Genomic DNA, 461,373 nt, shown 5'->3' with positions numbered 1-461,373 from the left:
GGTACTTCAATGGTGACGCTATTAGCAGGTTTTGGCATATTAATGGCCATTGCCACGCAAAAACGATTACTGTCCCGTTAACATATTAGCCTGAACTTGCTATTCTTTTCGGTGGTTTCTTTGTACGTTATTTACTACTTTTTTATGGTGGGGTCATTTTGATACAATTGTCTTTTCAAATTAAGGCACAGCTCGCAAAACCATCAAGCCGCACAATGCGCGGCTTGGCCAAGGTTATTTTCGCTCTTTGTTTTACGACTATATCCCCTTTAAGTTCGGCTGAAGCCTTAGATACTGACGAAAAAGCTTTTGTACAAATGATGGTCAACGAACATCAATTTGACGCAAAAAAACTCGAACAACTAATGGCTTCTGCGGTAAAAGAGCAGAGTGTGATCGAAGCGATAAAACGTCCATGGGAAGCAAAACCTTGGCACCAGTATTATCCTATTTTTTTAACCGATAAACGCTTGAAAAAAGGACTCGAATTTTATCAGGCACACCGTGAAACTCTTGCCAGAGCAGAAAAAACCTACGGTGTACCTGCTGAAATGATTGTGGCTATTCTAGGCATAGAATCTTTTTACGGAACCTATACGGGTAACTATTCAGCGTTTAACGCCTTATATACTCTCGGGTTTCACTATCCGCCAAGGAAGTCTTTCTTCAAAAAAGAATTTGCCCAACTTTTACTGCTCGCAGAAGATGAAAAATTTGATGCTTCTGGGTTAAAAAGCTCTTACGCGGGCGCTTTAGGTTGGGGGCAATTTATTCCATCTAGTTACCGTCACTACGCGGTAGATTTTGACGATGACGGCGTGCGCGACTTACTCAATAATCCAGTGGATGCCATTGGCAGTATTGCTAATTACTTTAAGCGAAATGGCTGGAAAGCTGGAGAACCAGTAGCATTTCCGGTTGATGCCACAAGTGAACAGGCAAAACCTTGGCTTAAAAAGTCGCTCAAATATCGCAATACGTTTCAACAAGTTACTAAAGCAGGTATTCGCCTGAATGCTCTCTCGGCGCAGACCTATGCTATTGATAATGCTCAAAGCCAATGGAATAACATTCCTGCTGATAGCGAAAGCAAATTATTCGATTTTGCCCAACCTAATGGGATCGATTATTGGCTTGGCCTCAAAAACTTTTACGTTATCACCCGATACAATCACAGCAAGTTATACGCAATGGTAGCGTTTCAATTTAGCCGTCAGTTGGCTCAAGGAATAACGGCCATTGATGATAAAGCAGCCCAGGTGGACACCAATGATGCATAAGTTAGCGATTCTGGTTTTTTTCTTCTCCATTATTACGGCTTGTTCGCACACGCCTAATAACGGCAGTAGCCGATATAAACAAAGTAAAGACTCTGCTCCAAGCGCAATTAAAGAAGGTATGAAATTTGATGATGCCGAGCCAGAATTTGAACCTTATGCCTTAGCTAACCTGCGCAGTTATACTGTATTGGGTAAACACTACACCCCTTTAAAAACGGGAAAAGGTTACTCGGCCACAGGCGGAGCATCTTGGTATGGTCAAAAATTTCACGGCCATCTCACCTCAAACGGTGAAACTTACGACATGTACGCTATGTCAGCAGCCCATAAAACCTTACCATTGCCCTCTTATGTCAGAGTAACTAACCTAAAAAATGGCCGTGAAGCGATAGTGCGCGTTAATGACCGTGGACCTTTTCACGACAGTCGCATTATCGATTTATCTTATGCAGCGGCAATGAAGCTCGGCATGCTAAGCACAGGTACCACTCAAGTTAAAATAGATGTGATTCATATCGATGAAGCAGGTATGCAAACCGTAGGCAATGAAATGCCTGATGCGCCTACGCCTTTGAAAAATGACTCATCAGAAAATACGACTGTTCAGGTTGCACAAGTACCTAGAATACCGGCCATGACGCCAGCAGTCAGTTCGCCAACGACTAAAGCCATAACACTACCAGTTCATTCAACGACGACTGCTACCATAACGACGCAAGACAGCGTGTTTATTCAGATAGCCGCCTTAACCAACAACCAGCGCATTAAAAAAATTGGCACTGAATTGGCAAGTTTATATCAAGTGCCTTATGTGGCCCCCCTAGAAGAGGGGTTATATCGGTTACGATTAGGGCCATTTGGCTCTGATCATGAAGCCAGCGGAATATTAAGTCAGCTACGCAATACAGGGTATAACGACGCTTATAAGTTTTATCCAGTAAAATAACGTTAAGTTAAACTTTCCGCTGATAAGCTTGTCCAATTAACGGTTTTTAGGATTTGCTTTTATGTAACAATTTTTGTTGCTGGCGCAGTAAAGCTATCGAATTACTGATATATTAGCCGTCGGTTTAGGCACGACACATCATTTCTACATTCTTAACAAATAAACACTTTACGGTAGGTACATGCGAAACACCAAGACACTAATTTTAGCGGTATTTAGCTGCTTATCTCTTTCCTTTTTCTCTCATACAGCTAGTGCAGCGGTGATTATACCCGACGCACCATCCGTCTCAGCTAAAGGCTTTATTTTAATTGATTACCAAACAGGCAAGGTGATAGCGGAACAAAACGCCGATATTCAAATTCCCCCTGCCAGTTTAACCAAAATGATGACCAGCTATGTTATCGGTAAAGAGATTGCCAATGGCAATTTAAAAGATACTGATATGGTTACCATATCTGAAAATGCTTGGGCTAAAAACTTTCCTGATTCATCTAAGATGTTTATTGAAGTAGGCACACAAATATCTGTGGGCGATTTGAACCGTGGCATCATAGTGCAATCAGGCAATGATGCCTGCGTTGCAATGGCAGAACATATCGCTGGTAGTGAAGATGCCTTCGCTAGCATGATGAATCTGCATGCCGAAAAACTAGGCATGACCTCAACACATTTTGTTAATAGCCATGGTTTACAAGACGGCGACCATTACACCTCGCCACGCGATATGGCGATATTGGCCCGCGCTCTGATTACCGATGTGCCGAAAGAATATAAGGTTTACAGCGAGAAAGAATTCACCTACAACAATATTAAACAGTACAACCGAAATGGTTTGCTGTGGGATAAAAGCTTAAATGTAGACGGTATCAAGACGGGACATACGTCTGATGCGGGTTATAGTTTAGTGTCTTCTGCGACACAAGGTGACATGCGCTTGATCGCCGTAGTCATGGGTGCGGATAGCGAACGAGCACGTAAAGTAGAAAATAAAAAACTGCTTAAATATGGGTTTAGATTTTATGAAACGATCACCCCTTATAAAGCAGGCGAGAGCTTCGTGTCACACCGTATATTTATGGGCGATAAAGAAACCGTCGATCTTGGTATCTCTCAAGATACCCCCATTACTATCCCTCGCGGCCAGAGTAAAAATTTAGAAGCTAACTTCGAGCTAGACAAGAAGCTTGAAGCACCACTTGCCAAAGGCGAAGTAGTGGGCAAACTGTTTTTGCAACTGGACGGTGAAGACGTAGCCGAATATCCTTTGGTTACATTACAAGAAGTAAAAGAAGGTGGCATGATTGACCGCCTTGTAGACTTCGTAAAACTGCAGCTTGGTTTTGATAGCTAAGGAACATTGAAAAAGACATTATGGATACTCAATTTGATAAACTACTCGATTTCCCCTGCCACCAAACGTTCAAGATATTGGGCGTCGCGGATGAATCTTTACCCGATCACGTAGTTAACTGCTTACAAAATCACGCTCCTGGCGATTATTCGCCACGCGTTAAAGCAAGCTCGAAAGGCAACTATCACTCGTTGTCTATCAGTGTGCGCGTAACCAGCAAAGACCATATGGAAACCATTTACACTGAGTTATCCAAACTTGAATTAGTGCGCATGGTGCTTTAAGCCCATGCTTTTTCTGAAACAGGACACCCTAAAGGTTTGAACAACACCGCTCCCGTTATTCTTCGCCAACTTGGCCGTCAAGCATATTTGCCAATTTGGCAAGCGATGCAGGAATTCACCGATACACGCGACGCCAATAGTCCAGACGAGATTTGGCTGGTCGAACATGATCCGGTGTTCACCCAAGGCCAAGCTGGCAAAGAAGAGCATGTACTCGCACCGGGTGATATTCCAGTGGTTAAAGTTGACCGCGGGGGGCAAGTGACGTATCACGGCCCTGGCCAGCAAATGATGTACGTGTTACTTAATTTAAAACGCCACTCTTTAGGTGTGCGTGCATTAGTCACCGCACTTGAAAGCTGTATAGTTGAAACACTTAAAGAATATTCTATTGATGCCTACCCTCGCGCCGATGCGCCAGGTGTGTATGTTAATAGCAAAAAAGTCTGTTCCATCGGTCTACGTATTCGTAGGGGATGCTCATTCCACGGTTTGGCACTCAACGTAAATATGGACTTAGCGCCATTTCAGCGTATCAATCCTTGTGGTTATGCTGGTCTAGAAATGATAGATTGCACTCAATTAGATGGGCCTAACACCTTAGCGGTCGCTGGCCCCGCTATCGCCGAAAAATTATGTTCATTGCTTGGTATTGCAAGCGTCGAAAACAAAGAAGGTTTTGATGAGTAACGCACGTCCACAAGCCGGAGTGAAACTCCGCGATGATGAAAAAGTAAAACATATTCCGATCACTATCATGCCTACTGAAAAGGCAGAGATGTTACGTAAGCCTGAATGGATCAAAATCAGGCTGCCACGCACAACAGATCGCATCGATCATATTAAAAAGACTTTGCGCAAAAATAATTTGCATTCTGTATGCGAAGAAGCCAGTTGCCCTAACTTAGCAGAATGTTTCAATCACGGTACTGCTACGTTTATGATCCTGGGTGATATATGTACGCGTCGTTGTCCGTTTTGCGATGTAGCCCATGGCAAGCCATTACCACCGAGTGCCGAAGAGCCTATCAAGTTGGCTAAAACCATCGCTGAAATGGGGCTGAAATATGTTGTTATTACCTCAGTCGATCGGGATGATTTACGCGACGGTGGTGCACAACATTTTGTTGATTGCATAAATGCTATACGTGAGCACAGCCCTAGTACTAAAATTGAAGTATTGGTGCCTGATTTTCGTGGCCGTATGGACACTGCATTAGAGATTTTAAAGAATGGTGTGCCAGATGTGTTTAATCATAATTTAGAAACCATTCCACGTTTATACCGTGAGTGCCGTCCAGGCGCTAACTACCAATGGTCTCTCGATCTTCTAAAGAAATTCAAAGAGCAGCATCCTGAGATCCCAACCAAATCTGGTTTGATGATGGGCATGGGTGAAAACAAAGAAGAAATTGCTTTAGTACTTAAAGACCTACGTGCTCACAACGTTGAAATGCTTACCCTTGGTCAGTATTTACAACCAAGCAAGCATCACTTTCCATTAAAGCGCTATGTTCACCCAACAGAGTTTGATGAACTAGGTGTGATTGCTAAGGATATTGGTTTCACTCATGCCGCATGTGGGCCTATGGTACGTTCAAGTTACCATGCAGACAAACAAGCGGCCGGTGTTGAAGTTAAATAAAGCTAAGCAACTTACGTTATAGTTGCGTTAAAACAAAACTCGCCAATCGGCGAGTTTTTTGTTTCTATAGTCGCAGTCATACCTATTACTAAAAACAATAATAATGCTTACACCAAGTACCTATATTCGATATATCGTTGTGTTAAGTGTGCTCATCTGCACATCGACCTCAGCAACTCAGGCACAACACCCACCTGAGCCCACTGTGATCTCAAGCAGCACAAACCATTCTCAAAATGAATGGCGCAGTCCAGACAGCGACAACTTAATTTATATGCAGCTTGAAACAGGTCTAGTGATTATGGAGCTCGCTCCGTTTATGTCACCCATGAATGTTGCGCAATTTAAAAACTTAGTCATGGATAGATTTTATGATGGGCTCGATTTCTATCGCGTTATAGACGGGTTTGTCGCCCAAGGTGGCGATGTAAGTGAAAGTAAACAGCATAAATATAGCAAACAGCTCCCCGCGGAATTAAGTCGCTCATCAAGTCGCTCATTAAGTGAAAAAGCACCTTCAGAGGAATTTATGGTAGTGCAATCACCTGATTTTATGGCACCGCAAACAGGCTTCTTAAACGGTTTTGCAGCAGGTCGCGATCAGCAAGCCAATAAAGAATGGCTTGTGCATTGTCCCGGCGTCGTTGCTATGGGTCGAAACAATGCCCTGAACACCGCCAGTACAGAGTTTTATATCACTATTGGTCAGGCAACTCGTCACCTGGATAGAAATATGAGCGTGCTTGGTAAAGTCATTTACGGCATGGATCATGTGCAAAGTATTAAAAGAGCATCTGTTAACGTCCCTAGTGGTGTCATTGAAGACCCAACAAAGCGCACAGGTATAGTTTGGGTTAAACTTGCCCATGACGTACCTTCACAGGACCGTATTCATGTACAAGTTCAAAATGAGTACTCAGATGCTGTGATCTCTCGCCTAGACGGTGGACGAACACTCGGGAATGAATTTTTTCATTTTAAAGGTAACGGTAATCTAGACGTGTGTTACTACAATTTAAAGACGCGAATAATAAAGTGATTAACCCAGCGACTGACAAGGTTATATTGAATATAATAAGCGCTGAGTAAATCGTAACATTTTAACCAACAGTTTATTGATTGAGAAACGAGTAAATAAAATGAATTTAGACAAAGCACATAAGCGCATTGATAAACGAGTCAAACGCGGCTTTCACGGTTATCCAATGATAAGTATCTGCTATTTTGGCCCCAGTGCTGAGCTAGCGACTAGGGTGGAAGTAGGTTTTATAGAACAAGAAGAAGCAGAGCCAATGGTTGAAAGTTTCAATAGCACTAGTGATATCCGTAAAGACGAAACGGTGCAAACCACGATTATAAAAATCATCGACCGAGTGGATGCAAAAACTGTAACTCTAGATGAAGCAGTCAACCCACTTTCCTGATCCAGTAAACTTTTTAAGTGAATTAATTAAACGCTAACAAAAGAGTAAAATGAACGACATGCAGAATCATACTTTCTTTAAAACATGGTCTAAATTCAAGATTTACAATCCACTAATGTTATTGGGGTTAATAACGAGCGTAGCGTTTACCTCAACACATATTGAAGCCAACCAGGAAGTTCCTGCACTCACAAAAGAGCAAGTTATTTCACAACTCAATTTATCTCATCATTTTGAGGGTGGTTATTTTCGCCAAACGTTCAAAGCCCAGCATAGGGATAAAGTCGCCACATCTCGCGGTGATAGAACAACCATGACAGCCATCTTTTACATGTTGACTGATGATAATAACGTTGATCATTTTCACACCAAATATTCTGACGGCATTGAGTTTTATCATATGGGTTCCCCCATTACATATCACATGATTTACCCTGATGGCCGCTATGAAAAAGTGGTGGTTGGACCCGATATTCAAAATGGTCAGCAACTTCAACTCGCGGTTCCAGGTGGTACCTACAAAGCTGCTGAATTGACAACTGGAACTTACGGCCTGGTCAGTGAGTCAGTCGCACCTGGATGGGAAGCAGAGGACATGGTTGACGTTAGTCGAGATGAACTACTCATACAGTTTCCTCAGCACAGAGATATCATTGAGCGGTTAGCGAATAAAAAACCTTAATGACTGTGGGTATTGTAGTGTATTGCGATAAAGTATGACTAATCGCAGTTCACTATCGAAAAGGTCAATTGACAATCAATATGCTTAAGTAATCTATTCACTATACTTGGTGTCACCACAACACTATCTTGATATGGTAAATTAGCACTGACGAAAATATCACATTCGTCTAAAGCAATTTGCTGACGCACAAAAAATATATTCAATGCATCCAAACGCTGCTCTTTTAAATCCACACTGCCTTCGTATCGGCCTGCTACCGCTAATTCACGATAAGATGCTCCTTCTACTTCCCTAGAAAGCGTAAATGCCTGCATTTTATCTAAATTTAAAAAGCGAAAACGTACATTTGGTATAATATTATTTTGCTTCACAGGCTCTTCCTGAATTAATTTCCAAACCATGAAAATTACGTGTATTGGTATTAATCACTTCGGATATTAATATCGTTATAAGGCGGCTAACACTCTATTTCTGCCGTCTCGCTTAGCTTTGTAAAGTGCAGTATCTGCTCGGTCTAACAAAGACTCTGCATTATCATCCAACTGACGTTGTGCTACTCCCACACTGATCGTTAAGTGCTTACCGGAAATAGTCATATTCGCAATATTGGCTCGTAAACGTTGAGCCAGTGCCATTGCCGTAGTCAATGAAGCATTAACGCAAACAACCACAAACTCCTCTCCGCCCCAGCGAGCAACAATATCTTCATTTCGCATTGACTGCTGCAATTCAATCGCTAAGGAAGTGAGTACCCTATCCCCTTCTAGATGACCGTATTGATCATTGATGCTCTTAAAGTGATCAATGTCCAGAATCATCACGCTTAACCCATTTTTATCCGATTTTACCTGTATTAATTGAGCGAGTACGTAATCCAATTTTTCTCTGTTATAGAGGCCAGTTAACTTATCGGTTTCGGCCATTCTAAGAATATCGGTGTTACGAATAGCCAACTGTCGGTAAGCCGACGATCGAGTATGCTCATAGAAGCGAAATAACAATATATGAGCGGCACTCACCTCGATAACGTTCAACAAAGCTGCGAATCCGTAGGATCCCGTTTGCGGTGACAAATATTGCCGATAACCCAGCTCCCCCACTTTTTGCCAAGAAGAAAGAATGCAACAGGAGGGATAATAGTTGCCCAAAACAAAGAATGTCTATATCCACCTGCAGACATAACGAATAGCAGTACAATTGACGTAATTAAAATCGTCACAGCCCATGCGGCCCAATCTACTTTTTCAGTTTTACGAAAGTAAACGTAAATACCTAATGATATTAATAATCCCGTACCATCGAGCAATGCAAATGTATAATTACTGAACGCCACTAAATTCGTCATGGTGAGGATGCAAAAATAGCAGCTAACAATCAATAACGCATGAATAATCAACCGTACTCGCCAGTAATCTGGATGATCAGACGGATATTGCGGAAATTCTTTATACCAAAATTTAAACATTGGATTATATCTGCTCTACGTGTAATGAACGTTAGTGAGTCTTTATACGCAGTTGCCAGTTGCCGTTATTTTGTGCTTCACAAGCCTGCTCACTGTCAAAACGTACGTGATGCCTTGCATCCTTTAACTTAATTCCCACTTTCAATAATTGAGTTTGGATCTGACGTCGTAAATAGATATCTTGCTCTTCTACATTAGCTTGTTCAAGAGACGCTTGCGTATCAAACACGCAAATTACCGTTAAGCTAGCCGGAAACCGATCATAACTGGCTGTATGGGTAATCCATTGAAAGCCTGATACTTTTCGTTTGGCAAGCTCACAGACATTAGTCAGGGCTTTGATCACATTGTTATCTAGCTTCTTAACGGTTTTTTGCATGCTAAATACTCACCTATCACAACATAGGTTAAATATAATCACAAAGATAGGCAGTGTTAACAGATACTTGGGCTTTAAACTTTACGTTTGCATCGACGGTAAATACTTGACCAGCGGTAAATGTTTTCCAATCACTCGCATCGGGTAACAAAACGGTCATAGCGCCACTAACAACGCTCATAGTTTCATGTTGTGAGGTAGCGAACTCATACTCACCAGGCGCCATCACACCTAACGTAGAGTTACCTACAGCTGTATCAAATGCGATAGATTTTACCTTACCTTCGAAATATTCATTTACGTTAAACATCGTTTTACTCCTTTTGGTTTATTTTTTGCGGCGCTAATGTATCAGCTTTAATGCGGCCCTGCACAGCCGTTACTATCTTTTTCTTCAAAGATCGACCGCCTTCCTTTACTCTTAACCTCATCTACTACCTAACGATTTCAGTCAGCCATGATCATTCAATCCCAACAAAAAATTATTTCGACGCCTAGTGGCGATATGCAAACCTCCATATATCGTCCCCTAGACGAAGGTTCTTACCCTAGTATTATTTTCTACTCAGAAATATTCCAAGAGACCGCGCCCATTACTCGCAGCGCAAAATTACTCGCTGGTCATGGTTTTGTTGTGTTTGTACCAGAAGTGTTTCATGAGTTAAATCCCATGGGAACTGTGCTTGCTTATGACGATATAGGCAAAGATAAAGGTAATGCAGATAAACTTACAAAACAGTTAGAACAGCATGACAACGATACCCAAAGCTTGATCAATTTTGTCGATGCGCAAACCTACTGCAACGGTAAAGTCGGCAGTATGGGAGTGTGCATTGGCGGCCATCTCGCATTTAGAGCCGCGCTAAACCCAAGAATTGATGGTGCTTTTTGTTTGTATCCAACGGACATTCACTCCAACACCCTGCCCTGTGCACACGGCAACGACTCATTAAGCCAATGTCCTACAATTAAGGCAGAGCTGTGCATGATTTTTGGTAAGCAAGACCCTCACGTATCTCGTGAAGGAAGAGAGCTGATTCACTCCACCATGCAAGATAATGATTTAAATTACACCTGGCATGAGCTAAACGCCCAACATGCATTTATGCGCGACGAAGGAGACAGGTACGATCCCGCGTTAGCGCTTTATTGCTACCAAATGGCAATACAGATGTTTAATCGTTGCCTTAGCTGAATTCAAATGAACCAAAAGCCATTGCGTTTACCCCAACTTATAAACCGTACCAAAAGCGATTCATATAAGGATGTATCGAACTTCTGCTGTCGCGGCCTGCTTGCGTTATTGATCTTTTTTAATCTGAGCCTTTACGCTGAACCTGTTTTTCTGGACAACCAAGAAGTGCGTGCGCAACGGGTTGAGAGTAGAATAAAAAAAATAAATGCCGGTGAATTCGACCAGTTTGAAATACACGGATTTAAGCGTTTTAGTCCTGCAGATAAAGACAAATTGAAACAGTGGATAAAAGTAGGTGTTAACGCAACACGAGATACTTTGGGTGTGTATCCAAGCCGATTGATATTCCATTTAGTGCCCAAGAAGTCTAATCAACCTGTGCCTTGGGCTTACACACGCAGGGATACTCCTCAGCGTATTTACTTACATGTTGATAGTCGTTTTCAGCAAGAAAAATTCATTAACGATTGGACTATCTATCACGAGATAAGCCACTTAGCGATTCCTTATCTCGGGGGAGACTACGCTTGGCTTGCCGAGGGATTTGCCAGTTTTATGCAGTACCAAGTAATGGCAAATGCAAAAGTACTAACAGGCACCATTGATGAAAATTATAAAAAGAAAATTACGCCTCACCTAAAGTGGTTCAAAAGTGATTTGCCGCCGGCAACTATCGCTAGGCGATTAATGAGTAAAAGGCAATACCCATCGGCTTATTGGGGAAGCGCCTATTTCTTCGTTCTTGCCGATAATATATTAACCAACCAACATCAGACCTCATTGACGAAACTAATCAGTCAGTATCAGCTTTGTTGTAACACACCACATACTGATGTTAATCAGTTGATGAGTGATTTAGATGTATTATTAGGAGAGCCTGTATTCTCTCAGTTATTGGCACGTTTTGAAACGCAAGCAGCTCGGTTGATTTATCCAAATGAGTTTTAGCCCAGAACAGCGAATACATTGTTGTCAGATATTTTCGCCCTACTTGCGTTACAATTTCGTTGGTTAAGACAATAAGAGTACTCACGTTGAAGAAACAAATTTACGTTGCATATACTGGCGGCACCATAGGAATGCGCCCTTCTTCCAAAGGCTATATCCCCGCGGCTGGATTCCTGTCAGACACTATAGCAAATATGCCTGAATTTCATCGCCAGGAAATGCCTGACTTTACCATCAACGAATATGAAAGTTTGATCGACTCCGCTGATATGAGCCCCAGAGATTGGCAGCAAATCGCCGACGATATTCAGCGTAATTATCAAGAGTACGATGGGTTCATTATTCTTCACGGCACTGACACCATGGCCTATACAGCATCGGTATTGTCTTTTATGTTAGAAAACCTAGGTAAACCGGTGATTGTCACAGGTTCACAAATTCCATTAGCTCAATTACGTTCTGACGGCCAGGAAAATCTGTTAAATGCACTGTATTTAGCTGCGAACTATCCAATCCCTGAAGTCGGTTTGTATTTCAATAATAAACTGTTTCGCGGTAACCGCAGTCGTAAATTAGACGCTGACGGTTTTGATGCTTTCGGATCCCCTAACTTTCCCATGTTGCTAAAAGCCGGTATTAATATCGAGGTTAAAGCAGGTAAAGTCACACCCATAAGTCAGCAACCACTTATTGTAAGCAGCGTCACCCCCCAGCCTGTAGGCGTAGTTAGCCTGTATCCAGGGATAAGCGCTGAGGTAATACGTAATATTCTTCAGCAGCCCGTTAAGGCGCTTATATTGCTCAGCTACGGCGTAGGAAATGCGCCACAAAATGCAGCGTTAATTAACGAGCTGAAAAAGGCCAACGATAACGGCATATTGATTGTTAATTGCACCCAGTGCTTGAGGGGAAAAGTCAATATGTCTGGTTATGCCAACGGTAATGTTTTGCAAGATGTTGGTGTATTGTCAGGAGGTGATATGACGCCCGAAGCTGCCTTAGCAAAATTACATTATTTGCTAAGTAAGGATTTAAGCACTGATGAAATGAAACAAAAGTTGATCAGTAATATTAAGGGCGAGTTAACGATTTAGTGCCTGCTAAATCTTAATTTTATTGCCATAAAATACCCTTTGCCATATTAATCAGTGACGACGGCAAAGTGGTTAATTCTCCTCAATCTAGCATACTGAATTTCAAGCATAAAAAAAGGCAAACTATGAGTTTGCCTTTTTTTGGAATTCGTATTTAATCAAGCAAGCTTGAATTAAAGTACTACGATATTCTCTGCTTGAGGACCTTTTTGGCCTTGAGTTACGGTGAACTCAACTTTTTGGCCTTCAGCTAGTGTTTTGAAGCCAGTACCAGTAATTGCACGGAAGTGAGCAAATACGTCAGGACCATTTTCTTGCTGAATGAAACCAAAACCTTTAGATTCGTTGAACCATTTAACTGTACCAGTAGTAGTAGACATAGTCTTTTCCTATATTTTCAAGAGTAATTAAAAACCTTTTTCAAGGCGAGGTTTGCTGAAGCGTGTTGCTATTACTTATGATATACAAGACGAGGTACTACAATGGAACATCGAAACAGTGTGCATAAATATCAAACGTACTTTCAAGCGCAATTAGGATACCATCCTTCACACCTACGTCAACATTTTTTATCACTCCTACTGGTCTAACAAGCCCTTCTTTATCAATATCAAATCAAATACATACAAAATAAACTGCATGTAAAAAAAATGTTAATAGCAGCGCTTTATCCTACGTTTTTCGTCAGATGAAACAGAGTAATTATTTGGACATCAGTCGACTAGGAATACACGCCACCAAAACAGCACCTAATAATGCAAATCCTGTGGCCAAGGTAAAAGCGAATTCTGCGCCCTGCCCCTGTTGCCATATTAATCCTGCGCCATAATTGCCAGCAGCACCACCTATACCAAAACCAATACTGGTGTAAAGGGCTTGTCCTTGACTACGAAACAGCCCCCCGAAAAAATGATGGATAAAATTAATTGATGCGGCGTGAATTAAGCCAAAACTAAAGGCATGTAATAGCTGACTAACCACTAATGTTGGCCAGTACTGCGCAGCTATAGCCAATAAATACCAACGCAAAGCAGTCAGCAGCATACTAATCAATAGCGTCCATTTAATACCAAAGCGGCTAATTAGCTTTCCAGCCAATAAAAAAATAATGACCTCCGCTGCAACGCCCAAAGCAATTAATCCACCCGTTTCTTGGCCACTATAATTGAGGTCTCGAGCATAAAGAGCGAAAAAGCTATAATATGGCCCAAAGCTTATTTGTATACAGATGGATGACAAAATAAAAACAATAAAAACTTTATTGCGTACCTTTCCCCAAATGGACTGTTCAGATGCCTGGTCATTTTCCGAGGTTGAAGCTTCTTTTAATCTCAGCGTAATTAAAAATAAACTCAGTAATACCGCGCCACTAATATAAATCGGTGCTTCGCTGGAAAACACATCAATGAGTTTGCCTGCCAATACGGTGAGTACGATAAAACCGACACTCCCCCACAAACGCACATGGCTATATTTTGTTGCATCTCCTCGTACACTGCTTAGGGTGATCACTTCTGTTTGAGGTGCTATGGCGGTAAAAAAAAGCATCATCAGACCAAACGCTAGCGTTAGTCCCCAAAAACTATTTAACCAAAAAACTGAACAAAAAGTAGCGAAGGTAAGAAAAGCGCCAAACTGCAATATCCGTAGAGATTTTCCCGTTCTATCTGCAAAGGACGCAAATAAATTAGGCCCAATAATACGCATCAAGGTGATCAGCGCGAACAGTTCGCCTATTTCTTCGGAGTTAAAACCTCGGCCATCAAGAAAGACGCCTAGATACGGAACCAATACGCCGAGTTGACCAAAATATAAAAAAAAGGTCAACGACAGCATCACCAAATTGGCTCTGGAAAATGCTGCCTGAGTAGATACCACCGAAAATCTTATTTAGCGTGGGCAGGAATAATAGGCGTAATAGATTGCACATCAGCATTCTGACCACGGTGACGTAGATAATGATCCATCAACACCAACGCCATCATAGCTTCAGCGATTGGCACAGCTCTAATACCAACACAAGGATCATGTCGACCTTTGGTAATAACTTCAGCACTTTGACCGTTAATATCGATACTTTCCCCAGGTACGCTAATACTTGATGTAGGCTTAAGAGCCATATGTACGACTAGGTCTTGGCCACTTGAAATTCCCCCTAACACGCCACCAGAACGGTTTGATTTAAATCCATCGCTGGACATCAAATCACGGTGTTCGCTTCCTTTTTGCTCTACTGTAGCGAAACCATCCCCAACCTCAACGCCTTTGACTGCGTTGATCCCCATCATCGCATGAGCTAAATCTGCATCTAAACGGTCAAATATAGGCTCGCCTAATCCAACCGGCATATTCGTTGCGACCACCGAAACTTTCGCCCCTATCGAGTCACCCTGCTTACGCAATTCACGCATATATTCATCCAATGCTTCTAATTTACTTTCATCTGGGCAGAAAAAGGGATTGGTGTTGGTGACACTGTGGTCCACTTTATCGATTTTAATCGGGCCGAGTTGCGACAAGTAGCCACGCACTTCAATACCTAGATGCGTTTTCAAATACTTCTTAGCCACCCCACCAGCTGCAACACGAATTGCCGTTTCTCGAGCTGAAGAACGACCACCACCACGATAATCTCGCAGTCCGTACTTTTGCTGATAGGTGTAATCAGCGTGTCCTGGACGAAAGGTGTCTTTTATTTTCGAGTAATCGTTACTGCGTTGGTCAGTATTTTTAATCAGTAAACCAATACTTGTACCCGTGGTTTTACCCTCAAACACCCCAGATAAAATTTGTACTTCGTCTTCTTCGCGACGCGCAGTGGTGTAACGCGATGTACCTGGCTTACGTCGGTCTAAATCTATCTGCAGATCCGCTTCGCTTATTTCTAAACCAGGAGGACAACCGTCGATCACGCCGCCGATTGCAATACCATGACTCTCGCCGAAGGTACTTAACGTAAAAAGCTTGCCAAAGGTGTTGCCAGCCATAGTGTGTTCCTTGTATTCGATTTATATATATTGCTTTACATGCTACTCATAGCTGCTTCAGGCAGCTATTGGGCAAAGTAAGCCACTAAATTTGCTCTACTAATGGCAAAAACACCGTGACCTCCCCGCGTAAACTCAACCCATTGTAGGTCTAAATCGGGATAAACATGCTCCATATGGAATTGACTGTTGCCTACTTCAACAAACAACCAACCATCGTCAGTTAAGTGCTCGGGCGCTTGGCGGAGCATTTTATGTACAAGATCCAAACCATCATCTCCGGCAGCTAATGCTAACTCAGGCTCGTGATGGAATTCATCAGGTAAATCAGCCATGTCTTCTGCATCGACATAGGGGGGATTACTGACAATCAAATCGTACTTCTGACCTTTTAAGGCCGCCATTAAATCAGACAGTATCGGATATACCCGATCACTTAACTGATGTTCAATAATATTGAGATCAGCAACTTCAAGGGCCTCAGGGCTAATATCCACAGCGTCCACGGTTGCCCCGTCAAAAGCATATGCTAACGCAATCGCTATACACCCCCCGCCGGTGCACAAATCCAGAATATGAGTTGGAGGTGCCAATAACCACTCAGCAAATTTATCGTCTATTAGTTCAGCAAATGGCGAACGGGGTATCAGTACACGTTCATCAACATAAAAGGGTAAACCACAAAACCATGCCTGGTTTATCAAGTAAGCCAATGGAATACGCTCTTCGACTCGGCGTTGAACTAAAGTCGCTATATCTCGCTTTTCTGTCTCGGTTAAGCGAGCTTGAAAAAGTTGCTCTCCGGTTTGTTTGAGCATATCTTGCGGTAAATTGAGTGTGTGTAGCGTCAGACAAACCGCTTCATCCCAAGGATTGTCGGTACCGTGACCATAAAACAAACCAGCTTGATTAAATTGACTGACCGCCCAACGTACCATATCTAACATCGAATGCATGTCAGTTATAGCTTGTTCAATATCCACACTATTATTCATTTTCTACCTAAATTTGTTTGGCTTAAACACGCGCCTTACATAGTTTCAACACCAAGACTTTGTTAAACTTGCCGTCATGACCGCCTTATATCCAGTAAACTGCCTAACATTATGAAAAAAAATGCCACACCTGAATCATCCGATACGGCACTATTTCGTAGTGAGTTTACCGATGTAAAGCCATTAAAGCAGGACAAAATACCGCCTCAACGCTTTTCCAGCAAGCTTAAATCTACCCTGATAGGTAAAAAGCACGATCCGCAAAGCGACCTTAAGCAACAGAATGCCACATTTCAATTTTCCGATGGCTTCGAAGGGTATTTCGACACAAGCCAACCCCTTAAGTATGTACAACCCGGCGCAGATACCTTTGAGGTAAAACGCTTACGACGGGGTGAATATCCGCCAGATCTAATTTTGGACCTACATGGCCTGAATAAAGAGCAAGCGAAATTGGAAATAGCGGCATTAATTTATGCTGCACAAAAACAACATTATCACTGTGTGTGTATCGTACATGGCATCGGCAGTTACGTGCTTAAAAAGAACGTGCCTAATTGGTTAATTCAACATCCCAGTGTCAAAGGTTTTCATCAAGCGCCATTAGAATGGGGTGGTCAAGGCGCGGTATTAGTATTGATTGATTTGCCCCAAATAAACAGCAAGTACTAAATCATAAATGGCTGTTGTAAGAGTAGCATCTCAAATTCAGGTTTGGGCAGTGCCTTGCTGAAAAAATAACCTTGAATGTAGTCACACTTGTACTGTTTTAACAGTTCAACCTGCCCCGCTAGTTCGACGCCCTCCGCGACAACAGATATACCTAACTCATGACACATAGTGATCAAACCCGCGATCATACTTTGAATTTCTTTGCAGTCTTCAATGCCATCCACCAGCACTTTATCCAGCTTTAAGACATCTATTGGTAACTTAGCTAAATAAGCAAATGACGAATATCCCGTTCCAAAATCATCCATAGCAATACTAACGCCAAGCTCTTTGAGCTCCCACAGCACTTTTAAAGTTTGCTCAAAGTCTTGTATCAAACAGGATTCGGTAATTTCTATTTCAATTAACGATGGCGGCAACCCATATTGATCCAACAAGCTTTCGAATTGCTCTACCACGCTATGGTTCGCTAACTGGCGTGCAGAAATATTGATGGCTACCCGCTTTAAATCTTTACTAAAACGGTGCAGCTCAGCTATTTTTTTAACACTTTGGGCAATCAACCACTCCCCAATTTGTTCTATTTGGCCATCGAGCTCACTTAAGTTAATGAATTCATTCGGTGGTATCCAGCCAAGTTCATTGTGCTGCCAACGAATTAAAATCTCAGCGCTGTCTATCTGTTGATCCGGCAAGCGTACTTTAGGCTGAAAGTGCAGTAAAAATTGATTGTCGCGTAATGCCCCATTAATTGAATTCTTAATTTTGAGCTGCCGTTGTTGCAAGTCTCTTAAGGCTGAATCAAAACGACATAAATGCTCCGCAGCGACGCTGTCAACAGAAAATGCACAACGTAAATTTTCCATCAAGCTACTTGGGTCGTCTCCATCAGTGGGTGCTAGAGCATAGCCCATTACACAGTTAATTTTCACGCAGCCTTTACGTTGCGTGTTTGGCTCGTTTAACTTGTGATTAATGATCGTTAAACGCTTACGGATCATCGTTTCATTTTCATAATCCGGAATAATAATAAATATTTTGCCGCTATCAAAAGCAAAGGTTTGACTCCCTTGAGGCAACTCGTTATGCACTAACCCCCTAATCTCAGTTAGTAAGCCCGTAAAAATCGTTGGGCCAGCATGCTGCTCTAGAAAGTCATAATCTTTAATTTTGAGTGACACTAAACAGAATTCTTGTTGCTCGGCAAATCTATCTCGCACTGCTTGTTCAAAAGCATAATACTCAGGATTATGCTCCCCCTCTAACACCCGACGATTAAGCACGCGAGCGTGGTATTCAGCAAACGCTTGCTCAATTTCTTCAATTATCTGTTGATTATTCCACGGCTTACGCAAGAATTTATGGGCAGCGCCGCTATTTAGCAGACTAATCGCAGAGTCAAAATCGGCGAATCCACTGAGTACCATAGAAATAACATCAGGGTAACTTGCTTTAATTTGATCGATAAATTCTGCCCCAGACATAATCGGCATTCTAAAATCTGATAACACTACCTGAATGCTGTGTTCTTTCATAATGGCTAACCCTTCTTGGGCGCTATTGGCAATAAAAATCTCAAAAGGAGCTTTAACTAAACAGCGCTTTAAAGACGATAAAATATTGGGTTCATCATCGACAATTAATAGCTTGCCTGTTGTTGGAGTAACGTGTGCTTGCTGGCTATTCATTGTGGCCTGCCTCTAAAGTTTTGTTGTAAGACATAATAATAAGACTCAAAATTTGTACTGACCTTCGAAACGAATTCGCAGCCCTTGCTCTTCTGGACCTTCGATCGTTCGCATATCGCTAACGCGTGCGCCTAACCACCATGTATCCGCCATTTTTCGACGCAATCTCACGTCTAAACCTTGCACGTTGGATGTGGCGAATCGAGCAGTAGCATTCTGGGCGAATTCAGTGATAACGCCGAAACGCTCAACATGTAAATACCGTAAATGCCAAGAATAATCGCCTGCCTGCGCGAGTTTTCCATGCTTTAATTGCACCGCTACACTTGTTTTCTGATCGCTGAATTGTTCAAACTGGTGAAAGTCATTCAAGGACTGACCTAAATCCACACCCAATTGGTATCCCTCAAAACTAAGACTACTCGATAAACGTAAAAAGCGATTGTCCAATTGGGTATCTTTCTTGGCGAACTGAGCATTCGACTGGCCTTTATAATCAACATAGGAAGGTGAGATTGTCACTTTAACTTTGTCAAAGCTGAACTTTATGTTCCATTGAACTATGTTCAATAAGCCCACCACGTCACTATTACCGTCGAGTGGTTTGAGCGAGGCAAGTTGTAGTTGATGCCGCTCAGATAAACGATAATCTAGATGCACACCTAGAGGGTTTAAATTACGATCCCAAAACACATCTGTTATGTGTTTAGTTTTCCAAGGTATTTTTCCGATATACAGATTTGCATCGGTAAATTTCCCGGTTAGAAATAAGCGCTCAACAAATACATCCCTATCAGGCTGAGGCTGAGTATTGAAGCGAATCAGCGTTATCGCCGGCACGTTCTGTTTATTCTTTAGACCCGTGCTCAAACGTCCTTGAGCTGACCAGTTATCGGTGATGTTACCTTTAATACCTAAACGGAAAATAGCGCGTAAGCGTTCTCTATCAGGCAAGTTAACATGCTGACTTTCATTCTCGTAACGTAATACCGCATCACCAAAGACATATATATTGCTCGCGTAAGCCGTCGAACTAAGCGTCAATGTAATAGCTGCAATTAACTGTCTCATGGAATTATTCCTATCGTTTAAATGATGTCGGCTAATTTCTTGAGACTAATAATTGCACAATGTCGCCATTGTCACATATTACACTTTAGTCCTATTTGTCATTCTTGCGCTAGATGGTATAACTTATACATCGACTTTAGGCGGCTAAGAGATATCTATGAAAACTTTAACATCCGGTGAAATAGCTAAGTACTGTGACGTCAATCTGCGCACAGTTATCCGCTGGATTGATAGCGGCAGATTAAAAGGTTACAAACTTCCAGGAGGAGGTAACAACCGAGTTAAAGAAGAAGACTTCGTTGCGTTTTTAAATGAAAACAACCTGCCTATTCCTGCTGATTTTGCTTCTTCAGAAAAACGGGTATTGATTGTCGACGATGAACTGCAGGTAGCCAAAGCGATAAGCCGAGTAACTAAGCGAGCCGGGTACGACAGTGTGATTGCCACGGATCCATTTATGGCTGGTGCCTTATTGACAACCTATAAACCACAGTTAATGACGCTCGATTTAAGCATGCCCGGCGTAGATGGCTATGACATCGTGACATTTGCTCGTCAAGAATATGCCGACAAGTCTTTAAAGATTTTAATTATTTCAGCTCTAGGAGAAGACGAACGTCAAAAAGCCCTAGACCTAGGGGCAGATGCAGCTTTAGCCAAACCGTTTGTCAATAAAGAATTACTTAGCACCATCGATGCACTATTACGTAATTAAACGCATTAGTGATTTGCTTTAGGAGCACAAGATGAAGTTTATAATTATAGCATTAAGCATGTTCATATTGAGTGCACAAACTCGCGCCCAAGACACATTTACGTTCGCCGTTGTACCGCAGCAATCGGCTAAAAAACTAGCCAAACTTTGGACACCATTATTGCGTGAAATAAGTGATAACAGTGGTATAAAGTTAGTATTTACCACTGCGCCAAACATTCCCATTTTCGAGCATCGTTTATCTCAAGGTCAATATGACTTTGCTTATATGAACCCTTATCATTTTGTTGTGTTTAATGAATCTCCTGGCTACCAAGCGCTGGCTAAACAGAAAGACAAACATATTCAAGGGATTATCGTAGTAAGAAAAGACGCACCCTATACTTCTATTAATGAATTGAATGATATTACGATGGCGTTTCCTGCACCGGCTGCTTTTGCCGCAACACTGCTGCCTAAAGCCGATTTGTCGGCGCATCATGTCAATGTGAAGAGTCGCTACGTATCGTCACATGACTCAGTGTACCTCAGTGTAGCCCGAGGCCTATCTCCAGCGGGTGGTGGTATATTACGCACATTCAATAATGCGCCAGCGAGTGTCAGAGACCAACTTAGAATATTATGGAAAACCGAACCTCATACTCCCCATGCTATCGCCAGCCATCCAGATGTGTCATCTGAAACACGACAAAAAATACAAACTAGCCTGCTCAATTTGCACAAAACCGAAAACGGTAGCGCGTTATTAGAAGCGATAAATTTTGCGGCGTTTGAAGCCGCAGATAACAGTGACTGGGAAGATATTCGTGTCCTTGGCATAGAATCACTTAAGTGAAAAAAGTACTGGTTCAGGTTAGATAAAGGGGGCTTCACATGTCATTACGCAGTAAAACCATTTTCGGTATCGCTAGCATCGAGGCTATCTTACTTTTGTCATTAGTGGTTACCGCAGTGACCTTTTTAAGTCGTTCTGTGAACAAAGACTTGGTAAAACACGCTTCGACAACGGCTACCTTGTTTTCTACCACCACCAAAGATGCGGTTTTGTCTTATGATCTTGCGTCATTAGACGACTTTGTTCTCGAAGCACTGAAAAACCCTGGAATTGAATACGCTCGCGTCATCAGTAGTAGTGATGGTGTGCTGTCTCAAAGCGGTACAGAAGAAGCCTTAAACCGCAGATTTAGTGCAGACCAACACATGGAAGATGTCAACGACGGGGTATTCGATACGTACGCTAGTATCATCGAGGGCAATACCGTCTACGGCCGAGTTGAGATTGGCATGAGTGTCAGTAATGCGCAAAGTGCCATCCAAAAAATTAAACAATGGACCACCTCTATCGCGCTCATAGAGCTGATATTAGTTGCATTATTTTCTTATGGGCTAGGCCATTACTTAACCCATCAGCTTAAACTACTTCAGGCTGGGGCCAAAAAAATATCTCACAGTGTAATCTCTGGAGATTTTACTGATACCCACATTCCTATTACTTCAAATGATGAATTGGGAGAGGTAGCACAAGCCTTTAATCAGATGATCGAAACCCTTAAGGCTGAATGCGTGCGCGTTAAAAACTATCAAGCGGAATTGGAATCTTTGAACCAAACATTAGAGATGCGCGTTGTCGCTCGCACCCAACTACTTGAAGATAAAAACGAGCAATTAACGCTTATTAATTTCCAGCTAAAAAGTGCTCAAGAGCAGTTAGTTCAATCAGAAAAAATGGCTTCGTTAGGACAACTCGCTGCTGGGGTTGCTCACGAAATTAACAACCCAATTGGTTTTGTAAACAGTAACTTAGCGTCATTATCAGATTATGCACAAGTGTACGTTAAGCTCACTCAACTTGTTTCAGATTGGCAAAAAAATGAAATCCCAGAACAACGAAAAACGCTAGAAATTCAAATCGGTGAATTCATTAGTAATGAAAACATCGAATTTATGCAAGAAGATATGCCAGAACTTATCAGCGAATCAAGCGAAGGCTTAACCCGCGTGAAAGATATCGTCGCAGGACTAAAACAATTCTCCCAAGTTGACCGCCAAGAGCTCCAGTTATTCAATATCAACAATTGTGTTAAGACGACCTTAAGTATGGTCAGTAATGAACTCAAATATCACTGCGATATTATCATCAAGCTCCAAGAAGTCAGTGAAGTTGAAATAAATGTCGGAAAAATTTGTCAGGTATTAACTAACTTACTTATTAACGCCGGCCAAGCGATTGGTAATAGAGGCACAATCACTATCGAAACGTATAGCCATAATGGCTTAGTTTATGTGTCGGTATGCGACACGGGGCAAGGCATTCCAGCTGAAAACATCAACCGTTTATTCGATCCTTTTTTCACCACAAAACCAGAAGGTCAAGGCACTGGGCTTGGTCTGGCTATTTCATTTGGAATAGCTCAAGAACACAGCGGCGATCTCACCGTTACGAGTGAATTATCCCAAGGTAGCTGCTTTATATTGACCTTACCTGCGGCTTCATCACAAAGCGATAAACCGCCTATTGAAACGCAAATCAACTAGCAAAACCTTATTTTGGAGATAGCACCATGAGTGAATTAACACCGAAAGAGTCAGAAACTTATACGGTCTTGTGTGTCGATGATGAAATCAATATTCTTAAGGCGATTAAGCGCGTTCTGCACAAACAGGATTATGAATTATTAATAGCGCAAAGTGGAGCAGAGGCACTCGAGATACTAAAACAGAAAACGGTACACGTTATAGTCTCAGATATGAAAATGCCTTCTATGTCTGGTGCCGAATTTTTGCAAAAAACAACCGCTTTGGTGCCAAATTGCTACCGTATTCTACTGACCGGATACTCCGATATGTCATCCACAATCGACGCAGTTAACAACGGCCACATAGACCGATATTTACAAAAACCCTGGGATAATACCGAGCTAACCTGCGCGATTGGCGATGGTCTGGCCAAAATTAAACTCAAACTTGAAAACCTACGGTTAACCCGTTTAATCAATAAGCAAAACGCCTTGCTCAAAGACTTAAATCACAACTTAGATGAAAAGGTAAAGCTACGCAGTAAACAAATTACCCTCGCCATGAGGAAGCTAAAACGCAATACACTAGCGACCCAACGGGTGTTGTATAATTTTATCAGTATTAATCCCAATCTAGACGGAGGATTTGCACAAAGTGTGAGTCACTTATCGGGTAAATTAGCCGCGCACTTATCACTTACGGATAAAGAGCATACACAAGTCAGTTTTGCAGCGTTACTGGGCGAAATAGGGCTATTAGGATTGGATACAGCCTTATATTCGAAGCCGTTTTGCGAACTAAATTTCAATCAACAACATATCTTTGTGCAACAAACTAAATTCGCAGAGCAAATACTTAGCCCCGCCACACACTTACGAGCTGAGTTAGATATTATTACCTGCCAATATGAGTATGTTGATGGCAGCGGAGCCAATAAACTCATGCAGGAACAAATTCCAATTGGTGCACAAATATTAGCGGTTGCAAGGGATTTTTGGCGCTACAAATTGGGCCGTATAAGCAAAACACCTCTGTCAAACGCTGAGGCGATTACTGAACTTAAAAAGTATCGAGGCTTGCGCTACGCAGCGAAAATAATCGATATTCTAGTCCAATATCCAGATGTTATCAGCGGCCAGTTTATCGAAAGTGCAATACAGGTCACCGATCTTGAGGAGGGCATGCGCTTAAAAGAAGATATCCTAACTGAGAACCATATCTTAGTTTTACCTAAAGGCCATATATTTTCAAAGACATCAATTCAACAATTGACTCAGTATGAGCATCAACGAACGGAATGTTTTACTATTTTTGTTGAGCAAGCAGGAGTGCCTACTCAGGAAGAGGAAAACTAAGAGAGAATTGCGTCCCTTTACCAACAGCAGATCGCACTTGTGTCAGCACATTATGCGACTCTAATATGGCATAAGAAACAGATAATCCTAAGCCTGTCCCGACACCAATAGGCTTAGTAGTAAAAAAGGGAGTAAACAGCTGATCTAAGGTTTTTTTATCCATTCCGCAACCTGTGTCATTTATCTCAATGATCAGTTTGTCGGCGGTCAAACTGGATTTTATGGTCAGCTTTCCACCGCTTGACATAGCATAAGCAGCATTGACAAATAAATTAACGAAAACTTGTTGTAGCTGGCCATTATTTCCGAGAACTTGCGGCAAGTCAGCATTCAGTTGATTATCCACTATATGCTCATATTTAAGCGCATTCCATGCAATCTTTAATGCCCCTTCAATACACAGATTAAGACTTATGCTTTCTAATTTTCCATCTCCACTATGGGAGAACGTTTTTAAGTTTTCTACGATCTCTTTTACACGATCCAAGCCATCTAAGTTTGATACCAATAATTCTTGAGCATCCTGTTGGATATATGCCAAATCATATTTATCACAAAGCGCTTTGTACTGCTGCGTGTCAATTTTCCCTTCAACTGTTAACGCCTTGGCAATACTGTTGTGTAAACCTTGATAATCTTGCAAATACTCTTCCAGCATTTCTATATTAGAACGAATAAAGCCCACTGGATTATTAATTTCATGGGCAACACCTGCGGCAAGTTGTCCTAGGGAAGCCATTTTTTCTGACTGAATTAATTGTCGTTCAGCTTGTTTTAAACGGTCCACAGTATTTTGCAGCTCTACGGTGCGCTTACGGATACTGACGTCCGTCACGCGGCGAGTAATGCCGCTCAATAAGTGCTCTCGTGCCGTTCCTAGCACTGATAGTGCTTCTTCATCTAAAAATTCTGCACGACTGAAAAAAGCTAACCAGGCAATTTTACCGCCAAGCAGAGCGAAGTTTCCAAAGACGATCCATTTAAAGCCTGAAAGCGCCTGGCTTGCTTCATCGTCAATAGGCGATACCAACCACATACTGAGGCTTTCTTGTTGCTCGAGCGGTAAGAATTGAATTGCTTGGTTAAAAAAAGACGGGTCGCTTACCCATTTGTTTGGTGCTCGCCAGATATTATCCACTTTAGATTCAAGCGCCTGCCCGTTATTAGTAACAATGAATAACCCACATTCAACGGAAAAAAACTGCCCTGTTAGTTCTACCGTATTCGTGATCAATTCTTGTAGCGAAATATCTGATGAAACATCACCCGATGTCTGTCGTAAAAACTCGAGTTCAGCTTGCTTCTTTTTAGCAATAGCCAAAGATGTTTGCAGTGACTGATTACTTTCATATAATGCTCTAGAATGAACCTCTAAATGTTGCTCAGACATCACTCTAGCCTTTTTTTCACGCTCTATTTTACGCTCAAGTACGGCTATCCTTGCCTCTAGTTCCGAGATTGATTTAGACAACTTTTGTCACCTTCATTACACACCGTGCATCACCTTCGTGTTCACACTCTGTTTGCTCAACAATTACCTGCTGCCCAGTGTGAGAAGCTAATCCCTGCACGATTCCCTCACAAAAGTAACACAGTTTTCGCGGTGAAATATAATGGAAACTCAAAGTGGTCGGCGTTTCCTCTAGAAACTCAAATTCGGGCAATATCGCTTCTGGATTGAGTTTTTTAACCTCAACATGGATTACGTTTTGCACACCATAAAGAAATTTAAACACGTCGGTAAATTTGTGAGCTTCTGGAGGTGCCGCTTGCAATAGTTGTTCAAACATCCATTGTCCAAATGCTATTTGCGCCTCTTGTGCAGTAAGGCTTTTCTTTTCCATAATAAGACCGACTAGGGTAAATAACTCCGCATCGTCATACGTGGCAACTGACGTATAAATGCCATTACTAGGCAGGTCGGCGACTTGTAACAACTCGTCCCAAAATTCATCTCCCCACAACTCGTCAACAAACTGATTTAATTTTACAAAGATAATGCCTTTCATAGGATATTCCCCAGTACGCTCCACTACCGACAACAGGCCGATTTTAGCCAACAGATAATGTGCTACCTCAAGATAGTCGATATATACCAGCAAGCTCAACGTAAATTAGTCTATATAGGTGTGTAAGACTGTCTTAATTATGCAACATTACTGTGCATGTATTAATAGGTTACATTCTTTAAGTGCATGTTTTAAATAATTAAATTCATTATGGAACAAGAACTGCAAATTACCAATCATTAGCCACGCTGTGGCAGACAAATCTCAAAATTCAGCAGTAAGATAGCAAAGGACCCATACATGTTTAATTCTCAGCAACTAAGTACTACACAAGCCTATAGTGCCTATACTAGTGAGCCCCAACTCACGGTTGATAATACCCGTGGGTACAACCGTGTGGTCTCATTCAGTGATGGAAGCGAGCAAAGCTATCAATTGCCACAATGCCGAAGCAGCAAACGCATCAGTGTGTTCGGTTTAGGCCACGGTGGCGCGTTATCAGCTATATGCATGGCAGCTTTGGGTCATAAGGTTATCGGTGTTGACTTGGATCAACGCAGAATAAATGCGTTAAATCAGGGCAGAACATTTTCTGATGAGAGCGGTTTACCTGAGTTACTCGCACGGATCAGTTCTTTCCATAACTTGGTGGCAACAGACGATGGTTTTAATGCTATAAAACGCACTGACTCTTCACTCATTTGCGTCAATGATGATATAGAACGCGATTCAGCAACAAGCATCGAAAAACTTAAAGCACTGTGTGAGCAAATAGGTATGAGTTTGCGTTATAAAGATCACTACCACAATTTGGTATTTTGCCAGCCTATCGATGCAAAAATATTACATACCGTGTTGATACCCACTTTGGAGTCTCAAAGTGGCAAAAAAGCGTGTCAGGCGTTTGGGATTTCAGCCTTCCAAGGAAGTAAAAATATTAATCGAACCATTAGAGACTTCTATCAACCATCTCAGTTAACCATTCAATTTTTAGATAAACAGAGTTGTCAGTTAACAGAGCAATTGTTTAGCGGTTTTAGGGCCAGCGTGAGGCGCATCAGTTGGTAAAAGATTGACGAGAGATTTGCTGATTACGAACTGTAAACTTAGCACAACCGAAAAAGTAATGCCGAATAGTTACATCGGCACCACTGAAAATATGAGCTAAACATATTAATCTAACCTCAACCTAGGCAAAAGTGTCCACTAAGTTTAGTGAACCTGAGTCAGACTGATTAGTCGATAAAGACGTTAATATGTCATTAAATGCTGCACCCAATTCTTCATTAGACAAACTTTCAGCACCGTCACGCAATCCATCTAATTGCGTCTTTAGCGATGACTGTTGATCTTTACTCAAGCTAGCGAGCATATCCGTTACGGAACTTTGCTCTTCATCTGACAAAGTGGAAACGGCTGATTCTAATCCAGGAGGCACGCCGCCCTGAGGTGGTGGAGGTGGTCCTTTAGGTCGCGTAACATCTTGCGATGCGAGAGTATTGACAGATTGATTGGCAGCATTTATTTGCATTTCATTTATCCTTTTTGAATTGTTGTATTAAAACAAACGCGAGACTAATCTCGCTTCGCATCTTCTGGGACAGCAACCAAGCTATCGTTCATCATCTCGCATGTAGCACTTAAGGTGTCACCGCGTCTGGTTTCAATCGTCACACTGTCACCTTCTGATTTATCTTCACATGCTTCAAAAGCTTCAGGCGGTGGACGACGATCCCCCCCGCCCTGTCCGCGACCTTCTTGCGCATGAACGCCTGTACTACCAATAACTAACATACTGGCTACAAAAAATAATTTTGATAATTGCATCTTTTTTTACTCCGATATTAAGTCTACCTCAAATTCTAGCGATCAAATGTGCAGAAATGATGGAGATTACATGGAGAAGTTAGCTAATCTTCCCAAAGCCGCTAGTGCAGGCTCCTTTCACGCAGGTATACTCAGCATATGAATATATTCCGTAAAGTTTTTTTATCATTCCTCGGGCTCACTGCCTTGACGCTTTTGATTACGTTAGGCTTAGCTCGCTGGAGCTTTGACCAAGGTTTTCTCAATTTTGTTGCAGGGTTAGAGCAGCAGCGCCTTAGTCTGCTCGGTGATACATTAGCAAATACCTACTCCCGTAAGAACAAGTGGCAGCCAGTCATCAAAAAAGGCTTAGCGTATTATCTAGATCCAATCCCTACAAGAGGTGGTAGACCTCCTAGATTATCTCAACCAAGTCCTTTGATGTCGTCACCGCATGATCAAGGTGCGCGCCCACCACCTCGCCCAAGAGAACATGGGAATGACGCCCCACCTACCGCACTATTCAATGCCCAAGGTGAGTGGCTCACAGGTAGCAAGCCAAAGTCTGATGCTAAAGAGGTTTTAAATCATGCGATTTACTTAGAAGGTGAGAAAGTAGGTGAATTACGTAGTTGGTTAGATACCATACCAGAGCGCTCGTTGGCATCATCTTTTTCCATGCAGCAACGTTATGCCAGTATTGGCATAGGCTTATTATGTTTATTAATTGCAGGAGCTGCTTCTTGGCTACTTGCAAGGCGGTTAACCGCACCAGTTAAGGATGTGCTGCATGGCGTAGAACGATTAAGTCGAGGTGTCTATGATGTCAATCTCGATACTTTGCGTCAAGACGAACTCGGTACATTGATGAGAAATCTAAACGGTTTGAGTCATATATTAAATGAAACACGCAGTGCAAAAAATCGCTGGTTTGCCGATATATCTCACGAACTGCGCACCCCGTTGACAATTTTAATCGGTGAGCTTGATGCATTAGAAGCAGGCATACGCCCGTTTGGTCCAGAACAAGTCGAATCTTTAAAGCATGAAGCGTTGCTTTTGCATCGCTTAGTGGACGATCTTTATCAGTTATCTATGTCTGATGTTGGTGGCTTGAAATATCATTTTAGTCTCGTTGATATTAGCGAAAGTATCGAGAATGTGCGGGCCGCGCTAAACGCCAAAGCACTGCAAAAAGGTGTGACGGTATCAGCCACAATTGCACAGCCTGTATATTGTTTGGTTGACCCACAGCGTTTAGAGCAGCTTTTTATAAATTTACTCAACAACGCCATCTTGTATACCGACACAGGGGGAGAAATTGTTTTATCCCTAAGCCAACATGGCAATAAAGTAACCTTTGAAATAAACGACACCTTACCCGGTGTACCACAGGCAGATTGTGCTAAATTGTTCGACCCTTTGTATCGTCAGAACGCATCACGAAATCGATCGGCTCCAGGCGCAGGCTTGGGCCTAACAATCTGCCGAAATATTGTCATTGCCCATCAAGGCATAATTAGCGCATCGCCTTCATCTTTAGGCGGAGTTTGCATCAGGGTAGAGCTACCGGCAGCGAAGGAATGAATATGAGCACAAAACAACAAGTACTAATTGTCGAAGATGAACCTAAAATCGCACAAATCCTAGTCGACTTCCTCACTTTAGAAGGCTACTTAACGCGCGTTATTCACCATGGTGATGAAGCCGAAGCCGCTATAAAATCAGATATGCCCGATTGTGTGATATTAGATTTGATGCTACCCGGTAAAGATGGCTTAAGTATTTGTAAAGACGTGCGCAAATTTTCTCAAGTGCCAATCATCATGTTGACGGCACGCGTAGATGAAATTGACCGATTAATGGGATTAGGTTTTGGCGCTGATGACTATGTGTGCAAACCTTTTTCGCCACGGGAAGTTGTTGCGCGCGTGCAGGCAGTATTGCGCCGTGCGTCCCTTAGCACCCCATCAGCGCACTCAACTACTTTGAGCTTCAAGCACATCACCATTGATACAGAGCGATTCGAGTGCAAGGTAAATGGCACAACTGTTGAGCTAACACCGGTGGAATTTCGCTTGCTTAGAAGCTTACTTAGCCGTCCTGGTGCAGTTCTCTCTCGAGAAAGCTTGATGCATAGTTGCTATGATGATTCTCGTATCGTTAGTCATCGTACGATCGACAGCCATATGAAAAATCTACGCAATAAAATCACCTTAGCGGATGATCCGCAACCAATCTTACAATCGGTCTATGGCGTCGGTTATAAACTGATGTGAACGTAAAATTCCATTAGCTAAATATGTGCAGGATCTGCTGAATATCTGCACAGTATCTGCGCTTTATTAACCTAAAGTAACATCAGGTTAATAGACAAAGATATATCCATGAAACGAATATACTCACATGCCCAATCTCTACTAATTTGTTCCTTAGTTTTATTATTATTTGCTTGTGGCGATAGTGCAACAGATACAACAGATACAACAGATACAACAGATACAACAGATACAACAGAAGAACAGACCACTACCGATACTGATACTGATACTGATACTGATACTGATACTGATACTGATACGATAGTGGATGCCGTCGATGCACCCTTTTTCTTCGAAGATGCTGTTATCGAAACGATCACCACAGAAAGTTGCACCTTGTCTGGCGGTACGCAAACAACCTGTTATCGCATCACAATTGCAGGTGAACCCGTAGTCGATGAAATAGGTCCTTTTTGCCCACCAACCATTGATTCTGATGCATCACAAGGCGGGATTTGGTTTGATGGATCGGGTGAAGTTTACGACATAGACGGTGAATTTATTAGCAACTTAGACTCGCTTTATGGTGACGGATGGCTGCTTTACGATCCAAGTACAGGTGAGGTTAATATCACTGATACCCAAACAGCTTGCGAGGCAGCAGCGCGCCCGGACGTGGATGCAGCTTATCAAAACTATTGTGTACAGTGTGACTTGGACTATTACGGTGGTGGCATTAGTGAAACCATATTGCTACCGGTTACGCCCATTCCTTTAGCCAACCCAAGTTATGTTAACAGTAATATGGGTATCTCCTTAAATGGCGTTATTTTAGCGGCTCAAGCCCCTGTTGACGCAATACTTAGCAATTATACTATTGCTGCATTTGACGATTGTGGTGGGCATATAAATCCAAATGATGGTTATCACTATCATGCCGCTACTGGATGCTCAACCGGTCCTGATGAGGAAGATGGGCACGCCAGCTTGATTGGCTATGCTCTGGATGGATATGGCATCTACGCCATGCTGGATGAAAGCGGTCTCGAAGAAACCGACCTTGATGAATGTCGCGGACATAGCGATGACACAAGAGGTTACCACTACCATGTGGCAAGCCCGGGAGAAAACATGTTTATTGGCTGTTTTCACGGAGAACAAGGCGAATGGTCAAGCAGTGAATAAGGACAATATACGATGAAAAGCGCCCCATCAGCAAACGTTGCAAAATGCCTAAAGCAAACATTTATAGCGATAGGTTCTAGCATTCTACTCGGCTCAGTAAGCCTGTGCGTGCTAGCTCATGAGGGCCATGTGGATAAAGACGCCCTACTAGCCTGTGCTGAAAAAACACTTAAAGAGTCTTGTCAGTACAGCAAAGAAACAGAGAAAAATAGGGTTAAAGTCTATAGCGGATATTGTCAAAAAATATCGCATAATAAGATATGTGTACGTACTCAACCCATAAAAATGGTTATGCTTGAACCACTCGTTAATTAACCTTGGTTAATTACTAGCGAACCGGATAACGGCGAGCCTGAACATCAGGCTCGTATGCTACCTATCATTCTATTTACTATTCTTCTATTTTTGCTTTTAACAGCCACATCTCTTCGTTGGCGGCTATTTTACCTTTTAGGCCACCTTTAACATCTTCACTTGTTAGCAATGAAATCGCGTGGCTTTGTGCATAATGTTGTGCAATCTCGTTACTGTTTACACAATAAGGCGGGCCAGGTAAAAGATGCTGAGGGTAATCAAACGTAATAACTAACTGCGAGGCATTGCCACTTAACGCACGAATGTGTGCGGTGTATTGTTCACGCATCTCAAAAGGTAACGCTACGAGCGCTGCGCGATCGTATATCGCATCCACCTGACCAATTAACGCACCAGATAGACTAAAAATATCGCCCACGTAAATATCAATCTGCAGATCGTTGGCACGTGCCTGATAGTGAATTAAGTCATACTCAGCAAGACGAGAGACTTTGGGCTCAATGCCCATATCAGCAAATAACTGAATCACAGCCGGCTCATGCAGCTCAGCCGCAACCACATGATGACCATTAGCGACAAACCAAGCAATATCACGGGTTTTACCGCATAGAGGAACAAGGATCCGACTTTGGGCTGGTAACTGTAGCGCCGAAAAATGTGCTTTCAATAATGGACTGCCCTTAAACTGATGAAATGCAATATCTCCCTGCAACCACTTTTCATGCCAATAACTTGCCTGCATATATACTCCATATTTAACACTTACTATTTTAGCTACTCGCTTCAATAAAAATTTATTTCACAGGTCTAGCGTAAAAATCAAACCGTCAACCTAACCAAAGGTTCGCGTATTACAACACACCTTTTAATTTAGCAATACCATAAGCATTGACCGTCGATGCATCTTGAATTTCACCCGTTATAATCATGCTCTCAAAAGTATCTAGCAAAAACTTCTGAGTGATTAATCCCTCTTCCTCTGGATCTAGACTAATCTGGGTAAAGGTTAGTTCAGTGGCAAAATAGATATGATATTTTTGATTACAAAATCCATATGCCAAGTACTGGTCACCCAAATACTGCATTTTATTGGCCACTAAGCCGGTTTCTTCTTTTAATTCGCCTGCAGCCAATAACGCGTGATCTGCATCTGGATTATCTTCCCAAGCACCTTGTGGTAACTCCCAGCAACGTTTTTTTATCGGATAACGATATTGCTCTACTAAATGTATATAACCGTTGTCCACTGGCAGAATCACTACAAAATCTGGCTTTTCTACTACGCCATATATGCCTTCACTGCCACTGCTACGGCGAATTTTATCTTCCTTTAAACGCATCCATTTATTTTCATATATAACTGTGCTTGCCAAAGTTTGGATTTCGTCGCTCATTTACTCACCTATGGTTTAATCACAAACTTGTCCATCAACAACGTTTGTTCGATGACCAATGTACGCTTACATACCATTTATCTTATCGTAAACAGTTAGGGTTTTGTGATGAGAGAAAAACTATTTTTTAGTTTTATTGAGGGATCTCATATTCCCTGCGTATACGTAGTAATATAAGGTAACTTATCAGGGAAGGCGTGAAAGTAATCCAGCTGAATCGGACAAAAAAACAGACCTTAGTCAATGACCAAAAGTGCCAACTAGTGGAATAGTTATACGCTGAATATGGTAGCGCTATGCGCCGCTTTATTCGTGTGCGCTCACGATTAAGTGAAGGTGATTGCGAAGATGTTATGCAGGAAGTGTACGAGCGCTTGCTTAAGTTAGAAGATTTGCAACAAAATAGCTTACTGAATAAAGTCAAAATAATATTTAGAACACGAAATATTGGCGTCAAAGTCACCTCGTAATTCTGGTTTTGGAGCCAACGACTATTCTTTGTGAGGATGCTATTTACACATGACGTTAAATAAAAAATTCTAGTCACCGAGCCAGTCAGAGCAATACTCTGGTTGGCTTTTTTTCACACCGACAAAATGAACGGATAGCCTAATCTATGCTTCGATACTTTCTTCCCATACTATTGTTGTTAACCATTTCGCTCCTTAGCCATGCTCAGGCCTGTCAGTTTGACGATGTCACCTTCAACAGTGATTTCAGTGGCGCACGGTTGGACAGCTGTGAAAAACTCGCTAAACATCAATACCATATCGGTATATTGCCGGAAAACAAACCCGTTAACCCTAGTCCTTGGTTTAGCTTTAAGCTGCACTCTGAACATGCCGCCAGAGTACAAATAAAATTAACATTTAACGGTAACAACCCGCGCTATTTACCCAAGCTCAGCACCGACGGAATAAATTGGCAGAACATTGCGTTTGATACCAAAGGACAAGAAATGTGGCTCAGTGTTAACACTGACACTAAACCTGTTTGGATATCCGCCCAAGAAGTAATCGATAATCAAGAATACGATATTTGGTTAGCTGCATTACAAGCACAACGTCCTGAAATATTAGTGGAAACACTGGGTCAGTCAGAGAAAGGCCGGCCGATTAAGGCACTGATAAAACAATCGGCACAAAATAAAGAATGGTTAGTGGTCATCGGTCGTCAACATCCACCAGAAGTAACTGGCGCCATGGCTCTTTTTGCCTTTAGTGAATCGTTGCTGCTAGATGATACATTACGTGAGCCGTTTTTTAATCGGTTCAATTTATTGTTAGTGCCTGATGTCAACCCCGACGGTGTCGAAACCGGCAATTGGCGACACAACGCCAATGGTATAGATTTAAACCGTGACTGGAAAAATTTCGCCCAAGTAGAAACGCGTTTAGTGCGAGACAAAATGGCCAGCATAGTGAAAAACGGTGGCAAAATTGTATTCGCTGTGGATTTCCACTCAACATATCATTACGTATTCTACACTATGCCACTGGAGCATGATTTGGCCCCAGTGCCACTGGTGACAGATTGGTTGGCTGATCTAGAAGCCGAGACAAAATGGGTCTTTAGACCAATCAACAAATCCGCGTCCTCACCAGAGCGTGGTATTTTTAAGCAATACATCGCTGATCATTACAAAGTGCACGGCGTAACATACGAAGTCGGTGACAACACCAATCGCCAGCTTATTCCTTATGTGGCCAAACAAGCCGCCAAAGGGCTCGTAAATAACCTGTTAAAAGTAGAGCCAGAAGCATTTTATGTTACGCACAAATAGACACCTAAAACCAACGTCAAAAGCATATTCCTATGGATTTTTCAGCTTGATAGCAGTTTTATACTTCTATTGTGAAATAGCCCTAGCCGCCGATATGCGTGACGCAGCATATGTTGAACAAGATGCTGCTCGCCAACAGACTGTAACGACAGAACTTGCACAAAATATGTGGCACTGGGCTGAAACCCGTTTTCATGAGCAAAAGAGCAGCCAAGCCATGCAAAATATATTGGCGGCGGAAGGTTTTAAGGTTGAAGTCGGCGTCGCCGGTATGCCCACCGCTTTTGTGGCCAGTTACAGTTCAAGTAACAGCAATAGTGAAGGCCCAGTTATCGCCATATTGGCAGAAATGGACGCCCTACCCGGTTTGTCGCAAAAGGCTGTAGCCTATAAACAAGCCATTGATGGCAAGGAGGCAGGACACGCTTGCGGTCACCATTTATTTGGTGCTGGCTCATTGGCCGCTGCAATAACCGTCAAAAACTGGTTAAAGCAGAACAAGGTTAATGGTCAAATTCGGCTATATGGCACACCTGCTGAGGAAGGTGGTTCGGGCAAAGTGTATATGGTCCGAGAAGGCCTGTTTAACGATGTAGATAGTGTATTGCATTGGCATCCAGGTGATCAAAACACCACACAACCCATGACAACCCTTGCAAATAAAACCGCAAAATTTCGCTTTCATGGTATTGCCTCACACGCAGCCGCAGCGCCAGAGCTTGGGCGCTCAGCCCTAGATGCCGTTGAAGCCATGAATTACATGGTCAATATGATGCGTGAGCATGTGCCGTCTGATACGCGCATTCATTATGTTATTACCCATGGTGGCGGAGCACCTAACGTGGTGCCTGAATTTGCCGAAGTCTATTATTATATGCGTACCCCCTCAGCCGCAGACTTACCTGCCTTATGGGCCCGATTAGAGAAAACGGCACAAGCAGCTGCCCTTGGTACAGAAACCACTGTCGACTGGGAAATTATGTCAGGCGTGTGGAGCACACTGCCTAATGCCACATTAGCCAAAGTCACGCACGAAGCGATGCTAGCATTTGGTGGTATTGAGTATTCACTTCAGGAGCAGGAATTTGCCGCGCAACTTCGCACAACACTCAATAAACGTGCATTAAGCCAAATCGGCAATGAGCAAAAAATTATGCCTTTCACTGACGATATTTATCATGCTACTGCGTCAACTGACGTGGGTGATATTAGCTGGAACGTGCCCACTACGGGATTTGTTACTGCTACTTGGGTACCTGGTACAGCTCCTCATAGTTGGCAAGCCGTGGCTGCTGGCGGAATGAGCATCGGCTACAAAGGCATGCACCTAGCGAGCAAAACCTTAGCATTAAGTGCAATACGCTTATTTGAACAGCCTCAATTGATACAAGAAGCCAAAACAGAGTGGCGCAAGCATGTGGGTAATGTGCAATATCAATCACAAATTGGCAATCGCACTCCAGCGCTGTAATCTGAAACGTTGTACTCGCCATCTTAAGTGTTAATACTGAGGTACATAATTATGACTAATTGCCTGTTTTAGCAGGTAGTATTTGCCTTTTTTCAGTGCAACTTTAATTTGATAATAATCGTATGCATGGGGTGTTTTTCATCTAGCAACGATAAAATAAATGGGTATTGGTGGGACGATTTTATTGTTTAACCTACTAGGCACACAGGAGCAAATATGGACTTAATCGCCCCATCAGATAAACATATTAGACAACTCATGACGTGGTTCGAAGATGAAGCGCAATTGGCAATCTGGTCAGGCCCTAACTTTCGCTACCCTTTTGACTTATCGTCGTTTAAATATGATCTAAAATTAACGTCCCTTCAATCATTCTCAGGATTTTCAGCACAACGCGAATTATTGGCATTTGGTCAATACTATTTACGTGAAGGAAAATGCCACTTAGGACGATTGGTGGTTAATCCTGAGTTTCGAGGACAAGGTTTTATTGCGGAATTAATTGAAAAGCTCAGCGCAGTAGGTAGACAAGAGTTAGCAGTTAATGCCTGCTCACTGTTTGTTTATAATCACAATACCTCTGCAATAACGGCATATGAGAAACTTGGATTTTTGATAGAAAACTATCCAGTTGAAATACCGCTGGATAATTGTTTGTACATGGTACATCGGGGTTGAATCACTCAGCGCCGCGTGCGTATAAACAGAGTCATCTCTAGTTACGAATGCGCCGAAAAAATCTCACTAAACCAACTAAACATACCTGCCTTAGGAGAATGATGTTCAATAGATTCAACGTTATTATTGATGTCATTGTGTTGGCTTTTTTGCCAGCGCTTATTCGTCGCTAAACGCTGTTCACGTCTCTCTTGAGCGCGATTCGCAACATCGGTAAATCTGGCTCTTTGCTGCGTAGTAAAACCTTCGGAAAAACTCTTACTTGGCGCGCTACGAGGTCGATTTCCGCGTCCACCTTTAGGTGAGCTACACATAATAATTCCTTCGATTAACTCTTCTCTACTGATAAGACAGGAATAATGTGATATTTCTTTCACGCAAGCGTGTAAACACTTTATTTTACAGCCTTACTCATACCTAAGCGCATCAATCGGCGCTAGGCGCGACGCTTTAAGCGCAGGATAGTAGCCAAAAAACACGCCGATCAAGCCAGAAAAACCTAAACTCAATAACACCACTCTGGTTTCAATAATTCCACCAGCGCCAATGCCGTATTGATTACCAATAAACACAAAGCCATAAGCAATCATTACCCCGATAAATCCGCCTAGACCGCACAACACTATCGATTCAATCAAAAACTGATACAGAATATCGGAAGGCTTCGCCCCCACCGCCATACGCAAGCCGATTTCCCGTGTGCGCTCGGTCACTGATACCAACATAATATTCATAATACCGATACCCCCCACGACTAAGCTAACCGATGCAACCCACGCGAGTAAGGTATTAAACACCTGAATGGTTTCAGCGCGAGTAGCAATCATTTCTGACACGTTACGAATACGAAATAAATCGTCTGCGCCAACTGGAATGCGCATGCGCTGGCGCAGTAAAAGCGACATTTCATCTTCAATATAATCCATATCCTCACCGTCATAAGCACTGACCTGAATAAAGCGCACAGATTTTGGATTAGTCGCGTTCACACCGGTTATTTTATTGCGCACCGTTTTGATGGGTAGAAAGATTACGTCGTCTTGATCTTCTCCTCTGGCATCTTGGCCTTTTTCATTTAGCACCCCAATAACAGTGGCGTTAAAGTTTGTCACGCGTAAGGTTTGGCCGATGGGATCGCTTGCGCCAAATAGCTCGCTGCGTACCCTTTCACCTATGATCACCACCTTGCTGCCACGGCTAATTTCCGCGGGCGTGAATTCACGCCCGTTGGCTACATCCCAGTCACGTACAACGAAATAGCGATTATCAATGCCGACGATTTCTGTGGACCAGTTCAAGTTGCCATATATGACTTGCCCCGATGCAGACAAATACGGCGCAGCGGCTTCAACACCTGGTACTTGTTTTTCGATTAAATTGGCATCGTCTTCATTTATTTTCACCACAGACTCAGATCGCGCACCACCGCTTTGGCGAAATGATCCGGTAACAAAGAAGACATTGCCACCCAAGGATTTTATTTGCTCATCGACTTTCTGTTGTGCCCCAGCGCCCATTGCGACCATTATGATCACAGCGGCCACGCCAATAATTATGCCTAACATTGTTAAGCAACTGCGCAGCACATTGACTCGAAGAGCGGTTATCGCTGTTTTAAGCAAAATAACAATTTTCATGCTACGCCCTCGTCTGCTGCTTGGCGTATATGTTGATTACGTTCGTCACTGATCAATTCCCCATCGCGAAACGTTAGTTTACGGCTCGCAAACGCCGCAATTTCCGGTTCATGAGTAACTAACACTATGGTTTTGCCTTGTTGATTGAGTTGCTGAAAAAGTGCCATGACCTCCAATCCTGTCTGCGTGTCTAACGCACCGGTTGGCTCATCGGCTAAGATCATCAGTGGATCGTTTATTAGTGCCCTAGCTATCGCAACACGTTGTTGTTGACCGCCAGATAACTGACCGGGGTGATGATCCATTCGAGACCCTAAACCAACACTTTCTAAACATTGCTTGGCACGAGAGACCCAATCCGCTTCGGGAATTTTGCTGTACAATAATGGTAACGTGACGTTATCTAACGCGCTGGTACGAGGCAGTAAATTAAACTGTTGAAAGACAAATCCAATACGCTGATTACGCACGGTCGCCAATTCATTCTTACTCAGTGTTGATAATTCCTGACCAGCAAAGGCAATACTGCCCTCGCTAGCAATATCTAAACAGCCCAGTAAGTTCATCATGGTAGATTTACCCGAGCCTGAGCTGCCCATAATCGCTACAAATTCACCTTGATATATATCGAGATCAACGCCTTTGAGAGCCCAAACCAACTCATCACCCATGGTATATACTTTTTTAGCCTGACGAACTCGAAGCAGCGGCTCAGACATTAGTCAGTCACCTTTTGAGCACGTACGATAACCTTGTCACCATCACTGAGTTGCTTAGATTTGATCTCACTGTATTCGAGATCAGCAATACCAATGCCCACATCCACTTTACTTGGTTGGCCATCACGCAACACCCAAACCGCGCCACGCTGATAATCTTGCTTCTCTCCCCCCGCTTTGCGCTGAGCGCTGCGTGATTGACCAAGCACTTTATATTTTTCCATTTGATCCGGCGTTAAGATGCTTTGCAGCGCAATATTCATCTGGCTACGCACTTTTTTCATCGCATCATTTCCTGAAGGGCGACCACCGGGTCCACCAGGGCCAGCTTCACGTGCTGCGCTCATTGATTCGCGCATTTTACTCATCACGTCAGCTACCTGTTTTTGCTGCGCCTCATTTAGCCCGAGCTGTTGGGATAATTCGGCTAATCGGCCATCTGGCCCTGCGCTACTATTGGCAGAACTCGACCCGCTATCAGGTGAAAAGCGTAATGCCGAGTTAGGCACCCGCAGTACATTATCACGTTGCCCAAGTACGATATCGACATTAGCCGTCATACCGGGTAGCAGTAATAAACGGTCGTTTTTCACGCCAATAATCACTTTATATGTCACCACATTATTGGTCACCGTAGCGGACTTTCTCACTTGAGTGACCATTCCGTTAAACTTTCGCTCGGGGAAAGCATCGACGGTAAAATTAACCGTTTGATCTTTAGCGATGCGTCCTATATCCGCCTCATCCACGTCAGCTTCTATCTGCATAGAGGCTAAATCTTGTGCTATCGAAAATAACGTTGGCGCCGAAAGACTGGCTGACACGGTTTGGCCTTTGTCTACTTGTCGGTCAATGACCACACCGTCCACGGGAGAGCGAATATAGGTACGATCCAAATCCAATTTAGCTTGCTCTAACATAGATTGAGATTGTTGTACTTTGGCCTTGCCAACCAAAATAGCCGCGTCAGCTGTATCAATCGCGACTTTAGCCAGTTCGTATGAGGTTTCACTGATATCTAACTCAGAGGCACTGACCAGATTTTTGTTGCGCAGCTCGCGTGTTCGCTGATATTCACGTTCGGCGAGTTTTTCTTCGGTTTGCGCCTTCTTAAGAGCCGCATTAAGCTGCACTAGACTGGCATCCGACGACGCTAAATCTGCTTCACTTTGGCGCAGCTTTGATACCACGGTTCGATCATCTATACGGGCGATAATCTGTCCGCTAGTTACTTCGTCGTTAAAGTCCACATTAAGCTGAGAAATTAACCCTGATAACTCGGAACCGACTTCGACTGTAACCACCGGCGAGATAGAGCCAGAAGAATTAACCGTGCTTTCAATTCTGCCAACTGACAATGGTTGGGTGTGATAGACAATACGCTCACTAGATTGAGATGGTTGGGTAAACCACCAAAATGCCGCTGCTATAACAGCTACGATAACGAGTCCCTTTATTAACGATGTATTCTTCATAGTGTGATATCTGCAAAATCTATTTAAATGCTGGAATAATGTGGGAATTAAAGCACTTATCGAGTAAAAATACTGTCATGAGAATGTAAAGTTATCTAAAGTTGTTGTTTCATAGCATGATGGCAGTTAAGCGCGGCAATAAAGATCGTAATTATTACCGCACAAACGGTATTTATAACAGATATAAAAAACGTCACCAACGTGACGTTTTTTAAAATTTAGCTGTTTAACATTGGCTATTAAAGACCAAATAATTCAGACCACAATACTTTGTGGGTCCATTTCAGGCATCAAATTTTCATGCAACTGATCCATGTTGTCTACCACGTCTTTTGGATCATCAAAAAGCGCTATATGAAACATCGCATCACCTTCTTGCACCAAGGGGATATTCTGCTTGCCAATTATGATCCCTGAACGGTTTGCCAGCAGCGGTTTACTATAGGCGCCGGTAGGACTGCATACATCTGCGAGTAAATCGCCACGTTTCACGTAATCTCCTAGACTCTTGCGATCACGTACAATTCCACTTTCAGGAGCGCGTAACCATGAGCTTTTATACGCCACTAATGGCTCAATTTTCGGTTCAGTACGACGTCGTTTCGATACCATTCCCAAAGATACGAGCACGTTGAATATACCCTTTATGCCCGCGCGAATAGAAAGCTCATCAAAACGCAAAGCCTCTCCTGCTTCATACAACAGCACCTTGGTACCCGATTCATCTGCCGCTTGGCGCAATGAACCATCACGCAAATCTGAATTAAGCAGCACTGGCACCCCAAACGCATGGGCAAGCTTGGCCGTTTCGGGATCTTTTAAATTAGCCCGAATTTGCGGTAAGTTACTGCGATGAATAGCCCCTGTATGTAAATCGATGCCATAGTTACACTTAGACACAATTTCAGTTAAAAACATATGCGCCAACCGTGACGTTAAGGAGCCGTTCGTTGACCCCGGAAAACTACGGTTTAAATCTCGCCTGTCAGGCATATAGCGGCTTTGCATCAACATACCGTATACATTAACAATTGGCACGGCGATGACGGTACCAGTAATTAATTTAAACGATGGTGAATCAAGCAGTCTACGCACTATTTCAATGCCATTGAGCTCATCACCGTGAATAGCCGCGCTGATAAATACAGTAGGACCATCTTTTTTAGCCCTAATAACCTCAACCGGAATAGACATATCTGTATCCGTATACAAGCGAGCAGCAGATAGCTGCAGCTTGATGCGAGACCCAGGTTCAATAACATGACTTCCTATTTTCAAAGGGGCACCGCTTACCATAACTAACCGTTGCCTCGTGTTTTCGTGCTATGGGGCTTAGATTTTTTATTTTCGATAAACTCGATGATCATGTTCGCAACGTCTTTTGAAGTCGACGCCTCAATACCCTCAAGACCAGGAGATGAGTTGACTTCCATCACGACAGGACCATGGCTAGAGCGCAGTAAATCCACACCGCACACGTTCAAACCCATAGCGCTTGCAGCGGCTACTGCTGTCGCCCGTTCGACCGATGTCAATTTGACTAGCGTGGCACTACCACCACGATGTAGGTTTGAGCGAAACTCCCCCGGAGCCCCCTGACGTTTCATAGCAGCAACTACTTTACCGCCAATTACGAAGCAACGAATATCTGCTCCGCCAGCTTCTTTGATATATTCCTGCACTAATATATTGGCTTTTATACCCATAAAAGCTTCGATAATACTTTCTGCCGCTTTATTAGTATCCGCTAATACAACGCCAATCCCTTGCGTACCTTCTAGTAGCTTGATCACCACTGGCGCTCCGCCTACATTGCTGATCAAATCCTTTATGTCATCTGGGCTATGTGCAAAACCTGTGCGCGGTAAACCGATACCTTTGCGCGATAGCAACTGCATTGAACGCAACTTATCTCGAGAACGGCTAATAGCGACCGACTCATTCACGCTAAAGCTGCCCATCATTTCAAATTGACGCACCACAGCCGTACCATAAAAAGTCACTGATGCACCAATACGCGGGATAATCGCGTCATACTGGGGCAAAGGTTCACCATTAAAACGTACCGACGGTTTATTGCTTGAAATATCCATATAGCAATGAAGTGTATCGATGATATCGACTTCATGACCACGGGCAATAGCCGCCTCTTGTAGACGGCGAGTGGAATACAGCTTTTTGTTTCGAGATAAAATGGCGATTTTCATCATTTTTTCTTCTTTTAGTGAATGAATTTAGTAGACGTTTGGTTAAGAATAAAAGTCACAACAATATTAAAAAAAAGTGTTAGGTTTTGCTGGATAAAATAAAAACTCGTTCACCAACAATATTATTGTAAGCGGGTAAAATATGTTACATTTTATCAAATGGTCGTTAACGTTATTGAATACATGAGAATCCGACTTATATCCGTTAGTAGCCTAGTAATTTGGATTTACTGGCTGCTGTCAATCAATGCTATAGCTCAAGCCGAGCCTAATAGCCAAGAATCAATTGTCCCCACTACATCCCCTGACGCGTTCAAGAAACAGTTTTTAATCACATACGTAGAATATCCGCAAACTGAAAAATACTTACAACTTATAAAAGAAATCTACACGGAGTTAGGTTTCAAAGTACATTTGATCCCAGCGCCAGCATTGCGTGGATTAGCCATGTTAGACAAAGGTAAGGTCGATGCCGATGCATATCGATTTGGCCAAATTGCCACACAATATAAGAACGTAACGCTAGTAAAACCTGAGTTGATCCGAGGCTCAACAGTCTTGCTCTGTCGCCAAGAAGTGAGATGTGATATTACCGTGCTCAGCAACAGTCAAAATGTCATATTAACCAATGAGAGAACGCTGCTTTCTTTAACGGATTTTGATATACGCGCCGGGCTTTTAAAAAAAGAGGTTATCTCAAACACGATAGAAATGCTGCGTAGTAAGCGCGTTAATTATGCGACATTTATGATCGATCAGCGCCAAATAATCCCCGATGACTTAAAGATGCTAAACCTTAGACGCATCTTTCTCTACCACGTTATCAGTAACAAACATGCCAACCTTTTACCAAAAATAGAAGAAAAATTGCGCCAAAAACAAGCGTTACTTAATCACACTCTGCTCGGTACAAAACCGTAAACTTAGTCCTGTCCATAATGTGCTTTAATAAAATCTGCTGCTCGTTCAGCAATCATGATAGTGGGAGCGTTAGTATTGCCGCCAACTAAGCTAGGCATAACCGATGCATCAACAACTCTTAATCGTTCAATTCCTCTCACATTGAGTTGATTATCTACCACCGCCATTTCATCTATATCCGCACCCATTTTACATGTACCTATGGGGTGATAAATGGACTGTGCGTTTTCGCGTAAAAACGCCAGTAACTGTTCGTCTGTTTGCATATCAATACCAGGTAACACTTCTTCGCCTCGATATTGTATAAAACCCTTTGATTGCAGAATTTCCCGGCCTTGACGAATACCATCGATCAAGACTTTTTGGTCATCGGAATGAGATAAGTATTGAGGGTCAATGACAACGGGCTGAGCAGGATCTGCCGAGGCTAGTGAAATGGTGCCACGGCTTTTAGGATATAAATTACATATGTGCAGACCATAACCGTATCCAAACGCAGTTTGGCGCCCATGGTCAAGAAGAATAGCGGGTAAAAAGTGGTACTGAATATCAGGTAGACCATCTGCAAACTGACTTCTTACAAACCCACCCGCCTCCGCAATATTCGATGAAAAAATATCGTTACGCTTGTGCCAATAACGAACTGCAGCCTGTATATAGCGTGGCAATTTCCCTAAAGAGACAGCATAAGTTTCCTTAGACCGACAATGGTATTGCACGATAGCATCCAAGTGGTCTTGAAGATTTTGCCCAACGCCGGGCAAATCAATTTCTAGATGAATGCCTTTATCTGACAAATGTTCCTTAGGACCGATACCTGATAACATCAACAACTGGGGAGAGTTAACCGTTCCGCTACTGAGTATGACTTCTTTCGCGGCGCTGAGAACATGTGCCCGACCATTAATTTGTAAAGCGACCCCGACCGCTCGCTTATCTTTAATAATAATTTTTTCGACTAAAGCTTGGGAAATTAAGGTGAAATTTTCACGTCCTTGAGCCAAGGCTAGATACCCCTTAGCCGCCGAGCAACGTTGACCGTTTTTGTGGGTAACTTGATACACACCAAGACCTTCATGCTCACAGCCATTAAAGTCTGGGCTGATGGGTAATCCGACCTCATTTGCCGCCGCAACAAAAGTCTGCGACATGGGGTTCACGCACCGCAAATCATCGACACAAAGTGGCCCATCGACACCATGATAAGCATCGCTACCCCGCTGTTGATCCTGTGACTTTTTAAAATACGGTAGTACTACATCCCAGCCCCAGCCTTCGGCACCTTGATTAACCCAGCGATCGTAGTCTTCAGGTACACCACGTACGTAACACATGGCGTTTATCGCGCTAGACCCGCCTAAGGTTTTCCCTCTCGGCCAGTACAATTTGCGATGATTTAACTGTGGCTGGGCAGCGGTATTGTAATTCCAATTGATATTTTTAAAGCGAGAAAGTAACGATAAACCAAAAGGTATATGAATAAGCGGATTGCTGTCTTTGCCACCGGCTTCAATTAGACAAACACGAAATTTACTGTTTTCAGTTAAACGGGCGGCTAATGCGCAACCAGCAGAGCCTGCACCCACAATAATGAAATCGAACTGCTCAGACTGTACAGGTGACATAACAAATGCTTCCGAATTGGGTTAACACCCCCCCGCAAACGAAAATGTATTCATCAAGGATCGCTATTAACTTGTTGGCATTCAGACTAGAAAGGCGTCGAGGTAAAAGAGCCTTCTTATTGTGCTTTTATTACCTCGACATTTCCGCCGCTGCTTGGCTCATTCAGCTCGCCAAGCGCACTCAATGTAAAACAATTGTTAAACAATGTCAGTTATTTTTTAACATAAGCACTTGTTTTATCTAATCATTACTAAAACTACTGATAAACTATAATTATTATCTATAGATGTTTTTTAACCTTATCGCGTTTTTCATCGCATACAAGAATAAGGTATTATCAACACTTAATACGCGATAAAGACGTATCTAAAATTTAATAATAAACGACAATAATTAGGGTAAAAATGAAATTAACATTATTAGCTGTGACCGTCAGTGCCCTTGTGATGGGATGTACGAATACTATCAACTCTTCTACTCATGTATCACTAGCAAGTGACACCTCAATCGCGAGTAATCAATTACAACAAATGAATATCTCTTATCCTAAAACCCGTAAAGACGATGTAACCGACACCTATTTCGGGACTCAAGTAGCCGATCCTTATCGTTGGTTAGAAGACGATACCAGCAGCGAAACCGAACAGTGGGTTAAAAGTGAAAATGCAGTAACACAAGCATATCTTGCCCAAGTTCCCTCACGCGACAAGCTAAAAGAACGTTTAAAAGTGTTACTTGATTACGAAAAAGTTAGCGCGCCTTTTAAGGAAGGTAAGTACACCTATTTTTTCAAAAACGACGGCTTACAAAACCAAGCCGTACTTTATCGTCAATTAGGCGACGGTGAAGCCCAGGTATTTATTGACCCCAACACCTTTAGCGAAGATGGCACCACCTCATTAGCCGGATTAGATTTTTCGAAAGATGGCAGTTTAGTCACCTATATGATCTCAGAAGGTGGCAGCGACTGGCGTAAGGCGATAACCATCGATGTTGAAACTATGCAAAATGTCACTACAACATTAAAAGACATCAAATTTAGTGGCATATCTTGGCTAGGTAATGAAGGCTTCTATTATTCCAGTTATGACAAACCTCAAGGCAGCGAGTTGTCGGCGAAAACAGATCAACATAAACTTTATTTCCACCGTTTAGACCATAAGCAAGCGGATGATATTTTAGTGTTTGGTGGCACATCCGAGCAAAAAAATCGTTATGTATCTGGTGAAGTCACTGAAGATAACCGTTATTTACTGATAAGTGCAGCTGTTTCTACCTCAGGCAACAAACTCTATTTAAAAGACTTAAGTCAGCCTGATAGTCAGCTCATTACCATTTTAGATAATAATGATTCAGATACTCACCTACTCGATAACGAGGGCAGTACTTTATTATTTGTAACGAATCTAGATGCGCCAAATAAACGTGTAGTATCCGTTGACGCAAGCCAACCCCAACCTGAAAATTGGCAAGACTTTATTGCTCAAACTGACAACGTATTGGACGTATCAACCGGTGGCGGAGACATTTTTGCCAGCTACATGGTAGATGCTATTTCAAACGTCAAGCAGCTAGACAAAAACGGCAAACTGATCCGTGAAGTATCATTACCAGGTGTCGGCACGGCCAGTGGCTTCGACGGTAAAAAAGATCAACAAGTCCTATATTACAGTTTCACCAACTATAAGACCCCCAGCACCATCTTTAGCCTAGATGTAAAAAGCGGTGAGTCTTCGGTGTATCTTAAATCGAAAGCGAAGTTCGATAGCAATGCTTTCGAGTCCCAACAGGTATTTTATACATCAAAAGATGGTACTAAAGTGCCTATGATTATTACCCATAAAAAAGGACTTAAACTTGATGGCACTAACCCGACCATGCTTTACGGTTATGGTGGTTTCAACATCAGTTTGCAACCTACCTTTAGCAGCACCAACGCTGCATGGTTAGAGCAAGGAGGAGTTTATGCCGTGCCTAATCTACGGGGTGGCGGCGAGTACGGTAAAGCATGGCACGATGCGGGTACTAAGTTGCAAAAACAAAATGTATTTGATGACTTTATCGCGGCGGCTGAATATTTAATTGCTCAAAACTACACTAGTCCAGACTATCTTGCGATTCGTGGCGGCTCTAATGGTGGTTTGTTAGTTGCAGCAACGATGTTACAGCGCCCAGACTTATTTAAAGTCGCATTGCCTGCGGTAGGGGTTTTAGATATGTTGCGTTATCACACCTTTACTGCTGGCGCGGGTTGGGCATATGACTATGGCACAGCACAAGACAGTAAAGAAATGTTCGATTACTTGATGAATTATTCGCCCGTGCAAAACGTGCGAGAAGGTGTGGATTATCCTGCTACACTTATCACCACTGGTGACCATGATGATCGCGTAGTACCTGCTCACTCTTTTAAATTCGCCGCTGAGTTACAAGCCAAACATACTGGCACGAATCCTATGCTGATCCGCATAGAAACCAATGCCGGCCACGGTGCAGGTACACCGATTAGCAAGACCATAGACGAGTACGCCGATATATTTGGTTTCACTCTTTATAATATGGGGATTAAGGTTAAATAGATTTAACTCACTCAATTGTTTGACCTTTATTTTTGATCCTGTTTTTTGACACGTTAAAGGCCAGGGATTACATACACTATTCATGTAAGTCCTGGCTTTATTTCGTTAAGCAGTACGTTACTGAAAATCAGCATAATTGCCCTGCCTTTTTACTAATTAAGCGCCGTTGCTAAAATCCGTACGCAAAGTGGTTCAGTTCAGGTTAAAATATTGGTTAACATCATATTTTTGCACCACTTAATCCTCTCGGAGAGCACCATGACCCAAGCCGCTTATGAACAAGCTGTAAATCTTATCGATAGCGCCAACAGTGAAGATCCTAATATTGAGCAAGCGGAAGGGAAAGATTGGCCCAAAGAGCTGTTGTATAGTCTACGCATGTCCAACATGTTAGAACGTTATAGAAGTGATGCTGATCACGTGGTGAAATTGGCTATTCGCGGTCAACATATTCAACGCTGGCAGTCGCCACGCAGTGCTTACCCAATGGACCGACAGGGCTATCATAAATGGCGTAGCGATCTTTATATTTTTCATGCTGATAAGGTCGCAAGCATTATGACCCAAGCAGGTTTTAATGAGCAAGATATTGAGCGAGCAAAAAATGCTGTCGCCAAGGTGGGCATCAAATCAAACCCTGATACCCAACTACTTGAAGATGTGGTTGGGTTAGTATTTATTGAGCACTATATGCTGAATTTTGCCACTAAACACCCTGAGTACACAGAACAGAAATGGATTGATATCATCCGTAAAACCTGGGCAAAAATGTCACAAGATGCCCACGCATTCGTCCTAGCGGGCAAAATTACTCTACCAGAATCATTAACCCCTGTGATTTTAAAAGCCGTGCAAGTTTAGGGTGTAAATCTAAACCCATCCTAGGTAATGCAATAAAAACAACCCAAGGGTGGTGCTAAACATTGAAAACAAGGTACTACCGGCAATAATCGCGGCGGTTAGATGATGATCGCCGCCTATTGCTCGCACCATAGGATACGCAGCCGCCGCGGTGGGCGTTGCCATCATAATATACAACACACCCAGTTCTTCATTTCTAAAACCACATAAATAGCCAATAACCGTCGTTACCAGCGGGATAAATACTATCTTGCTAGCAATAGCGATATATAGCAGTTTTGATGCTTTAAACTCTTGTAATCGAATTGAAGCCCCCACACAAAGTAACGCCAGCGGTAAGGTCATCTGTGCTAAATAGCTACCCGATTCATACAGTAACTCTGGCAGTTGAATCGGCACAAGCGCCACAATAATGGCTAATACAATCGCAATAGCTAACGGGTTTTTCAATACACTTAAAGCGACTAACTTCGTTGAAGCGGTAGCCGACTGGTGATAATAAAGCGTCAAAATTGAGTACACATTATACAAGATAACAATGGCGGCTAAATACATAGAAGCCAGCGCTTGAGCTGACTCCCCAAAGGCACTGACACACAAGGCCAAACCAATTATGGCCATATTGCCTCGACATGCGCCTTGGGCAAACGCACCTCGTGTTTCTTGCTGTTTAATGTTTAAGGCCAAAAGATTAAACATCAAAAAAATGCCAGTGGTAGCAATCGCGGCAAAAATCAATAAATAGCTAGGCGTAGTCACACTCAAATCAGTTTTAGCGATATTCACAAATAAAAGGCACGGCAAAGTAACGTTAAATACTAATCGTGAACCTACAATGGCAAATTCTTCGTTTATCCAGCGGATACGTTTAAACACGATCCCCAGTACGATCAACAAACTAATGGGAAGCGTGACGTCAATTGCAAACAGTAATGATTCAATAGGCATACTTAAAAATTTAGTCCTGAGGTGGATTCACGCGAATAAAATCGGTTCTAGTTGAAAAATACCGGCACAGAGTAAAGTCTATTTTTATATGCTGCAATGCAGCTGTGCAAAAATCACTTAGAAACCGCCCTTTATCTCTAACCAATATATTGGCCAATAGTGGTTTCACCACGTTTGAAAATTGCTCGGCTAAACCGCTATATCAGCTCAGTTTACAAGAAGTATGTACGCTCAGACATACTTGTTACAAATACTCGCAAATTAACTGACTTATTGACGACAAAGCCTTCAATTACTCACCATTGTGGGATTGTTAGTACCGTGGGAGGCTTGTTAAAGTAGTCAGGTCTTATATGCCTGTCATCTTATCCTTTATTGCCCATTTTAGGGCTGGGTGTATCACTAATTTATGGAGTTATAATGCGTATTTCAATTATTGCCGCCGCCGTCAGTGCGACCCTTGTTTTAGGCGCCTGTTCCAGCAATGTCGTTAATCAAGAGCAAACAAATACTAAGCAAGTAAAAACTATGCAGACAGCCGCGAACAACGTGTTAATGAAGAAAAGCCCGCTAACCTACCAAGCTCCACAATTCGACAAGCTGAGTATTGACGATTATGAGCCTGCTTTTGCTGCAGGCATCGCCGAACACAATACGCAAATAGCGGTGATCACCAATAATCCGTTAGCCCCAACGTTCGAAAACACCATTGTCGCCATGGAAAAATCTGGTGAATTGCTAACAAGAGTAAGTAAAACTTTTTATAACCTTGCCAGCGTGATTTCAAACGACGATTACCAACGAATTGAAGCAGACATGGGTCCTAAGTTAACCGCTCATGAAGATAATATTTATCTTAACCCCACTTTATTTGCTCGAGTTCAAACGATCGGCGCAAACAAAGCGTCATTAACCCCGTTAGATCAGCGTTTAGTTGAGCACTACTACAACAACTTTGTTCGCGCTGGCGCCAAGCTAAATGATGCAGATAAAGCGACTGTACGGGAAATTAATGGCCAACTTTCCACTTTGGCCACTGAGTTTTCACAAAATATCCTAAAATCGTTTAAGAACGATACGATTGTTGTCAATGATAAAGCACTGCTTGCTGGCTTATCTGAGAGCGAAATAGCTAGCCTTGCCAGTGCAGCAAAAAAAGCGGGGAAAGACGGCTACCTAATTACATTGGTTAACACCACTCGTCAGCCGATTTTGGGTAGTTTGGAGAATAGAAGCTTGCGTAAAAAAATCTGGCAGGCTTCTTCTCAGCGGGCCATGAGTACAAATGGCCCAGTGCTTATCAAACTCGCACAGTTGCGGGCTCAAAAAGCCCAATTACTTGGTTACCCAACATGGGCGGCTTATGTAACCGCAGACCAAATGGCTAAGACCCCCGCCGCTGTTTACGACATTCTTGACGATCTGGCCCCTAAAGCCGTTGCCAAAGCCGAAGTAGAAGCACAGGCAATTCAAGAACAAATTACAGCAAATGGCGAAAATTTTAGTGTTCAGCCATGGGATTGGGCTTATTATTCTGAGAAGGTGCGTAAAGCAAAATACGACCTTGATGAAAATATAATTAAGCCTTATTTTGAGCTTGACCGGGTATTACACGATGGCTTGTTCTTTGCCATGCAAAAACTTTACGGTATTACGTTTAAAGCACGCAAAGACTTGCCTGTTTATCACGACGACGTGCAAGCATTCGAAGTATTTAACCAAGACGGCAGCAGCATCGGTTTATTCTACTTTGACCCTTATGCCCGCGAAGGCAAAGGTGGTGGTGCTTGGATGGACGAATTCGTCACGCAAAGTGAACTACTTAAACAAAAACCTGTGGTATATAACGTACTGAATATTCCTAAACCAGCCGCTGGGCAGCCTACTCTGCTCACGTTTGATGAAGTCACGACACTATTCCACGAATTTGGCCATGCGGCTCATGGTCTGTTCTCGCAAGTTAAGTACCCGAGTTTGGCAGGCACTGCTACGGCCCGAGATTTTGTCGAGTTCCCTTCTCAGTTCAACGAAGACTGGGATATCAACCCTGAAGTGATCGCTAACTACGCTAAGCATTATCAAACTGGTGAAGCCATCCCTAAAGCTTTACTCGATAAGCTTCTTGCAGCGCATCACTTCAATCAGGGCTTCGATACCACTGAATATTTAGCCGCAGCTTTAATTGATATGGAGTGGCACTCAATCACCCCAGACACCAAAATAGATGATGTTGCAGCTTTTGAGAAAAAAGCGTTGGCTAAACACGGTATCGATTTCGCGCCCGTTCCTCCTCGTTACAAGTCAGCCTATTTTAGCCATGCCTTTGCCGGTGGCTACTCAGCCGGATATTACGCATACTTATGGACTGAAGTGTTTGCCGCGGATGCATTTGCGTATATGACACAGCACGACGGGTTAAATCGAGAAAATGGTGATAAGTTCCGCAGTAGTGTTTTGTCCATGGGTAATAGTAAAGACTTAATGCAAGACTATATTGATTTTCGCGGTAGCAAGCCTACGACTGATGCGTTATTAAAGCGTCGTGGTTTGGTTGACTAAAAGTCTGTAAGCTACAAAAATAAAGCAAAACGAATAAAAAAGCCCCGTGAATAATATTATTCACGGGGCTTTTCTACTTATCGCACTTAACTACTACTAGCACGTTCTAATCTCGTCAGCCGCTATTTTTTGGCCATAATGCTTAAGGTAGCAGTGGTCAACGCTTCAGTTGCTGTTTCGATCACAGCATCCGCTTGTGGGGCCCAATAAGGGCTATGCAAAGACGGCAGTGATGTGCCATTTTGCTTGGCGTCTTTCCAATCCGCTTCTTTCACCCCACCCACCCAAAAAATCAAACTCTCGATATTTTTATCTGCTCGGTAAAAACGACCGAAATCTTCCCCCCCCATAACGGCGGGAGTTTCCACTACGCGCTTTTCACCGAAGCGCTGGGTAAACACATTCGCCATCTTCTGAGTAAACTCAATAGTGTTATAGGTTGCCGGAGTGTATTCATCTTTAATCGTTACTTCAGGCATCAATTTCTCAGGTATACCAGCTGCAATCGCTTCACCTTTTGCGATACGGGCAATACCATCCAGTAACCTTTGACGAGTTTCGTCTGAGTAACTACGAACAGTAAGTAACAAGGTCGCTTGATCAGAAATAATATTATGCTTAGCGCCCGCGTGGAAGCTACCCACGGTTACCACAGCAGAATCTTGTGGATCAGTCTCACGACTGACTAACGTTTGCAGCGCACCGACAATGCGGCTTGCTAATACGATAGGATCTTTTGTGGTGTGCGGGTAAGCGCCATGGCCGCCCTTGCCTTTTACAAGAACATCGACGCTATCTACATTCGCTAGGGCGAATCCTGGTGTATAGCCAATCGTACCTGCAGGTAAACCTGCTGAGTCATGAAAAGCTAAGGCATAATTAGGCTTAGGGAAACGTTCGTATAGACCATCAGCTAACATATCACGGGCGCCTTTACCGCGCTCTTCTGCTGGTTGCAAGATCATCACTAAGGTGCCAGACCATTTATCTTTCATTGCAGTCAAGGCTTGAGCCGTACCCACCCAACTAGTCATGTGAGTATCGTGCCCACAAGCATGCATAACGCCTGATTCAATACCGTCTTCAGTGGTCGCCCGTACCTTTGAAGCAAATGCCAAACCTGTTTGCTCGATAACAGGCAAGCCATCCATGTCCGCGCGTATCATCACCACAGGTCCGGGACCATTTTTAAGGACAGCAACAACCCCTGTTCCGCCTACTTTTTCAGTTACGTCAAAACCCAAATCACGCGCTTTTTTGGCAAGTTTAGCTGCGGTGTTCACTTCAAAACCACTTAGCTCAGGGTGGGCATGTAAGTCTTTATACAACGCCATTAATTTGGGCATATCAGCACTGACCTTATCGCTGACACTGTCAGCATTTGCACTGGTGCTTAATAACGCACTGCTAAGTAATGCAGCACTGAGCATCGACAGACTCAATAGCGTTTTTTTCATTATCGGACGGCTCGTATTGCAGGCATGACTGATATGACTGCGAGTCAAAACTTGAGGTAATTTCATATGCTCTCCCGTATTGTTTATTAAGGTTAATTATTATAAAGGGCTTAACATCGTGCTAAAAAAGACAACTAACTCAGCCACATAGGTAAACTAAATGGGTGTCATGAGTCACACGTTAGCATGAAATAAGCACTGCGAGCTAGCCTCAAAAAAGTCGCTTTTAAAAGCAAATTTCACGTTGGGCTATATATAAATAAGGGAACGTTGTTGCAATGTGCCGCATAGGCAATTTAACTAACGACACCGCTATTGCTTTTTTTGCAACAACTTCAGGTTTATCAATTGATGCTGTGCATTTGCAAAACAGACCGTTATTAAAGCATTTCAGGGATTTTTATCCTTTTTATAGGCGGAAATAGGCCTGTTAAAATAACGCATAACCTAAGGTTATACCCCTGCGATACTTAGTCATTTTATTTTCCCTGCTACCGCGCTAGCATATGCTACATTCAGTACGTTCTGTTAGAGCGTGCATTTTATTTATTTACAGCATATCTAATCACGATGCGCTCTTTTTAAAGGTAATATTCATGGTTCTTCACGCTCCTTACTTACTATTTATTGGTGATGCCACCGATGCACTTTCTATTAAAATGGCGCAAAGTGTCGCCCATTGGCGCCCAGAGTTGTGCGTAGGTGAGCTCAGTGTTGAAGGCTGCACCGTCAGTACTGGCCTAACAAAAATGAGCATTGAAGAAGGCGCTAAACAAGGAGCAAAAAGTCTTGTTTTAGGCTTCGCTAATAGCGGTGGGATTTTAGATAAAAAGTGGCTTCCATTAATTGAACTCGCTATCAAAAAAGGCATGCATATAGTCAGTGGTCTGCACCAAAAACTGACCAGTTACCCAGAGTTAGTGCATTGTGCCAAGCAATACAATGTCGAATTACTGGATATACGCCACCCAAACCCGCAATTTAATACAGGCACAGGCCGAAAACGCATGGGCAAACGCCTATTGACCGTAGGCACCGATTGCTCTGTGGGTAAAATGTACACCTCCTTAAGCATTGACCAAGCTATGCGCGATCAAAACATTGCGGCTGATTTTCGCGCTACCGGCCAATGTGGCATTTTGGTCGCTGGAGAAGGTGTTGCGATTGATTGTGTGGTGGCTGATTTTATTTCTGGTGCGGCAGAGTCACTATCGCCCGACGCAAGTGAAGATCATTGGGATATTATTGAAGGCCAAGGCTCTTTATCTCACCCGGCTTTTGCGGGTGTAAGTCTGGGTTTACTGCATGGCTCTCAACCCGATGCATTGGTGATTTGCCATGCACTGAACCGCACACACATGCGTGGTTTGCCCAACACAGCTTTTCCCAGCATTGAAACAACCATTGCACTTAATTTGCAAGCCGCACGTCTTACGAACCCTAACGTAGTTGTCGCTGGTATCAGTGTAAATACCTCTGCGGTCAGTGTAGAAGAGGGCCGAGCAATTTGTCAGCAGTTAAGTGAGCAATTTTCACTACCTTGTGTGGATCCGCTTCGTGATGGTACTGCCGCTATCGTAGATGCTCTCGCAGCGCTTTAGCCGTTAATTAAGAATACTGGAGTGAACAAGATGGGTTATCAGGTCAAGGCATATCAACAAGCGTTTCCCCTTAAAAGTGTTTTTCGTATTGCTCGGGGCGCGAAAACTCAGGCCGATGTAGTGATAGTAACCCTAAGTGACGAGGTGCATACAGGATGGGCTGAATCGGTACCCTATGCCCGCTATCAAGAATCTGTGCAAAGTGTGTTAGCACAAGTTAATGATGTTGCAAAAAGCTTAGCCAATTTTGACGGTGAAGTGTCCGATATAACTGCGCTTATTAATACCCTACCCTCTGGCGCAGCGCGTAATGCTCTAGACTGCGCCCTTTGGGACTTAAAAGCCAAACAACAGGGTAAATCGGTGGCCGATATGCTGTCGTTGACTACACCCGCTTCTTGCGTCACGGCACAAACATTGAGCATTGATACGCCTAAAGCAATGGCCGAAGCAGCGAAAGCCCTCGGCCACCCTCCCATGATAAAAGTGAAACTGGATAATCAGGACATTATCACCAAGATGTCGGCCATTCATCAGGCTTCCCCTGATAGCCAATTTATCGTCGATGCCAACGAAGGCTGGTCGATCCATGATTTAAAAGCGTGTGGTGATAGCTTAAAAGCGTTGAACGTGGTGCTTATTGAGCAGCCTTTACCTGCGGGTGAAGATGATGAACTACTTGATTATTCTTGTCCGGTTCCCTTGTGTGCAGATGAGAGTTGCCATACTCGAAAAGAACTTGGCTATTTAAAGGATCGCTACGACGTAGTAAACATTAAACTTGATAAGACAGGTGGTCTTAGTGAAGCATTTTTACTTGCTCAGGAGGCGCAGACCATGGGATTTGAAATAATGCTGGGCTGTATGGTAGGCAGCTCACTTGCCATGGCCCCTATTTCATTGCTAACCGATTGTGCCAAATATGTAGATTTAGATGGTCCACTATTAATAAAAACTGACCGAGAGAGTGGTTTTGTTATTACCGAGGGCATTATGCAACCCCTAAACAGCGCATTATGGGGCAGTCCCGTTAGCCAAGTATTAATTTAACTTAAGAAAATAGAGGCTTACTAACAAGGCGTTATTTAGCGCCATTATTGTTGATACTCAAACAAAGAAAGCCTAGTGACGAATTACGCCACTAGGCTTTCTTCATCTTAACACCCTATTTACCCCAACGGATGGTTATCGATGGTGTTTTTAACTCAAGCCTAAAAACGCTCAACGACCCAATTTAGTGCCACCAGCGCAATACCTATCGATGCTGCAGGCATTAGCCAGCGGCGATATAAGACAGTTTTACCGAGCATAATAAGTACAGGCAACGCTACGAGTACAATAGCTAATTGACCAATTTCGACCCCGAGATTAAATGCTACTATTGATAACAGCTTTTGGTCGGCGGGTAGACCTAATTCGCCTAACACTCCAGCAAAACCCATTCCGTGAAGTAAACCAAAACAAAAGGTTAACCATCCCAAGCGTATAATAAGCGGCTTGACGTTATTTAATGCAGCAAATAGCACTGACACAGCAATCCCAAACTCGACCCAACGACTACTTGGTACTATCCAGCCTATAGCGGTCGCGGTTAATGTAACCGAATGAGCTAGAGTAAACGCGCTGACAATCCAAATAGTCGTGCTCAATACTCTTTTCAACTCGGGGTTACGCTGCCATTGCCCGTCCTTTCGTATCAGTACGCATGGAAGTAACAACGCCAATAAAAACAGAATATGATCGGTACCAATCAAAATATGAATGATTCCCTGATGCACAAACTCCTTAAACGTTATCCAGCCGCTGCCGTCAGCTAAATCAACGTCAATGCTTTGCTGTGACTCCCTCAATACAAAACTTTGCGTGTTGTCTTTGTCACTGATATTCACCACCACTTCATGACTGTCGTCTTTATCAAATATTGCGCTGTAATCGATATTAAGAGTGCCGGTTAAAGGGCATTGTGCACTGAAGTCTGTCACTGCATATACGGCATCAGCGTGATCTTCTAAGCGCTCTAAACCTTGGAATTGCGTGGTACAGGAAAATTGTCCACGATTGATATGCATGTGCTCAGCTAAATAACTGGCAATGTCAGCTCGCCGATTCGTCACTTCGCCCCAGGTGAGCTCCCCATTTTGATCTACATCTAAACCCAAAACCAACTCTAAATCGGTTAAACCTAACTGCCACTCACCCGTGATACGTCCACTCTGGTCTAGATTGGCAATAATGTAACCAGTACTTAGTTGATGGGCGGTAATGGGCTGACTAATTAGGCCGAGCATAAAGCCTAAAAAAATAAATAAGGATCTGATCTTATTATGGTTATTCTTCACTACTATTACATTCCTGCTGGCTGCTGAGGGTCATCTTGAGTGTTATATTGTACGTTCATAGCACGCTCTAGCAAGTGCTGATCTACATCGAGTCGCGCATGTTGCCAGTTAATTTTGGCCCAAATAAGTGCTTTTTTACGATCAGGTGAAATGTCCAAATAATAGCGCGCTATATCAGCGGCATGAGCCGTATCTTGACGTTGCAGGCGCACATAAATACGCTGAGTTAAACGCTGAGCCCACAAGCGTGTCGGTTGACTTATCTTCTGCTCAGCCAACGCCAAGCGCAGTAATAATGCATCATCAAAACTATCGGCCTGCTCAACAATCGGCCCTAGGGTGCTCATCACCTGCTGGGCAGAATCGTTTGCCAGTTGAATATCGGCCCATAACACCAAATAACTCACGGGTACCTGGGTTAAATCAAATGCCGCCAAATGCTCCAGTGCAATGTCATACAACCCTTGCTTGGCTGCTAATTCAGCTAAAATTTGCGACAGCCAAAGTTGCTGCTCAATTTTAACATTACTGTTTGCTGATTTGTGTTGCGTAAGATTTTGCAACTGGATATAACTTACCTCGGCACTATTGCTTGCCTTGCCCTCTTGTGCATTTACCTCCAAAGCACAAGCGCCACTTATCCATAAATCAGTGACACCAAGCAATTGCAGGCACGTGCGCTTTGCTCGGGTTAAATTGCCCTGAACTAACAAAACATTAGCCTTTAATAACAGCGCAGAAGCGTGGTTAGGCTCGAAACGTAGTATGTCGTTTAAAAGCATGATAGCTTCATCAAACCTATGATAGTGCTGGGCTATTCGTGCTTTATAAAATAATAATTGGCGATCCTTGGGGGATGCATTAAGCAATTGCTCGGTCAATGCACTGGCTTGTCCATAGAAGCGACTGGCTAAACCGGGCATATTGGCTTGAGCTAATAAACTAGCCACTTTCTCCCTTGGGGAGTCACTTTGCGTCAGCACCGTCCACTTAGAAACGACTGTATCGGAAGACGTTGGCACATAACTTTCGGCACTTAAAGAAGTGTTCATAAATAGCAAAAACGCCCCAAAGAGCGTGATTACACGTATGGCAGAAACTTGCTTATTCACCTTTAATATCTCCTTGAAGGGGCACCTTCCTTGGCGCTGTCAAACGGTTGATTTGTACGTAAACTATTTTTCAGTTAGTTAGGCAATAAATCATTGTATGCATCAGGGTCTTCCACATCCTGAGTAAAAGAACGGCCATTTGTTACCAGCGGCTCGTCTTGTGATTGCTGAGCGAAAGCAGCTCTGCTTTGTGTGTTAAACGACACAGTTAACGCTTCAATGGTGATATTCACGGTGCCACTGGCAGATTCATTAATTCCATCATTCACCGAAAACGTAAAACTATCACTGCCCGTTACTTCTGGATTCGGCTGATAAGTAAAGTCACCGTTATCACTAACCGTTACACTGCCCTGTGTGGGCGCCTCGCCCAAACTAAATAACAAACCGTCGCCATCGTCGTCGGTGGCACTGAGCATGTCCGTAATCGCGATCTCAGTCTGAGTGGTTAGATCCAAAGACACTGCATTGGGTGCGACATTTTTGTTGTCATCGTCACTGCCAAAATTACAACCAGCTAAGATAACCGTTACCGCCAAACCGAAGCTTAAGACTTTTAATTGGCTCATACCTGTTTGGTGAGGCAGTTTTCTTGTTTTTTTGTTGCTCATTTTATGCTCCTTATTCTGCGCCAGAACCTGATAATGGCATCGCTAAATAGGGAAAGCTTGTTTCCATCATAGATGCATTACTAGGTGCGCCATCCGTAAAGGGCACATTGCCAACACTCGCATCTTCAGGCGCACACAAACCTAGGTCTGTATCTGTGCCATTAACCGGAATGGGATAACACAAACGTCCCATTACCACGCGAAGCGCAATATCAACCACATCATCTCCTGGACGACGACCATTTGGGAAACCGGCTAAATCATCACCAGCAACCCCAAATGGAGACTGCATAGCCGCTGCTTTAGCTTCAATACCCGTATTCAAACGCAACATTTCAGATGGCGTCACAATTGAAAGCTGATTCACACCTTCAAAACCGGTCAAAAACGCCGTTACCAAATCGGTACGTGGGAAGTTAGTCGGAGCCAAGGTTTCAATTTCAGCGCCTAAGGTTGTGTTAACCGCATCTTTAAATAAGATGTTGAGTAACTCAGGTAGCGTAGGATGGGTAACGTAATCCGCGAATTGCCCATCATCTTTTGGTGCCGCACTGGAAAAGGTATCTTTGTCCGCAAGGCCAATAACCAATTCATTAACCAAAGGTGAACCTAAACGAGATACTTGCGTCATAGCGCCGCCATTGACTTCGGTGTTATCAAAGCTGGCATTTGGATTTAAAATACGTGCTTGTGGCAAACTGGCTGTCGTCCATGCACCAATGCTGCCATTGCCAGCACCGGTTAAACACGATTTCGGTACTTCGATGGCGATACTCGTAACATTTTTGTCCGCTAAATCGTCGTTGTCCGTAGATTGCGTAATACCACCTGGGAATCCTCCTGCGTCTCCTGCACCCGGTGCGCTGTCTCCTTCAACCGGAACAAAGTTAACTAAATCGAACACTTTACCTAGGTTCACCGTGAACGCATCTTTGCGCTGACCAACGAATATTTTCGCTGGGCTATCGCATCCGGGTATGGTCGCGCTGTATACAAAGCTATCTGCGTAGGCTTTGTATTGTTCAGCGCTAGCAAAGGTTTTATTACCGATGTAATCAAGTGGCTTACCAAAGCTTGCACCACCTGAAGTATCGTTCATTACCGAAGCACTCGTACCTGTGCGCATGGGGCCAGTCACCAAATTAACGGTGTAGTTTTCCATGAAATTGGCATTCGTTTGATCACCAGCACTGACGCCTCCCACATTTTTTAGTGGTACGCCTACTGACTTTTGAGCACCTTCAGGGCCGACCATAAGAGCAACACCTGCATTGTCATTAGGCAACGACTGGCTAAAATTAAACGTGAAGCTCATGTCTTCGACCGCATCACCATCGTTATCAATATGGATCGCATACATAGCAGCAGGATCCATGGCGAAGTAATTAGGTCCGCCGTAGGCATCTTGTAGTGGAATATAATTCGCAATCAGGGTGACGTATTCACCACGACCTTCTTCATAACTGTTAAAGGCGTAGAAATCTGTTGAGTCAACCGTAGGAGAGCGAGTGACATTAGGTGCTTCTCTGTGGCTAGAAGCTTGCGCTACCTGGGCTAAGGTTAGACTTATTATGGTCGAGGCAATCAATGTTAATTGTGTTTTTTGCATGACGTTTCCTTTTTATGTACCTGTAGAACTAAGTTAAACGGGCAAGTCAGGTCACTGGATGCAAGAAAGTTAAAAGAAAAAAAAAGAGAAATTTTCATTTCTCTTTTTTTAACATTTTAAATCATATGGCTTTGCTATACTTATTTATAGCAGTACTAATTTTCCTGTATACAAAACTTCGGTAGGTGCACCATTTGGTGAACCGCCTAATGGCTCTATGCTGACAGCCAAGGCAGCGATATTGATTTGCTCAAACAGCTTAGGTTTAATCAAAGTACGTTCGCCATCTTTAGGCAATAATCCTAAGGAAATAGGCGCGCTACCATCTTGTGGCACAATCCACAGTTCATAATCCACATTTAACTGTGCTTGTAGTGCCTTAGTGGCACGCACTGCAATTTGCTGTTCCGTGATCTCAATGCTCCACAATAGCTCAGTTTGCTGATTACTTATCATGGCCAACTGTTTCACTTCAGGACTCGGCATAGGCTGTAATTGGATCAATAAAACCGCAAGGACCACAGCAGCAGCTGTAGCAAGACCCGCTAAGCTTGGCCAAATACGTGATTTATGTGTCTTAAGTTCAACGATATTCGTCTCAACTTGTTCAGAGTTTGCTTCTATAGCAGATATATTTGACTTGGCTTGAAGCGAACTAAAACCTAAACGCTGTTCTATTTGTTGCCAAACACCTTCATCAGGTGCGGCATCTGGCAGTTGGTCACTAAGAGAGTTTAGGTACACCTCCCACTGATTGACCGCTGCGCTGATCACGTTAAATTCCATGACCAAACGGCCAAAACGCCGACGAGCAGGCCCACGTAATGTACCTAGCACATATTGTGCAGCGAGAAGGTTGTATAACTCAGGGCGTAAGTAATTCATAACTTTAAACACCGTTGTAATGATTGTAACCCTCGTCGGATCCAACTCTTAACCGTTCCAAGAGGTAGATCCAAATGGGCGGTCACCTCATGATGAGACATCCCATTAAAATAGGCTAGATGAATAGTTTGTCTTTGTTGTACTTCCAATGCTGCCAAGCACTTTTCCAACAAACCTTTCTCAGTGCCTATCATCGGCTCGCTAGATAGCTGGGGGCCATCGTCATTATCACTGAAAACGTCTTCTTTGCGCACAGCATGGTAACGCAGTATGTCTAACGCACGATAGCGAGCTATGCTGATCATCCATGTTAATACTGAGCCTTTGCCTGCACGATATTGGGCGGCGTTGTGCCAAATGCGCACATAGGCTTCTTGCAATGCTTCTTCTGCTAACTCCTTACGCTTCAACATCTTCAGGCTAACGGCATAGAGCCTTTTGCTAGAAATTCGATAGAGTTCGGCAAAAGCGACTTTATCTCCTTGCGCCGTCGCACTGAGTAAATTCAACATCGGATCTTGTATCATATCGTCCTGCAGCATTGATTAAGTTATGGTTATTACGATTAAACGCTTAGCAACGCAATTTAGATTCAATTATTTGTCACAGAAAAAAATGCCGACCATCAGGCCGGCACAAAGCGCAGTGTTATTGGTTTGGAAGACCAAAATTGGTCTGTGACAAATACATATCTCACTAAGGCAAAGTGCTCTGTGAGGCTAGATTAGTGATGTTTGTTTTCACTGATTAAACGTTGAATGGGTAACTCAACACTCGACGACAAAAACGCAAAACTCTGCTGTGGCATCTCTTGCCAATTTTCCGGAGGCATAGACGGCGTAGACAACATAACCTCATCCTGACGTTGCATATTGGCCAAACGGATCCTGAGTTTTCTAAGGGCTGGCACTTCTTCAACTTCACTCGGACTAATAAACATACCCCAACTGCGACTAAGCTTGCCCAAATACAAACTACTTGAAAAACGTATGATTGGCGCAGCTAACAAAAGACCGAATAACACAGGAGCCAGCCACCAAAATAAAATGGGTGTTAGCATTAGTGTTATCGCACCCCAGCCAATTGCGATGGCACTGGCTACCCATGTGCGTTTAAAGGCTTCTTTCCAGGGCACCATACGCCCTTCTCGGCCTTGGGCGTCCCAACTTACATTCTTACCAACTAACACATTTAACACGAAATACGCGTGGTAAAACATCATCAAAGGTGCAATAACAATTGCTACGAACGCTTCAATCAACGCTCCAGAAACAAGCGCTATACCACCACCAAACTGCTCACGACGACGAACCAATGCAACAATGGCTCCGAGTAATTTCGGTCCAAGCAACATGATGGCTGTAGCACTAAGTAGCATAATAATGTAATCGGTTTTAACCACAGGCCAAGCTGGAAACAAAGAATAATTCGAGGCGAAGAAGACTTTATCTGATGTAGCCCGCACTACCGCATCAATGGTACTTAGCACTAGCATTACTAACCAAACTAATGATGACATATACGCCAAAGCGCCAAACAAAAAATGTAGCCGGTTGACGGTATGCAGGCCTTTACCGTTTATGATACCCAGATGCTGAATATTGCCTTGTACCCAACGTCTATCTCGGGTCGCGTAATCTATAATGTTACTTGGGATTTCTTCGTAACTTCCTTCCAGATCAGCCAGTAATAACACATCCCAGCCGGCTCTTCTTAGGAGCGCAGCCTCAACAAAGTCATGGCTTAAAATATCCCCACCGAAAGGAGACTTGCCGCCTAATGTAGGTAGTCCACAGTGTTGGATAAAAGCATCGACACGGATAATGGCATTATGCCCCCAATAGTTGGCACTATCGGTTTGCCAAAAGGCTTGTCCAGTGGCGAGCATCGGACAATATAAACATGAAGCAAATTGCAAAAAACGACCAAATAAAGTTTGCTGACGAACCGGAATGGGCACCGTTTGAATTAAACCAGACATTGGGTTTTGCTGCATCGCCTTAACCAGCGTCAGCATACACTCACCCGTCATAATGCTATCAGCATCAAGTACGATCATCGATTCATATCGGTAACCCCAACGTTGACAAAAATCAGCAAGATTACCGACTTTTCGATGAACGTTCTTTTCTCGACGACGGTAATAGATATTTTCAGATAAGTTACCCACCCTTTGACACAGTTCGTGCCATGCAGTTAATTCTGCTTGAGCCATATCCGGGTTTTGCGTATCGCTGAGCATATAAAAGTCAAAATGTTCTAGCTGCCCTGTACGTTCTAAATCCAAAAGACAGGCTTCAAAACCAGCCATAATACGGTCTGTGTCTTCGTTATAAACAGGCATAACGATCGCATGTCTATTTTTGATGGCCACTTTATCCATGTGTCCAACGTAATGCTTATTACGGCTTAGCTTAAGAGGATCAATGTCAAAAAGTTGCAATATGAAACCAATAAACGCACTCCAAAAAGCAGCTGATATCCACAAAAAAGTGATGCTGAACAACACTAACAACACTACTTCTAACGTGGTGACCCCACTTTCAGAGAAAATTTCATACATCATCCAGCTACCAGCAATGGAAGTGATGAATACCATCACTGCATATGCCCATTTTCGGGCTGCTTTAGCTTTTATATCAATAAACATATTTTCACCCTCAATGTTATGTTGATGACCTTGTGAAACACAATTACTCGACTTCATTGGCGTTCCATACGTAATTCCACACTTCACTGATTTGCTCACCTGAAAGCGTCAAGTACAAACGCATATCAATGGCTTCGTTATTGTCAGGTATCAGCTTAAACTGCGCCCGCCACGTCGTCTTATCGGGTAATTGCATAACTTCTAAATCTTTGAATTTGCCAGAGGACAGCGTTAAGTGGGGTTTTAAGCGGATTGACTGGCCTAAATGAGCAAATGCGTCTGCGCTGAAATCCACAACCATTTGTCGTTCACTTTTATCAGGCGCATTATCTTGTCCAGGTAATGCAGCCCAACTATTGAAAACCCGCGACACCCGAGCAGTAACATCTTCGTTAAGTGCTCCATTTACGGTTTTTACGGTGTAATCGAATTCACGCATTTCGCCTTTTTTGAACGGCTTTTCAGGTACCCAATAACTGACAATATTGTCATTGGTTTCTGAGTTGGTTGGAATTTCGACCAACTCAACGCGGCCTTTACCCCATTGATTATCTGGCGTAATCCACATACCAGGGCGAGCATGGTAGTTAGCTTCGGTATCTTGATAACTAGTAAAATTTTGGTCTCTTTGCAGCAAGCCAAACCCTTTGGGTTGATTGTCTTGAAGAGACGTAACACGCAAGCCTTTGGGGTTGTTCAGTGATCGCCAGATCCACTCTCCGCTTGATGTGTGCATAGACAGACCATCAGAGTCATGAACCTCAGGTCTGAAGTCGTCGAAGATCCGTGTATCGTTCTCACCACTTAAATACATACTCGTAAGAGGAGCAACACCTAATTTTTTTACATCTTCACGAGCAAAAACAGCACTTTGCACGTGCATAACGGTGTTTAATCCAGGCACCAGCTCAAAGCGGTAAGCGCCAGTTACTGATTTGCTGTCTAATAAAGCAAAGAAAACTAACTTGCTATCGTCTGTTTTTGGTTCTAACATCCAAAATTTGGTGAATGAGGGAAATTCCTCCCCACTACCCTCAGCTGTATCAACCGCTAATCCGCGAGCAGAAATACCAAATATCTGCCCAGGGCCGATTAAACGAAAATAAGAGGCGCCGAGAAAAACAGCGACTTCATCTTTATAGTCAGTTGTCTTTAGTGGGTAGTGAATTCTGAAACCAGCAAAGCCCGCGTCCTTAGGCACTAATCCTTTGAGGGGACCTGCGTCTTTTTCATAAATGAAGCGGTCCGTTTCAAATAGCATATTTTTAGTGCCGCTGTTGTCATCGACTACTTTTATTTCAACTGGTGTACGGTACAAGAATCCAGGGTGAAACAATTGCATTTCAAATTTAGCTTTATCTTTCCATTGCGCTTTTTCCGGGTTAAAACGAATAGCTCGGTATTGCTGATAAGTCATATCGGCTAGTTCAGCGGGTAAATTTTGTTTAGGCTGAGCGTAAGGTGCTGCTGCTAATGCTTTAGCTTGTTCTGAGACCAAATCGAATACCCGTTCTTCACTGGTTTTAACCACTGCAGGCACGACTACATCTTCTACCGCTTGCTTATCCTGCACGGGAGCCAGTTGGGCTTTTTCATCTTTGTCATTAATAGAATCCTGTACTGGCGTTTGTACTTGGCTTGAAGCACCAACACTGGCCAATAAACACACTAAACCGGCGAGACGCGACAACATATTCCGCTGACGTAAGAAGGTCGTTGAATACTGCTGATTGAAGGAATTCTGGGTTCTCATTGGGTTTTGGCTTCCTTTGCTGATTTGTAACGTTTCAATACACTGGGTATGACTTCTATAAGTGAATTTGCAAATTTCGATCCAAAAATAAAACGCATCCAAAAACATCGCGGTATTAGACGAAAGTATAAGGTGATAATAAGTGATTTTTAACGAGTGCTAAAATGGGGATTACAACGCCAGATTGACCGTAGCAACCTGATTTAATGTTGCTATTTTTAATCATTAAAAAGAGCTGAGGCTATAATTAGCGTGGGGTATCGGCAAAACAAGTAAGATTTGACGCAAGCAATTCAGGTTTAAAAATTGACCTTAACAGCCACGTTATATTGTTTGAATAACCAGGATACATGTAAATTAATAAAATTTTAAATAATTAACAGGTTTTATCGTCCGTCGCAAAATAGTTCCACCTGTTAGGCATCGTTAGCAAATATAAGCAAAATTAGGCGTTAAACTGTTGCTTTTTACTGACATCAGGTTACTTGAGTGAAAAAATATATAATATTCAATATCTTACAGTAAATTAAGAAATGGTTTTAATTGTCTGTTTTGAGAAACAACTCGGACTGAAGTCAGAAGTATTTCGGCACTAATGAAAAGCCATCACTCAGGTAGATTTTCCCAAGGTTTGTAATTTTTACCGCTTAAAGGAAACAAAAACACATCTGGCTGCTGATTATATTTGTCACAAATTATTTGATTGATATAAAAAAGCTCACTAAAAAGGCAGCATTGTAGAACAGGGGAATTTAAGCCCCCTTTTAAGAACAAGTAAACCGCAATAATTGCGGCTTACTATAACTATTTTAGAAGCTCAGATAGATACGCAGTGATGTTAATCCGCAATACCTTTTGGCATATCGTCACGTATCTCATTCCATAATTTACCACTTTCGATTCCGTATTTACGAATAACTAATGGCACACTTTCATAATCGCCTTTTTTCGCAAGAGATAACAACTGCTTGTAATACCCTTGAGTCAATGCTCGGCATTTTTCGCTTGAGAAATAATAACCGCCAATACGTGAATATAGACCTTTAAAACCATTCATCATAAGCACGTATACTGGGTTACCTGAAGCAAACGCGAGATCGTGATTTAGCTGATAGTCATTTACCGCAATGGTTACCGCATCACCTTCAACATCAATATACTTTTCAAGGATCTCGATCGTTTTCTCGGCATTGTTACGGATAGCACCGCGAATAAACACAGCACTTAAATTGGTACGCGCCGCTAAAAGGTGATCGACAAGCTCAGAGATACCTTCTTCGTCCAGACGAGCCAAGGTCTCTAGAATATTTAATCCTGAGGTTTCCCAAAAATTATTCACTTTGGTTGGCTTACCATGTTGAATGGTTAGCCATCCGTCACGGGCAAGACGTTGTAATACTTCGCGTAATGTAGTTCGGGTTACCCCTATTAATTCTGATAGTTCACGCTCAGCGGGAAGAATAGTACCTGGAGGAAAACGACTACTCCATATAGACTCAACTATGTACTCTTCGGCAAATCCAGCGGGACTCTGTGCCTTATAAATCATTTGATTGCTCGCAAGTTTATCAAGATTATTTTGTTATAAACTGATTGTACCAGATGATTTTTATTGGGAACAATGAATCTTTAACAAGTTGTTAAGTTATATACTCACTGTCACAATCAATAAGTAAACTTTTAATCACTTTATTTAAGTTAAATGTAGCTAAGCATGCGATTTCCCTTGCATTTTTCAGTTACAAAATTTACAAAGTAGTTATAAAAGCTAGAAAATTTTAAAGGTTTCAATCTATGCAACAATCTATCGTTAGTGCTGTTTACAGCAACTTTTTAGGCCAAGCCCCTGAATGGTATAAAAAATCTATCCTCGCGTTTCTTATTTTCAACCCGATTTTATTCATATTGGACCCTTATTTAGCTGGTTGGGCACTAGTATTAGAGTTTATATTCACTCTGGCTATGGCGTTAAAATGTTACCCATTGCAACCTGGAGGATTATTGCTCATCGAGGCGCTTTTTATAGGCATGACTTCTCCTGAGCACATGAAGCACGAGATTGTCGTTAACATTGAAGTAGTATTACTTTTGGTCTTTATGGTCGCTGGTATTTACTTTATGAAAGACATGCTGCTGTTCATGTTTACCAAGCTATTGCTCAAGTTAAAGAATAAAACCACGCTGTCCATGGCCTTTTTGGCAGCGTCAGCCTTTTTATCAGCCTTTTTAGATGCACTAACGGTGGTTGCGGTTATTATTGCAGTAGGTATGGGATTCTATTCCATCTACCATAAAGTGGCTTCGGGCAAAGACTTTCACGCAGATCATGACCATACCAGTGATGACCATGTAGCACAGCCCAAACGTCAAGACTTAGAAGATTTCAGAGCGTTTCTTAGAAACCTGATGATGCATGCTGCAGTCGGTACTGCTCTGGGCGGTGTTATGACAATGGTAGGTGAACCGCAAAACTTAATCATCGCTGACAAAGCCGGCTGGAATTTCGCTGAATTTTTTGTGCGTATGTCACCGGTGACTATTCCGGTATTTTTTGCCGGTATTGCCACTACATTTATGCTTGAAAAGCTTAAGTTGTTTAGTTATGGCGCGCAATTACCCACAGTCGTACGCGAAATTCTTACCGCCCACAGTGAAGAGCAAGAGACAACCCGTACCAAGCAAGACACCGCAAAATTATGGGTCCAAGGCTTTATTGGTATCTGGTTAGTTATCGGCCTCGCGGGTCACTTTGCAGCAGTTGGCTTGATTGGCTTGTCGATCATTGTATTAGCGACCTCACTAAATGGTATTATTGACGAGCATTCGATTGGTAAAGCATTCGAAGAAGCCTTGCCCTTTACCGCTCTGTTATGCGTGTTCTTCGGTGTTGTCGCCGTTATTATCGATCAAGGGTTATTTACCCCTGTTATAGACTGGGTACTGACCTTTGAAGGCCGCTCGCAACTGGTGATGTTCTATTTGGCTAACGGGGCGCTGTCCATGGTCAGTGATAACGTATTCGTCGGCTCGGTTTACATTACTGAAGTAACAGCTGCATTAAACAATGGTCATATCACGCGTGACGAGTTCGATATGCTAGCCGTAGCCATTAACACAGGTACTAACTTACCAAGTGTTGCTACCCCTAACGGACAAGCAGCATTCTTGTTCTTGTTAACCTCAGCAATTGCACCGCTATTGCGTTTGTCTTACGGTACGATGGTCTACATGGCACTGCCCTATACGATTGTACTTACGATTGTTGGTTTAGCGGCAACCTATTTTGGCTTAGCTGATTTAACGTCTTGGTTGTATGATATGGGCTTTATTCAGCACCACAGCGCTACAATAGGAGCTGCCGCAGTCGGCCACTAAGACTGTATTGGCTTTAAAAGCACCGCATTAAGGCGGTGCTTTTTTGTTTTTGAAGTGAATATTTTAAGAGTAACACCATGAATTATATTTCTAATTTACCTGACAACCGCCTTGCATGGGGCTTGCTGTTTTTATCCAGTTTAGTATTAGAGGCTTATGCATTATTTAGTCAACATGCTATGGATTTACAGCCATGTATTATGTGCATTTATCAACGAACAGCCATATTCGGGATCATGTTCGCCTGTATTCCCGTGTTAATAACGAATAATGTACTCACTCGATTACTGGCCTTTATCATCTGGGGAGTGTCAGCTATTTGGGGTGGGTTAATCGCTTTTGAACACTATGATATTCAAACTGCGGCTAATCCATTTTTCGCCACCTGTGAGATCGTGCCAAACTTTCCCTCTTGGTTGCCCTTACACGAATGGTTGCCAAACATATTTGCTGCCACTGGCGATTGCGGGAATATCGATTGGCAATTCATGGATATGAGCATGCCCCAATGGATGATGGTGGTTTTTGCAACTTACACTGTTAGTTGGTTAGTGGTGTTGTTAAGCCGTTTGGCTGCAAAGCGCATGCTTTAAGCAACGATTTACATCTTAATCAAAGGGAGTACATTGCTCCCTTTTTATAGATAACAGCAGGTAGGCGTAGTTAGTCTTAACAAACTTAATTTTACGCATTATAGAATAACCGCGCACCATTCTTTAATTCCCCCATACAGATAACGCAACGGTTACTTAATTTGATATTACGCGGCGCAGTGAACCAATAATAAAAAGCGTCGTCACCAGAAAAATTATCCCCTTATTCACTAACTGGTTAAAAGAAAAATTAAATCAATAACTTAAACCTAATTCAATAATGCTGAATGATTAGAATCGATCTAAAAAATTTCCATGGCGTAAAAACTGCTAATTAGTGTTATTTATGCCTCAGAGTGAACAATATATTGCGATCAATTAGTATTATTTTCCCGCACCAATTATTTGCTGAGCATCCATGTTTAGAAACTCAAAATCATGGAATATGGTTAGTTGAAGACGACCTATTTTTTGGTGACGCTGATTACCCTCAATGCTTCCATCAGCAAAAACTACAATTGCACTTTGCTTCAATGGCTTATTATCGTGAACGTCTGGAAAAAGATAATTTTGATTGTCGTTATTTTACTTATCAGCCAAAGAAAAATAGTTTGCTGCGTTTATTTAACGCGCTTACAGAGCAAGGCATTGAACTAATCCATACATTGGATCCTGTCGACTACATACTCAAACAACGTCTCGAACGTCACGCATATAAGAAAAAAATACAGATAAAATGGTACAAGACACCAGGATTTCTTAATACTCAACGCCAGAATGACGCCTATCGTGCTGGCAAAAAACGTTGGTTTATGGCTGACTTTTATCGATTTCAACGTACCCGCATGAATATTTTGCTCGATGGCGGCAAACCTGTTTCAGGGCGTTGGAGTTTAGATGAAGATAATCGCAAAAAAATCCCTAAAAAAGAGCTCACTAAACTCCCCATACTTGTTTTAGCAAAAGAAACTAAATATCACACGGATGCCATTAAGCGTATACATAGCGAATTTTCTCACCATCCCGGTGATGGTAATAGGGTTATTTACCCTGTCACTCATGAAGCGGCGCAAAACTGGTTGACTGCCTTCTTTGAGCAGCGCTTTGCTTTATTTGGCCCCTATGAAGATGCGATTGTTGAAGGCCAGCACTGGCTTTATCACAGCGTACTGACCCCCCTGCTCAATATCGGTCTATTAACACCCAAACAAATCATCAGTCAGGCCTTATCTCATGCAAATAAACATAAGGTAGCCCTTGCTAGCTTGGAGGGGTTTATTCGACAAATTATTGGTTGGCGAGAATTTATGCGAGCAACTTATAGCGACTTAGGTGTATCAATGCGTAGCGGCAATGACTGGGAACATCATAGAACCATTCCAATGTCATTTTACCAAGGTAACACTGGGATCACGCCTGTTGATGATACGATAAAACGTGTTCTACGCACTGGATATTGTCATCACATTGAGCGATTGATGGTCTTGGGCGGGTTTTTCTTTCTATGTGAGTTCAAACCGAATGAAATTTATCGTTGGTTTATGGACATGTTTGTGGACAGCTATGACTGGGTGATGGTGCCCAATGTTTATGCAATGAGTCAAAACGCCGATGGAGGGCAAATAACGACCAAACCGTACTTTAGTGGTTCAAATTACATTATTAAAATGAGTCATTACAAAAAGGGACCTTGGTCTGATATATGGGACGCCCTCTATTGGAGATGGATAATAAAAAATCAAAATTCGCTACGCAAAAATCATCGCTGGGCGATGATGTGCCATCAGGTTGATAAGATGGACGAGAGTAAAAAGCAGGACTATCAACTTACTGCTGAGCGCTTTTTATCCTCGCTGGATAGCCAGTAAAACTAGTCTACGTCGTCCAAAGGCCAAACAGCGATATAATCTTCGAAGTCTTCTAACTCCACATCGTGATCAAAAACCGTTTTACCACGCACAGACATACCTACTTTATGCATCTTGGCTTTTTTACCTTTATTCAGAAGCGGATGCCAAGAGGGTAAACCACGTCCTTCATGCAAACGTCGATAGCTACAACTCGTTGGCATAAAGAAGATGTCGCTGATGTTTTCTTTGGTCAGTTTAACGCAATCAGGTACTAACGCAGTGCGCTCATCATAGCGGGTGCAATTGCATGTTTTTGTGTTTAGCAAACCACAAGCAATATTGGTGTAATGGATCTGTTCGCCAGTATTAATGTGAGCAGTAGGCGCGGCCTTTACGGCCTCATCATCATCTATAAACTTGTGTAAGCAACATTTAGCACAGCCATCGCAAACCGATTCCCACTGTGCTTCGTTCATTTTTTCTAGTGGCGTATCTAGCCAAAACTTATCATTCATAATTATATAATAACCAGGCAATTGCCTTACTTTTGGATTCAAAATTCTTTACGGGTAAACTAAACTTTTCATAAATTTCAGCCACTAAATCATTGGTATGACCTAACCCACTTACCAAACGAGCGAGCCTGAGTCCACCTAACCAATCTTCGTCTCGCATTCGCACTAGAAGGTCCATAACATCTATCGATTCGTAACTTAGCTTTACCTCACGAAGGTCGAATAATATTCCGATTAAATTGTGCATATGCGCTAAATTAATCGCTTTTTTGATCACAATTTCCATCTTGTCGACGTGATCAACATGACCAGATGCTTCGAAAACCACCAACTTATTAGCTAAATCTAAGCGATGATGTTGGGTGAATGCCATTAGCGAGTACTCTTAATATCTGACGCAAAAACTACTTTAAATGCTAGTTAATGCACTCATTCTGTTCAAATAACTTTAGTCTTAACGGAAAAATAATCCATCAGCACTACGTCTAAATCATCGCCAACAACTAATGGACCCACCCCTTTTGGCGTGCCCGTTAAAACGATATCACCTGGTAATAAGGTAAATGTTTGCGAAATATCAACGAGTAAAGACAAAATGGTGTGCATCATATTTACACTGTTACCTTGTTGCCTAAGTTTATCATTTACCGCCATGCTAAACTCAATATTTTGTTCAATATCAATATCCATCGCAGGCACAAAATTGGATATAGGACAGCTTAAATCGAAACTTTTAGCTCGCTCCCAAGGCTGGCCGTCGGCCTTTAGTTGGTCTTGCACATCACGAAGCGTAAGATCTAAGGCTAAGCCGACACCTAAAATGCCTTGTTTAGCACTTGTTTCATCACTATTCGTTAATCGCTCACCGATTAAAATAGCGATTTCCAGCTCGTTATGACAACTACCTTGTCCTTTTGGGATATATATAGGTTGGTGAATATCACACAGTGCCGTGCTGGGCTTAATAAATAACAATGGCTGTTTGGGTACGTCATTGTTTAACTCTTTTATATGCTCAAGATAATTACGTCCAACGCACACCACCTTGCCTATCGGTAAATCAATGACATCGCCACTTATAAAATGATGCTGATACATTTAATTGCCCTTCTTAATACGGTCTGATAAATAACCCACTGCCACGCCAAAATAGCTAGAACGGTTCCAACCCATCAAGGTATGAAAATTATTGTAAACTAAGTAAATACGCCCTTTTTCGCCATCAGGCATGATTAATGATGCTTTGACATCAACCGACGGTAACGCGCTTCCATCATAACGACGAACGCCTAGCTCTTGCCATTTTTTTAGGGTATGCATTTTTGATTTATCTAACCCAGTCAACGAAAAGTCGAAACCGTCGTTTAATCGAACTTGACGGCCCCAGGTTCCATTGTCATCCCAACCTTCTGTTTTGAGAAAATTAGCGATCGACGCAAACACGTCGGCGGGGTTGTTCCAAATATCTTTTTTACCATCACCATCGAAATCATAAGCATAATGTAAAAATGAAGTAGGCATAAATTGACTTTGCCCCATGGCACCGGCCCAAGACCCAAGGAATTCGTCTTGGCTAATGTGCTCTTGGCGCAGAATATCAAGAGCGGCATAAAGCTGTTTTCTAAACATACTTTCGCGACGCCCTTCATAGGCCATAGTAGCTATAGAAGAAATTACTGGATAATTGCCGGTTATTTTTCCAAAATTACTTTCGTTACCCCAAAGCGCTAGGATAAAACGCGCTTGTACGCCGAATTTTTTCTCTACTTGGCTGAGTAAAGATTTATGTTTTTGATACAGCCCAACGGCTTGTTGTACCTTCCAATCCGGTACTCGAGTGGCTAAATAGGTATCAAGAGTTATTTTTCTTTCAGGCTGATTTTTATCTGCTTTGACTACACGTTTACGAAAGGACGCATCAGTAAAAACACCGTCTAGAAAGTCAGATGGGTAACCTTTGGTAATAGCTTCGGTTTTAAAATTTTGCAGGTATAGCTCGAAGCCTTCTTGTGTTTTTTCAGTTTGTCCGAGACTGGACGAACTCATCATCAGCGTACCAATGAAAAGCATCAGACAAACACTAAAGTGAGACATAATGTCCTCCTAAGAATGACCCCAAATATGGGAATGATAGAGCCTAAGTCAGCTTAGGCCCATAAAATAACTAATTAGCGAATAGAAAGTAACGGTAAATGGCCACCCCATAATTTTATATTTTGGGAGGTTGTGCTGCCAAATGTTGCTTGAGTAAATTCTCTTCTGGTGGCGGTAACTGTAAATAGAAACCGTTTTTCGTCAATTCGTCTCGTAGAGTCTGAATATCAACTTGCCCTAAGAGGCGATCCTTTTTAATCGGCATGATCATAATAAAACGCGGCGCACCGAACATCTTCATTAACGTCTCTGGTACCCGAGAAAAATCGTCGCGCCCAGGAACATATAAATACGTATCGGCTTTTTTGCTACTTTTATATACCGCACACAATAAATTAAGCATTAGCAGACTCTGGAATATTCAGACCGTCCACACCTGCCAACTCAGCTTGCAAGAATTCACCTCGCCAACCGTCTAGCAGATCGGGTTGTAACCCTTGTGCCCGTGTGTCATCAACACTGAACCAGCACCATTTAATAAGCTGATTAATCTGCTTCTTAGATCCAATCAATTCAACCGGCACGCCGAGTTTCTCAGCATTTCGTACGCAGACTTCTCGAACCGCAGCGGTGACTTTTTTAAATCGGGGAAAATCGACCAAGCGTTCTACCGGCACCGGATAAGCGCTTTCATCAACATTTTGCGCGGCTTCGATAATATCTAGCATGGCTTGACCATTGACACGAATTTCCTGTGGGGTAAGTCCTGATATTTGATGCAGCGCATTTTTACTGCTGGGCAGCTTCTTAGCGACTTCTAACAAATTAGCTTCACGTACGACAAAATTTAATGCTAAATCTCGCTGCTGCGCTTCTTTCGCCCGCCACGCGGTTAATTGCTGTAACACGTAAAGTGATTTTCCGGTCACATGCCAACTATTTTTAATATTCAGATACAATAAATCGTAAGGGATTTGACTTTGTTTTTTGCGTGTCAGGTTATCCATTTCGGTAAACACCCAAGCTTGACGATTTTGCGCCAACGTTTTATCACGCAATGCTGGGTAAAGCTGAAACAAATACAACACATCATAAGCAGCGTATTGGCACTGCTGCGGTGAAAGCGGTCTAGCAAGCCAGTCTGTTCGAGATTCACCTTTATCAACCTGCACGTCCAACATGATCTCTACTAACTTTGCATAACCTAAAGAGGCCCCCATGCCCACAATGGCCGCAGCAAACTGCGTATCAAATATCGGCGTAGGAACAATCTTCAGTGAACACATAAATGTTTCGATATCTTCGGAACACGAATGCAAAATTTTAACGATATTGGCGTCGGTAAAAATAGCCTTAAGTAAACTAAAGTCGCTAATTTCTAAGGGATCTATTAGAGCGATTTGCTGCCCATCGTAAATTTGAATCAAACCAAGTTGTGGATATAAAGTGCGCGTACGCACAAATTCCGTATCGACGGCAATTGCCTGGGCTTTTGCCAATTGAGCGCAATAGGCGTTCAATGCTTCATCAGTGGTAATCGAAATATATTGCACGTCTTTCCAAAAACATAAAAAAGCCAGCAAAAGCCGGCGTTTATCATTAAAACAGTAATAAAGGCCTAAAAGGCGTCTACTATTTCTCGTCGCGAAGTTCTCTGCGCAGTATCTTACCAACATTCGATTTTGGAAGCTCGTCTCTAAACTCAACTTTTTTCGGAACTTTATAACCTGTCAAATGTTTGCGACAATGATCGATGACATCTTTCTCGCTCAGTCCCGGATGACGACGCACCGCAAAGACTTTAACCGCTTCACCAGAAGCTTCATGAGGAATGCCAACCGCAGCGACTTCTACGATGTCTTCGTGCATAGCGGCAACTTCTTCTATTTCATTAGGGAAAACGTTAAATCCTGAAACTAGAATCATATCTTTTTTGCGATCAACGATATAAAAATAACCGTTGTCATCACAGCGAGCAATATCACCAGTAGAAAGCCAACCGTCTTTTAATACCTCATCTGTCGCTTCTGGACGATTCAAGTAGCCAAGCATAACTTGCGGTCCTTTCACCAGCAACTCGCCGGATTCGCCTGGCTTAACATCTATCCCGTCATCATCAACCAAACGGATATCCGTAGAAGGTACAGGCAAACCAATAGAGCCGTTATATTCTTTAAGTTGTGGCGGATTAACGCTGACAATCGGGCTACATTCCGTCAAACCATAACCTTCTAGCAGCACATGTCCTGTTAGCTTATACCAACGCTCAGCGACAGAGCGTTGCACCGCCATGCCACCACCGAGTGAAAATTTCACATTGGTAAAATCTAATTCGGTAAAGCTAGGAGTATTAAGCAAACCATTAAATAAGGTATTTACTCCGGTTAAAACCGTAAATGGATATTTAGCTAATTCAGATACAAAACCAGCCATATCTCTAGGGTTCGTAATCAATAAGTTGGCACAACCTAACTTTAAGAACAGTAGGCAGTTCGCCTGTAAAGCAAAGATGTGATAGAGCGGTAACGCCGTGACTACCAACTCTTTATTTGGCACAGTCACCGTATTTAAGATAGCGGAGGCTTGCTCTAAATTAGCGACCATATTTCTATGGGTTAACATTGCCCCTTTTGACACGCCTGTGGTGCCGCCAGTATATTGCAAAAATGCAAGATCATCGCCAGCCACATCTGGTCGCGTATAGCTCTGTGCGGCGCCTTGCTTCAATGTATCCATAAACGGTATAGCATTGGGTAAAGAATAGCTCGGAACCATCTTCTTAACGTATTTAACAACAAAGTTGGTTAACCACTTTTTCGGCACACCTAACATATCGCCAATTTTCGTCAGTAATACAGTCTCTATTGTCGTTTCACTAAGCACCTCACTTAAGGTACAGGCAAAATTTTCAACTATGATAATTGCTTTAGCATTTGAATCATTAAGCTGATGCTTTAATTCTCGGGCTGTATATTGCGGATTAACATTTACCACCACCATACCGGCACGCAACACACCAAACAATGCAACAGGATATTGAAGCAAATTTGGCATCATAATGGCAACAGCATCACCTTTTTGTAGACCTGAATTTTGTAAATAAGCTGCGAAATTTTTGGAATATTGATCAAGCTCTGCAAAGGTAATCGACTTACCTAAGTTAATGTAGGCTACGCTATCAGCGTAGGTTTTGACTGACTGCTCAAAAATATCAACAATAGACGAATAACTATCGGGATTAATTGTTTGTGGCACTCGTGCGTCGTAACTTTTAAACCAAGATTTTTCCACTTTGCCTCCTCGGCGCAACCTCGACCACTAAGAAAAGGCACGACATGTGCGGGTCGACGGCAATTATACTACTTAACGCGCGCATAATACCCAAACCTAGTATAAAGATAAACGAAGATCACTACATATAATTAACATTTTACCTATATATAGTTAATTTTCGTGTAAAAAGCGCAAAATATGTACAGATACGGCTGCAGGGTTATCCAAATGCGGGTGATGAGAGCCAGGAGAATTAACTAATTTTGCGTTACTAATCCAAGTTAGCCGTAATTCTGCATTTTTCTTCATCATTTCGTAGCCGTTGTCTGCAATAATAACAATGGTCGGACAAGTAATAGCCTGCAAAAATGCCTTTACCTGGGACTCAGTCATGCGCAAGGATGAAAAAGTACGTAAACGGCGATCAGTGGTAAATTGTAGGTCGCCATCAATGTATTGCAGATTGCGCTCCACCAAAAGCGACGCGCATGCATCGGAAAATCCCCCCGCAATCGCTCGTGCGCGAACAACACGTTCTTTTATGCTGGGATGCTTCCCTTCACTCGCTGCGCCTTGCAAACGACTCTCAATTGATTCGCGCAATTGTTTAGGGCTACTTTCGCTGTCTTTTGTGATGGGTCCCAAAGACTCAATAGTTATATACTTGCTGACCTTCTCTGGAAAACAACTGGTATACATAGAGCCTATAATACCGCCCATAGAATGGCCTAATAAAATAAAGTCATTCCAATTCTGAGATTCAACTAATTCATGCACATCATAGACAAAATCGACTAAGTGATAATGTGCATCCTTGCTTCTGTGATCAGATTTACCGTGCCCCGCAAAATCGATGGCAACTATATAATAATCTTTGAGATACGCAGACAGTGGAATAAAGGTGGCTGCATTATCTAACCAACCATGTAATGCAAGCATGAGAGGTTTGCTTGGATCGCCAAATGCTAAACCTCGAATAGTGATATAACGTAACGGAAATTCTAATTCTTGCATAATTCATCCATAAAAAAACGGCTATCAGAGATACCGAGTGAGGTATGACATGAGTAGCCGTTGAAACTGCCTGCTTTAAGCGAAAGCAGGTAGCGATAAACTAATTGCTTTTGCTAGCAGCCGGTTTTGTTTTTGCAGGGCTACTTCTGGTGTGATGCGTGCTACGTAATATGACCCGATTATTAAACGGGCGATTATACCAACCGTATCGCCAGTAATCATAAGGCCAAACGTTGATCATATTCACATCAACTTGTTGAATCTCTTTCCATAAGAAGTAACCAGTGGACGCAAGCGTCGGGAAAACATACTCGTGTTCTCCTACCATGCCTTTTTCCAGACGAGTAAAGTCGCCGGTGAATGTCATGGTACGTCCTTTTTTATACACCATAGGATCTAAAAACCCTTGCACATAGACGCGGAATCGACCAATACTTTCATCTCCTTGCAATGGACGACCATAACTGCGCAACGGGTAATAAACCATTTCAATTAAAGTATTGTCAGGTTTATTTTCAATTTTGGCGATAATACCGCCCCAACGAGCTTTTTGCCCGAGTACCTCTTTAGACTTAGATGCCGCATCTTCATAAGAAATCAAGTTACTGTCATCAGGCAATTGAATTTGCTTAGGTAGTGTCGAACACCCCGCTAACCAAAGCGTCACTAATAGGATGCTTAATTTGGAATACATAACCACCTCAAAAAAAACCACATTGAACTTACAATACTACAGATCAAAAGAGATATTAACTTAACATTTTGTGAATGGGTTGTTTCTAAACGTAACTGAGGCAATTAGATCAGGCGAAGGTATCAACCCCTAGAAGTTGTTGAATTTCATTACGCCGCTCTTCACGCGACACGCCTTGGTAGGTATCGATGGCGTTCTGTGAGCTAAAAGTAGAGGTATCGTCTGAGGTGGCTGGTTGACGAAATGAGTCCGCCTGGCTAAACACTTCAACCGAACCCTTGCGAATAATGTCTTGCACATCCTTAGCGCCACCAAGAGCTGATGCCACATCAGAATTGGTACTTTCTTGCTGTTTATTACGCTTAATCGCTTTGTCGTTTAATGGACTTTGTAAAGCGCTAACGGACGATTCGACTCTCACAGGCACTCCCATCAGTCATTAATTCAGTTGCTTAATAATATTCTTATAGCACAAATTTACATCTTTGCGCTATTAGCCTTTATTCCCGTCCGGGTAATTTTTTCCAAGTAACTTTATCGCGCAAATACACAGGCTCAATCTGTTCGATCTCTTTTGCTTGGCCTTTTTGAACACCATCTTCAACCAAAGCCAACATGAATTGTGCATCGGGATACAGTATATCTTTCAGTATATGTGGCCTTTGTTGTTCGTTAAGTGGGGCTAATAAAGCATTGTATGCGGCCCAGCCCGTTCCTACGCCATAGGCAGCTTGTTCACTTTGGTTGTTAAGCAATATTTCAGCGGCTTCTTCAGGTGGCAGTACCTGTTCCTCATTAACCAAGGTCGCTAAGCCGCCAATCGCTTGATAATGCGCAAAATATACTTCGCCCATGCGCGCATCTATCGCACAGTACACCTCATCGGCTTGATGCAGGTCAATCGCTTGTTGCGCCATAGCAGCCATGGTTGAAACACCTACCACATGCAAGCCTGTGCCTAAGGCTAATCCTTGCAAAATACCTGTGGCAATACGCACACCCGTAAAACTGCCTGGCCCACGGCCAAATCCCAAATAATTAAGCTGACTTAATGATGTGCTGGCTTCTTTAAGTAAACTATCAATCATGGGTAAAATACGTTGACTGTGCTGCTGCGGACAAATATCAAATTGTTGATAGCGCTGTCCGTTTACTAGTAAAGCGACTGAGCAAGCCTCTGTCGCGGTATCAATGATCAAGAGATTCATTGTGCTTCCTTGTTAAACATATCGGGAGTATCTAAGCCATTATGCTCAGGTAAATTCTGATCGTCAGTCGACTCAACTAAATTGCTAGCGTTATCTTTATTATCTAGGTTTTGTTCAGCTAGTTGCAAAGAGGCCTCTTCTGTCGCAGATTGAGCGGCAGCCTTAGCTGCACTGTTAGCGTTATGCTTAGCGATTTTGTCGGCCTTTTTAGCTTCTTGTGCGTCAGCGTGTATTTCTTCTAGAAAAGCCAACGCATTCGGTAAATGTCGGGTGCGTCGCATATCCGGCAAACTGCGCAAAAAAGTTTTTGCATAGTCTTTAGTAACCAGTCGATTATCACAAATGACCAGCACCCCTCTGTCAGTTTCATCCCGAATTAAACGCCCTGCACCTTGTTTGAGCGCGATGGCAGCTTGGGGGATCTGCAACTGGCCAAACGGATTACCACCTGCTTTACGACAATCTTCAATTCTGGCTTGCAACAATGGGTCATCTGGCGATGCGAACGGTAATTTATCAATCAATACACAGGTCAAATCGTTTCCACGCACGTCAACGCCTTCCCAAAATGCACCCGTCCCTAACAACACCGCATTATCGCTATTCACATAAGATTCTAGCAAGGCTCGCTTAGTTGTCGTGCCTTGCACTAAAATCGGATTATCTACTTTATCTTCAAGCATGCCAGCAATTGCGCGCAACGTCGCGTGACTGGTGAATAATAAGAAGCAACGCCCACCACTGGCCGCAATTAGTTTTATAGATATATCTAGCAAAGTCTGGCGCATCTCTCTGGCGTTTGGTTCCGGTAAAAAGCGCGGTACACAGAGCATGGCCTGTTTTTGGTAGTTAAATGGACTATCAAGTGCCAAGGTCTTTGCTTGCTGTAAACCCATTTGACGTTGAAAATGCTCGAATCCGTCACCTACCATAAGGGTCGCTGAAGTAAAAATCCACGTACGCTCAGGAGAAGATATAATTTTTGAAAATTTCGCAGCAATACTCAACGGGGTCAAATGCAACACAATGTGGCGCATAGTCGTTTCATACCAAAGACTCACCCCTTTTTGATTCGCGTCGGTTAGTCGAGTGAGCTTCGCACGGGCGTCACTAACACGCTCAAATATGCTGTCTAAATCTTTATCTCTGCTTAGATGAAGTTTGATCACTTCATACAACACATTCAGAGAATCATTCAATTTACTGATTTGAGTTTGCACGTCGTCACGGGAAAGCATTTCACGCCAATTACCCTTTTGCGCCTTCTCAGGAAACAGCAAGCGCAGATCCGCAGAGATCATCTTGCACTTTTCGCCTGCGGTATGCAGTTGCTTGGCATCTTTGAGCGACGTACGATACACAAGTTCCAGATCCCGACTTAAATCATGTAATTGTCTGCTGGATAACGACTCGCCAAAATATTCACTGGCAATATCAGGTATCTGATGAGCTTCATCAAAAATAACGACGTCAGCCTCAGGAATAAGCTCCCCAAAGCCAGTATCTTTTAGGGCCATATCAGCAAAGAACAAATGATGATTAACCACAACTAAATCAGCATCCAACGCTTTACGCCGTGCTTTTATCATGTAGCAATCTTCGTAATCTGGGCAATCTTTGCCGAGGCAGTTATCCATAGTTGACGTGACAAACGGCAGTACTTTAGCGTCTTCCGCCAGCGCTTTCATTTCCCCCATATCACCGGTTTTGGTCGATGTGGCCCAACGCCGCACATCTGACAACTCCACCATAGTTGTGCGATCGAGCAAGGTAGTGCTGCTACCATGCTGGCGTAGACGGTGCAAACACAAGTAATTAGAACGACCTTTAAGTAGCGCAATTTTGCCATTTACCCCGATGGCTTTTTTAATTAGCGGTAAATCTCTGTGAAATAGCTGCTCTTGTAAGTTTTTGGTACCCGTTGAAACAATCGTTTTCTTTTTGGCTTGCAGTGCAGGCGCCAAATAAGCAAAGGTTTTACCCGTCCCAGTTCCCGCTTCAACAATCAAGGCGGACTTGTGCTCAATGGCTTCTTCAACCGCATTGGCCATATCAGTTTGCGCCTGACGCACTGTGAATCCGGGGATCGCTTGAGATAAAATGCCATCGGGGGCAAACAGTTTAGAAGACTTCGACATAGCGCGCAGTGCAAGTACCTTGAGATAAAAAGAGGGCGATTATGCCAAACTATGGGTTAGTTTTCAGAGTTTAATTATTCTTTGATTGATAAATATTTATTGCTTTAGCAACCCTCGTAAGCAAATACTAAAGAACGGCAGAAAGTCGCCCGATGCTTCATCGATAAACAGTCATCATTAGCGGTACGCTTATTATCTTTAATTTACGCAACAAACACCTGCCATTCCCACGGTGCTAAGGTCAATGTAGTACTGGCGTCCAGCATTACCTCCTGTGCATCAGGCCATTTATGATATTGCCCATAACCGAGTGTGCATAGAAGTGTTATATGCAAGTCTAAGGCTGATAAATTCAATATAACCAGTACTTTTCCTGACGCGTCTTGCCTGACAAAACTAAAAATCTGTTGAGGGTGAGAGTTTTCGACGAGCAACATGCGCGCGCCCCACAAACCATTGTGTAGTGCACTTTTTGTCGTTTTTAATGAAATTAGATCAGCATATAAATCGCCGATTTTATGAGGTTGCCAATCAATTGGGTCTCGCTCGAAAAACGCTAAACGTTTTGGGTTGCCAGCTTCTTGACCATTGTAAATCAACGGCATTCCCTCACCCAATACGGACAAAACAATGGCGCATTCTAGCGCATCGCCGAATTGTTCAAACTGCGTACCATCCCAAGCGTTTTTGTCATGATTACTGACAAATGTCATACGCATAGAAGCTTTCGGAAAAGCTTTTTCGTTCCATGAGTAGTATTTATAAAGCTTAGTCAGCGGCAATTTCCCCATAGCGATACCGTGCACGGTTTCGTTCCAACTCCATGCATAGCTCATATCAAATGCATCGTAATGCAAGTCTCGGGATTCCCACTCAGCCAACATAAATATGGGTTTTAATTGGCTCAGTTCCTCACGTATTTGGGCCCAAAAATCCTGAGGTACGAAGCCTGCCACGTCACAGCGGTAACCGTCGATATCGGCTTCTTCAACCCAGTAACGCATAGCGCGAGCCATATAGGTACGAAGCCCAACATGGCGGTAATCAAAATCAATAATATCGTCCCAATCCCACCACGGGGTCGGAGTAAACTCACCTTTATGGTTACGCGCATACCAATTAGGGTGTTGGGTAACCAATATATTGTCCCACGCACTATGATTAGCGACCCAATCTATAATCACATACAAATCATGCTGATGTGCCGTGTGCACAAATTCGCGTAAATCTTTTAGGGTGCCAAATTCAGTATTTAGCGCGAAATAATCTTGCACGGCATAAGGGCTACCAAGGCTTCCTTTACGATTTTTACGACCAATAGGATGAATAGGCATTAACCATAATATTTTCACTCCTAACGCTTTTAAGCGTGGTAAATGTTCGATAGCAGCTTGCAAAGTGCCTTCATGGGTAAACTGGCGTAGATTAATTTCATAAATCACCGCGTCTTTGCTCCATTGGGGCGCATCGATATTCACCAATGGTTTAGGGGCATAATCGGAATGAGTTGACGTATCATTAATATGCATGAGAAATCCTGTTTACGTTTACACGGCCAGTGACTACAGTAGCGCAAGTAAATGCTGATTTCAGTTAGAATAATGGTTATTTAACTTCTCGCGCATCGTCATAATTTTATTAAAATAGCCGCGACACAAACTGATAAGCATTAGTCGAACTTTCGATGGGTTCGTCATTGGTTTTTAAGGCTTCTTGAGCTGCTGTGGCTGCAGAATTATTCCCAAAAAAATAACCCGCATAATCAAAATCAACGATCGCATCACTTACGGTACTACCGGTATAACCTTCAACCATTAAGTCAACAGCTGACAGCGCTAACCCTGTTGGGCCACCATACAAAAAGCCTCCCGCTAAGCTCGCCGCGGCGCTCATATGCTCACCGGTCATATCCTGATATAAGCTTGAAACTACTGGCACGTGCTGGGCAATGTTTACTGTATCAAATAATTCATTTAAACCAAATCCATCATCACCAAATGAAAACTGACTCATATTTTGTAGAAACGAATAACCTGACTCTGCTTCATTGCTTGCAGTGCTATCTTCAGTGCTGGTAACATTTTGTTCCGACATTGTGCCATCAGCGCTTAACAGCCCACTGAATAAACTACTGTGTAAATTAGCCAGCAAATTAGACTGCATAATTGAGAGAGATTCATCAGAAAAAGATGAGCCTATACCTGATAGCAAGCTAGTCGCACCGTCAGTACCTACCGTGTCGCCTAATAACCCACCAAACAAGCTAGCATTAAGTGACGCCATTAACTGCTGTTGAATTTGTGAAAGGCTCTCGTCCGACGTCAGCGCGGTCCCTATTATTGATGTACTCGATGAAAGAGTCGATGTGGTGCTTGCCTCATCATCAGATGAAATAAGCGAAGCAAATAAACCGGTTGCCGCGACACTCGAAGCCTCAGTTGAAGTGGCGGAGTCAGACTGACTGGTACTATTTGCGTCAGAACCAATAAGATCAGTTGCTGCCCCTTGCATGCTCGCTAATATATCGGCGAAATATGCCCCGACCCCAGTCACACTTTCAAGAGAAGCCGATGTCGCAGAGTCAACAGAGGCGCTAACACCTGCCTCGCTGTTAGCCCCCAATAATAACGACGTATCAACCCCTTGAGTATTATTTAGCGAAAATTGTTCGATTATGCTCACCGTGTCCCCTGAATTTACGTTTATAAAAATTTGACCTTAATATCAATGTCTTATCAGAACCAATGAGGATAAATCAGAAAACTTACGTAACTTTGCAAAGTTGACTTTTCATTACACAACCTTGACACAAGCCATACAGACAAGCTTCAAAGGAATATGCGACCATCATTCTTTGCTTACTCATTTGAATATAAAGTCATGTTAATCAGAATCTTAACTGCAGGGGCGATACTTCTTATCACCGCTTGCAGCACCACAGTACCCAATGACGAGCAAGTCATAGCCAGCAGCCCAACAAACCCGAACGTACAACAACGGGCAATTGAAACCAAAGATTCCAGCTCAGGACCAGAGCGAGGCGACCCAGAGTTTCGCCCCGTCAGAGTTGACCCGTTCCCGGCGGTAAAAGTGCCAACCGGTTCATTATTTGATCCCGATAACCTTGTGAGCCTATATCAGCGTAACAATCGCTACCGGGTTGGCGACATGATTTTGGTACAACTGTCCGAGAAAACCTCGTCAAAGAAATCCCTCAATTTTAAACGAGACAAAAGTGGAAACTTCACCCTCGATCCCGTTACGATCAATGCAGGCCCGTTAAAAATTGCCGGTGACAACCTCAACGCTGATTTTGAGCAAGAAAACGAGTTCGACAGTTCAGCAGAAACCAAACAAAACAACTCTCTGGAAGGTGACGTAACGGTTTACGTGCTTGAGATTATGCCCAATGGAAACCTGTTGGTCGCGGGTGAGAAATGGATGACCCTTAATAAAGGCGAGGAGTACATACGTTTTTCAGGTGAGATACGCCCCAGCGATATCGACAACGACAATACGGTTAGTTCGGTTAAAGTCGGTAATTCACGCATCGAATTTAGCGGCAAAGGCGAATTACAGGAAAATCAAGAGTCGTCCATTTTAGGCAAGCTCTTTGGTATACTTGAGTAAATGATGACCTTACGTGCAAACACCTTCATTCATTTAATATCGTTGTTAACCTTTGGCCTATTCAGTGGCCATGCTTCGGCTGTTTGGTATCAGGGTAATGCGCAACTGGCTGTTGATGGAGCAGATTTGAATGCTATTCGGGTGGTTGCGATTAAAAATGCTATCGCCGATGCTTCGTTTCAACATGGAATAATGATCACTGCCAAAGACATTTCACTAGATGGCTTGCTGCAAAGCAGTAAAACCGAACTACGCAGTGAAGGTAAGATAAGACGGGTAGAAATTCTCAGTGAAGAAGTGATTGATGATGTGCTACACGTGTATGTAAAAGTAGATATTGAGCCACTGTTCGATTGTAATCACGACAACTACATGCGAGCACTGCTGGTAACACAATTACCTGTTTTAAAACCGACACAAGCCAGCTATGGCGCCATATTCGATTTAGGCCCTCAGGTTAGCCGGCGAGTCGAGCAACAGCTACTATCAGATGAACTTGTGGCTAAAGTACAGTTAATCAATCAGGTTTTTATGCCGAAAAGTGTACTGCAAAGAACCCACCTTTGGTTATATTTCGGACACTGCTCGCTACCTTGCCAATGAGTACCACAGCCAATTTGTACTCTTTGGTTATATTAGAGATATCAGCCTTTTTGAACAAACAACTAAAGGACTGATAAATGACGACGTCGCCCTTAGGCGAAATTTTACCTTTCAGTTATATTTATTCGATGCATTTAATAACAAGATGCTACTTAATCACAGTTACCATGGCGAAGCAGATTGGGACTTTAAAGCAACCTATCCCGTTGACACCTACAATAGCCTATTTTGGCGCAGTGATTATGGCCGGGTTGTATTAAATACAGTAAACAGCGCCGTCATTGATATCAGTAATACGCTTACTTGCCAAAAAACACTCGGCCAGATTATTCATAAAAATACGCAACATGTAGTGATCAATATTGGTAGTGAAATGGGTGTAGCCGAGGGTGATAGATTCCAGTTAATAAAGAGTGAATCAGTGCCCGCGCAAAACGGCGACATGTTTAACATGTTAACCAGTGAAACCAAGCATGTATTGACCGTTGTTAGCGTCGATGCGCAAACTGCAATTCTGACTAGCGACAACGCAAGCCTTTTCGATAATAGCCATCTTTTTGACCTTGTCAGTCCCCTATCCGGTTATTAGCACAAACCTCCAAACAAGAACTAACGGCATAGAAGAGGACGCTCATATAACACTTTTCACCTAGGTTTAAGAGACGAACGACTGGTGACTGATTATGCACCTACCACCAGCACAAAGCCGTTAAATAGTGCTAGAAAGCCGCGCGACAATATTGAGCTCGAAACCCTTCAGGGTCACGAATAAAATTCGCAACACAGCCTGCGCAAATACACCGTTGCCCTTTACTGCGCTGTGGTACTAAATCGATTAATCCTTGGGGTATGTTTTGCACAAAACACCAACAGGTTGACTTTGGCTTATCTTGGGCAACTGACATGTTGTTGGACTTAATTGCCGCAATTGCTGCAGAATTAACAACGGGCGATGAACTAATCGATTCAACAGCCAAGCATTGGTTACCATGGTGACAAAACGGGCAGTGTTTTGCAGCATCATTCTGAGGAATATTCATAGAAGTTTATTCATTATTTTAATTAACGTATCAGCGGTGTTACGCCCAATTGTAGCAAATTTGAGGACACGTCTTGGCTTTTTGAATGCCATAACGCTTTAAAGTTAATCACAAGTGCCCTTTAAAACTGCTCACAAAAGCACTTCGATGTTTGTTATTCAATCCCAGTCCATTTTCTAGTTAAGTTGATATCACTAGCCCTTTATCTATCAAGTTGTCGAACCATAACAATAAGCTCATGAATCGATTAACGGCTGGCGATAATATTTTTTCAGCCAATGCATTTAAGTCATTTGGGAGAAGTAATCAACCATAAAAGTGTCTGTTTTTTATACAACTCAAATCTGGTTAATTTTTAACCAATTGAAATATACGATAATTTTCAATTGGCCTAACTTATGCAAATCTCCGTTGCAGTTAGAAAACTGAACCAAATACGCCTCGCTTCTAAGGCTTGGTGTGCCGAATAAAGTAATAAGGAGATTTACTTGAAAATATATAATCCCACACTAACACTGTGCGCTTTAGCAACATTAAGCGCAATGTCGTTCACTAGCCACGCAGCTTTAACACCTTCATATTCTTTTAACGGCAATGGTAATTGGTCGATAGACGGATGTGGAAGCAATAATACACCTACGTGTTCAATTGATGCAGTAGTACCTACGGGCTCAACAATTGAAGCTGCTTTTTTATACTCAACCAATACCCCAAGCTCAGCTACACCAACGGTCAATTTCGATGGAACAACCTTTAGCGGCGCAGATTGGACATCGCTAGGTGCCAACAATGCATTCTTGGAGGCTTTTCGAGTAGATGTGACGAGTTTAGTCTCCGCTGCTGTAGGTGGTGGTGGAGCAGCTCCTTTTAGTTTTGATATTTTAAGCGAAAATCCCACGGGTGGAATAGATGGAGAAGCACTTGCAATTGTTTATAGTAATCCTGCTGAAACATTACGTTCAATCGCGTTTTTAGACGGATTTAGTCAGACAACGGGTGATAGCGCATTTATTTCTTTAGCAGATCCATTAACCGCTGCCGATCTCGCTGCGCCGGGATTTGAAGCCACGCTTTCACTTGGTATTGGCTATAGCTTTCAAGTGAATGACAATTCACAAAGTTCAATTGTGGATATAAATGGAAACTCATTGACTACCTGTGCGGGCGGGCAGAATGATGGTTTTGCGGCAAATGGTGGTCTCATTACCATTGGCGGTATTGGCGATGACAGGGCAAACAACCATGATTGTAGCGCAATAAATGGCGATGATGAGTTGTATTCCTTGGAGCCATTTTTAAATGTGGGGGACACATTGGTCACTATTGAGACACAAAATCCCTCCACCGATGACAACATTTTTTTTGCTGGGCTGTCGATAACAGCAGAAGCCTTTATAGACAATAAACCTGTAGACCCGAACCCTGTGCCTGAACCTAGTACGCTTGCAATATTTGGGTTAGCACTACTTAGCATGGGTCGCAAAGCTAGAAAGATGATGTCAAATAAGTAAACCTACCAGGCGATTGTATAAAATAACAAAAAGCCTATAAATTGTTTATAGGCTTTTTTAATTCAGAGATATACGTCATGAAAATATACCTACTAATATTGGTGCTGATAACCGTGGCCTTGTATTCAGCTCCAGCTTCCGCAGCTCCTATCACATCTATACCTCTCAATAGCGACAAACTACTACTTAGTGACGCAGTAGAAAAATGGAATAAGGGCGATATTGAGTCCTCTAGACAGCAATATCTAAAATTGCTTGGGCGGGATCCAAAAAATGTAAATGCTTTAATCGGCCTAGCTCAAATTGAGGACAATCTTGGAAATTCAAAAGCAGCCGACGCTTATTTTCTTACGGCATTTGAACATACAGACAATAGCGCAGAGCTGTATACTGCCCATGGACGCTATTTGCTAAAACAGAAGCGCATTGATGAAGCGGTTAGCGATTTCGAAAGGGCGTTAAGCATTAACCCTGCTTTACCCGAAGCGAATGTTGAACTGGCCGTTATCAAGTTGTCTAGGTTTGGGGATGCCGCGGCGGCTATTACGTTATATAAAAAAGCGCTCGAAACGAAACCACAGGAAGTTTCGTACTTATACGGATTAAGTTTAGCTTTGGCGCGATCAGGTAACCTAAAGCAAGCAATCGAGCCTTTGAACAAAATAATTCATGCTGCGCCGACATTGGTATTGCCTTACAAACTTAAGGGTCATTATCATCGGAAACTACATCAGTATGCTGAAGCCATTACAAACTTTACGTTTGCTGTTCACAAAAATGCGAATCCTTCAGCAATGGACTATATAACATTGGCTGATGTGTATGCTGAGTCAGGTAATTCAAAAAATGCCATAAGTACTTATCGTCAAGCTATGGAACAATATGGTGAAAATGAAGTGGTCTACACCAAGCTGGCGTATGTTTATCACATGGCTGGCGACTTCGAACAGGCCGAAGTTTACTATCGAAAAGCCATGAGTATTAACGCAACGTATTCTGAACCATACAATAATATGGCTTACATCGAATTGATGCATAAAAAAAACCCGCAAGAAGCATTAAAATTTGCCAAAGATGCGGTCAGATATTCACCAAAGAACACCAATTATCTGGACACGCTAGGTACTGTTTACTTGCATTTAAACGAGTATAAACTAGCAAAAAACACTGTTAACAAAGCGTTAGAGTTGTCCCCTGATAGCGAAGAATTAAAACAAACCCTAAGAAGAATAGAGCAGCCACAGTGACAATAACCATTGCTTAGAGGCGTTCCTTTACGAGCTGTAATAAAATTTAAAAGAGATAGGTATAGCGTTCATATAAATACGATTAAATATATTGTATTTTTTGCCCGCTTGCATTTTGATAGCAGTATTAATAATTGAGAAAATAATCCGAGTACATTCGATAATTGGATAAAAACACAAGATTATCGACGACCGCCTAACCTTAATATATTTATTATGAAACTGAATGGCTCTATTTTCAGGTAGAGATAAACGCCGCTTTGCTTGCCAACAACCTTTTATTTTAAGGCTGTCATTTCATGTTTATGACGTGGATTTACTCCCATGGCTCTCTAAATAACGTGAGACATTTGCAGTTAAACTGCATAAATAAGTGCCTATTCTAAATATTATTTATTAATTTTCCAGAGTATTAACAACTTGAACACCAACGGTTATTATGTGCTTAAGCGAGCAATATAATCTGTCCAAATATCGAATTTTGATACTCAATTGCCTTAATTAATTCGATACCAAATGATCAACTCTCAGTTTTATCAAAAGCCACATCTGCCGTAAATAGCATAATAAAGCGATTCTTTTGCTTTTTGTGCTACTTTAAATATGAAACCCAAATAACACAGAATATATTTTCACATTAAGTGTCTCGATATTGATGTTCAGGCCGATACCTTAGGTTAATGGCAAAATTTTACGATATTTTTTTATTATTACTAGGACACACAATGTCAATTAAACAAAAATTGTTGTTTTTAATATTCGCAGTAGCCTCAATTCTATTGACACAAAGCGGCGCGCTAACTTATTTAACGCTAACAGTTTCTAATAATGTGGAAAAGGTATCTAGTCGAATTACACCAGCAACGGAAGAAGCTTATAAATTTCAGTTTAATGTAGTACAAATTCAGCAGTGGCTAACAGACATTAGTGCAACTAGGGGCCTAGATGGTTTAAATGACGGTTTCGAAGTAGCTGAAGAGCATTATCAATTTGCTATACGAAACCTAAATAACCTTGCGGGGTTAAATGCCATTACACCGAGTATGTTAGCGTCGACCGAAAAAGACCTTGCTGATTATTATCAAGTAGGTCAAACCATGGCGCAGTCGTATGTTGCACAAGGCCCCAGTGGCGGTAATTTAATAATGGAAAAATTTGATACCACAGCAAGTCATATTGCCCAACGAGTCGAAAACATTTTGGTGCAAAACAGCAAAGCATCAAATCAAAGTGCAATCGACAATTCTGCATCACTTAGTAACATGAAAACAGTGGTCATTATGGCCTGTTTTTTAAACTTATGTTTATTGGGAATTATCATTTACGTTATTAAGAGCGCCGTTTTAAAGCCTCTTGCAAATGTGACTGAAATGCTCAACGACCTAGCGACAGGTAAGATTGATTTAAACCGCAAACTAGTATCAAAACACAATGATGAATTTAGCGAAATACTCACTTCAATTAATGCGTTTGTCAGTAAAATTGCAGATATTGCGCATCGTTTAACCAATACCTCCAGTAGCCTTAAAGCAATATCCGGGAATTTAATCACCGACGCTAGAATATCGATTGATAACTCTACCGCTCAAGAAGACGAAACCAATACCATCAGCGTTGCGTTAGACCAGTTATTTAGTGCGGTTTCGCATATCAACGACAATACAGAAAGCACGAAAAATCAGTTGGAGTCGTCATCCCAACAGCTTCAAAACGGATTCGTTGAACTAAAGCAATCTGTAAATGAAGTTGAAAGTCTCAACCAAACCATCTCGTTAGCATCTCAATCTATTGGTAGCCTGCAAGAGCGCACTAATGAAATAGAAAAAGTACTGAGTGTTATCAGCTCTATTGCCGATCAAACTAATCTGCTGGCTTTAAATGCAGCTATTGAAGCAGCCCGAGCTGGTGAGCATGGACGGGGCTTTGCGGTTGTGGCTGATGAGGTTCGAGCGCTTGCCTCGCGTACCCAATCTTCAACCACTGAAATTACCGATATAATTGCATTGCTGCAAGGTGTGGTTAAAGACGCTATTGAACATATGATAAAGTGCGAATCCACCTCGACTACCGCGGTGAAAAGCGTCATGGGGGTTTTGACTAATATTCAAGATGCTAGTGTGTCGGCACATGATATAAGCGACCGCACCGTTAATATCTCTACTGCGATTATGCAGCAAAAAAACGTGATTCAGCAGCAGGTAAAAAGTACGCACAGTATTCAGGAAAAAGCAGCTGGTACGACCGCATCTGTGCGCAACGTGCAAGTTTCCGGCGACGAAGTTCGTCGTCTATCCGATGAACTAATCGGTCTAAGTAGTGCGCTTATCCATGGAAAATAAAACAGCCATACGAAGCGTCTTAGAGCATTTACGTCCGCATAAATGAATCATTCAACATCCCCATAAACAATACTTTAGGTTAATTGTACAGGCGATAAAACACACTACAATAAGGGTATTGTTTTTACCGTAAAACCTCGGATGTCAATTTGCGTTCAATCCACCAACTATTTATTGCCATAGTGTTAATACCGCTAGCATCTGCTAGCTTGGCTGCAGAATTAGATATTGGTTACGACAGCAAATATGTATCCGAAGGGCGAAATAATTTGCCTGAAGGTGGTATTGTTTGGATTAATTTCAGTTATCCGGTAACTGATGAAATTAGTCTAAGTGCAGCCTACGGAGAAGGTGAAAGTAGCAAGTATGATGAACTCAACGTTGGATTAGAGTATAGCCATCAATGGAATGATTTTGCTCTGTTTGCTAATTACACTCGATTGGAATTTTTTAAAGATAATAGCTTCGATAATGAATTTGGAACTGGCGCGGCGTGGTCAGGTAGTGATTGGATAACGCCAAGTTTAAATGTTGTCTATAGCACACAAGCCGACGGTTCATTTTTAGAGTTAGGGCTAGAACAAGAATACCAAATCAATCCGCACTTCAGTATTAATCCTTATGCAAGAGTAACCTTCGATTATGGCTACGCTAGTGACGAATTTGACGGTCATAATCATACTTATTTCGGAATAATTGCCAGCCATGCACTGAACGACACATTTTCGATAAGTGCGACCCTTGAACACAATATTAGCGGCAACAATTTAAAAAATGTGGGAGGTGAATATAACGATAAAAGCTGGGGTGGCTTACATATAAGCGCAGTGCTTTAAGAATCAATACCGAGTGCTATTAACTATAAAAAATATACTCAATAAATATTGAACACCCTTATTATAAATTTTTAACGAGAAGATCAAATTACTACCATTATCCGTTAAGAATTTACGCATTTTTAATATCGGGGCGCTTGATGAGATTTAAAAGTAGTATGTCATATTTAATTGACACCTTTTTAAAAACTGAATTTATAAATTTAGTTTCAATACACGTTCACCGAATAACATTTATATCGACTTTAAATTACCCACTAGCAAGCACTGATATTAAATAATAAAATCAATCCAAATTGACTTTAATTAACTCAATAATTGTTACTTTATTTTGAGTGAATTTTAGTTTATGTATTAATATCATTGCTCCTGAAAAATGCAATGATTGTAGATGGACAACCTAGGACTAGAGAGTTGGCAAAGCATATCCTGTGTGCAATAAAACACAACATGTCGCTTTGCATCGTCCTCAAACTATGCGAGTGTGGGGCAAAGCGACATTGAAATACTCGCCTAGTTGAACAATCCCTTAAGCTTGTCCCCGGCTTTTTCTAACAACTTTTCCTTTTGCTTATCTAGCTCTTCTTTCACTTTTTTCTTGGCCTCAGCCTCTAAACGTTTTTTCGCTTCTGACTTAGCAGCGGCAATCACGTTATCGAGCATTGCATTGACCACAGCAACACCTACTTGGTCAGCTGGCATGCCATTAGGTTTGCCAATAGGTCCTGCATTGAAAGTAGGTAGCGTCACCTCATAGGATTTCGTCTTTATATTTAAATCGCCCGTAGGTAATTGCTCAAAATTTAGCTTAAGGCGAACGTTACTTACCGTTACGTTTTCAACGATAACCAAAGGATTAGCGCCATCTGTTGATTCCGGCACAGGCTCGTCTTGTGTCTTTGGAATATTAGCTTCTACATTGTCTTTAAGCGCGAGTAAGTTCCCTTTTCCACTTGCATCTACTTCATATAAGATTTCCGGCGCATTAATGCTAACAGTTTGAATAACATAAGGTTCACTAATGACTTCGCCTAAATCAAGCGTGATGGCATTCACACTGAACGCATTTTCAGAGCTAAAACCTGTAGGATTTTTTACGCTTAAGTCATTGATGGTCATTCGCCCATCAGTCAGCGCTAAATCAACGTTGGCAACCGTTACAGCTGAACCAAGATATTTGCTTCCCTGCTCTTCAATTTGCACACGAATAAAGTCCCCTGCACCACTTAACAAGTACCAAGCACCGCCTGCAATTAGCAATACTAACAAACCAAAAACGCCTAATCCTTTTTTCATGAAATTCTCTTTTCGCTAGTTAATTAACACGGTTATTGTAGCAGAACACTTGAGCAACCAGATATCATCCAAATGGCTTAATGACTTATCAACAAAATAAACAAGCACAGCCGTGGAACAACGATTGCGTATGTACTTTCACGATGTCTTGCATCAAACAGGCATTACTATGCTTTTATCTGCTCCATGCTCAGGTTATATGACGACATAAACGCTCTCTCTCTAATGACTTATAGGCAAGACGGTTTATGGCGCAGGTATTTCAAACCATAAAACATCTTTTACAGAAATAATTTAGCGCTGTAAGTTACTTAGCTCATTCTTTTTCTATGTCCTTGAGCAGCTTATCAACCGCTATTCGACGATATTTATCAGCCATAGGCCGTTCAGGCCTAGACGGAGCTTGCTGCGCTCGCAGTAAGTATTCCCGTGCGGCTTTATTGTCGTCATCGTCAAACAAGAACTCCCCATAGAAGAAGTTGGCATCAATGCTTGTGGGATGACGTTCAACCGATTCTGTCAGCAGCTTTTTGGCTTTTTTATCGCTACCAAAACTTAACGGCCAACCCGGCAATTTATGATAAAGCGCACCCAAGGTTGTCATCGCAGCTCCGTCTAATGCGTTATCGTCAAGCTTGATTGATTTTTCCAGTGACTTTCTAGCATCCTTAGCTAAGCCTAACGCTCCCGTGCCACCGATTGCGGCCGCAGAGGTTGATTGGCATATACCTAACCATGCCCAATAACCGGCATTATTCGGTTGCGCTTGCGTTAACGCGCGCGCTTGAGCAATGAGGCTTTCAAACGCGGCAAGTTGCTCATCACCTTCTAAGGTGTAATTTACCTTTGCCCAGCGCTGCTGCAGGGCGTGTAACTTAGGTGATACGCTTAAAACTAAGCTTGGACCGACATTTTGTGCATTACTACTATCAATACTCTGGCTTTTTTCATGACTGAGCTGCTGGCTATAAGCTAGGCTCGGTAACATCGAGCTAGAGGTTAATAATATCGCTAGTAACAAAGTACTACGCCTATTAGTCTTATCCCGCACGTTTGGTTTCATCACACATTCCATCTTATATTTCCGTTGTTAAAACACACATTTTTCAACTTATCTCTTTAGCGTGCAAGCTGATCACAATAGACTTATATGCTGGCGTATTACTTTTATCGGCCACGCTACCAATGGGGATCAAGTCGTTAGTTTCCGGATAATAAGCCGCAGCGCAGCCTTTCGGTATACCGTATTCCACCAGTGCGAAATCACTGACTTCTCTAAGGGCGACTTTATCATTTGGCCAATGACTACGAATGCTCACATGTTGGCCTGGGGTTAAACCTAAATCAGCGATGTCCTCTTTACTGATAAACAACACTTTGCGTGTACCATGAATTCCGCGATACCGGTCATTATTGGTATAAACCGTAGTATTGAACTGGTCATGGCTACGTATGGTCATCATCAACAAACACCCCTTTGGGACATCAATATTTTCAATATCATGAACCACAAAATTTGCTTTACCGGTGGCCGTTGCAAATTGACGTGCATCACGCACAGCATTAGGTAATACAAACTCACCTAATGTATCAATGCGATGATTAAAATCTTCAAAACCAGGGATAACATTGCCGATATGATCACGAATAAGACGATAGTCAGCCCTCATAGCTAACCAGTCTATCCCATCGTCTGGCAGGGTGTGCTGTGCGAGTTCGGCTATAATATCAACCTCACTTTTAAGTAAGTCTGATGCCGGTGGAATTTTGCCATGGGAGGTTTGTATCACGCCCATGGAATTTTCTACCGTAATGGTTTGAATACCACTTGCTTGGGTATCAATTTCGGTACGCCCTAATGCCGGCAGAATTAGCGCTTGTTTACCAGTATGTAAATGCGAACGATTTAACTTAGTAGAGACCTGCACAGTCAATTCACATTGAGTAAGCGCCTGATCATTTGCTTGGTGATCGGGCATAGCTCTAAAGAAATTGCCGCCTAAAGCAAACAGTACTTTGATCTGCCCTTTTTGCATACCATGCACCGTTTCTACTGCGTCTACGCCATTATCTCTAAGGGGATTAAAAGCAAATTCTTTTGCCAGAGCATCTAAAAACTCGGGATCAGGTTTTTCCCAAATACCCATGGTGCGATCGCCCTGTACATTGCTGTGACCACGCACTGGGCAAACACCGGCGCCGGGTTTTCCCAAATTGCCTTGTAACATTAAAAAGTTGGTCATCAACTGAATATTTGCTACCGCATTTTTATGTTGGGTCATACCCATTGCCCAACAACAAATGGTCTTTTTCGACTCACAAGCAATATCTGCGGCTTGCTGAATGAGGGCTTGAGTCAACCCACTGCCTTGTTCGATGTCAAGCCAAGTGGTTTGCTCGATATCAGCTTTAAATGCATCAAATCCATGGCAATACTGTTTTATAAATTGATGATCAAGAACAGGTTGGTGATCACTGTCTCGCTCAATCAGTGCCTTACACAAGCCTTTAAGCAGTGCGACATCACCGTTAATTTTGACTGGCAAGTATAAATCGCGCAAAGCGGTGCCACTACCAATCACGCCAGATATTTCTTGAGGGTTTTTGAAGCGTTTAAGTCCGGTTTCATCAAGTGGATTAACCGCCACTATTTTAGCACCTTGGCGTTTAGCCGCCTGCAATGATGACAACATACGTGGATGATTAGTACCTGGGTTTTGGCCAAATACAAAAATTGCTTCAGCGTGCTCTAAATCCTCTAGGCTCACAGTACCTTTGCCTACACCTATGGTTTCCCCTAAGCCAACGCCACTCGATTCATGGCACATATTTGAACAATCAGGCAGATTATTAGTACCAAATTTGCGTACAAATAGTTGATACAGAAATGCCGCTTCGTTTCCCGTACGTCCTGACGTATAGAACGCGGCTTGATTAGGATTATCTAATGATTTGAGCTGCTCACTAATAAGGGTGAATGCTTGCGGCCAGTCAATGGGCTGATAATATTCTGCACCTTCAGGTAACCACATTGGCTGAACAAGACGCCCTTGATCATTTAACCAACGGTCTGATTTCCCCCGAAGCTTGCTCACATTATGCTCGGCAAAAAATGCAGCATCAGCACGCTTAGTCGTAGCTTCATCTGCCACCGCTTTGGCACCATTCTCACAAAACTCAAATGTGGCGCGCTTTTCTAATGGGTCCGGCCAAGCACAGCCAGGGCAATCAAAACCTTCAATTTGATTTAAATCAAATAATAAACGCGTGCCTTGAATCGGCCCCGCTTTACTGGTGACATTTTTGTAAGCTGACAGAACCGCGGGGATCCCCGCCGCCCATTCTTTTGGCTGGCTGATTTCAATCCGCTGGGTATCAGATGGGTCAAATGAGTGAGCCTGGATGTCGGCTGTCGAAGATGTTTTCATGGTGACTCCTTTGATAAATAATCGCTCGAAAGCAAATGTATAAACTTGCTGGTTAGCTGTCGATATTCGCTTGACAGTCCGTATCTTTTAGCTGATCAATAACCGGTAAAAATAGACGCTGAAAATTCACTTGCGTTTACCTGCTAACACGATGTGCGCAAGTATAAATATTGATGCGTTTTTGTTGAATAAAGCCAACTAAACAGATGTCGCATTCCTGTGCCAGTTCAATGGCTAAACTAGAAGGTGCTCCCATTGCTAAAATAAAATGCAGATTGGACATCGCTGCTTTTTGCACCAGATCAAAACTGATCCTAGAGCTTAATATTACGCCGTAGTTATGCTCTTTGGCATCAAGCAAAACAGGCAACTGTGCGCCGATCAGCTTGTCCAGAGCGTTATGTCGCCCTATATCCTCTCGCACGTCTAACAACCACTCATTTGTTTCTGTAATTTCAGTGACAATTGGCAGTGACTCAAGACTAAACAAACCCGCGCCATGGCTACCACCTGTTAGGGAAAATGCTGTTTGTCCTTGCCTTAAGGCGTTCGCTAACGACAAGATAGATTGCACTGACAGTGCTGGTTCGCTGATTTGCGCTTTACGAGGCCGTTTATCAAGCAGTACATCGATTGAGCGCTGCCCGCATACCCCACAACCTGAGTTCACATACTCAATGTGGCTCGCTGCATCATTTTCGGCGGCGCTAAAATCGAAATTAGCTTGAGGATGCAAACTAACCAATACTTGATTCCCACCTTTACCTTTAATTCGTTGGCTTCCAGTGTGAGTAACTCTTTGCACATCAGCACTATTTTCAATTAAGCCACTGGTGTGCAACCAGCCTCTCACTAACGCTATGTCGTCACCTGGGCTGCGCATTGTGGTAAGCAGCAGATTAGCTTTAGCGTTATTTTTTAATGGATGTTTAATCCAAATTTCAAGAGGCTCCTCGCTAGCAATGTTATCGTCGAGTATATGTTGCTCGATTTGCTCAGGATCTTGCACCCAAGCCAGTGAACTGGATGAAGTGAGCCGTGTAATTGGAAATGAATTAACGTTATTCACCTTTGTATCAGATAAGACAGGTTTGCATGAAAAATATACATTGGTGAGTACTGAGTGAACACAGCTTACTCCTATTATCGAAAACTATAACAGCCCAAACGTGGCTCAGTGCATTAGCTTAAACACAACAGCGAAAGGAGTAGACCGAAACGATGTTTGTCTGCGCGAAGACTTAAAATACTAGGCCCGATAGGCCTAAAATCAAGATCCAGCTAGCAAAAAACAGCTTTACATGTTTTGGTGAAAAGTGCAGAACCAAACGCTTGGCTAAAACACCGCCGATTATTGCGCCAGGCCCAGCAAACAGCACGACGGGCCAGTAAATAGCTTGACTCACCATTACATGGTGTATCACTCCTGACCATACCGTAGCTGCGCTTAGTATCACCGCACAAGCAATAGAAAAGGTCACATTAAAACCGCGTGTAATTAAATATACCGCTAACAACTCCCCTACCCCAATAGACAAATATGCCGTAATTATGCCGCCACAAATACAAATAATCGGTAACAAAATACTATCTAACGGTCGTAATTGTGTTATTGGCGGTTTGCGTCCCGTTACGGCCACCATAAAAAACATGCAAATGGCGAGTAAAATAGAGAACACACCAAAGCCAATATGCAACATATCACCCTTAGCCAAGGGACCAAACCAGGCCGGATTAAACTGCGCAATGAGTAAACCAGTAACCGACGCCGGGATCGACAGTAATAACACTGAATACAGACCCTGCCATTGATTTAAATGAAGATGCTTAGCACTTTGCAACGCGAATTTACTCGACGCTTTGTCTTGATATTGTTCAGCGCTTCGATTTTCACCTTGGCTGAGACTTTGCATTTTATGAAAGCGCCACCACGTAAACGCGCCCGCTGTCATACCAAAACACTGAATGGCAAAACTGGTGGCGACCGTGGCACTTGGCGAAAAGCCCATATGATTAAAAAACGGCACAAATACAACACCACCGCCTGCCCCTGTTGCATTCGCAAACACGGCCCCAAGCACACCAAGTATTGCGAAAGCGGCATAATCAACAAATAAATTCATAGGTTCTTGCAACGTGATAAAAACGACGCACCAAGAGACGAATATAAGCCCGCGAATTTGCAGAGCAGTAAATTGAGAAAACATTAAATTTACACTACATTTTTATATCGACAGAACTGTGCCAGAAAACCGTTAACCGATCTACCCCGTTTACCGTTCCCATTATTTATTGTGGCATTTGTACAACGTAAAACTGAGCACAGAAAAGCAGTAACGTTTTGCTCAGTTATAATGAATTGATGTTGAGAAGGTAATCGTCCTGAGGTCATAGTAATTTATGTAGCTGAGGATGACCGCTTTAGAAATAGGTAAGTAAACCATGAATGACAATAAAATCATGCTGATATTCACTCACCCTATACAAGGCGATTGCTTTTTCAAGCTCCATTTAGGCAGAAGTAAGTTCCTCCTAGATATGGGGAATTCTGACGCGTTAAATTGGTATTCGCAGCTTACATTAATGTCGCAGGCTCGGTACCAATCTGCAAAAAAAACATATCATGGTTAAACTCGTTAGATCGGACCAAAATTGGGTGTTAACCCTGTCACCTAACCGCTCGGCAAATTGGGCCCAGACCAAACTACTGGTATCCATAATAGCTTCTCTGGTGCTTATTATATCGATAGCATGGGCATTTATTGGCGCATGGTTAGTACTACCATTTGCAGGAATAGAGGTAGGTTTACTGTGGTTCATTGCTTATCGAGTATCCCTTTACACGTATCAACAACAAGTCATTACCATCACTGACTCGTCGATAAAATTGCAATCAGGCACCTATCGACCACAAAAGAATTGGTCATTTGAACGCAACCATACCCATGTGGCATTGATTGAAGCGCAAGGAGCTTTCGACTGCATGCAAATGAGCTTTATAGATGATTCGCGGAGGATCGTGTTCGGGGAGTTCTTGAATCAGGCAGATAGAATAATTGCCCTGAAGTATCTAAAAGCTGCGCCAATCACCGTCTTAAGCGATAAATGGTGGCAAGCTTAGCTCGCCACCTTAGAGCAGAAAATGACCGTTTAGAAACCTTAAAGGTTAAAAGGACACAACATTGATTTCTTCGTTATTCAACTTGCCAGCTAAGCCCAACTGATAAAGATCAACAACTGATTGTGCGCCGCTATACTCGACTACCCTGATTTTGTCCTGCATATGAGCACTGAAACTTCCCCATGCTTTCGCATAACGCTCGTTGAAACCGTCTCGCGTCCATTCTTCAGTGCGTTTTTTTACCTGATGGGGAGCAAAAAACAATTCTCCGTGTAACTTGCCTTTAGGTTTATTGGATTGAGATTTAACATCTGTCGCTCCGATAAATACTTCTTTGCTGAGCTTATCGCCAAGCAAATCTTGTAAGTCGAGTAACAGCTGTTTATTACCCGCGAAATCCAACACCCAGCTTTCGCCGTCTTTGCTTAGTTGATTAATGTCAGTGTATTCAAGTACTTCATCGTAACAACCAAATGACTCGGTGAGATCTTTATTGGTTGCACTGGTTAATCCGATAACACGATAGTGCCCGCCACGTTCAGCTTTATGCTTCATCAATAAATGCGCACAACCATAGGCAGTCTTACTAGATGCACTGGTTAATAAAACGGTGGTGACGTTATCGTTGATATGTTCACCGACAAAATCATCAAGCACAAATGATGTCATAAACAAAGGCCGATAATTTAAGAGCCACGCCTGTGAATCTTGCTGGTATGCAGGGTCTTGCGCGCAGCGTAAATAATTATCGTACACTGGCGAGCTGCTTACTCGTTGCGGATGGGTATCAAAAAAGCTTACGTCATTAGCCCTATCAACATTGACGACTAAATGTGTACCCATGGGGAAGTACCCATAAACGACTTCACCAACTTGTGCCTTAGGATGCTTAGAAGCGATAACAGTGCCAAACCCCCAGACAGGTACAATGCCCCATTGTTCGTCAGCAGGGAAAAAACCCCAATAGCCCATCTTGTCTCCGGTCACGGCGTAAGTAATATTGTTCGCTGAAAAACCAAAGCTATTAAGCTGCAAAATGGCCTGTCCATCTTGTAATTGGGTTGTGTCCAGTTGCCCATGGACGATTTTGGTTTTTGCAACATCCGCTTTGTTTACCCAAACCTCGGTACTATTTATCTGTGTATCGTTGAGCTTGTCGTCTGACATAAGATGTGTCCTTATTGTAAAAGAAGCTATGATAAATTCTTGAACGATTATAGGGAGCTAGTGAAATTTTTATGCTACAAAATCCATCACATTTGTGAATACGAGCACATAACAGCGACTAATTTTCGCACATTCAGCCACATTCCTGAGGACTCATCATGCCCATCCCCCCAATAACTTCCTGTTTTTCACATAGTAGAAAAATAAGCCCAAAAGCCTTGTTAACACTTACCCTAGGGCTGAGTATTCATTCTATTTTTGCGCAAGCACAAAGCTGTCAACAACAAGAAGTTAGGCTTCAAGTATTAGGCTCCGGCGGCCCCGAATTAAACGACGACCGAGCCTCTGCTAGTTACCTCATTTGGCACAAGAATAAAGCCAAAGTGCTAATAGATGCAGGCCCAGGAAGCAGTGTCAATTTCGGTGCTGCGCAAGCTGATTTTGCCGATTTGAAAGTAGTTTTACTCACCCACTTACACGTGGATCATAGCGCTGATTTACCCGCCTATGTAAAAGGCTCATATTTCACCCAACGCACAGAAGATTTAACGGTTTTTGGACCTGCTGGTAACACTTTAATGCCAGATACCAGCGACTACTTAGCACGCTTAATCGGTGATAAAGGTGCTTTCGCTTATTTAAGTGACTACTCCGATGCCAGCAGCGAGGCTGCCTATCATATCAAAGCACAAAACATTCCACTGACCCCAATTAAACAACATAGCCTGAAAATTGATGAAGATATCACCATTACTGCTAGCCCTGTGCATCATGGGCCAATTTCTGCGCTCGCTTGGCGGGTGGACATTGATGGTTGCGCTATTACCTTTTCAGGAGATATGAACAACAAATTCAATACCTTAGCGGCGTTGGGGGAAGACAGCGACATACTTGTGATGCATAACGCGGTACCCCAAGGTGCATCAGGTGCTGCGATAAACCTGCATATGCGGCCCATTGAAATTGGTAAAATAGCCCAAGAAGCAAATGCTAAGACAGTGGTGTTGTCGCATTTTATGAATCGAACGAGAAATGATACTGAAGCCACTCTTGGCTATATTCGTCAGAATTTCGCTGGAGAAGTGGAGATGGCGACAGACATGGCAACGTTTTAGACATGGCTAAAGCCAGTCCTACAAGGGCGTTGGGCTGGCTCGACTTTGTTTGAAAACGAAGATATAAAAATGATGATATCTCGCGTCGTTTCATCCAGTGATTCGGATAACAAGCTTAATTCATCAGCGGGAGACTTTATTAATAAGCCATACACGGTCGATTGATTTGTACTATTCATTCTTCGGATAGTGTGGTGATGGTCATTTCATTGACTATCTCATCTAGTATGCGGAGATTTAGCACGGCTTACTTCTTTTGCGCTCATCCTATTCAAGTGCGTTTCAAACCACGTCATATCGAAAAATTTTACACTTTTGAAAATCAAATTTACCAAGACTGAAAAATATCACATTGATTTAATTGATATTTAACTTAAATTCACTCCGATTTCACAAAAAGACAAGATATGTTATTTACAGTTAAACTAGCTTTGTTTATGTCGGTAAATTTTACAATCGATTGATTTTGTTCAGATTTAATCCTCGTTGCTGTTGCTTCTCAAAATAAACACCATAAAAACATTTACACTTCTTTTCAATTTCAGACTTAAACGTAAGGTAACTATCTGTTTTATAATGATTTTACAAGTTGGCTCAGCTTGTGCTATGGCGATCTTAGTAGTATCAACAACCCAACTGTCTTATAAGGCAAATAAACACTATGTACGCGTTAATGAATAAATCTAAAACCGTTTCAATCGCAACACTTTTAACGCTAGCGGTAGCGCAACAAGCAGGTGCAGCAACGATTTCTTTTGGTGGCCAAGCGGCGACTGATGGCTCGAACAAAACCAGCTTAAATGTAAACGCTAACAACACGATTACCTCAATTAGTGATGGTTTTTTCGTTTCTACTTTTGATACAGCAACGGCAATACCAGGTATCCCTAGTGGTGGCGACACACAATATAACGTAGCGGGTAAATCTGACGGTTGTGCGATTAACTCACCGCTGGCTATTTCCCCAAGTGACGTGAACGTATTAAACGTTAGAAAAGGCTCTGATGGTAATGTTGCAGCGGCCCCTGCAGGTGATACCACATGTTACGCTTATACCACTCCTACAACAGTGGGCGTAGCAAGTTACGTAGATATCGACTACAAAGACTTTTTAGCTAATATTGGCAATATATCGCCAAACTTAGCCAACTCAAGTATCAACTACTTGGGTTTTTATTGGGGTTCAGTTGATGCGTACAATTCGTTTGAATTTTACTCAGATGACGTATTAGTAGCGCAAATTACTGGCCCTGAATTACTGGCCCAGTTAAATGGTAAAGCTGGTGATCAGGTAGCTGATTCATCTAACGTGTATGTGAATATCAACTTTAGTTTTGATGAATCTTTTAACAGATTTCGCGTTATTACCTCAGGTATTGCAGGAGAATTTGACAACATCGTAGTTGGCTTGGATCAACGTCCTGTTTCTGCCCCGGCAAGCCTCGCATTTTTAGGATTGGGTCTATTAGGTCTGGGTTTAGGTAGAAGATTTAAGAAATAAATATCCCTTTAAATCGCGATCTAATTTTTAAAAGCCGGTTCGCCGGCTTTTTGCTATTCAGTCACTTGAACGATAGGACTCTATTTCGGTTATACATGGAAGATACTTAAAATAGCGTAATTTCAGACGACTCAAGGACCAAGCCTGTGTCATAGTCGCTGAAATAAAGCTCTTGCATGTATCGCTCATTACTCACTTCAAGCATATCCCCAAAACCGAAAATATCATCTCCTAAGTAAACCTTAACGTCTTCAATAGATAGCCCTTGCTTCAACTTGCCTATGTGCCACGGAGAATCAAACTTTAACTGCATTTTAGAAAAGGCAGAATCGAGTAAATACACTTTATTTAATTCCTGTCCTTTAATATCGAGCACGATATGATTGTCCATGATTAACATTGTACTGTCTTTGTCACTGCGCACTAACCCTAACGCTTGGGACTTCAATGTTTCAATATCCATTTTATCGCCTTTAAGTTCGATAAATTTGGAAAGCATGTCAGTGGCGCTTTGGTTGGTTGAAATATTTAGTTTATCCACAGTAAAATTAGCGTTTGATAGGGCATAATATGTCACACCATATTCCGGTAGCTCGTTTAGTACAACTCGGTTGGCTACACCTTGCAACGTTATCAAAAGACCCTCTTGCTTGATGCGAACAAAATGTCGAGGATCTTGTTTAGTCTTTAATAATAATGCGATATCTGTCATTGGCATATTCAATTTAATGTTGTCTAAAATTCGCCAATTTTGTAGCTCGAAGCGTCGGTCAAACTCCATCATACTTAAGAGCTCATTACTCAACCAAACATTCTGATTTGTAACGCTGATAAGCTTGTCATTAAGAAAAGTTAGCCAGAAATCGCGACCGTAAGAAACAACTTTACGCACGCCTCCTAGTTTAAATACTCCTGTAGCCGTACCAAAGTGTTGCAACATTTGCTGATAAGTGCTGTTAAGCGGCAAACCGAAAGCTCCTTGCGTGAAGTTTACCGTTTGGGATGTTAACGCAGGCGCAGGACGCTGACTCTCAATTTCATAGGTAATAATATGTTGAGCATCGGCCAAAATATTGGATGAGAAGTTTATAGCTCGTTTCTTTAAGCCGTCTTCGTCAAACGGAGTGGCATTTTCAGATAACGGCGCACCAATATAACAATTATTCACCAATTGGGCTTTGAATGTTAGCCGATTTCTAGTGATACGAGTTTCCGTAGTTTTATCATCTAAGTAAGTGGATTTTTCGGTTAGGATTGCTCCATCGGCACCTTTTTCGCCTGCGAGCTGTAAAATATCTTCAATCACACTAAGTCGCGTTTTATCTAATGACTCTTCCCGAGTACTCCCGGGTGAAAAGCGCAATCTGCCGCTAACATTAATAGTATCGATAACGTCATAATCGCAATCAGGGTAAAATTGAAATAATTTGGCCTCCGTAGAAAAAGCTACTTTAGGGAATATTAACAAGCTGATATTGAGTAAAAAAATAGTGCTTTTAATCATATAAATCCTTGTATTGACACTATGTAACGAGCTTACTGCTAATCTTTCTTTCGCTTATAATTCAACCTATAACGGGTAATTAGCAGCCCTTTTTACTGCAAACAGTGTCGGGTAAAAAAACTCACAATGCAATTACTCGTTATTTTCAGTTAATTGGAATTTACAATGCAGATGCTTGATGTAAAGGTTACTTGAAGAGCCATGCAGCGGTGCTTAGTATCGCAGGATAGATCAACGAGCTAATAATAAAAAGACTAAATATTTTAGAGCGCACCTTCATTAAAACAGAGTAAGAAAATAACCGTTATAATAATCGTCCCAAAATTAACTCTCGACATAAGCCAATCGGAAATACGCCTTAGTAATGCATAGGTTACGCATGTTCACATATTTGAACATGCGACATAAGAATATTTGGTTCTATTAGAATGCTGAGCTATCAGGCTGCGTATCGTAAACAAATCAAACAATAAAGCGGCTGACTTCCTCATCTAATAATTTTGCCACTGAGCCCAACGTACAGGCACTCTTTTTTAACAACGCTGCATTTTCGTTAGTGCTCAGGTAGGTTTGCTGAATATTAATGATATTTCTATTCACTTCATCTACGGTCGCTGACTGCTGCTCAGTAGCCGCTGCATTTTGTAAATTCATATCACTGAGCTGCGATGACTGACTGGTGATATTTTCTAATTGGGTGAGTACGCCTTTAAATCCAACAACAGTTTGGTTGGTTGATTCTTGACTATTTAGCATAGCTTGAACGGCTTGTTTACTGCGGCTTTGTAATTGCTCTATCATGCCTTTAATCCGCGCTGTGGACTCCGCTGTTTTTTTCGCTAGTGAGCGGACTTCATCAGCAACAACGGCAAAACCACGCCCTTGTTCACCTGCGCGGGCGGCCTCAATAGCCGCGTTTAACGCTAATAAATTAGTTTGATCCGCCACGCCGTTTATTACATCTAATATACTGCCAATTTCATCACTGTCGTCGGCTACCAACTGAATAATATTTTTTGATTGATCAATCTCACTGGAGAGCTTAGTTACCTTTTCACTCGCTTCATTGACGAGTAGCTCGCCGTTATTTGCAGCGTCATTCGCTTGTCTAGACTTATCAGCCGTCCCCGCGCAGTTGGCAGCAACTTCTTGTACAGCGGCTTCCATTTCATTAATGGCAACCGCCACTTGTTCGGTCTGGCTTAAACCTGAGCGAACCTCTTGATCTACGGTGTTAGTGATAGTCGATATTTCTGATACGATTTTGACAAGATCACGACTGGCATTACGTACATTGCTGGTGAGTGATGCAACATGTTTCACCATTTTATTGAAGTCGATGGCTAAAATACCTAGTTCATCCTTACTGAATTGCTTCGCTCTGGCGGTAAGCTTCGACTCTTGTTGCACTTCCATCATTGCTTTTGAAAGTGAACTGATTTGTTTGCTAATTTGACGTATCGATATAAAACTCAGGGTTAAACTAATGATTAATGTCAGCGCAGATAATGCAATAAGCCACTGTAAGTTACTCATCGCTTGCGCTTCAGCTCTATCGATAGAAGACAGTAATTCATCGGCTAATAAATTTTCAAATTCTTTCAGTTTATTGATCCGTCCTGTGGCGACCTTAAACCAGTGCGTTGCCTCAATACCAAAATCATCCAATTGTTGCAGGGCAACATCACGCAAACGTTCGACTTCATCAACATCTTGCCCTGCAACTATCTCTTGATAAGACTTTGCTTGTTTTTCAGAAGCGAAATCCAAAAACACATTCATGTATGTGATTTGCTCGGATAGCAGCGTAATGAATTTGATGTAGTCACCACTGGCAAACTGCCCTGAAGAAAACGTATTGCTTAGCACAGCTCGTTCGATACCTGCCCGCTCTTTACTTTGCAAGAAATTCAAATAAGCAGAGGTCTGGTTACTGATGCTTGGTTGATCAATATTCGCAGAAATAACACTGCTAATGCTCAACAATAAGGCATTCGTTGTGGTGTAATAACCAATGGCTTCACCCACGGGAACAACTTGCTGGCTAATGCGTTGACGCATATTATAAAGTTTTTTAAGGCGCTGAGTTAAAGATGTTAGAAGTGTAGAAAGGCGTGGATCGTAACGCTCACTTTCAAGCTGTTCAACAAACTTCTGATACTTGTTTAGTTGCAGATCAGTTTCGTTGTGCTGAGTATTTAACGCAGTCGAAAATTGTCGTCCTTTTGAACCAAGGTAACCTGCGGAAAATCCTCGCTCCTTTTGTAATTGATGAACTAATTGACTAGCTGTTGTAGCTAAAATACCTAATTTCTGTGCCTTGTGCATGCTACTGAGCACCTGATAGTTTTTAAGCACACCGTTTAAAATAAAGATTAATGCGATAATTAATGGCGTTAATGCTATTAAAAGCAGTTTGTATCTAATTGATAAATCTTTAAAAAAAGTCATCTAAATCCTTTCAGTCCACTCAGAACAAAAAATTATATTCTTGAAAACTACAATCCGAAAAATTATATATTAATCTAAAAGGCCACTAAACTACGCACGTCTTACGTGTTAAAAACCGTGTCGACGCAGTTCAACGTAGACCAGTTTTGTGAAAACAGTTAACTTATAAACCAAGCAGTTAGTTAACGTTTCAAATATAATCGATAGAAAAATCGATACGACTAAAATGAGGTAAGAGTCATACATCAACGCGCTTATCTTACCTAAACAAGCATAATCGCTCGTTTTCATGGCTGCTAAATTTGGTTTCTAATTTTATATCGGCTAACTCTGCAAATAATTAACGATGCCCTTGACACAAAACTAAATTCACCAACGTGCTCACCCTACACAGCAAAGTCGTATAGGTTTCGGCTAAAACGCCTGACGTGCTGGATCAACCTTGAGGATCATTGCTAAAATAATTCTCTGTTCGCATCACCACGCTTTTGATTAGGAAGACAATTTGCAACTACCAGATGTAAAAGTACTGGCTGGTCCTATTTTAAAAAAGTTGACGGTCAACGAGGTCACTTTATGGTTAGTCACCACTCAGCCTGTTAGCATATCCGTCACGTTGACGCCCGATGGGCATGAAGCGCAGACGTACAATCTTAACCAGAACAAATCTGACAGCGAAATTGTGAGTAATCCTGAACATAGATGTATCAAGTCAGGCGAACACCTCTATATTCATTTGATTCACATACGTCTTACCACCCCTCTGCCAGCGGATTGTTGGATTGGTTATCAATTAGGCTTTACTTGTATAGATAGCACGTCGATTAAACTGACAGATTTACTCACTGACATTTGTTACCCACATAGGTCAACACCCGGCTTTGTAATTCATTCTCGCTTACGAAAAATTCTTCATGGGTCGTGCCGAAAACCACATCACGACAGCCCAGACGGGTTAGTGATTGCTGACAAACTACTGGCAGAGATAGGTGGTGACGTAACGCAATGGCCAAGTTTATTGATGATGTCAGGGGATCAAATTTATGCAGACGATGTAGCTGCCCCAATGCTAACAGCCATTCACAGTGTTATTCCCACATTGGGTATCGCTAATGAGACATTTACTCAATCAAATGTGCCTGACAGCCACGCGCTGCACAATGCGCAAGCCTTATATAATAAGCGAGTGAAAATCTTACCTAGTGATGCAAGCAGCCAGACACTGCGTATACCTCTGTTCAAATCCGCAGAAAAACCGGTGTTTACCACGGTACATGCTAATAATCACCTGGTCTCGTTTGCAGAAATGATAACCATGTACTTGCTTTGCTGGTCACCCGAGTGCTGGAGCATGGCAAGTACCGTTATGCCTCAATCAATCGATGAGCAAAACATGGCGAGTTATCAAGCGGAACTGGTCTTAATCGAACAATTCATCAGCGGATTAAATCGCACTAGACGCGTAATGGCACATTTACCTTGCCCCATGATGTTTGATGATCATGACGTTACGGATGACTGGAATTTGACCGCAGATTGGGAGCAAACAGCCTATGGCAATGCGTTTTCAAGACGCATTATAGGCAATGCTCTAATGGCCTATTTATTGTGTCAAGGTTGGGGGAATGCCCCTGAAAAATTCAGTGATGAGTTGCTCGATAATATTCAACTAAGCCTGAACGATTTGGGCGCAGCACAACACAATCTGACTATCGATCAGTTATTAGATTTCGAGCAATGGCATTATCACTGGCCCACTTGCCCTAAGTTATTGGTACTTGATACGCGTACTCAACGTTGGTGGTCGGAGTCTAATCTAAACAAACCGTCAGGCTTGATGGACTGGGAATCGCTAACCGAATTACAACAAACTCTTATCAACGAACCCGCCGTGGTATTGGTTTCCCCTGCGCCAATATTCGGAGTGAAACTTATCGAAGCTATACAAAGGGTGTTTACACGATTGGGGAAACCGTTGATGGTCGATGCAGAAAACTGGATGGCCCACCCAGGTAGTGCCAATTACTTATTAAATTTATTTACCCATAGGCAAACACCGCAAAACTTTGTGATTTTATCCGGTGATGTGCATTATTCGTACGCTTATCATGTAAAAATAAAACGTCGACGTAACAGCCCGGATATCTGGCAAATTACCAGTAGCGGCCTTCGCAATACCTTCCCCGAAAATTTGCTCAACTGGCTAGACCGATTAAATCGCTGGTTATACGCGCCCTACTCACCGTTAAATGCCTTTACCAAACGACGTAACATGCGTGTTACGCCGCTTAAGCCTTCACACGCCTCTGCCGGTGAGCGGTTGGTTAACGGTTCGGGCATCGGTTTGGTTGAATTAGACGAAGCCGGTAAACCTGTACTTATCAGCCAATTACTCGTAGATGAGCAAATTCATTTCATCTTAGATGACTGAGTATTCAAGCAAGCTAAAAGTGAGAATTAACAACGCTTAGTGCGGCTCACTTAAAGGTATTTTGACACGCCTTCAGGCTATTGATGGTTTACCCTAAACTTCAAGAAGACAACCCTTTCGTGAGCAGTTGTTTCACATGGGGTAAAAGGCGCCACTTTAAGTGTAAATGGCTAAGAGATTACAGCAGTCTAAGTCGGTCAGTACGCTAAAATTGAACGTCAATGGCAGGCGGCCGATGACATCCTATTAAATATGCCGATGCATATTCAATTCGTTGAAGGCCAACCTCCCATAGAAAAAGTGCGCAACCAAGCCGCTGTTAAACGTGGTCCGTTAGTTTATTGTATCGAAACGTCTGATACCCCAGAAAAAAGCGGTATTCTAGTTGTGTATATTGATTCAGACTCTGATTTGAAAGCCAATTATCGCGATGATTTTTGGGCGGTATGACCACTATTTCAGCAGACTTGTTAGTCCGTAAAGACAGCACTAACGAAATGTATAATAAGATAGTAAAACCCCAATGGGACGTTATACGTCTTAAATTGAACCCTACTACCCATGGAATAACCGAGGTACGGCGGCATGGAGTAACCGAGGTACGGCGGAAATGACAGTATTTTTACTTATCATCTGCAAGTAACCGTAAATTAATAGCTTTAGGCAGGTGTCTGCACAGCAATTGTGTGGCTCTTTCTTAGCATTTTGCCAAAATGAGAAACGTACAATTTACGTTATCAGCACTAGCAAGATAAACGCCAACGTCACCTAGGTAGATTAGCGCACATACGTGCTTAATTTAATTCCACTAAGTAGTGATATTTATCACTGCGACAACGACTCACACGATATTCCATCGGCTTGTCATTCAACGATTGCGCGATACGGATGACTTCCAACAGCGGATCGCCCAGTTTAATATTTAAGATATCCACATCGTTTTGCGTTGCTAAGTCCGCTTTAATACTATCGCGAATAGTATGAACCGTAAGATTAAAATTGGTTTGATAGAAATGGTATAAAGTATGAGGAACTTCTTTTTCATCAAGCAACGCCTTAAACCATTTGTGTGGTAAATATATGGTTTCAGCAATACAAAATTCATTGTCCAAAATGCGCCTTCTGGTCAGTACAATCACCTTATCTTTAGGATTAAGCAATAATGCTGTTGCTACTTTTTTACTTGCTGTTTGCGTTGAAATCGCCAGCAACTCAGCTTTGGGTAACTCAGGGTTTTTACCGTCTGCAATCAAAGGGTAAAATCGATAAAGACCATGATGACCAGTATGTTCAGAAACAAAGGTACCGATACCTTGCCGACGGGTTAGAATTTTAGCACTGGTTAGGCTATTCAATGCTTTACGCACAGTACCTTGGCTTACACCAAATTCACTGGCAAGTTGGAACTCGTTGGGCAGCATCTCACCTGGCTTCCAGCGTTGCTCTACTATCAGCTGAGTGACTTGTTCTTCAACCTGTTTGTATAACGGTTGGAAAGCCAAGCCCAGGCGGCTAAGTTTGTTGTCGAAGCGATTCTCATTCATATACGGCAAATTTAGTAAAACAAAATATAAGAGTAATATTAACTGTGTATCTTATACAAGATAATATCTATTCGTTTACATTAAAGTTTATTTTTTATCAATTTGGTAGTTATACATTGGCAATATTTCAGCTCTGCTTGACAATTTTTAAGAATTTTTTCAATAACTTAAAATTCTCCAGCCTATATACACCAGCCATCTAAGTAACTTTCCCGCAACAATGATTGACAATAAATTAACACTGCTATAACTTATATCTTATATAAGATCACATTGTTTAAATACGTTATTCAAAGCTAATTGTCGTGTTTAACCTTAGTCATGCCATTATCACCAGTGAGAAAAATTCATGTCTGAAATAGCGTCTACATTTGATGTTACCGCTCCAAATTGGAATCAAATAGAACAAGCCAATATCACTGGCCAAGCCAGCTTATCAACTGATGGCAGTATATTGTTGTCGACCTCAGAGGGTAATTTACAGATTGCTTTTCATGCCTTTGGCGTGCGCCTACGTATCGGTGCAAGCGGTCAACCTGATTATGGTTTACTCGTTACAACACCCGATATTATCAGCGCAGATATCGTTAACGGCGATCAACAAACGACGCTTATCGCAGGTGACAGCAAGTTAGTCATTGGACACTCCCCTTTCACGTTTGAGCTTATTCAAGACAACAAAACAGTACAACAATCTGCCAACGATGGTCACTTTGTCCGTCGTTACCGCTTACCACCATTAGCAAAAGTTGATAAAGGTTGGTTGATGAGCCTAGAGCTGGCCACCGAAGAAGCCGTATACGGTTTGGGCGAAAAGTGGGGCAACTTGAATAAACGCGGTCAACTCGTGCGCTCCTATAATCACGATGCGCTTGGTGTTAATGCTGAAATTTCATATAAAAATACGCCATTTTGCTGGAGCCCAAATGGCTGGGGTATATTTGTTCATACTCCTTCACCAGTTACCCATGCAGTCGGTTATGCCACTTGGTCACAACGCGCTTATGGTGTGTTGGTAGAAGATGAAACCTTGGACATATTTATAATGCACGGTGACGACGGCAACGCCATGATCAAAACCTACACTGACTTAACAGGCAAAGCACCCACACCGCCAGTATGGAGTTTGGGTGTTATTTTATCCAAGGCCTATTACAAAGACGTACCTGAATTGTTGGCTACCGCAAAAGACGTACGCGATCACAAAATGCCATGCGATGTTATCACTCTTGACGGTCGTGCTTGGCAAGATACCGATACGCGTTTCGCGTTCGAATGGGATCCCAAACGTTTTGACGATCCTGCGGCTGTGATCAGCAAACTTAAAGCCGATAATTTCAAAGTCTGTATTTGGGAATACCCTTTAGTGTCAGTACAGCATCCCCTGTTTTCCGAAATGGCCAAAAAAGGTTGGTTGTTGAAAGACAAGCGCACCGGTAAAGCTTACCAATATAAATGGGATATGAGTGCCTTTGCCGAAGTCCTTACCCCTTTACCAGAATCTGGTATTGTCGATTTCACGCACCCTGATGCTTATGCTTTCTGGTTAGAGTCACACAAACCGCTTTTTGATTTAGGCATAGACATGATCAAAGCTGATTTTGGCGAGCAAGTAGAAGACGACAACATGTTAGCTTACAACGGTGACTCTGGTAATCGTCTGCACAACGTGTACAGCTTTTTATATAACAAGTGTGTGTACGAAGCGGCTGAGAAATATTCTAAAAATGGTCCCTTCTTATTTAGCCGTTCAGCTTGGACCGGATCCCAGCGATTCCCCAGTCAATGGGGGGGCGATCCACAGGCAGATTGGGGCGGATTAGGTGCCAGCATACGTGGCGCGTTGTCTTGGGGGTTATCCGGAGCTCCATTTTTTGCCACTGATGTCGGCGGTTTCTATAAAGATACACGAGACCAAGAACTCTTTATCCGCTGGTCTCAAGCTGCTGTGTTTAGTGCCCATATGCGTTTACACGGTATTGGCCAGCGTGAACCTTGGAGCTACGGCGTTGAAGCAGAAGAAGCGGTAAACCAAGCACTGGTACTGCGTTATCGTTTACTACCTTATATATATAACGCCATGCAACAAGCGACTCAGACGGGTGTGCCTCTGATGCGAGCGATGGCATTGGCCTTTCCAAAAGATAGATTGGCAAGTGCATTTGAACTGCAATTTATGTTCGGTGATGACATGCTTATAGTGCCTTGTCTAAAACCCGGCGGCGACGTGGAATTTTATTTGCCAGAAGGTGAGTGGCAGCGCTTTCCAAGTGAGCAAACCTACCAAGGGGGCAAACCCTATACCTTAACGTTAGGGTTGCAGGAAATGGCCGTGTTCGTACCTAAAGGTAAACGTATCCCCTTAGGTCCCGATGTTGAACACACCAATGCATTAACAGATCAAAAACCGCAAATAAGCCACTACTGGCCTAAATAACGCCCCACGCAGCCGGAGAACATCTCATGCAAAATGCTGTCAGTCGCGGATTATTGGCATTCAATCGTCCGCTAGGTAAGGTCAATTACGCGGTCAGTTCGCTGGGTAAAAACGTTGCAGGCGCCTTATTGGCTGCCATGTTACTCATGATATTAGCTCAAGTATTTTATCGTTACGTTCTAAACGATTCATTGGCCTGGACCGAAGAGCTCGCTAAGTACCTTATGGTTTGGGTAGCATGTTTAGTCGCTCCATGGGCTTATCGTGAAAATCTAAATGTATCGATTGAGATGTTCGCTGATGCGTTACCGGATGGATTGCGTCGCACGACTGAAGTCATTATTACCGTTTTGGTTATTATGATCAGCGCAATATTTTTTAAAGAAAGTGTTGCATTTTGGCAAGGTGGTCTAGAAATCTATGCTTCATCAATCCCCATCAAATTAGCCTATTTTTATGCGTGTGCACCTTTAATGTTTGCTGCCTTATTTATGGTCGCTATTGAAAACTTGATCAAACAACTTTTTGCCCGACACTACCTAACCGAGCAAACCATCCCCCCCATGGAAGTCGAATAATATGTCTATCAGTTACTTTTGGGTGTTCATTCTGTTGCTAACCGCTGGAACGCCTGTGGTGTTCGCGCTACTAATTGGCCCGGGTGTAAGCTTAATGCTTGATGGCAACCAAGTGTTTTTCTCAGCCTTGTTAACGCGTTTATATTCCGGGATGAATTCATTTCCTCTTATGGCTGTTCCTTTTTTTATATTGGCCGGTGAGTTAATGAATCAAGGCGGCATTACCCAATCCATTGTGCGCTTTAGCCAAACCTTGATTGGTCACTATCGTGGAGGTTTAGCCCAAGTAAATATCTTGTCATCTGTGCTTTTTGCCGGTCTGTCAGGCTCTGCGGTAGCTGACACCTCAGCGTTAGGTAAAATGCTGATACCCGCGATGGAAGAAAATGGCTATAGCCGCCGTTTCGCCGCTGCGGTTACTGCTGCCTCTTCCGTCATCGGGCCAATTATTCCACCATCAGGGATCATGATCTTGTATGCGTTTATCATGAACGTCTCCGTTGCCGGCATGTTTTTAGCCGGCATCACCCCAGGCCTGCTGATTTGTGCTGGTTTAATGATAGTGACAAGCCGTATCGCCAAAAAACGTAACTACCCTGTAGCCAACCAGAAAGCCACTTGGTATGAGCGTGGCAGTGCCCTTAAAACGTCATTTTTGCCCTTGTTAACACCGGTTATTTTATTGGGCGGTATTGTACTGGGTGTATTTACCCCAACCGAAGCGGCAGCGGCAGCTGCCGGTTATGCGCTGATTATTACCTTGTTTGTTACTAACACTCTTAAGTTTGATAAATTACCGCATATATTGGTGAATGCGGCCGTGCAATCAGGAACCATATTATTGCTAGTTGGCTCAGCGGTAACGTTCGCGTGGATCATAACCGTATCAGGAATGGCTGATACGTTGGCCGAACAAATCGTCGGTATTACCGACAATGTGTTACTACTGCTGCTTATCATCAACCTGTTCTTATTCGCCATCGGCATGTTTTTAGATGCCGGGCCCGCAATCTTAATACTCGGGCCCGTTTTTGCGCCTATTTTTATCTCGTTAGGTATCGATCCCTTGCATTTTGCAGTGATCATGTGCGTTAACTTGACCGTGGGTTTGGCAACCCCTCCCATGGGACTGGTGTTATTTGTTGCAGCTTCAGTATCTGGCGAAAAGACCGAAAACATTGCCTATGAAATGCTGCCTTTCTTGGCAGTAGAAGTTCTGGTGATTTTCATTATTACCTATTTCCCAGCGGTCACTATGACCTTACCTCGTCTTTTTGGGTTTGCTTGATATGAATACAAAACGCCTTGTTTTACTAATCGTTTATGCCCTCATTGCCGTTGCTAGCATTGGCGGTATTGTAAACTCTAATTCTGATCGCGCTGAATTTATCATCAAAGCGGCAATTCAAGCTTCGACTCAAGATGAAGACTACGTTGGATTATTGGCCTTTAAAGAATATGTCGAAAAAGCCAGTGAAGGCCGGGTGCAAGTTCAGCTCTATTCGTCAGGACAATTTTGTGGCGGGGTACCTGAGTGCATCGGTAACTTGCAAAAAGGTGTGCTGGAGATGTTCCCTACTACGGCAGGCGGCACGGGTAACTTTTTCGCTCCTGCACAAGTACTCGACTTGCCTTATGTATTTGATAACGACGCCCAAGCTCAATGCGTACTTGCAGGGCCTATTTTAGGTAAAATGCGTACCACTGTTTTAGAGCAAAATCTGCATATTCGCTTAATGGGTGTTACCAACACTGGCGGTTGGCGTAATTTCGCTACCACCAGCAAACCGATACATCATCCTGCTGATTTAGTCGGGCAAAAAATTCGTACTACACCAGCTAAAATACAACAGGAACTAGTCCGCCAACTCGGTGCAAATCCGACGCCTGTTTCGTGGGCTGAGTTATATACAGCGCTGGCAACAGGTGTGGTCGAAGGCAGTAAGAACGGTATACAAGATATTATCGGAGCGAAGTTAGAAGAACATCTAAAATACATCGTGCTAGATGGCCACTCTTATATGGCGGCTTTGTGGTGGTTCTCAGAGCCCGTTTGGCAATCTTTACCTAAAGAGATTCAAGACATTATTGACCAAGGCTTTAAACATCAGCAAAAAGCCGCCAATGATCTGGTATTTAATCAAGAAGCAAACTCCTACAAATTATTTGAAAAAGCCGGAGGCACTGTTTATCGCCCCACCCTAGCAGAAAAACAAGCATTCAAAGATGCGTCGGGGAATATGCGCCAATGGTTTGAAGATAACTATGGCAGTGATTGGTTAATGCTATTAACAGCCTCAGTCGCGCAATGCGATGCGAACGCACCTTAATGCTGTTACAAAGTTGTATCAATTATAATTATACCCACTATTAACTAAGGCTAACTTTAGGAATCCCCCTACCCTGGAAAGCCTTTTAAATAAGGCTTCATGCGCTTCACCTCATTAATAACCACTCATCCTTTCACGGGGAACCGTTTTAACAAAAAGATTGCAATTGGTTAACTTTATGGTTAAATTTTGTCTATCTTTTGTCTTATATAAGACATCTAATGTATGACACTAGATGCCCTATAAGTCATCGCAATGACAGTTTCGCTCAACGAGAGAAATTACCTATAAACGAAGAATGGTAAGCCGAGACCGCAAATGCACAATTTATTCATCGTCTGGACACTCGATGAATGAAAGCTGGACTTACCCCTAAACAGAGATCGTGGAGAACACCATGTTACTAAAACCTAGCACACTACATTCAGGCATAACACGCGCACTCGCTCTTGGTACGTGTATGACAATTGGCTTCGCTGCTAGCGCGCAAGAAGTAGCGCCAGTTGAAGATAAAGGCTTAATGGAAAAGATCACCGTTACGTCGCAAAAACGCGTAGAAAACCTCAACGAAGTTCCCGTTGCCGTATCTGTGTTACGTGAAGATCAAATTAACGCTGCGTTCTCTGCAAACATTGAAGGCCTACAAGCATTGGTGCCTTCTGTTAGCTTCCGTAAAGGTAACACCAACCGTAACTCCGCCATTACCGTGCGTGGTATCGGGACGATTTCATTCAGCGTGGCGGCAGAGCCAAGCGTATCTACCGTGGTTGATGGTGTTGTACTAGGCCGTTCTGGCCAGGCATTCGTTGATTTATACGATTTAGAGCGCATCGAAGTATTACGTGGCCCTCAAGGTACATTGTTCGGTAAAAACGCATCTGCAGGTGTGGTAAACATCACCACTAAACGCCCTACCGATGAATTTGGCGGTTCTGCTGAAGTGACCTTGTTTCAAGGTAATGAATATCGCCTAAAAACAAGTGTAACAGGTGCCCTAAACGATAATGTAAACGGTAGCTTAACCGTATTGAAATCTCAGTACGACGGCTACATTGACAATGTCTACAACAATGAAACGACCAACGGATACGACAAAGAAGGTATTCGCGGTATGCTAGACATTGATGCCGGTAACGATACCGACATCCTATTTATATTTGAAAATGTAAAGTCTAACGACAACTGTTGTGCCGATTTAGAACTGGCACCGAGCAATCGTTATCTTTCCTCTGATGCTGCACCAAATAGTACAGGCAATGGTGACCTAGATTTAGACCAACGTAAAATCGACCATGATTTTGAAACCCGCACCATAGATGAAACCACTGGGTTCTCTGTGCAAGTAGACAAAATGATTGGCGATCACGAATTTACCTCAATCACTGCTCATCGCAGCTGGGACAACACCGAGTTCCGTGAAGGTGATTTCACCTCTACGACGGGCTCTATTCCATTACCTGTTGACTTCGGCAGTGTGCCTGACGGTGGCGTTGGATTTCAGCTTCATGATACGGGTGTACAAAACTGGAAACAAACCTCTCAAGAGTTCCGTATAGCGTCTCCTGTTGGCGGTGACTTTGATTACCAATTGGGTGCATTCTGGTGGACACAAAAATCAGAGCGTAACTTTACCCGTGATGCCAGCTGTCAAAATAACGGTGGTCAATTCCCAGCGGCAATTGGCACGTACCTGACCGAGAGCCTTGGCGTAGCTGACCCATCTGAAGCACAGATTAATCAGTTTATCGCTGATGAAAACTTAAGCTGTAATGCTAACGATATCGTTGGTGCAACCGCCTTCATGCGCACACAGTTCGATAACTGGGCATTGTTCGCTGATGGTAAATACCATATCAACGACGACTTACGTATATTATTCGGTATTCGCTACACTGACGATGAGGTGAGCTACTCACATGACCGTCGCAGTAACGACGAATACAAACGCACAGGTGTTGGCGTACGAAGCTTTGAAACCGATTATCAAGGTGAAACTGATGAAACCAATGTATCAGGTAAAATTGGCGCACAATACGACTTAACTGACAGCAGCATGGCCTATTTCACTTTCTCGCAAGGTTACAAAGGCCCAGCGTTCAACGTGTTCTACAACATGGCCGATGCTGATGCACTCCCCATTGATAAGGAAACATCAGATGCGTACGAGTTAGGGTATAAATACGCGAGCAATAACTTAATATTTAATGCCGCAATCTTCAGAACCAATATCGATGGTTTCCAAGCGAATAACTCAGAGTTGCTTGATGGCGTAACGATCACCCGCCTAACTAACGCAGGCTCGGTTACGACCCAAGGTATTGAGTTTGACGTTATGTGGCAGGCAACCGATAACTTCACCTTAACCGGTGGTCTATCTAAAGTTGATGCTGAAGTCGATGAGTTCAAATGCCCAGTGACTGATGCAAACTGTACGGGTCGCTCTGGTGCAGATTTACCTTTCTCACCTGATCTTAAATACTCAGTGACAGGCGAATACCTATGGGAGCTAGATAACATGAACGTTATCTTAAACAGCTCGTATGTATACACAGACGAGATGTACGCGGGCGCCCCTGGTGGCACAGCAACAGCAATAGACTTGTTACCAGACTATGGCATATTAAACGCGAGCTTGGCCTTCTCGTTTGACGATGACGCATACCGCATCAGCCTGATCGGTAAAAACTTAACAGATAAGAGTTATGTGACCACTTACAGTGGCGATAACTTCCGTTATCAAATCCCACGTGACGCAGACCGTTACTTCGGTGTGCAGTTACGCGCAAAATTCTAACCTTCTCTGAGAGTTAGTATGTGCAAAGGGTGTCTTTTAGGCACCCTTTTTTATGCCTGAATCAATAATTCTTACATTTATTGCGCACAAATTTAAAACAACTCTTTAATTCCATTGGCTGCTAGGGTAAGTTTATTTATAATCCGCTTTTACTTATTCTACATACGAGTCATTAGCCGATTAAATTCAAAGTAGTTAGCTTTAAACTGTGTTCTCCTCGCGGTTTATTCTGTGAGTGCTGAAACACCTAAATTGATATGGCATTGCCATATTGTTACTTTTATTGATGATCTATTAGTAAATTATGAAATTTCATATTCAAAAGCATTTAGAGTCGTTCTTAGTTAAAGAACGTGTACCAACGGAATACAGAAAGTTAGCCTTGAGTTGTGAATCACATCTTGAAGACACCTGCACCTTGATTACCTTCCCTCACGATCGTAAAAACGTAGTGAAAAGCAGCTTAGTGCACAAAGCGCTGACAAAGCTGGGGGAATTGTCTGATCAAAGCTTAGTGGTGATTGGAGGCTGTTTTACAGCTGAGTCTGTGGAGCTATTGAATGAAGTTGATGCGGTGATATTATCGCTCTCGGAAGGGCACTGGACCGATGCCAGCAAAGGCCACTCTCACGCACATTACGATTAATGCGCTAGGCGATTTGCACTGAGAACGAATAAAAGCGACTACCTACTAGTCGCTTTTTTGTTGAGCTAGGTAGCTTATTTGGCTAACCGCAGCATGAGGGCTTGGGTTTATCTTCACCTTTGAGTATTGCTCTGGACTCTTGAACAATTTTCACTGATGACTGCACGATCACTAATGCGATAATAGTACCTATAACTAAATCTGGGATCGCTGAATCTAACCACACAACCAAAGCTGCAGATATAATGACACCCACGTTAGCTATCATATCGTTACGTGAACATATCCAGCTGGCACGCATGTTGATATCGCCAGTGCGATAACGAGACAACAAAATAAAGCAGAATAGATTCACTGCCAATGCAAGCAAAGAAATCCATAACATAATGCCCGTTTGCGGTTCACTGCCTCTCACCAGTCGCATTACCACGTCGATCAATATCAACCCAGCAAGCACCAATTGTAAACTCCCATTAAATAATGCCGCCTTAGCTTTATACTGAATGGCCTTTCCAACTGCATATAAACCCACCATATACACCATGGCATCGGCAAGCATATCTAACGAATCGGCCATTAGTCCGCTTGAGTCACCTAACCAGCCGGCAATGAATTCCACGAAAAACATGCCACCATTTAGTCCTAATACCGTCCATAGTAACGTTCGCTGTTCTTTATCTTGGGCATTTACGCCGCAGCATTCACTCATTGGATCCTCGTTACTTTGTTATTGAATAAGCGTAGAATAAAGCTTCCAGCTACAGGAAGGTCAACCGGTTATGCAAATAAAACAACTCGCCAGTGTTACTGGTGTCAACGCTAAGACCATTCGTTATTATGAAGATATTGGTCTGCTACCTGAGGCAAAACGAGGTGACAACGGTTACCGTTATTATCGCGAACAAGACGTCTCATCGTTAAAATTTATTCGCCGCTGCAAAGAGTTGCGTATGCCTCTGGCTGACATAAAAAGATTGGTTGCTGTGCAAAGCGATGGCAATGCGCCTTGCGCGCAAGTCGATACGCTAATTTCCCAGCAACTTGAGCAAATTCGCATCGCACAATATGAGCTACTGCAGTTAGAAAAAAACCTGCAAGCGCTCGCCAATTGCTGTGGCAACGAACATATAAAAGACTGCGAAATTCTACAGCATTTACGTGCTAACTAGCCATAGAAAGGCCCGACCACTGCAAGACCAGAAGTGCCGGAGACGGCTGGCGGTGATCACTGCAAAAGACGCGAAGACTATTAACCTTTCTATTACACAACAGGCTGAATCGGGACTAAGCCTATTGAGTATCATTTAGTTATTGAAGCCGTTTATTTAGATATAGAAGGCATCAAGTTCGCGGGCAAAGGTGCTCTACGGCCTGATGTTCTTTCGCCATAGTTAGCGCTCAAATAATCAAGTATCTGTTTCTCTTGAGGCAAGGGCCACAGATTCTGCGTTTTTTGCATCCAGCGGATAGTCGTCAACCAGCGTTCTCGACTCATGTGGTTTTGCGTCACTAGTTTACCAGAGTGGCAGGCTGTGCAATTGGCTCGCACTATTTCAAATCCAGGTTTAATCACAAACCCAGAAATAGGATCGATTCCATTCTGTGGGACAGTAGTTACAGTAGTTTCGGCCATGGCGTTCGTGTAGCCCAACAGAGCAATCGTCAGTAGACCAAGTATTCGAAACCTTTGTGCCCTTGAATCGCGACGTGTGAGAAGTGGTCTACTCATCATTACACCACTTGTACAGCAACGCGGTGACATGCGTTGTTCAAATAACCTTTGGGGTTCCACCCTGGCAATATCATCGGCTGACTCACACCGTCACTATCGGTTGCCTTCGCCCATACTTCGAAGTACCCCTTAGTAGGAAATTGAATTTGGCTATGCCAATGTTGCCAAGCGTTACGATTCGCTGGTTTTTCTAGCGAAGCAGATTGCCAAGTTTGCCCGAAATCGGCGGAAATATGAACATCACTAACGACTTTGTCCCCTGCCCAAGCATGACCACGCACAACAAATTGATTTTCTTTTTTGTGGCTTTCACCGGATTTTGGATACGTTATCAAGGACTTAATCGGCATAGCGTGAATAATACACATATCTTCAGCTGCAACCTCACTACCAGGTGCTACCGGCTCACAAGGAACCCGATAGGCAGGCGCGGCCATTTTAGCGCCATCGTGTACTCGGTCTCGTATCACAATACGCTCAAGCCACTTGCCTGAAGTCGATGCTGGCCAACCACCTATGACTAATCGTAACGGATGACCGTTCATAACCGGTATATCTGCGTCGTTCATGGCCCAAGCGATAAGGTTTTCATCCTCAAGCGCCTTGGCTATAGGTACGCCTCGTGAAATAGCGTTTTTAGTTGGGTCACCACTAATATGAGTGTCTTTCCCGTAATAGCCTATGTAAACCGCGTCATCTTTTATTCCCACGTCCTTAAGGACATCGGCTAAACGTACCCCTGTCCATTTGGGGCAGGCTACAGCACCTGTTGTCCATTGATTGCCTTTGGCCCCTGGGCTAAATTCGGCTCGGCCATTGCCACCGCATTCCAACGTTATTTGATAACTGTGATGGGTAAATTTTTGCTTTAATTCGGCCAACGTGTATTGCTTGGATTCCTTGGCTGACTCCCCTTCGATGGTTAACACCCAGTTCGCCACGTCAATACTCGCTGGCGGAATACCATTGTTACGCACGAACATATTTTCTGCTTTGGTAATGTTGTCATCAAGCATATGAGCGGGTGTTTCGGCGTTGATCGGACGATCGTTTAATACCACCAGCCCAGCGCTTTTTCCGATAATCGTTGCAGGGCTATTAGTTTGAGCTAGGGCACTGGATATCATGCCTGATGGCAGTAGGGGCGCGAGTAGCGTCTGTGCCCCCGTCAATGCTCCAAATGTTCCTAAACCCAGCAAAAAACGTCGTCTGGATAAAACCCTGCGTTCATGGGAAGAACTAACAATTGGCGAAGTGCCAATGTTTGAATCATTGGATAGTGCCGATTGTACCTGAGCAGGAGAAACAGCAACCTTGCGCCGTGTAAGTTTCATGACATCACCTCATTAAGACAAATTTAAAGATAAGGAAGGCATACCAAGATCAATCCTGCGATCCAAACCGTTTCCAGCACAAGTAATAAAATGGGTTTAACGCCCACTGTCAGTAATTGGCTTAAATTCGATTTCATGCCAATAGCCGCAATGGCTATCACTAATGCAAAGCGAGAGATATCGGCCGATATTGTGGTCAGTGCCTCGGGTAAGGCTACCATGCTATTAATGCTCATCAAAATAACAAAACCGATTAAAAACAAAGGAATACCTGGTGCTTTGGCATGACTGCTTTTATCAAAATTCATCCGCAGCACAAGTAATATACACACGACCACCGGCATTAATAATGCGACACGGACCAGTTTCGTTAAAGTTGCTAAAACACCTGTTTGTTCAGATACAGAATATCCAGCACCAACGACTTGTGCTACATCGTGGATAGTGCCGCCAAGGAAGATACTGGTTGCGGTTTCATCTAGCTCCAACATTCCGGCGATAATAGGATATACCACCATGGCCATAGTAGATAAGGCCGTTACACCAATAATGGTTAATAATGTATCGCGGTCTTTGTCTTTGCTATCAGGCAATACAGCTGATATAGCCATGGCCGCTGACGCGCCACAAATACCAACCGCCCCCCCCGTGAGTACACCGAAGCGTTTTTGTAATCCAAACGCCTTAGCAAGAACCACTCCTAATAAAATGGTACTCATAATGGCAACGACTAATAATAAGCCAGTTTTCCAGCCTAACGCGACTAGATCACCAAAGGCTATACGTAGACCAAGTAACGCGACGCCGATCCGCAAAATAGTACTGGCCGTAAATTCTATACCCGTTTTACACTGGGTTCCATGGTGTAAAAAAGACATCGCAATACCCAATAAAAGAGCAAATAACATAGCGGGTGCGCCGTAATGTTCGCTCAGAAATAGCGCAGCCATGCCTACAATTGTCGCCACCATAATGCCAGGTAGCAATGTTTTTATTCTATCCATAATTATCACTACCTGACGTTAAGGCGAGCTATTCTCGGGTGTTGTTATTCGACTAGTTCATGGCCAAAGCGACGAGTACTTCGCGCTTACGCTCTCCCGAGTATGGGCGACGTCCGTGCATGCTCATATAATTATCGACTAAGGCTACATCACCGTCCTGCCATGGCAGATCAAAGGTGTAGTCTTTAGCCAAATCTGTGGCGAGTTGCAACCCTTCAACGGGTATTGCACTGCCATCTCCAAAGGTAATAGCGCTGGATGGATTTTCGCGTACGCCTTTCCAGCCCATAAATGCAGCAATCAGCTGGTTGTAGAACACTTCTTTGCCATTATCTAAGGTAACGACTGCCGGTAATACCGGCGTGGTAGCGCGCAAGCCTCCGTCTTCAGTCCATGACCAGCTATAACCCAACTCTTTTAATTTTGCTTCTGCAGCTTCGTGGCTTTCAACACTTAATGTGCTCTTCCAACTACGCCCCTGACCCGATGCAATATCATTTTCATTTGGCATGTGCGTGGTGTACTTCAAACCTTTATTAATAAAATCTTCGGCTAATTTAGGTTCGCGAGCTTTAAGTTCCCCGAAGAGTAAATCAGAGCGACACAAAGGTGTAGCACCGCCCTCGTCGGCAGCTGTTTTGCAAAAAAAGAACACTTTGCTAGGTGAGATAGGTGTTTGCGCCATTTCATGATGCAAAAATATCTCGACGTGTTTTGGTGCCTCATTGGCCGTAAATACACGCTCTGTAAAGTTAATACGCACCGCGTTGGATAACGACTCTTTGTAGGTAAAATTTGGGTAGCCAAACGCATTCGAAAACTCATCAAACGTTTCCGCCGAATTAAGCGGAAAACCACGGAATAAAATGGCCCCTGACTCTTTAAGTTCGACTTCCAAGGCAGCTTTATTGTGTTCTATCCAGGCGGCGCAATCATCCAACGTCTTTATTGAACCGTCGTTAAGTACTACCCGAGGAAAAACTGAATCACCGCTTTTTAGTTGATGCGGTACGTCAACATAATTAATCGCTTGTACTGGCATGATTACACCCTAATCGTAGATTGGATAAAAAGTATTAAATGCTTCTTCACAGAAATGGCCTGGGTCATTAAAGCGACGATTGCTATTAAGGGCATTGATATCGTCCATTTCTTGTTGCGAAAGTTCGAAATCAAAGATGGCTAAATTCTCGGCCAATCGCTCAGGACGAGACGTTTTAGGGATAATCGCATTGCCACGCTGTACACCCCAACGAAGCACGACTTGTGCTGGCGTTTTACCCAGACGCTGTGCAGCTGCTTTTACCACACTTTGCTCTAACACAGATTCAGCTGCACCTGCCATATCTAATTCAAGGTATGACAAGGCTCCAAGAGGCGAGAACGCAGTGACTTGAATATCATACTGATTGGCTAACTTCATCAGGCGTTCTTGGGTTAAATAAGGATGTGACTCAACTTGCAACATAGCGGGTTTAATTTTGGCATAAGCCATCAAATCGTTTAGCAAACCGGTATTGTAGTTACACACACCGATTTCTTTTGTTAAGCCTTTTTCAACGAGCGCTTCCATTGCATGCCACGTTTGATAAAGCGGCACTGGGGCTAATTCCATTTTGGGATTTTCAGCACCTGGGTCAGTGATCCACTCTGGTGGATAACGGTCATCAAAAGCGACAAACGGTTGAGCTATTGGGAAGTGGATCAAATAGAGATCTAAATAATCAAGTTGAAGATCCGCCAACGAACGCTCTATAGCTTGTTGTACATGCTCTTTTGCATGATAGGTATTCCATAGTTTTGATGTAATCCATAAGTCTTCACGAGCACAAATACCTTCATCTATGGCGCGCTTAATTCCTTGGCCAACTTGTACTTCGTTACCATAATCACATGCGCTATCAAGGTGGCGGTAGCCCGCTTTTATGGCCTCGTAAACGGCATCGGCACATATATCTTGTGAAATTTTCCAAAGGCCGAATCCGACTTTTGGCATTTTGCTCTGGCTAAGTGACATACAATCATTCCTACGGTAGATGAATTGGGAAAATAATTTCAATGTTATATCTTATATAAGACATAAGTTAAGGCACTGTGTGTTATTTGTCAAATAGTTGTGTGCGAGATAAACAGTCAATACCAATATAAATTCGTAAGCCATTAATTTAAAAGAATTTAGTATGCAAGCGATGAGGACATAAGTTGTAAATATAAGGTTAACAACAGCTTACTTATCGAAATGAACTTGCTCCTAAAGCGATGCAACTCACTACTGATTGAGAAGTTCTCGTAACTTTCGCTCGGCAGTCTGAGCGGGGGTTTCTTGTTGGTGAAAATCCGCGGCTCGAGTATCGCCGTCTTTATTATCCTCATCGGTTAAACTTGAAATAACCTGATTATTCGGTTGTTTTTCGACAGGCGCCTCGTCACCAAATAAGGCAGCCAATTGTGCTTTTGCCTGACGCTGCTTGTTCAACTTAGTATCATCAAAGGCTCTGCTGGATAACGCATAATACTCACAAAAGTTAGCCCGCTCTTTGTCTACTATGTATTCGGCACGCTCTTCATCGCATCCAGTGCGATTAGAAGCATCAAAATAGACGCACATTTTACAGGCGTGTATATCGCTTCGACACACACTACATTCTTCGCGGCGCGAAACTGGGGTAATAATTTTAGGTAGATGCGTCCCGCATTGCCAACAAATAGCCGAGGCCATGACGTTTATACCTCTATATCAATAAATTTAGGATCATCTGACTTTTCCTTCAGCAACGCTTTATCTTCTGTTGCTTGCTCTTTTGCCATCCGTTCTTCGTCTGAAGGTTTATCAAGGTGCTTTGCTTGGTTTTGACGCTGGCGTTTTTTCTCTCTTGGATCGTCTTTATCCGGATGGTAGGGCTCATCATCTTCATTTATTTTGCGCAGTGCGTCTTTTTTATCAATCTTTTTAACTTTAAGTTCATCGTGCGCTATGGGCTCTTTGCCTTCACGAGGTAGTATTGAAAACAATAGATCACTGGTCATCAGTCTCTCCCTTATAATGCAGTTAGTCGTCATATCTTGGCTATCGACTACATAAGCATTTTACCGCTTAGTCATTTATATGGATATCACTTAAGGTTAGATACTTAACTGGCTGACTGGTTCATTTTACCCGGTTCGCAACCTAAACTTCCAATCAGTGCAAGTATTTATTCCAACCTATGCCAAAATAGGCCAATTTGAATTAGGCTTTTTAGCAGTAACTTATTCCTGTTTAACTTTGCAACAATTTTGTGCGAAAAGTTAGAGATTTACTATTGCATTAAGCAAGCCAATTAGCTAATGTTTGCGCCCTCAGTCGAATCACGGCCCAAGAATTACAATGTTTATCTCAATTACGCCAGTAAATCATCACCATCATATAGCATAACCTTTCAGGTTGGTGCTGGAAGGTCTATTGATTCCTTCCTGTGGCGTAACGATTAGCAAGCCCTCGGAAGGAAACTTCCGGGGGTTTTTCATTTAAGGCATTGAAAAAAATTATAGTTCATGAGCATCGGCGAGATGACTTAACGCAAATGACAATAGGACGAGCAACTTATGAGTGACAGCAACAGATTACGTATCGCAATTCAAAAATCAGGTCGCTTAAGCGACGACAGTATTGCGTTATTAAAAGCCATTGGCGTTAAACTGCAAATTCGTGACCGCTTATTAATTGCTCACGCAACTAACCTCCCTATCGACCTATTGCGCGTGCGCGATGATGACATTCCAGGTTTAGTTATGGACGGCGTTGTTGATTTAGGCTTTATCGGTGAAAACGAATTAGAAGAAAAAATGCTTGAACGTCAAGCATCTGGCAAGAAATTCGAATTTAAAACCCTGCGCCGCTTAGACTACGGTGGGTGCCGTTTGTCTATCGCTGTACCGAACGAATTTAACTACCAAGGTGTGCAGTCTCTTGAAGGCAAAAAGGTGGCCACCACCTACCCTTTCCTACTAGAGCGTTTCTTTAAAGAAAACAATGTCAATGCGACAGCTGTGATGCTAACAGGTTCGGTTGAAGTTGCTCCTCGCGCGGGTGTGGCAGATGCCATATGTGATTTGGTATCAACTGGTGCCACCCTTGAAGCGAATGGCCTGCAAGAAGAAGAAGAAATCTTTCAATCAAAAGCAGTATTGATTCAACGCGCGGGCGAATTACCAGAAGCCAAAGCGCAACTCGTGAGCCGCTTCTTGCCGCGCATCGATGGTGTCATGCAAGCAAAAGAAAGCAAATACATCATGTTGCATGCGCCTAAAACGTATCTTGAACAAGTAAAAAGTTTATTGCCGGGTTCTGGCAACCCAACAGTATTGCCCCTTGCTGGCAGTGATGAAACGGTTGCAGTACACGTGGTTAGCTCGGAAACATTATTTTGGGAAACCATGGAAAAACTTAAGGCCCTAGGTTGTAGCTCAATTTTAGTGATGCCAATCGAAAAAATGATGGGTTAACTGCTAGGCGTAAAAACCCAGCTCAGTTTCAATACAAGTAGCAATATATAATATTGGTCAGTGAGACGAACGAAAATGCAAACATGGTCGAGCCTTAATCAAGGTCAACAAAAGGCATTGCTAAGCCGCCCAGCAATGGCGGACAACAACGCACTCAGTAACACAGTCGCTGAGATCATTCAGCTGGTTGCCGACAACGGTGATAACGCATTACGTGAATTAACAGCACGTTTTGACGGTGTTGAGCTTGGTGAGCTTTCCTTGGCAACAAGTGAACTTGCTAACGCACAACATGACATCAGCGAAGAAGTAAAAGCTGCAATTGATATGGCTTACGCCAATATTCATGCTTTTCATAGTGCGCAGAAGCCCACAGATGTAAAAGTTGAAACTGCGCCTGGCGTCATGTGTGAGTTGAGGCACGCCCCTTTAGCGTCTGTGGGTTTGTATATTCCAGGTGGCAGTGCGCCGCTTATCTCTACTGTATTAATGTTAGGGGTTACGGCTAAAGTGGCCGGTTGCCCTCGAAAAGTACTGTGCACTCCGCCCAATAAGCAAGGTGGCATACCGGCGGAAATTCGCTATGCAGCCAGCTTATGTGGCATCGATGAAATCTATTTAGTCGGTGGCGCACAAGCCATTGCCGCGCTTGCTCTTGGTACTGACACAATAGCTAAAGTGGACAAAATTTTTGGTCCGGGCAATAGCTTTGTTACTGAAGCTAAACAACAAGTGAGTCGCATTCCAGCGGGTCCTGCTATTGATATGCCTGCAGGCCCTTCAGAAGTGTTAGTGATAGCTGATGGTCGAGCTAACCCAGTGTTTGTTGCATCGGACTTACTTTCACAAGCGGAACACGGTGCTGACTCGCAAGCTATTTTAGTTAGCGACAGCCAAGCGCTTATTCAAGCGACCGAGCTAGAGGTCGAACGCCAATTAGCCACATTGAGTCGTCAAGAGACTGCGCGTAAAGCCATGTCCCACAGCCGTTATATTCTAACTGACTCATTAGATAGCGCTATTGACGTGAGTAATCAGTACGCGCCAGAACATTTAATCATTCAAGTTGAACAAGCTCGCGCGTGTTTGCCTAAGTTGCGTAACGCAGGCTCTATTTTTGTAGGGCAGTGGTCACCAGAATCAGCAGGGGATTATGCCTCCGGTACTAATCACGTGTTACCCACTTATGGTTACGCCCGCAATTATTCAAGCTTGGGGCTCGCTGACTTTATTCGTCGTTATACAGTGCAGGAACTCAGCGCCACAGGTTTACAAAATATTGGCAACGCCATTATGGATTTAGCACAAGCCGAAGGCCTAGACGCCCACAGACAAGCTGTAGCATTGCGTCTTGAAGCACTTAACTCAGTATCTGGAGACACCGGTGAGTAATTTAGTCACATTACTTTTAAATGAAAACATCAAAGGGTTAAAACCCTATGAATCTGCTCGTCGGCTGTTTTCCGGAGCAGGTAACAACCAGCAAATATGGTTAAATGCTAACGAATCACCGTTTGCTAATCCTTACGATATCGATGCCCAGCGCTTTAATCGCTATCCCGATTGCCAACCCCCAGTAGTAATTAACGCTTATGCACAATATGCAGGGATTGAAACTGACCAGTTACTTGTTAGTCGCGGGGCAGATGAAGGGATTGAGTTACTGATCCGCGCATTTTGTACCCCAGGTAAAGACAGTGTGTTGATATGCCCACCAACTTACGGCATGTACGCGATTAGCGCAGAAACCTGCGATGTGGCAATTGAACGCGCGCCATTAAAAGCGGATTTTTCACTGGATGTGCAAGCCATAAAAGCCTTCAAAGGCAAAGTGAACTTGGTGTTTATTTGCTCACCCAATAATCCAACTGGTACCTCCGTTGACAAAGCCCAATTACGGGACGTAATCGAACACTTTGCCGATAGCGCTATTGTGGTCATCGACGAGGCGTATATCGAGTTTGACCGTGAGAACAGTTGGGCCGACGAACTCAATAACTATCCAAATATTGCCATTTTGCGTACTTTATCTAAAGCCTTCGCTTTAGCTGGTTTGCGCTGCGGCTTTACTCTTGCTCAAGCACCAATTATTCAAGCTTTAATGAAGGTTATTGCGCCTTATCCTATTCCAGAGCCGGTAGCGCAAATTGCAGCTCAAGCTTTGAGCCAAAATGGGTTAACGACGCTTGAACAACAAGTGCGCGTCATAAACCAAGAAAAAACTCAGTTAAAACGCGCCATTGATGATTATGCTGAAGTAGAATTAGTCGGTGACGATAAAGCCAACTTTATTTTATTTCGTACCGCTAACAAATCAGCATTAATGGCGCACCTTGTTACACGCGGCATTTTAATACGAGATCAATCAAAACAACTCAATTTGGATAACTGCTTGCGCATCACTGTGGGAACCCCAGAGCAGAATAAACAATTGCTGAGCGAAATCAGTCATTTTTTCACTAACCAATCATCTACGCAGGAGGCCTAACGTGAGCCTAAATCAGCAAGCCATTTTATTTATCGACCGTGATGGTACCCTTGTCGAAGAACCGCCTATTGATAAGCAACTAGATACCTTAGCTAAATTGGTTTTCGAACCTATGGTCATGCCGGTACTCGCGCAACTACAAAACGCCGGCTTTCGCTTGGTTATGGTGTCAAATCAAGATGGTTTAGGTACGGACAGCTTCCCTCAAGAAGATTTCGATTTACCCCACGATAAAATGATGGATATTTTCGCCACCCAAGGCATCGTTTTTGACGATGTATTGATTTGCCCGCATTTTCCAGAAGATGACTGCAGCTGCCGCAAACCTAAATTGGGTTTGGTTAAAGACTATTTGCAACAAGGCAAAATAGATTTCACTCGCTCATTTGTGATTGGCGATCGTGAAACTGATATTCAACTTGCCGAAAACATGGGCATAGTAGGTATTCGTTATGACCGTGCAGCTAAGGACTGGCCAGCTATCGCTAAGCAACTGCTAGCTTCGAGCCGAATCGCTGAAGTCGTGCGCAAAACATCTGAAACCAATATATACGTTAAAGTAGATTTAGACTCTACGGCCAAGTCTACTATTGAAACCGGTATAGGTTTCTTTGATCATATGCTTGATCAAATCGCTACCCACGGCGGATTTGAACTTAATCTACGAGTAGACGGTGATTTACATATTGACGACCACCACAGTGTTGAAGACACCGCGCTGGCGCTAGGTGAAGCGCTGAAAAAAGCCTTAGGTGATAAACGAGGCATCGGCCGCTTCGGTTTTGCACTACCGATGGATGAATGTCGAGCTGAGTGTATTTTGGATATATCTAACCGTCCGCACCTTAAATTCGAAGCAGAATTTAGCCGTGACGCAGTAGGTGAAATGGCCACCGAAATGGTGCCGCATTTCTTTTACTCTATTGCTCAAGCGATGGGCTTGTCTTTGCATTTATCAACCTCTGAGGGCAACGCCCATCATCAAGTTGAAAGCTTATTTAAAGTGTTTGGCCGAGCATTACGCCAAGCAATACAGAAAAACGGCGAAGCCCTTCCCAGCAGTAAAGGAACTCTCTAGTGAGCACATCAGCACCTTTAGTGAATAGCAAACAGAATATCGTTATTGTTAACACAGGCTGTGCCAATATCTCATCGGTCAAATTTGCCGTGGAGCGCTTAGGGGTAAAAGTCGATGTGTCTGATGATATTCAGATTATTCAAAAAGCCGATAAGGTATTTTTACCCGGTGTTGGCAGTGCTAATGCCGCCATGGCGAGTATCGAGGTGAAACAGCTTAAATCCTGTATTCAAGGACTGACCCAGCCCGTTTTGGGTATTTGCTTGGGCATGCAGTTGATGGTTGAGCGCTCTGAAGAAAGTTTAGCCAATAGCACCCCGTGTTTAGGGCTTATTCCCGGAGAAGTGAAACGCATGCAAGTGGGTGATTTACGTCTACCCCATATGGGCTGGAATACGGTAATCCCAGTTGAGCAAAACACCTTGTTTAAAGGCATAGATATTGGCAGCTATTTTTACTTTGTGCACAGTTTTGCCGTTGCTTTGGGTGAGTATACCCTTGCTCAAACAGACTACGGAATGCCCTTTTCAGCTGCGCTACACAAAGATAATTTCTTTGGTGTGCAATTTCACCCCGAGCGCTCCAGTGACGCTGGCGCTGCGCTACTTAAAAACTTTATCGAGTTATAAACAATATTATGATTATACCTGCAATAGATTTGATTGAAGGCTCAGTGGTTCGACTTTATCAAGGTGACTACGAGCAGAAAACCCAGTATGAGCTTGACCCAATTGATGTGGTAAATAGTTATGCGGACCAAGGTGCTAAGTGGCTACACATAGTCGACTTAACCGGTGCAAAAGATACCAACAAGCGTCAACTTAAATTAATTGGTGATATGGTCGCCACTGGGCGTATGCAATTTCAAGCTGGCGGCGGTATTCGTAGCGAACATGACGTGGCGCAATTACTAGAATTAGGCGTTAAGCGAGTTGTCATTGGTTCGTTAGCGGTTAAAGAGCCTGAGTTGGTCAAAGGTTGGGTAACTAAATACGGCAGTGAGTCTATTGTATTGGCCCTTGATATCAATATTGATGAGCAAGGCAATAAATTTATTGCTACCCACGGCTGGCAAGAAAATTCAGGCGTCTCGTTAGAGGACCTATTAAACGATTTTCTATCCGTGGGTGCCAAACATGTATTATGCACTGACATTAGTCGTGACGGCACATTACAGGGTGCGAATCATCAGCTATACAGTGAAATGACGGCGAAATTTCCGACCATTCAATGGCAAGCATCAGGTGGCATTGGCAACCTAGATGATATCACGGCTCTAAAACCCACTCATGTTAGCGGTGTCATTTTAGGCCGTGCGTTGCTTGAGGGTAAGTTCACCGTTGAGCAGGCTATAAAGTGCTGGCAAAGTGAATAAATAAACAGCAGTGCGTATTGCTGGTGTTACGCTAACAAGACACGAATCCTAACAATAGATTGGGCTGAAGTGATTGCACTGTTCGCAAGCTTATTAAATAATTGGATTACTGAAGAATCAGGCGATATAAACAGCTTATGGATATATGGTCGATGCATCCTTAATTTAATTGCAAACCATGATCCCACGAATTAGGAAATAATGATGGCAGTATTTGGTACGGTTTTCATGCCTGAAATGGCAATGGCAACGTTTGAAAACAATCAGTGGAGCGAAGCAAAAACAGTTTCAGCACAAAGCATAAGCCTGCATCCAGGTGCTCATGTTCTACATTACTCCAGTACCTGTTTTGAAGGTTTAAAAGCATTCAAACACGAAGATGGCAGTGTGCACGTCTTTCGCATGGACCAGAACATTAAACGCTTTGCACAAAGTGCCCGCTTTCTATCTTTGCCTGAAGTCAACGAAGAGCAAGTGGCAAAAATGATCATGGATATTGTTGCCCAATACGCTGATGACGTCCCTTTACCGCCAGGCTCAATGTATATTCGTCCGACTCATATTGGTACTGAAGCTTCAATTGGTAAAGCTGCTGCGCCATCATTGACATCTATGTTATACGTGATGTTATCGCCAGTGGGTGACTACTTCACCGGTGGTGCTAAAGCTCTGCGCCTGCTGTTGGACGAAACCGGAATGCGTTGTGCGCCGCATATGGGCATGATAAAAAGCGGTGGTAACTACGCCAGTGCACTAGGTCCTATTTCTAAAGCTCGTGTTGATTACAACGCTGACCAAATCTTGTTCTGCCCTAATGGTGATGTACAAGAAACAGGCGCGGCAAACTTCTTACTAATAGATGGTAATGAAATCATCACTAAAGGCCTTGATTCGTCCTTTTTACACGGCGTAACGCGCAACACAATATTGACTCTGGCTGCCGATTTAGGCATGACAATCAGTGAGCGAGATATAACGGTAACTGAACTACTCGAACGCGCCGCTAAACCAGGCGTCGAAGCAGCGTTATCCGGTACAGCTGCGGTACTGACCCCTGTCGGCACATTTATATACAATGACAAAGAGTACGCAGTAGGCAACGGTGAAGCCGGCCCTACGACCGCTAAATTGCGCCAAGCCCTGAATGATATTCAGTGGGGCAAATCACCCGATGTACATGGATGGTTAAAGCGCGTTAAGTAATCTTCCTCAAGGCATCTGCTTATTTAAGTAGATGCCACTAATTCGCAAAAAATTAAAATGAAAAAGGTTTTATATGCTCGCTAGGCGCATTATCCCCTGTTTAGACGTTCGTGACGGTCTTGTGGTAAAAGGCGTTAAATTTCGCAACCACGAAATCATCGGCGAAATCGTTCCTCTGGCTGAGCTATATGCGCAACAAGGGGCCGATGAACTGGTCTTTTATGATATTACGGCCTCAAGTGACCAACGCGTTGTAGACAAAAGTTGGGTCACGCGTATCGCTCAGGTGATTGATATTCCGTTTTGCGTCGCTGGCGGTATTAAGTCAGTAGAAGATGCTGGTCGAATACTGGAAATGGGAGCCGATAAAATATCCATTAACTCCCCCGCCCTAGCCAACCCAGCACTTATTCGTGAACTGCATAATACGTTTGGGCAACAGTGCGTGGTAGTGGGCATTGATAGCTTCTTCAATGAAGAAACAGGACAATATCAAGTTCATCAGTACACTGGCGATGAAAGTCGCACGCAAATTACCCACTGGCAAACAGGTGATTGGGTAAAAGAAGTACAGCAGTACGGTGCAGGCGAAATAGTATTAAATTGCATGAATCAAGATGGCGTGCGCCAAGGCTATGATATAACCCAATTGGCCACTATTCGTAAAAGTTGTGGCGTACCTTTGATTGCCTCTGGCGGTGCGGGTGAAAAAGTGCATTTTAAAGATGTATTTGAGCAAGCTGACGTTGATGGTGCACTTGCCGCATCTGTTTTTCACAAGGGTATTATTCCTATTCCGGAATTAAAAGCCTATCTGAGAGAGCAACAAGTCGCTATACGAGACTAACCTGTCACGCGCAAGGATGCCGCTTAGGGCCTATCCAACCCATTCGGCGCTGAACACTTACACGATATGAATACGAGATAAACATGATCATCAATAAACAAAACATCGAACAATTGGCTTGGCAGAAAATGGACAACCTACTACCGTGTATCGTACAAGATGCCAACACAGGTAAAGTCCTAATGCAGGGTTACATGAATAGTGAAGCGGTTAGTCACACTCTTGAAACAGGCCATGTAACCTTTTTTAGCCGCTCTAAAGAGCGCTTATGGACTAAGGGAGAAACATCTGGCCATACTCTTGATTTGGTTGAACTTAGTGCTGATTGTGATCAAGACGCTATTTTAGCTTTGGCTCATCCCAATGGCCCGACCTGTCATAACGGTACAGAAACCTGTTGGGCTGACGCCAAAACGCCCGCAGTAAGCTTTATTGCTGAATTAGAACAAGTCATTGCGTCGCGCAAAGGTGCATCTCCAGAGTCTAGCTACACAGCCCACCTTTATAGCGAAGGTATTAAACGAATTGCCCAAAAAGTGGGTGAAGAAGGCGTTGAAACGGCATTAGCTGCAACCGTTAGAGATTTGCATGAATTAAAAAATGAGTCGGCAGATTTGCTTTATCACTTGTTAGTGTTATTGCAGGCCAGTGACTTATCACTCAGTGACGTAATTGAAGTACTGCAGGCGCGCCACGCGAAATAAAGTCATAATTTATATTGCTTAGCAGTTTGCATAAACTGGCTGCTAAGCTTGTCTTTTACCCTAACTGATATTTGTATACTATTTTCATCCCCACGTTAGGGCGCCTAATGACGTCTTTTGTCGAAAGAGAATCTGGATTGCGTTATATACCAACCCGTTGCTGTCTTACTGAAAAACCAAACCATTCTAATTTTTAACAGTAAAGTTTCGTAAATTCGCCATATTAATTCAATAATACGAAGGATATAGTAAACGTTATCTATCACTGGTTTCATCTATATGTTCAAAAATAATACCCAAGGCTATGGCTGGCTAAGCATCGTTTTTCACTGGACAAGTGCCGTTATTATTATCGGGATGTTTACCGTAGGTTGGTGGATGGTCGACTTAGACTATTACAGTCCTTGGTATACAGATGCGCCTCACTATCATAAGAGCGTTGGCCTGCTGCTTATCGCATTAACCCTTGTGCGCTTACTGTGGAAATTATCCCAACCATCGCCCCAAGCTCAGGGGAAAAAATGGGAAAAAAAGAGTGCTAAAATCACCCATGTTTTTTTATACTTACTGATATTCTCTTTGTTCGTCAGCGGTTATTTAATTTCCACCGCAGACGACCGAGGCATAGATGTATTTAACTGGTTTAGCTTAGGCTCCCTTGGGCGACTTTTTGCTGATCAAGAAGATTTTTCCGGTATGGTTCATGAATATGTCGCATACGTCCTCATTGCATTAGCCAGTGTTCACGGCCTCGCAGCTCTTAAACATCATTTTATTGATAACGACAATACCTTGGTAAGGATGCTTACCATAAAACAACAAAAGGAACAGAAATGAGAAAGTCACTTTTAGCGTTCGGTTTGCTCGCTTTGCTATCAAGCAAAGCATTTTCCGCCGATTACTTGATCGATACATCAGGCGCTCATGCTTCGATTAACTTTAAAATTCAACATTTAGGTTATTCATGGTTAACGGGTCGCTTTAATACCTTCGATGGTAAATTCAGTTATGACCCTGCCAAACCCGAAGCTTCTATTATAAATATTAATATTAATACAGACAGTATTGACTCAAATCACGCCGAGCGTGATAAGCACCTACGGGGTGAAGACTTTCTATACGTAAAAAAATATCCTGAGGCAAAGTTTGTTAGCACCAAAGTAGAAAACCTAGGTGGAGAGCGCTTGAAAATATTTGGCGATTTATCACTGCATGGTATTACCAAGCCGGTCATTATCATGGCAGAAAAAATTGGTGAAGGTAAAGATCCATGGGGCGGTTATCGTGCAGGTTTTTCAGGCACAACCCGAATTGCTATGGCTGATTACGGCATAATGACTAATTTAGGACCTGCGTCTACCCATGTTGAACTTATGTTAAACATTGAGGGTGTAAAACAATAGACCGCTAAATTCCCATTGGATAGAAGCCCACTTATGCGTGGGCTTTTTTATATCAACATTTAATTAAAAATAAATCTATTAAAATCATAACGTTAAATTTAAAATATAATTTATTTTCACGTTTTCAATTGAAAAATAAAAAGACAATCCCACATAGTATTAGTCGTCGCCGAAAGGGTCGACACAAATTCAAAGGATAAGAATTTGGCAGGCAACTGCAAAACCCTAAGGGTTACGCGAGAAACGCGTTACAAATAACGTCGCCGCTAGTCGGGACACTTTAATCTCATATTGCTTTATAAAGAGGATATGCAAAATGCGTAATATCGATCTATCTCCACTATACCGTTCATTCATTGGTTTTGACCACTTGGCTTCAATGATTGACTCTGCATCTCGTAACGAAAAACAATCTAGCTACCCTCCCTACAACATTGAGTTGATAGCCGAAGATAAATATCGCATCACTATGGCCGTTGCGGGTTTCGCAGAAAGCGAAGTCTCTATTGAGGTTCAGGAAAACACCTTAAAAGTCACTGGCAATAAAGCTGGCTCAGACGAAGAGCGAAAATTCATTCACAAAGGTATTTCCGAGCGTAATTTTGAACGCAAATTCCAACTAGGCGACCACGTTAACGTGCTTAATGCCAAAATGGAAAATGGTCTGCTTCACGTCAATTTGGAACGTGTGGTACCAGAAGCCAAAAAACCACGCACAATACAAATCGGTAGCAGCACAGAAAAATTGATTGAAGACGCTAACAAACCGTCGTAATTCATCCCTTTCATTTTAATGTGTGATCCCTGTGAATAAAAACGGCGCCTAGTGAGCGCCGTTTTTTTATATCTAAAATTATTATAAAACAAATTCAAGATCCGCTCTGGATACGAAAATTAATACAAGAACAAAATATTCTGCACTGACAGACCGATAAGCGCTGCAAACGTTAACATCATTCCCGAAACGCGCTGCCAGCTAACGCCTGAGTGATGCTTTAAACCGTAAGCATGGACAATTCGGCCAATCACTAGTGCCGCACCAGTAACGTGTAACACTGCCTCATGGGCTGAATTAATCTCGGCGACTAACATTAGAATTAGTATCAGTGGGACATATTCGGCAAAATTACCATGTGCTCGAATAACACCCAGGAAATGCGGGTTTTCACCGTGTCCTAAGCTAATTTTTTCTGAACGTCGGGATTTGATCACTAAAATTGAGAGATACATAAACGTAATCCCTAAGAGCCCACCATAGAAAGCGGTAATTGGCGTATGTAACATGGTGCATTGGTTCCTGTATTAAAAAACATATAGCTGATTATAGGCATAAAAAAACCCACTTTTCAGTGGGTTTTTCATTATTCAATTAAATACCGAGCATTAGTCAAGTAAAGATGACAACTGCTCGCTTACTACGTCAACCGCTTGGGTGCCGTCAATTTTATGATATTGACAATGACCAGCCTTGGACTCTGTTTGATAATAATCGACCAGAGGTTTAGTTTGCTCATGGTAAACACTTAAGCGATGACGAACGGTGTCTTCCTGATCATCGGCGCGGATAACCAAATCTTCACCTGTTTCATCGTCCTTTCCGTCATTCTTAGGCGGATTGTATTGTAAGTGATAGACGCGACCTGAAGCTGGGTGAACACGACGTCCGGCCATGCGCTCAACAATCACTTCATCAGGTACATCAAATTCAATCACATGATCGATTTTGATAGCCGCTTCTTTCATCGCGTCAGCTTGAGGGATAGTGCGTGGAAAACCATCCAGCAAAAAACCACCATTGCAATCATCTTGCGTAATGCGTTCTTTTACCAAACCAATGATTAACTCATCAGAAACCAGTTTTCCTTCATCCATAACGCGCTTTGCGGCGTTACCTAACTCGGTGCCAGCTTTAATTGCTGCTCTGAGCATATCGCCTGTTGAAATCTGCGGAATGCCGTATTTACCCATTAAATATTGAGCTTGAGTGCCTTTACCAGCACCAGGTGCACCAAGAAGAATAATACGCATATTCTTTCCCCTCGCCTTTAGTTTAAAGTTAAAAAAATCTGTGCCGAACTTTACACATTCGGCCTTTTAGTTACAAGCCATATAAGACGTATGTCTTAGGCCGTAGCTGTAAACTTGTATTAATATGTAATATACACAAAAAATGGGCTTAAGAGCCCATTTTTTACCGTTATATTGAATAGTTTAGCGCTATTTGGCCAAATTCATTAGTAAGGTGTTTAAATTGTGCACAAAGGCTGCTGGGTCTTTTAAGCTACCTTGTTCTGACAACGCAGCTTGGTCAAACAAGACTTCTGCCCACTGTCCAAAGCGCTCTTCATCTTGAACCTCAGCAAGCATTTTCACTAAATCATGCTCTGGGTTTAATTCAAAATGATACTGAGCCTCAGGCACAGGTTGACCTGCAGCTTGCATCAACTTAATCATCTGTGTAGTCATGCCATTACCGTCTGCCACGATACACGCTGGAGAGTCAGTCAATCTATGGGTGAATTTAACTTCAGCTACTTTATCGCCCAGCACTTTCTTAACGCGCTCGGTCAATCCTTCAACCTTTTTCTCAGCGTCTTCTTGAGCTTTTTTGCTGTCTTCGTCGTCTAATTCACCTAAGTCGAGTTCACCATGCGTAACTGACTGGAATGATTTTTCATCAAATTCAGTTAAATGTGACATTAACCACTCGTCCACGCGGTCAGACATTAGTAATACTTCAATGCCTTTTTTACGGAAGATTTCTAAATGAGGACTAGACTTCGCCGCTTTGTAGCTATCAGCAGTGATGTAATAAATTTTGTCCTGACCTTCCTTCATGCGGCTTACATAGTCAGCCAAAGAAGTAGTTTGGGCGTCACTGTCACCTTCTGTCGATGCAAAACGCAATAAGCCAGCAATTTTCTCTTTGTTAGCGGAATCTTCAGCAGGGCCCTCTTTTAAGACGTTGCCAAATTCAGTCCAAAAACCTTGATATTTTTCACTGTCATTTTTTGCCACACGCTCAAGCATTTGCAATACACGCTTAGTACAACCCTGGCGAATAGCCTGAGTGACTTTATTGTCCTGCAATATTTCACGGGAAACGTTCAGCGGTAAATCGTTTGAATCCAGCAATCCTTTAACAAAACGTAAATAAGTCGGCATAAACTGCTCGGCGTCGTCCATAATGAAAACGCGCTGAACGTAAAGCTTCAAACCGTGTTTTTGATCGCGATTCCACATATCAAACGGTGCTTTAGCCGGAATATATAGCAAGCTATTGTATTCGGTCTTACCTTCCACTTTATTGTGAGACCAAACAAGAGGATCACTAAAGTCATGAGATATATGTTTGTAGAATTCTTTATATTCTTCGTCTGTCACTTCAGACTTATCACGCGTCCAAAGCGCAGTGGCTTTGTTCACCGCTTCCCATTTACCTGGTTCAGCGGGCGTTTTTTCACCGTCAGGACCTTCGCTTTCAGGGACTTCTTCTTTATACATCATGACTGGAATGTTTATATGGTCAGAGTATTTACTTACGATTGAGCGTAAACGCCAATCATCAGCGAATTCTTTCTCATCATCACGCAGGAACAGAGTAATTTCAGTACCACGTTCAGCTTTCTCGATATCAGCGACGGTAAACTCACCCTCACCTTCAGATGTCCACTCAACGCCTTTACTTGCGTCGTCGCCAGCAGCACGTGACCGCACAACCACTTTTTGAGCGACAATAAATGCCGAGTAAAAACCAACCCCAAATTGACCGATAAGCTGAGAATCTTTCGCTTGATCGCCAGAGAGGTTATTGAAGAATTCAGAGGTTCCTGATTTTGCAATTGTACCTAGATGTTCGATGACACTGGCACGATCCATACCGATACCATTATCAATAATCGTTATAGAGCCAGCCTCTTTGTCTATGCTTAACTTAACGCATAAATCGCCGTCACCTTCGTACAAGCTGTCATTCGACAATGCTTTGAAACGTAGTTTGTCGGCTGCATCAGCAGCGTTAGAAATAAGTTCACGAAGAAATATTTCTTTATTTGAATAAAGTGAATGGATCATCAACTGAAGTAACTGTTTTACTTCTGTTTGAAAGCCATGAGTTTCTTGATGGGCAACGTCAGCCATGGACAAGTATCTCCTAAGTTAGTGGTTTCTGTTTGTGAGTAAGGAGATAAGGTCGCTTACATGCATTTCAATACATAACGCGAAAAAATTGTAACTATTAATCAGATATTTCACGGCCTAAGAGTTAGGCCGTGATATGAAGCGGGATGTTTTGTGAACTAGGACAGACTTCTGCGACCCACAAACGCATGGGTTAGGGTATTACCATCAACAAACTCGAGCTCACCGCCTACGGGCATTCCATGAGCTAAACGTGTCGCCTGAATATCTCGCGCACTACACATTTGTCCAATGTAATGCGCTGTCGCTTCACCTTCAACAGTCGGGTTGGTCGCCAATATAACTTCAGTTAGGTCTTTTTGATCAAGTAAATCAGCAAGTTCGTCTAACCCTATTTCGCTCGGCCCAATGCCATCAATAGGTGATAAATGCCCCATCAAAACAAAATAAAGCCCTTTGAACTCAGCGGTTTGCTCAATTGCTACAACGTCTTGTGGAGACTCAACTATACACAAGGTGCCAGCGGCGCTGCGCGTTGGGTGCGCACAAATCTCACACAACTCGCTTTCAGTAAAAGTACGGCATTGCTTACAATGGCCAATGTGCTCCATAGCATTATGCAGCACTTGGCTTAACTGCATAGCACCGGCCCTATTTCGCTCCAATAAATGAAACGCCATACGTTGCGCACTTTTCGGACCTACGCCCGGCAAAATCTTAAACGCATTAATCAGTTCTAAAATAAGAGGGCTAAGTTTCATCTATACAACCTTAATCGGATCGCGAACAACACAAGTCAATCGATTAACTAGAATGGCATTTTGAAGCCAGGGGGCATAGCCATGCCGCCGGTTACATCGGCCATTTGCTCTTTTGTTGTCTCTTGGACGCGACGTACCGCATCATTCATCGCGGCAGCAACTAAGTCTTCGATCATTTCTTTATCGTCTTCCATCAAACTGTCGTCGATGTCGACGCGGCGCACATTGTGATTGCACGTCATGGTAACTTTTACCAAACCTGCACCCGATTCACCTGTGACTTCCATCTTGGCTAATTCTTCTTGTTTCTTTTGCATGCGCTCTTGCATCTGTTGCGCTTGCTTCATTACGTTACCCATGCCGCCTTTAAACATATTATTTCTCTCTTGAATTTTGAAATTAAAATCTATCGTGCTTTGATTGAATCCATTAGCACTTGAGCGCTGAACATGTCTTTAAACATACAAATAGCATCATCTGTTTCTACTATTTGTTTTGCATATTCGAATCTCACTCTATTAATACTTTGCTGCAGTGCGAAAGGTGTATTGACAGCCTCCCCTACTTTTACTTCTAGGGTTATTTGTTGCTGTAATACATCACTCAGTGCTTGCTGTAATTGATCCCTAGCAGAAGCCGTATTTAAATGCTCCTTACTTTGAACAAGGTTAAGCACCACGGTGTTACCCTCTCGCGAAAATTCGGAATGCAAGGCAAGTTGTTTTGTTAATGCCGCGACTTGCATCTGCGTGATAAGCGCACTCCATTTGTCTAATTGAGGCGCTATGGTCACTTTTTCGCCTGATGCTAAAAAGGCAGGTACAACATAATTAACTTCACACTCTAAATCTTGTGCTAGATGAGCAGTGGGGTCGAAAACCACATTTTCAATGTCTTCTTCAGTGCCAGATATAACCTCCTGCTCATCAACACTGACGTTAATTTCATCAAGGGCTATTTCATCGGTCGCCCATGGCGGGGGTTCGTCAACCACAAAGTGGCTATCCTCAAAACCAGCAAGGGTTTCATCATTCTCAGAGGATGGTATATCTTGGTTTGCAATATTTGTTGTAGAGGAATCACTCAATGCTTCACTTTGCACTTGTGCTCTTGGTACTGCACCTTGCATGGGTTCGATACCGGGTCCGCTGCCGCCAGGCAAAAATTGACTGGCATCATAACCGCCTTCAGACTTTTTTACTGAAGGGGCATTCTCCACTTCCTCAGCAGCGGCTTGCGCTAATTTTCGGCGCAACGCTAACAAGCTTTCAGTTGATTGACTTTGAGGTTCGGGTGCGTTTTGGGTATCAGTTGGTGTACTGTTGGTCGCAGGCCTTTGATGCGCACTTAACGCTTCGTCATCATAATGTTGATGGGTATTTTGAGGCTGAATAAAATGTTCAGCTTCTTGCATAATGCCGTGTTGCTGAGCTTCTAACTCTTGCATTTGCGCTGCATGATACTGATCATCATCAAAACGATGACTTGTGGTGTTATTTGCTTCGGGTTCAATTAATTGAGTTCTTTCAGAATGCGTATCATTCATTAGCTCTTGTTTTTGAAACGCACTGTTTTGTGTTTCGTCAGTATCTGTATTTTCAATCGAGCTAACACTTTCCCCACCACTAACCTCGGAAACGGTTTGCTCTGGTAATTGAGTAACCTCAGGCGAAGATAAGGACACATCAGATGCTGGGATGTGAGCGAGAGGAGAATCAGGGATATCCGCAGTAGCCTCGGATTGAATGATTGCCGGACTAGGAGTCATAGCAATAAGCTCGTCAATACTAGTATCGACCTGCACCGGACTAAACGCCAACATACGCAATAATGTCATCTCAAGTCCCGTTTTTGCATCCGCAGCAAACGGTAGATCACGCTTACCTTGCAAGGCAATCTGGTAGAGTAACTGTATATGTTCTGGTACCGATTTTTTAGCTAGTTGATAAATCGCTCGGGCTGAAATCGTTTCGAGTTTACAGGCGTCAGGTACAAACTGAGTCAGGGCTATTTGATGTAACAAACTCATTAGTTCGTTTAATACTTGGCTGTAGTCTGCGGCTTGCTCAGACATCAACTCAACAAGCTCAAACACCATCTCGTTTTGCTTATTCAGTACCGCATTCAGTAACTTAAGTACCTGAGTCTTGTCCATTAACCCGAGCATATCGGTCACAATACTTAGGCTTACGTTACCATTGCCTTGGGCGATGGCTTGGTCAGACAAGCTCAATGCATCGCGCATACTGCCTTGGGCTGCTCGTGCTAGCTGCGCCAACGCTTCAGGCTCATTAGCAATGTGCTCTTGAGCAAAAACATGCTGCAATTGCAGGCCAATTTGCGCTCTTGATAAAGCCTTGAGGTTAAACTGCAAACAGCGAGACAAAATAGTTATAGGGAGCTTTTGCGGATCAGTCGTCGCTAATAAGAATTTTACGTGCGGCGGTGGCTCTTCCAAAGTTTTAAGTAGAGCGTTAAAGCTGTGTTTGGACAACATGTGCACTTCATCTATCAGATAAACTTTGTAACGGCCACGTGTCGGCCGATACTGCACGTTATCTAATAGCTCACGGGTGTCTTCCACTTTCGTGCGCGAGGCTGCATCGATCTCTAAGAGATCAACAAAGTTACCTTGCTCTATCTCAATGCACGTTGAACATTGACCACAGGGTTTGGAACCTATGCCCAATTCGCAATTAAGACTTTTAGAAAAGATACGCGCGATAGTCGTTTTGCCGACCCCTCGTGTACCCGTAAATAAATAAGCATGGTGTAAACGATCATTATCAAGTGCATTTGAAATTGCCGCGACAACATGCTCCTGACCGACTAATTCACTAAAATTATTGGGTCGCCATTTACGCGCTAGAACTTGATAGCTCATGTTATTAATTTACTCGCCTTCGAACTCACATAGTGAGTGACTTTGAACGCCAATTTCTTTCAGCTTAGTTTCACCACCCAAATCTGGGAGTGAAATAACAAATCCTGCGTGTTCAACTATACCGCCAAGACGTCTAATTAGTTTAGCCGTCGCAATCATAGTTCCACCAGTGGCAAGTAAGTCATCTAACATTAAGACTTTCTCGCCTGGTTTCACAGCATCTTCATGTATCTCTAAGCAATCTGTGCCGTACTCCAGCTCATAACTTTCGCTAATCACTTTACGCGGTAATTTATTCGGTTTACGTACCGGAATAAAACCAATTCCAAGTTCGATCGCCAGCGGCGCTCCAAACAAAAAGCCTCGGGCTTCTGTTCCAGCCACTTTGTCGAACTTGTAAGGCGCAAATTCTTTGACCAAAAGTTCGATACTAGTGGTATACGCTTTGTGATCTTCAAGTATTGACGTCACATCACGAAATAAAATCCCAGGCTTGGGATAATCAGGTACGGTTTTAATAACCGACTTTATATAAGCAGCGGGCACAGCTTTCCCCGTTGTAATTGATAATTAAAAAACGACGGTTAAAGAAACACTATCCAACCTACAATGACATGCATAAGAGGCAGTGCCAATAAGGTCAAAAGCCCTGCGGCTAAATAAGTGAAATTGAACGGATCTTGTGAGCCATTATTATCTTGCATTGGAAACCCCATTCGTCGCTAGTTAACTAATATGAATTCAGCCGTAAATGGTAATTCAAAGTAGATAAAATTGATAGCCTATTTACTCGCTAATCGAGTAAGGGACAAGTATCTCTTGTGCGATCATTTGTTCAACTATTTGTTTGACGCCTTGAATAACTTGCGCAGCATCAAGTTGCGGTAAACTCTCAATCATCACAGTGTTAAGTGAATCGATGGAAAGTTGCTCATTATTTTCTATCGTTAATAACAAATGCGCCGTCATAGCAGTAATGAGAGTAAAGTCGACTTTGTCGTTACTATCTCGATGAATGACCAAATAAACTGCTTCGCTAGGCTCCGTAGGCTGAAAGTCTTGACTAATCTGATGAACCGGATATTGATAACTCACCACACTTGCAAGTTGTGACAGTTGCACATTGCTAACGTTTTCTGATGTATCCCATCTCTGAGTCTGCTTTCGAATTGAAACGGCCAATTCCATCCATTCATAATGAGCGAGTTCTTTCATAAAGATGGGATCGTGCGCTTGTAATTCGTATTCATTACTTAAATATTCTACGAACTCTTTACTTATATCGGTGAAATACGGAGAGCGGCACTCATGAGTTGCGAAGAATTGGCGTGCTAGAGAGTTCCACTGTGTCTCGTTATATAAACTTTCTAATACTGGGAAACCAGAGCTCAAAAAACCTTTAATATTATTAAAAAATAAATCACGATAGATATCCATACGTCGAGATTCAACCGGATGCTTAAAAGGCTTATTATCTGGGTCTTTAATATGCTCGATAAATTCTAACTGAGTCTTTTGGAAATCGTACATTTAAGCATGATCCTTAATATTGACCGAAACTGAATGTTTTTTCTGCAATTGACGGATTTTGTCAACTTCAAGTAGCAGCTCTTTGATCGGTGGAATATTGAAGTCACGTTCTAATAAGGTTGGGAAAACGCCATGAATTTCATATGCTTTTTCAAGTAAATCCCAAACTGGCTGGATAATATCTGCACCGTGAGTATCGACCTTCAGATCATCGGCTTCATCAAAGTGTCCGGCAATGTGACCATATTGGATACGAGATGTGGGCATAGATGCCAGAAAGTCCTCTGCATCATAGCCATGATTAATTGAATTAACATAAATGTTATTTACATCAAGCAGCATCTTGCAATTGGATTCTTCTAGTACCGCTAATGTAAAATCGCGCTCGCTCATTTTCGCATTGGGCGCTGCATAGTATGATACGTTTTCTAGAATAAGCGGCCTTTCAATAATATCTTGTACCATTTTCACTCGTTCAACTACGTATTTTACAGCTTCTTCGTCAAACGGAATCGGCATAAGATCATAAAGGTGTCCCTTGCCAGAGCAATAACTTAAATGTTCGCTATAATGTTCAATTTGGTGCGTATCTAAAAAGGCTTTAACATCTTTTACAAAGTTAATATCAAGCGGATCTGGGCCTCCAATTGAGAGTGATAGTCCGTGAGTAACAAATTGCCTAGTATCGGTAAAACGACTGAGTTGCTTCTGGTAACTCCCTCCTAACGGGATCCAGTTCTCAGGTGCGACTTCCCAGAAATCAACTGCACTTGGAATATCATCGATTAATTCGCTGATCATTTCACGTCGTAACCCTAAACCCACTCCTGCAAAATGTTTATTTCGCATAACTCACCTCATACTACTTTAACTTTGTCATAAATTTACGGGGCATAAAAAGTAAAGGCCAGCAAAGCTGGCCTTTATTCAAAAATTCTATTTAAGAATTAAGCTTGGCCACCACACTTACCTTCGCCACACTTGCCTTCTTTAGCGGCTTTCTCGACTTTATCGCCACCACATTTACCTTCGCCGCACTTACCTTCTTTAGCGGCTTTTTCAACTTTATCGCCACCGCATTTGCCTTCGCCGCACTTGCCTTCTTTAGCTGCTTTTTCAACTTTATCACCACCGCATTTGCCTTCGCCGCACTTGCCTTCTTTGGTCATTTTAGCCGCTTTATCGCCACCACATTTACCTTCGCCGCACTTGCCTTCTTTGGTCATTTTAGCCGCTTTATCGCCACCACATTTACCTTCGCCGCACTTGCCTTCTTTGGTCATTTTAGCCGCTTTATCGCCACCGCATTTACCTTCGCCACACTTGCCTTCTGCAACATCTTGCATATAGCCAGACTCTAGTGTTTGCATACCGAAAGGCGCTGCATTTGCTTGGAAGCTGATTGAAGCCAATGAGCCAAGTACAACTGCACCAATTGCTGTAGCGATAGTAGTTTGTTTAATCTGTTTCATATTGGACACCTTTAAGTAATTTTTGGATTGTTAATGTTGTTCACGAAAGTATAGACCTAGGCAGGTTAACGAATATTTCACTCTCGCTAAATTATTTGCATGAGAGGCACAACTCCCTAAGGTTAAATTAATCACCTGTCCAGTGTAGACCATGAACTATGCTGTACAAGTAATTTAGGTTCATTCACAACAAACAAGCAGTAATACAGGTAGTTACATATATAAATAACTATTTATAGTCAATTTATCAACAGTATCGACTCGCATAAAAACCGAGTAAGCGATGTGAAAAATAAATATTCAGCGGTTACTAATATACTCGTTTGTTTTCTATTAATTTAACTACTCTCAAATTAAAATTCGGTGTTTGATAAACTACCGCATGATAACGGGTAATGTGTATTAAGTGATGCAAACTTACTGGGTCGGTATACAGCTGCGAGTCAGCTCGAGATTATTCAACATAAATCGGTAGTATCCGTGGTAGGCCTTGTTAAAGGAAGGCAAAGCCCTGGAACAGCTGCTGGTGTCACCTTCATTACCCTTGAAGATGATACAGGCAATAGCAATGTGATCGTGTGGCAAGCGACAGCTAGGGCTCAAAAACAAGCTTATTTAAAAGCCACGATCTTGAAGGTGAGTGGTATCTTAGAGCGCGGAGATGGCGGTGTTACCCATATTATTGCCGGTAAGCTGCATGACCTAAGTCACCTCTTTGTAGAGCTCGAAACTCGTTCCCGAGATTTTCATTAATTTGCTAACTAGCCAATGCGACTGAAAAGTATGCGTTTGGTAATGCTATCCATTCGATTTTGAGCGTCACAAAGTACAGTAGTCCCTAACACTATAATGGCTAACGTCATCAGCACAATTAATACCTGCCCATGAACTAAATGCCAGATATAAAAAAAGGCTACCCTGGTCGCCGCGCGATTAAGGATAGCCCTTTCTTTAATGGGAGTCTGGCTGTGTCTTTCGGATGCCTCGTATCGGATACCGCGTATCGGATACCGCGTATCGGATACCGCGTATCGGATACCGCGTATCGGATACCGCGTATTACGTGAACCAGTATTGCATGGGATCCCCCGCATCACACTCGATGGATTAGGTTTCTCATACGGGAGTGGCATTGCGCGATGGCGCTTTAGAATAAAGCCACCTTGATGATGCTGTGTAGATTGTCTTGGGTATTTTCGTTAGCCCAGAAACGAAAAAAGCCACCCGATTAAGGTGGCTTTGTTCTGAATGGGAGTCTGGCAGTGTGCTACTCTCGCATGGGGAAACCCCATACTACCATCGCCGCTAATGCGTTTCACTTCTGAGTTCGAGATGGGATCAGGTGGGGCCGCATCGCTATGGCCGCCAGACATAAACTGTTATCTATCAAGCTTGCACTCAATAAATCAATATGTAAAAAGCTGATGCCGTTCCTTTTCAGGTCAGGCCGTAATCATCGCTAAATCTCTTTAGTCTTACTCTTGATTATCAATACTTGTCTTCATACTTACGCAAATAACATAAAGCTACTTGGGCGTTGTATGGTTAAGCCTCACGGGCAATTAGTACAGGTTAGCTTAACGCCTTGCAACGCTTCCACACCCTGCCTATCAACGTCGTAGTCTTCAACAACCCTTTAGGACAATTAAATTGCCAGGGATGACTCATCTTAGGGCTCGCTTCCCGCTTAGATGCTTTCAGCGGTTATCGATTCCGAACGTAGCTACCGGGCAATGCCATTGGCATGACAACCCGAACACCAGCGGTTCGTCCACTCCGGTCCTCTCGTACTAGGAGCAGCTCCCTTCAATCATCCAACGCCCACACCAGATAGGGACCGAACTGTCTCACGACGTTCTAAACCCAGCTCGCGTACCACTTTAAATGGCGAACAGCCATACCCTTGGGACCGACTTCAGCCCCAGGATGTGATGAGCCGACATCGAGGTGCCAAACACCGCCGTCGATATGAACTCTTGGGCGGTATCAGCCTGTTATCCCCGGAGTACCTTTTATCCGTTGAGCGATGGCCCTTCCATACAGAACCACCGGATCACTATGACCTACTTTCGTACCTGCTCGACGTGTCTGTCTCGCAGTTAAGCTGGCTTATGCCATTGCACTAACCTCCTGATGTCCGACCAGGATTAGCCAACCTTCGTGCTCCTCCGTTACTCTTTGGGAGGAGACCGCCCCAGTCAAACTACCCACCAGGCACTGTCCGCAACCCCGATAAGGGGTCAACGTTAGAACATCAAACATACAAGGGTGGTATTTCAAGGTTGACTCCACATCATCTGGCGACGATGCTTCGAAGTCTCCCACCTATCCTACACATGTAGGGTCAATGTTCAGTGCCAAGCTATAGTAAAGGTTCACGGGGTCTTTCCGTCTAGGTGCGGGTACACAGCATCTTCACTGCGATTTCAATTTCACTGAGTCTCGGGTGGAGACAGCGTGGCCATGGTTACACCATTCGTGCAGGTCGGAACTTACCCGACAAGGAATTTCGCTACCTTAGGACCGTTATAGTTACGGCCGCCGTTTACCGGGGCTTCGATCAAGAGCTTCGCTTGCGCTAACCCCATCAATTAACCTTCCGGCACCGGGCAGGTGTCACACCGTATACGTCATCTTTCGATTTAGCACAGTGCTGTGTTTTTAATAAACAGTCCCAGCCACCTTTTCACTGCGGCCCCCATTCGCTCATGAAGCAAGTTCAATCACAAACAGGGGCGTACCTTCTCCCGAAGTTACGGTACGATTTTGCCGAGTTCCTTCACCCGAGTTCTCTCAAGCGCCTTAGTATTCTCTACCTGACCACCTGTGTCGGTTTGGGGTACGGTTCGATATATCATAAGTTTAGAGGCTTTTCCTGGAAGCAGGGTATTTGCAACTTCAATTCCGTAGAATCTCGTCTCGTGTCTCAGGCATGTAGAATCCCGGATTTACCTAAGATTCAACCCTACACACTTTCACATAGACTACCAACGCTATGCTTGCATAACCTTCTCCGTCCCCCCATCACTGATATACCAAGTACGGAAATATTAATCCGTTTCCCATCGACTACGCATTTCTGCCTCGCCTTAGGGGCCGACTTACCCTGCCCTGATTAGCATGGGACAGGAAACCTTGGTCTTCCGGCGTGGGAGTTTTTCACTCCCATTATCGTTACTCATGTCAGCATTCGCACTTGTGATATGTCCAGCAAACCTCTCAGTTCACCTTCAGCCACTTACACAACGCTCCCCTACCACGCAAAGTAAACTTTGCGTCCGCAGCTTCGGTATATTGCTTAGCCCCGTTACATCTTCCGCGCAGGCCGACTCGACTAGTGAGCTATTACGCTTTCTTTAAAGGGTGGCTGCTTCTAAGCCAACCTCCTAGCTGTCTTAGCCTTCCCACATCGTTTCCCACTTAGCAATAATTTTGGGACCTTAGCTGGCGGTCTGGGTTGTTTCCCTCTTCACGACGGACGTTAGCACCCGCCGTGTGTCTCCCGGATAGTACTCACTGGTATTCGGAGTTTGCAAAGGGTTGGTAAGTCGGGATGACCCCCTAGCCTTAACAGTGCTCTACCCCCAGTGGTATTCGTCCGAGGCGCTACCTAAATAGCTTTCGGGGAGAACCAGCTATCTCCCGGTTTGATTGGCCTTTCACCCCCAGCCACAAGTCATCCGCTAACTTTTCAACGTTAGTCGGTTCGGTCCTCCAGTTGATGTTACTCAACCTTCAACCTGCCCATGGCTAGATCACCGGGTTTCGGGTCTATACCTTGCAACTAAAACGCGCAGTTAACACTCGCTTTCGCTACGGCTCCCCTATTCGGTTAACCTCGCTACAAAATATAAGTCGCTGACCCATTATACAAAAGGTACGCAGTCACAGAACAAGTCTGCTCCTACTGCTTGTACGTATACGGTTTCAGGTTCTATTTCACTCCCCTCACAGGGGTTCTTTTCGCCTTTCCCTCACGGTACTAGTTCACTATCGGTCAGTTAGGAGTATTTAGCCTTGGAGGATGGTCCCCCCATGTTCAGTCAAGATAACTCGTGTCCCGACCTACTCGATTTCACTTAAAATTCGCGTTCGTGTACAGGGCTATCACCTTGTATCGCTGTGCTTTCCAACACATTCCACTCGCTTGTAATTAGCTTAAGGGCTAATCCCCGTTCGCTCGCCGCTACTAGGGGAATCTCGGTTGATTTCTTTTCCTAAGGGTACTTAGATGTTTCAGTTCCCCTCGTTTGCCTCGTACAGCTATGTATTCACTGTACGATACCGCCGAAGCGGTGGGTTTCCCCATTCGGATATTTGTGGATCAAAGCATTTTGTCGGCTCCCCACAACTTTTCGCAGACTTACACGTCCTTCATCGCCTCTAACTGCCTAGGCATCCACCGTATACGCTTAGTCACTTAACCATACAACCCCAAATAACCTTTTATTTATTTGACGTACAGACATTACCAACAACCGAAGTTATTAGCATTTCTGCTTTGTATGCGTGACAAGTATTCATTTTCAAATCAGATAGAGTAAGCTCTTAAAAGAGTTCTCTTAGTTTTGATTACTTTATCAGCTTTCCATATTGTTAAAGAACATTTAGCGTTTAAAAAACCCTAATCAATAGATACTTAATAAGTACGTATTGATTAAGGCTTAGCTTTGTGCGAGCAAGACCGTCCACATTAAGTGGTGGAGCCAAGCAGGATCGAACTGCTGACCTCCTGCGTGCAAGGCAGGCGCTCTCCCAGCTGAGCTATGGCCCCGCATAACTATGCAGGTCGATGCGGTCACATCGATATCTTTTCTAACTAACGAAAAGATTTGGTAGGCTTGGGCAGACTTGAACTGCCGACCTCACCCTTATCAGGGGTGCGCTCTAACCAGCTGAGCTACAAGCCTATTCTTACGAACGCTTTCGCTTTCGCATTATAGTTGCTTGTTACCCAAGCATTTCTTTTTTGCTCTTCTTTACTAACAACAAAATAATCTGTGTGAACACTCGACCTGATGAGGCCTAACCTAATAGTAAGGAGGTGATCCAACCCCAGGTTCCCCTAGGGTTACCTTGTTACGACTTCACCCCAGTCATGAATCACAAAGTGGTAACCGTCCTCCCGAAGGTTAAACTAGCTACTTCTTTTGCAACCCACTCCCATGGTGTGACGGGCGGTGTGTACAAGGCCCGGGAACGTATTCACCGCAACATTCTGATTTGCGATTACTAGCGATTCCGACTTCATGGAGTCGAGTTGCAGACTCCAATCCGGACTACGACGAGCTTTAAGGGATCCGCTTACTCTCGCAAGTTTGCTTCCCTCTGTACTCGCCATTGTAGCACGTGTGTAGCCCTACTCGTAAGGGCCATGATGACTTGACGTCGTCCCCACCTTCCTCCGGTTTGTCACCGGCAGTCTCCTTAGAGTGCCCAACTTAAGGCTGGCAACTAAGGACAAGGGTTGCGCTCGTTGCGGGACTTAACCCAACATCTCACGACACGAGCTGACGACAGCCATGCAGCACCTGTATCTAGATTCCCGAAGGCACCAATTCATCTCTGAAAAGTTTCTAGTATGTCAAGAGTAGGTAAGGTTCTTCGCGTTGCATCGAATTAAACCACATGCTCCACCGCTTGTGCGGGCCCCCGTCAATTCATTTGAGTTTTAACCTTGCGGCCGTACTCCCCAGGCGGTCTACTTATCGCGTTAGCTTCGCTACTCACGGATTAAATCCACAAACAGCTAGTAGACAGCGTTTACGGTGTGGACTACCAGGGTATCTAATCCTGTTCGCTACCCACACTTTCGCACATGAGCGTCAGTTACTGACCAGGGAGTCGCCTTCGCCACTGATGTTCCTCCAGATATCTACGCATTTCACCGCTACACCTGGAATTCCACTCCCCTCTCCAAAACTCTAGCCTGCCAGTTCTAAATGCAATTCCCAGGTTGAGCCCAGGGCTTTCACATCTAGCTTAACAAACCGCCTGCGTGCGCTTTACGCCCAGTAATTCCGATTAACGCTCGGACCCTCCGTATTACCGCGGCTGCTGGCACGGAGTTAGCCGGTCCTTCTTCTGTTGCTAACGTCACAGCTAACGGGTATTAACCGTTAACCTTTCCTCACAACTGAAAGTGCTTTACAACCCGAAGGCCTTCTTCACACACGCGGCATGGCTGCATCAGGCTTGCGCCCATTGTGCAATATTCCCCACTGCTGCCTCCCGTAGGAGTCTGGACCGTGTCTCAGTTCCAGTGTGGCTGATCTTCCTCTCAGAACAGCTAGAGATCGTCGCCTTGGTGAGCCTTTACCCCACCAACAAGCTAATCTCGCTTAGGCTACTCTTTGCGCGGGAGCCGAAGCCCCCTTTGGTCCGAAGACATTATGCGGTATTAGCTATCGTTTCCAATAGTTATCCCCCACGCAAAGGCATATTCCTAAGTATTACTCACCCGTCCGCCACTCGTCATCTTCTAGCAAGCTAGAAATGTTACCGTTCGACTTGCATGTGTTAGGCCTGCCGCCAGCGTTCAATCTGAGCCATGATCAAACTCTTCAATTAAATATTTATCGAACATGAATTTTTTTTGGTAGACACTCATCAAGTGAGTGCCCACACAGATTATTTTGTTATTAATTGTTAAAGAGCAGTGCTACTTCGTAGCGTGCTTCCGGAGAAGCGGCTTAAGATGCTGTCCGAAGACCCTCTTAAGCGGGAGGCGTATAATACGCTCTCAAGTTTCGATGTCAAGGCTTTAACTTCATTTAATTTCGAATCAATTTTTGACGTAAATCTCAAACCGAATCAGCAAACTAAACTGCCCTGCATCACGCTAACCACTTGACTCCGAAGAGTCCGCAATTACCTGGGTAAACCCAGTGTCGGTGCAGCTGTTTTAGCGGCTGTCCCGAAGCGAGAGGCGCATTATAGAGATCAAAACTGACAGCGCAACCCTTTATTGAATAAAATTATCTAAGCGACTAATTTATGCACAATACGTCTATTTTTAGAGCATATCGTCTGTATTAATTGCTATATAAAGGTGGCTTTGAATAAAGGAATCATACAAAAGCGATTTATACGGCTCTACCGTTACCTCTATCTACAGATCCATAACCTGTTTTATCATGACAAAAATGTGAGTTATTCCCAGACTTCCCCCATTTGTTAACCGCTTAGCTTCCATGGCGTGTGCGACCAGTAAGTTTTGTACGCTCAACGTCCTTTGGTTAGTAACCGTCTCAAGTGGTAGATAATGTTAAATCACGTTAGAGATTTCATAATAAAGAGAGACCTAACTACAACCCTATCGCGAATTAGCCTGTCTTAATCAGATTTGCAGAAGGTTTAATATGACTGCGAATATACAGCTACGCATAACACAATGTCTTAAGCATCTAATATTTATTAACTACTATTATGCAATGAAGTCATAAAGCTGTTGTTAAGGCAGAAGCGTAGTAACGAGTTTTCATTTTAAATGAAGGACTTTTTGGCTTGAGCTTTCATTAGCCAGATATCGCTACAACTACATTGAGAGGAAGATATTTTGGTTCAGCTATATAGTTAGCTATATAGTTAGCTATATAGTTAGCTATAAGTAGCTGTCATAAAGGATGTTTGGGAGGGGATCGCTATCAGGCCATGTGTTCGACTTGATAGCGAGTCTACGTTGTTTACTAAACTGTCTTTACTTGGACAGATTACAGTGGTGGTTTACTATTCTTTTTTTGAAGATTCTTGATTAGCTTCTTGCTGTTCTTCCGTTTTGTCTTCAGGATCGGTTTCAGTGGGTATAAAGTCCGCATCATTTTCATCAGCATCCCCTACCACATGTTCGAGTTTCACCTTATCGACACTGCGAAACGTATTAATAGGCCCAGCTAACGCATACAGGGCAAACACAACAAATAAAACCAAAGCGGGCTCAGTAGCAACCACTATGAAAATCAGCATAATTAATAACAAAGCAACAAACGGTACTTTGCCATGCCAATTGACTTCTTTAAATGAATTGTATTTAAAGTTACTAACCATCAATAACCCAGCGAAACTGGTTACTAGAGCAACAATAACGCTATAGTCATCTCCATTGACATCATATTCACCACCGACCCAAACTAAACCTGCCACTAATGCAGCAGCAGCTGGACTGGCAAGGCCTTGAAAATAACGTTTATCTGCAACACCCAGTTGAGTATTAAAACGTGCAAGTCTAAGTGCTGCACCTGCTACGTAGATAAAGGCGGCTAACCAACCGATTTTACCTAACCCGCTCAATCCCCAATTGTAAGCAACGAGTGCAGGCGCCATTCCAAATGAGACCATATCGGCCATAGAGTCATACTCAGCACCGAACTCGCTTTGGGTGTTCGTCATTCGCGCGACACGACCATCAAGCCCATCAAAAATCATCGCTACAAATATCGCTATTGCAGCGGCTTCAAAGTGCCCATTCATAGACGCAACAACGGCATAAAAACCCGAGAACAAGCCCGCGGTTGTTAATAAATTAGGTAAAAGATAAATACCTTTACGTTTAGATTCGGGCATAACAGCTCCTCTGATAAAATAACGGCGCCAAGATAACATAAACGGTTCGCTTTGGTTATCAGGCATCATAAAAAACACCAAACTAGGTTAGCTCAACAATTTATCCTTTTGTATGAGTAACCATACCTATTATACCTATTTCTAATATTTGCTAATACAAATAAGGTGTATAATTACCACATTGTCGACGAATTGAGTCACTTGCTCATAAAGTTGTCCACTTTCTTTACACCTTGGGTGTTAGTGTTAGACAAACTATTTTAAGCCTCTGTAATAAATGGTTTAATTTAATCTGGCACTGTTATTGCTTTAGCGAAATATATAGTTAATTAGAAAACACAACATATTAAGAGGACAGGAAGATTAATATGAATAATTTATTTACTTTGCGCAACGTGGCGCTAGCGGCTTCGCTAATGACATTTTCATTTGCTAGTTTGGCAACAGACACCACAGATTGGGATTTTAGAACTTCTGGTGGTAACAGTTATGGAAGTGGTAGCGGTACCAATTCTTATGGTAACACGTTAAGTTTTAATTCGGCTGATACCGATTTAACAATTACGGCTTGGGCCGATACTCTTGAACAAAACGATCCAGACACAATTCAAACCGCGACGGCTGCTCAAAATAGCTACGGTTTGTTGAATTACAACCGTAATAATGATGGTCATTATGTCGATAATCGCGGTGATACTGACATGTTGTTGTTTACCTTTGATGATTTGGTATCTATTACCGGAGTTAATATTGGTTACTATAGCAATGATTCAGATATATCAATCGCTGCTTTTGAAACGCTACCAACATTACAAGGACAGACTTGGGCTAGTGTTGCCAGCAATGCAAGTTTTAGTACAAGTTTTGCTAATATCGGCGACGGTTGGAGCTCACTTACCAGTGAGACTTCTGGTGTAGATGCTCAATATTGGATAATTGGTGCTTATAATAGCTCATTCGGTCAATCTGGTGGAGGTGCTTTCGGAAGTAATAATGATTATCTCAAGATTGCGGGTATATCAACGATTGCTGGAGCAACCCCTAAACCACCGACATCAGATGTAGCAGAGCCAAGCTCGTTAGCTATATTGGCATCATTTGGTTTATTTGCTGTATGGCGCCGTCGTAAATCAGCTTAAGTTTTATAAGTTAAGAAGACCTCACATTGTGAGGTTTTTTTTTGCCTGAAAATATACATTGGTATATTCATACCTATCGAAACCTAAGGCATTTAAGGTAAATATACCGTAGTATTTTACGTCTGCATTCTAAGGAAAAGAGTCAATACGATTTATGAAACTTCGTTCACTAACTATATCACTCAGTGCAATTGCTTTTTGCGCGATATTACCCTCTCTAGCGTTTGCTGATGCATCTGAAAATTATGAAAAAGCACTCGCTGCATTTAACCAAGAGGCATTTCCAGAGTCATATATTCATCTTAAGAATGCCTTACAAGAATCGCCTTCTCATCTGCCTTCTAAATTACTTATGGGCCGAGTGTTATTAATTGATGGTTATGTGAATGACGCAATAACTGAATTTGAAGAAGTGATGGCCGCTGGCGCCGATCTAAATTTAGTATTGGTTCCCTTAGCCAATGCCTATTTTATTAGTCGGGACTTAGACGATCTTTTAGAATTGCCTATTCCACGCAATTTATCGGCCCAAGTAAAACTGGATGTATTGTTGTTGAAAGCTGCCGCACACGTACAACTAAATAATTTGCAACAAGCACAGACTCTTTATGAAAATACTCGGCTTGAATTTAAAAAAGATGTACGTGCGCTAAATGGATTAGCGCAGATTGCTTTTTTAAACAAAGACTACGCATTAGCGAATAAATACCTTGATACCGCGCAGGCCGAGCATAGCCAAAATCCCCAAAGCTTATTTTTACGTGGCCTTGTACTGCAAAGCCAAGGTAGAAGCGCAGATGCAAGAGCACAATTTGAACTTGCGCATCAATACGATAGTTTTGACCCAACTATTAAGCGCGCGTTAGCCAATAGTTACGTTGAAGGGAATATGTTACCTGAGGCACAAGCGATGATCGCGCAGATAGAAGAGCAAACCACAGGAGACTTACAAACTCAATTGCTCAAAGCCCGTCTGCTAGCCATGCAAGAGAAAAATGGCGAAGCTGACGCGTTATTAGCAACTCTGAGTCAAACCTTGAGTTTAGCCACTGACGACAACAAAGAGAAAACGGCGTGGATCAGCTTAGTTACCGGTATTACTGCTTATATTAATAAAAATTATGACGTAACGGTACGAGAGCTTTCACGCTATGTAAAAACGGGGTCTGCACCACCTGAGCTTTTAGGCATGCTCGCAGAGGCACACATTCGACAAGGCTACCCCAAAAAAGCCGTGAAGCTTTTAGAGTTAAATGAAAGCAGCGTGCTGAAAAGTATTCCCGTCTCCTCTTTACTCTGCGACTTATATCTTGCTAGCAACAAAGTATTTAAATGCAATAGCATTGTTGAAGAACTGAAAAAGACTGATGGCGACAATCACAGCGTCATTTTGTTGGAAGCGAAACTACTGGTGCGTCGTGATAAAGCTGAGCAAGCTATTGCACTATTAAACAATAGTAACCTTGACACTAATGCCGAAGATGTATTGCTATTTAAAGCTTCACTGGAAGCGAACGAACAGCGTTACAATGAGGCATTGTTATCAGCGAATAAACTGGCACTTTTGCAACCCGACAATTCTCATTACGCGAACTTAAGTGCAGATTTAAACATTCGTTTGGGAAATTTAAAGGATGCTGAGACGACCTTGAATAAAATTCTATTCAAAGACGCCGATAATATAGCTGCGCTAATGAATCTTACCCGTGTGGAATTTGCGCAAAATAAACTGCCAGCATCCCTGACCTCGATAGAAAAAGTCATCGCCCTAGCGCCTACCAACACGGCTGCGCTTATTTTACATGCGCAAATATTAGTCAAGCAAAATGAATTAGACTCGGCAATTGAGAGTTTACTCACCGCCAAAGCGCTTGCGCCCAATAGTGCCGGACCTCATGAGTTACTCGTTAATATCTATCGCCAACAACAAAAGTATCCGATTGCCCTAAATGAGATAAACGCCTTATTAAAAATCAATCGTTTTAATTCGGCTTATCTATTTGAAAAAGCCAATTTGTTGCTCGCCCTTGATGAACCAAAAGAAGCGAAAACACAGCTTGATATATTATTCAGTCAATGGTCGGACAACGCAGTACAATTAGTTGAGTTAAGTCGCAGCCAACTGCAAGCAAACGACATTGCCGGTGCGCAAATAAGTCTCGAACGGGCAATAGATATTGCACCGGATTACGCCCTTGCAAAGTTAGAATATGGCCAATTGCTGTTAACACAAAATAGGCTTAGCGAAGTAGAAACGCTGGTAGCGAATATGCAGAAATCGTTTACTGATAACCCTAATGTATTTGTGCTACAAGGTCATTACTTCAAGGCCATTGGCGATACACAACAAACATATCAAGCCTATACCCGTGCTTTAGCTCTCGATCCTAATTTCACGTTACCTTTAATTGAGCTATATCAACTCGCGAGTCAAGGAGAGCACGCAAATGAATTTACTCAGTATCTCATTCAATATCTGTCTACTCACACCGATGCACACTTTCAGCGCCACCTACTGGCGGACCTAAATTTCATCGCTAACGATTTTGCCAATGCTGAAGCACATTATCAAAAACTCATCGCTATCGATGATTTGCCCAATAAAGCTAGAATCTACAATAACCTGGCTATTATCCAGATAGATTCTGACAATAAACAAGGGCTACTATACGCCGAGCAAGCAAGCAAACTTGCACCGAACTCGGCCGCTATACTGGATACTAAGGGCTGGCTGTTAGTTAAGAATGCTCAATATCAAGAAGCCTTAAAAACACTTAGGTTGGCGTTTACATTGCGCTCGAATGATCCCTCTATACGTTATCATTTGGCAGTTGCATTAAAGGAGTTGGGCCGCGTGGATCAGGCTAAAGGCCAATTAAAGCAAGCCATTGATAGTGCAAAGGACTTTCCTGAAAAACAGGAAGCAATTGCGTTGCTGCAAACATTGTAATATTTCGTACACTAGGTGTATTGCCCCATTAGATTTGCCAATACCTAGAAACAAAAACGGCTACTTAAGTAGCCGTTTTCTATTAACCAGTGGATTATTTAGTGCTTTATGACCCACTACTGACTCGATTAATTAGTTAATAATTAAGCCATTCTCATCCGCATCAATACTAACTACGCTGTCTGCCATCAGTTTTCCAGATAAAATCTTTTGGGCTAATGGATTTTCAATTTCCATTTGAATAGCCCGTTTGAGTGGGCGAGCGCCATAGACCGGATCAAACCCAGCTTCTGCGATTTTATGCAACGCCGCATCGGTCAATTCTAATCCAATCCCCTTCTCTTCTAAGCGTTTGCGTAGGAATTGCAACTGCCTGCTGGCGATGGAGGTTATCTGTTCTAATCCTAACGGATGGAACACCACGGTTTCGTCAACACGATTTAAGAACTCAGGTCTAAAATGAGTACTTAGTACCTCAAGCACTGATTTCTTCATTTTTTCGTAATCATTTTCACTATGTTGCTCCTGAATGATATCGGAGCCCAAATTAGAGGTCATAATGATCACGGTATTTTTAAAATCAACTGTACGCCCCTGCCCGTCCGTTAAACGACCATCATCGAGTACCTGAAGCAAAATGTTGAATACATCAGGATGCGCCTTTTCGATTTCATCCAGCAATATCACGGAATAGGGCTTACGACGCACTGCTTCTGTTAGATAGCCACCTTCCTCATACCCTACATAACCAGGGGGTGCCCCAACTAAGCGTGAAACTGAGTGTTTTTCCATAAACTCAGACATATCAATACGCACCATAGCGTCTTCGGTATCGAACAAAAAGCTAGCTAGGGTTTTACATAGCTCAGTTTTACCCACCCCTGTTGGGCCTAAAAACAAAAATGAACCTATTGGTTTATTTGGATCAGCCAAACCGGCACGTGAACGCCGGATCGCATTCGATACTGCGGTGACTGCTTCACTTTGCCCCACAACACGTTCATGTAATGCGCTCTCCATGCTCATGAGTTTATCTTTCTCACCTTCAAGCATTTTTGACACTGGAATACCGGTCCAGCGTGAAAGCACATCAGCAATTTCATTCTCTGTTACGCGACTCTTAAGAAGCTGATGTTCTGTGTTTTGCGACTCTGACTCTGTCGCTATCTCAAGCTTACTTTCAAGCTCAGGAATTCGTCCATATTGCAGTTCGGACATACGGCTTAAATCAGACGCACGACGGGCTATTTCTAAATCTAATTTAGCTTGGTCAAGCTCTGCACGAATACTTTGTGTGCCTTGCATGGCTAATTTTTCAGACTTCCAGATCGTTTCTAATTCAGAGAATTTAAATTCAGCTTGTTCACGTTCAATTTCAATAAGTTCTAAGCGCTTATGACTCGCATCATCTTTCTCTTTTGCTAACGCTTGCTCTTCGAGTTTTAATTGAATTATGCGCCGCTCAAGTCTATCCATGTCCTCTGGTTTCGAGTCCATTTGCATACGAATACTTGATGCTGCCTCATCGATTAGATCAATGGCTTTATCAGGTAATTGTCGGTCGCTAATATAACGATGAGACAACGAAGCCGCTGCAACAATAGCGGGGTCAGTTATTTCAACTGAATGGTGTAACTCATAACGCTCTTTCAAGCCGCGCAATATCGCAATGGTATCTTCAACACTCGGCTCGTCCACCAGCACTTTTTGAAAGCGTCTTTCTAGAGCAGCATCTTTTTCAATATACTGTCTGTATTCATCTAATGTGGTTGCGCCAACACAATGTAATTCACCACGAGCCAAGGCTGGTTTTAGCATATTACCCGCGTCCATCGCGCCTTCGCCTTTACCGGCACCCACCATGGTATGCAATTCATCAATGAATAAAATGACCCGACCTTCTTCTTTGGCCAACTCATTCAGTACCGCTTTCAAGCGTTCTTCAAATTCACCACGGTATTTAGCCCCAGCAATTAGTGCTCCCATATCGAGAGACAGAACACGTTTGTTTTTTAAACTTTCTGGCACTTCGGAGTTGATAATCCGCTGAGCTAGCCCCTCTGCAATCGCAGTTTTACCAACGCCTGGCGCACCAATTAACACAGGGTTATTCTTTGTGCGGCGCTGTAGCACCTGAATGGTTCGGCGTATTTCATCGTCTCGTCCGATAACAGGATCAAGCTTGCCCTGCTCGGCTCGTTCGGTAAGGTCAGTGGTAAACTTCTCTAATGCTTGGCGAACATCCTCAGCATTTGGATCGTTTACCGTTTGCCCACCACGAATATCTTCTATTGCTTTTTCAAGAGACTCTTCTGTGGCACCAACCTGACGCAACAAATCACCCAGCTTACCTTTGTCTTGCACTGCGGCCAGTACAAATATTTCCGATGTAATGTATTTGTCTTTGCGTTTTTGAGCAATCTTATCACTTAGGTTCAGCAATACGACCGACTCCTTGGCTAATTGTACGTCGCCGCCGACACCTTCCACACGAGGAATTTTATCTACTGCTTCGGCCAGTGCTGAACGCAACGAATTCACGTTTACTTTGGCGTGTTCGAATAATGCGCGCACAGATCCGCCCTGCTGATTCAGCAAAGCCGTCATCACATGTACGGGTTCGATGTATTGATGATCACGCCCAAGCGCTATGGATTGAGCATCGGATATAGCAAGTTGAAACTTGCTGGTGAAACTATCTAAACGCATATACCACTCACTTATAATGGATTAATAATTAACCTATTAATGGTGTGATTTTAAAAATATTCAAGCAGATCCTACGATTTTAGTAGACAAATATTGAGCTAGATCAAGTTGATATATAAGCCTAAGGCTCAAGGTAAATACCCGAAACCATTCTACCTGTATCGGCTAAGCCTTGATGGGTAGCACGACGATGAGAAAATAGCTGCTGATCGTTTTCATAAGTGCACAGGTCCGCAGTGTAAACATTGGTTATCCCAATTGCCGTTAGCTTTTCAAGGGCTATTGTTTGCAGGTCCACCTGATACTTCCCCTTACTTAGCCCTTTAGTAAAGCAATGGGTATATTGATCAAAGTGTTTTAGGACAGTTTCGTTTACTTCATAATTTTTTTGGCTAATGTGAGGACCAATCCACGCAAGCAAATTGCCTGGATTGCTATGCATCACCTTACAGCTATTTTCAATCACACCGTCAGCTAGACCTTTCCACCCCGCATGCACAGCCGCAATTTCCGTACCCTGATTGTTACAAAGTAAAATAGGCAGACAATCTGCCGACATAACAGCACATACCAATCCCGAGTAAGTTGTTGTCGTCGCATCAGCATCTTGGTTTTGCTCAGAGTCAGGCGTTAATAAAATACAATCGTTACCATGCACTTGATTCAACCATTTCACATGTTGATAGCGAGGTAACCGTTGTCGATTAGCCAGCACAGCGGCATTATCATCCCCAACATGGGCACCGACGTTAAAAGAATCATAGGGAAACTGACTAGCCCCACCCGCTCGCAACGTCGAAAATGCCTGTACCTTTTTTGGCGCAGGCCAATTAGGTGTTATGAATGATAATGCTGTCATTGTTTAAACGAGATCGTTTGGGTTTTGCGCGGTATCTTCTTTTAATACCGCTAACAAATTAACAAAGTCGTCAGGCAATGGTGCTTGGAACGACATCCACTCGCCAGTAATGGGATGTTCAAGTTCTAACTGAATCGCGTGCAAGGCTTGGCGTTTAAAACCACGAATAGTTTCAATCATAATTTCACTTGCCGCTTTAGGTAAACGAGGGCGGCCACCATATGCTTGATCACCTATCAAAGGGTGACGTAAATGCGCCATGTGCACACGAATCTGATGTGTTCTGCCCGATTCAAGCTTTAAGCGAAGATGAGTATGGGCACGAAATTTTTGCTTAACACGGTAGTGCGTTAAAGCGGGTTTACCCGATTGAACCACTGCCATGTTTGTGCGCTTAGTAGGATGACGACCGATCGGCTCGTCAACACTACCACCCGCAATTAAGTTGCCATAAACAACCGCTTCATATTCGCGGCTTATTTCTCGTGCTTGAAGCTTTTCCACTAAATGCGTTTGAGCAGGAATGGTTTTGGCCACAACCATCAAACCGGTGGTATCTTTATCTAAGCGGTGTACGATGCCCGCGCGTGGCACACTGCCAATATCAGGAACATGGTTAAGCAACGCATTCAAAATAGTACCGTTGGCATTGCCTGCCCCGGGGTGCACTACCAAATTTGTTGGTTTGTTGATCACAAGAATATGCTCATCTTCGTATACGATATTCAAATCGATATTTTGAGCGCTGTGCCGTTCCTGTATTTCGATACTGGCATTGATTTCAATTAACTCTTCACCAAGCAACTTTTCTCTTGGTTTGTTCACTATCTGACCATCTACGGAGACTTGATCGGCTAAAATCCAATCTTTTATACGCGATCGTGAATAATCAGGGAACATTTCGGCCAAAGCTTGATCTAAACGTTTACCTAACAACGTTTGTGGCACCGCGGCCTGTAGTTGTATTTTTTCATAGCTTGTAGACATGCAAAGGAGACCCTAGTAGTGTTTCGAACGATTTATATGTGCATAGCCCAATACGCTGGGTTAGAATATGCAGCTGTTATCGGTTCTATAAAACCCTATTCTAACGGATTTTTGCCAGCAATGAATCGACGAACGCTTATCGCAAGCATAAATAAGAGCAAATAAGATAAATATGATGAGAAAGTTATCGTTACCCAAGATTTTTCTAGCCGCAGCGATTATCGCGATAAGTGGCTGTTCGTCCTCTCCAGATGAAGAAGAAGTAGTTGTAAATAATCGTAGCGCCAATCTTTATATGAAGATGCTAAAGAAAAAATGGCAATTGGTAACTTCAATGCTGCCACCGCGACCCTTAGTGCATTAGATTCGAGATATCCATTTGGACCTTTATCAAATCAGGTTCAGTTAGATTTAATTTATGCTTACTATAAGTCAGGTAAAGTGAACGAAGCCATTTCGACTATCGATCGCTTCACCCGTTTAAACCCAAACCACGCTGATGTTGACTACGCTTTATATATGCGCGGATTAACTAACATGGAATCTGATAAAAACTTATTCCAAGAATTGGTTGGTATTGACCGTTCAGACCGCGATCCAAGTAAATCTCGTGAAGCATTTGAAGATTTCAGACGTTTAATTGAGAAGTACCCTGACAGCAAATACGCCGCTGATGCGCAAAAACGTATGTTGCACATCAAAAGCCGTCTAGCAAAGTATGAAATCGCTATTGCACGTTTTTATATGCGTCGTGAAGCATACGTAGCTGCAGCGAACCGTGGACGTTACGTGCTTGAGTACTATCCAGATACAGACCATGTGCAAGAAGCCTTAGAAATCATGGTGGAATGTTACGATCAACTAAAGCTTGATGATTTGAAAAATAACGTGATGAAAACGCTTAAACTTAACTATCCAGAAAGCAGTTTTATCAGCTAACGGGATAGATAGCTTAACCATTAAAAAACGCGCTCAAGGCGCGTTTTTTTATAGGTGAAATTTACGTGATACGTTATTTAAAAAACAACTGGCTGAATGGGTTTAAAAGTCTCGCTAAGCCCGAAGTGAAATGTAGCGGCTTATCTACCATGGTAAAAACTAAACACCCCTCATCGGCCTCAGAGAAAGGCATGTGTTTGTTACTGCTATCCATAATGGTAAAATCACCACAATCGTAGTCGGCTAAGCCATCACTAAACTGCCCATCAATAACAAGGGTGAACTCGGAACCTTTGTGGGTATGCTCAGGAACACGACCGCCTTTTTCCATATAAATGAAATTAGCTTGCCCGTCCTGACCTAAATCCACTGGTGCCTGCCATAATTTACCCACTAGTCGAGACCAGTTACCGGTTTTCTGAGTATATCTAGCGAGCGCTCTGGGCAGAGTAAATTGCCGACCATCGAGTTCAAGAGGATAATTGACTGGCGGAGTTTTTGTTGGCTCAAAATCCGTAGTTTGCATAATCTGTAACATCATCTCGTTGAGGCCTTTATCAACATCAGGAGATTGAATAGCTCGTGATAGTTCTTGTGCACCTATATCTTCCTGCGCCTGCATTGTTAATGCCTGACAACGGGGGCACATATCAACATGAGCTGAAATTATTAGCGCTAAATTAACTGGACACGTCCCTTCAGCGAAAGCATGAAGATGTGCCAATTCAGGATGGAAATTAATCATTATCTTTTAACATCTCTTTTAAACGCTGCAGAGCAAGGCGTGTTCGCGATTTGACAGTGCCGAGGGGAATGGACAATTCGTCCGCCACTTCCTGTTGAGATTTACCTTCGACATAGATAGCCTCAATAACAGCACGCTGTTTGTCCGGAAGTGCCGTAAACAACTTGCCGAGTTCTTGCAACGTAACTTGTTCATCGAGGGGGACTTCATTAACGTCTGCGGTTTGTTCACAAAGAACGGGCCATAAATCATCTGCGCAAATGTCTTCTTTGCGATTGCGTTGTTTACGGAGCATGTCGAAACGAATGTTACGGGCAATGGTAAAAATCCATGTCGACGGAGCACCTTTCTCGGAATTAAACAGGTGAGATTTTTGCCACACATTCGACATCGTATCTTGCACCAACTCCATAGCAAGGGCTTCGTTACCCATTTGCTTGAGTGCATATGAGCGAAGTCGCGGGGCAAAATAATTAAATACCTCCGCAAAAGAGCGTTTACAGCGCAGTTGCCCTACTAATTCGAGATAAGCTGACATTTCATCAGCACACTCTTTCGGTACAACTGCATTTGAATATTTTGTTTCCAAAGGGATTCCGACAAGCATCACTTTTCACCTGTATTAACGATTACAGTTTATACAGGCTTATCTGTGAAAAAGATCATTTGACCAATTGTGTCAAAAAATCGACCGTTTTGACATAGTCCCTTTGCTGAATAAATTGCTGTTTTTGTTCGGCTGACACTGGCAGAAGTTCTAGCCATCGATAAATCACCCAAATAGGATCTTCAAAATGAGGTGCAGGATACATATCTTGGATTTCAGGGTACTTATCAAATATGTCGATCAATCGCTGCTTCACTAAGGAAATATCAGTGCCGGGATCTGCCTGCCAAGTAGGAAGCCATGAACATTGTCCTATTCGCAAACCGTCTTTTTCTGTTTCAATTTGTTGAATGGAAAAACACCGATCCCCCTCTACCGTTATCCCCAGTAAACCATCGTTTAACATATCAAAATCAATAACTTTAACGTGAGTCCCAACATGATAAATGTGCTCATTTAGGGACTTATTGCCTTTCGCATTCAACATACAAATGCCGAAGCCAGACTGCGCCGCACAGGCTTCCTTCACCATTCGAATATAACGCGGTTCAAAAATGCGCAGTGCCATACGCCCTTGGGGTAACACATGGGCAGATAAAGGGAATAAAGGTAACGTAAACATATTCACATTCAACAGTAATACTCAGGTGATAGATATCGATTGGTACGTGATGATAACGATTTAGATCTGTGGCAATTGAAAATCATCCAATGATGATCTTAAAATCAATTTACGCGTTAATAATGATAGCGACTTTATAATAATCCCGACAATATAACGAGTGTTAACCAATGGATGCCGTAGAACGTTTCGTAAAATTTTATAAAAAACTAGATAGTCAGTCTTTAACGGAGCTCGCCGATCTTTATAGCGAAGACATTATATTTGTCGACCCAGTGAAAGAGCACAAAGGCTTAGTGGATGTACGACATTATTTTGCTCAATTACTTGAAAATGTCAGTGAATGTTCGTTCGACATACAACAAATAGATAAATTTGATTCCCGCGCGGTAATAACGTGGGTAATGCATTTTAGCCACCCTAAGCTAAAAGCAGGCGAAAACATCAGTGTGCAAGGCATTAGCCAGTTAGCGATTACAGAGAATAAAATTAGTTACCAGCGCGATTACTACGATTTGGGCAGCATGTGTTACGAACATATACCAGTTCTTGGTTCGGTCATTAGATATCTTAAAGGGCGATTAGCGTCATGAAACAAATATTAGTCACTGGTGCAACATCAGGTATCGGCGAAGGATTGGTAAAGCTTGCTGCCGATAGGCACTATAACGTTATTGCATGTGGTCGCAATAGTGAAAAGCTCACTGAGCTCGAGTCAAGCCATCAGCTAACAACGCTTAATTTTGATGTGACCGACCAACAGCAAACTATTGATGCTTTGCGTAACGTGCGAGCTGACATCTATGTTCTCAACGCTGGCGTTTGCGAATACGTTGATGTAGATACCTTTGAGCCAGATATGTTTAAACGCGTATTTGAAGCCAACTTCTTTGGTGTCATAAATTGTGTTAATGCCTTATTACCCAATTTAATGGCAGGCAATCAACTCGTCATCGTCGACAGCATGGCTCGGTTACTGCCCTTTACGCAGAGCCAAGCATATGGCGCCAGTAAAGCCGCTTTACATTACCTGACCAAAACAATGGAGGTCGATTTAGCTGCCAAAGGCATAATCGTGCAGAGTGTTTCACCGGGTTTTGTAGAAACGCCACTCACCAATAAAAACGATTTCGATATGCCTATGCGAATTTCCGTTGATGAAGCAGTCGCTAGTTTGCTCAGAGGCATCGAGAAGCGCTCGAAAAATATTTATTTCCCGATAATGTTTGGCGTAATACTTCGTGTGTTATCACGACTACCAAGCTCGATCAAAGTCGCGCTAAGTAAGAAAATGAAAAATAATAAACAGGAAGCGGACTAAGATGTCTAAGCGAATTGCCATTATTGGCAGCGGAATTTCAGGATTGACATGTGGCTACTTGCTGCATAAAAAACACGACATTACGATTTTCGAAGCCAACGATTATATCGGCGGGCACACTGCCACAAAAGATGTGATTGTTAATGGTCGCGAATATGCAATAGATACTGGTTTTATCGTTTACAACGATTGGACCTACCCTAACTTTATAAAGTTAATGGACGCGCTAAAGGTAAAAAGTCAGTCCAGTGAAATGAGTTTCAGCGTCAAAAATGCGGCCCTAAATCTTGAATACAACGGTAATACACTTAACAGTTTATTTGCTCAACGGCGCAATATCTTTCGCCCTTTGTTTTGGCGTATCGTAAAAGATATTTTGCGTTTCAATAAGCTATGTAAAGCACAAGATTTAGCCAACATAAACACTCAACAAACCTTATTTGGCTTTCTAAGTGAGCATCATTTCAGCGATGCCTTTATTTATAATTATATACTACCGATGTGCGCGGCAATTTGGTCTACCAGTGTCGAAGACATAAAAGCATTCCCTTTTATATTTTTCTTACGATTCTTTAATAATCACGGCTTACTTAACGTCACCGATCGTCCTCAATGGTATACCCTTATTGGCGGCTCAAGAGAGTACATTGCGCCCTTAACGAGAGGTTTTTCCAATAAAATTCGATTAAGTACGCCAGTTACGGGCGTAACGAAAATAGATACTGGGTATCAAGTGAATTGGCATGAGGGCAGTGAACAGTTCGATGAGATTATTTTTGCCTGCCATAGTGATCAGGCTCTTAGCATGCTTGATAATGCTGAAATTCCCCAGCGGGAGCTTGTAGCTAACATACTTGGCCAAATAAAATACATTCCCAATGACGTTATTTTACACACCGACAGCAGCGTTTTGCCTAAACGTAAGCTCGCCTGGGCCAGTTGGAACTATTCTATTCCTAATGAGCACGAAGCCCATCATTCCCCCGCTATACTGACTTACAATATGAATATTTTGCAGTGCCTTAAATCAGATACCACTTTTTGCGTGACCCTCAATAATCGCAGCGGTATCGCTGAAAACGCGATATTAGGCACCTACCAATACGCCCATCCACAATTTAATGAAGCCGCTATCAATGCTCAGTCTCGCCGACATGAAATTTCAGCTGTAGACGGACTGCATTTTTGTGGTGCATATTGGTACAACGGCTTTCATGAAGATGGTGTACGCAGCGCATTAGATGTATGCCAACATTTTGGCGAAACGTTGTAATGCAAAGTGCTATATATAAAGGTCGGGTGTTTCACGCTCGCCACTATCCTAAGAAAAATTCGTTTAACTACGATATTTTTCTTATGTGGCTAAAACTTGACGAGTTGAGTGAAATTGAAAAAAACGTGCGTTTTTTCTCATCCTCACATTGGGCCCCCTTGCGTTACAAACGCCAAGATTACCTAGGCGATAAAACGGAATCACTCGAAAAAAGTGTCCTCAAACGGATGAGCGAATTAGCAGGAAAGCAACTTGCTGGTGACGTATACCTACTTGGGCAAGTACGCACGTTTGGTTTGTATTTTAGCCCCGTCAATTTCTATTACTTACGTCAACCAGACGGTCTTTACAGCCATATGCTAGCTGAAGTCAGTAATACCCCGTGGAATGAACGGCATCACTATTTGGTCGACTTAGATGATCAACACGATTCGCAAAAAGCGTTTCATGTTTCACCATTTAATCCCTTGGATATGCAGTATAAATGGGCCGTCATGCAACCAAGCAAAAAACTTAACTTAACACTCAAATGTGTTAAAGAGATCACTCATTTAGATACTGGTTTGAATTTAACGCGCATCGAACTGAACTCTACGTCAGTATTTCGCGTATTAATATCAATCCCTAGTATGGCCATCAAGACCGTGATTGGTATTTATTGGCAGGCGATAAAACTATTTTTAAAACGCGTGCCTTTTTACGCACACGCAACACAAGGTAAGAAGTAGTATGGTTAACAGCGAACAGACCCTCCAAGAGGTTGACTCACTTTCTTGGCAAGACAAGATCAGTCGTCAAATCATGTTAAAAATTTTTGCTAGTTTGCCTGAAGGCGAAATGGTCATAAAAGAAAATGGCGTCTTAGTCGATGTATTCGGCGAGAAAGGCTCTGACTTACATGCCGAAATTAACTTTCTAGACTTACGCGCATACCGCCGCTTGCTATTTGGTGGCAGTGTTGCCTCAGGCGAAACCTACAGCGAAGGAATGTGGATTACACCAAACCTAACCAATGTAATTCGAATCTTCGCCCGTAACTTGCCGATGCTTGACCGCTGGGAAGGTAAAATGGAATGGTTAGCGCTGCCGATTCGTAAAATTGGCCATTTTGCACGGCGTAACTCCACTAGCCAAGCAAAGAAGAATATTGCTGATCATTACGATTTGGGCAACAAGTTATATACCCGATTTTTAGATGACAGCATGATGTATTCATCGGCAATCTACCCGCACAAAGACGCCAACCTCGGTGAGGCACAGCAACATAAACTGAAAACTATATGTGACAAGTTACAACTCACAGCAAGCGATCACTTGTTGGAAATAGGCACCGGCTGGGGAGGTCTAGCAGTTTATGCGGCTAAAAATTATGGCTGTAAAGTGACCACAACAACGATTTCTGAAGAGCAATATGCGTTTGCTCAACAGTGGGTTGAGCGTGAAAATTTACAACAACAAATTACCCTTTTGAAAAAAGATTATCGGTTGTTAGAAGGCCAATACGACAAGTTGGTTTCTATTGAAATGATTGAAGCGGTAGGTAAAGAATACTTGCCTACCTTTTTTCAGAAGTGCTCTAATCTTTTAAAGAAAGACGGGGTAATGTTGCTCCAATCAATTACTATCAGTGATCAACGCCTGAACAGTTACGCTAAAAGTGTTGATTTTATTCAAAAGCATATATTTCCTGGCGGTTTTCTACCGTCTCAGTTGTTGATTAATGAGCACTTAAAAAAACACACCGATATGATGATCCGCGATCTTCATGATATTGGATTAGACTACGCAAAAACCCTACAACATTGGCATCAAGCATTTAACAGTAACATTGATGTACTGGCGCAAGATGGTTACGACGAACGCTTCAGTAATATGTGGCGCTACTATCTTAGCTACTGCGAAGGTGGTTTTTTAGAGCGCACTATTAGCACCGTGCAACTGGTGCTAAGTAAACCTGCTTATTGCGCCCCCTTAAGCCGCTAACATGAAGCCAAGCATACACTGTATCGTATTGTTGTTAGCCTTGTTCTCATCGGTAGGGCAAAGTTCGTCACTTATAAGCGAGATGCAGCCAGTAGGAAGCGCCAAGTTATCGGTGTTTTTCTGGGATGTATATCACTCTACGTTATATAGCGCTGACGGCACTTACACTGAAAATCAAAGACCCCTGGCATTACAAATCACCTATTTGCGAGATATAGACGCAGACGATCTTCTAGCCTCCACCACCGATGAATGGAACAAGCTTGGTGTCTCCCGTGACGTTTATCAGCCGTGGTTGACGCAACTCGCAAGTATCTGGCCCGATATTAAGGAGAAAGACGAGTTTTTGTTTTTAATCGGTGAAGACCACCGTGGTGCGTTCTATGTAAACCAGAAACGGATCGGTAGCATCGCCGATAAAAACTTTTCAACGAGCTTTTTACGCATTTGGTTAGACCCCAACGGGAGCTATCCAAAACTGCGTAAGCAATTAATTGGTCAGGCAAAATAGGACACAATCATGCACACCTTAAAAGCCATCTCTTTATCCGCTAGCTTAGTATTGTTAAGCGCTTGTACTACCGCTATCGATGAATATCGGGATACCACGCCGACCTTTTCACTGAAAGACTATTTCGATGGTCAGTTAACAGCTTGGGGGATAGTTCAAGACTATTCAGGCAAACTTACCCGCCGATTCTGCGTCGATATAACAGCAACGTGGCAAGGCAATAATGGCCAACTTGATGAATCATTTTATTTTAACGACGGTACCCGTCAAACTCGTATATGGAATGTCACTGTAGACGAAAATGGCGCAGTGACTGGCAGTGCTTCGGACGTAGTCGGTCAAGCGAGTGGCACATCACAAGGTAGCGCCTTTAATTGGAAGTACACCTTAACCGTACCCATTGATGGCACCGAATATGACTTTGCAATTGATGACTGGATGTACGCACTAGATAATAACCGCATGATGAATCGTTCATATATGAAAAAATTTGGTGTGACCGTTGCTGAATTTTCTATCTTTTTTGATAAGAGCGCAGATATTCCCTCATGTGGTTCGTAGTCTGCTCTTGGCGCTCAGCCTGATGCAGGGCCAAAAAAAGCGACCTGCGGGTCGCCTTAATTTCGGAGCTTGAATAATCTAATTATTCTAATACTGATATAGGCTCTGACACTTTCGCTTTACCCTGCTTAATGGCAATCTCAACACGTCTGTTACTGCTACGAGCTTGTGCATTATCTTCCCCGAGTAAGGGTGCGGTATCGGCTTTACCTACAACCGACATACGGCTTTCATTAAAACCCGGCGCTTTGCGTAACTCTTCTGCTACGGCGACTGCTCGTTGCGCCGACAAGTCCCAATTAGAACGATACAACTCGTTGGAAATCACCATACTGTCGCTGTGACCTGATATTTCAATATCACCTGGCATATCAGCGAGTATGGTACCTATTTTACGTAAGATAGGTCTAAATTGAGGTTGTAAAAATGCTGAACCAGCGGAGAACGAACCATTTTCACGAATACGGATAATAAGTTGTTGCCCTAATGATTCCATTTCAATTGCACCGTCGAGAATTTCTTTTTCCAGCTGCTGAGCAACCTTCTTCAACTTCTCGTTGGCTTCCTCTTGGCTTGCTTTACTTTTCGCGCTTGCTTCCTCGCTAGCAGTTTGCTGGGCGGCACCGCCTTTTTGTTCACCGCGTTGCTTTTGACGTCCTCCAGCCGAGTCTTCATTACCCGCCTGAAACTCTAGCATTTGCTGAGTCATTTCAATAGTTTGCTGCTGTATTGTTTCAATCGGCGTCGGGTCTGGACGTCCGGGTCTAAACTCCATGGCAATAACACTTGTGCCTTTAGGAATATCTTTAACCTCAATTTTATTTTGCACACCAAAAGCAAACTTCATCGAACCAGCGATTTGCTTAAATTTTAATACATCCATTTCTGAAAATGACAGCAGCAAAACGAAGAAACACATCAACAAAGACATTAAATCTGCAAATGTCCCCATCCATGCGGGTAGGCCCTCGGGGGGACATTTTGGGCATTCGTCTTCCATGACTTATGCGTCTTCCGTCGCGCTGCCGCGTTTACTGGCGGCTAAATAATTTTTTAATATTCCTTCGATAACCCTAGGGTTTTGCCCATCAGCTATGCCAATAATGCCGTCTAAAATAAGACTTTGGTTGAGTTTTTCTTCCACCGCACGATTACCCAGTTTCTCCGCAATAGGTAAACATACAACGTTCGCTAATACGGCTCCGTAAAGAGTGGTTAAAAGCGCAACGGCCATTGCCGGCCCGATTGATTTGGGATCGTCCATGTTTGATAACATAGCAACCAAACCAATCAATGTACCAATCATTCCCATTGCAGGCGCTACGTCACCTAACCCTTTAAATATGGTGGCACCAAATTCATGGCGCTCTGTGGTCATCGAAATATCTTTGCCTAATGTAGCCCGCACAACATCGACGTCATGCCCATCAACCAGCATGTCGACACCTTTTTGCATAAATTCATTTTCAATTTGTGCTTCTTCTAACGCTAAGAAACCGCCTTTGCGTGCTGCGTCGGCCATTTCAACAATTTTTTCAATTTGAGATTCAGGTGATTCTATTTTGAACATAAAGGCTTTGCCGGCAATTTTACCCGCACCAAAAAACTGCCCTAAGGTAAATTGAGACAACACCACAAATAAACTACCGCACACGACGATTAAAATAGAGGGCACGTTAAAAAACATCCCCAAATCACCGCCTAGCACCATGGCCATGATCACGAAACCAAACGCGCCGATCATGCCGATAAGGGTTGCTAAATCCACATTGTACTCCCATCAAAAAAGTGTGTTACGTGAAATAAAAAATGGCCCAGCTATAAAACGCCTGCTTTTAATTAACAGGATATATATTTAGCTTATTGACTTGGTTAATCATTTTATCGACTAAGTTGAAATAATCTATAGTCCTTAGGTCCAAATCCTTTGTAGTGTAGCCTGAAATCTCACTATCATGTTGAGATAAGTATCTCATCATACGAGAAATATCTTTAACTGTTCACGCTCTGAGGTATGAAAAAGGTTTGACCACTATTTACCCCTCAGGTAAGGTGCGCTCAACTCGTAAAAGAGCAATACAAAATAGAAGCGAACCCTATGACCAGTCGTAAAAAAACCGAAAACCTGAGCTTTGAAGAATCGATGCAAGAGCTCGATAGCATAGTCAATCAAATGGAAGAAGGTGAGCTAAGTTTAGAAGATGCCTTAGGGCGTTTTGAGCGAGGCATTCAATTGGCCCGCCACAGTCAAAGCAAACTAAAACAAGCTGAACAGAAAGTTCAAATATTAATGGGTCAAGATGAGCAATCTGTGCTGGTCGACTTCGATCCCTCCAATACCCAAGACTAATGACTTTTGAGACTCAACAAAAGTGCGTTCACCAACACGTAGACGCCTTACTGCAAGCGCAAATATCAGCTTTTGGGGATCACGCCCCCACATTAAAAAATGCCATGCAATATGCACTGCTAATGGGCGGTAAACGTATGCGTCCGTTTTTAGTGTATGCCGTTGGCGAAGCATTGGGCATTCAAGAAACAGATTTAGATGCGCCCGCGCTTGCACTTGAATGTATTCATGCCTATTCGTTAGTGCACGATGACTTGCCAGCAATGGACGACGACGATTTGCGTCGCGGTCATCCAACCTGTCATATTCAGTTTGACGAAGCCAATGCCATATTGGCGGGCGATGCCTTGCAAACGCTGGCCTTTGAAATTATTGCCAACTATCCCTTGTCAGAATTTGCTAATCAACAACGTATTGAGTTAGTTAAAATACTCAGCCGTGCATCTGGCTATTCAGGGATGTGCGGTGGTCAAGCGATTGATCTAGATTCAACGAATAAACGTATTAGTCAGTCACAGTTAGAATTGCTACATAGCAAAAAAACCGGCGCATTAATTTTAGCAGCCGTTGAAATGGCTTGTTCCCTAAGCGCAGAAATAACAGACGAGAGTAAAGCACTGCTGTGTCAATATGCGCAAACGATAGGTTTAGCATTTCAAGTACAAGACGACATTTTAGATGTTATTGGTGATTCAGAAACCTTAGGCAAGCCCCAAGGTTCAGACCAAGAACAGAATAAAAGCACCTACCCTGCGTTGCTTGGTATAGCAGGAGCTCAGCGATATCTAAGTGAACTTCACCAAGAAGCACTTCAAGCTTTGCTAGCTTTGCCCTACAATACACAGGTGTTGAGATCTTTTACCGATTTCGTCATTCATCGTAATTACTAATTACGAACGATACATCATCATCAGATAATAATAGTAGAAACGAACCTAATGACCCTGGATTTAGCCCACTACCCTCTTCTGGCTTTGGCGGACACCCCCAAGCAATTGCGCGAGTTACCGCAAGACAAACTAAAGCAAGTTTCAAAAGAATTACGTCAATATTTACTTACCAGCGTAAGCCAAAGTAGTGGTCACTTTGCGTCCGGGTTAGGCACAGTCGAATTGACTGTGGCTTTGCATTACGTTTACAACACGCCATTTGACCGTTTGATATGGGATGTGGGCCATCAGGCTTATCCTCACAAGATTTTAACGGGGCGTCGTGACCGTATGCCTACGATACGTCAGAAAAACGGCCTACACCCCTTCCCGTGGCCAAATGAAAGTGAATACGACACCTTTGCTGTCGGTCACTCATCAACGTCTATCAGTGCAGCTGTAGGCATGGCCGTTGCCGCTGAAAAAGAAGCCTTAGGCCGAAAAGTAGTAGCGGTAATCGGTGATGGCGCAATGACAGCCGGAATGGCGTTCGAAGCACTTAATCACGGCGGTGACATAGACAAAGACATGCTGGTTATCTTAAATGATAACGAAATGTCGATTTCAGAGAACGTAGGCGCATTAAACAGCCATTTGGCTCGTTTACTTACGGGTAACTTCTTTAACTCTATTCGTGATGGCGGTAAAAAGCTGCTCAGCACCGTTCCACCGATTAAAGAATTCGCTAGCCGAGCGGAAGAGCATATTAAGGGCATGGTTGTGCCTGGCACTATCTTTGAAGAATTAGGCTTTAACTATATTGGGCCAATTGACGGCCATGATGTAAACGGTGTGGTTGAAACCCTGAAAAATATGCGCAATATCAAAGGCGCTCAAATTCTGCACGTAGTGACCAAAAAAGGCAAAGGCTACGAACTGGCCGAAAAAGATCCTATTAAATTTCATGCTGTGCCTAAATTTAATCCATCAGCTGACGGTTTGCCAAAAGCGGCACCAAGCGACCCGACCTATTCAAACATATTCGGTCGTTGGTTGTGTGACATGGCGCAGCAAGATCCTAATCTAATGGCAGTCACCCCAGCCATGCGTGAAGGTTCTGGCATGGTAGAGTTTTCACAAAAATACCCTAAGCAATATTTTGATGTGGCCATCGCCGAACAACACGCGGTAACGTTTGCAGCCGGCCTTGCCAAAGAAGGTCAAAATGCCGTTGTGGCCATTTATTCAACTTTTTTACAACGTGCTTATGACCAACTTATCCATGATGTGGCGTTACAGAATTTACCGGTATTGTTCGCAATAGACCGAGCGGGTTTAGTCGGTGCTGATGGCCCAACACACCAAGGCGCATTTGATATTCCATTTTTACGTTGCATACCTAATATGGTGATCATGGCCCCCGCTGACGAAAATGAATGTCGTCAAATGCTCTACACTGGTCATAAATTGAATAAACCCGCAGCCGTTAGATACCCTCGAGGCTCAGGCACTGGGGTAAAACCAGACGTCGATATGCACGCCTTAGAGATAGGCAAAAGTAGATCTATTCGCCAAGGGCAAAAAATAGCAATCTTGAATTTTGGTGCATTGCTACCTTACGCGGAAAAAGCCGCTGAGGTATTAAATGCCACCGTTATCGATATGCGCTTTGTGAAACCATTAGACACCGCTGCAGTTAGTCAGGCTGCAAAAGAACATGAGCTTATTATGACCCTTGAAGATGGCGCCATTATGGGCGGCGCTGGCGGTGCTGTGGCTGAGTATTTGCTAAGCACAAAGTATACCTGTCGACTATTGCAAATAGGCTTACCTGATGAGTTTATTATGCAAAGTACACAAACTGAAATGTATGCTGAATTAGGCTTAGATGACGCGGGTATTATCGCCAAGGCTCAGGCGTTTTTTAGTTAGGGTGCACGCGCATCAAGTGTCAACCTCAAAAAATTGTATCTAACGTTGCGCCAGTAACCTGTCTAGGTTATTGGCGAACGCTTGTTTTTCTTTACTGCCGTAAGCACCTGGTCCACCGGTTTGTACGCCACTGCTACGCATGGTGTCCATAAAATCACGAATATTCAATATGCTACCAATACTCTCTTTGGTATATAGCTCGCCCCGTGGATTTAGCGCTAAAGCACCTTTAGCTATCACTTCTGCCGCAAGGGGTATGTCCGCCGTAATGACCAAGTCATTAGCCACACATTGCTCAACAATATAATCATCTGCCACGTCAAAACCACTTTGTACTTGAATACTGGTGATGTTCTTATCCGGTGGCACGGGAATATGTTGATTGGCCACTAGGGTCATTTCAATCTGTGTACGCTGAGCGGCCTTAAATAAAATTTGTTTCACAAGTACCGGACAAGCGTCCGCATCAACCCAAATTTTCATGGTGTTCCTTTATCGAAATGTAGATATTGTTAGTAGTAGCGCTGCAGTGTGAAATAAAGAATTTGTCAGTGCTTTATTTCCATTGTGACAAGCTATACGCAATACAGCCGCACGCAATGTAAACCGACTACAACCAGCCGCAATAAAGTGTGAGATGCATCAGAATTAGCGCAAAAAAGCCTGCTAATACATCGTCAATCATAATGCCGAATCCGCCATGCACTCGCGCATCCAGATAGCTAATTGGCCAAGGTTTAAGGATATCAAATAGCCGAAATAGCACGAAGCCTAACAATAAGGTTTGCCAGCTTAACGGCACAGCAATCATGGTGATAAGCAAACCGGCAATTTCGTCCCACACGATGGATGAATCATCATGCACCATCATGTCTTTCGCCGTTTTACCGCATAACCAAATGCCCACAATCGAGGCAACAAGCGTAACCAGTAAATATCCGCTAAGTGAGGTGCTATATGCTAAAAGGCACACTAATGGAATGGCCGCAATTGTGCCAAATGTACCGGGTGCTTTGGGCGCTAAACCGCTACCAAAACCCAATGCTAAAAAGTGCACTGGGTTAGCTAACGATACGCGTTTACGAATATGCCTGTCCATTATGCTCGCTTGGCGTTAATACTCGGTTCTGACGCACTAAAATGCTCGAAACCGGTTTGATTATAGACGTAACTTTCGTCATCAATTTTCAAATCGACTTTGCCCACGGCGCCATTAATTTGACCGATGCAAGTCGCCGTTACATTGCTACATGCTAACACGCGATCAACATTGTTCTTCTGTTCTTCGCTGACGGTAAAGAGCAGTTCATAGTCATCACCTGAACTTAATGCATAATGAAATGCACTGTCTCTATCTACCGATTCTAGCATGGCGCTAGATAAAGGAAGTTTGTCCAGTTGCAAACACGCACCACACTGGGACGCCTTTAGAATATGTTTAATGTCAGCCAGTAAGCCATCGGATATATCAATGCAGGCGCTTGCTACGCGCCGTAAGCTCGTTCCTGCAAATACTCTAGCCGTTGGGTAGTGTAAACGGTTAAGTAAATATTCACGGTGCTGGGGATTTTCAACCTCAGTTTTATTTAGCAGAATATCTAGACCTAATCCTGCATCACCGATAGAGCCTGTGACATACACAAAATCCCCAGGCTGAGCGCCGGAGCGTTTTAAGGCTTGGTCAGCGGTAACAAAACCTTGTGCGGTGATCGTAATGGCCAGTGGGCCTTGTACGGTGTCGCCGCCAATTAGTTGCACTGAGTAAAATTCAGTTAACTCTTTAAAGCCATCAGAAAATGCTTTCAGCCACTGCTCATCTACATTAGGAATAGACAAAGACAAACTCAGCCAAGCTGGCTCAGCGCCCATGGCGGCTAAATCGCTTAGATTGACTGAAATCGCTTTTTGCGCAATGGCTCTAGGAGATGCGTCAGGCAAAAAATGCACACCACTTACAAGGGTATCAGTTGTGGTAGCTAATGCTTGTCCGGCGGGTATCTGGGTAATGGCACAATCATCGCCGATGCCTAACAACACATCCTTGCGCTGAAAACTAACATCACGAAAATAGGTATCGATTAACGAAAATTCTTTCACATTATTATTTTAAAAACTCTCAGATTTAAAGGGGCGCATACAATTGCGCAACCCCTTTAAATATAACGCTCTTTTATGACAACTCGTGTTTACGAAGGGTCTTGATTGCTTTGTCTAGTACGCCATTGACGAACTTATGGCTTTCTTCTGCACCAAACGATTTAGCCAGTTCAATGGCTTCATTGATAACGACCTTGTATGGAACATCAATACGCTCTGCCAGTTCGTAAGTCGCCAGTCTTAAAATTGCTTTTTCGACGGGATCAAGTTCTTCAGGCAAACGCCCTAAGAAAGGCTTAATTTTAGCATCTAACTCAGCCGTTTTACGCACGACTGCACGCAACAACTCTAGAAAATACTCAGTATCGACGTCTTGCATATTATTGCTAGTAACGATACTCAGCTCTATTTGGTCGAGTGGATTTTTAGACATCTGCCAAGAGTATACGGCTTGAACCGCAAGTTCTCTTGCTTTACGACGAGCTGCTGGTTTCACCTACTTTGCCCCTTCGATATTGGCCATTACGTTAACCATTTCCAGTGCACCTAGTGCAGCTTCAGCGCCTTTGTTACCAGCTTTTGTGCCAGAACGCTCAATTGCTTGCTCAATACTGTCGGTTGTAATCACACCAAAAGAAACAGGAATACCATACTCTAAAGAAACCTGAGCCAAGCCTTTATTACACTCACCAGCTACAAATTCAAAATGCGGTGTACCGCCACGGATAACCGCGCCTAACGCGATAATGGCATCAAAAGTGCCTTTCTCAGCTAATTTTTTAGCGGCAATAGGTAACTCATAAGCACCAGGAACACGCACCAAAGTGATATCTTGGTCGTTGACCTCACCGTGACGCTCTAAAGTATCTAGTGCACCATCAACCAAACTTTCAACTACAAAACTGTTGAAACGAGACACAACTATCGCAAATTTTTTGCCTGTTGCGCGAATATTACCTTCAATGACATTCATGCTTAATGAGCCTTAACTATAAAAAATGGCGCGTATAATAGCACATAGCAATTTGATCCCAAACAGCTTAATGCAGTGATTATAAAATGCACATTTATGGTGATAAAAACAAACAACGCCTGATAGTCAGACGTTGTTTAGTAAATGATTAACCCAAAAGAAATTAATCGACGTATTCAACCACTTCTAAGCCGTAACCAGATAGGGCATGATATTTCTTAGGTCGACTCAGTAAGCGCATTTCTTTCACTCCAAGGCTGGCCAAAATCTGACTCCCTACCCCAACAGTACGAGAAGTACCACTCCACGCTTCCCCTACGGGTTTTTCACCGTTATCTTCCGCTTGAAATTGCATGACTTGGGTCAACAAATCTTCGTCTTTGCCCAGCAACACCAACACACCACCTTCGTCAGCGATACGCTTCAGTGCTTGAGGTAAGTCCATGCTGCGCTCTATGGCACGTTGTGATCCTAGCAAATCACTTAAGGTATTGTGCAAATGCACTCGAACCAAGGTGGGCTCATTAGGTTTAATTTCACCTTTGCACAAAGCAAAGTGCACTAGATTGTCGATCGAATCTTTATAGGTCACTAAATCAAATTCACCGTACTCAGTGGGTAGCTTACACTTTGCTACCTGCTCGATGGTGGTTTCGTTCAAGTTACGGTATTCAATTAAATCGGCAATGGTGCCAATTTTGAGATTATGCTTTTTCGCGAACTCTTTTAGTTCGGGGCCCCGGGCCATGGTGCCATCTTCGTTTAGAATTTCAACGATAACTGATGCAGGCTCTAGACCCGCTAAACGTGGTAAATCAACCCCCGCTTCAGTGTGACCAGCTCGGTTTAATACACCGCCTTCTTTAGCAATTAACGGGAATATATGACCTGGCTGTACAATATCATTTGCGGTTGCTTCAGGAGCAACGGCAGCCAAAATAGTACGCGCACGATCCGCAGCTGAAATGCCTGTAGTAACACCTTCTCGCGCCTCGATTGACACGGTAAAGTTAGTCGAAAACTGCGCACCGTTGTTGTCGACCATCAACGGTAAATTTAAACGCTGACAGCGTTCGGCGGTCATAGGTAAACACACCAAACCTCGCGCATGGGTCACCATAAAATTGATGTCCTGGGGGGTTACGTGCTCGGCAGCCATAATTAAATCGCCTTCGTTTTCACGGTCTTCGTCATCCATCAAAATAACCATTTTTCCAAGACGAATGTCTTCAATAATTTCTGCTGTTGTGTTCATTGACATAATATTGTGATTCTTTCTTGTTGATTCTTAGGGTTAAGCAGTTAACTGCGTATGTAATTGTGTGCTACAAACACACTACTTGTCCTTCAGCGTGTTTGTTAACGCAAATAGCCATTCTCGGCTAAAAACGCCATGCTGATATCTGATTTTTGTTGACCTGATTCAGCGGCTTTGTCACCGAGCATCAAGCGCTCAAGGTAACGCGCAACCACGTCCACTTCTAAATTGATTTTGGTGCCTTTTTTGTAACCACCAATAATGGTTTCTTGCAGACTGTGAGGAATAAGCGTGATCAAGAATTTAGCGCCCTCTACAGCGTTAACGGTCAAGCTCACACCATCAACGGTTATTGAGCCTTTCTCTGCTAAATAACGAGCTAACTCAGTAGGCGCTTGAACCCAAATTTCGACGTAACGACCAACAGGGTTGATAGATTGTACTTCGCCCACCCCATCAACGTGACCGCTGACGATATGCCCGCCAAAACGAGATGTCGGTAACATGGCTTTTTCCAAATTGACTTTACTGCCGGCTTTATAGCTGGCAAAGCCGCTGCGCTTAATGGTCTCATGCGATACATCCGCACTAAACCCACTGGGGCTCATATCTACCACCGTTAAACAAACACCGTTGTTGGCAATACTGTCGCCTAACGCCACATCAGACATATCCAGTTTATTCACCCGAATACTGAGGCGAATATCATCGCCGGTTGGCGTTAAGGATTCAATGTGCCCAACATCTTCTATTATTCCGGTAAACATATTGTCTTTTCACTTTTCTTAAATGTGCTACTTAACGTAAACATACCGAGCATTCGCGCTAAACGCGGTCTCATCGATACGGGTGCAAAATTATTTGAAGTACGCCGTCAGCTTTAGATCAGGCCCCACTTGACGAACATCTTGCCATTCTAATGCAAAAGCTTGCTGCATTTGGGTTAATTCGTCCACCGCAAATAAATCACGGCCTTTATCCCCTAATAATTTGGGCGCTTGATACAAAATCAATTCATCGATTAATTTATTCTGCAATAACGCCCCTGCGAGCTTGGCACCGGCCTCTACCCAAACATGGTTGAAACCAAGCTGGCCAAGGTGTTGCATCACATTATGTAAGTCGAGCTGAGCCCCATTTGATAGCGCCTGATATTGCTCCACATGAGCAGGAAATACACCGCTATTTGGCTGGCTATTTATAATCACAATGGGAGACGATAAGCTAAATAAATGTAAATCAGGGTGCAGTTGATTGCGCCCGTCCAGCAAAATGCGGGTGGGCTGGCGAAGTTCGTCTGCTGAAATGTCCTTGCTGGCATAACCCAACTCGCTATGACGTACATTTAACGAAGGATTATCCGCTAACACTGTGCCCGAGCCTGAAAGAATAGCGCAGCTCTTAGCGCGATGTCGCTGCACGTCTTGGCGCGCCAACGGACCCGTTATCCATTGGCTTAGGCCATTATTAAGGGCGGTTTTTCCGTCCAGGCTGGATGCCAATTTAACGGTAATGTAGGGTTGCCCTGTTTGCATGCGCTTAATAAAGCCCCGGTTAAGCGCCTTGGCAGCGCTTTCAAGCAAACCACTGCTAACATCAACACCAGCGTCGCATAACGTTTTAAGGCCACTGCCTGCCACCAATGGATTCGGGTCGACCATGGCCGCAATAACACGTTTAATGCCGGCTTTTAATAATGCTTGGGAACATGGACCTGTGCGGCCGTGATGATTACAAGGCTCTAACGTAACATACGCTGTAGCACCTTGTGCCTTGTCGCCCGCTTGGGCAAGCGCATGAATTTCAGCATGCGGGGTACCGGCTTTTTTATGCCAACCTTGGCCAATAATGTCACCTTCAGGACGGGTGATAACACAACCCACATTAGGATTTGGAGACGTCGTATATTGGCCTTTTTCAGCCAAGCGTATGGCCAAAGCCATCATTTTTGCGTCATGGGCAGAGAACTGATTCACGCTAAAACCTTTTAAATTCAATTCACTAAAAGTGAATACTCACGTAACGAGTTAGTCACCTAATCGCGCTATTTCTTCGCCAAACTCGCGGATATCTTCAAATGAACGATACACAGAGGCAAAGCGCACGTAAGCGACTTTATCTAACTCTTTCAGTGCGTCCATAATCAAGTTACCGAGATACTCGCTGGTAATTTCACGCTCGCCCGTGGCACGCATAGATGACTTAAGTCGACTAATGCATTGCTCCACTTGCTCGGTGCTAACCGGACGTTTTTCAAGGGCACGTTGAAGGCCAGCCCGCAGCTTGTCTTCGTTGAACGGTTCACGCGAACCATCACGCTTGACCACACGAGGCATCACCAACTCAGCCATTTCAAAGGTCGTAAAACGCTCTTTACACATAGTACATTCACGACGTCGACGCACTTGATGCCCGTCGGCGACTAAGCGAGAGTCGATCACCTTGGTTTCTTGGACAGAACAGAAGGGACAAAACATAACAATTATTCTTCAACCAAGTAAAAGGAAGCCCATAGTATGCCGACCCAACAATTAAAAAGCCACTTTAGAGGGCACACACTTTATTCAGCTAATTCATTTAAGTGGCACAAAAATCGCTATGTTATTTACCAAAGCGATAAATAGTGTCAATTTAAAGGCGATATCAGGTGAAAAAGTCTAGGTTAATCATAATTGGGGGAGGCGTTTTATTACTATCAGCCTGCGCCATTCCCTCATTTGACGATAGCGCAGATACACCAACTCAAGTAAATAGCGCCCAGTACAGCACGCATCACTATGTTGCGTTACTGGCTAAACAGCTATTTTTCACCGCCAAGCCGATCTATATGGAAAAGTCTGTGGCAGTAGGCACATTTTTGCCAACCGAAAGCATGGATGGCAAAAATGTGCCTTCGACAAACGAGTTAGGCCAACAAATTCAAGAAAGTTTTGTCACCCTCGCCACCCAAGCAGGGCTTAACGTAGTTGAATTCAAAACAGCAACGGCTATTAAAATTCAACATAACCAAGATCTTATGTTGTCTCGGCAAATAAACGAAATAAACGCAAACGTACAGACCGATTACTATTTAACAGGCACCTATTCTTTACAACAAAAAAACATCGCCATTAATGCCCGTTTAATCGAGGCAAGTAGTCAAAAAGTCATTGCCGCAGCGACCGAAGTCTTCCCAAGCAACGCTATGTGGGAACAAGAAAAAATCATGTTAAAAAATAACGGCCTCTACCGAAATGCATATTAGGAGCAAACCATGAAACCTTTATTATTAGTTGCAATTTGCACTGGCTTCCTTGGTGGTTGCTCCTCAATGTCGGCGATTATGCCGTTCTCAGATGATAGCAACGCTAACGAAGAGCCTCACAGCGAGCAATTGGTAATATCTGAAACACAAGCAGAGCAACTTTCATCATCGGCCATCAGCACCAGTGCAGAATTTAATGGCGAAGTACAGCAAAGGCTGCTCACAAACCAACCCGCAGCCGTTAAGCATAAATTGCTAGAAATGGCGAAAAAGCCTCATGGCAGCGCCAAAGACATCAACTATTATGTACGTGGGTTAATACAAGACTTAGCAGGCAACCTGCAATACGTGAACAACACCACGCCTGTCGCGGTAACAAGTTTTGTGATGCTAGACAGCGATTACACCAAAACGAATTTAATTGGCACCCAGATGGCAGAAAGCATTATGCACGAAGTGCACAAATTAGGTATTCCTGTGATTGATTTTAAAACCACAGATTATGTTCGTGTGACGCCCGATGGGGATTTCATCTTTAGTAAGGACTACGAAGAATTAAACGGCGACTCACCTATTCGTTACGTGGTTGGCGGCACCTTGGTCAAATACAACGATGGCTATTTAATCAACGCCAGAATGGTTGGTATTGATTCAAAAGCCGTGGTCGGCTCAGCGCAAAGCTTTATTCCTAACAATGTAGTCAGTGCCATGATAACGAATGAAAAAAGCATGCAAGAAGTCGAGGCGGATAAGGTCACGGCTAAAAAGACCATTGTTCAGGGCTGATGAAAGCCTTTAAACGTTTTATTTAGCGTAGTGCTAAACCATTAGTTAATGCGCAATAGCTACTCCAAGTAACATATCGACACCTGCTCCCTGTCAAAGCGCTTAACTTTACTTTCGACAGGGACATAGCGCTTAACAACATTATCATTAAATACATCGGTATGGCTTGAAGCGACACTAACCCCGTCTTTTAAACTCAACGTGTTACCAACAACCTCAACCACTATAGTTTTACCGCGTATTTCTTGAACACTGCCAAATTCATCGCTGCTGGTACTGCAGACCAAATCACCTAGTTCAATATTCAAATTCTTCGCAGCTTGCCAATCTTGTTCTGCTTGATTATCAAAACGAGGCTCTGGTTTTAACGAGGCTACGCTGGTCTCCGCACTCCGCCAAGTGTCACTTTCGTTAGTTGGTTCATCGCTCCAATTATCCTGCTCTTTCACTTGGGCATCGCTCCAATTATCCTGCTCTTTCACTTGGGCATCGCTCCAATTATCCTGCTCTTTCATTTGGGCATCGCTCCAAAATTCAGTTTCTACCGCTGGCGTATTTAGCCACTCACCGTTTTCAATAAGAGCACTGCTCTCTTCACTAACCTCAACGGAATGCATTAGATGTGAATATAGCTTTTGAGGATCTGAAATAAACGACACGTAAGCCTGCTCAGAAAAAGCACTTTTAAGATATGTTATGAAAGACTGTATATCACCCGATTCTGTGCGCTGAAAAATCAACCAATCGATGTAGTGTTGAAAATATCGTTCATCTATTGCTTTTACTTGTTGTATTTCTTTATCTAGTGAAAAAACCTCACCGTAAAATTTAAACAATTCAAACTCTTGCTGTTTAAAGTACCGGGTTAGTAAGGTGTTACTTTCTGTATTTTCCAGCAGGTACTCAGTAAGTTGTAAACACTGTGGTGTGCATATATATTTTTCTTCGAATTGCGGGTGCAACAAGTTTATCTGGTAGGGAGTTTCCTGCTTAGCTAAGCGAATGTTAGTTAACACAAATCGCCTTCTTTGGTCTTCTTGCTCAATGGTTAACTCACCCACGATACGAATAGGCACCTGACTAGACAAATAGCTTTTACCTGCATACCGACTTAACTCTTGCCACTTGCTGAAGGTTAAAGCATGGCTTCTACCTGCCTTCTGCAAATTGGACTGGCAAGCGCTCAGTAATAGAATCGATACCACTACAGCAAGACTAATCAACCTCATTAAAAATAATACCTTGCTCAGTCGTGACGGTAAACGTGGTATCAAAAGCCTTATTGGCGGTTAACGTCAAGGTTCCGCCCAGCAATATCGTTATTACGCCGGTAGTACCGCTCGAAATGGTTTGTTTTTGATCTGCAATAATTGGGATGTCGGGTTCACCATGAACCCGGAAAATGCCACTCGGCGTATACAAAATGCCGTCACCATTAGCAGTATGACTAGTAATTTGAACTTCTACATCAGCATTGAAATTCGCCACAATAAGATATTTCCCTGGCTCTCCATATCTGACACCAGAAAACGGACAAAGGCTCCCACCATTGTCCGTTAAAATTTTCGAGTCATAATCTAAGCTACATGAGCCAGTAAATCCCATTAACTCACCAAACTCTAACTGCTGCACCGTATTAAGGTAAGGTAAATCTTCAGCATGAAGACTAAACGTAACGATCAATAATGCGCTCAGAAAAACACCTTTAACATATCGAATCATCTTATAATTTCACTCCTGAATCAGACCAAGCTGAAACATCTGAATAAGCAGAGCGACGGCTAACCCAGCCTTTGATTTGATTGGCTTGCAACACACTAATTGCATCCTGCTCAGTATCAAAGGTTTGGCTGATCAAGCAGTGCCAATTTAAACCAGACTCAGCGATATACTTATTCCCTTGAAACAGCGGTATACCACTCGGCAAAAGCTTGCTGCCAGTATCTTGTATCGGCTTTTTACTCGCATGAAACTGTATTACCCAACCTTGCTCTTTCGAATCGCCCTCCGCATTATCATCCACTCTCACCTTATGTTCTCTCACAATTTTATTAAGGTCACTCGGTAGCGCAACGAAAGATGCCGCTTGCTGTTGGGGGGAATCAATATCTTTCAGCTTAGCCACGTCCTTTCGGCTAACTTCTTTAATCATGTAATCATTAGAGTGTAACTCTTTACGCTTGGCGAAGCTGGTTGCTTGCTGTTTTGAATCGAACTTCCCAACAAACACTTTGTAAATAGTTTGCCATTTTCTTTGTTTACTTTTTACTACGCTTAAAGGCACAAATAACATTGTTTCATAACGATCGGCCATGTTTACTGCCCCATCTCTTTGCATAAATGCGCCTAACTGCAAGCTATAAACAGGTCCCGTAATTTTGTCAGGGGTTTCCGACGGCGAGTCAATTTCCCTTGCACTCTTCTGAGTAGATTCACCATCAATTGGAGCCGGTTGTACGGTGCTTTGTGTGGTTTCTTCAGGCTCAGGAACTCCTGTTGTTACATCAGACAACCGGTCATTATTTTGCTCGATTACTTCAGTTTGTGTTTCTGCTCCGATTTTTAGTACCTTAGGGGCAGCTAAACTATGAACTGCGGTAATTTTTTTGCCTGTCGGTAATGAAAAATAGTTTCTACGGACGTCTTCGTTTTCATCCCATACCATTACCTCAACATCGTCTTCAGCTAAAGAGAAAGGGATAATTCTTTCATCCTCTAAATCGTCACTGTTGACCTGCTGTCGAACATATATAGGTGGCAACTCAGTAAAACCACCGATATTGGGAGTGTTGATTTTGTAACCTATCACATCGGAGGTTAATGCTTTTTCATGTAGGTGAACTTGATTTACAACGATTGAATAAGCGTTTGGTTTCATGTTAATAAACTCAAAATAACCATCAATGTCAGTCAATTGGGTTTGCACCACATCACCTTTATCTTCTACTAAGTCAACCCGAATTTGTGAAACCGGCACATCTCCATTTTCGGCCTGACGATATATAAAACCAACCATGTCCGTGGTTAAGTAAAACGGCATGTTCACCGACACTCTCGCACCGGGATGTGTATAAACTACATAATCATTGTTAATGGTTTTAGAGCCATCTTTCCAAGTAGCGCCGAACCGAAACGGTGTGTTCGCTGTTGCCCCAGGAAGCAAAATTTTACCACTTTCTCCCGTTGTTAGTCCCTGCCAATCTTGATTACCGTTAAATTCGACCCCTTCCAGGTTATAATCTAGCACATCTGGTATACCATTTAATTGCCTATCCAAATAGGCATGAATATCTAATGTGGCTGACTGCTGGGAAATCTGACTACTCGTTAATGCACGTTGGTTATAATAGTCGTAACCAAAATAGAAATTAAAATTCAGAGCAAATGTCCACGTTTCATCAGCGCTATAGTTACTGCGTAAACTCAACCGATAATCTTCTGTTTCAAATGCTAATCGGTGCGACAGTTGCCAATCATTATCTGAATCCGTTAGAGGACGATAATCATAGGTGAAATAGTGGGTAAAAAAGTAAGGGTCTTGCCATTTATACTGTGCAGTAACTCGCGAAGAATCTGAAAGGAAGTCACTGCCCTCAGTATCATATTGCAGGTCAGCAGATAAACGCAGGTTTCTACCTAGGTATCCGCTTATCCCCAAGCTGCCAGTCAATGAGTCAGTTGTGAAATCTTCGCCTTGAAAGTCTTGCTCAATTTTCGCGTAACTCAAACTATGAGTAAACCGCAGGCGTTGGTAACTAACATTGGTATTGTGCGATAGGGTCTGTGTTGTCACATCACCACTGTTATAATGGGAGGCTGATAACCGAAAAGGTAACCCCAAAAACCAATCTGAGTAATTTAGACTGAACTGCTGGTAATCATCACTTTCTGAATAACTATCGCTATTCGTGTTAAAGCCATTGCTAGAATCAAACTCTAGGCTATATACCCCTTCACCGAAAAGGCTACCGGATATGGATGTTTGTTGCTCATACTTAGCATCATCGTTAATAATCAACTTATTCTCGAGTAACATGCCAGGGAAGTTTAGATAGTTATTGATCCCCAACAACTGACGATCATCATCATTTAGGTCGGTGTAATTCTGCACAGCAAAGCCTAACTGCCACCTATCACTGATCCCATAGTCAAACGCGCCACCAACACTGTTCAAATTAAAACCGTCGTCGGAGCTACCATTTAGCACGGTACGTTGATTATCCAAAACGAAAGCACTGTAGGCCATATTACCTTCTGCTAAAGGGTTAGCCGTTAAAGGATACGACTGTTGGTACTCTTCGAGTTCACCATAGGGGCCATAAACCTTAATCAAAAAATCATTTCTACCATAATATATATCCACGTCATTAAAAATTAACAAACCTGTTTCTGGTACGGTAGTGGACGTAATTAATCGATTATTTAAGAACAATTCAGCCTCCCAGCCCGGGGGAGCCTGCTCCTCTATATTAATTAAGGTGTTACTTTGGCGATAATCGTCTTTGTTCCTCTGTATTGAGAACCCAACCCCAGACTGAGAGCCCGCGATGCTGCCCCCAGAATAACTTGATACGTCGCCAAAGGAGTATTGGTCAAACGCCCCTAAAATTCTGTCATCAGGGGATGTTTTATAACGCGTAAAATTCAAGCCGCCGCTAATATCCTCGCCCTGATTTTTATTCAGATTAATTCTGGCTGAGTGATAAAAAAGGTCCGAAATTAGCTGCACACTGGTTCGGTTACTATCTTCACCGTCAGACAAACCTAAGCTATGAAATACCTCTCCATGGGGCAGCGTTGCCAGTCTATATTGATCTGGCACGGTAATAGGTACTTGCACTCGTTCGTTATTAGGCGTTCTGTATTGATAAGCCTGGTTTCTAAAGCGCTGCTGAGCCTGCTCTTGAATAATGGTGATCGGGAACTGATAATCTTCAGGGGTGATGCTAAAGGTTAACTTTTGACGATTTAACTCTGTGGTAATATCAAAAAGCTCAGCTAATGTACCCTGAGAAATGTATTGAAAATAGCCATCGTTGGCCCAGATATCCCAAGACGAGCTATCACCTTCTATACCAACGAACTGATACTCAATCTTCGTATCGTTTTTCCACACGGTGAGACTGTCTTGCCTAAGTTGGTAACGTAGCTTTAAGCTATTAAATAGCGGCTCAATCGCCAGCATCAACTGCTCATCATAAAGATATGCATCAACGCTACTATTAACCGTATTTTTATTAAGTTGAACTGCTAACAATAAAAAGTCATTTTCATCTAACGTAACTAGCCTTAATTCCTTGGCTACAACATGAAAGCTCAGGAGCAGGCCTAAAAACGCGAGCGTGCGTGCAATACTCAGCATGCTAGACAACCAATTTAATGGACAAGTTGAAGTGCAAAAAAAGAGGCTGGTGATACAACATTATATAACTTCCATTTGGCAATCTGCGTGTCCAGAGTTGTCTGAATGTTGACACTTAGTGGCATAATGAATTTAATTTGCAGATTTTGTGCCAAACCAACATAATAAAAGAAAGGAGTGTAACAGTTTGAAGGCATTACTATTTTTGAGAATAACGCTTAGGAGAGACTCGTTTCGGTGTTTGATAACCAAAAACTTAAACGGCCTACCTAGACCGCCAGAACAATCTCAAACAATAAACTTTCCGAAATTGCATGTACGAAAATACTTAATTGAAACAGTTAACTTAAAGTTGAGTTCTTGTCGCGATAATTTAGGGTGATTTTAGCGCGAGAATAGAAGGCTAGAAGAATGATTAGGCCTTAACCCAGCTTCTGCTCAACTACTACTGGTCCCGTCAATTCATCTTTTTCGCTAAACTTTAAAATCAAGTGGGCTTGGTCGATACCGTTAGTCGATAATTTGACGTTTTTAAATTCCATTTCTTGATAAATATTCACGTGTTGCTGTTTACTAATTACTTGGTTTGAACGACTGTCGATTAATTCTAGTTTCCCACTTACCGAACGCTCGCCAGAGCGAAGAATGTCAACACTCAAGGTTTCACCAGAAATATTAAGGTGATCAAATTGTATAGAGGCTTCCAACTTACCGGTTCGCACCACAATAGGAATGTTATGCCTTAATGTAGGCTGTAGACCATATTGAATATCATTATTTAGTTTTACTTCATCTTGATCATAGCTGCACTCGAGTGACAAATGCGCTCTATATTCTGCCGCAATGGTTTTGGCTCTTCGCTTCAACTGAAATTTAACTGTTTGAGATGTACCAGGTGCAACACTAAAGTGACGAGGTGAAAATCGAATCCAAGCGTTAGCCGCAATATCTGGCACAACATCTAATGGCAATGCTTTTAATTCACCATCTACATTTATCTCATAGTGCCTTAAAAATTGTTTACAATGCTGCGTATACTCGTCTTTGTTGTACACAATAAAATTTTTGGTTCGCTGGTCATTATCCAAATAAATTCGAAAAGTTGATAGGCCCAAAGCATGGCTATATGAACTAATAAGTGTAGATAAGGTAAAAATAGTGAGCAGAAAGCGAACGATATAAGCATTCCAGCGCTTTGAAGTGACTTTTTTCATAAATTTAAACCTCAATCTACAGACTAACAATATTATTTGACCATACGGCAGAAAGATCACCTTCGCGCTCCGACTCATTAAATTTTAGTACAATACCATCAAGTGAAATCTTTTCTTGTACTGCCATTTGCAAATACTTTTGCTTCGTTTCATGGTAAATAGCAAAGTTGGCTGATTCGTTCAATATATGCCCATTACTTTTATTAACTACCGTTACTTTGCCGTAAACAGACTTCGTTCCTTCACGAGATAATACAAACGAAAGTTTATTATCAACTAATGTTACATCACTAAATTTTAGTGTTGCGTCTAACTTTCTTGGCCTCACAATTAAGGGAATATTTTGCTGCAATTGGGAGCGCAGCGGAATAGATGCCAGTTCCCCATTTACACTTATTTTCTCGCTAGCTTGCGTACTTTTGCATTGAAGCGTGACGTAGCTTCTGTGTTCGACAACTGGAGTATCACTTTTACGCCTTAATCTAAAGCGCACTGTCTGCTTAGCATTAGGCTTAATTACAAAATGTTTGGGTGAAAATCGAACAACGTTCTCTGCCGCATTATCCGGTGGAGAAACGCCTGAATAGGCAGACATAATGCCATTTTCGTCAAATTCAAAATATGTAATTCCAAGATCACATTTTTGTGCGGTACTATCACGATTCTTAATATCGAAGTTAGTGCTAGAGTGCTTTTGGTCTACATAGATTCGCTGGGTGGACAAACTAATATTATTCGCGAAAGTTAAATGAGAGAGTATTACCCCCCCAACAAAAAGACCAATTTTGGTAAACCTGATATTAAGCCTTGTTAATATATGTTCAGCCCTAACAAAATGAAATATTTGAATCATTGATGCCCTCGTTACTTAGTTCTATGAAACTGCTGACGGTCTTTGCGAGTGAAAACATTATTTGCAAAGCAAAAAAAATGCCATAACGTTTAAGAGTAAATACACTCAGACGTTATGGCGCTACAACTCCATTTAACTATACAAACAACACTTTTAATTAATAAACTACATCTATAATAAAAGTTTGCGTATTGTAAGTTGTTCCAGCTGTAAGGGTGCGTTGTGCCGTTAACGTTCCGCCAACGTAAACGTACGTTTGCCCCGGAATTGGACTACCCGTTAAGGATACATCACCAGCTGCAGCTAATCTGATGTCGGTGTCAGCCCCACTAGCAATGTCTACTAACGTATCGTCACCAGTATCTAATACATAGTTAACAGCCACTCCTGTAGGCAAAAACGAGAAGTCAATATCACCGGCAGGAGCAATTGGGTTAACAGTAACAGTAACATCAACTCCTGGCGCGCCAGTAACAGTATAAATGCCAGCTGTGCCAGTTCCATTGTTATCGCAATCACCCGTTCTAGTCTGATACGTCGTACCTGCAGGCAACGCCGTACCTAAACCTTGTCTAGCTGCAACTGAGCCTGGGTTCGCTGTTGTGCTAACTAAGAGGGTACAATTAGTATTTGAAGTTATAGCAAGATCTTCTCCGAAATCTAAAGCCTGAAGTTCAGCTATAGATACATCCACTATTGTCTCAAATGAAAACGACATAGGCTCTTCCGCTGCATTAGCAGTGGCAGACAAACCGACCAACAAACTTGCCGTAATCAGTGATTTTTGTAAAACATTAGCTTTCATTATAAAGCTCCTTTAATCCATATAAATGTCACTAAATTGACGTAAGTTAGTAAGTTACTGTCACTAAGAAGGTTTCAGCGTCGTAAACAGTTTCGGGCGTTAAATCTTGCAATATTGTCAGGGTGCCACCTAACGTGAAGACTAATTCGCCACCAATTGCATGCTGAGTTGTAGCCGCACTGTCTTCGTCAGCTGCAGCTAAGGTATCTGTCGTGGTAGCAGACGCAGACAATGCTCCCATTGAATCTGCGCCTGTCGTACCGTCATAACTACTGTAAGCACTGCTGTCAGGCACATATGTAAAATCAGCAGTTGTAATACCCCCTAAGGTAATATTAACTACTGACCCTGCCGAACCACTAACGGTATATACACCAGGTGTTCCTTTTGCTCCAGCAATGCAAGCATCACCACTTAATAGTCCGTAACCCACTTCAGCATCATCTGCGCCTTTGCCGATTTGCAAATCAGCTGTAGGAGGTGCCGCAGCATCCATTGTGCATGAGCCAGTTGTAATAAAGATATTAGCTCCAAAACTGAGTGGAGTCGTTTCCTCAATTTCTACATCTTCAATTGTTGTAGCCGTTATAATGAATGGTTCGGAAGCGGCCATAGAAGTGCCGGACACTCCCAAATACAGTGCTCCAAGGATCAAGCTGATTTTCGTTTTATTTGGTTGCATAGCAACACTCCTATCTAACAACGTTATGCTAATTGAAGAGTCAAAAGACTTGTCTTTGATTATCAATTAACGATTTGCAAAAAGCCTTAAGTGGTACATTTACTTTAACGGCTACATGTTATAAATCTTTAATAAAAATCATCAGCTCACAAACCGATTAAAAAATGAACAATTCGTATCTTTAATAGGGATTTCTTAGAATTTAGTCCTTTAAACGGCATCATATGCCTCGTATTCCCTGTTTTTATCTGGAAAGGGTATTCAGTAAGGGTGGATATATATGCAAATAAGTGAATAAATTCAACCTTTTTAGGTATATTAATTTATACGCACGTATCGAATAAAACGACATCTACTATGAGTAGGGCTGCATTGAGGCCTATTGCTAATGAGTATTGCTTGCAGAACCCACAGCGTTCTAATTTTGACGGCAAATCATCGCCTTGAAAAGCTGCGTCAGGCAAATTGCTGCCGCGCTTTATATTTATGCTACCGATGGATGATAAAGTTCTGTGAATGGAAGATAAAAGGTGGAAAATAACATGATACAAAATTTTTGATTTCTGACTTGAAAATTTTAAGCCGCTTTAGATCAAATTATCCACAATAGCTTTTGGCAAAAACTTCGATGCGCTAGCTTTCACTTCGTTAGATTTAATATTAATCATTCTCGCATTCACCATGACGCCTCGGGCATTTTTTATCATGGTGCCTGTGACCACATAGCCAATGTTTGGGTTATTTTTTAATTCAAGTTTATTGCGTGAGAAAACAAAGTCTCCTTGGGCGTTAACATTGATCAAACCAGTCAGCTTATGATCGCTCATTGGCAAGCCTACGTTTTGCAACTCACTCATAAGGCTCTCAGCCAATTGAATGCCTAATTCGTTGGTTGATTGTAGCGATGAGTCTAAATAGACAAAAGATGCCACCGCCACCGGTGTATCAATCATGCTATCTCGTAAGTCGAATTGCATATCCGTTGCCATCTGTTCGGTATATTCACCGAGACGCTGAAAATTAAAATCAGTATGAAATAAACGGGGATCACGCTCAACAACCTTTACTTGGGTGTTATCTATGAGCATGTCGTGACATTCGTGAAACTCGCCGGTGTCGTCAGCACACAACCGTGTTTGAGGGCTTGGCTCACCATCAGCGAACACGTTAAATGAATCCATAGAATTAAAAGAAGAACAACCAAATAACACGCTAGATACTAGAGTAAGGGACGTAACTTTTATCAATCGCGACATTTTGATATCCACAACTTAAATCAAATAATATTAATAGATTAGCTGAGCAAATTTCACGCCAATTAAAAAGTTAGACACTAAGTATCAAACTCTGCTAAATGTTGTTAACACTGAATAAGCCTTAATATTAGGCCGATAGCTTGATTGAACACACTTTCCGTTGAGAAGGCGGCTTAGACAGCATCTTCAAATACTATCGAAACCGAACTAAACTATTGGTTATAGAGTCAATTATTTGACGCGCTCTTTGACTTAGGAACTGAACTCAATCAATTAGCCACAAAAAAACGCACCTAAAAAGGTGCGTTTTTATTATGCGAACTATCTACAGTTTAGCCGTAAACAGGGAACTCGCCGCACAGGGCCAGTACTTCGCCTTTAACGCGTTCGATGACGGATTCATCTTCGATATTGTCGATAACATCACAAATCCACGTCGCGACTTGTTTCGCTTGGGCTTCTTTGAAGCCGCGGCGGGTAATCGCGGGTGAACCGATACGTAAACCACTGGTAACAAACGGTGAACGTGGGTCGTTTGGTACTGAGTTTTTGTTTACAGTGATGTTTGCGCGGCCTAGGGCGGCGTCAGCATCTTTACCTGTGATGTCTTTCGCAATCAAATCAAGTAAGAACAAATGGTTTTCAGTGCCGCCAGACACGATGTTGTAACCGCGTTCTTGCATTACGCTAACCATTGCCTTGGCATTTAGTAATACTTGTTGCTGGTATTCTTTAAAGTCAGGCTGTAGGGCTTCTTTAAACGCCACTGCTTTAGCCGCGATAACATGGCATAACGGGCCGCCTTGATTACCAGGGAAAACTGAACTGTTTAATTTTTTATAAATGGTTTCATCGCCACAAGCTGACAAAATCAAACCACCACGCGGGCCCGCTAGGGTTTTATGGGTAGTCGTGGTAACAACGTGGGCATGAGGCAGTGGGTTTGGATACAAACCAGCCGCGACTAAACCAGCAACGTGTGCCATATCAACCAATAAAAATGCGCCTACTTTGTCAGCGATTTCACGGAAACGCTGCCAATCAACAATACCAGAGTACGCTGAGAAACCAGCAATAACCATTTTAGGCTTATGCTCTAAGGCTAATGCTTCAACGGCGTCATAATCGATTTTACCCGTTTGCTCATCAATACCATATTGTACTGCGTGATAGGTTTTACCTGAAAAGCTAACGTGGGCACCGTGCGTCAAGTGACCACCGTGAGCCAAACTCATACCTAATACGGTATCGCCCGCTTCAAGCAATGCCATAAAGACCGCTGAGTTGGCTTGTGAGCCTGAATGAGGTTGTACGTTAGCGTAATCAGAACCGAATAATTGATTTGCCCGTGCGATGGCTAAGTCTTCAGCAACATCGACATATTCACAGCCGCCGTAATAGCGTTTGTGCGGATAGCCTTCAGCGTATTTATTGGTTAACTGTGAACCTTGGGCTTCAAGCACCCGGGGACTACAGTAGTTTTCAGAGGCGATCAGCTCAATGTGATCTTCTTGGCGCTGGGTTTCTTGCGCGATAGCTTGACTCAATTCGGGATCAAAATCGGCAATATTCATGTCACGTGATAACATCAGGTCTCCTCAGGGGCGCCCGCTACACTTGCTTAATAGAACTAGCTAAACCGTTACGCTGTGGCCTATCAAGAATCAACATTCTCAATAGACACTTAACGCCGTGGCTGCAAATTCCATCAAACGCAATGCTACGCTGGCTATTTAAGTGCTTAAAAGAGCGCACATTCTAGTCATTTTGTACTTTTTGTACATAGCTTTAATGCAATGTTTTATAACTGAATAATGTAAAGATAGATCACCACTTATACAGCGGTGACCATCTCGCCCTAAATGCGCTCTGCGTCAGGGCTAAATTTCAGGCCAATTTGGCGGCGAATTTCGTCCATGGTTTGCATCACAGCAAGGCTGTCGTCATGGGGCATAAATTGGCTGCACACGCGCTTTTTATCGATCATTTTCATGGCTTCTTCGATTTGATATTCAAAGCCATTAACACGATGAGAAAATTCAATCACTTCGTCTTGGGCACCTTCTTTTTGTAAGATGGCCTTGTTCCCGTTCCAGAACATATAGGGCAACACGATGCGCCCTTTCGTGCCCATTAACGTCATGGTATTACTCGCCTGTGCAGCAATGGTGCAGGTGAACTGCGCAAAACGCCCTGACGGGTAGCGCATACTAACGACGGTATTTTCATCTACTTCACGTTTGCCAAAGTGGCTCATAGCACTTATTTCGCTTGGATGTTCCTGCATCAAGCACTGACTAAGCGTAATGCTATACACTCCTAAATCGAGTAACGCTCCGCCACCTAAATTTGGATCATGCAATCTATGCCCTTGCTCATCACCAAAGGCAAAGCCAATATCCGAACAAATATATTGCAGCTCACCAATACGGTCTTCATCTAGCCACAATTTTACTTGCTCAAAACACGGCATAAAACGGCTCCATAGCCCTTCTTGCAGCAGTAAATTTTTACTTTGCGCCAGTGCTATGAGTTTTTCAGTTTGCGCAGCATTTATGGTCAACGGTTTTTCCATCAATACATGTTTGCCAGCCTCTAAGCACATTTTGGCTTGTTGATAATGCAGGCTTTGCGGTGTTGCAATGTACACGGCGTTTACCTTGGGATCGTCAAGCAACTCTTGATAACTGCCGTAAGCCTTGGGTTTCTGGTCTTTAACCGCTGAGTCATTATCAGCTGCAGCTGTTTCACCTGCTGCGCTACTCACTGAGTATTTGTCAGCAAAGGCTTGCGCTTTGGCTAGGTTACGACTGGCTACCGCGTATAGTTTGCCCCGCGTTGACGGCGCTAACGCGTCAGCGAACATATCTGCAATTGAACCTGGGCCGATAATGCCCCAATTAAACGATTTCATATTCCTCCTTTGGCACTCTTAAAATAGAGCGATTGCAAACTAAGCGGCCAATGCTAACTGTTGTGACCTAGCAAGGTGTCACAAGCCGCTCAGCGATAGTCGTGTTATAGACCCATTGATTAGCACTGACAGCGCTAACGCCAATTTGGCTTAGAGTCTACTGTATGTTCATTGTACGAACGGCATAATGACTTCATTAAGGATTAGATAAGCGATACATCAATACGGCTGTTTTCTCGATGTTTTGCTTAAAGGTGGTCATGTCGGCCACTTCCTCTTTGGTATGCCCTCCGTCGCCCATTAAGCCCAACCCGTCTATGGCCATTTTTACGTGCCCAGCGGTAAACGAGATATCGGCGGCACCCGCATTACGCGGGTTAACCGCACTAACAGGGCCATAGCCTAAATCAACACTGACTTGGCTGTACTGGGCCAGTAGTGACTTATTACCTTTGGTTTCTTTCATTGGCGGATAGCCATCGTCAAATGTGAAGGTAGCATCGGTTTGCGCAAGATGTTGGCTAACAACTTCTTGCATGATTTTTTGCGCTTCTATCAGTTGCTCTTCAGACGCAGCCCGCAAACCACCTTTTACCGTTGCACTTTGCGCGACTACATTGGTCTTACCAAAGGCAGTGACTTCGTCACCGCCTTTATTCGGTGTTACCCGCGTACCACCCGCAATCACTCCAGGGTTGAAGCTAAGGAGTGGCAACTCAGCCAACTGCAAACGAAATGCTTGTAAAATACGGGCCATTTCAAAAATGGCGCCATCTCCAACTTTTTCAGTAAAAATTTGTGATGAATGCGCCGCATTGCCTGACGTGGTTACTTGCCACGTCGCCGCGCCGCGTCTAGCGGTTACCGCTGTGCGAATATCACCGTCGGCATCTTCAAATCCAAGCGCAACATCAGCCCACTTCGCCGCATCGACCAACGCCTTTTTTGATTTTGCCAATGGACGCCCACTCGACTCTTCGTCGCCGGTTAATACCACTTTGATATTTAGGCGCTGCAACATATTTTGCGCTTTTAGCGACTTAATCGCCGCTAACATGATCACGTTTCCGCCTTTCATATCAGAAATGCCAGGGCCAGCGATGTGCTCACTGTTTATTTCTTTGGCACTTTGAAAGTTATCGTCTTTGGCGAATACTGTGTCTAAATGGCCAATCAACAGTAACTTTGTTCCCGTAGGATGGGTGCTCGACTCATAGGTCGCCACTAAATGTCCTGCCCGGTTAAATTCGCTGCCGTCAACCCACTCGGTTTTAAAACCCAGCGCGTCGTATTCTTGGCGCATAATATCGCCTATTTCTTTCACCCCAGCAAAATTCATTGTGCCACTGTTAATATTGACCGTTTTAATCAGCAATGCTTTAGCGCTGTCTAACTCTTGACCAGCATATTCAACCAGTGCATTTTCAACTAAGCGACTAGCCAATACTGGTTGACAAAAGAGTCCCGCACAAATAACGAAAATAGTAGATTTTTTTAACATAGCACTCTCTTTTAATGTTTTAGCTTATGAATCTTGTGGTTTTTAATACTTGGCAGTGGAGCAAATACTACGCGAGTGACGAAGGCTATGCACTTCGAATTTTGTCAATGAATGTGTGCCAATGCACAACAGCAAAAGGCTTCACTAAAACCTAACTAATCACCTTAATATCAAATGGATACATAAACCAATTTATCCATTCAAGTCATCACCAGCGTTAAATACAAAAATAGTCTCAGCTTATGCTTTCATCGCTTATGCCCAGTGTTTACAATAGGCCAAATTTTCTGGAGTAATTTACATCATGGCGCAATACGTATATAGCATGAATCGTGTGGGCAAAATCGTGCCTCCGAACAAGTTTATTCTTAAAGACATTTCCCTGAGCTTCTTCCACGGTGCCAAAATTGGGGTACTGGGCGTAAACGGCTCGGGTAAATCAACCTTGCTCAAAATTATGGCTGGTCTTGATAAAGACATTGAAGGCGAAGCTATTCCCCAAGCAGGCTTAAAGATTGGTTACTTACCACAAGAACCCAAACTCGATGAAAGCAAAGATGTGCGCGGTAATATCGAAGAAGCCGTGGCCGATGTAGTTCACGCGTTAAAGCGCATTGAAGAAGTCTACGCAGCTTACGCCGAAGAAGACGCCGATTTTGATGCCCTCGCCAAAGAACAAGGCGAGCTAGAGGCTATTATTCAAAGTAAAGACGGTCACAACTTAGATAATGCTCTTGAACGCGCCGCCGATGCTTTGCGTTTGCCGCCTTGGGATGCAGATGTCAGCATATTATCAGGTGGTGAGCGCCGACGAGTCGCCCTATGTCGTTTATTGCTTGAAAAACCCGACATGCTATTACTCGATGAACCAACCAACCACTTAGATGCAGAATCTGTTGCTTGGTTAGAGCGTTTCCTACATGACTATGAAGGCACCGTTGTGGCCATCACCCATGACCGTTATTTCCTAGATAATGTAGCAGGATGGATTTTAGAGCTTGACCGTGGCCAAGGTATTCCATGGGAAGGCAACTACTCATCTTGGTTAGAGCAAAAAGACGCCCGATTACAACAAGAAGAGAAAACCGAAAGTGCCCGTCAAAAATCGATTAAAACCGAATTAGAATGGGTTCGTTCAAACGCCAAAGGTCGCCAATCGAAAAGTAAAGCGCGTATGGCTCGCTTTGAAGAGCTAAGCACGGGTGACTATCAGAAACGCAATGAAACCAATGAATTGTTTATTCCACCGGGTGAGCGTTTAGGTGAGCAAGTTATCGAAGTTAACCACCTACGTAAAAGCTACGGCGATCGCTTATTAATTGATGACTTAACCTTCGCCATGCCTAAAGGCGCCATCGTCGGTATCGTTGGACCAAACGGTGCCGGTAAATCGACTTTATTCAGAATGTTAAGCGGTGAAGAAAAAGCAGATTCTGGCGAGGTTATTGTTGGTAAGACGGTGAAATTAGCCAGTGTTGATCAGTTCCGTGATCATATGGACGGCAATAATACCGTTTACAAAGAAATTTCTGACGATTCAGACATTATTCGCATCGGCAACTTCGAATTAAATAGTCGTGCGTATTGCGGCCGTTTTAACTTTAAAGGTAATGACCAGCAAAAGTTTATTAAAGACTTATCTGGTGGTGAACGTAACCGAGTACATTTAGCTAAGTTGCTAAAAGCCGGTGGTAACGTGCTATTACTCGATGAACCCACCAATGACTTGGACGTAGAAACGTTACGCGCCCTAGAAAACGCGCTACTTGAATTTCCCGGCTGTGCCATGGTTATTTCCCATGATCGCTGGTTCCTTGACCGTATCGCTACGCACATCATGGATTACCGTGATGAAGGTAAAATTAACTTTTTTGCCGGTAACTACACCGAGTACTCGACTTGGCTAAAAGAAACCCAAGGCAAAGATGTGGTTGAACCTCATCGCTTGAAGTACAAAAGGATCAGTAAATAAACTATTTAGTGGGTCACTACGTAGACCTATTTGATATTTCAAACTGCATAGCCGTTTAGGGTCAACCTAAACGGCTTTTTTATTTATCAACTAAGCTTGAAATAACTGTAGAACCGTGCAGAATCGCCGAAGATTAAGAAGGCTAATATTCCCTCTACGAACGGATTTACATAATGCATTTTCGCACCCAATTTCAAGACGTCTATGGGTACCTAACAGGCTACTTGTGGGCATTTTTCGCATTTGCTATGGCGACTTTTTTCGCAACGCTTTTGGTTAGTGCATTTGCGCCGGGTGAAGCACTGTGGTTATTTTTGCCTGCCGTACTGATCACATCTATTAACAAGAAGAAAACCGCCACCAGTCTAATTGCCTTTAGTGCCATATGCGTGGTCAGTTATATTTTCAGTCATCATATTCCCTATGCACTTATATCTGCGTTCTCTTTACAAGCGCTATGGTTTTTCTCGCTCAGTATGCTGTTAAGTCTGTTGTTCACCAAATATGCTCGGCAACAGACCGAGCTTGACTCGTTCCGCGGTAATCACAAAATACTTGCCGCAGAAAATAACGGTAAAGTCGTTACCGACGTGTTAGAACGTTTTGCGGTATTTATGGGGGTCATGACCCCTGACGGGATCCTGCGCGAGGCCAACAAAACAGCTTTGGTATCTGCTTCTTTAAAAGAAAGCGAAGTCATTGGCTTACCGTTCGAAGAAACCTATTGGTGGTCCCACGACACGAAAGTTCAGCAGCTCATTCACCGCTCAATTAATAAAGCTAAGCACGGCGTGCCATCGCGGTTCGACACCATTGCGCGCCTTGGCGACAATGCCTTTATTGATATTGATTTTATGTTGCACCCGATTTTTGATGAACATGGCAGCGTAATTCAGCTTATTCCGTCTGGTATCGATATCACTAACCGTAAACGCACAGAGCGCAATTCAGCGATGCTCACGCAGATCAGCGCCGATTTACTCAGTCTCAGTAGTTTAGATAAAATCAAAACTACTATCACAGATAGTCTCGTCAAGCATTTGAACTTAAGCGCATGTATTTTTTGTGAAACGCACCCGATTTCAGACCAACTAACGATTACCCATCACTGGCAAAGCGATACTGATCTCGCATCATTTGAGGCCAACGGAGATATCCCTTTTGAAGTCGCCATGTGTCAGGCTGAAAACCTTAGTTTGGTGGTTAACGATGTCGTAAGCGATCCAAGATATGCTAAAGGCGAGTGTCAGCGACGTGGTATAGGTGCGCTAATTTGTGTGCCTATTAGTTTGGACAGAAAAAACAATTTTGTATTGGCGGTGTATCGCAACGCGCCTTACATATGGCGTGATGATGAAATAGATCTGGTCATTGAATTTGCAAGACGCTATTGGGTGAGAACCGAACACCTGCGGGTTTTAGACACCCTGCGAGCCAGTAAAACCACGCTGGATATTACATTAGAAGCTGCGCAGTTAGGAGACTGGGAGTTAGATCTGACTAACGGTAGAACACGTCGTTCACTGCACCATGATCGGTGTTTTGGCTACCCAGAAGGAATACCAGATGAATTATGGGGCGTATCCGGCTTCTTTGAACATGTGCACCCTGATGATAAAGCAGAAATCAAACGAAAATTTAATAAGTCTTTAGATCAGGGTTGCGACTTTCGCGGTGAATATCGGGTTATATGGCCAGATAAAAGCATACATTGGCTTGCAGTGCATGCCAGCCTTTATGGCGAAAACGATGGCAAACCTACACGTATGTTAGGGATAGTTGCCAACATCAGTGAACGAAAACGCACTGAAGCCCTACTAGCTGCTCAAACCAATGCTCTGGAATTAATGGCGCAAGAGGCGTCCCTAAATGATGTACTTGAAACATTGGTGTTGTCCTTAGAAGAGCATTCGGTCAATGGCATGATGGGCAGTGTTATGTTGGTTGATACGCACACCCAAACACTCAAATTTACTGTGGGCCCCAGTCTTCCCACACCTTATATTCAACATATAGATGGCTTGCCTATTAATGCTATTAATTCAGCTTTCAGCGCAGCTGCAGCGAGTAAACATGAAGTGTTCGTGGCGGATATTGCCAGCGATCCTTTATGGAGTGAATGTAAAGACATAGCACTTAAGCATAATTTGCGAGCGTGTTGGTCACTGCCAATCCTCTCGGGTAAAGACGTGCTGGGTATTTTTGCAATGTACTACCCTACGCCACAATCACCCGATCGAGTAGATTACGACAATCTCGATATCATTATGCGCACCGCTGAATTAGTGATCAAGCGGCATCAAAATGAACAGTTAATGCACTTAAGTGAAGAGCGCTTTCGTGCCATGGCTGACAACGTGCCTCAACTCGCTTGGATGGCGAATGCCCAGGGGGAAATTGAATGGTTTAATCAGCGCTGGTTGACGTTTACTGGTGCATCTTTAGAGCAAAATCTACATGGCGGTTGGAAGAAACACCACCACCCCGATCACGAAGAGGCGGTATTCGCTAAATTCGCTGCATGCTTAGAGCAAGGTATAGATTGGGAAGACACGTTTCCCCTTAGGGGCAGCGACGGAAATTATCGTTGGTTCTTATCACGAATGAATGCTATTCACGATCACAACGGCACGCTAGTGCGCTTTTTTGGCACCAATACCGATGTGACGGAGCAGCGGAAAATGGCTGAAAAGCTCGCCAAAATTACCGATAAGTTGTCAACTGCCGACAAGCGAAAAGATGAGTTTCTAGCCACCCTTGCTCATGAGTTACGTAACCCGCTCGCGCCCCTGCTTAACTCTATGGAGCTTATTCGTAACGTACAATCTGAGCCTGCCATGGTGCAATCAGCTGTGATCACCATGGAGCGGCAAGTGAAGCAGATGGTGCGATTGATAGATGACTTACTGGATATTAGCCGAATATCGAAAGACAAATTATCACTCAAACGTAAGCAAGTAGATCTTGGCCAAATTATTGAACACGCGGTTGAAATGGCGATGCCATACGTTAATCGCTTAGGACATAATTTACAGGTAGATTTACCACAGCACACTATTTATATGAAAGCCGACCCCGCTCGTCTGGCACAAGTATTGGGCAATTTGCTGAATAACGCCTGTAAGTACACACCCAAGCGCGGGGAAATCACCCTAAGTGTCACGCAAGATGCCGAACAGGTGCAAATAAGTGTAAAAGACAATGGTTTGGGGATCACAGAGAATATGCGCACTCAGGTATTTGATCTATTTACCCAGATTGATCAGCACCTAGAGCAATCAGAAGGAGGCTTAGGTATTGGGCTTTCCTTGGTAAAGCGTTTGGTTGAAATGCATGGCGGGCACGTTGAATGTCGCAGTGAAGGTCTAGGGCATGGCAGCGAATTTATCGTGTATTTACCCTGTAAACCGGTTACAGCCAACCCGAAAATAGTCAGCAAAAAACCAACAAAGCTGACACCTCTTGCGGCCCTAAATGTATTGATTGTGGATGATAACCAAGACAGTGCTGACAGCATGCAAATGTTGCTTGATATGCACGAGCATAAAACGCGGGTGGTATATGATGGTGAGCAGGCGTTAATCGCCGCAGAGCAAGATAGACCTGACGTAATACTGCTCGATATTGGTTTACCCATACTTGATGGTTATCAAGTGTGTACCGCTATACGGAAACTCGATTGGGGGAAAGACATCACTATTATTGCCCTAACTGGCTGGGGGCAAGACGAAGACAGGCGTAAGTCCAGCGAAGCGGGCTTTAATCATCATATGGTCAAGCCGATTACCTTAAGTGCGTTGCTGGCATTATTGGCTCAAGTCACCCCTCAAACCAGGTAGGTTGTGGGGTAACTTAGAGAAACCTTATGAATAGGTGGCTTAGCTAAGGATCACCAAAAAACTTGGTGCTAATACTTGAAAGTCAAACGCCATTGCCACGCTTAAAGCGGTGATCGTCAAAATTGAAAAGCCAAAAATTTGTCTGGCCCACACCACCAACTCAATATTTTTACGATAGCCCCGAAGCGCCATAACCAACCACCATAGACTCGTTACGCAGGCCAGACTCATAAAGGTCAACCCCGTGTATCCACTTAACGGCAGTAGTGCACTAACAATAGCAAAAACCGCTATATATAGAACGATATGTAGCTTGGTTTTAGCGATCCCTTGGGCCACAGGTAGAACTGGAATATTGGCTTTGGCGTAATCATCAAAACGAAAAATAGCGATAGCGTAGGAGTGCGGCATTTGCCACAAACTAAACATTAACAGCAATATACCCGCACCCGCATCAAACTGACCACTTGCGGCGCAATACCCCACTACAGGCGGCACTGCACCAGATAAACTACCCACAAGCGTGCCATAAACCGAACGACGCTTCATATATAAGCTATATACGCCTACATAAACCACATACCCCAGCACAGCAAACCCCACGGCAATGCTATTGGTATAACGCATTAGCAGGCCAAACCCGACAACTGCCAACGCTACACCAAACTGCAATGCTCGTGAAATAGACACGTCTCCGGTTACAGTAGCTCGCTTACACGTGCGCTGCATTTTGCCATCAATGTCTTTATCGATGCAGTTGTTGATCACGCAGCCAGAGGCCACCACGAGCGATAAACCTAACACTGTCATGATCATTAAAAGCGGATCAACATCTCCCCGAGAGGCAAGTAAAAACCCACCAGCAACAGAGATAAGATTCCCCATAATAATGCCTGGTTTAGTGATATCGATATAACGTTTTATTTTCATGGTGACCTCTTCCTCTACATCATCATTGCGTTAGCGCTATAGATAATCCAAATGGATAATCCAACCACCATGACAATAATCAGTGCGGTAAACAAAAACGCAAAGGTGTTTAAACGACCACGAATTGAAAAATCGAGATGCAAAAAATATTTCAAATGCACGACGATTTGCACAACCGCTAGCGCTATCACACTATAAAAAGTGGTGGCTTTACTGAAGTTACCTGTCATCACTATCCAAAACGGAATAGCAGTAAGCACCACAGATAATACAAAACCAATTAAGTAAGATTTTACACTGCCGTGAGATTCAATTTCTGCTGAATGACTCATCACATTGCTCCTAATAAATACACAACGGTGAATACACAGACCCACACGATATCTAAGAAATGCCAGAACAAGCTCAAGCAACCTAAACGGGTAACCGTTTGTGTGCCTAAACCGCGCTTCAATACTTCAAGCACCATGACAATCATCCAAATCAAACCTGCGGTGACATGCAAGCCATGCATACCCACTAAAGCGAAAAACGAGCTTAAGAAAGCGCTGCGATCTGGGCCATTGCCTTCAAGGATTAAGTGATGAAATTCATACACTTCCATAGAAATAAACACACAACCTAGAGCAATAGTGACCAGCAACCATAATAGTGTGCCAGCCTTTTGCTGTTTGTGAGCACATAGCAGCGCGAAGCCGTAAGTAATACTACTGATTAATAACGCTCCGGTTTCAACTGCAACGAAGTTAAGATCAAATATATCTTTGCCTGATACGCCGCCATCGGTGTTCATAAATAACACCGCATAGGTAGCAAATACCGAAGCAAACAAGATACAGTCGGTCATTAAGTAGAGCCAAAAGCCAAACAAAGTAGTAGCAGATGTATCGTGGTGCTCACCATGTCCGTCGTCATGACCGCCATTATTATCAACGGCATTTAAGCCGTGATTAGAGGCAAATTTTAGGGTTTCTGGTACCGCGCTCATACAAGTTCCTCCTTCACGGATGCCACGTTTGCAAGGTGAGCCTGTTCAATTTCAGCAATCTCTTGGGGTTCAACATAGTAATCTACATTACTGGCGTAACAGCGGGCGATGAAGGCCACCACTATACCCAATGCACCCACTATGGCTAACCACCAAATGTGCCAGATCAACGCAAATCCGACTATGCCTGCGGCACCAGCGACCTGCATACCCGCAGCCGTATTACTTGGCATATGAATAGGCAAATACTCATCTGGTGCTTGATATTCAATTCCTTTTTCTTTCATATCGGTAAACGCATCTATGTCATGCACCTTAGGTAAGGTGGCAAAGTTATAAAACTGCGGTGGCGACGCGGTTGACCATTCAAGGGTGTGGCCGTTCCATGGATCGCCGTCTAGATCTGGATTTTGCTCACGGTCACGTATACTCACGTATAACTGCACAAACTGTAGAATAATGCCCGCGAAGATGATCACTGCACCGAGCGCTGCAACGTATAGCCAAATATTCCAATCTGGGTTATTGGTGTGATTCAAGCGACGTGTCATGCCTAAAAAGCCCAACACATAAAGCGGCATAAAGGCCACGTAGAAACCAATCTGCCAACACCAAAATGAATACTTACCCAAACGTTCGTTCAAATGGAAGCCCGTTGCTTTAGGGAACCAAAACGCGAAGCCTGCCATGTAGCCAAATACCGCACCACCAATAATGGTGTTATGAAAGTGAGCTACTAAAAACAGACTGTTATGCAACACATAATCAGCGCCAGGTATCGCTAATAACACACCTGTCATGCCCCCTATGCTAAAGGTAACCATAAAGCCTAGGGTCCACAGTACAGGCACGGTGATACGTAAACGACCGCGATACATAGTGAACAGCCAGTTGAATAACTTCACGCCTGTGGGAATGGCGATAATCATGGTCATCACACCAAAAAAGGCGTTTACATCGGCACTCGAGCCCATAGTGAAGAAGTGATGTAACCACACCACAAAGCCTAAAATAGAAATGGCACCACTGGCCCAAACCATAGAGGTATAACCAAACAAGCGTTTACCCGTGAAGGTTGAAATAACTTCAGAGAAAATACCAAAAGCAGGTAACACTAAAATATATACTTCAGGATGTCCCCAAGCCCAAAACAGATTGATATACATCATGGCGTTTCCGCCACCGTCATTGGTAAAAAAATGGAAGTCCAAGTAACGGTCTAAGGTCAGTAAACCTAGTACCGCCGTTAGAATAGGAAAAGACGCCACAATTAAAATATTGGCCCATGTACAGGTCCACGTAAAAATAGGCATCTGCATTAGCTTCATACCCGGCGCGCGCATTTTAAACACAGTCGCTAAGAAATTAACCCCCGTGAGCAAGGTACCTATACCGGATATCTGCAAGGCCCAAATATAATAATCTACCCCTACCCCAGGGCTAAAAGACATCTCCGAAAGTGGCGGATACGCCAACCAACCCGTTTTGGCAAATTCTCCTAAGCCTAGCGATATATTAATCAATACTGCGCCTGAGGCGGTAAACCAGAAGCTCAGATTGTTCATAAAGGGGAATGCCACATCACGCGCGCCAATTTGCAAAGGCAATACGATGTTCATCAAACCAATCATAAAGGGCATGGCCATAAAGATGATCATAATGATGCCATGGGCAGTAAATATCTGGTCGTAATGTTCTGGGGGCAAATACCCTTCGGAGCCATTGGTGGCGATCGCGAGTTGTGTACGCATCATAATGGCATCAGAGAAGCCACGAATAAGCATAACGAGCGCTAAAATGATGTACATAATACCGAGGCGTTTATGATCAACCGAGGTTAACCAGTTATGCCACAGCACACCCCATTTTTCATATTTTGTTATTAAGCCAACAACGGCCAAACCAATGACGCCAATCACGGCCAGCGTCACCATAATAATGGGTTCGTGGTACGGAATGGCATCGAGGGTAATATTTCCTAATAGCGACATAATTAGTCCTCCGCCTGCATGTGCATATGAGCTGAATGCTCGGGTTGCTCTTGGTGTTTCATATTGCCCATAAACTGCATCACAACATGCTGGAACATCTCACTGTCCACAGAGCCGTAATAGTCCACAGGGTTATTTTCGCTCGGTTGTGCTAGTTGCGCGTAGCTACTATCGGTCAATGCCGCGGGACTATGCTTAACTGCCCTGACCCAGTCCTCGAACGCTTGTTCTGACGGCTTAGCTATCGCTTTAAATTTCATGCCAGTGAAACCTGCGCCACTGTAATTAGCAGAAATACCGTCGAATTCTCCCGCTTCATTAGCAATCAAGTTAAGCCGAGTTGTCATGCCCGCCATGGAGTAGATTTGGCTACCCAATTGGGGAATAAAAAATGAGTTCATGGTGGTATCAGACGTGATCTTAAACTCCACCGGAACATCTTTGGGGAACACCACTTCGTTAACCGTGGCGATACCTTGCTCCGGATAAATGAATAACCATTTCCAGTTTAAGGAAACCACTTGAATGGTGATCGGTTTATGTTCGTGCTCAAGTGATTTGTAAGGGTCAAGCGCTTGTGTGGAATACCAGGTGAGCGTGCCTAAAATAGCGATAATAACAATCGGTATTAACCATACGACAGCTTCAATTTTGGTGGAATGGGCCCATTTAGGATCATAAATTTCATGCTCGCGCCCTTCACGGTAACGCCAAGCGAAATACAATGTCATTCCAATAACTGGAACAACCACCAGCAGCATTAATACCGTTGCTACTATTATTAAATACTTTTCATCGATGCCCACCTGACCTTTCGGATCAAGCACACCACCTTCACAGCCTGACAATAACAACACGCTTGCCGCCAATGCTGAGTAACCTAACTTACGGATTAACAAAGGAATTCCCCTACCCACAATATTTAGAGTACTGCCTTAAGTAAATTAGGCAGAATTAAACACCGGACACGCCGGATTTATCGAGTGAGCGGGCTCAAAGTAAAATAAGCGATAAAATGTGTGCAACTAGCTTGGCTAATAAGTGACGCATGCAGTGCACGGCCGAACAAATAAAAAAGATAACCAAGATGCTTATTTAACGATTTGAGCCGCTAAGAGAATAAGGGTGGAGCACGAGAGCCATGCGCTGTGGGCGACTGGCTTATAACAGTGGGAACAATAAATAACGGTTTAGGTTTAGCAGCTAGATGCCTTAACACGTAATCAGGCACTAGATTTAGTAGCCATAAGTAATGCTGTGAAAAATAACTACTGATGGCCAATATACATAAAAAGGACGCGGTACTGAGTAGATCAAAAGTCGAGAAGTCTAGCGCTAAACCAACATACTCAGCGCCTTCATAAAAGCCCCCTAAAAAAACCGTAAACGCAGTGAATAACCCAACAACACCGCTCACAAAGCACAACTTCCCTAAGAGCGAAGTATTATTTATACCCAAGCGCATTTTGTGGCGAAGGGTTAAATCATGTGAATTTGCGGTGTGCTGATTCAACGTTTAGTCCAAAGGGTTACACTAGATAAGATGCGCAATTTTGATCTGCATCAAGCTTTGCTCATTTTTTGATGCGCGGATACTAACAAAAGCAATTCAGCGACACAAAGAGCAGCATTGGCTAAATTGTAAATATTCATTATTAAAATCATGAGTTTACAAAAATAGAACACCTAAGAAACGTTTAAACAACAAACCGAGGTATTTTTTAATCAGGCCTTTATTGCCTCTGAAGAACGTCTCCCCTCAAGAAAGAAGTTATCACGAGCAAGATGAGGCTCATTTTGAAATGCTTTTTCTGTGACGAGCATATTCTTACATTGCTGTTTTTAAACAAAAACGGCATGATCCAATCGCTAAATTCAGTACTTTTAGTGTTATATGTCGTTGATATAAGAGAATGATTTAAAAATGGCAACTTATAGTGTTATCCCAGCTAAACAACAACGCAGCCAAGACACCCAGCGAAATCTTATGAGCGCCGTTCATTATTGCCTACAAAGTAAATTTTTTGAACATATCAGTATCAAAGAATTGTGTGATTATGCCGATGTGTCGGTAGGCACGTTTTACCGACGCTTTAAAAACAAAGAAGCCTTATTACCTCTACTTTATCAAGATTTTGGCCAAGATTTAATTAAATGGATTGACACCTTAGAGTTAAATCAATACACCTCTTTATCACAGGCTGTTAAGGGTATCACCGAACAGACCCACGAATTTTTTATGGCGAATCGCAGCTTATTTCGTACCATACATCTTAATTCACGGCTGTATTCTAACTTGGTGGCCGGGGAAGCACTGGTTGACAGGCGAGAAGTTTATAGACGCATTGCGCAAATATTACTGCGCTTTAGTGACGAGATAAGTGCACAAGACAAAAAATCGGCGGCAAACATGGTTATTTTCACCATGATCACCGCACTGCTCGATAAAGTGCTCTATCCACAGATCACGCCTGCTATCGCATGCGACTTAAACTCACGTGCGTTGTGTGGGGAATTATCAAAGATGTTAATGCTCTACCTGAGCAATGCCGAATGACGGTTAACACCGTACGAGTGAGTTGGCTGCACCAGTTGTTTTAGCTGACTTTCAACAAAACTTATTTCACACAAATAACTATTTAAAGAATGGTAGTAGTAGCATGAAAATAACTAAAATAATGGCCTTACTTGGCCCTGGTATCGTTTGGGCCGCCACAAGTATTGGCGTGTCGCATATCGTGCAAGCCACCCGTGCTGGGGCTGACTTCGGCTTCGCACTACTGGGTTTTATCTTACTAGCCCATGTGGTGAAATATCCTTTTTTCTTATTTGGCCCTAAATACGCTGGCTTAACGGGCAAAAGCTTACTCGATGGTTATCGCTCAGTGGGTAAATGGGCATTTTACTTATTTTTGGTATTAACCTTCATTACGATGTTTTTTGTTCAGTCGGGCGTAACCATCGTTACAGCCGCCTTAGCCATGAACTTGTTTGGTGATGTGTTATCCCTTTCCCAATGGGCTGCGCTGGTTCTGGGTATTGTGTGCGCGGTACTATTGATCGGCCATTATAAAGTACTTAATACTCTGCTTAAGTGGATGATGTTGATTCTTGTTGTTTGCAGCGTTATTGCCTGGTTTGCTGCTATCGGACGCTTAGGCTTTACCCCATCTGTCGAAGCACCTGCAATTAATCTAGGTGGTGCGGCAAGCATCGCTTTTATTGTTGCCTTAATCGGCTGGATGCCTACCGCTGTGGAGGTGTCGGTTTGGCATTCATTATGGATATTGTCTCGAGGTGCAAAACCAGGCCCTGAAAACGCTAAAAATGCCACTACTGACTTTAATATTGGCTATGCTGCAAGCTTGTTATTGGCCATTATATTTTTATGGTTAGGCGCCTTGCTCATGTTTGGCCAAGGTGATGGTTTTGCCGATGCTGCCGCCGCTTTTGCCGGGCAACTAGTCGGTATTTATAGTCACGCGCTGGGGGATTGGAGTTGGTTATTAATGGCGATCGTGACCTTTGTAGCACTATTTTCAACTACCTTCGCGGTAGCCGATGGGTTTCCTCAAGTATGGAAACGCGCCTATCAATTAAGTCAAACTCAAGAGCTTACGAATCCTGCAAAAACACCCTCTGAGACGAAACAGGCATTACAACAGGAAAGCCGCTCTGGCAATAAAGCGTATATCGTTTCATTAGCTATTTTAGCAATAGGAAGTTGGTGGATCATCACTGATTTTAGCGCCGATATTAAAGCCTTACTGGATTTTGTGACGACGGTGTCTTTTGTCAGTGCCCCCATTTACGCTTGGCTAAATTACAAAGTGATGATGGGAGCTGACGTAAGCCCCGAGTACAAACCGCAAGGGGGATTTCGCATCTACACCCTTTGTTGTTTAACTATTTTAACGTTATTTAGTGTATTTTTTGTAAGTTGGAAAATCATGGGCTAATGATGATGAAATTTCAAATAAACGCTTAGCCCCAGATACACAATAATTTGAAGTTTTTACTGCAATTGCAGGTCTTATGTCCCTGCATTTATTTTTTACAATAAGGAAAAACTATGAACATTACCGGTCGGTGTCACTGCGGCGAATTAGAATTCAGCGCTGTCGTCAATCCTGAAAAGACCATGATCTGTCACTGCAATGATTGTCAGACGCTATCTGCCAGTGCATTTCGAACAGTTGTCATTTCCGAACTCGGCGCGCTCACTTTCAATAAAGGCACACCGAAGGAATACATCAAGGTAGCGCAAAGCGGTAATCATAGGGCACAAGGATTTTGTGAAAATTGTGGAACGGGCATCTACGCCTCCCCTATCGGTGACGGGCCCAAGCCTTACTTTTTACGAGTGGGCGCAATAGATCAGCGCGATAGTCTAATCCCCAAAACGCAAATATGGGCTAATGCAGCCCAAAGTTGGTTAGGGGAAATCGACAGTATGCGCAGCTTCGAAGAGGGCCCAACACAATAAAAATATCACTATTGCAGTATTCTTTAGCGAGCTAATAGCTAATTAGCTCGCGAGTATTTTTCAAATTACGTTTTATCTATTTCTCTCCCCAACTTTATTCCTCGAACGTAGACTGTAAATATTACAGTCCAAGGGTAATTGTTTCCTTAAAGAATATGTTGTAAAGGTACTTGTAAACCACTGCAATCGTCCCGAACTACTATACTGTAGGTACTTGAAAGCTTGCGTTCATGCTGGCTTACTCTTTGCGTATATCTTTGCCATTAACTATTTTTGAATAGTCAATGTGAATTGTCCGCCTAGTACGTTGAGTGCAACCCAACAAGGCGTATAAAACAGCTTATTGACGGCTTCTCACTTGATCAATTCGCAGCTACTAGTCGGGAGAACATTATGTTTACAGGTTTACGAGACATTCAACGATTTACGATCGCAGCCACAGACGGCGATATCGGTGTTACTAAAGACTTTTTGTTTGACGATCGCGCATGGACAATACGTTATATGTACGTCGATACTCATAAATGGCTCCCCTTAGGTGAGAAGGTACTTATTTCTCCTATTTCATTGAGAGAGATTGATACCGACGAAGAAAAAATTCACGTAGCTTTAAGTAAACAACAAATTAAAGACAGCCCTTCCATTGACGAAGAAAAAACAGTGTCACGGGAATATGAAGAAATACTGTTCTCCTATTTAGGCTACGGTTATTACTGGACCGGGCCGGGAGCATGGGGTGAATACGCTAATCCAACTTCGTTGGTCAATCAGCACGCTTTTGAACAAGCAAACACCGACCTAAAAGAACACGACAAAAGTCACGCCAACCACTTGCGCTCTATAGATGAACTGCAAGGATACGACGTTATTGCCAGTGGTCAAACGGTTGGCCATATTCATGATCTGATTTTAGATACCGAGAATTGGGAAATTCCTTTGATTATCATTGATACTGACAAATGGCTTCCAGGAGGTAAAAAGTTACTCTTAGCGCCCAAGCATATTGACGATATTAATTGGCTTGAGCAGCGTGTGCACTGCACTTTGCCTTCCACTGATATTGAACATTGCCCAGAGTGCGATCATGATTTATTAAATGACGACGAATACAAACTCAAGGTGAAGCGCGTATTACAGAGTTTGCCCAAAGCAAAATAATACACCTGGTTTCCGGTAAAAAGACCCACTCATTACACGGTCTTTTTACCGCCCTACGTTACAGCTAACGTGACCCATAGTGAGAAACTTTCACACAGACGGAGAACATCATGCAGCAAACTTCCCCCTATTTAAAAACACTGACCATAGATGGCGAGCAATTTTCGTATTACGCCCTAAACAGTCTAGAGGGCACCCACGATATCGCGAGACTACCATTCGCCGCTAAAATATTACTTGAAAACCTACTGCGCCACAGCCAAGAAAATTTTGTTCAAGAAGAGGACATTACTAATCTGGCTACTTGGAATGTTAATAACAGTGCAACAACAGAAATCGCGTTTGTTCCCTCTCGTGTCGTGTTACAAGATTTTACCGGTGTGCCAGCGGTTGTAGATTTAGCCGCGATGCGCGACGCCATGGTTGATTTAGGCGGCGATCCACAAAAAATTAATCCGTTGAAACCAGTAGAGTTGGTAATCGACCATTCGGTCATGGTTGATTTTTTTGCACAAGAAGACGCGTTTAGTAAAAATACTGCGATGGAAGTCCAGCGCAATAAAGAACGCTATCAGTTCTTGCGCTGGGGCCAGCAAGCATTCGACAACTTTAAAGTGGTTCCTCCAGGCAAAGGCATAGTACATCAGGTTAATTTAGAATATTTAGCCCGAGTCACCTTCATCGAGAAACAAGGCGAGCAAACTTTTCTCTACCCTGACACATTAGTCGGCACTGACTCTCATACCACCATGATTAATGGTTTAGGTGTGTTAGGCTGGGGCGTAGGCGGGATTGAGGCCGAAGCCGCCATGCTCGGCCAACCCGTCACTATGTTAATACCTGAAGTCGTCGGAATGGAAATAACCGGGGCATTGCCACCTGGCACCACAGCCACAGATTTAGTACTGACGATTACCCAAAAACTGCGCGAGTTTGGCGTAGTAGGTAAATTTGTCGAATTTTATGGTGAGGGAGTGAAACATTTAACGATTGCCGATAGAGCAACCATCGCCAATATGGCTCCCGAGTATGGCGCAACGTGCGGTATTTTTCCGTTAGATGAACAAACCGAGACTTACTTGCGCTTAACTGGACGAGAAGAGCGCAACATTAAGATAATCAAAGCCTATGCAAAAGCCCAAGGCATGTGGGGTTCTGAATCTCAGAAAAACGCAATTTATCATGCGAATTTACACATTGACTTAGGCGAGGTCGTCACCTCGATTGCGGGGCCAAAACGCCCCCAAGATAGGATCCCGCTAACAGAAGCTGCAAGTAAGTTTAAAGCCTGGTTGTCAGAACAAGAGCAGCTTATTATCACTACTGAGGACCCTGAAAAAGGGCGTTTTGAATCAGAGGGTGGTCATGAAGCTGAGAAAACCGAAGATTCAAGTCAAGTGGAATATAACGGACAGAAGTTCAGTTTAAACGATGGTGCGGTGGTTATTGCCGCCATTACCAGTTGTACTAACACGTCTAATCCTTCAGTGCTGATTGCCGCAGGTCTGCTCGCGAAAAAGGCCAGTGAATTAGGCCTATCCGTTAAACCTTGGGTCAAAACAAGCTTTGCACCAGGTTCACAGGTCGTGACTGAATATATGGACAAGGCAAATCTTACTCATGAGCTAGAGAATCTAGGTTTCTATTTAGTGGGGTACGGCTGTACAACCTGTATTGGTAATTCAGGCCCCCTACCGGATCCAATCACCGCCGCAATTCGTAAAGAAAAACTTAATGTTACTTCTGTGCTTTCGGGCAATCGAAACTTTGAAGGACGCATCCATTCAGATGTAAAAGCAAACTACCTTGCATCGCCACCATTGGTTATCGCATATGCGTTAGCGGGCAATATGAATATTGATCTGATGAAAGAACCTCTGGGCACAAGCAAAGACGGCAAACCGGTTTACTTACGCGATATTTGGCCCAGTAACGATGAGATCCAAGCATTGGTCACTGACGTCGTTAAGAGTGAGATGTTTTCAGAGCGATACAGCCATATTTTCGAAGGTGATGAATCGTGGAATAACTTAGAGGTAGTGGATAGCGAGCAATATAACTGGCCTGAATCGACCTATGTGAAAAAGCCAACCTTCTTTGACGGTATCAAGCAGCGACCTGAGCCTATCAGCTCGATTGACGATGCACGATGTTTATTGAAACTTGGGGATACGGTTACCACAGATCATATATCTCCTGCAGGTAGTATTGCGCCCGACGGACCAGCTGCCCAGTATTTGCAGGCCCATGGAGTAGAGGAGCATGACTTCAATTCATTTGGCTCGCGCAGGGGCAATCATGAGGTCATGATGCGTGGCACATTTGCTAACGTCAGACTTAAAAATCAATTAGCACCTGGTACCGAGGGCGGCTGGACACGTTTTCAACCATCAAAAGAACAAATGTCAGTATTTGACGCCGCCATGAAATATCAAGACCAAGGCACGCCAACGGTCGTAATTGCAGGTAAAGAATACGGTACTGGTAGTTCCAGAGATTGGGCAGCAAAAGGCCCCTTGTTACTCGGTGTTAAGGCTGTTATTGCTGAAAGTTATGAACGAATCCATCGTTCAAATCTGATTGGTATGGGGATATTACCCTTACAATTTAAAGCCGGTGAAACGGCCGCAAGCTTGAAACTAGATGGCACGGAACAATATTCCATCAACGCTATCGAGAGCGGGCAGAAGGAAGTTTCTGTGGCTGTTAAGGGCGAACAAGGCGAGTTCACGTTCGAGGCACAAATTCGTATCGACACTCCCAACGAGTTCAGCTACTTCAGCGATGGAGGCATACTGCAATACGTATTACGCAGCTTAAACAAAAGTGCATAAAGCTGCATATTAACGCTGTAAATCAACCTTAAGCAAAAGCCGCGTAAATTCTTACGCGGCTTTTTACGTTTATCTCTTTCATGTCATTCACCTCGTATCATTAATTCTTATCCCGCCTTTAGGTAAAATTTATCTACATAAGTAGTAGAATTTACATCTGTTATTTAACCTTTCTATTATAAAAAGTTAACCTATTGATTTTATTTAACTTTATATTAACTAATTGAGCAAGAAAAGTTGGCATGAGATTGGCTTACTAATAGTTACCCAGAGAGTAAATACATTCATTAAAAGTGTGTTAATTACTCAAATAAAAGGATACATATTATGAAAAGCAAACTTATAACTGCATTGAAGACATTGTTAAATACCAGCGCATTGGTTGCTATTTTAGTTTTCACTTTAACCTCATGCGCCACTATTGACGGTGCTGGACAGGATATTGAAAGCGCAGGCGAAGTCGTTCAAGATGCTGCCAACGAGTAGTATCTTTACATAAGTACATACGGTCAGTAGATAAGGCTGGTAGCAGCAATCAATTGACATACTGGCAGAATGAAATTGATAATTATGTCTGGTAAAAGAGACAACAATTAAATGCATATATAACCGGAGATGGAATATGACTCGTACTAAAAGTTCAACTAACCGTTTTGCGGATCACTTACGTCAGTTACAGCAGTCAATCAAACGCTCTTACCAGCATAATGAATCAGTGGGTTCAAGCTCAAAAAATTGGCTACAGAAGCTAAAAAGAAACAATTAGTTAAGGCTACAAGTTTTCTTATCGGCGGGTAATTGATGGATGCTGAGCACTGATACTAAATGGATACTAACTACGAACTAGCTGAACACTTAGTTGAAATAAATTATGTCTGATTGCCTACATGACTGCGCAGGTAGCTATCAGCATCATTTACTGACAGTGGCTTGCTGTAGTAATATCCTTGAATAATATCGCAGCCCATTTGCCTTAATATATCAACCTGAAATTCTTGCTCGACACATTCAGCCACTATGCTTAAACCTAAGCTTTTACCCAGTAAGATAATAGATCTTATTATACCTTGATCACGTTGATGCGTATCTTTAGCGCTGTGTGGTGTGTCTGTAACTTTTGGCGCGACAAGATCATTTATAAATGTTCCATCAATTTTTAAGGTGCTAATAGGTAAATCGCGCAAATAACTCATGCACGAGTAGCCCGTACCAAAGTCATCAATTGCAACATTTACACCTAATTCATGCAATGCCGAGAGCACATCTATCGCTAATTCTGTGGACGCAATAAAGGTATTCTCAGTAATTTCTATTTCCAAAAATTTGGCGGCTAAGCCAGACTGATTTAGCGCGTTGTTAATGAAATCAAGGCAATGAGGTCCCATTATAAATGATGCGGGCAGATTGACAGCGACGGGAACGATATCGATACCAACACGCTGCCAATCAGCGTTTTGCTGACACGCCTGATTTAATACCCACACACTGATCGACTCCATAAGCCCGATGTCTTCCGCAATAGGCAAAAATACTGACGGGTGAATATACTCTTGGCCATTTTTCCATCGAATTAATGCCTCTAACCCAACAAGGCTCTCATCAAGGATATTTATTTTCGGTTGGTACACCAATTGAAATTGCTGCTGCGCGGCGGCCTCACGTAACTGAGTTTCCAATGTTAGTCGCCTAACAGAATCGTTGAGCATCGCCTGCTCAAAAAACCGAAACTGTCCTAGGCCGATTTCTTTTGCTTTATACATGCTGGTATCCGCATGTTTTAGCAAACTAGATGCGTCATCGCCGTCCTTGGGAAAACATGCTATGCCGATACTGGTGGAAATATGTAATTGATGGCCCGCGACAATAAGCGGAAGACTTAGGGCCGCGATAATGTCCTTAGCCAATGCATCTACCGAGCTTATGTCCTGTGGATTTTCGATCAAAATGACGAATTCGTCCCCGCCCCAGCGACCGACTACATCACCGTCCTTTATTCTTTGTTGGATTTTTTTAGCCACTTCAATTAACAACTTATCCCCCATAAAATGGCCCAGACTGTCGTTAATCACTTTGAAGCGGTCTAAGTCGAGAAACATCAACGCCAAATTGCTGTTCTTGTCTTTGGCCCTCTCGATAGCTTGCGCAATTTTGTCGGTCAAGGAATGTCTGTTAGGTAATTGGGTTAATGCATCAAAATTTGCCCGCTCATAGAGCTGCTCTGTGCGAAGTGCAACTATCCCTTCAAGATGTTCGCTGTGTTCACTTAATTTAAATTGATGATCTTCAATGGTGTCCAACATCGAATTAACCCCATTCACTAATCGCCCTATTTCGTCCTCTCTACGGTTAAAAATACGTTGGTCGTACAACCCTTCTTTAGCCACATAATCCACTAAACGGATCAAACGTTTTATCGGGGATTGCAGGCGTTTCTGCATACGCCAATTCAACAGGTACGCCAGCAACGAACCAAGTAGAAATACCCACAATACCATTTGCCCATATCGACGTTGCTGACCTTGTAACGACAAAGTGTCTGCTGATAGCAAAATGTAGCCAAGTACATCTTGCTCTAGTGTTATTTCTTGCGTCAGGTAAAGATTGTCATTGGTAAAATAATATCCTGGTTCAATGTCGCTCAACGAAATATCGCTACTCTGCCCTTCTCGCGTGTAAGTGGCAAAAATGGCTTTACGGCTATCGAGGATTTGTACGTAACGCACTGCTGGTATTTTTTCCAAAGACGCGAGGATAGTCTGCCCAGCCCGTTCGTCATTAAATAACAAGGCAGAACGACTGGCCGCCGATAGCAACGACGCATGACTATCCATGGTTTTGATTAAATTATCCCGATAATCGTCAACAAAAGCGGAGTAAATGAGTAGCGCAGCGATCCCCAAAACCAGCAAGTTAGTGCCGATGATCGCAATAAGTTGCTTATGAAAAAAAGAGGCTCGCGTGATAGTTGAAAACATCATTTTCGCACTATCTTCGCGAGTTTCAACAACTCAGAACTAGCACTGACTTGCGCCTTAGCCAATTGCGGTAGATCGAATTCGAAGCGCACTCTTTGCGCCTGGGTATAGAAGCGGATAGCGCTATTAGCCTGTTGTACGTCCTGTGATTCAAGCACGATAACCGCGTTAGCTAGTTGTGTTAAAGGTTGCGCGATAGGTGTTTGGAAATAAGCCATATGACATAGCGTTGCGTCTAACGTTTTATTAACGGTAATGCGTCGTTTGTTATTTCCTTGATTGTGCCGAGCGATGAGTGCTTGCATAAATTCATAGAAAGGCACATCGCTGTGTATACAAAGATGAAAGCCCATTTTGTGGACACTATGACTACCTTTTGGCCATTGCATATATTTCGTAAAATTGAGTAAATACGCCGCTTTAAGCTTTCGTTCTTTAGCCAACTCTTGAGAAGCCATCACCAAAGATGGAAACAGTATAATAAATACAAAACTGCCTTTCACCCAATTGATATTCATTAAACCAAACACGCAATTAACCTCACATTAAACGCGAAAGTGTCAAACCGGTGCGGTAGTTTTCTTTCGGTTGTGGGCCATTCAAGTATTGATATACGGGTTTTGAAAATTCAGCGCGAAGTGCATAAAACTCACTAAACTGCCAGCGGATCCCTATTTGCGCACTGACTTTCTTACCACCGTATAATTTAGGGTTTGTAATACTCGCAGGATAAGGGAATGGACCAGCAAACATTATTTCGTCGTCTTGCCCATGTATTGCACTACGATATTGATATTCCATCCCTAAGTAAGGCTTCAACTCTGCTGTGGCATGGAATTTATAGCGGCCAGAAATGCTATAACTATTACCCAGTCGATAATCACGATCATTTTTTCCGGTGCGCAACATGGCCGACATACTTAAGCTGAAGTCATGCTCGCCTAGGCTCTTGTAACTGAACTCAATGGGAAAGTCATAGGTACCTGAGCCCAATTGCATTGTGTAGGGTAATTGTTGGTCACCAACGTCTCTGGGGGTATCGCCAACTTCATCAATTGATCCGGTGGGTAAACTAGCCCCAAAAGTAAACCACCATACATCATCGCTCGTCGCGACTAACCGATGACTAACTGACAGCACGGCATCCCCAACGCCATCGGTGTCGATAGTGAAGTGGTCATATTCATCAACGATGCTGATGTGATCAGTACTTTGGGTGATATAAGGAAGTGACACATGCACACGCCAATCCTCATTTAGACGGTATCCAACAGAAAAAATCTGTACTTGTTGATCTATGACGGTAGGCAGTATCGGAAAATTACTGTCTGTTCTTGTCGTGCCTTGTCCTTGCCATAATACGCTTGAATCGCTGCGCTTGGCATCCCCATCTAAATAACCACGAAACTCCGCCGACTTAAAATTGTAGGCAAAAGACCAGCGGCTTTCAGAATGGTTTTGTTCCTGACCATCCGTGATATTCATATCGAATAATTGATCTAAACTGAGCTCAGCAAATTCGGATGGGGTACTTTGTGCACAGCATACTTGCACAAGACTTCCTAGAAGAAGAGAAGTGGAAAAAGAAAAGGAAAATAATTTACTCATTATATAAGGCCATTAATTAAGATGAAAATAACGTCTTGGCTGCATATTAGCATGCCATCCCCCCATAATAAGTAATAATCCATTACTAATAAAAATCATGAGTATCAATAAATTAGACGTAAACCACTAATATTAGCGCGGTTTATTTACGTCTAAAACGGGTCCTTTAACTAGAGTACCTCAAGGGCTTCGCTAAGGCGAGAAACCCCGATAATTTCGATACCATTAATTTTCTGCTTGGGCACGTTTGCTTTTGGCACAATGGCACGTTTAAATCCATGCTTTGCCGCTTCGCTTATTCGTTCAGAGCCGTTGGGTACCGGCCGTATTTCGCCAGCTAAACCCACTTCGCCAAAAGCAATCAACTCAGAGTCTAATGTTTTATTGCGAAAACTTGACACAATGGATAACAAAAGCGCAAGGTCGGCACTGGTTTCTGTGACTTTAACGCCACCGACCACATTAGCAAATACATCTTGATCGTTCATCTGCAAATCACCATGGCGGTGTAATACAGCAAGCAGCATCGCCATACGATTTTGCTCTAGACCCACCGCAACTCGGCGTGGATTAGCGGTTTGCGAATAATCCACTAGGGCCTGTATCTCAACTAATAATGGCCTAGTGCCTTCCCAGACTACCATCACAATACTGCCAGGTGATTGCTGCTCATCGCGACTTAGAAATATCGCCGAAGGGTTGCTAACTTCTTTTAAACCTCGTTCGGTCATACCAAACACACCTAGCTCGTTGACAGCTCCAAAACGGTTTTTCTGACTACGCAACGTACGGTAACGACTGTCACTTTCACCCTCGAGCATCATAGAGCAATCAATACAGTGCTCTAGTACTTTCGGCCCAGCTAAGCTGCCATCTTTGGTTACGTGGCCAACAAGGAACATAGCGATATGATGCTGCTTAGCAAATCGTGTTAGGTAAGCAGCGCTTTCACGCACCTGCGACACACTGCCTGGTGCCGACGCCACATCAGCAACATGCATCACCTGAATGGAATCAATCACCATTATCTGCGGTTTAAGCGTCAAAGCTAATTCACAAATGGTTTCGACACTCGTCTCTGCCAGCATGCTCAGTTTATCATTGGGTAAGCCCAATCGCTGGGCTCGCATGGCCACCTGCTGCAAGGATTCTTCACCCGTGACATATAATGCACTTCGCTGAGCTGCAAGGTGACACATAACCTGTAATAAAAGCGTACTTTTACCGGCACCAGGAGACCCACCAATTAAAATGGCACTTCCGGGGACAATCCCTCCACCAAGCACCCTATCTAACTCATTGAAATTAGAGGTAAAGCGCGGTAACGCAGCCAAATCAATGTTGTTTAATGTTTCAATTTTAGCGACCGTTTGCCCAGCGTAACCACGCAAATTACGCTCTGGTTGATTACGCGCAGGGCTGACCACAAACTCGGTAATGGTATTCCAAGCGTTGCAATCGTTACATTGCCCTTGCCAGCGGGGATATTCTGCGCCACAGTCACTACAAACATAGGCAGTTTTACGTTTGGCCATATTACTCCACAATCAGATGTTATTTGTATATTGGTTGACGCGAAAATGGCTCAACGTCGGGCCTAACCTTGAGAAAAGGCGGCCTATAGTAGGATAAGCTTGGACATATTGCATTATGAAAACGACTCGGCTTGCCGATAAGTCTATATCGAGTCTGTCCTAAACACTTAAAATTAAGTACGCATTCACTATGAATCAAGATCTTGAGCAGTATCATGACATTATTGAACAACTGAAACCGATGATCAATGAGCCTGAATTTAATCAAATTTTGGCTCAGGTTGCAGGATCAATACCGAAGCAAAAGCGCTTTTTACTGAAAATGGAACTCAAGCGATTAGCAAGGCCATGTACGCGCATAATTGACTTACGCGGTCACGTCGACGGCAAATGCAAATTGTATGAATACGAAAGTCAAACTCATTATTTAGATGATATGGCCATCGACGTTTTTGAGCGCCAAGTTCGCTCATTTGGTGAATATACAGTGGGCGTCAACGAAGCCGTATTAAGCACAGAAAATAACTATCGAGTGATGCACAAGCGCCAGCAAAAAGAAATGACTCGAGCGGTTAAGAACGAAGCCGTTGCGGTTCCCATCAGACAAGACTATTTGGCACCTATTATGCCATTTGGCGAATTCTCCCAACGCAACGAAGAGCGTATGAATTACGCTATGAGCGTAGAAATATTCACCGAAAACAATAAAAGTATGCTGGCCACGACTGTCGACGTATCACTCGGTGGTTTAAAACTTAAAATCAGCAAAGAACACAGATTTAAAATCGGCGACAGGTTATCCGTGCAATTTCGGGGTATTGAACATGAATATGTGCTGGATAATCGTCAAGGTGTGCAATATGTTGTCGAAGGAATTAACCGCAATACAGATGATCAACGCCTGCATTTAAAGCGTTTATTTGATATTTTAATGCCAAGCTTCGATCGTTTTCTTGAACGCTTTATTCATGGCAATAAACGTCGCTATAAAGTGAACTTAGACAACACATTCGATGCAATACATAAAAAAACTTACGAACAATATTACATACCTAATTTCACTTCCGTTCCTGTGTATATTGAGTCAAAGGACGGGACATTTATTCCACGCTATGCGTTAGCAAACGACTGTAACCGACAAGATATTTTTTACTGGAATAATGAAATAAGTGATCTAAAACTTGGCTACTTGTTTAGTGATGCCCGTATCAAGCAGTGTCTTTCTTATGCTAAAGATAAGCAAGAAACCTATCTGTATTCTTTTAATCATATAAAAAATGACAAAGTTTACTTTTATTCTGCGTCACACGAAGAGCTGGTCGCTAATCCTAGTTTAAAGGATGTATTTTTAGGCTACGGTTCGCGTAAAGTCAGTTGGCGGGTGTATAAATTACAAGTACAAGAAATGGAACCTAAACAGAGTCATCGTCCCCTGTCGATTGCAGACAGCATAAGTCAGTCGGTCAAACGCCAGAATCAACCCCCTACGCCTCGTCTTATGTCGCGTTTACAACATTTAACCCACATCGCTTTACTTACGAATTTAACCGATAAGTACAACACAGAATGTTTCCAAAAAATGCCCCTCGACCGGGCAAAATTACCTAGCTTAAAGGTATTTGGTCATCCCCGTAATCATCCCCCTGAGAACATTCAGGTATTTCGATTTAAATATGCTAATCAGCGTCGTGAAACACGTTTCATGTTGCGCAGTAAGATACAGCTAACCGTCGAAGAAATGGTGTTAGAAGGGAATACCGATGACATATCGATCAACGGTATTAAGCTCGAGTTAAATACATTTTTCCATAAAGCGGTAGACACAAAAGTGCACGTTAGCTTTCCGCAACTGCAAAAAGTAACACGGAAATACGCGCTTAATAATCTACCCTATACCGTTCGTCAAATATCAGCTGAGCGCAATATTTTGCACTTGAAAGTAGTGAATGACGAGCAAAGCAACAGCACCAAGGCCTTTTTTGAAGAACTGATTAAGAACAATCGTTCTAAACTCAAAGCATACAGGGATGAAGAAGATATCCCGGGCATCGGCGAGGCTCTGCGAAATATATATGCTAACAATGTGCCTAATGTCGCTTTTTTTATTCGAAAAGAAGGGGCGAAATATGTGCCTGATGCTGTAGCAACTTGGTCCAATCAAATTCGCCTCACGACCTTATTGAGCTTTCAAGCCCCTCCCGGAAAATTTAACTTAGTGGCGTTGTTCGAAGGTAGAGACGGACCAATGGATTTCATTCAAAGTGCGTTGAGCCGTATAAAGCCCCACCAACGTCCAGTGATGAATGAATTATTTGTGGCTTTTGATCCTAGTAAAGATGACCCAGCAGAGGCAATTAAGAGCTGCTTTGCTGATCAGTTCGCCACGGACGAGCAACGGCGTCAGTTCATCTCGCAGTCTATTGAAAAGGGGCAGTTTATAGCATTAAAGGTATTTTTAGCACGAACCGGTAGACCTGATATTGACCATCTACAGTCTGAAATTAATTATGTGGGTGTTTATGCTGTGCACAAAGCAAAGCAACTCGAAGAAAAACTTTGGAACGTACATGGTGTCGGGGATTTACTGGATATTACCGATTTGGTGATGAGTCGTTATCAGTTTGACGCCCTGACGATCATCGATAATCAAGATAGTCAGCAACATCATCCGCAAAAAAGTTTGGAAATAGAACAACTACTTAACGCCGAATATTAATATTACAACCCCGTTTCACAACCCATGACAATTTAATAAGGTGGCACTTTAAAGGTGCCACCCAAAACTAACTTACCAATCAACACGCAAAAGTTTTTTAGGCATATTATTAGGCTAGGCGCAGCTTATTACTTGGCGATATTTGCATTGGGAGTTGAAGCAGCCAATACCCACAACAACTTATCTAACCCGCCATTGCGAATAGAAATATCCGCCTGTGCGCGTACCACTGGTTTCGCATGAAATGCCACGCCTAATGCCGCCGCATTCATCATCACCAAATCATTCGCTCCATCACCCATGGCAATAGTTTGGCTGTCAGCAATATCAAACTCGTTAGCCAGTTCTAATAACGTGGCTGCTTTGACTTGGGCATCAACTATATCCCCTTCAACCTTTCCAGTTAATTTGCCATCGACAATGCCTAAACCATTAGCAATGGCAGCATCAAGCTCTAGCCTATCAGCTAGATAGTCGGCGAAATAACTGAATCCACCTGACGCAATGGCAAGCTTCCATTGATGTTGCTTTAAGAATTTAACCAAATTAAAGATCCCTGGCATCAACGGTAATGCACGGCGGACCTGTTGTAATATGTCTTCATTTGCGCCAGCCAGGCACCCTACTCGGCTGCGCAAACTTTCAGCAAAATCTAATTTGCCTTGCATAGCTTGCTCAGTAACGCTGGATACCTCATCGCCCACACCCGCCAGCTTAGCAATTTCGTCAATACACTCAATACTGATCACGGTGCTGTCCATATCCATAAGCAATAAACCAGGTTCATCTAAGCGCGGCGCGCGGGCGAATAAACACATTTCAACGGCGTGCTTGTTCGCGATATTTTCAAGTAGTGGTCGTAAATCTTCTTTGCTACGTCTTTCAACCCGCAAAACTATACCTACGCCAGTTAACGGCACGTTGCGCAACACTTCGTAACACAGCACATTAAGCTTGTCAGAAAATGCCATCGATACGGCAAATACTTTTGCCAAACTTAAACCTTCAGCAAAAATAACTAAACTACTGTGTTCAGTTTCAAGGTTAAAGCCCGTGAGGCTAAGTTTGCTTGGGGTGAAATTATCGTGCGCAATTTTGCTAACGATACGATCATTAATAAAATGAAACTGACTAAATGTAGGATCAGTAATCAACCTTTCGAGAAAAAGGCTAGAAGCAAGTTGTTTCGAGTGCGGGCTAAATTCAAACACATGAATGACCAAAATAATGAATAGGGCTGAATGTTAACAAAGCCCAAGATAAAATCCAGCGCATTCAAAATCTAACTGATTGGTTTATTGACCGAGCATTTACGAATGCCCTCAAGCCCGTAGAAAAATTACTTTGGAGATAACATGCGTTGGCGCTTACCATGACCGCTTAACCCTTCATTATGACTAAAAGTAGTGCTATGCCTGAGCAACACGAAATTAATTTACACCCACTGGGAGTGATTCACACGCCATACCGGCAAAAATTTGCTATTCCCAGACAACCCAACCTTGTGGATGCAGCCTTCGGTGAAATCGTATTTGATAAAGAGTTCGCCGATCCAAATATGTTGCGCGGTATAGAACAGTTCAGCCATTTATGGCTGCTGTTCCAATTTCACAAAACGGTTGAGCAAGGTTGGTCACCAATGGTGCGACCACCGCGCTTAGGCGGAAATAAAAAACAAGGCGTACTCGCCACACGCAGCACATTTAGACCAAACGGTATAGGTATGTCTGTTGTTAAATATGACTCAATACAACATAAAAATGGCCGCCTGAGTTTACGGGTAAAAGGTGTCGATTTACTCGATGGGACGCCCATAATTGACATTAAGCCTTATGTTCCATGGGCTGATAGTATTCCCGATGCAACCGGCGGATTCGCTGACGGAGCGCCTTCCACGATGCCGGTATATTTTGAAACCCAATGTGCAAATCAGTTAGTGCATTGGCAGAGTCGTTACCCACAGCTAACTGCGTTGATAGAACAGGTGTTGGCGCAAGATCCTCGTCCAGCATATAAGGCCAAACAGGACAGTGATGAAGAATATGGCATGAGCCTATTTGACTTGAATATTCGCTGGCGGGTAAATGAGCACGCGAATTACGTGACCAGTATCATTCACAACGCCCAGCGTAAAGATTGTTAAGATTTCCCGTTTAGGGACTTTAGCCTAGCCGGCGTCACTGGTAGAATAGCCGCCGATTAATAACCCAGAACTAATTGAGAAACTCACGCCGATGCGCACAAGCCAATATTTATTATCTACCCAGAAAGAAACACCTGCAGATGCAGAAGTGATCAGTCACCAGCTAATGTTACGTGCAGGCTTGGTTCGCAAGCTCGCGTCCGGACTGTACACCTGGTTACCGACTGGGTTGCGTGTATTGAACAAAGTCGCCCAAATTGTGCGTGAAGAAATGGATCGAGCAGGCTCATTAGAAATATTGATGCCTGTGGTGCAACCAGCTGATTTATGGCAAGAATCTGGTCGTTGGGATGAATATGGCCCTGAACTATTACGTATCAAAGATCGTAACTTCAGAGACTTCGTACTAGGGCCAACACACGAGGAAGTTGTCACGGCTTTAGTTAAAAACGAAGTCAGTAGTTACAAGCAACTGCCGTTAAATGTGTATCAGATTCAAACCAAATTTCGCGATGAAGTACGCCCTCGCTTTGGTGTAATGCGTGGCCGTGAGTTCACTATGAAAGACGCTTACTCGTTTCATTTGAGCGACGAATGTTTAAATAAAACATACGATGATATGTTTGCTGCTTATTGTCGTGTATTCGAGCGTATCAATTTAGAATTTCGCCCAGTAATTGCCGATAATGGCTCGATTGGCGGTAATGCCTCACATGAATTTCACGTATTGGCTGATTCAGGCGAAGATGATATTGCTTTTAGCAACGCCTCTGATTATGCGGCAAATATCGAAAAAGCCGAAGCCCTTGCTCCACAAACGGCTCGCCCAGCACCCAATGCCGAGATAGCAAAAATCGCGACTCCGAATGCTAAAACAATTGAACAAGTCAGCGCGCTATTAAACGTGCCTGCTGAGCAGTCGGTTAAAACCTTAATTGTACTAGGTGAAATTGACGACAAAGGTCAACAAGGTTTAGTGGCACTGGTATTGCGCGGTGACCATCAATTAAATGAATTAAAAGCTGAAAAAATGGACGCTATTTTTGCGCCACTTACGATGGCAAGTGAAGCTCAAATCGAAGACAGCTTAGGTTGTAGCATAGGGTCAATTGGACCTGTAGGGCTAACCATACCTGTTATTGTTGATCGCAGTGCTGCCGTTTTGGCTGACTTCGTATGTGGCGCAAATGAAAATGACGTTCATTATACCGGCGTCAATTGGGAGCGTGATGCTAAAGACTTCCAAGTAGCCGACATTCGCAATGTGCAAGCCGGTGACCCATCACCCGATGGTAAAGGCACCATTGAAATCAAACGTGGTATTGAAGTGGGTCACATTTTCCAACTTGGTGATAAATACTCACAAGCGTTAAATTGCGGTGTGCTTGACGAAAATGGCAAACATCAGGTACTCACTATGGGCTGTTACGGTATAGGTGTATCACGTATCGTGGCTGCCGCTATTGAACAAAACCATGATAAGTACGGCATAATTTGGCCTGACGCTATTGCGCCATTTAAAGTGGCACTTGTTCCTATGAACATGCATAAATCTCAACGCATTCAGCAAATAGCGGAAGATTTATATACCCAGCTTAAAGCTATCGGTGTGGAAGTATTATTCGATGATCGTAAAGAGCGCCCAGGCGTAATGTTCAACGATATGGAATTAATCGGTGTGCCACATACAATTATAATAGGCGAGCGCAACCTTGATGAGCAAAAGGTAGAATATAAAAACCGTCGTAGTGGTGAGAAACAACTAATTGATATACCTAAATTAGTTGAGTTTATCTCCAACTTATAACGTTACAGTTCATTTAATATGCTCTAGCTTAGCTAGCGTATATAACGATAAAAAAAGCGCAATTATTGCGCTTTTTTTATCGGCATAAATTTATATACATGAGCATATTATTAGCGCTTATTGAATAGCCCGTTTAGTGCTAATCTTTAATCAACGAATATCAAAGGTCGCTTACGGGTATATCTGTAGCAGCCGAGAGTTGGGTATATTGATGCAATTAACCTTTTATGGCGTACGTGGCTCAATACCAACGCCGGGTGCCGATTATATTAAGTATGGCGGCAACACAGCCTGTGTGCATGTTGAGTTAAATGACGGTAGCGACATCATCATAGATGCGGGCACCGGCATTCGTGCATTGGGCCAGAAGCTCATCACAAAAAACACAGACATTCATTTGTTACTGACGCATAATCATTGGGATCACATCCAAGGTTTTCCGTTTTTTGCTCCCATTTATCAGCCTCACCGCAATATTTTTATTACACCAGGACAAACTACTCTGGCAGAGCACGACAATATTCTAAAACAAATGAGTGGCAGCTATTTCCCTGTGCCATACGGCACATTACAATCAAATATCACCCTGCTAACGCAACCTGATACGCTGTTACATTGGCAAATTGGCGAAGCACGGATTCAACGGCAAAAAATCAACCATCCAGGCGGAGGCAGCGCCTACTGCATAGAAGCTGACGGTAGCAAAGTGGTTTATATTACCGATAACGAGCTTTACCCCCCATATAAAAAGAATACTGATTTTCTTGATTGGGTAGAATTTGCTCGAGATGCGGATTTAGTTATTCATGATGCGCAATATATGTTAGCTGATATGCCGGCAAAATCAGGTTGGGGACATTCAGTGGCTGAGGAAGCGGTGAAACTGTCAATGGCATGCAGGGCTAAGCGCTTAGCCCTTTATAGTCATGACCATACACGTACCGATGACAACATCGCCTCAGTAGAAGCCCAATGTCAGGAACTGATTGCAATCGCCGAAGCAGAATTGCATTTATTCGCCGCAGCCGAAGGTATGAGCATTGCTTTTTAAGATGAAAGGTAGGACCCAAATACAACATGCATGAACGAAATCAATATGCGCTGCTTTTATCTGGTGGTGGCGCAAGAGCTGCATACCAATTGGGCGTGCTAAAATCTATTAGTACTTTTTTACCTCGTAACCGAGGTATTCCGTTTCCCATAGTTTGCGGAAGCTCAGCTGGAGCAATTAACGCGACGGGGCTTGCTTGTTATGCATCTTGCTATCATTTAGGCATACGTAAACTGGAACACGTATGGAAGAACTTCACCACGCGCCAAGTTTATGGAAGCGGTATACGGGACGTTTATTCTCATTTAGCAAAAAGCTACTTTCAAAGTTTTCAATCGGCTCTCAATCAAAAACATCCCAGTAGTCTGCTTAACAATGAGCCACTGCGTAAACTGATCCGAAAAAAACTCGACTTCAAACGAATTGACAATAACGTTGCCAACGGATATTTGCGAGCGATAAGTATCAGTGCCTCAAGCTATAGTACTCATGACTCTATTAGCTATTTTCAAGGTCACCAAACCATACAACCATGGCACAGACAACAACGCCGAGGAATTAAAACGGCTTTACACAGTGAGCACTTAATGGCGTCATCAGCGATCCCATTGGTCTTTCCTCCGGTAAAGCTCGACGGTGAATTTTTGGGTGATGGCTCAGTACATCAACTTTCGCCCTTGAGTCCTCCAATACACCTTGGAGCAGAAAAGATATTGGTGATTGGTGTGGAACAACCCGAAAGAGCACCGCGTTTTACCGATGTAATTCATTATCCGGGCGGCTTAGAAATTGCCGGACATTTGCTAGACACCATTTTTGCTGACACGTTACGCTCCGATTTAGAGCGTATGCAACGCATTAATCAAACAATTGCTCAACTCACTCCCGCTCAACGTCAGCAAAGTAAGTTAAAGAACATCGATTGCCTAATGATTAATCCTAGCATCACATTTAACGAGATAGCTGCGCGTCATTTTCATCAGATGCCTTCGGGGATTAAATCGTTGCTGCGCATAATGGGTTTACATAACAAAGAGGACTCATCGTTATTGAGTTATCTCATTTTTGAGCGAGAGTATTGTAAAGAATTAATAGAACTGGGCTTCAATGATGGACTAACCAGAGCAGAAGAAATTCGCAGTTTTTTAGCGATATAACCTAACAGGCGCCAACTGCGTAAAGCATTTGAGGCTTAAATAACGTTATAGAATCGTGACCTGCTTATTACAGCCATAATCGGTAAGTTGAGCGAGACTCTTTTCAAAGTTCAACATACCTTGCTGGCGCATTTTACGGAGGTTTCGTGCTAACACCGGCACAAGAGATTTATGCTTGCGGTGTACATAGTGATATCCATAGCGCACCAATGAATCTTGAACTTTGAAAAAATAGGTGTTTTGCTTAGCCTGACAAATAATCTGTTTTCCCTCGATCGTGGTAGCCAAAATAGCGTGTACTAAACCTTGATCGAGTAACTTGCCTAACCCTCTAGCCGACGATACATATTCACAACTCAAGGAAAGCTGCTGGCATATATCAGTAGCTCTTTCAAACCCGACTAACATTGCAATTTTATGCTCTTCATCTATTTTACAAGCCGCTTGCCGCACACAGAAAAAACCCGTTTGACCCACACCAAGAGGCTCTTCTACGCGAATAAGGTTTTTATATCGTCGGCCTATTGAAGCGAAACGGAACGCTTCTGCGTCTAGCTTTCCACTGTTTACCATATTTAAACCGCGCTTAGAGGGAAAGCTAACGAGCATCGGGCTAATATTCAGGCTGGCATACAGATGTTTAAATAGTGCGATCGTTTTTGCTTGGGGCTGCGCGCCATCAACTTCTGCTACGTTAATAGAATAACGCATGGCAGCAGGCGCTGAATTTGGCTTTGCTTGAGTAGATATAAGCAAAGTTAATAAGGACAAAATAAAAGTCAGTGGCATAGCATATTTCTTTTTTCAGCTTTAATCACTTTAGCATGCCACATTAGATTTAGCTTTTTTTTGCTCTGAGACTTTGATCTAAGTGAGCCGCCATACAACAAGCAAAGCAGCGCACTAAACTAACGATTAATCCTTCTGAGCTTCACCGCGTAACTTTAACTGTAAACCTTTTAAGAAGTTACGTAAGAACTGGTCTTGGCACTCGCGGTAATGGCGATTACCGGGTTTACGAAATAATGCACTTAACTCATGCTTGGACAAACGAAAGTCGCTTGAATCCATGATAGCTAGAATATCTTCGGCTTGAAGATTAAGCGCTATCTTAAGCTTCATCAAAATAATATTGTTCGTTAAGACTCGCTCAACAGGAGCGGGCTCCCCTTCTCGCTTGCCACGTTTTAGGTTAATTAAACCGTTTAAAAATAACGCGAACTGCAAATCGGTAATGCGTACAAATTCTGGTTCTTCTTCTTTACGTAACCAACTATGCAACTGAGCAATGGTTGCAGGGTATTCAGCTTGCGCAAACACGTCGAGCATTTGCTTATCGTTAAAATCAAAAATATAGCGAATACGACGCATCACATCGTTATTAATCATGGGTTATTCCTATCAGTGTACTGTGCCCAATGGGATCATTGGGGATTTCAATGGCGCTATCATACCCATGTTGCCGGAAAAGCACGATGAAAAACCGCCTTTGAGCAACAATCAATTAGTCGATAGGCAAATAGATATCAATAATACTGCTTTGTTCATCTACATCCGGAAAGCTTCGTACTCGCTGTATAAATAATGGTTCATCACGCAATTGAGCATTTGCTTGGCGAAACCAGTCCCGATACAAATATTCGATGCTGTATCCCAAATCATTATCGCTGCCAGTATGACGCAAAACCGCACATTTTCCACCGCGAATTTCGCCCTCTTGCACACCATAATCATTCGCCATGAGCGGTGAAAATAACGAGGCAGCCACATCGAATCGATATGCTTGTGGCGCAACGGATTGAGGACCATTGTACAAAATATTGAACGTTTTGCTCACGCTAGGCGGTGACCCAAATTTCTTACGCCACTCAATAAAGCGTGCCACCGTACCCATCAAGGTTTCAGGGGACCCATGGTGGGCTAAGAATGCGATGGCTGTTTGCGGAAAGTCAACGATTTGCACGCTGTCTTTATGATAATGACGGGGGTTTATTATCGCTCGGCGCTTGTTTAGTTCCGGTGTGCGTAACGTTACGTGACCGATGTATTTCTGTGACATAAAAGAAGCAGGTTGAGGGCCAAAAAGTAAATTGGTCTTGGCTTGTGCCAAACAACCTTTACGGTATAACGACGGCGCTAGCCCTAATTGGCGCTTAAACGCGCGACTGAAACTTTGATCATCGTTAAAACCGCAGCTAAGAGCGATATCTATCAATGACAGATGTTGACGAAAAGCCAATTGCCAACAGGCTTTTCTCAGTCTAGATATAAGAATGTACTTGGCCAGACTTTGGCCCGTGTAAAGACAAAAAAGACGCTGGAAATGAAATGTCGAAAAACACGCAATATCTGCTAAATCTGACATGTTCAGTGGGCTGTCTAAATGGGATTGTACATAGCACATAACATCATCTATTCGTGCTAAATGAATATGTTGGTTAATTGATAAGCTTTGCTCTGTCATTTATAAAACACCTTGTTAGTAACAAGCTCAAGCATGTACTAACAAAGCGGAAGATATTTGACGAATTATGCGCATTTTGCGGCTAGCGGAATAAAGTTTGTAGAATTATTTGCCGCGTATCGGCCGGATCGATTACCGCATCAATCTCCAGCACACTTGCTACCTCAGTGGCTTGGCCATTGGCATATTGCTTGGCCACTAGCTTTTCAAATAAAGCTTGGCGAGCCACCATATCGTCTTGAGCTGCGAGTTCTTTGCTAAAGCCCAGTTTAACGGCACCTTCGAGGCCCATACCGCCAAACTCCCCTGTGGGCCAAGACACCATATAATTTGGTTTCATGGTGCTTCCACCAAGCAATGCCTGTGCTCCCAGGCCATAACATTTACGCAGTGCAACAGCCACTAACGGTACATTTAGTTTGGCCCCAGAAGTAAAAAGTTTTGATAATCGACGCACGGCACCAAGCTTTTCGTGAGCCGGACCCACCATAAAACCTGGGGTATCACATAGGCTGAGTAACGGAATGTTAAACGCGCTACACATTTGCATAAACTCGGCTGCTTTTTCACCCGCATCGACATCTATCGCGCCACCAAGTACCTTGCAATCACTCGCTAATACGCCAACTGGTTTGCCTTCTAAGCGAATAAATCCGGTAATAATCGCCCCACCAAATTTACGTTGAAGTTCGGTAAAGCTATTGCTATCCGCCAGTATCGTAATCACTTTTCGTATGTCGTATACGAAACGTCGATCGTCTGGCAATACCTCACGTAACATTGCCTGTTGACTCAATTTCTCCGCGTGTTCAGTTTCTGAATAGGCTAATTCTCCTTGAAAGTATCCCAAGCAACGCCTTGCTAACTCAGAGGCATGAGCCTCATCATCAGCAACAATATCAACCACACCGTTACTTGCCTGAATTTCAATTGGGCCTATATCCTTGGCATTAACTACACCCAAACCACCACCTTCAATCATCGCAGGCCCAGCCATGCCTATCCAAGCGCGTTGAGTGGCAATGCGGATATCAGCCGCACCGAATAAGGCTGCGTTACCAGCAAAGCAATAGCCATTCGCTACGGCAATGCGCGGCACTACGTGATTTAGTTGTGCCCAACTGGAAAATGATGCGCACTGCAGACCAGAGTTAACAACAGTGATATCCGTGTCTCCGGGGCGTCCTCCACCCCCTTCTGTATACATGATGACGGGGAGATTCTGTTGCTCGGCAACAGCCAATATACGATCTAATTTCTGATGATGGAAAAAACCTTGAGTACCCGCTAAGACACTGTAATCGTTAATAACGATAGCGGTTTTAAAGCGAGTCGATGGGTCTATTGGGCTTTCGAATTGTTGTTTATTTTGAGCAATATCGCTATTAACTAACCCAACACCTGTAATAATACCATCGGCAGCGGTTGCGCTTTTTAGCTCTTGGTAATCACGTCTTTGGCGCTGGGCGGCAACGGCAAATTGACCGTATTCCATAAAACTATTGGCATCACACAATTGAGTTAGATTCTGCCTAGCACTGCGATATCCCAAAGCTTGGCCGTTTCGTTAGCTGCTGGCTCCTGTGTTCATCTAAAGTGAGTGCTTGGCGAGTATGGAATGCTATTAACGCACTTTCAACATTGGACATAACACTATTGGAGTCCTGTGATAAATCGTCTTCTGCGGGATCAGCTATCTCTATTAATGGCTGTCCAGTTTCTACTTCATCATCAAGCCCCACTCGTAGAAATGTAATTACCCCTGACTTTGGTGCGACTATCGGTAAATCCGTACCCATAAGATGCAATGTCATTAACAATTGACCTTGTGTGATCGTTTGTCCTTGATTGACCTGAATAGCGGAAACAACGGCGATGGAACTTGCTGTAATGATGTAAGGATCAGACATAATATTTCTTCGATGTAATGTGATGGATTAAATACGTGGTTAAATCGTATACATATGATTGTTGTAAAACCTTAATGGCCTTCAAGTAGGTAGCGCTCAGCCCGCTCAACCCGTCTTGGTTTACCCACTATGACTAATACGTCCCCAGACTTTAAAATAGTCTCAGGTAGTGGACTTTCTATCTCTATATTGTCCCGGCGCAAACCTTTTATTTTTATACCAGAACTTTGAATATCTAATTCGAGCAGTGATTTTTGTGCCGCAAAGGCATTAGGCGCGATAACAACTGCATGCATAAACTCTAATTTATCTTGCTTGGCATAACTCAATTCCGTGGTTTCACCTGGGAAAAAACCGTGCATATTACCGTAATGACCCTTTCGTTCTTTTCGTACACGCTTTAAAATCCGCGACATTGGGATACCAGATAAATGCAGCACTTGCGATACCAGCATTAAACTCCCTTCGAGTATCTCAGGAACAACCTGACTGGCGCCTGCGCTATATAACTCGCTCATGCGATAATCTTTACGAGTACGTACAACAATGGGTAAATCTGGATACAAACTAGAGATTAACTGTATAACAGCCATCGCCTTGTTGTGTTCATCAAACGTGATTAAGACTAATTTCGCTCTTTCTATTCCAACCGCTTTAAGAATATCCTTGTGACGTACATCACCGAAATATACTGGCTGACCTGCACTTTGACTTTCTTGCACCCGCCCCGGATCGGCATCGACAACCAAATAAGGTATGGCTTCACTTTTCAATAAGCGGCTAACTGATTGTCCCACTCGGCCGAATCCCATAATAATGACATGATCATGTATCAGTTGATGCCTTGCGCTTATCGCCTCATTTGGCTCAAACTTAGGCGTTGGTTCATTGACGATACGCCGAGCAAAATCTGAACTTTTAGTTACCAACCATGGTGTCATTGCCATACTCAATATACCGATACTTAAAATAAGCGAACCCACTTGAGTCGACAAAATTCCGTGATCAACTGCCAATGCTGCGATAACAAAACTAAATTCTCCCATTTGGCATAGCTTAAAACCCGCAGCCCAGGCGTCTTCTTTGGGCACCCCAAATAATCCACCTGCGATGCGAATAAGAATAACCTTAATCAATAACATACCGACTAAGCCAATTAATGCCCAATGCCACTGCGCTAATAAATCGGGGATATTGAGTCGCATACCTATGGTGATGAAAAACAACCCCATCAGAATATCTCGAAACGGCCTGATATCAGCCTCTAACTGATATTTATATTGGCTCTCCCCCAGCATCATACCCGCTAAAAACGCACCTAACGCCATAGACAAACCAAAGGAATACGTAAGACCTGCAGCCATTAACGCGACTAAAATCGTCGTTAATACAAATAACTCATCAGTACGAGTTTGCGCTACTTCGGTAAAGACTCTTGGTAATATCCACTTACCTACAGACATAAGTATCAATACCACCATGACGCCTTTGATGATCGACAATCCAATCGCGACACTAAGACTTTGCCCACCATCTATTGCTAGTAATGGCACTACAATTAATAAGGGGACGACCGCTAGATCCTGAAATAACAAAATACTGACAGCCATTTGCGCACGCGTAGTGTTCAAAATCCCCATATCGTTTGTTTGTTTAATCACGATTGCTGTAGAAGATAACGCAACGATACTGCCAACAATAATCGCCGCTGATAGCCCTAAGCCTAACATTAAGCTAATGCCCATAAATACCAGAGTGGTTAGCAACATTTGCCCCACCCCAACACCAAACACCATTTGCCGCATAGCTATCATCTTCGGGAGTGAAAACTCTAATCCAAGAGAAAAAAGCAGAAATACAATTCCCAGCTCGGCAAAGGTTTGCATGTCTTCAGGGTGTTCAAATAAAGCAAGTAAATCAGGACCAGCGAGAATGCCGCAAAACAGGTAGGCCAAAATAGGCGGCAAGTTTATGCGCTTAAACAACCAGACACTGACAACTGCCACTGCCATTAAAATTACGATATTTGCAAAAATCCCATGCATTACAAGGGTTACCGCCTCTCGTGTGATCTATTTTAATCTTTGGGCACGAATACTGCTTATATCGCTCAGCAATCGTAATCAGTGCTATTTCTAGCGATTTCGCCAATTTTTTGGCAGGAGTATATAGTGGAACAACTTAATCAACTTTATGAGCAACATGTAGGCGAAAATGTATTTAATCCGGCTCATTATGCCCCCGTATTAAATCAACATGAGCTCAGTACTTTCTTCCAAAAATGGTTAACCACTATTGATCTCGCGATTCTTGGCGAACTTTTTTTTGAACAACTGGAAAATACGTTACCCCTGTGTGGTTTAAAAATCCAGTGCAATCACAGTGACTTTTGCTTCGGTTTACGGAGCAACAATCGATATAACAAGCGCTTAGCGGTAATCCAACACGATGAACAAGTCGCTATGATCCATTACACGTTTACCCGCACGCTAGTCGCCCGTGAATGGCAAATATTACAGCAATTACACATTCTTTTTCAAAACCCCCTAAAAAATGGTCTTGAGTACGAGCGGATAAAATTGGCCGCCACTCGAGACAACCTAACATCCTTAGGAAATCGCAGTAGTTTTGACGACACCATGCATCGTTTGTTTAGCCACGCAAAACGTCAACCGAGTCAGTTTGCTTTGTTAGTCATAGACTTGAATAAATTTAAACAAGTGAATGACCAATACGGTCACTCTCAAGGCGATAAAATACTTGTGGCTTGCGCCGATACTATTTCATGTTGCTTACGAGATACTGATTTCGCATTTCGTTTTGGCGGAGACGAATTTTGCTGTTTATTGACGGATACAAGTATTGATTCTTGCCAACAAATAACCGAGCGCATTCAACAAGCGTTCAAAGAGCAAGACCTATTAGCGCAACATGGGGTCAGTTGCAGCATCGGCAGCGCCATTTATCAAAGCGATGACACAGAACATTGCCTTTTTATGCGCGCTGACGCCGCTATGTACCGTAATAAAAATTAAGTCATCTCGCCTCTCTTATTGACTATGCTTACTATTAGTAAGCGTTGTGGGTCAATGGCACAAGTTGACAATGTGAATAGTTATCTATATTCGAAAATTGATTGAGCTTATTCATCGTTCATTATAACGTGCTGCATAGACGGTAATGATTTACGTGTATTAATAGATGGATTTAGTGTGATAAAAATACCTCCTCAGCTACCAGTCAGTGAGCTAAATATATTAGTCATTGATGGCCAAACACTGGTCCAAGATACCATTAAGTCTGCCTTTATGGAGATGGGCATCGAAAATGTACGCTGCGCCCAGAACGCTTTTTATGCCCTGCGACTATGTGAGCATATTAAATTCGATATCATATTAGTGGCCTTTGATGTACGTAGCGACAAAGATGGATTCAATCTATTGGAGGAAATGCGTTTTAAAGGATTCATTGCTAAAACCACCAGCGTGATATTTCTTAGCGCCGATACTTCAGCAGGATTAGTCAACTGCGTTATTGAATTGCAACCTGACGATTTTTGGGTAAAACCCTTAGACAAATCCCGTGTTACTCAGCGCATCAGCCATATATTAAAAATAAAAAATCGCCTTTACCGCTTAAATTATTGCTTTGATCAAGAGGAATACCCTAGCGCAATTTACCTTGCCGAGCGCCAATTAGAAGATGAGTCGCTAACGCAGTATCATCCACAGATCAACCGTATGATTGGTCGATGTTTATTTAGTTTACTTGAATACGCAGACGCTGAAATCTTCTACCGTAAATTGCTGGAAAAATACGACTATGGATGGGTTGCGGTAGGACTCGCCAGAACACTACTTAAACAAAATAAATTACCAGAAGCACGTGCGTTAACCGACGAACTACTTGAACGTGATGACACGCGCTTTGCAACTTATGACGCCTTAACTGAATTCTATATTAACAGTGAGAATTATGAAAAAGGTTATGAACTGATAAAAGAAGCCAGCAAGTTGGCCCCACGTAATATAGAGCGCCACCGAAAAGCATGGGATCTCGCTAGGCTCAATCATGATCCCATGGGGCAATATTTAGCCACTCAAAATATGGCTAAGTATGCTAAAAATTCAATTCATGATCGCCCAGAATTAAGTCTAAATGTCATTCGGGCAGGAATAGATTTAGCCGCAACCGTATCGGAAACCCAAGCAAAGAATTTATTGGCTGAAATAGAACGAAAGCTATCTGTAATTGAACAAGAATATGCCCACGTCAATGATTTCAAGAGTCAACTTACCGTTATTCATGCGCGTTTATTGAGTCTGCGTGACAATAAAAAACAAGCTGAAGAGCTTATGCTGAGCCAGACTCAGGTGAACAGCTGGCATTCTCTTGAAGATAATTTGGATAAAGTAAAAGCGTTACATGAAATTGGACAGCGCGAAGAAGCAATAGTCATTCTAGACCGTCTAAAAGAGCAGGTTGAAGGTAATTCATTTGCCAGCCAAGTTATGGCTGAATATATAGATCAGGAACGAAACGAGCGTAACGAAATCCATCACACACCTAAAGAATTAGCTGAAATGGCGTCAGTACATTATAAAAACAAACGTTTTTCGCCTGCATACAAATTACTTACGCAAGCGTTACAACTCTCACCTAAAAACCCAAATATAGGCTTGAGTTTACTCAAAGTGCTGGCCAGATTAGCGCAAGACGACGGGTTAGACGAAGAGCAGCAAAGCGGACTAAAACATTGTAGAGCGTTATTAAAAACGGCCGAACTGAGTGTTCAACAAAAGCTCAAGCAAGCCCAATATATTGAAAGCATTAACCAAGGTCATTCCCCTCGCTCTTAATCAGCTGTATTTTATGCGATGAGCGCGCGCATTCAACTCCGTTAGTCAGGTCTTAGACTCACACCATACATGTGGCTAGCCGAATTGACTGACTAGCTTAATGTTTATCAAAAAAGTCCTTATTACGAATATATTTATGCATGTAGTGATAAGAAATTGGCGAAATAAGCCAACTTGTTAATGTTTTGTATAGACGCACAGAGGGGCGAATATTTTCATAAATACGCTCATTATGTAACCATAAATTCCGACCCACATGAACGAAAATCCCCGGTAAAGGCGGCAAAAAGGTAATTATATCTAAGTCGCAACAGATTCGATAAGTTCTGCGATGAAGAAGGTAATGCCTGTTAAAACTGCGAAACCCTGTCGATGGTTGACCAAAAGTTACTACGCGTCTAACGGGTGCATCAAAGCGGCGCTCCAACCAATCCGCTGTCAATATTGCCATGGCACCACCGGATGAATGTCCTGTCAAACTAACCCGTTTGCCATTGGCGATAAGAGGCGTCAATACACGTTCTATTTGCTGATAGATACTCAGAGCTTCGTCTGATTGCTCTGCGCCTGGGACTTTTTGATTAAGTAATCGATCGTAACCATAGTGAACATAGTAAACTGTTTTATCAAAGCGTTTACGTTTGGGGAAAAAACACAGATTTGCAAACCAATCACTTAATATCTGCGAACCACGGAACACCACAATCACTTCTTTTTTCTTGTCTTGCCACAATATACGCGCAAGCACATGACCTCGACGATTTTTAATCGCCACATGGCCATCTTCCGAAAAGCCAAGGGCAACATGATCGAAGCATTTTGGATAGGACAATTTACACAATACTGCGTAGCGTTCGTATTGATAACGTTTAAGTTTTTTCAATTATCGGTGAGTGTTTTAGCTAGTCAATGCTTGCAGGCTACCCATATTTTATGACACTCACGTGACTGAAACACATAACAGTCTATTTATATGCTACTGAGATCTATTCGGGGTTTGATTGGTACTGTATGTAATAAGATAAGACTGGCTCATCACATTTTTTCGTATGTTCTACACTGACGGTTTTGCTTGGATGAAACGTCCCTTTTATTAACAAACCAATAACGCTAGTTTGCTGACAAATAATAGCAATACTGCTGCGCTCCCATGGTGGAATTCGCCAATACTTAAACCACTGCTTTAACGGTTTAGAATGGTGCGCATCGTGCGGAGTGAAACGCCGAGAAAAGCCACCAAACTCTACACTAACGGGATATTGCTCAATATTGTCAACTGGCAGAACATTCCGTTGCTTGCTACTGGCTTTGTGTGAACAAAGACTCAATACTCCCAACATATTAGGCAGCCCAACCGGTAATGATAACGCCAATGGTCGTACATCTGGGGTTATCTCTTGTGCCAATGGAATAACATATAGGCCATCTTCAAAACGTCTAAATTGCCAATCTTGCCAACGAATAACAGGGTTAGCATCATCTGCAGCGGCCAATAGTTCACTTGATAATTGCATGAGTATCGCCTGACTCGGACTAATGATATTTCTTTCATCTAACCACATACGCACCACTTGAATACGCCACGATTCGCTTAACGCTAATAACCCTTTCACAGATAAAATATGCTTTTGGATGCGCAGATTATCTAGTTTTTCAAGGGTAACTTCATCTAACAGTGATTGCTGCTGAGCACATAGGCGCGCACTGCGTGATACAGATTTAGCAAAGTGAGGCCAACGCTGCATCAACACAGGGCTTATATCGTGCCGAATAAAATTACGCTCAAAATCGGTATTTTTATTTGAATCATCTTCATGCCAGCGTAAATGATGCTCTTGTGCGTATGCATGAATTTTTGCTTGACTAATATCCAGCAATGGCCTGAAAAAATGAACTTGTTGATAACTATTTATTGGTTTAGTGCGAGAAAAGTACTCGGCCATACCGCTTAGCCCTTTAGGACCTGCACCGCGCTTTAACTGCAGTAAGACTGTTTCTAACTGATCATCTTGATGCTGCGCTAACATAACAACGCTGTTCTGAGGCGCAAGTTCCACTAATTTAGCATACCGTACTTGTCTAGCTTGAGCTTCAAGACCTTTTCCGATTGATAAATCAACGGTTACCTTAGCAGTCTGAAAATCAACACCCAGAGCCGCACACACGTCAGCACAATGCTGTTGCCAAATACTGGCGTTAACACTGAGTCCATGATGTATATAGATCGCACTTAACTCAAATTCATGCCGTTCGCGTAATTGCCACAATGCATGCAAAAGTACGTGTGAGTCTATTCCTGCGCTGTAGGCAACGACGATTCTTGAAGGAGACGAATGATAACGGGATAGCGTTGAAAGTTGCTGTTGTAAGTGAAGAAGTAAAGACATGTCAACCAGCGGTACGTAATTCAGCGTTAGCTCGATAGCAAGGAGCTAAAGAGCTATACGCCAACTGCCTGAGTGCTCAGGCAGTGATTTTTTATTAACAGTAACCGAAAGACATCAGTCTCTCGTAACGTTGATCAAGCAACTCTTCAACCGATAAGCTCTTTAATTGAGCTAACTGTTGCTTAAGAGTGGCCTTTAGATTAGCCGCAGCAATATCGTGATCACGATGGGCGCCGCCCAATGGCTCCTCAACGATGCTGTTGATCAAGCCTAACTCTTTAATCTGTCCTGCCGCTACGCCCATTGCTTCTGCCGCTTGGGGTGCTTTCTCGGCGCTTTTCCAAAGAATAGACGCGCACCCCTCTGGAGAGATAACCGAATAGGTACTGTATTGCAGCATGTTCACGCGGTCTCCCACGCCTATGGCCAACGCCCCACCTGAACCACCTTCACCAATAACAGTGCAGATGATAGGTACTTTTAGGCCGGACATTACCTTTAGGTTTCGCGCAATAGCTTCACTTTGTCCGCGTTCTTCTGCGCCAACACCTGGGTATGCCCCTGGGGTATCAATAAAGGTAATAATCGGTAAATTAAAACGCTCAGCCATTTCCATTAAGCGCAGGGCTTTACGATAACCTTCTGGCTTAGGCATACCGAAATTACGTTTAATCTTTTCTTTTGTATCCCGACCTTTTTGATGACCAATAACCATAATCGGTTGCTCATCTAAAAAGGCTAATCCACCGATGATTGCCTTATCATCAGCGAAAGCACGATCACCCGCCAATTCATCGAATTCGCTGAAGATACGAGGGATATAATCTAACGTATAAGGACGCATTGGATGACGAGCAAGTTGTGATACCTGCCATGCACCCAGATCTGCGAAGACCTTCTTGCTCATTTCAGCGCTTTTCTCGCGCAGTTTTGTGATTTCTTCTTCGATACTAATATCGAATTCACCGCCTTGATTAACCAAACGCAATCCTTCAATCTTTGCTTCAAGATCGGCGATTGGTTTTTCGAAATCCAAAAAGTTCAAGCTCATTCCACACCCAATTTGTTTATTCGTGAACAGATTTTGTATCTGCCAAAATCAATGAAACACCAGCTCTACGTGCTCTTTACCGAACTGCTGCTGTAATTCAAATAATAGCTGATCCTCAGGAGTAACATACCACTGAGCACCTAACGCCAAAGTAACTTCTGCGTCCGGATGCACAACATTGGCTTGTACCGGACAGCTGCCGCCTTGATAAGGCGCTAATATTGCTTGCAGTTTAGCGAGAGTTGACGCATTACACCAGCTCGAATCAAACTGCATACTTAACCATTTGGCGTTCTTTTCTCTTGCCTGAACTATGTCCATGACATCTCGAGCGCCTATTGTATTGCCCCCAGAAAATTCATCAAAGCTGACCTGTCCACTTACAACCAATATTCGATCAGATTGCAGTATTTCTTCGTATTGTTCAAACAGATCGGGGAAAAATCGTACATCTATCCTAGCACTTTTATCATCTAAGGTAACAATACCCCATCGTCGACCACGTTTATTCGTCATAACGCGCACGCTGAGGACTAATCCTACCGCGTACGAAATCTGATCTTTGTTAGTTGGCTTAAGGTCAACTAAGCGCCCAGTGCAGTAATGCTTTATCTCTTGTGCATACTGATTAATTGGATGCCCAGTTAAATACAAACCTAAGGTAACTTTCTCACCGTCTAGCCACACTTTCTCAGGCCATTGTGGCACTTTAGCAAACGCTTGCTCTACCTGTTCAGGCTCAGTCGTCAACAAGCCAAACATATCGCTCTGGCCATGAGATTCGGCTTTTGCATGTTGATCAGCGGCAGCTATAGCCTCTGGTAAAGTTGCCATAATTGACGCTCGATGAGGACCAAGAGAGTCTAATGCCCCTGCGTATACAAGTTTTTCAAGCACGCGTTTATTAATACGTTTTGTATCTACTTTGGCACAAAAATCGAATAAGTCTGTAAATTGTTTATGTTTTTCTCTGGCTTCAATAATAGCAGCAATAGGCCCCTCGCCCACACCTTTGATAGCACCGATACCATATACAATGCGCCCTTCACTATCGACGGTAAATTTATAACTACCAGCGTTTACATCAGGTGGTAGTAGGGTAATACCCATTCGCTGACATTCATCTACCAAGGTCACAATTTTATCTGTGTTGTCCATATCAGCAGACATAACCGCCGCCATAAATTCAGCGGGATAATGGGTCTTTAACCATAATGTTTGGTACGAGACCAAGGCGTATGCTGCCGAGTGAGATTTATTGAACCCGTAACCGGCAAATTTTTCCACCAAATCGAAGATTTTTATCGCCAATTCTGGATCTATATTATTGTCTTTTGCGCCAGTTTCAAACGACTCACGTTGTTTAGCCATTTCCTCAGGCTTCTTCTTACCCATAGCTCGGCGCAGTAAATCAGCGCCACCTAGGCTGTATCCAGACATAACTTGGGCTATTTGCATAACCTGCTCTTGATACAAAATAATGCCGTAAGTCGGTTCCAGAATTTCTTTTAAACATTCATGTTGATAAGTCGCATCAGGGTAGGAAATAGCTTCTCGCCCATGCTTACGATCAATAAAGTTATCAACCATGCCTGATTGCAATGGACCAGGTCTAAACAAGGCTACCAATGCGATAATATCTTCAAAGGAATCTGGTCGTAAGCGCTTAATTAAGTCTTTCATACCACGAGATTCCAGCTGAAATACAGCCGTCGTTTCGGAACGTTGCAACAACTTGAAGCACTTTTTATCGTCGGTCGGAATGGTCGTGATATCGATATCAACGCCTCGTCCGCTCGATATCATATCGATAGCCCACTGAATAATGGTCAGTGTGCGCAGACCCAAAAAGTCAAACTTGACCAAGCCTGCGGTTTCAACGTCATTCTTATCGAATTGTGTAACCGGATTTTTACCCTCATCATCACAATAAAGGGGAGCAAAATCGGTAATTTTGTCTGGCGCAATAACAACACCACCCGCATGTTTACCAGCATTACGTGTAACACCTTCGAGAATTCGCGCCATATCAATAAGATCTTTGACCTCTTCATCGTAGGCGTATAGCTCGGGTAATCTCGGCTCTTCTTCAAAAGCCTTGGTAAGGGTCATGCCGGGCGTAGGCGGGATCAACTTAGAAATTCGATCAACGAATCCATAAGGGTGACCCAATACACGGCCAACATCGCGCACTACAGCTTTGGCTGCCATCGTACCAAAGGTGATAATCTGAGATACCGCATCGCGCCCATACAATTCGGCAACGTGATCAATTACTTCGTCGCGTCTATCCATACAGAAATCCACATCGAAATCTGGCATCGATACCCGTTCGGGATTTAAGAAACGTTCAAAGAGTAAATCAAACTCCAGCGGATCCAGATCTGTAATACTTAGTGCATAAGCTACCAATGAACCAGCACCAGAACCACGACCGGGGCCAACAGGAATTCCGTTATCTTTACTCCACTGAATAAACTCCATAACAATCAAGAAATAACCAGGAAATCCCATTTGATTGATAACTACAAGCTCAATTTTTAAACGCTCATCATATTCCGGACGTTTAGCAATTCGCTCGTCTTCGTCAGGAAATAAAAATGCGAGACGTTTTTCTAAGCCTTCTTCAGATACCTTTACCAAGAAATCAGCGATCGACATATCCCCAGTGGGGAAATCGGGCAAGAAGTACGTACCCAGTAATACCGAAACATTACAGCGTTTGGCTATTTCGACTGTGTTCTCTATAGCTTGAGGGATGTCAGCGAACAGCTCACACATTTCCTCACTGGAACGCATGTATTGTTGTTCGCTGTATAATTTAGGACGACGGGGATCATTTAATGTAAAGCCATCATGGATCGCGACTCGGATTTCGTGTGCATCAAAGTTTTCGGCAGAAAGAAAGCATACTTCATTGGTGGCAACGACAGGTAAGTCATGTTCAGTTGCCCAGTTAACCGCGCGGTGAATATAATCTTCTTCACCTAATCGTCCCGTGCGGGTCAATTCCAAATAGAAACGGTCAGGGAAATACTGCTGATAAAACTGGGTTGTTTTCTCAGCGAGGGCGACATTTCCTTTGGTGAGGTATACACCCAAATCGCCCATACGCCCCCCAGAAAGAACAATTACCCCCTCACAGTGCTCTATTAACCATTCTTGGTCGATTACCGCCCTGTCTTGCACACTGCCCCGTAAATAGGCTTTGGATATGAGCAAGGTTATATTCTTGTAGCCTTTATTATTCGCCGCCAACAGTGTTAATCGAAAAACATGACCTTCGAGTGCATCGGATTGCACCCAAAAATCTGTTCCAATAATGGGTTTAATACCGTTTGAATGTGCTTGTTCATAAAACTTAACCAAGCCGCACATGTTCATCTGGTCGGTGAGTGCAACCGCAGGCATATTCAAGGATTTTACATGAGAAATCAGAGGTTTGACTTTATTCAAACCATCCAGCATTGAATAGTCACTGTGGACTCTTAGATGTACGAATTTACAATCAGACATTTAGTTTCCCGCCAATTGCCCGTCGCGTTGCAACAACGATTGCTGCACGGGTTTAAAGCTCATTCGATATTGCGCTAAAGGACCAAATTCAGCGAGCTTTTCTAAATGGGCTTTTGTAGGATAGCCCTTATGTTGAGCAAAGCCATATTCAGGATATAGCTGATCAAGCTCAGTCATTTCTGCGTCTCTGGTAACTTTGGCAATAATCGAAGCAGCCGATATTTCGGCATGCAAACTATCACCTTTCACTACAGCTTCACATGGATAGTCCCATATTGGACAGCGATTTCCATCAACTCGAACAAAACTAGGGCGCATACTTAGGCCTTTAACTGCGCGAGTCATGGCAAGCATAGTGGCGTGCAAAATATTAAGTTCGTCAATTTCTTTTGGTGATGCTCTGCCCACGCTAACCGCTAAAGCATTTTGCATAATTAAATCAAACAACACTAAACGCTTTTTTTCAGATAATTTCTTGGAGTCGGCTAAACCAATGATAGGTTTGCTAGGATCTAAAATAACGGCAGCAGTTACCACATCCCCCACGAGGGGACCACGGCCGACTTCATCGACCCCTGCGATTAACGATGTCATTTAAATGCTCTCTTATGTTGTTTCTATTAATGACAGCACAGCATTGGCTGCTTGAGCATCAGCATCTTGTTTAAGCAAAATGTGTAATTCGGTAAAACGTGCAACTAATGCGGCTTTGTCACTTTCTTCTTGGGTGAAATAAGGTAATAACTTTGCAACGATATTTTCCGGATTCACATCTTCTTGTAAAAGCTCAGGAACTAACGCTTCGTCAGCGAGAATATTCGGTAAAGCAAAATACTTGGCAATATATAACCGTTTCATCATTTGATGAGTTAACCACTTCAAACGATATGCCACCACCATAGGTCGTTTACACAACATCGCTTCTAACGTTGCCGTCCCTGATGCAAGTAAAACAGCATCAGATGCAATCATCACTTCTCTGGCATGACCGATAACAATACGATAATTAACACTCACAGAATGCTCACGCATATAATCTTCAACCTGAAGCTTACGTTGTTTATTTACCACCGGAATTAGCACACATAAACTTGCTACTTGCTCAGCTAATAATTCAGCGCTACGCATAAAGATATCTAAAAGCATAGTGACTTCACTATTGCGACTGCCGGGTAATAACGCTAACACACGTTCATCGACAGGTATTTTCAATGCCCGCCTTGCTGCGTCTTTATCAGGATTGATATCAATACTGTCGGCCATGGTATGGCCAACAAATCGACACGGAATATTATGTTTGTCGTAGACTTGTTTTTCAAAGGGAAACAAACTTAAAACAAGATCTGTCGCTTTTGCTATTTTGAACACGCGCTTTTCACGCCAAGCCCAAACAGTGGGACTCACATAATGCACGGTTTTAATACCGGCCTTTTTAAGAGGAAGCTCTAAACGCAAATTAAAATCCGGAGCATCCACTCCAACAAACACATCAGGTGGGTTCGCCATAAAATGCTGATATAAGCTTTTTCGTATAAATAACAGGCGACGAATACGTGACAGTACTTCGACCAACCCCATAACTGATAACTCTTCCATATCAAAGATGGTTGTACAGCCTTCGGCCTGCATGCGTGGTCCGGCTATGCCTTCGAATACAGCATTCGGATATTGCTTTTTGATACTGCGGATTAGCCCAGCAGCTAAAATATCGCCGGAGGTCTCCCCGGCAACTATCCCTACTCTAATTATTTCTTCGCTCATGCTTAGCGCACAATACCTCGTGATGAGGTCGCCACAAAATCAGCCAATATTTTAACTTCTGGCGTTATGGCGGCCATTTCGTTCAATAGCTCAACGGCCTCATCAGCACGATGCCCGTTACGATACAAAACTTTGTAAGCTCGGCGTAACTGCATGATCACGTCTTTATCAAATCCGCGCCGTTTGAGGCCTTCGGTATTAATGCCATGAGGGGTGCTTTTATCGCCGCCGATCATCACATAAGGCGGCACATCTCGTAATACAATTGCGCCACCGGCAACAAAACTATGCGAGCCGATGTGGCAAAATTGATGAAAAGCAGTCATACCCCCAAGGATCACATGGTCACCAACGTGCACATGACCGGCTAATGTAGCGTTATTTGCTAAAATAGTGTCATTACCGATTAGGCAGTCATGGGCCACATGGGCGTAAGCCATAAATAGATTATTAGAACCAATTTGAGTAAGCGCTTTGTCTTGCGCGGTACCGCGATGCACGGTTACCGATTCACGAAAGACATTATTATCACCTACGATAAGCCGGGTAGGCTCGCCAGCATACTTTTTATCCTGACAATCTTCACCGATCGACCCAAATTGAAAGAATCGATTATTCTTGCCAATTTTGGTATGACCTTTCACCACAACATGAGATTCAAGTACCGTACCCGAGCCAATTTCAACATTGGCATCAATCAAACAGTACGGCCCAATTTTTACATCCTCGGCGATAATCGCCGTAGGATGAATAATAGCTGTAGGATGTATCACGTTATAGTTTCCGCATTGCACACATAAATTCAGCTTCGCAGGCAGTTTTTCCATCAACGCTTGCAACACCGTGGAATTTCCAGATACCACGACGTTCTTTAATCAGTTTTACGTCCATATCAAGACGATCTCCAGGCATAACAGGCAGCTTGAAGCGAGCCTTATCAATACCTGCATACAGATACAAATCGTCGCTATTACCTGCTGTTTTAAAACCTAACACACCTGCTGCCTGAGCTAATGCTTCTAAAATTAATACCCCAGGAAAAATAGGCTTACCGGGAAAATGCCCCGTAAAACACGGTTCATTAAAGGTAATATTTTTATAAGCAGTAATCGATTCACCTAAGGTGTAGTCGGTAACACGATCAAGTAATAAAAATGGGTAACGGTGGGGTAAAAGCTCAAGAATTTCTTCAATTCCAAGCTGATTGACATTATTAACCAACAGGTTATCTCCTCAATTAAGTCGTCTGACTGGCGAGACGACTTATTTTAAATGCGATTTTTCGAGTGTTTTGACACGCTGATTGAGGGTGCTAAGATTACGCAACGTCACTGCATTTTTTCGCCACTCTCGGTTTTCAATAGCGGGCATTCCGGAAGAGTAAACGCCAGGTTTGTCTATGGCTTTTGTCACCATACTCATACCTGTAATATAAACGTTATCACAAATTTCCATGTGTCCATTAATTGCCACCATGCCACCAATTGTACAATTACGGCCGATGTTAGTACTACCAGCAACAACTGAGCACCCTGCGATAGCGGTGTTTTCACCGATGGTCACGTTGTGCGCCACTTGGCACTGATTATCAATAATAACACCATCTCCAATGATAGTGTCATCTAGTGCACCGCGATCAATAGTGCTACTGGCGCCTACCTCAACACGATCACCTATGATAACCGTGCCCAATTGAGGAATTTTCACCCAACGACCCTTGTCATTTGCATAACCAAAGCCATCAGCGCCAATAACTGTCGCAGATTGAATCAAACAATCTTGACCCAATACCACTCGATGATACAGTGTCACGTTTGCCCACAATTTGCTGTTCGCGCCAACGCTTACGCCTTGACCTATAAAACAACCGGGACCAATTTGTACGTTATCAGCAAGCTTAACACCCGATTCAATTACGGCATGTGCTCCAATACTAACGTTTTCCCCCAGCTCAACATCTTCAGCAATCACCGCTAAAGGTGATATACCGTTTGCCGAACGAGGAGTAGAGTCAAGTAGTTGTGCGGCGAGAGCAAACCCAACATAAGGATTGTCCATCACTAATGCTGAGCACTGACAATGCGATAAATCTTCGGATTTTAAAATAACGGCCTGTGCGGCCGTTTTTTCAAGTTGGCTACGATACCGACTATTGGACAAAAAGGAAATCTGACCATTGCCCGCTGACGCTAACGTCGACAATGAATGGATTGGCTCGTCGGCAGTATCATTGCCTGCCAAATGCAACGTCGCACCAATTTTATCAGCTAATTGCTGTAAGCTAACGGTATGATTCAAACTCAGTCCTATTTATTTATCAAATGTCCCTAGGGACTTATTTAACTTTACTAACTTGCTCTAGTACTTTCTTAGAGATGTCGTTGTCAGGATTGATAAACGCTACTGCGTTAGCATTTAAGATAACATCATATTTTTCTTTAGCTGCTACTACATCGATAGATTGTTTAATAAAACCAAGCAATTTATTTTGCTCTTCTTTCAAACGTCCTTGCACTTCTTGCTGAAGCGGCTGAGCTTTTGCGCTGTATTCTTCGCGAAGTTCGTTAATTTTCTTTTCTAGTTCTTGCTTTTCTTTGCCACTCATAGTCGCTGCATCACGCTGATTTTTTTCAATGTAATACTTAATGTCTTTTTCTAAGCGGCTAACTTCTTCAGTTTTGTCTTTAAACTCTGCCGCTAAGTCTTGTTGGATGGTGGCAGCTTGGGGCATAGACTGGAAAATACCTTGTACGTTAACCGCACCGATTTTTTGCTCTGCTAATGCTGCACTACTGAATGCTACTGCGCTTATTAACGCCCCTGCTACAAGACTTTTAGTAAATGTTTTCAAAAGATACTCCTGATTTTTAATCGTTATTTTTCAGCACTAAACAATACTGGATTTAGAATGTTTGACCAATGTTAAAAGAGAAAAACTTCGTGTCATCCCCTTCTCTGGATTCAATCGCTTTTGAGAAGCTGAATACCATAGGCCCCATAGGCGACAACCATTGTACAGAAACACCACCGGAAGCTCTATACAACTTATAGTCACTATAATCTTCCAACGGATCGTTATTAAACTGTGTATTAAGCGTGAGATCTTTGTAGCGGTCATACCTAAACTCGGTATCCCATACGTTACCCACATCTACGAATAAACTGGTTCGTACTGAGTTATCAAAATCAGCTTCCACAAACGGAGTTGGGACGATGAGTTCAACACCGCCCAAAATCATAGCATTACCACCAAGCGAACGAGACGAAATAGTTACAGTGTCGTTCACCGAGCTACCGTAGATAATATTACCGTCGATGTCACGTATGGCTGAAGGCGTCAACTGCACACCACGAGGACCAACTGTATTGTTTTCAAAACCACGTAAAGAATCACTACCACCTGCACCAAAGTTTTGGTTAAACGGTAATATCTGATCTACACCGTTCGCCGTGCCATAACCATTACCATAACCCAATTTCAAACGTGCCAAGAATGACCAACGTTGATTGCGGGATAATGGGAAGTAAAACTTGGTATCAACTTCAGTTTTGAAATAGTTAACATCAGAATTCGGCGTAGTAATGCTAAAAGAGGCCCGTTGGGATGAACCCGCAGTTGGGAATACACCACGGTTAAGGGTTGAACGGATCCACGCGACCGACGCTAAGAAACTGTCGTACTTAATCGAATCATCTGGGTTACTCTCATCAACAAACTGGTTATAAAAACGCGTTGTTTGTTCGTAAGATGTACTTTGGAATAACTCAACATTACTGTAGGTTAAACCGAAATTAATTCGATTAAACTCATCAATGGGGTAACCCACGTTAGCGCCAACCGAATATTGTTTAGAGTTATATTGAATGAAACCGGCACTTTCGCCATCAAATTCACTGTAACCGACTGAACCGCCTAAACTGATACCATCAATGGTGAAATAAGGATCCGTATAAGAAATTTGTGCGCTTTTCTGGTACGAAGTGGTACTCAGGTTCAAGGCAATACGTTTACCAGTGCCTAAGAAGTTATCCTGTTGAATACCCGCTTGTAGGCTCAGTTTGGTTCTGTCACCGTAACCGATACCTGCGTTAAACGAACCTGAAGCTTGCTCTTTAACACTGAAATTAACGTCCACTTTATCGTCTTCGCCTGGCAGGCGAACAGTTTCAAAATCCACACTCTCCATATAGGTTAAACGCGAAAGTGCATTCTTCGATGACTCTAAGGTTGAGTTTGACAACCATGCGCCTTCCATTTGCGTCACTGATTGACGTAATACTTCGTCAGCTGTGCCAATGTTGCCTTCAAAATTAATACGACGCACGTATATACGCTTACCTGGGTCAACCGACAGGGTCAACTTAACCGTTTTGTCTTCTTCATTAATTTCAGGAATAGTTGCAACTGATGGGTACGCATAGCCAAACCGGCCAAAATACTTACTAATGAATTCTTCTGTGTAAGTCACCTCAGCTTGGTTATACAACTCGCCGGGTGTAATAGGCAGTACTAATTTCAGGTAATCTTCATGGCCCAACAACTCACCAACCAACTCGACTTCTGATACTTTATACTGCTCACCTTCATCGATATTCAATGTTACATAGATACCGGCTTTCTCCGGTGTCATAGAAACCTGAGTCGATTCAATATCGAATTTCAAATAGCCGCGGTCTTTGTAGTAGCTTGTAACGGTTTCCATATCACCAGTAAGGGTTTGTTTCTGATATCGAGTCTCAGATAAAAAGTCCCACCAAGGCGCATCGAATTTGAGCTCCATTAGCTCGAATAAGGTGGCATCATCAAAAATGCTATTACCTACAATATTGATTTGCTCTATCTTTGCAGCATCACCTTCTTCAAAAAGTAACTTCAAATCAACTCGATTTCGCGGCAGTGGCGTAATGATCGCGCTTACATCTGCATTATATTTACCAATACTGTAATAGAAATCTTTCAAGCCGTTTTCAATCGAAGTAAGAACCGTTTTATCCAAAGGCTCCCCTAAGCGGATATTGCTGCCATCTAAACTTTCTTGAAGCTGCTCATCTTTAATATCGTCATTGCCTTCAAGAATAATATTACTGATAGTCGGGCGTTCTTTCACCTTCACCACCAGCACATCACCATCGCGTAACACTTCTATACTTTCGAAATGCGTAGACGCATATAATGACCGAATGGCTTGTGCGATACGGAAGCTGTTCATTTCATCGCCGACTTTGATCGGCAAGTAGGTTAATGCCGCACCAAGTGCCACACGTTGCAGGCCTTCTATCTTAATATCAGAGACGACAAATTCACTTTCTGGGGCCGACTTTGCCATTCCGGCAACGGATAACATCAATCCTGCAGCAACTAACTGTTTAAACTTCATTTATTAACATTCTTCCTAAGCGCACATATGTTTGTGCTTTAGACCAAACTGGCCGATAAAAATTATAAACGCATAATGTCGTTAATAATGGCGATACTCATAAACAGGAGTAATAATAAGCCACCTATTTTAAAACCAATCTCTTGTACAGAGTCCGGCACGGGTCGACCACGTAAAAGCTCTATAAAGTAATAGAGTAAGTGGCCGCCATCAAGCACAGGAATGGGTAAAAGGTTAATAATTCCCAAATTGACGCTAATTAACGCTAAAAAGCTCAGAAAATACACGATTCCTGAACTCGCACTCATCCCAGCACCTTGGGCAATGGAAATCGGTCCACTAAGGTTATTAACCGATACATCACCTGTAATTAACTTGCCTAGCATTTCAATGCTAAGGGTCATAAGACGCCATGTTTTATCGCTCGCTTGAACGACGGCATCAATAGGACCATATTGGTGCGTAAACAATACCCCTTTGGGCCATGCTGCTAACGTCGGGCTTACACCCAAGTACCCAATTTGTTTGTCACCATCTTGGCGAGAGCCTAACATGCCGTTTAATTCAACAACATGATCGTCTCTTAACACCTGAATTGAAACATCTGTATCGGGACGTTTTGCAACATAGCTCACTATTTGTTCCCAATTTAGCATGGTAGTTCCATCTACTTGCTGAATTTTATCGCCGACCTTCAATCCCAACTGCTGTGCAGCGGAGTCCTCGGCCACTAAACCTACGACTCTCAGTATATTGGGACGGTATACTGATAGGCCTAAACTATCGATTGCAGAGTCTTTATCTGGATTAAATTGCCAAGTGCTTAAATCTAACAATCTCGTTTGTTCAACAGGGCTGTTTGGTAATGACACAGTAATCGGTAAACTGTCGTCCCCTATATATGAAATCAACTCAAGATTCACCGCTTGCCAATCTATAGTTTCACGATCACCTATCTTTGTAATCACTGACCCAGAAATCAAGCCTGCTTGGCTAGCAATACTGTCTGGCTTGATTTCGCCGAGCATTGGCTTGATGGTTTGTACACCAATCAAATACATCACAAACAGCGCGAATATGGCAAAAATGAAATTGGTTAGTGGCCCGGCTGCGATAATAGCGATTCGCTTTAATACATGCTGACGATTAAATGCATGGGGTAAATCTTCTTCTGATACCTCATCCACACGCTCATCTAGCATTTTGACATAGCCGCCCAAAGGGATCGCGGCAATAACATATTCAGTACCAAGTTTGTCAGTTCGACGCCAAAGCGCTTTGCCAAACCCAACAGAAAAGCGTTCAACTTTTACACCGCAACGTCTAGCAACCCAGAAATGTCCCCATTCGTGTACGGCGACTAAAATACCCAACGCAACGATAAAAGACCCTAAACTCCATAAAAAGCCCAACATTTAACTTGCCTCTCGTGCATAAGAAGAAATGATCTGCTGTGCGGCACTACGACACTCATGATCCCATGCGACAATCGCATCTATATTATCGAGTTGACATGCACCCATTTGCGTAAGACATTGCTCATTTACCTGAGCGATTTGTGTAAAACCTATATGACCTGATAAAAATGCAGCCACAGCAACTTCATTGGCCGCATTTAGCGCCGTAGTGGCGGATTGCCCCTCGTTTGCAGCTTCGATTGCAAGGTATAAATTTGGATAGCGCTCAGGCTCAGGAAGACTAAAACTAAAATTACTTACCGTTTGAAAATCAAGTGGCTGAACACCTGAATCGATACGTTTTGGATAAGCAAGCCCATGCGCTATTGGTGTGCGCATATCTGGATTTCCCATCTGCGCAAGCACTGAGCCGTCTCGGTATTGCACCATAGAATGAATGATACTCTGGGGATGCAGAACCACTTGGATATCGTTGCTTTGTAAACCAAACAACCAACGAGCTTCAATAAACTCTAGCCCTTTATTCATCATGGTTGCTGAATCAACTGATATCTTTTGGCCCATATCCCAATTAGGATGAGCACAAGCTTGAGCAGGCGTAACTTGCATTAATTCGCCAAGGGGAGTTTCTCTAAATGGCCCCCCTGAACCCGTTAGTAAAATACTGCTTATTCCAGATGAGGCCAAATCACCGTAATGATAATCATGGGGTAAGCATTGAAAAATAGCGTTATGTTCGCTGTCTATCGGCAACAACTGAGCGTTATGTTCTCTGACTGCATCCATAAAGATTTCACCAGACATAACCAACGATTCTTTATTGGCTAACAATACCTTTTTACCCGCTTTAACAGCTGCAATGGTGGGAAGTAAACCTGCGCCACCAACAATAGCAGCCATCACTACATCAACGTCATCTGCACTGGCAACATCAGCTAATGCTTGTGCACCAGCTAGCAACTCACTTTTTATACCCGCAGATAAAAGCGCTTGTTGTGCATGTTTAAATTGGCTGATATCAGACAAGACTAGATATTTAGGTTGGCACAACTTTGCCAGCTCAATAAGTTTATCAACACTACTGTGGGCAGTTAACGCATGAATTCGGTATAGATCAGGGTGGCGTAATACTACGTCGATAGTGCTTTTTCCGATGGAGCCTGTAGCGCCTAAAATACAAATATTCTGCATTAGGCCATCCAAGAAACGTAACAAAACGCAAAGACAGGAAAGGCCGCCGTTAAGCTGTCAATACGATCTAAAATCCCACCGTGACCAGGCAATAAATTACCGCTATCTTTTATACCTGCGCAACGTTTCAGCATACTTTCGTTCAAATCACCCAACGCAGAGACGGCAACCGTCAAGCCACCGATCAAAATATTTATCCAGATACGACTAGGATCAACAGCATAATGTAATGCAGCAAAGGCAATAATCAGTGATGATGCCCCGACCCCACCCATTAAGCCTTCAAACGTTTTCCCAGGTGATACTTTTGGACGCAACTTAGTACGACCAAATTTAACCCCAACAAAGAATGCACCAATGTCAGCCGCCCATACGATACCCAATACGTAAAAAATAAGAGATGCACCGTAAAAACTATCAACGTCGTACAAACTGGTGCGTAATGACACTATCGCCACCCAAGTTGGTATGAGTGTTAACACCCCAAATAAACCTTGGATACCTCTACGTGTGCGCCAAAAAGAACTAAAACGGGGATAGGCAATTATCATCAATAAAGAGATAAACCACCACAGAGCAGCTGTGCCTAAAATATAGTGATAGAGACTATTCAATTGCCCTTGATACCAGATATTCTCTACATCAATGGCAAAGGTAAAATAGCCACAAATTGCTACGATAATAAAGGTATAAAGCGCCTTGGTTTGACGGGTAACAAAACCAGACATATTGGCCCATTCCCAAGCTCCAAGGCCTAGCACACCAATCATAGCGATTTCGAAACCAATCATGGGTAGAAATAATATCGAACACAATACCAGCGGTGCTAACACTAGAGCGGTTAGAATACGTTCTCTCAACATAGTGAGCCCTCAAAAACAGAAGTGGCGATAACCACAAACAAATTAGCCATTAACTAACCTGTTCGCCCGTCATCCCGTAACGACGTTGCCTATCAGCAAAATTGTCGATGGCAAGTTTAAATGCATCTTCGTTGAAATCCGGCCAATATGTATCAGTAAAATACAATTCTGCGTAGGCAACTTGCCATAAAAGAAAGTTACTAATACGCGTTTCACCGCCGGTACGAATCAATAAATCGAGTTCAGGTAAATCTGAACAACAAGTAAAACCATTAAATAGGTTTTCATCGATGTCATTGCTATCGAGTGATCCTGCTTTTACTTGTTCAGCAATCGCTTTTGTTGCATTAATGATTTCCCAGCGCCCGCCGTAGTTGGCAGCAATGTTCAATACCAAAGCGTCGTTATTTGCCGTTAAAAGCTCTGCATCACGAATTTGCTCAACCAGTTTTTTATCAAAACGACTGGTGTCACCAATAACACGAAGCCTAACATTATTTTTGTGCAGTTTTTTTACTTCACTGCTCAACACCATTTTAAACAGTTCCATCAGCACACCCACTTCTTCTTGAGGGCGATTCCAATTTTCGCTGCTAAAGGCAAATAGCGTTAACACTTTGATATTATTTTTAAGAGAGAAAGACACCGATGCTCGCACACCTTTGACCCCGGCACGATGGCCAAAGGTACGGATTTTGCCTTTCTTTTTAGCCCACCGCCCGTTGCCGTCCATAATGATAGCAACGTGCTGTGGCATGAGTTTATTGATAAGTTGTGATTCTGAATTCATTTATCAGGCGACCACTACACTTCCATTAACTCTGTTTCTTTCGCTGCTAATATATCATCAATCTGTTTAACGAATTCATCAGTCAGCTTCTGGATGGCATCTTCACCGCGGTGAGCGTCATCTTCACTAATTTCTTTCTCTTTCAATAACTCTTTAAGATCACCGTTAGCATCACGACGAATATTACGCACGGCTACACGACCGCCTTCTGCTTCGCCACGCACTACACGTATTAAACTTTTGCGGCGTTCTTCAGTAAGTGCTGGCATAGGAATACGAATAACCGTCCCTGCACTCATGGGGTTCAAACCAAGATCAGATTGCATAATGGCTTTTTCAACGGCTTGAGCTGAGCTTTTATCAAAAACTGTCAGGGCTAATGTGCGGGAATCTTCCGCGATGACGTTAGCAAGCTGTTTTAACGGAGTGGGTGCACCGTAATAAGGCACCATAATGCTGTCTAACAAACTAGGATGAGCACGACCGGTACGAATTTTGGCAAATTGTCCACGCAGTGCAAGAATACTTTTTTCCATGCGCTCACGCGCATCTACATTGATTTCATCAATCATAAAATGACTTCCTAATTAATTATCTTATTTTTCTGGATGGCAAATTACGGTGCCAACATCTTCACCAAGCACAACTGCTCGTAAGCAGCCGGGTTTATTCATGTTGAAAACACGGATAGGGATATTGTGGTCACGCGCTAAAGTGAACGCCGCTAAATCCATCACTTTTAATTCTTTATCTAATACTTCAGTGTACGACAATCTGTCATACATAACGGCATTTGGATTCTTTGCTGGGTCAGAATCATATACGCCATCGACTTTAGTGCCTTTTAGTACCGCATCAGCTTCTATTTCGATACCACGTAAACAAGCAGCTGAATCGGTTGTAAAGAATGGGTTACCTGTACCTGCAGCAAAAATAACTACACGACCAGATTTCAACAAACTGATAGCTTCAGCCCAATTGTAGGCATCACAAACGCCATTCAAAGGAATGGCAGACATCAAGCGCGCGTTTACGAAAGCTCTGTGCAGGGCGTCTCGCATAGCTAAGCCATTCATAACGGTTGCTAGCATACCCATGTGATCGCCAACAACGCGATTCATGCCTGCTTTAGCAAGTCCTTCACCACGGAATAAGTTACCGCCGCCTATGACTAAACCAACTTGGATGCCCAATTCAACTATTTCTTTTATTTCTTGAGCCATACGCTCAAGTACCTTGGGATCAATTCCAAAGCCTTCTTCGCCCATTAAGGCTTCGCCACTTAGTTTTAATAAAATTCTTCGATAGGTATGTTTAGGTGTTGTACTCATCGGCAGGCTATTCCTTGTTTAACGAATAATGGGGGTCAAAAAACACTCGATATAACAATGTACGATATGCCATATAGGCAGTAACTAAGGCGTTTCTAAAACCTTATCGTTCAATACATTGTACAAAAATATTGTCATAAAAAACGTATCTGTAACTAATTTCAAAGTACATGCCGTTATATAGCTTGGTTCACATATAAAAAGGCACCTCAATTTGAGGTGCCAGTAGTTTATATGACATTGGCTTTTCGCAAAAGCAAATGGCGCAATTATTTCTTAGCAGCGGCCATTTGTGCAGCTACTTCAGCAGCAAAATCTTCTTCTTTCTTCTCAATACCTTCGCCAACTTCGAAACGAACGAAGTTAATCACGTCTGCATTCTTAGCTTTAAGCAACTGAGCAACCGTCATTGAAGGATCTTTGATGAATGGTTGGCCCGTTAAGCTAACTTCTGAAGTAAACTTATTCATACGACCAGAAACCATTTTCTCAGCTATCTCAGCAGGCTTGCCTGACTGCATAGCGATATCAAGTTGAATTTCTTTCTCTTTTGCAACAACTTCAGCTGGTACATCAGTAGGTTTAACAAACTGAGGATTAGCTGCCGCTACGTGCATAGCAATATCTTTTGCTAATTCTTCGTCACCACCTTTAAGGATAGCAATAACGCCGATACGCGCACTGTGTACGTATGCGCCAAGGTTTTCACCTTCAACCGAAACAACACGACGTGGAGAAATGTTTTCACCGATTTTAGCAACTAATGTGTCACGGGCATCGCTAACTTTAACGCCATTAACAATTGAGTTGTTCAATGTTTCGATATCATTAACTCTGTTCGCTGATGCTACTTCGATTAGTTGGTTACCGAACGCTACGAAGCCGTCATCACGAGCAACAAAATCAGTTTCACTGTTCAATTCAATCATAGTTGCAACGCCGTTTGCAACTTTGGTCAAAATAACGCCTTCAGCGGCGATACGACCTGCTTTTTTAGCGGCTTTTGCTTGACCGTTCTTGCGCATATTCTCGATCGCAAGTTCAATGTCACCGTCGGTTTCAACAAGTGCATTTTTACAATCCAACATACCTGCAGCGGTACGCTCGCGTAATTCTTTAACTAGGGCTGCTGTCACTGCCATTGTCGTTTCCTCAGCAATAATATGTACTAAAATTAGGATTAAAAAACAGGGGCATCAGCCCCTGTTAAATTTTCGTGTCATGCACATGTGTGCATTAACAGACTGACTCAATAGGTATATTAAAGAGACTGATTACTCAGCAGCTTCAACAAACTCACCTTCTTCAGCCTGTACTTCAATGTTTTTCTCACGACCTTCGATAACAGCGTCAGCAGCAGTGTTCAAATAAAGTTGAACTGCACGGATCGCATCATCGTTACCAGGAATGATGTAATCAACACCATCTGGATTTGAGTTAGTGTCGACGATAGAAACAACTGGAATACCAAGGTTACGCGCTTCGGTAATCGCAATGTGCTCGTGATCGGCATCAACAACGAAAAGACAGTCAGGAAGACCACCCATGTTTTTGATTCCGCCCAAGCTGTTTTCTAGCTTAGCCATTTCACGTTGTAACATAAGCACTTCTTTTTTAGTGATTTTGTCGAACGTGCCGTCTTGGCTTTGTTGTTCTAGATCTTTCAAGCGTTTGATTGATTGACGAACTGTTTTCCAGTTAGTCAACATGCCGCCCAACCAACGTTTGTTAACGTAGAATTGATCACATTTAACTGCTGCGTCACGAACGGCATCACTTGCTGCGCGTTTAGTACCAACAAAAAGGATTTTACCTTTTTTAGAAGCAACACCGCCAATGTAGTTCAACGCATTGTTGAACAACGGAACTGTTTTTTCTAAGTTAATGATGTGAACTTTGTTACGAGCGCCAAAGATGAAAGGTTTCATTTTTGGGTTCCAGTAACGTGTTTGGTGACCGAAGTGAACGCCGGCTTGAAGCATGTCGCGCATTGATACATTTGCCATTATATTAGTTTCCTTAATATGGGGTTAGGCCTCCATACATCCCAGCTCTCGATCTGTGCAGACGAATCTTGCACAAACACCCCGAAAACTGTGTCGATGTATGTGTGTTATTAACTATAGGTTAGTCGCTGTAAATAACCGTCTGATGACATGCTCAAAAAGAGCAGCGCAACGAACAGCCGTTTCAGCGGGGCGCTTTATACCATGGGAACAAGATAAATTCAAGTTTACGTATAGATGCTATACACCAGCGCCTTGAAAAGTTAAGATATAACCACATTATTTGCATACCCCAAAAATTAGGACATTGCTTTGCCTGCTACTATCAAAACCGCACAAGAAATTGAAAAAATGCGAGTTGCCGGACGACTTGCAGCTGATGTATTACAAATGATTGGTCCACATGTGAAGAAAGGTGTGACGACTGAAAAGCTTAATCAGCTATGTCATGACTATATTGTCAATGACCAACAAGCAATCCCTGCCCCATTAAATTATGGCAACCCTCCCTTCCCCAAATCTATTTGTACATCAGTTAATCATGTTATTTGCCATGGTATTCCGGCTGATAAAAAATTGAAGGAAGGAGATAGTGTCAATATTGATGTGACCGTCATAAAAGATGGTTATCATGGTGATACATCAAAGATGTTTGTCGTCGGAAAACCCAGCATCATGACTGAACGGCTAATTCGTGTCACGCAAGAAGCCCTGTATATCGGCATAAAAATGGTCAAACCTGGCGTGCGCTTAGGGGATATTGGTCATGCAATACAGCAACATGCTGAAGGCCATAATTACTCGATAGTGCGGGAATACTGTGGCCATGGTATTGGAGCTAATTTCCACGAAGAACCACAAGTGGTTCACTACGGTCGCCCAAATACAGGTGAAGTTTTAGAAGCTGGCATGTGTTTCACCATAGAGCCTATGATAAATGCGGGTAAACGTTATTCAAAAGTATTGCCAGATGATTGGACCGTCGTAACGAAAGATCGCAGCCTAAGTGCACAATGGGAACATACCTTGCTCGTGACAGAAACTGGGGTCGAAATTCTTACCCTTAGAGACGATGAAGATATCGCACGCGTAATCAATCATTAAGCATTTTCCACATAGAGTTATCTAAGCTTATGATAAATAATTAGTTCTTACTTGAATTAATTATTTGTCATAGGTTCGTAAATAGATAAACCTTAAGCGAGCACCATTCCATATAAAATTGTCATCACATTGAATAAAGGAACGTATCTTGTCTCTGCAAACCTTAATTGAAAAAATTCACCTTATTCAATCCACCGACGACATTCCAGCATTTAAAACCTGTATTAGCGATAGTTACAGTTGGTTAGAAAATGAATTTACACGAGTCGATGTAGACATTTTAATAACAGGCCGAGCAACCTTTGTAGACGCCTTATTGTGCCATGCATGGCAGCTACTTGATTTACATAAAGAAACCAAAATAGCCTTAGTAGCAGTTGGCGGATATGGACGGGGGCAACTTCAGCCCTATTCTGACATTGACTTATTATTGCTAAGCCCTGGTTCTTTATCGAAAGCTCAGCAAAATACTATTGGTCAGTTCATCACATTTCTGTGGGATATCGGACTCGATATCGGTCAATCAGTGCGTAGCATAAAAGAAACGGTTTCCCTTGCTAGAGGCGATGTAACGATAGCAACCAACTTGGTTGAAGCAAGGTTACTCACTGGTAATCAAGATACCTTTCTAGCGCTGAATAAAAAACTACACGGACGCGGATACTGGACCAGTAAAGATTTCTTTATCGCGAAATCTAAAGAACAACAAATACGCCATTCAAAATTTAAAGGAACCTCGTACAACCTTGAGCCAAACGTAAAAGAAAGCCCCGGCTGCTTGCGAGATATTCAGAATATCGGCTGGATAGCCAAGAAGCATTTCAAGGTGCTAAGAGGCACAGAGTTGGTTGAGCGCGGCTATTTCACCGAACAAGAATTTCAGGAGTTACTCGAGTGTCGTTCTAACTTGTGGCGTATCCGATTCGCACTCCATCTACAAGCCCAACGCAGTGAAAACCGCTTACTCTTTGATTATCAGAATGATGTCGCCAGCAGACTGGGTTATGGCGATGATGGCAAAGCATCAGTTGAACGGATGATGAAATCCTTTTTCAGAACCGTACGCAGAATAAGCGAACTTAATGAGATGCTACTGCAACGTTTTGGTCACGATGTACTGAAAATAAAGGTTAAAAACAAGAGTATCATCAACCCAAGTTTTGAAATCGATGACGGGTTGCTTGCCACCCGTCATGACAATGTATTTAATGAACCTGAAGATATTCTGCAATGTTTATTACTAATTGCTGATACCCCACAGGTAGAAGGCTTACATTCTAGTGTACTGCGTCAGTTACGCTATGCTAGGCGTAAATTTCACAGCCAATATTACTGTGAGAAACCCAGATGTCGCAGCTTGTTTATCGAGTTATTGCAGCATCCTGATTTTTTCGGTCTTGCATGGGATATCATGCACAAACACGGGATATTGCAATCCTACCTACCTCAATGGGATCATATTGTCGGCATGATGCAATTCGATTTATTCCATGCTTACACCGTTGATGAACATACCCATAGATTGGTTAAAAATATTTACCAGTACAGTCAAGGCAATACTGATTTTCCGCGTTGCAGTCAGATTGTGCGCAACTTGGATAAACCTGAACTACTTTATATTGCAGCTATTTTTCATGATATTGGAAAAGGTCGCAATGGTGATCACTCAAAATTGGGCGCGCAAGATGTGATCGAGTTTTGTGCTATGCATGAAATCAACGACAAAGACGCCGAACTTATTGCTTGGCTAGTAGAAAGCCATTTAATGATGTCAGTCATTGCCCAGCGTAGAGATATATACGACCCAAGTGTAATCAATGAATTTACTAACAATGTCCGTACCCATAATCATCTAAATCACCTGTACGTTTTGACGTTAGCCGATATTCGCGCTACGAACGATAGCCTGTGGAATGATTGGAAAGCCACCTTACTTCGAGAGTTATATCTATTAACGCAAAAAGCGTTAGATAACGGCCTAGAATGCAAGGTTGCGCTACAAGACCGGATAGATGATCACCAGAGCAAGGCCAAAACGCTGCTAATGGGACGGGGGGTTAATGAAAGCCAAGTCGAACAATTTTGGAAACGCTTAAAAGAAGATTATTTCGTTCGCTTTAAGCCAGACCAAATTGCATGGCATGCGGGTGTTATTTTAGCCGCGCATCCTATGACTGATGATTTTCTTTTGGTCGATGCCAATGAACATACTGCTAAATCGGGTACCGAGCTTTTGGTTTACGGTAAAGATAAAATCAATCTTTTTGCTCAAGTTGCGTCCGTACTAGATAGCAGAAATTGCTCTATTCACGATGCGCAAATAATGAAAACCAATGATGGTTATGTTTTCGATAGTTTTATTATTCTTGAGCAAAATGGTGACAGAATAATGTCTCCTAGTCGCTTAACAAGCTTAAAAGAAGCCGTAACGAACCAATTGAATAAACCTGGGATTGAACACCAAAACCGCCGAAAGATGTCTCGTCAAATGAAGCAATTAGATGTGCCCACCAAAGTGCGTTTTTATTCCAATCAACCCGACGTTACCTTAGTTGAGCTCGAAGCATTGGATGCCCCTGGTCTTTTGGCAAAAGTAGGTAACTTATTGGTTGAAATGAAGTTTTCTTTGAGAATGGCAAAAATAGCCACCATAGGTGAACGAGCGGAAGATTTATTCATTATTAGTAACAGTGAGAATAAAGCGTTAACCCAGAATCAAGAAGTCGAACTCAAAAAACGGTTAGCTGAAACGCTCGACTAACCTACTTCCCAACGAGTGGGCTTTTAGTTCAGCTAAAGCCCACTGTCATCATAGTTTCAAATTACCGTCACGTTACTGTAAAGCGTTACTTTTAGCCTGAGTGTTAAACAGCTAAAGGTGAGTAATATGAATAACACTCTGGTTTATCGCGCACATTACCGGACGGTGTGGCTATCTGATATTCATTTAGGAAGCAAAGATTGCAAAGCTGAGTATCTACTCGACTTCCTCAATCATTCTACTATTGAAACCTTATATTTAGTGGGCGACATCATAGACATGTGGGCAATGAGCAAGCAATTTCGCTGGCCAGACGCCCATAACCAAGTTCTACATAAGCTGATGTATTTATCTAAAGAAGACACTCGCGTTATCTTTTTACCGGGTAATCATGATGCTCCATTACAAAAGTATGACGGTATCACTTTCGGTGAGATCGAAATCGCCAGAGAAATGATTCACACCACCGCCGATGGAAAAAAACTACTTGTACTGCATGGTGATCAATTTGATCAAGAAGTCTGCTTTGGCCCCCTACATTCTTGGGTCGGCGACAAGGCTTACGATTTTCTGTTGTTTATAAATCGTTGGTACAACGGGGCTAGAACAGCTCTTAAATTCCCTTATTGGTCCCTTGCAGGTTACTTAAAAAGTCATATCAAAGAAGCTAATAAAGCCATAACTCGATATAAACATGCTTGCGTTAATCGTGCGTTTCAAATGGACTTAGACGGCGTCATTTGCGGACACATTCATCATCCCGAAGTAGATGATATTAATGGCATAAAGTATTACAACGACGGTGATTGGATTGAGAATTGTTCAGCACTGACGGAGCTACCCAGCGGTGATATGAAATTGATTTATTGGACCCAAACGGCGCATGCTAGCAACTTATTCAATGTCAGAATGAGCAAAGGTAAAAGTCAAAATAAAGCGGCTTAAGTTGAAAGCAGAGTGTGTAATGTAATTGCCATGATACTGGCACTAAACCGTCATATTGTCCGGCTAATATGAGGCCAAATAACAACAGGCAGGCTGCTCACATGTTCACGGTTAATGATGTTTTACATAAACACTACCCTAAAGTCGCGCAAAAGCCTTGGTTATTTAAATCAGTAAGCTTTATGTTGCGCCATTTACTCCATGAGCGCGAAATGCACGAGTTCGCCCAAAGTTATCCTCACCATCAGGGGTTAGAGTTTGTTGAGCAGGTCCTAGAGTATTTTAATGTCAGCTATTCAGTTCGTGACAATGAGCGTGAACATATTCAAAGCCGAGGTCGCCTGGTTATCATCGCTAATCACCCTATTGGCTCATTAGACGCCCTAGCCCTAATCAAACTTGTCAGTGAAGTTAGAACGGATATAAAAGTCGTTGCCAATCAAATGTTGATGACAATAGACCCACTACACTGCATGTTACTGCCCGTTAATAATATTCACGGCGGCACAGCAAAGGATCATATCCAGAATATTCAACAACACCTTGAGGGAGAAGGAGCCTTATTGATATTCCCCGCGGGTGAAGTGTCTCGCCTAAGACCCCAAGGCATTCGCGACACACATTGGAATAGTGGTTTCTTACGTATTGCACGTCAGGCGAAAGCCCCGATCGTACCTGTGTTTATCGACGCCAAAAATTCGCCGTTATTCTACGGCATATCAATGCTATACAAACCCCTCGCCAGCATGCTGCTAGTAACAGAGATGTTTAAACAAAAACGTAAGCACCTACCAATGCGCATAGGCGAAATCATCCCGTTTGATTCCTACGCAAACGATAAAATCAATCGCTTACAACAAGTCCGACTGTTGAAGAAACACCTTTATCGTATTGGCATGGGTAAACTTGGTATTTTTGCAACACAAAAGGCCGTTGCTATGCCTGAAAATAGAACAGAGCTTAGCCAATCAATCAAACGAGATTGTGAGTATTTAGGTAAGACTACCGACGAAAAAGCAATTTATTTATACCAATATACGGGTAGCTCGCCGATCATGCGCGAAATTGGTAGGTTACGAGAAATCGCATTCCGAGCCGTCGGCGAAGGGAGTAATCGTCGCAGAGATATAGATCAATATGATATCCATTACTTTCACTTGATCCTTTGGGATGCAGAAGATTTAGAAATTGCCGGAGCCTATCGTTTCGGTGACGCCAAAAAACTCTTAAGTGAATACGGAACAGATGGACTTTACTCAGCAACCTTGTTTAATTACGGTGAACAGATGCGTCCATATTTTGAACAAGGCTTAGAGTTAGGTCGCAGCTTTGTACAACCTCGTTATTGGGGGAAGCGCAGTCTAGATTACTTGTGGTACGGCATAGGTGCATTTTTAGAGCGTCATCCGGATTATCGTTATTTGTTTGGCCCTGTCTCATTGAGCGATACTTATCCCAAGGCCGCGAAAGACTTACTTGTTCAATTTTACCGTTTATACTTCACTCACACTGATTCTATAGCGACATCAAAAATACCTTACTGTCTGTCGAACGACTTAGCTGAGACCTTTATCGGTAGCGATTACAAGAAAGACTTCACTTTGCTCAAGCACTTGTTAGCTAATATAGGTGTATCAGTGCCAACGCTTTATAAACAGTACACTGAAACCTATGAAGACGGCGGGATCCATTTCTTAGACTTTAATATAGACGCAGACTTTGGTAATTGTATCGACGGTTTAGTACTGGCTGATATTCATAAACTTAAAGCGAAGAAACGCGCTCGCTACATGCCTAAAAAAGAAGAAGCAAACAATAAAGAACAGGCAGTTAAGAAAGAAGCATTCATGAAAGCGAGTTAGCTGTTTACACAATTGTTATTAGTCCGCCCTACTCAGATAGATATTCACCAGCGAAAATAGCGCGACAAAAACACGAAAAGCGACATTATGTCGCTTTTCTCGTTGGCTATATCAAGGGTCTTTTCGTGAGATATCACCAGACCTATTGCTTACGCTTTTTTCTTTCCTAAGGCCACTACATCTGCTTTTTCGTCTGACAACACAGCCTTCGCTTCGGTACCTTTAAATAACTTACCTAAAGCATCTTTATTTTTAGACAACATGATCGCCAAATCTTCTAATACGTCAGGTTCAAATTTCATTCCCTTAGCTTCAATATATTCAGCTAAGTTATCCGCTACCTCTAGCATTTTGTCGTATTTATCGGCTTCTTTCTTATCTGCGGTCACAAACTTTTCAACCCCTTTATGCTCAACGACGTATCTGGTAATAATGGCCATATTTGTATCCTTAATTGCGTGTCTGTACAAAATATAACACAACAACTGTTTTTATGTACAGCATTATTCACCACCTAGCGCAGCCATAAAAAAACCAGCTCGAGGCTGGTTTTTAATCTATTAATTATCGCTTAGTAAGTTATTAATGGCCTTCGCTCACTTGATTAACTGTGTAACGCGGTATTTCAACGACTAAATCTTCATCTTTGATAATAGCTTGGCAACCTAAGCGAGAGTCTGGCTCTAATCCCCATGCCTTGTCTAACATGTCATCTTCAAGTTCATCGCTTTCATCAAGTGATTCAAAACCTTCGCGGACAACTATATGACACGTTGTACATGCACAAGACTTCTCGCATGCATGTTCAATCTCAATACCATTTTTTAGCGCCAAATCGAGTACTGTTGTACCGCTTGGTGCTTCTAAAACGGCTCCATCAGGGCAAAGCTCTGCATGGGGTAAAAAAATCACTTGTGGCATCTTTGGTTTCCTCTAATTCTAAAAATTATGTTCTGACGGAATATTAGCTTAAATACTATCAACCGTATGACCAGCTAAAGCTTTTTTGATCGAGTGGTCCATACGTTTCTCAGCAAATACTTGGCTAGCCGCATCGGCCGCTTTGATTGCTAACTTAATGGCATCAATATCGTCGTTTTTACCTGCATCATCAAGCACCTTTAAGCTGGCTTGAATCGTGTCAATTTCCCCAGTGGTCAATAACTCGGTTCCATCAGCACCTAATGCAGCTTGGAGTGCTTCATGAACTCGCGCTGCTTCTACTTGTTGCTCTTTGAGCATACGAGCTTGCATGTCACCCGTGGCATTTTGCATCGACGCTTTTAGCATGTCGCTAATTTGAGTTTCATCAAGCCCATAAGAAGGCTTAACTTGGATCTCAGCCTGCACACCACTGGATTTCTCCATTGCCATAACGTTTAACAGACCATCAGCATCTACTTGAAACGTCACCCGAATATGTGCTGCACCAGCAGCCATTGGCGGAATACCGCGCAGGGTAAATTTTGCTAGTGAACGACAATCATCTACGAGTTCCCGTTCGCCTTGAAGCACATGCACCATCATGGCTGTTTGCCCATCTTTAAACGTGGTGAATTCTTGCGCTTTTGCCACGGGAATAGTGGTGTTGCGGTGAATAATTTTTTCAACCAACCCCCCCATGGTTTCGATACCTAAAGATAAAGGTAAAACATCTAATAGCAGCATTTCACCATCAGGTTTGTTCCCCACCAAAATATCGGCTTGTATTGATGCGCCGATCGCTACCACTTTATCCGGGTCAATTGAGGTCAATGGCTCTCGAGCAAAAAATGCACCTACTTGCTCTCTTACATAAGGAACACGAGTAGAGCCGCCCACCATAACAACTTGTAATACTTCGTCTTTGTCGAGTTCAGCATCTTTAAGGGCCCGGCGACATGCACGTAGTGTATTTTTTACTAATTCAGCAATAAGTCCTTCGAATACATCACGACTGATCGAGATTTCTCTGGTTTCTTGGTTGTCATCTTCAAGCTCAACCAATACGGACGTACTATCACTTAGAGACTCTTTAGCGAGTTTAGCTTTATCTAATAAAACCCGATGCAAGCGTTTCGATAATGGGCCTTCTAGTGAAAGTTGCTCACGAAAGTAAGCCACTATCTTATGGTCAAAGTCATCACCGCCTAAAGCGGAATCGCCACCCGTAGCGAGCACTTCAAACACGCCTTTACTGAGGCGTAAAATCGATATATCAAACGTGCCACCACCAAGATCATAAACTGCGATTACGCCCTCTTGAGCTGAATCTAAACCATAAGCAATAGCGGCTGCAGTTGGTTCATTAAGTAATCGAAGTACCTTTAAGCCTGCTAATTGAGCCGCGTCCTTCGTACCCTGTCTCTGAGCATCATCGAAGTAAGCAGGCACAGTGACGACTGCGCCATTTAGCTCTTCGCCTAAGCTCTGCTCGGCACGTAAACGTAGTGCGGTTAAAATATCAGCGGATACCTGAACAGGATTAACCTTACGCCCACTGACATTTAATAGAGGCGAATTTAGATTCGATTCATCAAAATCATAAGGCAAATCTGGATAGCTGCTGCGAATATCTTTCAAGCTGCGCCCTAGAAACCGCTTCACCGATACGACGGTATTGGCTGGATCAAGACTTGCGTCACGCTTAGCTTGCTCACCGACAATGACAGTATCGCCCTTATAACTGACTACCGAGGGCAAAAGATGCTGATTATTAGCATCACCTAAGGTCTCAGCTTTGCCGCTGCGTACAGTGGCAACTAATGAATTCGTTGTACCTAAATCGATACCTACCGCAATTTTCCGCTGGTGAGGAGCCGCACTTAGGCCTGGTTCTGCAATTTGGAGAAATGCCATAATAAAAGCCGTTTAATTAGTTCAAAAGTCGCTTAGTGCGTCTTCTTTGAGTTCAATTTCGTGACGTAACTTATATAGAAACTTCAGTTTACGTACTCGATTTGCAGCACTTTCATTTGCTGCGTCATCTGTCTGCTCAAGCAAGGAACCTAGTTCACTTAATAGCGCTTTAATATCCTGTGCAACTTCATCGTCCAACTCTTCTAACGCCGCTAACGGCTCGGCATTGTGTTGAGCATCTTCAAGCTGTTCCCGCCATTCCATTTGCTGCATCAAAAATGCGCCGTCTTGCATGGTTTTTTGCTCGTGCTGCAATTCGACCCCACGCAATTCAAGCATATGTTCTGCGCGGCTAAGCGGTTTCTTAAGGACTTGATAACCATCGTTTACTTGAGCATTTTTTTGTAACGCAATCAATTTGTCACGCTCGCTGGCAGTCGCAAACTTATCTGGATGAGTGAGCTTCTGCAGCTGTTGATAAGTGGCCGCTAAAGCGGTGCTATCAATGACAAATGAAGGCGTTAAGTTGAATAGCACAAAATAATTCATATCAATCAGTGTCTTTTGAGTTTGGTCTAGGAAGGTGTAAGCAGCCCGCTGTTCAACGTCGTGCTACACAAATGCGATATATGAAAGCAGGCTCTTTGAGCCTGCTATTTGTCACTATACGTTGAAACTCTCGCCGCAGCCGCACTCGCCGTTTGCGTTGGGATTATTAAATTGGAATCCTTCATTTAAGCCTTCTTTGGCAAAATCCAATTCAGTACCATCAAGATAAACCAAACTTTTTCCGTCGATAATAATTTTAACGCCATTATCTTCAAAAACATGGTCATCTTCGTTAAGCTCGTCAACAAATTCCAAAACATACGCTAAGCCAGAGCAACCGGTGGTTTTTACTCCTAAGCGCAAGCCTAGCCCTGAGCCTCTGTTTTGCAGAAAGCTAGATGCTCGTTGTGCCGCAGCCTCAGAAATTTTAATCCCCACAATTGTCTCCTTTTTCTTTAACGTTTACTGATGTTTCTTTTTGTAATCTTCTACTGCGGCTTTAATGGCATCTTCAGCCAAAATTGAGCAGTGAATCTTAACTGGCGGTAAGGCAAGTTCTTCAGCGATATCGGTGTTCGAAATTTTCACCGCTTCGTCAATTGATTTACCTTTAACCCACTCGGTAACCAAAGAACTAGATGCGATAGCTGAGCCACAACCATAGGTCTTGAATTTTGCATCTTCGATAATACCGTTTGGCCCTATCTTCAGTTGCAATTTCATGACGTCACCACATGCAGGTGCGCCTACCATACCCGTTGCAATACTAGGGTCGTTTTTGTCAAAGCCACCTACGTTACGTGGATTTTCATAGTGATCGATTACTTTTTCGCTGTAAGCCATGATGGTTACCTCATTTTTGAAGGCGTTAGCCTTGCTGTAAATTCTATTGGTTGATTAAATTACTAGTGGTGTGCCCACTCAACTGTACTTAAATCAACGCCTTCTTTGTACATATCCCACAATGGAGACATGTCACGTAATTTATCTATTGCGTTACGTACTACACTAATAACATGGTCAATTTCAGCTTCAGTGGTAAAACGACCAATAGTGAAACGAATTGAGCTATGCGCAAGTTCATCGTTTAAGCCTAATGCACGAAGCACATAAGAGGGCTCTAAACTAGCTGATGTACAAGCTGAACCAGAAGATACCGCCATATCCTTAAGCGCCATAATCAACGACTCACCTTCAACAAATGCGAAACTTACATTTAGGTTAGCCGCAACGCGATGCTCTATATCACCATTAATGTAAACGGCTTCAATATCTTTAATGCCATCCCACAAACGATTACGGAGCATCAAAATACGTTCGTTTTCAGTGGCCATTTCTTCTTTAGCAATACGGAACGCTTCACCCATACCCACGATTTGGTGAGTAGCCATGGTGCCTGAACGCATACCACGCTCATGACCACCGCCATGCATTTGCGCTTCCAAACGCACCCGTGGCTTACGGCTGACATAAAGCGCGCCTATACCTTTTGGACCGTAGGATTTATGCGCGGAAAACGACATCATATCCACTTTAAGAGTTTGTAAATCAATAGCAACTTTGCCCGTACTTTGCGCAGCATCTACGTGAAACAAAACTTTATGTTCACGGCAAACTTCGCCAAGTGCTGCAATATCTTGAATAACACCAATTTCGTTGTTTACATGCATAACACTAGCAAGAATGGTGTCTGGGCGGATCGCCGCAGTAAACTTTTTGATGTCAACCAAACCGTTGGGTTCAGGATCCAAATAGGTTACTTCAAAGCCCTCACGCTCTAACTGACGGCAGGTATCAAGTACCGCTTTATGTTCAGTTTTAACCGTAATGATGTGCTTACCTTTTTTACTATAGAAATGCGCTGCACCTTTAATAGCAAGGTTGTTTGATTCTGTAGCACCGGAGGTAAAAACAATCTCGCGAGGGTCAGCGTTAACTAAATCAGCGATTTGATTACGCGCAACGTCAACAGCTTCTTCTGCTACCCAGCCGAAACGGTGTGAACGAGATGCAGGATTACCAAAGTTGCCTTCGTTGGTTAAACATTCTGCCATTTTGGCAGCAACACGAGGGTCAACTGGGGTGGTTGACGAATAATCTAAATAAATTGGTAACTTAAGGTCGCTCATTGTTTACTCCGCTTATTTATTGCAAGCTCACTTCAATTTCGTGGCTGGCAATATAATTAAGATGTTTCGTTTTATCTTGTCTGTTTGCGACTAATTTCACGTCATGCTGTGCCATGAGTTCACCTAAGGTGATGCCATCAAGAAAAGTACTGATACGCTCACTCAGATCTTGCCACAAACTGTGAGTCAGACAGCGTTCACCACCTTGGCAATCGGACTGTCCTTGGCAACGAGTCGCGTCTACAGACTCATCTACTGCTCTTATCACTTCACCGATAGGGATTTCGCTTGGTACACGTCCAAGTTTGTATCCGCCGCCAGGGCCGCGAACACTGTCCACTAATTTCTCTCGGCGAAGGCGTGAAAAAAGTTGCTCTAAATAAGATAACGATATTTCTTGGCGTTCAGATATATCAGCTAACGACACGGGACCGCGCTGCGAATGTAACGCTACATCCAACATTGCTGTAACAGCGTAACGACCTTTAGAAGTTAATTTCATATTGAACACCTAGCTAAAAACTTGAAGCTATTGTCCCAAACCCGACTATTTTAGTCAAGTATTTATCCTACTGTTTTAGTCAAGTATTAAATGCTAATAAAAACAGGCCTTCCAAGACCAAAACCCTAAATTTGCGGGTCGAAGGATGCTCTTGCTGTTTCCTTTTCAGCGGGTGTTAAATGCTCATCAAAGCTATCAATTTCGAGCGTGGGTAATGATTTACCACATACATTTCCACCCATACTGTTTATTTCTTTGCACATTTCTTCAACTTTCGTATCAATAAGATGTACATGATCCAGCATCAGTCCGATGGCATTGGCTACCGGATCAGGGTTCTCAGTAGATACTGCATAAGCATCGAAGCCATATTTACGGGCAATTTTTGCGCGATGTCCATTCTGTTCAGTCTTCGTTGCTGGCATAACGATGCGTCCAGGGATCCCCACTACTGTAGCGCCTGCAGGAGCATCTTTGACAACTACAGAGTTTGAACCCACCTTCACACCTTTGTGCATAGTGATAGGGCCAAGGATCTTAGCGCCTGCCCCGATAACTACATTATCTTCTAAGGTTGGGTGGCGTTTACCCGGTGTCCAGGCAGTTCCACCTAAGGTAACACCATGATATAGCGTGACGTCATCGCCTATTTCAGCCGTTTCGCCAATCACAACACCCATGCCATGATCAATGAAAAACCGTCTACCTAACTTTGCACCAGGATGAATTTCAATCCCAGTAGCCCAGCGTGAGAAAGTAGATAAACTGCGAGCTAGCCACTTCCAATTTGCTTTCCACAGACGATGACTTAGACGATGGATCCAAATCGCATGGAGACCAGGATAATTAGTAATGATTTCAAAACGGTTGCGCGCCGCCGGATCGCGATGAAATACACTTTGAATATCTTCTTTAATGCGTTCGAACATAATTATTTATTGTCTTTGCTGGTCTTTTCAATGGAAGCCAAAATGCCGCGTAATATATTCAGCTCTTGCGTTTCTGGGCGAGCTCGATTGAATAAACGGCGTAATTTAGTCATGACCATACCCGGATGTTGGGGAATGATGAAATTCGTTTTATAAAGGGTTTGTTCCAAATGGCTATAAAAACCCTCAAGATCCTCTGCCAATGGGTATTCTTCCTGAACCTGTTCGCGACGAGTTTGATCTAAATGCGCCATACGAATTTCGTAACATAATGTTTGAACCGCAGCAGCTAAGTTTAACGAACTGTACTCGGGGTTAGCGGGAATACATACGTGAAAATGGCACTGCTGTAACTCATCATTACTTAATCCATTGTTCTCACGTCCAAATACTAACGCAACTGGATAATTTGGTACTTCTGCCACAAGCTTTTCGCCGCACCCTCTGGGTTCAAGCATGGGCCAAGACAACGTACGGGAACGAGCACTCGTACCCACCACTAAGCCACAACCCGCAACCGCTTCAGCAACACTCGATACAATTTTTGCATTAGCTAAAACATCCCCAGCCCCAGCAGCGAGTGCACTGGACTTACCATCGGGAGGCGAAACAGGATCAACCAAAATCAATTGACTCAAGCCCATCGTTTTCATGGCCCGAGCGGCCGAGCCAATATTGCCAGTATGTGATGTGTTAACCAAAACGATTTTAATATTTTCAAGCATAGCGAACGATTGTCTGACGTTAATGGGGATTTTAGGGCGCGCATAATAGCATATTTTGTCGTCAGCGGTAGCGCAGGCGCGGGGCACAGAGCAACACTTTTAAAAAAGTCGAAGTATTTATATAGATGTTGGTTAAGAATAAACGCGCTTACCTCGCAGGTTTTACTGCACCTCACCTTTGTAGAACTGGCATTCATCAAATCGCACATAATCACTTAACGGCATCAAATAAGTGTTTGATACTGCCACACCGTACTCAATCTCATCAGTGACTGCCACCTCAAATGGTGCTACCCATGGATCGTTTTTAGCGCCACTTAATTGCACGTAGGGGTACTGTGTCACTTTCCACCCCCCTGACAACAGTACATCCTTTTTCGCATTTACTAAGCTGTATGTTTTGTTCTCAAGCAAAATTAGTTGCGTCTCGCTTTGACAACTCTTGCTTTGATAAGTGCCGAATACGCTCTCCAGTAAATACTGCGCTGAGACATCAATATCAGTAGGTATTAAAAACAAGCCTATAGACTCATGCGTGAAGGCGTGATTATTACTAAATAGAGGCACTTCTTGATGAATATCATACCCGAGGTTTGATGCCACCTTCGCCAAACGTGTTAGTTCGCTTGGCTCTTTTAACATTAATGAATAGACAAGACTGTTGCGGGTAATTGATTCAGGAAAGGTTAGAAAATTAACATCTACTAAAAATTCACCTTCTTGTAGTAGTCGAGATATTCGCTCAACTTCAGGCTCAGAAAGATATTTGCCATATAAGTGCACTTGCGTGTGGCTACAGCCTATTATAAGAATCAGTGTTATCACGAGCAAAATCCAGCGCATATTATTGTCTTCAAAATGGGCCGTTAAACATAGGGGCATTCAACGCTAAGTATTATGCTTGATATAATTCCAACGGTAATCCATCGGGATCAGCGAAAAAAACAAATGCTTTACCTGTATATTCATCGATTCTAATCCGCTCAACATCAACCCCTTTGCCAGTTAACTTAGCAACACACTCTTCAACGCTGTCGACAACAAACGCTAAATGACGCAACCCTTGAGCTTCAGGTCGACTAGGACGAGATGGCGCACCAGGAAAGGAAAACAGTTCAATTTGCCCACCATCAGGTAGCGCTAAATCTAACTTGTAAGATTCACGTTGTGCCCGATAATTCTCAGCAATAATTTTTAATCCCAAAATGTCAGTGTAAAAATGCTTCGAACGTTCATAGTCTGAACAAATTATCGCAACGTGGTGTATTCGGTTAAACATTCAACTTTCCAATCAATAAGTATCAAAACTATACGCTAGCATAGTTTATATCCATGACAGATTATGATTGCTAATATTCTGTATTTTGGTAAGCTACGCGGCGATTTTTTGTTCAGCGTTAATGCAATTATTCACCGCTGGCAAATATGTATTCTAACGTTCTTTTAAAATTGGTGGTTTTACTATGCATCCTATGCTGAATATAGCAGTGCGCGCGGCGCGTTCTGCGGGCAATGTCATTGCTCGTGGTTTTGAAAATCAATCTGAATTGATGGTTGAAGCCAAAGGCAGTAACGATTTTGTTACGCGAATTGACAAAGAAGCCGAGCAAGCAATTATTCACAAAATTCAGCAATCTTACCCAGATCACTGTTTTGTGGGTGAAGAAGGTGGCGTAGTCGAAGGTAGCGAAAGTGACTATAAATGGATCATTGACCCACTAGATGGCACCACCAATTTTATCAAAGGCATCCCCCACTTTGCTGTATCAATAGCACTTATGCACAAAGGTCGCTTAGATCAATCGGTAGTATTCGATCCTATCCGTGGTGAGTTGTTCACTGCAAGCAAAGGCGCAGGCGCACAACTTAATGGTTTCCGCATTCGCTCAAGCAAAGCCAAAGAATTAGGTCAAACCATTTTAGCTACAGCGTTACCTTATAAGAACAAAGAATCGTTACCAACATACTTAGAAAGCTTCCGTAAGATATTCTTCCAAGCTGGCGATATTCGTCGCTGCGGTTCGGCCGCCCTTGATTTAGCCTATGTTGCTGCTGGTCGTTATGACGGTTACTGGGAAAGCGGTTTAAAGCCTTGGAATATCGCTGCTGGTGAATTGCTGGTGCGTGAATCTGGCGGATTAGTCACCGACTTTAAAGGTGGCAACGACCCGATACAGAAGGGTGAAATTGTTGCTGGAAGTGCAAAGGTGGTACAGACCTTGGTTAAACACCTAAAAGGTTAACTAACCAAAAATATATTTTGTATACAATAAAGCGAGTCTTATGACTCGTTTTTTTATGTCTATGTATTGACTCAATACCTGCCACCATGACCCATTTAGTCATCCGTTCACAATGTCCCTACGTTAATCCAACTGCAATAAAAAAGCCGCTTAATCAATTAAGCGGCTTTGAGGTTTTCTACTTTAGATCTTTACGAGACGAGTCTCATATTTTATAAATTACAACATTGAATCTTGGTCAGCACCTTCTTTTTCAATCTCAGTTGGCATCAAGTCTTCACGGCTTACACCTAACCAAAGTGCCACTAAGCTGGCGACATAAATTGAAGAGTAAGTCCCGATAATGACTCCAAACAACAAGGCAGTTGCAAAACCATGAATCGTTGCTCCGCCCAAGAAGAATAATGACATTAAGACCAATACAGTCGTCATTGACGTAATAATCGTTCGATTCAATGTTTGCGTTAAAGAAATATTAATAATTTCTTCGGTATCAGCATTGCGTATTTTACGGAAGTTTTCACGGATCCTGTCAGAGACCACTATGGTATCGTTTAATGAATAACCGATAACCGCGAGTACAGCCGCTAAAACCGTTAAATCGAATTCTAGATTTAAAATTGAGAATAGACCTAACGTGACGATAACGTCATGGGCTAATGCAATAACGGAGCCTAGCGCAAAGCGCCATTCAAAGCGCATGGCTACATAAACCAAGATACAAAGTAACGAAACCAACATTGCCAACCCACCCTGCTCAGCAAGTTCGTCACCAATATTCGGTCCGACAAACGCTATACCACGTTTTTCGGTACCCGGGACCGCAGCCTGCAGTGCATTGACGACACTGTCACCTATATCCACATTTTTCACGCCTTCAATTGGCGCAATACGAATAAGTACGTCTTGACTACTGCCGTAGTTTTGAACAATGGGTTCATTGAAGCCTGCTTGGGTTAAATCAGCACGAATGGCATCTAAATTTGCAACGCCTTCATAGCGCATTTCGATTTGTGTACCACCTGTGAAATCAAGTCCCCAATTAAGCTGATTAACGCCCAGAGAGACTAACGAACCAATTACCAGTAAGGCTGAAAATATCGCCGCAGGAACGCGTAACGACATAAAGCCAACTGTGTTTTTCATATTTAACAATTGCATATTACGGCTCCTATATTGATAAAGTTTTCAGGGGTTTACCACCACACCATGCATTAACTACTGCACGGGTGATAAAAATTGCGGTAAACATAGAAGTGGCGATACCAATCATTAAAGTAATTGAAAAGCCTTTGATAGGGCCAGTGCCGACGGCAAACAAAATCAAGCCCGCGATAAAGGTCGTAATATTGGCATCTAAGATGGTAGAAAAAGCACTGTCGTACCCATGATGAATGGCCTGTTGTGGACTCCTTCCTTCACGTAATTCTTCACGAATACGTTCAAAAATAAGCACATTGGCATCAACCGCCATACCAACGGTTAATACGATACCTGCCATACCTGGAAGGGACAATGTAGCTCCAGGGATCATTGACATAATACCCACTATCATCACAAGATTTAGCGTCAGTGCTAAGTCAGCTACTAAGCCAAATGCTTTGTAGTAAACAAGCATAAAAATAAGCACTGCAACAAAGCCCCAGATAATGGCTTGTTTACCTAATTCAATGTTTTCTTTACCTAAGCTGGGTCCTACTGTGCGCTCTTCAACAATTTGAATCGGCGCAATAAGCGCACCAGCGCGTAGTAATAGGGCTAAGTTATGGGCTTCTTGGGGTGAATCTAAGCCAGTAATACGAAAGCTACTACCTAAACGCGCTTGGATCGTTGCAATACTAATAACTTCACGCTTAGCTTCGAATATCAGCTTCTCGTTTGCATCACGCTCACCCGTAGTTTTGTATTCAATAAAAACAGTTGCCATAGGTTTACCTATGCTGTCTTTGGTGAACTGAGACATCTTGCTGCCCCCCTTAGAATCAAGGGAAATATTAACCTGAGGAATACCATATTCATCGGCGCTAGAATTGGCGTCAATAATATGATTACCGGTTAGAATAATTTTCTTCTTCAGTAATTGTGGCTGTCCGTCTTGGTTCAACACTAATTCAGAGCCCGCTGGCACGCGTCCAGCAACGGCATCACGCACGTCGTGGTCTAAATCCACTGAGCGGAATTCTAATGTAGCTGTAGCATTTAGAATTTCCTTTGCTCTTGCTGTGTCTTGAATACCCGGTAATTGTACAGCGATACGGTCAACACCTTGCTTTTGCACGCTCGGCTCAGCAACACCTAATTGATTTACTCGGTTGCGAATAATCGTTATATTCTGCTTTACCGCGTAGTCACGGGTTTCCGCCAGTTTTTGTTCTGACATATTAACCACTATGCGCAAATCGTTTTTCTCGGTAAAAACCAAGTCACGATTACGGTTACGCAAAAAGAATTCAGCTTTATCTAAGGTATCTTGGTCACGGAAGAATATCTCAACTCCACCTTCTACTTGGCGCACCGTGCGATAACGAATACCTTCTTCACGTAAAGCACTTTTAAAATCTGAAACCATATCTTCAAAAGATTTATTGATTGCAGAGTTCATATCCACTTCCATTAAGAAATGCACACCACCACGTAAATCCAAACCTAGTTTCATTGGTTCGCCGCCTAATGCAGCCAACCAGTCTGGGGTATCAGGAGCCAAGTTCATAGCGACATAATAATTATCACCTAGCGCACGCTCTAAGGTTTCTCTGGCAAGAAGCTGACTATCTGAATTGGTTAGACGGACGAGAATTTGCTCGTTATCCAACACAATGCTTTTGGTCTCAATACTCTCGGTATTTAATGTTTCTGTAACCTTGCTAAGCAAAGCATCATCGACGGTTGCATTACGGCCCGCAGAAATTTGTACTGCATAGTCCTCGCCGTACAAATTTGGAGTGGCATATAGAGCACAAATACCGACGATAAAAATCAGTACTAAGAGCTTCCATAGCGGAGTTTGGTTTAACACGTGAAAATCCTTCCATTTTGACTGTCGTAACATAAATAAAGCGGGCAATCGCCCGCTTTATTTAACGTAACTCATTTTAAATCGCTTTCATTGTGCCTTTTGGCAACACAGCTGAAATAGCAGATTTTTGCACGACGATGTTCGTGGTATCGTTTAATGCAATTTCTAAAAAGTCTTTTTCTTCAGAAACCTTTACTATGCGACCAACCATACCACCTTGGGTCAACACTTCATCGCCTTTGCTCAATGAAGTAACCAAATTTTTATGATCCTTCACACGTTTAGCCTGTGGGCGATACAACATAAAGTAAAAAATTAATCCGAATACGCCGAGCATGATCAGCATTTCGTATCCGCCACCCGTCGCACCACCAGGTGCCGCCTGTGCATATGCATCAGAGATAAATAAGCTCATAAATTCCCCATATAATGTTAAGTTTTGTAGTTATAGTGCCGGTACCGGCAAATCTTTTTGCGCATAAAATTCAGCAACGAAGTCATCGAGTTTTTGCTCGGCAATAGCATCTCTTAATCCCTGCATAACACGTTGATAATAACGCAAGTTATGCACGGTATTTAAGCGTGCGCCTAATATTTCGTTACATTTGTCCAAGTGATGTAGATATGACCGCGAATAGTTTTTACAAGTGTAACAGTCACATTTATCGTCCAGGGGCCCTATATCCGTTTTATGTACCGCATTGCGAATTTTCACGATACCACTGGTCACAAATAGATGGCCGTTGCGAGCATTCCGTGTTGGCATAACGCAGTCGAACATATCAATCCCGCGACGTACCCCCTCAACTAAATCTTCTGGTTTGCCCACCCCCATAAGATAACGAGGCTTATGGGCTGGTATTTTGTCTGCGGTGTGATCTAATATCCGGATCATATCCTCTTTAGGCTCACCCACCGAGAGGCCACCGATCGCATATCCATCAAAGCCTATGTCTTCTAAACCTTTTAATGATACGTCCCGTAAGTCCTCATACATGCCACCTTGAATAATGCCAAATAAAGCCGACGGGTTATCACCATGCTCAGCTTTGCTGCGCTTGGCCCAACGTAAAGAAAGCTCCATCGACAGACGCGCTTCACTTTCGGTGGCGGGATGCGGCGTACACTCATCGAAAATCATAACAATGTCAGAACCTAAGTCTCGTTGCACTTGCATCGATTTCTCGGGGGTCAGCAGTATTTTTTCACCATTGATGGGTGAACGAAATGTTACTCCCTCTTCGGTTATCTTACGCAGATCACCTAGGCTAAAAACTTGAAAGCCACCAGAGTCAGTTAAGATTGGCTTTTGCCAATGCATAAAGTCGTGCAAATCACCGTGAAGTTTAATCAGTTCGGTACCTGGACGCAGCATTAAATGAAAGGTATTACCTAAGCATATATGGGCTCCCGATTCATCGAGCTCTTCTGGTGTCATGCCCTTAACCGTACCGTATGTGCCTACAGGCATAAAGGCTGGGGTTTCCACAACTCCCCGGTCAAATTTAAGACGTCCGCGGCGTGCCTTTCCATCTGTATTGTCTAATTCAAATTGCATAAATACTTCCTGCTGATAGGTCATGCCCACCAGCGTTTTCTCGTCTTAGGTGATTTTCAATGCCTAACAAGCGAGTTGCTGACAAAAAGTGGCCGGATTATATACGAATTGCGCGAGTGAATAAAAACTAATAACGCACTATTTTCTGCCGCGGCCTCATGCTGCTATCGATTGCTGCCTTATGCCTGATTTTTCTCAATGAACATAGCGTCTCCATAACTAAAAAAACGATACTTTCGATCAATAGCTTGTTGATAAGCGTCCATCACATTCTCTTTACCAGCAAACGCACTGACAAGCATAATAAGCGTCGACTCAGACAAGTGAAAATTGGTCAACATGGCATCAATCAATTGGAATTTATAACCCGGATAAATAAAAATATCAGTATCACTGAAAAAAGGTGCCAGCTCAGTTCCATTTTTTACAGCAGCTTGAGCCGCTGACTCAAGGGACCGCACAGACGTAGTGCCCACTGCTATCACCCGCTTTCCAGCCGCTTTAGTTTGAGCGATAGCGCTGATAACACTTTCAGGCACCTCGGCATATTCAGAATGCATTTTATGTTCAAGAATATTGTCAACACGAACAGGTTGAAAAGTGCCTGCGCCAACATGCAGTGTTACAAATTCGCTATTAACCCCTTTGTCTTTTAACTGCTTGAGTATACCTTCATCAAAATGCAAGCCTGCGGTTGGTGCTGCGACGGCACCAGGCTTCTGATTATAAACAGTTTGGTAGCGTTCTTTGTCCGATTCTTCATCAGGTCGGTCGATGTAGGGAGGCAACGGCATATGACCATATTGCTCAAGAATCTCAAGAATAGGTTCGGGATTTAGCAACTTCAGTTCAAACAAAGCGTCTTGACGGCCAACCATCTCCATTTCAACGCTGCCTTCAAGCAATAATCGCGTTCCTTCTTTTGGCGATTTACTCGCCCGGACATGAGCCAGCACATGATGCTCATCAATAATCCGCTCAATTAATACCTCAACTTTCCCCCCCGACGCCTTTTGCCCTAGCAGGCGCGCAGGGATAACACGGGTATTGTTGAATATCAGCAAATCACCAGGATTGATTAAATCGATCACGTCAGTAAATTGTAGATGCTCAAGACCGTCGACAGACAGGTGCATTAAGCGGCTGGCCGTGCGTTCCTTAGTTGGGTAACGTGCGATCAAGGTTTCGGGTAAATCAAACTGGAATTCGGAAACTTTCATATATTGTCCTAGGAAACGTAGCCCGTTATTTTACGTATAATAATTAATACCTGCAATGGCCTTGGTATACTCAAGTTCCCTTGTGACTTTGCCTAAAGCAACTAAAATAACATCAACAGTTTAAACATTATTGACGTTTCTCCTAACTGTTCTTTAGCCCGGCGATTATTGCGTTGGGCTTTTTTTTGCCTGTTTAGTGAGACATTGTCGCTAGTAGCAGTCCAAAAAATTCTTTTATTGCGCGAGATCTTGCCCCATGTCGCTGAACATATCCACGATATCGTCGCGCTCAATACGACGCATATTCAACACATACATGATTTGTAACAACAAATCAGCACCCAAAATCCCCTTATTAACTTTATTGCGCAGGTTATCTGCGCTTTGATTAACACCGATAGTCACTAACCGTTCGCTAAGATCTTGATACTTCACGCCGCGCTTAGACATTTCAGCTTTTACTAGACGCTGCACCACTTGCCGCCAATCTGCTGAGGCACTATTGTTCTGTTTTGCTGTCTGACCATCTAGGTTATTTTGCATAATTGCTCCGCCGACACAAATGTGACGTATAATTTACATTAGTAATGAATAGACTTCAAATGTTGAAAATAATATTTGACTATTTGTTTTCCAACTGACTACACTAAGCCCGTGTTTCGCCTTCGACCACAAATTAATTTTGTGACGCATTTGAGAAACGGTCATTAGACATACAGGAGAGTAACCATGACATGGGATCTTAACCAACTTGAGACCCTTTTTAGTGACAACCAAGATCTCGTTGTTACCCGTGAAGAAAATTGTTTATTAATTGCCAACAGCGACGGTGTTGATGCGTGGTTAGCCATTAGCGGAGAACAAATACTTGTTGAGTCGCTATTGTTTTCATTAAGTGAAGTGAAAGACAAACATGCTTTAAATGAAGAAATTTTAAAGTCTCATATGATTTTCCCATTAACGACTGTGGGTATTTCAAATGTCGCAGGCGATGAATATTACACAGCATTCGGTTCACTTAGCTCACAATCTAAACCTGAGAGCGTGATGATCGAAGTGCAGACATTGTTTCAAAATGTAGAAGCATTTTTAGATGCTTATGCAGAACATTTACATTAATCGAGGAGTGACAGTATGTCAGTTTGGAGAAAATTAGTGACCGCCGTTAAAGGTGGTGCCACCGAAGCCGCGCAAACAGTTGTAGATAGCCAGGCCATTCGTATCCTTGAGCAAGAGATCCGCGAAGCAAAAGATGAATTGCGCAAATCAGACCACGCTCGCACGCAAATTTTAGCCAAGTGTAAACTCGCTGAGCAAAAAGTAACTAGCTTGCAATCATCTATTGAACAGTACGAAGCCCATGCTCGTAAGGCGATTGATTCAGATCGCCAATTAGCACTCGATTGCGCACAAAAAGTCAGTGACTTAAAAGCGGAACAAGAAGGCGAGCAAAAATATCTTGATCAATTTAAGCAATCGGAAAAGCAATTAGCGGCGAATATCGGTCAAGCTAAAGGTAACTTGCGTCGCCTAGAACAGCAGGTCGACATGGTAAAGGCCACTGAATCTGTGCAAAAAGCGCAAGTTGCGGTTTCATCTCGCCATTTAGGTGCAAACAGTAAGATGAAAACGGCCACTGAGTCGCTGCAACGTATTCAAGACAAACAAACATTGCGAGATGCAGAATTGCAAGCGGCACAGGAATTAGCTACTGAAGAGTCAAGTGACGATTTAGAAAAGCGCTTATCTCAAGCTGGCATTAAGGGCGGTCAAACATCAGCCGACGATGAACTTAGCCGTATCTTAGGTAAGTAATAAAACGCTCTACACAGATAGCCAATCTGTTTTAACGGATTGGCTATTTGTTCATCTTTGCTCTGCTTTGAGTCTTACATTGGCTAATGGTCCTGGGTATGAAAGAATATCCCAAAATAATAATAACCTGAATTAACGCCATGTTTTTAAAATTACGTAAAATGCTGGCTCAGTATTTTACTGAAATGCGCTGGTACACATTACTGCTCTCTTTGAGTATATATGCCATTTCGACTTGGTGTTTGATGACACTGGCTGGTGAAGACGCATTAACCAACTCCACTGATTTTATCTATTGGCTAGTTGTGACTGCCTCAACAGTAGGTTATGGGGATTTATCTCCTACCACATCGGCGGGTAAATACATTGTTTCTTTGTATGTCATTCCGGTGGGATTGAGTTTTTTCGCGTTAGTCATTGGCCGAGTGGCATCATGGGTATCATTTCAGTGGTTAAAAGGAGTAAAAGGTTTGCAAAGTTTATCGGTATCGAATCACATTCTGGTGCTTGGGTGGAATGAGCAACGCACATTAAGATTATTAGATTTATTGTTGCGTGAACGTGATGCCGTCGATGAACGACCCGCAATTGTATTATGCGTTCGTGCCGATATCATTAATCCAATGCCGGATAAAATTGAGTTCGTCAAAGTCAACAGTTTCAGTAATGACAAAGACATGGACCGGGCCTGTATTGCAGAGGCCAAAGTCGTGTTAATGGACAACCCCGAAGATGACTTGACTATGACCACGGCACTGTATTGCAGCCAACGTAATCCAAATGCTCAGATGGTCGCCTATTTTACTGACGAAACCTTGGCTAATTTACTCCGCCGCCACTGTCCGAATGTAGAATGCACCCCTAGTGTAGCGATTGAAATGCTAGCGAAATCCGCATTTGATCCTGGCTCGAGTGTTTTACACCATGACTTACTCAGCGTTACAGAGGGTCAAGCCCAGTATTCAAGCACCCTGCCGCAAGATATAAAACCAGTCGAAGTGCGAGCTGCATTTAATCAACTTAAAGCCCGTTATAATGCCACCTTAATTGGCATAGCTAAAAGTGATGATAGATTGAACATTCAGGTGAACCCTGATTTAGACGAACAACTGTTCCCTGGAGACAAGGTATTTTACATCGCCAAGGGACGCATCAAACAAATCGCATGGCAACGTTTTTCTGAGGAATAACATGTTTAGCAAATTATTTGGTAAAAAAGACAACCCAGCTGCTCCCAAAGCGCCAGAAATCATGGGGTTGTACTTAGGTGGGTCGTTTCAAATAGATCCCCTGAAACTAAAATTAGTAGAACCTAGTCTTATTATCGATTCAGCAGCCAGTTCGCATATTATTCAGGCTGTAGGCGAAGTTGATTTAGATACAGGTGGTAAAATCTTACGCTTCTACACAGATGATGATGCTTTCTTGCAAGTGGTGCTGGACGGCGGCATGACCGAAAACCATATAACAGACGTTAAGTTATGGTATTTCTACGAAACCAAAACGGTGGGTTCGGACGCCCAGTGGCAAGAATTGATTAAAAATCAAATATCTCAAGCACAATATTCATTGGGAGGTCATATTTACCAACGCGTTTGGGACGCCGTAGGGGAATTATCACCGGCAGTGGCTATGACAGAAACAACCTATGAAGAAGACGGCGACACGAGTGAGACGGACCAGTTTGTTATGCTTTATGAGCGTGAAATTGATGAAAACAACGTAGAAACGCTGCTCGTTAGCGGCGAAGAAAAACTAGTAGGACAAAATCTTGATCGCTGCTTTGTAATAAGTAGTGGTTTTAATATTGAACAAGCTGACATTAGTATTAATGGCTAACAGTACGCATTAAACCTAAGGAAATAAAATGGAAACAATTCTAAATTCAATCGCTGGCTTGGGTCACTTTGCTGCCTACTTTGCGGTATCAATTGTATTACTGTTTGTATTCAAAATTGTTTATGCCTTTGTCACTCCGCACGATGAGTGGAAATTGGTCAAGCAAGAAAAAAACTTAGCAGCAGCGATTGGCTTTGGCGGTGCAATAGTTGGTTTTGCGTTAGCGCTTGCTAGCGCAGTGGCGAACTCAGCCTCTCTTGTTGATTTTGTCGTTTGGGGCGTAGTAGCCATATTTGCTCAGGTAATAGCATTCTTATTGTTGCGCTTTACCTTTATGCCGAAAATTGCCGAGCGTATTATTAATAACGAAATATCAGCGGGTACAATTTTAGCAGCCATCTCTATCGCAGTTGGCTTATTAAACGCCGCTTGCATGACTTACTAGGAGGGCATATGACTCAGCGTAAACGCTCATCAAATATTAACCTAGCATCGATGCGCAAAGGCTTTTCTGTTAAGCCTTTAGCCCTAGGTATTGCCGCCGTTATGCTAAGTGGATGCGGTGAAGAAACGGAAAAAGCCACTGTGTACACAGGGGTAGACGACTGTGTTAAGCAAAACCCTGGCCAAGCAGAATTGTGTAAAACAGCTTACCAGGACGCGCTTGACGAAGCACAGCGTACTGGACCGAAATACGCATCCAGACAAATTTGTGAAGAAGAATTCGGGGCAAATCAGTGTAATTATACCCGTAGCGACAGCGGCTCATTTTTTATGCCTTTTATGGCCGGTTACATGCTCAGTAACTTACTATCACCAAGAGGCTACAATACACAGCCCATGTTTACCTCATTTTCACCTTATTCGTCCTATCGCCAACGCTGGATGGGCGCAGATGGCAGTGACTATGGAAACACCCGTCGTCGTAATATGGACGTCAGTAAGAATGCATTCAAATCTAAACCCGCCGTGACCAAAACCATGAGCAGAGGTGGCTTCGGCAGCAGCGTTCGAGCCAAATCAAGCTGGGGCAGTTCTACTAGAAAGTCTGGTGGTTGGGGCGGTTAGCCCTTCTTATGTTTCGTATTCCAATCAAACCAAGACCAAATTGGCAGCGCAAAGCGGCTGATTTTGGTTTTAAATTTCATACCATGCATGGCGAACCCTACTGGGATGAATCTGCGTATTATCAATTTACTTTGGCACAAATAGAGAATGATATAGAGCAACCTACCGCAGATATCCATCAAATGTGCTTGGCTGTGGTGGAGCGCGTTGTTCACGATGATGCACTGCTTGAACGTTTTCAGATCCCACAAGTATTTTGGCAACCTATTGCCGATTCTTGGAAGAATCGCGATCCGAGTTTGTATTCACGCTTAGATTTCAGTTATGACGGCAGTGGCCCGGCCAAGTTATATGAAAACAATGCTGATACACCCACATCATTGTACGAAAGTGGTTTCTGGCAATGGTTATGGCTCGAAGAGCAGGTCAACAAGGGGTTGATACACAAAGGTGCAGACCAATTCAATTCGTTACAAGAGAAGCTGGTTGCTCGCTTAGGTTACATTGCAAAGCATTATCAGCTCGATTTTATGCATTTCGCATGCTGCAAAGACACAGATGAAGACCGAGGTACGGTTCAGTATTTACAAGACTGTGCGCGAGAAGCGGGCATTGCTGACTATTTTGTGTATATGGAAGATATTGGATTAAGTGAAAGCGGAGCGTTTACTGATCACGACGACCAAATCATTGAGACTTTATTCAAACTGTACCCCTGGGAGTTCATGCAGCGCGAAGAATTCTCTCAGCATATTGGCCCCTCAGGCACTCACTGGATTGAACCCATATGGAAATCAATCCTATCAAATAAAGCATTGATGCCTATGCTATGGAAGATGTTCCCAGAACATCCAAACTTACTTGCCGCGTATTTTGAAGATGAATTGCATTTAGCTAAGGAAAGTAAGCTCGTTAAGAAACCGATCTTTTCTCGTGAAGGAGCAAACATCAGTGTGATCGAAAATGGCAAAACCATACTCGAAGCTCAAGGGCCTTATGGTGAAGAAGGATTTATTTATCAAGCGTACGCACCGTTGCCTAAATTTGCTAATAACCATACGTTAATTGGTTCTTGGTTAGTTGATGACCAACCTGCAGGGATCTCAGTTCGTGAAGACACATCACTTATTACCCAAGATATGTCTCGATATTTACCGCATATTATTTTGTGACAATTTGACATCTCATTTCCCTCTGGTTTAGGTCAAAATAATGATCTCACTTTACTAACGCAGTTTTATGAATAGCAAAACCATTTTTTCACATCCATCTTCTCGGTTAAGCCAACAGCTTAAAATCGTCAGCTGTATATTTATTGTGGTTACCGTAATAGAAGTCATTAATCTATTAACCGGTCGCGTATTAAACCAATTTGGGAATATCCCTCGTTATGTACCTGGGCTCATTGGGGTATTGATAGGGCCGTTTTTACATGGCAGTTTCAGCCATTATTTATCGAATATCGTGCCCTTGTGTGTGCTCAGCTTCTTGATGCTGCAATACGGTAATAAGCGTTTTTTCGGGGTCACGTTATTTTGCATAATATTAACGGGCTTGTTGGTATGGCTGTTTGGACGTTCAGCCAGTCATATCGGTATGAGCAGTGTTATTTACAGTTACTTCGGGTTTCTGTTGCTGGCTGGCTTTTTAAGCCGAAAATTCAGTCTGATTATCATTTCGTTACTAGTGGCATTTTTTTATGGCGGTTTAATATTTGGCGTATTGCCCGCTCGAACATTCGTTTCGTGGGAAGGCCATTTGTTTGGGTTTATTTCTGGACTTATCGCAGCGAGGCTGTGGGCGAAAAACGTCCGCTTGTAAGCGTTCAACGAAGTAACGCAAGATTAACCAAAGGTTGTGCTAGAGCACAAGGGGTAACTCCCCTATAATCAAAGCCGCAGTTTAAAAACAAATCAAGGCAAAAATGAGTAACCAAGCCCCAAAAAAGCAAAATGGTTTTTTCGGAAACCTCGCATTTAATATAATAATTCCCGTTGTGATCATGAGCAATCTAAGCTCAGATGAATATCTAGGACCTGCGTGGAGCATTGTCGCCGCATTAATTTTCCCTATTGGTTATGGCCTGTGGGATCTAAAAGAATCTGGCAAGGTAAACGCTTTTTCAATACTGGGGATTGTTAGCGTTATATTAACTGGCGGAATAAGCCTGTTAGAGCTTCCCGCACAATATATCGCCATAAAAGAAGCGGCAATTCCTGCTGTTATTGGTATTGCTGTACTTATCACCCAGCGTACCGCTAAGCCGTTGTTGAAAGTGTTGGTTTTAAATGAGCAAATCGTCAACTGGGAAAATTTAAATCAAGCGCTTGAGGCCAAAGGCACTAGTAAAGAATTTGAAGCGAAGATGGCGATCAGTTCGTATATCGTTGCAGGCTCGTTTTTTCTCTCTTCATTTTTAAATTATGTGCTAGCCAAGGTGATTTTGGTTAGTCCCCCTGGAACCACGGCTTACACCGAAGAATTGGGCCGCATGACCGCTCTTAGTTATCCGGTGATTGTTATTCCAAGTATGATTATGCTGATGGGCGCGCTGTGGTACTTATTTGCCCAGATCAAAAAATTAACAGGGGAAGAGTTAGAAAACTTTCTTGCTCAACAGTAATTAGTTAGCTTACGTTGGTTTATACGGACTTAAAATAAAAAAACGCTGACAGAATTTTCTGGCAGCGTTTTTTATTGCTAGCTATTAACGGTCAATGGTATTCAACAATGTGCTCAGATAATTAAAACCAATCCCGTAACAGTATCTATTCACGCCCAAGCAGAGTAAATATATGGTCTGCGACTTGGGTATTATTAATTGAGCCGCGGAATTTATCACTACCAGGCCCTTTAGCAAATACAGGCACATCAACACCGGTATGGCCGCCTGTTGTCCAACCTGTGTTAGTGCGTAAGTCGAGCAAGGTTTTCACAGTTTGATAAGCAATTTCTTCATCTTGGGTATCAATAGCTTCAATTATCGACTTTTCTTCACTCGTTAATGTAAAGCCTAATAAATCACTGGCTAAGGGTGCCTTATCCTTAGCTTTCATTAACTGTTTAGCAATAGAAAATGGCGATACTTTAAGATTTTGCACCCATTGAGGCTCCCACTTATAGATTGTATTCGCGCCGATCGTAAAGCCGCCAGTGCTGTGATCAGCTGTTAACACAACTAAGGTATCAGGATGGGCGTCAACATATTGCTCTAGCCATGTCATGGTGCTAGCTAAATCTTGCATTTCACCCATGGCTGCTCCCACATCATTGGCGTGACCAGCCCAATCAACCTGACTAGCTTCAACTAACAAGAAAAAGCCTTTGTCATTCTCTAAATGTTTAACCGCGGATTCAGTTAGCGTGCGTAAACGTTGTTTATCTGGCATATCCAGTGCCCAATTTAGGCCTTGGTCGGCAAACAATCCTAACAATGGTTTGGTCACATCAGTGTCTTTTAAATCAGATATTTTATCGACGTATTCGTAACCGGCACCGCTAAATTGAGCCACGATGTCACGATCGCTTCGCTTAAAATATTCCCAGCCCCCACCCAACATGACATCGAGTACAAATTTATTAGCCACCTTGCGATCAAAGTAGCTATCGGCAATCTCGTTATAGTTTTTTCTGCTTTCGTTGTGAGCAGAATAACCTGCAGGCGTGGCATGATTTATTTGTGATGTCACGGCAATGCCCGTTTTCATACCATGTTCTTTTGCCCATTCAAGCACTGTCTGAACAGGCTTTTGGTCAACATCGACCGCAATAGCGCCGTTGTAGGTTTTGGTGCCCGTTGACAATGCTGTGGCGCCCGCAGCGGAATCAGTCACATACCCTGACACGGGGGCTGGATAGGTACTTGCCATTCCAACAAGCAATCGATCGAAAACAGTCCTTTCTACTTCAGGGGTATTGCGGTCATCCGAAAAATAACGATAGGCGGTGGTATAAGCTGGCCCCATACCATCACCAACGACCATGATGACATTTTTAGGTTCTTGCGCTATTACCCCCATACAAATGGTTGATAGCAATACAGTACTCACAAACTTCATTTCGATCCCATATTTTGCTTTATATTCAAATAATCGATTATACGCAGGGTTTTATGACAAGAAGTAGTGCTGTGGGTGGAATTTTGTTAATTCGACTCGGTAATATGTAGCAAAATATGTGTCTGATACATAAAAATAAGCAATTGCATGTGTTCAATGAGAGGAAAAATAACGCTCTTCACCACGTAATTAATATAAAGAACAGTCGACTTACCTTCCCTGACAATAGATTTATTGAAAATATCTCCCGTTACTTTAGTTCATGTTTAGTTCATGAACTTCTTTAGCAGCCATGTACCTCAGTACAGATAAAGCATACCAATTAACATTCACGAAGTGAATAGCAAGAATAGATAGCATTTCCTTTCGTTATTTCAATTCTCCCAGTAGGATTCACTCATCGGTTAGCAGCGTAACAATACAAATGCTAATCAACCTTTACCCTACAAACATAAGGAACACCGTCATGTCTAATTATACAAATGACATTCAAGCCGCTCAAACATTAACGGCTGACAATAGCCAAACTTGGAACGCAATAAACCCAGAATACGTTGCACGTATGAAGGCACAAAATCGATTCAAAACGGGTCTAGACATTGCAAAATATACAGCTGGTATTATGCGCAAAGACATGGCGGACTACGATAAAGATTCAAGTGCGTATACTCAATCTTTAGGCTGTTGGCATGGATTCATTGGTCAACAAAAAATGTTGGCCATTAAAAAACACCACGGTACAACCGATAAGAGTTACTTGTACTTATCTGGCTGGATGGTAGCGGCATTGCGTTCTGAGTTTGGACCTCTTCCAGACCAGTCTATGCACGAAAAAACATCTGTTCCTGCACTAATTGAAGAGCTATATACCTTTTTACGTCAAGCCGATGCAAAAGAACTAGGTGAGTTATTCAGCGCCCTTGATAAAGCGCAGGCAGCTGGCGAAAGCACGCAAGAAATTCAAGATAAAATAGATAACTACCAAACCCACGTAGTGCCTATTATTGCTGATATTGATGCAGGCTTTGGTAATGAAGAAGCCACTTACCTACTTGCTAAGAAAATGATTGAAGCTGGCGCATGTTGTATCCAAATCGAAAACCAGGTGTCAGACGCAAAGCAATGTGGCCACCAAGACGGTAAAGTAACCGTTCCACACGAAGATTTTTTATGTAAGATTAATGCTGTACGTTACGCGTTTCTTGAGCTTGGTGTAGATGATGGTGTGATAGTAGCGCGTACAGATTCATTGGGCGCAGGTCTAACACAGAAAATCCCTGTATCTCAATCACCAAACGACTTGGCTGCTCAATACAATGCGTTTTTAGAGACTACGCCAGTTAATTCTGTTAATGATTTAAAAGACGGTGACTCAGTACTTAAATTGAATGGAGAGCTGGTAAAACCGGTACGTTTACCAAACGGTTTATATAAATTTAAAGCAGACACAGGCTTCGACCGTGTAGTACTAGATTGCATAACGTCACTGCAAAACGGTGCTGATTTATTGTGGATTGAGACTGAAAAACCACATGTGCAACAAATCGGTGATATGGTTAATGCCATCCGCAAAGAAGTACCTGATGCGAAACTTGTATATAACAACTCACCATCATTTAACTGGACACTTAACTTCCGTCAACAAGTATTTGACACATGGGTTGAGGGTGGTAAAGATGTATCTGATTATAATCGTGATGAGCTCATGTCGGTTCGTTATGATACATCTGAACTTGCACTTGAAGCAGATGAAAAAGTACGTACTTTCCAAGCCGATTCAGCTCGTGAAGCGGGTATATTCCATCACCTAATTACATTGCCGACTTATCACACTGCTGCATTGTCAACTGACAATCTTGCGAAAGGCTACTTCGGTGAAGAAGGCATGCTAGCTTATGTTAAAGGTGTTCAACGTAAAGAATTACGTGAAGGCTTAGCATGTGTTAAACACCAAGCAATGGCAGGCTCTAACCTAGGTGATGATCACAAAGAGTATTTCTCAGGTGACCAAGCATTGAAAGCATCGGGTAAAGACAACACCATGAATCAATTTGACGTTGCCGTCTAACGTCTAACGTCTAACGTCTAACGTCTAACGTCTAACTTTTAATAACATCTAAAAATAGCAGGGAAACCTGCTATTTTTTTGCCTGTAAATCACCATTCATCTACAGAATGAAGTTCCCTCCAATATTTCATTTTTATATAAACAATATTATTTGGCCGCTTGAAATAACTGCGTTTAGATATTAATTATTTATAAAATACAACATCTTAAAATTTATTACATTCTTGCTAGCATCTTTTTCCCATCTGAGTACAATCGAGTTATCCAATAAAAAACAAAATGTGTATTAATATTATGAATATTGCTAAAGTCGATCTGAATCTATTGGTTTATCTGGATGTTCTTCTTCGTGAAGGCAGCGTAACCCGTGCAGCAAATCAACTAAGCATAACGCAGCCCGCAATGAGTAACGGTCTAAAACGACTAAGGGATTTATTCAAAGACCCGCTTCTAGTGCGCACGAGTGACGGTATGACGCCAACCAAGCGTGCCTTAGAACTCCAACCGGTCATACGCGATGTGTTATCCAAGCTTGAAGCTTCGATTCAACCTGAGACAGATTTTGTTCCTGAAACCAGTAAGCGTACGTTTAGAATAATGGCCAGTGATTATGCTGAGTCTACGTTATTACTAGAAGTTATTCGTCAATTGGCCAATGTCGCCCCAAATATTACACTTGATATGATTACGCCAAGTGACGTGACGTTTCATGATGTTGAACAAGGCAGAGTCGACATGGCCATTAATCGTTTTGAAGAATTGCCTCTGTCGTTCCATCAAAAGGTGGTGTGGTACGACAGATTTGCCTGCGTGGTGAGCAGCAATAACCCAATCGTTAACGACTTCACACTGCAAAACTATATCGACAGTAAGCATATTTGGGTGAGTAAAACAGGATTTGGTGTAGGGGTTGGTATTGATCCTAATGAAGTACAAAAACTAGGTTGGGTCGATGCTGAGCTGACTAAAATTGGTCAAAAGCGCGATATTCGTGTGTTTACCCGTCATTACCACGTTGCCTTGCAACTGGCTAAGATTAAAAATCTCGTTGCGACCTTACCCAGCAAAGCGGCGGCGCTTTATGAAAATGATCCAAATATCGTTATTCTCGACCCACCATTTGATATACCTCCTATCGGTTTAAAAATGGCATGGAGCGCTCTTTTGCATCATGACGCTGGTCATATTTGGCTGCGCAGGTTGATCACTGAAGTAGGTGATGCATTGTCCGCTCAATAGCTATTCACAGAATGAATAGCTAGGATAGAAACCATAAATTAAACAAACTAAGGTTTCCTCCGTAGACTTGGGGTATTGCCTAACTAGCGGAGTAAAATATGCAAGATTATATTCAACGAGGACAATTACAAGTTGCCAAGCAACTTGATACCTTTATCGAAGAGCAGGCGCTACCAGGCAGCGAAGTAACGTCATCGGTTTTTTGGGCTAAATTTAGTGACATTCTGGCTGAGCTAACCCCAGTCAATCAAGCTCTATTGGCTAAACGCGACACATTGCAGCAAAAAATTGATGAATATTGTCAATCTAGATCGTCTTTATTGCCCGATGAATACAAAGGATTTTTGCGAGAGATTGGTTACCTAGAACCCCCCCCAGCAGATTTCACCATCACTACAGAAAAAGTAGACGCCGAAGTTGCCACTATGGCAGGTGCCCAACTCGTTGTACCTATCAATAATGCTCGCTTTGCCCTCAATGCGGCTAATGCTCGCTGGGGCAGCCTATATGACGCAGCATATGGCACGGATGTAATACCGGAAGATAATGGCGCTACGCGCACCAAAGAATACAATTCCTTACGTGGCCAGCGCGTGATTGAATATGCCAGAAAATGGTTAGATGTAATTGCCCCTCTCACCAAAGGTTCGCATCAAAGTAGCCGCGGTTATGACATCACATCAGGGCAATTAGTTATCACCCTTAATGATGGCAGTACAACAACGTTGTCTCAGCCATCACACTTACTGGGTTACCGTGGTGATGTTAGTGCACCTAAGGCCATTTTGTTACAACACCACGGACTGCATGTAGAGCTTCAGTTTGATCGCGAACATCAAATAGGCCAGCAAGACCCATCGGGAATGAAAGATATCCTGCTTGAATCAGCACTGACCACCATAATGGATTGTGAAGACTCGGTAACAGCCGTTGATGCTCAAGATAAGACTTTGGTTTATCAAAATTGGCTTGGGCTAATTACGGGCAACCTTGAAGTCAGTATGCAAAAATCGGGGAACGCTTCAGTAAGGTGCCTTAACGGTGATAGGTCTTATATATCAACTGAAGGTAAATCTTTTTCATTAAGCGGTCGAAGCATGATGTTTGTGCGTAATGTGGGTCACTTAATGACGAACGACGCCATACTGTTTGATGGAAAACCTATTTATGAAGGGATCATGGACGCAGTGATCACAAGCCTAATAGCCAAACATGATTTACTCGGCAACGGTAAGTATAAAAATAGCAAGAATGGCAGCATTTATATTGTGAAGCCTAAAATGCATGGCTCAGAGGAGGTCGCATATGCAGACACCTTATTTAGTCGAGTAGAAGATGCATTAGCCCTACCGCGAAATACCTTGAAAATGGGTATTATGGATGAAGAACGCCGTACAAGTGTGAACTTAAAAGCTTGCATCAACGCAGCCAAAGCCCGCGCTGTATTTATTAACACCGGCTTCTTAGATAGAACAGGTGACGAAATTCATACCTCAATGCATTTAGGGCCTTTTGCGCTTAAAGCTGAAATCAAGCAACAGCCTTGGTTAACCGCTTATGAGTTGGCTAATGTCAAAATCGGCATAGATGCTGGGATGTCTGGCAAAGCCCAAATCGGCAAAGGTATGTGGCCAACCCCTGATAACATGGCAGATATGATGCAAAGTAAAACAGCACATCCGCAATCTGGGGCTAACACGGCGTGGGTTCCCTCCCCTACAGCTGCAACACTACACGCGCTGCATTACCATCAGATAGATGTGTTTAATTTACGCAACGCTATTGCTGAAACACCTTTTGACGGTCTAGACGATATTCTTACCGTCCCTCTTCTCAAGGACCGAAAAGCACTAAGTAAGCAAGATATTCAGCGTGAACTAGATAATAACGTACAAGGAATTTTGGGTTATGTTGTCCGGTGGGTGCACCAGGGCATTGGCTGCTCTAAAGTGCCTGATATTAATAATGTAGGGTTAATGGAAGACAGAGCGACCTTAAGAATTTCCAGCCAGCATATCGCTAATTGGCTGTTACACGGTTTGATAGACGAAAGCCAAATCAATGATTCCATGTTGCGTATGGCAAAACTAGTTGATGAGCAAAACAGTACGGATGCTGAATATATCGCCATGATGCCTGATCCGATTCAGTCGATTGCATTTCAGGCGGCTCAAGAGCTTATATTGAAAGGCACCGCTCAGCCTAATGGATATACAGAACCGGTATTACATGCCAAACGTAGAGAGATGAAGCAAAAGCTTAACGACTAATAACTTTTCGGTAAATTATAAGCTTGGTGGCGTGTCAGTAGAGGCGCTATCAAGTCTATTTACGCCTTTACCTTCTGCCACTATCAATATGCTTCCATTAAGCTTAGAAACACTGCACATAATAAAAATTTGCTCCGTGCATTTTTCCATGAAAAGACCCATCAACACCTTCATGATGGGGTTTTAACACACAAAGCATCAAACACTTTACGTAATGTTTTATGCAATATGGCTGTCCAATTTGAGTGTAGTAGCGCTTTCCAAGAAAAGATCAATTCAACTTTTTATTGCGTATATTAAGATTGAACGATCAGTTTCAGTCCAGTGTAAATCCCTTTTTTTTGCCCAATGCTCTTAAATATTTAACAGGTATTGCATAACTGATACCACTTGGTTTCGCTAAAACCGCCTCTTTGGTTTCTTTTATAAATACCTTATTGAGTATGCCAATAACCTTCCCTGACTGCGCATCATAGAGCGCACTGCCGCTATTTCCTGGATAAGCAGTCATATCTAATTGATAAATCATAAAGGGCTTTTCTAAGCGGTTTCGCATAGTCATGGTCAACTGACTAGAATTAACACTTGGGATGACGTCAGGGGTCAAAGCCGCGATCATTCCCTTGTGGGTTGCCGGATACAACCCCAAAATCGACCCAATGGGAAACCCCGTCATTAAGATATCTTGGCCATCATCTGCATATTCATCCGAGCCCAAGGTCATAGGTTGCAATTTATCTTGGATTTTAAGTATGGCTAAATCATGCACAGGATCTTTTGCAACGATTTCAGCTTTATGTATTTTAGGTTGCCGTCCGGTACCAGAGAATACAATGTGATATTGAACAACTTGTGGGTCAAGTGCCTCAGATACCACATGATAATTTGTAGCGATAAGTGTGCCATCGCCAAAAACGAAGCCACTTCCGCGAAGTTGATGGGTGCTCGATGACATCGCGTCATAAAGACCTACTCCAACAATCGACGGCTTAATTTTTTTCACTAATTTAGTTTTTTCTGTGGCATTAGCCGTTGTAAAAAAGACTAACAAAGAAAAAACAACACAAATGATTTTATATACACGGTTTTTCGTTATCATAATGAACTACTTATTATTTTTCGTAAGGCTAAAGTGGGGAAAGTTCCATTGTCACGATAATAGCATAACGTGATTAACGCCTTAGGGTTATACACAAAATATTAGGATTAATGAAATGAAAATATTAGTCACGGGCGCTGCTGGTTTTATCGGTTTTCATGTTTGTCAGGTGCTGTTATCCCGCGGAGATGAAGTCGTAGGTATCGATAATATTAACGATTATTACGATGTAAACTTAAAGTTGGGCCGCTTAGCTGAGCTTGAACGTCATCCAAATGCAGGGAATTTTCGCTTCATAAAATTAGACATTGCGCTTCGTCCAGAAATGGAAGCGCTTTTTGCAGAACACAAGTTTGATAAGGTGGTGCATTTAGCTGCCCAAGCAGGTGTGCGTTACTCCATTGAAAATCCACATGCGTATATAGACAGCAACATTGTTGGCTTTACCAATATACTAGAAGGCTGTCGTCACAATGCAGTCAAACACTTAGTATATGCGTCTTCAAGCTCGGTTTATGGTGCAAATGAATCCATGCCGTTTTCCGTATCTGACAACGTCGATCATCCTGTGTCACTTTACGCCGCAAGCAAAAAAGCCAATGAATTAATGGCCCATACCTATAGTCACCTTTATGACTTACCCACTACGGGCTTACGTTTCTTCACCGTTTATGGTCCATGGGGCAGACCTGATATGGCTTTGTTTAAATTTACCAAGGCGATATTAGAAGACGACCCGATTAAGGTATACAATTTTGGTAATCACAGACGTGATTTCACTTATATCGATGACATTGTCAGTGGTGTTATAGCCACTCTAGATAATACAGCTTCAGGCAACAAAGAGTGGAACGGTAAAAAACCTGACCCAAGCACCAGCAAAGCACCTTGGCGTGTGTATAATATAGGTGCACAGACTCCGGTCAATTTACTCGATTTTATTACAACCTTAGAAAGTGCTTTGGGTAAAACAGCAGAGAAAGAAATGCTTCCGATGCAACCTGGAGATGTGCCTGATACCTATGCTAATGTTCAAGCGCTTATTGATGATGTGGGTTATAAACCGAAAACTCAACTCAAAGAAGGCATAAGTAATTTTGTAAATTGGTATAAAGATTTCTATAAAATCTAAGAGATAATAGATGCTGCAATCATTGGCAAACAGCCTAAGCTCCCCCCTTGTTCACGGGCCCTTGCTGTATGCAATTTTACAGCTTTTTTCACGCTTACCAATTCAAGGGTCTCGTGTCTTTAAATGGCTTTCTTACATACCCCTCTTGTGGTTAGGATTTTGTAGCTTAATTTATCCAAGTGTGATGTTAATCAAGCCCTTAGAAGATCAATATCCCACCATTACATTATCTTCCCCTTTATGGCAAAAAGCCGATGGGATCGTGGTATTGGCATGTAATCATTTTGACGATGATGCACTGCCTTTTGTTAGTAAGTGGCCGCAATGTAGCCTACAGCGCAATTTGCATGCCGCTCTAATGTATAAGAAAAAACCACTGCCAATATATTTAGCCGCAGGGATCATTAATCACTTAGACGCAAAATCTCAAGCCCAGTACAATAAGGAGTTTCTGATCACGTTAGGCGTAAAAGCGAAAGATATACATATATTCCCTCAGGGACATGACACTGAATCAGAAGTTGATGCTTTAGCGCCACATTTACTAAATAAATATATTGCTCTGGTATCCTCCGCCAGCCACCTACCACGAGCGGTTGAGTACTTTAGACTTCATAATATATCAGTGCTTCCTATTCCAGTTGAGCACCTTAGTCGCAAAAACGTATCTTTTGTTTTGGGTCTACCAAACGGCCTGAGTCTATATCGTAGTGAAAGAGCAATTCACGAGTACTTAGGTCTAATTTACCAACGATATTTAAAATGATAAAACAGTTATCCTACCCGATTTCAAACGGAATATTAGGTTACTATCCCATAAGTATTTAAAGTTCGGCAAAGGATGATCAAGGAACGAAACATGAATTCAATAGTGCCCATTTTTTCGGGAGGGGGAACACGTTTAACCGTCCATATTGGTGTGTTTGACGCATTACAACAACTCGATATCCACTTTCAACATATGGTCGGTGTTTCAGGAGGCTCAATTGTGGCGGCATTGTTTTGCTGCGGTGTGCCGCTGCCTGAAATCAAGCGTCTAGCAATGGATACCGACTTTAAAAAATTCAAAGGATTTTCCCTTTTTAGATTATTACGCCAAGGTGGATTAAGTTCAGGAGATCAATTTGAAGCCTGGATGGACAGACAACTCAAAGGGTTAACCTTCGCTGAAATTGACAAAGATCTGCATATACTAGCGACGGATGTAAACGGCGGCGGCCCTGTAGTATTCAGTCGCAAAACCAGCCCGGATCTAAAAATATCCAAAGCAGTCAGATTTTCTATGTCCATTCCGCTATTTTTTAGTTTTCAAAGCTATAAAGAACATGTGCTCGTTGACGGCGCAATTTTATCAGAAGACGCATTATATCAAGACTGGGCGGGTGACGGCTCACCTGTAATGTGTTTTAAACTGAAAAGTGACCATGTAACAGACCCAAACTTTAAAAAAAGTTGGCTGCCATTACGGCAATATGTGATGATGCTTATTAGGACCTTCATGACTGCAATGTCTCGAGAGTACGTACACGCAGAGTATTGGCGTAATACGATCATTATCAATACGGGAAAACTTTCACCGGTTGATTTTAATATTACGACGTTACAAAAAGAAGAGTTGTACAATATTGGGTTTAACACCGCTTTTGAATTTGTGCCTAAACGAATGCGGCTTTATACCGATATACAACTAAGGAACTAGATGTGGAAAACCGTTTTAAAGACCCAAGCCTATGAAGCAACTTCGAAAATACGCTGAAATGCCTTTTATTGGGCCAGTGGTAAAAAAATTAATGAATGTGGTCGTCAGTCAAAAAGCGAACCAAATTTCTAAACATTTCGCTGAATACCTTAGCCCGGTTGTCGCCTTGACAGACGACCTAAGAAGCGAGTGTTATAAAATAAGACATAAAGTATATTGCGAAGAATTAAAGTTTGAAGATGTCCGCTCTGATGAAATGGAAACCGACCTTTTCGATAGCCACTCTACCCATTGTTTAATTAAACATATCCCCACCGGCGAATATGCAGGTACCGTTAGGATCGTGCGCTCCAACAGCGAAGAACAATTACTGCCTATAGAAAAATATTGTATTAGTTCAATTGCTGAGGACGCCGTACATCCCAGTGATTTTCCGCGTAGCGAAATATGTGAAATATCACGATTAGCGGTACCCGCCCAATTTCGTAAACGTGCGACGGATAAATTCAAAGGGTCAGCGACAGGTGCCATCAACGAACACGTCTATTCGGAAAGAGAGCTTCGTTGCTTTCCATTTATTGCTGTCGGGTTGTACTTATGTGCAGCATCAACATCGCGTAAGCACGATATAAAGCATTGTTTTGTTATGATGGAGCCTAGATTGGCGCGCAGTTTGAGATTCGTAGGTATTCCATTCCAGCAAGTAGGCCCAGTGGTTGAATATCACGGAAAACGCGCACCCTATTATATTAGCCGTCACTTGCTAATGAGTGGGCTGACACCTGGATTCAAGCGCATGCTTAAAAACATCGAAAAGAAAGTTAATACACAATTCAATTAATCTACATGCACGGCCTATTGTTAAGGTCGTGCAGAATGTCAAAAAATTTTACACCCCCTTTTTTTTCGGCAAGTGTCGGTCCATCCACCATACACCATAGTGTTGCGGAAATTAAACTACCCCACTTGTTGATGATTTTTAACGTAGTCGTAACCTAATAATCAAATACAACAGCTACATTTTAATATGTAACGATGAGGACAATCTCCGTTGTCAGTAAAATTTACATTTCCTGATAATTAAAATCGAGAAAATACATATGCTATTGATATTAATTGAGTTTTTAAACTTGGCACAACTAATGCTTTATCCTTTGTAGCAGTATCTCTGGTCTCATTTAAGGAATATCACATGACAAATTTAGTTAAGAATACAAAATTAGTAACTCTTGCCGCTTTATTAGCATTCGGCGCAGCAAGCCAAGCAAGTGCAGCATCTATCACTTTCGGTGGCCAAATAGCTACGGACGGTTCTGGCGTAACTAGCAGCCGTATTGATGCAAGCAACCAAATTACTGCAGCAACCGTTTCAAATGGTTACTTTGTTGAAACGTTCGATAGCGCAACTGCTTACCCAATAGGTGCTGGTGGCGATACGCAGTATAATATTGCAGGTTCTTCAACTGGTTGCCAAGTTAACTCTCCCTTAGGCATCTCGCCAAGTGCACTAGGTGTAGTTGGTGTTCGTAACGATTCAGTTCCTAATGTTGCTGCAGCTCCAGCTGGCGATAGCACTTGTTATGCATATACAACGCCTGAAACTATTGGAACAGACAGCTTTGTTGATATCGACTACTCAACTTTCTTAACTAACATCGGTAGCGTTGAAACATCTCTAATTGGTGCCAAAATTAATTATTTAGGTTTCTACTGGGGTTCAGTTGATACTTATAATAGCTTCGAGTTTTACTCAGGTAGCACATTAGTAGCTTCGATCTCTGGTACTGCATTATTAGCAGAATTTAATGGTACCTCAGGTAACCAAACCTCTCCTGCATCTAACACATACGTAAATCTTGATTTTTCTGATTCAGAAGCGTTTGATAATTTCAAAGTTATCTCATCTGGAATCGCTGGTGAGTTTGATAACATTGTTGTTGGTTTAAAAGTACCAGCTCCAGCAAGCTTAGCTTTCTTAGGTCTTGGTCTTTTAGGTCTTGGTCTTGGTAAAAGATTCAAAAAGTAAGGTTTAATTACTTTATTAAAGAAAAGCCGGCTTGCCGGCTTTTTTTGTAATCTAAATTCAACACCACCACCCTGCCTTTATTCTCTTTTTTTGTCTTGCTTAATCTTTATTTCCCTCGAATTAGTTGCCCGTCAATTGAACAACAAATATTTCATTTACTCTCGCAGTGTCTCTTTTGTATAGTAGACTTCCCCTATCGCTCACGTTATTTTGGATTAGAAATGGATTTATTGGACTTGTTCAGCGAGGCTTTACTCAGCACTGAAGCCGTACTTTTTGAAAAAGAAGATGCAACGCAGCGATACGGAAAAACAACGTTCTCAGAAGATATTGTCATTGATTTCGCAGTTCAAGTAACAAATGAATCGGCCATTCCCAAGTTATTACGTTTAGCGAATGAAGGTAAATTTTATATATATCCCATTAGCACAGGAAATAATTGGGGTTATGGTTCGGTTCAAAATACACCTATTAACGGCCCAAGAGTGGTTGTTGATTTAGGCCAAATGAAAGCCATCGTGCCAACCAATAGAAAAGCCGGTTTAATCACCCTTCAGCCCGGCGTAACACAACAAGATTTATTTGATTATTTAGAGAAAAATAACTGGCCTTTTATGGTGCCTGTGACAGGTGCGGGACCTCAATGCAGCGTGTTAAGTAATGCACTGGAACGAGGTTACGGGATCACGCCACGAACCGATCATTTCGCGGCAGTAAATGCGCTAAAAGCCTATTTACCGCACCCGGAATTGTGTAGTGAAAAATTTGAATCTGCAGTGTCCAACTTAGATGGCTCGGGATTAGACTTTATAGACAAGAGCTTTAAGTGGGGATTGGGCCCCTATATTGATGGCCTGTTTACCCAGAGTAACTTTGGCATAGTCACTGAAATGACGATTCGCTTAGCACCAAGGCCTGAGCACTTTAGTGCTTTTTACTTACAAGTCTTTGATGCCGATAAATTTTCAGATGCAGTGGCGTTAATTGAACAAACGCTGCTTGATTGTGAAGGTATAGTAGGTTCAATTAATTTAATGGATCGTCGCCGGCTAGTATCCATGGTTGCATCAAACCCGAATGGGCAAGACGTACACCAAACCATGAGCGAGGAACAAGTAGAATCCATAGCGTCAGAAAACCGTTTACCTCAATGGATGATTGTTGGCACAATATATGGTTCGAAAGACGTGGTATCTGCTACTCAAAAGCTATTCAAGCGGCGAGCTAAAAAAGTCGGCCAAGTAAACTTTTCAAATAGTTGGCTTATTCATATCGCAAAATTCGTACTTCGTTTACCGCTCCCCTCTTTTAGTGCCCTTGAAAATATTCGCTCGCAGCTCAATACGTTAGATGAAGGGACCGAGATTATGTTGGGTAAACCTAATCAAGTGGCGTTGCCCCTTGCTTATTGGCGTAATCCTAGAGTAAAAGCTGACAAAACAAACACGCTGCTGCCAGACATAGATAAGTGCGGTTTACTCTGGTACGCACCGCTTATTAGGATGGCCCCTGAAGTACTAACCGATTTTGTTAACTTTATACGCGAGACAACCCCTAAATACGGTATTGAGCCATTAATCACCTTTACCAACCTTAGGCACGACTGTATCGACTCTACGGTACCGTTAGTATTTGATCTTGATAACCCAGAAGCAGTAAATGCGGCGCACTTATGTTTAAAAGAGCTATTCACTGAAGGATGTAAAAAAGGTTTTGTACCTTACCGGTTAAATACAACGCAGCAGGCTTCATTACCTACCGACAGCATTTTTTGGAAGACAACGTCTTTATTGAAAAATGCTATTGACCCAAATGGTATATTGTCGCCCAGTCGCTATAACCCTTGAGTCAACATAACTTAGTGTTGTGACTTAACGAAAGGCCATTGCTCACTTAGAGGTTATACCATAAAGTAATGATAGAATTGTTTCACCAGTGCAAGCTGACCAAGCAGCACATGTATTTTATATTAAACTAACGGAGTTAGTATGCGCATCAAATCACTTTCATCTTTTATCGTTTTATCAGCGCTAGCACTGACTGGATGCGATAGTAAGTCGGCTGAAGAATATATCGCTGCGGCCAAGGCCCAGTACCAAAACAATGATACTTCAGCTGCTATTCTCGACTTAAAAAATGCGATTGCGTTAGCCCCACAAAATAAAGATGCTCGGGCAAACTTAGGCCTCTATTACCTTGAGGCCGGTTTCTTCGATGAATCTGAAAAAGAGCTTCGCAAAGCATTAGAATTAGGCGAAACCACTGATTTTATTTATCCCGTTCTAGTCAAAGCAATTTATTATCAAAATGACTTCGACCGCCTTATTCGATTAACACAAGATTTCACTAGTGATGATGCCGAAATACAAAGCACGGTAGATTTATTCACTTTTCTAGCTATTTTGAAAAATGCATCAAACAATGAAGCTATTAACACTGATTTTTCAACATTAATCGGTGACGATAAGACATTAGCACAAGTCTATTATGATTTTTCTCAAGGTAATTTCCCTCAAGCCAATGAACTTTTGTCTAGTTTTCAGGATTTAACGCGCAACAAAATCGAGAAATTGATCGTTACAGGCTTAATCAAAGCGCAATTAAAGGAGTACGAATCAGCTATTAGCGCTTTAGAACAAGTCGTAAACTCGTCACCTGAATACTATGTTATTCAATTTCAGCTGGCAGAAATATTGATCAAGGCCGGCAATCTGGAAAAGGCTAAAACGCTTATTAATGGCCTTTTAAAAGTAAATGCTAACAGTGCCTACGCCAATTTGTTGATGTCTCAAGTAAATATTAACGACGAGGAATACAAAAAAGCATTCGATGCTGCTGAATTCGCAATACAAAATGGCATAGATACCACCCAAAGCAACTTGCTTGCAGGCATTAGCGCATACAAAATTGAACGCACTGAAAGTGCCTATAAGTATTTATCAAAAGCCTCCAGAAATATCCCCAGCGACCATATGGCTAATCGCTTATTAGCCGATGTTAAGATTAGATTGGGTGAAACGAGTAATTTAGCTGAGCTACTCGGAGGTCTTTCAGGTCAAGATGCGCAGAAATCGGCGTTGCTGGAAAGTGCAGCGATGATTAAATTTCGAGAGGGAGATCTCGAAGAATCCAAAAACCTATTTGGCCAAGCAAAGGAAGGTGCTCCTGACAACGCAGTAACACTATTGCGCGAAGGCTTGGTCAAATTATCTTCTGGTGACCAATCCGGGATAGAGAGTTTAGAGTCAGCGATTGCATTAGACGAAACATTAAATGACGCCTGGAACTTACTTGCTCAGGCACATATGCAAGCAAAAGAACCTAAAAAAGCGTTAGCTGTTGCCCTGCGCTGGCAGCAAGTAAATCAAGTAGACGGCTTAGTGCTTGAATCCTATTTACTGCAACAACTAAATGATGATAATAATGCACGTATAAAGCTAGACCAAGCACTTGAATTAGCGCCTGATAACTACCCTGCAATGCGTTTTTTGATGTTAATGAATGCCCGTGAAAAGCGCTTTGACGAAGCGCGTACTTTAGCTGAAACGTTATTAAAATCGTCAAACAATGCCGAAGGCAAATTTCAACTGGTTCTCACCCTCATTAATCTAGCCATACAACAAGATGACCTGACGTCTGTTGAATCTTTATTGAAGTCATTATTGGATAATCAAGCAGCTGACGATAAAAACGGTGGCCAAGAACTTAAAGTAGGGTTAGCAACGATTTACAACTACCAAGGTGAGTATCGAAAAGCGTTGGACATATTAAAAGATATCGAAGCCAAGAATGACTTTTTTGTTTTATCTGAACTTGGTCAAACGTATATCGAGATGGATGATTTTAAAAATGCAAAAGCAACCTTTCAAACGTTGGTTAGCTCCTTTCCAAGAAATACCCTTAGTTGGAATAAGTTGATTAATTTGCTTAATCAGTATGGACTTCAAGCAGAAGCGGCTGAGGTTGCTAGCAATGCTGAAACAGCGATTCCGCAAGATCCGCGCCTGACCGTGCTCAATATACGAGCACTGATTCGAGCGGGTGATATTCGCAAAGCCAAGCAAAAAATCGATAAAATGAAAGCCCAAGGTAATAGCTCCCCCATGTTCGAGCTATTTGAAGGAGAGATCGCTTTACATGATAAGGAATACGAGAAAGCAAGCAAACTGCTTAGCAACTATTATTCAAAAGACCCTTCTTGGGACACAGCCATACCACTAGCAAAAGCTCTTGCCCAATTAGGTAAAGTTCCCTTAGGCGGAAAGTATCTTGTGGAGCAAACAGCCAAGAGTCGAGTCAAGTTCAAGAACATTCACTACATAGCTGAATATTATGCTCAAAACGGTGAACTTGATTCAGCAGCAGTATATTACAAAGGCTTACTGGATCTTAATCCCAACGATTTCGTTACGCTCAATAACTATTCCACTCTTGCGATTGGACAAGGGAACATAACTCAAGCTTTAGAACTCGCTGAGAAAGCGATTCAGATATATCCTGAGTCTCCTTATGCGATGGATACATTAGGCTGGGCTTTATTTCACGACAAAAAATATGGTGATGCATTAACTTATATTAAAAAAGCCCATGAAGCTTTGCCGCAAAATAATGAAGTCACACTTCATTTAATCGAAGTGCTAATAAGTACTGGCAGTAAAGACAAAGCGAAGACGTTATCAAACCGATTAAAACCAGCTAACGACAGGGAAAAACAAACACTGTCACGCTTGAATGCTAGTATTTAATATACCGCTAATACGGGCCTTGCACTATTTAAAGCAAGGCCTTAAATACTGTGCTGACAACGAGTAAATTTTATTTTTAATATTGAACATTATCCTCTTGAAGATATCGAGCGGCACGAAACGTTGTGGAAAACGCTCCACAAGCAATCTGAAGGTTGTGTGTTTCTAAGCTGGTCGTGGATCCACGCCTGGATAAATACCCTTCCCTCAGCTCCCACAGTGTTAATTGCATATGAAGGCGATACATGTGTGGGGTTAGCGATATTTACCCAGCGCAATGAACGGTCTTTTCTGGGAATAAAAATTAAACAATTGTGGCTTCACAGAAGTGGAGAGCAAGCGTTGGATCAAATGTGGATTGAACACAATGACTTTTTGCTCCACAGCAGTAATGTGCAAAGCGTCCGTATAGCCATGCTCGATTATCTAATTGACAATCAGTACCTGTGGCAGGAATTGTACATTGGCCTGTCTACGGATGAAAAGCTCGACGAATTCAAGCATCATTTACCCTATTCTCGGATGGATATTACATCGCCTGACTTCGAAGTGGACTTAAGCGGTAAAACGCATATAGATGATTATTTAAGCGATTTATCAAAGAATACTCGGGCGCAAATAAGGCGTACGGAAAAAATACTCTCTCAGGGCGGAAATTTATCCCTTGCCTTGGCGAGTAGTGACATACTGAAACGTACTTATTTGGACGAGATTGCAGCGCTGCACAAAGAAAAATGGCAAGACACAGAATATGGCAGTGGGTTTAACAACCCTATTTTTGAACGCTTCCATCAAGATCTGATATTTGCACCTGAGATGAGCAATGTTACGAATCTATATTGTCTTAAAGTAAATAATGAAGCATTGGCATATATTTATATATTGAAAGATAATAATGCTTGGTATTTTTATTTATCCGCGATGAAAAATCATACGGACAATCGAATAAAAATTGGTTTACTTGCGCACACGTTCATTATTAAAGAAGCAATAGCCCAGAATGTTAATAAATATAGTTTTTTGGCCGGCGAAGCCCGATACAAAGAATCACTGTCTAATATGCCCACCACCAGACAAAAATTGATGTGTTTCTATCAACCCACGTTTTTAATGCGGGCAAGAGAAGCTCTTCGGCAGATTAAACATGCCCTACAAAAATCATTTAGACATTAGAATAACCCAATGAATATTGACGATCACGGCACTCACAGCATCCCGTTAGAATTGCACTTTTCAGAAAATGACGCTTTTGCTGGCTACTTTTCTACTAGCTTACCGTTACCACAAGGTGCGCTTTATGATTTACAGTATTGCCAACTATTATGCGATTCAGATCCTATTAGTTGCGGCGCACGTCCTCTTGCTACATGGCCAGATAAAAGTATTAAGTGGATTCACCTAACGTTTTTTGCACCCAAGTCCCCTTTTTCTCAACAATTACAGAAAGAGCAATTCAAATTTGTTATCAGTCAAAGACGTGCCGCTAAGTCTCTGGTGATTTCAAATATTTTGGTCTATAAACAGAATGATACACTGACCGAAATACAGAATTCAGACTATATATTGAAACTGGATCACGCTGATGGTCAGTTTTCGCTAGCCTCTAAAATACAACACAAATCTGAGCTGAGCTCACTTAAAGGGCAGCTGATATTCAAAGACGCATCCAAGCTCAGTTGTACGATATCATCTTGTAAAGTCAGTGTTCAAGAAACCCCTGATTTACGTCATGATGCCATATTCGCTTTACAGGTTAACGTAGAAATTGACTACGTAGATACGGATCCAAATTCCCCATCACACATTCACGTTAAAAACGTTTTTACCCTCATTGCGGGTCAAAGCGCGGTTAAATTAGATGTGACATTACACAACCCAAAGAGTGCGGTGCACAGCGGAGGTAGTTGGGATTTAGGGGACCCCAATTCATTCAATTTTTCTGAGCTGAGTGTAAATTTTGATTACAATGTAGTTTGTCCTGTCGACTATCGTTTAACACGTGATCAAGAATGGCAAACCGCAACGGTCTTACCACTTATAATTACACAGCATTCAAGCGGCGGAGATAATTGGCAGAGTCCTGTGCATGTTGATCATCAACAAAAAGTGCCGTTTGATATCAAAGGCTACCAAGTTATTCAGCAAGATAAGCTACTTGAAATAGGCTCGCGCGCATCTCCACACATTCACTTGGCAGCGAAATTCTGCTTATCCATGGGGGACTTTTGGCAGAAATTCCCTAGCGCAATGGGTATTACTCAAAAGCGTGTGTCTTTAGGCTTTCTCCCAGAACAAACAGGTAGTAACTATGAGCTTCAAGGGGGTGAAAAAAGCACTCATACGCTATGGGTTTCGGCCAGTGAGGATAAAAACGCGCTTGATTGGACTGAAAACGCCCCGAGGGCTACGACAAATATTGCGCAATACGCAAATAGCGATATGCCCTTATACACAGAATACGCGCGAAGTGATTCTGAGCTACAACAGCTGATAAATAATGGACTTTTATCTAGCAACAATTTTTTCGAAAAACGTGAACAATTAGATGAATATGGCTGGCGAAATTTCGGTGATCTGTATGCTGACCATGAAACCGCCGAGCACGATGGCGACGCTATTTTTGTATCACATTACAATAATCAATATGATCCCATTTACGGCTTTTTACGGCAATTCATATTAAGTGGTGATCGCCGTTGGTTTACCTTAGCCGATGATTTAGCCAAACACGTAAAAGACATAGATATTTATCACACCCTTGATGATAAGTCAGAATATAACGGCGGAATGTTTTGGCATACTGACCACTATTTACAGGCATATACGTCTAGTCACCGTTCTTACTCGAAACATCAGGGTAAAGGTGCTTATCAGGATCATGCTGGTGGTGGCGGCCCAGGGGGACAGCATTGTTACACAACAGGATTGGCACTTTATCATCTGCTTACTGGGGATGAAGAAGCGAAACAGGCAGTGTTGACTCTCACGAAATGGATCACGTACGTATATGAAGGCGGCAATACGTGTCTTGAACTACTCCTTGCGCTTAAAAATCGTAACGTACTCGGATTGAAAAACCATTTTAGCGGTCAATACCCTCTTGATAGAGGAACAGCCAACTATCTCAATGCATTGTTAGATAGCTATATAATCACAAGCGATGCTGCAATTTTGCTCAACGTTGAACATATCATTTATCACACCGTTCATCCCAATGAAGACGTTTCAACGCGTAACTTAGAAAATGTCGAAGAAACTTGGTTTTATACCGTATTTCTGCAATCTGTTGTTCGCTACCTTGATATCAAACGCGCAGCCCACGATTACAACAGTGCTTTTTATTACGCGCGAGATTGTTTGCTCAACTATGCGCAATGGATGCAAGTTAACGAGTATATGTATTTAGACAAACCAGACATTCTTGAATACCCCAACGATACCTGGACAGCTCAAGATTTGCGCAAAGCCCATGTATTGGCCGCAGCATACTTCTACTCAAATAAAGCACAAAAGCAGTATTTGACTAAAGCGTTATATTTCGAAAATCAAGTCGCCTCTCGCTTAGCCTTAAGCGAGACAAAAACCTTCACGCGGATCATGGTCTTACTGATGCAAAATGATGGCCCAACGAATTATTTCAAACACGCTGATCTCACTCATACGTTTATGCGAGCTGAAAGCAATTGGTCCGCACCCAGCTATGAAAAAGGTTCATTAACCACGCGGTTACTGAAGGCTTTCAGCACGCGCTTGTTAAAGATTTCACTGGCCGATGAAGTAAACTGGCTTAAGAAAAGGCTAAGATAAGTAATGACATTTTCAGGATCACGATACTAGATGCAAATTTCATTTATTATCCCGCATAAGGGTCGGTTTGAAATGCTAATTCAAACCATTGAATCTATTGCAAAACAGTCCTTTGACTTGACTCAAGTTGAAGTGATTGTCGTAAGTCAAACGCCTGACGTGTTAAAGCAAGCGCTGTCAGACGAGGCAAAGTTGCAGATTAAACCTTTCTTACGTCGAGAAAGTGAGACGATTTCCGCGCTTAGAAATTATGGCGTTACGCAATCATCTGGCAGGTACTTAGCATTCCTTGATGCGGATATATATCTGTCTGAAAACTGGATAGAGGAAATGCAGAGGACCTTAGCCCAAGACGCAAAGCGCATTATCGTCAGTGCCATGCAGATATGTAAATCGGATGCCCCGCCGCTAGAAAAGATCCGAACTAGCTTAAGTAATGCAGAACTCGATGTAAATGTGGTATTTTTACCCGGTCGTAATCTATTTCTAACACGTGATTCATTCGCGAAAATTGGCGGATTTCCGGAGCACTTAGTGACGTGCGAGGATTATTACTTTACTGATAAAGCCGCACAACTTGGTGCGTTATTCTATACTTCCAGTGCAACCTATATTCACCTTGGCGAAGACAAAACGCTTAAAGGGTTGTTTGACAAGGAGATATGGCGTGGTCAGTCAAACTTACAATCAATTGAAGGGAGACACATTCCTCTTCGAGAATGGCCAAGTTTTGTTGTGCCGCCAGCGATATTTTTATTTATCATAGTGAGTGTATTACTGTTAATTTTTGGTCTACGTGGCCTTGCCATCTGTAGTTTGTTGATTGGGCTATTTCCTGTAGTGGTATACAGTGTAAGATTACAAAATATTAATAATTTGCCGGTATCTTTTTTCCAAATATTTTTGTTTTATATTGTATATTTTCCTGCTCGAGCGATCGGTACCTTTGCCGGTCTTTTCAAATCAATTCGTGTTAATAACTCCTAAGGCTCTATCGCCATGACCCGTAAACTTAAAGTACTTCAATTTATTTGCCCTACTGGCTTTTACGGTGCGGAGCGTTGGGTACTGGCCTTAGCAAAACATTTAGACCCAAATAGTGTAACGTGTGATTTAGCCGTAACCATGGAGCCTGGACAAAAGGCCCTTGAGCTGGTGAGTGAATATAAAAAACTAAACTTAAATACCTATACCATTGATATGAAAAATAAATTTGATTTAGGAGCCGTTGGTAGACTGGTCAAATTAATCCACGAAAAAAAAATCGATATAATACATACGCATGGCTATAAATCAGACATTATCGGTGTACTTGCAGCAAAGCGTGCGAAAATTAAATGTATCGTTACGCCTCACGGTTTTGAAAATGCGAAAGACTTCAAACTCAGAACATTTATTTGGTTAGGGTGTCAATCAATGCGCTTCGCCCACAAAGTTGTTCCTTTATCACAACAGCTTATGCGCGATGTTTTAAAAATGGGAGTGAAACCAGAAAACACCTTGTATATTCAAAATGGTGTCGACCTTTCAGAAGTTGAAGCTGAGCCCGTTCCGCTGCGCGCAGATCCTGAGTGCAAGCGTATCGGTTTTGTTGGTCAAATGATCAGCCGTAAGAATATCCGCGATATATTGGATATATTTAGTGAATTACATAAAAAACACCCAAATACCGCACTTATATTACTCGGGGACGGTGATTCTCGCCAAGCGCTCGAGATATACAGTAATACGCTTGAGTGCAAAGACGCCATTGAGTTTTTAGGTTTTAGAGATGACAGATTAAACCTACTGAAGTCTTTTGATTTATTCGTGATGACATCGACGCTTGAAGGCATTCCACGCTGTTTAATGGAGGCCACAGCAGCAAGCATTCCAGTGGCAGCATATAATATCCCAGGTATTGATCAGTTAATCAATCATGAGGAAACGGGTTTATTGGCGACATTAGGGGATAAAGAGACGTTACTAGGATACTGGGAGAAACTCCTGTTCGAACCATCATATGCACGTGAAATTGCTGAAAATGCCAAACAATTCGTATACGATAATTACTCAGCTCAGCGCATGGCGGCAGAGTACAGCGACTTGTTTGAAGAAATGACAAAGGACAGTTAATGCAACAAGGCAAATCAGCGCCAGTTATATTCATATTATCCATTGATACGGAAGAAGAATGGGATTGGTCGGGAGCATTTCCACAACAAAATGTAGACGTTAATAACGTTAATTTGCTGCCCAGTTTTCATCAGCATTTAGCTAGTCTCGGCGTGCGGCCGACTTATTTTGTTGATTACGCAGTTGCCAACAGCCCTGATGCAGCGGCTGAAATGCGTACTATTACTGCACAAAAAGATTGCGAAGTAGGCGCGCATTTACACCCTTGGTGTAATCCGCCTTATTTTAGCCCAGCAACAGATGAAAGCTCACATGTAATTAATCTTCCTGTAGAACAGGTATCGCAAAAACTAGACGCTTTAATGCAACTTATTCACCAACAGTTTGACGTGCAAGCCAAATCATTCCGTACCGGGCGCTGGGGAATTGATTCTAAGGTGATAAACCTGCTCGTAAACGCAGGTATAAACGTTGATTCCAGTATATATCCGTTTTACAACAATGATTATTTCAGTTGTCATAGCGCTCCTTCCTTACCGTACTGGCCAGATTTAAATGATCCATTAAAAGAATCTCAGCAAAAGGAAATTTATGAGTTGCCGGTTACCGTCGGTTTTAACCGCTCAAATTTTTCTTTATGGAATGATATTCATACCAAGTTTGCTAGCCCGCCATACAGTTGGACGCGTTTTAATGGCATTGCTTGGCATACTCAATTATTACGAAAACAATATTTATGTCCCGAATTATCAATGCCTAAAGATATGCTGTCGTTATGTGAAACGGTCATAAACAAAGGTTACCCAGTACTGCACATGTACATGCACAGTTCAGGACTGCTAGATAACAACAACAGCCTACTAGGCAATCAAAATGCCTATGAGTTTATTAGCCAATCCGTTGCTGAAGTTATCAACACACTGAGCGAAAAATATACGTTGGATTTTTGTACCATATCTGAAGCTGCCGCAAAGTTGCAGCTAACCAAAGAGTAAGAGAATACATGACGGTTCAAGTTCGCCTAGCAACCATTAAAGATGAGCCACTTTGGAACAATTACGTTGACAACCACTCCAGGGCAACGCCTTACCACCGTTTTGGGTGGTTAAAAAGCGTTGAACAAGCCTATCAGCATAAAAATATGGCCGCGATAGCCCTTCAAGACAATCAAATTGTTGGTGTATTGCCTTGTATCCAGATGCAGCGCCCTTTGCTGCGTCCTGCATTTTGTGCCTTACCTTACTGTGATGTGGGTTACGCTCTGGGAGACGATAGCGCGATTGTCGGACTGTTAACCCAATTCATCAATCAGCAACTTTCGGCAGCAAACGGCCAAAAATTCGAGTTCAGAGACTTGGTTGACGGGCCTACGGAAGATTCACAGATGGAGGGCCAAAAAGTACGTATGTTGTTAGCGTTGCCTGAAACCAGTGAAGAATTATTAAGTGGATTCAAATCAAAGTTACGCAGTCAAATCAGAAAGTCCGAAAAAAATGGACTGCGATATGAAATATTCAAGAACGGTCAAGGACTCGATGATTTTTACCATATTTTTGCCATAAATATGCGAAAATTGGGTTCCCCTGTACACAGTAAAGAATGGTTTAAACACCTTTTAACGAATTATCAAGGCAACTGCGTTTTATCTGTGGTTTACAGTGAGGATATACCTATTGGTGCAGGGATTACCCTATCAAATAATCAAAATACAGCTATTCCATGGGCTTCCACTGTCGCTGAATACAATAAGCTTGCACCAAATATGCTGCTGTATTGGTCATTGCTAAAAGAAGCGTGTGATAACAATATGCGTTCCTTCGACTTTGGACGATCAACTTTTGGTGAAGGCACATATCGCTTTAAAGCCCAGTGGGGGGCAGTGCCGCAATTATTAAACTGGTATAATGCAGCTTCTCAAACGAGTCAAAATTTTACAGTACAGGACAATGATGAGCGAGAAAGTGCCCCGAAAGGACGACTGAGACCCTTGGTAGAATCCATTTGGGCCAAACTTCCGCTGGGCGTAACCACCTCAGTTGGTCCCAAGATCCGAAAACATATAAGCCTGTAAAAACATTTAAACCAGCAGTTTGCTGAATAAAAGACGACATTAACAACAAGGTCAGAATAACTATGTGTGGTATCGCGGGGTTTACGCAATTTAGTGGAAATATGGGTAATCAACAAACCCTGAAGAAAATGGGTGACAGTATTTATCATCGCGGTCCTGATGCAGGTCGTGAATACTTAGATGCACATGTCGGCTTGGCCCATCGCAGATTAGCGATCATTGACCTTTCAGAAGCGGGTACTCAGCCGATGTATTCTTTTGATGAAAAATACATCATTGCTTTTAACGGTGAAATTTATAACTTTCAAACGTTACGAGACCAGCTGAGTCGAGATGGCTATCCATTTCGTACCCATACCGATACCGAGGTCATCCTTGCGCTTTATGCAACACATGGCGAGAAAATGCTCACAATGATAAATGGTATGTTTGCATTTGCGTTATGGGATACTACGAGTAAGCGCTTATTGATTGCTCGAGACCGCATAGGCAAAAAGCCACTTTATTATCTTAAAACCGAGACTCAGTTTGCCTTCGCATCGGAAATAAAAGCCCTGCTAACGTTGCCCAATGTATCGCGAGAAGTTCGCCTAGATGCAGTACATGACTTCTTTGCTTATCAATATGTACCCGATCCAAAAACTATATTTACTGATATACATAAACTGCCTCCTGCCCATTTTATGTGGGTGTCACAGGACGGCATTCAAATTGAGCAATATTGGGATGTCTCATTTAAAAATGTGAGTGATAAATCCCCTGCTGAACTCACTAGCGAATTATATGCGTTAGCGACCGAAAAAACCTGTTCGCGCATGGTCAGTGATGTGCCCTTAGGCGCTTTTTTAAGTGGAGGCATAGACTCAAGCGGCGTAGTCGCCATGATGGCGCTAAACAGCGATACCCCAGTTAAGACTTGCTCTATCGGCTTTGATGAAGAACGTTTCAATGAGACCGAATTTGCTCAAATAGTTGCTGATAAATACCACACTGAGCACCATGAGTTTACGGTTCATCAAAACGTAAAAGATAACCTAGAAGAAATTGTCGCTTACTTTGATGAGCCCTTTGCCGATCCATCTTTGGTTCCTACTTATTTTGTTTCACAATTGGCTCGCTCACAAGTCACAGTGGCTATTGCTGGCGACGGCGGCGATGAGGTCTTCGCTGGTTATGAAAAGTATACCACCGACGCTTTAGAGAATAAGTTACGTCAGCGCTTTCCTAGAGCCCTGCGCAAAAATGTATTTCCTAAGCTGGCTAATCTCTTCGCTAAAAGTGAGCACCCACTCTTTAGAAAAGCAAAGTCATTACTAACGAGTCTAAGCCTAGAGCCTGCCATGGGTTTTTATATCACCAATTCGATGATCGATGACCGTTTATGGCAAAAACTGGCAACCGCTAACACTAAAAATAAACTGGGTACTTATCATCCTAGCCAAGTCACTTTGGAAAATTACAACAAGGCTGACGGCCCCGACCATTTGTCAAAAATTTTGTATACCGATATGAAAACCTATTTACCAGGCGGTATTTTAGTAAAAGTTGATCGCATGAGTATGGCTCACTCGTTAGAAGTAAGGGCTCCATTGTTAGATAAAGACATTATCGAATTTTCGGCGACCCTTCCTTCAGATCTAAAATATAACAAGGGTGAAAAGAAGTTCATTCTAAAAGAAGCCTTTAAGCCAGTATTACCTGACGATATTTTATATCGTAAAAAAATGGGGTTCTCTGTGCCGCTAGCCGCTTGGCTACGCAGTGAAATTAAAGACTTAACTGAAGATTACTTGTTCACTAAAGCGCAAGGGATCCAGCAATACTTTGATATGGCTGTGGTCAAGCAGCTATGGCAACAACACCAAGACGAAAAGGCTGATCATAGTACGGTATTGTGGAGCATGCTAATGTTCCAAATGTGGTGGTTCCGTTATATACAGTTAGGCGATGGAGCCAAAAAATAGTGCACAATAGGATCTACTATCTCGATGTGTTAAGAGCATTAGCCATCATGATGGTTTTTACAGCGCACAGCGTGCTGAGCTTCGGAGCACCTCAGAGTATTTCCGGGTTACAGTTCGGTGGCACAGGTGTTGATCTCTTTTTCTTATTATCTGGCTGGTTGATTGGTTCTCAATTATTTGCGGAAAAATCAAAGTTCAATAATGTAGATGTTAAGCGTTTTTGGATTAGACGTTGGATGCGAACATTACCAGCCTATTACGTTGTGCTTTTGGCCACGGTTGCGCAATTAGTGTTAACGAAGGATTCATTCAAAAGCCCCCTTCCCTATTTTGCATTTATACAAAATTACGATTATCCGTTAACCTATTTCTATATAAGTTGGTCGTTAAGTGTAGAAGAACAGTTTTATTTAGTTATCGCTCCTCTTCTAGTTGTTTTATTTAAGTTTAAAGCATCTATTCAATCTATTGGGCTACTGACTTTACTTATTACTCCCTCTTTGTTTAGAAGTTTAGGCTGGTTCGATTCGTTAGTAGAAACACATGTTCGATGGGATTGTTGTCTTATGGGCGTGTTTTTAGCGCACAGTGCACATCATTATTCTCAGGAATGGGCGAAGATGACTAAATTCAAGATACCTATTGGGCTAACAGGACTAACTGCCTTTTTATGCTTTTTTTATTTTCGATGGTACCCACCGTATCTGGGGTATCAAGATCCTAGTTTTCTGATATTGGCACTGACTTTTGGCTGCTTAGTCTTTTTTGCTGTCAATACTCCAGTGCTGACTAAACCTTTCGGTTATCAACTTATAATGCATATATCGACGCGTTCATACTCAATATATTTACTCCACCCTGAGGCGCTAGCAATATGTCGGCGTTATTTTTCAGAGCAAGGTTTTTTAGTGCACTTTGCGTCAGCCTTATTAATCACTTTATGCATTGCAGAAGTGTTGTTTAGAGTCGTCGAAATGCCCTTTATTAATATGCGCAACAACTTTGCATTCTCTGCAAAAAGAGAAAAAAATGACGATTAATATTCTACACCTCACCTTTGACATGCGTATCGGTGGCACCGAACAAGTCATTAAAAACCTGATATTAGGTGCCGATAAAAACCGTTTCACTATGTCGGTATTGTGTATCGAGTCGCCATTAGGGCCTTTCGCAGAGGACTTAATTGCACAAAACATCCACATTAGTGCGCTTTCGCGCAAACCAGGATTTGATATCAGTTTAATCGGTCAAATTCGTAAACATATCCTTGAACACAAGATTGATATTATTCACTGCCATCAGTACACACCATATGTATATGGAGTGTTGGGGGCATTATTCACATCCACTAAAGTAATTTTTACCGAACATGGGCGTTTTTATCCTGACTCTACCACCTGGAAACGCAAATTAATTAATCCCGTATTGCATAAATTTACCGCCGCAACCACTGCGATTTCAGCAGCCACACGTGATGCTTTGGTTGAATTCGAATTTTTACCTCACGACGATATCGACGTTATTTATAATGGCATTATCGGCGTTGCGGCCAATACTGAAAGTGTCGCTAAATTGCATGAAACCTTTAATTTACCCCAAGACTGCATTCTATTTGGCACTATAGCGCGACTCGACCCCATTAAAAATCACAGTATGATGTTGCGTGCGTTTAAACGTGTTATTGATGCAGGAACGAATGCAAAGTTGTTAATCGTCGGCGATGGCGATGAACGAGCCAATGTTGATGCACTTATCGACGAATTAGGGTTATCAGAGAATGTGATAATGACAGGATATGAGCCAAAACCTCACAACCACTTAGGATTAATGGATATCTACTTGTTACCATCGCTCAGTGAGGGCACTTCTATGACGTTACTCGAAGCCATGTCGTTAAGTAAGCCTTGTATTGTAACGGATGCTGGCGGAAATCCGGAAATAGTCCTACACAACCAAACAGGGCTGGTTACACCAAACAACGATGAACACGCCTATGCACAGGCTATGATAACATTGGCGAAAGATCATGCTCAGCAGACAGCGTTCGGTGTTGCTGCCAAAGCCCGGTTCGAGCAAACATTTAGCATTAATAATATGACTCAAGCATATCAAGCATTGTACTGGCAATTATGTTCAAATCACGTGAATTAATCTTTGAGTTATCTAACGAAGATATGTCGAATGCAAGTAATAAATAAATGAACTTAACTAAAAATGTGAAGCAATACTGCGCCTATTTATTTGGCTCATTTGTCGCTCATAGATCACGGATCAAGCAGATTGTTGATGCTAAAGATTATGCATCAAGGATGCGCCAGTTTTTGCACTACGCCAAAGCTGAAGAGAACGTTCCAAATGATGAACCTGTTTTTATTTTTTCAGCTGGCTGGCGTTCAGGTTCAACACTGCTGCAACGTTTGTTGTCCTCATCTGAATCATTGCTACTTTGGGGAGAGCCTCATGATAGAAGTAACATAATTCAGTCATTGGCATCGACAATCGAGCCTTTTAATGATAACTGGCCTCCACGAAAATACATCGCCGATAACGATGAGTTCAAACAAAATACGGATAAATGGATAGCCAATTTTTACCCAAGTGAAAGCCGGATATTAGCAGCCCATAGAATTTTCGTTCGCACTCTTTTTTCAGCTAACGTTGAAAACGAAGTGAATAAACGATGGGGAATCAAAGAAGTTCGTTATGGTTTGAAAGAAGCTGTATTTTTAAAAGCCCTTTTCCCAAACGCGAAATTCCTGTACTTGAAACGCGATCTTAAAGATGCGTACTTTTCTTATAAAAACTTTAGCCAGCATATGAACTGGTATGCAAAATGGCCACATAGTACCGTCTTTACACCTTTTGCCTTTGCGAAACACAGAGCGCGCTTGGTCAAGGAGTTTAGTCAGGCGCAAAAATTAACAGGCGGCTTAATTGTTGATTATGATGACATTGTCTCAAACAAAGAAACCCTTACTAACATCGAAAACTACTGCAATATAAAAATAGAGCGAGCCGTGCTGGAAAAGAACGTTGGCAGCGCTTTAAACCAAGAAAAAGCAGCTAAACGCAAAGCATCGATTGGTTGGTTTGAGTCTTGCTTACTGCGTTTGGGTGATGTGAGAGGTAGCAAACCGTCTCTTCGATTCAGTCTTATCAAGCGTATACTTAAATTCATTGAGCAACGAGCTTATACTCCCTCAACCGCACAAAAGATACGCGTTAATTTCGATAAAAACGGAGATAAATTGGAGACGCTAAATACTCAGTATTTAAGCAAAACCTATCTATCAATGTTCACAACCGATGATCGTCCAGATTTTACGAATATCAACGATTTATTTATAGACTGTGGGCAGCCAGATAAGCAAAGCCAGGACGACTGTTTAGGGGTGATTTTAGAAACTAGATGCCATCCATTATTGGAAAAAGTAGTTGTAGATTTCGTTAAGCGAACCGGTTACAGAGTCCAATTATTCCATGGAAACCTCAATTTAAATTTTATTCTGTCCGGTGAAATTAGGCAGCTCGTTGAGAATAAGAAGGTTATACTGACCCCACTTAATACTGATGAGGTAAATGGGAAAACCTACAATGCGATTTTCCTAAGTCACACTTTCTGGACGTTAATGCATGCTCGTCAAAAAATATTCGTATTTCAAACTGACTCATTACTTTGCCCATCATCAAACGTCCCACTTAGTGAATTTGTACAATATGATTATATTGGCTCATGGTGGCCTAGGTTGCGGCCTATTGGGATTACAGTTGATGGCGGTAACGGTGGTTTAAGTATAAGAGACTGGCAGCAAAGTGTTAATTGCTTAGAGCGATTTGATCCGATTTTTTGGCCCGGTGGAGAAGATGGCTACTTTGCCTTTCATATTGATTTAATGGGTGGAAAAATCGCCAGAGGGCAAACTTGCGCGCGGTTTAGTACACAATACCGATATTTATTTAATAGCTATGGATGCCATAAAATTTCATGTTTGAATAAAGCTGACAAAAATAAGTTTTTACGGTATTTCAATGAAGCCTCGGTACTCATTGACGATGACAGTACAACATAACATTCATTCGTTTAGCCAATGTAATTCATTCATAGTTATTGGTTACCCTATCCGTAGGATTACAATAAAATATGTTTATTGCGAGCCTCATCCTCACTTACTGACCTTGCATTTATTTAACGTCACAGATGAAAAATTCGTTATATAATAGTCATCTAATTGGATACGGTGCCATTTTGAGTACCCGTTGCGATAAATAATTATTCTCTACAATTAAGAGCGAAAGAATTAATGAAGCTTTTCTATTTTGAAGCACCTGAAGGGAATGTTGGAGATGATCTGAATAAGTGGCTGTGGCCACGAATTCTGGGCGATAAATTAGATGACAACGAAGAACATCTTATTATTGGGATTGGAACACTGTTAAATCACAAAATCCCTCCAGCAAAAAAATATACCGTTCTGACCTCCGGTGTAGGTTATGGCGATATGCCAAATTTATCCCAAGGTGAATGGGATTACGTTGGTCTTAGGGGCCCTTTGAGTAAGCAAAGTATGTCTGTCACAGAAGATATTTCCCTCTTGGATGGTGCATATTTACTCCCTCACTTTCTTAAATGTCCAAGGGTCATAAAATATAAATTTGGCTATGTCCCCCATGTAGATAGTGTAATTAATGGACTTTGGGAAGAGACCGCCAAGATTGGAGAATTTAAGTTAATTGATCCAAGGTGGCCGGTCGAAAAGTTCATTAATGAATTGTTAAGCTGTGAGAAAGTCGTAACAGAGGCCATGCATGGCGCGATTATGGCAGACGCTTATGGAGTGCCTTGGCAACCTACCAAAGCTTACGATTATATCAACGATTTCAAATGGAATGATTGGGCTGGCTCGTTAAATATGGAGATCGCTTTCAATATAATTGAACCTACCTGGAAAGGTGACCAAGGTGAATCAATAAAACGCATCCTAATAAATAACGTGAAACGCACATTAAAATTTACAGGACTTGCGTCAGCAGACTGGACTCCTGTTAAACCAAGACAAAGCAATGCTGCTCATTTGAAGATGGTTGCTGATAAAATTAATTTCAACGCCACAAATATGCCGTTCCAAGTTTCTGATAAAGAATTACGTAAAGAAAAAACAGCACAGCTCATCAAGAGTATTGAAGATAAATTCGCAGTTAGCATTGGCTAATTTGATTTAAATGTATGACTAAATAAATACTGTTCTAGTTATCATCGAACTACGACTTTGAGATCACTAATGCAATTACCTGTTATACAGAATGACATAAGCAATTCCTTAAAAGACATGAATATACCAGAACAAAACGAACCGTTAATCAGTGTGATCATTCCCGCATATAACGCTCAGCGCTATATTGAGTCCACTTTGGAGAGCGTGTTTAACCAAACCTACAGCAATATTGAGATAATCGTTGTAGATGATGGTTCAATAGACGATACGTCAGCCATTTTGGCAACCTATGCTGATAGGCTGCAAACGATCAAGACCGAAAATAAGGGCGTATCACACGCTAGGAATACTGGCATTGAAGCATCAAATGGATCGTGGATCGCGTTTATAGATTCCGATGATGTTTGGAGCCCCACAAAATTGAATGAGCAGTTCTCCTCATTAGGCAACTGCAAATGGTCCCATTGCGATTCCGTTTATATAGGTGAAAACCAAACAGGTATCGTGAAGCGGTCAGACTACAGCCACATACCAACGCACGATGTCTTTGAAGAACTTATCGTTGAAAATTTTATTACCACGTCGTCAGTTTTAATTCATAAAACGTTGTTGGATAAATTTGGCCGATTTGACGAAAGTCTGCACTGCTTAGAGGATTGGAAACTTTGGGTAGAAATAGCGCAAGAAAACCCTCTCGCTTACTGTGATAAAGCCCTATTAGAATATCGTGTTTACAGCGGCTCTACATCGCGAAAGGCTCGTTATGTATTGCCCTTACACATTGAGTTGATAAATAATATATTTAAAACACTGCCAAATAATAAGGTTTATATAAAACTGAAGATTCGAGCTAAAACTAAGTCCTATACCATTTGCTCTTATATAGCCGAAGAGGCCAATGATTTCAGCTTTGCAATGAAATGCGCTTATCAAGCTTGGTTGCTTAAACCCGCAAACATTCAAGCTAGCAAACGTTTATTGTCGTGTATGGTTAATTATGTGCGTTTTTCCAATAAAGACGAACTAACAGCAGATTAAATCACGCAATTCGCCTGATAAATTTCACACGGAAAATATTTACCTGAAACCCTCCAAATTTTCGAGCTAATTCCTGTTCATCAGTGTAGGTTAGCAAGTTGAAAATCGGGGTTTCCCTTAAATAATAATCTATGGTGAAAGCAGGAATATTTAGTGCAATTTTATCAGAATCAGTTTTCCAGTGATCACGACCTCCACAATGTAGGTCAGCCCTCAAAAGTGCTTATTATCGCATCAACTGCCCGCAGTGGAAGTCATATGCTTGGGCACGCTTTGCACACCACAGGCTGCTTTGGCTTTCCTCTCGAATATACCAACCCTGCTAATTTTAAAGAATGGCAACGCCTTCTTAAAAAAGAGACGCTTCAAGATGTATTGAACGAGTTACAAACTCGTCGAACATCGGAAAATGGTGTATTCAGCATTAAAATACATTATTCGCATTTAAAAATGTACGGTGGGTTCAAAGGTTTGAAAGCATTATTCCCAGATGCTTATTACGTATTATTGTCACGTAAAGATGTCTTGAAACAAGCTGTTTCATTATCAATCGCCGCCCAAACTGGTGTTTGGATCAGCGGTCAGAAAGCGAAATTTACTAATCCTAAATACGACTATCTCGCCATCAAGAATTTTCTTAAAAATACCATTATTGAACAAGCTTCTTGGCGATACACCTTAGCCGCAAGTGGATCTAATTTTTTAGAAATGAATTTTGATACGATTAAATCTGATATTCCAGGAGCCGTATCTCAAGTTGCGTCTTTTATGGACGTTGGAGTAACGCCTGAAAAAATGCCATCAAAGCCTGTGACTCAACAGCAAAGTAGTGAGCTAAACAATTTGTGGTTAAGTCAGTTTCTGGAAGACCACTCCGCCGACCCGTTATTGACAGCTGATCGACTACTGTCGTTAAAAGCTTGGATAAAAAAATTACTGAAAGGCGACGAACGGTATCAATAAGATTTGCTATGGATAATGTAAAATATTATTTTAAAAACCCAAAAAATTAAATCATACATAATAATTTAAGCGTCAGTTAAATATAAATATTTATAATCACTGACACTTTCAATGCAACTTTTCTCATCGGCAAAGTTTAACAATATTAGAGTTGTTCTCCTTTACTAGTTCTCCAAGCTTAAAGCTATTATTCTCAAGCGCTTGAGTGTAGGCAGAGAAATCTTCACTTGATGCACTGACTATTTGTTCCAATGCCATAGAGCGATTAAACGGGAAAATGCTCCAATCCTTTAGAAAGCTATTTACTTTAGAGATATTGGGGTTTAAGCCAAAATGAGGGACATTAAATGCCATTGCCGTAATAATACCGTGTAAGCTTGTTCCAATAAAAAGGCTTGCATTTTTTATGGTATACATGATTTCCCATACATTTAGATCTTGTAAAAGCAGCCCTTCTCCCTCCAGTCTCTTTTGTATTTGTCTTAAGTAATACACATCGTCATGGCCAGAGGCGTAACCTATTGGCAGAAGCACAATTTTTTCATTTCTTAGTTTTGCTATTTGAATTAACGCATCCACAACCTCTCCAACTTCCGATCCAACTTTATGAGGCGATGCTTGAAAACAAAAATACGGTTTATCTTTAACGTCTTTTATAGATGGTGAAATTTCCTTGTTTAAAAAATCCGAACTTATTAACTCAGAAATTAAAAATACCGAATCAGGATAAAGTACCGCATCAATTTTACTCTCTAAATTGTGCTGTGTACGTTTATCTCTGACAGAAATATAGTCAGCTGATTTCAATCTGTTTGTCACATCTGTTTGGTCCTTGACTGAAAGACCTGATATGCCGCCACCTACAGTATTAAAAGCGAGCTTTATCTTATGCTTGAATACGCTCTTTGGCGGTATATAAGGGAATTCCCAACGAGTACCGTATGTCTTATTAGTAAACACATTCAAATGTCTTCGAAGCAAGTACCTACCAGCTTTGACAACTGCATGTGAAAACCGCGTATTTTGCATATGCATTAACAACGTGAGATTAGTAGCGCACAACACCTCGCCGCCAATTACGATTAGTAGGGAATCCTCAGGCGTTGAACCTAGAAGGTTAGCAATCTTATTAGTTTTAAAGCAGCTATATTGAGACAGATCTGAATTTCCAATTGCACAATACTCTATCACATATTCTTGTAAAATAAGTGGATGATACTTTTCAATATAGAACTGAAATATAATTGGCATTAAGTTGTCGCCATAGTTATATCTATCGTATGCACCATAAAATATTATCTTTTTCTTTTGCACACCATCGTTCACTCTATCAATATTTGTCATAATCTATATATTTCTCAATTTCGACTGGAGACCATTTTTCTAGGTCGTTATATTTTATAAAATTCAGTATTCTAGGTGCAGCGATTATCTATCAATCTGTTAGAAATTACCAAGCCCCCCGAAAATCCGAGACTATCCATAGAATAAAAACTAACTGTTCGTTAAAGTCTGATAGATATTATTTTTCTTTAATGAACTAACGTCGCCTTTCGTTAATGCACGCGTTCAAGATTTTAAATTAGCTTGGGTGCTAGCAATCCATGATTTTACAAATCGGATTCTTTCAGCCAATATTTCAAAAATTGATGTACTTCTTGCTGTATTTGTAGATATTGAAAATCTTTCTAAAAACTCAATACTCATTCTCCTGCTACCAAACGGAATTTTTGTTTTAGACTCATTTTCTCCTGTATTTATCTTCCAACAAGTTAGCGGTCGTACAATTTTTTGTAACGGGTAGTTTAAAGACGCCATGAAGCGTCTTACAGCAATGTGATCACCTAGAACTTGCTCAAGAACATATGGATCGCAAGCATTTAGAAATTCTGTATGAGTTGTCATTTTTAAACTCTCTGATGCTCCAAAGAATAGCGCATTCGTTAACACTTTCCCTGAGAGAATTAAGCTACTACCACAATACCGATTAAATCCATACTTCTCTTGCGCTTTACGATTGAACATATCCAATAGATACCCTCGTTCTAACCAATATCCGCCAATTGAATCATTTCGCTCTTGCTGATATAAATATTCGATACAATCATTACTAACAAGATCGTCGGCATCTAAAAGAAAGAAATAATCAGGGATGTTTTCAGCATTAGCGGTCTGTATTGCAAATGCACGTTTCACTCCCTTATCAAATAATACTTCCTTTCGATTTTTTGGTAACGGACAATCAATAGTACAAAATCTAACTCTAGGGTCGTAAATATCTAGTTTAGGTTCCACGTTACAGCCAATATAAACTTTAAATTCGCTATTCGTTTGATTGAGTAGTGATTTTAGAGTTGCCTCAAGGAGCTGAACAACATGGTTATAATCTTTTGTAGAATCTGGGTGTCGAAATGCAATGACAAATGCAATCATTAATTTAGCCTTTATGTTTATTCAGCTTAAATACTGTTTTTATTTTATCAATTACCCTTAATGAAAAATAAACGATAAAACTCACAGAATTCATGAGATATAAATAGGTCCTACTGTGGAGTATTGGTGCGGTCGAATTTTTGCAAGCATGTAGATAGCTAGATGCCACGCTGCTAATATTAACGCGCCATTTTTGTGCATCACAAAACTCCCGGACATTCTGTCGATACTCATCCGATATTAAATAATTTATTTCGTCCAAGTTAGCTACCTTAAGACCTCTTTGCTCAAAGTATTTAAACGAAAATGAATATTCAGAACAAGCGAAAGGGATCTTGTTGTAAACAAATTTTTGTGCTTTTGTTGGCGGTTTTAAATTATGGGCGAACGAATCCATTTTGGTATCAAAAGCGGCAATACAAGTCTGCATCAACTCTGCTTGTTTCTTTTCTGACCATTGCTCTATGTAAACTCCCGAAATATATACACCGTCATCAGACTTATTTTCAACCGCAAATTTACAGCCAATTTGATTCAAGCTTTTTTCTAAATAATTTTCATAATGTGGAAGTTTTTCCAAGTCAGATAATGCCCTTATATTAAGCTCAGGCTTACTATTTCTAACAAATTTAAGTAAACTTGGAATGTACTCTAAATGGCCAACCCATAATAATTCGTTTTTTTTAATCGAACTATCATTTTTGTCTAACTCATATTTTAGGTAATGCTCAACAAAGAATTGAGGTGAGTCTGACGCCTTTGAAATTAATTCCCCGACTTTATCATTGTGAATAAGAAATCCAGAAAATAATTTCAAATGTGCTCTGTAACGCCAAAAAATATATACAGAGTGAAAAATATCAACTGGCGCATAGAGAACTTTAACTCCTTGCTTATTTTTTTCAATTAACCAGTCGATACTTGGCATCAATTTCACAATAATAATATAGTCAGCTTTTATTGATGTACTAAAATTCTGAAACTTCGTAATTTTCACACCACTATCTGAAAGATAATTGGCAACATCGACCCCAACCCAATTACTAGAAGGTAGTCCAACTAAGGGACCAATAGCTAAGCTCCCCTTAAAATTATGATGAATTTCGTGCCTCGTATCCATTTGCTACCCTAATAATTCTTTACCAAAGACTTTAACTACATTTCTTTTAAAAAATGAAACTACCAGTTAAAAAATTCATTTTAGTTTCAATTTAAACTCTAAAAAAATTTTTAATACCAGCTATGTACGACAAAAATAAAACACACTCATAACGACGTTTATTTAAATATATCAACCCAAGTAACGATATAGAGTAAATAAAAGAAAATATTAGGCAACCGAAAAAAAGTCGTCCAAACCAATGTATCGAATCAGAATCCAATATAACCACGGTAAAAATCCCAATAGAAGAAGCAACAAACGGTAAAATAAACAAAACAAGATCCGATATTTTAAAGAAACCATACCGAATTTGAAAATATGACATAAAGATACATAAACTGAAAACCGCAATTAAGACACGAGTTATAGCAAACTCTGCAAGGTCACTACCGATCATCGCATATAAAATCGCTAACGTTAGTACGGTCATGCAGGATTGATAATACACAATTGGCTTATAGCCACCTTCAGCAAGTATATACTCTGAAAGCACTTTGAAAATAACCCCAGGTACCATCATGAAAGCCAAAATAGAGAAAATATAAGCGTGTGTGCCCCACTTATCTCCCAAAAATAGTAAAACAATTTCTTGATTGAAGTACGCCATCATCGTTGTTAAAGGAGCTACCAGCGATAGCAACAGCAACAATACGATATTTAGTTGATAGGCCTTAAAATCTTTCTCCCTTATAGCAGCCGAGAAGGTAGCTAGCAGAGGGTCGGTTGCTGGGGAAATAAGTTGCGTCAGAGGCATGCTTGAAAGGTTTTTAAACATAGAATAAATTCCTATCATATCTAGATTAAAATACTTCGCAACTAACACAGAATCCCCTTCCCCCCTAGCATACCCTACAATACTGTTAGCAATTACCCATTGGGAAAACTTCATCTGGTGATATATATTTAATAGTCTAAACCGTGGTCTATGGCTACAAATAAAATGAGAAAAGATACAAGGTAACAAGTAAGATAAAACAACTCCTATCAGCATCGCCCAATAAGTCCGTTCAAAATACACTATGACCAATACTGTTATAAATGATAAAACTTTAGAAATTACATCTATTTTAAATAACGGTTTATAGTTTAGATTACGAGACATGATCCAAACACCGGGGTTTCCGAGACACCCAAATGCTAAAATAAGTGATAGGAAACGTAATGGGTCTTCTATCTCTGGCTTACCTAAAAAGGATGCGATACTCGAGGAGAACGTAATAAAGAATAACCATAAACTTAGCTTAATACATATATTGAGTGTCCAAGCAGTATTTAATATATCATCATCAATATCTTGTGTTCTAATAATATATTGCTTGGCACCTACATCACCTAAAGAATTAAATAAAAATACTGCGAGAGTACATATTGAAACTATACCGAAATCTTCTGGTGTAAGAATCCGCGCAAGAATCAACATACTGATTACACCTAACCCCCTCTGTACCAATTTAGTTGAACCAGTATAAATAATGCTGTTTACTGTTTTAGCGGTAAGTGACATCTAAATTTCAAGTCCTTTTTAGATACGATTCATTCCCAACTTGCCAATATGTAAGAGGAAAATAAGCACATATCATATATTTATAATTTTAAATCTAAAAATAATATCAACCATTAAAATAAAGCGCTGTCATTTGTTGTGATTAATAGCGTATATACATTTTTCTATTTTAGTGTAGCTGTCTCTAAAAATAGACGAGTTACTATCTAAATAGACCATTCCGTGTAAATCGTTCACCTTTACTGCTAAATCAGAAAGCCAAGGGCGATTGTTGGAAAGTTCGTAACTCTTGATTGCATTTCCCATTATCTCGGTACCTACTCGACTATTACGATTATTCATAACGTAAAAATTGGGATCCATCTCATTTTCACGGGATATAATTTTCTCGTAGACGTCTTTAAAATCACCTTCATTTGCAAAGTAACCCGTATTCGCATTGATAAAATCATAATGTTCGCCATAATTATGCCCTTTACGCATAATAACAGGTGTCCCACAGAACATTCCTTCGATAATAGCTCGATTGTTTCCCTCAAACTTCGACCATAATACGTTTACCCTGGATCTTTTTTGCAATTTGGATACTTCTTGAGGAGTAATCCATTCAAATATTTCTATATTTTTATCGATACCATTTAGGGCAGCAAGCTCAATGACTTGCTCCTTATTCATATCAACAGGATATCCAACTAAGGTAATATTCAGACTTGGTTTGCTTTTGACCAACGGAGCTATCGCTTTAAAAAAAGCACCATGGCGTTTAAACTTTGCCCAGGCAGCAACCATCAATACGTCAATATCTCGTTCGCCTGTAACAGGCGGTACAAAGTTATTATGATTGATAAACCAGCTAGGTCCCACTTCAATTGGAATAAGATTACTATCTAAACTTTCTATAAAGTTTTTATCTCGTTTCTCATAAACTTGAAGGAATATGGGAGCATTTACCAACGTGTAAGCTAGAATATTTTCTTCACAAAATCCCGCCCAACTTGGCTCTAAAATAATATTAAATGACTGGGCGACTTTTTCCACATCAAAAAAACGTAAAAACAATGGGAAGTAATAACTATAGTTAATTATTAGTGCACCTTTTTCATCACCATTAGGGTTTTTCAACACGGTAATAATGCCATCTAACATCGTTTCTGGATGCTTGAAAAATTTCTCCGTGTTATTTAAAAGAGGTAATTCATTGATGAATTTATCACTTACTTCCTTCCCTAGATGAGGATTCAGCTTAAAATAATATTGAGCGACTTGCACGCCCAGCTTATCGCTACCAGCCCACCCACTCCGATAGATATTGCTCGCGACTTTAAATGCTAAGCTGTGCTTATTTAGTTTTTGCAGTATGATAATCGCACCATGGCAAGCGACGACCAAAGGATACTTGAGATGATTATAATCGTACTTAATGAACTCAATAATACGGTTAAGCAACAAGTTAATCCTTAATTTTACATTCATTATCGATAAGTCCTAATATTAATGATAAGTCATCTTCAGTGCAGTATTATACTCTTTGAAATTACTGAAGATGGTATTTCTCTGGTGGTTAGATTTTCTTTAAACAAGACGAATATATCGTTTTCTCGAGTTATCGGTAGGTTTATGCGTTGAGCATGGGTACCTGCAACACTAGTGTTATTCCATATGATTTATAGTGGATTTGCTCAAAATACATTCATTAACATCTGCTTTTAATAACTCGAGCAGGATTTCCCGCCACAATAGAAAACGGTGGAATCTCAGAGATTACGACCGAGCCAGCTCCAACTACGCTATTAGCCCCGATATTCGCCATGATCATAGCACCGTTTCCAATCCAACAGTCTTCGCCAATGTTAATTTTTTCAAAGCTTCCTGATTGTTCTTTAATAGGTATGTTCAAATCATCGAAGTTATGCTGCCCTTTACCGCTCATTACATGGACACCACTTCCGATTAGAGTATGTTCTCCTATATGACATTTACCGATATTACATTGCGGCCCTATATAAACACCTTTGGCTATATCAGTGTCACGTTGTGAAAATAACACTAGAAATGAAACCACCGCATCTGGACTGCACGATGTCATTGTGAAACGATAGAACCCAGCACGCAAATAAACACCAATCTTACCAGGCAATAGGCTCAGCAATTGACTACAGCTAGTAAACACCGCATCTTTATTTAGGACTACACTGAGCATTAAAAAAATTAGCGTAACGGGAGAGATAAGCAGAGCACTTAAAATATAAAATAAGCGCTTAAAAAATTTTTTCATTAATTTCCTACTGAAGATGTTAAGAGGTCAACAATAGGACTTAGCTGCCCCTCCCACGAATACTGTTCTTCTATTAGACAAAGGGCTCTTTTTCCTATATCTGCTGCGAGGTTTTTATTTTCTGATAAGAAGGTTATTTTTTCGACGAAATCAGACGCGTCAGAAGCAATTAATACATCTTTTCCTGGAGTGCAATTAATGCCCTCAGCTCCCATCGGAGTTGATACGACAGGTAGTGCGCAAGAGAACGCTTGCAATACTTTATTTTGCACTCCACGCGCAAGTCTGAATGGTGCGATAAAAATGTCAGCGGAATGATAGTAAGGCAAAATATCATCCACAAAGCCGGTTACTTCTATACCTTGCATCATTTTCAAGGCTAGAACATCGTTACAGGGATTCATACCAGCAATAATAAAACGCGCTTCTGGATATTTCGCAGTAAAACTTTGCCAGCATTTATCGACAAACCATACAACAGCATCGACGTTAGGCTTGTAATCCATCACGCCAGTAAACAAAAGAATTGGGGCGTGATTGATTTTTTTAACTTTAGGTGGAAAAAAAACTTTCGTGTCTAATCCATTTCCTAGTACATGAATATTATTAGTATCGATAACGTTCTCTTTAAACAAGTCCACCTCTGCTTGCGCGATCAAATAACAAATGTCGAATCTGGTAGCGACGCTTCGCTCGAACTGTGACACAAGCTCATGTTCGCGGTTATATATCCAACTCATAGGAAAGTGACTACTACGTTTATATTGGGCCCACTTATCAGAATCTACGTCCATAAAATCCATAATTAGTAGAGGCTTTTTTACTTCAGATTTTAAAATATCACTTTGAAATATATATTCTGCCATTGATGATGCGCTGCAGATAATGGCATCGACTTCATGGCTCGATATAAAACTGTCGAGGGCAGTTTGCAATTGTTTGGTATGAAAATTAGCCACACTGAGAGATTGACCAGTGATTAATCCTGTTAGTAATCGAAGTGGTTTAGCACTCAAAGGGAAGGCTGAAACAGAACGACAGATACTGAGCTTCTTTAGGGAAGCGAAATGACGTAATTCTTCATCGTTTTCACAAGGAGAAAGTAAATGAATATCGTGGCCTAGAGATGCAAGGAATTTCACTTGGTTAAACGTTCGAATCTTTTCCCCTTTGTTTGGCGGGTAAGGAACTCGGTGAGACAATACAACGATATTCATTTTTTGGGGTCTAATTTCATGTTAAGGGTTATTACGTCAACTAAATTTTTTTTAGTTTCATTCGATGGGTTAAGTTCTCAAACAACGCAACCGATTATTAATTTCAAATATTGTCGCATAGTGAGTGATAAATCCCAAAAATTGGCCAACGTCCATTATCTGAAAACTAAAAAAATCAGCTGAAAATGTTTAAAAAATTAATCGTTTTCTGTGTGTACTTTATATACTCGTACGATGGGGGCATCTTCATACTGACTTTGCACTTTATCTTCCCGAGCAAAGACAACATAAAGTAACTTATCCTCATCACTATAATCAGCACCAATAATATATGGATTTGAATTAGATGTATCGAAAAAACCATATTGATAAGGCAGGATTTGATAAGGTTTTTTTGTACCTGATTTAACGGTTAAAAAATCAGCTACATCAAATAACCAAAAATAATTATAACTATCCCCTGCTTCCTTTGAGCAGGGGCCGCCACACTTCCTACCGTTACTTTGCGTGATTTTGTATCCTATACCCGAATTATGCCCTCCAGACTTACCTATAACAAAGTAGCTCGATGTTCCAGGAATAATAAAACCATAATGTGCGGCGGACAGTTCAGTCCAAAGCTTGTTCTTGAGGGATTCATTATATTGGTCCTCGACTATTGGATGTTTAATACTAAAATCCATTAAATCAGTTGTCAGAATCAATCCCGATTTTTCTTCGCTATTAAGTACCCCCCAAAAATGCGCAGTAAACGCACTTGGGCCAATACTCAGTCGAGAATTAATCGCTAATGTACTCGCATTACCAACAAGATATTCTGAATCCAACGCTTTCTGCCAAGTATTCGGAATGTGACTAATCCACCCAGCAGCATGGGCAGCCCCCTCTAACTGATAAAAACCGTCGATAGAAGAGTTTTTTAAATCGCCTGGCTTTCTGATTATTAATGTAGTATCCCTTACATTCGCATCCGCGTCATAGAATTCCATACCGTTTACGATTAATTGACCTTCAATCTCTTCCATACCAGTAACGCGATTAATTTTCTGCGGGTTACCAGAGCTAACTCTAGGGAAAATGGAAGAAAAAGGTTGTTTAAATTTTGCAATATTCCATTTTTTGATATCTTTTGATTTATTAATCTGCGGAATCTCAAATTCAGCGATAGCTTGATGTTGAGCATGTCCAATCATAAAGAAAGATTTTTTATGCGGGCGTAACGCGATTACTCCTTGAGAGTAGGCAATTCTAGACACACCTTTTGTGGTGAGCGGTAATCGAAAGCCTCCAAGATATTCTATCGAACTTGGTGTGTGTTCAAATAACGGTGGATTAACGAAATTTTCTGCGTAACAAGACCATGGGATAAGTACAATAGTACCTACCCATAACAAGGTATTTTTCAAGTTTATTATCAATACTTTCATTTGAGATTCATTTAGTGTCAAAATGAGCCAACTTTAACGATAGCCACTTGTATCATGAAGTCTAGTCGGAATGCCATGACAACCTTTATTTTATTAAAAGCAAATAATAAGTTAGGAAAAAAATGATCAGTGTTTTACTTTTTTTAAGCAGTTTTATCAGTACCTTTATACTGTCGTTTCGTCATGCTCCAATATTTGCTTTTGTATTGTATCAAATGATTTATTTCTTCAACCCCCAAAATCGATGGTGGGGTTCACTTGTACCGGATTTAGGCTATTCATTTTTTTCTGTAGCTTTTATGGCTGTTATTTTGCTCATTAACTGGCCAGAGGCGCAGAAAAATAAATTAACACAACTTCCTTCATTTCGCTGGTTGTACATTTTTGTTGCTATTTATAGCGCCGTCTATATTTGGTCTTCTTTTCCAAGTTATCATATTGACGCTTTAATTCCGTTAGTTAAATCAGCCATAATTATGAGCATTGCTTTTAAGTTGTGTAATAGCCCAAAAGCATTGGACTACATGCTGTACGGCTATGCTGCAGGTGCTGCTTATTTAGGCTACTACATATTTCAGGTAGGTAGAAATTCCGGTGACAGAGTCGAAGGTGTTGGCATGGTAGATTCGCCAGATGCTAATGGCGTCGCGGCAGCATTGGCCCCTGCTGCGGTAGTTTGCTTATTTTATTTTTGGCGCAACAACCTAATCAAACATAAGATCCCATTTATTATTGCGGGCGCTTTTATTGTGAATGCCCTAGCTTTGATTAATAGCCGCGGTGCGATGCTCGGTCTTGCGGCCGGCGGGGCTTATTTTATGTGGCGCCTATTTTTCGCCCCCATACAGCGTAAAAATCAGAAACTCACCGTTGTTTTAATCACATTTGCTGGGCTAGCGAGCCTAATTTATGTTGCCGATAAGAGTACCATTGAACGAATATATTCTATCTCCCAGGAATCTGAAGTAGATGAAACTCGCGAAACAGGTGCAACACGCATGGTTTTTTGGGTCGCGGCAATGGATATGGCCAAAGATCATCCTCTCGGTTTAGGTCGCGGAGGATTTGAGATGAATGCTCCTTTATATATTCCGAGTTATGTAAATACAGGGCGAAGCCGCAACCGAGCAGTTCACTCGTCATGGTTTGAAGCCCTTTCAGAAGCAGGATATTTGGGTTTATTTGCTTTAATAATGATCGTTATTTCAAGCTTCTTAATGACAAAAAAATGCAAGAAACTACTTACCGCACCAGAGCTTTTAGACGATTATTTCAAAGTGATTTGTATTGAGTCCATGCTTATAACCTTCGTTGTTACTATGAGCTTTCTCAACAGGATGCGTGCAGAAATTTTTGTTTGGTGCATTTTATTTGTCGCGTGCGCATACAATGTTTATTACCTACGTAAACTTCACTTAAACAGTGAGCACACCGAAAAACACGTTGAGGGTTAGTAATGAACTATAACTGGCTTAGTAATACGAGTAACGCATTCCAATTAGCAATCAGACAAACGCAAACTCAGCTGTTAAGTACTGATTCATCAACATCACTCTATGTAAAACATAGGTTTTTAAACCATTTATTTAAAAAGCTCGAAAGCGTCCGTCAACTTTTTTTGATTTTGATCTTAGTGGCGTTGCCATTTTTGGCATGTGCAGATAATTCTGAAAACCGCAGAGAAATTAACGTTTCAGATGTTCCTATGTTGTACAAAGCTTTACAAGCTGCAAATAAAAACGGCGAAGCACATATAAAACTTGCGCCGGGTATCTATCAATTGACGAAAACGCTGGTTATTTCAGCCCCTCATATTAGCTTTATTGGTGACTCAGCTAACCCAAAGAGTGTTCGGATCGTTGGTTTAGGGATGCGTTCTCGATCGCAGGTAGAAAATGTAATCAGTGTTACAGCAAAAAATTTTACGCTAGATGGAATCACACTTTCTGACGCAGGTAATCACCTAATTCAAATATCGGGCGAATATAATGCAGACTTTCCCACACTGAAAAACTGTATACTTCAAGACAGTTTTCAACAGCTGGTAAAAGTGTCCTCAAGTGAAAAATCTGATCACGCTAGTGATTACGGTATCATCGATAATTGTGAATTTAAATATACCCAAGGCATAGGACCGAACTATTACATAGGCGGAATTGACGCTCACGGGTCTCGTGGTTGGATGATCTCAAATAATGTATTCAGAGATATTGCTAGCCCTGATAACCGCCCAGCGGAGTTTGCGGTGCACTTTTGGAATGGTGCAAGCAACAATACCGTAGAAAATAACACTATTATCGACTGCGACCGGGGTATTGGCTTTGGTTTAAAAGGAAAGCCGGCTTCTGGTGGTGCAATCATCAATAATTTAATCGTGCATCAAGACAATGCGGATCCAAGCGCAGATGTCGGGATATTGTTAGAGCAATCACCAGACACACAAATATTAGATAACAGAATTTTTCTAGCCCATAACTATCCTAACGCAATAGAATACCGTTTTACCGACACCATCAACGCAGTGATCGTAGATAACATCACGAACAAGCCCATTCGAAAACGCGATGGTGCTACCGCTCTGTTAATTGATAATAAAAGGGTAAAAGAGGTGTCAAGTATACTCACCGCCGATGAACTTGCTTTGCTAGCATCGCTAAAATAAAATGGTTGTTTACTTCCCGTAAACCAAAAGCGGCTGCTTTAACCACTACAAACCTAATGGTCTACGAGGTATATTCTTTTTACTTGGGAAATATCTGATTAATTGACGAAAAGGTGTCAATTAACATCCGATGGAACAATTCTTTATCTTTTTCTAATGAGCTGTACTCGCTCTCCATCGAGATCATCACCAAGCCACTTCCAGCATGTTGTCCCAACATAATCTGATAAATTTCATAGAGCTTGGCGACGTTCTTATTAGTAAAAACAGTTCCGTCAATAACATACCAATACCCTAGTAACCGAACGTTCCGGGAATTTACAATTTGACTTACTTCAAACGTCAAATCGTTGGGCCCACTTGCAGAATATGTTGATTCTAAGGTCCAAGATTCTTCGAGGTACATACGGTTAGCGTAACTAACCAGTTCTCCATGTCCTTTTGGATACCAAACTGTATAAAGATCAATCTGTTTCGCTTCGAAATTAATGCTCGTTTGCTGCTTATCAAAGTAATCAACGAATTCTGGCTGCCAAGACGTTGATCCACCGTGGTTAGGTATGACTAGCTTATGCAGTTTCTGTGGGTTTGTTTCAGCAGATAATTGCCCTAGAATAATTTGATACCATCCTAACGACGCTAGCATTAGAACCGTGATAAAACCGCATGCTTTGATATAGTCACGATCAGACGTTTTGTTAGCAGGAACATATTGTGGATCAGAGACTAATTGAGATGACTTCTCACGTATTAACTCGCCTAATCCAATTAGACAGACAATAACTAAACTAAAGAAAACCCAACCATATATTAAATGATCTGCGCCTACGGCATGTTCCATATTAGTTAAATGTCCGGTCAAAATAATACCGAAAACACGTATCGCATTGGCAATAATAGGAAAGATAATCGAAATTAAGACAAAAACAGATCTACGAATACTGGATTGCATATTCATGTATGCATACAAGGAACCGATAACAATTGACGCAATAAAGAAGCTAATTCCCGAACATGCTTCAGCTACCAGGAAACGTCCTTCTGGAATTTCAATATACAACCCACTGCGATAAATAGGGACATTTACCCACTGCAACATCATAACAGAGAGATCGGCTGTTACTTCTTGTAAAACAGGGATAAGCTCTTCGCCGATGGGTATGCAAAAGAGGATGAAAAACAAAGGGAATAAAATCTTTTTTGCTTGTTCATTGCCCAACAGAAACCACACGCTAAACGGCAGGAAGGTAAAAGTGGCGACGTGCATAAATAATTGTACACCACCTGATAAACCTAAGGCATAAAGCCCACAACTAGCTATACAGAGTATTAATACCCAATAGTTAGGTTCAACGGCTGATAATGCGAGCTGGTCTCGCTTCAAATATATAAAATATACGCTGGCAGGAATAACAAAAAGGCAATGATTAAAAGTGTCTGTAATGATCCATATATCGACAGCGGTGGTGATACCCTGCCAAAATAAAACAACCCATAAAACTATGATGGTAAATAAAGACACAATGCCATTTGTCGAATGCCGTGTATTAACACCGCTGTCTTGAACATCATTCATTGGAAAGACTCATTTATTATCCAATACACTCGTTATTTAGGCGAAATATTGTAAACATCTTTCATGGTTCCCCATGAAAAATCACTAAGCAAACGTTCAAGCTTGCCTTCGGTTTTATTCAGGTTGACGTAATGTCGGAATCTAGACTTCAGAGGGGCATTTGTCATCCGTGGTTGGTCGGCGTCAATCTCCCATGGATGGAAGTAGAATGAATAAGGTTGTTTTTCCCTTTTCAAATATTTACTTATCAACGTTTTTGTCAACGTATAGGGATATAAGCGGAAATAGCCACCACCGCCAATAGGTGTTTGCTTGCCCATTACTTTTAATGTTGGGATAGGAATTTCAATAATACCTTCTTTACGCTTGTACGCAAAACGCGGCCAGTCAGGCGTCCCATATAGGTCATGCTTGACTGGATAAGTGCTAGAACTGTATTGAAAACCCAACTCCGCCAACACTTCAAATGCCCATTCATTGTTGTATCCAATAGAAAAGCTTGGCGCACGATAACCTGTCAACGACTCACCTAGTAAGTCTTCTAAATGATTTTTAGAACGGGTAACGTCTGCGGTAAACTGTTCCCGAGTTTGCTCTGTAGCTCGTCGATGTGCATAACCATGACTTGCGATCTCGTGACCTTGAGCATGGATGTCTTTAATTAATTCAGGGTAACGTTCCGCTACCCAACCTAATACAAAAAATGTTGATTTCACATCGTGTTTGGCAAATAAATCAAGCAACTTACGGGTATTGGTATCCACTCTAGGCTGATAATCTTTCCACTGCTCTGGCGTAATAATTGATTCAAAGGCAGATACATGAAAAAAATCTTCTACATCTACTGTCATCGCGTTTAGCACGTTCCCGGACATCCCTATCTCCCCTTACCAAATAACACGACTTCGACCGTACGAATCAAAATAAGAATATCTAACATCAAGCTCTGATGTTTAACGTAATATAAATCGAACTTCAATTTCTCCATAGAGTCTTCGACACTTGCGCCGTAGGGATAATTAAGTTGTGCCCAACCAGCTAAACCAGGCTTGACGTTGTGTCTTTGATTGTAATACGGGATTTCACGAATAAGTTGCTCAACGAATTGAGGGCGCTCTGGGCGTGGACCAATAAAAGACATTTCTCCACGAAAAACATTAAGAATCTGAGGCAGTTCATCGATACGATATTTACGAATAAACTGACCGACTCTGGTTACGCGGTTATCATTAGTTGTCGCCCACTTGGCTCCGTCTTTTTCTGCATCAGGACGCATACTTCGGAATTTAATAATATTAAACAATTTACCATTTAGACCAACACGTTCCTGCTTATAAAATACCGAAGCTTTTTGCCCACTGTTGTCTTCGAAATAAATAATAATTGCCGTAAGCAGCATAAAAGGCCAAGCAAGCATCAATACCAAGAAGGCTAAAACACTGTTCATACCATAATCTAACGCGTCGCGAAGATAGTTTTGCGAATTAAAACCGTTAGAATAAATTACCCAACTTGGATACATAAGGTTAACTACAATCTGACCAGTCTCTCGCTCCATAAAATCAAGCAAGTCAGTCACTTCGACGCCACGCAAGCGACAGTCGAACAAAATCTCTACAGGCAAGGTTCCGCGCCTTTGATCACAGGCAATAACGACTTCATCAATATCATTATCTGCAATAAAATTTCGAAAGTTTTCATCAACTTTCACGTGAACTAATTTTTCGTTTTGTATTCCCTCTTCTCGATTATCACCAGGAATAGGAATAAATCCGACCAATTCGAAGCCGAAACGATCGACTTCTCTACGCATGCGCTTCTCTATAATAGACGCCCGTTCACCAGCCCCAATAACGACTATTTTGGTTTGTCCTAAACCAAGAAGACCCAGACGATTGATGAAGTAGCGAAAAATAACTAATGCTACGATACATAGACCCGCGGCGATGGGCAAAAAGTACTGATGTAAATCGATATAGGTTAATACGGTATTACCCAGTATCTCCATAACGAAGTATCCCAGCGCGACACTGACAAAGATACGCCTGATAATACCTCGGAATGTTTCACGTAACTTAGATTCATACAGCCCGACAGACAAAGCGGATACAATAACTAAAAATGTGAACAAACCTATATAAAGTGATACGTCACCCACACTAGGCGTAGCAGACGAAGTAATATCGCTCACGATGCCCAAGGTTAGATATAAAATATACGCTACGACTGATGCTTCTAATATCATCAATATGTTTGAGCGCCGAACTTCCTTTCGATTAACAAAACTCATTAATCTTTTACCTCTATTTGTAAAGACTTAATCATTTACTATTTCTCAAATTTGTAAATGCAGCTGAGACGAACTAACTTTTTATTATTGTTCATTATTTTATGTTTTGAAATAAGTCTAAACCTTGTTACATTGACGTTCGATGAGTTCAACACACGGAGCTACAATTTACATGAAGACTAACAAAATAGCATTCTTCAATTTACTATTTCTATCAATTTTAACCACAGCGGGATGCTCAAGCAATAACACTAGCCTCCCTCATGCATCAACATACCCGTCTTTAACCACTTCGGTCGACAACTATCAATATTTGATTGGCCCTGGCGATACATTGTCTATATTTGTTTGGCGCAACCCTGATATATCAGGGACATTTATCGTCCGTCCTGATGGAAAAGTCACTACTTCCCTAGTAGAAGACATCGAAGTCACCGGGAAAACCCCGTCAGTTTTAGCTCGTGAGCTTGAAGAGTCGCTAGGTAAGTTTATTAATAGCCCGCGCGTGACGGTTAGTGTAACAGGCTTCGCTGGTCCATTAAGCGAACGCGTAAGGGTCATCGGAGAAGCGACTAATCCAAGCACCATAAATTATACCCAACATATGACATTATTAGATTTAATGATTTCTGTCGGTGGTTTAACGAGTTTTGCAGCGGGTGATAGTGCTAAACTGGTACGCACAATTGATGGTCAGCAGAAGACATTTGCCATCAAAATTGACTCCCTTATTCGTGACGGAGACATAGCACAAAATATCGATATTTTACCTGGCGACATTATTATTATTCCTGAAGCTTGGTTTTAGTCGATATATATATACGGACATTTAAATGCAAGATTTACACAAAACGATTGAGCTTTTGCTTGATTACCTAAGAGGTGTTTGGGTAAAAAAGCGCTACGTTATGATTTGCACTTGGCTAATTTGCCCGCTTGGTTTTGCCTACGTGGCATCAATGCCAGATACTTACCAGTCTCAAGCGCGGGTTTACGTGGATACTCGTTCTGTTTTACAGCCGTTGTTGCACGGCTTAGCCATACAAACTAATCCACAACAAGAAATTTCAATGATGGTGAAGACATTACTGAGTCGACCCAATCTTGAAATTATTGCGCGGGAGTCAGATCTGGACGTTACAGCTCTCACCCCTGAAGATTATGAGAATATGATCTCGCAATTGACTAATAATATTAGGCTGCGCTCAGCTGGACGAGATAATCTTTATACGATTTCTTATTCAAATAGTGACCCGCAAATGGCGAGAACTGTTGTCCAGGAGACCTTGGATTTATTCGTTGAAGGCGCCCTAGGTAGCTCTAGAAAAGACTCTGACTCGGCGAGTCGCTTTATCGAGGAGCAGATAACCGATTATGAAAACCGTCTTTCCTCTGCTGAGCAAAGGGTTGCAGACTTTCAAAGAAAGTATGCGTCGCTATTGCCAGATAAAGGCAGTTTTCATGAAAATTATACTGATTTGAGAAGTCAATTAGAGCAAACTGAATTGACCATCAAAGAGACTGAGCAACAGATCAAAGCCCTCTCTGGTGAACTACGAGGTCAAAATTCGCAAATCGATAGCTTTGCAGTTAAACCATCAAACTCGGATGCAATTCTGACAACTCGCTATGACGCCCGCATAAAAAGTATTGAAGAAAGACTCGATGAATTATCCCTTAAATATACCGACTTACACCCTGATGTGATTGAGGCCAATAATTTGCTTGAATCTTTACAAAAATCACGACAGGAAGAAATCGATGACTATTTATCGAATGTTTCAAGTGATGACCCAAGTAGCTCGTTAGGTGCGTTATCTACTGAAATTCGTATAGAAATATCTCGCTTGCAAAGCCTAATTGCATCGCTGGATGTTAGAAAAGATAACTACAAAACCAAAATTGAAGACTTAAAGCAAAAAATTGATTTGGTGCCGCAAGTTGAAGCTGAATTTACCGCTCTGAATCGTGATTACGGTATTACTAAACGCAAATACGAAGAGCTGTTGTCACGAAGAGAATCTGCGGATTTAGCACAAAAAGCAGACGTATCCTCTGAAGATGTACAGTTCAGAGTTATCGACCCTCCTCTAGCACCTTTAGCGCCAACAGGACCAAATCGTCTAATTGGATATACCGCAGTGGTTTTCATTGGTTTTGCTGCCGGTTTAGCAGTCGCATTTTTGATCAGTCAACTTAACCCTATACTCATTCGAGGGCGTCAATTAACGGCTTTAACGTCTTACCCTGTGTTAGGGGTCGTCTCTCATCTTAATGTAAAAGAGATCCGTAAGGCAAATAGGACGCGTATTCTTGTATTTGCTTTTTCGTCGGGTCTCATTCTATTAATGTATGGTGTCTTGGCAGCCACTGAAATCCTGCAAATTGACTTGTTATCGAGGATATTGGCATGAATACAATCGAACGTGCACTCTCCAAACAGGAGAAAAACAAACAATCACAAGCAGAGCAAGATGCTGGTGCTCAAAAAGCTACCAATAAAACGCTCGATGCTCAACAAAAAGATAACGGAGTTTCAGAGTCAGCTGGCTCACAAAACTCTCTGCAGGTCCCATCGAGTATCGAAATCGATTTAGCACGAATGGAGGAGAAAGGCTTTGTATCAACTAGCAATAAACGCAGATTGATTAATGAAGAATATCGAGCCATAAAACGCAAAATTATCGACAATGCTTTCGGTCCCCTTTCTAAATCTCTTAACAATAGCAACATCATTATGGTGACGAGTTCACGCCCGGGAGAAGGGAAAACCTTTACCGCCGTTAACTTGGCACTCAGTATTGCTTTAGAACAAGATAAAACCGTGCTATTGGTTGATGCGGATGTTTTAAGACCAAACGTTATGCGCACCTTAGAATTGCAAAATCAGCAAGGATTGATGGAATATTTGCTAGGCGAAAAAACGGACATAGCTGAAGTGATGTGCCAAACCAACGTACCCAATCTGCGCATAATTCCTGCGGGGAAATCTCATCACTTGTCCACCGAACTTCTTGCCAGTGAAAGAATGTATGATGCAGTTCAAGAGTTCGCTAATCGTTATCCAGACAGACTTGTTATTGTCGATACTCCGCCATTACTCGGTATCAACGAAACAGCCATTTTAGCCAATCTGGCTGGTCAGGCCATTGTTGTTGCCGAAGAAGCAGCAACTAAAATAGCCGATATTCAAGAAGCGGTCAGTCATTTGAACCCAGAAATGGCCATTGGATTCGTGGTTAATAAAGGGCAAAAAGTTAATCGTAAAGGAACGGGCTACGGTTATTACTACGCAGGAGCTAATTAGTGGCATTTAATACGGCACCATCAGCACGAAATAAATTATTAATCGCAGTAGCAATCGCTTGTGGTAGTTCTAGTTCTGCACGTGCTGGTGACTTGCAAATTGCCCCTTCAATTACGACTTCTGGATATTACTATAGTACAGATATAGGGCAGAACTCTGGCGAGAATACTGAAGCTATCTCGATACAGCCGAAACTGGTAACAGTTTACAGTAGCCGCAAGGCATCAGCAGCCCTTGTGCTAAATAATACCACGGTTGAGCAAAACAGTGATTTAGCCGATTCCGATAAAAGCTTTACTGAAATGAGTTATAACTCTTCATTACAAATTATTGAAAAAGTACTCACATTATCAGTTAACGGCGATCGTAGTTATCGCTCGATAGACTCTACCGAGGGACTAGTTGCAGATAAAATTTTGTCCAGTGGCGAGTTAACTAAGACCACAAGTGATGCAATTCAATTAAGCTTTATGATACCTAACCCGAAAACCATAGGCTTGTCGCTACAAAGCGGTTTTTCAAAGACCAGTTCCGACGAGACACTTACCAGCACTAACGGCATTGATGGAGAAAACACGTTTATTAATGCTCAGTTGTACCAAGGCAGAGACTTTAGAGGCTTCACTTTTCTTTTAGGAACACAGTACTACGACACCAAACGGGAAACTGTTCAGGACTTTTCGTCTACTCTATCAAATGCCCGTATTGGTATTGATATCGCACAGGATATTTCATTCGTGCTCGTGGGCTCAGATAGTGAATACGGATTAGATGAAAGTGGCTTCAGTGCACAACGCCAAAACTTGGATACCACCAGTTACGGTGCTGGCTTTGTATGGCAACCTCATGATGAAAATAGCATAGAGATTACCTATAACGAACTAGAACAAGGGGATACTTCAACCCGCTATATAGGGATAAATACTCAATGGGCGTTCTCTAGTCGTACTGCGATGCAGTTTTCATATGGAAAACGTTTTTACGGTGATGCGTACTCTTTCAACTTAGATTATAAATTAAAATCCTTTAGCACCTCGGCAACATACAACGAAGATGTAACCTCATATTCTCGTTTAAGCGTTACTGAGGGCTCTAGCAGCTTATTTGTATGCCCGATTGGCTCTACGGAATTTGCGGACTGTTTTCAGCCCTCTTCGTCGGGTTATGTCCTGCTCGCTGGAGAAGAGTATAGAAGCTTAAATAGCTTCACTACTGATATAACAGACGAAACGCTATTTCGTAAATCAGGTCGTATTAACTTCGGTTACGATAAAAATAAACTCAAAGCAGCATTTAGCTTAAGCTACAATACAACTGAGTATTTAGAATCTAATCGTGAGCAGACAACCAACTCAGCATCCCTATCACTCTCTTATCAATTAGGGCGACGTAATACAGTAGGTTTATCATCAAGTTATTCAACAAATGATTACAGTGATTCAGATCGCGTTAGTGACGTATTAAATCTTACCGCAAGCTTCAATCGCGACTTAAGTCGTCAACTTAGTATGGATGTATCTGCGCGCTACGTTAAGCGCGAAACTGAAAGCGATGCGCGTGATTTAACAGATTCTCGCTTAACGGTAAATTTTGAATACCAATTCTAATTAACGTTCAATCCCTTTTTCGTCACGCTCGAAAAGGGATTGCAACTCTGATTTCCCCTTCTCGTTTATATCAATCATTTGCTGTAAATTTAAGTTTTTAATCGCACTTATCTCCACCAACTTACTGTCATGTTTTGCAAAAACGTCAACAGTTCTCTTTGCCTTCTCTAGATCGAACCCATAAGCCTTCAAAAGTAACTCTGCGGCGTCCAGTCCAGCTGGAAAGACCTCTCGTACATAAGTGTTCACACCAATCCTTGCATAATTCATTACGCTCGTTCGATTACGTGCTCGAGCAATAATTTTAATATCCGGAAAATGCTCGCGTACCAAGTATGCAATTTTTAAAGCTTCTTGGTCGTTATCAATCGCAATAAGTATTATTTTTACTTTGCTTATACCTGCCGTGCGCAATAAATCTAGCCGACTTGCATCACCATAAAATACCTTGCTGCCAAATTTCTTTAGAAATTCAATTTGATCAGGATCTTTATCCAATGCAATAAATGGGATCTTGTTTGCTGTTAATATACGGGCTGACACTTGCCCAAAACGACCCAGCCCGGCAATCAATACTTGAGGTTCTTTTTCATTAGGCTCTGAATCATAAACTGCGGGGCAATTTCTACTGTTAAACCAAATACTGTGCAGAATTACCAGCGGTGACGTCAACGCCATAGAGATTCCGACAATAAGGGTAACTTGCTGTGATATTAGGGTTTCAATTACCCCTGCCCCCACGGCTTGAGACATAACAACAAAAGCAAATTCACCGCCTTGAGACAACATTAAGCCAATGCGCACTGAATCAGTAACATTTTGCTTGGCTAATCGAAGTATGGTGTAAATAATCAATCCTTTAACTATAACGAGTACCAGACTAGCCCCGAGAATAAACAGTGGCTCGGAAACCAACAGATCCAAATTTAAATTCATCCCAATCGCGATGAAAAACAACCCTAGGAATAGCCCTTTAAAAGGTCCAACTTCCATTTCTAACTGATGTTTAAAACTTGAATTAGCGAGAAGAATACCTGCAACAAACGCCCCCATCCCCATAGACAAACCGGCCTCCTGCATACCTAATCCGGTTGCAATAACGATAAGTAATGCAGAAGCGGTCATAACCTCGGCGTTTCCATAGTGGGATATCAAGCTAAGAAACGGATTAATCAAGAAACGGCCGACAACGAGCACTATGCACAATGCCAACACGCTCACCCACCAAGCTGGGCCTACAGCAACCTCTCCGGTAGATAAACTCTCGACCAATAGTAAAATGGGAATAACCGCAACATCTTGCATCAATAATATTGAGAAGCCTTGCTTGCCAGGCGGTGTTTTTAGCACTTTATGCTCTTCCATCAATTGCACCGCAAATGCAGTGGAAGAGAGTGCGACAGATACTCCGACTATTAATGCTGTAGCCGGAGATAATGACAATATCCAAAAGCTCATCAGACCTATGAATAAGGAGCTAAATATTAATTGAGATCCACCGGTCAACATGATTTTTTTGCGCATATTCCACAGTTGTTTAGGATCAAGCTCCAATCCAATAATAAACAATAAAAATACAACACCAAGCTCAGCAACATGCAATATAGTTTCAGCGTCGTTGATCCAATCCATTACAGATGGGCCAATCACAACCCCTGCGACTAAATAACCAAGAATTGCGCCAAGTTTTAACTTTCGAAATATGGGAACAGCCACTACAGCGGCTAACAAAAACACAAACGCGGAGCCCAGTAAACTCATCACCCTTTCCTCAAATCTATCAATACATAGATCATACCAGAGCCCAAGCTCATTACATATTAGCGTCGTAAACAGTTATCTCGTAAACGAGCAACTTTATAATTGTATTTATTTAGCGCTGCTATACTTCACAAGTTAACATCTGGTCAATAAACAATCAGGGGGAGTGTATGTTTAGACATTACTACATCACAGAGGATCTTGACGATCTCAAAGAAGTTGAGCAAGAGTTACTCAACTGCGGTTTGACTGTACCTCAGTTTCACGTATTGAGTGAAAATGATGCCGAACTTGAAAAGCACCACTTACATGCCATAGAGGCCGTATTGAAAAAGGACGTTGTGCATTCAACCCAATTGGGTGCCGGTATTGGGGTAATAGGCGCGGTACTCATTTTATTGGTTGCCTATCTTTTTAACTGGCATACTACGGCTGTTGGATGGATACCTTTCGGTTTTTGTGCGGTCGTTGTGCTCGGTTTCTGTACATGGGAGGGTGGGCTAATCGGTATACAGACACCAAATTATCAATTTAAACGATTTCAACATCTACTCAGTCAAGGAATGCATATCTTTTTTGTTGATATTACGCCTGAGCAACATTCAGTTTTACGTGATGTTAGTCGCAATCATCCAAGTTTACGTTATGCCGGTTCTGGTGAGGCGACTCCGAGTTGGGTAGTCAAAGGTCAGACTAAATTCAGTCAAGTCATGAAGACCATGCCTTAAAAGGTGTCATCTCATTTAACAATCATGGTTAGAACAATTAAAATCCGCATTTACTATCTTTCGTGTTTTGTATTTGCGGGTTTATTTTATTCATAATATAAACCCCTACCAAATATGCAGCGGCGTTAGCTTTAGGCAATAAACTTGTTCATGATCAACACTCATCAAATCAGCACTTAAGCGCAACTCATAATTTGCAAATCTAAAAGCTTATTTTTAAACAGCGCATAAAAATCGCGGTGGATAGGTTATTATCTATCGTCTTAAAATTAATTTCGTCAACAATAATTGTGTTTTTAAAAGGAATTTCCCCGTGTGTAAATTCAGTCAACGCCTTCGTATATTACTACTCGCCTTATTTAGCCAATTTATCGTTAATGCAGCCGTAGCAGACTCAAGCAAACACAGTATTCAACAGGCGCTTATCCAAACAACAATGGGTGATATTACTATTGAGCTATATACAGATAAAGCACCGATTACTGTAGCTAATTATATCGCGTACATTAAAGATTCAGCATTCGATGGAGGGGAATTTTATCGTGTTGTGGGCCCTGATAACGATCAAGGAACACCGCAAATTTCCGTGATACAAGGACGTGCTAGTCAAGCACATACTGATTTCCCCCCTATTTCGCTGGAAACCACTGAGCGTACTAAAATTAAGCACCTAGATGGAACCTTATCAATGGCCAGAGGCGGTCCTGACAGTGCTACGCAAGAATTTTTCATATGTGTAGGGCCGCAACCCGCGCTAGATTTTTCGGGTTTACGCAATCCTGATGGTCAAGGTTTTGCCGCGTTTGGGCGAGTAATTACAGGGATGGATATCGTAAAAGCAATACAACAGAATCGCCAAACAAAAGCCGTTGATGAAGCATATGTCGAAAATCAAATATTAGCGCAGCCGATTAAGATACTAAGTATCTCACTTATCCCAAATTAACGACTCTTAGCCGCAGTGTACAAAAATTACGAATAAAACAGCCAGCAAAATATGCTGGCTTAAAACCGTCAACTTATTCTAGGGCGAAACAGTTTGCGCTAAACGAACATACGTTTAATTCATACCGTGCATTACGATGCCAGTGGGTAATCTATATAGCCTTCGGCCCCGCCTAAGTAAAAAGTACTTTGATCTGCTGGAGCAAGTTCTAAATTATTCTCTATTCGTAAAGGCAAGTCAGGGTTACTGATAAAGTCTGTGCCAAATGCCACTGCATCAATTAAATTTTCCTTGATTGCCTGACTGGCCTCACTGGCCGTATAACCCATATTAGCAATTAGATTGCCACTATAAACTTCATGAGCGATAGCCAACACATCCCCATGTTGTTTATCAAAAAAGTCTGCACGCATAACATGTAGATAAGCTAAGTTACGACTACTTAGCGCTTTACTGACAAATGCTAGCAATCCAAGAGTATCCTCGTCATGCATGCTGTTAAAACTATTTAGCGGTGACAATCGTAAGCCCACCTTTGCACTACCAATTTCATCACTCACAGCGTCTACGACGTCCAATAAAAATCTTGAGCGATTTTCTATTGAGCCACCATATTTATCGCTGCGAGTATTGGCACTGCTGCGTAAAAACTGATCAATCAAATAACCATTCGCCCCATGTACTTCCACACCATCGAATCCAGCCAAAATGGCATTGCGCGCGGCTTGCCTAAAAGCATCGACTATCCCGAGTATTTCGTCCGTTTCAAGTACTCTTGGAACTTCATAAGGCATTTTTCCTTGAGGTGTGTGGATCACATCATCAATCGCGATAGCAGAAGGACCAACAGGTTTTTGACCGTCGTTTAACATTGAATGAGTGGCACGCCCACCATGCCAGATTTGCAGATAAATTTTGCCATTTTTGGCATGTACTGCCTCAGTCACTTTCTTCCAAGCGCTAATCTGCTCTTGGTTGTATATACCGGGCTCGTTAACAAAAGCAGAATTACCTGCTGTGATCATGGTTGCCTCGGTAATGATCAAGCCAGCACTTGCTCGTTGTTGGTAATAAGTCGCCATCATCTGATTCGGCATATGCCCATCACTAGCACGAGCGCGGGTTAAAGGGGCCATAATAATGCGGTTAGCAAGCTGTGTATTGCCTAGTTGTATAGAGGAAAATAAATCACTCATGTGATCTCCTAGTTAGCCAAAATTTTATCCGTACAGCTCTTTATTGGGATGATAAGGCAGAATACGAACGCAAAAATTGGTGCTAACCATTCGAAAAATTCGACTTATCTTAACCTGTAAATTTATATTGATATAAGCTAGCTTGTCACTTTAGGAAAAATTGCCCGCGGCTAAATTTTAAGCATGGGCTAAGCACCAGTAGTCTACATATTAATCATGAGCTTTAAGGCGGTTGCATCAATCGCGGTCCTTGGTTACAAAGTGATCCTCGTTGCTACTGACTACGTTAAAAGTGCATTATTAATAAATTTATAATAAGGCAATATTATGTTCGGGTTTTTCAAACAGTCACCAACCAAAAAACGTCGCAAAGTTTATGACCAAAAGTTAGAAGAAGCCATGCTGGCTCAGCGAAAGGGGGATATGCGCAGCTACGCTATGTTAACCGCACAAGCAGAAGAGATGTGGCGCGAAATCGAGTCGCTTGAGAAACAGCAAGCCGATTAAAATCGCTGAGGAACGTTAACCTGCACTAAAGTTCGCTTCTTAAGGTTTTGATATCCTCTATCAAGTGACCAACAGAGGTATTGTTTAAACCATTATATATGCCACGAATATGACGATTAACATCGACTAATACTAAATTTTCAGTATGCAAAAAGTCCTTTTTACTCACGTACTCTCCTAAGTCTTCATTAGCAAAGTAATCATTGCGGGCAAGACGATATATAGCGTCACGCTCACCTGTCACTAAGTGCCACTTACCTGATACCACACCATTTTTATCTGCATATTCTCGCAGGACTTGCACAGTGTCATTTTTAGGTTGAATTGAATGCGAAATAATACTGACCTTATTATCATCAATAAATTGCGCCTGCACTTTTGAAAGTTGTGAACGCATGCGAGGACAAATTCCCGGGCACGATGTAAAGAAAAAACTCGCTACATATATTTTACCTTGCATATCGTTTTGTGAGACATGCTTAGCGTCTTGATCAATAAAACTAAAGTCAGAAACTCGATGAAAATTGGCCAGCTCGACACTATCTGGGCTAAGCCAATGAGGCGTAAAATCTGCACTTGCATAATAAGGCAATGCAGACACCGCAAGAGAACTTGAGACGCCTTGCTGTTCAGCGAATACCTGTGTATTAGTTAATATTATACTAGCCAAAGTACCAATCACACTAATCTGCTTTAACCACTTTTTCATCTTCTAATCCTACGCACATATTTGATCTTTTTAAGCCGAATACACGGCCATTAATATAATGATAATTGCTATATAACTTGCCATTTTGACGCCAAGCCTGCTGCAAACCAACTTCTTGACCATCAATGTAATGCATTTTTTTAAACAGCTCCCCCGTCACGTACCACTGTTTGGATTCTCCCGTGACACGCCCCTCAACATACGGTGAGACCGAGCGCAGGTTGCCGTTCTTCCACCAGCTAGTCGTTTGACCTTCAAGACGTCCGGCCACATAGTGTGAATCAAATGCCAGCACCTTGTTTTCATACCACTGCCTAAGGAAACCATCTCGACGGCCCGCTTCAAACTGTTCTAACTTAGCAATCTGTCCTGAAGCATAATAAGTCACAGCTTCACCAGTAAAAGGCAGCCCTCGATACATACGTACACCTGTATTCATCGCAATGGTGATTTCATTTGCAGCAACAGGTTTATCTCCTAACTGCATCTGGGCAAGTCCTGAGCAGCTAAAAATACAGCACAGGATACACAGTAAGTCCCTAACGGATAGCACTGGCACTGCCTTGGTAATCCCCCGGGAATAAAATGTAGTACGCACCCAAGTAAACTTCATTTTGGATGTGGTAATGATACTCAGCGTCTTGGGTGTGCTGAGTAATAGAAGTATGCCCACCTGATGCATCTAAATCCGTAGGATAGGTCCCAGTTGAATTACACTTGCGACCATACAAAAAGAAACCATCCGCAATAACACCAATCAGGTTACTGTCATCTTCAGAGAATGAGATTGGCTCTAAATGATAATGATAACTTTGCGGTCCCGTATGGGCGCCATTAAAGTCCAAGCTTCCCACTGCGCCATCAAGAGCAATACCCGGACCTTCTTCATCGTTGTATATCACCGAGCCGCTGACAGCGATACCAATCGCACCCAAACCTGTTGCAGACGTATCAGCAGATTTTTCCGGTGTGTTATCGACAGTTAGCGTATAGGTGCCAACAAACTCGTCAATATTACCTGGTGCCATTTGCTCGTATGACGTCACTGTCGGCTCAACAAACAGTGCGTGATCGGCTGACCAATAGGGAGACGTATGGTTAGGTAAACCGTTGGTTTCAATACTAACGGTATCGCCATTGAGCACCACTTCAACATGGTCCGTATCAAACTCGTAATATGCGGAATGTAGGATACCTGTACCTGTGTCAACTTCGTCTGAGCTGTCGTCGGAATCTGTCTCAGTGTCAACTTCGTCTGAGCTGCCGTCGGAATCTGTCTCAGTGTCAGTAGCCGAATCACTGCTCTCAATCGTGTCCACAGTATCAACAGAGCTATCAGAGCTGCCGTTACAACCAGACAAAGCCAGTGTTAACCCCAGCGTAATGAGTGACGTAATAAAGTTTTGGCTAAAATTAGTCTGCATAATTTCGTTTATTCTTAATAATGTAATAAATGAAATTTAACAACCTATTGTGCAGAACTTGCGCAGAAAAAAAGGAATACTCTAGGGGAATTGTTTATTAGGTGCACTCAGGCAACAACACCCGCTGCACGATATAACTGTAGATGTACATCCACCAAACTTTCAATGTCGCGCTGATACCCACCGCCAATCACGGCTGCAATAGGCACACCGTATTGCTTACACACGTCAAACACCATACAGTCGCGAGCATAAACACCTTGAGTTGATATGTTTAGATGGCCTAAATCGTCGTTTATGTGAATATCTACCCCCGCATCGTAGATTACAGCATTAGGCTTAAAGGTAGAAAAAGCTAAATGCAGAGCATGTTCTACAGTGTGTAGGTATTCACTATCTTCAGTACCTTTAGCTAAAGGAAAGTCCAAATTAGAGATTTGCTTACGATGAGGGAAATTTTTCTCACCATGGATAGACACCGTAAACACCTTTGGGTTATTAGACGCTAATTTCGCCGTACCGTCTCCCTGGTGCACGTCGCAGTCGAATACCAATACTTTATTGATGGTAGGCGTCTGTAACATGTTAAGCGCAGCTAAATATAAATCGTTAAATAAACAAAATCCAGAGCCAAAATTAGCAAAGGCATGATGATATCCCCCAGTCAAATTTAATGCTTTACCGTGTTCAAGGGCAAGGGACGAGGTCAAAACTGTACCTGCAACTGCAGTCAAAGACCGCTCAATCAGTTGCGCAGACCAAGGAAATCCAATCCGACGCATCGCCTTACTTTCAAGTTCCCCTCTTGAGAGCGCGTTGACATACTCTGGGCTATATACCCTAGCTAACTGCAATGGCGTTAAGGCGTGAGGTTGGTGAAACTGACTGGTGGGCACGCCTAAGCTTGTTAGTCGGTCGTAAATAGCCTGATATTTTTCGATCGGAAATCGATGTCGATAAGGTAAATCGAGTTGACTATATATAGGATGAAAAACTAAAGGTATCGACAAAGGATTGCTCACATTCATATACTGGGTAGTCAGTTTTCTAGACTACAGCATGATATACGCTATTTTCTCGTCAGTAAAAACAGCTGCAAGACATATTTATTTCCTAAGGAGTTACCTTTGTTAGTTACCTTAACTCAGCATCAAGCCCGCGTGATCGGTGTATTACTTGAAAAAGAAGTGACCACGCCAGAGCAATATCCCCTGTCGCTTAATAGTGTGACCACAGCATGCAATCAAAAAAGCAATCGAGAGCCTGTTATGGAGCTAAGCGAACTTGACGTGCAAACTACCCTAGATGAACTCTATGCTAAAAATTTAATTTTTGAGCAAAGTGGTAGTCGCGCAACCCGTTATAAACATCGTTTTTGTAACACCGAATTCAGTGACCTGCAGTTTACCCCCCAGCAATTAGCCATCATCTGCGTGATGTTGCTACGCGGCCCACAAACCCCTGGAGAATTAAGAACCCGTGCTCAGCGTATGGCGGGTTTCACCAGTGTCGAGGAAGTGGACATAGCGCTGCAACAACTAATGGAGCACAACGGCGAACAAATAGTCATGCGTTTAGCCAGAGTACCAGGTAAACGTGATTCTCGTTACGCCCAGCAATTTTATAAAGATACCGAAGAAAGCATTAGCAATGACTGTGAACGGGAACTGCCATCACAACATGACACGAATGTAAATGTGAATAATGCCCCCACACAAGAAAAGCGTTTAATAAAATTAGAGCTGACCGTTTCCACCCTCAGTGAACAAATGCAAGTATTGCAAGCAAGACTCGATGAATTAGACCGTTAATTTGCGACTATTTGTAGGGGATTTATCAACGTTAGCGTTTGAGCGCTCAGGATAAATGACCAGTAAAAATCCTGCGTTTATCATCGATATAAACGCAGGCTTGGTGACAGTTGCTCTCAAAAATAAGGTGTGTTTTTAACGTCATCCTTTATTGGCGAGCGTCTAAGTAAGTTTCTAAACCTTGCTTTGATATTTTTACCGCTTCTAGTGGTTTAAGATTATTCGGATACTCTTCCTGCTCAACCACTAACCACTGGGTTCCGCCAACTGTCATATTGGCTTCAATTAAGCTCGACCAATCAATGGTATCCTGGCCAATCAAGGGTAATTTTCCTTGTACATCATCCGGTAACTTAACCTTATAGTGCGTGGTTAAAGTACGCCCTGGGTAGCGCTTAACGTATTCAACGGGATCTTTACCCGCGTATGTGGTCCAGCCTACATCTTGCTGCAACACGACGTTTTCATCTGTGTTGCTGGCGATGTAATCCCAATACGTACTCTGCTGATATTGATCAAACTCTTTCTCATGATTGTGATAACCGATTTTCAACCCCTTGGGAGCCAATTTTGCTGCTAAACGATTCAAGTCTTCCACAACATTGTTGACCTGCTGTGAGTCAAAAGCGCGGACATCATAGGGCACGATCAGCGTGTCACAACCTATTGCTTGATAAAATGCGACGGTTTCGGAAAAAATGGCATCGTCCAATTTATCAAACGGAATATGTGCTCCACTGACCTTTAATCCTAGGCCATCTAAGAACGCTCTGAGCTCCTTAGGCCTTTGCTGATAATCACCAAAATCACCGGCAAACTCAACCCCATCAAACCCCATATCGGCTAGCACCGTTAACGTGCCTTCGAAATCGCGTTTTACTTCGTCTTTTACTGACCATAACTGCACACTGATTTGAGGCTCTATATCCTGCGTATCGTCAATGCCTTTGTGGCTTTCATTTTGACCGCAGCCACTTAGGGTTGCCGTTATCACAATGGCACCCATTAACATGATGAGTCGCGCTTTATAGCTAGCTAGCTTCATTTTTATTCCTTTTTCAACACTTTGCGTTATTTTCCAGTACTTTTTCTGAGAACTAAATTCGCCCTTGCTGCATTTCTGATACAGCGTAATCCACAGCCCTAGCTGTGAGAGCCATAAACGTTAAAGAAGGATTTTGCACTGCTGAGCTACTAAAACTCGCGCCGTCGGTTACAAATAAGTTATTTATATCGTGGGTCTGATTAAATTTATTCAATACTGAGTCTTTCGGATCGTGGCCCATTCTCGCTGTACCTAACTCATGAATAGCCAGCCCAGGCGGCCCCTGAGTAACATAACTGTGAACATTCTCTACACCTGCGATTTTTAGCGTTTCGTCGGCGGTGTCGGCAGCATCTTTCATCATGTCTAATTCGTTATCTGACCAACGGCAATTAATCTCCAGTTGTGGAATGCCCCATTTATCTTTTAGGGTGGAATGCAATTTCACGGTATTTTCAAAACGCGGTAACATTTCGCCTTGGGCATGCAAACCAAACCGCCATTTCCCCGCTTGGGTCACTTGCTGTTTAAATTCTGCGCCAAACCCTTTATTAGTGGCGTTTTGCTGCCACCCCTCTCTATAAGCTCCGCCCGATAAAGCGTAACCCCGTAGGTAATTCTTCTTACCCCGTTTAGGCTCAAATTGAAAGTTAGGAATAATAATACCGCCGGGCCGACGGCCTTGATAATACTCATCTTCGTAGCCGGGTACATCTCCCGAAGCCCCTGCATTGTAGTTGTGATCCATCAAATAATGTCCCAACACGCCTGAGCTATTGGCGATACCATCCGGAAATGCTTTCGACTTAGAATTGAGCATGATTTGGGTACTGCCCAATGTTGATGCACACAGAAACACGACTTTTCCGTAATATTCCCGCTCTGCGAGTGTATCGTTATCAATGATACGGACCCCTTTAACGCGCTTGCTTTGCTCATCGTAAATCAAACTGTGTACCACGCTGTTCGGCGCGATATGCAAATTACCTGTAGCCGCGGCGGCGGGTAAGGTAGAACTTTGGGTGGAAAAGTACGCGCCAAATGAACAACCCTTTTGACATTCGTTACGTGCTTGGCACTGCACGCGCCCTTGATCAATGTGCAATTGCGTGGGCTGAGTCAAATGCGCCATTCGCCCCATGATCATCTTGCGATCAGGAAACGCTTTCTCAATGGCGGCTTTAATATCTAACTCCGGCTTAGACATTTCAAAGGGGGGTAAAAACTCACTATCGGGTAGTTGCTCTAAACCTTCTTTAGCGCCGCTTATACCAGCATGGCGTTCAACATGGCCATACCATTTTTCAAGATCTGCGTATCGTACTGGCCAATCATTACCGTGGCCATCTAAACTGTTTGCAGCAAAATCATGATCGCTTAAACGATAGGATTGTCTATGCCACAATAGTGATTTTCCACCGAGTTGGTTGGCTCTAATCCAACTAAAGGTCGTGTCATCTTTGGTGGTGTAAGGTAAGTCCCTGTCGTTTCCAAAAAAGTGTTTTGTTGCATCGTTGAAGGCATAACACTGTTTTTGAATACGATAGCGTTGTTCAAGCAAGATATTGTCAACTTTACCCCGCATGGGCATTTCCCACGGTGGTACACCTTCGCCGATATAATCCTTGCGATGTTCTATTACCCTGCCCCGTTCAATCATTAGAGTCTTTAATCCACGCTCACAAAACTCTTTGGCAGCCCAGCCGCCGGACAGACCTGAACCAACAACAATCGCGTCGTAAACTTGGTCAGTGTCTTTTATATACATCTGGTCACTCATTACATCATCCTATGCTTAATACGTGTGCTGCTGACTCGCGCCCATTAACTGTGTCAAATAGGCCCTACAAACCACCAAACCATGCTTTGCCAATCGAAGAATAAGGAATTGAGCCTGTAAACCCTCCAGGTACTGGTAGATAAGCTAGCTCCTTTGTTGCCCCAACCTCAGTGGTAAAATAGCCAAATACAATGAGTTGTTTTAAAAAAGCGAAGTGCTCAGCGTCGTCATGACCAAATTCATTCTCAGCCTCTTCAATCGACGTCAGTAGGACCAATTGTTGTTGCTCGCTGCATTGTATAAAACGTTTGTTAAAACGCTCTTTGGCACTAGCATCAATGAGGTCCAGTAGCTCTGAAACTTGAGACTGTTGCCATGCTGGATGACACCGCACCAACTGATTATCAATAAAACCGTGCGTATCCACATCAGCTGCACCGGCTGTCTCCGTTTTTGGGATCACCAATTGGCATATATCACGCAACAACTGCATCTGATGCTGGGTAAACAATCGTCCTGATGATTGCCAGCTATTTGGGTTACTTTGATAAGCCATGGCCACACTTATCGCATTACCGCCTAATAAATTCGCAGCACCCACGCTGCCGATTAAAGCCCCAAGACCGACCAAAAAAGAGCGTTTGCGTGGACTTCCAAGCTCAGCGCCCTCAGAAGAAGCAGATGCTTGTTGATGTAAAACGTGTTGCGAGGAACACGTTGATGATTTATCCATGGGCACACCTTTAGTCTTTGAAACTGAATACAACCATGGCGTCTAAAAACGCAGCACAGGTTATGAAAAATCTATTCTGCACCCAATTAACAAGTGCCTTATCCTAGCTAAGTGGTTAATCCTGTTAATTAGTTCAACCACAAACAGCATATATACAAAAAAATCAAAGTTAACTAAATGTTAATTATTGTAAGTGGTAAAGGTTAAACGAGGATAATGTTAAATCGGTTCTAATTAGGACTAAATCAGCGTGTTAAAATATAAAAGTGCTTTTATTTCTTTAAATCAGAGGATACGCATAGATTTTAGCTGTATACAGAGCACTCATCTCTGATTATATTAATTGGTAAAAGCGCGACGAGAAAACAAAATTAAGAACCATGATAACATCACATTTTAGTCACGAAGACAGTGCCAACTTCATTCGCAGTTGTAATATAAGCCAACTATTGTCCATGTTCGATTTATTACCCGACATTCTATTTTGGATAAAAGACACCCACAGTCGTTTAATACATGCCAATCAGTGTTATTTAGAACATGTAGGCATTCATACTCTTGAGCAAGCGTTAGGGCAAACTGATGCAGACTTCGCTCCTCGGCACATAGCAAAACAATTTTTGAACGACGACCAGCGCGTGATCAAGGGGGAAACAGTCACCGAGCGATTAGAGATGAATGTACTGGAATCAGGGGAAGTCTGCTGGTTCACCACATCAAAGCGACCACTATTTGATGCCGATGGCAATATCGTTGGCTCCTATGGAACATCGCGCCATTTAGAAAAGACGTCACTCGCCCTAAATAGTATGGACGCCCTCAAAACGCCGATGAGTCATATACGACAGCACTATATGCAAAACCTTTCCATGCAGGAACTTGCAACCTTATCCCATCTATCGATTAGCGCGCTTGAGAGGCGTTTCAAAAAATATTTAGGGCTCACCCCAAGGCATTACATCATTCAGGTACGATTAGAAAACGCCCGGCGTTTACTGGTAGAAACCACTTTACCCATCAATGTAATTGCTGCCGAGGTCGGCTTTCAAGATGCCAGTTACTTTAGCCGTAAATTTTTTCAATTATTTGAAACAAAACCATCGGAGTTTAGACAAAGTTACCAGTAGAAGTAAGTGTTATAATGAGTCTTAACGAACCATTTTTAGCAGGCAAAAAAAAACGATATGTAATGAACATATCGCTTTTTATTTTATCACAAAGCAATTACCTAGCCGATGACAGGCTAGATTGCTCGTTACAATAGAATACGTGACTTAATGGTACCTTCGATAAGATTCAATTGCTCAAGAGCCTCATCAGCATCATCTGTCTCAACGTCAATAACAACATAACCTATGACATCATCTGTTTGCAGATACTGTGCAGCAATGTTGATGTTCTTCTCAGCAAACGCTTGGTTAATTTGGGTTAATACCCCAGGCGTGTTTTTGTGTATATGCAATAAACGTGAACGTTGAGCGTGAGATGGCAATGACACTTCAGGGAAGTTCACTGCTGACAAAGTAGAACCGTTATCACTGTATTTAACCAGTTTACCGGCAACTTCAATACCAATATTTTGCTGTGCTTCTTGGGTACTACCGCCTACATGCGGCGTTAAAATAACATTGTCGAATTTGCACAAGGGTGACTCAAACGCTTCGTTATTTGATTTCGGCTCAACCGGGAATACATCGATTGCTGCGCCACTTAACTGACCACTTTCTAATACTTCGACTAACGCCGGAATATCAATAACCGTACCACGAGCCGCGTTCATTAAAATTGAGCCGGTTTTCATCCACGATAACTCTGTAGCACCGATCATATTCTGGGTTTGCACAGTCTCAGGCACATGTAAGCTCACTACATCAGATGTGCTCATCAACTCTTTCAACGTTTTAACTTGGGTAGAGTTACCTAAGACCAATTTATCTTCGATATCAAAAAATTGTACACGCATACCCAAATGCTCAGCCAGAATGCTTAACTGAGTACCGATATGGCCGTAACCAACTATACCAAGCGTTTTACCACGAGCTTCAAAAGAACCCGTTGCGCTTTTATCCCACTCACCACGATGCGCTTTAGCATTTCGCTCAGGCACGCCACGTAACAATAATATTAATTGCCCAAGGACTAACTCAGCCACAGAACGGGTATTTGAGAAAGGCGCATTAAACACCGGAATACCACGTTTTTGGGTCGCTTTTAAATCAACTTGGTTCGTTCCGATGCAGAAGCATCCTACCGCGACTAATTTATTCGCCGCCTCGATAACCCGCTCGGTTAGCTGGGTACGAGAACGAAGGCCAATAAAATGCACGTCCTTAATTTTCTCAATTAGTTCGTCTTCAGGTAACGACGTTTTTAAGTATTCAATATTTTCATAACCATTTGCTTGCAGCGTGTCCAAGCTACTCTGGTGTAGTCCTTCGAGAAGTAAAATTTTGATCTTGTCTTTTTGAAGCGAAACTTTGCTCATTGCGGTATCCAAGTTGATGAAGAATAAGAAGACATCTGGACGTCTATTTGCAATGGCAAAATACCAGAAACTAAGCCCATAAGGAAGCACAACCCTTAAAAACGCTGATAAAAAATGAGCATAAGTCAGACATCAATTAACCAGTATTGATTTAACCACTTGCTCCAAACGTGGATCGTTAGGGTCAGACAATCTGGTAGCTACCACAACTTGCCCTTGGGCATTAATGAAAAACGTAGTCGGTGTCCCTCGAGCAAAGAATTTCTCCATTGCCACTTTGTCACCATTAATCAATGTTTTAAAAGACATACCTCTAGCAATCAGTTCGTCTTGCGGCTTCGCCCCCTCATCTTCACGCAAACTAATTGCGATCATTTGTAGGCCTTGGTCATGGTACTTTTTGTACAATTTATCCAAGCCCGGCTGAAGTTTTTTACAGTAAGGACACCACGTTGCCCAAAAATGAATAATCAGAGGTTTGCCTTTGAAATCCGATGATTTAACTTCATTTCCTTCGGCATCAAATAGGCTCCACTGGGGTGCCATTTTCAATTCCGTTTTTGCAGAAGGTTCAGATCCAACGGCTAAGGAGAATTGTGAAATTAACACTAGCAAAAGGAACAAGAAAATCCCTTTGCGAACGGAATAATTTGCTGTAGTAGATTGAAATGAGTCGATCGGCATATAAAGTTCTCGTTTAGGGAGTGATGTAAACAAGATAGTGTTTAAGCACTTTATCTTTCAGCGTTTTCATTTGGAAAAGTAGAGTTGGCTAAGTAAAGTCGCAATAAATGAAGTGCGAGTAGAAGACAAATAAGCAGCATTACCTTACCGGCATCGATACCATGGTGGAATGCCACTTTAGATTAAGCTGCAAAACATTCAGCATATTGTTATGAATAGGATTGCTCTACCCAACTTTCAAAGATTAAGCATGCTGAAGCACTATCAATTTTCTGTTTGTTTAATTTTTTAAAACCACCCATCTCAAATAATCGAGCTTTGGCATCTACTGTGGTCAATCTTTCGTCCGTCGTTTCAACAGGCACTTTATATTTAGCGTGTAAACGGTTGGCGAATTTTTTCGCCGCAAACGTTACTTGTTGAAACGTCCCATCCATATTCAAAGGCAAACCAACTACCACAAGATCAGGTTGCCATTGCTCAAACACCTTTGCCACCACATCCCAGTTAGGAATACCGTCAGTTGCCTTTATAGCATCCAAAGGAGATGCAGTACCTGTAACTTCTTGGCCAACAGCAACGCCAATACTTTTGGTGCCAAAATCAAATGCTAACACCGTGCGTTGTGCGGTCTTTGTCATAGTAAAACTCAATATAGTTGAGGATTAGGCAAGTACGTTGCCTAGTTTTTAAAATTACGCGTGCCCAACATCTGGGCCGATTTGCCATGTATCGATACCTAATTTATGCACAGCCGCTTCCCACTTTTTATGGATGGGTGTATCGAATAACAATTCAGTATCTGCTTCTACCATTAACCAAGAGTTAGAACGAATTTCTTCCTCTAATTGACCCGCTGACCAACCCGCATAACCTAAGGCCACAAGCGACTTATCTGGGCCCTGCTCGTTACCTAAAGAAGATAAAATATCTTTTGATGTAGTCACCATAATGTCAGAAGTGAGGGCAAGGCTGGCCGTCCAGCCCGGCTGCGTAGTGTGTAAAATAAAGCCTCGGTCTTGATTTACTGGCCCACCAGCCAATACAATATTATCTGCTTTATCGTCGTCAACCACAGCGTCTTCGTCGGTCTGATTAATCAACTCTTTTAAGCTCATGCCTACTGGCTGATTAATAACCAGCCCCATAGCGCCGTCTTCATTGTGCTCACAAATATAAGTCACAGAACGAGAAAAGTAGGGATCATCCATACTCGGCATGGCAATCAACAAATAATTTTGAAACGTATTCATCGCGCCAGGTCCGCCATATAGGTTTGCATATTAATGTTTATCCTTGGCGCTAAGGCGCTTTTCAATGGCATCAAACAACATCCCGATAATATCAACCGGATAAGCTGCTTGAATCTCCCGCACACATGTGGGGCTGGTTACATTGATTTCAGTTATACGATCGCCAATCACATCAAGTCCTACAAATATCAGACCTTTTTCTACTAATAAAGGTGCTATGGAATTCGCTAATTTAAAATCACTTTCTGATAAGGGCTGCGCTCGACCGGTACCACCTGCGGCCAAGTTACCGCGGGTCTCACCTTTTTGTGGCAAACGCGCTAATGCATAAGGTACAACCTGACCGTCAACAATCAAGATTCGCTTATCGCCATCTTTTATTTCAGGCAAGTAGCGCTGAAACATAGCGTATTGAGTACCTAGTTGGGTCAGCGTTTCAATAATAACCCCTAGATTATTACCATCAGGCTTCACGCGAAAGATAGACGTACCACCCATCCCATCAAGAGGCTTACAAATCACATCTTGATGAGTTGCATGAAATTCACGGATAAGTTTCGAGTTGCGGGTCACCAAGGTTTCCGGAATAAGCTCTGGGAACCACGAGGTAAATAACTTTTCGTTAAAATCTCGTAAGCTCTGAGCTTTATTGACCACCAGCGTTCCGGTTTGCTCAGCCAGTTCGAACATTTGCGTGGCGTATAAAAACTCCCCGTCAAAAGGAGGATCCTTTCGCATTAAAATTACGTCAAGCTCACCTAACCCTAAGCTTTCTTCTTCTTGCAGTTGATACCAATTTTGCGCATCTTCTTGCACGGTTAGACGACTCATCAACGCCATGGGTTTGCCATTTTGTAAGTATAAGTCGGCCATTTCCATATAGAAAATTTCATAGCCGCGTGCTTGGGCGCCTAAAAGCATGGCAAAACTAGTGTCTTTCTTAATGTTGATTGATCCAATAGGATCCATTACTACGCCAAGTTTAATGGTCAAGGTCAGTCCTTAAATAACGTTTGAAGGCATTCATGAAAATGATATGCCATAGATTATGTTAATTTTGAGGTAATTGTCGTAATTTCAAGTACGAAGTAGGGAATGAGACAGGTTTTGTATCATTTAGCTTCCATCGAATACGGAATTAGATACTTGAGGGACGTACAATCTAGCTCGCTTTTCTCACATGCCCCCGGAAGTAGACTTAAACATTTTTCACTTACGGCTTTAATTCGTCGATGCTGAACTTGTATTTTCGTCCTACTTTGACCTGAATATCATCGCCTAATTGCGCGACGTATTCACCGTTTGAGTTGGGCGTTAAAGTAGATAGTTTGGCGATATTGATAATGGCCGAGCGGCTCACTCGTGGAAAATGTACGCTATCTAACTCTTCTTCAAACTGTTTAAGCGTTTTACGAATAATGTGCGTTTCACTGTGAGTATGTACGCACATATAGTCACCCGCAGCCTCAATCCATACAATATCGTCAAGCTTCACCCTGATCCATTGTGAACCGCTTTTAAGTGAAATGATCTGTTGTAATTCGTGTAGATCGTCATAATTTGAGACCTCTAAACTGTGAATTAAACTGTCGATTGAATTGCCCGTTTTACGACTTAATAACGCATCCAGTTTTTGGTGTTTCCTCACCACACTGGTAACATCTCGTGCACTCAATATTTTATCGATACAGGCTTTAAGTCGCTCATTAGAGAAGGGCTTAAGTAAATAATCAAACGCCTGAAAATCAAACGCGTTAAGAGCAAATTCTCGAAAGGCAGTCACAAAAACGATCTTGGCTGGGTTGCCTTCTTCACGCAGTTGCTGGGCAAATTCTAACCCCGTTTGTCCCGGCATTTCGATATCTAAAAAAATCACCTCAGGCTGGTTCAACGCCATCATATTGTGTGCTTGCGTGGCGTTTCTGCAGCAACCTAACACAGATATATCTTGATAATCACTTAAGCGCAAAGATAAACCTTCTCGAGCAAGTGGTTCATCATCCACTATTAATACTGGAATACTCGTCACGCCGATGTCTCCACTGACAGCTCAATGCTCACCACACAACCATGGCTTATACCTTGCTTGATAAAGAACTGGTAATTATTGCTATAAAGCACGTTTAAACGCTCTACTACGTTTTTCAATCCAATCCCATCCTGTTGACTTTTTTCCAGCAATTGCGCTGCTGTCGAAAGAATACTATCTGAGTTCAGACCGCTATCTGCAACCGTAAGATGTAACAAGTTGTTCTCAATAAACAATCTATTGCATTACGTTCGAATGCAGTTAAAGCAACCTACCTGCGCAGGGCAGTAAACATCCAATGATATGAAACAATATTTCACAGCTATTTTGCCAATCTAATTCCCAAGCTACCAAAAATTTAATAGCCAAGAAGCAAAAATCAGGTTGCTGTTCGCTACTACTGCTAAATCACAGAACCTAGGTTGACAATGGTACTGCACAATCCTGTCTCGGGCTGCCGCGTAATCATCCACGACTATACATCGATGCTTAAGAGTTACTCTGTGAATTACATGAAAACATAAAAAGGATAATAACTGGATAGAACAGGGAAGAAAGGGACATTACCAGCGGTAAAGTCCTTTGCCTAGGAAGTGATACATGCTTAATAAATGTATCAATCGGGTCACTACTCCGATGGACAAAAGTATAGCGCAACATCCTATGCATTTAGTGTTTTTTATGACGAAACAATCATTTTTTGGGACAGAAGCACTAAGTTACGCTATTAAACATGATAAATGATTATAAATATTTCGTTTGTTCATTTCGAGAAAAATAAAAAAACGTCACTAACGGAATTTTTAATATTGCTAAAATATTAATCGGCAGGCTTCAAAAAAGAAAGGTAAGGTCCTTGATAAAAGCGTCTTGAGCCAACTCTCGATTTAACTTCCCTGACATTTATAAATGATTAAATATAAGAATACTGACAGCGCTAACGTCGCGTTAACACTACCAGTACACCAGTTTCTCCCATCATAGTTTGGCCAATAACGCTTGGTAATCGACATTGAGCCTATTTGCCATAAGTGACCCTGTTCGATTCGCATTATTAAGGGCTGCAAAAGTGACCGGGTCATGACCATTACAGACATACCCCTTGGCTAATGACTTTACTCGTATGCCACTTTTATTTATTGCCACGTGAAGCTTGATGCGACTGTCACTTCTGATCGCATAACAAATTCTCACTAATTTTTTTTCTAATGCAGGCTCTATATACTCTGCATTCGCGGGGCTTGCGCACAAGGCGCTTAATCCTAACATGCTGCTAATGATTATATTTTTCATAATATTCCTTTGCTCGTTTAACAAGCCAAGTAGTTGGCCGGGGCAACTAATGAGTAGTTGAGTCATATAACAAAGTTGTTTGAATACTCCCTAAGTGCGGCGAAATGCGGTGAAGCGTTCAACAGGTAATTGACCACGTTAAATCACCTCGCATTTGTGTCACTCAACCGAAAAAATAATTATTTTGTTACGGCTTAAAAATTGGTTAGTATAAAAAGCATACAAGGATGTAGTTGAAAACAAGGAACGAAGATGATTACTGTTGTGCAACATCAACAAAGAAGTTACGCGCAAATCCGTGAGCAGATGCAACCAGGGGATATAATCGCCTTTGGTGGCAATAGCCTTTTTTCGAAGTGGGCAAAATTGACCACACGTTCCGTTGTCACGCATGTAGCAGTCGTTATCAAAACCAAAGTGTTAGATGAGAGTGACGGGCGTTATTTCAATCAAGCCATTGAAGCAACCAGTTATAACGGCAAGTGCGGGGTTATGCTTACTCGCCTTAGTGAGCGGGTTGCAAACTACGATGGTGACATGTGGTGGTTGCCCTTGGGCAATAAAGCCAGAGCTAATTTAGAAAGTAACAAAAACGCGTTCTTTGACTTTCTATTCAAGCAAAATCACAAACCCTATGATATTTGGCAACTATTTGGCTCTACTGTTGACGCAACAGACTCCATTCCTTTATTAAAGGAAATGAGCTTAAATTCTGAGGATTTTTCAAGTTGGTTTTGCTCTGAACTGGTAGCCGAAGCCATGGAACAAGGAAAGATAATCGGTTCAGTTAACGCCTCGGAAGTCACGCCTATCGATATCTGTCGTTTTAATGTATTCGATGATCAATACGTGCAGTTCAGAGGAGAGTCTAAAACAATTACGGGGTATAACTCGATGCCGTTTAATACATGGCAGTAATGTTGCTAATCGCAAATAAATATTGAATAAAAGTTCAGGCACACTGCAAATGTGCCGGACCGAATAAATTAATTAAAACGTATTATCTTGATGAATTTTAATGAACAAGGGGGTGCCATGCTTACTGTAATCGATTTTGTACTCTTTACCATTGATCGTCTGCACAAAGAGTAAGGTCTTTTCTTCACCGAAAACATCACCTACCGTTACATCTACCATTTCCATATCTAGCTGTTTTGCTTCGCGCCTATTATCTGGTATTGCCCCAGTGTATTCCTTTATACTTTTGTGCGTCACTAGAATAGCGGGGTTGTCTTCACCGTTCATTACCAAAAGATCCAGCTTTCTAATTTTATGAATAAGGGTGTTACGGCCACTGACTAAGAATGGTTTTTCGGTCATATTGTTCTCCAAATGCCTATATTTTAAATACTAAGGCCCTTTATATAGTAGCAAGATAACAAAGTTTATTTATCCTTGCACACCTTTGTTATCCCATTGTAAATTATAAACTACTGGCCAAGGCAAGTGCACAATAGCACCCCAAATAAGACTAAGATCAGCATAACGTAATCAGCTGACTGGCTTACTCGTATTAAATAACAAAAAGCTTCGGTTACAACACCACCAGTTTAAATCAACATCGTTACTACTTGCCGGCGAATAGCCCCCCTAGACCGTTTACAATTAGACGAAAAATAGACCTTACTGTGCATTTTTCCAGCAAACTATCACTCAAGTGTACGCAAACAGATGACAAGTAAAATAAAACTGCTTATACTGCGCGTCGTTTTACACCTTTGCTGATTTCTTCAGCGAGTAAAACATAGTGTTTTAAGATGGCCCAATAGCTCAGTTGGTTAGAGCATCCGACTCATAATCGGCAGGTCCCCTGTTCAAGTCAGGGTTGGGCCACCATTTTTTTCCAATCATTTATATATACCCACTTCTCTGAATATTAAATCGAATCTAAGTCCCATCGCAGCAATATCGCAAAAAATACTCTTTTTATGCAAACCTCTGTTAGCCAATACTTGTTAATAATCCCCAATCGACAGTTTAATAAGAAGCGACGTAGCTTATTGAATTTAGAAGGGGCATATTGTTGTTTGTCTAGATAGCATTATTTTAGCAATTACATTGGTTTGCTTCTAAGAAATACTGCTCGCAGTGAGCAACAGACTCAGGAAAATTAACGATCACTCTACTTTAACGTAAGCCTTCTATTTAATAGTTCTATTTTCCTTTGGATACCAAACGTGAACATCAGCAAGTTAAAAGCGCAACTCAAAGCTATCGCCTATCAATTCAACGGACCTATATGGTTCTCTCCTGACGAGCAGTATCACATTCGTAAAAGCGTGTTCAATCATGGGATCAACAATACACCTCTGGCGATTATTGAGGTCGGTTGTGAAGAAGATATTCGCTTAGCGATCCATTTTGCCAATGCTCACAATCTGCCTATATCAGTCAAAGGGGGTGGCCATTCCAATTCGGGAAGCAGCGTAGTCAACGATGGGATAGTGCTAGATATGTCGGCCTTTAAATCGATTGCCCTTGCAGAGGACCGACAATCAGTTCGATTGGGCGCAGGGGTTAGAAATATGGAATTAGATGCTTATACCACCCAATATGGTTTGGCTGTGCCCCTTGGTACATGCCCTGATGTAGGTGTCATTGGTGCCACGTTAGGAGGTGGAATCGGATTTTTATCACGTAAGTTCGGCCTAACGTGTGACAGCTTAATTAACGTCACTATGATCGACGCGCAAGGTATCAAACAAACAATCGATAAATTCTCAGAGCCAGCGCTTTTTTGGGCGCTAAGTGGCGGTGGTGGCTGTCAATTTGGGGTTATAACCGAAATAACGTTACAGCTTTATCCCGTGCCATCAACGGTGATTGGTGGCTTTATAGAATGGCCTCTATCCGAAGCGAGTAAGGTGTTAAAACATTACAGTGATGAAGTGCTTAGCAACACCAGAGACTACTTTGTATATGCCTATATCTCACGAACAGCTAAGGGCCAAGAAAAAGTATCTATTATGGCCTTTAGCACCGCAAGCAAGTCAGACTGTGAGGTCTTTTTTAAGCGTATTTCACAGTGGGGTCTTGGGCCGAAAATGGACGTGAGTGAAAAGTCTTATCTCGAAATGCAATCTAATACATATCAAAGTGAGTTATGTGTTTATTGGCGCAATGGCTTTGTATCCCAGGATCTATCTGCACAGTTTATCGATGAGGTTATTAGTTGCTATATTAATAGCCCTGACGATTATTGCGGGATAATGTTCGATCCACTTGGCGGGGCTATCCAAGATAGAGCCTCACAAGATAGCGCTTTCGTCCATCGTAAATCGAGTTTTATATGCAGTGTGACTGGCATCAGTGGAGGCACAAAAATCGACCCAATAATTGAGCGTTGGGTCGATGACAGCCATACTACCTTGTCTGCGTTTTATAATGATCAGGCATATCAAAACTATGAGTTCTTAGGGCCAGACGAACTAAAAAGGTATTTTGGTAAAAACACCTCAAAATTACTAACCTTAAAAAAACGTTATGATCCACAATGTCGGTTTTATGGAAGTTTAAGCCGTCACATATTAAAGACCGAAATGTGATCGTAATTTTATGCCTCTGAGCGCTCGTTATTCTTCAATTGACTGCTTAATCAGAGAAGTCTCGCCAGCCCATGATTCTCATCTGACACTTATGACCAGCGAATCATCAATGCACAACAAGAAACTAAAACTGATAACCAATTTGTAAAAATCCACCTACGGTACTCTCAAAATCTGCGTTGGTACCATGTATAGAAATTCCCAAGGTCGTGCCAGAGCGATTTATACCGTTGAAAAAATAGGTGTAACTTACGCCCAATCCATATATATCATGTTCTTTGACTTGATAGCTTCTGCCATTTATATCTGGGTTAATACGATATGAATGCTCACGCCCAGCAATACTCGCGTAAATACCAAAGCCATGCTTGTTGCTGTCAAAATTAAATAAATCCGTTTTGACCCAACCTGCACCAAAGCCACATGTTGAACCAAACCTTGAACTATATTCAACGCAGCCAGCCGATAAGTATTTCATATCGTTTTTTGAAACTAACGCAAGATTAGCTCCCAGCCCTGAATACAAAGCCCCCATACCGATACCTACGGAATACTGCTGGGTTTGACTATCTTCAGCAGCAAAACTACTAAAGGCTAAAACAGGTAAAATTAATGCAAATTTTCTCAAAATACGTCCTTTTATTATGTGCTGTCACTCAGCAAATGAAGAGCGGCTACCTGCACACTCCATTACTCTTTTATATCGATTATAAGGCTGACGATTTTATTCTCTTTATTCTTCAACCAATCTATTTTATCTCTAAAGGTCAGAAACTTAGCATTAGTCAAATCTGGTAACAAGTAAAATTACCACAATGCAAAGCGGTACAATTATCAACCGTGCCAAATGGAATTTTTCAACCCGATTTCCAAAGAAACATCTATTTCCCCCCATATTTTCACCGCATATTTCCTAAGACGTGCTTTACTACGAAGAAAAATAGCGACCCATTTTCATTAGACCAAGAGGCATATTACCTTCTATTAACTTTTACAATTACCTCTCGTAGATGGCTGATTAAATTGTTATATTGCGCGCCATACTTAGGTTTTAAACTGCTTAATCATTTCAGTGGTTTGAATTAAATGGGAATCTGGTGCGATACCAGAACTGTACCCGCAACTGTAAGCAAGCTGTTCGTATACAACGACTATTCGAACATCCGCTTGTAAGTCAGATACCAGCCTTAATACACCCTTTTATTTATTATCACGCGGGAATACGTGAATAACAGATTGTCTTTCAGCTTTTGATGCTGAGTTCTCTGTGTATTCCCGCCTTGATTGAGTGTCTATTTGAACTGTCATGACAACACAGACGCCATGCTAAATTCGGCTAACCTTCAGGCTCAGCAACTTTGTTTTGAGGCTGGCGGCAATACGATTCTGTCAAATATTAACCTTTCGTTAGCGCGAGGAAAGGTGCTAGGTGTACTCGGTCCTAATGGCGCCGGTAAAACCAGTCTACTTAAGATGCTATCGGGTCAAATGCCCAGCCACGGGCAAGTCAGTTGGCGCGGGAAAGCATTAGATCAGTACACCCCATTACAGCAAGCCCAACAAATCGCGGTCGTCAATCAGCTCAATGAAAGTGTATTTGCTTTAAGTTTGCAGCAAATCGTGCGTATGGGATGGCTGCCACACAAAACGTTACTATCGAGAGAAACGGCACAAGACCACCAACATTTAACCGCCTCAATTGCCAAGGTAGGCTTGAGTGACAAAATCGATCAAACCTTTAGCTCGCTATCAGGTGGCGAGCAACAACGAGGCTTAATTGCTCGTGCGTTAGTGCAAAAAGCCGCGCTTATTGTACTAGATGAACCTGTTAATCACCTTGATATCTATTACCAACACCAAGTACTCAAGTTACTAAGAACGTTAGCCCACCAGCAGCAAATGACGGTTGTAATGAGCCTGCATGATATTAATCTAGCAGCCAGTTACTGCGACCATCTGTGTCTTTTGGACAAGGGAAAAATGATAGCACAAGGGCCCATTGAGAAAGTGCTGCAAGCGCCCACGTTAGAACATGTTTTTAAGATCCCTTGTCAAATAAGGCGGGATAATTCTTCCCACCACCTGCGCGTGGACTTCTATCCTCCTGATGAAGCTGAGACCAACCAACTGCCTGAAATTGTGCAGTTCAAACCAATAAACGCACCTGATAAGCGGCACTATTGATGATTAACCGTTGGTCGTTGCTCTTTTTTTTGGCACTGTTATCTCCCATCATCGGGATATTTTTTGGCGCGGCTGATCTCTCACCCTCTCAGCTTTACCAATGTGTGGTAGCTGAATGCGCTTCACAAGTCGATTCGGTTATTTTTTGGGAAATTCGTTTGCCCCGTGTATTGGTCGGTTTTTTAGTTGGCGCTGGCCTAGCGGTAGCCGGTGCTACCTTACAAAATATTACGCGCAACGGTTTAGCCGATCCTTACCTTTTCGGTGTGGTATCCGGTGCTGGGCTCGGTGCAAGTATTGCTACGTTATTGTTTGACAGTCAAATGGGTGAAACCTTAACCTTATTTCGTCTTTTACCGGATGTTTCGTTTTCGCTCGCCTTACCTGTTGCCGCATTTTTAGGGGCTGTGTTCGCTGTCACATTGGTGCAAGCGTTGGCATCGAGTTCATTTGGTGGGCGCGGTGAACACATGCTGTTAGCTGGCGTAGCCGTATCATTTATGCTCAGTGCCTTTAGTCACTTCCTATTGTTTTTAGGTGACCCGTTTGCTGCCAACAAGGTGATTTTCTGGCTTATGGGCAGCCTCGCCAGAGTAGAGATGTGGTATGCGTGGATCATGTTACCTATTGTGATGGGCAGTGTGCTCTTACTATTGCTGTTTGGGCGTCGGCTCGACGCATTATTACTTGGCGATGAAAATGCTAAAACCTTAGGCGTCAATGTAACCGCTATTCGCTTACTCGCACTGGGGATATGCGCCGCACTTACCGCTTGTATTGTCGCTTACTGCGGCGGCATCGGATTCGTAGGCCTGCTTATACCCCACATAGTGCGCCGTTGGGTTGGGGTCACCAGTCGAGCACTCATCTTAGGGTGTGTATTAGTCGGGGGCAGCTTTATGGTACTAGTGGATATTCTCGCCCGTTCAGCCTTAGCAGAGCAAGAAATCCCTATCGGCATTATTACTTCAGCCATCGGCAGCGTGTTTTTCTTACTCGCTATCCGCCAGCGACAGACATAACAAGACTAACAATAAGTGAATACACATGAACACTGAATCACTCTCATCCATTCAAGTCGATACAAAACACTCGCCCGAACAAGACTCAGTTGGGTCATCGCAGGTTACTGCTACGTGTAAAAAAACGCTCCGTTCGACAAATATTTTGAACACCCCTTCGCTATTTGAGCAAGGATACTGGGATATACAATCCTTAAACCGTGAGCATTTACCTGCTATTGATAAACAAATTGATAATAAAACCAAGCCTTTGGGCGCATTAGGGCAATTAGAAAGCCTTGCTCGCCAATTGGCTTTAATTCAACGAAGCATTAACCCAGAGCATACTGGTATTGAGATTAATAAACCCATCATGTTGGTTTTTGCCGGTGACCACGGCATCGCAAACAACGGCATCAGTATTGCCCCGCCCGAAGTCACCCAACAAATGGTATTGAATTTTCTCAGTGGCGGTGCAGCAATCAACTGCTTTTGCCGCACGCTTGGTTGGACGATGAAAGTCATTGATGCGGGTATATGCAATCCTATCGCCGAAAATATTCAATCTAACGATCAATTTATGCTTATAGAACAACGAATAGGTCCAGGCACAGCAGACTTTTCCTGTCAGCCAGCTATGAGTGAAGACCAACCCGAACAAGCACTTTATCTTGGTGCTAAGGTCGCAAATGAGCAAATTGCTCTGGGCAGTAATCTGCTAGCCTTCGGCGAAATGGGCATAGGTAATACCAGCAGCGCATCCGCGCTATTATCACTTATTTGCGGCTTAAGCCCAGAACGAACTACAGGCAAAGGTACGGGCATAAGTGTTGAACAACTGGCTAAAAAAGTACAGCTGATATCCGATGCATTAGTACGCGTTAATCAGTCCCATGGAACAAAAGCCTTCACCCCAAAAACAGCGTTAACTGAAGTCGGTGGCTTTGAAATAGCACAGATCGTTGGAGCCATACTCGCCACTGCTGCAGCCGGCAAAAGTATTTTAATCGATGGGTTTATTGTTAGCGTTGCGGCGCTGCTTGCGGTTCGTATTGCGCCTCGCGCACAAGAATATATGTTATTTGCTCACTGCTCTGCCGAACTTGCTCACCAGCAAGTTTTAGCCCAACTTGATGCACGTCCTTTGCTTTCTCTTGGTTTACGCTTAGGTGAAGGTACGGGAGCCGCACTCGCCTTACCTTTGCTGCAAGCAGCGGCGAGCTTTTATAACGATATGGCAACGTTTGAGAGTTCCGGCATCACGGTATGACGATGGAAGAGGCTTATACCAGTGAAACGCAATAATAAGGCGAAAATATTATGAGTCGATTTTTCACTTATCAACTTAATTTATTGCTATTGGCAGTGAGTTTTTTCACGCGCATGCCCGTACCTCAAGGGATTGACTACAGCCCACAGAAATTACGTCAAGCGGGGCGACATTTTGCCCTGATAGGCTGGTTATTAGCCGGAATACTCAGTGGATTTTATCTGCTTGTCACACCTTACATTGGCACCGCGCCCAGTATCTGTTTGCTAGTGATTTTGAGTTTATTGCTCACTGGTGCGCTGCATGAAGATGGCCTAGCGGATACGTGTGATGGCTTTTGGGGTGGGCACACGCAAGCGCGTAAACTAAGCATTATGAAAGACAGCCAGATAGGAACGTACGGAACCTGTGCGCTTATCACTATGCTATTAACAAAAACCGTTTTGCTTTACGCATTAGCCATTAATGGACACTTAATATTAGCCCTTTTCATCGCCTATCCCCTGTCGCGTGGCTTAGCCATTTCTCATACACAGCACTTGGCGTACGCACGCACCGACGCGCAAGACAGTAAAAGCCAGTCGTTAGCCAATCCAATGCAACCCAGAGTGCTACTGTGGCTTTTTGCCAGTAGTAGTGCAGGGTTATTATGGCTACCTTTTACCGACGCGCTGATGATTTTATTGGCTTGTCTTTCTCTGCGTTATGTCCTCAAACGTTGGTTTAGGGCGCATATTGGCGGGTACACGGGAGATTGTTTGGGCTTTGCGCAACAAGTCCAAGAATTACTGATTTATATACTCTTGTTAGCAACCGTACATGACGCTTATGGCCATACTCCTTTAGGGCCAATTTCACTATGAAACATAAACTGATGATCCGTCATAATGCAAAGGTAATACTATGCTGCATCTGATTTTAGGTGGCGCACGCTCAGGCAAGTCAAATTTTGGGCTGCAACAAGCGTTAGCTTTGAGCCAGCAAACGAGCCGAAACGTCACGTACGTAGCAACCGGTACTGCCACAGACGCAGAAATGTCTGCCCGTATCGCGCGTCATCAACAGGAACGCCCGGATCATTGGAATTTAGCAGAAGTACCATTAGAGTTAATGGAATTCATCACGCTGCAAAATTTGTCTACAAACACTCACCCTATACTGTTGATTGATTGTTTAACACTGTGGCTAAACAACCATTTGTACCATCGTCCAGCGCAAGATTTTACTCTACTATTTGATACGTTGACTCAGGCACTATCAGCCAGTAATGCCGATATATTCATTATCGCCAACGAGGTAGGATTAGGAATTATCCCCATGGGTGAACTCACCCGGCAGTTTGTTGATCAAGCAGGCTGGTTGAATCAAGCCGTTGCAAAAGCAGCAGATAGCGTCACCTTTGTGGCTGCAGGCTTGCCCATGCCATTGAAACGACCTTAACCATGGAATTGGCTAAACCAACCGTTTTCAATTTATTGCGCCACGGACAAATCAATGGTCCCGCAGCTATATATGGAAAAACAAATGTATTATTAAGTGAGCAAGGCCGCCGTGCCATGCACGCCCAAGTACAGCAAATTAATCGACCAGATATCATCGTAACCTCCCCACTCTCACGCTGCTTAGTGTTCGCTGAACAATTGGCTAATGAGCTTGATGTCCCCTTAATTGTGGAAGATGCCTTACAAGAATGTGATTTTGGCCTATACGATGGCGTGCCGTTCGATGATTTACGTGAGCAATGGTTAGCACTAAGCAATTTTTGGGAAAATCCCTTCCATTGCACACTGCCCGCAGCCGAAACACTCGAGATATTTCATCAACGAGTAATAAACTGCTGGCAGCGATTGAGCACTGAACTTATAGGGCAAAATAATCTGTTGATTTGCCATGGAGGCGTTATCCGCCAAATACTGGCCGATGCGTTATCCAGTAATTGGCAACAAGGCGCTTGGTACAGCAAACTTCAGGTAGGTTATGCTAGCCTATCCCGTATCTCTATCGCCGAATACGAACAAGCCAACCCAGTGGTTGATTTCATTGCTAAACCGCCTTTTAATGAGCGCCTTACATGACCTGTCAAAGCATTAAACAAGCAAAAAATGCAAGCCGCGTACTCACGAATGTAAGTGCGACTATCATGATCCAAGGCACCACCTCTGATGCAGGTAAAAGTATGCTGGTGGCGGGATTTTGTCGATGTCTAAAAAACCAAGGATACCGTGTTGCCCCGTTTAAACCCCAGAACATGGCGCTCAATAGCGCCGTGACCAAAGATGGTGGTGAAATTGGCCGAGCACAGGCTGTTCAAGCGCAAGCCGCTGGCATCGAGCCAAATGTTGATATGAACCCTGTGCTTCTTAAACCCAGTTCAGATACCGGTGCCCAAGTGATTATTCATGGTAAAGCCGTATCTGACATGCAAGCTGCTAAATACCACGATTATAAAAAGGTGGCCATGCAAGCGGTGCTTGACTCACATCAACGCCTAACGAATCAATACGATGTTATCGTGGTTGAAGGCGCGGGAAGCCCGGCGGAAATCAACCTGCGTAAAGGCGATATCGCCAACATGGGGTTTGCCGAAGCGGTAGATTGCCCGGTGATTATAATCGCAGACATCGATAAAGGCGGTGTATTTGCTCAACTTGTTGGCACGTTAGATTTGCTCTCACCTTCGGAACAGAATCGGGTCGTGGGTTTTGTCATCAATAAGTTTCGCGGTGATATTAAACTTCTAGAGCCTGGCTTAATTTGGTTAGAAAAACGAACCCAAAAACCGGTTTTAGGCGTACTGCCGTATATACATAATTTACAACTAGCCGCCGAAGATGCCATTCAAGCAGAACAAAATTTGCATCCGCAAGACATACGACTGCGCATATGTGTACCTGTATTCAAGCGTATCAGTAACCACACTGATTTTGATATGCTGAGGCTACACCCAAAAGTAGAGCTGATATTTGTGCCCCAAGGTAGTGCTATCCCAGGCTGTGATCTGATTATTTTACCCGGCAGTAAAAATGTGCGTGCTGACCTAGCTCTGCTTAAGGAAATGCATTGGGATAATGATCTACAGCGCCACCTGCGTTATGGCGGCAAATTATTGGGTATTTGTGGGGGCTATCAAATGCTCGGTAATAGCATCGCCGATCCAGAAGGTGTTGAAGATACGCCTGGCGTAAGCCAAGGCGTGGGTTATCTGCCAATCAATACCCTATTGCAGCACCAGAAACAGCTAACCCAAAGCCAAGGACGACTGTTATTACCAAATAAAAGAACGCCTAATGTGCCTATTCGAGGCTACGAAATTCATATAGGTACGAGTGAGCGTGCAGCGGATGCCCGCCCTCTTATTTTATTAGAAAATGGCGAGTCAGAAGGTTGCATCAGTGATGATAATCAGGTCGCTGGCAGTTATCTACATGGCTTATTTGATGGTCCTGAAGCCCTGCAGCAGTTATTGCTTTGGGCTGGCGCCAACACCGAACTCGTCAAAGATTATGACGAACAACAAGAACACGAAATTGAACGACTCGCCAACGCGTGTCAAACCCATCTAAAATGGGATCTAATTGAATCGTTTATTCAAATTCAACTGACTGCGCCGTCCTTGGCCAGTGAATCTATTTCCTCTACCCATGGAGCAAAAAATCATGTCTGACAGCACTGATAACAACGACCGCCATAAAGCGCGTATGCAGCAACAAAAAGCCAAAGTGGATGAACGTATTGCCAATGCGCAAATAGAAAAAGGCGTACTGATCGTTATCACCGGTAACGGCAAAGGTAAATCAACATCTGGTTTTGGCACCGTCGCCCGAGCGGTGGGCCACGGTTTAAAGGCTACTGTTGTGCAGTACGTAAAAGGTACCTGGCCATGTGGCGAGCGAGATTTACTGGAAAAGCTCGGTGTTGAATTTCATGTGATGGGCACAGGTTTTACTTGGGAAACCCAAGACAAAGAAACCGACAAAGCCGCCGCACAAAAAGCGTGGGAATTTAGCAAAGTATGCTTGCAGGACCCATCGATTGACTTATTGCTACTCGACGAAATCACCTACATGCTGACTTACAAATATATAGACGTAGACGAGGTAATAGATGCTTTATCTAACCGCCCTGAGAACCAACACGTTGTGATTACTGGCCGAGCCTGCCACAGAGCCGTAATCGATTTAGCGGACACGGTTAGCGAAGTCCGCCCCATCAAACATGCATTTGAAGCCGGTATTAAAGCGCAAAAAGGCATTGACTGGTAATGATTACCCCAAGGCGCAGCGCATTACTCGCGTTAATGATCAGTACCCTGATGCTTGGCTTGCCAAGTGTTCATTCGCAGGCACGTACCGTCGATGAATCAAAAGAGGTAACGAACGCTAATTTTCAAGAAATAATGCAACTTAGTAAAGAAAATCGGCAAAAACTGCGCATTATTGCACTAGCACCGCATATTGTAGAGTCGTTATTTGAAATCGGTGCTGGCCAGCAACTTATTGCCACCACAGCCCATGCTGATTACCCCGAGGCGGCGAAAGAGATCCTGCAAATTGGTAATTATGCTCGCCTGCAAATTGAAAAAATTGTGCAACTGCAACCTGATGTCGTTATCGCATGGAAAACCGGTAACCCTGGAGATGATTTATCACGCTTACAGAAATACCACACAAAAGTCGTGTATTCGAATCCCAGAACGTTAGCCCAAGTTGCAGATGAATTGCGTATGCTCGGACAGCTTACAGGCCGCGAAGAAGCTGCTGAAAAAGCAGCATCTCAGTATCAAAATAAACTTTCATCCCTTGAAGCTCGTTACGCAAAAAAAACGCCCGTTATCACCTTTTATGAACTGTGGTCCCGCCCACTACGCACAGTGGCGCGTAACGCATGGCCGCAACAACAGTTGACCCTTTGCGGCGCACAGAACCCGTTCGTTAATGCCACAGATGATTACCCATCTGTCGGATTAGAGCAGGTATTGGTTTCTTTACCTCAAGTGATTATTCAACCAACGCAACATGCGGCTGATTCTCCCGATTCTATCAATTGGGGTCAATGGCAACATATACCGGCCGCCAAGCATCAGTTTATCTTTCACCCCAATGCCGACAAAGTTCATCGCATGACTAGCCGTATGCTCGATGAAGTGGCATTAATGTGTGAGAAAATCGATGTGGCTCGGCAATTTTACCAAGCCCAAGCACTCGCGCTAAACTAGTTAAGAATTGATGTCATTATGCCAGTTGTAGCAAACCGCCCCGTCACCACTCACTTCTATCTTTGTCGACATGGGCAAAGTGAGTTTAATGCCAAAGGCATTTTGCAGGGACATTTAGAAAGTCCGCTTACTGAACTGGGTAAGAGCCAAGCGCGAACGTTGGCTACCAATGCCCGCAAGTGGAACATCCAACATATCGCTAGCTCCCATTTGGGACGAGCGCAGCAAACGGCAGAAATCTGCGCCCAATCGTTAGCTGTCGATCATGAAAGTTCAGCGCATTTAGCTGAGCGTGAATTTGGGCAATGGCAGGGCCAGTCCATAAATAATTTTCCCGAGTACAGCCATTTTCAACAACATTGTTATCAGCAGCTCGATTTGCCTGCGGGTAATGAACAGGGTTATGGCGAGACCACTATTGCCGTACGCCAGCGTATGCATAATGCACTGCACTCGCTGGCTCGCTCACGTCAGCATATTATCCCTGGGGACCATTCTGATAAAACAATTTTGATTGTCAGTCACGGTGATGCGCTCGCGTGTCTAATGAGCCTTTTTACTGCTCCGTTACTGGTAAATAACACCCACGGCTTCAAACTTACGTTCAAACAAAACACCCTTCATTGGGGCGGCTTCATTGATTGAACTTATCCCGCAGTTATTCTCATTTTCAAGCCTAACAGTAATCGGCTCACAGCTAATATTTGCCCTGCTATTAGACCGGATATTAGGTGAACCGGCACGATTTCATCCACTCATTGGTTTTGGCAATTTGGCTAACCGCATAGAAGCTAAATTTAACCCACAGCAAAACGTGCCTGAAGATGATCTGCCTCATGTAGGAAAAGCACGTTTCAAAGGGATAATTGGTTGGTTGATATTAGTCGTCCCCTTACCGATAGCACTGTGGGGCCTAAACTATTGTGCCGTTAATTTCGCAGCCGCCAATGACTCGTCGCTAGTATATTGGCTCATAGGGATACTCAATAGCTTCGTCTTGTATTTAGCGATTGGATTGCAAAGCCTGACACAACACGCCATGCAGATTTATCATCCTTTAAAACATGGAGATATGGACCAAGCACGTCATTTTACAGGCTATATGGTCAGTCGCGACACTCAGTCACTAACACCTAAAGATATGCGCCGCGCTGCAGTAGAGTCGGTGCTGGAAAACGGCCACGACGGCGTGATCGCCAGTCTATTTTATTTTGTTATTGGTGGCGCCCCTTTAGTGGTATTGCACAGATTAATCAACACGTTAGACGCTATGTGGGGCTATAAAACGCCGCGCTTTTTATATTTTGGTTGGTGGGCAGCACGGGCAGATGATCATCTAGGCTGGGCAAGCACCTATTGTACGTCCCTACTCTATGTATTAGCCGCGCCAAAAACACACCAGTCCAAGCACTTGGCATTTGAACATATATCCCGCGCATGGAGACAAGCAAAAGACTACAAAAGTAAAAATGGTGGGCGATGCATGGCCACCGGTGCAAGCGCCCTAGGCTTTACATTAGGCGGCACCGCCCACTATCAAGGTAATATCATTCGCAGTCCATTGTTGGGTAACGGCAACGTCGTGGCATTAGGAGATATTCCGCGCAGTGTCGCCCTTGTGAAACGCAGCGCCTGGTTGTTTGCGTTTGCCGTGCTAAGCATCGGCTTAACGGCTAACGCTATTTTTTAAAGAGAGATTTTTAATGGATGAACATATGTCTGGCCAAATGCTAATTCACGGTGGCCAACTATCTGATATTGCGCTGCGCTACAACATTGCAGGTGAAAAATGGCTCGACTTATCCACGGGGATCGCACCGACGACTTATCCAGTAGGCCTGCTTCCAGCAACGTGTTGGCAACGTTTACCACAACAGTCTGACGCCTTACTCAAAGCTGCTCGTGATTATTACCAAACGCCGAGTTTACTGGCCACTGCTGGCAGTCAAAGTATTATTCAGGCATTACCGCAGCTTTGTACATTGCAAGGTTTCGCGTACACCCGAGTATGGTTACCAGCTGTGGGCTACCAAGAACATCGAAAGGCTTGGCAAAGCGCCCATTACCAAACATTAGATTATCAAGACACTCCGGATATTACGCTAATCAAGCAAGGCGACATTGTCCTTGTGATCAACCCCAATAATCCATCCGGAAAATTGCACACAAGGCAGCAGTTAACTGACTTGCTCCTTACAGTCAGCGCCAAAAAGGGCTTGTTAATTATCGATGAAGCCTTTATGGATGCCACACCAGAACACACAATGGCACCACTACTGGCCAGTCACAGCGATTTACTGAATAACAATATCAATCAAGACGCCTTGATTATCTTACGTTCCGTGGGAAAATTTTTTGGTTTAGCAGGTATTCGCCTCGGTTTTGTTATCGCGCGTGATTATTGGCTCAAGCCTATGGCTGACGTTTTAGGGCCTTGGGCGGTAAACGGCCCCGCACAGTTTGTGGGTATACAAGCCTTAACAGACAAGCGTTGGCAAAAGAAACAACGCACTGCCCTCAATCACTTAAGTGGCCGCTTAGAAAGTTTGTTAGTCGATGTGTTTGCGCAACCTATTCGCGGTACGAGCTTATTTAAAACCCTACTCATCCCTCAGGCTCCCGCGCTATTTCATGCGCTATGTAAGCAAGGTATTTATGTACGTCTGTGCGACGAAAAAAATGCGCTACGCTTCGGCGTCCCCAGCGAGCAAGGCTTAAAACAACTGGAAAGTGCTCTGCTCAGCCAGCCGATTCAACGATTACTTTGAGTGTTCACTATTCGGCGAACGTCACTGCTAAGTGATCAAGCAGTGCTCTTATTCGCACTGGTAAATGTCGGTTAGACGCATATACGGCATTCAACATTAATTCGTTTGCTTCGTAATCTTCAAATAACAACTGCAAACTACCATCCTTTAAGTAGGGCTCTGTTACGTATTTGGGGCCCATACCTATCCCCAAACCTTGGGACGCCATATGCGTGATGGCTCTTGGTGAATTAGAAGCAAATGCGCCACGCACATTAACGACTACAAGCTTACCATCCACTTTGAATCTCCAATTTTCGGGATCGACTTGGGACTTTTGCATCAAGCAATTATGTGTCGACAGCGCACTAGGGTGGCCTGGCTTTCCATGACGCTCTAGATAGTCCGGGGAAGCAAATACCACAATTCGCATCTTCATTAGCTTCTTAGCAATAAGCGTTGAATCCTGTAATTGACCGAAACGTATTGCCACGTCTACGCCTTCGTCGATAATAGCAACATGCTGATCAGACAGATTTAGCTCAACACTCATATTGGGATGCAACTTTAAAAAAGGTGCCAGTGCGCCTACTAACTTGGTGCTGCCAAAAGCTGTAGGGGCAGTTAACCGGACCGTACCTGATAACGACGCTTGACGATGCTGAATAACATCTTCTAACTCATCAAACTGCTCTAATAATGGCACACACAGTTCAAAATATGCCCGTCCTGTGTCGGTGAGTGTTACGCTTCTTGTTGTGCGATGAAACAACAACGCTGCATGCTTCGTTTCCAGTTGTGCTACGTATTTACTGGCTAACTTAGTACTGATACCAAGTTGCTTTGCTCCGCCGGTAAAAGACTTTTGTCGCGCCACCGCCAAAAACGTTCGCATGCCATCTAATGTATCCATCACAATTCCCCATTTCGACTCACCCATAATCTATGAACGAATTATACATAGTTATTCCATAAATCAACATATTGTTCAAAGAACAATTCATGCCTATTATTTGTTCAACACTAAGCAACAGAAAGCCACCAGCAAAAGACTCGTTAACGGCATATCTGTGCAAAGCGATAATGCAGTGCAACTTAAAAAGGTTTATTTTATGTCAAATACCATTCGTATCCATTCATTCCCACTATCAGGTCACGCCCAGCGGGCAGAACTTTTTGCAAACTTAGCGGGTATCGCCCACGACGTTATCAATGTTGACTTAGCGGCCGGTGAACACAAAGAAGCGCCATTCCTAGCCCTTAACCCAGCGGGTCAAGTACCTGTACTTGAAGATGGCGATGTGGTTATTTCAGACTCAAACGCTATTTTAGTCTACTTGGCACGCAAGTATGCGCCGGCATTTCTGCCATTAGATCCCGAGCTTGAAGCCCAAGTGCAAAAGTTTTTGAGTCTGGCCGCCGGCGAAATCGCCTTTGGTCCTTGTGCAGCGCGCCTAATAACGGTGTTCAACGCACCTTTAGATGCTGATTTTGCCAAAGCAACTGCTGACAAAGTATTAACTAAACTTGAGGCTCACTTGATTGGTCGTGAGTTTTTGGTGGGCGACAGTGTCACCATAGCTGATGTAGCGATATACACCTATACCGCCCACGCACCAGAGGGCAATGTATCCCTAGAAGCATACCCAAATGTACGCCGCTTTTTAACGAATATTGAAGCCCTCGATGGGTTTAAACCCATGGCTACCACAAAAGCGGGTCTACTTGCATAAATCTTGCTAAAACGTTCAAAGAATAAAGTGGCCGTCTACTCGGCCTTTTCACGACCCATCGCTAGGCATAACGCAGATTTCACTGCGCCGGAGCAACATATGATCCCTAAAGACCCATCCGCCCCTTTTCATATCGGTGAACAGCAGATGCAAAATCGAGCGGGTAAGGATAAGCAAATGGATGCCATTGGTCGCAGAGCGATCCGTTCCTTTATGCCGCAGCAGCATCGTGAATTTTTTAAGAAATTGCCCTTTGTCGTGGTGGGTAGCACAGATGCAAACGAGCAATTGTGGGCATCTATTCTGCCTGGTTCCCCTGGTTTTGTGCAGTCTCCATCACCAAATGAGTTATCTATCCAAAACTCGGTAATAAAAGGTGATCCACTGCAAGGTTCACTCACCAAAGGAGCACGCCTAGGGTTATTGGGTATTGAAGTACCAACACGGCGTCGAAATCGCGTGAATGCTAGAATAAGTCATATATCAGGGCAACAGCTATCCTTAGAAATCGAGCAATCGTTTGGCAACTGCCCACAATATATTCAGACCCGAGATATTCGCTTTATTCGCGCACCCGATGAGCCTTTTGACGCCCCTAGTGCGGAATATTTTGAACGTTTGGATCAGCAAGCTAAAACGGTTATTAATCACGCCGATACCTTTTTTGTTGCCAGTTCAGCGGGCGATATAGCCAACAATAAGCACGAACAAACATTAGGTGTAGATGTTTCTCACCGGGGCGGCATGCCTGGTTTTGTGGAGGTAAACGATAACGAGCCACTCGCCGATATACTGACCATCCCAGATTACGCTGGTAATAATTTTTTTAATACCCTGGGTAATTTTTTAGTGAACCCAAAGGCAGGACTGTTATTCGCTGACTTTGCCACGGGTGATTTGCTGATGTTAACCGGAACAGTAACGGTATTAACTAAAGACGACCCACGCGTTGTCGCTTTTAAAGGCGCCGAACTCGGTTGGCAGTTTACCTTGTCTAAAGGAATTCGCCTTAGAAACGCTCTGCCGTTTCGTGCCAGCTTCAACGAATACTCACCTAATACCTTACACACAGGCACATGGAACCACGCCAACTCAGTACTCCAAGCTAAAAAAGATCGTAACCAGTGGCAAACATTCAAGGTAAGTAAAGTAGGTGATGAAAGCACCACTATTCGTTCGTTTTATCTCATCCCCGATAACTCAACCACCGTTCTTCCCTTCAATCCTGGGCAGTATTTAACAATAGGTATCTCTGGCGGCGCAAAGCAAAAACAATCAATACGCAATTACACGGTTTCATCTGCACCAGGCGCGGACCACTACCGTATATCGGTTAAGCGCGAGGCCGATGGACTAGTGTCAAAAATGCTTCATGACAACTTAACACTGGGTAGCCTTATTGATATCAAAGCCCCCCGCGGAACGTTTTACATTGATAACCAGCTCAAGCGCCCAGCGGTATTAATTTGTGCAGGTGTGGGCATAACGCCTATGATATCCATAGCACAAGATGCTCTAAATGAAGGCCTTCGGACCCGCCACATCCGACCAATGACCATCATTCACTCAGCGAAAAATAGTGAACAGCGGGCGTTTAAAGATGAGTTTATCGATTTAGAACGAAAAAGCGCTAAGCAGATACACTACTACTCTGTGCTTAGTGACGCACCTGATAATGATCAATTGAGTATCGGTTATGATACAAAAGGTCGTATAACAGGCAAGTTATTGCAGCAAATACTCGATTTGGATAATACCCATAGGGAATGTGACGTTTATTTGTGTGGACCTCAAGGTTTTATGCAAGCCATGTACGATACGCTAATTGCACTTAAGATCCCTGACAACAGGATACATGCTGAAAACTTTGGACCATCCTCTTTAATTCGCCAATTAACCGAGGCAGAGCATGAGATAAACGGCCAAAAAACACTAGCATTAAGTAATCAACGCACCTCTGAGAACGAAGCTCAGAGCACAATAATCAGTTTTACTCAAAGCAAAATCGAGCAACCATGGCAAAGCGGAGAGCCGACTATTTTAGAAATCGCTGAATCACATGGCCTAACACCCGATTTTGGCTGCAGAAGCGGCAGCTGTGGATCTTGTGCCGTGAGAAAAACATCCGGTGAAGTCACCTACCGCAGTTTACCCAGTGCGCCTATCGAAGCGAATGAAGTACTGATTTGCTGCGCCGTCCCAGCCAAAGGGTGTGCAAGGCTAGAAATCGCTTTGTAAGTCCGAAACACGACTTACCTTTTTCACACATCTATTTTTAAAATAAAGAGGATATCAATATGAGTACACGCCCACCTTTACCCCCTTTCACCCTAGAAAGCGCCCGTGAAAAAGTCCGCCTAGCAGAGGACGGCTGGAATAGCCGTAACGCCGAAAAAGTTGCTCTCGCCTATACACTCGATACCAAATGGCGTAACCGCAGTACCTTTATTAATGGTCGCGACGAAGCAGCGGCTTTCTTAAAGGCAAAATGGGATAAAGAGCTCGCGTATCGCCTGATAAAAGAACTGTGGGCTTTTACTGACAACCGTATTGCCGTACGTTACGCCTACGAATGGCACGACGACAGCGGTAACTGGTTTCGCTCTTATGGCAATGAAAATTGGGAATTTGATGAAAATGGCCTAATGCAAAATCGCTTCGCTTGTATTAATGACCTACCGATTGAAGAGTCAGCACGAAAATTTCATTGGCCCCAAGGTCGCCGTCCAGATGATTACCCTGGATTGTCTGAGCTGGGTTTATAGCCCCTAATGAGCACCGCAAATAAAAAAGCATCGTCAAACGATGCTTTTTTAAGTAAATGAAGGTTTCTCTATCAGCTTCCCTAGCTAGTCAAAATTCACCACAGTGCGAATACTTTCGCCGCTGTGCATTAACTCAAATGCACGGTTGATGTTTTCGAGTGGCATTGTATGAGTAATAAAATCGTTTAAAGCAAACTCGCCCGCTAAATAACGCTCAACATAGCCGGGTAATTCACTGCGACCTTTTACCCCTCCGAAAGCGGAGCCTCGCCATACGCGACCGGTTACCAATTGAAATGGGCGAGTTGAAATCTCTTGTCCTGCCCCAGCAACTCCGATAACCACTGATTCGCCCCACCCTTTATGACAGCACTCAAGCGCCGAACGCATAGTATTGACGTTACCGATACATTCAAAGGAATAATCCACACCGCCATCGGTTAACGCCACTATCACGTCTTGAATTGGTTGCTCATAATCTTTTGGGTTAATGCATTCTGTGGCGCCTAATTTTTTGGCTAGGTCAAATTTTCTTTCATTAATGTCAATAGCAATGATACGGGTAGCGCCTGCCATTACCGCGCCGATTATCGCCGACAACCCAATCCCACCTAAACCGAAGATAGCCACGCTTGCACCGGCTTCCACTTTAGCGGTATTCATCACGGCGCCCATCCCTGTTGTTACACCACAACCCAGTAAACATACCTCTTCAAGAGGTGCTTGAGGATTCACCTTTGCCAGTGAAATTTCGGGCAATACTGTGTATTCAGAAAAGGTCGAGCAGCCCATATAGTGAAAAATAGGCTGACCGTCTTTGTAAAAACGTGTTGTGCCATCTGGCATCAAACCTTTACCTTGAGTTTCACGAATTTTCTGACACAAGTTAGTCTTGCCCGACACGCAAAATTTGCATTCACCACACTCAGGTGTATACAAAGGAATAACGTGATCGCCAACCGCAACGCTGGTCACACCCTCGCCGACTTGCTCAACAATACCGCCACCTTCATGACCGAGCACCACGGGGAAGATCCCTTCAGGATCATCACCAGATAAAGTAAATGCATCCGTGTGACATACGCCCGTCGCCACAATGCGAACTAACACTTCGCCTTGTTTGGGCAGCATCACGTCTATCTCTTCAATTGACAACGGCTGATTAGCGGCCCATGCAACGGCGGCTTTTGATTTGATGAATCCTGTACTCATAATGACCTCGGTCACGCCACTTAATAGCGCGCAGTTATAAAATAAAAAAGAACATAAAAAGAACATAAAAAGAATACATACATTCGTTGGAATGTATTTGTGTACAGCATGATATATATTTACATTAGTAATGATAATATCTTGATTTGAAAAATATAATTACACAGGAGTAATAATGAGAATTTGGGAAGGAGTATCTGAATTTGTTGCCGTAGCTGAAACCCACAGTTTTACCGCTGCATCGAAACAGCTCGGTACTTCTGTAGCTCATATCAGCAGGCAGGTGAGCGCCCTTGAAACTAGGTTGAAAATAAAGCTCTTTCACCGCAGTACTCGTAAAGTGGTGTTAAGTGAAAGTGGCGAGGTGTATTACCAGCAGTGTCGCCGGGTACTAGACAACCTAGCAGATGCCGAAAAACTCGTGTCCAATTTTCACGACACCCCGAAAGGGAATGTACGCTTAACCGCCCCTATCACCTATGGCGAAGAAGTTATCATGCCCATAGTGAATGACTTTTTACTGGCCTACCCAGAGATCAATGTTCGTGTCGACTTAAGTAACCAGCGGGCAGATTTGCTCTACGAGGGATACGACTTTGCCATTCGCCTTGGACATTTAGCCGACTCGAATCTGATTGCCCGTAAGCTGAGCGCTCGAAAACTCATTGTTTGTGCCACTTCCGACTACTTAGCCCTGCACGGTAAGCCAACAAACCTCGACGATTTGAACCACCATAATTGTTTAGTTGGCACTGCTGATAGTTGGCGCTTTATGCATAACAATAAAAGTGAAAAAATTCTGATAAGCGGTCGACTTCGTTGTAACAGCGGTCACAGCTTAGTTAAAGCAGCTCTCAAAAATATTGGCCTTATTCAACTACCTGATTATTACGTTCAGCCCTACATTGAAACCGGCGAATTAATTTCCGTATTAGATAACTACCAAATGACCGAAGAAGGCATCTGGGCACTATATCCAGACAAGCACTATCTACCCAATAAAATTAAGGTCCTACTAGACTTTATTCAACAACACCTAAAAGACAAATAGCCGAAAATATTTACCCTTCCCCGTATAAGGACACCCAACGTAAACTCGCTTATTTATTTCAAGCACCCCCGTATAAGGACACCCAACGTAAACTCGCCTACCCGGTCCCGTATAAGGACACCCAACATAAAATTGCCTATTTTTTGCAAACTATCCTAAGCTTATAAAGTGTTTCATTTATAGTCAGCAGGTGTGCGATGCCACAACCTCGAAAAAGCCAAATCAGTTTAATTGATACCCCTTATTATCATTGTGTTTCACGTTGTGTTCGCCGTTCATTTTTATGTGGCGTTGACAAATATTCAGGCCAAAGTTACGAGCATCGCCGTGAATGGGTAGAAAGACGGCTACTCTTTTTATCCACAGCGTTTACGATAAGCATTTGTGCTTATGCGGTAATGGCTAATCATACTCATGTGGTAATACATGTAGATAAACCATTGGCTGAAAGCTTACATACCTCAGAGGTATTACGCCGCTATCACAAGTTACATAAGGGTTCTCTACTTACCCAGAAATATATAGCTGGTGACAAACTCACAACTGGCGAGCTTATTACCTTTAATGAAACGGTTGAACTGTATCGAAGACGTTTATATGACATCAGTTGGTTTATGCGCGATATCAATGAACATATTGCCAGAGAGGCTAACAAAGAGGATGGTTGCACCGGCCGATTTTGGGAAGGACGTTTCAAATCTCAGGCTTTGTTAGATGAAAGTGCTGTATTAGCGTGTATGGCCTATGTGGATTTAAATCCTATTAGGGCAAAGATGGAAACAACGCCTGAAACCTCAAAACACACCAGCATTAAAAAACGCGTTCAGGCGATCAAAAATAAACAACAACAACCAAAAAATTTAATGCCTTTTGTGGGTAACCTAAGACAGAATATACCTAAGGGCATCGCATATTCATTAAAAGACTATTGTGAGTTAGTCGAGACCACAGGCCGTTGTATTATTGATGACAAAACCGGATATATCGATAAATGCCAAAGCCCTATTTTAGAGCGATTAGGCTTAGATTCAGCACAATGGCTGACGTTGACAACTGAATTTGAAACGCACTTTTTTTGTGCTGCAGGTGCAGAACTGATGATGAATGCATTTAAAATCCATACGCAGCATCAACGTATGAGGGGAATAGGCAAGGCAAAAGTGCTACTTAAAAGTGCTTAATTTACATTAAATAACCACACTGTAAACAACCACATCGCAATTAACACTTTCGAAGAAACTTCGTGTGCACGAACCTCTTCCAAATCGTCATTTTCACCGCTTAATGCCTCAAATTATTCATCGCATTACATTTTACTAGCAATATTTTTTAACTCTATAAAAAAGCATGGATACAATAAATTTTTACACCGTAATTTACATTGGGTGTCATTTTATCTGATTTTATCTGTTGTGGGTGTCATGATATTTTCTGACTGGGAAGTTTTATGATGGGTGTCAATATATTTTTCCCCAAATTATTCGTCGCTTTACATTTTACTAGCAGAATTTTTTAATTCCTTAAAACAGCATGGATAAAATAGATTTTTACACCGCAATTTACATTGGGTGTCATTGTATCTTCTTACGCAGTATTTTTATAATGGGTGTCATTATATTTTTATATTTTTTATAGTTTTGTTGGTGGGGCGGAGGTTTGGAGATGTTAGTTTTTCGGCAATAATGGCGGTGGGCAGGGCCTAATTCATTGACTTTGACGGCAACTGTTTGTATGGTCTGCGCCGCTGTTCTAGGTGCCTGTTAGTTGTGAGCCATTTCAACTGAACAGGGTAAACGGGAAGTATGGTGTCACCAAACAAATCACGGCTTGTTTGGACTAACCCATCGCTGCCCCCGCAACGGTACGCATACATAGAGATGCCAGCCCGACACCGGCCTACTGAATAGTTATTTACGAATGAAGCGGAGGGCTTCATTAGAATGCACCTATCAAATTATCTTGCGTCAACACGTTCACGGTTTTTAAGCCTAACTTTGCGTTAGGTCACTGCCTTTCGCTGCAAGATTAAAATAATTAACGCATTTTACCCCTCCTTCGATCGTTAACTTTATTAGATTGAGGAACACACATGCAACACCAATCATTGGCTATCGCCATCTCTATTGCCCTAGCTGCCAGCCCAGCTATCGCACAAACGCCAGAGCAAACGACTCAAAAAACTACAGCCGATAGCAGCGAAAAAAATGTCGAACGTATGGTAGTGGTATCTAGTCGCGTACCTATGCCAATTCGTGAAATTGCCACATCTGTGTCAATTATAACCCGCCAAGACATTGAAGCCCGAGGTTATATAAATCTAGCTGATGTTTTGCGCACGCAACCATCCATTAGCGTTACCAATAGTGGCAGTGCAGGTTCTGCCACCAGCTTAAGAATTCGTGGTGAAGAAGGTTACCGCACACTCGTACGCATTGACGGGGTTGACGTATCTGACCCAACTGCTACCCAAGTAGCACCTAAATTTGGCCAAATTCAAAGTAGCAATATTAACCGTGTTGAAATACTGCGCGGTAGCCAAGGTTTGGTTTATGGTGCTGATGCAGGTGGTGTTATCAATATTGAAAGTGCCAACGGTGTAGGCGCACCGTCAGGGCAAGTCTCTGCAGAGTATGGTCGTTATAATGCCACTAATTTGGCTGCTGATGTAGGCGGCTCAAGTGATAAGTTCGATTACTACGTAGCAGCGTCTGACTTTTCAACCGACGGTTTTAACTCCCTTGTTGCTGACAACGAATCCCAAGACGCAGATGGTTACGACAACACCACCCTGCATGCCCGATTAGGCTATCAAGCAACCCACGATTTAAAACTTGGTTTTGTCGCCCGTAATACCGACAGTGATGGTGAATACGACAACTGTGGTTTTGGTGAAACGGCCAGCAATAATTGCACTAATGACTTCGAACAAACCAATGTGCGTGCCACAGCAAACTATTCTCATGGTGCATCCGAGCATGAGTTCGCCGTGTCTAAAATGTTTATCGAGCGTAATAATTACACTCAAGGTGAGTTCGGATTCGGAGCCAAAGGCTATTCAGAAAAAGCAGAATACTTAGGTAACACTGAACTCAATCAAGACACACGCTTAGTGTACGGTATCGACTGGGAAAAAGAAGCGATTACCAGCACTGACGATGTGCGTATTCAACGAGGCTATTATGTTGAATATCAAAGTGAAATGCTGAGCAACTTCTTTGTTACCGCAGGGGTACGCCATGACGACAATGAAGATTTTGGCGAACACACCAGCTATCGTTTAAGCAGTGCTTATATTTGGGCGCTAGATGAAAACGAGCTCAAACTGCGCGGGGCATACGGGACCGGCTTCAGAGCGCCAAGCCTATACGAGATAGGCTTAAACACCGGGCCATTTTCCTATGCTCCGGCATCAGAAATTGACTTGAAAGAAGAAACCACCAAAGGTTTTGAGGTTGGCCTAACCTACACCTTAGCGTCTGGCTCACAATTTGAAGCGACTTACTTCGATCAAAAAATTCAAGATAGCATCTATTTTGACTTAGCCACCTTCTCCGGTTATTTACAAGACTTAGGGGAAAGCAGCTCAAAGGGTATTGAGCTCATCGCTGATATAGTCGTAACAGACACTATCGGCGTAACTGCTAATTACACCTATAACGACACTGAAGATACCGCCGGTGAGCAGCGCCGTCGTCGCCCGCGTAATTCGGGTAGTGTCAGTGTTTACTACGACAATGACACATGGAAACTCGCGGCAACATTGCGCTCATTACATGATGCAGTAGACGGTGTTCAGCTCAAAGGCTACGAAGTATTTGATATCAGCGCGCGTTACGCGATAAATCAAGACATTAGCCTAAGTGCCCGTCTCGAAAACGCTTTTGATGCAAATTACCAAGATATAGCGGCCTATAACACTTCAGGTGCCGCTGGTTATGTGGGCGTGCAGTATCAGTTTTAAGGGGTAAGGTGTAGGCATCGCGCTTGAACCTTAATTTTCCCCAGAGGGATGTTTCGACATCCCTTTTTTATTGCGTCATATTGCCTTATTCAAATACCTAAATTTCATCTATAAAAAAAGCCAACCCAAAGGTTAGCTTTCTATTTATATCAATATTTTTAGGCGTTAGCTAACCAGTATCGTTAGCTCGCTAAACGCCTAGGCCAATCAATAATTACACCGTAACTGGCTTATGCTTTTTATGGGTAAACACCAGTAAAATCATACCAATGACGATGACAACTGCACCAATCGGCTTGCCTAAATCAGGGGATAAGTTAAAACCAATCGCCGCTGTCATAATATAAGAGATAGTCACTCCAGTAGTAATAACCGCAGGTATGCTGGCAATCCAATGAAAGGTACCGCGGTCAAACAAGTACTTGGTGGCTAACCACAACACACTGGTCGACAACAACATGTTGGAGAAGGCGAAATAACGCCAAATCAATGAGAAGTCGAGTTTCGTCATAAAGTAAGCAATGGTCAAAATAGGTATCGCTAGCAACAAGCGATTACGCACACTTTGTGGAATATTAAACGCATCGACCACCGTCAAGCGCAATGAACGAAACGCTGTATCCCCAGAAGTGATGGGGAAAACAGCCACGGCGATAATCGCCATAATGCCGCCAAATACACCTAAGTAACTGTTTGCGACATGGTTCACCACTAACCCTGGGCCACCTTGATCGAGCAATTCTTTAAGTCCTACATAGCCTTCAGGGAACGCAGCAATTCCGGCTAGCGCCCATACACAGGCTACAATGCCTTCGCATACCATTGCGCCGTAATATACCGGGCGTACGTATTTTTCATTGGTTAAACAGCGAGCGATTATAGGCGCTTGAGTAGAGTGAAAACCACTGATAGCACCACAAGTAATTGTCACGAATAATAGCGGCCAAGTCGGCAGGCCATCAGGGTTGGGCGTTAAGAAGTCATGAGCATGATCGGCCTCAAAATAGGCCATAAAATCCCCTGTTACGGGTAAGTGTGGCGCCTCTATTAATAATGCGACCGCGATCATCGTGGTCATTACTATCATCAACAAACCAAAGATAGGGTAAAACCTGGTGATAATTTTATCAATAGGCAACAAAGTCGCTAAAAAGTAGTACCCCAAAATCACCAATACCCAAAAGGTATTATTCGCTAAAAACGTGTCTTGAAAATAATCCAGGTTACTGAGTAAACCTGCGGGGCTCATAATAAAAACCACACCTACGAAAAACAGCAACATAGCAGTAAATATCAGCATAAAGCCTTTAAATACCACATTGTAATAATGGCCAGCGATTTCAGGCAGGCTTTTGCCGTCCTCTTTAATGCTCATCACACCAGAGAAATAATCGTGAACCGCGCCACCTAATACATTGCCAAGAACAATCCACACGAGCGCAATCGGGCCATACAACGCACCCAATATAGGACCAAAAATAGGGCCTACACCTGCAATGTTTAAAAACTGAATTAAAAAAGCACGAACAGGATGAATCGGCACGTAATCCACACCTTCGCTAAAGCGAGATTGCGGAGTGGCAATAGTCGGGTCAATCCCTGCTTGTTTTTCAACAAATGGGCTATAAAACTTATAACCAAGGATCAATATAGTGATACAGATAAAAAAGATGATCATAACAGCGCGTGTCTCTGTTTAGCGTATTTCGAAATAGAGCGCGACAAACGCACTCCGCCTTTCATTCCCTGAATATGTTTAATAATTTAACAGAACGTTAAAATATGGCGGCGATAATAACAAACTCGAACACAACTAAAAATGGCAAACACGCGTTATTGTCAACGTCAGGTTAAAGAAAATGTAACTAACCTGCATTTATGTATGACTATTCGCCAAACCTTGGCACTGGTACGACCTATTTTCAAAACGGCCTAGATGGGACAAGGGCTACGTTGAATTGGTAAGATTTAATTAACTGGACGTTTTTTAGCCAAATCTTCAGCTAATTCATAATTACCTTGGCTTAAGGCGATATCGACTAGGCTATTACCTGAGCCATCTTTAGCAGTGAGATCTGCTCCTGCTTCGGTTAACGCAGTAATCGTCTCTGTACGATTAAACAACGTGGCAAACATGGCGGCAGTTTGGCCATTAGCGTTTGTTTGATTTACATCACAATCAGCACTAATCAATGCTTTGATTGCTCCAAAATTGCCTTTAAATATAGCGCCCATTAACGCGGTATTACCTGAGTTATCTTCCTGACACGCATTGATACTATCTTGACTGAGCAGATAAGTAACAGTGTCAGTTTGCCCGTGATAAGCAGCAAGTATCAGAGCCGTGTAACCTTTTTTATCCGCCACGTTCATGCTTAGTCCAGCAGCGTAATAAGCACTTAGGGTTGACACGTCACCTTGGCGAGCGGCGTCGAAGTATAACGTCTGTAAGCGTTCACTATCAACAGGCTGCGCATTTGTTAATAACGCGGTAACAAAAAACATAACGCCCACTAGGCTTTTTATAGAGGTGGATAAAATGGCGTTCATGACTAAATCCTGTGTTAAATAGTTAAATAGTTAAATGATGTGAAAGTGACTAAAGAAATACGGCGTGTCTTGTTACGTCTTGCACATAACACGCCGTGATTAGCTATCGCCCTCCCCTACGATTGAAACAACGCTTCGAGGGGTGGCGATAAACAGAGCTTACAAATCTGCGTTGTAATAAATGCGGCTGAAATCATCTGCCACTTTCTTCGCATGTTTTTCACGCTCAGCTTGTACTTCAAGTAACTGTTTTGCGGTCGCTTTCACTTTCTTAAGCGGAGCGCTTGCAAACTTAGCCACACCGGTGCCGTAGTTTTTATCTGCGTTGTACATATATGCACTAATAATCACTCGGATCTCTTCTTCTGGCACGCCCGCTAGCGTGGTACCTAAGTTTTCAATCAAGTGTTGTTGCTCAACCTTACTAAATGAACGGAATTTCTCACCGGCCTGAGCAAAGTTACGCTGCTTATAAAACGGCGCTTGTTGTGTTGTGCCCGCTAAAGGCGTTTGTGCATATTTGTACTGATTATCGTCATTCAAGTCTAAACGTCGGCTTGGCTGATAATTAACGTCACGTGCGCTGCTCGTGGTACGTAATTTACCGTGTTGCTCGTGGTTATTAATCACGGCATTACGCGGTGCATTAATCGGAATACGGTAAGCGTTTACGCCAATTCTGTAGCGCTGAGTATCAGCATAAGAGAACAAACGGCCTTGCAACATTCTGTCTTCTGACGGCTCAATACCTGGTATTAAGTTGCTTGGTGCGAATGCAGCTTGCTCTGTTTCTTCAAAGAAATTATCCGGTACACGATTAAGCGTTAACTTGCCGATTTTCTTAGCTGGTACAAGGGACTCAGGCCAAATTTTAGTCGTGTCTAACGGGTTAAATTCGAAATCATCTAACTGCTGAGGATCCATAGTTTGCAAGTACAAGTCCCAAGACGCAGTTTCACCGTTTTGACCGATACGAGTATAAATGTCGGTGGTTAAAGGTTGAAAGTCACGACCTTGCATTTCTTGTGCTTCTTTAGCAGTGAAGTTCTTTTGGCCTTGGTTGGTTTTCCAAGTCAATTTAAAGTACTTAACTTGGCCTTTGTTATTCACAAACTTATAAGCATGAACGCTTGAGCCATCCATATTCAAGTAGCTTTTTGGTGTTCCCATATCTGAAAACAAGTGCGTCAACATGTGAGTCGATTCAGGCTGATGTGAGAAAAAGTCAAACAACCGTGCAGCACTTTGTGCATTCGTCACGGGTGACGGCTTCAAGCTGTGCACCATGTCAGGGAATTTAATTGCATCACGGATAAAGAAAATCGGGAAGTTATTACCAACTAAATCCCAGTTTCCTTGTTCAGTGTAAAATTTAACAGCGAAACCCCGTGGGTCGCGCAATGTTTCTGGTGATTGGTGACCATGAATAACCGCCGAGAAGCGCACAAACACGTCTGTTTTTTTGTCTTCACCTTGGAAAGGCGCGGCAACGGTTATATCTGATAAATCTACGTAATTTTCGTAGTAGCCATGAACACCAGTACCACGTGCATGCACTACACGCTCAGGTACACGTTCACGATCAAACGCAGCTAGTTTTTCAATTAAGTGACTGTCTTGCAACAACACGGGTCCCCAAGGACCAGCGGTTTGAGAATTCTGATTATCGCCAACGGGGGCGCCGTTTTGACGAGTAAGCGTATCAGCGCTTGTCATACTTGCTACGCTAAACAGCGTTGCGGCAACGAGAAGTGTGGTTTTTATTTTCATTTTAATTCTCCAAAAGAGTCTTAGGTATCCCAAGCAATTTATGTATATGGGATCCAATTTGGTTCTATTAGTTATGTGTGGCAGTTAACCGCGCTTTCGCTTATTACTTACACATCAAACTTACGGGTCGTGAGCGGCTGTTTATGCTGCTCTCATCGGCCTGTCCTGTGGCTGGAATGGAGTATGCTGAGAAAGGTAAATGCAATAAAATGATTAAAACAGATTCAAACAATCTATATTTCCGATGAAAGAACTCACAGCACAATTTAAAAGGTCACCCATTGACGAAAACTAGGCGTTAAATGGGGCGTTAAATAGCGCAAATAAGAGGCGCTATAATAAAAAATTCCTGCGGTCGTCTACTGCTAGCCATAATTATTCGTTATAGTATTGTATCGCTGGCTTTACTCATCAGGGTTATAACCAATAAAGCGTTCACTTTGATCGATTTAACTTTAAAATTTGGGTAGTGCTATGACACTTTTACGCTGTATTGTTGCTTTATTAACGTGTGGCCTTAATGGGCTCGTATTTGCCCAAACTACAAAGCCTTTTGTGATTATGATTGGTATCGACGGCTTACGCCCTGCGAGCATTAACCAGCAAAACACACCAAACTTATATAGTCTTGGTCAACAAGGCGTAACGGCCACTAGTCTGACCCCAGCAATGCCGAGCAAAACCTTTGTGAATTTTTATTCTTTGGCAACAGGGTTACATCCAGAGCATCACGGGATTGTGTCAAATTACCCTTTTGATCGAACCATTAACCGTGGTTTTTCACGTAAAACGGATATTCAAGACCCACAATGGTGGGGCGGCGAGCCCATTTGGATCACAGCTGAAAAGCAAAATGTGAAAGCCGCGACTTATTTCTGGGTCGGTTCTGAAGTGGCTATTGATGATGTGCGCCCTACTTACTGGAAGCCCTTTAAGCAAAATAAAGATTACGGCGAACGCGTAACAGAGGTATTGCAATGGTTGACCAAGCCCGAGGCTCAGCGGCCACACTTAGTGACCTTGTATTTTTCTGCTGTAGACAGCGCCGCACATGATAATGGTGTCAATTCCCCCCAAGAAATATATGCCATTCAGAACGTTGATAAACACATAGGTGATTTAATTGCCGGTATACATAAGCTTGGTTTAAGCGACGACACAAATATTGTCGTAGTGTCTGATCACGGTATGGCTAATTTAGCGGATGAACGAGTGATTAACCTAGACGCTAAGGTGGATTGGTCGCATTTTAATATTCCTGACTGGCACAAAAAGGATCGTCCGGTATTTGCACCTTATTTGAACCTCTATGGCGATAAAACGCACGTCGACAGTGCATTTCAAGCGCTTACCCAACAACCGATTGAACACCTGCGAGTACTCAAACGCGGCGAGTTTCCGGCCAATTACCATTTTGACCACCCAGAGCGCGGACCCGACCTAATGTTATTAGCGGACACCGGTTGGAGCGTTTATGCCAGTGAAAATGGCGCTTTGCCAGAGCCATTTAAATTACAACATACCGCGACGCACGGTTATGACAATCAAGCACCTGAAATGGCCGCCACGTTTATCGCTGATGGTCCAGCTTTTGCTAAGCACAGTCATGTTCCCACGTTTGACAATATCGAAGTGTATAATCTGTTGGCTTGTGCCCTCGGTATTACGCCAGCGAAAAATGACGGCGATTTACATCACGTGCGCAACGTTCTCAGCGCTGACAAACAAACGTGCTTAGCTGATTAGGCTTGGCGTTAAGTACCTGTATTTAGGGTTTAAAATTACAAGAGCAGCCACGTTCTATACGCAGCAAGTTATTTTAGTGCGTATAATGCGCACAGGTAACAAACAAACCAGTCATTACATGGGTCAATCCCATACATTCTTTTGGAGAAACCATGGACAACCAGACCAGTTCGCGAAATACCAGCGCCAAAGCATTACGCCTGAATCTTGATGAAAAGAAATACGGAACGATAGTCGAAATTGGCGCAGGCCAAGAAGTCGCCCGGCAGTTTTTCTTGGCAGGGGCTGCAGCAGGTACCATCGCTAAAACGATGTCTGCCTACGATATGAAATTCTCTGACGCGATATATGGCGTACAACAAGACCGACGTTACGTAAGTGAAGCCCGGGTAAACGCCATGGTGCAGCAGGAATTTGCTCTGGTTATTGATCGCGTAGGCGAAACCCGTTCAAAGTCATCTCGCTATTTTGCTTACGCCGCCACAGTGGCAGCCAAAAGCTTTAATCGCGTCAGCGAGTGCCATGCTTGGTGTGGTATACGTGTGCAGATGTATCCTGGCGCTGAACCATCGGACATCACAGTACATGTGCGCATGCTTGACGACAATGCCGAGGCACAACAGCAAGCCCTTGGTGTTATTGGGGTTAACCTGATTTACGCTGCCTACTATTACTTTGAAAATCCAAAGAAAATCATCGATTCACTAACCGATAACATTAAATCGGGTCGCATTGAAATTGACTCCATTGAATTCAAAGGCCCCTATTTTGAAGATGTAGATAACCGTGAAAAAAATATTCACCTGATCAGAAGCTGGAAGACCCGTGCGATCATGTTCAAGCCTGACGGCACAGTCGCCGTGCCAGCTGAAATGCTTTACAAAAAGAACGTGCTAACCATACGCGGCTCATTTCGCCCAGTGACCAAACTTAATGTAGACATGATTGAGCAAGGTCAGTTGGCGTTTAACAAGTTACCTGGCGTTGAACCTAGTAATACTATGGCCATTGCTGAAATTACCCTCAACGACAGCCGCGGTAATGACGCGAAAGTACCATCTAAAGATATTATCGCTCGTGTACAGTTACTTAACTCTTTGGGTTATAACGTGATGGTGTCAGATTACACTCGTTATTTCTCGCTCAGAGCGTATTTTAGACAATACACCAAGTTACAGATCGGTATTGTTGTTGGCATGATCAACATCAAGCAAATCTTCGATGAAGAATCTTATCGTGGCGTTGAAGGTGGAATTTTAGAAGGCTTTGGTAAGCTATTCCCTGATAACACCCGCTTGTTCGTTTACCCTGAGCTCGACGAACACGGTGAATTACATGACTTTATATCGGTAAAAGTCCCTGAACACTTGCGCTTTTTATACCGCCACTTGCTAGAAAATAACTTTATTCAGGGTATTGATTGCAGTGATCATCAACTGTTTAAAATATTTTCTCGAGATGTATTGAAACAGCTAAGTAATGGTCGCGGAGATTGGGAAAACTCCCTGCCAGAGGGTGCATCTGAAGAAATAATAAAAAATAAGTTCTTTGGTTTCAAAGGGTAACTTTTAAGCCCGCAAAAAAATAATAAATACCAAGGCTGAATACCATTTTAGCCTTGGTATTTATTGTTCTAGATCAATTTTCTAATTTGCACTTCTACTAAACTCGCAGGGTTACTTTTCATTCACCCCGATTTACTTGCGAGCACACTTTATGCACTCATCTGTTATATTTGACTCTGCTTTATTAAAAAAATACCCAGCCCGTGGCCCTCGATACACCTCGTACCCAACTGCGTTGAATTTTACCCCTAAGTTTGGCAAACCAGACTTACTAAAAGCAATTGAGCAAAGTAACAACAAAACCCTATCTTTGTATGTGCACATCCCCTTTTGCCATAAGCTGTGTTACTACTGCGGATGCACTAAAGTTGTTACGCGACTGCAATCAAAAGCCGACGTTTATCTGGATTACCTAATTAAAGAAGTCGAAATACAAGCACAATACATGGGCCATAAGCCTGTAACACGGGTGCATCTAGGCGGTGGTACGCCTAATTTTTTAAATGACATACAATTGAAACGGTTAATAGACGGCCTTAAAAAACACTTCAACTTCACCAGCGACGCAGAGCTAGCAATAGAAGTCGACCCAAGAGACATGACGTGCGAGCGCATTGATACCATGGCTGACATAGGATTTAATCGACTCAGTATTGGTTTACAAGACATCGATCCTAAGGTGCAAAAGGCCATTAATCGCGTTCAATCTACCGAACTGATAGAAGCATTAGTCACCCGCGCCAAAGCACGTAACTTTCGTTCAGTGAATCTTGATTTAATATACGGCCTGCCTTTTCAGACGCCAGAAAGCTTCGCTAATACCTTAGAAGCAGTGCACAAGATGCAAGTTGAACGGGTGTCTCTTTTCAGTTATGCCCATTTACCTGAACGGTTCGCGGCCCAGCGCAAACTGCCCGCTGATGCACTGCCAAATGCAGAGCAAAAATTGGTACTAATGCGCCTAGCGATCGAAACACTGTGCAGTTACGGTTATCAATTTATTGGTATCGACCATTTTGCCTTGCCCACCGACGAACTGGCTAAGGCTCAACACAACAAAACGTTAACCCGCAACTTTCAAGGCTACACCACAGAGGCCGACTCTGACTTATTAGGCTTGGGTGTGTCGGCCATAAGCGCTATTGGCGACAGTTACAGCCAAAATCATAAAGATATCAATGGTTACTATTATTCAATCGAACACGATAAAGCAGCCCCTGAAAAAGGACTCGTACTCAGTAAAGATGACCATATACGTCAACATGTAATCAGCGATATTATGTGTAACCTCACAGTTGATAAAGCCGCAATATCGTTAAAATTCGGTATCGATTTCGACAAATATTTTGCCGATGAAATAGATAAACTGCGTCCATTTATAGAAGATCAGATGGTAGTAAATTTATCCCATGCTATTTGCATCGCTTACAAGGCACAGTTGCTGCTGCGCCATATATGCATGGTGTTTGATGTGTACCTCGGTTTAGCAACTAGGCAGAAGTTTTCCGCCACTATTTAGTGGCAAACAACTATATGTTCCGTCTCGAAAATTGTGTTATACCTATTAAGTAAATTGATAAATATCAAAGGAATGCACAATGGTAAATAGGAACTTCCCTGCACATGGCGCACTGAGTATTGCGATTGAAGGTGGCTTACTCGTCATACGTGGCCGGGGACCGGCCAATACAGAGATGGTCATTCGCTATCAACGTGAAATACATCATTACAGGGAGCAATTGTGCGTTAATCCCTGGGCCAGTTTAACCATTTTAAGCGGCGAGCCTTTGTTACCTCCTGAAGCATCAAGCATGATGGTTGAAGCGATTAAACAAGCCGAGAACATGAATCTAATCGCCACTGCTGTGGTATTCGATGATGTGCAATACAAAGGTATGTCTGAACAGTTCTGGGAAAAGATTTATCAACAAACTACTCTCAAGCATGCATTTTTTGAGGATGAAGCAGACGCTCGAAAATGGCTTCGTTCACAGGTCGAAAAACGACAAGGAGAATAAAAGTCTCACCTTGTCGATATAACGTTTTATGCTCCCACTAATCGTCAATTTCTTGTTATTCAATTCCGCTGCCCAGCATTAAGTGTCAACGACAACACTCAACGCCAATAGCTGCACGCCCTCAAAGTCGGTCCTAAATAGGAGAACCTGGTGGTAAGGGCTTAGCTACAAAATGCGACGGCCATTGGCCTGTTTGCCAAAACTGATTTAACTGTTCGGCCAATACACGGTTTTGTCCGCGTTTTTTCAGGCTATCTAGCCACTTAGTTAAGTCTCGCAGTTGCAACTCAATTGCGCCTTCAACTTCAGGTCCAAGCTCTGGGTTAGACAAAACATTTACCAAGCCATCTAGCACCACGTAATTAATACGCTGTGCAAGTTGGTTGTCACTATCTTGTTTAAGGCTGCGCGTTAATAATGTAGCAATAACACTGTTCACACTTGGCAAGTCTTTATTCATGCTGTATTGCTGCGCTAGACGATTTAAACGCTGGGGTTGTAGTAACAGGCTCAAGGTGTAATTCGCCGCAGACTCCCCAGCCGACACCGGATCAAACGTTAACCCAGTACGCCCATTAAAACTTTCGCGATTACGTGACTCGCCATAAGCTTTAGGGGGAATAAGGTCGATAATATGCGCAGGTACACGTAAATAATCGGGCTGCATAGTATCAAGTAACGCACTCAAAGCACCTTTTTGCGCGTCAGCGCTAACAACTTGTGCGCCTTTTGGCTCGGCATAATCGCCTTTGCTTTCGTACTCGTATTCAACACCACCTAATAGTTTTGCCGCTGCATCAAGTTGGTATCGATGCAATAAGTAAATGGGCACAAGGCGTTCTTCTAGAGAAGACAACGTACTGCCGCTAGGAATGCTATTAATACCGAACTGGCTTAGGGCGACTTTGCGTATTTCGCTGATACGTATAAGTTCAGCAACGGCATCACTGCCCTCATCCCATAAACTACCCGACGGATTCGCAGCATGTAATGGCCGCGCATCAGGATCAGACTGATAACCCATACCGCTAGCTCGAGCTTTTCTGACCAACGTATCCAAACCTTTGGCTTCTTCTTGTGGATTGGGGTAATTCTGATAACCATAAGCAATCACATAATCATCCCACGCGCCCATGCCTGTGGCGTAAGCACCTTGTAAACTAATTTGACCATCTTTTAAGGTGATTTTTGGGTGCGGATAATCCATAACCGACTCGCGACCATATTCACTGGTTGCAAAGTTATGAGCAATGCCTAGGGTATGACCCACTTCATGGGCAGACAACTGACGAATACGCGCCAGTGCCATATTTTTTTGCGTTTCAGTATTGGTACTTTGACCATTTGAATCGTTTTTAAAGGGGCTGGTTAGTCCAAGAGCGATTAAGTAATCTTGGCGTACGCGCAACGAGCCTAGGGTCACATGACCTTTGATGATCTCACCCGTGCGTGGGTCAACCACAGAACTTCCGTAAGACCAGCCTCTTGTGGCACGATGCACCCACTGAATAACGTTATAGCGCACATCCATTGGGTCAGCGCCATTGGGTAGTATTTTCACTTGAAAAGCATTTTTGTAGCCAATGTCACTAAATGCTTGGTTCCACCAACTTGCACCATCAAGTAACGCGCCTAAAACGGGCTCAGGAATACCTGGGTCAAGGTAATACACGATTGGCTCAACCGCTTCACTAACCTTAGCGTTAGGGGTTTTCTTAGTTAGGCGATGCCGAGGAATAAACTGCTTACTCATGCTTTGGTCAAGAGCCGCTGAATAATCTTGATAACCCGCCGCCCAATAACCTGAATTTGGCACGAATTTACGCGACTGGTATTGATCATCGGGCAAACGAATAAGTGAATGATGCAAATGCACGGTAATGCTTTTAGGTGCAGGGGTCACTTGTTCAACAAATTCACCAGGGCCTGTGCCTGCGAATGTGACTAATGACTCGAGCTCGGTGTTATCCACAAACGCTTTACTGCGTTTTAGGTATACTCCACTGCGACCGGCATCAGGGCTATAAGTGCCTTGCTTGGTCGCAGCCAAGCGGTCACTTATTTGATGTATGTCTGTAAATAAAAACGCGGTGTAATCCACCAGCACAGTATTTTTGTCTGCGGCGACAACGGGCAAACCTGCAATCACAGAATCGGCGAAAGCTTCATCGATACTTGCTTGCTCGGCAGGGTTGCCTGAACTTGCACGGTAGGCAGTGTTGAGTTGATTGAGCATCACCTTATTGCCAAAGCGCTGGAATTCGACCAAACGGGTTTCGCCGAGTTGCCCACGATCAAGGCCGATATCGTTGGAGCCAATGCCCTGAGGCAAACTACTTTGAAACAAAAACGGCTGATCTAGCTTATCAACCCGTAAATAGACTTTGTCATTTTCCCCATCATAATAAAAGTCGAAAAAACCACTTTTGTGCTCCATTTTTTGCGTGAATTCGCCAATGGTTTTAGCATTACCTACCCCAACGATTAAGCACAAAAAGGTGCCCACTAGCACAATGACTAATTTCATTTTCGACTTCAACATTTGCATTCCTCTGCTTAAAGTTATTGTGAACGAGCACAATACCTTACCGATTTTTTACCCGCAGCAAAAGCGCCATGAGACCAACGCATGGAAACACGCTTTGAGGCCATGCTTTATCCGAGTAAAAACTTGATAGCCCTAGATAGTTTTTTCTGTGAGGACGACAAATGTGGTGGTACCAAAGATGGCGAAATTCTCTATAAAGACGCTCATCATATATCCGTATCAGCCGGAAAAACCCTAAGTTATTATCTGGAAGGCGAAATAGTCAATGCAATCGAAGGGGGCTCCTCAACCCTTGAAGTGTCTGGCGGATGAAAACGTGCCGATGTTGTAATAACATTGGCACCCTCTATTTACACATTTATTTTCAACTTGCTCATCCCCTACCTTAAGCCTGAACGCGAAACAAAATATTGCGCCTCAAACTGGCAATTCTATTAAAACGGCGATTAAAGCAGCGCCCTGTTAAACATATAAATCTTAAAGTCGGATACAGGTTATTTGAGTGAAGTTGTATTTAAATCTATATTCTAGGTTCAACTTAGAAGTTGTTTATTCAATCCTCAGCCACTCATTATAAAGAAGCTTATTCCCTTAAAAATACCATATCATTTTTGGCAACCCAGTCAGAGAGTAATTTATTACCCAGACCAGTATGGGCGTGCCCTAGAACCAATGCCCCAAAAGAGAACTTTACTTACCGACAACTGTCAAATAAATTTACACCTGAGAATAAAAAAAGCGATTTACTAACTCAAGCTACTGAATAAAAAGAAATTTATTTAAAAGGCATAAATAATGCATGGTGTAAATCACACATTTAGTTGTTTTGTACCGTAAATATAAAGTTATTCAATAACAAGTATCGGTATAAGCAATACATTAACTTGAAATCAGTAGGAAACACTGAATATGAAATTAAAGGGTATTTTTAGTACTTTAGCGGCATGTGCATTATTAACCGCTTCAGTCGCGGCTAACGCTACAATTATCACCGTAGACAACACTGATGCAGGTTTTACCTCTAGTGGTTTAACATACAGTACTTATGAATCTGGCTTTATTGGTTCTAACTATATGGCAGATGCTAGAAACGTATCTGGTGATTTTGCTATTTGGGATCCAACTAGCAGCACTGACTGGGTTGCGGGTATATGGAACGTAGAAATGCTTTGGACGACAGGACCTACTCGGGCAAGCAATGCCGCGGTTACCATTGACTCTGGTTCTACAGTCTTAAGCACAACGGTAAACCAATTATTAAACGGTAGCGTTTGGAATGACCTAGGTGACTACAGTTTTGACCTTAGCGGTGCTTTTGTGAAGTTAGACGACAGCAATTCAACTTCAGGTCAAAATATTATTGCAGACGCGGTACGTTTCACGTTTGTTTCAGCAGCAGATTCAATCTCTGCACCTACCGATGTACCAGCGCCAGGTACCTTGTTAGTGTTATTAGCTGCAGCGGCTGGTATCTTTAGATTACGCCGTAAGTAAGATATATAAAAAGTGTGAATAAATTTATTCGCATAAAAAAATTGAAATCCAGTTCGATGAATAATCCAACTGGATTTCTTTATTTCAGGATTCTGGTATCTGTCTTTACGTAATCGCGCTCAAAAAAAAACCACTTAACCTTTTCTAATCTAAACAAACTACACACTTTTAAGAATTTAGAGCAATTTGGCAATGTTTCGCCATGTGACCCCAATAAAAATTGGCTTGCAATGATGAAGTATTACAATATCCTGATGTAGTATTTTAATCATGCTGAAAAATAAAATTCTACTTATAAAAATTTTATTAAAGTGCGAGTCCATTTAATCAAATGAAGCACCACTGTCTATTTAAACTAAAGCGAATAAAACATGCAAACACTCAAAAAACAACTCAGTGAAAGGCATGCCTGGCTTGACTTGGCTAAGGGTCTCGGTATTTGTCTAGTCGTCATGTACCACACTTGCGAGGGTATTTTAAACAGCTTTCAGCATGATACCGAAACCGTTCTGGCACTAACAAATTTTTTTAGAAGCTGGTTAATGCCGATGTTCTTTATGGTCTCGGGCATGTTAATTAGACGCTCTATTAACGAGAAATCGGTACAAGCAAACAAGTCGAAGCTGTTGGATTGGGCTTATATCTATGTAGTTTGGAGCATCATTATTTATTTAGTGAGGTTACTTTCAAACAGTCTTACCAATACAAATATGGCCGCAAATGAAATTCTGTTTATCTTATGGGATCCTGTACCAACAATTTGGTTTATTTATGCACTCGCCCTTTCACATGCGGTAACACTGTTATTGAGGAACCAACCGCCAACCTTAGTATTGAGCGCAGCACTGATCATTAATTTAGTTAATGGTGCTTTTTTCGGCTGGTTTGAAGGCAGTATTTTTGAACGGTTTGGTTGGATATATCTCTTTTATGCACTTGGTTTTTATAAAGGTAACGAGCTAATCGGTATAATAAAAAGCCAAAAGCTATCGTTGTTAGGTCCTATCTTCTTTATAGGGTTTGGCTTTCTACTCGCGCTATATAGAGGTGAATTTCATCCATTTTCGAAACCATTTATTTCGGTTGCCATGTCGTTAGCATTTTTGATTATGTGTTATCGAGTTGAATTATTACTTAAAAATAATGTGTTTTTTAAATTTTGGGTCTATATCGGTAGCATCAGCCTATTTATATACCTAACACATTTTGCGTTTCCGGCTGCAACAAGAATGGTACTTCTCAAGCTCGGGCTTTACTCATTCACGGCAAATATTCTAGCGGCTGTTGTGCTGGCAATGATTATTGGCTTTATTGCAAGTAAACTGTCTAAAACGCAACCAGTAAAATTATTGTTTAATCGGCCGCAGCTGAAAAATAAGATGGAATAGGCGTGCCTATTCCAATTAGCTTGTCTTTAAATAGTGACATACTACTCAGCATGATCAACCGGTTTACGACCTCCGAACAATCTAGCCAACATAATCCCACCAAGGATGATAAGCCCGAAATTTTCGGGCTCCCCAACCGCCAATGCACTAGATGAAAATTGAAATACCTGATCGGAATGTTCTAAAAATTCGGGAGTACCATACTCGACAAAGGCGACGTTATCTGGATAAGGACAATCAAAAGGTTCACAAGCAACCGCACCTTGCAAGCTAGCCCGCCCATCGACTAACACATCGACGCTGTAACGTAAGTTGAACTGTTCACTCGGTTGAAACACATCTAGAGGCAAATCAAACCACTGAGTATCCCAGCCATAGGTTGACGCCTGCGCATCAAAATTCCCTAACACAGCCCCGTCGGTCTTAAGACTCACACCATTTATGTCTGAACGTAAACTGGCCATACTCGACCAAATTAACTCATCGTTAAGCCATATTTGAGCGTTATAACCAGATGTAGCATAATCGTCAGAGCCACAAGCCAAAGAGCTTCCTGAGTCAAAATCAAATTGACCATCAGGATCTGCACAATACGCAGTCAGAAAGCCGAATAAAGGGCTAAAACGTAAATTGAATTGTCGAGCACTTGAGGCATTATTTTCCACTTGATAACTGATTACTGCGCTACCGGTAGCTGCGCTAGCCTGGTACTTCCAAGCTGCTAAAAAAGCCACTCCTTGGTTACGTGCAAAAATCTCCGTAGCAGCATAGACGCTGGTATCATAAATTGTTGAACGAGTGCTAGTGCTCGCTCTTTGCGTTCCTGACTGGGATTCCCTCCAAGCCTGGTCTGGCTCAGGATAATTAACAGTATAAGAATCAACTGTCACCGCTGTACTGATAATAGTGGCAGATAAGGTATGGCAAAAACTGAGTAAAGTGAATAATAAAATAAACCTGAAGGGTGAATTTGGTGCTACGTTGTTCATTATATTCTTCCTAGTGTTGAAGTATTGAAGATACGATAAAGCAAACTTTCACTGTAAAATAACTCTAAATATAGCTCACAAATTAACAATTTATTTTATTGTTCAAATAGGTATCGACAACTATTTATTTACTATATTTCACTTACAAAATTCTGACAATTAATTAAGGATAAAGATGAGAATGCATAGTGGCTATTGATTGCGAAAATTAGCAACACCAGCCATCAAATAGACACATAAGCCGATAAAACTCCCTAGCCCACCTATTTTTGTTCAAGCAAAAAAGTAATAATGCACGCTGTAAATGCAATGGCTGTTAACACTCGGTATAAATTTATCGCGAACAAAGGTAGATAGATAAACTCAGAGTTAACAAAACAAACACAAAGCATTGCAATGGCCTAAATATAGCCTTATCCCTTTAAAATAATACAAGGATTACGGATGATTTCTCATCAACATAAATGCATTTTTATTCATATACCAAAATGTGCGGGTACCAGTGTAGAGAACGTCTTAGGGCATTTTGACGGCCACGAAGGACGATCAGGTCAAGACCATAGAAGTATCAGAATGATCGAGCAACCTGGTTTGCAACCCGCTGTATTCAAAAACGCAGAAAACATCAAAGATTACATTCGCCGTGTTCGTGAAGGGTTTAGAAGTCATGCAAACCCTAACAATGGATTAACGCTTAATAGTGAGCAATACCAAAGTTATTATAAGTTTACTTTTGTTAGAAACCCATGGCACAGAGCTCACTCGTGGTACAAAAATGCCATGCGCGACCCAATTCATCAAAAAAATTATGGCATAGACTCCGACTTATCATTTGCCCAATTCATGAAAAAATTCGCAGGAACTGGCTTTTTGCGCCCCCAAACATACTGGTTAAAGGATTATAAAGGCAATATTGCAATGGATTTTGTTGGTAAATTCGAAACTCTCGCAGCCGATTTTAACCAAATCAGCTCCAATATGGGCTTAGGTAGTATTGATTTGCCTCATAAAATTGAAGGTCAAAAAAGCGATCCAAGCAAAGACTTTGATCAAGAAAGCATTGATTTAATTGCTAAATTTTATCGCGAAGAAATTGAGTTATTTAATTACACGTTCTAATAGTGGCGTATACGACTCGAAGGCTTGTCTTTCGCAGCTTCAGTGAAAAGGCGCCACGTAGTAAGGTACTATTCAGAGAAAATAACACTCAGGAAACGCGACAGCAACTACCTTAAAGGAGGATATATTGGCCAAAGCGTCCCTGAAGTATAGGCCATGAATAAAGTAATAAGATTGGATATGACCGTTAGCGAGAAAGCTGCCCAAATAAGTTAAATCCTCGAGGGAGGTGCGCTTCTAGCAATGATTTAACTAATTGGGTTTACTTGATACTAACGGCTTAAAACTACTAAATACTTTGGCATATACCGCTAGCAATCCATATTTAGTCAACCATATTTTTTTACCCGTATGGCTAAGCGTATCTTTGAATATGGTTAAGTAACTGCCGGTGTCATTAACTTTGAAACTTAAACGCAAAAAATCTTTTATGTTCGCGAACCATATATCGGCAAGTTCTTTTTCATCCACATTTGTAAGCCTTAATAGCCGCTTTACCAAGTCCACGCGATAATGATAATTTTTATCGCCTTTTGAGGTTAAATTCCCCTCCTCGTTAAACTTACTTACCGTAATAATAGGTAATGTATGCACTTCACCAGCTATAGCCAATTGCGCCCATAACAATCTGTCTTCACCGAATCGTAGATCGTCTACAAAGCCGCCTATCGCTAAAATACTGGCGCGCTTCGCTAAAACCGAAGAGGTCGCGTTGATCACATTGCTATATAAAAACTGCTGGAACACCTTGCCGCTTTTCTTGCGTGAAATGGTCATTTCGCGCTCACCATGCCAATCAACAGTGGCATAGCTATCAACCAATACGGCATCGATATGTTTAGTTGCTAGCTCTATTTGCAAGCGTAGCTTGTCTTGGTGGACCCATAAATCATCAGCATCAAGAAATGCAATCCAGGTTGAAGTGGCCAACGAAATCGCATGATTACGTGCTTTAGAAGGCCCGGAATTTTGTTGTTTTACGTAAGTTACACGCTCGGCAAATTCGCTGTTTGCGATAACTTGCTGGGTATCATCTGTTGAACCGTCATCAACAATAATCACCTCGTTAGGCAAAGCCCGTTGCATGAACACGGATGCTAAAGCTTTCTCTATACTCGCAGCACAGTTAAACGCAGGTATAACCACGGAAACGTCTACAGTCATTGGCTGAGGTTTATTAACAGACATCATATTGTTGAATTCTTATTAGTAAGATATTTTTGAGGTTTTGTCGATGAAACTTGCGAATGCTGCGAACGGACATTCTTTACATTGCTTGTGACAGACAGCATGCCAACAAACGAAATGACCGTATAAAGCAACATATCAGCGCTGTTGTGATTAATAATAACGAAAGCAATGTAGTTGACTACGCACTGCAATAAAATAATTGCCAATAAAGCAGCCAGTAACTCACCTTTTTGGCTGGTAATATAACCTTGTACTAAATCTTTAACGATTTTTAATGACAAAATAACCACCAAAGCCAAGCCCACTAAACCACCATTTAACAGAGCTTCGTAGTAACCGCTATGAGCATTGCCTATATATCCCCAACGATCCACAAAACCCAATACTGCATCACTGGCCCAAAAAGCACCAAAGCCGTAACCAAGGGTATTCTCAGCTTCGATATATTTGTCCATCAACCCCCAAATAATTGTACGGTTGGTCAGCGTTGGGTCACGGCCCAATAGTGATAATAAAAACGCGTATAAAAAGTAGATCACGACAGCAGCAACGCACAGCAATAGAGTGATAATAATCACTCGGCGCAGGTTAATGTTAGGGCTGCGGGTGCGCATCACTTTAAACAATGTAATCAGCCCTACACCAGCAAACACCATCACAATGGCGGTCGCTGAATTCGCAAATACCAAACATAGCCCTAGTACAGCAAGCATAATTTTATTATTACGCGTGCGATATTTACCCAAACCTACCAAAATTAAAATACCGTAGGCATATAAGCGGGCACCGCCATTTTTATCCCCCATAATGCCGACAAACATATTAGCCCGTTCGCCTTCGCCATGGCCACCTAATGCACCACTAGGCGATATAACTAAATAGATCAACCCTAAAAGCGCCGCTACGAATATGGCTTTAGCGATAAAGTACATCAGCGATTCGGCACTAAAATGCGCCGCAATACAGAATCCAGCTACCACCAATGTGATAAAAGCGATACTGCGACGCAGAGTAATACCTGGCTCATACGACCAATAAGTAGAAGCCACGAAGAAGCCGATTAACACCCACCACCAAAGACTTTTGATGATCATGTTTAACAACAATTTTTTGTCGATTTTTAGTAGCAAGTAAATTCCCGCCAGCAGCAACAAAATACCGACTATTTGCTTGGCTGCGTTACCCGACGCATTGGCACTCATTAAGTTATCTGCTCGCCCACCGCTTAACATTTTGGAAACAAAACTTAAAAAACCTAAATAATAGAATACCGTGGTAAATAAATAAGCCCTTTTTAAGGTATCGATAGTAACTTTCATTATTGTTACCCTAAAATACTATTGTTGTTAGACTGTGAAAAAATTAGTCTTCGGTATTCTTGGGCTGAATTTTGGGCACTAAACCTTGTGACAGCGCCCAGTATTCGGTCGCGATTCATTTGATTGTTTTCAGTGGCTAGCTCTGCGAGCATAGCTTTAGCTAATTCGGGCACATTTTTATATTCGACTAACGGAGCGATGTTCCCGCCGTCTAATATTTCTAGTGGCCCAGAAGGGCAATCAAAGGCCACCACTTTGCAACCCACAGACATGGCTTCTACTAATACGTTTGGGCTGCCTTCAAAACGAGATGACAACACGAATAAATCAGCTTGTTTTATTTCTGCAATTGGATTGTCGGTGTAACCAGCAAGATCAACGGATTGTGTAATGTCGAGTTGCTCAATTTTGTTCTGCAAGTCTTCGCGAAGCTCACCTTCACCGAAAATAACTAACCGCGCATTTCTCTCATTTAGAACGAGAGAGAACGCATCAATGAGCATATCAAAGCCTTTTTGATCAGAAAGACGACCAACAGCGACAATAGTCTTCACTTCTTTTTCGATTAACCAAGGGTGTTTAGCGTCTTGCTTGGCCGCTTCGAGAGTTTCTTTGGTGATTACCGGGTTTGATGCGGTGCAAACGTCTTTTTGCCTTACAACCGAGCAATCGACTAGGTCGTCAGCTACGCCTTTAGAGACTGCAATCACCGGGTTAGTCAAAAAACGGTAGATGAAAGGGGCAATAGCATATGTTGCTTTCATCACAGCGCCGTTATTAACCTTGCGATCAAGGGAAAAGGTATTGCGTTCACTTACGGATAAACGCTTTAGCCAACCTAAGCTGGCACAGACAAGACTCGCTATCACATTAACGTGTGTTAAAGCGGACAAAATACCATCAGGGTTTGATTGTTTTAAGCGTTTACGCAAAGGCGAAAACGCAGATAAAGTGCGTGCAGCGTTGAGCTCGATTAAAGTAACTGAATCACTCAAAAACGGTTTATTGACCCCTCCACCTGTTAACAGAATCATTTCGACACTGTCGCCATTTTCAGCTAGTTGATTCGCTAGGCGCACCATCATTTTTTCTGCGCCACCACCGCGCAAATCATGTAGCACTATGCTGATATTTGCCATTATTTACCCACTGAATTCATTAATGTACCGACGTGCAACACTTTGATACTCAAATGCGTTAACACTGTGAGCGATCTCTTTGCCTCGTAGTTGCTCGTAATGACATATAGCATCTGCTAACTTCTCTACATTATTTGCTTCGACTAAGAAGCCATTGGTACCGTTTTCAATTAATTCGGATGGCCCGGTTGGGCAATCAAAGGCAATAACGGGCGTATTAAGATACATCGCTTCAACCAATGCGGTGGGCATACCTTCGTGCCTTGAAGACAAGATAAAAGCCTGAGCATTACGAATAATGTAATAGGGATTATCTGTAAAGCCATAAAATTCAATATAGTCGTTTACTTGCAATGATTTAGCGAGTGTCTGTAACTCTTCAAGTAAATCGCCGATACCAACGATAATTAGCTTAGGCAAAGCCGCATTAATTTGGCGTGCCTTGGCATACGCTTGAATGAGCATATCGAAACCTTTTTGCTCAACTAATCGCCCTACTGCGCAGAAGTATTCCGATGATTCAAATGAATCAGTAGTAGTGAGGGATTTTACCACTACTTGTTCATCGACCACAGCATTGGGAATAAACTCCACATGCTTTCTACCCAGTTTTATATTCTTTAAAAGCTCTTGCTGCAGCGAGCCCGAAACCGTTACGATTGAGCCGCCTGTTAACGAATAAAAATTATAGAGCAATTTGATTTTCGCCGGTGAAAGCTTTTGGTCACTTACATCAAAGGCACAATGCCTTGTGTATATCACTGATAAGCTGGGGAACCTTAAAGCACATAGTCCCGCAAGTATATTAGCCGTCTCGGTGGCGGCAATAATAACGTCAATGTTATTTTTTTTGATATGTGCAAAGAGATGACGTAGTTTTGCTACAAAGCTAGAATTTTGCTTAGGATGCGTAGCAATTTTAGTTTCAATTAACTTCTCATATCCGGCTTTCTTACTACCGGTAATATCATAAACATAAAATTCGGAAACGACCCCTTCGTTGGCCAATGCAATAGAAAGGTTTTGATGAACACGTTCAACGCCCCCCGACAGAGAAAACCACTTGTGTAAAAATAAAACCTTTTTTGTATTCACGATTGCCCCTTAAACAAAATATCGGTGTTTGATGACACAATATATTGCATGAGGATTAGTCGTTATATATCGCCAGAGTAATTTACGTGGTTCAGTCAATGCTCGGTGTAACCATTCTACACCAAACTTTTGAAATATTTCAGGTGCTCGTTTGTACTCACCCGTAACGAAGTTATAGCAACCGCCACATGAAATAATGACCGGAACATTAAGTTTGCTCTTGTTGCGCAATATAAATAGCTGTTCTTTTGGTTTACCTAAACCCACCCAAAGAACCTCACAACCCGATGCGTTAATCTTGCTAACTATTTGATCTTCTTCAGCCTCACTAAAATAACCGTGCTGGGTGCCAACTACGTTAAAGTTAGGGTACTTGTCAGAAAGTATTTTGTCACACTTCTCAATGGTTGCTTGATTCGCGCCGAGCAGAAAGTGTTTAATCGTTTCCGCACACATCAGCGGCACGTCGTGGATGCTGTCAGTTGTGGCACTACGTTCGGGAATTTCGTTATCGCTAAACCACCGTGAAAAGCTAACGACACTTTGGCCGTCGGCGTGCAAAATATCTGCTTCGTTCAGCATTCTGCCCATTTCAGGGTCGCTATTAGCGATAGATATACTGTGACCGTTAGCTGAAAAAATAACCAGCGGTGTCACTTCTTCAGCCTCTCGTGTATCTTTTACACGACACACCATTAAATCTACTAATTGCTTACGGCTAATACACGCGGTGATTAAACCACCAACATTGGTCTTTATTACATCTTCCAATTTCATCGAATCATCTCGTTTGACTACCTGTAAAATTATTTCTGCATCTCACTTAAGCAGAAGTAAAAACGACTCTAGGCATTTAATCCAGGCGCTATTGGCTAAAATATTCATTCCCTTGTAGCGATATATACTTTGGACAACGAGAGAATCGCTCAATGTTGTTGACTAACTAACTAACATAGATATAACTTTTAAAACTGTCGGACTTTAAGCAAGGGCAATACCAACATCACGTCACTGCACACATTTAGTAACAAATTAAGAGTACTTTACCTTAATTAAACCAGTCAGGGAATTATTCCCCTTCGCCACAATTAACCTACTGCAGGGAAATTTAACTATTATGACATGACTGCTTAGCCATTGTCGCGCTGTCTAATGAGATGTTCTCATTTGACTGCATTATTCTTGCCCGCTTTTTACGGGTAAAATTATTCGCTATAATCAATACATTTTTATTGAAAATATCTACACCTAAAAAAACGGCGTAAATGTATGCTGTAAACCCGTTAACTTCAACTTATATGTATAAGGCTAATAATAGTTTTTAAACCATTTTACAAAATTATTTATTCCATCTTGCAATTTTGTCTGTGGTTTAAAGCCTATTTCGTTTTCTAAGTTAGTAATATCTGCAAAGGTTCTCACCACATCGCCGTCTTGCATGGGCAAATAGTTTTTGATTGCGTTTTTACCTATTGCATTTTCTATACAACTAATAAACGCCTCTAGCTCTACGGGCCTGTTATTCCCTATGTTATATAATTTATAAAAAGGTGAAGCTTCTGATGTGTTGGTATCGCTTGGCTTAGGTATCACGTTTTGAATACGCAGTATTCCTTCAACTATGTCATCTATATACGTAAAATCTCGTTGCATCTTGCCTTCGTTGAACACTTTAATAGAACGTCCATTGACGACGGCATCTGTAAAAAGAAATGGTGCCATGTCTGGCCTTCCCCATGGACCATAGACGGTGAAGAAGCGCAGCCCGGTGGTCGGTAGTGAATATAAATGGCTATAAGTATGGGCCATCAGCTCATTAGCTTTCTTAGTCGCAGCGTATAGCGACACAGGATAATCTACTCGGTCATCTTCAGCGAACGGGATCTTTTTATTTGCACCATATACGGAACTAGAAGACGCATATACTAAGTGCTGTACGTGATTATGGCGACAGCCTTCAAGAATAGTTGCCATACCCGTGAGGTTGGAATCAATGTACGCCATTGGGTTCTCAATTGAGTATCGTACGCCAGCCTGTGCAGCCAAATGAATCACACGGTCAAATTTTTCTTTGACAAATAACGCGGCAATGGCATCTCGATCAGAAATGTCTAATTTTACAAATGTAAAATTTTCAAAATGCTCGATTCGTTTAAGGCGTGCCAATTTTAGGTTTGGGTCATAGTAATCGTTAAGGTTGTCCAACCCGATAACGTCATAACCTTGCGAGCAAAGCTTTTCCGCGACATAATTTCCAATGAACCCAGCGGCCCCAGTTACTAAATATTTCATAACCCATTTCTCATACATTTTACTCACATTAAAATAGTTGCTTAACTTCAGTCAAAAGTGGCAGGATATTTATAGTTATTATATCGCCAAAAAATTGTAGACTAAACTAGGACGTCGAACTGTTTATTATTATAACGCCTGTGGCTATTAAACGAAGAATTTTATCGGTGCTTCGTTAAGACACATTTAAAGTTTGGCATCAAAGTTCTGTACTTTGTTGCTCGTCCCCTATCATGAAGTTATTCAACATTTTGGCAGTTTTGTTAAATAGGAAATAACCGATTATTAATTAGCAAATAAAGAGTTCGGTTGAAGTTGAACAGGGTCATGACTTGATAGCTTAGTCATTAGTAAATAGTCAGTTATGCTCAAGTTTAATCTTAGAATCTGAACTGATTGCACAATAAATTCTCACTTTTGAAATAAAACTAGGGTTTACTACATAAAGTCGGTGAAATGTACACGATGCGGCTGTATGATCATTATAAAGTTATGGTTCTTTTACCATGCCATGGTCAATATTTGCTGGGAGAAATATACCTGATGCTTGATATACAGCGAGTGTGGTAGTAGCTGTAGCACCTTTGTTAATGCATTAGACGAAGCACTAAATCATATCCACAAGCTAGTTCGAATTTTTCGATTAAAGTAATGTGAGGGGCGCAACATTTGAATGAACACTGCCTTTAAAGTTAAGCGCTGGTTTGCACTGTTAGATGCTCACTAAGTATAAAATAACAATGAATTTGCCGAGCATATTGACCGCGCAACATTATTCCACAATGTTGAACCAACCCCCTGCACAAATGATAGCCGAGAAAACATTAAATAATGCAAAATTGTAACGTTAACAAAACCATATGTATTTTCCCTAGGTTCCAAGGGGATAATGAATACTTATTGAATCTGTCGCTCATACTGGAAAATAATTTCTCTGATGTTAGGTTTGTTGCGCTTTCCCCCAAAACCATGCTGAAAATGCTATTGAAAGGGAAAAGATCTGATGTTCTGATATTGAATTGGCTAGAAGATTACCCCTGTTTGAAAAAAGGCTTTCTGGCAGAAGCACGTGAGACATTACGGGTTATATTAGGCATGGTTATTGCTTATATCTATTATCGAAAAATCATCTGGGTACGTCATAATTACAAGCCCCATCTAGCACATAGTAAATTCTGTTACCGAATACTATGTGGGGCCATTAGCTTTTTTAGTGACAATATTGTTACACATCGGCGTGTTCATGAATTTGACTCTCAGGTTATATTCCACCCTCTCTATAAAAAAACCGAGGTGAACACTATAGCGCCTTTTGATTGTTTAATATTTGGCAATATCAAACCATACAAAAACGTGCCGATGATTCTTCAGGATTGGGATCCTAAACGTGAGCTTAAAATAATTGGCAAGTGCAAAAGTGCAGATCTTAATAATGAAATTACAACCTTAATAAAAGGTAGGCTGCCCAAGGTGATTTATGAAAATAGATTTATGGAGGTCGAAGAATTAAACGGCTTTTTATCATCTGTTACCTTCGTTATTCTTGCTCATGAAGAAGCTTCAATGATTGTCAGTGGCACTTTTTATCATGCTATATCTTATGGTGCTAATGTGGTTTTAAAAGATTCTGAGTATGGGAGGAGTATTAAGAGTGAGTTCCCATTAGTTCACTTGGTTAAAAACTTTGAAGGTGAAGCTTTATCGAATCTGGTCCCCTTTGCACGAGAGAAAATTATAGCGCTAGCAGGTCATACCTATTCTGATAGCGTGATCGCAGATCAATGGTCTCGCCTCCTTGCAGATTAATATTCAAGGTTGTACTTACCCATTTTTATATAACTTAATATGTAATTTATTTTTATGAAAAAACTTACCGTACTGTCATATCACCCTAATCGGTGTACTGGTTTTGGTGGAATTGAAAACCTTGTTAGGTCCATAAAACAGACCCTTGAACAAAGTAATATTGCTTTCTATGAGTTGTACAATAGAGACCCATCGGATAGTGAAATTGACATTTTCGACTCTGAATTCTGTATCCAAAAAAAGCTTTTCTTCAATTCTAGATTTCTTGAAATGTTAAACAAAGCATTTTGTTTTTACCAACAAGCCATGCGTGGTAACTATGACGTTGTTATTACCTATCATCCTGCAAACTTATTATTTTTCTTACTCACGAAACAAAAACCTAAAATAGTATTAGTACAGTCAAATAGTGTAGCAAAACTCTTTCAAGGCCGTATTCTAAATCTTCTGGCGCAAAAGATTCTTAACAGAGTTGACGCGCTGACGCTTTACACTTCATTTGATAGAAAAGCGCTATGTCAGCGCTTTGATGTGGAAGACAGTAAGATGTTTATTATTCCTAGAGCGTGTAAGTTGCCCACAACTGCACCACGGGAAAACAAAAATAACAAACTCGTGACCATATGCAGAATTGCCGAAGAGCAAAAGAACTTTACCGCAATGATTCAAATGATGGCGCACATCCCTGAAATGACTTTGGATATATACGGCGCAGGCTCAAGTGAAGAAATTAGTGCTTTAGAAAGTCAAATTTCAAATGCAACAAATGTCAGGTTTCTTGGTAAAACGAATGATGTGGCCAAGACACTCTCGGATTACAGCGTATTTATAATGACGTCTTATTATGAAGGCTATGGTCAATCACTTATTGAGGCAAGAAGCCAAGGATTGCCTATTGTATTATTCAATACATTTGATGCAGCGCAATCGGTCGTAGTTGATAGTAAAAATGGTTTTTTAATAGAGCCATTCGACCAAAAGTCGTTTATAAATAGTATTCGAAAAGTTCTGCAAAACGACTCAGTATATCGACAAATGTCATATGAAAGCGTAGCACTATCTGCAACAACGGACACGCTTTCTATTAAAAATAAATGGCTAAAATTATTCAAATCGTTTCAAAAACCTTAGATTTTGAATTTATCTTGGCTACTTTAGTTAAGCAGCCTTGTTAGGTCTTTCTACTGTTGTAACGTAAGAAGAGAGTCGAGCTTATCAGACAATATAAACATAATAGGTCTCAGCTCAGCACTATTAATACATATGATCTATGGATATCAATTAGTTGTGTGCAGTAACTTAGCTATGGCTTAAGACTGATGATGCCAATTATTTTGGCCGGTGGACAATCGTCAAACGTAGAAACCTAGTAGAAGATTGAAAAAGTATTTTAGTTAATACGAATTACAGTATATAGGATTGAAATATTACAATGAGAATTATTGAATGTCGTTAAAAAAACAGGCAGCAAAGCAGGGAATATGGATTTCAATCACACGTACTGGCATCAATATTGTTGATTTTATGGTGTTTGCTTATCTTGCGCGCATTCTTAGCTTAGAAGACTTCGGTTTAGTGGCATTTTGCATGCTCTTTATTGAATTTGCCAATACCGCAGTAAACGCGGGTGTTAATCAAAATATCGTACAACGTAAAACATGGGATGAGCAATATGCATCTAGTACCATGGTTTACGTGGTCGGTTTAGCGATTTTGGTTGCTGCTGGCATAGTATTTATTGGCGCACCAATCGCTTATTACTCCTATTCGCACCTAGCAGCCTACGTTTTTATGAGTCTAGCACCAATAACTGTTCTCATGAGTTTGCAAGTAGTTTTCAACGGAAAACTCGTCAGAAATTTTAAAAATAAACAAATGGGTATTGTTAAGCTTATTGCCACTGTACTCTCAGCCATCATTATTATTGTTCTAGCTGAGTTGGGATACGGCTTGTGGTCATTGGTAATAGGCCGTTTGATACTCGCTACTTTAGAGCTACTATTTTTGTCATTTATTTCTGAGTTCAAACCCAAATTTTATTTTAATAAAGAAGACAAGAAAGAACTGCGAGAATTTTGTCTACCACTTTTGGGGGCAGCAGTATTAACCACAGTGAATCAAAAGTGCGTTTCATTATTTACAGGCTTGGTCTTAGGACCTGCTAATTTTGCTTTGCTAAATGCAGCCAAAAGAGGCGAAAATATGATAAACCAAATTACAATGAGCTCAATCAATTCTATGGTGGTACCCAGCTTCTCACGTGTTAAAGAAGGCACGAATATGGGTGATTTATATATAAAGTTAGTTGTCATTACCGCGACAATAGTGATGCCTATGTTTATGGGACTTGGCGCTATTGCGGATCCACTGGTAACTATTTTATTTGGTGAAAAATTCGGCGATAGCGCTATCTTTATGAATATTTCAGCTTTTGTTATGTTCCCAGCTATCATAGGTTGGTTTTTACCAACTTTACTTATATCCCAGGGACAGACTAGTGATGCATTTAAACTAACTTTAGTCAGTGTTACCAATAGTGTAGTGGTCGCTGGTTGCAGCATTTGGTTCGGCATTCCAACTATGTTAATTTGTATCGTTATCGCAAATTTTTTAATACTACCGATACGTTTTAAAATCGTGTCAAAACATGTACCAATTAATATTAAGAAGTTAGTTTTCGCTATTTTCCCATCCTACTTTTGTGCCTTGGCCATGTTTGCCTGTATTATGGTCGCTAAGCATTTTTTAAACCCACTGATTCCAAATCAAATTATTCTACTTGTGGTATTGATACTCACAGGAAGTTTGAGTTACCCCATTTTGAGTTTTTTGTTTTTTTATAGATACACAACTGAACAATTGAATCAGATTAAAGGTATGTTTTTAAAGGGGGGGAAATAAAAATAACCAAATACACCATACATGAAGGGTTTATTGTCGGACAGTGTGACAGCTAACATATGCTTCCCTAGGTAATGATTATCAGTTCTTTTTTGTTTAAATATTTCCAAATTATGTTTGTATCTAGTATCGAAAGTTACTATTTAGAAGGCGTCTGTTAACGCTAGAGCTGGCGATATCAAAGACTATAAGTGCCATGCATTCAAGTCGTGAGAGCAAGGAGAGTAGTTTATCATTTCGTCTAAGATCATTTTTGACTAGATATTAGACTGAAAATCCTTAAATTTTCGACATTTGTAGGGATAATCAATACAAAAATAAGCATGCAAGGCCTGATTAAATATACCGACCCGATCCAAACAAGTAATTAGAAAGCATCAAATAAAAATGGAAGCATAATATGAAAATTGCAGTATTAACGTACAATTTTAACAATAACTATGGCGGGATGCTTCAAGCATATGCCATGCTTAAAACATTGAAAAAATTGGGCCATGAACCTGAGCTTTTATTAGTTCCGTCTATCAATTTATCTAAAAAAGCAAGATTGAAAAAATTTATCAAAAAACACTTTCTTTCCTACCTATCGAGTAGATGGCGAGACAATAGTCAGAAAACTATAATAGAAAAAAACACCAAATATTTTATAGAAAAATATATTACGCCGAAAACCAATCCTATCTCTACAAAACAGCATTTTTCAAAGATAACTAAAAATAATTATAATGCTTATTTAGTCGGCAGCGACCAAGTATGGCGGGCAAAAGTTTATCGATATATTGACTATGCCTTTTTCGGGTTTGTAAAAAGTGATGAGCCTATCCTAATGTCTTATGCTGCATCCTTCGGTGTTGATACATGGGACTTCAATGAAGAACAAACATCGAGGTTCAAAAAACAGATCCAGAGGTTCAAAGGTGTTGCAGTTAGAGAAGACTCTGGTGTAGCTCTTTGTAAAGAATATTTTAATACTGATGCGGTCCATGTTCTAGACCCAACCATGCTTCTAGATCCCGATGATTACAGAGAAATCATCGAACAAGAAAATGAGCCGAACCATTCAGGCTCCCTTTTAACATACATACTTGACTTAAATGAAGACAAACAAAGTATCATAGACAGAGCTAGTAAAGAGTTAGATTTTAAGCCCTTTAAGGTAAATTTAAAACCAAAGGAAGAAATGAACACCCTAGAAGATATGGTCTACCCTACCGTTACAGCTTGGCTTAAGGGCTTTGACAATGCAGAATACGTAATCACAGATTCTTTTCATGGCTGTGCTTTTGCGATTTTATTTAATAAACCGTTTATCGCTTATGGTAACAAGGCAAGGGGAATGGCAAGGTTTAATTCTCTTTTAAAAATGTTTGGGTTGCAAGATAGATTAGTTGCCAGCAAAGAAGAAGCGAGTATAGAGAAAATTAAAGACATTATTGATTGGAATAGCGTAAATTCTAAACTTTTAGAGTACAGGAATATTTCTCAAAATTTTCTTGTCGAAACTTTAAAATCAAAAAAATAGTCGACGCGTTACCCGTTTGATGTTCGCGATTTTATATTAAAATTTTGGTTAAAGTGCCAAGTTATTTTACATAGAAAATATGTATTAAAAATAAGACGCGCTATTAAGGATTAGTAATGAATACGAGTCTTATGAAGACCGATGTAGAGAAAGTGGTCAATGGTGGTTTTTGTGTTGGTTGTGGGGGTTGTGCAGCTATCGATAGCGGTATTAACATGCGCTTTAGCGACACCGGTGTTTATGTGCCAATTATCAGTGAAGTTACCAACCCAAAAATTGATGAGGTTTGTCCATTCTCTAATAAAGGCCCACACGAAAACGAATTAGCTAAACCTTCCCTTGGCAAAAGTGATGAAGATAAGTTAGGAACTTACTTAACTTTGAAGGCTGGTTATGATCTGCATGAGCCTAGTCGATTAAATAGTAGTTCTGGTGGTGGTGCCAGTTGGATCTTGAAACAGCTATTTGATAAAGGTCATATAGATAAAGTTATTCATATAAAAGAATCACAAGAACAGGGCAAACTATTTAAATATTCAGTTTCGAACTCTATCGAAGAAATTAACCAAGGGGCAAAAACACGCTACTACCCAATTGAAATTTCAGAAGTTTTCGATTTTGTCAAAAGAAACAGTGGTAAATATGCATTCGTTGGGGTGCCTTGTTTCGTGAAAGCGGTAAAGAGGTTAGCTTTAATAGATCAAGATTTTGCAGATAAACTAAAATTTACTATTTCTATATTTTGTGGTCACCTTAAATCAGCAGCCTTCGGCGAAAGCCTAGCTTGGCAACTAGGTGTTAAACCAGATAATATTCAAAAAATTGACTTTAGGCATAAAATACTTTCTGCACCCGCTAATAATTATGGTATCGAAGTAACTGATCGTGAATCAAAAGTGCATATTTCGCCCATGCAAGGTTTACTTGGTAAAGATTGGGGCATGGGCGCATTTCGCTTAAAAGCCTGTGATTTTTGTGACGACATAGTAGGCGAAGTAGCGGATGTTTCATTTGGTGATGCATGGTTGGATAAATATAAATCTGACAGTAAAGGTACAAACTTAATAATCATTAGAAATGAGATCATAAAAGACATTTTTGAAAAAGGTTTGCTGGATAAAACATTTCATACAGAGGATATAAGCTCCGCTGAAATTGTAAAGTCACAAGACGCTAGTTATAGACATAGGCGTAACGGCGTTAAGTATCGAGTGAAGAAATATGATAAAGAGTCGAAGTGGCATCCAATCAAACGTCAGTTTTCTGGGTTAGAAAAACCTAATTTTCTCGTTAAATTAAACTGGGATTTTAGAGCAAAGTATAGCCAGAAATCTCATGAATCTTTCCTAGAAGCAAAAAGAAAAGATTCGTTAACTATTTACACAGATTTTGTTAATCAAGGCACTTCTAAAGCAAGTAAGCTGCAAAAGTTAATCCGGCACTATAATCGGTTAAAGAGGATTATAGGCTCACGAATCATTCCTTTTTTTAAAAAAGTTAAAAGTAGTAGTTAAGCTCCCATTGAAGGTGTAATCATGAGGATAAGTTTTTGGGATAAATGGAAGGGTGTAGCAATAATTGCAGTCGTCCTCATCCACGCATCGGGGAGTACTGCCAATTTTCCAGTAGGTACTTTAAACAATAATTTTGGCATTATCTTACGCCAATTTATTAACTTTCCTGTTGGTTTATTTATTTTTCTGGCAGCTTTTTTTGTTGCTAACTCCAAGAGCCTTAGTGAAAGCTATTGGAACAGCGTGAAAACTCGGGTCTGGCGGTTAGGCTTGCCATTTTTAATTTGGTCATTTATTTATTTTGGTATGAGGATGGCCAGAAGTAATCTTATCTTCGCTGATATTCCACTTATGTTGCTAAATGGCACATCCGTGTCTGTTGGATATTTTGTAATAGTGATGATACAAATAAGTATCATTTCTCCCTTTCTAGAAAGGTTAAATGTTGCAACGCTCACCAAGCTCCTTCCGCTGTCGCTTTTGGTATCCATATGCGCTACGTATACTTTAAACGTGATTTTAACTGAAAGTATATGGAGTGAATTTCCCTATAGCGCACTGCCTTTTTTTATATGGCTTCCTTTTTATATAGGCGGAATTATCTTTGGTAAAAAAGGCGAAGATTTCTGGCTGAGCATAAAAGTATGGCAAGCGTTTGCAGCTTATTTGGTATTTGTTTGTCTATCATTAGCTGAAGCTATGTTGGTATTTGAGGACACTCGCAGCCTTGCAACGTCTCAGCTTAAAGTCACGTCAATGTTGACCACCGGCACTGTCTGTATTTTGATCTTTTCCAGTTGGGTTTATGGTAAAGACAAAGAGGGAAACTTACTTTCTTGGATTGGTCAGCGTAGTTTTTACTTTTATCTTTCCCATATGTTGATTCTATGGAAAGTAAAATACTTTTTGGATAAATTTACCGTTCTTTATGACAACCAAGTAATATTTGTCCTTATTGTTACTTTTATTACTCTAGGAATTACTTCTATTGGTGCACTCGTTTTGGATATATTATTTTCTAGATATAATTATATTCGACGAGCTCTTGGATTGTCTTAAGTTATACAATAGTTAAAAATGTTTATAACAGTTGCCCGCGCTGAAGACTGAATAACATTTTAAATCTCCACAGAAAACCTGTTTATTTTGTGTATCGGATACACAAACAGAAAAGGGTTAATGGTGCCTTCTTTGAAAGGCACTGTTGTTGACCACAGATTTAATTGTCAAAAAATGTTGCTAACATATTAGCTGATACATAGGTTCCTTTGGGTTTGGGTCTGAATTATATCTTTTTCTTAAATAAGGCAACGAAAGACCTAAAATCATTAAATAAATTAATTTTGGCTCATCAACACTTATCGATTTAACAAGTTGTATACTGAAATCATTAGATGAAAAGTCTACCGTTAAACGACTCGAGTCAGGATAGATCCCCGCAGCAGGATCCCAATCGGTATAATATGCGCCTGCTGAGCGATAAGCTCCATCGTTATCCAGGTCATTGCCAAAAATAACGTTTGAAATGCCACCGAACTCGGCAAGGCTTACGCCAAAAATAGAGGTTAAAGCGTGATATTCGTCAACAGAGATAAACTCTCCTATACCACTATTCTCGTCTAGGCTTGCCGCCCAGTCGACGCCGGGAATAAAGTGACTGTACATGCCTACCATTTCTTCACTCGAGGCGAGTCTCCAGCCATCAGAAGCATAAAGCCCTAACGCTTGACTAATTGATACGCCCACGACAGCATCCCACCGCGACCAATTTAGTCCATTGCCAGTAATCGTGTTTGACCCTGTATCAAGTGAAAATCCCCCACGCACAATAAGCGATGCGTAGGCTGCATGGCTTGAGAGAAGTAAGGTTAATATTAAGGCATTTCTGATCATGGTAAAGAATTTCATAAGCGCTCCTTTGCAAAATAGAGAAAATTATTCGAATAAAAGACACAGGTTCGTTTCGAACTCCAAGTTCCATTAGAATAGTACGCTTCTCGCAATTTAGCGCATCGTTCTTTAGCCTTTCGTTATCTCCTATTGTTCATTACTCTTTTATTGCTCATACAATTAACACGAACATCAGAACAAACCAAACTTTGGATTTCACTTTAAATCCACTAAAATTAGCAGCCAATAATCCCTACCAACTGGCATCAATCATTCGTTAATCCGACGCTAATCATCGAATTACTGGCACTTTGCAACATTTTAGCTGGCTCATAGAACTTCACGTTTTTGTATGACACTTCTGAAGTTGTATATTTAGGCTGATCGTCATCCATTACAAAAACAATTCGATTAAATTCACCAGTTATTAAATCACCAATGGGCATGGTAATGGTTTCAAATTCATCAATGTTACTGTATTTGTATGAATCATTCGCCCAATTTTGGCTACCTGTAAATTTGTACATCCTTGAGCTTGTTAGCTTGTTATCATTTTCAAAAGCAATACCTGCTATTTCACCTGCCCCATTATTTTTTACTTCTAGGGATAACATTGTTTGTGACGTTAGCGCTATATCGATAGCCATGCTTTGCCACGTATTACCGGTTAATGTAAGGGTGCTGCCATTATCACTAATAAGGTAATCACTGGCTTCGTCTTGACTGTCAAATGATTGCATTTGTCCGTCGTTGAAATTGACTAAATAGTCTGTGTCGTTAGTATCTGAATCGGTAGCGACTTGAGAACCAGCGAGTTCGGCAGTAGGTGACATACTCGAAAAATTGGGAATAATAAAGCGCGCTTCGAGCTCTAAGTTAAAGCTCGCCGCTGAATTATCAATATCTTCTATTAATTCAGCTTGCTCAGACCAGGGATGATAGAAGTCGTCTCCAAGATTGGCAAGCACTGCGGGGGCGTCTATGCGACTGTTAAATATTAGGTTATTTTTAAATTTTGAGTTTTCGTACTGCTCGGAATCATAGATACCATAACCCATTTTATTCCAGTACACATCATGTACTAAAACGTTGTTTCTTATATTAGCCCAAAACGTGTAATCACTCTTAAACCCTGCTGCAGCGATACCATTACTGCTAGTCACAATTAGATTTTCAAAGATATTCACTTGGCCCGCCGGCATTGACATTAGCCCCCCAAGCTTAATTGCCGCCCAAGCTTTTTGTCGCTCATCACCCAGGTTATGGATGTAATTATTGAAAATATAACTGGGCCCGAGCATATTTGGTATAGCGCTTATACCACAGTAGCCTTGCTCTATTTCATTGTTGTAAAACAGTACATTACTTTGGCCACCATCAAGCTCAATAATGTCGTCGTTGGCAAAAGCAAAATAGTTATTATAAATAGCAGAATCTCTTATAAATCCCCCCCAAGGTCTACCATTCGCACGGCTTTCAATGACATCGTTGAACCTTTTATTGTCACTGCCGTAAAAGCGATTATTGCGAATAATATATTGACCTCGATATTCCTCTACAGAATGACGAGCCGTCAGTAATAAGGCACTCGGACCATAAGGATGCCCATATCCCCAGTGATTAGCTTTTCCGTTAGGGCTGTGTATTTCACAATTTTCAATCGTTACTACCCCTGACTCTTGAAGCGAAATTCCTGAGTCATAGTTTATCGCTTTAGTACTTTCAGCATTTGCATAAGCGACTCCGTCACGCATGTCTTCACCTACTCTGCCAAATTCAGAGATATCACAGCCATCTATCCACAAGTGATGTGCTTGTTTTGCGCCAATGCCATATAGTCTGCCTCCTTTCACCGTTATGTTCTCGAATTTTACGTAGCTCTGACTTCCTATATCAATAGCAGCATTATCATTTTCCCCTGCGACAATATCGGTACCATCACCTTTAATTAGCGCCCAACCCTCTTCAGTGCCTTGAATGCCCAAGGTGGTTAGATTAAGTTGACCACCAGTATATATATCAGATAGGTAATAGATTTTATCAGGATCGATGGGCGGCGTATTGGGCCGAGTTTGAAAGGTGTATAATTGCTCGTCAACTACTTGGTTATCATCTAAATATTCAAGTTTAACATCGTAAGTGGTATCAGGTTCTAAATGCACGATTGAGCCTGAGAGTGCGCCTTTGATTGGCTCCCATTGTAATGTCAAAGCTGGTAACCAATCTGTTGATGCATTGAGCTTAAACCATAATCGAGTTTTGGTGTCTTCGTTTTGATTATATACCGTCAGACTGGCTGAATGGATTAATGGAACGATACGATAATCTGTATCACTTGAAGCGGTTGCAGGAAATATTCTAGCAGGATTTAAACCTGCTAATAGCGCAGCGGACTCCAAAGTTGTGGTTTCGATTGTGGAGTCAGCGTATAGCTGCTCCACTATACGATAAGCATCAATAGGATAAAGTTGCAATGCTAATGTGACCCATTTTTCTGTGGTTGAAACCTCGGTTTCGCTTAAATGAATCACCGCTTGAGTAACGTTTTGAGAAGCCATTATTTCTAAAAGAAGCGAAGCTACGTTCTGTCTATTTTTGGTAATGAAGCTATTTGACTTTTTTGAGGTAAATGCTGGGTTTTGCAGCATAGCAACGACTTCGGACTGACTATTTAATTGTTGCTCTTTGATTTTACTTATAAGGTAGCTACCTGGTTGGCTCGTTACTGATAGTTTTTGTGGTGCATGGAATCGCGAACAGCCTATCATGCTTATAATCATAAATATTAGGGTAAAACGTACACCTAACCATGTTGCTTTACTAGATTTATACATAATCAATTATCCTCCAGTCGCTTAAATTCACACCAACTAAAGCTCATTAATGCTTCAGAGTACACTATTAGAGGTCACTGTTTATTCTGTTTTATTTTACAGAAACACACTTCACATTGGGATGTTATTTTTACCCATTATATAACACTGTTCTGTTTAAGGTAGGTTCATTAGATATTTTATTAATTACCTATTGGGTTATTTAGATACTTGACTTTCCATACTACTTCTTAACATTAATAAATATTCTTATATGCTGGCCTGTTCTCTGATGTTCAGTCCTATTAAAAGGTATAGTCTTGGTCAATATGTAAGACTTCGAATTCATGAACAAAGAGATAATACGATGAACTTCATTAAGCAGTTCATATCAAGAATACTTTGCTAATGCCAAACGGGCTAGCATACTATTGATATTTATGACTACATTAGCGTTCAATTTTTCGGCAATAACGTCATTATGCTATTACTATGGAATGAGTAATAGCTGTTACTACGTTGGCTATTAAGGTGACTCCCGATTGCTTAAATTATCACTAGGCTTCATTTTAGCTGGGTAAAGGATTTCGTTTCATTCATGCGTTTTATTGGCTATTTCATTACGACAATATTGATTTTATTTATGCTTCGCGCTGTAGCCGATAGCAATATTGTGTTCAATGACGCGCTATTTAATAAAATTCGTAATCAATACGAAGACGATGCCCTTGAGCGTGTACAAGATTGGCAGCAACTGTTAAATGATAGCCACAATTTATCCATTGATGAAAAACTTTATCAAGTGAATAACTTTTTCAATGCACTAGATTTTGTCGATGATATCAAGCATTGGGGTAAAGACGATTACTGGGCTACGCCAGTGGAATTCTTAGCCACCCAAGCCGGCGATTGTGAAGACTTCGTCATCGCAAAATATTTCAGCTTAATAGAATTGGGCGTACCCGCTGAAAAGTTGCGATTAATGTATGTCACCGCGATACGTTTAAGGCAAGCTCATATGGTGCTTGCCTACTATGAAGAATCTAATTCAGTGCCTTTGGTACTCGACAATATTAATCAACGAATATTACCCGCTTCTCGCCGTCGTGATCTGCTGCCCGTTTACAGTTTTAACGGTGACGGCTTGTGGTTAGCAAAAGAACAAGGACGCGGGCAAAAAGTACAGCAAGGAGGCAATAATAATTTATGGAACGATTTAAACGAACGCATGCAGGTGAGCGAATAATGATGCTGAAGGAAATATTTTATGCCGCTGTCTAAACAACTTGGATTAAGCCTATTAGCGGTACTGATATTGGTATTTATTGGCACGCTATGGATAAACGTAACCAACACTCGGAATTTTGTGGCCCAGCAGTTGGCGTCACACGCGCAAGATACTGCGACGTCTTTAGGCTTGTCTATCGCGCCCTACGTTGCAGAGACTGACGATTTACCTATTGTGGATACAATGATGAACGCTATTTTCGATCGAGGTTTTTATCAAAGCATGGTGCTACGTGATGCCAATCAGCAAATTTTAATCGAAAAGCATAATCCTAGTCAGGTTGAAGGCGTGCCCAGTTGGTTTGTCGAACTATTGCCCCTCATCCCACCCGAAAGTAGCACCGATTTGAATGATGGCTGGACGATGGCCGGTACGTTAATGGTAAAAAGCCACCCTGGCTTTGGTTATCAGCAATTATGGCAAAATGCAGTACAGTCATTTTGGATGATTTTAGCCGTATTTATTGGCGCGCTCGTTTTGCTTTACGGGCTAGTCACCATGATCACCACCCCTTTGTTAGCAGTAATAAGACAAGCTGATGCGATCAGCAAGCAACAATTTGAACAAATTAAGGGAATTCCTCGCACCCCAGAGCTGAAACGTATTGTATTAGCGGTAAATCGCATGTCAGCGCAATTAGCTAAATTATTTACCCAATTGACTAATCAAGCAGAACGTTACCGTGATTATTCTTATCAAGACACCTTAACAGGTGTGGCCAACCGCCGCGCATTTGAACTGGCCTTTGAGCAACTGTTAACCGATAGCGAGCAACATTCACAAGGCTATTTGCTACTTATTCGCCTAACGAGTCTCAGTGAAGTGAATAACGAGCAAGGTTATCAAGCAGGTGACGAATACGTAAAACTGGTTAGCCAAGAATTACAAAGTTTACTCACTCAACCTGAGCTAAATGGCACTTTGTATCGCATTTCTGGAGCCGACTTTGTCTTATTGCTTGAAGACACCGCGCAACAAGCCTGTATTACCCTGACCGAAGCTATTATCGCTCAGCTTAATGCTGTCGAAAAAAGTGAATACAGATTGGGCACCGCCCATGTAGGAGCGGGCTCCTTTAGTTTTGGCGATTCTAGAACGGATATATTAGAACGGGCCGACAATGCCCTAGCAGGTGCTAGTGTTGCTACACAGAGATGGCAATTATCTCATCAGCAAGATGTACTGCACAGTAATACCCAGTGGCGAGATCAGCTAAATACAATATTACAACAGAAGCATGCAGATTTTGTCGCCCAGCCTATCAAAAATCACAAAGATGAAGTTTTGTACTCTGAATGGTTTGCCCGGTTTAGTACCGATAAAAACGAAAGCTATCTGCCGATGGGGCAATTGGTGCCAGCATCAGTTCGACTTAATTATGCACAAAAATTAGATGAACTGCTTATTGCCAGCGCCTTGATTAAACTTAAAGACCACCCACATGCTATCGGTTTAAACGTATCGCGCTTATCTCTTAGCCAAACAAGCTTTCATCAATGGCTTTTGCGCGCATTACCTGATGACAAAGCTACCTGCGCGAGACTCGTGTTAGAAATACCCGAGCGCGCCCTTGTCAATGGCACTGAAGACCTAGTGCGTTTTATTGCACAGTTAAAGTCTCGTGGCGTGAGGATTACCGTTGAGCGTTTTGGTGCACAATTAGCGGCCATTACCCACTTACGACATATTCGCCCCGATTATTTAAAGCTCGATGGACGCTTTGTGCGCAATATTCACAATGAACCCGATAATCAGTTATTTGTGCAGTCGTTGGTCAATATTGCGCACGGTTTGAATATTCAAGTGATAGCGGAAATGATCGAGAGCGAAGCGGAAGCAGCCTGTTTACAGGATTTGTTCGTCGACTATTTACAGGGCTTTTACATTGGCAAGCCCGCCGAGACTAAAGTATGAAGTAGCGGTATTTACGCTATGTAATGGCTGATTCAATCAAAAAGCATGAATTAAAAACTGCTATAAGCCCTTATTTATATTGATTAAAAGAGTGACTCGGACTGACTTGATAGGGAAATCATTACTAGAAGCAAACCACTGATAAGGTTCGTTATTTTACCAGTAAGACTCTGGCTGATGTTGCTTTATCGAGCAACAAAACTTATTATGAGGCAGATTTTAGTGAGATACGCTCTCACATCCTTTTATTTTGGAGCTTTTATGCGACGTTTATTCACATGTTTATTTTTATCTAGCGCTGTTATTGCGCCAGTCGCTATGGCCCAACAATTGGGTACCCAAACTACTCAGGACGTGGTAAACGCCGCTGCGTCGCCTGAAGCCGAGAACATTCTTTTTGGCGATGAAAATCAACCCGGCCGCACCGTTCACACGGCAATAGTCGAATTGGTGAATGCAGGTGTTTCGTTAGATGACGCCGTTAACCAAACCCTTGCTGATGTAACCAAAGAAGACGGAGCATTGCTTAGCGGAGCCGCAAGATTAGTCGTTGGTTCTAATAAAGATATTAGTGCTAACTTTATGGGTAATATGGTGAGTTTCAATAAATTAACTGATAGCACCAAAGGGGCCATCGAGGCATACCCAGGTAATGCTGCCGATGTTATTCAACTTGCGGTAACCCTTTACCCTAGTTTTGCTCAAGACGTCATCGATGCCGCTATAATAACGGGTGAAATTGAACCTAATGATGCGTTATTAGCCGCTATCGCCGCGGGTGCGGACCCGACGACAGTGTCTACGGCTACTGCTGCAGGCGCTACAGTAGGTGTTACTGCTGCACCTGCTGGTACAGGTGTGGGTGCTGGCGGAACTGGCGGTGGGGACACTACTGCGTCGACAAACTAATTTTTTATTCGTTTATTAAAAGCCAGGTTTACACCTGGCTTTTTTGTTCATCATCATAAATTATGACAGCGTGAGTTTATAAGCATTCAGAAATGCACCGAGGGAACGATTGAACAATAAACTTCATAACTACGCATTTTATGCTTTGTTAGGTTTGCTTATCTGGCTGCCTATTCCATTAGGCTCAAACAGACCCTGGGCCTGGGGATTAATGGAACTAGTGATTTTTTCACTGTCGCTTGCATGTGCATATTTACGTAAAAACCAACCCTGGATGGGCTTACGGGCTTATAGGCTGCCTATTGGCTTATGGTTAGCGTTTTTAATTTTAGCGTCGATTCAAGTGATACCATTATCGGCGCAAGTTGTGGCATTTTTAAGTCCTGTGAGTTACGAAACCCAATGGGGATTTGGCGTCACGCAGTTTCATTTATCGTTGGACGTAGGACAGAGTCAAATTAACTTGCTTAAAGCCATGAGTTATTTCTGTTTATTTATCGTCGTGCTGGTACTGATTAACAACGAAAAACGTTTGCGCTTACTTTTACTTACGTTATTAGCCAGTGGTGCAATACAAGCGTTATATGGCACTGTGGAGATATTGTCAGGTACTCGCTACAGTTTACTATTTGGCCTACCAGTATCAGATGTGGCAAGTGGCAGCTTTGTGTATAAAAACCACTATGCAAACTTTTTAATGCTGTGTTTGTCGGCAGGTATCGGTTTAATGGTAGCTACGTTGCAAAGTAATCAAGGTGGTACTCGGCGCGATATAATGCGCTCTATTCTATCCACCCTATTGGGCAGTAAAGCCCTGATACGCATTAGCTTGGCGATTATGGTCATTGCCTTGGTCATGTCGCGCTCGCGCATGGGTAACACGGCATTTTTTGCATCCATGACGATCATCGGTATTTTGTCTCTGGTAATTATTAAAAACCGCAGTCGAAGTCTTTCTATTTTAATTATTAGTATGTTTGTTATAGATGTATTTATTGTCGGTGCGTGGTTCGGCTTAGATAAGGTACAAGAGCGTTTACAAGCCACCAGCCTCGCGCAAGAAGGAAGAGACGAAGTGGTAATAGATTCATTGCCTATGTTGCAGGACTTTCCGTTGTTCGGCACTGGCGGTGGTAGTTTTTATAGCTCATTCCCGAGTTATAAAGTCGCCAATATCCAGTCTTTTTATGACCATGCGCATAATGACTATCTGCAGATGAGTATTGAATACGGCATTCCCGCAACTATGCTTTTAGTGATTCTGGTCGTTTGGTGTTTTTCTAAAAGCGTCAGAGCCATGCGCAAGCGAAGGCCTTCTATATTCAAAGGCACCGCTTTTGCCTGTTGTATGGCGATGCTCGGCATGGCCATACATATGACGGTAGACTTCCCTTTGCAAGCGCCGGCGAATGCTTGTTATTTTGTGGTCTTTTTAGCCTTGTCGCTATCCATCAACCAGCTAAAAATAACCACAGGTAAAAAGCGTCGTTCTCAAAAGGTGGCAATATGAATAAAAAATTCAGTGGTCCGATAGAAGAAGACCCAGCGATCGTTAATTTACTCGAACGTATGCCTCGCTCAGTACAAACGTCGTTTAGTGAGGAGCAGCTTTCACACCTTAGAAACGCTGTCAGCAGCCGCCAATGGGGCCATCACTCTATCGATTTGCGAGGCACAGTGTCATGGTTCAAATATCGCTATTATTACGTAATTCTGGCAGGTAAAAACCACCGCAACATGTCACGTGCCCAACTTAGGGCAAGTCGCTTTGTTAATGCTCTGCTGCTAGCTTTATTTTTCACATTCTCAGCTATGATAGGCATATTATTATTGTACTTATTGAAGTCAGCTGTAGGTATCGACTTGTTACCGAATTATTCATTTGGCGTATGGGATTGGTTTAAAAGCTAGGTATTTTTATGAGATTTTTCTATTGTGTCTCTACCACAGTGATTAACTCGTTTTATTGCCTTTTCTGCTGGGACCTGGGACAACCCGGGATTATACGCTGAATCGACAGGGGCTCATTTCTAAGCCAACGACAGACTCGTTTTTGGGCGTCATACTGTTTGATCAGGGCCTGTACCTGCCCCCGACTTTTTGAATCTCGTAAACCAAGGCTGATCCTATGATAAAACTCGTCACGAATACGCAATAACATGGGGTGATTACTGGCGTATAACGCCATACCCAACTGAACATACAACAGATGAACTTCAGGTTTTTTAGGCCCCAACTCGCTTGCTCGTTGCAAATACGTCAGCATTTGCTCATCAAACTCTTGCTGGCGCCATTTTATCATAGCTAATGATACCCACGTGACTGGCCACAAGGGGCGTAATTGAGTTCCACGCAAATAATGTGCTTTGGCCGCTCGAAGTGCTGTACTTTCATCTTCGTAACCGGCAATGGCGCCCCATTCGTACACTTGACCTAACAGGTCTTGATATAAAGGGTGACTAGGCTGGCTGTCGACAGCTGACTGAATAGCCTTCTTCGCTCGTTGATACTCAGCAAGGGTCTGCTGATTACCCGAATCTTGCCATGAAGCGAGAATATTGCGTACTTGATAATAGTCAAAACTGGCACTGGTAAAGCGTAAAGCGACAACTAAACAGATAAACGCGAGTGTCGAAAAACTGATTACCGCTACGTACTGTTTTATGAATATACGCGTCTGCATTAAGACTCGAGGAAATGCTATTGCCATTGGTTACCTTGAGATATTAGCCATGGCGTGGTTTTAAACAGGCGTTGTGCCTGATCCTTTGAGGAAAGTGAGACTACTTCCAAATACGCTCTAGCCATATCATTTGGTCGGCGATTAATGCTGTGCATGTCTGATGCAACGTATGAGATCACGTCTTTTTCTAAAAACAATCTCGCCGTCTCATTTACCTTATCAGAGAAGCGTCCAATAAAGGCGCCTGCTGTCACTTGAAATAAACACCCTAGACGTTTGAGCATATGAATTCGCTCAGGGTTAGCGATAATCTCACGATTACGTTCTGGATGCGCGATGACCGGTTGAATGTCATTTTTTAATAACCAACGGAGTAAATTATCGGTACCAGGAGGTATATGACTATGGGGCAATTCTAGCAGCATCACGTCTCTATTTCCCCAACGGCCTAGAAACGGTATTTTCCCTGTTTTTTGCCACAGCATAATATCCGGTGTAATTCTAAGTTCCGCAGCAAAGGATATCTTAAGGGGACATTGAGCTTGGGCTAAATGGGCAACCAAAGATTGGTAGGCCTGTGTGATTGAGGTTGGGTCATTATCAAAATACCCCTGATGGATATGTGGGGTGCACACCATGTGCGTGACCCCGACTGACACCGACTGCTCAGCCATAGCCAACGACGCCGCTAAATCAGGGGCGCCATCGTCTATGCCGGGTAGAATATGACTGTGTAAGTCGATCAAGATTTTTGCGTCTGTTCAGCCTTGGTATCAGTATTATAACTGTGATAGCCGTATTGGTCATAAAACCCCGTGTATTCACCGTGCTTTTTCGCTTTGCGTAAATCAACTTGGTTTAATACCACACCATCAACCCGATGACCTACTTGTAAGAAGCGACTTAAGCCATTGGAGATCAGCTTGTCACTGGTGCTGTCAGCTTTAACCACATACACCACTGAGTCACATACCTTAGATACTACAATGGCGTCACTGACCGCTTGCGTAGGAGCACTGTCGACTATGATGTGCTCGTAACGACCTTTAAGATCTTGCATCAGGGCTTTAAAGCTATCAGAGGCAAGGAGTTCTTGTGGGTTAGGCGGCATCGTACCTGCGCAGATGATATCGATACCCGACATTTCATCGGTTACTATACACTCTTCAAGGGTATGAGTACCGGCAATCAAATTGGCTACGCCCGGCTGAAACCCTGGCAAATTAAACTGCGTGCCAATGGTAGGGCGACGTAAATCGGTATCTATCAATAGTACCTTGCTCAACTGTCCCATAGCGAACGCTAAGTTAATGGATACCGTACTCTTGCCTTCTTTGGGCACACTGGATGTCACCAAGATGGTTTTAGAGGGTTTGTCGATATTCAATAATTGCAAGCTTGTTCGAAGAGTACGCACCGCTTCACTAAAGGTATGTCGTTTACCATCAAAAAAGTGTCTAACGGCTAGGTTTTTCTTTTTGTTATGGGTTTCTAATGGAATTAACCCCAACATACGCTGGCCAAGCTTACGTTCAACATCGTCTACTGAACGAATACCGCTATTGAGTGCGTCCATGGCGAGCGCTAAAAAGACCCCGAAGCCTAAACTGACGATAAACGCCGCGGCAATAATCAAGCCTTTTTTCGGTTTGGAAGGTGATGAAGGCGGCACAGCTAAATCTAGCATGCGCGCATTCGCTGACTCAAAACCACCTAGCTCTGTGGTTTCATTCAATCGAGTGAAAAACGAACTATATAGCTGTTGATTAATATCGACTTCACGTTGTAGCGCTTTATGGCGACTTTCAAGATTGGTTAAGCTACGGAAGTTCTCTTTATTAATACTGACTTCTTGTTTAAGGGCTGCCAATTTAAGCTTTGCAGTGCTGTATTCAGTATTGACTCCAGACACCAAAGAGCGAATTTGGGCGTTTAAACTGTCTTGTATAGAACTTAATTCGGCCTGTGCAGCGATCATCTTGGGATGTTTAGGGCCAAACACTTTACTTAATTCAGATACGCGACTTTGGGCACCTATTTGTTCACGTTTAACGTTTTGCACTGCAGGATGGTTAATCACCTCGGGAAGGTCAGCCAATTCAGTAATCGTTGCGCCAGAGTTGACTTGGTTATATAAGGTTTCAGCTCGGTTATAAGCTGCCTGCGCCTCAAGCATTTGTTGACTCAGCTTTTGAAGCTCTTCTGCCGCCAAACCTACTACACCATCAATATTGACTAGTTTTTCAGTTTCGTAAAATACCGATAGACGTTTTTCAGCAGTATCTAATTTTGTACGCAGACCTTGCAGGCTTTCATTCAACCAGGAAGTAGCCTTGGTAGTCATATCAAGCTTAGATTCAAGATAGTTTTCGATATATACATCGCCCACCGTATTTGCCACCACAGCTGCAAAATTTCGATCTTCATGTTCGAAGCTAATTTCCACTATTTGGGTATTGCTAATAGGGCTGATTTGAAGGGACTTCATAACTTGCCAAGTAGCGTAGTCTTTACGTCCTTTAAGTTGCTGTTCGTCGGTCAGTTCTGTTTTTTCTTTTTGTGGCAAAAACGGCAATACGTTAATAACACCGCTTTTGAGTGATGCTAACTGCCGACTAACGAAATTTGCTTTGCTTGCTTCGTAACCAGGCGCAAACGTTGGGTTTTCGTAAAGTTTTATTTTATCAACCACTTTTTCTGCGATATGACGAGACTTCAAAATTTCGTACTGAGTTTGAAAATACTCTTTGCGACTAGAGTCAAGGCCATATACTTCTTCAATCGAGAGAACTTTCGCTTCTTTCGATTCAATCAATAATTTAGCTGTCGCCGTATACTTAGGCGTAATTGACATTACGACGAGGGCAACTAGTATCGTAATAAAAACTGCTAAGCTAATAATTCGCCATATGTATCGACGTATCGTTTGCCAATATTGACCAAAATCAATGGTTTCTGAGTCCAGTAATTTAGCCTCTAATTGTCCATTTAATTGCGCTGACATAAATATCTAAATACCTTTATTAAAAGAAGCTTTGCTGAACGGTAACGATGTCACCTGGCAATACCACATCAGTAGATTGAGCGCTCAGCTGTTCCTGTTGACCAGAGTCGTTCTCCCTGCGTATAAAAATTTTCGTTTTTGAGGCTCGCTCAGTAAAACCACCAGCCAAAGCCGCCGCTTTATTCACTGATAAGCCTGGTTGATATGGGTAACCACCGGGACGCTTGACTTCACCATCGATAAAGAACGGCCGATATTCAATAACGGTCACAGAGACAGAAGGCTCAACTAAGTAGTCCCCTTTTAGGCCAGCATACAACTTTGCTTCAAACTCAGCTCCAGTCAAACCAATAACACTTATGTCGCCTAAGAAGGGGTAATTTATCACACCGTGATTAGGGAGCTTTGTCGTTAAGGACAAATCCTCTTGGCCGAAAACGGTAATTTTTATCACATCGCCAGAACCAAGCTTATACTGACTTAAACTGGCATCTAACGACCAAGCCACACCACTAAAAAGTAGTAGCCATAGCCAAAGAACAGATTTTGCTTTCATGTTTACTCCAAATAAAACAAAAACTACAACGTCACTTTTGCAGTTAAACGATAAATATTTTGGTCGTAATCTATTACATCTCGATTACTGTCTCGCTCACTGTAGGTATAACCTAAATTAAAGGTTAACCAACGTCGAAATTCATATATAACCGCAAAGTCCCAGTCAGTAACATCGTCACTTCGACCACTTCCTTCATAATCATCGGTGCCTACTGCTACACCGGCTTGGGTGCGCAATCTCTGTAACCATTCGTGGCGCCATTGTAATGACACATCTTTACTGCGAATAAAGTTACCATCACCATTGGTTTCACGGGCTTCATTAACGGTATCTAGAATAAAGGTGGCTCGCTCTAGCGGCTCCCAAACAATACCAGCTTCCCATGTCGAACCAGAAAAATTTTCGCGACCGGCTGCATCAAAATCTTTATCTTGATAACCAATTTTAGCGTAACCAGACGTTGACGCTGTAGATTGCCATTGAGCACCAATTAAATAACTCGTTTCGACACTATCTAATGAATTCGCTTCTGAGGTAGCAAAATCGTACTCAACGTCTGTTATCGTTGTTTCAAACAACAAATCTGTTGCCGCACCGATTTCATAGTAAAATACTCCGCCAATTGTGCTTTTCGAGCGGTCGCGTATTTTATATTCAGTGGTATTAATTTTATAATCTAAATCACGATAATTTAACGTCAAATCTAAACGTGCCTTAGCACTCAAAGCACCGTAAGAATAGATAAAGTCTACTTCACTTTCTTTAAACTCATCGGGTGAATTTAACCCACTACCATTACCAATTGAATAACTCTCACCACGGTCATCATGTCCATCTTCAAAGTTAATACTAGTTTTAATGCGATGGCGGCTATTTAGCTCGTAGCCTAATGAAGCAAAAACTAAATGATCTGTGTAATCATCAGCAGAACTCGAAAAATAGTCACCGCGAGAAAGTTGGTAACCTAGACGTAGGGTATTTAAGCCAAAGTTGTTCACTAGAGTAAATTTAGGAGTAACCGTACTATACCAGCTGTCAATTCCTTCATCGTTAGAGCGAGTCACATTGTCATTAAAACCAACTGTTGTGTTTAAAGTCGGAACCAGCTCAAACGCACCTAAGTCAATACCTACTTCTTCTTGAGCAAATGATGTTGAACATACACATGCCAATCCTATAGCGGTTGCTAATTTAGTCTTACTCATTCAATCATCTCTGCTTTAAAGGTTAAAATTCAATTTTAATGAAACTAAGTGTATCAATTATCTGGTGAAATTAGCGCATTGTTATGAAAAATTTGCGAAAAAAATTACGGAAAATGTACAAAACAAACAATGCAAAAACTCGGCAGGCGTCTCCATAAGCGAAATCTATGCCATCAATCACGCCGAGCCTAGCCAACTTATTGATTAGTATTTTATAACCCGTGCATGTTAAACCAAGATTTCGCTAGGTCAAATCAGTAACCATGTGAATTTTACAATGAAAAGCTTATACAAAAACTCATGCTCGGATCTTTACCCTTAGCATTACACTCAAAGACTAGCTAAATCTTCCAACCGTTACCTGATTATAATACAGGTATCACATGAATAAATTGATGGAATTACCGCGGAATTAGACTAATGACTGGGATAAGTGCCCTATTTTCGCTGCTAAATTGCGCTTGCGCACAATTTTATTAAGTAGTGGTCTACTTTTTGCTTTGACATCGATTAACAATTAGACAAGTCCTGTGAAAATACGATTTAAATTGCGGCCACAAAAACGAGTGTGCTTTGTTTTCATATGAATTAGCCTGAATGTCATAAAAAAAACAAAAATATGTCGTAATTAAACAACAGAATAGCATGTATAATGCGACAGGCTGGGAACACGCTAACTTCTATGTTTTGTCAAAACGCTGAAGTTAAAGGGAATTTTTTAATTTTTTAATTTTTCAGGTGTTGGATATTAGCGACATTGACATGTCGCAAAATAACGACCCAACTCCAATTCGGTGCGTTTAACCTCTGAAAATAAAATTTTAAACAGTAATACAAAACATTAATGGTAAATAAACATGCTTAACAAAAGCCCTGGCGGCATAATTCAAAGTAATCAAAGTAGTTTTTCTACGCTGTATCGTTTAGTCGATATGATCATCATTACTTTAATCTACTTTCTTGTTTTGCTATATCAGGGGTTGCCGATCGGCTCATCTGATTTATTATTACTTTTTGTCAGCATTATTTCTTATATGCTCTGTGCTGAAGCCGTAGATTTATACCGCTCTTGGCGTACTGCGTCGAATACATTGATGATTAAATGGGCGATGGTTGCGTGGGGAATATCATCTCTTGTTACCACTACTTACGCGTTTATTTTCCCCGACACCATTGTGGCATCAAACTTCGTTATTATATCTTGGTTAGTTATCTGTGCCCCTACCCTTGTGGGCTGGCGGGTGGTGTTTCGTGAAATATTATTCCGTCACCGTAAACATGGTCACAATACACGTAGGGCGATTATTATTGGTGCAACACAATCCGGTTATAGCTTGGCAAATCAGATTATGGAAAATGATCAATTGGGCATCATTTTCAAAGGTATGTACGACGATAGAGCGCCGGCGCGTATCCCCCATGAAATTCAGCACGAAGTCAGGGGCACGATTGAGGATGCGATTAAGTTAGCCAAAGCAAGTGAAGTGGACTACATCTACATTGCCATGCCTATGAGTGCAGAAAAGCGCATTATGCAAATTTTGAACATGTGCAGTGACACCACAGCTACCGTTTCAATTATTCCAAACTTCTTTATGTATAACTTGCTTAATGCTCGTTGGCAGAGTGTGGGTTCGATACAAACTTTGAGCGTATTTGATACGCCTTTTCAAGGTGCTGGCGATATAACGAAGCGTCTTGAAGATATTGTTGTTTCTTCGCTTATTTTAATGATGATCGCCATCCCAATGCTATTTATTGCTCTTGCCGTCAAATTCACCTCAAAAGGGCCCGTTATTTTCAAACAAAATCGTTATGGCTTAGATGGCCAGATGATTAAGGTTTACAAGTTTCGCTCTATGACAGTGCAAGATAACGGCGATAGCGTGCAGCAAGCGACTAAAAACGATGTGCGTATTACGCCCTTAGGCGCTTTTTTACGCAAAACATCATTAGACGAATTGCCACAGTTTATTAATGTACTACAAGGCCGAATGTCGGTTGTTGGCCCTCGCCCCCATGCTGTGGCTCATAACGAAGAATATCGTAAATTGATTGAAGGCTATATGCTGCGTCATAAAGTACGCCCAGGCATTACCGGATGGGCACAAATCAACGGCTTTCGCGGCGAAACCGAAACCATTAATAAGATGATTAAACGAGTTGAATACGATTTAGACTATATTCATCGTTGGTCAGTGTGGTTGGACATTCGAATTATTCTCGCTACTGTTACGCGTGGCTTTATAAATAAGAACGCCTACTAAAAACCGAAGCTGAATTTATTGAATAAATAAACGCCGAGCAATAGCTCGGCGTTTTTATATTTTATTGTCGAATACTTTAGCTGTTACGGTTTCACATTAATCAGCATTAGATGGAGTTTTCCCTTTAACTAATTTTGCGTTCGCATTGATCTTTGCACACCCTCGTCCGGTTGCAGGGTCTGCGCTACATTCATATACGCGAACGTAATCAATTAGCATTGACTGGGGGAAGATGCTTTCATCTATCCCTTTTTGGTTAACCTTGGCTGACCACGTGCCACCCACAGCCAAATTCAATAACATATGAAAGCGTTGATTAAAGGGTGCATCTTCTGCCCCGTTCATCAGCTTGCCATTTTCTGTAAATTGACTGTACCAACCGTTCTGACGCTGAGTAGCGTAATGCTGACCATCGATGTACCAGCGGATCTCGCCCTTTTCCCATTCAAGTGCGTATAGATGAAACACATCAGCCGGGTTTTGTTCAGTTGGAAAAACATAAGGTGTGCCGGTATACACATTGTTTGGAGCAGAACCACCGTAATGAAGCGTGCCATGCACTCTAGACTCTAGTGTTTCAGGTGATACACCCTCTGCATCAGACGGTGTTTTTAAATTAACGGCTTCCATAATGTCAATTTCACCAGACGCAGCCCAGCCACCGTACACCCAATCAGTTGGCAACATCCAAATAGCTGGCCAACTGCCTTGTCCTTGCGGTAATTTAGCGCGAATTTCGAAACGCCCATATTGCCAATCGCCTTTATTAATAGTTCGAAGTCGTGCAGAGGTATAGGGCAACGTCGCAGTGTTTTCTGTATCTCCATTTTGAGCAGGGCCAGTGAAAGTTTCCCGCTTAGCGACGATATTTAACATGCCGTTGGCTTGAAACGCATTGTCTGCTTTATTCGTATAACATTGCTGCTCGTGGTTCCCCCCACCGTGACAATTTTGCTCAAAACTCCATTTAGTCGAATCGATACTCGGACCGTTAAACTCATCAGCCCAAACCAATTCCCATTCACTCTTTTGAGACGCATCCTCTGGATTGACTGGCTTATTCGCCATAACGCAACCACCTAAGGTTGCAATACTCAGTATTACTGCAATCACCAATTTATGTTGTATCACTGTATTCTCCCTCCTCTCAGGATATTGACGCGACTTAGCACCGGCGCATTTTGCTAGCCGCCCAACGCAATGTAAGCGCTTTCAAAAGCTAGCTTTAGGCTACAATGTTTCACTTATCAAATACAATAAAAAAGCCGAGACACATCAGGGATATGCTCGGCAAGGGGGGTCACACAATGAACTTGGATTACAATTTATATTCACTTTCTATGGGTTAGGCAGCCTGTTCGTCGACTGTACGTACAACTGATGGGGCACTTTCTTCAGACGGCGCGCGAAGCAAGTAGTCAAACGCACCTAACGCCGCATTTGCACCATCGCCCATGGCAATGATAATTTGTTTATATGGCGAGGTTGTTACATCACCCGCTGCAAATACGCCTTCAATAGAGGTTTCACCTCGTTGTCCGACTTCGATTTCTCCCCGCGCGGTTAAAGCGACATCGCCTTTAAGCCATTCGGTATTGGGCACCAAACCGATTTGTACAAAAATACCCGCTAATTCTATCTGCTTAACCGCTTGGCTAACTCGGTCTTGATACGTCAAGCCAGTAACACGCTTACCGTCGCCCAGCACTTCTGTAGTCATTGCGTTTAAGACAATATCAATATTCTTTGCTGCTTTCGCTTTACGCTGTAGCACTTCATCCGCACGTAACTTACTATCAAACTCAAGTACTGTGACATGCTCAACGATATTGGCTAAATCTAACGCGGCTTCAATGCCTGAATTACCACCACCAATAACGGCAACACGTTTACCTTTAAATAAAGGGCCATCACAATGAGGGCAATAAGCCACGCCCTTTCCTCGGTATTGCTGCTCACCAGGTACGTTCATTTCACGCCATCTAGCACCTGTGGCTAACATCACCGTTTTGCTCGATAATAACGCGCCATTTTCTAGCTCAATAGTTATCAAACCGTCTTTTGATAATTTCAGCGCTTTATTATTAGCCATGATGTCAACGTCGTAGTCTTTAACATGTTGCTCAAGACCAGACACCAACTTAGGGCCGTCTGTTGCCTTAACTGAAATAAAGTTTTCAATTGCCATAGTGTCAGTCACTTGACCACCAAACTTTTCAGCTACTATACCTGTGCGAATACCTTTGCGAGCTGCGTAGATTGCCGCTGCGGCGCCTGCTGGGCCGCCACCAACGATTAACATATCGTACGGCGCTTTGTCGTTTAACGACTGGGCTTGCTTTACGTGAGCTTGTGGGTCAATTTTGCTTAAAATCTTCTCAATAGTCACTGCACCTTGAGTAAACAGTTCGCCATTTAAATAAACACTCGGTACAGACATGATATTACGTTCGCTCACTTCTTCTTGGAACAGTGAACCATCTATCATGGTGTTAGTAATATTTGGGTTGATAACGGACATCACGTTCAATGCTTGCACTACCCCAGGGCAGGTCTGACAGCTCAACGATACGTATGTCTCAAATTGATATGAACCAGACAACGCCTTTATTTCAGCTACTTGCTGTTCACTGATTTTAACCGGATGCCCGCCGCTATTTAGCAAGGCAAGTATTAATGAGGTAAATTCGTGGCCCATCGGCACACCAGCAAAAGTAATGGAGGTGTTATTTTCAACCGAAACCACTTCCATTGACGGTTTTCTAATTTCACTTTTACTCTGCTTTACCACACTTACTAATGGTGATAAATCTGCAATTTCGTTAGCAAGGTTGTTTATCTCAGCTGACTTTTTAGCTTGATGTTGTTCGTCAACAGCTATACGTAACTCCACTTGTGAAGTCAGGTTTTCTAAATAGGTTGCCAGTTGGCTTTTCAATTTTGCATCTAACATACGTTACTCCATAGACTGATGAACGGCATTGTAGGGGCGAGTGAAATAACACTCACCAGCCCCTATTCAACAAATATCTATCTTTAGATTTTGCCTACTAGGTCAAGAGAAGGGGTAAGCGTTTCTTCACCTGGCTGCCATGCAGCTGGGCACACTTCACCGTCATGACTCGCAACATATTGGGCGGCTTGCACTTTACGAAGTAACTCACTCGCAGAACGACCAATGCCTAAGTCATGTACTTCAGCAATTTTGATTTCGCCTTCGGGGTTAACAACGAACGTTCCGCGAAGTGCTAAACCGTCTTCTTCGATCATGACACCGAAGTTGCGGGTAATTTTGCCGGTTGGGTCGCCGATCATAGCGAACTCAATTTGATTGATTGTGTCAGAACTGCCGTGCCACGCTTTATGGGTAAAGTGAGTATCAGTCGATACAGAGAACACTTCCACGCCTAGCTCTTGCAATTTCGCATGATGTTGCGCTAAGTCGCCAAGCTCAGTAGGGCAAACAAAGGTGAAATCGGCTGGGTAAAACATGAAGATTGCCCATTTTCCGTCAATGTCTTTTTCAGACACGTCAATGAATTCGCCATTTTTGAATGCTGTTGCTTTGAAAGGTAAAACTTTGCTATTGATAAGTGATTGTGTCATTGAGATATTCCTCATTAAGTTGGTTTCGGGTGACTTCGAAATAGATAATAAGGATGTTTTTAAATAGTTTAAATTAATTAAAGTAGATTATATAAATCGAATTTTTAGATTGAAAGTTTGTATGGTGTAAAACAATGGCTGGGAATGTTTAGCAAAAAATAAGTAACAAGGTAGAAAATAAAAAGCCGCTTAGCGAGATGCATAAGCGGCGAGAGGTTCTCTGCTAACGTGGGTTACCACCTTAGAATTATAGTTTTTATTATACTGAGTAAACGTTATGGTTTCGTTCAGTTAATGCCATAAGTGCGTTATTGAGAAAGTGAAACTGTTAGCTTTTCACTGCTGACTTTTTCGGTTTCAACGAACTTAGACCATTGCTGTGCCATGCCTCTGCTGCTTTTAAACTCTTGTGCTTTAGCTAGCTCATTAAGCGCGTCGTTGTATTGGCCCACATTAAAAAATGCCATGCCTTTAACCAAGTGCACCGTGCCCTCATTACGCAAACCGCCTTTGCTAAGCGCAGCCTCTGACGCGGATATAGCTTGCTGCCATTTTTCCATGTTTAGGTAAATTTGCCCCAACTGCGCATTCAGTTCGCCGTCATCAGATAAATCTGCTGCCGCTTTCATTACCGGCACGGCTTCATCATTTTCTTTTGCTAATACCCAACATTGAGACAAAAACTTAAGATTTTTCAAGTTCCTATCTAGTACTCCGCTTTCAAAGCCTTTTTCAATTAAACGAGCGCCCTTAAACGGCATTTGGTGATAGTAATAAAGCTGCGCAAGGTTAAACATATCTGAGCCACTTTGAATATAACCTTGCTGATAAGCGGTTTCTAAAATGGCTAGCTGTTGTTTTTCTTCCCCTAACTCGCCGTACATGCCGCCAAGTTGTACCCAATATTTAGGCTCATCAAAATGCTTGACCAGTTTTAGTAATACATCTTTAACTTTCTCAGGCTGCTTTAACTCGAAATACACAGCGCGTTGCAATACATACCAATTTTCATCAGGAATATCGTCTTTTGCTTCGACTATCGTAATGGCTTTTTCGATAAAGCTTGCCGCTTTTTCGTAAGACTTTTGCTGATACATTGCCTGTGCTTTGAGAACGTAGTTTTTGGCTGGTATTTCGCTATTTGGATTAACAGCGGCATTTAGTGTTTCCCAGCGCTCTAAAAACAATACGGTTTTATCGTAGTTACCGCGCATCATGTGCAACTGTGCAAGACTAAACAACGTGCTTAGTTCGAATGATTCAGGAATAGGCTGCTGTTCAACCACTTGTTCAAATGATGCAATGGCTTCATCAAAACGCTCAACATTGTAGTAAACAAAGCCGTAGAAGTTGTACATCATCGCCTGCTCATAACTGTTCATTGAACTGGCTTTATCTTTGACGTTATCAAGCGCTTCTAACGCTTCTTCGGTCTTGTTTTCATCGGCCAAGGCTTGAGCTCGTGCCAACTGATCGTACACTTTAACCCTAAGAGCCGGCGTTCTGCGCGTTTCACGTTTGCTCGCTTCTTGGGCTTGGGCACCTTTTATGGCTATAGGAGATACACTAAACCCAAGGCCGATTACGGCGCATAACGTTAATCCTAAAACCTTGCATGAAAGGTGACTGCTTGTTTTACTTGTTACTCTCATCATGCCCCCAATCAACCATCAATCTGGAAAGTAATACGGTTTTGTACACCAGCCACTTCAGCCGCTTCACCGTTTACTACCCGTGGTTTGTATTTAAATTTAAGCGCAGCATCAATTGCTGCCTGATTAAATAAATCAGCAGGCTGAGCTTCGACAACAAATGGATCTTTTACTGAGCCTAATTTTGACACTGTAAATTCAACGATAACAAATCCTTCAATACCCCGAGATAACGCGCGACGCGGATAAACCGGTGCCACTTTAACGATAGGTAAATATTCTCCGTCACCTGACTCAAGTGCCAAACCGCCATCTAAAGACAACCCTTCGTTAACGTCGGCACCGAAGTCCATACCACTGCCTTCTGCGTTCGGTGTAGGCGAATCCATTTGCGGCTGCTCCATTGCTGGAGGCGGCTGTTCTGGCTTAGGCGGTTTCTTAGGTTTACGATCTTTTTTCAGGGCGGATTCTTCTTTTTTCACCCGAACAAAATCCAGCACACTGCCCTTTGCTGGCTCTGTTAACGCACTGCCACCACTTTTAATCAGTGATTGCATAACGAAGAACAAGCTCAAAGTCACTATGGCTGACAGGATTATCGCTATCAGATATCTAAGCATGGTCTATGGCTCTTGAGCTGCAATTGAAACATCAGTAATACCGGCTGCACGCGACGCGTCCATAACCTTAATCAACGTTTCAGTGGTCGATTTTTTATCTGCTTGAATCACCACGGTACCTTGTGGGTTTTCAGCATGAAGACGCTCGATATTGGCTTGCACGGCGCGTACATCAATACGGCGTTTGTTGATCCAGATCTCACCTTTGTCACTGATAGCTACCAGGATATTAGCACGATCTTTTTTCACTGCCGTAGCGGCTTCAGGGCGGTTAACATCGATTCCCGATTCTTTTACGAAAGACGCGGTTACGATAAAGAAAATCAACATGATAAATACCACGTCAAGCATCGGCGTCATGTCGATTGCTGCTTCTTCTTCGTCCATCAAATTTTGAAAATGTTGTTTCATAACTGTCTCTTCTTAGGCGCGGTAGGCTGGCTACTTACGCTCTATTGTCAATGCGTCTTCTAGATGCGTACGTTCTGATTTAGTCGTACGCGCTAACCACGTTGAAGCAAATACCCCTGATAGCGCGCCGACCATACCTGCCATAGTAGGAATAGTCGCTTTAGACACACCTGATGCCATTGAGCGTGCACTACCTGATCCCGAAATGGCCATAACATCGAATACTTCGATCATGCCGGTGACGGTTCCCATTAGGCCCAATAATGGGCATAAGGCGACTAACGCTTGGATAATGGGAATACCTGCACCTAAACGTAGGCTTACCCGTGAAATCATGGCTTGGCGTATTTGCTCTGCATTCCATGAACGACGGTCTTTACGTGCTTTCCAGGCGGCAATGGTTTCTTTCTTATATGCCTTGTGCCAAATGAACACGTATAACGCGCGTTCTAGGATGAGCAACCACATGACGAATATTAGAAACCCGATGACCAATAAAACTTGGCCACCTGTTTCAGTAAAATCACGTATTGCTTCGAAAAATTCCAACATAGCTAATTACCTTAGGCGTTTGGCGTTGAACTTGTTTCCATACGCTCAGCACGCTCTGCAATCACACCTGACGCTTGCTCTTGTAGAATGAACACAACATCTTTAGAGCGGGTGTTAAGCATGGCGTATAACAACGTCATAGGGATGGCAACAACCAAACCCAGTACGGTAGTGACCAATGCAGTCGAGATACCGCCTGCCATTAATTTAGGGTCTCCCGTACCAAACAATGTAATCGCTTGGAAGGTGTTAATCATACCGGTTACGGTTCCCAGTAGACCCATAAGCGGTGCTACAACTGAAATGATCTTGATCATCGTTAGGTTACGAGACAACTTAGGTATCTCGCCCAAAATCGCTTCGGTTAGGTGAAGCTCTAATGATTCGGTGTCAGCATGGGGATATTTGTCACGTACTTGCATAACGCGGCCAAGTGGGTTGTTAGATGTAAACTTGTCTGACTTAAGCTGCTTGTTCACTTTCGCTTTAATTACGCTCAAGGTGACTAAGCGTTCGAGCGCTAATAGTAAGCCAAGTGCGCCTACGATAAGAATGATGTAACCGACTAAACCACCTTGCTCAACCCGTTCTTTTAAGCTGGGGGCTTGTACCAATAGCTTAAGAATTGAACCACCGGTTGGGTCTAAGCCAAATTCCACTAATTCACCGTTTGATGCTTGTAGTTCTTGAGCACTGTCGGTGTAACGACCCGCAGGTTGACGAATTAATTCACCTAATGAATGAGTCGCACCTTCGTAATCGAGGTATTTGCCATCAGCAATAAGTGCAAACGTACCCACACGTACCACTTCTTTGCTTACTTTAGCGCCACCAGCTTCAACAACGTCGGTATTGAAACGTGTCACTTTGCCTGATTCGGTCATTTCACGCTGCATTTCGAACCAAACACGTTCGATTTCATCGATAGATGCAAGCTTCGAACTTGAGCCCATCGATTGCGCCATCTGGTCTAGGAATTGTGCACGGTTGGGAATTTGTGCCGAAATAACCGAGTTAAAGAATT

The 461,373-nt window shown here is 42.4% G+C and carries 404 protein-coding genes, 3 tRNA genes, 3 rRNA genes, 3 pseudogenes, 2 riboswitches and 1 other annotated feature (2 of these 416 running past the window's edge); of the genes and pseudogenes, 188 read left to right on the top strand and 225 right to left on the bottom strand.

The features are described from left to right. The 10 genes from rodA to GQR89_RS06725 all read left to right on the top strand — a co-directional run. Positions 1-81 carry the 3' end of a rod shape-determining protein RodA gene (gene rodA, locus GQR89_RS06770; protein WP_158769346.1) on the top strand. Its footprint begins 1,044 nt before the window's first position, so only the last 81 of its 1,125 coding nucleotides appear in the window; its start codon lies off the left edge, out of view; its stop codon occupies positions 79-81. Between the two features lie 134 nt (positions 82-215). Further along, positions 216-1,280, top strand: a complete 1,065-nt coding sequence (gene mltB, locus GQR89_RS06765; RefSeq protein WP_158772168.1) for a lytic murein transglycosylase B — start codon at positions 216-218, stop codon at positions 1,278-1,280. Continuing rightward, complete coding sequence (locus GQR89_RS06760) at positions 1,270-2,226, top strand: septal ring lytic transglycosylase RlpA family protein (RefSeq protein WP_370461035.1); 957 nt, start codon at positions 1,270-1,272, stop codon at positions 2,224-2,226. The genes mltB and GQR89_RS06760 overlap by 11 nt, the downstream gene beginning before the upstream one ends. 181 nt (positions 2,227-2,407) lie before the next feature. Beyond that, positions 2,408-3,580 (top strand): serine hydrolase, encoded by a 1,173-nt coding sequence (locus GQR89_RS06755; protein WP_158769345.1) that lies wholly within the window; start codon positions 2,408-2,410, stop codon positions 3,578-3,580. Positions 3,581-3,597: 17 nt separating this feature from the next. Then, positions 3,598-3,864 (top strand): DUF493 family protein YbeD, encoded by a 267-nt coding sequence (ybeD, locus tag GQR89_RS06750; protein ID WP_199271418.1) that lies wholly within the window; start codon positions 3,598-3,600, stop codon positions 3,862-3,864. Positions 3,865-3,900: 36 nt separating this feature from the next. Beyond that, positions 3,901-4,554 (top strand): lipoyl(octanoyl) transferase LipB, encoded by a 654-nt coding sequence (gene lipB / locus GQR89_RS06745; protein ID WP_158769343.1) that lies wholly within the window; start codon positions 3,901-3,903, stop codon positions 4,552-4,554. Then, positions 4,547-5,509 (top strand): lipoyl synthase, encoded by a 963-nt coding sequence (gene lipA / locus GQR89_RS06740; protein WP_158769342.1) that lies wholly within the window; start codon positions 4,547-4,549, stop codon positions 5,507-5,509. Before lipB ends, lipA begins: the two co-directional genes overlap by 8 nt. Positions 5,510-5,612: 103 nt before the next feature. Beyond that, entirely contained in the window at positions 5,613-6,548 is a 936-nt protein-coding gene (locus GQR89_RS06735; RefSeq protein ID WP_158769341.1) for a peptidylprolyl isomerase, read from the top strand. Positions 6,549-6,648: 100 nt separating this feature from the next. Continuing rightward, positions 6,649-6,933, top strand: coding sequence for a hypothetical protein (locus GQR89_RS06730; protein WP_158769340.1), 285 nt, complete (start codon positions 6,649-6,651; stop codon positions 6,931-6,933). A gap of 49 nt (positions 6,934-6,982) precedes the next feature. Continuing rightward, complete coding sequence (locus GQR89_RS06725; RefSeq protein WP_370461033.1) at positions 6,983-7,615, top strand: cupin domain-containing protein; 633 nt, start codon at positions 6,983-6,985, stop codon at positions 7,613-7,615. A gap of 38 nt (positions 7,616-7,653) precedes the next feature. Here the strand turns inward: GQR89_RS06725 and GQR89_RS06720 are convergent, their stop codons facing one another. The 5 genes from GQR89_RS06720 to GQR89_RS06705 form a co-directional block, all read right to left on the bottom strand. Continuing rightward, a complete protein-coding gene (locus GQR89_RS06720) occupies positions 7,654-7,989 on the bottom strand; it encodes a hypothetical protein (protein WP_233269108.1) in 336 nt (111 codons plus the stop codon). A 75-nt stretch (positions 7,990-8,064) separates the two neighbouring features. Further along, complete coding sequence (locus GQR89_RS21490; RefSeq protein WP_233269107.1) at positions 8,065-8,655, bottom strand: GGDEF domain-containing protein; 591 nt, start codon at positions 8,653-8,655, stop codon at positions 8,065-8,067. Then, positions 8,649-9,083: a hypothetical protein gene (locus GQR89_RS21485; RefSeq protein ID WP_233269106.1), complete on the bottom strand. Its 435-nt coding sequence runs from the start codon at positions 9,081-9,083 to the stop codon at positions 8,649-8,651. The genes GQR89_RS21490 and GQR89_RS21485 overlap by 7 nt, the downstream gene beginning before the upstream one ends. Positions 9,084-9,114: 31 nt before the next feature. Continuing rightward, entirely contained in the window at positions 9,115-9,462 is a 348-nt protein-coding gene (locus tag GQR89_RS06710) for a Fis family transcriptional regulator (protein WP_158769339.1), read from the bottom strand. 28 nt (positions 9,463-9,490) lie between these two features. Continuing rightward, positions 9,491-9,772 (bottom strand): pyrimidine/purine nucleoside phosphorylase, encoded by a 282-nt coding sequence (locus GQR89_RS06705; protein WP_158769338.1) that lies wholly within the window; start codon positions 9,770-9,772, stop codon positions 9,491-9,493. 147 nt (positions 9,773-9,919) lie between these two features. On the opposite strand from GQR89_RS06705, the gene GQR89_RS06700 reads away from it, so the two are divergent. The 3 genes from GQR89_RS06700 (at position 9,920) to ansA (ending at position 12,699) form a co-directional block, all read left to right on the top strand. Further along, positions 9,920-10,657, top strand: a complete 738-nt coding sequence (locus GQR89_RS06700; RefSeq protein ID WP_158769337.1) for a dienelactone hydrolase family protein — start codon at positions 9,920-9,922, stop codon at positions 10,655-10,657. Between the two features lie 6 nt (positions 10,658-10,663). Next, positions 10,664-11,605 (top strand): hypothetical protein, encoded by a 942-nt coding sequence (locus tag GQR89_RS21290; protein WP_233269105.1) that lies wholly within the window; start codon positions 10,664-10,666, stop codon positions 11,603-11,605. An 86-nt stretch (positions 11,606-11,691) separates the two neighbouring features. Further along, a complete protein-coding gene (gene ansA, locus GQR89_RS06690; RefSeq protein ID WP_158769336.1) occupies positions 11,692-12,699 on the top strand; it encodes an asparaginase in 1,008 nt (335 codons plus the stop codon). A 173-nt stretch (positions 12,700-12,872) separates the two neighbouring features. Here ansA and GQR89_RS06685 read toward each other — a convergent pair whose 3' ends face one another. The 4 genes from GQR89_RS06685 to prmB form a co-directional block, all read right to left on the bottom strand. Continuing rightward, a complete protein-coding gene (locus GQR89_RS06685) occupies positions 12,873-13,079 on the bottom strand; it encodes a cold-shock protein (RefSeq protein ID WP_006994582.1) in 207 nt (68 codons plus the stop codon). 322 nt (positions 13,080-13,401) lie between these two features. Then, the gene (locus GQR89_RS06680; protein WP_158769335.1) at positions 13,402-14,577 is read right to left on the bottom strand and encodes an MFS transporter; all 1,176 of its coding nucleotides are present in this window, start codon (positions 14,575-14,577) and stop codon (positions 13,402-13,404) included. A gap of 8 nt (positions 14,578-14,585) precedes the next feature. After that, positions 14,586-15,686, bottom strand: coding sequence for a chorismate synthase (gene aroC, locus GQR89_RS06675; protein ID WP_158769334.1), 1,101 nt, complete (start codon positions 15,684-15,686; stop codon positions 14,586-14,588). Between the two features lie 65 nt (positions 15,687-15,751). Continuing rightward, entirely contained in the window at positions 15,752-16,681 is a 930-nt protein-coding gene (prmB, locus tag GQR89_RS06670) for a 50S ribosomal protein L3 N(5)-glutamine methyltransferase (RefSeq protein WP_158769333.1), read from the bottom strand. Positions 16,682-16,792: 111 nt separating this feature from the next. On the opposite strand from prmB, the gene smrB reads away from it, so the two are divergent. Further along, positions 16,793-17,353 carry an endonuclease SmrB gene (gene smrB, locus GQR89_RS06665; protein WP_158769332.1) on the top strand — a complete coding sequence of 187 codons (561 nt, stop codon included), beginning with the start codon at positions 16,793-16,795 and terminating at the stop codon, positions 17,351-17,353. Here the strand turns inward: smrB and GQR89_RS06660 are convergent. Beyond that, on the bottom strand, positions 17,350-19,041 hold the full coding sequence (locus GQR89_RS06660; protein ID WP_158769331.1) for an EAL domain-containing protein: 1,692 nt from the start codon (positions 19,039-19,041) through the stop codon (positions 17,350-17,352). The two genes, smrB and GQR89_RS06660, sit on opposite strands and share 4 nt — an antisense overlap. A gap of 45 nt (positions 19,042-19,086) precedes the next feature. Next, positions 19,087-20,112: a putative porin gene (locus GQR89_RS06655; RefSeq protein WP_158769330.1), complete on the bottom strand. Its 1,026-nt coding sequence runs from the start codon at positions 20,110-20,112 to the stop codon at positions 19,087-19,089. 157 nt (positions 20,113-20,269) lie between these two features. On the opposite strand from GQR89_RS06655, the gene GQR89_RS06650 reads away from it, so the two are divergent. The 4 genes from GQR89_RS06650 to GQR89_RS06635 are packed head-to-tail and all read left to right on the top strand — an operon-like array spanning position 20,270 to position 24,699. Then, positions 20,270-20,827, top strand: a complete 558-nt coding sequence (locus tag GQR89_RS06650; RefSeq protein WP_158769329.1) for a response regulator — start codon at positions 20,270-20,272, stop codon at positions 20,825-20,827. A gap of 31 nt (positions 20,828-20,858) precedes the next feature. Next, on the top strand, positions 20,859-21,662 hold the full coding sequence (locus tag GQR89_RS06645; protein WP_158769328.1) for a phosphate/phosphite/phosphonate ABC transporter substrate-binding protein: 804 nt from the start codon (positions 20,859-20,861) through the stop codon (positions 21,660-21,662). Between the two features lie 38 nt (positions 21,663-21,700). Continuing rightward, positions 21,701-23,362: an ATP-binding protein gene (locus tag GQR89_RS06640; protein WP_158769327.1), complete on the top strand. Its 1,662-nt coding sequence runs from the start codon at positions 21,701-21,703 to the stop codon at positions 23,360-23,362. Between the two features lie 26 nt (positions 23,363-23,388). Beyond that, complete coding sequence (locus GQR89_RS06635) at positions 23,389-24,699, top strand: response regulator (RefSeq protein WP_158769326.1); 1,311 nt, start codon at positions 23,389-23,391, stop codon at positions 24,697-24,699. Here GQR89_RS06635 and GQR89_RS06630 read toward each other — a convergent pair. Beyond that, entirely contained in the window at positions 24,677-26,170 is a 1,494-nt protein-coding gene (locus GQR89_RS06630) for an ATP-binding protein (RefSeq protein WP_158769325.1), read from the bottom strand. The genes GQR89_RS06635 and GQR89_RS06630 overlap by 23 nt on opposite strands. Next, entirely contained in the window at positions 26,163-26,801 is a 639-nt protein-coding gene (locus GQR89_RS06625; RefSeq protein ID WP_233269104.1) for a heme NO-binding domain-containing protein, read from the bottom strand. The genes GQR89_RS06630 and GQR89_RS06625 overlap by 8 nt, the downstream gene beginning before the upstream one ends. A 207-nt stretch (positions 26,802-27,008) precedes the next feature. Here GQR89_RS06625 and GQR89_RS06620 point away from each other — a divergent pair, with 207 nt between their 5' ends. Continuing rightward, a complete protein-coding gene (locus GQR89_RS06620) occupies positions 27,009-27,776 on the top strand; it encodes a GDP-mannose dehydrogenase (RefSeq protein ID WP_158769324.1) in 768 nt (255 codons plus the stop codon). A 121-nt stretch (positions 27,777-27,897) separates the two neighbouring features. Here GQR89_RS06620 and GQR89_RS06615 read toward each other — a convergent pair whose 3' ends face one another. Further along, a complete protein-coding gene (locus GQR89_RS06615; protein ID WP_158769323.1) occupies positions 27,898-28,239 on the bottom strand; it encodes a hypothetical protein in 342 nt (113 codons plus the stop codon). Positions 28,240-28,283: 44 nt separating this feature from the next. Next, positions 28,284-28,535: a hypothetical protein gene (locus GQR89_RS06610; protein WP_158769322.1), complete on the bottom strand. Its 252-nt coding sequence runs from the start codon at positions 28,533-28,535 to the stop codon at positions 28,284-28,286. Positions 28,536-28,673: 138 nt separating this feature from the next. On the opposite strand from GQR89_RS06610, the gene GQR89_RS06605 reads away from it, so the two are divergent. From GQR89_RS06605 to GQR89_RS06590, 4 genes are all read left to right on the top strand, one after another. Continuing rightward, positions 28,674-30,101, top strand: coding sequence for an ATP-binding protein (locus GQR89_RS06605; protein WP_158769321.1), 1,428 nt, complete (start codon positions 28,674-28,676; stop codon positions 30,099-30,101). Positions 30,102-30,103: 2 nt separating this feature from the next. After that, the gene (locus tag GQR89_RS06600; protein WP_158769320.1) at positions 30,104-30,793 is read left to right on the top strand and encodes a response regulator; all 690 of its coding nucleotides are present in this window, start codon (positions 30,104-30,106) and stop codon (positions 30,791-30,793) included. 108 nt (positions 30,794-30,901) lie between these two features. Further along, positions 30,902-31,960: a YHYH protein gene (locus GQR89_RS06595; RefSeq protein ID WP_158769319.1), complete on the top strand. Its 1,059-nt coding sequence runs from the start codon at positions 30,902-30,904 to the stop codon at positions 31,958-31,960. Between the two features lie 12 nt (positions 31,961-31,972). Beyond that, positions 31,973-32,275 carry a hypothetical protein gene (locus tag GQR89_RS06590; protein WP_233269103.1) on the top strand — a complete coding sequence of 101 codons (303 nt, stop codon included), beginning with the start codon at positions 31,973-31,975 and terminating at the stop codon, positions 32,273-32,275. Positions 32,276-32,351: 76 nt separating this feature from the next. On the opposite strand, the gene tmpT is transcribed toward GQR89_RS06590, so the two are convergent. Both tmpT and GQR89_RS06580 read right to left on the bottom strand, forming a co-directional pair. Further along, entirely contained in the window at positions 32,352-33,017 is a 666-nt protein-coding gene (tmpT, locus tag GQR89_RS06585) for a thiopurine S-methyltransferase (protein ID WP_158769318.1), read from the bottom strand. A gap of 109 nt (positions 33,018-33,126) precedes the next feature. Further along, positions 33,127-33,669: an NUDIX hydrolase gene (locus tag GQR89_RS06580; protein WP_158769317.1), complete on the bottom strand. Its 543-nt coding sequence runs from the start codon at positions 33,667-33,669 to the stop codon at positions 33,127-33,129. Positions 33,670-33,965: 296 nt separating this feature from the next. On the opposite strand from GQR89_RS06580, the gene GQR89_RS21480 reads away from it, so the two are divergent. From GQR89_RS21480 to GQR89_RS06560, 4 genes are all read left to right on the top strand, one after another. Beyond that, positions 33,966-34,139, top strand: coding sequence for a hypothetical protein (locus GQR89_RS21480; protein ID WP_233269102.1), 174 nt, complete (start codon positions 33,966-33,968; stop codon positions 34,137-34,139). 146 nt (positions 34,140-34,285) lie between these two features. Next, entirely contained in the window at positions 34,286-35,452 is a 1,167-nt protein-coding gene (locus GQR89_RS06570; RefSeq protein WP_158769316.1) for a M14 family metallopeptidase, read from the top strand. A gap of 46 nt (positions 35,453-35,498) precedes the next feature. Next, positions 35,499-36,923 (top strand): amidohydrolase, encoded by a 1,425-nt coding sequence (locus tag GQR89_RS06565; RefSeq protein ID WP_233269101.1) that lies wholly within the window; start codon positions 35,499-35,501, stop codon positions 36,921-36,923. A gap of 216 nt (positions 36,924-37,139) precedes the next feature. Next, positions 37,140-37,601 (top strand): N-acetyltransferase, encoded by a 462-nt coding sequence (locus tag GQR89_RS06560; RefSeq protein WP_158769314.1) that lies wholly within the window; start codon positions 37,140-37,142, stop codon positions 37,599-37,601. A 41-nt stretch (positions 37,602-37,642) separates the two neighbouring features. On the opposite strand, the gene GQR89_RS06555 is transcribed toward GQR89_RS06560, so the two are convergent. From GQR89_RS06555 to rimK, 6 genes are all read right to left on the bottom strand, one after another. Beyond that, positions 37,643-37,915, bottom strand: a complete 273-nt coding sequence (locus tag GQR89_RS06555; protein WP_158769313.1) for a hypothetical protein — start codon at positions 37,913-37,915, stop codon at positions 37,643-37,645. A gap of 93 nt (positions 37,916-38,008) precedes the next feature. Next, positions 38,009-39,238 (bottom strand): ABC transporter permease, encoded by a 1,230-nt coding sequence (locus tag GQR89_RS06550; RefSeq protein WP_158769312.1) that lies wholly within the window; start codon positions 39,236-39,238, stop codon positions 38,009-38,011. Beyond that, positions 39,235-39,957: an ABC transporter ATP-binding protein gene (locus tag GQR89_RS06545; RefSeq protein ID WP_158769311.1), complete on the bottom strand. Its 723-nt coding sequence runs from the start codon at positions 39,955-39,957 to the stop codon at positions 39,235-39,237. Before GQR89_RS06545 ends, GQR89_RS06550 begins: the two co-directional genes overlap by 4 nt. After that, the gene (locus GQR89_RS06540) at positions 39,957-41,432 is read right to left on the bottom strand and encodes an efflux RND transporter periplasmic adaptor subunit (RefSeq protein WP_158769310.1); all 1,476 of its coding nucleotides are present in this window, start codon (positions 41,430-41,432) and stop codon (positions 39,957-39,959) included. Before GQR89_RS06540 ends, GQR89_RS06545 begins: the two co-directional genes overlap by 1 nt. A 255-nt stretch (positions 41,433-41,687) precedes the next feature. Next, positions 41,688-42,728, bottom strand: a complete 1,041-nt coding sequence (locus tag GQR89_RS06535) for a succinylglutamate desuccinylase/aspartoacylase family protein (protein ID WP_158769309.1) — start codon at positions 42,726-42,728, stop codon at positions 41,688-41,690. A 2-nt stretch (positions 42,729-42,730) separates the two neighbouring features. Beyond that, a complete protein-coding gene (rimK, locus tag GQR89_RS06530) occupies positions 42,731-43,639 on the bottom strand; it encodes a 30S ribosomal protein S6--L-glutamate ligase (RefSeq protein WP_158772161.1) in 909 nt (302 codons plus the stop codon). Between the two features lie 183 nt (positions 43,640-43,822). Here rimK and GQR89_RS06525 point away from each other — a divergent pair, with 183 nt between their 5' ends. Then, on the top strand, positions 43,823-44,560 hold the full coding sequence (locus tag GQR89_RS06525; protein ID WP_158769308.1) for a hypothetical protein: 738 nt from the start codon (positions 43,823-43,825) through the stop codon (positions 44,558-44,560). Between the two features lie 2 nt (positions 44,561-44,562). Here GQR89_RS06525 and GQR89_RS06520 read toward each other — a convergent pair whose 3' ends face one another. Further along, positions 44,563-46,185, bottom strand: a complete 1,623-nt coding sequence (locus GQR89_RS06520) for a GMC family oxidoreductase (protein ID WP_158769307.1) — start codon at positions 46,183-46,185, stop codon at positions 44,563-44,565. 405 nt (positions 46,186-46,590) lie between these two features. Here GQR89_RS06520 and GQR89_RS06515 point away from each other — a divergent pair, with 405 nt between their 5' ends. After that, positions 46,591-48,765 carry a prolyl oligopeptidase family protein gene (locus GQR89_RS06515; RefSeq protein ID WP_158769306.1) on the top strand — a complete coding sequence of 725 codons (2,175 nt, stop codon included), beginning with the start codon at positions 46,591-46,593 and terminating at the stop codon, positions 48,763-48,765. 258 nt (positions 48,766-49,023) lie between these two features. Then, positions 49,024-49,626, top strand: a complete 603-nt coding sequence (locus GQR89_RS06510; RefSeq protein ID WP_158769305.1) for a DUF4202 domain-containing protein — start codon at positions 49,024-49,026, stop codon at positions 49,624-49,626. A gap of 9 nt (positions 49,627-49,635) precedes the next feature. On the opposite strand, the gene GQR89_RS06505 is transcribed toward GQR89_RS06510, so the two are convergent. Beyond that, a complete protein-coding gene (locus GQR89_RS06505) occupies positions 49,636-50,574 on the bottom strand; it encodes an AEC family transporter (RefSeq protein WP_158769304.1) in 939 nt (312 codons plus the stop codon). Between the two features lie 420 nt (positions 50,575-50,994). Between GQR89_RS06505 and GQR89_RS06500 the strand changes: the two genes are divergently transcribed. Continuing rightward, on the top strand, positions 50,995-53,133 hold the full coding sequence (locus GQR89_RS06500) for a M3 family metallopeptidase (protein ID WP_158769303.1): 2,139 nt from the start codon (positions 50,995-50,997) through the stop codon (positions 53,131-53,133). 122 nt (positions 53,134-53,255) lie between these two features. Here the strand turns inward: GQR89_RS06500 and GQR89_RS06495 are convergent, their stop codons facing one another. Next, positions 53,256-54,563, bottom strand: a complete 1,308-nt coding sequence (locus tag GQR89_RS06495) for an amidohydrolase (RefSeq protein WP_158772160.1) — start codon at positions 54,561-54,563, stop codon at positions 53,256-53,258. 623 nt (positions 54,564-55,186) lie between these two features. Between GQR89_RS06495 and dgcN the strand changes: the two genes are divergently transcribed. Both dgcN and dgcA read left to right on the top strand, forming a co-directional pair. Next, positions 55,187-56,191: an N-acetyltransferase DgcN gene (gene dgcN, locus GQR89_RS06490; RefSeq protein ID WP_158769302.1), complete on the top strand. Its 1,005-nt coding sequence runs from the start codon at positions 55,187-55,189 to the stop codon at positions 56,189-56,191. A gap of 30 nt (positions 56,192-56,221) precedes the next feature. Then, a complete protein-coding gene (dgcA, locus tag GQR89_RS06485) occupies positions 56,222-57,241 on the top strand; it encodes an N-acetyl-D-Glu racemase DgcA (protein WP_158769301.1) in 1,020 nt (339 codons plus the stop codon). Positions 57,242-57,402: 161 nt separating this feature from the next. On the opposite strand, the gene GQR89_RS06480 is transcribed toward dgcA, so the two are convergent. From GQR89_RS06480 to fadR, 9 genes are all read right to left on the bottom strand, one after another. Further along, a complete protein-coding gene (locus GQR89_RS06480) occupies positions 57,403-58,479 on the bottom strand; it encodes a HupE/UreJ family protein (RefSeq protein ID WP_370461068.1) in 1,077 nt (358 codons plus the stop codon). 56 nt (positions 58,480-58,535) lie between these two features. Continuing rightward, complete coding sequence (locus tag GQR89_RS06475; protein ID WP_233269100.1) at positions 58,536-59,642, bottom strand: lipopolysaccharide assembly protein LapB; 1,107 nt, start codon at positions 59,640-59,642, stop codon at positions 58,536-58,538. 74 nt (positions 59,643-59,716) lie between these two features. Further along, complete coding sequence (locus GQR89_RS06470; protein ID WP_158769299.1) at positions 59,717-60,253, bottom strand: Ig-like domain-containing protein; 537 nt, start codon at positions 60,251-60,253, stop codon at positions 59,717-59,719. Between the two features lie 10 nt (positions 60,254-60,263). Then, complete coding sequence (locus tag GQR89_RS06465) at positions 60,264-61,862, bottom strand: DUF4331 domain-containing protein (RefSeq protein WP_158769298.1); 1,599 nt, start codon at positions 61,860-61,862, stop codon at positions 60,264-60,266. A gap of 144 nt (positions 61,863-62,006) precedes the next feature. Continuing rightward, positions 62,007-62,747, bottom strand: a complete 741-nt coding sequence (locus GQR89_RS06460; RefSeq protein WP_158769297.1) for an anti-sigma factor domain-containing protein — start codon at positions 62,745-62,747, stop codon at positions 62,007-62,009. Continuing rightward, complete coding sequence (locus GQR89_RS06455) at positions 62,744-63,274, bottom strand: sigma-70 family RNA polymerase sigma factor (RefSeq protein ID WP_199271379.1); 531 nt, start codon at positions 63,272-63,274, stop codon at positions 62,744-62,746. Before GQR89_RS06455 ends, GQR89_RS06460 begins: the two co-directional genes overlap by 4 nt. A 197-nt stretch (positions 63,275-63,471) precedes the next feature. Continuing rightward, positions 63,472-65,397: a glucans biosynthesis glucosyltransferase MdoH gene (gene mdoH, locus GQR89_RS06450; protein WP_158772157.1), complete on the bottom strand. Its 1,926-nt coding sequence runs from the start codon at positions 65,395-65,397 to the stop codon at positions 63,472-63,474. Positions 65,398-65,440: 43 nt separating this feature from the next. Further along, positions 65,441-67,150 carry a glucan biosynthesis protein gene (locus GQR89_RS06445; protein ID WP_158769296.1) on the bottom strand — a complete coding sequence of 570 codons (1,710 nt, stop codon included), beginning with the start codon at positions 67,148-67,150 and terminating at the stop codon, positions 65,441-65,443. 838 nt (positions 67,151-67,988) lie between these two features. After that, complete coding sequence (gene fadR / locus GQR89_RS06440; RefSeq protein ID WP_158769295.1) at positions 67,989-68,699, bottom strand: fatty acid metabolism transcriptional regulator FadR; 711 nt, start codon at positions 68,697-68,699, stop codon at positions 67,989-67,991. Positions 68,700-68,944: 245 nt separating this feature from the next. Here fadR and nhaB point away from each other — a divergent pair, with 245 nt between their 5' ends. The 3 genes from nhaB to GQR89_RS06425 all read left to right on the top strand — a co-directional run bounded on the left by nhaB (position 68,945) and on the right by GQR89_RS06425 (position 72,986). Beyond that, positions 68,945-70,525, top strand: a complete 1,581-nt coding sequence (gene nhaB / locus GQR89_RS06435) for a sodium/proton antiporter NhaB (protein WP_158769294.1) — start codon at positions 68,945-68,947, stop codon at positions 70,523-70,525. A 77-nt stretch (positions 70,526-70,602) separates the two neighbouring features. Next, on the top strand, positions 70,603-71,118 hold the full coding sequence (gene dsbB, locus GQR89_RS06430; protein WP_158769293.1) for a disulfide bond formation protein DsbB: 516 nt from the start codon (positions 70,603-70,605) through the stop codon (positions 71,116-71,118). A 368-nt stretch (positions 71,119-71,486) separates the two neighbouring features. After that, a complete protein-coding gene (locus GQR89_RS06425) occupies positions 71,487-72,986 on the top strand; it encodes a cryptochrome/photolyase family protein (protein WP_158769292.1) in 1,500 nt (499 codons plus the stop codon). A 2-nt stretch (positions 72,987-72,988) separates the two neighbouring features. On the opposite strand, the gene GQR89_RS06420 is transcribed toward GQR89_RS06425, so the two are convergent. The 14 genes from GQR89_RS06420 to GQR89_RS06355 form a co-directional block, all read right to left on the bottom strand. Beyond that, complete coding sequence (locus GQR89_RS06420; RefSeq protein WP_158769291.1) at positions 72,989-73,483, bottom strand: YcgN family cysteine cluster protein; 495 nt, start codon at positions 73,481-73,483, stop codon at positions 72,989-72,991. Then, positions 73,476-73,856: a hypothetical protein gene (locus GQR89_RS06415; RefSeq protein ID WP_158769290.1), complete on the bottom strand. Its 381-nt coding sequence runs from the start codon at positions 73,854-73,856 to the stop codon at positions 73,476-73,478. Before GQR89_RS06415 ends, GQR89_RS06420 begins: the two co-directional genes overlap by 8 nt. Positions 73,857-73,921: 65 nt before the next feature. Continuing rightward, on the bottom strand, positions 73,922-74,581 hold the full coding sequence (locus GQR89_RS06410; RefSeq protein ID WP_158769289.1) for a fumarylacetoacetate hydrolase family protein: 660 nt from the start codon (positions 74,579-74,581) through the stop codon (positions 73,922-73,924). Then, positions 74,582-75,532, bottom strand: coding sequence for a lytic transglycosylase domain-containing protein (locus tag GQR89_RS06405; protein WP_370461067.1), 951 nt, complete (start codon positions 75,530-75,532; stop codon positions 74,582-74,584). A gap of 160 nt (positions 75,533-75,692) precedes the next feature. Continuing rightward, on the bottom strand, positions 75,693-75,980 hold the full coding sequence (locus tag GQR89_RS06400; protein WP_158769287.1) for a YcgL domain-containing protein: 288 nt from the start codon (positions 75,978-75,980) through the stop codon (positions 75,693-75,695). After that, complete coding sequence (gene rnd / locus GQR89_RS06395) at positions 75,973-77,130, bottom strand: ribonuclease D (RefSeq protein ID WP_158769286.1); 1,158 nt, start codon at positions 77,128-77,130, stop codon at positions 75,973-75,975. The genes GQR89_RS06400 and rnd overlap by 8 nt, the downstream gene beginning before the upstream one ends. A 79-nt stretch (positions 77,131-77,209) precedes the next feature. Then, on the bottom strand, positions 77,210-78,868 hold the full coding sequence (gene fadD / locus GQR89_RS06390) for a long-chain-fatty-acid--CoA ligase FadD (protein ID WP_158769285.1): 1,659 nt from the start codon (positions 78,866-78,868) through the stop codon (positions 77,210-77,212). Positions 78,869-79,021: 153 nt separating this feature from the next. Then, a complete protein-coding gene (locus GQR89_RS06385) occupies positions 79,022-79,864 on the bottom strand; it encodes an alpha/beta fold hydrolase (protein WP_158769284.1) in 843 nt (280 codons plus the stop codon). Between the two features lie 100 nt (positions 79,865-79,964). Next, positions 79,965-80,558, bottom strand: coding sequence for a Slp family lipoprotein (locus tag GQR89_RS06380; protein ID WP_158769283.1), 594 nt, complete (start codon positions 80,556-80,558; stop codon positions 79,965-79,967). A gap of 109 nt (positions 80,559-80,667) precedes the next feature. Continuing rightward, positions 80,668-80,979, bottom strand: a complete 312-nt coding sequence (locus GQR89_RS06375; RefSeq protein WP_158769282.1) for a hypothetical protein — start codon at positions 80,977-80,979, stop codon at positions 80,668-80,670. A gap of 79 nt (positions 80,980-81,058) precedes the next feature. Beyond that, positions 81,059-81,766, bottom strand: a complete 708-nt coding sequence (gene tsaB, locus GQR89_RS06370) for a tRNA (adenosine(37)-N6)-threonylcarbamoyltransferase complex dimerization subunit type 1 TsaB (protein ID WP_158769281.1) — start codon at positions 81,764-81,766, stop codon at positions 81,059-81,061. Next, positions 81,763-83,904 (bottom strand): ATP-dependent DNA helicase, encoded by a 2,142-nt coding sequence (locus tag GQR89_RS06365; protein WP_158769280.1) that lies wholly within the window; start codon positions 83,902-83,904, stop codon positions 81,763-81,765. Before GQR89_RS06365 ends, tsaB begins: the two co-directional genes overlap by 4 nt. A gap of 203 nt (positions 83,905-84,107) precedes the next feature. Next, entirely contained in the window at positions 84,108-85,433 is a 1,326-nt protein-coding gene (locus GQR89_RS06360; protein ID WP_158769279.1) for an alpha-amylase family glycosyl hydrolase, read from the bottom strand. A 109-nt stretch (positions 85,434-85,542) separates the two neighbouring features. Next, positions 85,543-86,586, bottom strand: coding sequence for a hypothetical protein (locus GQR89_RS06355; protein WP_158769278.1), 1,044 nt, complete (start codon positions 86,584-86,586; stop codon positions 85,543-85,545). Between the two features lie 198 nt (positions 86,587-86,784). On the opposite strand from GQR89_RS06355, the gene GQR89_RS06350 reads away from it, so the two are divergent. The 3 genes from GQR89_RS06350 to GQR89_RS21470 are packed head-to-tail and all read left to right on the top strand — an operon-like array spanning position 86,785 to position 88,726. Continuing rightward, entirely contained in the window at positions 86,785-87,534 is a 750-nt protein-coding gene (locus tag GQR89_RS06350) for a flagellar basal body L-ring protein FlgH (RefSeq protein WP_158769277.1), read from the top strand. Continuing rightward, positions 87,535-88,137: a flagellar assembly protein T N-terminal domain-containing protein gene (locus tag GQR89_RS21475; protein ID WP_233269099.1), complete on the top strand. Its 603-nt coding sequence runs from the start codon at positions 87,535-87,537 to the stop codon at positions 88,135-88,137. Then, on the top strand, positions 88,076-88,726 hold the full coding sequence (locus GQR89_RS21470; protein WP_233269098.1) for a flagella assembly protein FlgT middle domain-containing protein: 651 nt from the start codon (positions 88,076-88,078) through the stop codon (positions 88,724-88,726). Before GQR89_RS21475 ends, GQR89_RS21470 begins: the two co-directional genes overlap by 62 nt. A gap of 130 nt (positions 88,727-88,856) precedes the next feature. Here the strand turns inward: GQR89_RS21470 and GQR89_RS06340 are convergent, their stop codons facing one another. Beyond that, a complete protein-coding gene (locus GQR89_RS06340; RefSeq protein ID WP_158769276.1) occupies positions 88,857-89,177 on the bottom strand; it encodes a cysteine-rich CWC family protein in 321 nt (106 codons plus the stop codon). Between the two features lie 488 nt (positions 89,178-89,665). Between GQR89_RS06340 and GQR89_RS06335 the strand changes: the two genes are divergently transcribed. From GQR89_RS06335 to GQR89_RS06320, 4 genes are all read left to right on the top strand, one after another. Then, positions 89,666-90,688, top strand: coding sequence for a PEP-CTERM sorting domain-containing protein (locus GQR89_RS06335; protein WP_158769275.1), 1,023 nt, complete (start codon positions 89,666-89,668; stop codon positions 90,686-90,688). 77 nt (positions 90,689-90,765) lie between these two features. Continuing rightward, positions 90,766-91,935 carry a tetratricopeptide repeat protein gene (locus GQR89_RS06330; RefSeq protein ID WP_158769274.1) on the top strand — a complete coding sequence of 390 codons (1,170 nt, stop codon included), beginning with the start codon at positions 90,766-90,768 and terminating at the stop codon, positions 91,933-91,935. 725 nt (positions 91,936-92,660) lie between these two features. Next, positions 92,661-94,274 carry a methyl-accepting chemotaxis protein gene (locus GQR89_RS06325; protein WP_158769273.1) on the top strand — a complete coding sequence of 538 codons (1,614 nt, stop codon included), beginning with the start codon at positions 92,661-92,663 and terminating at the stop codon, positions 94,272-94,274. 149 nt (positions 94,275-94,423) lie between these two features. Beyond that, complete coding sequence (locus GQR89_RS06320; protein WP_158769272.1) at positions 94,424-95,110, top strand: hypothetical protein; 687 nt, start codon at positions 94,424-94,426, stop codon at positions 95,108-95,110. Between the two features lie 513 nt (positions 95,111-95,623). Here the strand turns inward: GQR89_RS06320 and GQR89_RS06315 are convergent. From GQR89_RS06315 to GQR89_RS06295, 5 genes are all read right to left on the bottom strand, one after another. After that, on the bottom strand, positions 95,624-96,406 hold the full coding sequence (locus tag GQR89_RS06315) for a hypothetical protein (RefSeq protein WP_158769271.1): 783 nt from the start codon (positions 96,404-96,406) through the stop codon (positions 95,624-95,626). A 316-nt stretch (positions 96,407-96,722) separates the two neighbouring features. Further along, entirely contained in the window at positions 96,723-97,469 is a 747-nt protein-coding gene (locus GQR89_RS06310) for a hypothetical protein (protein WP_233269097.1), read from the bottom strand. Between the two features lie 43 nt (positions 97,470-97,512). Next, positions 97,513-99,834, bottom strand: a complete 2,322-nt coding sequence (locus GQR89_RS06305; protein ID WP_158769270.1) for an FdhF/YdeP family oxidoreductase — start codon at positions 99,832-99,834, stop codon at positions 97,513-97,515. A gap of 136 nt (positions 99,835-99,970) precedes the next feature. Continuing rightward, complete coding sequence (locus GQR89_RS06300) at positions 99,971-100,903, bottom strand: formate dehydrogenase accessory sulfurtransferase FdhD (protein ID WP_158769269.1); 933 nt, start codon at positions 100,901-100,903, stop codon at positions 99,971-99,973. A 172-nt stretch (positions 100,904-101,075) separates the two neighbouring features. Further along, positions 101,076-102,041 carry a sulfite exporter TauE/SafE family protein gene (locus tag GQR89_RS06295; protein WP_158769268.1) on the bottom strand — a complete coding sequence of 322 codons (966 nt, stop codon included), beginning with the start codon at positions 102,039-102,041 and terminating at the stop codon, positions 101,076-101,078. A 416-nt stretch (positions 102,042-102,457) separates the two neighbouring features. Between GQR89_RS06295 and GQR89_RS06290 the strand changes: the two genes are divergently transcribed. Beyond that, the gene (locus tag GQR89_RS06290; protein WP_158769267.1) at positions 102,458-102,955 is read left to right on the top strand and encodes a DUF2244 domain-containing protein; all 498 of its coding nucleotides are present in this window, start codon (positions 102,458-102,460) and stop codon (positions 102,953-102,955) included. Positions 102,956-103,000: 45 nt separating this feature from the next. On the opposite strand, the gene GQR89_RS06285 is transcribed toward GQR89_RS06290, so the two are convergent. Beyond that, a complete protein-coding gene (locus tag GQR89_RS06285) occupies positions 103,001-104,122 on the bottom strand; it encodes a DUF2855 family protein (protein ID WP_158769266.1) in 1,122 nt (373 codons plus the stop codon). Positions 104,123-104,280: 158 nt separating this feature from the next. On the opposite strand from GQR89_RS06285, the gene GQR89_RS06280 reads away from it, so the two are divergent. Both GQR89_RS06280 and GQR89_RS06275 read left to right on the top strand, forming a co-directional pair. After that, positions 104,281-105,237: an MBL fold metallo-hydrolase gene (locus GQR89_RS06280; RefSeq protein WP_158769265.1), complete on the top strand. Its 957-nt coding sequence runs from the start codon at positions 104,281-104,283 to the stop codon at positions 105,235-105,237. A gap of 661 nt (positions 105,238-105,898) precedes the next feature. Next, on the top strand, positions 105,899-106,738 hold the full coding sequence (locus tag GQR89_RS06275) for a PEP-CTERM sorting domain-containing protein (protein ID WP_158769264.1): 840 nt from the start codon (positions 105,899-105,901) through the stop codon (positions 106,736-106,738). 106 nt (positions 106,739-106,844) lie between these two features. Here GQR89_RS06275 and GQR89_RS06270 read toward each other — a convergent pair whose 3' ends face one another. Both GQR89_RS06270 and GQR89_RS06265 read right to left on the bottom strand, forming a co-directional pair. Beyond that, complete coding sequence (locus tag GQR89_RS06270; protein WP_158769263.1) at positions 106,845-108,242, bottom strand: hypothetical protein; 1,398 nt, start codon at positions 108,240-108,242, stop codon at positions 106,845-106,847. A gap of 462 nt (positions 108,243-108,704) precedes the next feature. Continuing rightward, complete coding sequence (locus GQR89_RS06265) at positions 108,705-110,693, bottom strand: methyl-accepting chemotaxis protein (protein WP_158769262.1); 1,989 nt, start codon at positions 110,691-110,693, stop codon at positions 108,705-108,707. Positions 110,694-111,198: 505 nt separating this feature from the next. On the opposite strand from GQR89_RS06265, the gene GQR89_RS06260 reads away from it, so the two are divergent. Together GQR89_RS06260 and GQR89_RS06255 are read left to right on the top strand one after the other, a co-directional pair. Then, positions 111,199-113,124 (top strand): alkaline phosphatase D family protein, encoded by a 1,926-nt coding sequence (locus GQR89_RS06260; RefSeq protein ID WP_158769261.1) that lies wholly within the window; start codon positions 111,199-111,201, stop codon positions 113,122-113,124. A gap of 252 nt (positions 113,125-113,376) precedes the next feature. Beyond that, positions 113,377-113,574: a glycoside hydrolase family 127 protein gene (locus tag GQR89_RS06255; RefSeq protein ID WP_233269096.1), complete on the top strand. Its 198-nt coding sequence runs from the start codon at positions 113,377-113,379 to the stop codon at positions 113,572-113,574. 344 nt (positions 113,575-113,918) lie between these two features. Here the strand turns inward: GQR89_RS06255 and GQR89_RS06250 are convergent, their stop codons facing one another. Beyond that, positions 113,919-114,668, bottom strand: coding sequence for a GntR family transcriptional regulator (locus GQR89_RS06250; RefSeq protein ID WP_158769260.1), 750 nt, complete (start codon positions 114,666-114,668; stop codon positions 113,919-113,921). A 349-nt stretch (positions 114,669-115,017) separates the two neighbouring features. Here GQR89_RS06250 and GQR89_RS06245 point away from each other — a divergent pair, with 349 nt between their 5' ends. From GQR89_RS06245 to GQR89_RS06220, 6 genes are all read left to right on the top strand, one after another. After that, the gene (locus GQR89_RS06245; protein WP_158769259.1) at positions 115,018-117,105 is read left to right on the top strand and encodes an alpha-xylosidase; all 2,088 of its coding nucleotides are present in this window, start codon (positions 115,018-115,020) and stop codon (positions 117,103-117,105) included. A 26-nt stretch (positions 117,106-117,131) separates the two neighbouring features. Continuing rightward, the gene (locus GQR89_RS06240; RefSeq protein WP_158769258.1) at positions 117,132-117,683 is read left to right on the top strand and encodes a TRAP transporter small permease; all 552 of its coding nucleotides are present in this window, start codon (positions 117,132-117,134) and stop codon (positions 117,681-117,683) included. Between the two features lies 1 nt (position 117,684). Further along, positions 117,685-118,971: a TRAP transporter large permease gene (locus GQR89_RS06235; protein ID WP_158769257.1), complete on the top strand. Its 1,287-nt coding sequence runs from the start codon at positions 117,685-117,687 to the stop codon at positions 118,969-118,971. 1 nt (position 118,972) lies between these two features. Next, positions 118,973-120,013 (top strand): TRAP transporter substrate-binding protein DctP, encoded by a 1,041-nt coding sequence (gene dctP / locus GQR89_RS06230; protein ID WP_158769256.1) that lies wholly within the window; start codon positions 118,973-118,975, stop codon positions 120,011-120,013. Between the two features lie 397 nt (positions 120,014-120,410). Further along, positions 120,411-122,807, top strand: coding sequence for a TonB-dependent receptor (locus GQR89_RS06225; protein WP_158769255.1), 2,397 nt, complete (start codon positions 120,411-120,413; stop codon positions 122,805-122,807). 304 nt (positions 122,808-123,111) lie between these two features. Next, positions 123,112-123,453 (top strand): hypothetical protein, encoded by a 342-nt coding sequence (locus GQR89_RS06220; protein ID WP_158769254.1) that lies wholly within the window; start codon positions 123,112-123,114, stop codon positions 123,451-123,453. Positions 123,454-123,535: 82 nt separating this feature from the next. On the opposite strand, the gene GQR89_RS06215 is transcribed toward GQR89_RS06220, so the two are convergent. Beyond that, positions 123,536-124,162: a cation transporter gene (locus GQR89_RS06215; RefSeq protein ID WP_158769253.1), complete on the bottom strand. Its 627-nt coding sequence runs from the start codon at positions 124,160-124,162 to the stop codon at positions 123,536-123,538. A 70-nt stretch (positions 124,163-124,232) separates the two neighbouring features. Between GQR89_RS06215 and GQR89_RS06210 the strand changes: the two genes are divergently transcribed. Continuing rightward, a complete protein-coding gene (locus GQR89_RS06210) occupies positions 124,233-124,622 on the top strand; it encodes a Cd(II)/Pb(II)-responsive transcriptional regulator (protein WP_158769252.1) in 390 nt (129 codons plus the stop codon). Positions 124,623-124,774: 152 nt separating this feature from the next. Here GQR89_RS06210 and GQR89_RS06205 read toward each other — a convergent pair whose 3' ends face one another. The 7 genes from GQR89_RS06205 to GQR89_RS06175 form a co-directional block, all read right to left on the bottom strand. Then, a complete protein-coding gene (locus GQR89_RS06205; protein WP_233269095.1) occupies positions 124,775-125,182 on the bottom strand; it encodes a hypothetical protein in 408 nt (135 codons plus the stop codon). 2 nt (positions 125,183-125,184) lie between these two features. Further along, the gene (locus GQR89_RS06200) at positions 125,185-126,519 is read right to left on the bottom strand and encodes a sulfite oxidase (protein WP_158769251.1); all 1,335 of its coding nucleotides are present in this window, start codon (positions 126,517-126,519) and stop codon (positions 125,185-125,187) included. Positions 126,520-126,542: 23 nt separating this feature from the next. Beyond that, positions 126,543-127,523, bottom strand: a complete 981-nt coding sequence (locus tag GQR89_RS06195) for a YeiH family protein (protein WP_158769250.1) — start codon at positions 127,521-127,523, stop codon at positions 126,543-126,545. Between the two features lie 52 nt (positions 127,524-127,575). Then, positions 127,576-128,565, bottom strand: a complete 990-nt coding sequence (locus GQR89_RS06190; RefSeq protein WP_158769249.1) for a TauD/TfdA family dioxygenase — start codon at positions 128,563-128,565, stop codon at positions 127,576-127,578. A 9-nt stretch (positions 128,566-128,574) separates the two neighbouring features. After that, positions 128,575-129,540, bottom strand: a complete 966-nt coding sequence (locus GQR89_RS06185; protein ID WP_158769248.1) for an aldo/keto reductase — start codon at positions 129,538-129,540, stop codon at positions 128,575-128,577. Positions 129,541-129,792: 252 nt separating this feature from the next. Continuing rightward, on the bottom strand, positions 129,793-130,242 hold the full coding sequence (locus GQR89_RS06180) for a hypothetical protein (RefSeq protein ID WP_158769247.1): 450 nt from the start codon (positions 130,240-130,242) through the stop codon (positions 129,793-129,795). A gap of 5 nt (positions 130,243-130,247) precedes the next feature. Further along, positions 130,248-130,550: a hypothetical protein gene (locus GQR89_RS06175; protein ID WP_158769246.1), complete on the bottom strand. Its 303-nt coding sequence runs from the start codon at positions 130,548-130,550 to the stop codon at positions 130,248-130,250. 363 nt (positions 130,551-130,913) lie between these two features. Then, positions 130,914-131,027 (top strand) — a sequence feature (His leader region). Between the two features lie 81 nt (positions 131,028-131,108). Here GQR89_RS06175 and hisG point away from each other — a divergent pair. From hisG to GQR89_RS06115, 12 genes are all read left to right on the top strand, one after another. Continuing rightward, on the top strand, positions 131,109-132,008 hold the full coding sequence (hisG, locus tag GQR89_RS06170) for an ATP phosphoribosyltransferase (protein WP_158769245.1): 900 nt from the start codon (positions 131,109-131,111) through the stop codon (positions 132,006-132,008). Positions 132,009-132,083: 75 nt separating this feature from the next. Next, complete coding sequence (gene hisD / locus GQR89_RS06165) at positions 132,084-133,400, top strand: histidinol dehydrogenase (RefSeq protein WP_158769244.1); 1,317 nt, start codon at positions 132,084-132,086, stop codon at positions 133,398-133,400. Beyond that, positions 133,393-134,496 carry a histidinol-phosphate transaminase gene (gene hisC, locus GQR89_RS06160; RefSeq protein WP_233269094.1) on the top strand — a complete coding sequence of 368 codons (1,104 nt, stop codon included), beginning with the start codon at positions 133,393-133,395 and terminating at the stop codon, positions 134,494-134,496. Before hisD ends, hisC begins: the two co-directional genes overlap by 8 nt. A gap of 1 nt (position 134,497) precedes the next feature. Further along, the gene (gene hisB, locus GQR89_RS06155) at positions 134,498-135,574 is read left to right on the top strand and encodes a bifunctional histidinol-phosphatase/imidazoleglycerol-phosphate dehydratase HisB (protein ID WP_158769243.1); all 1,077 of its coding nucleotides are present in this window, start codon (positions 134,498-134,500) and stop codon (positions 135,572-135,574) included. Then, positions 135,574-136,203: an imidazole glycerol phosphate synthase subunit HisH gene (gene hisH / locus GQR89_RS06150; protein ID WP_158769242.1), complete on the top strand. Its 630-nt coding sequence runs from the start codon at positions 135,574-135,576 to the stop codon at positions 136,201-136,203. Before hisB ends, hisH begins: the two co-directional genes overlap by 1 nt. An 8-nt stretch (positions 136,204-136,211) precedes the next feature. After that, on the top strand, positions 136,212-136,949 hold the full coding sequence (hisA, locus tag GQR89_RS06145; RefSeq protein ID WP_158769241.1) for a 1-(5-phosphoribosyl)-5-[(5-phosphoribosylamino)methylideneamino]imidazole-4-carboxamide isomerase: 738 nt from the start codon (positions 136,212-136,214) through the stop codon (positions 136,947-136,949). A 204-nt stretch (positions 136,950-137,153) separates the two neighbouring features. After that, on the top strand, positions 137,154-138,152 hold the full coding sequence (locus tag GQR89_RS06140; RefSeq protein ID WP_158772152.1) for a branched-chain amino acid aminotransferase: 999 nt from the start codon (positions 137,154-137,156) through the stop codon (positions 138,150-138,152). A 73-nt stretch (positions 138,153-138,225) separates the two neighbouring features. Continuing rightward, a complete protein-coding gene (gene hisF / locus GQR89_RS06135) occupies positions 138,226-138,999 on the top strand; it encodes an imidazole glycerol phosphate synthase subunit HisF (RefSeq protein WP_158769240.1) in 774 nt (257 codons plus the stop codon). Between the two features lie 83 nt (positions 139,000-139,082). Beyond that, positions 139,083-139,703, top strand: a complete 621-nt coding sequence (gene hisIE / locus GQR89_RS06130; protein WP_158769239.1) for a bifunctional phosphoribosyl-AMP cyclohydrolase/phosphoribosyl-ATP diphosphatase HisIE — start codon at positions 139,083-139,085, stop codon at positions 139,701-139,703. Between the two features lie 279 nt (positions 139,704-139,982). Further along, positions 139,983-140,540, top strand: a complete 558-nt coding sequence (locus GQR89_RS06125; protein ID WP_158769238.1) for a cytochrome b — start codon at positions 139,983-139,985, stop codon at positions 140,538-140,540. Further along, the gene (locus GQR89_RS06120; RefSeq protein WP_158769237.1) at positions 140,537-141,106 is read left to right on the top strand and encodes a YceI family protein; all 570 of its coding nucleotides are present in this window, start codon (positions 140,537-140,539) and stop codon (positions 141,104-141,106) included. The genes GQR89_RS06125 and GQR89_RS06120 overlap by 4 nt, the downstream gene beginning before the upstream one ends. Before the next feature lie 316 nt (positions 141,107-141,422). Beyond that, the gene (locus GQR89_RS06115) at positions 141,423-141,881 is read left to right on the top strand and encodes an Hsp20 family protein (protein ID WP_158769236.1); all 459 of its coding nucleotides are present in this window, start codon (positions 141,423-141,425) and stop codon (positions 141,879-141,881) included. A gap of 119 nt (positions 141,882-142,000) precedes the next feature. On the opposite strand, the gene GQR89_RS06110 is transcribed toward GQR89_RS06115, so the two are convergent. The 10 genes from GQR89_RS06110 to GQR89_RS06065 all read right to left on the bottom strand — a co-directional run bounded on the left by GQR89_RS06110 (position 142,001) and on the right by GQR89_RS06065 (position 151,893). Continuing rightward, a complete protein-coding gene (locus tag GQR89_RS06110; protein ID WP_158769235.1) occupies positions 142,001-142,390 on the bottom strand; it encodes an MAPEG family protein in 390 nt (129 codons plus the stop codon). A 99-nt stretch (positions 142,391-142,489) separates the two neighbouring features. Beyond that, positions 142,490-143,134 (bottom strand): adenylate kinase, encoded by a 645-nt coding sequence (gene adk, locus GQR89_RS06105; protein WP_158769234.1) that lies wholly within the window; start codon positions 143,132-143,134, stop codon positions 142,490-142,492. A gap of 189 nt (positions 143,135-143,323) precedes the next feature. Further along, positions 143,324-145,246 carry a molecular chaperone HtpG gene (gene htpG / locus GQR89_RS06100; protein WP_158769233.1) on the bottom strand — a complete coding sequence of 641 codons (1,923 nt, stop codon included), beginning with the start codon at positions 145,244-145,246 and terminating at the stop codon, positions 143,324-143,326. 158 nt (positions 145,247-145,404) lie between these two features. Further along, on the bottom strand, positions 145,405-146,007 hold the full coding sequence (gene recR, locus GQR89_RS06095; protein ID WP_158769232.1) for a recombination mediator RecR: 603 nt from the start codon (positions 146,005-146,007) through the stop codon (positions 145,405-145,407). Positions 146,008-146,054: 47 nt separating this feature from the next. Next, positions 146,055-146,381, bottom strand: coding sequence for a YbaB/EbfC family nucleoid-associated protein (locus GQR89_RS06090; protein WP_007103472.1), 327 nt, complete (start codon positions 146,379-146,381; stop codon positions 146,055-146,057). Positions 146,382-146,413: 32 nt separating this feature from the next. Next, complete coding sequence (gene dnaX / locus GQR89_RS06085; RefSeq protein ID WP_158769231.1) at positions 146,414-148,891, bottom strand: DNA polymerase III subunit gamma/tau; 2,478 nt, start codon at positions 148,889-148,891, stop codon at positions 146,414-146,416. Positions 148,892-148,900: 9 nt separating this feature from the next. Next, positions 148,901-149,437: an adenine phosphoribosyltransferase gene (apt, locus tag GQR89_RS06080; RefSeq protein ID WP_158769230.1), complete on the bottom strand. Its 537-nt coding sequence runs from the start codon at positions 149,435-149,437 to the stop codon at positions 148,901-148,903. A 240-nt stretch (positions 149,438-149,677) separates the two neighbouring features. Further along, positions 149,678-150,421 carry a DUF2063 domain-containing protein gene (locus GQR89_RS06075; protein ID WP_158769229.1) on the bottom strand — a complete coding sequence of 248 codons (744 nt, stop codon included), beginning with the start codon at positions 150,419-150,421 and terminating at the stop codon, positions 149,678-149,680. Further along, positions 150,422-151,270, bottom strand: coding sequence for a DUF692 domain-containing protein (locus GQR89_RS06070; RefSeq protein WP_158769228.1), 849 nt, complete (start codon positions 151,268-151,270; stop codon positions 150,422-150,424). It abuts the gene before it with no gap. A 98-nt stretch (positions 151,271-151,368) separates the two neighbouring features. Then, the gene (locus GQR89_RS06065; protein WP_158769227.1) at positions 151,369-151,893 is read right to left on the bottom strand and encodes a hypothetical protein; all 525 of its coding nucleotides are present in this window, start codon (positions 151,891-151,893) and stop codon (positions 151,369-151,371) included. A gap of 399 nt (positions 151,894-152,292) precedes the next feature. Between GQR89_RS06065 and GQR89_RS06060 the strand changes: the two are divergent. Further along, positions 152,293-152,646, top strand: a pseudogene (locus tag GQR89_RS06060) (OB-fold nucleic acid binding domain-containing protein); the annotation flags it as partial. Between the two features lie 501 nt (positions 152,647-153,147). On the opposite strand, the gene rrf reads toward GQR89_RS06060, so the two are convergent. The 6 genes from rrf to pssA form a co-directional block, all read right to left on the bottom strand. Then, positions 153,148-153,263, bottom strand: a 5S ribosomal RNA gene (gene rrf, locus GQR89_RS06055). 171 nt (positions 153,264-153,434) lie between these two features. Continuing rightward, a 23S ribosomal RNA gene (locus GQR89_RS06050) occupies positions 153,435-156,319 on the bottom strand. Positions 156,320-156,591: 272 nt separating this feature from the next. Further along, positions 156,592-156,667, bottom strand: a tRNA-Ala gene (locus tag GQR89_RS06045). A 59-nt stretch (positions 156,668-156,726) separates the two neighbouring features. Then, positions 156,727-156,803, bottom strand: a tRNA-Ile gene (locus GQR89_RS06040). Positions 156,804-156,930: 127 nt separating this feature from the next. Next, positions 156,931-158,463 (bottom strand): 16S ribosomal RNA (locus GQR89_RS06035). Together the 16S, 23S and 5S rRNA genes with 2 tRNA genes alongside form the textbook arrangement of a ribosomal RNA operon. A gap of 1,158 nt (positions 158,464-159,621) precedes the next feature. Then, a complete protein-coding gene (pssA, locus tag GQR89_RS06030) occupies positions 159,622-160,455 on the bottom strand; it encodes a CDP-diacylglycerol--serine O-phosphatidyltransferase (RefSeq protein WP_158769226.1) in 834 nt (277 codons plus the stop codon). Between the two features lie 368 nt (positions 160,456-160,823). Here pssA and xdp1 point away from each other — a divergent pair, with 368 nt between their 5' ends. Together xdp1 and prsT (GQR89_RS06020) are read left to right on the top strand one after the other, a co-directional pair. Further along, entirely contained in the window at positions 160,824-161,594 is a 771-nt protein-coding gene (gene xdp1, locus GQR89_RS06025; protein ID WP_158769225.1) for an exosortase-dependent surface protein XDP1, read from the top strand. Positions 161,595-161,748: 154 nt separating this feature from the next. After that, on the top strand, positions 161,749-164,544 hold the full coding sequence (gene prsT / locus GQR89_RS06020) for an XrtA/PEP-CTERM system TPR-repeat protein PrsT (RefSeq protein WP_158769224.1): 2,796 nt from the start codon (positions 161,749-161,751) through the stop codon (positions 164,542-164,544). A gap of 132 nt (positions 164,545-164,676) precedes the next feature. Here the strand turns inward: prsT (GQR89_RS06020) and clpB are convergent, their stop codons facing one another. From clpB to rluD, 3 genes are all read right to left on the bottom strand, one after another. After that, on the bottom strand, positions 164,677-167,253 hold the full coding sequence (gene clpB, locus GQR89_RS06015) for an ATP-dependent chaperone ClpB (RefSeq protein WP_158769223.1): 2,577 nt from the start codon (positions 167,251-167,253) through the stop codon (positions 164,677-164,679). A gap of 121 nt (positions 167,254-167,374) precedes the next feature. Further along, positions 167,375-168,112, bottom strand: a complete 738-nt coding sequence (gene pgeF / locus GQR89_RS06010) for a peptidoglycan editing factor PgeF (RefSeq protein WP_158769222.1) — start codon at positions 168,110-168,112, stop codon at positions 167,375-167,377. 3 nt (positions 168,113-168,115) lie between these two features. Next, complete coding sequence (gene rluD / locus GQR89_RS06005) at positions 168,116-169,099, bottom strand: 23S rRNA pseudouridine(1911/1915/1917) synthase RluD (RefSeq protein ID WP_158769221.1); 984 nt, start codon at positions 169,097-169,099, stop codon at positions 168,116-168,118. Between the two features lie 175 nt (positions 169,100-169,274). Between rluD and GQR89_RS05995 the strand changes: the two are divergent. Then, positions 169,275-170,038 (top strand): annotated as a pseudogene (locus tag GQR89_RS05995) (outer membrane protein assembly factor BamD). Positions 170,039-170,111: 73 nt separating this feature from the next. On the opposite strand, the gene GQR89_RS05990 reads toward GQR89_RS05995, so the two are convergent. From GQR89_RS05990 to GQR89_RS05980, 3 genes are read right to left on the bottom strand one after another with little or no spacing between them, the layout of a single operon-like run. Then, entirely contained in the window at positions 170,112-170,783 is a 672-nt protein-coding gene (locus tag GQR89_RS05990) for a ChrR family anti-sigma-E factor (RefSeq protein WP_158769219.1), read from the bottom strand. Further along, a complete protein-coding gene (locus GQR89_RS05985; protein WP_158769218.1) occupies positions 170,776-171,390 on the bottom strand; it encodes a sigma-70 family RNA polymerase sigma factor in 615 nt (204 codons plus the stop codon). Before GQR89_RS05985 ends, GQR89_RS05990 begins: the two co-directional genes overlap by 8 nt. A gap of 55 nt (positions 171,391-171,445) precedes the next feature. Next, positions 171,446-172,012, bottom strand: coding sequence for an LON peptidase substrate-binding domain-containing protein (locus tag GQR89_RS05980; protein WP_158769217.1), 567 nt, complete (start codon positions 172,010-172,012; stop codon positions 171,446-171,448). Positions 172,013-172,182: 170 nt separating this feature from the next. On the opposite strand from GQR89_RS05980, the gene GQR89_RS05975 reads away from it, so the two are divergent. Genes GQR89_RS05975 through GQR89_RS05945 form a run of 7 tightly spaced genes read left to right on the top strand, consistent with a single transcriptional unit; the run spans position 172,183 to position 177,661 of the window. Continuing rightward, positions 172,183-172,605: a nuclear transport factor 2 family protein gene (locus GQR89_RS05975; protein WP_158769216.1), complete on the top strand. Its 423-nt coding sequence runs from the start codon at positions 172,183-172,185 to the stop codon at positions 172,603-172,605. Further along, entirely contained in the window at positions 172,602-173,333 is a 732-nt protein-coding gene (locus tag GQR89_RS05970) for an SDR family NAD(P)-dependent oxidoreductase (protein ID WP_158769215.1), read from the top strand. Before GQR89_RS05975 ends, GQR89_RS05970 begins: the two co-directional genes overlap by 4 nt. 1 nt (position 173,334) lies before the next feature. Then, on the top strand, positions 173,335-174,606 hold the full coding sequence (locus GQR89_RS05965) for an NAD(P)/FAD-dependent oxidoreductase (RefSeq protein ID WP_158769214.1): 1,272 nt from the start codon (positions 173,335-173,337) through the stop codon (positions 174,604-174,606). After that, complete coding sequence (locus tag GQR89_RS05960; protein WP_158769213.1) at positions 174,606-175,334, top strand: DUF1365 domain-containing protein; 729 nt, start codon at positions 174,606-174,608, stop codon at positions 175,332-175,334. The genes GQR89_RS05965 and GQR89_RS05960 overlap by 1 nt, the downstream gene beginning before the upstream one ends. 1 nt (position 175,335) lies before the next feature. Continuing rightward, complete coding sequence (locus GQR89_RS05955) at positions 175,336-176,589, top strand: cyclopropane-fatty-acyl-phospholipid synthase family protein (RefSeq protein WP_158769212.1); 1,254 nt, start codon at positions 175,336-175,338, stop codon at positions 176,587-176,589. A 1-nt stretch (position 176,590) separates the two neighbouring features. Continuing rightward, complete coding sequence (locus tag GQR89_RS05950) at positions 176,591-177,100, top strand: chalcone isomerase family protein (RefSeq protein WP_199271378.1); 510 nt, start codon at positions 176,591-176,593, stop codon at positions 177,098-177,100. A 9-nt stretch (positions 177,101-177,109) separates the two neighbouring features. Next, on the top strand, positions 177,110-177,661 hold the full coding sequence (locus GQR89_RS05945; protein ID WP_158769211.1) for a DUF3833 domain-containing protein: 552 nt from the start codon (positions 177,110-177,112) through the stop codon (positions 177,659-177,661). 82 nt (positions 177,662-177,743) lie between these two features. On the opposite strand, the gene GQR89_RS05940 is transcribed toward GQR89_RS05945, so the two are convergent. Then, positions 177,744-178,661 carry a flagellar motor protein MotB gene (locus GQR89_RS05940; protein WP_158769210.1) on the bottom strand — a complete coding sequence of 306 codons (918 nt, stop codon included), beginning with the start codon at positions 178,659-178,661 and terminating at the stop codon, positions 177,744-177,746. Positions 178,662-178,664: 3 nt separating this feature from the next. Beyond that, on the bottom strand, positions 178,665-179,429 hold the full coding sequence (pomA, locus tag GQR89_RS05935) for a flagellar motor protein PomA (RefSeq protein WP_158769209.1): 765 nt from the start codon (positions 179,427-179,429) through the stop codon (positions 178,665-178,667). A 330-nt stretch (positions 179,430-179,759) separates the two neighbouring features. On the opposite strand from pomA, the gene xseB reads away from it, so the two are divergent. From xseB to dxs, 3 genes are read left to right on the top strand one after another with little or no spacing between them, the layout of a single operon-like run. Then, the gene (gene xseB, locus GQR89_RS05930) at positions 179,760-180,011 is read left to right on the top strand and encodes an exodeoxyribonuclease VII small subunit (protein ID WP_158769208.1); all 252 of its coding nucleotides are present in this window, start codon (positions 179,760-179,762) and stop codon (positions 180,009-180,011) included. Beyond that, positions 180,011-180,901, top strand: a complete 891-nt coding sequence (ispA, locus tag GQR89_RS05925) for a (2E,6E)-farnesyl diphosphate synthase (protein WP_158769207.1) — start codon at positions 180,011-180,013, stop codon at positions 180,899-180,901. The genes xseB and ispA overlap by 1 nt, the downstream gene beginning before the upstream one ends. Before the next feature lie 48 nt (positions 180,902-180,949). Continuing rightward, the gene (gene dxs, locus GQR89_RS05920; protein ID WP_158769206.1) at positions 180,950-182,812 is read left to right on the top strand and encodes a 1-deoxy-D-xylulose-5-phosphate synthase; all 1,863 of its coding nucleotides are present in this window, start codon (positions 180,950-180,952) and stop codon (positions 182,810-182,812) included. Positions 182,813-182,851: 39 nt separating this feature from the next. Here the strand turns inward: dxs and GQR89_RS05915 are convergent, their stop codons facing one another. The 9 genes from GQR89_RS05915 to nrdR form a co-directional block, all read right to left on the bottom strand. Then, complete coding sequence (locus GQR89_RS05915) at positions 182,852-183,295, bottom strand: YaiI/YqxD family protein (protein ID WP_158769205.1); 444 nt, start codon at positions 183,293-183,295, stop codon at positions 182,852-182,854. Between the two features lie 127 nt (positions 183,296-183,422). Continuing rightward, the gene (locus tag GQR89_RS05910; protein WP_158769204.1) at positions 183,423-183,911 is read right to left on the bottom strand and encodes a phosphatidylglycerophosphatase A; all 489 of its coding nucleotides are present in this window, start codon (positions 183,909-183,911) and stop codon (positions 183,423-183,425) included. Further along, positions 183,911-184,909 carry a thiamine-phosphate kinase gene (gene thiL / locus GQR89_RS05905; protein ID WP_158769203.1) on the bottom strand — a complete coding sequence of 333 codons (999 nt, stop codon included), beginning with the start codon at positions 184,907-184,909 and terminating at the stop codon, positions 183,911-183,913. Before thiL ends, GQR89_RS05910 begins: the two co-directional genes overlap by 1 nt. Before the next feature lie 73 nt (positions 184,910-184,982). Next, the gene (gene nusB / locus GQR89_RS05900; protein WP_158769202.1) at positions 184,983-185,405 is read right to left on the bottom strand and encodes a transcription antitermination factor NusB; all 423 of its coding nucleotides are present in this window, start codon (positions 185,403-185,405) and stop codon (positions 184,983-184,985) included. Next, positions 185,406-185,882, bottom strand: a complete 477-nt coding sequence (gene ribE, locus GQR89_RS05895; RefSeq protein ID WP_007107243.1) for a 6,7-dimethyl-8-ribityllumazine synthase — start codon at positions 185,880-185,882, stop codon at positions 185,406-185,408. It abuts the gene before it with no gap. A 163-nt stretch (positions 185,883-186,045) separates the two neighbouring features. Continuing rightward, complete coding sequence (ribBA, locus tag GQR89_RS05890; protein ID WP_158769201.1) at positions 186,046-187,143, bottom strand: bifunctional 3,4-dihydroxy-2-butanone-4-phosphate synthase/GTP cyclohydrolase II; 1,098 nt, start codon at positions 187,141-187,143, stop codon at positions 186,046-186,048. A gap of 98 nt (positions 187,144-187,241) precedes the next feature. After that, positions 187,242-187,907, bottom strand: a complete 666-nt coding sequence (locus GQR89_RS05885; protein WP_158769200.1) for a riboflavin synthase — start codon at positions 187,905-187,907, stop codon at positions 187,242-187,244. A 90-nt stretch (positions 187,908-187,997) separates the two neighbouring features. Further along, positions 187,998-189,116 carry a bifunctional diaminohydroxyphosphoribosylaminopyrimidine deaminase/5-amino-6-(5-phosphoribosylamino)uracil reductase RibD gene (gene ribD, locus GQR89_RS05880; RefSeq protein WP_158769199.1) on the bottom strand — a complete coding sequence of 373 codons (1,119 nt, stop codon included), beginning with the start codon at positions 189,114-189,116 and terminating at the stop codon, positions 187,998-188,000. A gap of 51 nt (positions 189,117-189,167) precedes the next feature. Continuing rightward, positions 189,168-189,617: a transcriptional regulator NrdR gene (gene nrdR / locus GQR89_RS05875; RefSeq protein ID WP_158769198.1), complete on the bottom strand. Its 450-nt coding sequence runs from the start codon at positions 189,615-189,617 to the stop codon at positions 189,168-189,170. A gap of 170 nt (positions 189,618-189,787) precedes the next feature. On the opposite strand from nrdR, the gene GQR89_RS05870 reads away from it, so the two are divergent. Then, positions 189,788-190,384 carry a FlgO family outer membrane protein gene (locus GQR89_RS05870; protein WP_233269093.1) on the top strand — a complete coding sequence of 199 codons (597 nt, stop codon included), beginning with the start codon at positions 189,788-189,790 and terminating at the stop codon, positions 190,382-190,384. A 9-nt stretch (positions 190,385-190,393) separates the two neighbouring features. Then, positions 190,394-191,170: a FlgO family outer membrane protein gene (locus tag GQR89_RS05865; protein ID WP_233269092.1), complete on the top strand. Its 777-nt coding sequence runs from the start codon at positions 190,394-190,396 to the stop codon at positions 191,168-191,170. Between the two features lie 59 nt (positions 191,171-191,229). On the opposite strand, the gene GQR89_RS05860 is transcribed toward GQR89_RS05865, so the two are convergent. From GQR89_RS05860 to GQR89_RS05810, 11 genes are all read right to left on the bottom strand, one after another. Continuing rightward, positions 191,230-192,399: a hypothetical protein gene (locus GQR89_RS05860; protein ID WP_158769197.1), complete on the bottom strand. Its 1,170-nt coding sequence runs from the start codon at positions 192,397-192,399 to the stop codon at positions 191,230-191,232. Then, entirely contained in the window at positions 192,386-192,892 is a 507-nt protein-coding gene (locus tag GQR89_RS05855; protein WP_158769196.1) for a hypothetical protein, read from the bottom strand. Before GQR89_RS05855 ends, GQR89_RS05860 begins: the two co-directional genes overlap by 14 nt. Before the next feature lies 1 nt (position 192,893). Then, the gene (locus GQR89_RS05850; protein WP_158769195.1) at positions 192,894-196,532 is read right to left on the bottom strand and encodes an SPOR domain-containing protein; all 3,639 of its coding nucleotides are present in this window, start codon (positions 196,530-196,532) and stop codon (positions 192,894-192,896) included. Between the two features lie 422 nt (positions 196,533-196,954). Next, positions 196,955-197,746, bottom strand: a complete 792-nt coding sequence (locus GQR89_RS05845) for a hypothetical protein (RefSeq protein WP_158769194.1) — start codon at positions 197,744-197,746, stop codon at positions 196,955-196,957. A gap of 16 nt (positions 197,747-197,762) precedes the next feature. Further along, entirely contained in the window at positions 197,763-198,599 is an 837-nt protein-coding gene (locus GQR89_RS05840; protein ID WP_158769193.1) for a hypothetical protein, read from the bottom strand. Between the two features lie 157 nt (positions 198,600-198,756). Then, on the bottom strand, positions 198,757-199,404 hold the full coding sequence (locus GQR89_RS05835) for a hypothetical protein (RefSeq protein WP_158769192.1): 648 nt from the start codon (positions 199,402-199,404) through the stop codon (positions 198,757-198,759). 46 nt (positions 199,405-199,450) lie between these two features. Then, positions 199,451-200,086, bottom strand: a complete 636-nt coding sequence (locus GQR89_RS05830; RefSeq protein ID WP_158769191.1) for a hypothetical protein — start codon at positions 200,084-200,086, stop codon at positions 199,451-199,453. Between the two features lie 587 nt (positions 200,087-200,673). Beyond that, entirely contained in the window at positions 200,674-201,342 is a 669-nt protein-coding gene (locus GQR89_RS05825; RefSeq protein WP_158769190.1) for a FlgO family outer membrane protein, read from the bottom strand. A gap of 332 nt (positions 201,343-201,674) precedes the next feature. Further along, positions 201,675-202,931: a serine hydroxymethyltransferase gene (gene glyA / locus GQR89_RS05820; protein ID WP_158769189.1), complete on the bottom strand. Its 1,257-nt coding sequence runs from the start codon at positions 202,929-202,931 to the stop codon at positions 201,675-201,677. Positions 202,932-203,200: 269 nt separating this feature from the next. Continuing rightward, positions 203,201-204,256, bottom strand: coding sequence for a Gfo/Idh/MocA family protein (locus GQR89_RS05815; RefSeq protein WP_158769188.1), 1,056 nt, complete (start codon positions 204,254-204,256; stop codon positions 203,201-203,203). A gap of 196 nt (positions 204,257-204,452) precedes the next feature. Beyond that, entirely contained in the window at positions 204,453-205,757 is a 1,305-nt protein-coding gene (locus tag GQR89_RS05810) for a M20/M25/M40 family metallo-hydrolase (RefSeq protein ID WP_158769187.1), read from the bottom strand. A 304-nt stretch (positions 205,758-206,061) separates the two neighbouring features. Here GQR89_RS05810 and ettA point away from each other — a divergent pair, with 304 nt between their 5' ends. Together ettA and GQR89_RS05800 are read left to right on the top strand one after the other, a co-directional pair. Beyond that, the gene (ettA, locus tag GQR89_RS05805; protein WP_158769186.1) at positions 206,062-207,729 is read left to right on the top strand and encodes an energy-dependent translational throttle protein EttA; all 1,668 of its coding nucleotides are present in this window, start codon (positions 206,062-206,064) and stop codon (positions 207,727-207,729) included. A gap of 173 nt (positions 207,730-207,902) precedes the next feature. Further along, a complete protein-coding gene (locus GQR89_RS05800; protein ID WP_158769185.1) occupies positions 207,903-211,568 on the top strand; it encodes a PAS domain-containing protein in 3,666 nt (1,221 codons plus the stop codon). Positions 211,569-211,607: 39 nt separating this feature from the next. Here the strand turns inward: GQR89_RS05800 and cyoE are convergent, their stop codons facing one another. From cyoE to GQR89_RS05770, 6 genes are all read right to left on the bottom strand, one after another. Beyond that, positions 211,608-212,498 (bottom strand): heme o synthase, encoded by an 891-nt coding sequence (gene cyoE, locus GQR89_RS05795; protein ID WP_158769184.1) that lies wholly within the window; start codon positions 212,496-212,498, stop codon positions 211,608-211,610. A 14-nt stretch (positions 212,499-212,512) separates the two neighbouring features. Beyond that, the gene (gene cyoD / locus GQR89_RS05790) at positions 212,513-212,830 is read right to left on the bottom strand and encodes a cytochrome o ubiquinol oxidase subunit IV (RefSeq protein ID WP_158769183.1); all 318 of its coding nucleotides are present in this window, start codon (positions 212,828-212,830) and stop codon (positions 212,513-212,515) included. Beyond that, positions 212,830-213,486 carry a cytochrome o ubiquinol oxidase subunit III gene (gene cyoC, locus GQR89_RS05785; RefSeq protein WP_158769182.1) on the bottom strand — a complete coding sequence of 219 codons (657 nt, stop codon included), beginning with the start codon at positions 213,484-213,486 and terminating at the stop codon, positions 212,830-212,832. Before cyoC ends, cyoD begins: the two co-directional genes overlap by 1 nt. After that, complete coding sequence (cyoB, locus tag GQR89_RS05780) at positions 213,483-215,477, bottom strand: cytochrome o ubiquinol oxidase subunit I (protein ID WP_158769181.1); 1,995 nt, start codon at positions 215,475-215,477, stop codon at positions 213,483-213,485. Before cyoB ends, cyoC begins: the two co-directional genes overlap by 4 nt. A 2-nt stretch (positions 215,478-215,479) precedes the next feature. Next, positions 215,480-216,376: a ubiquinol oxidase subunit II gene (gene cyoA / locus GQR89_RS05775; protein WP_158769180.1), complete on the bottom strand. Its 897-nt coding sequence runs from the start codon at positions 216,374-216,376 to the stop codon at positions 215,480-215,482. A gap of 212 nt (positions 216,377-216,588) precedes the next feature. Next, positions 216,589-216,894, bottom strand: coding sequence for a hypothetical protein (locus GQR89_RS05770; RefSeq protein WP_233269091.1), 306 nt, complete (start codon positions 216,892-216,894; stop codon positions 216,589-216,591). A 507-nt stretch (positions 216,895-217,401) separates the two neighbouring features. On the opposite strand from GQR89_RS05770, the gene GQR89_RS05765 reads away from it, so the two are divergent. The 7 genes from GQR89_RS05765 (at position 217,402) to GQR89_RS05735 (ending at position 224,721) form a co-directional block, all read left to right on the top strand. Continuing rightward, positions 217,402-218,034 (top strand): TetR/AcrR family transcriptional regulator, encoded by a 633-nt coding sequence (locus GQR89_RS05765; protein WP_158769179.1) that lies wholly within the window; start codon positions 217,402-217,404, stop codon positions 218,032-218,034. A 103-nt stretch (positions 218,035-218,137) separates the two neighbouring features. After that, positions 218,138-219,436 (top strand): NRAMP family divalent metal transporter, encoded by a 1,299-nt coding sequence (locus GQR89_RS05760; RefSeq protein ID WP_158769178.1) that lies wholly within the window; start codon positions 218,138-218,140, stop codon positions 219,434-219,436. 113 nt (positions 219,437-219,549) lie between these two features. Then, complete coding sequence (locus GQR89_RS05755) at positions 219,550-219,963, top strand: GFA family protein (protein WP_158769177.1); 414 nt, start codon at positions 219,550-219,552, stop codon at positions 219,961-219,963. Positions 219,964-220,356: 393 nt separating this feature from the next. Beyond that, on the top strand, positions 220,357-221,121 hold the full coding sequence (locus GQR89_RS05750) for a PRC-barrel domain containing protein (RefSeq protein WP_158769176.1): 765 nt from the start codon (positions 220,357-220,359) through the stop codon (positions 221,119-221,121). Between the two features lie 110 nt (positions 221,122-221,231). After that, positions 221,232-223,955: an aconitate hydratase AcnA gene (gene acnA / locus GQR89_RS05745; RefSeq protein WP_158769175.1), complete on the top strand. Its 2,724-nt coding sequence runs from the start codon at positions 221,232-221,234 to the stop codon at positions 223,953-223,955. 327 nt (positions 223,956-224,282) lie between these two features. Continuing rightward, positions 224,283-224,441 (top strand): entericidin A/B family lipoprotein, encoded by a 159-nt coding sequence (locus tag GQR89_RS05740; protein ID WP_158769174.1) that lies wholly within the window; start codon positions 224,283-224,285, stop codon positions 224,439-224,441. Positions 224,442-224,577: 136 nt separating this feature from the next. Continuing rightward, positions 224,578-224,721 carry a hypothetical protein gene (locus tag GQR89_RS05735; protein ID WP_158769173.1) on the top strand — a complete coding sequence of 48 codons (144 nt, stop codon included), beginning with the start codon at positions 224,578-224,580 and terminating at the stop codon, positions 224,719-224,721. Positions 224,722-224,824: 103 nt separating this feature from the next. Here the strand turns inward: GQR89_RS05735 and GQR89_RS05730 are convergent, their stop codons facing one another. From GQR89_RS05730 to radA, 4 genes are all read right to left on the bottom strand, one after another. Then, positions 224,825-226,933: a bifunctional diguanylate cyclase/phosphodiesterase gene (locus GQR89_RS05730; RefSeq protein WP_158769172.1), complete on the bottom strand. Its 2,109-nt coding sequence runs from the start codon at positions 226,931-226,933 to the stop codon at positions 224,825-224,827. Beyond that, positions 226,930-227,460, bottom strand: coding sequence for a YfiR family protein (locus GQR89_RS05725; RefSeq protein ID WP_233269090.1), 531 nt, complete (start codon positions 227,458-227,460; stop codon positions 226,930-226,932). The genes GQR89_RS05730 and GQR89_RS05725 overlap by 4 nt, the downstream gene beginning before the upstream one ends. 10 nt (positions 227,461-227,470) lie before the next feature. After that, a complete protein-coding gene (locus GQR89_RS05720) occupies positions 227,471-228,538 on the bottom strand; it encodes a hypothetical protein (RefSeq protein ID WP_233269089.1) in 1,068 nt (355 codons plus the stop codon). Between the two features lie 170 nt (positions 228,539-228,708). Beyond that, the gene (gene radA / locus GQR89_RS05715) at positions 228,709-230,073 is read right to left on the bottom strand and encodes a DNA repair protein RadA (RefSeq protein WP_158769171.1); all 1,365 of its coding nucleotides are present in this window, start codon (positions 230,071-230,073) and stop codon (positions 228,709-228,711) included. Positions 230,074-230,263: 190 nt separating this feature from the next. On the opposite strand from radA, the gene GQR89_RS05710 reads away from it, so the two are divergent. Then, positions 230,264-232,789: a PilZ domain-containing protein gene (locus tag GQR89_RS05710; RefSeq protein WP_158769170.1), complete on the top strand. Its 2,526-nt coding sequence runs from the start codon at positions 230,264-230,266 to the stop codon at positions 232,787-232,789. Between the two features lie 128 nt (positions 232,790-232,917). Here GQR89_RS05710 and serB read toward each other — a convergent pair whose 3' ends face one another. Then, entirely contained in the window at positions 232,918-234,000 is a 1,083-nt protein-coding gene (serB, locus tag GQR89_RS05705) for a phosphoserine phosphatase SerB (RefSeq protein WP_158769169.1), read from the bottom strand. Between the two features lie 200 nt (positions 234,001-234,200). Between serB and tsaA the strand changes: the two genes are divergently transcribed. The 4 genes from tsaA (at position 234,201) to GQR89_RS05685 (ending at position 238,947) form a co-directional block, all read left to right on the top strand. Then, positions 234,201-234,932: a tRNA (N6-threonylcarbamoyladenosine(37)-N6)-methyltransferase TrmO gene (tsaA, locus tag GQR89_RS05700; protein WP_370461025.1), complete on the top strand. Its 732-nt coding sequence runs from the start codon at positions 234,201-234,203 to the stop codon at positions 234,930-234,932. Positions 234,933-235,023: 91 nt separating this feature from the next. Continuing rightward, positions 235,024-236,739, top strand: coding sequence for a proline--tRNA ligase (locus GQR89_RS05695; RefSeq protein ID WP_158769167.1), 1,716 nt, complete (start codon positions 235,024-235,026; stop codon positions 236,737-236,739). Between the two features lie 211 nt (positions 236,740-236,950). Beyond that, positions 236,951-237,790, top strand: a complete 840-nt coding sequence (locus GQR89_RS05690; RefSeq protein ID WP_158769166.1) for an MBL fold metallo-hydrolase — start codon at positions 236,951-236,953, stop codon at positions 237,788-237,790. 26 nt (positions 237,791-237,816) lie between these two features. Further along, a complete protein-coding gene (locus GQR89_RS05685) occupies positions 237,817-238,947 on the top strand; it encodes a patatin-like phospholipase family protein (RefSeq protein WP_158769165.1) in 1,131 nt (376 codons plus the stop codon). A 45-nt stretch (positions 238,948-238,992) separates the two neighbouring features. Here the strand turns inward: GQR89_RS05685 and GQR89_RS05680 are convergent, their stop codons facing one another. The 5 genes and pseudogenes from GQR89_RS05680 to GQR89_RS05660 all read right to left on the bottom strand — a co-directional run bounded on the left by GQR89_RS05680 (position 238,993) and on the right by GQR89_RS05660 (position 245,366). Then, positions 238,993-239,736 (bottom strand): hypothetical protein, encoded by a 744-nt coding sequence (locus tag GQR89_RS05680; protein WP_158769164.1) that lies wholly within the window; start codon positions 239,734-239,736, stop codon positions 238,993-238,995. 126 nt (positions 239,737-239,862) lie between these two features. Next, positions 239,863-240,336 carry a DUF1456 family protein gene (locus GQR89_RS05675; RefSeq protein ID WP_158769163.1) on the bottom strand — a complete coding sequence of 158 codons (474 nt, stop codon included), beginning with the start codon at positions 240,334-240,336 and terminating at the stop codon, positions 239,863-239,865. A 115-nt stretch (positions 240,337-240,451) separates the two neighbouring features. After that, complete coding sequence (locus GQR89_RS05670) at positions 240,452-241,411, bottom strand: GyrI-like domain-containing protein (protein WP_158769162.1); 960 nt, start codon at positions 241,409-241,411, stop codon at positions 240,452-240,454. An 82-nt stretch (positions 241,412-241,493) separates the two neighbouring features. Beyond that, positions 241,494-243,321 (bottom strand): annotated as a pseudogene (locus GQR89_RS05665) (carboxyl transferase domain-containing protein). A gap of 71 nt (positions 243,322-243,392) precedes the next feature. After that, positions 243,393-245,366 (bottom strand): cation:proton antiporter, encoded by a 1,974-nt coding sequence (locus tag GQR89_RS05660; RefSeq protein WP_158769161.1) that lies wholly within the window; start codon positions 245,364-245,366, stop codon positions 243,393-243,395. Between the two features lie 126 nt (positions 245,367-245,492). On the opposite strand from GQR89_RS05660, the gene GQR89_RS05655 reads away from it, so the two are divergent. After that, positions 245,493-246,356, top strand: a complete 864-nt coding sequence (locus GQR89_RS05655; protein WP_158769160.1) for a GGDEF domain-containing protein — start codon at positions 245,493-245,495, stop codon at positions 246,354-246,356. Positions 246,357-246,533: 177 nt separating this feature from the next. Continuing rightward, entirely contained in the window at positions 246,534-248,180 is a 1,647-nt protein-coding gene (locus GQR89_RS05650) for a response regulator (RefSeq protein ID WP_233269088.1), read from the top strand. A gap of 97 nt (positions 248,181-248,277) precedes the next feature. Here GQR89_RS05650 and GQR89_RS05645 read toward each other — a convergent pair whose 3' ends face one another. The 19 genes from GQR89_RS05645 to rpsB all read right to left on the bottom strand — a co-directional run bounded on the left by GQR89_RS05645 (position 248,278) and on the right by rpsB (position 269,872). Continuing rightward, positions 248,278-249,063, bottom strand: a complete 786-nt coding sequence (locus tag GQR89_RS05645; RefSeq protein WP_158769159.1) for a lipase — start codon at positions 249,061-249,063, stop codon at positions 248,278-248,280. A 103-nt stretch (positions 249,064-249,166) separates the two neighbouring features. After that, positions 249,167-250,567: a tRNA lysidine(34) synthetase TilS gene (gene tilS, locus GQR89_RS05640; RefSeq protein ID WP_158769158.1), complete on the bottom strand. Its 1,401-nt coding sequence runs from the start codon at positions 250,565-250,567 to the stop codon at positions 249,167-249,169. A gap of 94 nt (positions 250,568-250,661) precedes the next feature. After that, positions 250,662-251,618, bottom strand: coding sequence for an acetyl-CoA carboxylase carboxyl transferase subunit alpha (accA, locus tag GQR89_RS05635; protein WP_158769157.1), 957 nt, complete (start codon positions 251,616-251,618; stop codon positions 250,662-250,664). A 48-nt stretch (positions 251,619-251,666) separates the two neighbouring features. Beyond that, a complete protein-coding gene (gene dnaE / locus GQR89_RS05630) occupies positions 251,667-255,134 on the bottom strand; it encodes a DNA polymerase III subunit alpha (protein WP_158769156.1) in 3,468 nt (1,155 codons plus the stop codon). Continuing rightward, positions 255,135-255,728: a ribonuclease HII gene (gene rnhB / locus GQR89_RS05625; RefSeq protein WP_158769155.1), complete on the bottom strand. Its 594-nt coding sequence runs from the start codon at positions 255,726-255,728 to the stop codon at positions 255,135-255,137. It abuts the gene before it with no gap. Positions 255,729-255,740: 12 nt separating this feature from the next. Beyond that, entirely contained in the window at positions 255,741-256,895 is a 1,155-nt protein-coding gene (gene lpxB, locus GQR89_RS05620; RefSeq protein WP_158769154.1) for a lipid-A-disaccharide synthase, read from the bottom strand. Positions 256,896-256,897: 2 nt separating this feature from the next. Next, a complete protein-coding gene (gene lpxA, locus GQR89_RS05615; RefSeq protein ID WP_158769153.1) occupies positions 256,898-257,668 on the bottom strand; it encodes an acyl-ACP--UDP-N-acetylglucosamine O-acyltransferase in 771 nt (256 codons plus the stop codon). Position 257,669: 1 nt separating this feature from the next. Next, on the bottom strand, positions 257,670-258,116 hold the full coding sequence (gene fabZ / locus GQR89_RS05610) for a 3-hydroxyacyl-ACP dehydratase FabZ (protein WP_158769152.1): 447 nt from the start codon (positions 258,114-258,116) through the stop codon (positions 257,670-257,672). A gap of 42 nt (positions 258,117-258,158) precedes the next feature. After that, positions 258,159-259,193 (bottom strand): UDP-3-O-(3-hydroxymyristoyl)glucosamine N-acyltransferase, encoded by a 1,035-nt coding sequence (gene lpxD / locus GQR89_RS05605; protein WP_158769151.1) that lies wholly within the window; start codon positions 259,191-259,193, stop codon positions 258,159-258,161. Between the two features lie 37 nt (positions 259,194-259,230). Next, the gene (locus tag GQR89_RS05600) at positions 259,231-259,746 is read right to left on the bottom strand and encodes an OmpH family outer membrane protein (RefSeq protein WP_158769150.1); all 516 of its coding nucleotides are present in this window, start codon (positions 259,744-259,746) and stop codon (positions 259,231-259,233) included. A 52-nt stretch (positions 259,747-259,798) separates the two neighbouring features. Next, on the bottom strand, positions 259,799-262,273 hold the full coding sequence (gene bamA, locus GQR89_RS05595; RefSeq protein WP_158769149.1) for an outer membrane protein assembly factor BamA: 2,475 nt from the start codon (positions 262,271-262,273) through the stop codon (positions 259,799-259,801). A 62-nt stretch (positions 262,274-262,335) separates the two neighbouring features. After that, positions 262,336-263,688 carry a sigma E protease regulator RseP gene (gene rseP, locus GQR89_RS05590; RefSeq protein WP_158769148.1) on the bottom strand — a complete coding sequence of 451 codons (1,353 nt, stop codon included), beginning with the start codon at positions 263,686-263,688 and terminating at the stop codon, positions 262,336-262,338. After that, positions 263,689-264,882: a 1-deoxy-D-xylulose-5-phosphate reductoisomerase gene (ispC, locus tag GQR89_RS05585; protein WP_158769147.1), complete on the bottom strand. Its 1,194-nt coding sequence runs from the start codon at positions 264,880-264,882 to the stop codon at positions 263,689-263,691. Continuing rightward, the gene (locus GQR89_RS05580; RefSeq protein ID WP_158769146.1) at positions 264,882-265,745 is read right to left on the bottom strand and encodes a phosphatidate cytidylyltransferase; all 864 of its coding nucleotides are present in this window, start codon (positions 265,743-265,745) and stop codon (positions 264,882-264,884) included. The genes ispC and GQR89_RS05580 overlap by 1 nt, the downstream gene beginning before the upstream one ends. A gap of 49 nt (positions 265,746-265,794) precedes the next feature. Continuing rightward, the gene (gene uppS, locus GQR89_RS05575) at positions 265,795-266,535 is read right to left on the bottom strand and encodes a polyprenyl diphosphate synthase (protein ID WP_158769145.1); all 741 of its coding nucleotides are present in this window, start codon (positions 266,533-266,535) and stop codon (positions 265,795-265,797) included. 14 nt (positions 266,536-266,549) lie between these two features. Further along, entirely contained in the window at positions 266,550-267,107 is a 558-nt protein-coding gene (frr, locus tag GQR89_RS05570; protein WP_158769144.1) for a ribosome recycling factor, read from the bottom strand. A 24-nt stretch (positions 267,108-267,131) separates the two neighbouring features. Continuing rightward, positions 267,132-267,866: a UMP kinase gene (pyrH, locus tag GQR89_RS05565; protein ID WP_158769143.1), complete on the bottom strand. Its 735-nt coding sequence runs from the start codon at positions 267,864-267,866 to the stop codon at positions 267,132-267,134. Positions 267,867-268,135: 269 nt separating this feature from the next. Next, complete coding sequence (gene tsf / locus GQR89_RS05560; RefSeq protein WP_158769142.1) at positions 268,136-269,008, bottom strand: translation elongation factor Ts; 873 nt, start codon at positions 269,006-269,008, stop codon at positions 268,136-268,138. 132 nt (positions 269,009-269,140) lie between these two features. After that, positions 269,141-269,872, bottom strand: coding sequence for a 30S ribosomal protein S2 (gene rpsB / locus GQR89_RS05555; RefSeq protein ID WP_158769141.1), 732 nt, complete (start codon positions 269,870-269,872; stop codon positions 269,141-269,143). A 312-nt stretch (positions 269,873-270,184) separates the two neighbouring features. Between rpsB and map the strand changes: the two genes are divergently transcribed. From map to GQR89_RS05535, 4 genes are all read left to right on the top strand, one after another. Then, entirely contained in the window at positions 270,185-270,976 is a 792-nt protein-coding gene (gene map / locus GQR89_RS05550) for a type I methionyl aminopeptidase (RefSeq protein WP_158769140.1), read from the top strand. A 148-nt stretch (positions 270,977-271,124) separates the two neighbouring features. Then, the gene (glnD, locus tag GQR89_RS05545; RefSeq protein WP_158769139.1) at positions 271,125-273,737 is read left to right on the top strand and encodes a [protein-PII] uridylyltransferase; all 2,613 of its coding nucleotides are present in this window, start codon (positions 271,125-271,127) and stop codon (positions 273,735-273,737) included. A gap of 126 nt (positions 273,738-273,863) precedes the next feature. Then, entirely contained in the window at positions 273,864-274,682 is an 819-nt protein-coding gene (locus GQR89_RS05540) for a UDP-2,3-diacylglucosamine diphosphatase (protein ID WP_158769138.1), read from the top strand. A 101-nt stretch (positions 274,683-274,783) separates the two neighbouring features. Then, positions 274,784-276,544 (top strand): lysophospholipid acyltransferase family protein, encoded by a 1,761-nt coding sequence (locus tag GQR89_RS05535; protein WP_158769137.1) that lies wholly within the window; start codon positions 274,784-274,786, stop codon positions 276,542-276,544. A gap of 149 nt (positions 276,545-276,693) precedes the next feature. Here GQR89_RS05535 and GQR89_RS05530 read toward each other — a convergent pair whose 3' ends face one another. The 12 genes from GQR89_RS05530 to GQR89_RS05475 all read right to left on the bottom strand — a co-directional run bounded on the left by GQR89_RS05530 (position 276,694) and on the right by GQR89_RS05475 (position 285,495). Continuing rightward, positions 276,694-276,984, bottom strand: a complete 291-nt coding sequence (locus GQR89_RS05530; protein WP_158769136.1) for a YebG family protein — start codon at positions 276,982-276,984, stop codon at positions 276,694-276,696. A gap of 142 nt (positions 276,985-277,126) precedes the next feature. Then, a complete protein-coding gene (fdx, locus tag GQR89_RS05525) occupies positions 277,127-277,465 on the bottom strand; it encodes an ISC system 2Fe-2S type ferredoxin (RefSeq protein ID WP_158769135.1) in 339 nt (112 codons plus the stop codon). 48 nt (positions 277,466-277,513) lie between these two features. Then, positions 277,514-279,382: a Fe-S protein assembly chaperone HscA gene (gene hscA / locus GQR89_RS05520; RefSeq protein WP_158769134.1), complete on the bottom strand. Its 1,869-nt coding sequence runs from the start codon at positions 279,380-279,382 to the stop codon at positions 277,514-277,516. A gap of 21 nt (positions 279,383-279,403) precedes the next feature. Beyond that, positions 279,404-279,931, bottom strand: a complete 528-nt coding sequence (gene hscB, locus GQR89_RS05515) for a co-chaperone HscB (protein ID WP_158769133.1) — start codon at positions 279,929-279,931, stop codon at positions 279,404-279,406. 114 nt (positions 279,932-280,045) lie between these two features. Next, entirely contained in the window at positions 280,046-280,369 is a 324-nt protein-coding gene (gene iscA, locus GQR89_RS05510) for an iron-sulfur cluster assembly protein IscA (protein WP_006992096.1), read from the bottom strand. A gap of 24 nt (positions 280,370-280,393) precedes the next feature. Next, positions 280,394-280,774, bottom strand: coding sequence for a Fe-S cluster assembly scaffold IscU (gene iscU / locus GQR89_RS05505; protein ID WP_158769132.1), 381 nt, complete (start codon positions 280,772-280,774; stop codon positions 280,394-280,396). Positions 280,775-280,836: 62 nt separating this feature from the next. Beyond that, positions 280,837-282,060, bottom strand: coding sequence for an IscS subfamily cysteine desulfurase (locus GQR89_RS05500; RefSeq protein WP_158769131.1), 1,224 nt, complete (start codon positions 282,058-282,060; stop codon positions 280,837-280,839). Between the two features lie 16 nt (positions 282,061-282,076). After that, on the bottom strand, positions 282,077-282,562 hold the full coding sequence (iscR, locus tag GQR89_RS05495) for a Fe-S cluster assembly transcriptional regulator IscR (RefSeq protein WP_158769130.1): 486 nt from the start codon (positions 282,560-282,562) through the stop codon (positions 282,077-282,079). 125 nt (positions 282,563-282,687) lie between these two features. After that, on the bottom strand, positions 282,688-283,491 hold the full coding sequence (gene cysE, locus GQR89_RS05490; RefSeq protein ID WP_158769129.1) for a serine O-acetyltransferase: 804 nt from the start codon (positions 283,489-283,491) through the stop codon (positions 282,688-282,690). A 2-nt stretch (positions 283,492-283,493) separates the two neighbouring features. After that, positions 283,494-284,216 carry a tRNA (cytosine(32)/uridine(32)-2'-O)-methyltransferase TrmJ gene (gene trmJ, locus GQR89_RS05485; RefSeq protein ID WP_158772144.1) on the bottom strand — a complete coding sequence of 241 codons (723 nt, stop codon included), beginning with the start codon at positions 284,214-284,216 and terminating at the stop codon, positions 283,494-283,496. A gap of 162 nt (positions 284,217-284,378) precedes the next feature. Continuing rightward, on the bottom strand, positions 284,379-285,041 hold the full coding sequence (locus GQR89_RS05480; RefSeq protein WP_233269087.1) for a hypothetical protein: 663 nt from the start codon (positions 285,039-285,041) through the stop codon (positions 284,379-284,381). A 70-nt stretch (positions 285,042-285,111) separates the two neighbouring features. Further along, positions 285,112-285,495 carry a VOC family protein gene (locus GQR89_RS05475; RefSeq protein ID WP_158769128.1) on the bottom strand — a complete coding sequence of 128 codons (384 nt, stop codon included), beginning with the start codon at positions 285,493-285,495 and terminating at the stop codon, positions 285,112-285,114. A 184-nt stretch (positions 285,496-285,679) separates the two neighbouring features. Here GQR89_RS05475 and suhB point away from each other — a divergent pair, with 184 nt between their 5' ends. Continuing rightward, positions 285,680-286,459, top strand: a complete 780-nt coding sequence (suhB, locus tag GQR89_RS05470) for an inositol-1-monophosphatase (RefSeq protein WP_158769127.1) — start codon at positions 285,680-285,682, stop codon at positions 286,457-286,459. A gap of 219 nt (positions 286,460-286,678) precedes the next feature. Here suhB and secF read toward each other — a convergent pair whose 3' ends face one another. The 6 genes from secF to GQR89_RS05440 form a co-directional block, all read right to left on the bottom strand. Next, on the bottom strand, positions 286,679-287,620 hold the full coding sequence (secF, locus tag GQR89_RS05465) for a protein translocase subunit SecF (RefSeq protein ID WP_158769126.1): 942 nt from the start codon (positions 287,618-287,620) through the stop codon (positions 286,679-286,681). Positions 287,621-287,630: 10 nt separating this feature from the next. Next, entirely contained in the window at positions 287,631-289,475 is a 1,845-nt protein-coding gene (gene secD, locus GQR89_RS05460) for a protein translocase subunit SecD (protein WP_158769125.1), read from the bottom strand. Positions 289,476-289,551: 76 nt separating this feature from the next. Next, positions 289,552-289,890, bottom strand: a complete 339-nt coding sequence (yajC, locus tag GQR89_RS05455) for a preprotein translocase subunit YajC (RefSeq protein WP_158769124.1) — start codon at positions 289,888-289,890, stop codon at positions 289,552-289,554. Between the two features lie 30 nt (positions 289,891-289,920). Then, entirely contained in the window at positions 289,921-291,033 is a 1,113-nt protein-coding gene (gene tgt, locus GQR89_RS05450) for a tRNA guanosine(34) transglycosylase Tgt (RefSeq protein ID WP_158769123.1), read from the bottom strand. 179 nt (positions 291,034-291,212) lie between these two features. After that, positions 291,213-292,253 carry a tRNA preQ1(34) S-adenosylmethionine ribosyltransferase-isomerase QueA gene (queA, locus tag GQR89_RS05445; protein ID WP_158769122.1) on the bottom strand — a complete coding sequence of 347 codons (1,041 nt, stop codon included), beginning with the start codon at positions 292,251-292,253 and terminating at the stop codon, positions 291,213-291,215. 234 nt (positions 292,254-292,487) lie between these two features. Then, a complete protein-coding gene (locus tag GQR89_RS05440; RefSeq protein ID WP_158769121.1) occupies positions 292,488-292,796 on the bottom strand; it encodes a DUF6471 domain-containing protein in 309 nt (102 codons plus the stop codon). 186 nt (positions 292,797-292,982) lie between these two features. Between GQR89_RS05440 and GQR89_RS05435 the strand changes: the two genes are divergently transcribed. The 9 genes from GQR89_RS05435 to GQR89_RS05395 all read left to right on the top strand — a co-directional run bounded on the left by GQR89_RS05435 (position 292,983) and on the right by GQR89_RS05395 (position 299,598). Then, on the top strand, positions 292,983-293,372 hold the full coding sequence (locus tag GQR89_RS05435) for a YjfI family protein (protein WP_158769120.1): 390 nt from the start codon (positions 292,983-292,985) through the stop codon (positions 293,370-293,372). Positions 293,373-293,387: 15 nt separating this feature from the next. Next, on the top strand, positions 293,388-294,068 hold the full coding sequence (locus GQR89_RS05430; RefSeq protein WP_158769119.1) for a PspA/IM30 family protein: 681 nt from the start codon (positions 293,388-293,390) through the stop codon (positions 294,066-294,068). Positions 294,069-294,208: 140 nt separating this feature from the next. Beyond that, entirely contained in the window at positions 294,209-295,258 is a 1,050-nt protein-coding gene (locus GQR89_RS05425; RefSeq protein WP_158769118.1) for a potassium channel family protein, read from the top strand. 1 nt (position 295,259) lies between these two features. After that, positions 295,260-295,907 (top strand): YjfK family protein, encoded by a 648-nt coding sequence (locus GQR89_RS05420; RefSeq protein WP_158769117.1) that lies wholly within the window; start codon positions 295,260-295,262, stop codon positions 295,905-295,907. Positions 295,908-295,935: 28 nt separating this feature from the next. Beyond that, positions 295,936-296,352: a DUF350 domain-containing protein gene (locus GQR89_RS05415; protein WP_158769116.1), complete on the top strand. Its 417-nt coding sequence runs from the start codon at positions 295,936-295,938 to the stop codon at positions 296,350-296,352. An 8-nt stretch (positions 296,353-296,360) separates the two neighbouring features. Beyond that, complete coding sequence (locus GQR89_RS05410) at positions 296,361-296,975, top strand: DUF1190 family protein (RefSeq protein ID WP_158769115.1); 615 nt, start codon at positions 296,361-296,363, stop codon at positions 296,973-296,975. A gap of 8 nt (positions 296,976-296,983) precedes the next feature. After that, positions 296,984-298,147, top strand: coding sequence for a glutathionylspermidine synthase family protein (locus tag GQR89_RS05405; RefSeq protein ID WP_158769114.1), 1,164 nt, complete (start codon positions 296,984-296,986; stop codon positions 298,145-298,147). 67 nt (positions 298,148-298,214) lie between these two features. Next, on the top strand, positions 298,215-298,796 hold the full coding sequence (locus GQR89_RS05400; RefSeq protein WP_158769113.1) for a rhomboid family intramembrane serine protease: 582 nt from the start codon (positions 298,215-298,217) through the stop codon (positions 298,794-298,796). Positions 298,797-298,899: 103 nt separating this feature from the next. Beyond that, a complete protein-coding gene (locus GQR89_RS05395; RefSeq protein WP_158769112.1) occupies positions 298,900-299,598 on the top strand; it encodes a VC0807 family protein in 699 nt (232 codons plus the stop codon). A gap of 145 nt (positions 299,599-299,743) precedes the next feature. Here the strand turns inward: GQR89_RS05395 and GQR89_RS05390 are convergent, their stop codons facing one another. Further along, positions 299,744-301,033, bottom strand: a complete 1,290-nt coding sequence (locus GQR89_RS05390) for an alkaline phosphatase (protein ID WP_158769111.1) — start codon at positions 301,031-301,033, stop codon at positions 299,744-299,746. A gap of 466 nt (positions 301,034-301,499) precedes the next feature. Between GQR89_RS05390 and GQR89_RS05385 the strand changes: the two genes are divergently transcribed. The 3 genes from GQR89_RS05385 to GQR89_RS05375 all read left to right on the top strand — a co-directional run bounded on the left by GQR89_RS05385 (position 301,500) and on the right by GQR89_RS05375 (position 306,610). Next, on the top strand, positions 301,500-303,101 hold the full coding sequence (locus GQR89_RS05385; RefSeq protein WP_158769110.1) for an isocitrate lyase: 1,602 nt from the start codon (positions 301,500-301,502) through the stop codon (positions 303,099-303,101). Between the two features lie 294 nt (positions 303,102-303,395). Further along, positions 303,396-304,340: a LysR family transcriptional regulator gene (locus GQR89_RS05380; RefSeq protein ID WP_158769109.1), complete on the top strand. Its 945-nt coding sequence runs from the start codon at positions 303,396-303,398 to the stop codon at positions 304,338-304,340. 98 nt (positions 304,341-304,438) lie between these two features. Continuing rightward, on the top strand, positions 304,439-306,610 hold the full coding sequence (locus GQR89_RS05375) for a malate synthase G (RefSeq protein ID WP_158769108.1): 2,172 nt from the start codon (positions 304,439-304,441) through the stop codon (positions 306,608-306,610). A 15-nt stretch (positions 306,611-306,625) separates the two neighbouring features. Here GQR89_RS05375 and GQR89_RS21630 read toward each other — a convergent pair whose 3' ends face one another. Both GQR89_RS21630 and GQR89_RS05370 read right to left on the bottom strand, forming a co-directional pair. After that, positions 306,626-306,760: a hypothetical protein gene (locus GQR89_RS21630; RefSeq protein ID WP_255455676.1), complete on the bottom strand. Its 135-nt coding sequence runs from the start codon at positions 306,758-306,760 to the stop codon at positions 306,626-306,628. 166 nt (positions 306,761-306,926) lie between these two features. Continuing rightward, positions 306,927-307,709: a serine protease gene (locus tag GQR89_RS05370; RefSeq protein WP_158769107.1), complete on the bottom strand. Its 783-nt coding sequence runs from the start codon at positions 307,707-307,709 to the stop codon at positions 306,927-306,929. Positions 307,710-307,824: 115 nt separating this feature from the next. On the opposite strand from GQR89_RS05370, the gene GQR89_RS05365 reads away from it, so the two are divergent. The 20 genes from GQR89_RS05365 to GQR89_RS05270 all read left to right on the top strand — a co-directional run bounded on the left by GQR89_RS05365 (position 307,825) and on the right by GQR89_RS05270 (position 334,482). Then, positions 307,825-308,841 carry an NAD-dependent epimerase gene (locus tag GQR89_RS05365; RefSeq protein WP_158769106.1) on the top strand — a complete coding sequence of 339 codons (1,017 nt, stop codon included), beginning with the start codon at positions 307,825-307,827 and terminating at the stop codon, positions 308,839-308,841. A gap of 10 nt (positions 308,842-308,851) precedes the next feature. Continuing rightward, positions 308,852-309,607, top strand: a complete 756-nt coding sequence (locus GQR89_RS05360) for a YdcF family protein (RefSeq protein WP_158769105.1) — start codon at positions 308,852-308,854, stop codon at positions 309,605-309,607. A gap of 93 nt (positions 309,608-309,700) precedes the next feature. After that, positions 309,701-310,540, top strand: a complete 840-nt coding sequence (locus GQR89_RS05355; RefSeq protein WP_158769104.1) for a patatin-like phospholipase family protein — start codon at positions 309,701-309,703, stop codon at positions 310,538-310,540. A gap of 31 nt (positions 310,541-310,571) precedes the next feature. Continuing rightward, on the top strand, positions 310,572-311,381 hold the full coding sequence (locus GQR89_RS05350; RefSeq protein ID WP_158769103.1) for a PEP-CTERM/exosortase system-associated acyltransferase: 810 nt from the start codon (positions 310,572-310,574) through the stop codon (positions 311,379-311,381). 351 nt (positions 311,382-311,732) lie between these two features. Beyond that, complete coding sequence (locus GQR89_RS05345) at positions 311,733-312,566, top strand: PEP-CTERM sorting domain-containing protein (protein ID WP_158769102.1); 834 nt, start codon at positions 311,733-311,735, stop codon at positions 312,564-312,566. A gap of 221 nt (positions 312,567-312,787) precedes the next feature. Next, the gene (locus GQR89_RS05340; protein ID WP_158769101.1) at positions 312,788-314,413 is read left to right on the top strand and encodes an FAD-binding oxidoreductase; all 1,626 of its coding nucleotides are present in this window, start codon (positions 312,788-312,790) and stop codon (positions 314,411-314,413) included. Positions 314,414-314,554: 141 nt separating this feature from the next. Further along, positions 314,555-317,311, top strand: coding sequence for an XrtA/PEP-CTERM system TPR-repeat protein PrsT (prsT, locus tag GQR89_RS05335; protein ID WP_158769100.1), 2,757 nt, complete (start codon positions 314,555-314,557; stop codon positions 317,309-317,311). Positions 317,312-317,560: 249 nt separating this feature from the next. Beyond that, entirely contained in the window at positions 317,561-318,484 is a 924-nt protein-coding gene (locus GQR89_RS05330) for a GNAT family N-acetyltransferase (RefSeq protein WP_233269086.1), read from the top strand. Between the two features lie 9 nt (positions 318,485-318,493). Then, complete coding sequence (locus tag GQR89_RS05325) at positions 318,494-321,118, top strand: hypothetical protein (protein ID WP_158769098.1); 2,625 nt, start codon at positions 318,494-318,496, stop codon at positions 321,116-321,118. Positions 321,119-321,148: 30 nt separating this feature from the next. Continuing rightward, positions 321,149-322,105 carry a glycosyltransferase family 2 protein gene (locus tag GQR89_RS05320; protein WP_158769097.1) on the top strand — a complete coding sequence of 319 codons (957 nt, stop codon included), beginning with the start codon at positions 321,149-321,151 and terminating at the stop codon, positions 322,103-322,105. 12 nt (positions 322,106-322,117) lie between these two features. After that, positions 322,118-323,233 (top strand): glycosyltransferase, encoded by a 1,116-nt coding sequence (locus GQR89_RS05315; protein ID WP_158769096.1) that lies wholly within the window; start codon positions 322,118-322,120, stop codon positions 323,231-323,233. Further along, positions 323,233-324,228 carry a polysaccharide deacetylase family protein gene (locus GQR89_RS05310; protein ID WP_158769095.1) on the top strand — a complete coding sequence of 332 codons (996 nt, stop codon included), beginning with the start codon at positions 323,233-323,235 and terminating at the stop codon, positions 324,226-324,228. Before GQR89_RS05315 ends, GQR89_RS05310 begins: the two co-directional genes overlap by 1 nt. Before the next feature lie 8 nt (positions 324,229-324,236). After that, on the top strand, positions 324,237-325,304 hold the full coding sequence (locus GQR89_RS05305; RefSeq protein WP_158769094.1) for a GNAT family N-acetyltransferase: 1,068 nt from the start codon (positions 324,237-324,239) through the stop codon (positions 325,302-325,304). 62 nt (positions 325,305-325,366) lie between these two features. Beyond that, positions 325,367-327,268: an asparagine synthase (glutamine-hydrolyzing) gene (gene asnB / locus GQR89_RS05300; RefSeq protein WP_158769093.1), complete on the top strand. Its 1,902-nt coding sequence runs from the start codon at positions 325,367-325,369 to the stop codon at positions 327,266-327,268. Further along, entirely contained in the window at positions 327,268-328,308 is a 1,041-nt protein-coding gene (locus GQR89_RS05295) for an acyltransferase (RefSeq protein ID WP_233269085.1), read from the top strand. Before asnB ends, GQR89_RS05295 begins: the two co-directional genes overlap by 1 nt. Next, on the top strand, positions 328,298-329,419 hold the full coding sequence (locus GQR89_RS05290; RefSeq protein WP_158769092.1) for a glycosyltransferase: 1,122 nt from the start codon (positions 328,298-328,300) through the stop codon (positions 329,417-329,419). Before GQR89_RS05295 ends, GQR89_RS05290 begins: the two co-directional genes overlap by 11 nt. 47 nt (positions 329,420-329,466) lie before the next feature. Beyond that, complete coding sequence (locus GQR89_RS05285; RefSeq protein WP_158769091.1) at positions 329,467-331,338, top strand: DUF5672 family protein; 1,872 nt, start codon at positions 329,467-329,469, stop codon at positions 331,336-331,338. A 231-nt stretch (positions 331,339-331,569) separates the two neighbouring features. After that, positions 331,570-332,478, top strand: coding sequence for a polysaccharide pyruvyl transferase family protein (locus tag GQR89_RS05280; RefSeq protein WP_158769090.1), 909 nt, complete (start codon positions 331,570-331,572; stop codon positions 332,476-332,478). A 69-nt stretch (positions 332,479-332,547) separates the two neighbouring features. Next, positions 332,548-333,519, top strand: coding sequence for a glycosyltransferase (locus tag GQR89_RS05275; protein WP_233269084.1), 972 nt, complete (start codon positions 332,548-332,550; stop codon positions 333,517-333,519). Between the two features lie 153 nt (positions 333,520-333,672). Beyond that, positions 333,673-334,482: a Stf0 family sulfotransferase gene (locus GQR89_RS05270; RefSeq protein WP_158769089.1), complete on the top strand. Its 810-nt coding sequence runs from the start codon at positions 333,673-333,675 to the stop codon at positions 334,480-334,482. Between the two features lie 123 nt (positions 334,483-334,605). Here the strand turns inward: GQR89_RS05270 and GQR89_RS05265 are convergent, their stop codons facing one another. From GQR89_RS05265 to GQR89_RS05230, 8 genes are all read right to left on the bottom strand, one after another. Next, positions 334,606-335,826, bottom strand: coding sequence for a polysaccharide pyruvyl transferase family protein (locus GQR89_RS05265; RefSeq protein WP_158769088.1), 1,221 nt, complete (start codon positions 335,824-335,826; stop codon positions 334,606-334,608). Between the two features lie 225 nt (positions 335,827-336,051). Further along, a complete protein-coding gene (locus tag GQR89_RS05260; RefSeq protein ID WP_158769087.1) occupies positions 336,052-336,915 on the bottom strand; it encodes a glycosyltransferase family A protein in 864 nt (287 codons plus the stop codon). A gap of 4 nt (positions 336,916-336,919) precedes the next feature. Beyond that, positions 336,920-338,035: a hypothetical protein gene (locus GQR89_RS05255; protein ID WP_158769086.1), complete on the bottom strand. Its 1,116-nt coding sequence runs from the start codon at positions 338,033-338,035 to the stop codon at positions 336,920-336,922. A gap of 91 nt (positions 338,036-338,126) precedes the next feature. Beyond that, a complete protein-coding gene (locus tag GQR89_RS05250) occupies positions 338,127-339,581 on the bottom strand; it encodes an oligosaccharide flippase family protein (protein WP_158769085.1) in 1,455 nt (484 codons plus the stop codon). 129 nt (positions 339,582-339,710) lie between these two features. Beyond that, a complete protein-coding gene (locus GQR89_RS05245; protein WP_158769084.1) occupies positions 339,711-341,054 on the bottom strand; it encodes a glycosyltransferase in 1,344 nt (447 codons plus the stop codon). Positions 341,055-341,274: 220 nt separating this feature from the next. Continuing rightward, positions 341,275-341,856, bottom strand: a complete 582-nt coding sequence (locus tag GQR89_RS05240; RefSeq protein ID WP_158769083.1) for an acyltransferase — start codon at positions 341,854-341,856, stop codon at positions 341,275-341,277. Continuing rightward, entirely contained in the window at positions 341,856-343,073 is a 1,218-nt protein-coding gene (locus GQR89_RS05235; RefSeq protein ID WP_158769082.1) for a TIGR03087 family PEP-CTERM/XrtA system glycosyltransferase, read from the bottom strand. Before GQR89_RS05235 ends, GQR89_RS05240 begins: the two co-directional genes overlap by 1 nt. A 197-nt stretch (positions 343,074-343,270) precedes the next feature. After that, the gene (locus GQR89_RS05230; protein ID WP_158769081.1) at positions 343,271-344,500 is read right to left on the bottom strand and encodes a hypothetical protein; all 1,230 of its coding nucleotides are present in this window, start codon (positions 344,498-344,500) and stop codon (positions 343,271-343,273) included. Between the two features lie 122 nt (positions 344,501-344,622). Here GQR89_RS05230 and GQR89_RS05225 point away from each other — a divergent pair, with 122 nt between their 5' ends. Then, positions 344,623-345,954, top strand: a complete 1,332-nt coding sequence (locus GQR89_RS05225; RefSeq protein ID WP_158769080.1) for an O-antigen ligase — start codon at positions 344,623-344,625, stop codon at positions 345,952-345,954. Positions 345,955-345,956: 2 nt separating this feature from the next. Next, positions 345,957-347,162, top strand: a complete 1,206-nt coding sequence (locus GQR89_RS05220) for a right-handed parallel beta-helix repeat-containing protein (protein WP_158769079.1) — start codon at positions 345,957-345,959, stop codon at positions 347,160-347,162. A 79-nt stretch (positions 347,163-347,241) separates the two neighbouring features. Here GQR89_RS05220 and xrtA read toward each other — a convergent pair whose 3' ends face one another. From xrtA to GQR89_RS05205, 3 genes are read right to left on the bottom strand one after another with little or no spacing between them, the layout of a single operon-like run. Continuing rightward, positions 347,242-348,738, bottom strand: coding sequence for an exosortase A (xrtA, locus tag GQR89_RS05215; RefSeq protein ID WP_158769078.1), 1,497 nt, complete (start codon positions 348,736-348,738; stop codon positions 347,242-347,244). Between the two features lie 32 nt (positions 348,739-348,770). After that, on the bottom strand, positions 348,771-349,613 hold the full coding sequence (locus tag GQR89_RS05210) for an XrtA system polysaccharide deacetylase (protein WP_158769077.1): 843 nt from the start codon (positions 349,611-349,613) through the stop codon (positions 348,771-348,773). A gap of 2 nt (positions 349,614-349,615) precedes the next feature. After that, positions 349,616-351,028 carry a TIGR03013 family XrtA/PEP-CTERM system glycosyltransferase gene (locus GQR89_RS05205; RefSeq protein WP_158769076.1) on the bottom strand — a complete coding sequence of 471 codons (1,413 nt, stop codon included), beginning with the start codon at positions 351,026-351,028 and terminating at the stop codon, positions 349,616-349,618. 172 nt (positions 351,029-351,200) lie between these two features. Here GQR89_RS05205 and GQR89_RS05200 point away from each other — a divergent pair, with 172 nt between their 5' ends. Genes GQR89_RS05200 through GQR89_RS05185 form a run of 4 tightly spaced genes read left to right on the top strand, consistent with a single transcriptional unit; the run spans position 351,201 to position 355,942 of the window. Continuing rightward, positions 351,201-351,836 carry an XrtA/PEP-CTERM system exopolysaccharide export protein gene (locus GQR89_RS05200; protein WP_158769075.1) on the top strand — a complete coding sequence of 212 codons (636 nt, stop codon included), beginning with the start codon at positions 351,201-351,203 and terminating at the stop codon, positions 351,834-351,836. 25 nt (positions 351,837-351,861) lie between these two features. After that, a complete protein-coding gene (locus GQR89_RS05195) occupies positions 351,862-353,442 on the top strand; it encodes an XrtA system polysaccharide chain length determinant (protein ID WP_158769074.1) in 1,581 nt (526 codons plus the stop codon). Beyond that, positions 353,439-354,335: an XrtA-associated tyrosine autokinase gene (locus GQR89_RS05190; protein ID WP_158769073.1), complete on the top strand. Its 897-nt coding sequence runs from the start codon at positions 353,439-353,441 to the stop codon at positions 354,333-354,335. The genes GQR89_RS05195 and GQR89_RS05190 overlap by 4 nt, the downstream gene beginning before the upstream one ends. After that, on the top strand, positions 354,335-355,942 hold the full coding sequence (locus GQR89_RS05185; protein ID WP_158769072.1) for a hypothetical protein: 1,608 nt from the start codon (positions 354,335-354,337) through the stop codon (positions 355,940-355,942). The genes GQR89_RS05190 and GQR89_RS05185 overlap by 1 nt, the downstream gene beginning before the upstream one ends. Here the strand turns inward: GQR89_RS05185 and GQR89_RS05180 are convergent, their stop codons facing one another. Then, on the bottom strand, positions 355,943-357,703 hold the full coding sequence (locus tag GQR89_RS05180) for a monovalent cation:proton antiporter-2 (CPA2) family protein (RefSeq protein ID WP_158769071.1): 1,761 nt from the start codon (positions 357,701-357,703) through the stop codon (positions 355,943-355,945). Positions 357,704-357,873: 170 nt separating this feature from the next. On the opposite strand from GQR89_RS05180, the gene GQR89_RS05175 reads away from it, so the two are divergent. Together GQR89_RS05175 and GQR89_RS05170 are read left to right on the top strand one after the other, a co-directional pair. Continuing rightward, positions 357,874-358,431 carry an NAD/FAD-utilizing enzyme gene (locus tag GQR89_RS05175; RefSeq protein ID WP_158769070.1) on the top strand — a complete coding sequence of 186 codons (558 nt, stop codon included), beginning with the start codon at positions 357,874-357,876 and terminating at the stop codon, positions 358,429-358,431. A 313-nt stretch (positions 358,432-358,744) separates the two neighbouring features. After that, a complete protein-coding gene (locus GQR89_RS05170) occupies positions 358,745-359,377 on the top strand; it encodes a peptidylprolyl isomerase (RefSeq protein ID WP_233269083.1) in 633 nt (210 codons plus the stop codon). 131 nt (positions 359,378-359,508) lie between these two features. On the opposite strand, the gene GQR89_RS05165 is transcribed toward GQR89_RS05170, so the two are convergent. Next, positions 359,509-360,573, bottom strand: coding sequence for an alkene reductase (locus GQR89_RS05165; RefSeq protein WP_158769069.1), 1,065 nt, complete (start codon positions 360,571-360,573; stop codon positions 359,509-359,511). Positions 360,574-360,900: 327 nt separating this feature from the next. On the opposite strand from GQR89_RS05165, the gene GQR89_RS05160 reads away from it, so the two are divergent. Beyond that, the gene (locus GQR89_RS05160) at positions 360,901-361,080 is read left to right on the top strand and encodes a DUF6435 family protein (protein WP_158769068.1); all 180 of its coding nucleotides are present in this window, start codon (positions 360,901-360,903) and stop codon (positions 361,078-361,080) included. Positions 361,081-361,105: 25 nt separating this feature from the next. Here GQR89_RS05160 and GQR89_RS05155 read toward each other — a convergent pair whose 3' ends face one another. From GQR89_RS05155 to GQR89_RS05140, 4 genes are all read right to left on the bottom strand, one after another. After that, the gene (locus tag GQR89_RS05155) at positions 361,106-361,789 is read right to left on the bottom strand and encodes an SCO family protein (RefSeq protein ID WP_158769067.1); all 684 of its coding nucleotides are present in this window, start codon (positions 361,787-361,789) and stop codon (positions 361,106-361,108) included. Continuing rightward, the gene (locus tag GQR89_RS05150; RefSeq protein ID WP_158769066.1) at positions 361,764-362,276 is read right to left on the bottom strand and encodes a toxin-antitoxin system YwqK family antitoxin; all 513 of its coding nucleotides are present in this window, start codon (positions 362,274-362,276) and stop codon (positions 361,764-361,766) included. The genes GQR89_RS05155 and GQR89_RS05150 overlap by 26 nt, the downstream gene beginning before the upstream one ends. A gap of 52 nt (positions 362,277-362,328) precedes the next feature. Then, entirely contained in the window at positions 362,329-363,213 is an 885-nt protein-coding gene (locus GQR89_RS05145; RefSeq protein WP_158769065.1) for a YHYH protein, read from the bottom strand. A 107-nt stretch (positions 363,214-363,320) separates the two neighbouring features. Further along, entirely contained in the window at positions 363,321-364,241 is a 921-nt protein-coding gene (locus GQR89_RS05140) for a histone deacetylase (RefSeq protein WP_158769064.1), read from the bottom strand. Positions 364,242-364,340: 99 nt separating this feature from the next. On the opposite strand from GQR89_RS05140, the gene GQR89_RS05135 reads away from it, so the two are divergent. After that, on the top strand, positions 364,341-365,024 hold the full coding sequence (locus GQR89_RS05135) for a YceH family protein (RefSeq protein WP_158769063.1): 684 nt from the start codon (positions 364,341-364,343) through the stop codon (positions 365,022-365,024). A 148-nt stretch (positions 365,025-365,172) separates the two neighbouring features. Here GQR89_RS05135 and GQR89_RS05130 read toward each other — a convergent pair whose 3' ends face one another. From GQR89_RS05130 to GQR89_RS05120, 3 genes are all read right to left on the bottom strand, one after another. After that, positions 365,173-366,069 carry a sugar phosphate isomerase/epimerase gene (locus tag GQR89_RS05130; RefSeq protein WP_158769062.1) on the bottom strand — a complete coding sequence of 299 codons (897 nt, stop codon included), beginning with the start codon at positions 366,067-366,069 and terminating at the stop codon, positions 365,173-365,175. Between the two features lie 52 nt (positions 366,070-366,121). Continuing rightward, positions 366,122-367,849, bottom strand: a complete 1,728-nt coding sequence (locus GQR89_RS05125) for a GMC oxidoreductase (protein ID WP_158769061.1) — start codon at positions 367,847-367,849, stop codon at positions 366,122-366,124. Between the two features lie 64 nt (positions 367,850-367,913). Next, on the bottom strand, positions 367,914-368,582 hold the full coding sequence (locus tag GQR89_RS05120) for a gluconate 2-dehydrogenase subunit 3 family protein (protein WP_158769060.1): 669 nt from the start codon (positions 368,580-368,582) through the stop codon (positions 367,914-367,916). Positions 368,583-368,962: 380 nt separating this feature from the next. Between GQR89_RS05120 and GQR89_RS05115 the strand changes: the two genes are divergently transcribed. Beyond that, positions 368,963-369,709, top strand: a complete 747-nt coding sequence (locus GQR89_RS05115) for an AraC family transcriptional regulator (RefSeq protein ID WP_158769059.1) — start codon at positions 368,963-368,965, stop codon at positions 369,707-369,709. 128 nt (positions 369,710-369,837) lie between these two features. Here GQR89_RS05115 and serA read toward each other — a convergent pair whose 3' ends face one another. From serA to GQR89_RS05075, 8 genes are all read right to left on the bottom strand, one after another. Beyond that, positions 369,838-371,067, bottom strand: a complete 1,230-nt coding sequence (gene serA, locus GQR89_RS05110; protein WP_158769058.1) for a phosphoglycerate dehydrogenase — start codon at positions 371,065-371,067, stop codon at positions 369,838-369,840. Positions 371,068-371,199: 132 nt separating this feature from the next. Further along, on the bottom strand, positions 371,200-371,613 hold the full coding sequence (locus GQR89_RS05105; protein ID WP_199271377.1) for a TlpA disulfide reductase family protein: 414 nt from the start codon (positions 371,611-371,613) through the stop codon (positions 371,200-371,202). A 347-nt stretch (positions 371,614-371,960) separates the two neighbouring features. Continuing rightward, positions 371,961-372,392: a Holliday junction resolvase RuvX gene (gene ruvX / locus GQR89_RS05100; protein WP_158769056.1), complete on the bottom strand. Its 432-nt coding sequence runs from the start codon at positions 372,390-372,392 to the stop codon at positions 371,961-371,963. A gap of 54 nt (positions 372,393-372,446) precedes the next feature. Next, positions 372,447-373,004 carry a YqgE/AlgH family protein gene (locus tag GQR89_RS05095; protein WP_158769055.1) on the bottom strand — a complete coding sequence of 186 codons (558 nt, stop codon included), beginning with the start codon at positions 373,002-373,004 and terminating at the stop codon, positions 372,447-372,449. A 30-nt stretch (positions 373,005-373,034) separates the two neighbouring features. Beyond that, complete coding sequence (gshB, locus tag GQR89_RS05090) at positions 373,035-373,997, bottom strand: glutathione synthase (protein ID WP_158769054.1); 963 nt, start codon at positions 373,995-373,997, stop codon at positions 373,035-373,037. Between the two features lie 220 nt (positions 373,998-374,217). After that, positions 374,218-375,033, bottom strand: a complete 816-nt coding sequence (locus GQR89_RS05085) for a LytTR family DNA-binding domain-containing protein (protein ID WP_158769053.1) — start codon at positions 375,031-375,033, stop codon at positions 374,218-374,220. Then, positions 375,030-375,251 (bottom strand): hypothetical protein, encoded by a 222-nt coding sequence (locus GQR89_RS05080; RefSeq protein WP_199271376.1) that lies wholly within the window; start codon positions 375,249-375,251, stop codon positions 375,030-375,032. The genes GQR89_RS05085 and GQR89_RS05080 overlap by 4 nt, the downstream gene beginning before the upstream one ends. A 760-nt stretch (positions 375,252-376,011) precedes the next feature. Continuing rightward, complete coding sequence (locus GQR89_RS05075; protein WP_158769052.1) at positions 376,012-376,326, bottom strand: DUF3718 domain-containing protein; 315 nt, start codon at positions 376,324-376,326, stop codon at positions 376,012-376,014. Positions 376,327-376,578: 252 nt separating this feature from the next. On the opposite strand from GQR89_RS05075, the gene GQR89_RS05070 reads away from it, so the two are divergent. Continuing rightward, positions 376,579-377,244 carry a hypothetical protein gene (locus GQR89_RS05070; RefSeq protein WP_158769051.1) on the top strand — a complete coding sequence of 222 codons (666 nt, stop codon included), beginning with the start codon at positions 376,579-376,581 and terminating at the stop codon, positions 377,242-377,244. A 72-nt stretch (positions 377,245-377,316) separates the two neighbouring features. Here the strand turns inward: GQR89_RS05070 and GQR89_RS05065 are convergent, their stop codons facing one another. After that, entirely contained in the window at positions 377,317-377,646 is a 330-nt protein-coding gene (locus tag GQR89_RS05065) for a hypothetical protein (RefSeq protein ID WP_158769050.1), read from the bottom strand. A 439-nt stretch (positions 377,647-378,085) separates the two neighbouring features. On the opposite strand from GQR89_RS05065, the gene GQR89_RS05060 reads away from it, so the two are divergent. Both GQR89_RS05060 and GQR89_RS05055 read left to right on the top strand, forming a co-directional pair. After that, positions 378,086-378,162: transfer RNA gene (locus GQR89_RS05060), tRNA-Ile, on the top strand. 341 nt (positions 378,163-378,503) lie between these two features. Next, complete coding sequence (locus GQR89_RS05055) at positions 378,504-379,871, top strand: FAD-dependent oxidoreductase (RefSeq protein ID WP_158769049.1); 1,368 nt, start codon at positions 378,504-378,506, stop codon at positions 379,869-379,871. Between the two features lie 124 nt (positions 379,872-379,995). On the opposite strand, the gene GQR89_RS05050 is transcribed toward GQR89_RS05055, so the two are convergent. After that, positions 379,996-380,499, bottom strand: coding sequence for a hypothetical protein (locus tag GQR89_RS05050; protein WP_158769048.1), 504 nt, complete (start codon positions 380,497-380,499; stop codon positions 379,996-379,998). A 401-nt stretch (positions 380,500-380,900) separates the two neighbouring features. After that, positions 380,901-381,076: riboswitch (cobalamin riboswitch) on the top strand. A gap of 118 nt (positions 381,077-381,194) precedes the next feature. On the opposite strand from GQR89_RS05050, the gene GQR89_RS05045 reads away from it, so the two are divergent. The 12 genes from GQR89_RS05045 to cobD are packed head-to-tail and all read left to right on the top strand — an operon-like array spanning position 381,195 to position 392,309. Beyond that, positions 381,195-382,055: an ABC transporter ATP-binding protein gene (locus GQR89_RS05045; RefSeq protein ID WP_158772139.1), complete on the top strand. Its 861-nt coding sequence runs from the start codon at positions 381,195-381,197 to the stop codon at positions 382,053-382,055. Beyond that, positions 382,055-383,077, top strand: a complete 1,023-nt coding sequence (locus GQR89_RS05040) for an iron ABC transporter permease (protein WP_158769047.1) — start codon at positions 382,055-382,057, stop codon at positions 383,075-383,077. The genes GQR89_RS05045 and GQR89_RS05040 overlap by 1 nt, the downstream gene beginning before the upstream one ends. Positions 383,078-383,102: 25 nt before the next feature. Next, on the top strand, positions 383,103-384,326 hold the full coding sequence (gene cobT, locus GQR89_RS05035; protein ID WP_158769046.1) for a nicotinate-nucleotide--dimethylbenzimidazole phosphoribosyltransferase: 1,224 nt from the start codon (positions 383,103-383,105) through the stop codon (positions 384,324-384,326). Between the two features lie 50 nt (positions 384,327-384,376). Continuing rightward, positions 384,377-385,189 (top strand): adenosylcobinamide-GDP ribazoletransferase, encoded by an 813-nt coding sequence (gene cobS, locus GQR89_RS05030; RefSeq protein ID WP_158769045.1) that lies wholly within the window; start codon positions 384,377-384,379, stop codon positions 385,187-385,189. Between the two features lie 40 nt (positions 385,190-385,229). Continuing rightward, positions 385,230-385,766 (top strand): bifunctional adenosylcobinamide kinase/adenosylcobinamide-phosphate guanylyltransferase, encoded by a 537-nt coding sequence (cobU, locus tag GQR89_RS05025; protein WP_158769044.1) that lies wholly within the window; start codon positions 385,230-385,232, stop codon positions 385,764-385,766. A 2-nt stretch (positions 385,767-385,768) separates the two neighbouring features. Further along, positions 385,769-386,401, top strand: a complete 633-nt coding sequence (locus GQR89_RS05020) for a histidine phosphatase family protein (protein WP_158769043.1) — start codon at positions 385,769-385,771, stop codon at positions 386,399-386,401. Further along, the gene (locus GQR89_RS05015; protein ID WP_199271375.1) at positions 386,398-387,990 is read left to right on the top strand and encodes a cobyric acid synthase; all 1,593 of its coding nucleotides are present in this window, start codon (positions 386,398-386,400) and stop codon (positions 387,988-387,990) included. The genes GQR89_RS05020 and GQR89_RS05015 overlap by 4 nt, the downstream gene beginning before the upstream one ends. Beyond that, complete coding sequence (gene cobO, locus GQR89_RS05010; RefSeq protein ID WP_158769042.1) at positions 387,983-388,588, top strand: cob(I)yrinic acid a,c-diamide adenosyltransferase; 606 nt, start codon at positions 387,983-387,985, stop codon at positions 388,586-388,588. Before GQR89_RS05015 ends, cobO begins: the two co-directional genes overlap by 8 nt. After that, on the top strand, positions 388,588-389,541 hold the full coding sequence (locus tag GQR89_RS05005; RefSeq protein WP_158769041.1) for a cobalamin-binding protein: 954 nt from the start codon (positions 388,588-388,590) through the stop codon (positions 389,539-389,541). Before cobO ends, GQR89_RS05005 begins: the two co-directional genes overlap by 1 nt. Positions 389,542-389,559: 18 nt before the next feature. Continuing rightward, positions 389,560-390,186, top strand: coding sequence for a histidine phosphatase family protein (locus GQR89_RS05000; protein ID WP_158769040.1), 627 nt, complete (start codon positions 389,560-389,562; stop codon positions 390,184-390,186). Next, positions 390,182-391,231, top strand: a complete 1,050-nt coding sequence (locus tag GQR89_RS04995; protein WP_233269148.1) for a CobD/CbiB family cobalamin biosynthesis protein — start codon at positions 390,182-390,184, stop codon at positions 391,229-391,231. The genes GQR89_RS05000 and GQR89_RS04995 overlap by 5 nt, the downstream gene beginning before the upstream one ends. Before the next feature lie 13 nt (positions 391,232-391,244). Further along, positions 391,245-392,309 carry a threonine-phosphate decarboxylase CobD gene (gene cobD / locus GQR89_RS04990; protein WP_158769039.1) on the top strand — a complete coding sequence of 355 codons (1,065 nt, stop codon included), beginning with the start codon at positions 391,245-391,247 and terminating at the stop codon, positions 392,307-392,309. A 7-nt stretch (positions 392,310-392,316) separates the two neighbouring features. Here cobD and GQR89_RS04985 read toward each other — a convergent pair whose 3' ends face one another. Beyond that, positions 392,317-393,201: a LysR family transcriptional regulator gene (locus GQR89_RS04985; protein WP_158769038.1), complete on the bottom strand. Its 885-nt coding sequence runs from the start codon at positions 393,199-393,201 to the stop codon at positions 392,317-392,319. 199 nt (positions 393,202-393,400) lie between these two features. Between GQR89_RS04985 and GQR89_RS04980 the strand changes: the two genes are divergently transcribed. The 3 genes from GQR89_RS04980 to GQR89_RS04970 all read left to right on the top strand — a co-directional run bounded on the left by GQR89_RS04980 (position 393,401) and on the right by GQR89_RS04970 (position 396,786). Continuing rightward, entirely contained in the window at positions 393,401-394,021 is a 621-nt protein-coding gene (locus tag GQR89_RS04980; RefSeq protein ID WP_158769037.1) for a glutathione S-transferase family protein, read from the top strand. Between the two features lie 99 nt (positions 394,022-394,120). Then, a complete protein-coding gene (locus GQR89_RS04975) occupies positions 394,121-396,259 on the top strand; it encodes a pyridoxamine 5'-phosphate oxidase family protein (protein ID WP_158769036.1) in 2,139 nt (712 codons plus the stop codon). A gap of 59 nt (positions 396,260-396,318) precedes the next feature. Continuing rightward, complete coding sequence (locus tag GQR89_RS04970; protein ID WP_158769035.1) at positions 396,319-396,786, top strand: nuclear transport factor 2 family protein; 468 nt, start codon at positions 396,319-396,321, stop codon at positions 396,784-396,786. A gap of 84 nt (positions 396,787-396,870) precedes the next feature. Here the strand turns inward: GQR89_RS04970 and GQR89_RS04965 are convergent, their stop codons facing one another. After that, positions 396,871-397,998 (bottom strand): S-(hydroxymethyl)glutathione dehydrogenase/class III alcohol dehydrogenase, encoded by a 1,128-nt coding sequence (locus GQR89_RS04965; protein ID WP_158769034.1) that lies wholly within the window; start codon positions 397,996-397,998, stop codon positions 396,871-396,873. A gap of 175 nt (positions 397,999-398,173) precedes the next feature. Between GQR89_RS04965 and GQR89_RS04960 the strand changes: the two genes are divergently transcribed. The 3 genes from GQR89_RS04960 (at position 398,174) to GQR89_RS04950 (ending at position 403,010) form a co-directional block, all read left to right on the top strand. Further along, positions 398,174-399,049 carry a LysR family transcriptional regulator gene (locus GQR89_RS04960; protein ID WP_158769033.1) on the top strand — a complete coding sequence of 292 codons (876 nt, stop codon included), beginning with the start codon at positions 398,174-398,176 and terminating at the stop codon, positions 399,047-399,049. Positions 399,050-399,246: 197 nt separating this feature from the next. Beyond that, a complete protein-coding gene (locus GQR89_RS04955) occupies positions 399,247-400,230 on the top strand; it encodes a transposase (RefSeq protein WP_158769032.1) in 984 nt (327 codons plus the stop codon). A 553-nt stretch (positions 400,231-400,783) separates the two neighbouring features. Beyond that, a riboswitch (cobalamin riboswitch) is annotated at positions 400,784-400,964 on the top strand. Between the two features lie 174 nt (positions 400,965-401,138). Continuing rightward, the gene (locus GQR89_RS04950; protein WP_158769031.1) at positions 401,139-403,010 is read left to right on the top strand and encodes a TonB-dependent siderophore receptor; all 1,872 of its coding nucleotides are present in this window, start codon (positions 401,139-401,141) and stop codon (positions 403,008-403,010) included. 214 nt (positions 403,011-403,224) lie between these two features. On the opposite strand, the gene GQR89_RS04945 is transcribed toward GQR89_RS04950, so the two are convergent. The 3 genes from GQR89_RS04945 to GQR89_RS04935 form a co-directional block, all read right to left on the bottom strand. Further along, the gene (locus GQR89_RS04945) at positions 403,225-404,688 is read right to left on the bottom strand and encodes a carbon starvation protein A (protein WP_158769030.1); all 1,464 of its coding nucleotides are present in this window, start codon (positions 404,686-404,688) and stop codon (positions 403,225-403,227) included. Between the two features lie 290 nt (positions 404,689-404,978). Next, complete coding sequence (locus GQR89_RS04940; protein ID WP_370461066.1) at positions 404,979-405,515, bottom strand: ankyrin repeat domain-containing protein; 537 nt, start codon at positions 405,513-405,515, stop codon at positions 404,979-404,981. A gap of 204 nt (positions 405,516-405,719) precedes the next feature. Beyond that, positions 405,720-407,330 carry a catalase gene (locus GQR89_RS04935; RefSeq protein WP_158769028.1) on the bottom strand — a complete coding sequence of 537 codons (1,611 nt, stop codon included), beginning with the start codon at positions 407,328-407,330 and terminating at the stop codon, positions 405,720-405,722. A 474-nt stretch (positions 407,331-407,804) separates the two neighbouring features. Between GQR89_RS04935 and GQR89_RS04930 the strand changes: the two genes are divergently transcribed. The 4 genes from GQR89_RS04930 (at position 407,805) to GQR89_RS04915 (ending at position 412,659) form a co-directional block, all read left to right on the top strand. Continuing rightward, a complete protein-coding gene (locus GQR89_RS04930; protein ID WP_158769027.1) occupies positions 407,805-409,076 on the top strand; it encodes an ectonucleotide pyrophosphatase/phosphodiesterase in 1,272 nt (423 codons plus the stop codon). A 152-nt stretch (positions 409,077-409,228) separates the two neighbouring features. Then, positions 409,229-410,641 carry a TonB-dependent receptor gene (locus GQR89_RS04925; protein ID WP_158769026.1) on the top strand — a complete coding sequence of 471 codons (1,413 nt, stop codon included), beginning with the start codon at positions 409,229-409,231 and terminating at the stop codon, positions 410,639-410,641. 151 nt (positions 410,642-410,792) lie between these two features. After that, positions 410,793-412,160 carry an oxygen-independent coproporphyrinogen III oxidase gene (gene hemN / locus GQR89_RS04920; RefSeq protein WP_158769025.1) on the top strand — a complete coding sequence of 456 codons (1,368 nt, stop codon included), beginning with the start codon at positions 410,793-410,795 and terminating at the stop codon, positions 412,158-412,160. A gap of 79 nt (positions 412,161-412,239) precedes the next feature. Beyond that, positions 412,240-412,659, top strand: a complete 420-nt coding sequence (locus GQR89_RS04915) for a hypothetical protein (RefSeq protein ID WP_158769024.1) — start codon at positions 412,240-412,242, stop codon at positions 412,657-412,659. Between the two features lie 133 nt (positions 412,660-412,792). Here the strand turns inward: GQR89_RS04915 and GQR89_RS04910 are convergent, their stop codons facing one another. After that, complete coding sequence (locus GQR89_RS04910) at positions 412,793-415,201, bottom strand: zinc-dependent metalloprotease (RefSeq protein ID WP_158769023.1); 2,409 nt, start codon at positions 415,199-415,201, stop codon at positions 412,793-412,795. 87 nt (positions 415,202-415,288) lie between these two features. Between GQR89_RS04910 and GQR89_RS04905 the strand changes: the two genes are divergently transcribed. The 3 genes from GQR89_RS04905 (at position 415,289) to GQR89_RS04895 (ending at position 418,089) form a co-directional block, all read left to right on the top strand. Continuing rightward, positions 415,289-415,519: a hypothetical protein gene (locus tag GQR89_RS04905; protein ID WP_233269082.1), complete on the top strand. Its 231-nt coding sequence runs from the start codon at positions 415,289-415,291 to the stop codon at positions 415,517-415,519. A 597-nt stretch (positions 415,520-416,116) separates the two neighbouring features. Then, on the top strand, positions 416,117-416,701 hold the full coding sequence (locus tag GQR89_RS04900; protein ID WP_158769022.1) for a PEP-CTERM sorting domain-containing protein: 585 nt from the start codon (positions 416,117-416,119) through the stop codon (positions 416,699-416,701). Positions 416,702-417,072: 371 nt separating this feature from the next. Further along, positions 417,073-418,089, top strand: coding sequence for an acyltransferase (locus tag GQR89_RS04895; RefSeq protein ID WP_158769021.1), 1,017 nt, complete (start codon positions 417,073-417,075; stop codon positions 418,087-418,089). Between the two features lie 41 nt (positions 418,090-418,130). On the opposite strand, the gene GQR89_RS04890 is transcribed toward GQR89_RS04895, so the two are convergent. Next, positions 418,131-419,078, bottom strand: coding sequence for a hypothetical protein (locus GQR89_RS04890; RefSeq protein WP_158769020.1), 948 nt, complete (start codon positions 419,076-419,078; stop codon positions 418,131-418,133). Positions 419,079-419,522: 444 nt separating this feature from the next. Between GQR89_RS04890 and GQR89_RS04885 the strand changes: the two genes are divergently transcribed. After that, positions 419,523-420,197: a sulfotransferase family 2 domain-containing protein gene (locus tag GQR89_RS04885; RefSeq protein WP_158769019.1), complete on the top strand. Its 675-nt coding sequence runs from the start codon at positions 419,523-419,525 to the stop codon at positions 420,195-420,197. Between the two features lie 252 nt (positions 420,198-420,449). Here the strand turns inward: GQR89_RS04885 and GQR89_RS04880 are convergent, their stop codons facing one another. From GQR89_RS04880 to GQR89_RS04855, 6 genes are all read right to left on the bottom strand, one after another. Beyond that, the gene (locus GQR89_RS04880; protein WP_158769018.1) at positions 420,450-421,388 is read right to left on the bottom strand and encodes a glycosyltransferase family 2 protein; all 939 of its coding nucleotides are present in this window, start codon (positions 421,386-421,388) and stop codon (positions 420,450-420,452) included. Continuing rightward, positions 421,385-422,707 carry an O-antigen ligase gene (locus GQR89_RS04875; protein ID WP_158769017.1) on the bottom strand — a complete coding sequence of 441 codons (1,323 nt, stop codon included), beginning with the start codon at positions 422,705-422,707 and terminating at the stop codon, positions 421,385-421,387. The genes GQR89_RS04880 and GQR89_RS04875 overlap by 4 nt, the downstream gene beginning before the upstream one ends. Positions 422,708-422,712: 5 nt before the next feature. Further along, the gene (locus tag GQR89_RS04870; RefSeq protein ID WP_158769016.1) at positions 422,713-423,846 is read right to left on the bottom strand and encodes a glycosyltransferase; all 1,134 of its coding nucleotides are present in this window, start codon (positions 423,844-423,846) and stop codon (positions 422,713-422,715) included. Between the two features lie 3 nt (positions 423,847-423,849). Then, entirely contained in the window at positions 423,850-424,941 is a 1,092-nt protein-coding gene (locus GQR89_RS04865; protein WP_158769015.1) for a glycosyltransferase, read from the bottom strand. Between the two features lie 9 nt (positions 424,942-424,950). Then, the gene (locus GQR89_RS04860) at positions 424,951-425,718 is read right to left on the bottom strand and encodes a WecB/TagA/CpsF family glycosyltransferase (protein ID WP_158769014.1); all 768 of its coding nucleotides are present in this window, start codon (positions 425,716-425,718) and stop codon (positions 424,951-424,953) included. Positions 425,719-426,249: 531 nt separating this feature from the next. Continuing rightward, positions 426,250-427,233, bottom strand: a complete 984-nt coding sequence (locus GQR89_RS04855) for an NAD-dependent epimerase (protein WP_158769013.1) — start codon at positions 427,231-427,233, stop codon at positions 426,250-426,252. Positions 427,234-428,064: 831 nt separating this feature from the next. Between GQR89_RS04855 and GQR89_RS04850 the strand changes: the two genes are divergently transcribed. The 6 genes from GQR89_RS04850 to GQR89_RS04825 all read left to right on the top strand — a co-directional run bounded on the left by GQR89_RS04850 (position 428,065) and on the right by GQR89_RS04825 (position 436,035). Then, positions 428,065-429,039 (top strand): hypothetical protein, encoded by a 975-nt coding sequence (locus tag GQR89_RS04850; RefSeq protein ID WP_158769012.1) that lies wholly within the window; start codon positions 428,065-428,067, stop codon positions 429,037-429,039. Positions 429,040-429,093: 54 nt separating this feature from the next. After that, positions 429,094-430,170 (top strand): glycosyltransferase, encoded by a 1,077-nt coding sequence (locus GQR89_RS04845; protein WP_158769011.1) that lies wholly within the window; start codon positions 429,094-429,096, stop codon positions 430,168-430,170. Between the two features lie 315 nt (positions 430,171-430,485). Further along, complete coding sequence (locus GQR89_RS04840; protein WP_158769010.1) at positions 430,486-431,940, top strand: oligosaccharide flippase family protein; 1,455 nt, start codon at positions 430,486-430,488, stop codon at positions 431,938-431,940. A gap of 400 nt (positions 431,941-432,340) precedes the next feature. Beyond that, positions 432,341-433,462, top strand: a complete 1,122-nt coding sequence (locus GQR89_RS04835) for a polysaccharide pyruvyl transferase family protein (RefSeq protein WP_158769009.1) — start codon at positions 432,341-432,343, stop codon at positions 433,460-433,462. Positions 433,463-433,578: 116 nt separating this feature from the next. Further along, complete coding sequence (locus tag GQR89_RS04830; RefSeq protein WP_158769008.1) at positions 433,579-434,976, top strand: Coenzyme F420 hydrogenase/dehydrogenase, beta subunit C-terminal domain; 1,398 nt, start codon at positions 433,579-433,581, stop codon at positions 434,974-434,976. A 21-nt stretch (positions 434,977-434,997) separates the two neighbouring features. After that, positions 434,998-436,035 carry an acyltransferase gene (locus GQR89_RS04825; RefSeq protein WP_158769007.1) on the top strand — a complete coding sequence of 346 codons (1,038 nt, stop codon included), beginning with the start codon at positions 434,998-435,000 and terminating at the stop codon, positions 436,033-436,035. Between the two features lie 180 nt (positions 436,036-436,215). Here GQR89_RS04825 and GQR89_RS04820 read toward each other — a convergent pair whose 3' ends face one another. After that, positions 436,216-436,884: a hypothetical protein gene (locus GQR89_RS04820; protein WP_158769006.1), complete on the bottom strand. Its 669-nt coding sequence runs from the start codon at positions 436,882-436,884 to the stop codon at positions 436,216-436,218. Positions 436,885-437,132: 248 nt separating this feature from the next. Beyond that, a complete protein-coding gene (locus GQR89_RS04815; protein ID WP_233269081.1) occupies positions 437,133-439,700 on the bottom strand; it encodes a right-handed parallel beta-helix repeat-containing protein in 2,568 nt (855 codons plus the stop codon). 577 nt (positions 439,701-440,277) lie between these two features. Between GQR89_RS04815 and GQR89_RS04810 the strand changes: the two genes are divergently transcribed. The 5 genes from GQR89_RS04810 to GQR89_RS04790 all read left to right on the top strand — a co-directional run bounded on the left by GQR89_RS04810 (position 440,278) and on the right by GQR89_RS04790 (position 445,701). Next, on the top strand, positions 440,278-440,925 hold the full coding sequence (locus GQR89_RS04810; RefSeq protein WP_158769004.1) for a transglutaminase-like cysteine peptidase: 648 nt from the start codon (positions 440,278-440,280) through the stop codon (positions 440,923-440,925). 21 nt (positions 440,926-440,946) lie between these two features. Next, the gene (locus tag GQR89_RS04805) at positions 440,947-442,881 is read left to right on the top strand and encodes an EAL domain-containing protein (RefSeq protein WP_158769003.1); all 1,935 of its coding nucleotides are present in this window, start codon (positions 440,947-440,949) and stop codon (positions 442,879-442,881) included. A 261-nt stretch (positions 442,882-443,142) separates the two neighbouring features. Beyond that, positions 443,143-443,790 (top strand): hypothetical protein, encoded by a 648-nt coding sequence (locus GQR89_RS04800; protein ID WP_158769002.1) that lies wholly within the window; start codon positions 443,143-443,145, stop codon positions 443,788-443,790. Positions 443,791-443,899: 109 nt separating this feature from the next. Further along, complete coding sequence (locus tag GQR89_RS04795; RefSeq protein ID WP_158769001.1) at positions 443,900-445,300, top strand: O-antigen ligase; 1,401 nt, start codon at positions 443,900-443,902, stop codon at positions 445,298-445,300. After that, positions 445,297-445,701, top strand: a complete 405-nt coding sequence (locus GQR89_RS04790) for a 3-phosphoshikimate 1-carboxyvinyltransferase (RefSeq protein ID WP_158769000.1) — start codon at positions 445,297-445,299, stop codon at positions 445,699-445,701. Before GQR89_RS04795 ends, GQR89_RS04790 begins: the two co-directional genes overlap by 4 nt. A gap of 52 nt (positions 445,702-445,753) precedes the next feature. On the opposite strand, the gene GQR89_RS04785 is transcribed toward GQR89_RS04790, so the two are convergent. The 5 genes from GQR89_RS04785 to GQR89_RS04765 are packed head-to-tail and all read right to left on the bottom strand — an operon-like array spanning position 445,754 to position 451,241. After that, complete coding sequence (locus tag GQR89_RS04785; protein WP_158768999.1) at positions 445,754-446,500, bottom strand: VpsP family polysaccharide biosynthesis protein; 747 nt, start codon at positions 446,498-446,500, stop codon at positions 445,754-445,756. Then, on the bottom strand, positions 446,491-447,219 hold the full coding sequence (locus GQR89_RS04780; RefSeq protein ID WP_158768998.1) for a tyrosine-protein phosphatase: 729 nt from the start codon (positions 447,217-447,219) through the stop codon (positions 446,491-446,493). The genes GQR89_RS04785 and GQR89_RS04780 overlap by 10 nt, the downstream gene beginning before the upstream one ends. Then, a complete protein-coding gene (locus GQR89_RS04775; protein ID WP_158768997.1) occupies positions 447,216-449,477 on the bottom strand; it encodes a polysaccharide biosynthesis tyrosine autokinase in 2,262 nt (753 codons plus the stop codon). The genes GQR89_RS04780 and GQR89_RS04775 overlap by 4 nt, the downstream gene beginning before the upstream one ends. A 19-nt stretch (positions 449,478-449,496) precedes the next feature. Next, positions 449,497-450,033 carry a polysaccharide biosynthesis/export family protein gene (locus tag GQR89_RS04770; protein WP_158768996.1) on the bottom strand — a complete coding sequence of 179 codons (537 nt, stop codon included), beginning with the start codon at positions 450,031-450,033 and terminating at the stop codon, positions 449,497-449,499. A 23-nt stretch (positions 450,034-450,056) separates the two neighbouring features. Next, positions 450,057-451,241, bottom strand: a complete 1,185-nt coding sequence (locus tag GQR89_RS04765) for an outer membrane beta-barrel protein (protein ID WP_158768995.1) — start codon at positions 451,239-451,241, stop codon at positions 450,057-450,059. A gap of 857 nt (positions 451,242-452,098) precedes the next feature. Here GQR89_RS04765 and GQR89_RS04760 point away from each other — a divergent pair. Continuing rightward, positions 452,099-453,508 (top strand): undecaprenyl-phosphate glucose phosphotransferase, encoded by a 1,410-nt coding sequence (locus tag GQR89_RS04760; protein ID WP_158768994.1) that lies wholly within the window; start codon positions 452,099-452,101, stop codon positions 453,506-453,508. 96 nt (positions 453,509-453,604) lie between these two features. Here GQR89_RS04760 and GQR89_RS04755 read toward each other — a convergent pair whose 3' ends face one another. The 8 genes from GQR89_RS04755 to GQR89_RS04720 form a co-directional block, all read right to left on the bottom strand. Next, positions 453,605-454,639, bottom strand: coding sequence for a family 16 glycosylhydrolase (locus GQR89_RS04755; protein WP_370461019.1), 1,035 nt, complete (start codon positions 454,637-454,639; stop codon positions 453,605-453,607). A 214-nt stretch (positions 454,640-454,853) separates the two neighbouring features. Beyond that, a complete protein-coding gene (ahpF, locus tag GQR89_RS04750) occupies positions 454,854-456,461 on the bottom strand; it encodes an alkyl hydroperoxide reductase subunit F (protein WP_158768993.1) in 1,608 nt (535 codons plus the stop codon). 83 nt (positions 456,462-456,544) lie between these two features. Further along, on the bottom strand, positions 456,545-457,114 hold the full coding sequence (gene ahpC, locus GQR89_RS04745) for an alkyl hydroperoxide reductase subunit C (protein ID WP_158768992.1): 570 nt from the start codon (positions 457,112-457,114) through the stop codon (positions 456,545-456,547). A gap of 308 nt (positions 457,115-457,422) precedes the next feature. Then, positions 457,423-458,769, bottom strand: a complete 1,347-nt coding sequence (locus GQR89_RS04740) for a hypothetical protein (RefSeq protein ID WP_370461017.1) — start codon at positions 458,767-458,769, stop codon at positions 457,423-457,425. An 8-nt stretch (positions 458,770-458,777) separates the two neighbouring features. Further along, positions 458,778-459,386, bottom strand: coding sequence for an energy transducer TonB (locus GQR89_RS04735; RefSeq protein ID WP_158768991.1), 609 nt, complete (start codon positions 459,384-459,386; stop codon positions 458,778-458,780). 3 nt (positions 459,387-459,389) lie between these two features. Next, positions 459,390-459,797, bottom strand: coding sequence for a biopolymer transporter ExbD (locus GQR89_RS04730; RefSeq protein ID WP_158768990.1), 408 nt, complete (start codon positions 459,795-459,797; stop codon positions 459,390-459,392). A gap of 30 nt (positions 459,798-459,827) precedes the next feature. After that, positions 459,828-460,349: a MotA/TolQ/ExbB proton channel family protein gene (locus tag GQR89_RS04725; RefSeq protein ID WP_158768989.1), complete on the bottom strand. Its 522-nt coding sequence runs from the start codon at positions 460,347-460,349 to the stop codon at positions 459,828-459,830. 11 nt (positions 460,350-460,360) lie between these two features. Next, a protein-coding gene (locus GQR89_RS04720; protein ID WP_158772134.1) for a MotA/TolQ/ExbB proton channel family protein crosses the window boundary here: on the bottom strand, positions 460,361-461,373 show its 3' portion. It continues 391 nt past the right edge of the window; only the last 1,013 of its 1,404 coding nucleotides appear in the window; its start codon lies off the right edge, out of view; its stop codon occupies positions 460,361-460,363.

The sequence above is a fragment of the Paraglaciecola sp. L1A13 genome, from assembly GCF_009796745.1.
GTDB lineage: Bacteria > Pseudomonadota > Gammaproteobacteria > Enterobacterales > Alteromonadaceae > Paraglaciecola.
This window is presented reverse-complemented; position numbering and strand designations above follow the sequence as displayed.

Excerpts from the sequence above, each read along its gene's own strand:
- tsaB (WP_158769281.1), bottom strand. The coding sequence starts at position 81,766 with ATGAATCTCTTGATCATTGATACCGCGACAGAGGCTTGCTCAGTCGCT.
- rpsB (WP_158769141.1), bottom strand. The coding sequence starts at position 269,872 with ATGGCAAATGTATCAATGCGCGACATGCTTCAAGCCGGCGTTCACTTC.
- GQR89_RS05800 (WP_158769185.1), top strand. The coding sequence starts at position 207,903 with ATGCATTTTCGCACCCAATTTCAAGACGTCTATGGGTACCTAACAGGC.
- GQR89_RS04975 (WP_158769036.1), top strand. The coding sequence starts at position 394,121 with ATGATCCCTAAAGACCCATCCGCCCCTTTTCATATCGGTGAACAGCAG.
- GQR89_RS06595 (WP_158769319.1), top strand. The coding sequence starts at position 30,902 with ATGAAACGAATATACTCACATGCCCAATCTCTACTAATTTGTTCCTTA.
- GQR89_RS06645 (WP_158769328.1), top strand. The coding sequence starts at position 20,859 with ATGAAGTTTATAATTATAGCATTAAGCATGTTCATATTGAGTGCACAA.
- GQR89_RS06325 (WP_158769273.1), top strand. The coding sequence starts at position 92,661 with ATGTCAATTAAACAAAAATTGTTGTTTTTAATATTCGCAGTAGCCTCA.
- GQR89_RS06110 (WP_158769235.1), bottom strand. The coding sequence starts at position 142,390 with ATGTTACATACGCCAATTACCGCTTTCTATGGTGGGCTCTTAGGGATT.
- GQR89_RS05265 (WP_158769088.1), bottom strand. The coding sequence starts at position 335,826 with ATGACAAATATTGATAGAGTGAACGATGGTGTGCAAAAGAAAAAGATA.
- GQR89_RS06220 (WP_158769254.1), top strand. The coding sequence starts at position 123,112 with ATGAAATTTCATATTCAAAAGCATTTAGAGTCGTTCTTAGTTAAAGAA.
- GQR89_RS06280 (WP_158769265.1), top strand. The coding sequence starts at position 104,281 with ATGCCCATCCCCCCAATAACTTCCTGTTTTTCACATAGTAGAAAAATA.
- GQR89_RS05415 (WP_158769116.1), top strand. The coding sequence starts at position 295,936 with ATGGAAACAATTCTAAATTCAATCGCTGGCTTGGGTCACTTTGCTGCC.
- GQR89_RS05965 (WP_158769214.1), top strand. The coding sequence starts at position 173,335 with ATGTCTAAGCGAATTGCCATTATTGGCAGCGGAATTTCAGGATTGACA.
- GQR89_RS04985 (WP_158769038.1), bottom strand. The coding sequence starts at position 393,201 with ATGGATACATTAGATGGCATGCGAACGTTTTTGGCGGTGGCGCGACAA.
- GQR89_RS05255 (WP_158769086.1), bottom strand. The coding sequence starts at position 338,035 with ATGGATACGAGGCACGAAATTCATCATAATTTTAAGGGGAGCTTAGCT.
- GQR89_RS05155 (WP_158769067.1), bottom strand. The coding sequence starts at position 361,789 with ATGAAAAAGTGGTTAAAGCAGATTAGTGTGATTGGTACTTTGGCTAGT.
- GQR89_RS05985 (WP_158769218.1), bottom strand. The coding sequence starts at position 171,390 with ATGCTTGTCGGAATCCCTTTGGAAACAAAATATTCAAATGCAGTTGTA.
- pgeF (WP_158769222.1), bottom strand. The coding sequence starts at position 168,112 with ATGACAGCATTATCATTCATAACACCTAATTGGCCTGCGCCAAAAAAG.
- GQR89_RS06075 (WP_158769229.1), bottom strand. The coding sequence starts at position 150,421 with ATGTACGATTTCCAAAAGACTCAGTTAGAATTTATCGAGCATATTAAA.
- GQR89_RS05735 (WP_158769173.1), top strand. The coding sequence starts at position 224,578 with ATGACTCGTACTAAAAGTTCAACTAACCGTTTTGCGGATCACTTACGT.
- GQR89_RS04850 (WP_158769012.1), top strand. The coding sequence starts at position 428,065 with ATGCAAAATTGTAACGTTAACAAAACCATATGTATTTTCCCTAGGTTC.
- GQR89_RS05130 (WP_158769062.1), bottom strand. The coding sequence starts at position 366,069 with ATGAAGCTAGCTAGCTATAAAGCGCGACTCATCATGTTAATGGGTGCC.
- GQR89_RS05190 (WP_158769073.1), top strand. The coding sequence starts at position 353,439 with ATGAATACAATCGAACGTGCACTCTCCAAACAGGAGAAAAACAAACAA.
- GQR89_RS05210 (WP_158769077.1), bottom strand. The coding sequence starts at position 349,613 with ATGTCCGGGAACGTGCTAAACGCGATGACAGTAGATGTAGAAGATTTT.
- GQR89_RS05305 (WP_158769094.1), top strand. The coding sequence starts at position 324,237 with ATGACGGTTCAAGTTCGCCTAGCAACCATTAAAGATGAGCCACTTTGG.
- mdoH (WP_158772157.1), bottom strand. The coding sequence starts at position 65,397 with ATGTTTATTGATATAAAAGCTAAAGCAGCCCGAAAATGGGCATATGCA.
- GQR89_RS06535 (WP_158769309.1), bottom strand. The coding sequence starts at position 42,728 with ATGGTAAGCGGTGCCCCTTTGAAAATAGGAAGTCATGTTATTGAACCT.
- ispA (WP_158769207.1), top strand. The coding sequence starts at position 180,011 with ATGACTTTTGAGACTCAACAAAAGTGCGTTCACCAACACGTAGACGCC.
- GQR89_RS05690 (WP_158769166.1), top strand. The coding sequence starts at position 236,951 with ATGCAATTAACCTTTTATGGCGTACGTGGCTCAATACCAACGCCGGGT.
- GQR89_RS06180 (WP_158769247.1), bottom strand. The coding sequence starts at position 130,242 with ATGGCCTCGGCTATTTGTTGGCAATGCGGGACGCATCTACCTAAAATT.
- GQR89_RS06305 (WP_158769270.1), bottom strand. The coding sequence starts at position 99,834 with ATGAAAACATCTTCGACAGCCGACATCCAGGCTCACTCATTTGACCCA.
- GQR89_RS04895 (WP_158769021.1), top strand. The coding sequence starts at position 417,073 with ATGCAAACACTCAAAAAACAACTCAGTGAAAGGCATGCCTGGCTTGAC.
- GQR89_RS06330 (WP_158769274.1), top strand. The coding sequence starts at position 90,766 with ATGAAAATATACCTACTAATATTGGTGCTGATAACCGTGGCCTTGTAT.
- GQR89_RS05275 (WP_233269084.1), top strand. The coding sequence starts at position 332,548 with ATGCAATTACCTGTTATACAGAATGACATAAGCAATTCCTTAAAAGAC.
- GQR89_RS04875 (WP_158769017.1), bottom strand. The coding sequence starts at position 422,707 with ATGAAAGTTACTATCGATACCTTAAAAAGGGCTTATTTATTTACCACG.
- iscU (WP_158769132.1), bottom strand. The coding sequence starts at position 280,774 with ATGGCTTACAGCGAAAAAGTAATCGATCACTATGAAAATCCACGTAAC.
- rimK (WP_158772161.1), bottom strand. The coding sequence starts at position 43,639 with ATGAAAATCGCCATTTTATCTCGAAACAAAAAGCTGTATTCCACTCGC.
- GQR89_RS04980 (WP_158769037.1), top strand. The coding sequence starts at position 393,401 with ATGTCAAATACCATTCGTATCCATTCATTCCCACTATCAGGTCACGCC.
- GQR89_RS05015 (WP_199271375.1), top strand. The coding sequence starts at position 386,398 with ATGACCTGTCAAAGCATTAAACAAGCAAAAAATGCAAGCCGCGTACTC.
- xdp1 (WP_158769225.1), top strand. The coding sequence starts at position 160,824 with ATGAATAATTTATTTACTTTGCGCAACGTGGCGCTAGCGGCTTCGCTA.
- GQR89_RS05375 (WP_158769108.1), top strand. The coding sequence starts at position 304,439 with ATGCAAGATTATATTCAACGAGGACAATTACAAGTTGCCAAGCAACTT.
- GQR89_RS04820 (WP_158769006.1), bottom strand. The coding sequence starts at position 436,884 with ATGAAATTCTTTACCATGATCAGAAATGCCTTAATATTAACCTTACTT.
- GQR89_RS05835 (WP_158769192.1), bottom strand. The coding sequence starts at position 199,404 with ATGAAAGCTAATGTTTTACAAAAATCACTGATTACGGCAAGTTTGTTG.
- GQR89_RS06735 (WP_158769341.1), top strand. The coding sequence starts at position 5,613 with ATGCTTACACCAAGTACCTATATTCGATATATCGTTGTGTTAAGTGTG.
- GQR89_RS05400 (WP_158769113.1), top strand. The coding sequence starts at position 298,215 with ATGAATAGCAAAACCATTTTTTCACATCCATCTTCTCGGTTAAGCCAA.
- GQR89_RS05815 (WP_158769188.1), bottom strand. The coding sequence starts at position 204,256 with ATGAAATCGTTTAATTGGGGCATTATCGGCCCAGGTTCAATTGCAGAT.
- GQR89_RS06455 (WP_199271379.1), bottom strand. The coding sequence starts at position 63,274 with ATGATACAAGATCCGATGTTGAATTTACTCAGTGCGACGGCGCAAGGA.
- GQR89_RS04890 (WP_158769020.1), bottom strand. The coding sequence starts at position 419,078 with ATGAACAACGTAGCACCAAATTCACCCTTCAGGTTTATTTTATTATTC.
- GQR89_RS06460 (WP_158769297.1), bottom strand. The coding sequence starts at position 62,747 with ATGAATTACTTACGCCCTGAGTTATACAACCTTCTCGCTGCACAATAT.
- GQR89_RS06480 (WP_370461068.1), bottom strand. The coding sequence starts at position 58,479 with ATGCTCGGCCTAATTAGTCAGCCCATTACCGCCCATCAACTAAGTACT.
- GQR89_RS05340 (WP_158769101.1), top strand. The coding sequence starts at position 312,788 with ATGGATTTATTGGACTTGTTCAGCGAGGCTTTACTCAGCACTGAAGCC.
- GQR89_RS05145 (WP_158769065.1), bottom strand. The coding sequence starts at position 363,213 with ATGCAGACTAATTTTAGCCAAAACTTTATTACGTCACTCATTACGCTG.
- rluD (WP_158769221.1), bottom strand. The coding sequence starts at position 169,099 with ATGTCTACAAGCTATGAAAAAATACAACTACAGGCCGCGGTGCCACAA.
- GQR89_RS04955 (WP_158769032.1), top strand. The coding sequence starts at position 399,247 with ATGCCACAACCTCGAAAAAGCCAAATCAGTTTAATTGATACCCCTTAT.
- GQR89_RS05730 (WP_158769172.1), bottom strand. The coding sequence starts at position 226,933 with ATGATGTTTTCAACTATCACGCGAGCCTCTTTTTTTCATAAGCAACTT.
- clpB (WP_158769223.1), bottom strand. The coding sequence starts at position 167,253 with ATGCGTTTAGATAGTTTCACCAGCAAGTTTCAACTTGCTATATCCGAT.
- ahpC (WP_158768992.1), bottom strand. The coding sequence starts at position 457,114 with ATGACACAATCACTTATCAATAGCAAAGTTTTACCTTTCAAAGCAACA.
- cyoC (WP_158769182.1), bottom strand. The coding sequence starts at position 213,486 with ATGAGCGCGGTACCAGAAACCCTAAAATTTGCCTCTAATCACGGCTTA.
- GQR89_RS05350 (WP_158769103.1), top strand. The coding sequence starts at position 310,572 with ATGAAGCAACTTCGAAAATACGCTGAAATGCCTTTTATTGGGCCAGTG.
- cobS (WP_158769045.1), top strand. The coding sequence starts at position 384,377 with ATGAGTCGATTTTTCACTTATCAACTTAATTTATTGCTATTGGCAGTG.
- GQR89_RS06225 (WP_158769255.1), top strand. The coding sequence starts at position 120,411 with ATGTTACTAAAACCTAGCACACTACATTCAGGCATAACACGCGCACTC.
- dgcA (WP_158769301.1), top strand. The coding sequence starts at position 56,222 with ATGGGTTATCAGGTCAAGGCATATCAACAAGCGTTTCCCCTTAAAAGT.
- fdx (WP_158769135.1), bottom strand. The coding sequence starts at position 277,465 with ATGCCACAAGTGATTTTTTTACCCCATGCAGAGCTTTGCCCTGATGGA.
- ettA (WP_158769186.1), top strand. The coding sequence starts at position 206,062 with ATGGCGCAATACGTATATAGCATGAATCGTGTGGGCAAAATCGTGCCT.
- GQR89_RS05075 (WP_158769052.1), bottom strand. The coding sequence starts at position 376,326 with ATGAAAAATATAATCATTAGCAGCATGTTAGGATTAAGCGCCTTGTGC.
- xrtA (WP_158769078.1), bottom strand. The coding sequence starts at position 348,738 with ATGAATGATGTTCAAGACAGCGGTGTTAATACACGGCATTCGACAAAT.
- serA (WP_158769058.1), bottom strand. The coding sequence starts at position 371,067 with ATGAGCAAAGTTTCGCTTCAAAAAGACAAGATCAAAATTTTACTTCTC.
- GQR89_RS06200 (WP_158769251.1), bottom strand. The coding sequence starts at position 126,519 with ATGAAACTTACACGGCGCAAGGTTGCTGTTTCTCCTGCTCAGGTACAA.
- GQR89_RS04905 (WP_233269082.1), top strand. The coding sequence starts at position 415,289 with ATGGAAACACGCTTTGAGGCCATGCTTTATCCGAGTAAAAACTTGATA.
- GQR89_RS05840 (WP_158769193.1), bottom strand. The coding sequence starts at position 198,599 with ATGATTCAAATATTTCATTTTGTTAGGGCTGAACATATATTAACAAGG.
- GQR89_RS06270 (WP_158769263.1), bottom strand. The coding sequence starts at position 108,242 with ATGATTAAAAGCACTATTTTTTTACTCAATATCAGCTTGTTAATATTC.
- GQR89_RS06090 (WP_007103472.1), bottom strand. The coding sequence starts at position 146,381 with ATGTTTAAAGGCGGCATGGGTAACGTAATGAAGCAAGCGCAACAGATG.
- mltB (WP_158772168.1), top strand. The coding sequence starts at position 216 with ATGCGCGGCTTGGCCAAGGTTATTTTCGCTCTTTGTTTTACGACTATA.
- tmpT (WP_158769318.1), bottom strand. The coding sequence starts at position 33,017 with ATGCAGGCAAGTTATTGGCATGAAAAGTGGTTGCAGGGAGATATTGCA.
- GQR89_RS05095 (WP_158769055.1), bottom strand. The coding sequence starts at position 373,004 with ATGAATACGTTTCAAAATTATTTGTTGATTGCCATGCCGAGTATGGAT.
- GQR89_RS04790 (WP_158769000.1), top strand. The coding sequence starts at position 445,297 with ATGAATAAAAAATTCAGTGGTCCGATAGAAGAAGACCCAGCGATCGTT.
- GQR89_RS06400 (WP_158769287.1), bottom strand. The coding sequence starts at position 75,980 with ATGCTTAATTTATTGTGTGCGGTATATAAAAGTAGCAAAAAAGCCGAT.
- GQR89_RS05475 (WP_158769128.1), bottom strand. The coding sequence starts at position 285,495 with ATGTTTAACCGAATACACCACGTTGCGATAATTTGTTCAGACTATGAA.
- cobD (WP_158769039.1), top strand. The coding sequence starts at position 391,245 with ATGGATGAACATATGTCTGGCCAAATGCTAATTCACGGTGGCCAACTA.
- GQR89_RS05955 (WP_158769212.1), top strand. The coding sequence starts at position 175,336 with ATGGTTAACAGCGAACAGACCCTCCAAGAGGTTGACTCACTTTCTTGG.
- GQR89_RS05260 (WP_158769087.1), bottom strand. The coding sequence starts at position 336,915 with ATGATTGCATTTGTCATTGCATTTCGACACCCAGATTCTACAAAAGAT.
- GQR89_RS06470 (WP_158769299.1), bottom strand. The coding sequence starts at position 60,253 with ATGAGCAACAAAAAAACAAGAAAACTGCCTCACCAAACAGGTATGAGC.
- GQR89_RS06240 (WP_158769258.1), top strand. The coding sequence starts at position 117,132 with ATGCAAAATGCTGTCAGTCGCGGATTATTGGCATTCAATCGTCCGCTA.
- dgcN (WP_158769302.1), top strand. The coding sequence starts at position 55,187 with ATGGTTCTTCACGCTCCTTACTTACTATTTATTGGTGATGCCACCGAT.
- GQR89_RS05660 (WP_158769161.1), bottom strand. The coding sequence starts at position 245,366 with ATGCATGGGATTTTTGCAAATATCGTAATTTTAATGGCAGTGGCAGTT.
- GQR89_RS05200 (WP_158769075.1), top strand. The coding sequence starts at position 351,201 with ATGAAGACTAACAAAATAGCATTCTTCAATTTACTATTTCTATCAATT.
- GQR89_RS06655 (WP_158769330.1), bottom strand. The coding sequence starts at position 20,112 with ATGAGACAGTTAATTGCAGCTATTACATTGACGCTTAGTTCGACGGCT.
- GQR89_RS05435 (WP_158769120.1), top strand. The coding sequence starts at position 292,983 with ATGACATGGGATCTTAACCAACTTGAGACCCTTTTTAGTGACAACCAA.
- ribE (WP_007107243.1), bottom strand. The coding sequence starts at position 185,882 with ATGAATGTCATTGAAGGTAATATTCGCGCAACAGGCAAAAAATTTGCG.
- ispC (WP_158769147.1), bottom strand. The coding sequence starts at position 264,882 with ATGCAGAATATTTGTATTTTAGGCGCTACAGGCTCCATCGGAAAAAGC.
- GQR89_RS05370 (WP_158769107.1), bottom strand. The coding sequence starts at position 307,709 with ATGATAACGAAAAACCGTGTATATAAAATCATTTGTGTTGTTTTTTCT.
- GQR89_RS06415 (WP_158769290.1), bottom strand. The coding sequence starts at position 73,856 with ATGGCATTCACCCAACATCATCGCTTAGATTTAGCTAATAAGTTGGTG.
- GQR89_RS06505 (WP_158769304.1), bottom strand. The coding sequence starts at position 50,574 with ATGCCTATTGAATCATTACTGTTTGCAATTGACGTCACGCTTCCCATT.
- GQR89_RS04805 (WP_158769003.1), top strand. The coding sequence starts at position 440,947 with ATGCCGCTGTCTAAACAACTTGGATTAAGCCTATTAGCGGTACTGATA.
- GQR89_RS05355 (WP_158769104.1), top strand. The coding sequence starts at position 309,701 with ATGAATTCAATAGTGCCCATTTTTTCGGGAGGGGGAACACGTTTAACC.
- lipA (WP_158769342.1), top strand. The coding sequence starts at position 4,547 with ATGAGTAACGCACGTCCACAAGCCGGAGTGAAACTCCGCGATGATGAA.
- GQR89_RS06555 (WP_158769313.1), bottom strand. The coding sequence starts at position 37,915 with ATGTGTAGCTCACCTAAAGGTGGACGCGGAAATCGACCTCGTAGCGCG.
- GQR89_RS05420 (WP_158769117.1), top strand. The coding sequence starts at position 295,260 with ATGTTTAGCAAATTATTTGGTAAAAAAGACAACCCAGCTGCTCCCAAA.
- GQR89_RS06755 (WP_158769345.1), top strand. The coding sequence starts at position 2,408 with ATGCGAAACACCAAGACACTAATTTTAGCGGTATTTAGCTGCTTATCT.
- GQR89_RS06315 (WP_158769271.1), bottom strand. The coding sequence starts at position 96,406 with ATGAAAAAAGGATTAGGCGTTTTTGGTTTGTTAGTATTGCTAATTGCA.
- GQR89_RS05960 (WP_158769213.1), top strand. The coding sequence starts at position 174,606 with ATGCAAAGTGCTATATATAAAGGTCGGGTGTTTCACGCTCGCCACTAT.
- GQR89_RS21630 (WP_255455676.1), bottom strand. The coding sequence starts at position 306,760 with ATGGAAAAATGCACGGAGCAAATTTTTATTATGTGCAGTGTTTCTAAG.
- GQR89_RS06115 (WP_158769236.1), top strand. The coding sequence starts at position 141,423 with ATGCGTAATATCGATCTATCTCCACTATACCGTTCATTCATTGGTTTT.
- GQR89_RS06760 (WP_370461035.1), top strand. The coding sequence starts at position 1,270 with ATGATGCATAAGTTAGCGATTCTGGTTTTTTTCTTCTCCATTATTACG.
- GQR89_RS04860 (WP_158769014.1), bottom strand. The coding sequence starts at position 425,718 with ATGAAATTGGAAGATGTAATAAAGACCAATGTTGGTGGTTTAATCACC.
- GQR89_RS05540 (WP_158769138.1), top strand. The coding sequence starts at position 273,864 with ATGAATAACACTCTGGTTTATCGCGCACATTACCGGACGGTGTGGCTA.
- GQR89_RS05830 (WP_158769191.1), bottom strand. The coding sequence starts at position 200,086 with ATGCAACCAAATAAAACGAAAATCAGCTTGATCCTTGGAGCACTGTAT.
- adk (WP_158769234.1), bottom strand. The coding sequence starts at position 143,134 with ATGCGTATTATTCTTCTTGGTGCACCTGGTGCTGGTAAAGGCACTCAA.
- GQR89_RS06210 (WP_158769252.1), top strand. The coding sequence starts at position 124,233 with ATGCAAATAAAACAACTCGCCAGTGTTACTGGTGTCAACGCTAAGACC.
- GQR89_RS05440 (WP_158769121.1), bottom strand. The coding sequence starts at position 292,796 with ATGCAAAATAACCTAGATGGTCAGACAGCAAAACAGAACAATAGTGCC.
- GQR89_RS05150 (WP_158769066.1), bottom strand. The coding sequence starts at position 362,276 with ATGCAGTTAGGAGATAAACCTGTTGCTGCAAATGAAATCACCATTGCG.
- GQR89_RS05290 (WP_158769092.1), top strand. The coding sequence starts at position 328,298 with ATGACGATTAATATTCTACACCTCACCTTTGACATGCGTATCGGTGGC.
- GQR89_RS05175 (WP_158769070.1), top strand. The coding sequence starts at position 357,874 with ATGTTTAGACATTACTACATCACAGAGGATCTTGACGATCTCAAAGAA.
- GQR89_RS21290 (WP_233269105.1), top strand. The coding sequence starts at position 10,664 with ATGAACCAAAAGCCATTGCGTTTACCCCAACTTATAAACCGTACCAAA.
- GQR89_RS06410 (WP_158769289.1), bottom strand. The coding sequence starts at position 74,581 with ATGTATCAGCATCATTTTATAAGTGGCGATGTCATTGATTTACCGATA.
- cyoD (WP_158769183.1), bottom strand. The coding sequence starts at position 212,830 with ATGAGTCATTCAGCAGAAATTGAATCTCACGGCAGTGTAAAATCTTAC.
- GQR89_RS04760 (WP_158768994.1), top strand. The coding sequence starts at position 452,099 with ATGCTTAACAAAAGCCCTGGCGGCATAATTCAAAGTAATCAAAGTAGT.
- hemN (WP_158769025.1), top strand. The coding sequence starts at position 410,793 with ATGCACTCATCTGTTATATTTGACTCTGCTTTATTAAAAAAATACCCA.
- GQR89_RS06255 (WP_233269096.1), top strand. The coding sequence starts at position 113,377 with ATGCCGATGCATATTCAATTCGTTGAAGGCCAACCTCCCATAGAAAAA.
- GQR89_RS05580 (WP_158769146.1), bottom strand. The coding sequence starts at position 265,745 with ATGTTGAGAGAACGTATTCTAACCGCTCTAGTGTTAGCACCGCTGGTA.
- xseB (WP_158769208.1), top strand. The coding sequence starts at position 179,760 with ATGACCAGTCGTAAAAAAACCGAAAACCTGAGCTTTGAAGAATCGATG.
- rnhB (WP_158769155.1), bottom strand. The coding sequence starts at position 255,728 with ATGACATCGTTAATCGCAGGGGTCGATGAAGTCGGCCGTGGTCCCCTC.
- GQR89_RS06245 (WP_158769259.1), top strand. The coding sequence starts at position 115,018 with ATGTCTGAAATAGCGTCTACATTTGATGTTACCGCTCCAAATTGGAAT.
- GQR89_RS04775 (WP_158768997.1), bottom strand. The coding sequence starts at position 449,477 with ATGTCAGCGCAATTAAATGGACAATTAGAGGCTAAATTACTGGACTCA.
- GQR89_RS05425 (WP_158769118.1), top strand. The coding sequence starts at position 294,209 with ATGTTTTTAAAATTACGTAAAATGCTGGCTCAGTATTTTACTGAAATG.
- frr (WP_158769144.1), bottom strand. The coding sequence starts at position 267,107 with ATGATTGATGAAATCAATGTAGATGCGCGTGAGCGCATGGAAAAAAGT.
- GQR89_RS04960 (WP_158769033.1), top strand. The coding sequence starts at position 398,174 with ATGAGAATTTGGGAAGGAGTATCTGAATTTGTTGCCGTAGCTGAAACC.
- GQR89_RS05675 (WP_158769163.1), bottom strand. The coding sequence starts at position 240,336 with ATGATTAATAACGATGTGATGCGTCGTATTCGCTATATTTTTGATTTT.
- GQR89_RS05405 (WP_158769114.1), top strand. The coding sequence starts at position 296,984 with ATGTTTCGTATTCCAATCAAACCAAGACCAAATTGGCAGCGCAAAGCG.
- lpxB (WP_158769154.1), bottom strand. The coding sequence starts at position 256,895 with ATGAGCGAAGAAATAATTAGAGTAGGGATAGTTGCCGGGGAGACCTCC.
- dctP (WP_158769256.1), top strand. The coding sequence starts at position 118,973 with ATGAATACAAAACGCCTTGTTTTACTAATCGTTTATGCCCTCATTGCC.
- tilS (WP_158769158.1), bottom strand. The coding sequence starts at position 250,567 with ATGTCTTTACTTCTTCACTTACAACAGCAACTTTCAACGCTATCCCGT.
- GQR89_RS05980 (WP_158769217.1), bottom strand. The coding sequence starts at position 172,012 with ATGTTTACGTTACCTTTATTCCCTTTATCTGCCCATGTGTTACCCCAA.
- GQR89_RS06510 (WP_158769305.1), top strand. The coding sequence starts at position 49,024 with ATGACCCAAGCCGCTTATGAACAAGCTGTAAATCTTATCGATAGCGCC.
- GQR89_RS05360 (WP_158769105.1), top strand. The coding sequence starts at position 308,852 with ATGCTGCAATCATTGGCAAACAGCCTAAGCTCCCCCCTTGTTCACGGG.
- GQR89_RS05990 (WP_158769219.1), bottom strand. The coding sequence starts at position 170,783 with ATGATTAATTTCCATCCTGAATTGGCACATCTTCATGCTTTCGCTGAA.
- GQR89_RS05365 (WP_158769106.1), top strand. The coding sequence starts at position 307,825 with ATGAAAATATTAGTCACGGGCGCTGCTGGTTTTATCGGTTTTCATGTT.
- cysE (WP_158769129.1), bottom strand. The coding sequence starts at position 283,491 with ATGTTCGAACGCATTAAAGAAGATATTCAAAGTGTATTTCATCGCGAT.
- GQR89_RS05950 (WP_199271378.1), top strand. The coding sequence starts at position 176,591 with ATGAAGCCAAGCATACACTGTATCGTATTGTTGTTAGCCTTGTTCTCA.
- GQR89_RS06700 (WP_158769337.1), top strand. The coding sequence starts at position 9,920 with ATGATCATTCAATCCCAACAAAAAATTATTTCGACGCCTAGTGGCGAT.
- GQR89_RS06385 (WP_158769284.1), bottom strand. The coding sequence starts at position 79,864 with ATGCAAGAATTAGAATTTCCGTTACGTTATATCACTATTCGAGGTTTA.
- GQR89_RS04735 (WP_158768991.1), bottom strand. The coding sequence starts at position 459,386 with ATGCTTAGATATCTGATAGCGATAATCCTGTCAGCCATAGTGACTTTG.
- GQR89_RS06520 (WP_158769307.1), bottom strand. The coding sequence starts at position 46,185 with ATGTCACCTGTACAGTCTGAGCAGTTCGATTTCATTATTGTGGGTGCA.
- prsT (WP_158769224.1), top strand. The coding sequence starts at position 161,749 with ATGAAACTTCGTTCACTAACTATATCACTCAGTGCAATTGCTTTTTGC.
- prsT (WP_158769100.1), top strand. The coding sequence starts at position 314,555 with ATGCGCATCAAATCACTTTCATCTTTTATCGTTTTATCAGCGCTAGCA.
- GQR89_RS05500 (WP_158769131.1), bottom strand. The coding sequence starts at position 282,060 with ATGAGCGACCTTAAGTTACCAATTTATTTAGATTATTCGTCAACCACC.
- hscB (WP_158769133.1), bottom strand. The coding sequence starts at position 279,931 with ATGAATTATTTTGTGCTATTCAACTTAACGCCTTCATTTGTCATTGAT.
- GQR89_RS05695 (WP_158769167.1), top strand. The coding sequence starts at position 235,024 with ATGCGCACAAGCCAATATTTATTATCTACCCAGAAAGAAACACCTGCA.
- GQR89_RS05205 (WP_158769076.1), bottom strand. The coding sequence starts at position 351,028 with ATGAGTTTTGTTAATCGAAAGGAAGTTCGGCGCTCAAACATATTGATG.
- GQR89_RS06215 (WP_158769253.1), bottom strand. The coding sequence starts at position 124,162 with ATGAGTGAATGCTGCGGCGTAAATGCCCAAGATAAAGAACAGCGAACG.
- hisIE (WP_158769239.1), top strand. The coding sequence starts at position 139,083 with ATGATCATCAATAAACAAAACATCGAACAATTGGCTTGGCAGAAAATG.
- GQR89_RS05125 (WP_158769061.1), bottom strand. The coding sequence starts at position 367,849 with ATGAGTGACCAGATGTATATAAAAGACACTGACCAAGTTTACGACGCG.
- hisD (WP_158769244.1), top strand. The coding sequence starts at position 132,084 with ATGCAAACATGGTCGAGCCTTAATCAAGGTCAACAAAAGGCATTGCTA.
- htpG (WP_158769233.1), bottom strand. The coding sequence starts at position 145,246 with ATGGCTGACGTTGCCCATCAAGAAACTCATGGCTTTCAAACAGAAGTA.
- GQR89_RS05345 (WP_158769102.1), top strand. The coding sequence starts at position 311,733 with ATGACAAATTTAGTTAAGAATACAAAATTAGTAACTCTTGCCGCTTTA.
- GQR89_RS06205 (WP_233269095.1), bottom strand. The coding sequence starts at position 125,182 with ATGAGTAGACCACTTCTCACACGTCGCGATTCAAGGGCACAAAGGTTT.
- GQR89_RS04800 (WP_158769002.1), top strand. The coding sequence starts at position 443,143 with ATGCGACGTTTATTCACATGTTTATTTTTATCTAGCGCTGTTATTGCG.
- GQR89_RS05005 (WP_158769041.1), top strand. The coding sequence starts at position 388,588 with ATGATTACCCCAAGGCGCAGCGCATTACTCGCGTTAATGATCAGTACC.
- GQR89_RS04965 (WP_158769034.1), bottom strand. The coding sequence starts at position 397,998 with ATGAGTACAGGATTCATCAAATCAAAAGCCGCCGTTGCATGGGCCGCT.
- trmJ (WP_158772144.1), bottom strand. The coding sequence starts at position 284,216 with ATGCTTGAAAATATTAAAATCGTTTTGGTTAACACATCACATACTGGC.
- pssA (WP_158769226.1), bottom strand. The coding sequence starts at position 160,455 with ATGCCCGAATCTAAACGTAAAGGTATTTATCTTTTACCTAATTTATTA.
- GQR89_RS05180 (WP_158769071.1), bottom strand. The coding sequence starts at position 357,703 with ATGAGTTTACTGGGCTCCGCGTTTGTGTTTTTGTTAGCCGCTGTAGTG.
- GQR89_RS06730 (WP_158769340.1), top strand. The coding sequence starts at position 6,649 with ATGAATTTAGACAAAGCACATAAGCGCATTGATAAACGAGTCAAACGC.
- GQR89_RS05070 (WP_158769051.1), top strand. The coding sequence starts at position 376,579 with ATGATTACTGTTGTGCAACATCAACAAAGAAGTTACGCGCAAATCCGT.
- GQR89_RS06340 (WP_158769276.1), bottom strand. The coding sequence starts at position 89,177 with ATGAATATTCCTCAGAATGATGCTGCAAAACACTGCCCGTTTTGTCAC.
- GQR89_RS05710 (WP_158769170.1), top strand. The coding sequence starts at position 230,264 with ATGAATCAAGATCTTGAGCAGTATCATGACATTATTGAACAACTGAAA.
- GQR89_RS06185 (WP_158769248.1), bottom strand. The coding sequence starts at position 129,540 with ATGTCACTTAGCCAGAGCAAAATGCCAAAAGTCGGATTCGGCCTTTGG.
- GQR89_RS05220 (WP_158769079.1), top strand. The coding sequence starts at position 345,957 with ATGAACTATAACTGGCTTAGTAATACGAGTAACGCATTCCAATTAGCA.
- GQR89_RS04770 (WP_158768996.1), bottom strand. The coding sequence starts at position 450,033 with ATGAAAGCAAAATCTGTTCTTTGGCTATGGCTACTACTTTTTAGTGGT.
- GQR89_RS04885 (WP_158769019.1), top strand. The coding sequence starts at position 419,523 with ATGATTTCTCATCAACATAAATGCATTTTTATTCATATACCAAAATGT.
- GQR89_RS04810 (WP_158769004.1), top strand. The coding sequence starts at position 440,278 with ATGCGTTTTATTGGCTATTTCATTACGACAATATTGATTTTATTTATG.
- GQR89_RS06500 (WP_158769303.1), top strand. The coding sequence starts at position 50,995 with ATGCGTATTTCAATTATTGCCGCCGCCGTCAGTGCGACCCTTGTTTTA.
- GQR89_RS05040 (WP_158769047.1), top strand. The coding sequence starts at position 382,055 with ATGATTAACCGTTGGTCGTTGCTCTTTTTTTTGGCACTGTTATCTCCC.
- GQR89_RS06725 (WP_370461033.1), top strand. The coding sequence starts at position 6,983 with ATGAACGACATGCAGAATCATACTTTCTTTAAAACATGGTCTAAATTC.
- GQR89_RS04740 (WP_370461017.1), bottom strand. The coding sequence starts at position 458,769 with ATGATGAGAGTAACAAGTAAAACAAGCAGTCACCTTTCATGCAAGGTT.
- GQR89_RS06635 (WP_158769326.1), top strand. The coding sequence starts at position 23,389 with ATGAGTGAATTAACACCGAAAGAGTCAGAAACTTATACGGTCTTGTGT.
- GQR89_RS04730 (WP_158768990.1), bottom strand. The coding sequence starts at position 459,797 with ATGAAACAACATTTTCAAAATTTGATGGACGAAGAAGAAGCAGCAATC.
- GQR89_RS06190 (WP_158769249.1), bottom strand. The coding sequence starts at position 128,565 with ATGCCAGTACAAGCGATTAATTATGTTGACGTACCGCATCAACTAAAA.
- secF (WP_158769126.1), bottom strand. The coding sequence starts at position 287,620 with ATGCAATTGTTAAATATGAAAAACACAGTTGGCTTTATGTCGTTACGC.
- GQR89_RS05235 (WP_158769082.1), bottom strand. The coding sequence starts at position 343,073 with ATGAATATCGTTGTATTGTCTCACCGAGTTCCTTACCCGCCAAACAAA.
- GQR89_RS05390 (WP_158769111.1), bottom strand. The coding sequence starts at position 301,033 with ATGAAGTTTGTGAGTACTGTATTGCTATCAACCATTTGTATGGGGGTA.
- GQR89_RS05680 (WP_158769164.1), bottom strand. The coding sequence starts at position 239,736 with ATGCCACTGACTTTTATTTTGTCCTTATTAACTTTGCTTATATCTACT.
- GQR89_RS06350 (WP_158769277.1), top strand. The coding sequence starts at position 86,785 with ATGTTAATCAGAATCTTAACTGCAGGGGCGATACTTCTTATCACCGCT.
- GQR89_RS05045 (WP_158772139.1), top strand. The coding sequence starts at position 381,195 with ATGCTAAATTCGGCTAACCTTCAGGCTCAGCAACTTTGTTTTGAGGCT.
- GQR89_RS06195 (WP_158769250.1), bottom strand. The coding sequence starts at position 127,523 with ATGGATAGAATAAAAACATTGCTACCTGGCATTATGGTGGCGACAATT.
- GQR89_RS06465 (WP_158769298.1), bottom strand. The coding sequence starts at position 61,862 with ATGCAAAAAACACAATTAACATTGATTGCCTCGACCATAATAAGTCTA.
- GQR89_RS05245 (WP_158769084.1), bottom strand. The coding sequence starts at position 341,054 with ATGAATGTAAAATTAAGGATTAACTTGTTGCTTAACCGTATTATTGAG.
- GQR89_RS04830 (WP_158769008.1), top strand. The coding sequence starts at position 433,579 with ATGAATACGAGTCTTATGAAGACCGATGTAGAGAAAGTGGTCAATGGT.
- GQR89_RS21475 (WP_233269099.1), top strand. The coding sequence starts at position 87,535 with ATGATGACCTTACGTGCAAACACCTTCATTCATTTAATATCGTTGTTA.
- GQR89_RS06290 (WP_158769267.1), top strand. The coding sequence starts at position 102,458 with ATGGTTAAACTCGTTAGATCGGACCAAAATTGGGTGTTAACCCTGTCA.
- fadR (WP_158769295.1), bottom strand. The coding sequence starts at position 68,699 with ATGATTTATAAGGCACAGAGTCCCGCTGGATTTGCCGAAGAGTACATA.
- GQR89_RS05810 (WP_158769187.1), bottom strand. The coding sequence starts at position 205,757 with ATGTTAAAAAAATCTACTATTTTCGTTATTTGTGCGGGACTCTTTTGT.
- GQR89_RS06405 (WP_370461067.1), bottom strand. The coding sequence starts at position 75,532 with ATGATGAGTTCGTCCAGTCTCGGACAAACTGAAAAAACACAAGAAGGC.
- GQR89_RS06250 (WP_158769260.1), bottom strand. The coding sequence starts at position 114,668 with ATGAATGAGAATCGCTTCGACAACAAACTTAGCCGCCTGGGCTTGGCT.
- queA (WP_158769122.1), bottom strand. The coding sequence starts at position 292,253 with ATGAAAGTTTCCGAATTCCAGTTTGATTTACCCGAAACCTTGATCGCA.
- GQR89_RS06445 (WP_158769296.1), bottom strand. The coding sequence starts at position 67,150 with ATGAGAACCCAGAATTCCTTCAATCAGCAGTATTCAACGACCTTCTTA.
- nhaB (WP_158769294.1), top strand. The coding sequence starts at position 68,945 with ATGCAACAATCTATCGTTAGTGCTGTTTACAGCAACTTTTTAGGCCAA.
- tgt (WP_158769123.1), bottom strand. The coding sequence starts at position 291,033 with ATGCAATTTGAATTAGACAATACAGATGGAAAGGCACGCCGCGGACGT.
- dnaX (WP_158769231.1), bottom strand. The coding sequence starts at position 148,891 with ATGAGCTATCAAGTTCTAGCGCGTAAATGGCGACCCAATAATTTTAGT.
- GQR89_RS05230 (WP_158769081.1), bottom strand. The coding sequence starts at position 344,500 with ATGAAAGTATTGATAATAAACTTGAAAAATACCTTGTTATGGGTAGGT.
- GQR89_RS06525 (WP_158769308.1), top strand. The coding sequence starts at position 43,823 with ATGAGAATCCGACTTATATCCGTTAGTAGCCTAGTAATTTGGATTTAC.
- pyrH (WP_158769143.1), bottom strand. The coding sequence starts at position 267,866 with ATGAGTACAACACCTAAACATACCTATCGAAGAATTTTATTAAAACTA.
- cobO (WP_158769042.1), top strand. The coding sequence starts at position 387,983 with ATGTCTGACAGCACTGATAACAACGACCGCCATAAAGCGCGTATGCAG.
- hscA (WP_158769134.1), bottom strand. The coding sequence starts at position 279,382 with ATGGCATTTCTCCAAATTGCAGAACCAGGCCTAAGTGCGGCTCCTCAC.
- GQR89_RS05755 (WP_158769177.1), top strand. The coding sequence starts at position 219,550 with ATGAACATTACCGGTCGGTGTCACTGCGGCGAATTAGAATTCAGCGCT.
- GQR89_RS05530 (WP_158769136.1), bottom strand. The coding sequence starts at position 276,984 with ATGGCCATTATTACCAGATACGTCGTTGAGCATAAAGGGGTTGAAAAG.
- recR (WP_158769232.1), bottom strand. The coding sequence starts at position 146,007 with ATGAAACTTAGCCCTCTTATTTTAGAACTGATTAATGCGTTTAAGATT.
- dxs (WP_158769206.1), top strand. The coding sequence starts at position 180,950 with ATGACCCTGGATTTAGCCCACTACCCTCTTCTGGCTTTGGCGGACACC.
- GQR89_RS06275 (WP_158769264.1), top strand. The coding sequence starts at position 105,899 with ATGTACGCGTTAATGAATAAATCTAAAACCGTTTCAATCGCAACACTT.
- GQR89_RS04915 (WP_158769024.1), top strand. The coding sequence starts at position 412,240 with ATGGTAAATAGGAACTTCCCTGCACATGGCGCACTGAGTATTGCGATT.
- ribBA (WP_158769201.1), bottom strand. The coding sequence starts at position 187,143 with ATGTCAATGAACACAACAGCAGAAATTATTGAAGACATTCGTCTTGGA.
- GQR89_RS05670 (WP_158769162.1), bottom strand. The coding sequence starts at position 241,411 with ATGACAGAGCAAAGCTTATCAATTAACCAACATATTCATTTAGCACGA.
- GQR89_RS04950 (WP_158769031.1), top strand. The coding sequence starts at position 401,139 with ATGCAACACCAATCATTGGCTATCGCCATCTCTATTGCCCTAGCTGCC.
- GQR89_RS05320 (WP_158769097.1), top strand. The coding sequence starts at position 321,149 with ATGCAAATTTCATTTATTATCCCGCATAAGGGTCGGTTTGAAATGCTA.
- GQR89_RS05380 (WP_158769109.1), top strand. The coding sequence starts at position 303,396 with ATGAATATTGCTAAAGTCGATCTGAATCTATTGGTTTATCTGGATGTT.
- GQR89_RS04940 (WP_370461066.1), bottom strand. The coding sequence starts at position 405,515 with ATGTTTTTTGTTACCGCGTTATTAACAAATGCGCAGCCTGTTGATAGT.
- accA (WP_158769157.1), bottom strand. The coding sequence starts at position 251,618 with ATGAGCTTGAACTTTTTGGATTTCGAAAAACCAATCGCCGATCTTGAA.
- GQR89_RS05910 (WP_158769204.1), bottom strand. The coding sequence starts at position 183,911 with ATGGACAGGCATATTCGTAAACGCGTATCGTTAGCTAACCCAGTGCAC.
- GQR89_RS21485 (WP_233269106.1), bottom strand. The coding sequence starts at position 9,083 with ATGTTTAAATTTTGGTATAAAGAATTTCCGCAATATCCGTCTGATCAT.
- GQR89_RS06590 (WP_233269103.1), top strand. The coding sequence starts at position 31,973 with ATGAAAAGCGCCCCATCAGCAAACGTTGCAAAATGCCTAAAGCAAACA.
- GQR89_RS06550 (WP_158769312.1), bottom strand. The coding sequence starts at position 39,238 with ATGAAAATTGTTATTTTGCTTAAAACAGCGATAACCGCTCTTCGAGTC.
- GQR89_RS04840 (WP_158769010.1), top strand. The coding sequence starts at position 430,486 with ATGTCGTTAAAAAAACAGGCAGCAAAGCAGGGAATATGGATTTCAATC.
- GQR89_RS05940 (WP_158769210.1), bottom strand. The coding sequence starts at position 178,661 with ATGGAAGACGAATGCCCAAAATGTCCCCCCGAGGGCCTACCCGCATGG.
- GQR89_RS06140 (WP_158772152.1), top strand. The coding sequence starts at position 137,154 with ATGGCAGTATTTGGTACGGTTTTCATGCCTGAAATGGCAATGGCAACG.
- GQR89_RS06705 (WP_158769338.1), bottom strand. The coding sequence starts at position 9,772 with ATGTTTAACGTAAATGAATATTTCGAAGGTAAGGTAAAATCTATCGCA.
- GQR89_RS06685 (WP_006994582.1), bottom strand. The coding sequence starts at position 13,079 with ATGTCTACTACTACTGGTACAGTTAAATGGTTCAACGAATCTAAAGGT.
- GQR89_RS06360 (WP_158769279.1), bottom strand. The coding sequence starts at position 85,433 with ATGCATATTAATGATACGTCAACTCATTCCGATTATGCCCCTAAACCA.
- cyoB (WP_158769181.1), bottom strand. The coding sequence starts at position 215,477 with ATGTCGCTATTAGGAAATATTACCCTCGATGCCATTCCGTACCACGAA.
- GQR89_RS05855 (WP_158769196.1), bottom strand. The coding sequence starts at position 192,892 with ATGATTCGATATGTTAAAGGTGTTTTTCTGAGCGCATTATTGATCGTT.
- GQR89_RS05865 (WP_233269092.1), top strand. The coding sequence starts at position 190,394 with ATGAAACCTTTATTATTAGTTGCAATTTGCACTGGCTTCCTTGGTGGT.
- ruvX (WP_158769056.1), bottom strand. The coding sequence starts at position 372,392 with ATGACAAAGACCGCACAACGCACGGTGTTAGCATTTGATTTTGGCACC.
- GQR89_RS05845 (WP_158769194.1), bottom strand. The coding sequence starts at position 197,746 with ATGAAAAAAGTCACTTCAAAGCGCTGGAATGCTTATATCGTTCGCTTT.
- GQR89_RS06495 (WP_158772160.1), bottom strand. The coding sequence starts at position 54,563 with ATGCTCAGTGCTGCATTACTTAGCAGTGCGTTATTAAGCACCAGTGCA.
- GQR89_RS05765 (WP_158769179.1), top strand. The coding sequence starts at position 217,402 with ATGGCAACTTATAGTGTTATCCCAGCTAAACAACAACGCAGCCAAGAC.
- GQR89_RS06615 (WP_158769323.1), bottom strand. The coding sequence starts at position 28,239 with ATGCAAATAAATGCTGCCAATCAATCTGTCAATACTCTCGCATCGCAA.
- GQR89_RS06570 (WP_158769316.1), top strand. The coding sequence starts at position 34,286 with ATGCTTCGATACTTTCTTCCCATACTATTGTTGTTAACCATTTCGCTC.
- GQR89_RS05975 (WP_158769216.1), top strand. The coding sequence starts at position 172,183 with ATGGATGCCGTAGAACGTTTCGTAAAATTTTATAAAAAACTAGATAGT.
- GQR89_RS06710 (WP_158769339.1), bottom strand. The coding sequence starts at position 9,462 with ATGCAAAAAACCGTTAAGAAGCTAGATAACAATGTGATCAAAGCCCTG.
- acnA (WP_158769175.1), top strand. The coding sequence starts at position 221,232 with ATGCAGCAAACTTCCCCCTATTTAAAAACACTGACCATAGATGGCGAG.
- GQR89_RS04825 (WP_158769007.1), top strand. The coding sequence starts at position 434,998 with ATGAGGATAAGTTTTTGGGATAAATGGAAGGGTGTAGCAATAATTGCA.
- GQR89_RS04785 (WP_158768999.1), bottom strand. The coding sequence starts at position 446,500 with ATGGCAATAGCATTTCCTCGAGTCTTAATGCAGACGCGTATATTCATA.
- GQR89_RS06610 (WP_158769322.1), bottom strand. The coding sequence starts at position 28,535 with ATGCAATTATCAAAATTATTTTTTGTAGCCAGTATGTTAGTTATTGGT.
- GQR89_RS06175 (WP_158769246.1), bottom strand. The coding sequence starts at position 130,550 with ATGACCAGTGATCTATTGTTTTCAATACTACCTCGTGAAGGCAAAGAG.
- GQR89_RS05385 (WP_158769110.1), top strand. The coding sequence starts at position 301,500 with ATGTCTAATTATACAAATGACATTCAAGCCGCTCAAACATTAACGGCT.
- ahpF (WP_158768993.1), bottom strand. The coding sequence starts at position 456,461 with ATGTTAGATGCAAAATTGAAAAGCCAACTGGCAACCTATTTAGAAAAC.
- prmB (WP_158769333.1), bottom strand. The coding sequence starts at position 16,681 with ATGAATAATAGTGTGGATATTGAACAAGCTATAACTGACATGCATTCG.
- hisG (WP_158769245.1), top strand. The coding sequence starts at position 131,109 with ATGAGTGACAGCAACAGATTACGTATCGCAATTCAAAAATCAGGTCGC.
- GQR89_RS06125 (WP_158769238.1), top strand. The coding sequence starts at position 139,983 with ATGTTCAAAAATAATACCCAAGGCTATGGCTGGCTAAGCATCGTTTTT.
- GQR89_RS04900 (WP_158769022.1), top strand. The coding sequence starts at position 416,117 with ATGAAATTAAAGGGTATTTTTAGTACTTTAGCGGCATGTGCATTATTA.
- GQR89_RS21480 (WP_233269102.1), top strand. The coding sequence starts at position 33,966 with ATGCGCCGCTTTATTCGTGTGCGCTCACGATTAAGTGAAGGTGATTGC.
- GQR89_RS06380 (WP_158769283.1), bottom strand. The coding sequence starts at position 80,558 with ATGTATTCCAAATTAAGCATCCTATTAGTGACGCTTTGGTTAGCGGGG.
- GQR89_RS04935 (WP_158769028.1), bottom strand. The coding sequence starts at position 407,330 with ATGAAAATAAAAACCACACTTCTCGTTGCCGCAACGCTGTTTAGCGTA.
- yajC (WP_158769124.1), bottom strand. The coding sequence starts at position 289,890 with ATGAGCTTATTTATCTCTGATGCATATGCACAGGCGGCACCTGGTGGT.
- GQR89_RS05850 (WP_158769195.1), bottom strand. The coding sequence starts at position 196,532 with ATGCTGAGTATTGCACGCACGCTCGCGTTTTTAGGCCTGCTCCTGAGC.
- hisA (WP_158769241.1), top strand. The coding sequence starts at position 136,212 with ATGATTATACCTGCAATAGATTTGATTGAAGGCTCAGTGGTTCGACTT.
- iscR (WP_158769130.1), bottom strand. The coding sequence starts at position 282,562 with ATGAAATTAACTTCTAAAGGTCGTTACGCTGTTACAGCAATGTTGGAT.
- GQR89_RS06580 (WP_158769317.1), bottom strand. The coding sequence starts at position 33,669 with ATGAGCGACGAAATCCAAACTTTGGCAAGCACAGTTATATATGAAAAT.
- GQR89_RS04765 (WP_158768995.1), bottom strand. The coding sequence starts at position 451,241 with ATGAGTAAGACTAAATTAGCAACCGCTATAGGATTGGCATGTGTATGT.
- GQR89_RS05740 (WP_158769174.1), top strand. The coding sequence starts at position 224,283 with ATGAAAAGCAAACTTATAACTGCATTGAAGACATTGTTAAATACCAGC.
- suhB (WP_158769127.1), top strand. The coding sequence starts at position 285,680 with ATGCATCCTATGCTGAATATAGCAGTGCGCGCGGCGCGTTCTGCGGGC.
- GQR89_RS05285 (WP_158769091.1), top strand. The coding sequence starts at position 329,467 with ATGAACTTAACTAAAAATGTGAAGCAATACTGCGCCTATTTATTTGGC.
- GQR89_RS05685 (WP_158769165.1), top strand. The coding sequence starts at position 237,817 with ATGCATGAACGAAATCAATATGCGCTGCTTTTATCTGGTGGTGGCGCA.
- GQR89_RS06545 (WP_158769311.1), bottom strand. The coding sequence starts at position 39,957 with ATGTCTGAGCCGCTGCTTCGAGTTCGTCAGGCTAAAAAAGTATATACC.
- GQR89_RS06070 (WP_158769228.1), bottom strand. The coding sequence starts at position 151,270 with ATGCGAAATAAACATTTTGCAGGAGTGGGTTTAGGGTTACGACGTGAA.
- GQR89_RS05160 (WP_158769068.1), top strand. The coding sequence starts at position 360,901 with ATGTTCGGGTTTTTCAAACAGTCACCAACCAAAAAACGTCGCAAAGTT.
- dsbB (WP_158769293.1), top strand. The coding sequence starts at position 70,603 with ATGAATTATATTTCTAATTTACCTGACAACCGCCTTGCATGGGGCTTG.
- GQR89_RS06650 (WP_158769329.1), top strand. The coding sequence starts at position 20,270 with ATGAAAACTTTAACATCCGGTGAAATAGCTAAGTACTGTGACGTCAAT.
- GQR89_RS05250 (WP_158769085.1), bottom strand. The coding sequence starts at position 339,581 with ATGTCACTTACCGCTAAAACAGTAAACAGCATTATTTATACTGGTTCA.
- GQR89_RS06605 (WP_158769321.1), top strand. The coding sequence starts at position 28,674 with ATGAATATATTCCGTAAAGTTTTTTTATCATTCCTCGGGCTCACTGCC.
- GQR89_RS06265 (WP_158769262.1), bottom strand. The coding sequence starts at position 110,693 with ATGACTTTTTTTAAAGATTTATCAATTAGATACAAACTGCTTTTAATA.
- GQR89_RS04910 (WP_158769023.1), bottom strand. The coding sequence starts at position 415,201 with ATGTTGAAGTCGAAAATGAAATTAGTCATTGTGCTAGTGGGCACCTTT.
- GQR89_RS05140 (WP_158769064.1), bottom strand. The coding sequence starts at position 364,241 with ATGAATGTGAGCAATCCTTTGTCGATACCTTTAGTTTTTCATCCTATA.
- GQR89_RS05535 (WP_158769137.1), top strand. The coding sequence starts at position 274,784 with ATGTTCACGGTTAATGATGTTTTACATAAACACTACCCTAAAGTCGCG.
- GQR89_RS05325 (WP_158769098.1), top strand. The coding sequence starts at position 318,494 with ATGAATATTGACGATCACGGCACTCACAGCATCCCGTTAGAATTGCAC.
- radA (WP_158769171.1), bottom strand. The coding sequence starts at position 230,073 with ATGGCCAAACGTAAAACTGCCTATGTTTGTAGTGACTGTGGCGCAGAA.
- bamA (WP_158769149.1), bottom strand. The coding sequence starts at position 262,273 with ATGAAGTTTAAACAGTTAGTTGCTGCAGGATTGATGTTATCCGTTGCC.
- GQR89_RS06065 (WP_158769227.1), bottom strand. The coding sequence starts at position 151,893 with ATGAAACAGATTAAACAAACTACTATCGCTACAGCAATTGGTGCAGTT.
- GQR89_RS04845 (WP_158769011.1), top strand. The coding sequence starts at position 429,094 with ATGAAAAAACTTACCGTACTGTCATATCACCCTAATCGGTGTACTGGT.
- GQR89_RS04870 (WP_158769016.1), bottom strand. The coding sequence starts at position 423,846 with ATGGCAAATATCAGCATAGTGCTACATGATTTGCGCGGTGGTGGCGCA.
- GQR89_RS05280 (WP_158769090.1), top strand. The coding sequence starts at position 331,570 with ATGAAGCTTTTCTATTTTGAAGCACCTGAAGGGAATGTTGGAGATGAT.
- GQR89_RS06620 (WP_158769324.1), top strand. The coding sequence starts at position 27,009 with ATGTTTAATTCTCAGCAACTAAGTACTACACAAGCCTATAGTGCCTAT.
- GQR89_RS06560 (WP_158769314.1), top strand. The coding sequence starts at position 37,140 with ATGGACTTAATCGCCCCATCAGATAAACATATTAGACAACTCATGACG.
- GQR89_RS04855 (WP_158769013.1), bottom strand. The coding sequence starts at position 427,233 with ATGAAATATTTAGTAACTGGGGCCGCTGGGTTCATTGGAAATTATGTC.
- GQR89_RS04880 (WP_158769018.1), bottom strand. The coding sequence starts at position 421,388 with ATGATGTCTGTTAATAAACCTCAGCCAATGACTGTAGACGTTTCCGTG.
- GQR89_RS06640 (WP_158769327.1), top strand. The coding sequence starts at position 21,701 with ATGTCATTACGCAGTAAAACCATTTTCGGTATCGCTAGCATCGAGGCT.
- GQR89_RS05225 (WP_158769080.1), top strand. The coding sequence starts at position 344,623 with ATGATCAGTGTTTTACTTTTTTTAAGCAGTTTTATCAGTACCTTTATA.
- GQR89_RS06120 (WP_158769237.1), top strand. The coding sequence starts at position 140,537 with ATGAGAAAGTCACTTTTAGCGTTCGGTTTGCTCGCTTTGCTATCAAGC.
- GQR89_RS05825 (WP_158769190.1), bottom strand. The coding sequence starts at position 201,342 with ATGTCGCGATTGATAAAAGTTACGTCCCTTACTCTAGTATCTAGCGTG.
- GQR89_RS05720 (WP_233269089.1), bottom strand. The coding sequence starts at position 228,538 with ATGAGTAAATTATTTTCCTTTTCTTTTTCCACTTCTCTTCTTCTAGGA.
- smrB (WP_158769332.1), top strand. The coding sequence starts at position 16,793 with ATGAAAAAAAATGCCACACCTGAATCATCCGATACGGCACTATTTCGT.
- GQR89_RS06660 (WP_158769331.1), bottom strand. The coding sequence starts at position 19,041 with ATGAATAGCCAGCAAGCACACGTTACTCCAACAACAGGCAAGCTATTA.
- GQR89_RS05310 (WP_158769095.1), top strand. The coding sequence starts at position 323,233 with ATGCAACAAGGCAAATCAGCGCCAGTTATATTCATATTATCCATTGAT.
- GQR89_RS05430 (WP_158769119.1), top strand. The coding sequence starts at position 293,388 with ATGTCAGTTTGGAGAAAATTAGTGACCGCCGTTAAAGGTGGTGCCACC.
- uppS (WP_158769145.1), bottom strand. The coding sequence starts at position 266,535 with ATGAATTCAGAATCACAACTTATCAATAAACTCATGCCACAGCACGTT.
- GQR89_RS06310 (WP_233269097.1), bottom strand. The coding sequence starts at position 97,469 with ATGAAACCAAACGTGCGGGATAAGACTAATAGGCGTAGTACTTTGTTA.
- GQR89_RS05750 (WP_158769176.1), top strand. The coding sequence starts at position 220,357 with ATGTTTACAGGTTTACGAGACATTCAACGATTTACGATCGCAGCCACA.
- GQR89_RS05410 (WP_158769115.1), top strand. The coding sequence starts at position 296,361 with ATGACTCAGCGTAAACGCTCATCAAATATTAACCTAGCATCGATGCGC.
- GQR89_RS05195 (WP_158769074.1), top strand. The coding sequence starts at position 351,862 with ATGCAAGATTTACACAAAACGATTGAGCTTTTGCTTGATTACCTAAGA.
- aroC (WP_158769334.1), bottom strand. The coding sequence starts at position 15,686 with ATGGCTGGCAACACCTTTGGCAAGCTTTTTACGTTAAGTACCTTCGGC.
- nrdR (WP_158769198.1), bottom strand. The coding sequence starts at position 189,617 with ATGTTTTGTCCCTTCTGTTCTGTCCAAGAAACCAAGGTGATCGACTCT.
- GQR89_RS05760 (WP_158769178.1), top strand. The coding sequence starts at position 218,138 with ATGAAAATAACTAAAATAATGGCCTTACTTGGCCCTGGTATCGTTTGG.
- GQR89_RS04815 (WP_233269081.1), bottom strand. The coding sequence starts at position 439,700 with ATGTATAAATCTAGTAAAGCAACATGGTTAGGTGTACGTTTTACCCTA.
- GQR89_RS04930 (WP_158769027.1), top strand. The coding sequence starts at position 407,805 with ATGACACTTTTACGCTGTATTGTTGCTTTATTAACGTGTGGCCTTAAT.
- tsaA (WP_370461025.1), top strand. The coding sequence starts at position 234,201 with ATGCCTGAGCAACACGAAATTAATTTACACCCACTGGGAGTGATTCAC.
- GQR89_RS06365 (WP_158769280.1), bottom strand. The coding sequence starts at position 83,904 with ATGTCGAAGTCTTCTAAACTGTTTGCCCCCGATGGCATTTTATCTCAA.
- GQR89_RS04725 (WP_158768989.1), bottom strand. The coding sequence starts at position 460,349 with ATGTTGGAATTTTTCGAAGCAATACGTGATTTTACTGAAACAGGTGGC.
- GQR89_RS05000 (WP_158769040.1), top strand. The coding sequence starts at position 389,560 with ATGCCAGTTGTAGCAAACCGCCCCGTCACCACTCACTTCTATCTTTGT.
- GQR89_RS05970 (WP_158769215.1), top strand. The coding sequence starts at position 172,602 with ATGAAACAAATATTAGTCACTGGTGCAACATCAGGTATCGGCGAAGGA.
- GQR89_RS06420 (WP_158769291.1), bottom strand. The coding sequence starts at position 73,483 with ATGAATGATAAGTTTTGGCTAGATACGCCACTAGAAAAAATGAACGAA.
- GQR89_RS05915 (WP_158769205.1), bottom strand. The coding sequence starts at position 183,295 with ATGAAAATTTGGGTTGATGCGGACGCTTGTCCGGTACTTGTGAAACAA.
- hisF (WP_158769240.1), top strand. The coding sequence starts at position 138,226 with ATGCTCGCTAGGCGCATTATCCCCTGTTTAGACGTTCGTGACGGTCTT.
- GQR89_RS04925 (WP_158769026.1), top strand. The coding sequence starts at position 409,229 with ATGGACAACCAGACCAGTTCGCGAAATACCAGCGCCAAAGCATTACGC.
- GQR89_RS04945 (WP_158769030.1), bottom strand. The coding sequence starts at position 404,688 with ATGATCATCTTTTTTATCTGTATCACTATATTGATCCTTGGTTATAAG.
- GQR89_RS04835 (WP_158769009.1), top strand. The coding sequence starts at position 432,341 with ATGAAAATTGCAGTATTAACGTACAATTTTAACAATAACTATGGCGGG.
- GQR89_RS05115 (WP_158769059.1), top strand. The coding sequence starts at position 368,963 with ATGATAACATCACATTTTAGTCACGAAGACAGTGCCAACTTCATTCGC.
- GQR89_RS05105 (WP_199271377.1), bottom strand. The coding sequence starts at position 371,613 with ATGGCACCCCAGTGGAGCCTATTTGATGCCGAAGGAAATGAAGTTAAA.
- dnaE (WP_158769156.1), bottom strand. The coding sequence starts at position 255,134 with ATGTCTGATTGTAAATTCGTACATCTAAGAGTCCACAGTGACTATTCA.
- cobU (WP_158769044.1), top strand. The coding sequence starts at position 385,230 with ATGCTGCATCTGATTTTAGGTGGCGCACGCTCAGGCAAGTCAAATTTT.
- rseP (WP_158769148.1), bottom strand. The coding sequence starts at position 263,688 with ATGTTGGGCTTTTTATGGAGTTTAGGGTCTTTTATCGTTGCGTTGGGT.
- GQR89_RS06600 (WP_158769320.1), top strand. The coding sequence starts at position 30,104 with ATGAGCACAAAACAACAAGTACTAATTGTCGAAGATGAACCTAAAATC.
- GQR89_RS05945 (WP_158769211.1), top strand. The coding sequence starts at position 177,110 with ATGCACACCTTAAAAGCCATCTCTTTATCCGCTAGCTTAGTATTGTTA.
- GQR89_RS05165 (WP_158769069.1), bottom strand. The coding sequence starts at position 360,573 with ATGAGTGATTTATTTTCCTCTATACAACTAGGCAATACACAGCTTGCT.
- GQR89_RS05020 (WP_158769043.1), top strand. The coding sequence starts at position 385,769 with ATGGAATTGGCTAAACCAACCGTTTTCAATTTATTGCGCCACGGACAA.
- cyoE (WP_158769184.1), bottom strand. The coding sequence starts at position 212,498 with ATGAAAATAAAACGTTATATCGATATCACTAAACCAGGCATTATTATG.
- GQR89_RS05240 (WP_158769083.1), bottom strand. The coding sequence starts at position 341,856 with ATGAAAAAATTTTTTAAGCGCTTATTTTATATTTTAAGTGCTCTGCTT.
- tsf (WP_158769142.1), bottom strand. The coding sequence starts at position 269,008 with ATGGCAGTGACAGCAGCCCTAGTTAAAGAATTACGCGAGCGTACCGCT.
- GQR89_RS05315 (WP_158769096.1), top strand. The coding sequence starts at position 322,118 with ATGACCCGTAAACTTAAAGTACTTCAATTTATTTGCCCTACTGGCTTT.
- GQR89_RS05395 (WP_158769112.1), top strand. The coding sequence starts at position 298,900 with ATGAGTAACCAAGCCCCAAAAAAGCAAAATGGTTTTTTCGGAAACCTC.
- GQR89_RS06295 (WP_158769268.1), bottom strand. The coding sequence starts at position 102,041 with ATGTTTTCTCAATTTACTGCTCTGCAAATTCGCGGGCTTATATTCGTC.
- GQR89_RS05860 (WP_158769197.1), bottom strand. The coding sequence starts at position 192,399 with ATGAGGTTGATTAGTCTTGCTGTAGTGGTATCGATTCTATTACTGAGC.
- GQR89_RS04970 (WP_158769035.1), top strand. The coding sequence starts at position 396,319 with ATGAGTACACGCCCACCTTTACCCCCTTTCACCCTAGAAAGCGCCCGT.
- asnB (WP_158769093.1), top strand. The coding sequence starts at position 325,367 with ATGTGTGGTATCGCGGGGTTTACGCAATTTAGTGGAAATATGGGTAAT.
- GQR89_RS06540 (WP_158769310.1), bottom strand. The coding sequence starts at position 41,432 with ATGAAGAATACATCGTTAATAAAGGGACTCGTTATCGTAGCTGTTATA.
- glyA (WP_158769189.1), bottom strand. The coding sequence starts at position 202,931 with ATGTTATCACGTGACATGAATATTGCCGATTTTGATCCCGAATTGAGT.
- GQR89_RS06285 (WP_158769266.1), bottom strand. The coding sequence starts at position 104,122 with ATGTCAGACGACAAGCTCAACGATACACAGATAAATAGTACCGAGGTT.
- GQR89_RS06235 (WP_158769257.1), top strand. The coding sequence starts at position 117,685 with ATGTCTATCAGTTACTTTTGGGTGTTCATTCTGTTGCTAACCGCTGGA.
- cobT (WP_158769046.1), top strand. The coding sequence starts at position 383,103 with ATGAACACTGAATCACTCTCATCCATTCAAGTCGATACAAAACACTCG.
- GQR89_RS05120 (WP_158769060.1), bottom strand. The coding sequence starts at position 368,582 with ATGGATAAATCATCAACGTGTTCCTCGCAACACGTTTTACATCAACAA.
- GQR89_RS06515 (WP_158769306.1), top strand. The coding sequence starts at position 46,591 with ATGAAATTAACATTATTAGCTGTGACCGTCAGTGCCCTTGTGATGGGA.
- GQR89_RS05065 (WP_158769050.1), bottom strand. The coding sequence starts at position 377,646 with ATGACCGAAAAACCATTCTTAGTCAGTGGCCGTAACACCCTTATTCAT.
- GQR89_RS05885 (WP_158769200.1), bottom strand. The coding sequence starts at position 187,907 with ATGTTTACCGGAATAATAGAAGATGTTGGGCACATTGAATCCTTAACG.